Below are 461,373 nucleotides of genomic sequence, written 5' to 3'. Positions count from 1 at the left end.
CGGCTTCATCCCTGTCAACAAGATGAAGAAGTAATTCGCGAAAGTAAACAGGAAGGATGATGCAGGACGGAGGTCCTGCATCACGTTTATACAGGAGGTTTTTTATGGAACGGGCAGCAACAATCGGCCGCCTTGACGGCAAGCAGTCAGGCGGAGGTCATGAGCGCAGGCTATTCTACGACAAGTGCGGGCGGTATCTCTTCATTGCGGCTGCCTTTCTCATGACCATCATCATCTTTTCCATCATCTTCTTCGTCGGTCGCCAGGGCCTCATGACGTTCGCAGCGGTCAGTCCGCTGGAGTTCTTCTTCAGTGCGAGCTGGGATCCGTCGCTCGGCAAGTTCGGCGCGCTCTCGTTCATCGTGGGCTCGCTGGTGACGACACTCCTTTCGGTTGCCATCGGCGCGCCGCTAGGCCTGCTCGGCGCCATCTTCCTCGCGAAGGTCGCTCCGGCCTGGCTCAAGAACATCATGCGCCCGGCGACGGATCTCTACGTCGCCATCCCTTCGGTCGTCTACGGCTACATCGGCCTGATGCTGCTCGTGCCGTACATGCGCGATGCGTTCGGCACGACGACGGGCTTCGGCGTGCTCGCGGCGTCGCTCGTGCTCGCCATCATGATCATGCCGACAATCCTCTCCATCAGCACGGATGCGCTCAATGCTGTGCCGAAGCCGCTGGAGGAGGCGAGCCTCGCGCTCGGCGCGACGTGGTGGCAGACGATGGTCCACGTCATCGTGCCCGCTGCAGCGCCTGGCATCCTGACGGCTGTCGTGCTCGCGATGGCGCGCGCCGTCGGCGAGACGATGGCCGTGCAGATGCTCATCGGCAACACGCCGCAGCTCATCACCTCGCTGTTCTCTCCGACGGCAACGCTGACGAGTGACATCGTCGTCGAGATGGGCAATACGCCGTTCGGCTCGGTCTGGGGCAATGCGCTCTTCCTCATGGCTTTCGTGCTGCTCATCCTGTCGCTGGCCATGATTCTTGTCATCCGCCGTTTCGGCACGAGGAGGGTATAACACATGAATGCAAAAGTACAGAATCAGGTGGCACGGGCGGGCCTCTGGTGTACGGGATTCTTCATCCTCGCCCTGCTTGCGGCTTTCCTCGGCTACATCCTCTACAAGGGATTGCCGGTGCTCTCGCCGCACTTCATTCTCGGCAAATCGAGCGACATGATGGCTGGCGGCGGCGTCGGTTCACAGCTTTTCAACTCGTTCTACATGCTCTTCCTCTCGATGGCCATTTCCATTCCAATCGCGCTCGGCGCGGGCATCTACCTCGCGGAGTACGCGCGTGAGAACAAGCTGACGAAGTGCATCCGCCTTTCCGTCGAGAGCCTCGCGACGGTGCCGTCCATCGTACTCGGCCTGTTCGGCATGATCGTCTTCGTCAACATGATGAACATGGGCTTTTCCATTCTCGGCGGCTCGCTGACACTCGTCCTGCTGAATCTGCCGATGCTCGTGCGCGTGACGGAGGAATCCATCCGCACCGTGCCGAGGTCGTATGAAGAAGCGAGCCTTGCGCTCGGCGCGACGAAGCTCCAGACGATCTTCAAGGTCGTGCTGCCGAGCGCGATGCCGGGCATCATCACGGGCATCACGCTGACGGCGGGCCGTGCACTCGGCGAGACGGCCATCCTGATCTTCACGGCCGGCACGACGGTATCGCGTCACATGTTCGACACGGATGTCATGGCGGGCGGCGAGACGCTGGCGGTTCACCTCTGGTACCTCATGAGCACGGGCCTCGTGCCGGACCGCGAGGCCATCGCCAACGGCATCGGCGCACTGCTGATCCTGACGATCCTCGTCTTCAACTTCGTCCTGCTGCTGCCGATCAAGCTGCTGGGGCGCAAGACAAAAGCATGATTTCAAAAGCATCACGATCTTTCGTGATGCTTTTGTGATGCAGTTCCTTTTCTTTCTCAGATTTTTATGGTAGAGTAAAAATAAGGGGTTTGCGCGTTGGCGCAGGCCTTTGTTGCGATCGATCATTTGGGAAAGAAAAGGAAGTGATGGAATTATGAAAGAGACAATCAAATCCATGCAGGCAATCGCGGAGCCGTTCTTGGCATTCCTGCGCTGGGAGGCGAGCAGCGGTGTCATCCTGCTCGCCTGCGCCATCCTCGCACTCATCGTGGCGAATTCACCGCTGGCCGAATCGTACGAGCATCTGCTGCATTATCCCATCGCTGTCGGAGCGGGGGAGTACGTGCTGGAGATGGGCCTGCTGCACTGGATCAACGACGGCCTCATGGCGGTGTTCTTCTTTGTCATCGGCCTTGAGATCAAGCGCGAGTTCCTCTACGGCGAGCTGCGCACGTATTCGGCGATGCTGCTGCCCGTCGGCGCGGCACTCGGCGGCATGCTCGTGCCGGCCGCCATCTATGCGGCGATCAACTTAGGGCTGCCGACATTCGGCGGCTGGGGCATCCCGATGGCGACCGACATCGCCTTTGCGCTCGGCATCATGACCATCGCCGCGCGCCAGGCACCGCTCGGCCTCGTCGTCTTCCTGACAGCACTCGCCATCGTCGATGACCTCGGCGCCATCGTCGTCATCGCGCTGTTCTACAACACGGACCTCACTGTATCGGCCTTGCTGCTGGGGCTCGTGGCCGTGGCTGCCGCTTTCCTGCTCGGCCGTTTCCGCGTGCGCTTCCTGCCGGCCTACATGGCGCTCGGCTTCGTCGCCTGGCTGGCCTTCCTGAAGGCGGGCATCCACCCGACGATTGCGGGCGTGCTGCTCGGCCTCTCCATCCCGGCAGCGGCGGATCCGGAGAACTCGCTCCTGCACAAGCTCGAGCACGCACTCGAGCCGTGGTCGGCCTATGCCATCATGCCGATCTTCGCCTTGGCCAACGCTGGCGTCGCGATCTCTCTGGCGACGTTTGACATGGCCTCGCCGATCTTCCTCGGCATCCTCGCGGGCCTCTGCCTCGGCAAGCCCATCGGCATCTTCGGCGCGGTATTCGTGCTCTGCAAGGTCTTTGGCCTGCAGCTGCCGGGTAATGCGACGAAGAGCCAGCTCGCGGCGACGGGCATGCTCGGCGGCATCGGCTTCACGATGTCCATCTTCATCGCCTCGCTGGCCTTCACAGACAGCGCGATGCTCGACCTTGCGAAGATCAGCATCCTCTCGGCGTCAATCCTCTCGGGCATCCTCGGTACGGCTTTCTTCAAGCTGCAGTCGCTCTTCGGCGGGGGAGAAACGGCGCAATAGTAAAAAAAATAAAAAAAACAGCAAAAAGGTGTTGACAGAACGGGAGCGCCCGTCTATAATAATATTCGTTGGTTGCGACAGCGACTGACAGACAAAAGAAAGATGATGACTCACTAGCTCAACTGGCAGAGCAACTGACTCTTAATCAGTAGGTTCACGGTTCGATTCCGTGGTGGGTCACCATGACTCACTAGCTCAACTGGCAGAGCAACTGACTCTTAATCAGTAGGTTCACGGTTCGATTCCGTGGTGGGTCACCATTTTGAGATAACGGCTCCTTGCAGAAGGAGCCTTTTTTGTATCTGCCAATAGAGATTGCAACAGAGCAACAGAACAGAAAGGAATGACATCATGCGAATCCTGATCTCCAATGATGACGGCATCCAGGCCAAGGGGCTCGAGTCCCTCGTCAAGGCATTCTGTGCGCGCGAGCACACGGTCGTCGTCTCGGCGCCGGCGCGCCAGCAGAGCGGCATGGCCCATGCACTGAACGTCGGCCGTCCGCTCGAGCTCATCCGCGGCGAGGCACTCGCCGAAAAGTACGGCATCGAGGCGTGGGCTGTCGACGGCACGCCGACGGACAGCGTCAAGCTCTACCTCGAGGCTCTGGCGGAGGAGAAGCCGGATGTCGTCGTCTCGGGCATCAATCACGGCGCGAACCTCGCGACGGATATCCTCTATTCGGGCACGGTCGGCGCGGCGATGGAGGGCATGCTGCACGACATCTCTTCGTTTGCGGTATCGCTCGATGTGGACAGCACCATCTCGTACGGTGAGGCGGCAGAGGAATTTGCGCTGCTGCTGGAGCGCGTCATGGCGGCCCGGCCGTCTGCCGATGAGCCGCGCCCAATCTTTTGGAACGTCAATTTCCCGCGCGCCTATGCGCTCGGCGAGGACGGCCGCCCGCAGGTCGTCTTTGGCCGCCAGGGCAAGCGCGACTATAAGAACGCCTTCCTTAGGCAGGAGCGCGAGGACGGGCGCATCTTCTACACGGTTGCCGGCGAGATCTTCGATACCGACAAGAGCGAGCCGACGGACATCTACGCCGTCGAGCAGGGCTACATCGCTGTGACGCCGCTGATGGTCGACCTCACGGATTACATCGCCATCGAGAAGCTCCTGGACCGCTGAGCTCTGTCTTTTTTTCATCATCTACTTGTGATAGAATATAGAATAGATTTGTTACGGGAGGCAATATTCATGGAATCAATGATTCGCGATATCAAGCTGGCTCCGTCGGGCCACGATAAGATCAACTGGGTCAAGAACTTCATGCCGGTCATGGTAGCTGTTGATAAAGAATTCTCCGTCTCGAAGCCGTTTGCGGGCAAGAAGATGGTCATCACGCTGCACCTCGAGGCCAAGACGGCCTACATGGCGGAGATCTTCCACCATGCCGGTGCGGAGGTCGCCATCACGGGCAGCAACCCGCTGTCGACGCAGGACGATGTGGCCGCAGCGCTCGTCGAGGACGGCCTGCACGTCTTTGCCTGGCATGATTGCACGCCGGAGGAGTACGACACCTTCATCAACAAGGCGCTCGACATCAAGCCGGACTTCGTCATCGATGACGGCGGCGACCTCGTGCACATGCTGCACACGAAGCGTCGCGAGCTGCTCTCGGGCATCGTCGGCGGCTCGGAGGAGACGACGACGGGCGTCCATCGCCTGCGCGCACTCGCCAATGAGGGCAAGCTCGAGTTCCCGATGATCGCTGCCAACGATGCGTACTGCAAGTACCTCTTCGACAACCGCTACGGCACGGGCCAGTCGACCTGGGACGGCATCATGCGCACGACGAATGTCGCCATAGCGGGCAAGAATGTCGTCATCGCCGGCTACGGATGGTGCGGCAAGGGCGGTGCCATGCGTGCGCGCGGCCTCGGCGCCAATGTCATCGTCACGGAAGTCGACCCGATAAAGGCCATCGAAGCGGTGTTCGACGGCTTCCGCGTCATGCCGATGGATGAGGCCGCCAAAATCGGCGATATCTTCCTGACGCTGACGGGCGACAAGGATGTCATCCGCAAGCAGCACTTCGAGGTCATGAAAAATGGCGCCATCCTCGCGAACTCCGGCCACTTCGACGTCGAGATCAACATTCCGGAGCTCGAGTCGCTCTCCGTCTCGCGTCGCCCGGTCCGCAAGAACATCGAGGAGTTCAAGCTGAAAGACGGCCGCAAGATCTACCTGCTCGCAGAGGGCCGCCTCGTCAACCTCGCCGCTGGCGATGGCCATCCGGCAGAGATCATGGACCTCTCGTTCGGCGTGCAGTTCTTCTCGGCGCTGCATCTCCTGCACCACGGCAAGGAGATGGCAAAGGGCGTCCATCTCATGCCGGAAGAGATCAACACGAAGATTGCCGAGATCAAGCTCAAGGCATCGGGCATCGCCATCGATGCGCTGACGCCGGAGCAGAAGGCATATCTGAACATGGCCTGAGGAGGATATATGAAGACACTCATCAAGAATGTACGCGCGCTGCTGCCGGACGGCACGACGCCTTTGACGAATATCATGATCGACCGCGATAAGATCGCCGCCATCGGCGAGGTGCCGGACGGCTTCCGCGCGGCAAAGGTCATCGACGGTACGGGCAAGTTCGCCGTGCCGGGCTTCATCAACGCACACACGCACGCCTCGATGACGCTCTTCCGCAGCTATGCGGATGACATGAACCTCATGGACTGGCTCAACAACATGATCTGGCCGGCTGAGGCGAAGATGCAGGAAGAAGACATCTACTGGGGCGCGATGCTCGCTGCCGTCGAGATGATCGAGGGCGGCACGACGACGTTTGCCGACATGTACGGGCCGTACATGGAGAAGGTCGCCAAGGCCGCAAACGATGCGGGCCTGCGCGCCGTGCTCTCGCGCGGCATCATCGGCGTCGCGCCGGACGGCGATGCCAAGATCGAGGAGAACGTCTCGCTCTACAAGGATTTCAACGGCGCAGCGGACGGCCGCATCACGGTCATGTTCGGCCCGCACGCACCGTATACCTGCCCGCCGGACTTCCTCAAAAAGGTTGCAAGCACGGCGCAGTCGCTCGGTGCGGAGATCCACATCCACATGGCGGAGACGAAGGCTGAGGTCGAGCAGATCGTGAAGGAATACGGCAAGCGCCCGTTCCGCTACGTCGAGGAGACGGGCCTGTTCGACGGCAAGGGCACGCTCGCGGCGCACTGCGTCCACCTCGATGACGAGGACATCGCCATCATCAAGAAGCACGCCATCCGCGTCGCCCACAATCCGGGCAGCAACATGAAGCTCGCGAGCGGCATCGCGCCGGTGCCGCGCCTCCTCAAGGAGGGTGTCTGCGTCGCACTCGGCACGGACGGCGCCTCGTCGAACAACAACCTCGACATGCTCGAGGAGATTAACCTCGCGGCGATGCTCCACAAGGTCAGCACGCTCGACCCGCTGGCTGTCCCGGCGCGCACGGCGCTCAAGATGGGCACGGAGTACGGCGCCAAGGCCGTCGGCCTCACGGGTGTCGGCAAGCTCGAAGTTGGCTGCAAGGCCGACATCACGCTCTTCGACATGGCAGGCGCTGCCTGGTATCCGCGCAACGACCTCGCGTCGCAGCTCGTCTACTCGGCACACGCCGACTCCGCCTCGACGGTGCTCGTCGACGGCAGGGTCCTCATGGAAGACGGCGAACTCCTGACGCTCGACAAGGAGCGCATCTTCTACGAGGCGCAGAAGTGCGCAGAGCGCCTGACGAAGTGAGAGACTCAGAGCCGCAACTTACAGTGAATCTACAGCAGGGCTGCCGCTTCGCGCGACAGCCTTGCTTTCGTAATCTTGTCATCGATAATCGATACAGGGGGGAGACTTTTGAAAAAGACTACGAGCCGCACGCGGGCGCGCCGCAAGCCGGTGCGCAAGGCGACAAAGACAGGCCACCGCGTGATGCGCGCGCACACCGGCAGACGCTCTGAGCTCTTCGGGTTGGCGCTCTTGGCAGCTGGCCTCATCTCAATCTGCGGTATCTGCGGCCTCAACGTGGGCTTCGTCGGCGTCTACTTCGCGAAGTTCCTGCGCTACTTCTTCGGTGTGGGCTCCATCCTCATCGCCGTCCTGGTACTCTTGATCGCCTGGACTTACATGACGAAACACCACGCGCCGCGCTATTCACCGCGTTTCTTCGGCCTGCTCGCGCTCTTCATCTCCGCGCTCGCCATCTGGCACCACTTCAAGGTACCGGTCGGCGAGGAGATCCTGCCGCAGAGCCTGCCGACGGGCGGCGGGCTCTTGGGTGGTGGCCTGCTGCTCGCGCTGCGCAAGTGCTTCGGCGTCGACGGCTCCATCATCATTCTCGGTGTCGGCACAGTCGGCTCCGTCTTGCTCTCGACGACCTGGTCGCTCGCGACAGGCCTCCTCAAGACGCAGGAAAAGGCGAAGCAGGGCGCAGCTGCCGCAGGCTCGGCCATCCAGTCGACCTGCGGCAAGGTCGCCGAAGTCAGCGGCCGTGTCGAAGAGCACGTCGTCGAGGCCGTGCGCGAGAAGGTCAGCAGGGTCAGCAAGGCGAGCTTCTACAACCAGGCGGCGGATAAGCGCTTTGCCGATGCACCCGAAGAGACGGCTGCTGCAGCAGAGCCTCGTATGGCGGCCGAGACTGCGGAGGCGAAAGGCGATACAGGCAATGTGGAAAGTGCCATGCCGGACTTCACGATTGAGTACGGCGCCGCGCATGAAGAAGCGGCAGCGCCCGCAGAGGAGCGCCCGATGGGCTTGCCGGACTCCATCGAGCCAATCGGCATGGCCGCGCCGCCGTCGAGCCTGCGCGAGGGAAGTCCCTTCGTCGAGGGACCCATCGGCAGAGAAACGAGCCCTGCGGCACCTCCAGAAGCCCCTTCCGCTCCGTCAGAGCCTCTGGGCGAGCCAGCGCAGTTTGTCCCGGAGCCAGCAGCTCCTTTCACTGTGCCCAAGACGGAGCCTGTCGTGCCGCCTTCGCCGAGCCCGATGAAGAAGAAGCCGACGGCCATGCCCTCGTACGACGAGATCGCGCCGATCATGCCGGCAGCGGCATTGCTCGACGGCTCGGCCAGGAGCATGGAGAGCAGGCAGGGCAGTGCCTCGCAGGGCGCTACTGCCAGCTCGCCTGAGACAGCAGCACCCGCTGCGCCGCCGCGCCCCTACGTGCTGCCGCAGGTCACGGAGATCCTCTCGAAGCACGCGAAGAAGCACAACGCTGCGCTCGAGATGGAAATTGCCGACAAGGCTCACATCTTGCAGAAGACGCTCGAGGACTTCCACGTCAAGGCAAAGATCATCAACGCCTGCCACGGCCCGGCCGTCACGCGCTATGAGCTCGAGCCGGCACCGGGCGTCAAGGTCAGCAAGATCACGAACCTCGCCGACGATCTCGCGCTGAGCCTCGCCGCGACATCGGTGCGCATCGAGCCGATTCCCGGCAAGGCAGCCATCGGCATCGAGGTGCCGAACAAAGAGCTCGAGGGCGTGCAGCTGCGAGAAGTCCTCGAGAACGAGAAGTTCCTCAAGGCAAAGTCAAAGCTGACGGTCGGCCTTGGCATGGACATCGGCGGCCAGGCGATCTTCGCGGACCTCGCGAAGATGCCGCACCTGCTCGTCGCCGGTGCCACGGGCTCCGGTAAGTCTGTCTGCATCAACACGCTCATTACGAGCATCCTCTTCAAGGCGAAGCCAGAGGAGGTCAAGTTCATCCTCGTCGACCCGAAGATGGTCGAGCTCTCCAACTACAACGGCATCCCGCACCTCATGGTCCCCGTCGTCACGGAGGCCAAGAAGGCAGCTTCCGTGCTCAACTGGTCGGTGCAGGAGATGGAGAAGCGCTACGCGAAGTTTGCCGAGCACAACGTCCGCAACATGGAGACCTACAACACAAAGTTCCCCGAGGACAAGATGCCGGCCATCGTCATCATCATCGACGAGCTGGCCGACCTCATGATGGTCGCACCGCACGACGTCGAAGATGCCATCTGCCGCCTCGCGCAGAAGGCCCGCGCTGCCGGCATCCACATGGTGCTCGCGACGCAGCGCCCGTCTGTCGACGTCATCACAGGCATCATCAAGGCCAACATCCCGTCGCGTATCTCGTTTGCCGTCTCGAGCCAGATTGACTCGCGCACCATCCTCGACCGCAGCGGCGCCGAGAAGCTCCTCGGGCGCGGCGACATGCTCTTCTATCCGGTCGGCGCGGCGAAGCCCATGCGCGTGCAGGGCGCCTTTATCAGCGATGAAGAAGTCGAGCACCTCCTCGACTTCATCCGCAGCCAGGGCCAGGAGATGGAAGCCAATGAGGAGATCATCACGTTCACGGAAAACGCCATGAAAGAGGACGAGGAGAAGGATGAGAGCAAGGGGCGCCGCGCCTCGAAGTACGACGAACTCTTGCCGGATGCCGTCAACCTCGTCATGTCGACGGGCCAGGCATCGGCCTCGTCTCTTCAGCGCCGCTTCCGCGTCGGCTACACGCGCGCTGCGCGCCTCATCGACGAGATGGAGGACCTCAGCATCGTCGGGCCGAACATCGGCAGTAAGCCGCGCGAGATTCTCATGAACTCTGAGCAGGCCGCTGCCGTGCTGGCCGAGTGCAGTGACAGCTGACGAAAACTTTCACGAAATCGGCTGAAAAATGGTCAACAGACTGGAAAAGCACAGGATGCTTGTGGTATACTTGAGAATGGTTATGTAATTTCCAGTAAATTCCATGCGTAATACCAGAGATAATCATCAGGATTTCTCTTATGGGGGTAGATTTTTTTGAAGTACATGAGTGGTAACGAACTGCGTGAAGCTTATCTGCAGTTCTTTTCGGAAAAGAAAGGTCATCTGCGTCTGCCGAGCTTCTCGCTGATCCCGCAGGACGATCCGACCCTGTTGCTGATCGGCGCCGGCATGGCTCCGCTGAAGCCTTTCTTCACGGGCAAGATGAAGCCGCCCCGCACGCGCGTGACGACGAGCCAGCGCTGCGTCCGCACGGGCGACATCGAGAATGTCGGCCGCACGGCGCGCCATCAGACGTTCTTCGAGATGCTCGGCAATTTCTCGTTCGGCGATTATTTCAAGGGCGAGGCCATTCCCTGGGCTTGGGAATTCCTGACGGAAGTCATCGAGCTGCCGAAAGACAAGCTCTGGGTCACGGTCTATCCGGACGACACGGAAGCCATCGAGATCTGGAAGTCCCAGCCGGGCTTCCCGCAGGACCACATCGTCAAGATGGAGGACAACTTCTGGGAAATCGGCCCTGGCCCGTGCGGCCCGGACTCCGAGATCTACATCGACCTCGGTGAGGAGCGCGGCTGCGGCTCGCCGACCTGCGCCGTCGGCTGCGACTGCGACCGCTACCTCGAGATCTGGAACCTCGTCTTCACGCAGTACGACCGCCAGGAGGACGGCTCCTACAAGAATCTCGCCCATAAGAACATCGATACGGGCTGCGGCCTCGAGCGCCTTGCGTCCGTCGTGCAGAACAAGAAGACGAACTTCGAGACGGATCTTCTCTACCCGATCATCGAGTACGCGGCCAAGGTCGCAGGCGTCGAGTACGGCAAGGACGAGAAGACGGACATCTCGCTGAAGGTCATCGCCGACCACGCGCGCTCCATGGCTGTCATGATCATGGACGGCATCCTGCCGTCGAATGAGGGCCGCGGCTATGTGCTGCGCCGCATCCTGCGCCGCGCCATCCGCCACGGCCGCATGCTCGGCATCAAGGGCAAGTTCCTCGAGGGCGCTGTTGACGCCGTCGTTGAAATCTATCGCGATGCCAGCGACTTTGGCGAGCTCGTCGCCAAGCACGACTACATCAAGAAAGTCATCAGCATCGAGGAAGACCGCTTCGCTGCGACGCTCAACCAGGGCATGGACCTGCTCGACGAGGAGATCAAGGCACTGAAAGCTGACGGCAAGGAGGAGCTGCCGGGTGAAGTCGGCTTCCGCCTCTACGACACGTTCGGCTTCCCGTGGGAGCTCACCGAGGAGATCCTGCACGAGAACGGCCTCGACCTCGACAAAGAGGGCTTCGACAAGGCCATGAACGAGCAGCGCGAGCGCGCGAGAAATGCCCGCGCCGAGAACCAGCGCGTCGCTGTGCCGGATCTCTCGGGCATCGACGTATCGAAACTGACGGTTGACCCGGAGGCCAAAGAGGCCAAGGTCGTCGCCATCTGGAAGGACGGCAAGCTCGTCGATGAGATCACGGACGGCGAAGAGGCCGGCATCATCCTTGACAAGACCCCGTTCTACGCAGAGGGTGGCGGACAGGTCGGCGACGAAGGCATGCTGCTCGGCGAGTTCGGCCGCATCAAGGCCACGAACGCCAAGAAGCTGCCGGACGGCACGGTCTACCATGTCTCGTACGTAGAGGAAGGCCAGCTCAAGGTCGGCGAGACGGTCAAGATCGAGGTCGACCAGGAGAAGAAGCTCGCTTCGGCGCGCAACCACACGGCAACGCATCTCCTGCAGGCAGCTCTCAAGCAGGTTGTCGGCGACCAGGTCAACCAGGCCGGTTCTTCCGTCACGCCGGACCGCCTGCGCTTCGACTTCACGAACTTCGAGCCGGTCACGCCGCAGCAGCTCGCGGATGTCGAGGAGCTCGTCAACAAGGTCATCCTCAAGGGCCAGGATGTCGAGATCTCGCACATGAGCCTCGAGGAGGCCAAGAAGGCCGGCGCGATGGCGCTCTTCTCGGAGAAGTACGGTGACGTCGTGCGCGTCGTCCGCGTGCCGGGCTTCTCGATGGAGCTCTGCGCTGGCTCGCACGTCAAGAATGTCGGCCAGATCGGCATGTTCAAGATCGTCGGCGAGACGGGCATCGCCTCGGGCGTGCGCCGCATCGAGGCTATCACGGGCAAGGCTGCGCTCGACTACGCGAACGAGAAGTTCGCTGTCCTGCAGAAGGCAGCATCCCTGCTCAAGGCGAACGAGGACGATGTCCCCGCAGCTGTCGAGAAGCTGCAGGCCGAGAACAAGGAGATGGCCGGCAAGCTCGCTGATGTCGCGGCGATGCAGGAGAAGGCCGATGCTCAGCAGCTCATCGCTGGCGTCAAGGAAGTCAACGGCATCTCCGTCGTCACGGGCAAGGCCAACGTCGAGAACATGGACTCCCTGCGCGAAGTCGCCGACCTCACGCTCAGCAAGATCGAGAGCGGCGTCGTCGTGCTCGGCTGCGCCAACGATGGCAAGGTCAACCTCGTCGTCAAGGCATCGAAGGATGCCGTGAAGCGCGGCATCCATGCCGGCAAGATCATCAAGGAAGCCGCAGCAGTCGTCGGTGGCGGCGGCGGCGGACGTCCGGACATGGCACAGGCTGGCGGCAAGAAGGCAGAAGCCCTGCCGCAGGCATTCGAGAAGGCAGTGGCCGTCATCGAAGCACAGCTTGCTTAAGAGATTACAGCAGGAACCTCCCTCCTTATGAGGGAGGTTCCTTGATATCTTGGCACCTTATAAACAGATGATAGATGATGGAGGGTCCTGAATCTTGGAAGTCGATATCACAAAAAAAGTACAGTATTTGATGAAATACGGCCTCGTCGGCCTGATTCTCATTGCCGTGCTCTGTGCTGGCGGCATCTACTACTACCAGCATCAGCATAAGTACTTCAACGTCTACGACGCGCAGGTCACGAGCTCGCTCGTCGCGGCGAAAGTGCACGGCAATGCGGTGATCACGGAGAAGGTCGTCGAAGACGGTGAGCACGTTGAAGCCGGCGATGTCATCGCCCATGTAAAGAGCACGGTGACGGACGAGCAGATTGCGAACCTCGAGCAGACCGTCGCGCTCTCGCAGCGCAACCTCGATGAGATCAAGAAGGGGCAGACCGTGACGGTCGCCGTGCCGAGCCCTGCGCCGGCACCGGCTGCGAGCGCACCGCGCAGCAGCGGTTCCTCGCAGAGCGTCGCGAGTGCTGAGTCCCGCATGAATCGCATGAACGAGCTCTTCGAGATGGGTGCCATCAGCGCCGTACAGCGCGATGCCGCCGTCTCGGCCTATCATGCGGCCGTAGCAGCTGCTTCGTCTTCGGCTCCTGCTGCTTCTGCGCCGTCTTCTTCGCCGGCCGTCCGCTACCAGACGACGACACAGCCGCCTGACCCGAAGGCCGTGCAGAATGCAGAGCTCCAGCTCAAGCAGGCGCAGGCCGCGCTCGACAATGCCAAGCAGGATGCCGCTGAGACGGACATCGTCGCGCCGGTAGCCGGCACGGTCTACTACGCGCAGGGCATTGACGAGGGTTCGACGGTCAAGGCAGGCGAGACGGTCGCGAGCGTCGGCAATGCCGACGACATCTGGATTGAGGCCAAGGTCAGCCCCGACAAGGCCGCGAAGATCCGCCTCGGCCAGTTCGTCTCCTACGAGATCGAAGGCCACCAGCTCCAGGGTTCCGTCCAGGATATCCAGCAGCCGGTCAAGAAAGATGACCAGGCTTCGGCCGATAGCGCAGATGCAGCTGCCAGCGCTGGCAACGCCAATGCGGCGGATACAACTGGCGCAAATGGTGCTGGTGCCGGCCAGAACGGCCAGGATGCGCAGAGCGCGCAGAATGGCCAGGGCGCACAGGTCGCCGATGCTGCTAACAGCGACGCTGCCAATGGCCAACCTGCCACAGGCAATCAGCCCAAGACGACCGCTGAGGCCACAGACGATGACGACGAGGATGAAGACGTCATGATCATCCGCATCTCCATCCCGTCCGGCCTCAACTTCAGCCTCAAGCCAGGCATGAAAGCCGTCGTCAAGTTCGCGATGAACGGCTGATACACTGTTCTGTACTACAAAAAAGACTGCCCCAGCGGCAGTCTTTTTTTGATGCAGCGTATCGCATGGAGGGGCAGGCATTCTCAGCAAGCGATACTCTGTGACAAATTTTCGGCGAATCCCTTTTCTTTTTGCAATAGCTGTGTTATAATGACAATAAATTTTCACTAACTAAAGGATTAAAGACGAAAAGTTTTGCTTTTCGGATTCGATATGAGGAGGGAATGGGTATGGTGAACCCAAAACTCAAGGATGAGCTCAACGACCAGCTCTGTGAGGCGATGCTGTCGCTGGAGACGGTGGATGAGTGCTACCAGTTCTTTGAAGACCTCTGCACGATCAGCGAGCTCAAGGCGATGAGCCAGCGGCTCGAGGTTGCGCGGATGCTGCGCGCTGGTCATACGTACGATGACATCGTCGCGCGCACAGGCGCGAGCACGGCGACGATCAGCCGCGTCAAGCGCTGCCTCAACTATGGTGCGGACGGCTATCACATCGTCCTCGACCGGCTGGCACCGGATGAGGGGGAGGGCTCTTCAGGCGACTGAATGAGTTCTTGCAATAGGAAGAAAATACCATCAAGATAAAAGGAGACAGACTAATGGACAAAGAGAGACTGACACTGGAGATCCCGTACGGCATGCGCGATTTCCTGCCGGTAGAGGCGGCAGAGAAGCGCGCCATTGAGACGGAGCTCGCTTCGCTGTTCGCCGAGTGGGGCTACGATGAGGTCGTCACACCGACGATCGAGTACCTCGACAACCTGACGCTCGGCACGAGCCGCGCACTGGAGCCGCATCTCTTCAAGCTCTTCGACAAGGACAACCGCACGCTCGCGCTGCGCCACGAGATGACGACGCCGATTGCGCGCCTCGCGGCCAGCCGCCTGCGCGACTATCCGCAGCCGCTGAAGCTCTCTTATGTCAGCAGTGCCTTCCGCTATGAGCAGACGCAGGCTGGCCGCCAGTGTGAGTTCCATCAGGCCGGCGTCGAGCTCATGGGCAGCGCGACGGCCTTTGCTGATGCCGAGGTCATCGCGCTCGCCATCCAGGGCTTGCTGCGCGCCGGCCTCACGGACTTCACGATCTGCCTCGGCCAGGTCGAGTTCGTCTCGGGCATCATGAACCAGTACCAGCTCGCCGACGAGACGAAGCAGAAGCTCCAGACGGCGCTCGAGAAGCACGACCTCGTTTCCTTCCACCGCGCGATCGAGGCGCTCGGACTTCCGGAGAAGGCCAAGAAGACGCTCGGCTATCTGCCGCTTCTGAACGGCGGCGAGGAGATGCTCAAGAAGAGCTACACGCTGGCACTCAACGAGCAGAGCCGCCGCGCACTCGACAACCTCGCGGAGATCTACCGCCTGCTGAAGTCGTACGGCGTCGAGCAGTACGTGCGCTTTGACCTCGGCATCATCCGCGATTTCAGCTACTACACGGGCATGGTCTTCGAGGCCTACACGCCGGAGCTCGGCTTCCCGCTCGCTGGCGGCGGTCGTTACGACCACCTGCTTTCGGATTTCGGCAATGCCTGCCCGGCCACGGGCTTTGCCATCGGTATCGAGCGCATCCTGCTCGCGCTGACGCGCCAGGGGCTCGAGAAGCCGGATCAGCCGAAAGACGTCTACCTCGGCTACGCGCCAGGCCGCGAGCACGACGCCATCCAGAAGGCGCAGGAACTGCGCGCAGACGGCAAGGTCGTCGAGCTCGCGCTCATGTGCCAGGATGAGGCGGATGCCCGCGAGATGCAGCAGACGAAGGGCTACGAGAGCCTCGTCTATCTCGCCTGACCATGCTGCAGCAGATGTACGGGCGCGTGCGCCAGTTCGTGCGCGCTGTCACGCAGCATATGGGGGAGGCTGACCACGCCTTTGTGCGCGCGAACTTGCCCGCGAAGGCACTGCCGCTCTTCTACGCGATGCATCCGGCCGACCAGGTCCACGCGCGCAATGTCGCCTATACGGCGCGTGCGCTCGCTGAGCGGCACGGCCTGCCAGAAGAGCAGCGCGCCTTTCTCATCCGCTGTGCGCTTTTGCATGATGTCGGCCGCCGCAAGGGGGACCTCGACATCCTCGGCAAGGTCTTTGCTGTCCTGATGATGCACTATCTGCCGCACGCCTCGGAGCGGCTCATGGAGCATGAGGGCCGTCTTGGCCACGCGCTCTACGTCTACCGTCATCATCCGGCCATCGGCGCGGCCCTGCTGCGTGAGATCGGCATGGCCGAGGAGGCCCGCATCATCGAGCGCCATCATATGGCGGATGATATGGCGGATGCAGCGGGCGACAGGCAGGTGCTCCGGCTGCTGCGCGAAGCGGACGCCAGGAATTAGGCGTTTGTGCGCACTGTGTGGATTGAGAAACATTTTGCAAAGATTTCTTGACGAATCTGGATTTTGGTGTTAACATAGGGTTCATCGAATCCTTTAGCAAGATAAAGAACGAAAATCGTAGAATCATCTCAGGAGAGGGAATATGAAAAATACCATGGATTACCTGACCATCGCCCTGCCGAAGGGCAAGCTCTTCTCGCTCTCGGCTGACCTCTTAGCCAAGGCGGGCTATACGGCGGAAGGTCTTTCGGATAAGTCGCGCAAACTCGTCATCTCGAATGAAGAGAAGAAGATTCGCTTCATCGTCTCCAAGACGGCAGATGTGCCGACGTACGTCGAGTACGGCGCGGCCGACATCGGCGTCATCGGCAAGGATGTGCTGCTGGAGTCGGGCAAGGATGTCTACGAGCTTCTAGACCTCGGCTTTGGCCGCTGCCACCTCATGATGGCGGTGCCGAAGGCCGAGAAGCGCGAGAAGCTCGTCGACTACGACCACACGCGCGTCGCGACGAAGTTCCCGCACATCGCCGAGCAGTTCTTCAACAAGCACGGCATGCAGATGGAGTACATCAAGCTCAACGGCTCAATCGAGCTCGGCCCGATCGTCGGGCTCTCTGAGAGCATCGTCGATATCGTCGAGACGGGCACGACGCTCCGGGAAAACGACCTCGAGGAGATTGCCTACATCCTCGACGCGACAGCGCGGCTCATCGTCAACCGCGTGAGTTTCAAGCTCAAGTTCGACCGCATCAGCCAGCTCACGGAAGAGCTGCGCAAGATCCTCGAGCTCGAGCAGCAGGCAAAGGCTGAGGCGTAAGCACAGCAGCAGGGATAGACAACAGCAGCAGGGATAGACAGTGGAAAGCGAGGAAGTATAGATGAAGATCGTAAAAGCCAGTGAAGTCGGAGAATATGCCATTGAGAAGATGCTGACGAAGGCATCCTTTGATGAAGTAGAGCTCAGCCCGAAAATCCGCGAGGCCAACAAGAAGACGTTTGGCCGCGATATGACGGCAGCCGAGCTCGTGCGCCAGATCGTCGGCGATGTGCGCCGCGAGGGCGACGCCGCGGTCATCCGCTACACGCGCCTCATCGACCGGGTCGACTACAAGCCCGAGGACTTTCTCGTGACGGAAGCCGAGTACGAAGCGGCTGAGAAGGCGGCAGATCCCGCCGTCGTCGAGTCGCTGCGCAAGGCGGCTGAGAACGTGCGCCGCTACCATCAGGAGCAGAAGCCGAACTCGTGGATGACGTACCGCGAGAAGGGCTCCATCCTCGGCCAGTCCATCATCCCGCTCGACCGCGTCGGCATCTACGTGCCGGGCGGCACGGCTGCCTACCCGTCATCCGTCATCATGAACGCTGTGCCGGCCTCGGTCGCCGGTGTCGGTGAGATCATCATGATGGTACCGCCGAAGAACGGCAAGATCAATCCCTACGTCCTCATCGCCGCGCGTGCGGCCGGTGTCAAGAAGATCTACAAAATCGGCGGTGCTCAGGCCATCGCTGCGATGGCCTTCGGCACGGAGACCATCCCGCGCGTCGACAAGATCACGGGCCCGGGCAACATCTTCGTCACGCTGGCCAAGAAAGAGGTCTACGGCCATGTCGACATCGACATGCTCGCAGGGCCGAGCGAGATCCTCATCGTCGCCGACAAGACGGCGGATCCTGTCTACACGGCGGCCGACATGCTGAGCCAGGCCGAGCACGACCCGCTGGCCTCGAGCATCGTCATCACGGACGATGAGGAACTCGCCGGCAAGGTCGCGAAGGAAGCCGAGAAGCAGCTCGCCGCCCTGCCGCGCCGCGAGATCGCACAGGCCTCGATTGACCGCAACGGCCTGATCGTCGTCGCCGAGGACATGATGCAGGCCATGCGCTTTGCCAATGTCTCGGCGCCGGAGCACATGGAGCTCCTGACAGAGCAGCCGTTCCAGCTGCTGCCGTACGTGCGCCATGCTGGTGCCGTCTTCCTCGGCGCTTATTCGCCGGAGCCACTCGGTGACTACTTCGCCGGCCCGAACCACGTGCTGCCGACGGGCGGCACGGCGCGCTACTACTCCGTGCTTAACGTCGAGACGTTCATGAAGCGCACGAGCATCATCTCGTACACGCAGCCGGCGCTCTCCGATGTCAGCGAGGACATCATCCGCCTCGCCGAGACGGAGGGCCTGCAGGCACATGCCAATGCCATCCGCATCCGCCGCGAGCAGAAGTGAAACGATAGATAGACAATCGATATCTGATATAGAAGGGATAGGGGACTATGCTGAATTACCGCAACGGCCTTGCCGATATGCCATCCTACGACGTCGTCGAGCGTCCCTGGGAGATCAAGATCAACGCCAATGAGTGCAATATGAGCCTGCCGCCGCTCGTCGAGGAGCGCGTCATGAACCGCCTCGGGACGGTCGCGTTCAATCGCTATCCGAATGAGCAGTACGATGACCTGCGCGACCAGATTGCGCGCAACTTCTCCATGGAGCGCGAGAACGTGCTGATCGGCAGCGGCTCGTCTGAGATCATCGAGAAGCTCTTCTACTGCTTTGGCGGCAGCCCAGAGTCTAAGATCGTCTATCCGCAGCCGTCGTTCTCGATGTACAAGATCTACGCCAAGGCGGCTGAGGCCACGGGCGTGCCCGTCGACCTCAATCCGGAGGACTATTCGCTCGACATCGACAAGTTCATCCAGACGGTCAACGAAGAGAAGGCGACGCTCGCCGTCATCTGCAATCCGAACAACCCGACGGGCAATGCCTTCACGGTCGAAGAGATCGAGAAGATTGCCTCGAATATCGACTGCGCCTTCCTCGTCGACGAGGCGTACATGGAATTCTACGGTCAGACGGCAGTGCGCCTGCTGGCAAAGTACCCGAACATGATCATTGCGCGCACCTTCTCGAAGGCGTATGGCCTCGCCTCGTGCCGCGTGGGCTACATGCTCGCCGACGCGAAGATCGTCGAGATGATCGACAAGTCCTACATGCCGTACCACATGAATGTGCTCTCGCTCGTCACGGCCGACATCTGCTACCAGATGCGCCAGGAGTTCGTGCCGCACATCCAGATCATGATCTCGGAGCGCAAGCGCATGCAGGAAGAGCTCAAGAAGCTGCCGGGCGTCAAGGTCTTCCCGTCGGAGACGAACTTCATCCTCGTCCACTACGACAAGGCGCAGGAGCTCAACGCGCTCTTCGAGTCGAAGGGCATCGGCGTGCGCCACTTCGGCGACGCGCCGGGCCTCAAGGACTGCCTGCGCATCTCGATGGGCCGCCGCGAGGAGAACGACATCTGGTACAGCTACTTCAAGGCATTCACGGAGGGGAGAGCATGAGTATCCGCACAGCGACCGTCGAGCGCAAGACGGCAGAGACGAGCGTCAAGCTCATCCTCAATCTCGATGGCAACGGCCACGGTGTCATCGACTCGGGCATCGGCTTCTTTGACCATATGCTCAACCTCATGACGGCCCACGGCCTCATGGACCTCACACTCGCCTGCGACGGCGACATCGACGTCGACGGCCATCATTCCGTCGAGGACATCGGCATCACGCTGGGGCAGGCGTTCAAGCAGGCCATCGGCGATAAGAAGGGTATCCGCCGCTACGGTACGTTCTATCTGCCGATGGACGAAGCGCTGGCTTTCGTCTCTTTAGACATCAGTGGCCGTCCGTTCCTCGTCTACGACGGCGGCGAGATGGCCCCGATGATCGGCGGCTACGATACGGAGCTCACCGAGGAATTCCTGCGGGCCTTCGCCGTCAATGCTGGCATCACCCTGCACGTCCGCGTACTCTACGGCAAGAACTCGCACCACAAGGTAGAGGCCATCTTCAAGGCCCTCGGCCACGCTTTGCGCATCGCCGTCGAGAAGGACCCGCGCGTTGACGGCATCCCGTCGACGAAGGGCTCGCTCTGAGCCCGTGCCCGATACGATAGGAGGAATATGCATGATTGCAATCATTGATTACGGTGTCGGCAATCTCTTCAGCGCCGAGAAGGCCTTTGCCGCGCTCGGCGCGGATGTCCGCGTGACGAGTGACGAGAGCACCATCCGCCAGGCCGACAAGATCGTGCTGCCGGGTGTCGGTGCCTTCGGCGACTGCATGAAGAATCTCGAAGAGAGCGGCCTCATCCCCGTGCTCAAGGAGTCTGTCGCTGCAGGAAAGCCGCTGCTCGGCATCTGTGTCGGCCTGCAGGTCCTCTTCGATGGCAGCGAGGAGAGCCCGGGGGCGAAAGGCCTCGGCCTCATCCACGGCATGGTGAAGAAGATCCAGGCGCCGGGCCTCAAAGTCCCGCACATGGGCTGGAACTCCATCAAGGTCCGCGAGCCGCGCGAGAAGCTTGACCTCTTCAAAGGCCTCTCGGACAAGCCCTACGTCTACTTCGTGCACAGCTATCACGCCGTGCCGGAGGACAAGAGCGTCATCACGGCCACGACGGAGTACGGCGAGCAGCTGACGGCCGCCGTCGCCTGCGGCAACATCCAGGCCACGCAGTTCCACCCGGAGAAATCCGGCGACGTCGGGCTCGCCATCCTGAAGAATTTTGTTGAAGGTTGAGTTGAAGGTTGAACTGAAGGTAAAAGGAGAGCCTCTATGATTATTTTCCCAGCAATCGACATCCGCGGCGGCAAGTGCGTGCGACTCTTGAAAGGCGACTTTGAGAAGGAGACGGTCTTCTCGGACAAACCAGAGGAGATGGCAAAAAAGTGGCAGGCGCAGGGCGCCGAGTTCCTGCACCTCGTCGACCTCGACGGGGCGCTTGCCGGCAAGTCGCAGAATCTCGCGACGGTCGAGAAGATCCTCGCGGCCGTCGACATCCCTGTCGAGCTCGGCGGCGGCATCCGCACGATGGAGAACATCGATGACGTCCTCGCGCTCGGCGTGCGCCGCGTCATCCTCGGCTCCGTTGCCGTGCGCGATCCGGAGCTCGTCCGCGAGGCCTGCGCGAAGTACGGCGACCGCATTGTCGTCGGCATCGACGCCAAGAACGGCATCGTCGCTGTCGACGGCTGGGGCGTCTCGGGCGATGTCGAAGCCACGGCACTCGCCAAGGAGATGAAGAAGGCCGGCGTCAAGACGATCATCTACACGGATATCTCGCGCGACGGCACGCTTTCGGGCGTCAATGTCGAAGCGACGGCCAAGCTCGCCCGAGAGAGCGGCGTCGCCATCGTCGCTTCGGGCGGCGTCAAGTCCATCGCCGACATCGAGGCGCTGAAGCCCTATGAGAAGGACGGCATCGAGGGCGTCATCGTCGGCAAGTCCATCTACATGGGGACGCTGGACCTCGCGAAGGCTATTGAAATCGCGGCGAAGGAGGACTAAAATAGATGTATACGAAACGCATTATCCCTTGTCTTGACGTCAAGGACGGGCGTGTCGTCAAGGGCACGAACTTTGTCGGACTGCGCGACGCGGGCGACCCCGTCGAGCTCGCTGCCCGTTACGACGAGGAGCGGGCGGATGAGCTCGTCTTCCTCGACATCACGGCCTCGAGCGACAACCGCGGCACGATGGTCAATGTCGCGCGCGACTGCGCCTCGAAGGTCTTCATCCCGTTCACGGTCGGCGGCGGCATCCGCACGGTCGAGGACATGCGCCGCATGCTCAAGGCCGGTGCCGACAAGACGTCGCTCAACACGGCAGCCGTAAAGAATCCGGGCCTCCTCAAGGAGGGCGCGGAAAAGTTTGGCCGCCAGTGCATGGTGCTCGCCGTCGACGCGCGCCGCGCGGGCGACCAAAAGTGGGAGGTCTACGTCAACGGCGGCCGCACGCCGACTGGCCTCGACTGCCTTGAGTGGGTCAAGAAGGCCGTCGAGCTCGGCGCCGGCGAGATCCTTCTGACGAGCATGGATGCCGACGGCACGAAGGATGGCTACGACATCGAGCTGACGCGCGCCGTCTCCGACGCCGTCAACGTGCCGGTCATTGCCTCGGGCGGCGCCGGCAAGCTCGAGCACTTCTACGACGTCCTGACCCTCGGCCATGCCGACGCCGTGCTCGCGGCATCCGTCTTCCATTACGGCCAGTTCACCGTGCGTCAGGTCAAGGAATACTTGAAATCCCGCGGAGTGGAGGTTCGATTCTAATGGCAAATGCAGAAAATACGATTGACATCTCGATGGTCAAGTTTGACGAGAAGGGCCTCGTGCCTGCTGTCGTGCAGGAGGAGAACGGCCAGGTGCTCATGCTGGCCTACATGAACGAGGAATCCCTCAAGAAGACGCTGGAGACGGGCTACACCTGGTTCTTCAGCCGCAGCCGCCAGAAGCTCTGGCAGAAGGGCGAGACGTCCGGCAACGTCCAGAAGGTCAAGGAGATCTCCTACGACTGCGACGGCGACACATTGCTCGTGCGCGTGCATCAGACGGGTGTCGCCTGCCATACGGGCACGTACACCTGCTTCAGCGGCCGCAAGCTCATGGGCGGGGAGGAGAAGGGCGTCGCCGTCGTGCCGCCGGCGAAGAAGGCGGACCTCGCCGCTGTCCTCTACGATCTCTACAACGTCATCCAGGACCGCCGCCTCAACCCGGTCGAGGGTTCCTACACGAACTACCTGTTCGACAAGGGCCAGGATAAGATCCTGAAGAAGGTCGGCGAAGAGGCCGTCGAGACGATCATCGCCTCGAAGAACAACGTGCGCAAGGAGATCCTCTATGAGATGGGCGACCTCTGGTATCACTGCCTCGTTCTGCTCGCTTACCACAACATCTCCCCGGAGGAGCTCTTCGCCGAGCTCATGGGCCGCAGGAAGGGCGCGAGCTACCACAAGTTCACCGGCAAGACCGGCGTGCGCCCAGACCTCTGATTGCGTCAGATAGCCTGCCTGTGGTATACTGGACAGAGTTTGCAAAGACCCTCGGTTTTTCCGGGGGCTTTTTTGTGGATCGGATGAGTAGATGAACCGGGAATCGAAAGGAAAACGAGAAATGACGAATGAGATGACACCAGAGCAGCGCCAGACGGGGCGCGCCCTCGCGCAGCTCCAGAAACGCATCCAGAAGATGCACGCGCTGCGCGACAAAATGAACGCGGGCCTCGCGCGCGTGACGGAGGCGAACCTCGACCTCGCGCTGACGCAGAAGAAGAACCTGCGCGCCCTCTCGGCCGAGTACGATGCGCTCGCCCAGGAAGTGCACTGTCTGCCGCCGCTCGATGCCGCTGCCGTACTCGAGGATGAGTACAACTACATCCTGACCATCGGCAACATCATCGAGACGACGCGCGAGCTCAAGAAGCGGTCCAAGATCGATGACGATGTACGTGAGAGCATCACGAGCGGCCTCGTGCAGTTCTATGAGGGCCTGCGCGGCGAACTCGCGCGTGCCGCCTATCAGAAAGAGCAGCAGCACAAGCAGCAGTAGAAAATTTTCTTTCTGTGACGTTTCTCTCTTGACGCCGCGCTGCAGAGCTCATATAATGAAGGTGTAAAAACAAAAAAGAAGCCTTGCAGGGCTGACGGATGAGTGGAATTGACCACATGTCCTGCAACGTTATGATCAGCCGACCGTCTGGGCAGGGCATCTGTTCCGGACGGTCTTTTTTGATTCTCCGCGGATGGATGCCCAAGGCAATTCTGGAGGTAGATCAAATGAGAAATCGCTGGCTTATCGCGCTGAGCGCCGTCGGGATCCACATCTCGATCGGCAGTGTCTATGCATGGAGCGTCCTGACGCGCCCCATCATGAAGGAGATGGGCTTCTCGCTCGCCGAGACGACCTGGACCTTCTCGTTGGCCATCCTGTTCCTCGGATTCTCCGCGGGCTTCCTCGGCAGCTTCGTCGAGAAGATCGGCCCGAAGAAGAGCGGCCTGATTGCCATGACGTTCTTCGGCGCGGGCATGCTCGGCACGGCTTACGCCATCTCGGCACAGAGTCTCACGCTCCTGTATCTCTTCTACGGCGTCATCGGCGGCATCGGCCTCGGTGTCGGCTACATCACGCCAGTCTCGACACTCGTCAAATACTTCCCGGATCACCGCGGCTTTGCGACGGGCCTCGCCATCATGGGCTTCGGCTTTGCGGCACTGATCGCCGGTCCTGTCATGCAGTACCTGACAGCGACGGTCGGCCTCGTCAACAACTTCCTGATCCTCGGCTGCGCCTACATGCTCATCATGGGTGCGTCTTCGCTCTATCTGAAGCCGCCGGTCCTCAAGGACAGCACGGGCAAGGTCACGCACATCCAGCAGGGTGTGACGGCCAATGAGGCGCTCAAGACGTGGCAGTTCGCCTCGCTCTGGTGGATCTTCTTCGTCAACATCACGTGCGGCATCGGCCTCCTGGCCGTTGCCTCGCCGATGGCCCAGGAAGTCATCGGCATGGATGCCGCAGCTGCCGCCTCGATGGTCGGCATCATCGGCGTCTTCAATGGCGGCGGCCGCATCGTCTGGTCGACGATCTCCGACTTCATCGGCCGCGGCCGCGTCTACATGCTCTTCTTCCTGCTCGAGGTCCTCGCGTTCTGGCAGCTCGGCCAGACGAAGGAAGCCCTCGTCTTTGAGCTCCTCGTGCTCTTGATCATCAGCTGCTATGGCGGCGGCTTCTCGTGCATGCCGGCATATCTTTCGGATATCTTTGGCACGCGCCAGCTCAGCGCCATCCACGGCCGCATCTTGACGGCCTGGGGCCTCACCGGCGTCGCCGGACCGTCCATCGTCTCGTACTTCCATGCGCAGACGGGCGGCTACACGGCTTCGCTCTACTTCTTTGCCGCCTGCTTCGTGCTCAACTTCATCATCGCCGCCGTGCTCAAGCAGTACGGCCAGCGCAAGAAGGAGACGCGCGCAGCACTCTGATACGACATTCTCAATCCCTTTTATTCCCTTTGGCTCCGGTCCCTATGGTTGGCGCGTGGCGCTAGGCATAGCGTCACGCTTGGTTGGCGTCGCCGGGGTCAGCAAATCCTGCTTCATCTCTGGATGAAGCAGGATTTTTGGTATTCTGCGGCGAATGAATAGGGAGCAAGAGTAAAGAAAGGATGATTTATCAATGAAAACGATTGCCCTGATTGCCCACGACAAGAAGAAGAGCGAGATGCTCGAGTTCGTTGGCCACCACAAGGAACTCCTCTCGAAGTTCCACCTGATCGCGACGCGCACGACAGGTACCCTGATCAACGACACCTTCGGCCTCGGCGTCGAGACGATGCTCTCCGGCCCGATGGGCGGCGACCAACAGATCGGCGCGCGCGTCGCCGTCGGCGATGTCGACTATGTCATCTTCCTGCGCGACCCGCTGACGTCCCAGCCGCACGAGCCGGACATCAACGCCCTGCTGCGCCTCTGTGACGTCCACGACGTGCCGCTCGCAACGAACCGTAAGAGCGGCCACATCCTGCTCGCCTATGCCGCTGCACATATGGAGGACAAGGAAGAGCCCGCAGCAGAATGATTTCATGCGTGTACATCTGTGTATACATAAAGGAAATCAATTGACAACGCAATCAAAAACTCCTATAATAATCCACAAAGCAATGTTGCTTGAGACATCCATCACAGCAACATTGCTTTTTCTTTTCTGGCATCATCAAACGTAACGGAAACCTGAAGGGGTGGGTATTATGGATTTATCGAAGCTGTTGGCGGATGTCAACAATTTTGTCTGGGGCCCCGTCATGCTGGTACTGCTCGTCGGCACGGGCATTTTCCTGACGGTGCGCCTGAAGTTCCTGCCGTGGCGCAATCTCGGCTATGCGATCCACATGGTCTTCTCGAAGCGCGACAAGCACGCCGGTGATATCTCGCCGTTCCAGTCACTCATGACGGCGCTGTCGGCGACAATCGGCACGGGCAACATCGTCGGTGTCGCGACGGCCATGGTCCTTGGCGGCCCGGGTGCGCTCGTCTGGATGTGGATCAGCGCGGCCTTTGGCCTCTCGACGAAGTACGGTGAGTCGGTCCTGGCCGTCAAGTACCGCGAGACGAACAGCGTCGGCGAGATGGCCGGCGGCCCGATGTACGCGATGAAGAACGGCATCAAGAACAAGTACGTCGGCCGCACGCTTGCGTTCCTGTTCTCGCTCTTTGTCGTGCTTGCCTCCTTCGGTATCGGCAACATGACGCAGGCCAACTCGATCGCGGCAGCGCTCTCGAGCAGCTACGGCATCCCGACGTGGCTCATCGGCGGCGTCATCGCAGTCATGGCGCTCAGCGTCCTCGTGCGCGGCATCCGCAGCATCGGTTTCGTCTCGAGCATCATCGTGCCGGTCATGGCCGCCTTCTACTTCCTGATCTCGATTGTCGTCATCTGCGCCAACTTTGAGGCCGTGCCATCCGGCATCGCGGAGATGTTCCGCATGGCCTTCTCGTTTGATTCTGTCGCGGGCGGCATCGGCGGTTCCATCGTCGCTTCGATGCTGACCTCCATGCGTTGGGGCGTCGCGCGCGGCGTATTCTCCAATGAGGCCGGTCTCGGCTCCGCGCCGATTGCAGCGGCTGCGGCCCGCACGGACCACGCTTCGCGCCAGGGCTATGTTAACATGACGGGCACTTTCTTCGACACGATGATCATCTGCATGCTCACGGGCCTCGTCATCGCCTCATCCGGTGTGCTCGGCACGGTCGACCCGGCGACGGGCAAGCTCGTCTCTGGCGTCCAGCTGACGATCCTCGCGTTCTCGACGGTCTTTGGCCCGTACGCGAAGCTCATCGTCTCCGTCTCGATTGCGCTCTTCGCGTTCTCGACCATCCTCGGCTGGGAGTACTATGGCGAGAAGGCGCTCGAATACCTGATCGAGAAGCGTCCAGTCATCATGGCCTACCGCGTCATCTTCTCGCTCGTGACCTTTGTCGGCGCGACGACGACGCTCGAGGTCGTCTGGAACTTCTCCGATACGATGAACGGCCTCATGATCATCCCGAACCTCATCTGCCTGCTCTGGCTCAACAAGGACATCGCGCAGGAGTGCTTCGATTACGAAGAGCACGTCGTGGCCTTTGAGAAGAAGGGCCAGCAGATCGACTACCAGGGCGCAGGTGAGGCAGCCGAGGACGAGCTCGCCAGCCAGAAGTCCTGAAGCCGTGTTTTGCGACAGGTCGTCAGCGCTTGACACAACGACAACTGAATTGTGAATTGAAACAAATGGCTCTTCTATGATAGAATAGAAGGGCCGTTTTTCGGCTTTTTATATTGCGATTTCAGTAACGCGAGCTTGTAATGCGACTGTATCAGATGGGAGAGTGAAAATTGGAGAAAGAATTGCTGAGACTCGAGCATATCGACAAATTCTATGGCAGCCGTCAGATCCTCGAGGACCTGAACCTCGTCATTCACGAAAACGAATTCCTGACGCTCTTAGGGCCGTCGGGCTGCGGCAAGACGACGACATTGCGCCTCATAGGTGGCTTTGAGCGTCCGGACAAGGGGCGCATCCTGTTCGACGGGCAGGACATCACGAAGCTGCCGCCGGAGAGGCGGCAGGTCAACACCGTCTTCCAGAAGTATTCCCTGTTCTCGAACATGGATGTGGCTGAGAACATCGCCTTCGGCCTCAAGATCAAGGGCAAGTCCGCCGCCTACATCCGCGACAAGATCAAGTATGCGCTGAAGCTCGTCAACCTCGATGGCTACGAGCATGCCGACGTCACGGCGCTCTCGGGCGGCCAGCAGCAGCGTATCGCCATCGCGCGCGCCGTCGTCAACGAGCCGAAGGTCCTGCTGCTCGACGAGCCGCTCTCAGCGCTCGACCTCAAACTGCGCCAGAGCATGCAGCGCGAGCTCGTCAAGATCAAGCGCGAGCTCGGCATCACCTTCGTCTTCGTCACGCACGACCAGGAAGAGGCCCTCTCGATGTCGGACACGGTCGTCGTCATGAACCAGGGTTGGGTCCAGCAGATCGGCACGCCGGAGAGTGTCTACAATGAGCCGGAGAACGCCTTTGTCGCAGACTTCATCGGTGACAGCAACATCATCGACGGCATCATGGTGCGCGACAAGCTTGTCCATCTCCTGGGCAAGGACATCCCGTGCATCAACACGGGCTTTGGCGAGAATGTCCCTGTCGATGTCCAGATCCGTCCGGAAGACATCCAGATCTGTGCGCCGGAGGACGGCCAGTACCGCGGCACCATCCGCTCTGTCGTATTCAAGGGCACGGTCTACGACATCACGATCGAGGCGGGCGGCTTCTCGTGGCTTGTCCAGACAATCACGGGCCACGAGCAGGGCAGGGAAGTCGGCATCTGCCTGGCACCGGCGAACATTCAGATCATGGCCAAGCCTGCTTCGGAAGATGAGGAGGCGGCGCATGATGCATGACAGCAAAAGCATTGCGCGGCTGTTTGCAGCGCCGTTCACGGTCTGGGCCGTCCTTTTCATCGTGCTTCCGCTCTTCTTCGTCCTCTATCACGGCCTGACGGATGGGGAAGGGGCCTTCACGCTCGCGAACCTCTGGGAGGCCGTGCAGATGGAGTATCTCAGGGCGCTCGGCCTCTCGGTGGAGCTCGCACTCGTCAGCACCGTCATCTGCCTCGTGCTCGCCTATCCACTCTGCATGATCCTGCAGGAGATCAAGCGCGGCCGCATGGTCCTGATCTTCCTCTTGTTCCTGCTGCCGCTCTGGATGAACTCGCTCCTGACGACGATGGCCTGGCAGACCATCCTCGAGAAGAACGGCATCATCAACATGGTGCTGCACGCGCTCGCGCTGCCGGAGGTCACGCTCATCAACACGCCGCTGGCCATCGTCATCGGCATGGTCTACAACTTCCTGCCGTACATGGTGCTGCCGCTCTACGTCTCGCTCTCGCACATCGACAAGAGCATCATCGAAGCGGCGCACGACCTCGGCGCGGGCCGCTGGCAGACCTTCCGCCGCATCGTCTTCCCGCTGTCGCTGCCCGGCGTCATCAGCGGCTGCACGATGGTCTTCATCCCCGCGCTGACAACCTTCGTCATCAGTGCGCTCCTCGGCGGCAACAAGATCCTCTTGATCGGCAACATCATCGAGCAGGAGTTCACGGCCGCCTATGACTGGCAGCTCGGCAGCGCCCTCTCGATGATCCTCATGGTCTTCATCATCCTCAATATTGTGGTAGAAGCCTTTTCGGAGCGCAATGCGAAGGAGCAGGAGGTGGATTCGTGATGGCAAAGCTCAAGAAAATCTATCTCGGCATCATCATCGTCTTCCTCTACGCGCCAATCCTTGTCCTCATCGCGCAGTCGTTCAATGCGAGCCGCTACCGCGGCCAGTGGACGGGCTTCACCCTGCAGTGGTACGAGAAGCTCTTCACGAGCGAGGACATCATTGAGGCATTCCTCAACACATTGACGATCGGCCTGACGGCTGCGTTCTTCGCGACGCTACTCGGGCTCATCACGGCGCTTGCCATCCGCAATTTCTCGAAGAAGAGCCAGCTCGTCTTCCGCGGCCTCGCGAATGTGCCGCTCCTCAACGCCGACATCGTCACGGGCATCTCGCTGATGCTGCTGTTTCTCGGCCTCGGCCTGCGCCTCGGCTACGACACGATCCTCATGGCGCACGTCGTCATCAACCTGCCCTACGCGATGCTCTGCATTCTGCCGCAGGTCATGGGACTCGACCACGTCTGCTACGAGGCCGCGCTAGATCTCGGCGCGACACCTTTCCAGGCCTTCCGCAAGGTCATCCTGCCGGAACTGCGCCCCGGCATCGCCGCGGCCTTCCTGCTGTCATTTGCCATGTCGGCCGACGATTTCATCGTGACGTACTTCACGAAGGGCGCGGGCATCGACACCTTGACGACAGCCATCTACGCGCAGCTCAAGCTCGGCATCCATCCCGAGATGTACGCGCTCTCCACACTGTTCTTCCTCGGCGTCATCGCCTTTGTGGCACTGCTCATGGTCAACTGGCGCCTGCTGAAACGCCGCCAGGGAAAGGAGTGGGTATGATGAAGAAACTATCGGCTCTATTATTGCTCCTGTGTTTCATGACGGCCTTCCTAACGGCTGGCTGCGACAGCCTGGCCGAGGAGGAAGAGGAGGGGGATGACACGCTCTACATCTACAGCTGGGGCGACTACCTCGACCCGGACGTCATCGCGCAGTTCGAGGAGGAGACGGGCATCCACGTCGTGCTCGACGAGTTCGACACGAATGAGAGCATGTACCCGCGCGTCAAGGAGGGAGCGACGAATTACGACCTCATCTGCCCGTCGGACTACATGATCCAGAAGATGGCCGAGAACGACCTCTTGCAGCCGCTCGACTACGACCAGCTGCCGAATGCCAAGAAGTACATCGGCGAGGATTTCCTCAAGCAGGCTGAGTCGTACGACCCGGGCAACCGCCATTCTATCCCGTACTGCTGGGGAACGGTCGGCCTCATGTACAACAAGAAGCTCGTGCACGGCGATGTCGACAGTTGGTCTGTTCTCTTTGACCCGGCCTACAAGGACGAGATCCTCATGCAGGATTCCGCGCGCGATGCCTTCATGATTCCGCTGCGCCTCATGGGCGATTCCATGAACACGAAGGACTCGAAGGAACTTGAGGCGGCGCGCGACATGCTGATCGCGCAGAAGCCGCTCGTCCAGGCCTACGGCGTCGACGACATCCGCGACAAGCTCGCCTCGGGCGAGGCCGCGCTCGGCGTCATCTACTCGGGTGAGGCCATCAACCTGCTCAAGGCCAATCCGGACCTCGCGTTCTGCCCGGCGCCCAAGGAGGGCACGAACCTCTGGATGGACGGCTGGGTCATTCCGAAGCAGGCCAAGCATGTCGAGAATGCCCATAAGTTCATCGACTTCCTCTGCCGCCCGGACATCGCCGCGAAGAACTTCGAGGCACTCGGCTACTCCACGCCGAACACTGCCGTCCAGGCGCTCGTCGAGGACGACATGGACGAGGACGAAATAGAGATTGCCTTCCCTGACCCCGCGGTCTACCGCGGTCAGGAGACGTACCAGTATCTCGGCGAAGCCATCGACAAGCTCTACACCAAGCTCTGGCTCCAGGTCAAGGTTGAATAAAGTCGAATGGCGAGAACTGCCTATTGCAGTCTCCCGCCGTATCCCATATAATATAGGGTAGCAGAATCAAATGCCGGCACTTTGTGCCGGTTTTCTATATCTATACATGCGAAAGGATGGCAGCAGATGCAGAAATTCCGGATTGTTCCGAGTCGGAAGAATATGTTCTGGCAGCTCGTGCAGGGCATGCGGCTGGAAGAGGGGGATAAGGCACTCCTGCGCGAGGCCACGATCCGCCACGTCGAGGTCTGCACGCGCACAAACAGCTGGGAGATCGCGCTGAGCACGCAGACGTTGCTGCCGGAAGCACTGCTCGAATCGGCAGCCGACCAGATCGCCAAGAAGTGCCAGCTCGACGCTGTCGTCTTCTACCAGGATGTCGTCAACATCGAGGACGCTCTCGCGAAGATCTGGCCAAGGCTTGTCTACGAGACGGCGGAGGGCAATCCGACGGTCTACGAGCTCCTGAAGCGCTCGAAATACACGGTTGACGGCAGCCACATCCTCATCGATGTGCCGGGCGAGCTCGGCGGCGAGATCATGCGCGCGCATTCCGTCACGCAGGTCATGAGCCAGATCATCGAGAAGACGGTCGGATACCGCTGCCACGTCGAGTGCGAGGCCAGCGAGGAAGTGCTGCAGAATCTCGAGGTCGACGACAGTTTCCAGAATCCCGATTACATCGAGGCACTGCAGCACGAGAAGGCCCGCCGCGCCAAGGAAGCCCGCGCTGCTGAAGAAGCGGCAGAGCGCTCCGCAGGCGAAGTGGAGGAGGGCGGCATTCCTGCGCCGGCCTTTGCCCGCACAGCGAGCACGGCAGACGAGCGCGCACCGCTTTCGCGCTATGAAGCGGCCGCTCCCGCCCATGAAGTTGCTGCGTCTAAGGCGGCTGCGCCGAAGCCTGCGAAGAAGACGGTGAAGCCTGCGGATCATACGGCCCACGAGAGTGAGCTGGTCGTCGTGCAGGACAGGGGCAATCTCATCTTTGGCCGCGGCGTCTCGGGTGCGCTGCATAAGATCACCGAACTCGTCGGCGAGATCAAGAGTGTCGTCGTCGAGGGCACGATTGGCGAGGGCCCTGGGTCGGGCATCCGCCTGCTCGAGTTCAAGTCGGGCACGAAGCTTCTGACTTTCTGCATCTCCGACGAGACGGACGGCATCGCCTGCAAGAAGTTCTTCACGAAGGGACGCCGCCGCAAGAGCGGCGAACCGGAGCCCGACTGCGACGAGGTCATGGCCGCACTCAAGGAAGGCATGGCCGTGCGCGTGCAGGGCTCCGTGCGCTTCGACACTTTCATGAACGAGTACGTGCTCTTCGTCAACAGCCTCGCCAAGAAGGAGAAGAAGAGCCGCGAGGACCACGCCGAGGTCAAGCGCGTCGAGCTCCACGCGCACACGACGATGAGCAGCATGGACGCCGTCGTCTCCGTCAAGGACCTCATCAAGACGGCCGACCGCTGGGGCTGGCCCGCCGTCGCGGTCACGGACCACGGCGTCGTGCAGGCATTCCCGGATGCCGCCAAGGCCCTGAGCAGCTGCAAGAGCGACCTCAAGGTCATCTACGGCATGGAGGGCTATCTCGTGCAGCAGGACCATTTGCAGAAGCGTGCGAACCACATCATCATGCTCGCGAAGAATCCCAACGGCCTGCGCAATCTCTACCAGCTCGTCTCGCTCGCGCATCTGCGCTACTTCCACCGCCAGCCGCGCCTGCCGAAGCACATCATCGAGGAGTACAGGAGCGGCCTGCTCATCGGCTCCGCCTGCGAGGCCGGCGAGCTCATCCGCGCCATCGAGGAGCAGCGCACGGACGAGGAGCTCATGGAGATTGCCTCATTCTACGATTACCTCGAGATCCAGCCCATCCACAACAACGACTTCCTCAAGCGCAGCGACAAGTACCCCGCAATCCAGACGGATGACGACCTCATCCAGATCAACCTCAAGGTCGCCGAGATTGCGGGGAAGCTCGGCAAGCCGCTCGTCGCAACGTGTGACGTCCACTTCCTCAATCCGGAGGACAGCATCTACCGCGCCATCCTCATGAAGGGCAAGGGCTTCGATGATGCCGAGCTGCAGCCGCCACTCTACCTGCGCACGACGGATGAGATGCTCCAGGAGTTCTCATACCTCGGCGAGGAAGCGGCCTATGAAGCTGTCGTGACGAATCCGCGCAAGATCGCCGATCAGATCGAGCGCTTCAAGCCGATCCCGGATGATCTCTACTCGCCGCAGATCCCGGGCGCTGACGAGGAAATCCGCGAGATGTCCTACAAGAAGGCGCGCGAGCTCTACGGCGAGAATCTGCCGAAAATCGTCGAGGACCGCCTCAAGCAGGAGCTCAAGCCCATCATCGGCCATGGCTTCTCGGTGCTCTACCTCATCGCACAGCGCCTCGTCAAGAAGTCGAACGACGACGGCTACCTCGTCGGCTCGCGCGGTTCGGTCGGCTCGTCCTTCATCGCTACGATGACGGGCATCACCGAGGTCAACCCGCTGCCGCCGCACTGGCGCTGCCCGCACTGCCAGTACAGCAAATTCATCACCGACGGCTCCTACGGCTGCGGCTACGACCTGCCGGACAAGGTCTGCCCGGTCTGCGGCACGCCGCTGATCAAGGACGGCCACGACATCCCGTTCGCCGTATTCCTCGGCTTCGACGGCGACAAGGTCCCGGACATCGACCTGAACTTCTCCGGTGCCTATCAGCCCGTTGCCCACAAGTACACAGAGATCCTCTTCGGCAAGGACAACGTCTACCGCGCCGGCTCCATCCAGACCGTCGCCGACAAGACGGCCTTCGGCTACGTCAAGAAATTCTACGAGGAGAAGGGCGTCAAGAAGCACATCTCCTACATCGACAAGATGGCCCATGGCTGCATGGGCGTCAAGTCGACGACGGGCCAGCATCCGGCCGGCATCATGGTCGTGCCGCGCAACATGGACGTCCACTTCTTCACGCCAATCCAGCATCCGGCCAACGACATGAACTGCGGCACAATCACGACGCATTTCGATTACCACTCAATCAGCAGCCGTCTCGTCAAGCTCGACATCCTCGGCCACGATGATCCGACCGTCATCAAGATGCTCGAAGACCTCACGCACCGCGACCCGAAGACCATCCCGTTCGACGATGAGGCCACAATGTCTATCTTCAACTCGACGACGGCCCTCGGCGTCACGCCGGAGGAACTCGGCGCGACGAGCGGCACCTTCGGCATCCCTGAGTTCCGCACGCCGTTCACGCGCCAGATGATCGACGACACACAGCCCGATGTCTTCTCGGACCTCGTGCGCATCTCGGGCTTCTCGCACGGCACGGACGTCTGGCTCGGCAATGCACAGGACCTCATCAGGAGCGGCCAGTGCACGATCAAGAACGCCATCTCTGCGCGCGACGACATCATGATGTACCTCATCCACAACGGCATCGACCCATTGCTTTCCTTCAAGACGATGGAGAAAGTCCGCAAGGGCAAGGGCATCGCGGAGGATGTCGTCGAGATCCTCAGGAAGGGCGGCATCCCCGAGTGGTTCATTGAGTCGTGCCAGAAGATCAAGTACCTCTTCCCGCGCGCCCATGCGACGGCTTACGTCATGATGGCCTACCGCATTGCCTACTGCAAAGTCCATTACCCGCTCGCCTACTATGCGGCATACTTCTCCATCCGCGCGGCCGAATTCGACGCCAATGTCGTCGCGCGCGGCAAGGACTACGTCGGCCAGCAGATCAAGGAGCTCGAGGCCATCGGCAAGGAGAAGAAGCTCGACGCCAAGCAGAACGCCACGCTCATCGTCCTCCAGCTCGCCTGGGAGATGTACCTGCGCGGCTATTCCTGTGAGCGCGTCGACCTCTACCGCTCCGGCGCCGACAAGTTCATCATTGACGGCAACGCACTCTTGCCGCCGATTGCGGCTCTCGCCGGCATGGGCCAGAAGGCCGCCCAGGGCATCGTCGAGGCGCGCAAGGACGGTTCCTTCACCTCTATCGAAGACCTGCGCCGCCGCTCGGGCATCTCCAAGACAAATATCGAGATCCTGCGCAGCCACGGCTGTCTCGACGGCATGAGTGAGAGCGACCAGATCGCGCTGTTCAGCTGATGCAGGCACAGCAAAAAGCGGACCACATACTCAATCGAGCATGTGGTCCGCTTTTTGTCGTCGCTTGTCTATCGATGCCTGTCGGTCAGTTCTTGTCGAGCAAGTCGAAATCCGCCGCCTTTACATCGCGCAGGTCAGCAGGATCTACGTTGGAGTAGACACCGGGACGAATTTCGAACTGCTTCAGATTGTCCGCATTCTCCGCCAGGATATCCTGCGTATAGCTCTTCACGTGATTGAACCAGAGATCCATCATAAGTATCGCTCCCTTTTTATTATCATTGTTTATGAATATCAACAAACTCTATTTACGTACATTATGACATGGATTTCGGGATCTGTGAAATACTTCCTTTTTATGGTAAATAGTATTTTACTATGAAGCTAAACTATAGAAATCATTTCCTGAGGCGCTTCCAGCCGAGGTAGAGGTGGCTGGCGAAGAAGAAGGCCATGCCGATGAGGAAGAGGGCGGCGGCGATGGGCGTGGTGACGCGCTGCCAGGCGGCTTCGCCGTATGTCATGATGCCGGCAGCGTTCATGAGCAGCAGGAAGAAGAAGGCCTTGAGGCGGTAGAGGCGCTTGAGTCGTCCGAGGCGCTGCAGGGCGAGGGTGAAGATGGAGAAGCCGAACGTCTGGATGAGCGCGTAGGCGAAGGTGTGGGCGATGGTCAATATCATGGGAACTCCTTTGAAAATGAGAAATAGTTTCGGTTAATGTACTCTCTATTATACTCGATTCTGCTGGAGTTTGCCCAGGATTTTTTTGGTGAAATCCGCGAAGCAGTCTGCTTCGATAAGGTTGGGGATGTGTTCCTCGTAGAGGCGTCCCGAGAAGGCGATATGTGGCAGAGAGAGGAAAGCTGCGCCTGCGGGGCAGACGGGCTGGTAGAGCGGGTCTGCGATGATCAGCGCGGCTTCGCGCAGGACGGGCGTGAGCTCGTCTTCGTCGGTCAGGCGGAGCGTGTCGGGCAGCAGCAGTTCATCATCCGTCTCCATTGGCACAATGGCGGTGAAGGGCAGTCCGATAGCTGCTTCCAGGGCGCGCGATAGTGACTCGGCAAAGACGGTCTCGCCGATGATATAGGCGGGCCCTTCCGGTGGGCAGGCCGCATCGTCTCTGAATGAGGCGCAGTGCGGGAAAGGAATGCCGATGCGGTAGGGGATGCCGGCGCGCTCGCGCAGGACGCGCGCGGCGCCGAGTCCGCCATAGCTCAGGACGAGGTCGAGGTCGGCCTCATGCGAGGCGAGGATGGTGTCGAGGTCGGAGCCCATGGCCCAGCAGCTTGCGAGATGACAGCCGCGCGCTTCGAGCCAGTGGCGCATGGAATCGATGCTGCCATTCATGGCAAAGTCGAGCGGTGTGGCGCCGAGCACGTTGACGCGCAGGGCCTTGCCTTTCTTCTGGCGGAGCTTGTGGAGCTCTTCTTCGCTGAGCCATTTGGCCTCTGGAAGGTGCGTGGGGGCAGCCGATTCCGGCAAGGCTTGGCAGGTAATCTCTGCGAGCTTCTGCAGGGCGAAGAAGATGCCGCGCTCGTAGTAGTGCATGCTGTTCGTCGGCAGCGTGAAGGCGGGGATGCCGGTCTTCTTCTCGAGGATGCGGCAGATGGCGCGGCAGTCGGTGGCAATCATGTGGGCAATCTGCGAGGGAATCAGGCAGATAAAGCGTGGCTGCAGCTCTTTGGCAGCGGCCGTGATGTCGGTGATAAGCCTGCTGTCATTGCCGAGGATGGCGTCCTGCTCCGTCAGGGCAGAGACGAAGATCTGGCTCGGTTCTGCGAACCAGCGCGGCTCGTCGTGTGTCGTGTACGTCGAGTTGCAGCCCGAAGGGTCGTGGATGACGACCATGCCGCCGAGCTCGTAGAGGGCGGAGCAGACGCCGAAGGTGTCGGCAGAGTATGTCGAGAGGATGCGGGAAACGTGTTTCATAGCAAGGATGGGCCTCCTAATCCCTTGCGCCGGACATTTGCCTCGATGTCTTTGGGCGTCCGGTAGGCGGCGATCATATCATGGGCCAGTGCCTCGATGGCAGAGAAGCCCCAGCGGCCGCCGCCCTCTACCAGGTTGACGAAATGCGGCGTACCCTGGAAGAAGGCGGCCTTCTGTCCGAGGGCCAGGCAGGCCGGTGCTCCCTCTGCATGCACGGGGCGCGACAGCTCGCGCAGCAGCGGTGCCTTTGTCGGCCAGAGCTCGATATCACCGTGATGTTCCTGCAGATCGCGGAAGTCAGCTTCTTCTTCGGGGCTGATGGCGTCGGCGTAGATCTTGGTGACATGGAAGCCGTGGCGCAGCAGCAGGCAGGCGAGCGAGAGCGGGCGGAAGGTGAACGTCAGGTCGATGGCAATTGGCGTCTGGCTGATGAGGTCTTGTGCCTCGCCTAGCGCCTGCTCGGCCCTCTGGCGTGCTTCTGTGCAGTCGGGGGCCTTGGCGCCGAGGCGCTCGGCAAGCTGCAGCAAGAGCCGTTCAATCGCATTTTCGTTCCAGACCTGCGGCAGGTAGAAGTAGTCCTGCTGCAAGCGCTCCTCGAGATCGCGCACGGCGGGCAGGCTGAACGGATTCGTGAAGAGCTGGAGCGAGGAGGCGCTGAGCTCCCGGAACTCGTCGTAACTCGCGCAGTCCGCCATATCGCGCACGGCCCAGCCGTTTTCGCGCAGCAGGCGGGCGGCATCGTGTTCGGCGGGTGCCCTGAGGTTGTTTCCGAAGAAGGAGGCCTGCTTCTTTTTCGGAAGCTCTGGCAGCAGGCGGCCGATTGCGCGGCGCAGGCGCTCCTCCGGGGTCAGGTGGCGTGTCTGGCGTATGGGGTCCATGAAGCATTCGGCGAAGTCGATGCCCGGATGGCGCCGGCGGAGTTCGCGGTAGACGTAGCGCAGGTTGCAGCCGAGGAAGTGGTGGACGCAGGCGGGGAAGAGCAGCACGGCGCGTGGCTTTTCGGGCAGGTGTGCGAGGATGTCTGCGACGCCTGCGAGGATGAGCTGCTCGTTGTCGCGGCCCGTGAGGTCGGATTCGCGCAATTCAATTGACGAGAATCGCCCCATAAGACCCATCTCGGCGGCCGTCAGGACGACGCCGCGCAGGCAGCCGGAGGCGCAAATAAAGATCTGGTGGGCTTCGGGGATGAGCATGCCGGTGTGGACGATGTTCCAGGTGCCGCGGCAGGGCGGCGAGTACTCGAGCCCGTGCGGGAACGGCGCGGGGAAGCTGGCTTCGCCAATCGTCACGCAGATTGCGCGTCCTGGCGCCGGAGCGGGGCTGGGAAAAATCCGTTTGAGCATAGCTGTCACCTCAATTTCTTAGCAGATGCGCGGCAGGAGTTCGCCCGACGGCTCTGGCAGCAGTGTCCTCGTGCCGATCTCTGTGCGCAGCACGACTCTGCCCGAGAAGTCAGGCGTGACTCTGCCGATGACGGCGGCCTGCTGCGAGTTGGGCAGTGCGCGCAGGGTCTCGACGAGTGTCGGCGCGATATCCTGCGGCGCGAAGATGACGAGGCGCCCCTCGCAGGCGAGGTAGAGCGGCTCGAGGCCGAGCAGGCCGCAGACGCCGCGCACTTCGGGCGCGACTGGGATGGCAGCGGCCGAAAGTTCGATGCCGACATGGCTCTCGGCAGCAATCTCGTGCAGGACGGTGCCGACGCCGCCGCGCGTGGCATCGCGTATCGTGTGGATGGCCGCCCGGTCGGGGATCGCGTCGAACATGGCCTTGACGGCAGCGGCGAGCGGCGCGCAGTCGCTCGTGATGGCGGCGTCGATGGCGAAGTCGCGGCGCGCGACGAGAATGGCGGCCCCATGGCGGCCGATGTCGCCCGTGACGATGATGGCATCGCCCGCTTCGGCGCGCGAACCGGAGGGATGAGCGCCCTCCATGCACTCGCCGATGCCTGTCGTCGTGATAAAGACCTTGTCGACCTGGCCGCGGCCCGCGACCTTCGTGTCGCCGGCGACGATGCGGACGCCGGCCGTCTTAGCTGTCTTGGCCATGGCGGCCGCGATGGCCTCGAGATCTTGCAGCGGAAAGCCCTCCTCAATCTGGAAGGCGCAGGAGAGATAGCGCGGCACGGCGCCCATGCAGGCGAGGTCGTTGACTGTGCCGCAGATGCTGAGCTTGCCGATGTTGCCGCCCGGGAACTGCCACGGCGAGACGATGAAGCCGTCTGTCGTGAAGGCGGCCCTGCCCGTGGCGAAGGTGCCGACGGGCAGGATGGCCGCATCGTCAGCCGTGAAGTCGGGGTTCTGGAAATGGCGCGCAAAGACGCGCGCGATGAGCGCTGCCGTCTGGCGGCCGCCGGCGCCGTGAGCCAGCGTAATGCAGGCATCCTTGCCGTTGTACATATCGTCTGTTGTCATGCAAAATCCCTCCCAAGTCCTCCGTAGAGATAGTAGGCCGAGCAGGCACCTTCGCGCGAGACCATGCAGGCGCCGATGGGGTGGTCCGGAGTGCAGGTCCTGCCGTAGAGCGGGCAGTCCACCGGCCGTTCGAGCCCTTGCAGGATGGCGCCGCAGTGACAGGCGGGATTTTCCCGCCCGCTCATCGACGGCAGGGAAAACCGCACCCTGGCATCGCGCGGCGCGAAGGCGGGGCGTATCTTCAGGCCGCTCGCCTTCAAGGTGCCGAGGCCGCGCCAGGTCGCATCGCACGGCTCCATGTACGTTTCGACGAGTGCGCGGGCAGCCGGGTTGCCCGCGGGGCGCACGACGCGCGGGTAGGCGTTGACGAAGAACGGCTCGCCGCTTCGCGATTTCTCGAGGATGACGGCCAGTGCCGTCAGGAGCTCGCTGGCCGTAAAGCCGGCCACGGCGCCCGAGATGCCCTGCTTCGTCAGGGACTCTGGCAGGCTTGTGCCTGTGATGGCACAGACATGGCCGGGATAGAGGTAGGCATCCGTGTGGCTGGCCATCGCCTCGTAGGCAGCCGGCATGGTCTTGTTGGCCGTCAGCAGCGAGAAGTTCGCGATGTCCTGTGCTTCGGCCCGCTTGAGTGCCAGGCAGGCGGAAGGCGTCGTCGTCTCGAAGCCGACGGAGAGGAAGACGACTTCCTCTCGGGGATGCTCCTCTGCGTAGGTGACCGCGTCGAGCGGCGTATAGACGACCTGGATGCGGGCCCCGCGGCTGCGTGCATCCGCAAGCGTCTTCTCTGTGCCCGGCACGCGCACGAGATCGCCGAAGGTGCAGATCGTGGCATGGCGCTCTTCGGCGAGGAAGATTGCCTCATCGATGTAGGAGACGGGCGTCACGCAGACGGGACAGCCCGGCCCCGATATGAGCGCGACATTCTCCGGCAGCAGGCTGCGTATGCCGAGGCGGAAGATCTCATGTGTGTGGGTGCCGCAGACTTCCATGATGCAGAGTTTCGGTCCGCGATACCCGGCGATGATATCACGGGCCTTCATGATGGCGGTGTTCATTTCACGTCGACCTCCGCGTCGCGCAGGACTTCTTCTGCCTCTTCGCCATCCTCAGCGGTGATCTTGGCGATGGCCAGTCCGGCGTGGACCATGACGTAATCGCCGGGGTCGATGTCCGCGAGCAGCTCTGCCGAGACTTCGCGGCGGGCGCCCGAGGCGTCGACGAGCGCCATGCCATCCTGGATGCGCACGACTTTAGCGGGTAAACCAACACACATGATAAGACTTCCTTTCGTATAAAATAGAATCAGCGTTCTTGCAGGGCATACATGGCAAAGGCGGCTTGGCCGACGCAGATGCCGCCGTCATTGGGCGGCAGCAGGCTGTGCAGCAGCACGCGGAAGCCCGCGCGCTTGAGGCGCTCCTTTGTCAGCCGCGTCAGCAGGGTGTTCTGGAATACGCCGCCGCTCAGGGCGACCGTGGTGACGTCCGTCTGCTGACGCGCGCGTTCGCAGCCCGCGCCGATGAGCTCGGCCAAGGTCTGGTGGAAGAGCCGGGCGAGTTCGCGGGCCGGCCGTCCCTGCTCGTGCAGCGTGACGAGGGCGCCGAAGAGCGCCGTCGTCGGCAGCAGGAAGCGCCCGCCCTTTAGCGCCTGGCGCACGGGCAGCGAGAGCGGTTCAGCAGGGCCGTCCCATTCTTCGGCGGCGAACTGCAGGGCCATCGAGGCCTCGCCCTCGAACGTCGCCTGGCGGCGCAGTCCGAGGAGGGCGCTGACGCCGTCGAAGAGGCGCCCGGCGCTCGTCGACTCGATGCAGTTGACGCGGTGCTGCAGCATGAAGGACTGCGCGGCGAATTCCTTCTCGTCGCAGAGGCCGAGCGAGAGGCACTGCTCCTTCCAGGCTGCATCGATCTCGCTGGGGCCGCTGCCCTGCAGCTCTCTCATCAGGCTGTCCCTGAGTAAGCTGACGGCGATGCGCCAGCCCTCGCGCGAAGAGCGGTCGCCGCCCGCTTGCTGGAAGGGCTCGACTGAGCCGAGCCGACGGAAGCCCCTGTAGTCGGCGAGCAGGAACTCGCCGCCCCAGATCGTGCCGTCCGTGCCGTAGCCCGTGCCGTCGAACGAGACGCCGATGACGGGCCCCTGCCAGTCGTTCTCGACCATGCACGAGAGGATGTGCGCGTAGTGGTGCTGGACTTTGAGCAGGGGTACGCCTGATTTTTTGGCGAGCTCCTCGGCGACGGTCACCGTGTTGTAGCGCGGGTGCAGGTCGCAGGCGATGGCCGCAGGCTTGTTCTCGAGCAGGGATTCCATGAGCTGGACGGAATCCTTGAGTGCGAGCACGGTGCGCAGGTCGCTCATGTCGCCGATGTAGGGCGAGGGGTAGAAGAGGTGGTTGCTCGCGAGGCAGAAGGTGTTCTTGAGTTCGCCGCCGATGCCGAGCACCTGGCCTTTGAGCGGTGCGCTGAGCATGAAGGGCAGCGGTGCGAAGCCGCGGCTGCGGCGGACCATGTAGGGCTTTCCCTCAAACCAGTCCATGACGGAATCGTCGGCGCGCAGGCGGATGCGGCGGTCGTGCGAGAGAATGACGTCACAGAGCGGCGCGAGCGCTTCCTGTGCTTCTGCGTCATTGTGGCAGATGGGCGCGCCAGATGGATTGCCGCTCGTCATGACAAGCATGGCGGGCACCTCTGACGTGTCCCCAGGGTAGTCGAAGATCAGCATCTGCACCGGCGCGTACGGCAGCATGACGCCGACCTTGGGATTGCCGGGTGCGACGCTCGGCGCGAGCGGGCTGTCCTTGTGGCGGCGCAGCAGCAGGATGGGCTTCTGGTGGCCCGTCATCATCGCTGCTTCGCCGGGGTCGAGATGGCAGGCGCTCCGCACGGCCGCCTCGTCGCGCATCATGACGGCAAAGGGCTTCTGCGGGCGGTGCTTGAGCGCGCGCAGCCGCTTCACGGTTTCTTCACTCGTCGCATCGCAGGCGAGGTGGAAGCCGCCGATGCCCTTGATGGCCGCGATGCCGCCCGCAGCGAGGACGCGGCGCACTTCCTTGATGGCAGCGGCCCCTCGCACCGCCTCATGGCCGAGCAGGTAGACCTCGGGGCCGCAGTCGTTGCAGCAGACGGGCTGCGCATCGTAGCGGCGGCTCTCGGGCGAGACGTACTCCTCGTGGCAGGCCTCGCACATCGGGAATTCCTTCATGCTCGTGCGCTCGCGGTCGTACGGCATGGCCTCGAGGATGGTCAGCCGCGGGCCGCAGGCCGTGCAGTTGATGAAGGGGTGCAGGTAGCGGCGGTCGTGCGGGTCGAAGAGCTCAGCACGGCACTTGTCGCACGTCGCGATGTCGGGCGAGACGAAGATGTCGCCGCGCTCCTTGGCACTCTCGATGATGGAAAAATCCTCGTAAGGCGCGGCATTGTCATCGGTCACATCGTGCACGTCGACCTTGAGGATGGCCGCGCGCTCCGGTGCTTGTTCCGGGATGCCCGCGACGAATTGCTGCAATGATGCGTCCCTGCCCTCGGCGAAGACTTCGACATAGGGGCCTTTGTTGCAGACCGTGCCGCGTATCCGGCAGGCGTCGGCCAGGCGGCTCATGAAGGGGCGGAAGCCGACGCCCTGCACGATGCCGTAGATCTTGATGTTCAAACGTTTCATAGCTCTCTATCCTTGCTTGCTGTATTCACTGTGGTATTGCGCCCTGAAAGGGCGAAGTGCGGCAGGTCGATGACGGCGCCGCCGAAATCCTCCGGCACGGCGCGCGCGAGCAGCTTGTCGCCGATGACGACGGCTTCTGGATGCGCCTGCAGATAGCGGTGAAACTCCTGCTCCGCGCGGAAGCAGCAGTCTCCTGGCTGCGCTAAGGCGCGGTCAAGCGCAAAGAAGGTGCCGACAGTCAAAGCCCTTCCGGGCAGCTCGGGGAAGCGCTGGCAGATGGCGCGGCGCAGTGCATTGGCGAGGACCTGCTGGTGCACGATAAGGATTTCCCTGTGTGCGTCACTATCCATCACGCTGTCGAGACGGGCCAGCAGCGTCGCAAATGCCTTGCGGATAAAGGCGGGCGGCAGCTCGGCTCTGACGGGGATGCCGGCTTGGCGCCCGAGGCGGCGTGCCGCCTTGAGACCGCTTGGCGAGACGGCGAGAATGCTTTGGAGCTTCGCGGCCTGCTGGAAGTCTTCGAGCCGGTCGAAGAACAGGACAGGCCCCTCCGCATCCCGGCACAGCGTCTCCCGAAGGGCTTGACGCTCGCCCTTCGAGAAGTCAAGCGGCGTCAGGCCGAGCACGCCGAGGCCTGAGCGGGGCGCGCCGGCGGGCAACTCAGCCGCGAATTCCCGCACGAGTGCATCGTAGGCGGCCCCGGCTCCTCTGTCGTAGAGGTGGGTGCCATCCGTGCGCACGGCAATGGCGGGCAGAGATGTATTCTTCTCGATCATGCGGCAGAGCGCGCGGAAGTCGGTCGCGATGATGGCGGGCACGGGCGTGCCGACGAGCCCGACGAAGGAGACGGGCAGGCAGGCTGCTGCCGCGCGCACCTTCTCGACGAGATGCTTGTCGCGCCCCATGATGGCGTCCATGTCGCGCAGGCCCGCGCTAAACACGGCCGAGGGCGCGCCGCCCTCCTGCCAGCGCGGCTCGTCGAAGCCGCAGATGTTGCCCGCGCAGCCGCCTGCATCGACGATGACTGTCATGCCGCCGAGCGGGTAGAGCACCGAGGCAGCGCCAGCTGTGTCCGGCGCGAACGGCGGCAGGGCGAGCGAGAGCTTTGGCATGGCGGAGACGGGGCGATGCGGGTCATCAGTCTCCGCCTCAACTTTTTTCTCTGCCGTGCCTGAGCTCTCCTGACGCATAGCATTCTTCATATTTTCAAAGAGAGCTTGGGCGGCCTGGTAGCCGAAAGGCTGCACAGCGTCGTTCCACGGCAATTTCTTGGCATGGGGGTGGAGCGCGCAGGCATCTGCGCCGATGGCAAGTGATACGGCGGCGTCCTCCCGGTAGTGCAGCATGGCCGGCTCCAGCGTGGAGTAGATGCGCGTTGCGGGTGCGAGTTTTGCGAGCTGGCGGATGTAGAATGCGTCGGCAGCGGTCGGCACGGCGAAGAGCTCGCGGACGGCGAGGTCGCGGCGCACGAGTGCCAAGGCGAGCTCGAAGGGATTGGCATTGAGCCGGCTGCCGATGGCGATGACCGCCTTCTTACCGTACTGCGCGCAGAAGTCGGCAGCGGCCTGCTCGGCGCGCTCGCGTTCGTTCTCCATGGCGATAGCCTCTGCTCCCAAGCCGAGGATGTGCGCGAGTGCCCTGTACTGGTTTGCGATCTTGTCGGTCGCGTAGAGGCGGCGCAGGCGTATGGCGGGGATGCCGATACGCTTCTCGAGGGCGAGGGCGGCGCTCATCGCCTCGTCGGCGAGCACGAGATTGAAGTTGGCCGCGGCCAGCGCTTCAAAGTCGCCGTATGTCTGGCAGCGGGCGAGCTCGGCGACCTTGCGGATGCCCGCACGCTCGAGGAGTGAGAAGAGTTCGGAGTCTGCCGCGACGGGCGTGAAGAAGCCGAGAAGATTGGCCTGGCGCGGATTTTTTCGGCGCGGCTGCAATAGGCCGTAGATCGTCTCTCGCACGGCCTGCATCGGCGGATGTTGGCTCTCGCGCGTCAGCGCGTACATGTAACAAGGGCGAACGAGCAGGCCGACAGCTGCTTCAGCCTTGCGGCAGACGCGCTCCATGTCCGTGCCGAGCAGCGCGTCGACGCAGGTCAGGCAGATCATGACGACAGAGGGGCGCTCCGCTCGGCTGGCGACAAAGGCGCGGACGGCCTCGGGAATCTTCGTCAGGTGGCTGCCTGTGACGATGTCCGTCTCGTCGAGGGCGAGGTAGGCGAAGCGCTCGCCGTAATGGCCACTGCCCGAGAGCGCCGCCGTGTTGCGGCCGCAGCAACCGGGCGAGACGAGTAGCATGATGCTGCCCGGCACGCTGAGCCCCGCGCGCTTGACGCCAAAGCCCTGCGCGCCCGGCGAATTGAAGTCGATGGCGGCAGGCGTGTTGCAGATGAGATGCGCGTCGGTGCGCAGCTCATCTGGCATGGCCTGCTTGCCGCCGAGGCGGGCGGCAAGCTCCTCGGCCGTGATGACGTATGCCTCATATCTCTGCTTTGCGTCCTGTTCGTTCATGATTCACCGTCCCTCGTTTTCTCGGTACACCATTTTTCTCGTTCATTCTTTCAGGATATCGTTTGCAAGTGCGAAGAAAGCCTGGCTGACGGGGGCATCCGGCGCGTATTCGACGACGGTCATGCCGCGTTCTTCGGCCTCGCTGATCGCATCGCTGCGCGGGATATCCGCGAGGATGGGCAGCTGATGTGCCCGCGCGAACTCCTGGACTTTCTCTTCCTCGCGCGGTACGTTGCGCCGGTTCAGCAGGACGCCGCGGACCTTGGCATAGCCGCGGTCGGCGAAGTTCTCGACAGCCGTCGCGATGTTGTTGGCCGCGTAGAGCGCCATCTTCTCGCCGGATGTCACGATCAGCACGTCCTCCGCATAGCCCTCGCGGATCGGCGCGGCAAAGCCGCCGCAGACGACGTCGCCGAGCACGTCGTAGAGCACGACGTCCGGCTGCTCCCGCTCGAAGAGCTCGAGGTCCTCGAGCAGGTTGAACGTCGCGATGATGCCGCGCCCTGCGCAGCCGAGTCCCGGCGTCGGCCCGCCCGTCTCGATGCAGAGCACGCCGCCAAAGCCGCGCGCCGAGACTGTCTCGAGCGAAGCGGGCTCTTCATCGAACTCCCGCATGTAGCCCATGACCGACTGCAGGGGCCTGCCACCGAGCAGATTGATCGTCGAGTCCGCCTTCGGGTCACAGCCAATCTGGATGACCTTTTTCCCCTGAACCGCCAACGCCGCCGCCAGATTGCTCGTCAGCGTCGACTTTCCGATGCCGCCCTTTCCATACACCGCGATTTTCCGCATAAAATCCCTCCTTCGAGATAACTATCTCCTATTATAAAGGCACAGGGCCTTTCTTTCAAATCGCACACAGAGGCGTTCAAATTGCATCCACATGGATTTTTTCACAAAAAAACCGCCATACGGCGGTTTTGCTGGCGAGGATCTCACTCGACGATCGTGTGGACGGCCTGGCGCAGGGCTTCGAGGGTGTCCTTGTCCGGCGTGTTGAGCAGGCGCTGCTTGTCGAGGACGATGTCGCAGCCGGCGGCTTTGAGTTCGTTCTCGACGAGGGCAATGCTCTGGCCGCCCCAGCCGTAGGAGCCGAAGGCGAAGGCCTTGTGGCCTTTGGCGGTGAGGCCTTTGAGGTAGCAGAGGAAGGAGGCGACGGTCGGTAGCATCTGGTTGTTGATGGTCGGGGAGCCGACGGCGAGGTATTCGCTCGTGAGGATGTCCGTCATGATGTCGGAGAGGGCGTTCTCCTTGACGTCGTAGAAGGTGGCGGGCACGTCTTTTTCCTGGAAGGCTTCGGTGATGGTGCGGGCCATCTGCTCGGTGGAGTGCCACATGGTGTCAAAGACGACGACGGCGCGCTTCTCGAGGGTGCCTGTGGACCATTTCTCGTAGAGGTCATGGATCTCCTGGACGTGGGAGCGCCAGATGATGCCGTGGCCTGTTGCGATCATCTCGATGTCGAGCCCTTTGAGCGCCTTGAGGGCGGCCTGTGCCTGGCGGCCGTAGAGCGTGAGGATGTTGGCGTAGTACTTCTTGGCCTCGTAGTAGAGCACGGAAAGGTCGTTCTCGTCGTCGAAGCGGCTGCCGGAGGCGAGGTGCTGGCCGAAGGCGTCGTTGGAGAAGAGGATCTTCTCCTCGGGGCAGTAGGTGACCATGCTGTCGGGCCAGTGGAGCATCGGGGTCGGCACGAACTGCAGGGTGCGCTTGCCGATGGAGAGGGTATCGCCCGCCTTGACGCCTTCGTACGGCAGGTCGCCGTAGCGCGCCTTGAGGCCCTTGAGTCCCTGCGGGATGCTCGTGATGACTTTGGCGTTCGGGCAGTGGGCCATCATGAAGGGCAGGGCGCCGGAGTGGTCGGGCTCGACGTGGTTGGAGATGATGTAGTCGATCTTAGAAGGGTCAATGACAGAGGCGACGCGCTCGAGGAGCTCTTCCTTGAACGGCTCCTTGACGGTGTCAATGAGGGTGATTTTCTCGTCGAGGATCAGGTAGGCGTTGTAGCTCGAGCCGCGGCTCGTCTCGTAGCCGTGGAAGCTGCGCATGGACCAGTCGATGGCGCCGACCCAGTAGATATCTTTGCGGATTTCAACTGCTTTCATGATGGTACCTCTTTCTTTTGGTATTTCAAGGCGGAGGGCCTTAAATTTTCACATTATGCCTCTATTTTATATCGACTTCATTATCTTGTAAATATCGATTGTCACATTTGACAAGATGTCGTATTCCTAAAATGAGTAGAATTTTATATAATAGAGGGAAACAGTCAACCGATAATCAGGAAGGGATGTGAGGATATGCGCCATCAATTCGGTCAGCTGGGGCGGATGGACAGGAAGAGGCTCGCCGCTGTGGGGGCAGTCTGCTTCGTGCTGCTGGCGCTGGCCCTGCGCGCCTACATGGGCGGGGGCAGCGAGGAGAAGAAGAAGGTTTCGCACGGCAGGCCGCTCGTCAAGGTGGTGACGGTCGCGCGCGCGGACATGATGCGCCACATCGCGCTCTCGGGGCAGACGGTGGCGGATGCGGATATCCCGCTCGCGCCGAAGTATACGGGGCGCGTCACGGAAGTGCGCGCGAAGCTCGGCGACACGGTGCAGAAGGGCGATGTGCTGCTGGTGCAGGATACGGGGGACCTCGACATCTCGATTGAGGCGAACGCGGCGGCTGCTGGCGCGGCGCAGGCCGATGCGCGCGAGGCGCGGGCCTCGTACGATGCCAACTACATCAAGGCGCGCAACGACCTCGAGCTCGAGCAGGCGAAGTACGAGCGCAACGAGTACCTCTACTCGATTGGCGCGATCTCCCAGGACACGCTCGACAGCGTCAAGCAGGAGTACCTGGCCTCGAAGGCAGCCTTCGATGTGCTGGCGGACCAGGTCGAGGGCGGCAGTGCGGCGAGCGTCGAGTCGAAGGCCTACACGGCGGAGAAGGCACAGCACGCGACGGATGCGCTGCGCCGCCAGCGCGAGGACATGTACCTGCGCGCGCCGCGCTCGGGCGTCATCGGCTACCGCAATGCGGAGGTCGGCGCCATCGTCTCGGCCGGCACAAAGGTCTTCTCGCTCGTCGACACGAGCCACATCAATGTCGACTGCACGATCGCGGAGGCAGATGCGGCCATCCTCAAGACGGGGCTGCCCGTCGAGGTGACGATCGACGCGCTCGGCGAGGACTACGCGGGCGAGATCGTCTACGTGAGCCCGGCGATGGACGATGCGAGCAAGACGTATCAGGTGCGCATCGAGCTGACGGACGAGTCGGCGCGCGATACCATCAAGGCGGGCCTCTTTGCGCATACGGCCGTCGACATCCTGCAGCGCCGCGCGACGCTCTGCGTGCCGAAGGAGGCCCTGCTCTCGCGCACGGGCCGCCAGATTCTCTTCGTCGTGGGCGAAGATGGCACGGTCGAGTTGCGCGAGGTCAAGGTCGGCCTGATGAACGATGCGGAGGTCGAGATCCTCGATGGCATCGAGCCCGGCGATACGGTCGTCGTGACGAATCAGGACAAGCTGCAGGATGGCAAGAAGGTCGAGACAGAGCCGTATGAGGGCGATGACGATGCGAGCGAGGCGAGTGCATCATGAATATGACACGCCTTTCCATCAAGCGACCGGTCGGCATCTCGATGATCGTCGCGTTCTTTGTCGTGCTCGGCCTCTACAGCTACTACCGCATAGGCGTGGAGCTCCTGCCGGCGCTCAACACGCCGTATGTGACCGTCTCGGTCAAGTACCCGGGCGCGAGCGCGGAGTCGGTGGAGCAGGAGGTCGTCAAGCCGGTCGAGGACGCGCTGTCCTCGGTGTCGGGCGTCAAGAAGATCACCTCGACGGCGAGCTATGAGCGGGCGCGCGTGACGCTCGAGCTCGACTTCGCGACGAATGCCGACACGGCGGCCATCGACGCGAGCAAGAAGGTCGAGGCCATCGCCAACAAGCTGCCCGACGAGGCCGACTCGCCCGTCGTCATCAAGCGCGACATGAACGCGAAGCCGATCGTGGAGCTCGCCGTGCTCTCGGATCACAGCCTGGCCGACACCTACACGGAGACGGACAACGTCTTCTCGGAGGTCATCCAGCAGGCGGGCGGCGTCTCGGAGGTCGAGCTGCACGGCGGCCGCGACAGGGAAGTCGCCATCGATGTCGACCGCGAGAAGATGGCGGCCTACAAGCTGACGCTCGCCAAGATCGCCGCGGCCATCAAGGATGAGAACCAGCTCGTGCCGTCTGGCTCTGTCTACACGGAGACGACGAAGTCGGACGTGCGCGTCGTCGCGCAGTTCCAGAAGCCCAGCGATATCGAGAAGGTGCAGGTGGCCAACACGGCGGGCAAGATGATCCCGCTGACGGCCGTCGCGACTGTCCGCGAGCGCGAGGCCCGCACGGAGCGCTACGGCCGGCTCAACGGCGAGGATGCGATCAACGTCCTCATCTACAAGAACAGCGATGCCAACGTCGTCGAGACGGCGGCCAACATCATGAAGAGTGTCGAGAAACTCCGCAAGACGTATCCTGATTACCAGTTCGTCGTCGTCTCGAATGACGCCGACTACGTCCGCGACTCGCTGCACAGCACGATGAACACGCTCATCGAAGGGCTCATCACCACGGGCCTTGTGCTCTTCTTCTTCCTGCGCGGCTGGCGCTCGACAGCGGCCGTCATGATCGCGATCCCGACCTCGCTCATTGCGACGTTCTTCGTCATGTACCTGGCGGGCTTCACCTTCAACATGATGTCGCTGATGGGCATGACGCTCTGTGTCGGCATCCTCGTCGACGACTCCATTGTCGTCCTCGAGAATATCGTGCGCCACCTGAAGCTCGGAGAGGCGCCCAATACGGCGGCCGAGAAGGGGCGGACGGAGATTGGCATGGCGGCCATCGCCATCACGCTCTGCGACGCCGCCGTATTCATGCCGATCGCCTTCATGCAGGGCATGACGGGCCAGTACTTCCGCCAGTTCGGCCTGACGATCGTCTTTGCCGGCGCCTTCTCGCTCTTCGTCTCCTTCACCCTGACGCCGATGCTCGCCTCGCGCTTCTTCCGCAAGGGCTACCACCCCGCGAAAAACCGCGCGTTTGCCTGGATGGACCGCGTGGAGGCGCGGGCCGAGCGCCTCTACGTCGAGGTGCTGAACTGGAGCTTGCGCCATACGAAAAAGCTGCTCCTTTCCATCCTGGCCGTCTTTGCTGCTGTCGTCGCCCTGGTGCCGCTCGGCCTCGTCGGCATGGAGTACATGCCGCAGACGGATGAGTCGAGCTTCACCGTCAACATCCAGGCGCCCGTCGGCTCTTCGCCGGCCGAGACGAACCGCGTCGCCGAGCGCATCGAGGGCAGGCTCGCCGAAATCCCTGAAGTCAAGTACTACATGACGCAGGCGGGCGGCAGCACGGCCTATGAAGGCCGCATCAAGGTCCAGCTCGTGGACCGCCGTGAGCGCAGCCGCACGGTCTGGCAGGTCGCCAACGATGTGCGCGCGTTCGCCGCCGACATCAAGACGGCCGATGTGCGCGTCGCCGAGACACAGACGAATGTCGCCGGCATCGCGGGCGGTGGGGGAGCGAAGAACGGCGGCGGCGCCCTGCAGGTCGAGCTGCGCAGCAACGACGGTGCGGCGCTTGACGCGGCCGCCGAGAAAGCCATGGACACCCTGCGCGCCATCGACGGCGTGACGGACGTCAACTCCTCCTATGTCGAGGGCATGCCCGAACTGCGCCTGACCGTCGACCGCGAGAAGCTCAAGGCCTACGGCACCTCTCTGCAGGACGTCGACACAGCCTTTGCCAGCGCCATCTCCGGCCTCTCCGCCGGCGAGCTCAAGAGCGACCCCAAAAACGGCGGCCAGGACACCGCGATCAAAGTCCGCTTCAAGGATGCCGACAGCTATAAGGCCTCCGACGTCGCCCGCGTGCCGCTTTCCGCCTCCGGCAAGCTCATCTACCTCGGCGACGTCGCCGCCATCCAGAACGGCAGGGGACCCGTCACCATCCGCCGCGTCAACAAGCAACGCTCCGTCGCCATCGGCGCCAACCTCAGCGGCCGCCCCATGGGCGATGTCACCCGCGATGTCAAGAAAGCCTTCGCCAAAGCCGACCTCGGCGATAACGTCACCTACCAGTTCAAAGGACAGGCCACCCGCATGGACGAGACCTTCAGCGAGCTGCTCTCAGCGCTCTTCCTCGCCCTTATCCTCATCTACATGCTGCTCGCCGTCCTCTACGAATCCACCATAACACCCTTCATCCGCATGTTCTCCCTGCCGCTCGGCCTCATCGGCTCCATCCTCATGCTCTTCCTCACGCACAACACCCTGAATCTCTTCTCCATGATCGGTATCCTCGTCATGGACGGCATCGTCGCCAAGAATGGCACCCTGCTCATCGACTACACCCTGACCCTCATGGACCGGGGCAAGAGCCCGCTGGAAGCCGTCATCGAAGCCGGCCGCGTCCGCCTCAAGCCAATCTTCATGACCACCATCACCATGATGGTCGGCATGACACCCATGGCCCTGGCCATGACCCCGGGCTCCGAATCCCGCGTCTCCATGGCCTGGGTCATCATCGGCGGCCTCCTGACCTCCACCGTATTCACCCTGATCGTCATCCCAATCATCTTCCTGTTCTTCGCCAACCACAAAAGGAAAAAGAAAGGAGTCGAGTAGGGGAGAGAAGCAGCTCGATTTGAGGCCCTGGGACGTGAGGGCCATTTAGCGGAGCGGCAAGTCGAACGGACGCAGCTAGGGGCGGGGGGACCTGTTCCGCCTGCAGGAGTGAAGCGACCGCCCGCAGGGCTGGCCCTCAAACGGCACCTCGCAAAAGCAGTCGATGAAAACCGCCGCGGCAGGCGGCGAACCTGCCTCCATGCACTCCGCAAAATGAGGGCCATTTAGCGGAGCGACGAAGCCGAAACAGGTCCCCCCGCCCCCGCAACCAAAACTTTTTTCAAATTTCCCCTTGCCAAACCCCGCGATTTACGCTATACTAGTCTACGTTGTCGGGATGTGGCACAGTTTGGTAGCGCGCATCGTTCGGGACGATGAGGCCGCAGGTTCGAATCCTGTCATCCCGACCATTTACAAGAGAGCAGAGACCAGTCCAAGCGGGCTGGTCTTTTTTGTTGCCCTAATCCATCATTAATGATAAAATGTATACCTGTAATGCCCAATAGAAGGAGTTGTTGTATCGTGAATATCTTCCGGACCAAGAGCATCGCCGAGTACAAGGCCGATGCCCACCAGTCCCACCTCAAGCGCGCCATGGGCTCCCTTGACGTCACCCTGCTCGGCATCGGCGTCATCGTCGGCACCGGCATCTTCGTCCTGACCGGCGTCGCTGCCGCCAAGTACGCTGGCCCGGCGCTCATGCTGTCCTTCCTGCTCGCCAGCATTGCCTGCGGCTTCGTCAGCATGGCGTACTCCGAGCTCGCCAGCATGGTGCCCGTCGCCGGCAGCGCCTACGCCTACGCCTACACCTCCGTCGGCGAGTTCTTCGCCTGGCTCGTCGGCTGGAACCTCGTGCTCGAGTACTCCGTCGGCGCCAGTGCCGTCGCCGGTGGCTGGTCCGCCTACGTCGTCGGTCTCCTGAAGACCGCCGGCATCGAGCTGCCGGCCGCCTGGACGAGCGTGCCGGCCGACGGCGGCATCGTCAACCTGCCGGCCGTGCTCATCACGCTCTTCCTGACCTTCCTGCTCGTGCGCGGCGTGCGCGAGAGCGTCACGGTCAACAAAGTGCTCGTCGGCGTCAAGCTCGCCGCCATCTTCCTCTTCCTGTTCCTCGCCGCGCCGTCCGTCGACCCGGCGAACTGGGAGCCCTTCATGCCGTTCGGCTTCTCCGGCGTCTCGGCCGGCGCCGCCGTCATCGTCTTTGCCTACCTCGGCGTCGACTCCATCGCGACGGCGGCAGAGGAGACGAAGAACCCGGCGCACGACATGCCGACGGGCATCATCGCGTCGCTCCTCATATGCACGGTGCTCTACATCGCCGTGACGGCCGTCATGACGGGCAATGTGCCCTATACCGAGCTCGACAACGCCGAGCCGGTCGCCTTCGTGCTGCGCCAGCTCGGCTACCGCTTCGGCTCCGCGCTCGTCGGCACTGGCGCCATCGCTGGCCTCACGACCGTGCTGCTCGTCATGATGTACGCGCAGACGCGCGCCTTCTTCGCCATGAGCCGCGACGGCCTCATCCCGCAGTCCATCTGCAAGATCCACCCGCGCTTCGCGACGCCGCACCGCATCACGATCATCGTTGGCCTCGCCGTCGCTGTCATCAGCGGCTTCACGCCGATCAACGTCATCGCCGAGATGTGCAGCGTCGGCACGCTCTTTGCCTTCATCGTCTCGTCCGTCGGTGTCATGATCATGCGCAAGAAGTACCCGGACCTTGCGCGCCCGTTCCGCTGCCCGGCCATCTACGTCGTCGGCACGCTGGCCATCGTGAGTTGCGGCTACATCATGTACAACCTCTCCTCGATGACCTGGGAGCGCTTCTGGATCTGGAGCGCCCTCGGCATCCTCGTCTACTTCCTCTACGGCTACCGCCACAGCCGCGAGAACAAGCGGGGCGAGGCCTGATCCCGCCTGGTGTGCAGCCTGCCTGTACAGATGACGGCAGGGAAGTGGGTGTGAGGAATATATCTTTACATTTTTTTGCATAGCACGTATAATGAAATCTGATGGCACTTCAATCTTGCCATCAGGTTTTTCTATTTATTCCTGACTATGCGATGGGGGACAGGCCCCATCTGTCAAATCCAATATCAGAGGGGAGTAACAAAACACATGAGCAAAAAGATGAAAACCATGGACGGCAACACAGCTGCCGCCTACATCTCCTATGCTTTCACCGACGTCGCGGCAATCTACCCGATCACGCCGTCCTCGCCGATGGCTGAGCATGTAGATGAAATGGCTGCCAAGGGAGCGAAGAATCTCTTCGGCCAGAAGGTCAAGGTCATCGAGCTGCAGTCCGAGGCCGGCGCTGCCGGCGCTGTGCACGGCTCGCTGCAGGCCGGTGCACTGACGACGACGTACACGGCTTCCCAGGGCTTCTTGCTGATGATCCCGAATCTCTACAAGGTAGCCGGCGAGCTGCTACCGGGCGTCTTCCACGTCTCCGCGCGCGCACTCGCTGCCAACTCCCTGAACATCTTCGGCGACCACCAGGATGTCATGGCCGCACGCCAGACGGGCTGCGCCATGCTCGCCGAGGCGAGCGTCCAGGAGGTCATGGACCTCTCGGCCGTCGCGCATCTCGTCGCCATCAAGGGCCGCGTGCCGTTCATCAACTTCTTCGACGGCTTCCGCACGTCGCATGAGATCCAGAAGATCGAGACGATCGACTACGAGGACCTCGGCAAGCTGCTCGACTGGGATGCCGTCAAGGCCTTCCGCCGCCGCGCGCTCAATCCGGACCATCCAGTCCTGCGCGGCTCCGCGACGAACCCGGACATCTACTTCCAGTCGCGTGAAGCAGCCAACAGCTTCTACGATGCACTGCCAGAGCTCGTCGAGGAGGCCATGGCTGACCTCGCGAAGGTCACGGGCCGCGAGCACCATCTCTTCGACTACTACGGCGCCAAGGATGCCGACCGCATCATCATCGCGATGGGCTCCGTCTGCCAGACGGTCCAGGAGACGGTCGACTACCTCAACGCGAAGGGGGAGAAGGTCGGTCTCTTGAACGTACACCTCTACCGTCCGTTCTCCATCGAGCACTTCTTCAAGTTCCTGCCGAAGACAATCGAGAAGGTCGCCGTCCTCGACCACACGAAGGAGCCGGGTTCGCTCGGCGAGCCGCTCTACCTCGATGTCAAGGCAGCTTTCTACCATTCTGACATGCACCCGACGATCATCGGCGGCCGCTTCGGCCTCGGCGGCAAGGACACGACGCCGGACCAGATCTTCGCCGTCTTTGAAGAGCTCAAGAAAGACGCACCGAAGGACGGCTTCACGATCGGCATCGACGACGATGTCACGCACACGAGCCTGACGCCGGCGCTGACGGATGTCGACCTCACGCCGGAAGGCACGACGGCCTGCAAGTTCTGGGGCCTCGGCTCGGATGGCACGGTCGGCGCCAACAAGAGCGCCATCAAGATCATCGGCGACAAGACGGACATGTACGCCCAGGCGTACTTCGCCTATGACTCCAAGAAGTCGGGCGGCATCACGATGTCGCACCTGCGCTTCGGCAAGTCCCCGATCACGAGCCCGTACCTCATCAACAAGGCCGACTTCATCTCCTGCTCGCAGCAGTCGTACGTCTACAAGTACGACCTGCTCGCCGGCCTCAAGAAGGGCGGCACGTTCCTCCTCAACACGGTCTGGAGCGACGAGAAGCTCACGAAGCACCTGCCGGCAGCCATGAAGCGCTACATCGCCAAGAACGAGATCCAGTTCTACACGGTCAACGCTGTCTCCATCGCCAAGGGCCTCGGCCTCGGCGGCCGCTTCAACATGGTCATGCAGTCCGCGTTCTTCAAGCTCGCGAACATCATCCCGATCGAGACGGCCGTGACCTACCTCAAGGAAGCCGTCGTCACCTCGTACGGCCGCAAAGGCCAGAACATCGTCGACATGAACAACGGCGCCATCGACCAGGGCATCGAGGCCCTGCACAAGGTCGAGGTGCCGGCATCGTGGGCTGATGCTGAAGACGAGCCGCAGGAGAAGCGCGACCTGCCGGAGTTCATCACCGAGGTCCAGGAAGTCATGAACCGCCAGGAAGGCGACAAGCTGCCGGTCTCGAAGTTCGCCGGCGACCGCGCCGACGGCACGTACCCGCTCGGCGGCGCCGCCTACGAGAAGCGCGGCACGGCCATCAACGTGCCGGTCTGGAACGCCCAGAAGTGCATCGGCTGCAACAAGTGCTCCTATGTCTGCCCGCACGCTTCGATCCGTCCGGTCCTCACGACCGACGAAGAGCTCGCTGCAGCACCGGAGGGCTTCCCGTCCAAGGAAGTCCGCGCCGTCAAGGACTACCACTTCACGGTGGCTGTCTCCACGATGGACTGCCTCGGCTGCGGCAACTGCGCGCAGGTCTGCCCGGTCAAGGCGCTCGACATGACGCCGCTTGACGACGACCTCAAGGCAAAGCAGGCTTACTTCGACTACGGCGTCGACACGGAGAAAGTCGCGCCGAAGAAGAACCCGATGAAGAAAGAGACCGTCATCGGCAGCCAGTTCGAGCAGCCGCTCATCGAGTTCTCCGGCGCCTGCGCCGGCTGCGGCGAGACGCCGTACGCCAAGCTCATCACGCAGCTCTTCGGCGACCGCATGATGATTGCCAACGCCACGGGCTGCACCTCCATCTGGGGCGGCAGCGCACCGGCCATGCCGTACACGACGAACGCCAAGGGCCACGGCCCGGCTTGGGACAACTCCCTGTTCGAGGACAACGCAGAGTTCGGCCTCGGCATGTTCCTCGGCACGCAGTCCGTCCGCAATGGCCTCGCCGATGACGCCAAGAAGGCCATCGAAGAAGGTCTTGGCAGCGAAGACCTCCAGGCAGCCCTCAAGGACTGGGTAGAGAACCTCGACAACGGCAACGGCACGCGCGACCGCGCCGACCGCCTCGAAGCCCTGCTCGCAGCCGAGAAGGGTGACAATGCGCTGCTCAACAAGCTCTACGAGAACCGCGACTACTTCGTCAAGCGCTCCCAGTGGATCTTCGGCGGCGACGGCTGGGCCTACGACATCGGCTACGGCGGCGTCGACCACGTCCTCGCCTCCGGCGCAGACGTCAACGTCTTCGTCTTCGACACCGAAGTCTACTCCAACACCGGCGGCCAGGCCTCCAAGGCCACGCCGGCAGCAGCAATCGCACAGTTCGCCGCAACCGGTAAGAAGACCCGCAAGAAGGATCTCGGCCTCATGGCCAAGACCTACGGCTACGTCTACGTCGCCCAGGTCGCCATGGGCGCAGACCAGAACCAGCTGCTCAAGGCCATCACCGAGGCCGAGGCTTATCCGGGCCCGTCCCTCATCATCGCCTACGCACCGTGCATCAACCACGGCATCCGCAAGGGCATGGGCTGCAGCCAGCTCGAGGAGAAACTCGCCGTAGAGTGCGGCTACTGGGCAAACTACCGCTACAACCCGCAGCTCGTCGGCACCGACAAGAACCCGTTCAGCCTCGACTCCAAAGAGCCGGACTTCTCCAAGTTCCAGGACTTCCTCATGGGCGAGAACCGCTACATCAACCTCAAGCGCACCTTCCCAGAAGCAGCCGAAGCCCTCTTTGAGAAGACCCAGCGCGACGCCGAGATCCGCTACAACAACTACAAGGCACTCGCCGGCAAATAAGCCGTCCGCAGTGGCCTGATATACAGCGCTCTTGCGCAACGACAGAAAGCCTGTCCCGTTTCCGCGGGACAGGCTTTTTCGTCTGCCGTTTTCCATTTTCTTTCCTTCCGGAACATGCTAGAATAGGGATATTGCAGTCAAGAATAGGGGAGGAATCACCTTTGAAAGTCATCAACTTCTACGGCGGCGCCGCCATTGGCAAGAGCACCATCGCCGCCGACATGTACTCCAAACTCAAGCGCATGGGCTACCGCACCGAGCTCGTCGGTGAATTCGCCAAATGGCTCTGGTACCAGAACGCCACCGACATCGTCGAAGACCAACTCTACCTCTTCGCCGAGCAGGCCCACCGCACCCGCACCCTCGAGAAATACAGTGTCGACTTCGCCATCTGCGACTCGCCCTTGCCCTTAAACATCATCTACAACCGCGAGCCCTCCGACGCCTTTAACACCCTCGTCATGCAGGAGTTCAACCGCTACGACAACCTGAACTACCTCCTGCGCCGCAACGACGAATTCCTAGCCGTAGACGGCCGCCCCGAAACCGACCTGCCCCAGGCCAAAGAAAAAGACCAGCAGATCCTCGCCGTCCTCGAGAAATACAGCGTGCCATACACCGTCATATCCCCGTGGGAGACCGACAAAGTCCTGCTGGACTTGAAACTTAAAAGGTAAGCCTGCGATGGGGCAGGGGCCCCGAGCCCTCTCGTACATCGAGCCCCAGACCAAGGTAATCCGCGCAATGAGGCAGGGGCCCCGAGCGCCTCGCTTGGCAGAGCTGTTCTTCAGCGCAGGGATGGATTCCGCCTGCAGGAGCGCAGTGACCGCCCGCAGGGCTGGCCCTCAAGCCGCATGCACAAAAGCCGTCGATGTCAGAACGCCGCGGCAGGCGGCGAATCCGCCTCCATCCGACCGCGCGCCATGAGGGCCATTTCAACGGAGCGACGAAGCCGGAATCCATCCCTGCGCGCCACCGGCACCCCAGCCGTGGTAATCTCAATACCAGCGCGTCATCGGCAGCTCATTGTTGTTGCCCTTCGTCATCAGCACCTGATGGATATCGATGTATCCGATGTAGAACGCCGCCGCGCACCCGGCGAGGTAGAGGTCCCACATGCGCACGAACTCCTCATTCTTCCAGCCCGCGACCGTCTCGTGGACCTTGAGGAAATTGTGGTACCAGCACATCAGCGTCCGATAGTAGTGGCGCCGCAGGCTCTCCACATCGAGCACGCGAAAGTCCGCGTCGTAGGCGTGCGAGATCAGCTCGCGCAGCGACGGCAGCGTGCCGCCCGGGAAGATGTACTTGCGGATCCACGGCTCCGACACCACCTCATCGTGGCCCGTGATCGTGTGCAGCAGGAAGATGCCGCCGTCCTTCAACAGATGGTTTGCCGTCTCCATGTACGTCGCGTAGTTCGAGCGGCCCACATGCTCCATCATGCCGACACTGACGATGCGGTCAAAGAGCAGCCCCTTATCCTCGAGGTCGCGGTAGTCGACGAGCTCAATCTGCACCTGGCCCTCGAGCCCTTCCGCCTTGATGCGCTCCTGTCCTTTTTTCCACTGCTCCTTACTGAGCGTACAGCCGTAGCCCTTGACGCCGTACTTTTTCGCCGCCTCAATGAGCAAAAAGCCCCAGCCGCAGCCGATGTCCAGGAGCGTCATGCCTTCCTTGAGGTAGAGCTTCTCGAGGATGTAGTCGACCTTGTTGCGCTGCGCCTGCTCGAGCGTGTCATCCTCGTGCTTGAAGTACGCGCACGAATAGCTCATCGTCGGGTCGAGCCAGAGCTTGTAGAATTCATTGCCCAAATCGTAATGGGACGAGACCTCCTTGGCCTGGTCTTTCTTCTTCTCCGACATGTAGAGGATGTTGCGCAGCCCCTTGCGGTCGAGCGAGAAGCGGTCGGCCTGCTCGAGGAACGTGCAGAGCATGTGGAAGAGGTCGCCCTCAATCTCGATGTCGCCGCGCATGTAGGCCTCGCCGAGCGCCAGCTGCGTCGACTCCAAGAGCGCCTTCTTCGGGACATCCTTGTGCACGACCACCGTGAACTCCGGCTCACCCTGGCCAATCGTGTACACCTCATCGTGCATCTTCACATTGAAGCAGTGCTTGTCAAAGTGATTGAGATAGTGGAGCAGGAAATTATCCATGAGTTTCTGGAAATGCATCAAAAAAATCCCCTTTCTACTGGAAGCTGCCACATGTGGCTGTTCCAGTTCTTACGCATTTGCAAGAAGATTCGACACCGTGCAGGTAAAATCCTCTTTTTGAGAGAACGTTTCAATTCAGTTAAGTTCATATGATAGCACCATGAGAAGATAGAGCGAATATGTCAAAACAGCCCCGTTTCATTAAGACTTGGCGTGACTTTTAATGCGATTTGATGTAAAATAAAAAATTAAAGATGCAGGTTGCAACGAGATTGATTGCAACCTGCAGTGAAACCGGTTTGTCGAGCAGGGCATAAGCCAGTCATGGAGGACACGCTCATCATCCGGCGATACATGGGAAAAATCAGCAAGAAAAGAAATAGTTGGATGGAGAGGGATTGTCATGAATCACATTTACAAAGTCGTCTGGAGCAAAGTCAAGAACTGCTACGTCGTCGTCTCCGAGATTGCCAGGAGCAACGGCAAGACCCGCTCCCAGAAAGTCGTAGCCGTTCTCGGCACTGCCCTGATCAGCAGCGTGCTGTTCACTGGGGGGGGACTTTTGACGGCAGAAGCCGCAACGGGGCAGCCCTTTGGTGAAGCCACTACGGCTTCGGGGGCGAATTCGATTGCCGCCGGTAATACGACAACGGCATCCGGCCAAGAGAGTATTGCCCTTGGAACGCATAATACGGCATCCGGCAATTGGTCCGTAGCCTTTGGCGGAACGTATCTCCAGCAGACTGTCAGAAAGCATAGTATGAATTGCCCTGTTTACCAGATCGGGGATAAGCAGTACTACAAGTATAGAAATGCATACTATAAGCACAACAGATGATGTGCAGTTTACGGGCGATACATCAACGGCCACGGCTGTCATGGTCAGTACAGGCAATACAGCCAGCGGCAGTGATTCCGTAGCATTTGGCGTAGGTACACAAGCAAAGGGGGCTGGGGCCGTAGCATTTGGATTGAATACACAGGCTGGGTCGGAGACGGGAGGACAGAACTCGATTGCTTTCGGCAATTATACGCAGGCATTAGGTGGCCGCTCTGTTGCCTTTGGTGAATACACGATAGCAAATTACAACGACTCCGTTGCCTTCGGCAATGATACCCGTGCACTCTCTACCGGCGCTACGGCCTTTGGCAACCGCACTCGTGCGCTGTCGCAGTATGCAACGGCTTGGGGCAATGCCACTGTCGCCGCTGACGAAGAATCCACCGCTTGGGGAAGCGACACCATCGCCGGTGCTAAGCTAGATGAAAATGGTGCTGTGACCAATAATTACAAGATTAATCCGGACGATAAAAATGAACCAGTGAAGCAAGAACAGATGGATGTCCATGGCAATCTGGCCTATATCCAGCCCAACGGTAAGACCGCTGGCATCAAGCAGATGCCAATCGACAGTGGCACTGAGAAACACGATTATGTGGTCCTGGCCGGCAAGGATGGCAACACCTACATCCGCGACTACCAGGGCAGCCTCTGGAAGGTCAATGTGGCTGCTGACGGCACGGTGACTGTGGACACCACCGCAGGCACCAAGGGCAAGGTCTATAACGGCCAGAAGAAGACCTCCCTGGCCAAGACCACCGTGGACGGCAGTGAAGTGGACATCAACCCGGACAATGTATTGACCAAGGCCCATGAAGGCTCCAACGGCTACACCATCGACGGCTATGCCAATGCCACGGCCTTCGGCTATTCCACCGAGGCCTCCGGCGACAACGCCACAGCCTTCGGCAACGATACAAAAGCCAGCGCAGCCGGTGCCACTGCCTTCGGCTACCAGACCGTCGCCTCCGGTGACAACGCCACCGCCTTCGGCGAAAACAGCACCGCCTCCGGCGAAGCCGCAACCGCCTTTGGCATCGGCTCCTCCGCTTCGGGCAAGAACTCCCTGGCCGCACTGGGCGGCACCGCATCGGCAGAGAATGCTGCTGCCATCGGCAACAGCGCGCAGGCAACACTCGCTGACAGTGTCGCTCTGGGCAGCAACTCCAAGACCACCCGTGCGAAATACAGAGATCTGACTGTCGAGGCGGAAAAAGCAGCCTATGGCAAGGGTACTACTTCCACCGGCCCGGCCTGGGAAGCTACGGACAATGCCATTGCCGTGGGCAATGACAGCACCGTGACCCGTCAGATTACTGGTGTGGCCGCAGGCTCCCTTGATACGGATGCTGTCAATGTCGCTCAGCTTAGAGCAGTCGACGCAAAGCACACGATTGTCACAGTCGGTGGCCAGTCGGCAACGGCAGACAATACACCGGTTAACGGCGGCAACCTCGACTTGAAGCGCACGACTGCCACCAATGGGCAGGAGACGTACGACCTGTCGCTGGATAAAAATGTGACACTTGGTAAGCAGGTTGAGAATGAGGGCGGCAAGCTGACCGTCAACAACGTTGACAAATTCAAGAACTATGATGAAAACGGCAATCCTTTACCGGATACTACGGTCAAAGAAGCCGTCAAGATTGATGGCAAGACGGTATCGGTCGTAAAACACGATGGTTCTGACGCAGATAATGACCAGCGTCAGGTCGTCCTGGGCGTCGATCAGGATGCAGGCGGCTATGTTACTCTGTATGATAATACGGGTAAGAAGCCGACTTATATCTACAATGCAATCAGCGATGGCATCACTTATCTGAAAGATAAGGATTCGTATCTGACGCCTGACCCGACAAATCCGAACGATGAGCGCGCGTCCAATGAGTTTAATCGTCTGGAATACGGTGACTATCATACAAGTACAATTCAGTTCATTGCTACTTTGGATGATGGACAGAAGTATGCCGGCGATAACTACCAGGCCGCTGAGACCGAAACGAAAACTGTCGATGGCAAGACCACCAAGACCGTTACGAAAGAAGAGCATAACGTCCTTCTCAAGAAACTCAACGAACGCCTGGATATCAAAGGTGGCGCAGATAAGGACAAGCTGACCGAAAACAACATCGGTGTCAATGTTGATAGCACTACCGGCGTAATGAAAGTCCAACTTGCGCAAAATCTTGACCTGACCGATAAGGGCTCTGTCAAGATGGGCAATACCACCATCAAAAATGGCGGCGTGACCATTACCACAAAAGATGGAGATAAAGTCACTAATACAATCAGCTTAACCGACAATGGCCTCAATAATGGCGGCAAGACCATCACCAATATCGCAGGCGGCACGAATCCTACCGATGCCGTCAACGTATCGCAGCTCAACGCTGCCAAGACAACGGTGACATCAAATGACCACTCTGTGGCCATTGATACGACTACGGATTCAACAGATAATCACAAGAATTACGACTTGAGGATTGCTACGGCCACCTTGTCGCAGGATAAGACTACAGGAGACAACCCTGTGGAAACCGGTAGGGTTACTGTTAGCAACCCGAAAATTTCTGTTACAGAAAATGGAGAAACGAAGCAGGTTGATAACCCTAATGCCTATGTAACAGGCAATAGCGTGGCAGATGCCATCAACAACTCCGGCTTCAAGCTGACCGCATCAGCGTCCGAAGGTGCGGTGACTGGCAACAAAGAGACCTTGATCCATCCGGGCGATACCGTGACAATCGATGCCGGCAAGAATATTTCCTTGACCCAGGATAAAGGCAAGATCTCGATCGCTACGAAGGACAACCTCAACTTGGGGTCTGCTGATAGCAAAGATGATAAGCAGCAGGATGTGCCGGGCACTAATGGTTCTATTACGGTCAATGGCAAGAACGGTTCTTCCGTTGCCATCAACGGCCAGGATGGTTCCATCGGCCTGACCGGTCCGAAGGGGACAGATGGCACGAGCACGTCCATCCAGATGTCGACAATCATGTCTGATCCTACACTGGATGATGGTAAGAATACCAAAACGACCAGTGGTGAAGGGGAACAGCAGACAACCACGACCCAAGCTCCGCGCATCCAGTACAAGAAGGGCAACACTACCTATGAAGTCGCCACGATGGATGACGGTCAGAAGTACGCCGGTGATGTACAGGCCAGCGATGCGAAGGCGAATGCATTCAGCCGCAAGCTCAATGAACAGACCAATATTGTCGGTGGAGTCAAAAATCTGGATGCTCTGTCGACAGGAAATAACGTCGGCGTTGTTTCAAATGGTACAGATACGTTGACCATTCGCCTCGCTAAAGAACTCACTGACTTGACCAGCGTCACCACGGTAACAAAGGATGCCAAGGGGAATAAGACGAGCGAGACGGTTCAGAATGGCAAGGGCATCACAATCATTCCGTCTACGTTGGGCGCTGGAAAGACGACTGTATCGCTGACAGACAATGGCCTCAGCAACGGCGGCAATCAGATTACCCATGTTGATAGCGGCTTGAAAGATGCAGCTGGCCATGAGGTTGAACTGAAAAATGCTACCGGTGATGTGCTGAACAATGCAGTCAATGTAGGAGACCTGAAAAACGTACAGAATGCCGTCACTTCTGCCCATACGGCTGTTACCGTCAATGGTAGCGTGGAAGCTCCTGCTGTCGCTGCTGATGGAAAACTTGGGAACTATACGGATAAAGAAAAAGGCAACCTGCTCCTGGCACAGAAGAAAGATACTACTACCGGCAAGATTACCTATGACCTGAAACTCAATGATAATGTCATTCTTGGCAAGGATACCTCTGACGGCAAAGACGGCCAGGAAGGCACCATTGGCCTCACCGGTAAAGATGGTCTTCCGGGCACTGATGGCAAGCAGGGATATAGGACCACCATCATCAAGACGGAAAAAGGACAGAAAGGCAAAGATGGCAAGACCGGCAAGGAAAATCTTGGCGGCACGGACATCACCCGCATTGTTTATACCGATAAGGACGGCAGCAATCCTCAGACCGTAGCTACTCTGAGTGATGGCCTGAAATTTGCCGGTGATGACATTTCTAAGACAGTTGACAAGAAACTCAACGATACGTTGCAGATCCGCGGCGACGGTACCTATGACAAGGAAAAGAATACTATAGCTGATGATGGCAACATCAAGACGTCTGTCGACAATGGCGCTGTCAAGGTTTCTCTGAGCGACACGATCAACCTGCATCAGGCTGGTTCCTTGACCGTCGGCGGCGATAAGAAGGATGGTTCTAAAACGGTGGATGATCCGATTGTCATCAAGCACTTTGACGATAAGACGCTCGATGTAATCACAGGCGTCGACGAGAATGGCAAGTTGATTACCGCTAAGGAAGGTAAGGCTGGTGACTATGTCACGGGCCTTGATAATAAGGCTTGGGATGTAAGCAATCCGACCTATGTTAGCGGTCGCGCGGCTACAGAAGACCAGCTCAAGACAATCAGTGACGCGGTCAATAAGGCTGCATCGACAGCTGGTAAGCATACAGTCGTTACGGTCAACGATAAAGATAGTAGTGAAACAACAGCTACTGTTGGAACCAACGGAAAATATGGTGCCTATAGCGATTCTACCAAAGGAAACCTGCTTATCGCATCTAAGGATGAAAATGGCAAGACAACCTACAACATCAAGCTCAACGACCAGCTGGCCATCGGTAAGAAAGGCACGCCTGGCCAGGACGGCAAAGATGGTACGGATGGCAAATTCACTGTCGAAACCAGCAAGGGCACCACTGTGGTCATCGGCCATGACGGTAAGGACGGTAAAGACGGTATTTCCGTGAAAGGCAACGACGGCAAGGATGGCGTTACCATCGGCGTTACCAATGGTAAGGATGGCAAGGACGGCAGTGAAGGCCATATCGGCCTCACCGGCCCTGTCAGCAAAGATGGCAAGGATGCTAGTGCAGACATCCATGTCAAGAATGGTCAGAACGGCGTAGATGGCACTGATGGAAACAACGGCAAAGACGGCATGGATCGCATTGTCTATGAAGACCACAACCATATTACCCATGAAGTCGCCACCATGGATGACGGCCTGCAAATCGGTGCCAATGCCGCAGCTAAGGAAAACGCTGCTAATCCGGTCAGCAATAAGCTGAACAGTACCATCAATATCAAAGGTTCAGATGCTAAAGCCAACCATACTTATACTGACGACAACCTGACCACGACAGTGGAACAGGACGTTGATGGAAACACGACGGTCAAGGTCCTCATGGATAAGGACATCACTGGCAATAGTGTTACCGTCGGTAAAGACAGCAAAGATGGTGAAGCTGGTAAGGATGGCTATGATGGGCAGGAAGGTTCTATCGGCATCGCCGGTAAGAACGGCATCAATGGTAAGGATGGCAAACAGGGCATCACGACGACCATCATCACGACCGAAAAGGGCCAGAATGGTAAAGACGGTGAAGTCGGCAAGCAGGGTGCTCCGGGCGTCGATGGCAAGGACATCACCCGTATTGTCTATAAGAATGGACAGGATGGTGAAAACGGCCAGGGCGGCAAGCACGTCGTCGCAACACTGGACGATGGCCTGAACTTCGTCGGTGATGATAGCAAGGCTAAACCGGTTGCCAAGAAACTCAACGATACGTTGCAGATTCGCGGCGATGGCACGTATGATGAAAAGACTAAGAAGAGCAATGGCAACATCCAGACTTCTGTCGAAGGTGGAACAATCAAGGTTGCTCTGAATGACAAGATCAACTTGCATCAGGATGGTTCCTTGACCGTCGGCGGTAACAAGAATGGTGATGCTGCTGATGGAAACGACCCGATTCTCATTAAGCACTTTGACGAGAATACTCTTGATGTGATTACAGTTGTCGATAAGGATGGCAATACGACTACCGCCAAGGCAAACAAAGCTGGCGACTATGTCACGGGCCTTGATAACAAGGACTGGAATGTCGACAAGCCGGAATACGTCAGCGGCCGTGCGGCTACCGAAGACCAGCTCAAGACAATCAGTGACGCGGTCAAAGAAGCTGCAACTACGGCTGGCAAACATACAGCCGTGACTGTAGAAGGCGGAAAGCCTGCCGGGACGTCAGACTATAGCGGTGAAAACCTGAAGCTGAAAGTCACGGATACAAATGGTCAGAAGACGTATGACCTGAAACTCAACGATAATCTGAACCTCGGCACGGTTGGCAAAGATGGTGCGAAAGGTACAGATGGCTCCGTTGGTCTCAAGGGTGCAGATGGCAAATCCAGCATCGGCCTCAACGGCAAGGATGGCATCTCTGTTATTGGCAAGGATGGCCAGAATGGCGTCAGCATCACGGGCTCGAACGGCCTCAATGGTAAGGACGGCATCGATGGCAAGATCGCCATCGGTACGCCGGGCAAGGACGGCCAGCCGGGCAAAGATGCAGTTTCCATTTCCGGCCAGGATGGTGAAGGCCATATCGGCTTGACCGGCCCGAAGGGGCCGAAAGGCGCTGACGGCAAAGATGGTCAGAACGCATCGGCTGATATCCACGTCAAGAATGGCCAGGTCGGTGTCGATGGCACGGACGGTCATGGCGGCAAGGATGGTATGGACCGTGTGGTCTATGAAGACCACAATGGTGTTACCCATGAAGTCGCCACGATGGATGACGGCCAGAAGTATGCCGGTGATTTCGGCGATGGTGCTTCGGTCAAGCTGAACAAGACAGTTACTATCAAGGGTAATGTTGCAGCAGGTAAGACGAAAGATGATTTTGTCGACGGCAATATCGCTGTTGTAGCTAATAAGAATGGCGAAGACGGTGAACTGTTGCTCAAGCTGAACAAAGACCTGACGGGGCTCAACAGTTCTTCCTATGCGACGACGACCAGAGTCGATGGTAAGGATGTAACCTCGAAGACCGTAGTGGATGGCACGGGGCTCAAGATTGATAATGGCCCGAGCATCACCAATACGGGCATCGATGGTGGCAAGCATCAGATTACCAACGTGGCCAGCGGCAAAGATGGGAAGATGTATGACACAACGGTTGAAGGCCAGGAGAACTGGAACAATGCCGCCAACATCGGTGATGTCACGAATATCGCGAAGTCGGCCGCGGATGGTGTCCAGGCCAAGAGTGGCAAGAACATCACAGTGGACGACAACAATAAGGTCAACTTGAACGACCATATCACTTTGGGCGATGCTGCGAATAAGGCTAAACAGGTGGATATCGACGGCAATGGCGCAAAGATCACGGCCGGCGATGGCAACAACAAGGTCACTGTCGATGGCTCGAAAGGCCAGATTATCGCTGGCGGTGACAATGGCGTCAAGATCGGCAATATCGCAGGGGGTGACAGAAGCCTGACCATCTACGATAAGGATGGCAATGCTACGAACCAGACTGACAAGGCTGGCAAGTATGTCACCAACTTGGGCAACAAGACCTGGAACAAGGATGGTTCCTATGTCAGCGGCCGTGCTGCTACAGAGGATCAGCTCCATCAGGTCGAGTCGAATGTCAACAAGCAGATTGCTGATGTGAACACGAAGATCGACGAGGTCGACAAGCACCATACGGAAGTCACCGTCAATGGCGGCACGGCTGCGAAAGCGGACGGCTCCTACACGGATGGCAATCTCCAGCTGAAGCAGACGACTGGCGAGGATGGGCAGAAGGTCTATGACCTGAAGCTCAACGACCAGCTCAAGGTCGGCCAGAAGGGCGACGCTGGCAAGGCTGGTAAGGACGGCAACGTCACGGTCGAGACAAAGGGCGGCACGACTGTCGTCATCGGCCATGATGGCAAGGATGGAAAAGACGGCAGGGATGGCCTCTTCGTCACCGGTAAGGATGGCAAGAACGGCAAGTCTGGCGTTTCCATCACCGGTCCGAACGGCGTTGCTGGCAGGGATGGTGTCGACGGCAAAGTCGGCATCGCTGGCAAGGACGGCAGAGATGCGGTCTCGATTGCTGGCAGGGATGGTGTCGGCCATATCGGCCTGACGGGCCCGAAGGGCGCAGATGGCAAGGATGGTGCTTTCACGGACCTTTCCACGATCCTCGGACAGGCTACGCTGGATTACGCGAAGAATGTGAAGGGGAAGGATGGCGACGCCAAGGACGAAAAGGCATCCCGCATCCACTACGAGACGACGGCCGCGACGAAAGATGGTGAAAAGATAGTCTCCCATGAGGTCGCCACGATGGACGATGGCATGAAGTACAGCGGTGATTCTGGCAGCGTGGCGGTGAAGCTGAACAATAATGTCCAGCTCTACGGCGGTGCGAAGGAATACGCGGCTGGCGACAACATCGGCGTCGTTGTTTCGCAGGATGGCGATAACGCTAAGATGCAGGTCAAGTTGGCCAAGGACCTCAAGGGCATTGACAGCATCGATGCCAAGACAGTCACGACGGGCAATACGACCATCAACAACGGCGGTCTGACGGTCAAGGGCGATGACAAGCACAAGGACATCACGGTCCAGCAGGGCGCGGTCAATATGGGCGGCAACAAGGTCGAGAACGTCGCGCCGGGCCGCATTGCGCCGGATTCGACGGATGCGGTCAACGGCAGCCAGCTCGCGCAGCGCGACCAGGCGATCGGCAAGCTCGGTGGTGAGGTCAGCAGTCTCGACCGCCGTGTCGACCGCGTCGGTGCTGGTGCTGCGGCTCTCGCGGCACTTCATCCGCAGAACTTCGACCCGGATGACAAGTGGGATTTCGCGGTGGGCTACGGCAATTACCGCGGTGCGAATGCGGCGGCAGTCGGTGCGTTCTACCGTCCGAATGAGGACACGACGCTGTCGGTCGGCGGTACGGTCGGCGGCGGCGAGAACATGGTCAACACTGGCATCAGCTTCAAGTTCGGCCAGGGCAACCATGTGACGAACAGCCGCGTCGCGATGGCAAAGGAGATCCTCGCGCTCAAGGACTACGTCCAGAAGCAGGACGAGAAGATCGAGAAGCTCGAAGCGCTCGTCGGCCAGCAGGGCACGGCAAACGCGCCGAAGCGCCGTTCCATCCTGTTCCCGGATGTGCCGGAGAACCACTGGGCGTATGTCTACGTCAAGAAGCTGGCCGACCGCGGCCTGCTCGAGGGCTATCCGGATGGCGAGTTCAAGGGCACGCGCACGATCACGCGCTATGAGTTCGCCGCCATCTTCTCGCGGGCACTCGAGAACGGTGCCAGCGTCGACGGCGACATGGAGCGCATGTCGGAAGAATTCGAGCCGGAGATCCGCGAGCTCTCCCTGACCCGTTTCCGCGTCGACCGCGTCGAGGGCGATGACAACGACCGCCATAAGATCGAGCGCGTCCGCGTCAACGACCGCGATGAACTGGTCAAGCAGAAGAACGGCGAGCAGAAGAAGCGCTACCGCGATGTCTACGGCAGCGTGATCGAGAAAGACGCGCCATCTGACGCTGTGAAGTAAAGTCAATAGGCAAACAGAAAAAGAGAAGGCATCCAGCAAAAAATTGCTGGATGCCTTCGTTCATGTCTCATTTTTTTAGGCCTGACAAGGAAAAATGCTTGACACAGTGGCGGAGAGCCGCTATAATAGCCTATGTCAAGCAAAACGCCTTGGCACGATATCAGGATTAAGGTGGGGCAGGATGGAGCAGCTTTTGTATTTGTCGGCGCTGTTTGATTTTTATGGGGCGCTTTTGACAGAGAAGCAGCAGGAATGCCTCAAGATGCATCTCTTTGAGGATTTTTCCCTGTCGGAGATCGGCGAGGAGCTCGGGATTTCCCGGCAGGCGGTCTACGACAACATCCATCGCTCTGAAAAGGCCATGGAATCGTACGAAGAGAAGCTTGGGCTCGTGGCGCGTTACCAGAAGGAGCGCGCGGTGCTCGCGGACATCTGCCGCTCGGTCAAGGCCCTGCGAACGGATGCCAACAGCGCTGCGGTCGGCGACATCCTCGCGCGGCTCGTGCCTCTCCTTGGTAGCAGTGAATATGGCCGGGAGGTATGATTTTTGATTTTTGAAAGTTTATCGGACCGACTCCAGGCAACCTTCAAGAAGCTCCGCGGCCACGGCAAGCTGACGGAGGACGACGTCAATGAGGCGATGCGCGAGGTGCGCATGGCACTTCTCGAAGCCGACGTCAACTTCAAGGTAGTCAAGCAGTTCATCAAGACGGTCAAGGAACGCGCCATCGGCCAGGACATCCTCGAGACGCTGACGCCGGCTCAGGTCGTCATCAAGATCGTCGATGAGGAGCTCACGAAGCTCATGGGCGGCACGCAGAGCCGTCTCAACATCAGCCCGAAGCCGCCGACGGTCATCATGATGGTCGGTTTGCAGGGCGCCGGTAAGACGACGTCTGCCGGCAAGCTCGGCCTTGCGCTCAAGAAGCAGGGCAAGCGCCCCCTGCTCGTCGCGGCGGATATCTACCGCCCGGCGGCCATCACGCAGCTGCAGGTCCTCGGCAAGCAGCTCGACATCCCTGTGTTCTCGATGGAGCAGGGGACGGACGCTGTGACGATCGCGAAGAGCTCGATCGGCTACTCGCAGTCGCATGCCTGCGATGTCGTCATCATCGATACGGCGGGCCGCCTGCAGATCGATGAGAAGCTCATGCAGGAGCTTCGCGACATCAAGTCGGAGGTCCATCCGCATGAGATACTGCTCGTCGTCGATGCGATGACGGGCCAGGAATCGGTCAATGTCGCGCAGGCGTTCAACGACGCGCTCGGCCTCGACGGTGTCGTCATGACGAAGCTCGACGGCGATGCCCGCGGCGGCGCGGCGCTCTCCGTCAAGGCGGTCACGGGCGTGCCCATCAAGTTCATCGGTCTTGGCGAGAAGCTCGAGCCGCTCGAGCCGTTCCATCCGGACCGCATGGCCTCGCGCATCCTCGGCATGGGCGATGTGCTCTCGCTCGTCGAGAAGGCACAGGCGACTTTCGACATGGAAGAAGCCAAGAAGATGGAGAAGAAGCTGCGCAAGGACGAGTTCACGCTCGATGATTTCCTCGCGCAGATGCAGCAGGTCAAGAAACTCGGCTCGCTCGACAACATCTTAGGCCTGATTCCGGGCATGGGCGGCCTCAAGAAGCAGCTCGCCGGACAGGACATCGACCTCGACGGCAAGGAGATGCGCCAGATCGAGGCAATCATCAAGTCGATGACGCCGAAGGAGCGCGCCAACATCACGATCATCAACGGCAGCCGCCGCAAGCGCATCGCGATGGGCTCCGGCACGCGCGTGCAGGACGTCAACAAGCTCTTGAAGCAGTTCGGCGAGATGAAGAAGATGATGAAGAAAATGAAGAAGATGCAGAAGGGCAAGAAGGGCCTGCCGAATCTCGGCGGCCTGGGACTTCCCAAATTGCCGTTCATGCATTGAGATATTTCCCAAACCCAATTTGAAAGGTGGTGAATTCACATGGCAGTAAAGATTCGTCTGAACCGTATGGGTGCAAAGAAGAATCCGTTCTATCGCATTGTTGTCGCGGACTCCCGCGCACCGCGCGATGGTCGTTTCATCGAGGTCCTCGGTAACTACGATCCGTCCCAGAACCCGGCAGTCGTCAATGTTGACGAGGAGAAGGTTCTCGACTGGATGGGCAAGGGTGCTCAACCGACGGACACCGTTAAGAATCTCTTCAGCAAGAAGGGCCTCATGGCTAAGTTTGCTGAGGCAAAGAACGCTAAGAACTGATTGAGTGAGGCTACAGCATGAAAGAACTTGTTGAAGTCATCGCGAAGTCCTTAGTGGATCATCCGGAAGATGTCCGCGTTGAGGAGGAGCAGGAAGACCGTCAGGTCACGCTGAAGCTTCACGTGGATGAGGATGACATGGGCAAGGTCATTGGCCGCCAGGGCCGCATCGCGAAAGCCATGCGCACGGTTGTCAAGGCCGCAGCCACCCGGGAGAACAAGAAAGTCTCGGTTGATATCATTTGAAAAGAGCGGCATCGCCCCACATGCATCTGCATGGTATGGGCATTGCCGCTGTTTTTGTATCTTGAACAAGAAGCAGAGAAGCAGAAAAGAGGAATACCATGGATACGATTTCGCTCAAGATGCCGGTGACGGTCAAGGCTAAGGTCACGGAGAAGCTCAAGGAGAAGATGACGAAGGAGCTCGCAGAGGGCATCCAGCGCGCAGAGCTCGAGCTGCAGCAGCTCGACATCCAGGAGAAGCGCGTCATGCAGGAAAACGGCCCGGCGAACCCGCAGGAGCCGACGCCGCAGGAGATCCAGCGCCTCAACGCCATCCAGCAGCACTTCGGCCAGGAGCGCCAGAAGCGTGCGGAGTACCGCGCGCAGGCTCTCGCGCAGAAGGAGCAGACGGAGAAGCTCAAGATCGGTTCGGAGATCGTGCAGGGCACGCTCGAGCGCCAGGTCGAGGTCAAGGTCGGCGACGATATGCGTGAGCTCATGAATGTGGAAGTGCTGGTGGAAGATGACAAGATTATCGCCATCCGCGGCTAATAAGAAAAAAGACCGCGTGACGATCGGCAAGGTTGGCGCGGTGCACGGCATCCACGGCGAGCTGCGCATCATCCCGCTGACGGACTTCGTCGAGCGCTTTGCTGGCATGAAGGAAGTCATGGTCGGCGATGAGATGCTGCACATCGAGAGCTGCAAGTTCCACAAGCAGTTCGTGCTGCTGAAGTTCCGCGAGTACCCGGTGCGCGAGCAGGCCATGCGCCTGACGGGCCAGCTGCTGACGGTCGCGCGCGACGAGGCTGTGCCGCTTGAAGAGGGTGAGTTCTACACCTTCGACATCATCGGGCTGACGGTCTATGATATGGCGGGCACGGAGCTCGGCACGGTCGAGAACGTCCTGCGCACGGGCAGCAATGATGTCTACCAGGCGCGCCGCCCGGACGGGCGCGAACTGCTCATACCGGCGCTCAAGGCGGTCGTGCACGAGATCGACATCGCGGGCGGCCGCATGGTCGTCGATCTGCCGGAGGAGACGGACGATGCGCATTGACATGATCACGCTGTTCCCGGAGATGTTTGCGGGGCCGTTCGGCGCGAGCATCACGAAGCGCGCCGTGGAGAAGGGCATCCTCGACATCCACTTCACGAATTTCCGCGACTACTCGTTTGACAAGCACAGGCATGTCGATGATTCGCCGTTCGGCGGCGGCGCGGGGATGGTGCTGAAGCCGGAGCCGATGTACCGCGCTGTGCGCGCGGTGCTTGAGGAGACAGCCATGCATGCGGCGAGCCGCCGCGTGCTGATCATGGACCCGGCGGGGCCCGTCTTCACGCAGGCAAAGGCGAAGGAGCTCGCGAGCTACGAGCAGCTCGTCTTCATCTGCGGCCACTACGAGGGTTTCGACGCGCGCATCTACCCGCTGGCTGACGAGGCCATCTCCATCGGCGACTTCGTGCTGACGGGCGGCGAGCTACCCGCGATGGTCATCACGGATGCCGTCTCGCGCATGCTGCCGGGCGTGCTCGGCGATGCAGAGTCGGCGCCGACGGACTCGTTCTACGACGGGCTCCTGGGCTTTCCGCAGTACACGCGGCCGCGCGACTTCGAGGGCATGGAGGTGCCGGAGGTGCTGCTGTCGGGCGACCACGCGAAGATCCGCCAGTGGCGCCATGAGCAGTCCCTGCGCCTGACGAAGGAGAAGCGCCCGGACCTGCTCGCGAAGAAGGCGCTCAGCGACGAGGACCGCGAGATCCTGCGCCGCTTCGAGCAGCCCGGCTGACGGCGGGGACACCTGCTCAAGAGAGGGCTCCGGGCGCAAGATTCTTCTTGTTTCAACGAGTTGAATCTGCTACAATAAAGCTAACGATAGCAGACAGGCCACGGCTTCTGGAGCCGTGGCCTTTTTGGTGAAAGGCAGGGGTTTGTGGATTGGAGGAAAAGCTGAAGCTGTACGGCTTCAATAACCTGACGAAGGCATTGAGCTTCAACATCTATGATATCTGTTATGCGAAGTCGGAGCGGGAGCAGCAGGACTACATCAAGTACATCGACGAGCAGTACAACTCGGAGCGCTTGACGAACATCCTGTCGACGGTCACGGAGATGATCGGCGCGCGCATCCTCAACATTGCGAAGCAGGATTACGACCCGCAGGGAGCGAGCGTGACGATGCTGATCGCGGAAGAAGACGCGGTGACATCGGGGCGCAAGAAGCCGGTCGAGTCGGCCATCCTCGGCGACACGATCCTCGCGCATCTCGACAAGAGCCATGTGACGGTGCACACGTACCCGGAGTTCCACCCGGGCACGAGCATTGCGACGTTCCGCGTCGACATCGATGTCGCGACGTGCGGCGAGATCACGCCCTTGAAGACGCTCGACTACATGATCGCGCAGTTCGACTCGGACATCATCACGATGGACTACCGCGTGCGCGGCTTCACGCGCGACCTCAACGGCCGCAAGCTCTTCATGGACTCGAAGATGCGGTCCATCCAGGAGTTCATTGCCAAGGAGACGCTCGACCGCTACGATGCCGTCGACATCAACCTCTATCAGGCGAATCTCTACCACACGCGCATGCTCATCAAGGAGCCGCAGCTGCAGAACTACCTCTTCAATACGGATATCTACGAGATCCCGCCGAAGGACCGCCTGGCCATCAGCAACAGCCTGCGCCGCGAGATGATCGAGATCTACAGTGGGCGCAACCTCTACTGAGGTGACGTGCTCTGCGCATATACTACACACGATAAGGAAGTGAAGGAAATGGGAGGATATCTGACTCAGGACCGCGCGCCGATCCTCGAGGCGCTCGAGCGCATGAAGCGCGCGCGCCTCGTGCCGTTTGATGTGCCGGGCCACAAGCGCGGCCGCGGCAATCCGGAGCTCCGGGACTTCCTCGGGGAGAAGTGCCTCGACGTCGATGTCAACTCGATGAAGATGCTCGACAATCTCTGCCATCCCGTCTCGGTCATCCGCGATGCGGAGAAGCTCGCGGCGGAGGCCTTTGGCGCGGCACATGCGTTCTTCATGGTTGGCGGCACGACGTCGGCCGTGCAGGCGATGGTGCTGACGGCCGTCGGCCGCGGCGACAAGATCATCATGCCGCGCAATGTGCACCGCAGCGCTATCAACGCGCTGATCCTCTGCGGCGCAGTGCCGGTCTACGTCAACCCGCAGATGGACCACACGCTCGGCATCTCGCTCGGCATGCGCGTCGAGGAAGTCAAGGACGCCATCAGGCGCCATCCCGACGCGAAGGCCGTGCTCGTCAACAATCCGACGTACTACGGCATCTGCTCGAACTTGCGCGAGATCGTTCGCCTCGCACACGAGCACGGCATGATGGTGCTCGCCGACGAGGCGCACGGCACGCATTTCTACTTCAACGACAAGCTGCCCGTCTCGGCCATGGCGGCGGGCGCTGACATGGCGTCGATCAGCATGCACAAGTCGGGCGGCTCGCTGACGCAGAGCTCGATGCTGCTCTGCGGCCCGAACGTCAATGCGGGCTACGTGCATCAGGTCATCAACATTACGCAGACGACCTCAGGCTCGTACCTCCTGCTCTCGAGCCTCGACATCAGCCGCCGCAACCTCGCCTTGCACGGCCAGGAGATCTTCGACAAGGTCATCCGTCTTGTCGAGTACGCGCGCGACGAGATCAACGCCATCGGCGACTACTACGCCTACAGCCGCGAGCTCATCAACGGCGACTCCGTCTACGACTTCGACACGACGAAACTCTCCATCTTCACACGCCCGACGGGCCTTGCGGGCATCGAGGTCTATGACCTGCTGCGCGACGAGTACGACATCCAGACGGAGTTCGGCGACATCGCGAACCTCCTGGCCTACGTCTCAGTCGGCGACCGCCCGAAGGACATCGAGCGCCTCGTCGCGGCGCTCGCGGAGATCCGGCGCAACTACCGCAAGGATTCCTCGAAGATGCTCAAGGCCGAGTACATCGAGCCGGAAGTCGTCTACGGGCCGCAGGAGGCATTCTACGCCGAGAAGGAGTCGCTGCCGCTCGAGGATACGGTCGGCCGCGTCTGCAGCGAGTTCGTCATGTGCTATCCGCCGGGCATCCCGATTCTCGCGCCGGGCGAGCGCATCACGGACGAGATCCTGACCTACATCCGCTACGCGCGCAAGAAGGGCTGTCAGATGACGGGCCCTGAAGACATGACGATCGCACGGCTCAATGTCGTGAAGTGATCGTGAAAGGATACCGATAAAAATTAAGAGGGGGGATTTCATGGAACTCTGGTTTACCGAACACCACACGCCGAATGTCCGCTTTTCCATCAAGGTGGACCGCCAGCTCTACTCGGGCCGCAGCGAATTTCAGCGCATCGACATCTTCGATTCGAAGGAGTTCGGCCGCTTCCTGACGCTCGACGGCTACATGATGCTGACGGAGATGGATGAGTTCATCTACCACGAGATGATCACGCACGTGCCGATGTGCGTCAATCCGGATGCGCACGACATCCTCGTCATCGGCGGCGGCGACGGTGGCACGGTGCGCGAGCTCTTGCGCTACCCGACGGTGCGCCACATCGACCTCGTTGAGATCGATGAGCTCGTCGTCGAGGTCTGCAAGAAGTACCTGCCGCAGACGGCGGGCTGCCTTTCTGACCCGCGCATCTCCATCCACTACGAAGATGGCCTCAAGTACGTGCGCCACGCGGAGGACGCCTACGACCTCATCATCGTCGATTCGACGGACCCGTTCGGGCCGGGCGAGGGGCTCTTCACAAAGGAGTTCTACGGCAACTGCTACAAGGCGCTGCGCGAGGACGGCATCATGGTCAACCAGCACGAGAGCCCGTTCTACCAGCAGGACGCCTACGCGATGCAGCGCGCCCACAAGCGCATCGTCGATTCCTTCCCGATCAGCCGCGTCTATCAGGCGCACATCCCGACGTACCCGTCCGGCCACTGGCTCTTCGGCTTTGCCTCAAAGAAGCGCCATCCCGTCAAGGACGTCAACTGGGTGCGCTGGAATGCCCTTGGCCTCAAGACGCGCTACTACAACACGCAGCTGCACGTGGGCGCCTTTGCCCTGCCGAACTATGTGGAGGAGATGCTAAGAGATGTTGAACCGGAATCGTAATGTCGAGACGTTCCTCGGCTGTGAAAACACCTACGAGGAGAGCCGCATTGTGCTCTACGGCGCGCCGTTTGACTCGACGACGTCGTACCGCCCGGGCACGCGCTTCGCGAGCCGCACGATGCGCGCGGAGTCGTATGGGCTCGAGACGTACAGCCCGTACCAGGACCTCGACCTCGAAGACGCGAAGGTATTTGACGGCGGCGACCTCGAGCTCTGCTTCGGCGACACGGAGATGGCGCTCGGCGACATCGAGGCGTGTGCGCGCGATATCGTCGCGGATGGCAAGCTGCCGTTCCTCATCGGCGGCGAGCACCTCGTGACACTGCCGGCCTTCCGCGCCGTGCAGGCAAAGTACCAGGATGTCGCCGTCATCCACTTTGACGCGCACACGGACCTGCGCGAGGAGTACCTCGGTAACCGCCTCTCGCACGCGACAGTCATCCGCCGCATCTGGGAGATCATCGGCGACGGCCGCATCTTCCAGTTCGGCATCCGCAGCGGCGAGCGCGCGGAGTGGTACTGGTCGGCCGAAGGCCACACGAAGATCCAGAAGTTCAGCTTTGCTGGCCTCGACGAGGCGATTGAGTCGCTGGCGGGCCGCCCGGTCTACCTGACCATCGACCTCGATGTGCTCGACCCCTCGTGCTTCCCCGGCACGGGGACGCCGGAGGCGGGCGGCGTGCGCTTCACGGACCTCTTGTCCGCCGCGCTGCGCACCATCCGCGGCTGCCGCATCGTCGGCTGTGACATGGTCGAGCTCTCACCGCCTCTTGACCCGAGCGGTGCCTCGACGGCCACGGCCCTCAAGCTCCTGCGCGAGATGCTGCTCGCGCTCGAGAAGCCTTACATCCAGGAATAAAACTTGTTCTACATTCTATATCTCAGGAGGTATTACCATGGGAAAAGCTTTGATCATCGGCTGCGGCGGCGTCGCGAGTGTCGCCATCCACAAGTGCTGCCAGAACTCGGACGAATTCAGTGAGATCATGATTGCCTCGCGCACGAAGTCGAAGTGCGACGCGCTCAAGGAGAAGCTCGAGGGCACGACGAAGACGAAGATCCGCACGGCGCAGGTCGATGCCGACAATGTCGATGCGCTCGTCGCGCTCATCGAGGACTTCCAGCCAGACGTCGTGCTGAACCTCGCGCTGCCGTACCAGGACCTGCACATCATGGATGCCTGCCTCGCGACGAAGACGAACTACGTCGACACGGCCAACTATGAGCCGGAGGACACGGCGAAGTTCGAGTACAAGTGGCAGTGGGCCTACCGCGAGCGCTACGAGAAGGCCGGCATCACGGCGCTCCTCGGCTCCGGCTTCGACCCGGGCGTCACGGGCGTCTTTGCCGCCTACGCGCTCAAGCACCACTTCGACGAGATCAACTACATCGATATCCTCGACTGCAACGCCGGCGACCACGGCTATCCGTTCGCGACGAACTTCAACCCGGAGATCAACATCCGCGAAGTCTCGGCCAACGGCAGCTACTGGGAGGACGGCCACTGGGTCGAGACGAAGCCGATGGAGATCAAGCGCGTCTACAACTTCCCGGAAGTCGGCCCGAAGGACATGTACCTCCTGCACCATGAGGAGCTCGAGAGCCTCGGCCTCAACATCCCGGGCATCAAGCGCATCCGCTTCTTCATGACGTTCGGCGAGAGCTACCTCAATCACCTCCGCTGCCTCGAGGATGTCGGCATGACCTCCATTGAGCCGATCGAGTTCGAGGGCAAGAAGATCGTGCCACTGCAGTTCCTCAAGGCTGTGCTGCCGGATCCGGCAAGCCTCGGCCCGCGCACGAAGGGCAAGACGAACATCGGTTGCATCTTCCGCGGCAAGAAGGACGGCAAGGACAAGACGTACTACCTCTACAACATCTGCGACCATCAGGAATGCTACAAGGAAGTCGGCTCGCAGGCCGTCTCCTACACGACGGGCGTGCCGGCCATGATCGGCGCGATGCTCATCATGAACGGCACCTGGAAAGGCCCGGGCGTCAAGAACATCGAGGAGTTCGACCCGGATCCGTTCATGGACGCCCTCAACAAGTGGGGCCTGCCGTGGAAGGAGAGCTTTGACCCGGAGCTCGTCGACTGATGGGGAAATTGGCATCACATTACCGCAAAGAGTTCTTCGAGGTGCCGACGCCCTCGTACGTCATCGCCAAAGACCTCTTGGAGCACAACCTGCGCATCCTGCACGAGGTGGAGGAGAGCACGGGCGCGCATGTGCTGCTCGCCCAGAAGTGCTTCTCCATGTACCACTACTACCCGCTGATCGCTCAGTACCTCTCGGGCACGACGGCCAGCGGCCTCTACGAGGCCAAGCTCGGCCATGAGGAGATGGGCAAAGAGAACCATGTCTTTTCGCCCGCCTACAAGGAGTCGGAATTTGCGGAGCTCACCAAGATCTGTGACCACATCATCTTCAACTCCTTTGCCCAGTGGAAGAAGTTCGGCCCGGAGGCACTCGCAGCCGGCGCCTCGTGCGGCCTGCGCATCAACCCCGAGCGCTCGACGCAGGACCACGCCATCTACGACCCGTGCGCGGAGGGCTCGCGCCTCGGCGTGCGCCTGCGCGACTTTGATGAGAGCGCCATCGGGGGCCTTGAGGGCCTGCACTTCCACACGCTCTGCGAGCAGGGAGCCGATGCGCTCGCCGTCACGCTCGAAGCGGTCGAGGCGAAATTCGGCAAGTACCTGCCGCAGATGAAGTGGATCAACTTCGGCGGCGGCCACCACATCACGAAGGCAGGCTACGACATCGCCCTCTTGAAGAAGTGCATCCGCCGCATGCAGGAAAAGTACGGCCTGACGGTCTACGTCGAGCCAGGCGAGGCCGTCGCGCTCAACGCGGGCTTCCTCGTCGCCGAGGTGCTCGACATCCAGCAGGAGAACGCCATCGCCATCCTCGACACATCGGCTGCCTGCCATATGCCCGACGTCATCGAGATGCCGTACCGCCCGCCCGTCCTCGGCAGCGGCGAACCGGGGGAGAAGGCCCACACCTACACCTTCGCCGGCCCGACCTGCCTCGCCGGCGACACGATCGGCACATACTCCTTCGACGAGCCCCTCGCCGTCGGCGACCGCATCGTCTTTGGTGACATGGCCATCTACACCATGGTCAAGAACAACACCTTCAACGGCATGCCCCTGCCCGCCATCATCGCCAGCGACGAGGACGGCAGCTGGCAGCCCGTCCGCCAGTTCGGCTACGAAGACTTCAAGATGAGGCTCTGAGAAGCTGAGCATCGATACAGAATCAAAAAGCGTCTCTGTTGCATGATGCAGCAGAGACGCTTTCTTTTTGCGCGTATTTTGCTTATTTCCGCGTCAAGAGGATGACGGCAGCGAGGATGCTCAGGGCGCCGAGCAGGTCGAAGGGGGTGAAGGCGATGTGGAGCAGAGTGACGGAGAGGAGGATGGCGGCGAGGGGTTCGGCGGAGCCGAGGATGCTCGTCTCGGCGGGCTGGAGGTACTGGAGGCTGCCGAGGTAGCAGGCGAAGGCGATGACGGTGCCGAAGACGATGATGTAGGAAAAGAGCAGGGCGGCTGTCGCGTTGAAGAGGCCCGTGAAGTCCCATGGGCGCGAGACGGGCAGGAAGAGCAGGCCGCCCACGAGCATGCCCCAGCCGATGATGAGTGTCGGGCGGTACTTGCAGATCAGGCGCTTCGGCTGGACGGTGTAGAAGGCGGCGGCAAAGGCCGAGAGCAGTCCCCAGAAGAGGGCGGGCGGCGAGATGGCGAGGCTGGTCAGGCTGCCGTGCGTCACGAGCAGGAAGGTGCCGAGGACGGCGAGCGCGACGCAGAGGAGTTCGCCAAAGGGCGGCAGCCTGCGCGTGCGCAGCGCTGCCCAGGCGACGATGACGACCGGCATGAGGTACTGGAGGATCGTGCCGGTCGCGGCGTTGCTGTACTTGATGGCGGCGAAGTAGGTGTATTGGACGCCGAGCATGCCGAGGACGGCAAAGGCGACGGTCTCGACGGCGTCACGCCGTTCGCGAAAGACGGCGAAGAGATCCTGGCGGTAGAAGGCGAGGTCGATGAGCAGCAGCATTGCGCCTGAGAGAATGAGGCGCACGCCGACGAGCCATTCCGTCGAGAAGGCGCAGTTCTGCAGGATGTACTGCCCCGCGACGCCTGAGCCGCCCCAGAGGACGGCACCCGTCAGCGCGAGCGCTATGCCGCGGCGGCGCACTGTGCGCGCGGGCGGCGTGGGTGATGCAGGATTCTTGGCAGTTGGCATTTGGCTGTTCCTTTCCGTTGATAGAGGTGGGGGATGATCACTTGTCCGGCACAAAGGTGTAGAGCGGCTTCCCTTCCTTGTCGGTCAGTTTGATGGGGTTCAGGCTGAGCTTGCCGTGCTGGATGTGGAAGGCGTCTGTCGAGACGGTGAAGCCCGGCAGATTGATGACGGCATCGTAGAAGTGGAGGTCGCCGCCCGCGTCTGTCACCTTGCCGGAGAGGCGGTCAAAGGGCAGCAGGTGGTAGCGGCCGGGCCCTGAGACAAAGGAGCCGGCCGACACTGTGCTCTTGGCCGAGCCCTCCGAGTGGATCTCGAGGTCGAGGTCAACGCGCGTGTGCAGGCCGCTCTTGGGGAGGGCCGCCTCGGTCTGCATGGCTTCGCCATGGCCGTAGAGGTTGTAGAAGCGCGTGTCAAGGTCGTAGTCGCCGTAGGCCGAAAGGCGGCCCTTGTAGACATCAGCCGTGACATCGGTGAACTGCAGCAGGGAGTTCTCGTAGTAGACCTTGCCTTCGACATTCGCGAAGTCGAGGCCCGGGATGTGGAGCTCGTCCATCTCGACCTTGCCCGTGCCAATAGGGTGGGAGACGGGACCCGTGAAGTACGTCGAGAGCGTCATCTTGTCGTGGATGTTCATGCCGAAGCCGAGTGAGGAGGGATCAATCTGGTAGAGCACGAGCGCCGTGTTGCAGACGGGCTCCGGGTCCGTTGTGAAGTCCACCGTGCCGTTGAGCGCGATGGCATCGCCGATCATCGTGCCGCCGAAGCCGCCAATCGACATGTCGAGGCTCATCTGCTTCGCGGTGTCGAGGTCGACGGCCATCTGCACGTGGCTCATGACGTAGTGGCGCTCGCGGTAGAAAACCTCGACGCCGCCGTCGTGGACGTTCAGGCGCAGTTTCAGATGCTTGCCCGCCGCATTGAAGTTGTGCCAGTCGCGCTGGACTTTCTGCTGGTGGTGCTCGCGGCGCCACTGGCCGACGGCCCGGCGCTCGCGCGCGTCGAGCGTCGCGAGGTTGACCTTCTCGCGCCAGTCCTCAGACTCCTTCTTGAGGCGGTCCATGTCGGGCGAGGGGCGCACGAAGTCGACCTTCATGTCGTCGGAGAGGTGGACGGATACGGAGGGCTGATTGACGGTGAGCTCGCGTATCGTCGTCGACTTGAAGTCGCGCGTTAGGACGTCCCAGACGTTGACGCGGAAGTCGCCGCTCGGGATCTCGAGGATGGGATTGCCCTCGCGGTCCTTCCACTCGAGGCCTGTGAAGTAGACGTGGCCCGTGATGTCGGAGATCAGCCGCTCGACCGTGATCGTGCCGCGCAGCATGTCCTGGTTTGCCATCGCGTAGTTGAAGATCTGCGCTGCGCCGCGGCTGATGATCTCGAGTGCGAGGAGGATGAGGAGGCAGACGACGAGCAGAGCGAGCCCCAGGCGCTTCAGGCATTTCTTGCCGAACGCGCGTCGCCCCTCACTGCAGGACGGCAGATGAAACCATGACATGGGCGCCCCCTCCTTTCTGTTCTGTTCTCTTGCATTTTTTCATCTTTTTATTGTATCATGGACGCATCGCTTTTAGAAGACAGGAGCAGAAAAGCGCGGAGAATCTGTGAAAATTTTCTGCTGATGAGATACTTTCTCGCCGTAATGTGATATGATATAGATAACAGAAAGGAAGATGTTTGGATGCGATTTCGACAAGTGAGAAAGATGGCGGTGTGCCTTGGTGTGTCCGGTGCCATCCTGGCGGGCGGCGTGACGATGCAGCCTGTCTCGGCGTCACCCGTGCCTCTGCGCGGTGTCATCGAGGGCTTCTACGGCACGCCGTGGCAGCAGGAAGAGCGGCTCGACATTCTCGCGTTCTGCCGGGCTGAGGGCTTCAACGCCTATCTCTACGCGCCGAAGGATGACCCATACCACCGCGAGAAATGGCGCGAACCTTACCCGGAGGACAAACTCCGGGAACTCGGCGCGCTCGTGAAGGCGGCCAAGGCGCAGGACGTGCGCTTCATCTTTGCCGTCTCGCCGGGGCTCGATGTCTCGCTGCACGGTTACAAGGGCTATGCCGACCGCCAGAAGATGCTCGCGAAATTCGAGACGCTCTACGCGCTCGGTGTGCGCGACTTCGCCATCTTCTTTGATGACATCAAGGACAAGGACGGCGCAGGCCAGGCGGCCTTTTTGAGCGACGTCTCGCGCGAGCTGCGGCGGCGCCACGCGGACATCGGCGCCTTCCTGACGGTGCCGACGGAGTACTTCTACGCAGACATGCAGGAAGGCGGCGCGCGCAAGCCCTACACGGATGCGTTCGCCGAGGGGCTTTCGCACGACATCCTGGTGCTCTACACGGGTGACGGCGTGGCGAAGGGGCCGCTGACGGATGAGGCGCTCGCGAAAGCTGATGCGCTCTACGGGCGGGCGCTTGGCCTCTGGTGGAATTACCCCGTCAACGACTACATGGAGGCGAAGCTCGCGCTCGGCCCTGTAGATCCCCTGCCGAAGGGGAATCTGCCCGCCATCTTCTTCAACCCGATGAAGGTCGAGGCCCTGTCGAAAATCGCCTTGGCGACGGGGGCTGACTACGCCGAAGACCCCGAGCACTACGATCCCGAGAAGTCGTGGCAGGAGGCCATCAAGCGCCAGTACGGGCCGCTCGCAAACGACATGGCGCTCTTTGCCGTGGGCTCGCGCCACCTCGAGAATGACTGGGCATCAATTGGCCTCGCGGATGACCCGGATTTTGCCGCAACGGCTGAGCGCCTGCTGGAGAGCTGGCCGGATGGGGCAGGGGCCAAGGAAGCGCATGCGGCGCTTCTCGCCATGGCCGACGCGCGCGCCAAGGCTGCAGGGCGCCTCTTGAAGGAGCTGCCGCCCGAGCAGCTCAAGGCGTGCCGGCCGCAGCTTGAGCAGACGGTTCGCCTGGCTTCGGCCAGCAGGACGGCTCTCATGCTCCTTCAGGTACAGCAGGCCGTCGCGAAAGATGGCGGCCGGCACGAAAGAAGCCTCCGCGACAAGCTACAGCGAGAGCTTACGGCCATCGATCAGCATGAAGCAGAGGCAGAGGTCAGCGAGAAGGCGATGGGCGCCTTCGTCCGGAATGTGGCCAGGAGGCGTTAGAGCGCGCTGAGCGCTCTGGACGCGCCGAGGCCCAGGAACGTCGTGAGGAAGCACAGGCCGAGATTGGCGGCGATGTTCATGGCGGCGTAGAAGAGGCTGCCGCCCTCGATGAGCGTGACCGTCTCGAGGCTGAACGATGAGAAGGTCGTGAAGCCGCCGAGGAAGCCGACGGTCAGGAGCAGCCGGACGGGCTCTGCAAGCGTGAAGCCGGTCTTTTCCATCAGGAAGACGAGCGAGCCCATGATGAAGCCCATGAGCAGGCTGCCGAGCGTGTTGACGAACAGCGTGCCGAACGGGAAGTACGTGCCGAAGAGCGCCCCGATGTGCGTGGTGCTGAAGTAGCGGCAGGCGGCGCCAAGACCGCCGCCGATGAAGACGAGTAGAAGACTTTGCATAATATCCTCCTTTTTTTGTTGTCAGCGCAAGCTGTAGGCCCATTATACGCCGGACCGTCTTTCCGTGCAATGGGCAGACAAGGCGATGACGAAAGATAGCGGCCATTATGCACCGATATCGCAGATGCTGCCGTGCGCCTCCTGGCGCGGGCAGGCGAGTAGAACAGGAGAGTATCATGCGGAGTAAGGAACAGGAAAACAAGCGCCGCCAGAGACGGCGCAAGAAACAGCTCGAGCGGGCCATCCACGCGCAGTCCGTCAGCCTCGAGGGGCTCGCGGAGCTCCATCCGAGGGGCGTCGTCTCGTTCGACCTCGAGATGGCCGGGGCGTTCCCCGACGACATCATCGAGATTGGGGCCATCCGCATGCCGATCGCCTCGGACAAGATTGAGGTCTTCCGCCGGCTCATCCGCCCGCGGACCTTCATCAACCGCACGGTGCGCAACATGACGGGCCTCACGAAGGAGGACCTCAGGGACAAGTCGCCGCTCGACGTTATCCTGCCGGAGTTCCTCGACTTCGTCGACCCGGAGGACCTCGTCGTCGGCCACGCCATCGGTGACAACGACATCCTGAGCATCAACCTCGCGCTCATGCGCATGAACCACAAGAACGACACGAACATCCGCTTCTGCCCGCGCTATCTCGACACCGTGCGCCTCGCACAGCAGCTCCTGCCGAAACGCAAGAAGTACAACCTCGTCGCCCTCCTGGAGTCGTTTGGCTGGCACACGAAGAAGAAGCACCGCGCCTTCGAGGACGCGCTGGCCTCGTACGTGCTGCTCGAATGCCTGCTCAAGGACAATGAGGAGAAGCCGGACTGGCTTCCCGACCTTCTCGCGCGGGAGGGCGGCCGCTCGCTCGTCTGTCAGTACCTCGACTGCGAAGCCGAAGAAGCGGGAGAAACGGACGAAAATGAGGACGGATGAGGCGGAGATTGCGCAAAAAGCACTTGTCCAGTGCTTTCTATTGTAGGAACTCACAAATATTTTCATGAGTTCCTACAATGGAATCGCCTTTTTTTGGACCTTGTATTCCGTTATAATAATAGATGAAGGGGGTAGGTTGGCAAGCCGAAAGGCTTTATCTTGCCGGCTCCAGTCAAGTCCATTGATTTGAACGCCAACCACAAGTCAACGTGATGGGAGCCGGCGCCCTTCGACCGAAAAGAACAGAGGCTGTCGCAGCGATGCGGCGGCCTCTTTTTCGTGGGCTGTATTGCAAAATCACATGGCCTCTGTTAGAATGGTAGTCAATCGTTTCGATAAATCGTATTTATATCGTGTCGGATGATCCTCGCGGATCGATTGGGAGGCTTTTATGATGGGAGATTTGCCAAGCATCCAGCAGCTGGAATGCTTCATTATCTACGGGCGTGTGCAGAACTTCACGCGAGCGGCCAAGGAGGCGAACATCACGCAGTCGGCCTTCAGCGCGCAGATGAAGAACCTCGAGAGCGCGCTCGGCGTCACGCTCATCCAACGCTCGAAGCGCGGCAGCCACCTGACGGAGGCGGGGAAGGTCTTCCTCGCGCGCATCACGGACTGGATGGATGGCCTGCACAAGATCGTCTACGACCTGCAGTCGGCCAATGCCGCGCAGCCCGCTGAGCTCAATGTCGGCATCCTGCGGACGCTCGGCGACATCCAGGTGAACCGCCACATCGCGCACTTCCGCCAGACCAACAAGAACCTGCGCTTCAACGTATTCGATCTCGAGACGGACCAGATCTGCCGCGCGCTGCAGGATGACCGCCTCGACGTCGCCTCGACGTACTACGTCGCCGATTCGCTGCCGGCGGGCGGCGCGGCCGAGTACGAGACGGCGCACTTCTGCTGGGACAATCTCGTCTACTACGCGCCGCTCCTGCAGCCTCGTGTTGTGCCTGTCACGCGCGAGGCGATTGCGCGCCTGCCCATCGTCATCTACCCGAAGAATTACTTCATGAACAAGACGTTCCACGCGTACTTCGCGCCCGTTCTCGAGAAGGAAACGCCCGTCATCTCGGCGCGCCTCTCGACGCCTTACGCGATGGTCTACTACTGCCAGCAGAATGGGGCGGGAGCGCTCTTGCCGGAGCGCCTGCTGCGCGCACTCGGTTGCCGCGACGGCTGGTACGAGCTCGCGCAGCCGCTGCGCGTCGACGCCTGCCTCATCTACAAGAAGAACAGCCCCAAGATCGACCTGATTCGCGACTACGTCAGCCACGTCTTGCAGAGCTTTGACGAGGGGCAGGACTCTATTCATCGCGAGAAGCGATGAGCACGGCCCCCGCGCAAAAGCAGAAGAAACAGGAAGTTTTTTAGCAGCGCCTCTTCGTGACTCATCCTAAAAACGCGAAAACATCCAGATGGGGCGGACGCTGTTATGCGTGCCATGCACAGGAAACGCGACTGAAGGTCATATCGACAGAACCCGTAGAGAATGGTGCTTGTCATCTGTTTTTATGATGACAAGCATCTTTTTTATGCGCTACACAAAATCAGGTCGACCCCCTATAATCAATAACTGTCATACATTTGATTTATTCTTTGTGAGAAAGGTCGTTGATTTTATTTATGTCTTCCAAACCACGGTTATGGACGAAAGGGTTCATCCTTGATACGCTTGTCAATTTCCTGATTTACATCATCTACTATATGCTGATGGTCATCATCGCATCGGAGGCCATCCACTCGCTGAATGCCTCGATGAGTGAGGCTGGCCTCGCTTCCGGCATCTTCATCCTCGGCACGCTCGTCGCGCGCCTCTTCGCGGGCCGCTCGGTCGAGCTCTACGGCCGCAGGAAGATGCTGTTCGCCGGTATCATCTTCTACCTCGCGACGACGTTCATGTACTTCGGCATCCACTCGATGGCCATGCTCTTCCTCGTCCGCTGCCTCAACGGTATCGGCTACGGTATCGCCTCGACGGCGACGAGCACGATCGTCTCGACGATGATCCCGGCAGAGCGCCGCGGCGAGGGCATCAATTACTATGCGCTCTCGATGAGCCTCGCAGCTGCCATCGGCCCCTTCATCGGCATGCTCATGCAGCAGATCTTCCCGTTCGAAGACATCATCTACTTCTGCATCGCTATGATCGTCGTCTGCCTCGGTGCTGCGTCTGTCATGCACGTCGAGGAGATGGAGCTCACGGAAGAGCACCGCGCCGCACTCAAGGAGATCCACATCGCGAACTTCCTCGAGCCGAAAGTCACGGCCATCTCGATTGTCGCCTTCTGCGTCGCTGTCTGCTACTCGAGCGTCCTGAGCTTCCTCGCCTCGTATGCCGGTGAGCTCCAGCTCATGACGGCCGGCACGCTGTTCTTCGTCGTCTACGCACTCGCCGTCACGGTTGCCCGCCCGGTTGCCGGTGTCATGTTCGACCGCAAGGGTGAGGACTTCGTCATGTATCCGACGTACGCCTGCCTGGCCATCGGCCTGCTGCTCCTCTCCATCACGACGCAGAGCTGGATGATGCTCGTCGCTGGTGTCTTCGTCGGCCTCGGCTACGGCACGTTCATGTCGAACGGCCAGGCCATCTGTGTCAAGCTCGTCAAGGAAGTCCGCATCGGCGTTGCCGTCTCGACGTACTTCATCGCCCTTGACCTCGGCCTCGGCGTCGGCCCGTACCTGCTCGGCGCCTTCAAGGAATCCCTCGGCTTCCAGGGCATCTACTTCGCTGTCGGCCTCGGCGCTATCGGCTGCGCTGCTCTCTATTACCTGCTCTATGCTCGCCGCCGCGAGGCACGCCGCGCTGCTGCGGAAGGCCAGCTGACGGAAGCTGAGCTTGAGGCAGAGCTCGAAGCTGAGATGGAAAAGATCTGATACAACCTCTATCACATATACCCCATAAAAAGTGGCCGCACCGAGTCCCCCCTCGGTGCGGCCGTTTTTTTCGCTTCTATACGATTTTATATCGGCAGGGCTTCCTTTAAGCTCAGCTCGGGTCCTGCGCGAGTACCTTGGCGAGCTTTGCCTCGTCGGGCGTAATGTAGAGCGTCTTCTGGTTCGTGAAGATGACGAAGCCGGGCTTGCTGCCGGACGGCTTCTTGACGTAGCGGATCTCTGTGTAGTCGACGGGGATCTTCGAGGAGCCGCGCGCCTTGCTGAAGTGCGCGGCGAGGCTCGCGGCGAGCAGGATGTCCTCTTCGCTCGGCTCTGTGCCGCCGTTCTGCAGGACGACGTGGGAGCCCGGGATGTCCTTCGTGTGGAACCAGGTGTCGTTGAAGCGCGCCGTCTTGAACGTCAGCTTGTCGTTCTGGTAGTTGTTCTTGCCGACGAGGATCTCTGTGCCGTCTGGCGCCTGGAAGTGGAAGGGGCGGGCGGGCTTGTCGTTATTCTTCTTCTTGGGCTTCTCGCGCAGGTAGCCGGCGGCGATGAGCTCGTTGTGGATTTCGGCGATCTCCGCGAGATTCGAGGAGGCGAGCAGCGACGCCTCGATGCTCTCGAGGTAGGCGATATTTGTCTCGCACTCGCGGCGCTGGACCTGCAGCAGTTCCTGTGCGCGCTTGAGCTTGTCATACTTCTTGTAGCAGGCCTGCATGTTCTCGACGAGCGTCAGGCGCTGGTCGAGTGGGATCGTGATAGTTTCGCCCGTCTCACTGTAGATGTTCGGCACGGTCACGCTCGCGTCCTCGCGGTCCTTAAACTGGTACTGGTACGTCATGAGGTTGTCGCCGCGCACCTTGAATTCCTCCGCGTTCTCCGCCGCCGCGATCTCCTCATCGAGCTTCGTGAGCTTGTTCTCGGCACGGTTCTTCTCATTCTTGACGAGCTTGCGGAAGCGGTCCTTGTCGGGCAGCACGTAGGAGCCGAGCAGGTTGTCGGCCTTCTCGAGCATGGCGCTGATCGTCGGGAAGGAGAGCGCGGCGGCCTCTGGCAGGTAGTGGAGCGGGAAGGCGGCCATGGCGAGCACCTTCTGGTTCTCGCCGAGCAAGAGCACGGCTTTATCGCCGTCCTCGCCGCCGTGCGCAGCCGCCTCGCGGATTTCCTCAAGGGCGCCTTTGACAGCCTGGAAGTCGGCCGCATCGAGCGCTTCGATGCGGATGGAGGGCGCGAGCCCTGCCGAGAAGCAGACTTCCTTCGCGGAGACAGGGCCGAAGCCCATGCAGGCGGCTAAGAGTGCCTTGTCAAGGCGAAGCGTTGGGTCTGCCTTCACGATGGCCATGATGGTCTCGATATCATCTGTGAAGAGGTCTTTCTTCTCCTGTCCGGGCGGCAACTCGTAGGCCTGGCCGGGCAGGACGGTGCGCACGCGGCTGCTGTTCGCGCCAATCTTGCGCAGCGCGTCGATGATGATGCCGTCCTGCACGAGGATGATGTTGCTGTACTTGCCCATGAGCTCGAGCACGAGCGTCTTCGTCACGATGCGGCCGCCCGCGGCCAGCGAGTCGATGTCGATGAGCAGCAGGCGGTCGAGTCCGTGCTGGCGGATCTGGGCAATGCGGCCCGTCTCGATCTGCTTGCGCAGGACCATGCAGAAGACGGGCGGTTCAGGCGGGTTTTCGAGGTTCTTCTCGAGCAGGTGGGCCGACGGGTTCTGCGAGTTGATGGAGATGTGCAGCAGGAAATTCTGCCCGGGCTGACGCACGGACAGGATGATGGATTGCTTATTGGGCTGTGTGATCTTGTCGATGCGGCCGCCCGCGAGCGCTGCGTCAAGCTCGCGCGTCAGCGGGCGCATCGAAAAGCCGTCAAGACTCATATGGATTCCTCATTCCTTCTATATAATAGTATCGGGAATATTGTACCATCTGTGCAGGGGGAACTCAAGTACAGATGTACGGAAAGGGGTTGCAAGTGGCGGCCAAAACCAGTAGAATATAAGGATAAGGTAAAAGGAGGTATTCCTCATGCATTTTTCAAAATGGCAGGGCTGTGGCAATGACTTTGTCCTGGTCGACTGCTTCAAGGAAAACGTCGATGATTTCGCTGCATTCGCGAAGCAGGTCTGTGACCGCCACTACGGCATCGGCGGCGACGGCGTGCTCTACGTGCTGCCGTCCGATAAGGCGGACTTCCGCATGCGCATCTTCAATACAGACGGCAGTGAGGCCGAGATGTGCGGCAACGGCATCCGCTGCTTCGCGCGTTATCTCCACGACTTCGGCCTGACCGCGAAGGAAGCGTTCACGGTCGAGACGGGCGCAGGCATCCTCGTGCCGCGCCTGCAGCTCGAGGCGGGCAAGGTCACGGGTGTGCGCGTTGACATGGGCGAGCCGGTGCTCGAGGGCGAGAAGATCCCCGTCAAGGGCTTCGGCATGGACCGCGTCATCGAGGAGGATATCACGGTCAAGGGCCAGAACTACAAGATGACCTGCGTCTCGATGGGCAACCCGCACTGCGTCATCTTCGTCGATGATGCTGAGGCGTTCCCAATCCACGAACTTGGTGCCTCGTTTGAGTCGCATCCGGCCTTCCCGCGCAAGACGAACACGGAATTCGTCGAGGTGCGCGACCGCCAGCACGTGCGCATGCGCGTCTGGGAGCGCGGCGCTGCTGTGACGCTCGCCTGCGGCACGGGCTCGTGTGCGACGGGCGTCGCCGGTGTGCTTACGGGCCGCACGGACCGTAAGGTCGAGGTCGAGCTCGACGGCGGCAAGCTCATGGTCGAGTGGGATGAGGCCACGAACCATGTCTTCATGACGGGCCCGGCGGAGCTCGTCTTCACGGGTGAGATCGCGTACTGACGGGGGTGAGGCTATGATCAGGAGCATGACCGGCTTCGGCTCTGCCGTCGTCGAGAATGAGGAATACAAGGTATCGGTCGAGGTCAAGGCCGTCAACCAGCGCTTCCTCGAGATGTCCTTCCACATGGGGAGGGCGCTCTCGCCGTTCGAGGACAATTTGCGCCGCCTCGTGCGCCAGACGGCTGCGCGCGGCAAGGTCGACATCTTCGTCAACTATCTCGACAAGCGCGAGCACGCCGCCTCCATCCGCGTCGACAAGCAGCTCGCCGCCTCGTACCACGCGGCGCTCGACGAGCTCAGCGACTTCCTGCACCTCGCGCGCCCCGACGACGTCATGCAGGTCGCCTCGTACCCCGATGTCCTGCAGGTCGAGAAGGACGAAGAGCTCGCGGGCTTCGAGCCCGTGCTGCGCGCGGCTGCCAGTGAGGCCCTGCGGAGCTTCGATGCGATGCGCCAGGCCGAGGGCGAGAACATCGGCCGCGACTTCTTCGTGCGCCTCGGCGAGCTCGAAGCATCCGTCGAGCGCCTCAAGGCCCTCGCGCCGACGATCGTGCAGGCCTACCGCGAGCGCCTCGAGAAGACGCTCGGGGAGCTGCTCTCTGAGCAGGGAATCGACGAGACGCGCATCATCCAGGAGACGGCGCTCTACGCCGACAAGGTCAACTACACGGAGGAAGTCGTGCGGCTCGGCAGCCATTTCCAGCAGTTCCGCGCCATCCTCGCGTCGGCGGACGGTCCCATCGGCCGCAAGCTCGACTTCCTGATCCAAGAGATGAACCGCGAGACGAACACGATCGCCTCGAAGGCGAGCTCGGCCGAGGCCGCGCAGCTCGTCGTCGACATGAAGAGCGAGATTGAGAAGCTCCGCGAGCAGGTCCAGAACATCGAGTGAGACAGCTCACGATTCACGATAGGGAGGAAAGACGAAATGGATATCAGCTTAATCAACATCGGTTTTGGCAACATCATATCTGCGAGCCGCATCGTCGCGATCGTGAGCCCAGAGTCGGCGCCCATCAAGCGCATCGTCCAGGAGGCGCGCGACAATGAGCGCCTGATCGATGCGACGTATGGCCGCCGCACGCGCGCTGTCCTCGTCATGGACAGCGACCACGTCGTGCTGTCCTCCGTGCAGCCGGAGACGATCACGCACCGCATCCTCGTCGAGGATGACCCGAAGGAGATGGCGAGGGCCAGCAGAGCGGAGATGAATCGGAATACTAAAGGAAAAGATGAGGTAGAATGAGCAAAGGGTTATTGATTGTGATTTCGGGGCCTTCGGGCACGGGCAAGGGAACGGTCTGCGGAGAGCTCCTCTCGAAGACGCCGGAGCTTGCCTACTCGATCTCCGCGACGACGCGCCAGCCGCGCGACGGTGAGGTCGACGGCAAGAACTACTACTTCCTGACGAAGGAGCAGTTCGAGAAGATGATCGGGGAGGGCGGCTTCCTCGAGTACGCCAATGTCTACGGCAACTACTACGGCACGCCGCTCGGCAAGATCGAGGAGCGCCGCGAGGCAGGGCAGGACATCCTGCTCGAAATCGATACGCAGGGCGCGCTGAATGTCATGAAGCGCTGCCCCGACGGGCTCTTCATCTTCCTCTTGCCGCCGTCCCTGCCGGAGCTCGAGCGCCGCATCCGCGGCCGCGGCTCGGAGACAGAGGAGTCGCTCGCGCGCCGTCTCGGCTCCGCCGAGAAGGAGATCGAGATCGGCCGCAATTACACGTTTGTCGTCATCAATGACACAGTGCGCCAGGCTGTGAAGCGCATCCAGGCCATCATGGTCGCAGAGCACTGCCGTCGTGATAAAGAAGATATGATCAATGAGGTGTTGGAACAATGAGAACGAATACTGTTGAGATGAGCATGGTCAATCCGTCCACGGATACGCTGATGAAGAAAGTCGACAGCCGCTACGGCCTCGTCGTGCTTGCCGCCAAGCGCGCACGCCAGCTCTTAGACGGCGCTGAGCTCAAGGCGACGAAGGCCCGCTCGACGAAGAACGTGACGAATGCGCTCGAGGAGATTGCCGAGGGCAAGATCTCTTACGAGCTCGATATCGACCAGTAAGATTCCTTGAGGAAACAGCAGGGGAGGAGATGCAGCCGATGGAACAGGAGAACGCAGGCGCCCTCTCGGGCAAGAAGATCGTGCTCGGTGTGACGGGCGGCATCGCCGCCTACAAGGCCGTCGAGATCGCGAGCCGCCTGAAGAAGGCCGGCGCGGAGGTCCATGTCATCATGACGCGCGGCGCCGAGAACTTCGTCACGGAGCTGACCTTCCGCGAGATCAGTGGCCAACCGGTGACGACGGACATGTGGGCCAAGGTGCCGCACTACCATGTCGAGCACATCGCGCTCGCCACGCTCGCCGACGCCGTGCTGATCGCACCCGCGACGGCCAACGTCCTTGCCAAGGCAGCGGCCGGCATTGCCGACGACATGCTGACGACGACCTTGCTCGCGACAAAGGCACCTGTCTTTGCCGCGCCGGCGATGAACACGAACATGTACGAGAATCCCGTGACGCAGCGCAACCTGCGCGACCTCGCCGCAAGGGGATATCACATCATCGAGCCAGCGAGCGGCATGCTCGCCTGCGGCGTCCGCGGCAAGGGGCGCCTGCCGGAGCCAGCCGCCATCGTAGAGGAGCTCGCTGCCTTCTTCGCCAAGGGGAAGGAGCTCGTGGGCAAGAAGGTACTCGTGACGGCCGGCGGCACCATCGAGCCGCTCGACCCCGTGCGCTACCTCGGCAACCGCTCGACGGGCCGCATGGGCTATGCCATTGCGCAGCAGGCAAAGAGCCGCGGCGCCGATGTCGTGCTGGTGTCGGCGCCAAGCGCTCTGCCCGTGCCGGAGGGCGTGCGCATCGTGCGCGTCGAGACGGCGCGGCAGATGCGCGAAGCCGTGCTCCGGGAGTTCCCGGCCACGGATGTCGTCATCAAGGCGGCCGCCGTCGCCGATTACCGGCCCAAGGTCGTAGCGGCTGACAAGATCAAGAAGCAGGACGGGGAGTTCACGCTCGTGCTCGAGCGCAACCCCGACATCCTCTACGAGCTCGGCCAGAAGAAGGCGCACCAGATCCTCGTCGGCTTCGCCGCAGAGACGCAGCACGTCGAGGACTACGCCAAGGCCAAGCTCGCCAAGAAGAACCTCGACTTCATCGTCGCCAACGACGTCTCCGAGAAGGACGCGGGCTTTGGCACCGAGACAAATCGCGTCAAGATCTTCGCCCGCGACGGTCGCATGTGGGACTACCCGCTCATGAGCAAGAGCGCGATCGGCGGGATCATACTCGACCATGTGCAGGAGAAGCTCAGTCTTTGAGCCGGCAAAAGAGGTCAGTTCTTGTTGACATCTGTACGGGGCGGGGGCGTGTATTCCGGCTTCAGAAGCTCCGCGAAATGGGGCCTATGCTCGGTTTGCAAAGGGCCATCGAGGGAGGTTTGGCAAGGGGGCGGTGAAACATATTTCGGCTTCGGCGGCTCCGTAAATGTGCCCCAAGTGAGGTTGCGGACGGAAGCCGCTTCGCCGCCTGCCGCGGCGCTTTGACATCGCGTAGCGAAGATAGCCTCTGGGTGGGGCACACCCTTCGGGCACGTACTGCGCCGCCTGCAGGCGAAATATATTCCCCCACCCTTAGGCAGTACCTTTTTACTGCCACAACTCGACTTCTACGGTGGGCTCATATGCGATGGCCTGACTAGGCGGGGTGGAGACTATTTCGCTTGCAGGAACGGAGTGACTGCCCGCAGGGCTGCCCCGCAAACGAGCTTGGCTTTGTTTGCAATGTAAAAGCGTCGCTGTATGCGGCGCAGTTCCTCAGTACTGAAGATATACCTTGCGGGGCATTTAACGAAGTGACGAAACCGAAATAGTCTCCGCCCTGCCACGCCACACCCTGCCCCGCCACGATGTAAACAAAAAAGGGCTGCCGCTTTCGCGACAGCTCTTTTTGCAGGCGTCATCCCATAGCTTATTTCTTTGCCTTGTTGCTTGCCTTTGCATTCTCCTGCGGTGCGAATGGCGTCAGGGCGAAGTAGTCGAGTTCGCCTTTGCTGTTGAAGATGAACTCGCAGCGGACGACTTTTGCCTTGTCAAAGCTCATGAGATAGATGAACTGGTCCGTCTTGTCGAAGCGCGTCCACGAGACGAAGCGGCTCTCCTTGAGCGTGCCGAGTTCCTTGGCCATGCGCTGCTGTGCCTTGAGCATCTCAGATGCCTTGACGTTCTTCTTGGCATCGGCGCTCATGACGGCGAGGGCAGAGGCCGAGTCCTGCTTGACGAGCATGGCGTCGATCCACTGGTTCGAGATCGTCTCTTCGCTCTCGAATGCCTTGGCGTTCGCGGACGGAGCAGCCATGGCCGTTGCCGGCAGGATGAGCAGGCAGAGCATCATCGCGAGTAAATAGATTTTCTTCATAAAAACAATACACTTCCTGACAGCCATTATACCGCATTTCTATCTTTCCTGTAAAGCGATTCTTGCGGATGTCCGCGCTGGCCGGGAGCCTGCATTGCAATGTGTTTTATCTTCTATTCTGTATCTTAGGTATCTAGGGGGTTACATTTTGCTCGAACAATTGATATTCACGATGGGCGGCCCTCTGCGGGCAGGCAGCCTGCGGGTCGAGGTGGCGGTGCGCGAGCGCAAGGTCTATGTCGGCGCGGCCCGGGCGGATTCGCTCGAGGAGCTGCCGCAGGAACTCGCTCCGGACGCTCTTGTAGAGTTGCCGAATGGCCGCCGCTGGCTGCGCAAGCTCGACAAGCTCGCCATCGCGCAGCGTTGGCGCTCGCGCTTCACGGCGTCGGCACCGCTCTCAGCGGACACGCGCTGGCAGCTCCTCTACAAGGAGCAGGGCAAGAACGCGCGCCACATCATAGGGCTCGGGGCGTTCCCCGAGAACTGGACGTCGTTCGTCGACTGCCTCAATGAATTGCCGGACGTCACCATCCAGCAGCAGAACCACCTCGAGTACATCCGCTTCCTGCTCGTCGAGAAGGTGCCCGTCATCACGGGGCGGAAGAGGACGGTCGTGGAGCTGCGCGAGAAGCTCGTCCTCGACCGCCGCAAGCGCATGATCCTCTACAACCGACACAAGGAGGACTTCGGCACGGAGCGCCATGCCTACGATCTGCCGAAGGCGGTGAGCAATCTGCTCGATGCGCTCGACAAACCGGCTGCCTTCGAGCAGCGCCTGCACGTGCGCTGTATCGACGGCTCGGATACGGGGGCGCGGCTCATCGTGCGCTGGCAGCGCCACGACCGCCTCGAGGCGGGGCTCACTTGCCATTACGATGCACAGGACATGCCGGCGGACTGGCCGCTCTTCCTGCGCATGCTGCACGAGGCCATGGGCGGCATCCGCGGCCGCTTCTTTGCGCTCGACCGCTTCCCGTTCGAGAGCGCGGCGCAGGCGAGCGCACAGCCATGAGGCAGAGCGCTCGATGTAGCAGGGAAATTGACAGGCATTGGATTCCTGCTATACTGAAGGTATTAATAAATACAGCGTATCTGCAAGAATACGATAGATGAGAGAATGCGGCTCAAGATCAATGAAGATCCATGTACAGCATATACAGCATATACAGTATATACGGTGCGATGGGATGCGATATGAGCCGGGAAAGAGGGGATACTATGCAGATTTCCAGCCGTTTCACCATTGCGGTCCACATCTTTGCCTGCATCGAGGCGTTCGGGGACCAGTACAAGCTCACGAGCGATTTCCTCGCGGGCAGCGTCAATGTCAACCCCGTCATCATCCGCAAGACGATGTCCCAGCTCCAGAAGGCCGGGCTCATCAAGGTCGCGCGCGGCACGGGCGGCATCAGGATCACGCGTCCGCTCGAGGAGATCACGCTCTTAGACATCTTCGAGGCCGTCGAGTCCATCGACCACGAGCATCTCTTCCACTTCCACGACAATCCGAATCCGGCCTGCCCGGTCGGCCGCAACATCCACAAGATCCTCGACGGCCACCTGCAAGATGCCCAGCGCGCGCTCGAGCAGGAGCTCGCCAAGACGACGCTCGCCGACATCCAGCAGGAGACGCTGGCCTGCCTCGCAAAGGATGCTGCTGCAGATCAGCAGGGATGATGGGGGCAAAGCATGAATAAGATCCTTGCCATGATGAAGCAGCACGAGCGCGCGCTGGCACTACTCGCCGTCATTGTCCTCGTCCTGCTCGGCAACGGCCAGCTGGCCATCACGGACCCCGTCGAATCGAACTACGCGTTGACCGCCAAGGAGATGCTGGCAGCTGGCGATTTCACCTCGCCGCGCATCTACGGGAATTACTGGTATGATAAACCGATCTTCTTTTACTGGGAACTCCTCGTGGCTTTCCAGATTTTCGGCACGGGAGAGTTTGCTGCGCGCTTTTTCCCGGCTGTGTTCTCGGTGCTCAATGTGCTTGAGACGTACTACTTCGCGCGCAAGCTCTACGACAGGGCTACGGCCTTCCTCTCGGCCATCATCTTCGGCACGACGATCGCCTTCTTCTACCTCTCGAAGGCCGTCATCACGGACATGACGTTCGTCTTTTTCTTCAACGCCGTGCTCATTGCCTTCTACCTCGCTTACCGCAGCGGTAGGCGATGGCTCTACCTCGCGGCCTTTTTCTTTTCGGGGCTGACCGTCCTGACGAAGGGGCCCATAGGCTTCCTGCTGCCGGGCTTCATCCTGCTCGTTTTCCTTTGCGTGCGGCGCCGGGCGGGGGAGCTCCTGCACATGAAGTGGCTGCCCGGCATGGCCGTCTTCCTCGCCGTCGGCGGCTCGTGGTACTACGTCATGTACCGCCTGCACGGCATGGACTTCATCGACACGTTCTTCGGCGTGCACAATTTCCTGCGCGCCCGCGTGGCCGAGCATGCGCGCGACGATGTCTTCTACTACTACACGCTCATTTTCCTCGTGGGCTTCGCGCCGTGGTCGTTCGTCGTGCTCTACCAGGTCAAGAAGCGCTGGGCAGAGCTCAGGGAGAGGGTGAAGGAGCGGCGCGTGAGCGATGCGGCCATCTTCCTCTTTGTCTGGGCGCTGCTCGTCAACCTCTTCTTCCAGTGCATGGCGACGAAGTACGTCACCTACACGCAGCCGGCCTTCCTGCCGATGGCCATCCTCGCGGGCCGCTTCCTGCTGCCGAAGATGCGCCTCGTCAAGCGGACTGCCGCCTGCATGTACGTGCTCTACGCCGTGCTGATCTTCGTGGCCGCCATCCCGCTCTGCGAGCAGCAGTCGGGGCGCACGACGGCCGCTGCTTTAAGGAATCTTAATCCCGGTGATTACCTCGTCGTTAACTACGGCGACTATAATAATGACCGTATCCACTACAAGGCCTCGACGGTCTTCTACTACGGGGAGAACATCCCTGAGCTTATCGGGCGCGAGGAGATGGAGGACGTCCGGCCCGGCGGCATGAGCTGGAACGCCAAGAATGTCATGCCGTTCCTCGCCTATGAAGACCTGCCGCCCGAGACGCCGATCCTCATCATCTGCGAGACGGAGCGGCTGCCTTTCCTGCGCGGCCGCCTCGCCGACAGCGCTCTCGAGAACGTCTACGAGTCACAGGGCACGACGATTGTCAAGGCCATCGTGCCGCGCCGCCGCATCGCCAATCCCGGCGATGCGGAATAAAAACACAGAAGGAACACGAAGGAACACAGAAGGATAGAAGGGAAGTCTAGATATCCATGGAGAAAAAGAGACTGTCCATCGTCGTACCCGTCTACAACGAGGAGGACAATCTGCATCATTTCTACGAAGCCGTCCGCCAGACGATGGCAGGTCTTGACCTTGACTGGGAAATAATCTTTGTCGACGACGGATCGCGCGACAAGAGCCGCGCCATCCTCGCGAAGCTCGAGCGTGAAGACGCACGCGTCCAGCCGATGCTGCTCGCACGCAATTACGGCCACCAGCTCGCGCTGACCTGCGGCCTCGACCACGCGGACGGCGATGTCGTCATCACGATGGACGGCGATATGCAGCATCCGCCCGAGCTCATTCCCGAACTGCTGAAGTACTGGCACGAGGGATACGATGTCGTGCAGACGATACGCGATGCGACGCGCGATGCCTCGTGGCTCAAGCGCACGACATCGGCCGGCTACTACAAGTTCCTCAACCTCATATCGGAGGTGCCCGTGCAGCCGGGCGGCTCGGATTTCCGCCTGATGGACCGCAAGGCCGTGCTGGCCTTCCGGCGCTACCGCGAGCACGCGCGCTTCATCCGCGGGCTCATCGGCGCGATGGGCTTCCGGCAGAAGCAGCTGCACTTCACGGCGCCGCCGCGCTTTGCGGGCAGCTCGAAGTTCTCGCCGCGCAAGATGTGGCGCCTCGCCGTCGACGGCGTCTTCACGTGCTCGACCTTCCCGCTGCGCCTCGGCCTCTACTTCGGCATGGCGAGCCTCTTCGCGAGCATCTGCCTCTTCCTGCACGTGCTCTATGAGACCTTCGTCAGCGAGGACACGGCGGCGGGCTGGCCGACAATCATGGCCTGCCTGCTCTTCTTCGGCGGCATGCAGCTCCTGATCCTCGGCATCATCGGCGAGTATCTCGGCCGCACCTACGAGGAGACGAAGCGCCGTCCGCTCTACCTCCTCGCGCGCGGCAAACCCGAAGACCTCGCGCACGGCCTCGATGACGAGGCGGCGGCTTCGGCCATCGCCATGGCCAATGATTCGGTAGAAGAGCCGGAGCCTGCCCATGAGAATTGACTGGCAGACCATCAAGCACCACTTCTTCACGCGCGCCTTCCTGCTCTTCCTCGTCATCGGCACGCTCAACACCTTCCTCTGCAGCTTCCTCGCGACAATCCTCGAGCCGCTCGTCCACAATGCGAACCTCGCATTCAACATCGGCTATCTGCTGAGCAATGGCAATGCGTATCTGCTCAACAGCCTCTTCGTCTTCCCGACGCGCATGACGCTCGCGCGCTACGTGAAGTTCTTCCTCTCGTACGTGCCGAACTACATCATCCAGAACGCCATCGTCTTCATCTGCTACAATCTGCTCGGTCTGCCGTCGCTCGCGAGCTACCTGCTCGCGGCCATCCTCGGCGTGCCGATCACCTTCCTCTGCGTCAAGATCTTCGCCTTCGGCCGCCATTGAGCGGTGGGGAAGAAGAGGTATTGTGATTTTTATCACAGCTCTGTGATATTTTCTGTTGACGGATAACGACTATCCATGGTATGGTAGATACAATTCAGTAACTGACCAGCAAATGGAGGTTCCTGTATTCTTTCGAGTATGTATGCTCTTTTGCGTATGGATGCTCGTTGAGTACGGGGACCTCCATTTTTCATGACAGGAGAGATAGTATGACCAACCGCAATGAACAGTGGAAACACGAGAAGGACGGGCTCGAGATCCTCAAGGAGCTTCCCGCGCTCGCCGAAAAGGATTTCAAGGAGATTGACCCTGGCGATGTTGAGCGCCTCAAGTGGGCGGGCATCTACGCCCAGCGGCCGCGCGACGGCCACTTCCTCGTGCGCGTCAAGCTGCCTTCGGGCCAGCTGACGGCAGCGCAGGCCAAAGTCCTCGTGGATCTTGCCGCCGCGTACGGCAAGGGCGAGATCCAGATCACGATACGCCAGGCCGTGCAGATCCACAACATCACCCTGCGCGATGCCGTGGACATCCTGCCGCGGCTCAAGGCCGCGGGCCTGAGCTCCGTCGAGGCCTGCGGCGATGTGCCGCGCACGATCCTCGGCAACCCGCTGGCCGGTGTCGACGCAGAGGAACTTCTCGACACGCGCCCGCTCGTCGAGGAAGTCTTCCGGTTCTTCCTCGGCAACCGCGATTTCTCGAACCTGCCGCGCAAGTTCAAGATCTCCATCTCGGCCAACCCGCATGATGCCGGCTTTGCGCGCATCAATGACCTTGCCTTTGTGCCGGCAAGGCGCGAGGGGGAGGCGGGCTTCGTCGCCTACGTCGGCGGCGGCCTTTCGGCAGAGCCGCATCTTGCGGTACGCCTGCCGTTCTTCATCCGCCCGGCGGAGGTCAAGGCCGTCGCTGAGGCTGTCGCAACGCTCTTCCGCGACGAGGGCTACCGCGAGAAGCGCAATCACTGCCGCCTCAAGTACCTCGTGGCGGACCTCGGCGCAGAGCGTGTCGCCGAGAAGATCGAGGCACAGACGGGCGCTCTGCTGCGCGGCGGCGAGGAAGTCACCGCCCCGTGGAACTACGGCCGCTTTTACGGCATCCACGCGCAGAAGCAGCCGGGACTCTGCTACGTCGGCGTCCACGTGAAGAACGGCCACATCCGAGCCGAAGACCTCCGGGCATTTGCCGAGCTTGCTGAGCGCTTCGGCCAGGGACGCCTGCGCACGACGAACTCGCAGAACCTCATCCTGCTCGACATCCCCGAGGGAGAGACCGGGGCACTGCTTCATGATGCAATCTTCAAGGCCTACCCGACGGCGCCGGGGTTCTTCACGGGCTACGCCTCCTCGTGCACGGGCAATGCCTACTGCAACTTCGCACCGATCGAGACGAAGAACCGCCTGCACGAGCTCACGGCCGCGCTCGACGAAGCTTTCCCAGAGGTCGGACAGCCGCTGCGCATCAACCTGACGGGCTGCTTCCACGCCTGCGCGCAGCCGCAGGTCGCCGACATCGGACTGACGGGCGGCCGCGCGCGCGTCGGCGAGGCGGTCGTGCCCGTCTACACGTTGATGATCGGCGGACATCTCGGCGAGGGATCTGCCTTTGCTCGGCCGCTCGAGGGGCGCGTGGCCGACGACAAGCTCCTCGGCCTCCTGGAGGCCCTCGTCCAGAAGTACCTCGCACTGCGCGAGGCGGGCGAGCCGTTCTACGCGACGGTCGCGCGCACGGGCCTCGAGCTTTGGCAGTCTGTCGCCAACCAATACACAATTGCTTGAGAGACGCGTTGACAATGTGAAAGAGTCCGACTATAATAAGAGTTGCAATTGCATAACGGGGGAGCTTGCGGCGTCGTGCACAGCAGGCTGAGAGGGGACTCGTGGTCCCGACCCTTGACCTGATTTGGATAATGCCAACGTAGGGAGATGGAGCGCTTCGCCGCAGGGCAGGCGCAGACGTGAGATGAGCGAAGGAAGACCAAGCAGGTCTTCCTTCTTTTTTTATGCAGACAGGATGGAGATGAACCTATGGTCACGATCAATGGAGAAGCACAGGCCAAAGACGGCACGATGCTCCTGGACTTCCTGAAGGAAGCCGGCTACGACAGCCGGGCAATCGCTGTCGAGTACAACGGCGCGATCCTCGCGAAGGATGCGTACGAGACGACATCATTCAGGGCGGGCGATGTCGTCGAGATCGTCTGCTTCATGGGCGGCGGTGCCTGACGGCCCGCAGCAGCTGCCGTATATGCACAGAGAGATAGAGAAAGAAGACGATAGAAATGACAGAATCCACAAAATCCACGAAATCCATCGAGGAAAAGATGGCCGAGGACAGCTTCACGCTCAGCGGCCACACGTTCCACTCGCGTTTCATTCTCGGCTCGGGCAAGTACTCGCTCGAACTCATCGACGCGGCCGTGCGCTATGCCGAGGCAGAGCTCGTGACGGTGGCCGTGCGTCGCGCGAACACCAAGGAGAAGGAGAACATCCTCGACTACGTGCCAAAGACCGTCACCCTGCTGCCCAATACCTCGGGCGCCCGCACGGCGGAGGAGGCCGTGCGCATCGCGCATCTCGCCAAGGCGCTCGGCTGCGGCGACTTCATCAAGATCGAGATTATGCGCGACTCGAAGTACCTGCTGCCCGACAACAACGAGACGATCCGCGCGACCGAAATGCTCGCCAAGGAGGGCTTTGTCGTGCTGCCCTACATGTACCCCGACCTCTACGCCGCCCGCGCGCTCGTCGATGCCGGTGCAGCGGCCGTCATGCCGCTCGCCGCGCCAATCGGCTCGAACAAGGGACTCGCGACGAAGGAATTCCTGCAGATCCTCATCGACGAGATCGACCTGCCGATCATCGTCGACGCCGGCATCGGCAAGCCGTCGGAGGCCTGCGCGGCGATGGAGATGGGCGCCGCGGCCATCATGGCGAACACGGCTCTCGCGACGGCCGGCGATGTGCCGCTCATGGCCTCGGCGATGCGCGATGCGATCCGCGCCGGCCGCAAGGCATATCTCTCGGGGCTCGGCCGCGTGCTGACGCGCGGTGCCGCCGCTTCCGACCCGCTGACGGGCTTCCTGCATGACTGAGCGTAGAGAACAGAAAGGAAGCGCATTGTGATGACGAATCAGAAAAATAATTTCTTCATCGACTCGGACAAGCTCAGCGAGAAAGCCCTCGCCAAGAAGCACCGCCTGGAGACGGACCCCTCGAGCCGTACCGACCCGATGGCCTACTGGCCCGACATGGAGCAGATCGACCCGACTGTGCGCGAGACGGTCATCGCGGCCATGAACGACTACGACCCGAGCGCCTACACGATCCTTGACGCCAAGCGCGCCCTCGACCACGAGACGTGCACGATCGAGGACTTTAAGGCGCTGCTCTCGCCGGCCGCCCTGCCGCTCTTGGAGCAGATGGCGGAGCGCGCGAGCCGCGAGACGAGCCGTCACTTCGGCAACACGGTCTACCTCTTCACGCCGCTCTACATCGCCAATTACTGCGAGAACTACTGCGTCTACTGCGGCTTCAACTGCTACAACGACATCCACCGCCTGCAGCTCAGCAAGGACGAGATCGAGCACGAGATGCAGGTCATCGCCAAGAGCGGCATGGAGGAGATCCTCATGCTGACGGGCGAGAGCAAGGAGAAGAGTAGCGTTGCTTACATCGGCGAAGCCTGTAAGCTCGCGCGCAAGTACTTCCGCAACGTCGGCCTCGAAGTCTACCCGATGAATGTCGCCGACTACCGCTACCTGCACGAGTGCGGCGCCGACTACGTCACCGTCTTCCAGGAGACATACGATGTCAAGAAATACGAGACGCTTCACCTCATGGGCCACAAGCGCGTCTGGCCGTACCGCTTCGAGGCGCAGGAGCGCGCCCTGATGGGCGGCATGCGCGGCGTCGGTTTCTCGGCACTCTTAGGCCTCGCCGACTTCCGCAAGGACGCCCTCGCGACAGCGCTGCACGTCTACTACCTGCAGCGCAAGTACCCGCAGGCCGAGTTCTCGCTCTCGTGCCCGCGCCTGCGCCCGATCATCAACAACGAGAAAATCAACCCGCAGGATGTCGGCGAGCGCCAGCTCTGCCAGATCCTCTGCGCCTACCGCATCTTCCTGCCGTACGTCGGCATCACCGTCTCTTCGCGCGAGAGCGCAGCCTTCCGCAACGGCATCGTCAAGATCGCTGCGACGAAGATTTCCGCCGGCGTCTCGACGGGCATCGGCGACCACGAGGAGAAGTACACGGGGAAGGGAGAGGGCGAGACCGGCGACGCGCAGTTCGAGATCTGCGACAGCCGCAGCCTGCGCCGCATGTACGCGGACATGGCCGGCGAGGGCCTGCAGCCAGTGCTCAATGACTATGTGTATCTCTAAGAAAATACCTCCTGCGAAGCAGGAGAACCTGTACTATATACCTCCTGCGAAGCAGGAGCATTTAATCGCGGTGACCAACCGCCATCTCTTTGATGAGGCAGGAGGGCAGCCAGCCTTTCTCGCGCGCCTCGAGCAGGTAGCCGCCGCGCATCCCGCCGCCCTCATCCTGCGCGAGAAGGATATGGAGGAGGGGGACTATGAGGTACTGGCGCGGGAGGTACAGATCCTCTGCTGCCGCCATCAGGTGCCCTTTATCGCGCATACCTTCGCTGGTGCGGCGAAGCATCTCTGCGCCGACGGCCTTCACCTGCCACTTCCTCTCCTGCGCACCATGCGTCAGGAAGGGAGGGCGTTGCCTGGGCGGCTCGGCACCTCATGCCATTCGCTCGAAGACGTGCGCGAAGCGGAACAGCTCGGCTGCTCGTATCTCATCGCGGGCCACATCTATGAGACCACCTGTAAGCCGGGCCTGCCGCCGCGCGGCCTCCGCTTCCTGCGCGAAGCCGCCGCTTCGACAGCGCTTCCCGTCTACGCCATCGGCGGCATCACGCCCGAGCGCCTGCCGGAAGTCCTCGCGGCGGGCGCAGCGGGCGGCTGCGCGATGAGCTCCCTGATGCAGGGGCCTCTCTGGCTGGCGGCACAAAATAATCCGTGACTTTTATCACTACATGTTGACATTTCTCGCAGACGGCTGTATAATAGCCATAAATTGTTAAACATATCAACAAAGTATGCATTAACAAGATACGAGAGTCATTCGTCAACGAAAGCTCACGATAAGGCCTGTGGCAGGAGCCTGTTCTGTCAGGGTGTCTTTATCGCGAGCTTTTTCTGGTATTATGGAGGGATTTTACATGAAACTGACAGTAAACGGCAAAGAACTGACCATCGAGAAGTCCATCAACCTCAAGGACCTGCTCGTCGTCGCCAAGGCGGAGCAGCCGGACTACGTGACGGTCGAGCTCAACGGTGAGTTCGTCGATCACTCGGGCTTTGAGTCGACGTTCGTCAAGGATGGCGACAAGGTGGAATTCCTCTATTTCATGGGAGGCGGCGCAAGATGAGCTCTTTGACGAATGAACAGATTGAACGCTATTCCCGCCACATCATCCTCGATAAGGTCGGCGGCAAGGGGCAGGAGAAACTGCTCGGCGGCAAGGTGCTCGTGATCGGCACGGGCGGCCTCGGCGCACCGGCTGCAATGTACCTTGCAGCGGCCGGCGTCGGCACGATCGGCCTCGTCGACTTCGATGTCGTCGACCTCTCGAACCTGCAGCGCCAGATCATCCACCAGACGAAGGATGTCGGCAAGGCCAAGGTCCAGTCGGGTCAGGAGACGATCGCGGCGATGAACCCGGACGTCGAGGTCCATACCTACAACGAGATGGTGACGTCGAAGAACATCCGCGACATCATCCGCGACCAGGACTACGACTTCATCATCGACGGCACCGATAACTTCCCGGCGAAGTTCCTGATCAACGATGCCTGCGTCTTCGAGAAGAAGCCGTTCTCGCACGCAGGCATCATCCGCTTCCAGGGGCAGCTCATGACGTACGTGCCGGGCAAGGGCCCGTGCTACCGCTGCGTCTTCCCGACAATGCCGCCGAAAGACGCTGTGCCGACCTGCCGTCAGGCCGGTGTGCTCGGCGTCATGGGCGGCGTCATCAGCACGCTGCAGGCGACGGAAGCACTCAAGTACATCCTCGGCATCGGCGACCTCCTGACGGGCTATCTCCTGACGTACGACGCCCTGACGATGACCTTCCGCAAGATCAAGATCCCGCGCAACCCGAACTGCGGCATCTGCAGCGACCACCCGACGATCACCGAGCTCATCGACTACGAGCAGCCGGCCTGCGACCTGCGCCATCACTGAGGGGGGAGAGCATGATCATTCATCTGAAACTGGAGGACTACCTCACAATGGTGCAGCACGCGCGCAAGACCGCGCCAGTAGAAGACTGCGGCCTGATTGGCGGCCGCATCGACGAAGCGACTGGCGAGAAATTCGTGGAGAAAGTCTTCTTCCTGACGAACATCGATCACAGCGAAGAACATTTCTCCCTCGACCCGAAGGAGCAGTTCGCCGCAGTCAAGGAGCTGCGCGCCCAAGGACTCGAGCTCCTCGGCAACTGGCACAGCCACCCCGCATCCCCCTCCCGCCCGAGCGAAGAAGACAAGCGCCTCGCCTACGACAGCCGCGCGAGCTACTTCATCCTCTCCCTCAACGGCGGCGAACCCGTTTTGAACAGTTTCCACATTGAGAAACGGACCGACGTGAGCAAAGAGGACTTGCGCATCCGCTGATTTTCTCTTCATCGGCGATGAGCTGAGAGGAACGCCTCGAGCATCTCAGGAAGTGAGGGAGGGGCTGGCCCTTAGCGGAGCTTTGACGGTCTGCGTGAAGAACCGGTTTTTTGCCGACCAGAATCCTTGCCAAGGAGCGTCGTCCAAGCGGAGCGCGTTTAGCTCCTTGGCAAGGCTGCCATAAAAGGCAAAAAACAGGTTTAGCAGACCGTCACGCGCAGCGCCGGGCCAGCCCCTCCCGTCTTCCCTCATTGATGAGAACGTCATCTATCTACTATCTATCTCATCTAGCAATCATAATGTATGTATATCTTAGGAGGAATTCCCATGGCAGTTGATTATAAAGAGCTCAAAAAAGGCGGCTTCATGCGCCAGCGCCAGAAAGACCATTTCTCGATGCGCCTGAAGTCCGTCGGCGGCCACTTCACCGCGGCCCAGCTCGGCACCGTGCAGAAAGTCGCGGAGCAGTACGGCAAGGGCTACGTGCACCTGACCTCACGCCAGGGCATCGAGATTCCCTTCATCCGCCTCGAGGATATCGACGCCGTCAAGAAAGCCCTGCACGAGGGCGGCGCCTCCGTCGGCGTCTGCGGGCCGCGCGTGCGCACGATCACGGCCTGCCAGGGCTGCGCCGTCTGCGCCTCGGGCCTCATCGACACGCAGCACCTCGCGCAGGAGTTCGACACGCGCTACGGTGGCCGCGAGCTGCCGCACAAGTTCAAGTTCGGCTTCACTGGCTGCCACAACAACTGCCTCAAGGCCGAGGAGAACGACTTCGGCGTCAAGGGCGGCGTCGAGCCGAAATGGTCGTCCGATTCCTGCACGTTCTGCGGCGTCTGCGAAGCTGTTTGCCCCGAGAAGGCCATCACGGTCAAGGCAGACGAGGGCAAGGTCGTGCTCGACGAGTCGAAGTGCGTCTACTGTGGCAAGTGCATCAAGAGCTGCCCGACGGACGCCTGGCAGGGCAAGGCCGGCTTCGTCATCTCGTTCGGCGGCCTCTACGGCAACCGCATCGCGATTGGCCGCCATTTCCTGCCGATCGTCTTTGAAGAGGAGAAACTCTACGAACTCGTCGACACGACGCTGGCTTTCTTTGAGAAGTACGCGAAGCCGAGCGAGCGCTTTGCCAACTGCCTGGACCGCGTCGGCTGGGACAAACTGGAAGAGGAGGTAAACAAAGTATTATGAGTGAAGCAGTAAAGACCGACGGCACGATCGACATCACGGATGTCGTCTGCCCCATCACCTTTGTTAAAGTCAAGCTGGCCCTCGAAGATCTCGAGGACGGCCAGACGCTTGCCGTGCACCTCAATGACGGCGAGCCAATCCAGAATGTGCCGCGCAGCCTCAAGGACGAGGACCACAAGGTCCTCTCCGTCAAGAAGCGCGAGGACGGCACGTACGACCTTATCGTCAAAAAGCATGGACTTCTGTCGGACTGAGCAGGGTAGCTCGGGTCGAAATACTGTATACATGTAAATTTGGTGTTGACGAATGCAGGTGACCCTGCTATTATAAAGATATCAGTAAGAGGCAAGGGAGCCCCGAAGAATCAGGTACCGGATTCTTCGGGGCTTTCCTGTTCACTAGCTGGTACACTTTCCGTTGAAATCCCCAAAACAAACAGCGGCCAGGAATGGACAAAGGCGTCCGGCGGGCATGAGAAACCTCATCGAGGCTCATGCCGCTGGACGCCTTTTGCATTTGGCCCTGATTCAGCGGCGGGTGAATGGAACGGGAAAAGCTATTATATTTTCCAATCACTGCAACTTTTTTGAAGTAATGGAAAGGAATGGATTCTTATGATTGACACTGGCGATACGGCCTGGGTGCTCATCAGTGCAGCCCTGGTCTTTGTAATGACACCTGGTCTCGCGTTCTTCTATGGCGGCATGGTCCGCAGCAAGAACGTCCTGACGACCATCATGCAGAGTTTCTTCATCATCGCGATGATCTCCGTTGAGTGGGTCATACTCGGCTATGCCATGACGTTCGGCACGGACATCGGCGGCTTCATCGGCAGCCTCGACAAGGTCGGCCTTGCCGGTGTCGGCCTCAACGTCCTCGAGAACGGCACGATCCCGGAGCTCGCCTTCGTCGCCTTCCAGTGCATGTTCGCCGTCATCACGCCGGCCCTCATCACGGGCGCGTTCGCAGAGCGCATGCGCTTCGCAGCCTTTGCTGTCCTGATCCTGCTCTGGGCCATCTTCATCTACAACCCGATGGCTCACTGGGTATGGGGCGGCGGCTTCCTCGCAGAGCTCGGCGCGCTGGACTTCGCCGGCGGCCTCGTCATCCACATCCTTTCCGGTGTGTCCGGCCTGACGATCTGCATCCTGCTCGGCACGCGCCGCGGCTACGGCCAGTTCGCCATGATTCCGCACAACCTGCCGATGACGGTTCTCGGCGCAGCACTCCTCTGGTTCGGCTGGTTCGGCTTCAACGCCGGCTCGGCTCTCGGCGCAAACGGCCTCGCCGCCAACGCATTCGTCACGACGCAGGCAGCAGCTGCTGCTGCAACGGTCTCCTGGGTACTCGTTGAGTGGTACCGCAACGGCAAGCCGACCATCCTCGGCGCGGCTTCCGGCTGCATCGCCGGCCTCGTTGCCATCACGCCAGCTGCCGGCTTTGTAAAGCCGATGCCTGCGCTCGCCATTGGTTTTATCGGTGGTATTGTCTGCTACCTCGCCGTCGCTGTCCTCAAAGAGAAGCTCGGCTACGATGATTCGCTCGATGCCTTTGGTGTTCACGGCATCGGCGGTACCTGGGGCTCCATCGCAACGGGCCTCTGGGCTACGACGGAAGTCAACCCGGCCGGTGCTGACGGCCTCTTCTACGGCGAGACGCACCTGCTCTTCGCTCAGGTCGTTTCGGTCATCGTTGCTTATGCTCTTGCCATTGTCGGCACGTACATCCTCTTCAAGGTCGTCAGCCACTTCATGAAGGTCCGCGCAGATGAGACGGAAGAAATCGCAGGTCTCGATGTCGTCGAGCACGGCGAGCGCGGCTATGCCAGCGCCATGATGGCCGGCAGCCCGATCGCATCCCTCGAGAACTCCAGCGAGATGCTCGCAAACACGATTCTAAGTACGCAGAAAGAGTGAGGCAGCTATGAAGATCACGAAAGTAGAAATCATCACACGTGCCAGCAAGCTCGAAGAACTCAAGCAGGCACTCAACGATATCGGCGTGCTCGGCATGACCGTCAGTCAGGTATTCGGCTGCGGCCTGTCGAAAGGCCACACGGAAGTCTACCGCGGCAAGGAATACGACATCAACCTTGTCCCGAAGATCAAGCTCGAGACCGTCGTCTGTGAGATCCCGGTCGAGCGCGTGCTCGAAGTCGCACAGAAAGCCGTGCGCACGGGCAACATCGGCGATGGCAAGATCTTCGTCTACGAGCTCACCGACGCCGTCCGCATCCGCACCGGCGACCGCGGCCCGGAAGCCATCATGGACACCAAATAAGGTATCCTGAACATATAACTCGAATCCTCATAACCCCATAGATTTGATGTATCCCCAACTGGAGGGCCCCGCAAGGGGTCCTTTTCTTATATAAAAAATCCTGCTGAAACCCGCGCATTCCGGCAGGATTTTTCTTGTTTGCCGCGAAATAAGAGCATAGGAAAGAATTGCCAGAAGGCAACTCCTTCTGGCAGGACAAGCAAAACGATGATTCTGATTCATCAGAAAGGGTGTGTTCTTATGAGACATGCTGATTTTGATGGACGGTTGGACGGAATCATGGTACGTGCAGCAGTCCGTCTTCACGAGAGGATGGCGTTCGCTTTTGCGCGCGGCAGCCTCACAGATTACCTCAGGAAAATCGGAATGGCAGAAGAACTCGGCCTTGGCCCGCAGCACAATGCGAACCTCGCCAAAGTCGAAGACGCCGCCATCCTCCTGCTCGCGCAGAAAATCCGCCGGGCGAGGAAGAGCGGCACCCTGAAAAGCTACCTGCGGCAGATCAACATGCTTGAGCTGCTGCAGAAAGAAGCGCGTCCGGGCAAGATAGGACACAACGTGGCTCATCTGCACCGGATCCAGGCAACCGGGAAGAAACAGGACGAGCAGCCCCCCCATGGGAAACGTCATCTCCGTTCATTTCCGCTCCATTCCCTGACACAGCAAGAGATTTTGTTACAAGTACAACAAGAGGCATAGGAGTTGCGGCTCCTATGCCTCTTGATTTTTTATGCATTCGTTGTTCACCGTTGCGCTCTGTCAGAAAGCCAGCCCGTTATCCCTGGCAATCTTGCGGACTTCTTCGAGTGAGAGGCTGGTAGAATCGGTGATGACGCTTACAGGTAAGTGATGGCCTGACGGATAGCCGTCCTGAGTTCGAGCCCGTTTTGCAGGCTATCGCGGACCTTCTGGACGAAGATGCTGTAGCTCTTGATGTTGTTGATGATGCATTCTCTTTGCCGAAATCGTATGCTATAATAAAAGAATCGGGAGCATGCTTGCTCCCGATGGCCACCAACGGTAGGCGGTTGTCCTCTCTATCAGATTACTTTGATGTTTGACGATGGAGGGATTTTTGTACGCCCTCCACAGCGGACTGTTGCTTTGCGGCAGATCTCAACTGGAAGGAGGGGATGCGCATGAACGAAGGAACGCTCTATGGCATTGTCATGAATGTCCTCGGATTTGCGATTGCTTGCTTTTCTCTGGGCTACGCTCTCGGGAAAGACAGAAGCACAAAAAATGACCGCCAAGCTCACAACTATACGGTCATCTTTTTGATCAACAGTTGAGGACAACCGTCTACGGTGGCCTCTTTTTCTATGTCTATTATAGCACGGCGGAAAGGTACGCGCAAGCTCTCCAACCGTCGACAGTGAATTCTAACTCAATTGGCCATTCTGGGCGTGGTTAGATGCATGTGATTTGAATCCATAATCAAGGAAAACAATACCGTCGGCCAGAACTTGTCCGCGCTGGACACTGGCCTCAAGACGACGAGCCGCCTCATCGAGAACGACATCAGCCGTGCGGCGGCGGGCAGCAATGCCCTGGCGGCGCTGCATCCGATACAGGAATTCGATCCGGACGACAAAGCGCAGTTCGCGCTTGGCTACGGCCATTACCGCAATTCGAATGCAGGCGCGGTTGGCGCGTTCTACCAGCCGGATGAGAACAGCCTGTTCTGCTTCGGCGTTTCGTTCGGCAATGGCGATGTGGGCCTCAATGCGGGCGTGACCGTCAAGTTCGGCCCGGGCGGCTCGGACCACCATGCTCTGACGAAGACGCAGATGGCCAAAGTCATCGACGCACAGTCGAAGGGGACCGACGAGCTCAAGAAGGACAATGCCGACAAGGATAAGCGCATCGATGCTCTCGAGCAGAAGATGACGGAAATCCTTGCCAAGCTCGACAAGAGTCAGGGCTGATGGCTGGAAAGGAGAAGACATCGCAGATGACAAGGAATGTCGCCGTGTGGTCCAAGCGGCTGCGAGAACTCCGCCAGGCCAACAATCTGTCGCAGACAGATGTGGCGAAGGTCCTCCGCTGCAGTCAGGTCGCGTGCGGCATGTACGAACTTGGCAAGCGCCGAATCTCGGTTGATAACCTCGTGAAGCTGGCAAGGTACTACCATGTATCGCTCGACTACCTGGCCGGACTCCAAGATCAGGGCTGATTGACATCACGCTTCCATAGGATGAACAGAAGGCCGTGTGGCAAATGACACACGGCCTTCTTAGTGTCTTGTTTTATAACAATGTGCTATACAATCTGTAATCGCAATTTCATAATATCACACACCTGCAAGATAAATATATCCTTTTTCTGTGTGATCTATCTCATTTTTCCTGCAAGACAGCAGAATAGTGGTATGTATTCAAGGGAAGTCGTAGTACAATACAAACAGAAGGAAGAACTTCTCTTGTATATTGGCAAATATATGGATTGTATTTCTGAATCTGTAAAATCAAAATGCATATTGACCATAATCTTATGATATAGGTTATAATAAAACTAAACGTGCATTAGCCATATGGCAGATGCATGTATGAGAACAGTCCCGTTATTTTTAGAAAGGAATGTCATTGTCATGGATGTACAGGTTACAACCGCAAAGTGCACAAATGTACACGGGGGGGGCGTCGCGATGGGGGAATGTCAGCCTAAGGCGGATGGAGCCGCCCTGCGTCATACGCCTAGTATCTGGGCAAAGAATCTAAAAGATCTGCGTGAGCGCAATAACTTATCCCAGGCGGATGTCGCCAAGGTCCTGCACTGCAGTCAGGTCGCCTATGGCATGTATGAGCTCGGCAAGCGCAAGCTGCCGATAGAGCGGCTCATCATACTGGCGAAGTATTATCATGTATCGTTGGATTACCTGGTTGGGCTTGCATGATGAGACTGTGGCAGCCGAGATGACAGCATTCGCGGAGGGATAATCATGAAGAACAACAAGATCACAATCGGCCAGATGGCCAAGTTGAATCATACGACATTGGCGACACTGCGGCTCTATGATGAGAAAGGACTGCTGAAGCCGATAGAGGTCAATCCGAAGAGCAACTACCGCATCTACGATGTCAGGCAGAGCATGGTGTTCCACATGATCCAGCACAACAAGGATCTAGGCCTGAGCCTCAAGGAGATTGCGGCTATCCTGGATCACTCCAGTGCCGACTTCCTAGTGCATACGTATAGCCAGAAGGTCGTTGAGCTGGACCGGAAGATGCGTGAGCTGCAATGGCAGAAAAGAGAGCTCCAGAAGGTCCTTCGCTGGAATGACTATTTCACACACCGGCCGCCCAAGGACACCTTGACGATTGGGTACGTGCCGTCATCCCATGTCTACATGAAGAAGGCGGTGCGCAATTACTTCCAGGAGGATTTCGGCAGCGTCGTCTACGATCTCTCGTGCATGGAAGGAGAATTGCACAAGAAGAAAATTCGCGGCGTCTATCCGTACAATGCCTTCCTGACGGTGAAACAGGAGGATTTCCTCGCGGGGCGCTGCCGGGCAGATCGGATTGGCATGATCGTCCCCGATGACAGCACGGAGAAAGTAAAGACGGAGACGTACGAGAGCAGTACGTGTGCCTGTGTCTATTTCGAAGATTTTGAGCAGGCCCCGGCCTACATGGAGAAGCTCCTGGCCTACTGCCAGCAAGAGAACTGCACGCTGCTCGGCGATGTCACCTGCCAGATCATTGGCCTCATTGATTCGCAGGATTTCCACAAGACCGCCGAAGTCCTGCGCTTCCAGGTCCCCATCCAAAGAGATGACAACAGCGCTCCCTCAGCAGGCACTACCGCCGCCTGACTGCTCACAGCATGCGACATCACCATGCCGCATGCTTTTTTATTTGCAGTAATAACATAGTGATATACAATAATTATCTATAGGAATATTGTAGAAAACAATGTAGAGATTGACCGTGCAGTAACAACAGGTCGTATCCTGAAGATGTCTTTAATCTATAAATTAATGATAGTGGAGGGGAAGACCGAATGAATCGAATCTACAAAGTCATCTACAGCAAGGCACAGCAGTGTTACATCGTCGTGTCCGAACTCGCTAAGCGGAACCACAAGAGCAGTCAACCGTCTATCGACCACAGCACCCCAGCCCTGGCCCGTGTCATCGCCATGGCCCTCACCGCCGGTGCCCTAACGTGGGGAAGCACGCCAGGCATCAGCTGGGCCGCGGATAAGGATATTGTCAAAGGTGATGGTGTTGAGATTAAGTATGATATCAGTCCGACTAATGATGGGACAAATATCGCTGTCGGCAAAAATGCTAAAGTCTTTATCGGTGGTGGCACCCAGGAATCCATGCTTTCGTTTGGAGAAAAAGCAGACCCCACTATGTGGCATGGCTTAGTCTAGACGGGCTGGAATATTCACTCGAATGAACATGCTAAAAAGAATTTGCCCGAGGCTATTGCAATAGGAACGAATTCGTATGCCCGCACAGGCTCCATCGAAATCGGTGCTCATACACTGGCAGAAAATAAGATTTCCATCGGCGATACCACAGCAGACCAACTGCGTCAGTTTGGTGTAGCCTCCACCACACTGGGGACCAATTCCTATACCGGCGGCGGATTTGCTACGACCATTGGCAGCTATAATGTACAGACTAATCAGTATGAAGCGGCCGATCTTTCTGATGCGGGCAATGCTACAAAAAATGCCTTTGCTACAGTTATCGGCACCTTCAATTCCAATGAATCCATGACAGGAAGCAGCAGCAGCGGCGTCGCCAATATGATTTCCGGTACGGCCAACAAAGTGACCAACAGCAATGGGGCCATCGTTATGGGCGCAGGCAATAGCGTCAAGGACTCCATCGCTTCATTTGATACGTCTGCTTACAGTTCGTTGTTCAAATCTGCTACTGATATGCAGAAAGCTTTGATGGAGGGCGTTGCCAAAAGTGCAGGCGGTGCTACCCTGGTCATCGGCGGTGGCAACAGCGCTGAAAAGACCCAGAATTCACAAATCATGGGCGTGGGGAACTCCATGAAATCGACGACTTACAAGAAAGTACAGTACAACTATCTGGATGGGTTCAACAGTTCCATTACCGATGCCAGCCATGTAAAGGTGCTGGGACAGAGTGTCACGATCAATAAGGGGGCTGATTCCAATACGGTCATCGGCGATTATCGCACCGTAGCAGAAGGCCAGACCCATAACGTGATTATCGGCAATGCCGACGAAACGGCGCCCATCACAACTTCAAATAAAGACACTGTCATCCTCGGTCATAATGCCAATGCCACGGTGGACGGCGGTGCAGCCATCGGTGCTGGTTCTGTAGCTTCTGTTGATAAGAAGGCAGTCGGTTATGATCCGTCTGGAACTGACCACAGTGGAGATACCACTGGCACCTGGAAATCGACGGCAGCTGCTGTTTCTGTAGGGAACAAGGAAAAGAATCTGACCCGGCAGATTACCAATGTGGCAGCCGGTACGGAAGATACGGATGCTGTAAACGTGGCCCAGCTGAAACAGGCCCGGACCAAATATTACAGCGTCAATGAAAAAACACCGAATGTGTTTGGGGATGCGGCCAAAGAATATGCCCAGTACCTTAACGACGATAACAAAGGGGCCAAGGAATTCGCCGGTCTGGCATCCGGGTACATGACCTATGCGGGCGGCATTGCCTCCACTGTAACCGGGTCCTTCTCCGGCATCATGAATGAGGTAGCTCAGCCGGGCAGCAATGATTTCCGCGGTGCAGCAGCCCTTTCCTATGGTACGTTCAACCTTAACGATAACACCAGCGCTTCCCAGCCCTTCAGCGGCGTCGCCAACAGCATCGTAGGGCAGGCTAACGTGACCACCGATTCCAACGCGGCTATGGTCTACGGCGCCGGGAACAGCGTCACCAATTCCTACCGGGCCATCGACGTTCAAAAAGCCAGTGCCATCATGCAGGGCCTGAAGGACCCGAAGCAGCTGAACGAGGCCCTGAAGGCAGCCGTTCCCACCAGCGGGGCCCAGGTCATGGTCATGGGTGGCGGCAACACTGTGGATAAAGCTTACATGACCCAGGTTGTGGGCGTGGGCAACACGGTGACCGGCAGCGACAAGGAATACGCAGAAGGGACCTCCACCCAGCTGAACTACGTGGATGGCTTCTACAATAAAGTGGAAAACGGCAAGAACGATTATGTGATCGGTTCCCATAATACTCTCACCGGCAGCAGCGTGGATACGAACAAATCCAATCTGGTGCTGGGCGACAACCACAAACTGACCGACCGGAAGAACAACGTAATCCTGGGTTCTGCCGATGACGAACTGACCACCTCTGCTTCCGACGCCGTTCTCATCGGCCACAATGCCGACGTGAAAGTGGATGGTGGCGTGGCCCTGGGCAGCGGGTCCGTGGCTGTTACGGATAAAGGCGTGGAAGGCTATGATCCTCTGAAGAAGGGTGCCAGCGAATCGGATGACAAGGCCTGGAAATCCTCCTGGGCAGCGATTTCTGTAGGCGATGGGACCCATACCCGCCAGATCACGGGCGTGGCGGCCGGGTTTGCGGATACCGACGCCGTGAACGTGGCTCAGTTGAAGCGTGTGGCCAGCCTGCCCGTCCACATCTACAGCGGTGGCAAGATGAGCAGTGGCAGCTACACGGCCGGCAGCTCTGTAGCCAATCCGACCATCAGCAGCCTGCAGTTTGACTTCGGCGACGGCCTGAAAGCAAATGAAGTGGACGCAGAAGGAGGCAAACGCGTCCTGGTATCCCTGGATAAGGATGCCCTGAAGGGCGACCCTGATTTCAAGGGGGATAAAGGCGACAAGGGTGACACCGGCGCCAAAGGTGATAAGGGCGATAAAGGTGACACCGGTGCAACCGGCGCTCAGGGCGAACAAGGACCCAAGGGCGAGAAGGGTGACACCGGCGCCCAGGGCGAACAAGGACCCAAGGGCGAGAAGGGTGACACCGGCGCCCAGGGCGAACAAGGACCCAAGGGCGACAAGGGTGACACCGGCGCTCAGGGCGAACAAGGACCCAAGGGCGAGAAGGGTGACACCGGCGCCCAGGGCGAACAAGGACCCAAGGGCGACAAGGGTGACACCGGCGCTCAGGGCGAACAAGGACCCAAGGGCGACAAGGGTGACACCGGCGCTCAGGGCGAACAAGGACCCAAGGGCGACAAGGGTGACACCGGCGCTCAGGGTGAACAAGGTCCGAAAGGCGACAAGGGCGATAAAGGCGACACCGGTGCTCCCGGCAAGGATGGTAAGGACGGCAAAGATGGCGGCGTAGGCACCGTTGTTGGCGACGACACCAACATCACCGTGGCCAACACCGAAACCGATGCTACCAAACCGGCCAACTATAAGGTTTCCCTGAATAAGGCCATCACCGTGGATAAGGTGACCGCAGGCGATACCACGATTTCCAGCAATGGTGTCTCCATTGCCGGTGGTCCGTCCATGACCAAGGACGGCATTGATGCGGCAGGCAAGAAGATTACCAATGTCGCAGCCGGTACGGCGACGACGGATGCGGTCAATTATGGCCAGTTGAAAGGTGTGGAATCCAAGGTCGACAGCAATACGCAGAATATCTACCACATGGACAACCGAATTTCTAATTTGGATAACCGCGTCAACAAAGTCGGTGCCGGTGCGGCGGCTCTGGCGGCGCTGCATCCTCTTGATTTCGACCCGGATGACAAGTGGGACTTCGCTGTTGGTTACGGCAACTACCGCGATGCCAACAGTGCGGCTGTCGGCGTGTTCTACCGCCCGGATGAGGACACGATGTTCAGCCTCGGCACGAATTTCGGCAATGGCGAGAACATGATCAATGCAGGCGTCAGCTTCAAGTTCGGCCCGAAGGGCAAATCCCAGATCCGCCCGGGCTCCACGCAGGAGATCACGGAGCTGCGCGCAACCGTCGCCCGTCAGGACAATCAGCTCAAGAAGCAGGACAGCGAGATCAAGGAACTCAAGGCCATGGTCCAGCAGCTCCTCGCCGCGCAGGACAAGAAGACTGCAACCAAATAATATCGCATAGCTCGCCGCAAGCGGGTACCGCAATATAATACAAGGGTGCGCTCAAGAAAGTTACTTTCTTGAGCGCACCCTTTGCTTATCCTGTTGAGTGCCGTACGGATTCTAATGGATCCCCTCTTTTTTGTCTGGCCGGAAAGGTGTAAAATGCGGACAAGGTTTCGTGTTTTGTTGGAATTGAGGGTTTGTGTATGAATCGGAAAACCAGGGCAATCCTTTCGTTGGCGGTGATGCTCTCTTTGGGCACGGCGGCTCCCGTCTGGGCGGCAGATGTGCCGCCTGCACCGCAAGTGCAGCAGCAGAAGCCAGACTTTGTCACGACGGCCGACCAGGCCATCCGGGATGTTCGGACGGTGGGCTTTGTCGATACGGATGGCTCGAAGCTCAAGGCCATCGTGCTCTCGTATGACCGGCCGATACCGGCTGCGGCGGTCGATGCGAGCACGTTTGCCATTGAGGACTATGGCATGACGCTTCGCGAGCAGGATCTGACGCAGGGCACGTCGCCCGGCGCGCTCAAACGGGTCTATGTCAATGATGTGCCGGACACGGATGCGGCGGGCGGCAAGGCGTCCGGCTCGTATGTGATCCTGGAGGTCAACACGGACTACCAGACGGGCCGCTTCCCGCGCTCGTACGCCATCACGATGTACGCGGGTGTGACGCAGCAGAAGGCAATCCGGACGGCAGAGGGCATCATCCTGCCTTCGGATCAGGCGATCACGAATTACACGAAGGAGACGTATGTCGGCTACGATCCGCAGACGGGGAAGAGCCGCCCGCCGGAATCGTACAATTACGCGAAGGAAGGGGCTTACCAGATCAAGGGGATCGAGGGGTATCAACTGCACACCATCGAGAACGGCACGGCATTCCACGCCACGCACTGCTTTGATGAGGCGAATGGCAAGTACTGGGACTTTGACCTCCCGTATGCGCTCTACGTCCCCGCGGACTACAGCCCGCAGAAGAACTACGGACTTGTCCTGCACATCCACGATGCCGGCTCGATGAGCTCGGATCCGCGCCTGACGCTGACGGAGTCGCAGGCGGCCGCCAACTACGCTTCGGCGTCGTTCCAGGCGCTCGCCAAGAAGAACGGCCTCGACGGGGTCATCGTCGTCTGCCCGGCTATCGCCGAGTTCTATCCGATGGATGCGGCCAACCCGCATTACAACCTCCGCATGGCACGCGACAACTGGACGCTGAGCTGCGCGGAGCCTGCGATCTGGGAGCTGATGGACGCGATCACGCAGCAGTACGCGATCGATCCGGACCGGATTTACGGCAGCGGCCAGTCCATGGGCGGCATGACGGTCATGGCGATGGCGGCGCAGCGCGACAATTACTTTGCGGCGCTGCTGCCCATGAGCTGCAAATGGGGCAACAACTTCAACAAGGAGTATCCGTTCAACGGCACGTCGTACTACAGCATGCCGGCTGACGGGAAACTCGTCTGGCAGAAGGACAGCGACGGCCAGCCGGTGGATTACCGCAACTGGTTCTACATGGTGTCGGACGACAACATCCTCTATCTCAATACGGCGCAGGAGAATACGGAGTACCGCGTGCTCTACGATGACCTCGCGGGCGCTCAGGTCCCGCGCCGGGATCTCGTCCTCGATGATAAGACGACGGCGTCCAAGCGCGATGCCTCCATCCGCCGCCTCGTGTCGGAGCCAAATGAGACGGGCATCTACCAGGCGGTGCTCACGGGCAATGTCAGCCATATGTCGGCCTGGTTCTACGGTCACGGTACGCCGGCCTGCTACGACTGGATGCTGAAGCAGACACGCCAGACGGAGATGGCGCGCCCGAAGCTGCCGTTGAACCGCCCGTTCGCGCTGGCTGATTCGCAGAAGAAGACGGCGGACCACATCTACTCGGTAGACCGCCAGGATCCGTCGAAGGTGGTCTATTACCCCACGGGCAAGCGCGGGGCCGGCACGGAGGGCTACAACTCCGGCGTGACGGCGCTCGGCTCTGCTGCCAGCCTGCCGCCGGGCTGGACGCCTGATGATCCTGCGCCGAAGGCAAAGTGACGGCAACGTAAAAAATCGCATCGCCATCTGGATGGACCATCTGGAGGCGATGCGATTTTTTTGTGTCAGATTGTGTTGGCCTGGTGCATGAGGCTGATGAACTGCTGGACGGCTTCTGACGTGTAGCGCTTGGGGTTCGTCAGGGCGTAGAAGCTGCGCCGGCTTTCGGGGGCGGCGAGGCGGTAGAATGAGAGGCGGCTGTTCTTGTGGGCGATGAGGCGGTCGCTCAGGAAGGTGGCGGCGAAGCCTGCTTCGGCGAGGCGGTAGGCGGTGGCCATCTGGGAGAGCTCCATCTTGACCGCGGGCTCGATGCCTGCCCGGTGGAAGAAGCGCATGGCGCGGTCGTGCAGGTTGTTGCCGCTGCGCAGCAGGATGAAGGGCTCTGCGGCAAAGTCCGTGAGGTCGACGCTCGGGCAGCCGGGGTCGAGGTGCCGCCCGGCGAGGATGTCTGCTGCCGTCAGGCGCTCGCGCTGCGCGTGGCGGGGACCGTCCCCGGGGATGGCCAGCAGGATGGTGTCGGTGAAGGCGGGCGTGCTCGCGAAGTTCTTTATGACGCAGTCGTCACAGCTGAAGGTCAGGTCAATCTCGCCCTGCTCCAGCATGTGGGCCATCGCGTGGGAACTGCCTTCGAGCAGGTTCAGGCGGATCTGCGGGAAGGCCTGGTTGAACGCGGTGAGGATACGGGGCAGGATGTAGGCGTTGATGAAGTGGCTGCTGCCGATCGTGATCTCGCCGCGCTTCAGCTCGCGGATGTCATCGAGCTGATGGCGAAGGTCCTGTTCGAGCGCCCGCGTCCGCTCGATGGCCCGGAGGTAGACGCGCCCGGCGGTGGTCAGGCTGATAGGGCGCGTGCTGCGGTCGAAGATGGGCATGCCGATCTTGTCTTCGAGCTTGCCGATCGCGATGCTCAGGGCCGGCTGGGTGATGAAGAGTGCCTGCGCGGCCTTGGAAAAGCTCTTCTGCTTGTAGACTTCATAGACGTAGCGCATGTCCTGCTGCATGGGGATTCCTTCTTTCTTCTGGCGTCTGTCTTGGATATCTCGTGCCTATTATTATATCAGATTTATCCTGATGTAAAATCTATAAATTGGAATAAATAGGGGAAATGCGGTATGCTTTGGGTAATGACGAAAGACGAAGACTTTGGATTCACGGAATCGAGGAGAGCGGAGGAATGAAGATGGAACAGAGCATCAATGCATTGCTGATGGACGAACACGATAATGTCGTGACGTGTGTCAAGGAAGTGAAGCGCGGACAGAGCGTCGCCTATCAGGACGGCGCAGCGCTCCGGACGCTCGTGGCGGAGGAGGATATCCCGTACTGCCACAAGATTGCGCTGACGGATCTCGCGGAGGGCGAGGACATCATCAAGTACGGCGAGAGCCTCGGCAAACTCGTCGCTCCCGTCAAGAAAGGCCACTGGGTCAATGATCAGAACTTGAAGAGCGTGCCGCGCGACTATGAGAGCGAGCTTGCAGGCGATGACTTCGTGATGCAGGCCAAGCAGTCAGCCGGCGCGCCGGACCTCGCGCCGTTCTCGTTCTGGGGTTACCGCCGCGCGGAGGGACGTCCGGGCGTGCGCAACCACGTCCTGATCCTGCCGACGTGCGCCTGCGGCAGTGAGTGCTGCCGCATCGTCGCGAGCCAGGTGCGCGGCGCGGTCAACATCGTCTTCAACACGGGCTGCTCGGATGTGGCGGCCAATACGGCCATGAGCCAGAAGGTGCTGACGGGCTTTGCCTGCAACCCGAATGTCTACGGCGTCGTCATCATCGGTCTCGGCTGTGAGACGGTTCCGCATGCGGCGCTGCGCGAGAAGATCCAGAAGATGACGAGCAAGCCTGTCGCTTCGTTCGGCATCCAGGAGGAGGGCGGCACGCTCAAGACGATCGAGAAGGCCGTGCGCGCCGCGCGCGATATGGCGCAGCAGGCCGGCATGCAGCAGAAGGAGCTGTTCCCCGCGTCGGAACTCCTGCTCGGCATCGAGTGCGGCGGCTCGGATGCGACGTCGGGCATCGCCTGCAATCCGGCTGTCGGCGAGCTCAGCGACATCCTCGTCGACATGGGCGCTTCTGCCATGATGAGCGAGTCCATCGAGTGGATCGGCGGCGAGCACATCCTCGCCAAGCGCGCGGCGACGCCTGAGATCCAGCGCCAGATCATCCGCGTCTGCGAGGCGTATGAGGCGCATCTCGGTGCGGCAGGCCAGGACTGCCGCGCCGGCCAGCCGACGCCTGGCAACAAGGCGGGCGGCCTCTCGACGCTTGACGAGAAGAGCCTCGGCTGCATCCGCAAGGGCGGCATGCGCCCGATTGTCGAGGTCCTCGAGCAGGCGGAGCGCCCGACGAAGCGCGGCGCGCTCGTCATGGACACGGCGGGCTACGACATCTCGTCGGTGACCTCGATGGCTGCGGCTGGCTGCCAGGTCATCATCTTCACGACGGGCCGCGGCACACCGACGGGCAATGCCATCGTGCCGGTGCTCAAGGTCACGGCCAATGCGCGCACCTACCGCTGCATGGAAGACAACATGGACGCCGACCTCAGCGCCATCGTGCGCGGCGAGAAGACCTACCAGCAGGCAGGCCGTGAGCTCGTCGATGCGATTGCTGCCACGGCCAACGGCCGCCTGACGAAAGCCGAGGCCTTCGGCTTCTCGGACATCGCGGTCGACCATGTCTGCCGCTACGTCTGAGCACCCCCTAAATTAAGACTGCTATTCATGCTTTTTCCGTATGACAGCTGCTTTGAGATAAGCATTTCTCACAGCGGCTGTCTTTTTGTATAATCAGGATAAGAAGACGGTTTCTCAGATAAAATTGAGGGAAATCCGCTATCATGAATGTAACAGATTAATAGATTGATGGAATCCAGAAAGGACACGCAGATCATGGATAAGGATAGAGAAAGCAAGAATGAAAGAGCGGCGGGGCCGAAGCTGTCGCGGCGCAAATTCCTCGCCATCTGTGCGGGGGCTGTGGTGCTGGCAGGCGGCGGCTGGGCGCTCTCGCGCACGGAGCTGGCGGGACGGCTGGCCAAGCACGCGCTCGGTGCAGCGCAGGGAAGGCCCGTCCTGCGCGATCTGCGCCAGGTCATCGCGTCGGACAATGCCCATGCGCGCACGATCATGTGGCAGGCGGATGTGAAATGGACAGATGCGGTCGTCGAGTACCGCCTGAAGGGCGCGGAGGCCATCGAGTCGAGCCCGGCTGCACGCGAGTCGTTCACGGACGACGGCGTGACGGTCGAGCTTTACACGGCAAGGCTCTGCGGACTGGAGGCGGGTCAGCCGTATGAATACCGCATCAAGGCGGACGGCCAGTGTGATGACTGGCATGCGCTGCAGACGGATGACGGCGGCGCATTCTCGGCGCTGATTTTCCCGGACTCGCAGTCGAATGACTACACGGACTGGAAGCACCTCGCGCAGGGGGCGGCAGAGCGCAATGAAGGCGCGGATTTCTTCATCAACATGGGCGACCTCGTCGACAACGGCGAGGACCACCGCCAGTGGGATGCGTGGTTCGACGCGGTCGCGGGCATCATCGACCGCATCCCCGTGGCCCCCTTGATGGGCAATCACGAGACTTACAACGAGGACTGGAAGGTCCGCGAGCCTGTGGCGTACCTGCACGAATTCGCACTGCCTGCAAACGGCAGCGAGGAGTTTGCGGGACGCTACTACTCGTTCGACTACGGCCCGGCACACTTCATCGTGCTCGACACGCAGACGGACGAGGCAGCTGACTTTCACCAGGGCCTCCTCGAGGCGCAACAGGCTTGGTTCCGCGAGGATGTCAAAAAGACCGACAAGACGTGGAAGATCGTGCTGATGCACAAGGACCCGCTGCAGTACCGCATCACGAACCGGCCGGACCGCCAGGAGGGTTTCTCAGACGAGGGGCGTGCCTGGATGCCGCTCTTTGACGAGGCGGGCATCGATGTCGTCTTCTCGGCGCACCTGCATACGTACCGCAACCGCGGCCATATCAAGAACTTCCAGCGTGATGCAAGCGGGTCGCTCTACATCCTGACGGGCGTCGCGGGCAATGTGCGCTATCCGGGGCTCTGGGTCGACCATGCGCTCGACAAGACCGTGGCGCCGCAGCCGGAGACGGACAACTATTTGACGCTCTGTGTCAAGGATGCGGGTGTGGAGATTGCCTGCTTCCTGCCCGATGGCACGGAGATCGACCACGAGACCCTGCAGAAATAAGGCAAGCCGAAACAAGAGCATTCGATAGTATGTGTGATAAATCCCATATCCACCAGACTGTCTGCATGATAAAATAAAAGTAATATGAGACAGAATGACAGGCAGTGCGAAAGGTGAGGGATAAGATGGAACGCAAACAGATCGTGCACAATGCGTATGCGGTAGTCGGACAGCTCTCCAAGGGCTATGATGGCATGATGAAGAACGAGAGCTTGCTCGGCAGGCTGGCCAACCGCTTTTTCTGGCAGCTCAGCGGCTCGCGCTATGAGTCGTTCGTCCGGCAGGCGTTCCAGGGTATCCCGAAGGGCTTTTCGGGCACGCTGCTCGAGGTGCCGGTCGGCACGGGCGTGCTCTCACTGCCGCATTACCATAGGATGAAGTCGGCGAAGATCGTCTGCCTCGACTACTCGGAGCAGATGCTGCAGCAGGCGATGACATCGCCTGCTGCGCGCGGCCTGCATCAGGTGGAGTTCGTGCGCGGCGACGTCGGCACCCTGCAGTACCTTGACGGCTCATTCGACTGCGTGCTTTCGCTCAACGGGCTGCATGCGTTCCCGAACAAGATGGCCGCATTCCATGAGACGTACCGCGTGCTCAAGAAGGGCGGCACGTTCACGGGCTGCTGCTACGTCAAGGGGCAGAACCGGATCACGGATCTCTTCGTGCAGGCGTTCTGCGTGCCGATGGGGTTCTTCACGCCGCCGTTCGATACGGCAGAGAGCCTCGAGGAGCGGCTGCGCAGCATGTACCGCGAGGTCAAGGTCACGCGGACGGGGTCGTTTGCGGGATTTGTCTGCAGGAAGTGAGTGAAAAACGAGAGGGGCTAGAGCGGGGGCGAGGGGATACCTGCCGGCTTCGTCGCTCCGCTAAAATGGTCCCCATGCGGATGCGAGAGGCATTGATGGTTCGCCGCCTGCCGCGGCGCTTTGACATCGCAGAGCCTTTGACACGGTCTGCTTGGGGACCAGCCCGGCGGGCAGTCACTGCGCTCCTGCAGGCGGCAGGCATCCCCTCGCCCTGAGCAGCGTTGTACGTTTCTAGTGTAAATAGAACAGGCTTCCATCGTAAATGATTCGATGGAAGCCTATTTTTGTGTCCTGTTAGGATTTCGTTGTGAGGGGGAAGGTCAGGGTGAAGGTGGTGCCTTTCTCGAGCTGGCTTGTTACTTCGATGGTGCCGTCGAAGAGTTCGACGAGGAATTTGACGAGGGAGAGGCCGATGCCGTTGCCGCCGGATTTGCGGGCGCGGGCTTTGTCGACGCGGTAGAAGCGGTCAAAGATGCGCGGGAGGTCGGCGGGGCCGATGCCGATGCCGTTGTCGGCGACGGTGAGCTCGAGATGGTCGGCGACCTGCCGACTCTTCAGGTGGATGGTGCCGCCCTCTGGGGTGTACTTGATGGCGTTCTCAGTCAGGTTGTAGAGGATCTGCCCGAAGAGCTCGGGGGCGGCGAGGACGTAGAGGGGGATGGGGGCGGGCTCTTCGATGAGGGTCTGCCCCTTGCTCTTTGCCTTGGCCTGCAGCTGCTCAGCGGTCTGGTGCAGGATGGTGTTGACCTCGACGGGGATGCGCTTGATCTTGGTCTTGCCGTGGGTGCTGTCGAGGCGGGCGAGCTCGAGTAGGCCTTTCATCAGACTGTTCATGCGCTGGGCCTCGCGGTAGATGATGCCGATGAAGTGGCGGCTGGCCTCGGGGTCTTTGAAATCGTCGTCTAAAAGGGTCTCGGCGAAGCCGGAGATGGAGGTCAGCGGGGTGGCGAGCTCGTGGGCGGCGTTGCTGACGAACTCGGATTGACGCTGGTGGATTTCCCTCAGCAGAGAGATGTCGTGGAAGACGGCGAGCACGAGCTCGTCGGGGCCGTCGTAGAAGGGGGCGAGGAAGACCTGGTATGTCTTGCTGCGGATGGTCAGCGTGATGGTCTGCGCCTTGCCCTGGCGGCAGACTTCCTGCGCGGTCTCGGAGAGCTCTGCGCTGCCGATGACGTGGATGCTGTGGCGGTGCAGGGCATTCCCCTGCAGCTGGAAGTCCTCTTCAGCCTGCCGGTTCGTGTCGACGATGAGGCCGCGTTCGTCGATGAGCATGATGGCGTTGTCGGTGTGGTTGAGGATCAGGCTCATCTTGTCGGCCTCGGCCTGCGACTCCTGGATCTTGGCGGAGAGGTTGCGCGTCAGCTGGTTGATGGTCTGCACGAGGGTGTCGAACTCATCACCGCTCTGCCACTGCAAGCGCTTGTGGAGGTTGCCGCTGGCGATCTCCATGGCGTCGAGGCTCAGGCAGCGGATGGGCTGGACCTGCCGGTGCGCGAGCCAGATGGCGATGATGAGCGCGGCGAGCAGCGCGAAGAAGAGGGCGGAGAGGATGACGCGCAGGCCCGTGTGGTACGACTGTTCCATCGAGACGAGTGAGGAGGATGTGCGGATGATGCCGATGAGCTGGCCGCCCCGGTAGACCGGGACCGCGACGTACATGAGGTTCTCGTGCAGTGTCTCGCTCTGCCGGATGGCGAACCCGTAGGGCTCCGTCATGGCCTGCTGGACTTCCTCGCGGTCGAGATGGTTGTTCATGGTCTGCTCCGGGTCGGCCGTGTCGCCGAGGACGGCGCCATCGGCGTCAATGACGGTCACGCGCAGGTCGGTCTTCTCGTGGAGCTCCTGCAGCGTCGTGTGGAGTCCGAAGATGTCCCTGCTGTAGAGCTGGTCCTCCAGTGATGTCTCGATGATCTTTGCGTTGAGGATCAGGGCGTTTTTCTCCTGCTGCATCGTGTAGTCGCGGAAGTAGTTGAGCAGCAGGATGCCGAGCAGTGAGAGGGAGACGAGCACGATGAGTAAAAATGAAGTGACGAGGCGCCTTGTGATCTTGGAATGGAACATAGGTACATCTTCTTTCTATTTTCTGTCCACTTTCTGTCCACTTATTTTGCGTTCTTTCTGTTTTTTTATTCGACAGAGGCGTGGCTTTTCCTTCTATGTCTCGTTTTGAGATTGATATTGTCCATTGGTGAGATACAATATCTGTACACATAGAAAAGACAGTTGCAACTATTTCACCGGTGATATAGGCTGTATCACCTTGTATACATGCGAATCCGGCGTTTTACATTCTTGACAGACATCCCGCCCTGGCGTAAACTGTAGTAGTGCTGTTATCCATGATGAGTGGACAGTGCGGATTAGGGGGATTTGTATGTCAGATGAAAACAAGACGCGGCGTCCGTATGCACCACGGATGTCGCCCCATCAGACGTACGAGGAGATCAACTCGTACGTCGTGTTCTGGGGATTATTTTTCTCGGTGCTCTTTGCTCTGGCGGTCGGCTATCTCTGCCTGAAGATCGGGCAGACGGTCGATGCCTTTGCACCGGTGTCGGTGCTGGCCATGGGCATGGCGGTACTCTTTCACCGCAGGAACGCCTTCCCGGAGACGGTCCACATCCAGGCCATCGCGAGTGCCGGTACGAATATCATCGGCGGCGCGATGTTCATCCTGCCGGCGCTCTACATCCTGAACATCGAAGATGTCTCGTTCCTCGAGATGGCCATCCCGATCGTGCTCGGCGGTGTGCTCGGCGTCTTTTTGGCGACGGTCTTCCGCCGCTACTTCTGCGAGGAGATGGACGGTGTCTACCCGTTCCCGTCGGGCAGTGCGGCGGCGGAGGTGCTCGAGTCGGATGAGGGTTCGAAGGCTCACATCATGCTCGTGAGCGGTGCGGTCGCGCTCGTCTACGACTTCGTGCTCAACTCACTCGGCTGGTGGCAGGAGCTCCTGACGACGACGACGTTCCACTGGGGCCAGGTACTGGCAGACAAGTACAAGCTCGTCTTCAGCCTCGACAACGACGCGGCGCTGCTCGGCATCGGCTACTTCACGGGCCTGCGCTATGCGGCCATCATCGCGGCTGGCTCGTTCTTCTCGTGGCTCGTCTGCATCCCGGTCGCCTATTATCTCGGCGGCGACCACACGATGGTCGTCGGCGGCGAGACGATGCTGCTCGCCAATGCACCGGTCGACGCGGTCTTCTCGCAGTACGTCCGCCACATCGGCATCGGCATGCTCGCGATGTCGGGCATCATCGGACTGCTCTCGATGTCGGGCGTCGTCGTCCGCGTCGTCAAGCGCGCTGTCGCAGACCTCTTCTCGAAGGGCGCTTCTTCCTCGGGCATGCTGCTGCGCACGCAGCAGGATCTGCCGATGACGCAGATCGTCTTCGGCAGCCTGCTCATGACCATCCTGTTTGCCGTCTTCTTCCATGTGATGTGCGCCGAGAGCCTGACGCAGACCGTCATCGCGTTTGTGCTTGTCATGCTCTTTGCGCTGATGCTCTCGGTCGTCGGCATCAGCTCGATTGCCTTCACGGGCAATGAGCCGGTCTCCGGCATGACGATTTTCATGATCATCGTCTCGGCTGTCGTCATGGGCGGCGCGGGCATGGCGGGCAAGACGGGCATCATCGCGATCCTCATGATGGCGTCCTTCCTCTGCGCGACGCTCGCCGTCTCGGGCAACTTCATGTCGGAGCTCAAGGTCGCCTACATCACGGGCGCGACGCCGAAGAAGATGCAGCAGTGGCAGCTCGTCTCCATCGTGCTCGCGGGCGTTGTCTCGGTCGGCGTCGTCTTCCTCATGCACCACGCCTACGGCTTCACGGGCGAGGGGGCGCTGGCGGCACCGCAGGCCAATGCGATGGCAGCTATCGTCAAGCCGATGATGGACGGCGGCGACGCGCCGTGGCCGCTCTACATGGCAGGCGCATTCTTCGCGGTCCTGCTCTGGATGATGAAGATCCCGCCGCTCGCCTTTGCGCTCGGCTCGTACCTGCCGATGGGCATCAACACGCCGGTCCTCGTCGGCGGCCTGATCTCGTACTTTGTCTCGCACAGCAGCGATGACGCAAAGGTCAACGCCAAGCGCCTCAGCGAGGGCAACACGGTCGCCTCGGGCTTCGTCGCGGGCGGCGCCATCGGCAGCCTCATCAGCGCGATCCTGCACATCGCGGGCATCGACTGGTTTGCCAAGGCCTGGGCCGCCTCGCCTGCCGCGACGTTTGCGGGCATCGTCGCTTATTTCGTGCTCTGCATCTTCCTCTACGCGATGGCCAAGCGCGCAGTCAAGTGATCCCGTCGTTTCCATATCGAAATCCATCGAAATAGCAGTAGAAAGTCAGCCCGGTGCGGTTCTCCGCGCCGCGGGCTGACTTTTGTGCTATACTGATAGGTATGTGTTTTGGATTATCGACTACTGAACAGTCCGAATGGAGGAATACATATGGATCAAGCGCGCCGCACGGGTATGATAGCGGCTCTGTCAACGTATATCATATGGGGTATCTTGCCGCTCTACTGGAACCTGCTCGCGCGGGCGGGGGCCAACGAGATCTTGGCGCACCGCATTGTCTGGTCGTTCTTCTTCATGGTCATCGTGCTCGTCGTGACGAGGCGCTGGCAGAGTTTTAAGGAGGACTGCCGCGCGCTCTGGCAGGACAAGAAGCGCGGCCTGATCCTCCTGCTGGCGGCTTTTATCATCAGCCTGAACTGGCTGACGTATATCTGGGCAGTCAATCACGACCATGTCATCGATACGAGCATCGGCTATTACATCAACCCGCTCATGAGTGTCATGCTGGGCATCCTCTGTTTCCGCGAGCGCGTCTCGGGGCTCAAGAAGATCAGTCTCCTGCTCGCGGCCATCGGCATCGTGCTCATGACGTACCAGCTCGGCAAGCTGCCTTGGGTGGCTGTCGTGCTGGCTGTTTCGTTCTCGGTCTACGGTGCGTTGAAGAAGCAGCTGCACCTCAACCCGTTCTCGAGCATCACGCTTGAGACGATGCTGATGATGCCGTTTGCTGTGCCGTACATCGGCATACTCATGGCGTCGCCTGTAAACCACTTCTCGCTGGCGACGCCGGACCTTGCTCTCTTTCTCATGGGGACGGGCGTGGTGACGGCGGTGCCGCTCGTGCTGTTCTCGTACGGGGCGAATCTCCTGCCACTCAATGTGCTCGGTTTCTTCCAGTACATCAGCCCGACGATTGGATTGCTGCTCGGGATTTTCTTCTTCCACGAGTCGTTCGGGATGGCGCAGATCAGCGCGCTCGGTTTCGTCTGGGCGGCAATCGTGTTGTTTACGGTGGCGGAGAGTTTGCGGGGGAGATGAGTCTGGCAAAGCGAGGCGGTCAGGAGTCAGCCTGTCTAACGCTACGCGCAGCGGGCTGAAGCTTCGCTTATAGACAGGCTGACTCCTGACCTTGGGCTCGTGTGCTAGAAGGAGCTTTCGTGTTGCTGTAAATCGAGGCGGACAGAAAGTCCCCATGCCTAACGCTACGCGCAGCAGGCTGAAGCTTCGCTTATAGGTATGGGGACTTCCTGTCCTTGAGCTTGTGTATTGGAAGATGCTTTTGAATGGCAAAATGAGACGGTGAGATGTGAGCCTTGCCTCGGTACGTTTTCGTGTCGTTAAAAAGGTAAAATGAAAGGAAAGACTCTTATGGATGAGGAAAAGAATCGATTGGCGTCGGTCGGGCGGCTTTGTGATATTGTGGCGCGGCTCAGGGGGCCGGGGGGATGTCCTTGGGATGGGGCGCAGACGCATGAGAGCCTGAAGCCTGCCTGCATCGAGGAGGCGGCGGAAGTGCTCGGCGGGATCGATATCCTGCGGGAGACGGGCCGGGCGGAGAATCTCAAGGAAGAGCTCGGCGACCTTCTGTTGCAGGTGGTCTTCCATGCGCAGCTGGCACAGGAGAAAGGCCTTTTCTCGCTGGAGGATGTCGCGCAGGCTGCGGCGGACAAGATGGTGCGCCGCCATCCGCATGTCTTCCACGAGCCGATGCTCGACGATGCGGGCAAGCCGCTGACGGGCTGGAAGGAGATCAAGGCGCAGGAGAAGAAGGGGCGCGAGTGGGAGGATGACTACCTGCCGCACGCGTTTGAGGAGGCCGCTGCTCTGATTGAGCAGGCGAAGAAGAGGAAGGGGATTTCATCATATCGTGGGCAGGAGACCCCGACCTCTTAGGTTGGTGAAGAATGCCCGCTTCCTCCCTTCAATAATAAATAATAGACTTTCAGCAAAAATATGATATAATAATTTTCGATGAAGTAATATAGATTTTAGAAAGGCAGGTGAAAAAATGTCTAACCTAACTAAAACGATAAAACTTCGTATACATGTTACTCCCGAACAAGAGACTCTGTTCCGTCAGATGACTGAACAATACCGTCAGGCTTGTAACTTCGTGTCGCAGTACATCTTCGACAACCGATTTAACATGGTCTACCAAAGTCTCAACAGAGAACTGTACAGTGACCTGCGCAGCCAGTTCGGTCTGAAATCGCAGCTGGCCCAGTCTTCTATCAAGACGACGATTGCCAGATATAAGACGGTAAAACAACAGCTCTTCCAAAATCCCTACAGATATAAGGATGAGAATGGCAACTGGCAACGCATCGCCAAGACATTGGAATGGCTTTGGAAGCCGATATTCTTTACTCGTCCGCAAGCTGATTTGGTCCGTAACCGTGACTACAGCTTCGTTGATGATGGTCAAATCCTATCGATCAACACACTCGGAAAAAGAACCAAATGTACTTTTGAGGGCGAACATTTTGCTGAATACCTCGATGGTTCCTATGACCTTGGAACAGCAAAACTGGTCGAACTCAAAGGTTTATGGTATCTCCACATTCCCGTAACCAAAGCTGTCGAAGATTTTCAGAAAGAAAACGTTCGTCACGTTGTCGGTATTGACCGTGGATTACGTTTTTTGACCGTTAGCTATGACGAGCAGGGCAAAACTGAATTCGTTTCTGGTAGGAAGATTGCCACTAAGCGTCATAAATTTCAGGAAGTCCGCCGCCAGCTCCAGTCTAAGGGTACAAAATCAGCAAGGCGTAGACTCAAAGCCATTTCTGGACGAGAGAACCGTTGGATGTCTGATGTAAACCATCGGATTTCTAAGACACTCGTTGAAAAATACGGCAAAGATACGCTGTTTGTGCTTGAAGATCTGACTGGTGTTAGCTTCGAAGCGTCCAATCTTTCAAAAACTGCGAAACAAAATTACGACCTGCGCAGCTGGGCGTTCTATCAGTTGGAGCAATTCCTGACCTATAAAGCTCATGAAAATCGTTCCGAAGTTCTGAAGGTATCTGCTAAGTATACCTCTCAACGTTGTCCCAAATGCGGTACGATCCACAAGGAAAACCGTGACCATCACAAACACTTATATCGTTGCCAGTGTGGCTACGAATCTAACGATGACCGTATCGGAGCTATGAATATCCAACTCCTCGGAACGATGTGGATTTCCGGAGATAACCATCCTCGTTACGAAAGAATAACAACTGCTTCGGAGTAAACTCCTTAGCAAAGCGGGTGTTGTCAGCCACCCGATGATGTAGGCGGATTTAGGAAGACATCTTTTCGATTTCGTTAGTACCTATGCAGTTCCGACTTACAAGCTCCCACCTCAAACGCCGAAGGCGTTAGGTGGGGGTAGTTGACCATGATACGCGATATTGTACGCGATGTGTTTTTCCTCGCGTAGCCGTCGGCTTTAGCGGAGCGCAGGGATGTGGCGATGAGGCAGGCATTACTTTTTGGTCGTGCAGGACAGCAGGGAATGGCCGGGCAACGTTGCGCCCAGCCATTCCCTGCTGTCTCCATCATTCTGGCAGGATTATGCTGCTTTCTGTTGACATCGGTGCTGGCGCCTCTTCTATCATTTGCATGGAAAACATTTGCATGGAAAAGGCGCTTTACTTTGTTCCCTCGATGCAGATCCATCCATGCTCTTCTTCGATGTGGACGGCGACAGAGCGGAAGCCTGCGGCGCGGAAGATGGCCTTGAAGGTCTCTGGCGTCGGATTGTAGAGGTGATAGTTCTTGATGTTCTCCTGGACTTCGGCGCTGAGGCCCGGATGGTCGTAGATCTCGGAGATGAGCAGGAAGGTGCCGCCCTGCTTGAGGACGCGGCGGACTTCCTTGAGGTTTTCGGGCGGATCGGGCCAGAAGTAGAAGCTCTCGACCGTCGTGATCTTGTCGAACGCATCGTCGGAAAACGGCAGTGCTTCGACCGAGCCCTCGCAGACCGTCATCTTGCCGGCGGCGATGTCGTCAGCATTCGTCTGGCGTGATGTCTCGACCGACGTCCTGGCGTAGTCGACGCCCGTCAGATGGCCGCTCTCGATGTGGCTGCTCATGCGGTGCAGGTTGGCCCCGCCGCCGCAGCCGATGTCGAGGACATCTTCGTCGCCCTGCCAGTGGAAGAAGGAGAGTCCCCAGGCCGTGAGCTCGGCGTGGCTCTCGTTCATGCGCGTGAGCATCTTTTCCCCGGCTTCTCCTGTCGGCTTTGCCGGATTGCCCGCCGTCGTGATCTTTTTCTGCTGCATCATCTCATCCTTTGTCATGTCTGTTCATCCTTTCGACCGGTATCATCGGAGTTCGTTTCAATTTGTTTGTTCTCTTTATTGTAGCGGATAGTGGGCACAAAGGCAAATCCGTGCAGCATCTTGCTTTTGGCGCGCATCCCTGCTATCCTACAAGTGAATCTGCTGAATCTGCAGTATTGTTTTGTCAAGAAAGAGTGGAGGGGTATCATGGCAGTACAGTACAGATGGGCTACGCTCGGCTGCGGCGTCATCGGTCATCAGCTCGCTGAGGCGATGCAGAGGCTCGGCGGCAATCTCTACGCCGTCGGCAACCGCACGCACGCGAAGGCCGTTCAGTTTGCCGAGCAGTACGGCATCGGCAAGGTTTACGACAAGATCGAAGACATGTTCCAGGATCCGGATGTCGACATCATCTACATCTCGACGCCGCACAACACGCATATCAAGTACCTGCGCCAGGCACTCGACGCCGGCAAGCACGTGCTCTGCGAGAAGTCCATCACGCTCAACTACTACGAGCTCGAAGAGGCGGTCAAGCTCGCGATGGAACATCACCTCGTGCTCGCCGAGGCGCAGACCATCTACCACATGCCGATCTACCGTGCGCTGCGCGAGCGCATCGACCGCGGCGACTTTGGCCCGCTGCGCCTCATGACGCTGAATTTCGGCAGTTACAAGCCGTATGATATGAAAAACCGCTTCTTCAACCGCAGCCTCGCGGGCGGCGCCATGCTCGACATCGGTGTCTATGCGCTGTCCTTCGCGCGCTGGTTCATGAGCTCCTGCCCGCAGGAAATCGCCACACAGGTTCTCTACGCGCCGACCGGTGTCGACGAGCAGGCCAGCATGCTCTTGAAGAACGAGCAGGGGGAGATGGCGACCGTCATGCTGTCGCTGCACGCCAAGCAGCCGAAGCGCGGCATGCTCTCCTTTGACAAGGCGTATGTCGAGCTCATGGAGTACCCGCGCGGCGACAGGGCCGTGATCACCTGGACGGAGGACGGCCGCAAGGAGGAGATCGTCGCAGGGGAGACGGCCAATGCGCTCTGCTATGAGATCGAGGATATGGAGCGCACCGTCGCGGGGCAGAAGGATTTCATGCATCTCGACTACACCGTCGACGTCATGGCCCTGATGACGAAAGCCCGCCAGGACTGGGGCATGCGCTATCCGGAAGAGGAATGACAAACGGTCGAGTGTGAGCAGCCATATGGAGCAAGCATATTTTCAAAAATATGCTTGCTTTTTTTGTGGTCACATGGTATGATATTCCTGTAAACGATATTAATTATCATTAGTTAAAACTAAAAACAGTAAGTTAATGGCCCGTTACGGGCATCAAAAGGAGGAGTATCTTATGTCATTGATCAACAAAGAAGTCAGCGAGTTCTCGGTGAAAGCATACCAGAATCATGAATTCCGCACCATCACGAAGGACAATCTTCTTGGCCAGTGGAGTGTATTCTTCTTCTATCCTGCCGATTTTACGTTCGTCTGTCCGACGGAGCTTGAGGATCTGGAGAATCACTACGATGCCTTCCAGAAACTCGGCTGTGAGATCTATTCCGTCTCGTGCGACACGGAGTTCGTCCACAAGGCATGGCACGACCATTCGGAGCGCATCGCCAAGATCACGTATCCGATGGTAGCCGATCCGACGCACGCCCTGGCGCGCGACTTCGAGGTGCTCATCGAGTCGGCCGGTCTTGCAGAGCGCGGGACCTTCATCATCAATCCGGAGGGGAAGATCGTCGCTTATGAGGTCAATGCGGGCAATGTCGGCCGCAATGCCGAGGAACTGCTGCGCAAGGTGCAAGCATGCCAGTTCGTCCACGAGCACGGGGACGAGGTCTGCCCGGCAAAATGGCAGCCGGGTGCAGAGACGCTGAAGCCGAGCCTTGACCTCGTGGGAGCGCTCTGATGGCGGAAGCATCCGCTAAAGCTCCTGCACGGGAGCTTTACGACGTCATCGTGATTGGCGGCGGTCCGGCAGGCCTTACGGCAGCCATCTATCTGGCGCGGGCCTGCTACCGCGTCCTGGTGATTGAAAAGGAACACTTCGGTGGCCAGATCACCATCACCGACCGCGTCGTCAACTATCCGGGCATTGCTTCCATCAGCGGAGCGGCCCTGACGGAGAACATGCGCCAGCAAGCCGAAGCTTTTGGCGCAGAATTCAAGCTGGCCGAGGTCACTGCTCTCGACATGAGCGGCGATATCAAGACCGTGCACACCACACAGGGCATACTCTCCTGCTTCGGCGTCCTGCTCGCTGCCGGAGCGCGCCCGCGCTCTGCAGGTTTTGCCGGGGAGGAAACCTTCCGCGGCCGCGGTGTCGCCTACTGTGCGACGTGTGACGGCGAATTCTTCCGCGGCAAACAGGTCTTTGTCATCGGCGGCGGCTATGCGGCGGCTGAGGAGAGCGTGTTCCTGACGAAGTACGCGTCACATGTCACCTGCCTGGTGCGCGGCGATGATTTCAGTTGTGCCAAGGCTACGGCCGATGAAGCGCGCAATCATCCGGACATCACCGTGCGGACACACACCGTCGTGGAGTCTGTCGAGGGAGATGGCCTGCTGCGCCGTCTGACCTGCCGGGATACTGAGACGGGGGAGGTCAAGACGTATGATGCGGGGAAGGACACGTTTGGCGTCTTCGTCTTTGCCGGCTATGAACCGGCGACCGAACTGGTCCGGGGCATTGCAGACCTCGATCCGAAGGGATATGTGATCACGGACGCGTCGATGAAGACATCCTGTGACGGCCTCTACGCGGCTGGCGACATCCGCATCAAACCGCTGCGCCAGTGCATCACGGCGGCTGGCGACGGAGCGCTGGCTGCGACAGAGCTTGAGCGCTACGCACTGCAGATGCAGAAGAAGACGGGCATCCGCCCGCTGCGCCCTGCTGCTGCCGTGCCGGAGGAACCTGCGGCAGAAGCCGCTTCCAGCCAGATCTTCCAGCCGGAGATCGTCAAGCAGCTGCAGACGGTCTTTGCCCGCATGGACCGCAGCCTGGAACTGCGCCTTTACCTGGATGATTCGGCCAAGAGCGGCGAGCTCGCATCGTATGTGGACGAGCTCGCGCGTCTGACGGATAAGCTCCAGGTCGTGCGCGTGCCGGCGGAGGAGGCGGCTGCCGAAGGCGAGCGCCCCTGCGTCCGCGTCTTTTGCGGCGGCGAGCCTGCCGGTATTGCGTTTCACGGCGTGCCGGGCGGCCATGAATTCACTTCCTTTGTGCTGGGACTCTACAATGCAGCAGGGCCGGGACAGGCCCTGGACGAATCGCTGCGTCAGCGTCTGCTCGACTGGGATACGCCCTGTCATCTGCGCATCTTCGTCAGCCTGTCCTGCACGCTCTGCCCGGAGCTCGTCACAGCAGCCCAGCGCCTCGCGACCCTGAATCCCAGGATTACGACGGATGTCTACGACCTCAATCTCTATCCCTCGCTGCGCGAGGCGTATCAGGTCATGAGCGTGCCGTGCTTCCTCATCAATGAGGACGGTCCTCACTTCGGTAAGAAGACGGCCGCGCAGCTGCTCGACCTGATGGAAGCGAGTCGGGCCTGAGTCCATACCCATATCCATTCCTATTTCAGAACGAGAGGCTTTCTGCCTGCCGGCTGTGCCGGAGGCAGGGGGCCTTTTTCACGTCTGTGCACATTTCGCGCTTCTTCGCGTGTTTTTATCCCTGTTTTATCGCACTCATTCGCCGTACTTCGCAAAATGTGCATTGTATAAAAATTTTTGTACTTTATTTGCGTGCCTGATTTACATTTTTTCTGTAAGTGCTATAATACAAAACAATCTCATCTGTATTTTGTATTCATATTTTACATTCAGAAAGGACGTATGCATGATGGAACAAAAGAATCCCTTTAAAATGCCAAAGGTACTCTGGTTTCAGCTGTTCCTGCTGGCACTCGGCTATGCGTTTTACTCGGCGAACCGCCTTTCTTTCGGCGTCGGCCTCAAGGCTGTTGCGGCTTCGCTGTCGCTGACCGCCGTCCAGCTCGGCACGATTGGCACCATCTTCACCCTCGGACAGGCACTCATCGATATCCCTGCCGGTTATCTCGCGGACCGGTTCGGCCGCAAGCGCATGCTGATTTTCGGCATGGTCGGCCTCGGCTGCATGACCACTTGCGTCACGACTTCGGCCAGCTTTGCTGGAGCCGCCCTGTGGCGTGTCTGCTTCGGTATTTTTGAAGGCTGCTGGAATATCGTCATGTACTCGGTAGCCGGCTCGATTTTCCCGGCCGCCCGTGCCATGCTCAACGGACTCATGATGACGTTCTACTCCATCGGCGCGTATGTCGGCCCGACGTATTACGGCTGGAGCCTGGAGCGCACGGGGGACTGGAGCGTCGGCCTGACGCACATGGGCATCGCCACCGTCATCTTCGGCCTGCTGCTGATCTTCGGCTTCAAGAGAAAATACACGGATACCTCGACGGACATCAAGCGCATTCATCTAATTGAGGCAATCCGCACGGTCGGCTTTAACAAAGTCGTCTGGCTCGGCGTACTGATCCAGATCCTCAACATCATCCCGTACTGGGGCTTTGCTTCGATGGGCCCGTACCTCTTCATGACGTATAAGGGATTCAGCCCGACAGAGGCCGGCTCCTTCTTCGGCGCCATCTACGGTATTGGCGGTCTCAGCGGCGTCGTGCTCGGCTTTTTCGCCGACCGCTTCGGCCGCAAGCCGACCATCATCTGCCTGTCCGGACTCAACGCACTCTGCGCGTTCCTGATCTTCCATGTCATCCCGCAGACCTCCGCGGTGCTCTACATCGTCGGCGGCCTCATGGGCATCGGCCTCCACGCCATCTACGTGCTCGGCTACACGATCGCCCAGGATGGCGTCAGCACGAGCCAGATCGGCCTGGCCACCGGCATCGTCGGCGCTTCGAGCTACTTCCTCTCGTTCTTCTCAGGTCCGCTCATGGGCTTCCTGACCACGACGCTCGGCCACGTCGCCGCCCTCGACATCATCGTCGTCGCCTTCGAGGCCTGCCTCTTCATCGTCGCCCTGCTCATGAAAGAGACGCAGAACCGCCATCTCCACGAAGAACACGAAGCCTGATCCATACGTCATATCGAATTAAAAGAGACGCATTCCAGCGTCTCTTTTTCTATGCCAATCCGCAGCGTCCTGTGCAGTCTGCTAAGATGTATACTGTGAAAAAAGGAGTTATTCTTGTGCGGGGAAATCGCGTTGCTCATGCGAAATTTTTGACAAAAAAATGGAATAAAAGACTTTTTTCTGGGGCAGGATAGTGTTATAATAGAAAAAATTTCAACTATTTATTATACGATAAAGGACAGGTGTAAAAGAATGGCTAGAACGGTAAATTACGAAGCGAAGATCGAAACCATCGAGGCGAAGATCCAGAAGAAAAAAGACGAGATCAAAAAGCTCAAAGCTGAGCTCGAGGAGGTCAAGGCAAAGAAGGCTCAGGCCGACTACAAGGAACTTCTCGACTACATGAGTGAACACGACATCTCCGCCGAGAAAGTGCTGGATGTCATCAAAAACTGAGTGCATGACAAAAGAAACAAGATCTAAAAAACAAGCTCTATTGTGAAGAGCTTGTTTTTTTGTAGCCGTCATCCTGCATTCGCTTCCTGGGAACTGTAAAAAAATTTTCTTTTTGACATATTGACTTTTTGACCAATATGAGTATAATAAGAATTGTAAAGAGGATAAGGGAACCGAGAGAAAGGGTCCGAGGTCCTCGATACAAATATCAAATGGTTTTGAATCGCCGCCTGATGCTCATCAGAAGGTGGCAGCAAGACGTTGAAAGGGGTTTTTGATTATGTTTGGTTTGGTTCCATTTGTTTCCAACAATGATCTTCAGAAAGAAGAGAACGTATTTGATCGCCTCATGAATGTCTTTGATGAACCGTTTATGCAGAGCTTCCATACTCCGGAATTCAAGGTTGATGTCAAAGATAACAAGGACAGCTATGACCTCACGGCTGAGCTGCCGGGCCTCAAGAAGGAAGACATCTCACTTACGTACAACAACAACTATCTGACGATTGCCACGAAGAATGAGCAGTCGAAAGACGAGAAGGACGATAAGGGCAACTACGTCCGCCGCGAGCGCAGCCAGAGCAGCATGAGCCGCTCGTTCTACATCAATGATATTGATGAGAGCAAGTGTACGGCAGAATACAAGAATGGTATCCTTTCCGTCCATATGCCGAAATCGGCCGAGAAGGCTGCAACGGGTCATACCATCAACATCAATGGCGCCGCTTAAGCCCGAGCGTGAAACTGCTTAAAGTTTGACCAACCAAACACCGCGTGCCGCGTTCAAGCGGCCGTCGGTGTTTGCTCCATATGCAAGGGACGTCTCTTAAAAGAGTCAGCGTATTGCTGGCTCTTTTTTTGTGCGCCCAAGGCATGTGTATTTTTCTAGCCATAGCTGGTGATGCAATATTTCTAGTGGTATAATAATCGTAATAAATCACAAGAGAGGTGCAGGCATGGAATACTGGGATATTTATGACAGGGAGAAGCACGTGACGGGGCGCAGGATGATCCGCAATGACTGGCACATGAAGCCGGGGGATTATCATCTGACGGTGCTGGCGCTGATCCGCGATCGGGCAGGGCGCATCCTCATCACGCAGCGCAAGGCGGATAAGGAATGGGCTCCTCTGAAATGGGAGATTCCTGGCGGCGGCGTCCGGACCGGAGAGCGTTCGGAGGAGGCGGTGCTCCGGGAGGTGGCCGAGGAAACAGGGCTTCACTTCACGATGGAGCAGGGCCGCTGCATCCACACGTACCGCAGCGACAGCCCGGCCGAGCAGAACAATTATTTCGTGGACATCTATGAATTCTGGGGCGATTTTACGCAGGCGGATGTCCGGATCCAGGACGATGAAGTCGAGGCGTTTCGCCTGGCCAGCCCGCAGGAGATCGGTGCGCTGGGGGAGCGCGGGGATTTCCTGCACTACCACCGGCTCGAGGGCTTGCTGGCTCGTCCGGGATCCTCGGGAGAAGAGGCATGACGCTCCGTGTGCCCGCTCCTGCCAGTGGGACTGCTGACTCATGGAGCGGGTGAGCGATTGAGCGCCGGCCAACCCGATTTCGGCACGTCTTTGATTTTAGTTAAGGAAATTTTCATCAACACCTTATATAATGACCTTGTCAAGAGACACGGTTCCGTGATCCCTTGCTGGGTCTTTTTTCGTGAGGAGGCATTATGATTCAGGGACGCATTCATTCCATCGAAACGTTTGGCTCCGTAGATGGGCCGGGGACGCGCTTCATCATCTTCCTGCAGGGCTGTGCGATGCGCTGCCTGTACTGCCATAACGTGGATACGTGGAACGGGCAGCGGGGCGGTGAACTGCGGACAGCAGATGAGCTGCTGGACCAGGCGGAGCGCTATCGGCCTTATTGGGGAGACGAGGGGGGCATCACAGTGAGCGGCGGCGAGCCCCTGTTGCAGATGGATTTTCTGCTGGATCTCTTCCGGAAGGCAAAGGCGCGCGGCATGCACACCTGCATCGATACGGCCGGGCAGCCCTTTACGCGCCGGGAGCCTTTTTTCGGCAAGTTCCAGGCGCTCATGGAGGTGACCGACCTCCTGCTCGTGGATATCAAGCACATCGATGCGGAGGCGCACCAGAAACTCACTGGCTGTCCCAACGACAATATCCGGGACATGTTTTGCTATCTGTCCTCCATTCACAAGCCCATCTGGGTCCGTCAGGTGCTGGTGCCGGGATGGACGGATGCGCCCGATTCGCTCCAGCGCACGCGGTCGTTCCTCGATACGCTGACGAATGTGGAGCGCGTCGAAGTGCTGCCGTATCACAACATGGGCCTCTACAAGTGGGACGAGCTCGGCATTCCCAATCAGCTCCGCGATGTGCAGCCGCCTTCGGAGGAAGACGTGCAGCAGGCGCGGGATATCCTAGGGGCCGTCTGAAGAAGAGAATTCCTAGAGAAAATGTGATGCCTGGCATGAGTCTTTGAGTGAAATCAAGGACGGGCCGCACCAAAAACGGTATGATATAAATCAACGAGAAACAAAAATGTGCATGGACACATAAACGCATCGATGTCTAGAAGAAGGAGGAAATATGATGAACGTCATGAATCGAGATGCTGCCTGGAGGAGCTTCAAGGGTGTAAAGTGGACAGATGATGTCAATGTGCGGGACTTCATCCAGAACAACTACACGCCTTATGACGGCGACGAGAGCTTCCTCGTTGGCCCTACGGAGGCGACGGACAAGCTCTGGGGCAAAGTGCAGGAGCTGCAGAAGGAAGAGCGGAAGCGGGGCGGTGTCCTGGACTGTGAGACGGAAGTCGTTTCGGGGATCACGGCGTACGGCCCGGGCTACATCGATGCATCGCTGAAGGACCTCGAGCAGATCGTCGGCCTGCAGACGGACAAGCCCCTGAAGCGCGCGTTCATGCCGTTTGGCGGCATCCGGATGGCAGAAGAGGCCGCCAAGACGTACGGCTACGAGGTCAATCCCAAATTCCACAAGATCTTTACGGAGTACCACAAGACCCACAACCAGGCGGTCTTCGATGCCTACACGCCGGAGATGCGCAGGGCGCGCCACAGCCATATCGTCACGGGCCTGCCGGATACGTACGGACGCGGCCGCATCGTCGGCGATTACCGCCGCGTGGCGCTCTACGGCATCGATTTCCTCATCGAGAAGAAGAGTGAGGACCTCGCAAACTGCGGCTGCGGTGTCATGACGGACGACATCATCCGCCAGCGCGAGGAGCTCGCCGAACAGATCCGGGCCTTGAAGCAGATGAAGGAGATGGCCAAGGCCTACGGCTACGACATCTCGAATCCGGCCAAGAATGCCAAAGAGGCCGTCCAGTGGCTCTACTTCGGCTATCTGGCAGCCATCAAGACGCAGAATGGCGCCGCCATGAGTGTCGGCCGCATCTCCACGTTCCTCGACATCTACATCAGCCGTGACCTCGCGGAGGGAACGCTGACAGAGACGCAGGCACAGGAGCTCATCGATCACCTGACGCTGAAGTTCCGCATGGTGAAGTTTGCCCGCATCCCGTCGTACAACCAGCTCTTCTCCGGCGACCCGGTCTGGGCGACGCTTGAGATGGCCGGCGTCGGCATGGATGGCCGTCACATGGTCACGCGCACGGACTACCGCTTCCTGCACACGCTCGAGAACATGGGCCCGTCCCCGGAGCCGAATCTGACGGTGCTCTATTCGCCTGCCCTGCCCGCAGCCTTCAAGAAGTATGCCGCCCGCATCTCCATCGAGACATCCTCGATCCAGTACGAGAACGACGATGTCATGAAGCCGGTCTGGGGCGACGACTACAGCATTTGCTGCTGCGTTTCGGCCACGCAGACGGGCAAGGAGATGCAGTTCTTTGGAGCGCGCGCCAACCTTGCCAAATGCCTGCTCTACGCCATCAATGGCGGCAAGGACGAAAAATTCCTGACAAAGGACGGCAAACACATGCAGGTGGGGCCGGAGTACATGCCCATCACGTCAGACGTGCTCGACTACGATGAGGTCCTGCATCGCTTCGATCAGATGATGGACTGGCTGGCCGGACTCTACGTGAATATCCTGAACCTCATCCAGTACATGCACGACAAATACTACTATGAGGCAGCTGAGATGGCCCTGATCGACACGGACGTGCGCCGGACCTTCGCCACGGGCATTGCCGGGTTCTCTCATGTCGTCGATTCCCTCTGCGCGATCAAGTACGCCAAGGTCTCCACAATCCGCGACGAATCTGGCCTGGTCGTCGACTACAAGGTCGAAGGCGACTTCCCGAAATACGGCAACGACGATCCGCGCGCTGACAAGATTGCCGTCTGGCTCCTCAAGACCTTCATGACGAAACTGCGCAAGCATCACACGTACCGCAACTCTGAAGCCACGACGTCCATCCTGACCATCACGTCCAACGTCGTGTACGGCAGCGCCACGGGCGCACTGCCGGACGGACGCAAGGCCGGCGCACCGTTCGCGCCGGGCGCAAATCCGTCGTACGGTGCGGAGCAGAACGGCCTGCTGGCCTCCCTGAACTCCGTTGCGAAGCTCCCGTACGAGTACGCACTCGACGGCATCTCGAACACGCAGACCATCGCGCCGGAAACGCTCGGCCATACCGAATCAGACCGCGTGGACACGCTCGTGCGCGTGATGGACGGCTATTTCAAACAGGGCGCCCATCACCTGAACGTCAACGTCTTCGGCGTGGACAAGCTCATCGACTGCATGGAGCACCCCGAAAAGCCGGAATACGCGAACTTCACCATCCGCGTCTCGGGCTACGCCGTCAAATTCATCGACCTGACCCGTCAGCAGCAGCTCGACGTCATCTCCCGCCGCGCCCATCAGAAGATGTGAGCGCATCGAGAGACATCTCATATCCATAAAATTCCCTCGCAACAAAAGGCATTTACTGTCTGGCCGTTACGAGGGAATTTTTGCTATAATGACAAGGAGAGCCGTTCATCATGACACAAGGGGGAAGAAAAATGGACCGTTTAGAAGAAATCCTGGCTGCCAACAAGGCATTTGTGGCCCATGGCAAGCATGACTATACAGAAGAGGATATTGCCGCGAGCAAGCTGCCGAAGAAGAAAATGGCGATTTTCACCTGCATGGACACGAGGCTGACGGAGATCCTCGAGCCGGCCATGGGCATCCAGCGCGGCGATGCCAAAATCATCCGCACGGTCGGCAACTACCTCACCGGCGAATTTGATGCGGTCATCCGCAGCCTGATGGTGGCTATCTATGAACTCGGCGTCGAGGAGATCTTTGTCGTCGGGCATTACGAGTGCGGCATGGCCAAGACAACGGCAGACAGCCTCGCCGCTGCGATGCGCGCGCATGGCGTGAGTGAGGGCGCCATTGCCAAGATCCATGGCGAACTCGAGACGTGGGCCAACGCGTTCCGCGATCCTGTCGAGAATGTCAAGGATGCTGTGGCCAAGATAGCCGGCAACCCGTACATCCCGAAGAACATTAAGGTACACGGCCTGATGATCCATCCCCGCACCGGGAAGCTCAATGTCATCCAGACGGCAGCAGACAAGCCCGTGTCTGGGGAGGCGGCAGGGCAGGAACCATCTTCAAAGCAGCAGTGGCTTGACTGGACCGTGAAGATCCAGAGCCTGGCACAGGCTGGTCTTCATTATGGGCGGGACCGGTTTGACCTTGAGCGCTATCAGGAACTGCGCGATATTGCCGCCGCAATGATGGCAGCGCAGGCAGATCTGCCGCTCGCAAAAGTCAAAGATCTCTTCTGCAATGAGACGGGCTATCAGACGCCCAAGATCGATACGCGCGCGGCCATTTTCCAGGAGGACAAAATCTTGCTCGTTCACGAAAGCACGGGGAAATGGTCTCTGCCCGGCGGCTGGTGTGATGTCGATCAGTCGGTCGCGGATAATACCGTCAAAGAAGTCAAGGAGGAGGCCGGCCTCGATGTCGCCATCACCCGCGTCATCGCCATCGACGACTGGCGCAGACACAACCGATGCAACAATCCCTACGGGATTATCAAGATTTTCGCTCTCTGCAAAGTCCTAGGCGGCTCCTTTCAGCCCAATATCGAGACCACCGAAGCGGCGTATTTTTCCGAGCAGGAACTGCCGCAAAACATCGCCCTCGAGAAAAACAGCCTCGACCAGATTCACCGCTGCTTCGCCGCACATCGTACGCCGGACTGGAAGACCACGATGGACTAAAACGCAGTGAATGTACACCCGCTGCTGGGGGGTGACCTGCAGTTCGGTATCCACAAAGCAGTAAAGACGATCAAGGGTAAAACGTCGAGGATACTTCGGCAGGAATTTCATTTATTTTTGCATTTCGAAAGGCTTCTTCCATGTCGGCTGCACAGGAAAGGTAACACACATTATAACGACAACTGGTTTATCTGGCAATGCAATCTGCCTCAACTACACTAAATATAAAAAGGAAGTTGCTTCTGTAGCAGCTTCCTTTTTGTTTTATCGTTTCAAGTGACGGATGGAATCATGATAGCCTGCAAGGAAGTCGGCAACATAAAATCACGTTAGTCACACAAAATAACCGTAAGGATTATCATCGAATGTTCAGCCATACACGAGATTACTTACACATTACTTCCGATAAGTATAAATTATCGGAAGTTTTATTTTAACCTAAAATCCTGGGAAAAACCGGCGGAAATCTATCCGCATCACCTTAAGTAATACCATATATATTACCATAAATACTTTGTAATACTTAGGTATGTATGGCAATACTTAAGTATTAAAAAAATGATTTCCCCTGCCGCTTGAGCGAATATGATTGCTCGGTGCTTTCTCGTAGGCGGTTTTCGATACAAGAAAGCCCCGCAGGATCGATGGTATTCGGTCATGCGGGGTTTGATTTAGGACTGTTGTCCGGATAATCCGGAGTTTCTTTTGTGCGGCAGCTGTCTGGCGGCCTGGCGGCCTGCTCTTGATGTAATGACGATAATGCTATCTGTTTATAGCATGTTATCGTATGCGATTGCATCGGCAGTGCCATCTTCTCACTTGCTGCAGGAATCGTGCTTTTATCAGCACGGTTCTCCTGCTTTGAAGCGGGCCATCATCTCGTTTGTGAGGCTCCAGTCGTCTGGCTGCAGGATGACGTCTTCTGGCTTTGCCCAGAAGGCGCGGCTGAGCTCTTCGCGGTCCATCTGGATGGTGTCGTCGCCGTCGAGGTCGCAGTAGAATCCGGCGAGGATGTCGGCGGCGCTGCCCCACGGCTGGGATTTGTAATAGCGGATGTTCTTGACCTTGAGGCCGACTTCTTCGGCGACTTCACGCTCGACCGTCTCTTCGAATGTCTCGCCGATCTCGGTGAAGCCTGCTATGAGCGCGTAGACGGTTGTGTCGCTGTGGCTTGCAGCGTAGCGCGTCAAAAGGATCTTTCCATTGTGCAGGACGCCGACGATGATGGCCGGGTTGATGCGCGGATAGATGACATGGTTGCACTTGGAGCAGCGCAGGGCGCGCTCTTTTGTGTCGAGGACGGTCGGCTGGCCGCAGACGCCGCAGAAGCGGTTCGTGTGGTACCAGCCGTAGAGGTGCAGGGCCGTGTAGAAGGCGTAGAAGCTCGGCAGCTTTGCCTCCTTGTTCTGACGGATGTTCTTGATGGGCTCGAAGGCAAAATCTGCCGGGATGACTGGTCTTTTTTCGCTGAGCAGCAGGAAGAATGCCTTCTTGCCGATCGTGAAGAGGTAGACGCAGCCGTCAGGGCGGCCGAGCTGGGCAAACGTCGGGAAGAGCTTTCCTTCATCCTGGCGCACAAGTACCGTGCGCGCGTCGAAGACGAATACGACGCTGTCATCCATCGGCTCAGCCGACGGCTTGTACTGGTTGTCGAGTTTCTTTGGTGCAATATCCTGGATCATGGGGATTCCTTTCTGTGACACTGTAGCTCTGTGCCCTATCCTGAGGCTCTGCGTTGTCCGGTGCGCGTACATGACGCATGCGGATGCCCGAGTCCCTCGCGTAAAATGTGTGTCAGGGCTGACGTTATACCAGATACCAGCTGCGCCCGCGCTCTTCTGCCGGTGTCGTCGGCGCTGAGTGGCCCGAGAGCAGCAAGGTGTCGTCGGGCAGTGTCAGGATGCGCTCGCGGATGCCGCGCAGCAGTGCCTCTTCATCGCCGCCGTACATGTCGGTGCGGCCGTAGCTGCCCTGGAAGATGGAATCGCCGACAAAGGCGGCCCCATCCTCTTTCGTGTAATAGATGACGCCGTCTGCTGTGTGGCCTGGCAGGTCGAGAAGCTCCAGCTGGAAGGACGGCTTCTCTTTGAGCGCGATGACAGCATGGTCTGCGAGATACGTGACATCCTTGAGCACGATGGGGTCCTCGGTCTGAGAAGAGAGGTTCCAGACGGGGTTCTCGGCGTAGAGCATCCCCTTCTCGCCCATATACACGGGGATCTGGAGTACCGCCTGCAGTTCGTTGACGGCGCCGATGTGGTCGAAATGGCCATGCGTCAGCAGGATGGCCTCAATGGTCAGGTCCTTCTCGCGGATGAGCTCGAGCAGTTTACCCGCCTGTGCGCCGGGGTCTATGAGGAAGCCGTGCTTCGTCTCATTGTCGGCGTAGATGTAGGCGTTGGTCGGGATGTACTTCGTGACAGTTGCCTGCAAGATCATGGGAGACTCTCCTTTCTGTTGTTTGTTGCCCGCTTCAGCAGATGGCGCTCAGTCAAGGCCGTAGACTGCATTGAGCATGGCCGTACCGCTCGTCGTGCGGAAGACTTTCTCGCGGAAGGTTTTGCATGCTTTGGCGGAAAGTTCATCCTCGTAGGCGTTGACGAGGAAGTCGGCTTCGAGCAGCAGTTGGTAGTCTGCCCCATCGACATCTTTATAGGTGTGATGATGGCCGATGAGGTAGCAGATGCGCTCGATCATGGCGTCCGGAATGCCAGAGACTTCTTCGAGCAGCTTGCGCGCAGGTGCTGGCCCCTCTTTTTCCTGGTAGATGCCTGCAGCGCTCCTGTACTTCGCCTCAGCGGCATGGATGCCGATGTCGTGCAGGATGGCGGCGAGCTCGAGCGTCTGCTGGACCTCTGCGCGCAGTCCTTCCTGGCGGCCGAGCAGGGCGGCATAGGTGTAGACTTTGAGGAAGTGCTGGATGCGCTTGGCATCACCGGCGTCAAAGGTGATCATCGCCTGCAGAACTTCATCGCGCTTCTTGGCAAAAGTTTCTTCTGTCATGGGTGTTCCTCTCTCCGGCTTTACAGTCGGCTCGATTTCATGGTATATCCGTTGCATCAGTGAACTGCGGCAGTGGCCTGCGAAAGCGCAGGGTCAGCTGTTGTCTCGCTGTCAGCTACTGCTTTTGCGGCCTCTTCTTCCTGCTCGAAGCCGTAGTCGAGCAGAGCGGCGGCTTCACTGAAGCGCGTCTCGTCGTCGTCGGAATGCATGACGACGGCGATGAGCTCTTTGTCACCGCGCTTGGCCGCGGCGCTCAGGCAGCCGCGTGCGGCGCTTGTCCAGCCCGTCTTGATGCCCGTGCAGCCCGGATACGATTCGAGCAGCTCATTCGTGTTGCGACAATATGTCTTGTGGCCCTGCGGCGCGATGTAGTAGATGTTCTTTGCCTTCGTGCCGACAATCTGGCGGAAGGCGTCGTTGTGCATGGCGTAGGCGGCAATCTTGGCCATGTCGCGCGCTGTCGAGTAGTGGTTGGCGTCCGGCATGCCGTTCATGTTGACGAAATGCGTGTTGACGGCACCGATTGCCTGCGCCTTCTCATTCATCATCGCGGCGAAGGTGGCTTCATCTCCGCCGACTGCCTCCCCGACGGCCGTCGCTGCGCCGTTGTCAGAGATCATCATCATCTGCTGCAGGATGTCGGCCATGCGCAGGGTGTAGCCCGGATAGAGGCGCGTGCACTCGACATCGGCTGCATAGCGGCTGACGGTGACGAGCTGGTCGGGACTGCTCGTCTCAAGCGCGAGGATGCAGGTCATCATCTTCGTCATGCTGGCCGGGTATTCGCGCTTGTCAGCGTTCTTCTCATAGAGCACCTGCCCCGTCGCCTCGTCGATGACGATGGCGGCGTCTGCCGTGATGTCCGGCGCCGCGGCCATGGCAACGGCCGACCAGACGAGCAGCAGCACGAGGCTCAGCAGTGCGGTATAGATTCGTTTACAAGATTTCAAGATGTTCATGCTCCAATCCGTCCCCCTCTTTCGGCAATTCCAGGCAAGATGCCGCCAGGGACTCTTCCTGCATTATAGCTTCATCGTCTGGCATCGTCAAATTTTTCCCAATCCCTTTGAAGACATTTTGAAGACTTTCCGACCCCTTCGCATTCATGGCTCTCAGGATGACTCACCCATGCGGCTGGCTCCTCGATTTCCGCTAATATTCATAAAACTCTTTTTTTTCGAACATACATATGCTATAATAGAGAACAGAACGAAACAAATGGACTGATGACGCAATCGGATAGATAAGGGGGATGTATTATGCGCAAGACGAGCAAATCAAGTGACCGCCAGAAAGAGATTTTCCAGTTCATCAAGGCTTTCCTGCTCGAGAAGGGCTATCCGCCTTCCGTAAGGGAAATCGGCGAGGCTGTCGGGCTCAAGTCGAGCTCAACGGTCCACAGTTACTTGTCGCGCCTCGAGGCCAATGGCATGATCAAGCGCGACCCGACGAAGCCGCGCGCTATCGATATCCTCGACGAGCGCCCGTGGCGCCAGAATGTGCCGGTGCCGATGCTCATCGGCATCCACAAGGGTGCGGCACTCTTTGACGAGAAGAATTTCAGCGACGTCTACTCCTTCCCGCAGGAACTGCTCGCTACCCACAAGAAGACGTACCTCGTGCGCATGCCGGATGATGGCCTGCGGGAAGCGGGCATCGCAGAGGGTGACTTTCTCTTCATCACGCCGCAGGAATTTGCCAATGACTTCGACCTTGTCGTCGCAGAAGTGGACAGGCGCTCAACCGTGCGCTACTTCCGCCAGGACCAGAAAGGGACCTACCTCCTGAAGAGCCGCGAGGAAGAGGCAGAGCCGTGCCCAAGCGTGGTCACGGTCCTCGCCCGCGTGATCAGTGTCTACCATAAGATCTGAATCAGGATTGCTCTGCAGTGCGGGACGAACAGGCAGACAAAAATAACGATAACAATATAACAACATGACAACAAAAAACGGCGTCTGTCCGAGCGTGTATGTTCTCGGGCAGACGCCGTTTGATATTGCCGTATCGTATCTCTGTGTCAATCCGTTTCGTCGAGGTCAAGGACGGCCTGTGCGGCGCCCATGATGCCGATGATGGCGTGCTCGAAGGTCAGGCCACCCTGCAGGTAGACGTTGTAGGGTGCGCGCAGCGGGCCGTCGGCACTGAACTCGATGGAAGCGCCCTGCACGAAGGTGCCTGCCGCCATGATGATCTTGTCGGCGTAGCCCGGCATGTCCCACGGCTCCGGGGCGGCGAAGGAGTCGACCGGCGAGTACTTCTGGATGCCGCCGCAGAAGGCGATGAGCTTGTCGGCGCTGCCGAGCTCGATGGCCTGGATGATGTCGCCGCGCACGTCCGTCGGCAGCGGCAGCGTCTTGTAGCCGAGCTTGGCGAACATGCCCGCTGCGAAGATCGCGCCCTTGATGGCCTGTGAGACGACGTGCGGCGCGAGGAAGAGGCCCTGGAACAGCAGGCGGTTGTTCGAGAGGCTCGCGCCGAGCTCGTCGCCCATGCCCGGTGCCGTCAGGCGGTACGAGGCGAGCTCGACGAGGTCGTCGCGGCCGACGATGTAGCCGCCGGTCGGCGCGATGCCGCCTCCTGGATTCTTGATGAGGGAGCCCGCCATGATGTCGGCCCCTGCCTGCGTCGGCTCTTCGTAGTCGACGAACTCGCCGTAGCAGTTGTCGACGAAGCAGATGCAGTCGGGCTTGATGCGGTGGACTTCCGTTGTGATGGCGCGGATGTCCTCGATGGAGAGCGGGCTGCGCATGCTGTAGCCGCGCGAGCGCTGGATCTCGACCATCTTCGTCTTGTCGGTGATGACGTCCTTGATGTGCGCCATGTCGACTTTGCCCGCGACCATCGGCAGCTCGTTGTAGAGCACACCGAATTCCTTGAGGGAGCCGGGGCTCGGGTTGTCGTAGCCGATGACCGTCTGCATCGTGTCGTACGGCTTGCCCGTCAGCGAGACGAGCTCGTCGCCGGGGCGCAGGATGCCGAAGAGCACCGTCGCTAGCGCGTGCGTGCCCGAGACGAACTGCGTGCGCACGAGCGCGCGCTCTGCGCCGAAGATCTTCGCGTAGAGCTCTTCGAGCTTGCCGCGGCCGATGTCGTCGTAGGCATAGCCCGTCGTCGTGTTGAAGTGGGCGTCGGAGACGCGGCACTCGCGCATGGCATCGAGTACCTTCAGCGTGTTGGCCTCGGCCACATCCTCGATGTGCGCAAAGAGCGGTTCGGATTCCTTGAGGACCTCGCGCTTGAGATCCGTGATTTTCTTGGAAAATGACATGGAAATACTTACCTCACAGTCTATTACAGTTATTCATTGTCGGGGTGGACTTCATAGGGCTCGAAGCGCGCCCGCTTCGAGGCGGGCAGGCTGACCTTGACGAGTGTGCCCGCTTCCGTGTAGTCTGTCTCGCGGACGGCGTGGAGATCGTGCAGCTCCGTCAGCAGCCGTCCTTTGGCAAAGGGAATCAGGAGTTCCATCCGGACTTGCTGCTCAGAGAAGAATCGTTCGATGAGCCGCTGGAGCTCGTCGAGGTTGGCGCCCGTCTGAGCGGAGACGCAGATGCCCTCGCGGCCGTGCAGCATCATGGCCTCCTGCGCTGGCGTCAGTCCCTCCCCTGCCCGCTCGTCCGTCTCGGTGCCGGACGCTTTGAGGCGGTCGGCCTTGTTGAAGACGTAGAGCGTCGGCTTTGAGACGGCATCGAGCTCCTTGAGAACCTCGACGACTGACTCGATCTGCTGCTCGTAGTTCTCGTTGCTGCAGTCGACGACGTGCAGCAGGAGGTCGGCTTCCTGCACCTCCTCGAGTGTCGCGCGGAAGGCCTTGACGAGCGTGTGCGGCAGCTTCTGGATGAAGCCGACGGTGTCGGTCAGGAGGATTTCCTGCTTCTCGGGCAGGATGAGGTGGCGCGTCGTCGGGTCGAGTGTCGCGAAGAGCTTGTCCTCGGCAAAGACTTCCGAGCCCGTGAGTCGGTTCAAGAGTGTCGACTTGCCCGCGTTAGTGTAGCCGACGAGGGCGACGAGCGGGATGCGCGAGAGCTTGCGGCGGCGACGGTGCAGGTGGCGGTTCTTCTGCACGGCATCGATCTGGGACTCGAGGTCGTGGATGCGCGCGTAGATGCGGCGTCGGTCGACTTCGAGCTTCGTCTCGCCGGGGCCGCGCGTGCCGATGCCGCCTCCGAGGCGCGAGAGCACGAGGCCCTGGCCGCCGAGGCGCGGCAGGTTGTACTGGAGCTGTGCGAGCTCGACCTGCAGCTTGCCCTCTTTCGTGCGGGCGCGCTGCGCGAAGATGTCGAGGATCAGCGCCGTGCGGTCGATGACCTTGATGCCGAGCATCTGCTCGAGGTTGTGCTGTTGTGACGGAGTGAGCTCGTCGTCGAGGATCAGGAGTGTCGCGTCGCGGTTCTGGACTTCCATGGCGATCTCGGCGACCTTGCCGCGCCCGAGGAAGAAGGCGGCGTCGGGCTTCTCGCGGCGCTGGATGAAGGTGCCGACGATGGTGGCGCCCGCCGTGTCGGCGAGGCGCGCGAGCTCGGCCATCGACTCGTCGACGGGCCAGAGCGTCCTGCCGCAGTCGAGTCCGGCGAGCAGGGCGCGCTCTTCCTCATCTTCGGTCGACTTCGTGCTGCGCGCGCTGAGCTTCTTGTTGATCGTCGTGATGAGATACGTCAGGTTGATTGTGTGCAGGGCGCGCTCCGGCAGCGGGCCGACGCTGCTGAGCTGCTCCGTGCCGTCCTCAGCGCAGTCGCCGGTGAAGAAGCCGAGCGAGCCGACAATCTCCCCCGCCTTGTCTGCGCGAAAGCCGATGGCTGCCATGCAGTCGAAGCGCAGGCGGCGCAGCGACGAGAAGTCGGGCTCACTGAGGCGCGTGTCGCCGCTCGGATGCGTGTGGATACAGCGGATGCCCGTGAGCTTGCCCTCGGCGCGGCGCGACTTGAACTCCGGCAAGTCGACCGTGTCGGTGTCGCCGACCGACACCTGCAGGACCTTGCCCCGGCGGTTCAGGTAGACGGCGACCTCGCGGCCGAGCAGCTCCGTGACCTCGAGCATCTCTGCATTGAGTTCGTGCGTCGAGAGCTGGCCAATCGGCACAGTCAGCTCGTAGAGCGCCTCGAGACGCTTGACGATATACTGTTTGATGTTCTGGATCTCTCCATTGATCTGCATAGGACACCTCATGGGTCAACCGCGGTTGACGATATTCGATATGTGCTTGAGCGTGATAGAAAGCGTGCCGTCCTCATTGTTGTTGAACTCGACGAACTCTGTATTGTCGAAGTAGTCCGTCGGGATGGTCAGCTCGATGCCCGTGTCGGTCTTGAGCTTGTGGCGGCTGACCTTCTTGAGCGTCGCCTCCGGGTCCATCTGGACGGGCTCTGTGATGCCCGCATCGCGGATGGCCGTGTCGAGCTCCTGCTGCATGGCGGGATTGTCCTGGAAGATCTCCTTGCCCGCCTCCTGCAGGTCGAGCTCCGCGCCCTTCTGCATCGTCTCGGCCACGTAGCTCTTGACGGCGGCTTCGGCCATGACCTTGTCCTGGCCGAACGACTCGGCGACCTGGGCGGCCGCCTTGCTGAGGTTCTTCATCGCTTCCTTCGGCGAGGGCGTCAGACTGCACTCGAGCAGGACTTCCGGCAGCACGAAGACGGCGTCGCCGTCGAGCGTGTACTTCTTGGCTGCCGTCTTGATGGCCTTCGTCCGGCCGTTGATGAAGGCGAACTCGTCGATCTTCTGCGAGAGGTTCGGCATGATGGAATAGTGGTTGATGATCTCGTTCTGGATGCCGTCCTCCGTCTGGTTGACCTGGTGCGTGAAGCCGATGTGGCTGTTGCTGCGCAGGATGACGAGGTACGGCACCTCGTCGATGCTCGCCTGTGCGACGATGACATCGGATGCGGGCATCTCCTCGGCGTGTGTCAGGGCGTCGTCGAGTGTCTTGGCAATCGCCTTGCTTAGGGCGACGAAGTCGAGCGTTCCCGACTCGTAATCCTGCAGCTCTTTGAGGAAGGCGCTGTCCTCGCAGAAAGTGCCTGGCTTGGCGTCCTGGCTGCCCCAGGCGCGCTCGACGTGCTTCAAGAGCCACGTCTCGACGCTGTCCTTGACAGGAAGCTCCGCATCCGAATAGACCGTCACACCAGAATGGAAGTCGAGGATGTGAAGGATGGCCTTCTCGATGATGATCATGATTGTTCCTCCCCTGTGCACGGTCCTTCAGCGGATGCCTTTGCCTTTTTCGCAGCATCTTCTGCCTCGGCGCGGCGTCGGACTTCCTGCAGGCGCGGCACGAGGTAGGTCTGCAGGCGCTCCTCGAGCTCCGGCAGGGTATTCGAGTCGAAGTCGTAGTTGACGTCCGGGATATTCCAGATGCGGGCCTCGCTGAAGAACTCATCGCGGTAGATGTTGAAGTAGACCGTCACGCTACTCTCGAGCGCGAAGTCGACGTAGTCGATGATGATGTACGAGCCGTTGTTGATCTTGACGGGATAGGCGGGCCGGATGAAGAGCGAGAAGCCCTCGAGCGTCTCTGGCAGTTCATTGCCCGTCTTCCACGTGAGGATCTCCTTGGCGCGCACGATGCTCGAGATGCTGGCCGGGTCAAACGTCTCGAGTTCCGCGAGCAGGGACTCGAGCTGCGCTTTGAGCAATGCTTCAAAGACGGCAAAGTCCGCCGTGATGAACTCGATGCGGCAGAGCTCGATGAGCCCGATCTTGATGCGCAGCTTGTACTCGTGCGTCTCCTCGTGGAAATACGCCGTCGCGCTCTTGTGCAGCGATTCGCTCTCATACGTGAAGATGTCGTAGCAGTCGCCGAGCGGCTCCTCGATGCGGCGCAGCGCGAAGCCATGCCAGCTGTCCGGCAGCTTCTCCAGGTATTCCCAGCCGTCGAGCTCCTGTCGCACCTTCTCGATTGTCTCTTCTTTCATCTGCACACCCCTCTCGTTTCCCAAGATACTGTTTCGGCCTTATCAGCAATACTTTATTATAACAGTCCTCTGCGCTCGTTTCAACTGCGGCAAGGCTTTCGCGCCATGTTGTAAGTTTTATATTGACAAGTGAGAATGATTATACTATACTAATCATAAATCAAGGATATCGTCTGTATGAATGCTACGATATCACAGCACAAGAAGAATCAAGAGAAAAGAGGAGAAACACCATGGGTATCCAGGAATCGCTGGCCAAGCGCCGCACGTACTACAACATCAACAAGGAACTGCCGGTCGCAGAGGAAGAAGTCGTCGCGCTCGTCGAGAACACGACGGAGCTCGTGCCGGATGCGTTCAACATGAAGAGTGCCCGCGTGATTGTCGTGACGAAAGCAAAGCAGGATGAACTCTGGGACGCCATCTACGAGGCTTTCGGCGGCAAGGTCGCCCGCGAGAAGATTGATAGCTTCAAGGCGGGCTACGGCACGCTGCTCTACTTCTACGACGAGGACGTCGTCAAGGGCCTCCAGGAGCAGTTCCCGCTCTATGCGGCAAACTTCCCGATCTGGGCACAGCAGGCCAACGGCATGCTGCAGATCAGTATCTGGACGGCACTGCGCGAGCTCAACATCGGCGCCAACCTCCAGCACTACAACCCCGTCATCGACGAGACGGTCAAGAAGATGTTCTCGGTGCCGGATTCCTGGAAGCTCATCGCCCAGATGCCGTTCGGTGGCATCGCCGCTGAGCCGCAGGCAAAGGACAAGGAAGACATCAAGGCCCGCGTCAAGGTCTTTGGCTGAGTCCTGTATCTTCATGATCTTCATAGGAACAAGCAATAAAAAGCTCCGCAGCATGCGTATCGCTGCGGAGCTTTTTGTTGAGAGAACGGCGCCAGTCGGCTCATGTTTCCGTGCCAGCCGACTGCTTCCCACTGCCGCTCTCATAGATAGGTCCGTTCGCCCTTAGGACCCACCTCTTATCTAGGCCCAACAAGAAAGGAGACTGTAAGGATTGCGGTAATCCTTACAGTCTTTACTATAACAGAGATTGCTCAGAAAATCAAGAGCAATATGGATAGAATCGAAAGAATACAGTTGTAAACAATCGCGAATCAAATGTCCGACTGCCCGACGAGTGCCATAAGGCCTGCTTCATCGAGGATGGCGATGCCGAGGGCGGTCGCCTTCTGCAGTTTGCTGCCGGCCGCCTCGCCGGCGACGAGATAGTCTGTCTTCTTGGAGACAGAGCCTGCGATGCGCCCGCCGTGGCTCTCGATGAGCGCGGCAGCATCTTTGCGACTCAGGCTCGGCAGCGTGCCCGTGATGACGAAGGTCTTGCCGGCGAGCTTCTCGTCGACGAGGCCCGTGTTCTCGAGCGTGAAATTGACGCCCGAGGCGCGGAAGGATTCGAGAATCTTCTGGCTGGCTGGATCGCGGAAATACTGCACGATGGCCCTCGCGCTGATCTCGCCCATGTCGCGGACCGCGAGGATCTCCTCTTCGGAGGCCTTGGCCAGCGCATCGATGGAGCCAAAGTGCAGCATGAGCTCGCGGGCGGCCGTGCGGCCGATGCCCGGGATGCCGAGTCCCGTCAGCAGGCGCTGCGGCTCATTCTTTTTGCTCGCCTCGATGGCCGTGAGGACCTTGTCGGTGTTCTTCTCCTTGCCGATGATGCCCTTCTCGATGAGTTCTTCGCGCCTGTCTGCCAGGTGATAGAGGTCGGCAATCGTCGTGATGCAGCCTTCTTCGATCAAGCTGTGGATGGCCGCCTCGCCGAGGCCTTTGATGTCCATGGCCGTGCGGCCGACGAAATTGAGGATGTGGCTCTCGAGCTGGGCCGGGCAGCTCGGATTCTGGCACTTGATGTCAGAGGTGTCCGGCTCGCGCACGGCGGGCGCGCCGCAGACGGGGCAAGTCGTGCCGATGACAAAGGGCTCTGCGCCAGCTGGACGCTTCTCCTTGACGACTTCCTTGACCTTCGGGATGATTTCGCCCGACTTGTAGACGCGCACCGTGTCACCGATGCGCACATCGAGGTTGTCGATGAAGTCCTGGTTGTGCAGCGTCGCGCGCTCGACTGTCGTGCCGCAGAGCCGGATCGGGTCGAAGACGGCCGTCGGCGTGATGCGCCCCGTGCGGCCGACGGAGAGCTCGATCTTGCGGATGACCGTCTCCTTCTCCTCCGGCGGGTACTTGTAGGCAATCGCCCAGCGCGGTACCTTGGCCGTCGCACCGAGCTTCTCGCGGTCGGCGAGGTTGTTGAGCTTGACGACGGCACCGTCGATGTCGTAGGGCAGATTGCCGCGGTTCTCGCCGATGGCCGTGATGGCCTGCCATACTTCTTCAGCCGTGCGGCAGACCTTGTAGCCGTGGATGACCTTGATGCCCTGCTTCTTCATGAACGCATACGCCTCGGTGTGCGTCGTGAACTGACGGCCGCGGGCCGTCTGCAGGTTGAAGATGAAGAGTGAGAGATGGCGCTCTTTCGTGATGCGGCTGTCGAGCTGACGCAGCGTTCCCGCGGCACAGTTGCGCGGATTGGCAAAGGGCTTCAGCCCCAGGAGCTCCTGGCGTGCGTTGACCGCCGCAAAGGCCGCCTTCTCCATGTAGACTTCGCCGCGGATCTCGAAGTACGGCAATTTATCCTTGAGCTTCTTCTTGACATCGCGGATGACCTTGGCGTTCTCTGTGACGTCCTCGCCCTGCACGATGCCGTCGCCGCGTGTGATGGCGCGCACGAGCACGCCGTCCTCGTAGCGCAGCGCCATCGAGAGGCCGTCGATCTTCTCCTCGACGACGAATTCCGGATTGTCGAGTTCCTGCTGCAGGCTCTCGACAAAGGCGAAGATCTCTTCTTTGCTGAAGACATCCTGCAGTGAGAGCATCGGCACATCGTGACGGACGAGCACGCCGGCCGTGCGGCGCGCCTGGCCGCCGACGACCTGCGTCGGCGAGTTCTTGGTGATGAGCTCCGGGTATTTCGCCTCGATGGCCTTGAGGCGCAGCATGAGCTGGTCGTACTCGTAATCCGAGATCTCGGGATTGTCCTCATTGTAATAGCGGTTATTGTGGTAGCGGATGACCTTGCGGAGCTCGGTGAGCTCCTTCTTGACCGCCTGGATGGACTCCGGTATATCTGCCATCATGATCACTCCTTCCCCCTGGTTTCCTGTCGTTCTGTCTCATGCCTTGGTGATTGGGGCGTACTTCTGCATGAGGCCTTTGACGCCCTGGCCCGGGAAGGCAATCTTGAGCTCGACTTCTTCGCCGCTGCCCTTGACGGAGACGACGGTACCGACGCCCCACTTGCCGTGGCGCGCCTTATCGCCGACCTTCCACTTGATGCTCGTGTCGGGGCGGATGACGCCGGCGGCTGCGGGGCGCGCACTGCTCTGGCGCTCGCGCAGGGCCTCCATCGCCTCGAGGGCCGACTGCGGCTTGCCCGCGAAGTGCGTGCCCGTCCCCATCTGGCTGGCGCTCGGTCGGAAGCTCATGAAGCCCGAGCGCTGCTGCGCGCCGTAGTGGTTGGCGTTGGCGAAGCCATAGGCATTGGCGCGCGGCACGAGGCGCTCGACGTACTCGTCCGGGATCTCCTTGAGGAAGCGCGAGGGCGGGAAGGCCTGCGTCTTGCCGTAGATCGTGCGCTGGCGCGCGTTCGTCAGGTAGAGCTTGCGCTGCGCGCGCGTGATGCCGACATAGCAGGTGCGGCGCTCTTCCTCGATCTCATCGGGGTTCATGAGCGTGCGCGAATGCGGGAAGAGGCCCTCCTCCATGCCGATCATGAAGACAATGGGGAACTCGAGGCCCTTGGCCGAGTGCAGCGTCATGAGCGTCACGCGGTCGTCCTCGATGTCGGCGTTGTCGATGTCGGAGACGAGCGAGAGCTGTGAGAGGAAGGTCTCGAGGTTCGGGTTCTCCTCCGACTTCTCGAAGTCGCGCGCGACGCCGATGAATTCCTTGAGATTCTCGATGCGCGACTCGTTCTCCGTCTTCTTGTCGGCTTTGAGCTCCGCGAGGTAGCCCGAGTCCTTGAGCACCTTGTCGATGAGATCGTCGAGCTTCATGTTCATGTGGGTGTTCATGAAGTTGAAGATGAAGGTCGTGAAGAGCTCCAAGGGCTTCTTGACGCGCGCCGTGATGCCCGGGATGGCGTCGAGCACCTCCGGATTCGAGATGACGTCAAAGAGCGAGAGCTCCTGCTCTTCGGCAAAGGCCGTGAGCTTCGCCATCGTCGTCGCGCCGAGGCCGCGCTTCGGCACGTTGATGATGCGCATGAGGCTCACGGTATCGAGCGGGTTGTAGATGACGCGCAGGTATGCGAGGATGTCCTTGATCTCCTTGCGGTCGTAGAACTTGAGGCCGCCGACCATCGTGTACGGGATCCCCGAGCGCATGAATGTCTCCTCGATGATGCGCGACTGGGCGTTCGTGCGGTAGAGGATGGCGATGTCGCCGTACGAGGCGTTGAAGATCGTGCGCTGCTTCGTGATGGTCGTCGTGATGAACTGCGCCTCGTCGCGCTCGTCCATCGCCTGATACGAGGTCAGCTTCTCGCCCGTCGCGTTCTCCGTCCAGAGTTCCTTGGGCTTGCGGTTGATATTGTGCTCGATGACGGCATTGGCCGCCGCGAGGATGTTCTTCGTCGAGCGGTAGTTCTGCTCGAGCTTGATGACTGTCGCCTCCGGGTAGTCTTTCTCGAAGTCCATGATGTTGCGGATGTCGGCGCCGCGCCAGCCGTAGATGGACTGGTCGGCATCGCCAACGACGCAGAGGTTGTGGTGGCGCGCAGCGAGGATCTTCGTGAGCTGGTACTGGGCGCCGTTCGTGTCCTGGTACTCATCGACGAGGATGTAGCGGAAGCGTCCTTGATACTTGGCGCGGATGTCTTCATTCTCCTCGAGCAGCACGACGGAGATCATCAGCAAATCGTCGAAGTCGAGCGCGTTGTTGTTGCGCAGCTTCGCTGCATAGAGGCGGTAGATCTCGGCAATCTTCTTCTGGTGGAAGTTGTCGGCGTCGCGCTCCATGGCCTTCGGCCCCATGAGCTGGTTCTTGGCGTTCGAGATCGCATTCTGGACGCTCGCGGGCGTGAACTGCTTGTCGTCGAGATTCATCTCCTTGAGGCATTCCTTGATGACGGTCTGGCTGTCGGACGAATCGTAGATGACGAAATTGCGCTTGTAGATGTCCGTCGCCTCAATCTCGCGGCGCAGGAAGCGCGCGCAGAACGAGTGGAATGTGCTGAGCCAGACATCCTTGGCGGCATCGCCGATCATGCGGTCGACGCGCTCGCGCATCTCTGTCGCCGCCTTATTGGTGAAGGTGATGGCCAGGATGCTGTACGGTGCGACACCCTGCGCCAAGAGGTTTGCGATGCGGCAGGTCAGCACTTTCGTCTTGCCCGAGCCGGCACCTGCCATGATGAGCAGCGGTCCTTCCGTATGCGCGACAGCCTTCTTCTGTGCGGGGTTCAAGCCACTGAAAATATCCAATAGTATCCTCCAATCTGTATCATCGGTTCTTCTGTTCTATCGATAGGAAAGCCTTCCCCCCGGTGCGGACGCACCGGGGAGAAGGCTCTGTTTGTTTCAAGCATGATGCGCGCTGCGCGGCAGTCAGTTCTTGCCGATGCGCTTGACGGCCTCGGAGAGAGGCGGGATGACCTGTTTCTTGCGGCTCATGACGCCCGGCAGGTAGATGTGCGTGCCGCTAGCGTCCTTCTTGAAGGCCTCGCCGATGAGCGTCTTTGGCGAACCCGTGAAGAGCAGGTACGTCGCTTCCTGCAGGATGTCCGTGACCATGACGAGGCTGAGGTCGAAGCCCTCCTTGTCGCAGATGTTCTGCATCGCTTCGATGAGCTGCGGCTCGAGATCCATGACTTCCTTCGGGTCCATGACCGAGATCTGGCTGACGATGACGCGGTAGTCGCCGATCTGGAACTCCTTGAGGTCGTTCTTGGCGATCTCAGCCGGCGTCATGTCGCCGATGCCGGAACCAGCCTTGAGCATCGCCATGCCGTATTCCTGGATATCGACGCCGGCGATCTCAGCGAGGCGCTCTGCCGTCTTCTTGTCGTACGGCGTGCAGGTCGGGCTCTTGAAGAGGACCGTATCCGAGAGGATGGCCGAGAGCAGGAGGCCTGCGATGGATGCCGGGATGTCGACATCATTCTGCCAGTGCATGTTCGCGACGATCGTGGCCGTGCAGCCGACCGGCTCAGCATGCGTGAAGATCGGCTCGCTCGTCTGGATGCCGCCGAGGCGATGGTGGTCGATGATCTCGAGGATCTTGGCTTCCTCGATGCCCTCGACGGCCTGGCCGCGCTCATTGTGGTCGACGAGGATGACGCGGTCGCGCTCCGGCAGCATGAGGTTGTCGCGGCTGACGAGGCCGACAAGGCGGCCGTTCTCGAGGACCGGGTAGTTGCGGTAGTTCGTCTCCTCCATCGTGCCCTTGATGTCCGAGAGCAGGTCGAGCGGCTTGAAGCAGACCGGGTCCGGATGCATGATGCGGCGGATCGGCACGCACTGGTTGATCAGGCGGGCTACCGTATACGTGTCATACGGCGTCGAGAGGACGAAGATGTGCTTTGCCTCAGCGGCTTCGATGACATCAGCCGAGACGCGGCCATTGCCCGTGATGATGAGGCAGGAGATGCCCTGATCGACGATGTCGATGAGCGTCTCATCGTGGCGGTCGCCTACGAGCACGATGTCGTTCTTCTCGACCGTGTCCTGGATCATCTTGATCGAGCCGGCAGCGATGCGGATCTTGCCGTGGATGAAGTCGCTCTCATTGCCCGAGATGAGCACCTTGCTGTCCGTTGCCGCGATGATGTCGCGATAGCGCACGCGCATTTCCGAGAGATCCTGCATGCTGAGTTCCTGGAAATAGCGCTTCGCGAGGTCCGATACCGTGACGATGCCGACGAGAATGCCCTTGCTGTCCGTGACCGGCACCGATTTGAGGTCATGGCCGCGCATGACTTCGCCGAGATGGCGCAGCGTGTCGTGCTGGCGGACGACGATCTTGCAGTCGAGTGTGACATCCTTGACGCGCGGATAGAGATCCGACAGCAGCAGCGGCTGCTCGACGTGGAAGTAGTCGAGTGCATATTTCGTCTCCGCATTGACCTTGCCGGCACGCGCCGGGACTGCGTTGAAGCCAAGTGCCTGCTTCAGGTGCGCATAGCCGATGGCCGAGCAGATGGAATCCGTATCCGGATTGCGATGACCAATGACATAAATCGGTTTCGTGCTCTTCATGTTAAAAAATCCTCCTCTATTTCACAGCGGGGGCATAGCCCCGGTTGATACGATGCAATCTAGTATTCATTATACGCAAAAATCACTTTGACGTCCAGTAGTCTGCCCCGCTCTTTTTACAAACAAAGAAGCCCTGCCCGTCCATGGAATATGGACGGACAGGGCTTTGCCATATCTTGAGCGGCACCTGTGCTCTATGCAATCAACGAGATCTGGACGCGCGTTCGGCCGTTCTCTTGGGCAGTCTGTCGCTGTCGGGATCTGGCGCATCGCGCAGCAGCAGATTCAAGAGGATGGCCGTGATGCTGCCAATCGTGATGCCGCTGTTGCAGAGGATCTGGACCCAGGTCGGGAACTTGCTGTAGAAGCTCGGCACGCCGATTGGGATCAGAGCGACGGCAACGCTGATGGCGACGACCATGATGTTGCCCTTCTTGTGCAGCTCTGCCTTTGAGAGGGCCTGGAAGCCGCTGGCGGCGACCATGCCGAACATCGCGAGGCCGGCGCCTCCTAAGACCATCGTCGGCACACTGGCGACGACGGCGGCCATCTTCGGAAAGAGGCCGAGGATCATGAGCATGACGCCGCAGACGGCGACGATGTAGCGGCTGCGCACGCCCGTCATGCCGATGAGACCGATGTTCTGGGCAAAGGCGGTGTACGGGAAGGTGTTGAAGATGCCGCCGAGTGCCGTGGAGAAGCCGTCGGCACGCAGCGCCTTCGTCAGCATGCTCTCGGTCATCGGCTTGTCGACAATCTCGGTGACCGCGACGATATCACCTGTCGTCTCGGCCATCGTCACGAGCATGACGAGCGTCATCGCGAGGCACGAGACCGGTTCAAAGACGGGATAGCCGAAGGCGAACGGCGTCGTGATGCCGAGCGCTGCCGCCTCCCCTACGGCGTGGAAATCGGCCATGCCGAACGCATCGGCAATCAGCGTGCCGATGACAAGGCCGAGAAGCACGCTGATCTGGCGCAAAAAGCCGCGGCAGACACGGTAGATGACGAGAATGATGGCGAGCACGACGGCGGCCATAAGGATGTGGGTCGGCTCACAGTAGTCGGGCGCAGACGGGTTTGTACCGGCAATCCAGTTGACGGCGACCGGCATCAGCGAGAGGCCGATGACCGTGATGACCGAACCCGTGACGACTGGCGGGAAGAAGCGCAGCATCTTGCTGAAGAAGTTGCTGATGACGAAACAGGCGACGCCGGCGAAGATGGCCGCGCCGTAGACGACCTGCAGGCCGGCCGCGCCGCCGCCGTGCGTGTTGGCGATGATGATCATCGGCGTGACGGCGGTGAAGGTGCAGCCTTGGACGATCGGCAGCTTGGAGCCGATATAGTCACGAATGCTCAGCGACTGGACGAGCGTCGCGATGCCGCAGGTGAAGAGGTCGGCATTGATGAGGTAGATGAGCTCTTCCGTACTGAGATGAACCGCCCCCGCGAGGACGAGCGGCACGGCCACAGCACCCGCGTACATGGCGAGGACGTGCTGGAAGGCGTAGACGAGCGTCCTGCCCCACGGCAGCTTCTGGTCGACGGGATGGACAGCGGCGGTAGCAGTTGTAGTCACGATGGCCGCCCCCTCAGTCCTCTGCCGTGAAGCGAATCGTGCCGCCTTCGAGCGAGGCGATGCTCGCGAGCGCTTCGAGGTGGTATCCCTTGTCAAGCAGGCGCTGGTGGCCGGGCTGGAAGGCTTTCTCGATGGCGATGCCGATGCCGGCGACCTTCGAGCCGGCTTCCTCGACGAGCTTCGCGAGGCCGAGTGCCGCCTCGCCGTTGGCGAGGAAGTCATCGATGATCAGGACATTCTCGCCGGCTGGCAGGAACTTCTGCAGCACGAGGATGTCGGAGTACTCCTTCTTGGTGTACGAGAAGACGCGATGCGTGTAGATGGGCTCGTTAATGAGAGCCGACTTCTTCTTGCGCGCGAAGACGAGCGGCACGTGGAGCGTAAGCGCCGTCATGACGCCGATGGCGATGCCCGAGGCCTCGACAGTCAGGACGCGGTCGATACCCGCATCCTTGAAGAGGCGCGCGAACTCCTCGCCCATCGCCTGCGAGAGTTCCGGGTCAATCTGGTGATTGAGGAACGAGTCGACCTTGAGCACATTGCCCGGCAGCACGATGCCGTCCTTCTTGATTCTCTCTTCCAACAGTTTCATGTCTGATTCTCCCTTAGCAAACAAAACAGAAAAATGCGGCTATCTCAATCCTCAGCCCACAAGATGGTCAGAGCTGCCCGATCATCTTGTGGGTCTGCGGGATGACGCGGACATCCCTGAGGTGCTTGAGCGCATACGACTGACAGGCGAGGATCTTCTCGGGGCTCGCCGCTGCGCATCCGCCGTACGGCGTGACGGGCTGGATGATGAAGAGCGCGTCAGGAGCCTCCTTTTCGAGCAGGGCGACGCTCTTCTTGAACTCCTTGTCGGTCGTCTCAGCCGAGACGACGAGCTTGACGTAGAGGTCCTTCGTGCGCGCGAGCTCGAGGAAGCGCGCATGCGCCTCCCACTGTGGCTTTGTCACGATGCTCGGCAGCTTGATGTCCATGCTGATGATGTCGGTGATGTCGAGGATGGAGGCGAGCTCGCGGTAGAGCGTGCCGTTCGTCTCGAGGAAGACCTTCGGCCGCTGGCCGAGCGCGTGCAGCGCTTCTACGACCGCGCGGATGAAGGCGGCGTGCAGCAGCGGCTCGCCGCCGGTGAAGCTCACGGCCTCGTGCGGGACTTCCTGCAGGAGATTGGCGATGACAGCGGCCGTCTCAGAGGCGGTCATCGGATTCTTGATGGTCTCGAAGGTACGCGAACCAGCAGCCGTCTCGACCTGGCAGGCCGGATGGGAGCCAGGCTTGTTCTCGGTGTCACAGTAGCTACAGTCGAGATTGCAGCCCTCGAGGCGCACGAAGACCTGGCGGCAGCCGACGTACTTCCCCTCTCCCTGTATGGAAGAGAAGATCTCGATGAGATTCTCGTGTCTTGCGTTCATCGTCAGTCCCTCGTGTACGTGACCGAAGAGGCCGGCGTCTCGTAGACCGTGATGGCGGCGAGATGGCTGTCGCGCACGAAGACCGGGCTCGTGGCAAGCTCATCAAAGATGATGCGCGCAAGGTTCTCTGCCGTCGGGTTGATGCCCGAAGCGAACGGTTCGAGCTCGTTCAAGAAGCGGTGGTCGAACCGTTCGAGCGCTTCCTTGAGCGCGCCCTTGATGGCCTTGAAGTCGACGAGCATACCGAGCTCGTCGAGCTCCGTTCCCTTGACGAGCGCCTCGACCTTCCAGTTGTGGCCGTGCAGGCGGTCGCACTTGCCCGGGTAGTTGACGACGCGGTGTGCCGCTTCAAAGGCACCTTCGACTTTGAGTGTGTACATGATTGACTCCTCCTAAAAACAAACCTCCCTGCATAGAGAGGGAGGTGATTCTTTACTTCTTGAGTGACTTCTCAATCGACTTCGTGTTCTTGACGTTGCCGACGATGTCGTTCATGCTCATGGCGCGCGTGTGCTGCGTGTGGCTCCACTCGTGCTCGTTGCGGTGGATGAAGCCGAGGAAGATGATCGGGATCCACGAGTAGATGAAGACCGGATACAGCAGCATGTAGAGCCAGGACTTCCACTTCGCGCGGATCTTGATCAGGATGATCATCGGCAGGATGTACTGGCCGAGCATGATGGCCGTCATGAGCTGGGACGGCATGAAGTTGTAGATATTCGTGTAGAACGGCGGGAAGGCGAGCTGGATGTAGCTGATGACGATGAAGATCGTCGAGATCATCAGGAAGTGCGGCTGCATGAGATAGATGCACTCATCCCACATGCGGATGTCCTTGTGCTTCCAGCCGGCCTTGAGCATCTTCGGGATGAAGCGGTTGCCGACGTCGAACTGGCCCTGTGCCCAGCGGCGGCGCTGGTTCCACGACTGCTTGAACGTCAGCGGCTTCTCGTCGTAGATGATGGCGTCGTGTGCCCAGCTCGTCTTGATGCCCTCGGCCATGCACTTCATCGTGAACTCCATGTCCTCTGTCAGGCAGGTCGCCTGCCAGCCGTGCTTCTTGAGAATCTCCGAAGCAAAGCACATGCCCGTGCCGCCGAGGCAGGCCGAGAGGCCGATGTTCGACTTCGCGAGGTGCGAGATGTAGCAGATGACCCAGAACGCGATGGCAAACGTGCCCGAGACCCACGTGTCGTACGGATTCTTCGCGTCCATGTAGCCCTGGATGACCTTGTCGCCCTTGCAGAGGCGGTTGTTCATCTCCATGAGGAACTGCGGGTGTACGAGGTTGTCGGCATCGAAGACGCAGACGGCATCGTACTGCTTGTCCATCTTGAACAGGCGGTCGAACATCCACTGGAGCGCATAGCCCTTGCTCTTCTTCGTCGGATGCGTGCGCACGTGGACGAGCGCACCTGCCTCCTCGGCAATCTCTGCCGTGTTGTCTGTGCAGTTGTCGGCGATGACGTAGATGTCATACATGTCCTTCGGATAGTTGAGCTGCTTGAGGTTCTCGACGAGCTGGCCGATGACGGCGTGCTCGTTGTGTGCCGCGACGACGAGTGCAAACGTCTTGCGCGGCGTCTTGATCTTGACCTCTTTCTTGCGCCACATGCCGCAGAAGCCGATGACGAAGAAATAGAGCGTGAAGAGGAAGATCAGGATCTGCATTGGCACCATGATGATGTCAAAAGGATGTGTGAACAAAAACAATCAGCCTTTCTTTGCAAAACTTGCCAGCAGAGAATTGACGATGCCCAGGACTGCATACGTCGAGAAGACGGCGACAGCGAGGGCCGCCAGGATAGACGCATGACCGAGCCAGAGGATGGCGAGGAACAGGACGAGTGCGACAATCTTCGAGATGAGGTAGATGGGCTCTGCCCCATCGCCCTTGAAGTTCGGATAGTGGACGTGGCTGACCATGAGCCAGCCGACGAAGGCCATGACGATGGGATACGCGATGCCAAAAGCCATCGGATCGACGCCGAGCTCGACGAAGAGCAGCGTCGTCATCGCGACGATGTTTCCGCCTGCCGGGATGGCGAGGCCCATGAAGTAGCCGTGCACGACCGAGGCGTTGACGTTGAAGCGCGCGAGGCGCCACATGCCGCAGATCGCGAAGAAGATCGCGACGACGACACCGAGGAAGCCGTGGTTATGCAGCACAAAGGCCCAGGCGAGGAAGGCCGGCGCGATGCCGAAGGAGCCGAGGTCGCAGAGCGAGTCCATCTCCTTGCCCATCTCGCTGGCCACGCCGAAGAAGCGGGCTGTGCGGCCGTCAAGGCCATCCGCGACGAGCGCGAGCAGAATAAAGATCGAACCCCAGACGAGGTTCCCACTGTACGTGGAAAGGATCGAACACATGCCGAAGACGAGGTTCGATGAGGTACACATATTCGGTATTAACCTGCGATAGTCCATCAGTCTTTCATCCTCCCGATAATGGTTTTGCCACCCGTGACCTTCTGGCCCTTCTTGACCGTCACAGCGACGTCCTGCGGCATGACGACCTCGAGGCACGAGCCGAACTTGATCATGCCGTAGAGCTCGCCCTGCTCGAGCTTGTCGTCGAGCGTGACGTAAGAGACGATGCGGCGGGCCAGGATGCCTGCGATCTGCTTGACCGTGATGCGCAGGCGGGCGTTCTCGATGCCGAGCAGGTGGTGTTCGTTCTCGAAGCCGACCGTGTCCTTGTAGGCGGGACGGAAGCGGCCGCAGTAGTACTTCTGCAGCTTGATCTCACCCTCGATCGGGCTGCGGTTGACGTGCACGTTGAAGACCGACATGAAGATAACAATCTTGTTGCACGGCTCCTTGATGAAGCCGTCCTCATCCGTCTCGAGCGGCACGATGTCCGTGACTGTCCCGTCAGCCGGCGAGAGCACGACAGACGAGTCCTGCTCGATGTGGCGCTTCGGGTTGCGGAAGAAGTAGCAGAAATAGAGCATGAGGACGAATGGCACGACGGCGGCCAGCGGATGCAGCGACCAGCCGAAGAGCAGTGTCAGCACGAAGCATCCCCCGATGAACGGGTATCCCTCTGAAATAATCGGAGTCAAACCTCCACCTCCTGATCGATTTGATATGTCTCCATGCAGATAGCCCTCTGCATAAGGAGCAGGCCAGTTTCGCCACTGGCCTGCCTGCTAATTTACAATTATAGCGGATTGCCCTGCCTTTGTCCATACGAGATGGCCATTCCGGCGCTCCCGCCTGTGACTTTTCTGAAAGGCGGCAGTCATTACTTCTTGGCGTGATGCACCTTGAGCACGAACTTCGGCAGCGCCATGAGGCGGCCGGCGCGCTTCGGCTGCAGCATGCCGCGGAAGAGCCACTCGAGCTTGGCCTTCTGCATCCAGCGCGGCGCGCGCTTCATGACGCCGGCCATGACGTCGAGCGTGCCGCCGACGCCGATAGAGACGGGCACGCCGAGTTCGTCCTTGTGGGCGTAGAGCCACTTCTCCTGTTTCGGTACGCCGAGCGCCGCGAGCAAGAGGTCCGGCTTCGCCTTGCGGATCTCCTCGATGATGCCCGGCTCGTCCTTCTCCGAGAAGAAGCCGTTGCGCGTGCCGACAATCTCGATGCCCGGGTAGAGCGACTCGGCCTTCTTCTTGGCGAGTTCCGCTACGCCCGGTGCCGAGCCGAAGAAGAAGATGCGGCGCTTCTTCTCCGGAGCGCGGCGCATGAGCTCCTGTGCGAGGTCGTAGCCAGCGACGCGTTCCGGCATCTCGTGTCCGAGGTGATGCGCAGCCCAGACCGTGCCCGCACCGTCCGGCACGACGAGTGCGGCATTGTTGAGGATCTTCATGAGCTCATGGTCGTGCGTCGCGCGCATGATCATCTCGGCATTGGCCGTGGCGACGAGCACGCCGCACATCTCATCCATATACGTCTCCACTTGGGCGACGGCTTCCTCCATCGTGACAGGATCCACCTTGACGCCCAGAATATCTATCTTCTTCGGCAAATCATTACCCCCTTAGGCTTTCAAGCTTTTAGATTGGAATCTCTGCAAGCCCTATGATATAAAGTTAATTTTATCATAGGGCTCGTGTATTTTACAAGTGCGAGTTGCATAAGCAAAAAATAAGCAGCTGCCAGAGCATTGAGCTTCGGCAGCTGCTTCCCTAGCGGTTTGAAAGAAGAAAACGCGCTTCCTGCAGGGGATCAAAACAGGATTGGGGATTTCATGATATTTATATTTTAGCAGAAAGACGTACTGCTTCCTTCCGGTTTGTGGCCATGCCTTCATAGCTCAGGCCATAAAGACTGGCAAAGCGGCGCATCGTATAATCGCCGGCTTCAAGCATCCATTTTTCCGGTGCTGCTCCCTGAAACAGGAAGAACAGCTTGCCCTTCAGGCTGCCGGATTCTACCGGACCGTAAAAACGGTCGAGCAGCGTGCGGACGCTGCCGCAGATATTGTGCCAGTAAAGCGGCGAGCCGATAACGAGAACATCTGCGCCTTTGATTTTGGCAAGAACTTCATCGAGCTGGTCGCCCGGCAGTTTCTGACCATAGACATTGATGCGGTAATCGACAAGATTCAGCGTCTCATATTCTTTGCCCTCTAACAGCGCGGCAGCAAGCTGCGCCGTATTGCCCTTCTTATTGGGGCTGCCATTGACAAACAGAATTTTCATATTGATTTCCTTTCCATATATTTACATTATATTTACATTGCGTATCCAATGATCTTCTTGATTGATATCTAGCATATTAGCATCCGTTTATTTCTTTCTGGCTGCTGTGACTAGTTCCAAAAGTTTATCATCGTGATGATGCACCAGTCGGGGCTGCTGGTCAAAAATCATCACGGCGCCGCTCTCTTCCGTAAATGGCTCCCACTTTGGCAATCCTTTGGCCGATGGTGTGCCCGTCCTGGCAAAGTTGAACCAAGCCTGACTCATCTCTGTTTCAAGCTTTTTGGCATCTTTGCGGGCACCGTATTTTTCCGTCAGCTTCTTGTCAATCTCGGTGTCACTCCATGTATTTTTATTGTCGTACTGCGACCGGGCAGCGTTCATAATTTCAGGGAAGGATTCCCATTCCGTACGGTTGTTGCCAATGAGGAGCGGTATATCGCGACTGCCCGTCATCCTGACTGGCTGCTCCGGCAGGAAACTGCCATCGACAACCGGCTCCCACATTAAACCATACTCCGTACTCAAGGGACGCACAATCTTAAATTCTTCGCCGGCCTGCTGCAGGGCTTTATCGTAAGCGGCGACAAGGTCAGCATAGGGAACGGTCTGGAGTTTTTCAACCGTAGAAGCATCAAGGCCGAGATTCTTAAGCGTCAGTTCCGCGACACGGCGGCTGACCTCTGATGTCATGAAGGTCTCACCCATCGTTTCCGTGGCACCGCTCTCAACGATGCCTTTTTCGAATAATCCTTTGGCCCTTGGTGTATCCATCAGCGTCAGGACCTTAGCACCGCCGCCTGACTCACCGAAAATCGTGACATTTTGCGGATTACCACCAAATGCCCGGATATTTTTTTGAATCCATGTCAAAGCATCGATCAAATCGTAAATGCCGGCATTGGCCGAGTCTGCATATTTTTCATCATAAGCACGTAGCCCTGTACGTGGCCGCCGTCAACATCGACTTCGGCGATATGCGGCTCTGCGGCAAATTCTTTTTCTTCATTTGCTAAAGCTGGCGCTTTTTGGGCAGACTGTGTCTGCACGGCTGCGGCATTCACATTTGCCTGTGGTGCCGCCTGGGAAAAGGCCGGAACCGCGCCGAATAATACGGCGGATAATACGAGCGAGGTCAGAAGTTTTTGATTTAGATTGTCCAAGAGAGAGTCTCTCTTCTATTATTATGAGGCGCAGAAAAGATTTATTCGGCAAAATTCGTCTTTGCTGAGGCTTCTTCGTAGCTTTCAATTGAAGCAATCTGTTCTTTCAGATCATCTTTTACCTGCTCGCAGCAGTCTTTGCCAATCAGGATGCGACCCGGAAGTTTTTTGCCTGTTTCGAGGAAGTCAAACAGGAATTTTGCTGCGAGATGCGGGTCGCCAGCCTGATTGTGCGTGTTATCCTGTAGGAATTTCTGCACCTGATGGGAGGCCGTGCCGTCGTAAGCCGCAACTTTTGCCTTCGGGTAGACCATCGAGGAAGAATCGCGGAAGTCCGTGCGGAATGCTCCGGGGCAGACAGCTGCGGCCTCAATGCCAAAGGATGCCAGTTCCTGATGCAGGACCTGCATGAGTCCGACCACGGCGAATTTTGCTGAACAGTAAGCACTGCTGCCGGCGTAGCCCATGAGGCCGCCCTGCGAGGCAATCGAGAGGATTGTGCCTTTCTGCTGCTTACGGAAAATCGGCAGGACGGCGCGCGTGACATTCACCACGCCGTAATAATCCGTCTCCATCAAGCGGCGGAGTTCCTCGTCGCTCGTTTCTTCAAACGCTCCGCTCATGCCGAACCCCGCGTTGTTCAAGAGGACATCGAGGTGTCCGAAATACGCTGTGCCCTTTTCTACGGCTGCTTCCACTTCCTCTTTGTTCGTGACATCCATTTTAACTGTATAAACGTCCGGACGGCGGAAAAATTCGTCATCCGTCGGGCGGCGAATCCCGGCAATCACAAAGTCACCGCGGGAAACCGCCTCTTCGGCAAAGGCACGTCCAAAGCCTCTGCCCGCACCTGTAATCAGCCAAACCTTATTCATGATCCGTCAGTCCTTTCTCTTTGAGCCATTCTTCCATCAAAGCCGCGATGTCGAGGTTGTTCTTATCAGCCATGAGGAAATGCGTGTTGCCCTTGATGCCAATATCCGGCAGATGGACAAGCGTAGCATCGCCGCCGTGGCGGTTGATTGCTGCGACAAATTTCTTGGCCATGTCGTATTCACTGCGCCATTTGTCCGGACCGACTTCCTCTACAGGATGATCCGGGATATAGTCACCGTAGAACAGAATCATCGGGACTTTCGTGAGTTTTTCAAAGTCGGCAAACGGTACGGCTTTAGCCGTGGCGCTGACCGGAGCGTAGACAGGTGTCTCAGCCTGCGGTACTTCGCCTTCTGGGAAAAGGAACGGCGTGCCGCCCGGTTCAAATGCGACAATGGCTTTGACTTTGTCCGTACGGAACGGCGTACGCCAGCCGACTGTGCCGCCCATCGAATGCGTGACGAGAATCGCTGGGCCCGTCTTTTCAAACAGGGCTGCGAGAGCGTCCGCGCTCACATCATCATCGAGCTGGCCCGTGTACGGAGTCCAGGTGCGTTGGAACTGATTGATGGCCTCTTTGGTATTGGGGAAGGCAGAGCCCTTAAATACCGTCGGCTGGCCGTTTTCATACGTGCCAACGCGGCAGAGCATGAACATCGTATGGTCGGCATACATCGGATTGGCTGCATACGGGTTCTTGCCATTATCGGCTTCAAGGGCAAGTCCGGCCTCGCCGATGCGCGGCTGGTCGATGAGGTATGTCGAGAAGCCTTCGCGCAGGAAAATATTCTGGAACCCCTCGCGGCCGTCCGGCGTCGATTCCCACGTGCGTTTCGTCTGTGCGCCGCCATGTTCAAAAATCAGCGGATATTTTTTCGGATGCATTGGTTTCTGATAGAAGGCATAGGCATGGTCGCCATAAGCCGTCTGGCCCGTCGGCTCCAAAAACGTCTTGCTCGAGAACGTGCCGCCCTTTTCCTTCGTGTTGCCGCCCACGGCAAAGCTCCCCTGCTCTGCTACGACGAGCGGCGTATTCTCCTCGGCCTTCAGCTGCGTGGCGATTTTTGCCGATGCAGCCGTGTCAGGCGTTGCGGCGTAAGTCTGCGGCGCGAGAGCCAGAAGACTGAGCGGCAGGGCCAAAGCCGCGAGCAATTTTTTCAGATTCTTTCTTTTCATGATGACAATCCTTTCTCTCTGACAATAACCTATAATATACAAAGGATGATGGAAATATCATTGGACAAAACTGTGACAAGACCGGGCAGATGAATCATCAACCAAGACCGCCGAGCCAGAAGGCAATCGGCATGGTCACGACGGATACCAGCGTCGTCATGGCGATACCGGCAAGTGCTGTCGGATAAGCTTCTTTATTATAAATAGAAGCTAAAAGCGCGAGGACATTGCCGGATGGCGTCGCCAGGGCTGCCATGCATACCGAGAGGACGTAGACATTCTTGATAAACAGGCTGACAATGAACGTAATGGCGACAGGCAGGACAATCATCTTAATGAGCGTAAAGAGGATGGTCCGCACATCGAGGAACATTTCTTTCCATTTGACATCAAGCAGGAACGAACCGACCAGCATCATTGCCAGCGGCGCCGTCATGCTGCCGACCATGTTGATGGACGTCGTGATGACGTACGGCAGGCGAATATCGGCAAAATAAACAACGATGGCCAGTACGCAGGCAATCATGCCGGCATTTAAAAGGTCTCTGGCGCGGAACGGTTCGCTGTTTTTGCCGCGGATGACTTTCATCGCGTAGGAGTAAAACAGCAGATTAAACGGAATCAGGAAAACGGTCATATAAATGAGAGCATCGGGACCATAGATTCCCTGGATCATTGGCACGCCCATGAAGCCGATATTCGTGAAGACGACCATGAGGTTGACGATGCCGCGCTGTTCTTTCTTGTACCCCATGAGACGCGGCAGCAGGGAAGCTGCCACAATTGTCAGTACCAAAAGCAGAATTACCGCGAAAATCGCCTCGAGAAAATCCGATGTGCCGATATGCGGGCCGGTGCCAGTGACACCCGATAAGATGATAGCGGGATAAGCAATATTTACGACTATAGCGGATATCTTGGCTTCAGCCTCCTTATTGAGCATGCCCTTCTTGCGGGCGTACATACCGACGAGCATCAGTATGAGGAAAATCAACGTCTGATTTAAAACTAACATGTATTTCGCATCCTTTCTTTTTCTCTTGACATGTTTTATTCTAACGGTTTGAAGCCAATATGTACAATGCCAATAGCGATGAATGCTATGCATCAAGCGCATAAAGAGAAAAAGAAGATATTCTCTGAGAGATTCCCTGTCAAACATAAAACAAAAGAAAAACCCTTGCTGACTGTAAAAAGTCAGCAAGGGCCTTCTTTTCTATATTATAGAGATTGAGAGAAATACACTTCTGTCAGCGTCTGTCCTTGTAAAGAGCAGCTTCATTCTGTGCGTTCTGTGTGGTCTTAACAGGATTTTCGACCTGTTCGACCTGTTTGGATAAATCCTCAAGAGCCGCATATTCCTTCACGGGGAAATCATACCAGGTGACCTCATGATTGTCTTCGGGGCTGATGGCGATATGAGCAAATTTGCTGCCCGGCGCCGCGCCGTGCCAGTGGACAACGCCCGGCGGGCAGTAGACGACATCGCCGGGATGCAGGATCTGCGGCTTCTCCCCTTTGATCTGATGATAGCCGATGCCGTCCGTCGCAATGAGGACCTGTCCCGTCTTATGGCTGTGCCAGCGGTTATACGTGCCTTTGGGGAAGACGACGTACGTCCAGTTTGGGGTTTTTGCTTCGTTCGGCTGTCCGACTACCGTACTCAGATAGACCGGATGATTGAAATTTGAGGAAGAAAAAACCTGCTTTGGATAAGCAAATAAGAATTCGCTGCCTTTTTCCGGCTCGCTTCTGCGGTCCTTGGCGTCAACAAAAGTCAGATGCTGATATTCGGTATCCGTCACGGGGCCCATATGAGCGGCAAGGTCCTTCGGTGCCTGCCAGTCCTTGTCGTAAATTACGATCTGCTGGAAGCGGGAATTTTTCGTTGCACCGTGCCAGTGACTCGTGCCGGCGGGAATCTGTACGACATCGCCCTGGCGAATCAAGACAGCCGGCTTGCCCCATTCCTGATAGACACCGGTGCCGGCAAGACCGATGATGGTCATGGCTCCGTGAACATGCCAGCCGCTGTGGCTGCCCGGCTCGAAGGTAATGACGTTCGTCTGCGGCAGTTTATAGACATCATCGGCCATGATGATATCATTGCGATGTACCGTGCCGACAAAATGGTCCGAGATGTCACGTCCCAGGGGGAACGGGACGCTCATCTGCGGCGCGTCCTTTGCATAAGCAACAGTAGCAAAGGACAATACCGTCAACAGACAGAGGATGAGCTTTAACATCTTATCATCCTCTCCTGTCAAAGATTCTTGTTAAAGAACGAAACGAGCTTTGCGGAAATCTCCTTGACGTATTTCGGTACCCAGTACGTCTGGATATGCGTAGCACCATTGACGAGATAAAGTTCTTTATTGGTCGTACCCGTTGCCTTGGCAAAAGCGTCTTTCGTCATGTAGAGCGTGTCCGCGTCGCTGCCAGCAATCATCAGGAGAGGCTGGTTGATGAGGTCCATATTGGCCGCTGCGTCAAACGTGAAAAGATCGAGGTTGCTGCGCAGCGTATACATGAACGTGGAATTCGGATGACGGTGCATCTTGCCGTAATAGACATAGCCCTCGCTGTAAAGCGTCGGCATCTTCTTGAGCGTCTCCTCGGGGATGTCCTGCGACTCCATGCCGACGGAGCGGGCAATATCGCCGCCCGCGGCTTCCTGCGCGCGTTCTGCAGAAGAATCCGCAAGGCGCTGGAGCGTCGTGTCCTTCGCGCTCGAGAGGAAGCCATCACGGCGCACGATACCGGAGTTGAACATGGAAAGCGTCGCGACAGCCTTCGCGCGTTTATCCGTCTGCGTGGCCTTCAGCATATAGCCGCCACCGCCGCAGATGCCGAGGGCACCCATGTGGTCCGCGTCAACGCCCGGGAAGGATGGCAGGATATCGAGCATACCGTGAATATCCTCGACGCGGAATGCCGGATTGTCGAGATTGCGCGGCTGGCCGCCTGAAGCCCCCTGGAACGAAGCATCGGCTGCCATAGTGATGTAGCCGGCTTCCGCGAGTTTCTGTGCGTAAAGACCTGCTACCTGCTCCTTGACGCCGCCGTTTGGATGGGCCACGACGATGGCCTTGTATTTTTTGCCGTCTTTTGCGTCATAGCCGGCCGGCGTGTAGATGTTTGCGGCAATCTGATTGCCGTTGAGGTTGTACGTTACCGGATGAATGTTGACTTTGCCCGGCTCATTCTTCGTGATAGCATCGCTGTAAACAAGACCATACGGATTCTTGTTCGGACTCTTGACTTCGCCCGGAGCGAGTTCACGCAGGTCCTTAGCACCATAGTACTGAACTTCATGATTCGTCTGCGGTACCGTAAAAGGTGCGGCGGCCGCCTGTACGGAATTTCCGGCAAAGCCGCCGATACCCATCAGGCCGACGGCCAGAGCCGCTGCGAGCATTTTCCGTGATAATTTCTTCATCTTACATCTTCCTTTCGTGCAATTTTCCTATTATAATTAACGGTCGAGTTTCTTCTCGTGCATCCAGCGGACCATTTCATCGGCGACATCTTGATTATTGAGGTCGGCCATGAGGAAATGCGTATTGCCCTTGATGCCGATATCCGGCAGGACGATGACCTGCACATCGCCGCCGTGCTCTTTCATGACTTCGGCCCATTTGTTCGCGAGGTTCAGGCGCACACGCCAGTTGTCGAGACCCCAATGAGAGTCCGGCGTGCTGCCAGTCTTGATGTTGTCGCCAAAATAGACGACCATCGGAATTTTTAAGAGTTTCTGGAAGTCCTCATCGCTGACTTCCATCCCGCGTGCAGGGAACGGGCTCGTCGTTTTCTCTACGGCCGGCACTTCGCCCTTCGGGAACGGGAAGGTGCCGGGCTCGAGGGCAATAAGGCCTTTGACATTATCGCTGTGTGCTGCCGTGAGCCAGCCCGGACCGCCGCCAGCGGAATGGGTGACGAGCACGCCCCTGCCCGCCCTTTCCATGACGGCAGTCATGGCATCCGCCACGACATCCTGGTCAAAAGCACCGGTATCCGGCGTCATCTGGTAGAAAAACTGCTCCTGCGACTCTTTATCGCGCGGCACGGCAGCATTGTCATAAACATCTGGCCACTGCCCAATGCGGAAATTGTCATACCAGAGCTGATCCTGCGGCTGCGCCTTGAGATTTGCCGGTACCGTAGAATTGCCCGCACGGCCACGACGCGGCTCATCGACCACATAGGTCGAATAGCCCTTCTCGAGGAAAATATTCTGAAAGCCATCACGGCCGTCCGGCGTCGTCTCCCAGGTCTTGCCCGACTGGCCGTAGCCATGTAGGAAGACCATGGCGTTTTTCTTCGCCTTGGCCGGTTTCTGCCAGAAGACATAGGCGGCATCGCCGTGCAATGTCTCACCGTCAAAATTCGTCGGCTCATCGTCCTTGTAGGTGCCCGGCGCCGTGACGACCTTGCCGCCCGCGTAGAAGCTGCCCTGGTCCTCAAGCGTCACGGGGTGGCTCATTGCGAATGCTGAGGCACTCATGAAGCCGAAGGAGAATGCTGTGACCAGCAGTTGTTTCCACATCGTAGTTGCTCCTTTCTTTTCTTTGCCTATACGTCATGGGATGTCCGAAGAGCGCGCAGGGGTCGGCGCATCTTCTTTGGCGGCTGCCTTATTTATTTCGCTTCCTGCAGGATGACGTAGATCTCGTCCGGCGTCAGCTGCTTTGCGCAGCCCTTCGTGATGACTGCGGTGTCTGCAACCTGCCGCAGCATCGCATCGTCTACCTCGCCGAGAAGCTCCGTCAGCGTCGTCGGCAGCCCGATTTCCCTGATGAAGGCGGCGAGCTTCTCGATGCCTTTCAGGGCGATCTCGAGTGTCGTCTCGTCGTCTGCTTCCTCACCGTTCACGTCGAAGACGTTGCGGGCGAGGCGCGCGTATTGCTTGCGGGCGGCAGGGGCGAGATGGCGGTAAAGCGCCGGCTGGATGGCGGCGAGGCCGCGGCCGTGGTTGCAGTTCGTGAAGGCGCCGAGCTGATGCTCGATCATGTGTGCCTGGAAGTCTGTCACCTTGCCGATCTTGAGGATACCGTTTTCCGCCATCGCCGCGGCCCAGAAGAGTTCGCTGCGTGCGTTCATATCTTCAGGGTCTTTGGCAACTTTGCGCGTGTTCTCAATGACGGAGCGCATGACGGCTTCGTTCATGCGGTCGGAGAGATTCGGCTGGCGCGGCGTGCCAAGATACGTCTCCATGCAGTGGGAAAGCGTATCGAACGCACCCGAGAGGACCTGTTTCTGCGGCACGGTCTTTGTGTAGTACGGATCCAACACGGCAAACGATGCTGGCGTACCCCAGAGAGCCCCTTTCCAGTTTTTCTCCTCGTACGTGATGACGGCGCCGGCATTCTGCTCGCTGCCTGTACCGGCGGCCGTGACAATCACGCCCATTGGGATGCCGTCCTGCGGGATTTTCTTTTCCTGGTATTCGTAGTCATACAGGTCACTGGTGAGCTTTGCCTGTGCCGATACGGCTTTACAGCAGTCTGAGACGCTGCCGCCGCCAACGGCCAAAATAAAGTCGATCTTGTGATCACGGCAAAGTTTCGCACCTTCCTGGACTTTGGCATAAGTCGGATTGCTCATGATGCCCTGAAACTCCGTGACCTCTTTGCCCTGTTCCTGAAGAAGTGCCATGACTTCATCATAGATGCCGTTGCGTTTGATGCTGCCGCCGCCATAAGCCAGCAGGACGTTTTTGCCATATTTCGGAAGCTCAGCGTTAAGAGCCTGTTTCGCTGCCTCTTTACCAAAATAATTCTTTGTCGGATAGGCGAAAACGAAGTTTTCCATGTATATCATCCTTTCATTTTTTCGTTGTATTGCTTCATTGTTTTGTGTATACCAAATATCATTCGAAATCCTTGCTGATTTCCTTTGACATCTTTATTCTACAAGGATGACGCCCATATGTACAATGCTGATTCCGCAATACGCTATGTGCTTCACGAATAGCAAATGGGTTACTCCTTAAAATACGCCAGGACCTTTTTCATATCCAATGTTGGGCTGGCCATATATTTAAGGAGCGATATGAGCAGAGTCAGGACCGGCATATCATTGCCCACAACGGCCATGGCTTCGGGGCCGACAAATTGTCCGAGTACGAGTACGTCTGTGCCATTGACGAGCTGCTCACATATAATGGTAAAGGCCACGGGCACGGCAAACCGGAAGAGCTTGCCAGCCAGCGGCCCCTGCAGAAAATTATCGGAACGATCAGTCATGGATCTTCCTCGAGCCGATGAAGAGGGAAATCTGCGGGTCCATTTCGTCGTAGATCGTACTCTTCTTCGTATCGAGAGAGCGGATGACTTCCATATCCGTCTCGTCAAGCTGGAAATCAAAGACATTCATATTTTCTTCCATGCGTTCCTTGTGCACGGACTTCGGGATGACGACGATCCCGCGCTGCAGCAGCCAGCGCAGCATGACCTGCCCCGTCGTCTTGCCGTGTTTTTGGGCGATCTGCTGGAGAATGGGGTTCTTGAAAACGTCGTTGTTGCCCTCGGCAAACGGTGCCCAGGCTTCCTGCTGGATATTGTGCTGTTTCATGAAAGCTGCTTCATCCCATTTCTGGTTCCAGACGTTCGTCTCGATCTGGTTGACAGCAGGCTTTACCTCGTTGCAGTTGAAAAGATCCGCGAGGCGCTCATTCCAGAAGCTCGTCACGCCGATGGCGCGGATGCGGCCTTCCTTGTAGAGGCGTTCCATAGCACGCCAGGCCCCGTAATAATCGCCATACGGTTTGTGGATGAGGTAAAGGTCGAGGTAATCGAGGCCAAGTTTCTTCATTGAAGTATCAAAAGCTTTCAGCGTATTGTCATAACCGTGGTCCTGCACCCAGAGCTTCGTCGTCACGAAGAGCTCTTCGCGCGGCAGGCCGCTCTTTTTGATGGCCTCGCCGACACCTTCCTCATTGCCGTAAGATGCTGCCGTATCAATCAGACGATAGCCAACTTCCAGTGCCGTGCTGACGGCTTTTTCCGTCTCGCTGGGCTTCGTCTGGTAGACACCATAGCCGAGCTGCGGCATTTTGATACCATTGTTGAGTGTTACATATTCCATCGTAAAAGAATCTCCTTTCATCCAATTAATCTACTTAATCTACTTTATTTTTCAATGCAAAGGTGCATGCTGGCATAACGTTCTTCCATCGCGTTGTCCGCGTGGTAATAACGCTTCGTGCCGTCGAGCTTGGCAATTTCTTGCATCTCTTCATCCGTCAGGGCAAAATCAAAGATGTCAAAATTCGAACGCAGATGCTCTGGATTCTTCGAGCCCGGAATCGTCATGACGCCGTACTGAACGGCCCAGCGCAGGATAATCTGAATCGTGCTCTTATGGTATTTGACGGCGAGATCTTCAAAAACCGTTTCATGCAGCAGACCCGCATCGCCGTGTCCGAGCGGATACCAGCCCATGAGCTTCGTGCCGTATTCCTTGAGGCGGTCCATCTGCGCATGATGAGCATAGTACGGATGCGTCTCAAGCTGGATGACATGTGGCTTGACATCAGCTGCTGCTAAAAGCTTTTTGAGTTTCTCGTCGTGGAAGTTCGAGATGCCAAGAGCCTTGGCTTTGCCTTCCTTATAAGCCTTTTCCAGCTGCTGATACCCCGCGATAAAATTGCCGGCCGGCTGATGGATGAAGAGCAGGTCGACATAATCGAGACCCAGGCGCTTCAGTGTATCCTCAACAGATGTGTCCTTCTCGTACACCGTCGGCCAGAGCTTCGTCGAGATGAAGAGGTCCTCGCGTTTGACAAGGCCTTCGCTTATAGCACGGGCCACGGCTTTGCCCACGGCCGTTTCGTTGAGATAGCCGTTGGCCGTATCAATCATGCGGTAACCAAGGCGAATGGCTTCATAAACCGACTTTTCCGTCTCTTCGAGGCTCAGGAGGAACGTGCCGACGCCGAGAAGAGGTGCCTTTATGCCATTGCTTAACGTTGTGAATTCCATAAAAATCGTCCTTTCATTATACATACGGATTTGAGCATCCGCGTTATGTTCTTTCATTTGTTTCTCTTTGACTCTTATCATACGAGGATTCCGGCATAAAGTACAGTTCCGTTTCCGCAAAGTACTATGATGGAAACGCATACAAACCTCTTTGTAAAGCAGCAAAAATGTGCTACACTGCAGGAGAGGTGATAAATATGTTTGAACTCAATCAGCTCGAGCAGCTCCTGGCCTTTGCCGAATACGGCACTCTTTCGGCCGCTGCCGAACATCTCCATCTGTCGCAGCCGGCCCTGAGCCGTTCCATGCGCCGTCTCGAAATGGACCTTTCCGTACCGCTCTTTGACCATGCGAAAAATAAAATTGCTTTGAATGAAAACGGTGAGCTCGCCGTCAAATACGCCGAGCAGATTGTCCGCGAAGCGAAAGAAATGAAAGAAAGCCTTGTCGCTCACGAACGAGCCCGCCACACGATTTTCCTCGGCAGCTGTGCGCCGGCACCATTATGGACCCTGCTTCCCAATCTTTCGGCTCTTTATCCCGATATGACGATTACCTCAGAAATCCGCGGTCTCGACACACTCCAAGAAAAACTGCTCGACAAGACTTATCAGCTTATCGCCCTGCCCTATCCTATAGAAGAGCCGGGCTTTGCCTCGCAGGAAATCGGTGAAGAACATCTCTACTTCACCCTGCCCTCGGCGCATCCCCTTGCCGAAAAAAAATCCCTGCATCTCGCTGACCTCAACGGCGAAACCATGCTCCTGCGCCCCAACCTCGGCTTCTGGACCGACATCGTCAAAAAAGCTATGCCGGATACAAGCTTCCTGACGCAGGATGAAAATGCCTTTGACGAACTCGTCCGCTTCTCCGTTCTGCCTACCTTCGCGACCGACCTGGCCCTGCAGCGCTACAATCCCCCCGAAGGCCGTGTCATCGTCCCGATTGAGGATGAAGCGGTCAACATCCACTACTATTGCTGCTACAGGAAAAACACCCTGTCCAAGCTCACCAAACTTCTCCAAGCAAAAGGAAAAAGTAAAAACTAAGGAGAAGCGAAGCAATCTCCGCCTAAGACGCCAAGATGTAAACCAACACCCTTAGTAACAAACGCACTGGAAGTAAGGAAGGGGGTGTCCATAAGCGGAGCATTGGACATCCCCTCCGTCTTCCCCGCCGTGTGTTTATCATCACATCACCAAAGGCAGGAGGGAGCCGGTGCTATTCAACGCTCCGCGCAGCAGGCTGAAGCTTCGCTTATGGACAGTACCGGCTGCCTCCCTTACTTTTTCTCTCCTATTGACACAAAAAGCCCCGAGCACCATTTTGATGCCCGGGGCTTTTCCATACTAACCTTGCTAAACTTAAGGATTAGTTTTCTTTCTTCTCTTTTTTCTTGACGGCCGTGCGGATGGAGAGCTCGCGGAGCTGCTTCTCATCAACCGGCGACGGAGCGTTCGACATGACGTCGCGCGCGCTCTGCGTCTTCGGGAAGGCGATGACATCGCGGATCGACGGGCGCTTTGCCATGAGCATGACGAGGCGGTCGAGGCCGAAGGCGAGGCCGCCGTGTGGCGGCGTGCCGTACTGGAAGGCATCCATCATGAAGCCGAACTTCGTATGAGCCTGCTCCGGCGTGAGGCCGAGGGACTCGAAGACCTTCTCCTGCAGGTCGGCGTTGTAGATACGCAGCGAACCACCGCCAATCTCGACGCCGTTGAGGACCATGTCGTAGGCATTGGCCTTGACCTCGCCCATGCGGTCCGTGTTCAGCAGAGGAATATCCTCGTCGCGCGGAGCCGTGAACGGATGGTGCATGGCCTTGAAGCGGTGCTCTTCGTCGCTCCACTCGTACATCGGGAAGTCGACGACCCAGAGGAAACGGAGCTTGTCCGGATCGATGAGGTTGCGTTCCTTGCCCATCTCGAGGCGCAGCTGGCCGAGGGCCGTATCGACGACGAGGCGCTTGTCGGCGACGACGAGCAGCAGGTCGCCCGTCTTGGCGCCCGTAGCTTCGGCGATCTTGGCAAACGTCTCATCATCATAGAACTTCTTGAACGGGCTCTTGATGCCGTCTGCCGTGTACTGAATCCAGGCAAGGCCTTTGGCACCGTAGACCTGAACGAACTTGACGAGGTCGTCGAGGCGGCGGCGCGGGATGTCCGCATAGCCGTCAACCTTGATGCACTTGACCATGCCGCCATTCTCGATGACGGAGTTGAAGACCTTGAAGCTCGAGCCCTTGACGTACTCGGAGATGTCCATGAGCGGCATGTCGAAGCGGAGATCCGGCTTATCGGAACCGTACTTGTCCATGGCCGTATCCCACTCCATGCGCTCGAACGGCGTCGGGACGTCCGCGCCGATGGCCTTCTTGAAGAGTTCCTTGATCATGCCTTCCATCAGCGTCAGGATGTCGTCCTGGCTCATGAAGCTCATCTCGATATCGAGCTGTGTGAATTCCGGCTGGCGGTCAGCGCGCAGGTCTTCATCGCGGAAGCAGCGGACGATCTGGAAGTACTTCTCGAAGCCGGCGACCTGCAGGATCTGTTTGAAGATCTGCGGGGACTGCGGCAGGGCGTAGAACTCACCCGGATTGACGCGGCTCGGGACGAGGAAGTCGCGGGCGCCCTCAGGCGTGCTCTTGCAGAGCATCGGCGTCTCGATCTCGAGGAAGCCGTTGCGGTCGAAGAAGTCGCGCATGATTTTCGTCACGCGGTGACGCAGGATGATGTTCTTCTGCATCTCCGGACGGCGCAGGTCGAGATAACGGTACTTGAGGCGGACCATTTCGTCCACATCAACGCCGTCCTGGATGTAGAACGGCGGCGTCTTCGACGTATTGAGGATGCGCAGCTCTGCGCAGACGACCTCGATTTCACCTGTATCGATGTTCGGGTTGATCGTCTCCTCGCTGCGCGCACGAATCTTGCCGCGCACGGCAATGCAGAACTCGTTGCGCAGGGACTCTGCCTTGTGGAACGTTCCTTCGTTCATGGCAGCTTCATCGAACACGATCTGCACGAAACCGGAACGGTCGCGCATGTCGACGAAGATCAGTCCGCCGTGGTCACGACGGCGGGAGACCCAGCCGCAGAGCACGACTTCCTGGCCGACGTCCGTCTTGCGAAGGGCACCGCAATGATGGGTGCGCTTCATACCTTGTAATGTTTCCATTAACCTTTCACCTCAGCACATAGCTTTTCTATAATAACATCAAAAGAAACCTTCTGCTGCTCACTCTTTTCCATATCCTTGAGCATGACACAGGATTCTTTGACTTCATCTTCACCGATGATCAGCGCAAAGCGGGCATGCGCCTTGTTTGCCTGTTTCATCTGGGCCTTCATACTGCGGCCCGCGTAGTCCATCGAAGCCTTGAGGCCGGCGCGGCGCAGCTTCGTCAGGAGCGTGAAGGCCGGGGCCTTGGCCGCCTCACCGAGCGCGACGACAAAGGCATCTGCCTTCTTCTCCTGCTCCGGGATGAGGCCCTGTTTCTCGAGGGCTAAGAGCACGCGCTCGAGGCCCGTCGCAAAGCCGACAGCCGGCGTCGGCTTGCCGCCGATCTCCTCGATGAGGCCGTCGTAGCGGCCGCCGCCAGCGACAGCGCTCTGGGCGCCGAGCGGTGCATACTTGATCTCGAAGGCCGTCTTTGTATAGTAGTCGAGGCCGCGCACGAGACGCGGGTCGAGCTCGAACGAGATGCCGGCATCCGTCAGGTAGCTCTGGACCTTCTCGAAGTGCTCGCGGCACTCGTCGCAGAGGCAGTCCGTAATCTTCGGCGCATCCTTCATGTACGGCTTGTCGGCGTCGACCTTGCAGTCGAGGATGCGCAGCGGACTGCGCTCAAAGCGGTCCTGGCAGTCCTCGCAGAGGTCGTCGAGCTTGTCGCGGAAGTAGTCCTGCAGGACCTTGCGGTAGACCGGCCGGCACTTCGGGCAGCCGACGGAGTTGAGGCTGAGCTTCAGGTCCTTGAGTCCGAGCGACTGCAGAAAGTCGACGGCCAGCATGATGATCTCAGCATCGGCCATCGGGTTCTCCTCGCCGAGCGACTCGACACCGAACTGATGGAATTCGCGCATGCGGCCGGCCTGCGGGCGGTCGTAGCGGAACATCGAGCCGATGTAGAAGAGCTTGACGAGCGAAGCGTCGCCGTAGAGCTTGTTCTGCAGGTACGCGCGCACGACGGATGCTGTGTTCTCCGGGCGCAGCGTGATGCTGCGTCCGCCGCGGTCCTCGAACGTGTACATCTCCTTGTCGACGACATCCGTGCCTTCGCCGATGCCGCGGTGGAAGAGCTCCGTGTGCTCGAAGAGCGGCGTGCGGATCTCTTCGAATCCATAGCGGCCGCAGATCTCGCGGATCTTCCCTTCGACGTAATTCCATTCGCCGACAGTGTCGGGCAGAATGTCTTTTGTTCCCCTAGGGGCATTGGTGAGCATGAATCGTTCCCCCTGTATGTATTGATATGGTTGTTGGTTGCTTATCTCATGACTGCGGCCCGTACGCCTCGTCGAGCAGCTGGCGGCGCTTCTCGATGTAGATGTCGATGTCGCGCAGGTACGTCACGAGGTCCTTCGCATTGAACGAGGACTTCATGCGCTTCCTGCGGAAGTCGACGACTTTCGTCGTCGCCGCGCCGCCGATGCCGATGATGGTCTGATGCTCCTCCATGATCTGGATGTTGTACATGCCCTCCGCACCGGTGCGGCAGCAGCCGACGTTCTCGAGGTCGCCGCTCATGTAGCCCTGGCGGTAGAGGTAGTACGGGTGCATGCCAGTCTTTCTGACATAGGCCATCGCGATCTCCGACATGCGGCGCGTCTCTTCGTCAGATGGCAGCTCGACATGCTGCTCCTCCATCAGGAGCTTGAGTCGCGAGCCGCGCTTCAGGGCGAGCGCGTGCAGCGTGATGTCATCGGGTCCGAGTGCCGTGACCTTCTCCATCGTGTCGCGCACATCCTCGGCCGTCTCGCCGGGAAGCCCGAGGATGAGGTCCATGTTGATGTGCGGGATGCCCGCCTCGCGCAGCGCGTGGAACATCGTGACGACGTCCTCCGGCGTGTGCTGGCGGCCGATGCGGCGGAGCGTCCTCTCCTGCATCGTCTGCGGGTTGACGCTGACGCGCGAGACAGCGAGGCGCTTCATCGTCTCAATCTTCGCGGGCGTGATGCTGTCGGGGCGGCCCGCCTCCACCGTGAATTCTACGATAGAAGGCCCATAGAAAGCATTATATACCATATTGAGCATTTCAGCAAAGGCTTCATCGGGAAGACTCGTCGGCGTGCCGCCGCCGACGTAGATGTTCTGCACGCAAAAGCCGTAGTGCTCGATGGCGTCCTTGGCCGCAAGCAGGTCCTTCTGGAGCACGGCGAGGAACTCCTGCACGCGCTTCTTGCCGGGCAGGATGTTCGACGGGAAGGAACAGTAGAGGCAGCGCGTCAGGCAGAACGGGATACCGATGTAGACGCTGACCGTCTTCTCGTCGGACTGCGCGAGGAACGGCAGCTGGCGGAAGGCCATCGGCACGATGACGCGGGCCTTTCCCTCGCTGCAGGCGTAGTCTTGCTGCAGCCGCTCGATGATTGCTTCCTCTCCCATGCCGCCGCGGATCCAGCGGTGCACGATCTTCGTCGGACGCACGCCATGCAGAATGCCCCAGAGTGCCTGGGGCATGTCGAGTTCTTCGCGGAAGATATGGTAGAGATTCAGCTTGATCAGGCGGTTGACGGCCGCGCCCTCGCGCTCGTCGAGCGCACCCGTGCTGCGGCGCGTGAAGGACGTCTCCTTGCCGCTGCAGTCAAAGAGCATGAGCCTCGACTCCATGACGACGCGCCCGTCTGCCGTATCGGGCAGTCGGTGGTTGACGACGGAGAGCTGCAGATAGTCGGCCTCGCCGCTGCGCCCCACGATCTCCACCTTGAAGAGCACGAGCACCTCGCGCACGATCTTCGAGATGATCTCCTTGCGGTCGCTCAGCGTGAAGGTCCGGACGCGCAATCGTCTCTCCTGCGTCACTGCTGGGCCTCCTGGCATTCCTTGCAGAGGCCGAAGAACTTGACCTGGTGGTCGCTGACCGTGAAGCCGAGCTTCTTCTTGATGTCCTCTTCGAGCGGCTCCAGGAAGTCGTCCTGGAACTCGATGACCTTGCCGCAGTTCGTGCAGATCAAGTGATGGTGATGGTGCTTTGACGGGTCCGTCTTGTTGACTTCGTAGCGGCTGCAGCCGTCGCCGAACTCCATCTTCTGCAGGATGCCGAGCTCCGAGAGCAGTTCGAGGCTGCGGTAGACCGTGGCCAGGCCAATCTCGGATTTGTTGTCGCGCAGGATGCCGTGCACATCCTCGGCCGAGAGATGCTCGCCCGGATGGTCGAGGATGATCTGGAGCACGACCTGGCGCTGCGGCGTCATCTTGTGCTGGCGCTCCTGCAGCATCCGCCTGAGGTCGTCCATCGTGAAAGTCTGTGACATAATGTAGTCCCCTTTTCTAGCGTCTATTGATTCCTGTCAGCCCTCAATCCCTGCACAGGATATCGTACGTTCAAATGTATATATTATAACAAGAATGTAAGAAAAATACAATCCAGGAATCTGGGATAGACCTTTGCTGTGCCTCCGCGCTCTCACTGCCCCGGATGGCTGCTGAGCGCGCGGGAGACGCTGTAGACATTCTTGAGGCGGCGCATCTTCGTCATGATCTGCGCGACCTGTGTCGCATTCTTGACATCGAGGCCCATGACGACGGTCGACGTCTTGTTGCTGCGGTTCGGGTTGGCGTTGACGCTGTGGATGTTGATCTTCATCTCAGACGGCACGGCTAAAAGCTCTGCGAGCACGCCGCTCTTGTCGTTGCAGACGATCTCGATCTCGACGGTGTAGTCCTTATCGAGGCCGATATCCCAGCTGACCTCAATCATGCGTGAGAGGTCGTTGTCGCGCAGGACATTCGGGCAGTCCGAACGGTGCACCGAGACGCCGCGGCCTTTCGTGACAAAGCCCGTGATCGGGTCGCCGGGGATCGGGTTGCAGCAGCGCGCGAGGCGGACGAGCAAGCCGCTCTCGCCCTCGACGAGCACGCCGTGGCTCGAGCGGTTGCGCTTGCTGCTGTGCTGCGGCGTCTTGAGCTCGGAGAGCATCTTCGAGACATCGGGCGGTGTGGCTTCCTTGAGGTCCTTCTTGTAGAGTTCGATGAGCTTCGTCATGACACTGCGCAGCGTGATGCCGCCGTAGCCGAGCGCCGCGAGCAGGTCGTCCTCACTGAGGTTGTTGAGCTTTTCGGCCACCTGCTGCAGGCGCCCTTCCTTCAAGAGCGTCTTTGGCGCGTAGCCGAGGCGCTTGGCTTCATCCTTGATGAGCTCGAGGCCCTGCTCGATGTTCTCCTCGCGCTTCTCCTTCTTGAACCACGAGCGGATCTTGCTGCGCGTTTCCGACGAGGCGACGATGTTGAGCCAGTCGCGGCTCGGGCCGTTGTTGGCCTTGTTGGTGATGACGGAGACGATGTCGCCGTTCTTGAGCTTGTACTCGAGCGGCACGAGCTTGCCGTTAACCTTCGCGCCGACGCAGTGATGGCCGACTTCCGTGTGGATGCGGTAGGCGAAGTCAATCGGGATGGAGCCCTTCGGCAGGTCGACGACATCGCCCTTCGGCGTGAAGACGAAGACTTCGTCCGAGAAGACATCGACCTTCAAAGCCTCGAAGTACTCCTTCGGGTCGCTGAGCTCCTGCTGCAGGTTGACCATCTGGCGCAGCCAGCTCATCTTCTGGTCGACGGCGCCCGTCGCCTTCGCGCCCTTGCCCGCCTCCTTGTACTTCCAGTGTGCCGCAACGCCGAACTCCGATACCTGGTGCATCGCAAACGTGCGAATCTGGATCTCGAGCGGATAGCCGCGCGTCATGACCGTCGTGTGCAGCGACTGGTAGCCGTTCGACTTCGGCATGGCGATGTAGTCCTTGAAGCGGCCCGGGATCGGCTTCCACATCGCGTGGATGACGCCGAGCACGCCGTAGCAGTCCTTGACCGAGTCGACGAGCACGCGGACGGCCGAGAGGTCGTAGATCTCGCTGAGGTCCTTGTTGTCGCGCTTCATCTTCTTGTAGATGCTGTAGAAGTGCTTCGCGCGGCCGCTGATATCTGCCTTGATATTCGCCTCCGCGAGCTTCTCCTTGATCTGCTCGATGGACGTATCGATGAAGCTCTGGCGCTCCTTGCGCTTCTGCTTGACATTCTCGACGAGATCGTAGTAGATCTCCGGCTCCAGATAGCGCAGGCAGAGATCCTCGAGCTCCCACTTGATGCTCGAGATGCCGAGGCGGTTGGCGAGCGGCGCGTAGATCTCGATCGTCTCGCGCGCGATGCGCTTCTGCTTGTCCTCGCGCATGTACTTGAGCGTGCGCATGTTGTGCAGGCGGTCGGCCAGCTTGATCATGATGACGCGGATGTCCTTCGCCATCGCGAGGAACATCTTGCGGTAGCTCTCGAGCTGTGCCTCCTCTTTCGACTTGTACTGCAGGCGGCCGAGTTTCGTCACGCCGTCGATGAGCATCGCGACCTCGTCGCCGAACATCTCCTTCATCTGCTCGTTCGTGTAGATCGTGTCCTCGACGACATCGTGCAGGAGCGCCGCGCTGATGGTCGCATCGTCGAGGTGCAGCTGCGTGAGGATCTGGGCGACGTGCAGCGGGTGGATGATGTAGGCCTCCCCCGACACGCGCGTCTGCCCTTCATGGGCCTTCCTCGCGAGTTCATAGGCGCGCCGGATGAGGTCGAGGTCGGCCTTCGGCGAATACGATTTCACGGCGTCGAGAATCATCTCGATAGTCACCGGTTCTTTCTCTTTGTCATTCATACGTCCCACTCCTTTGCGTCATCGCGCAGACTCGCCGCGCGATGCGAGGTCCCTGCTTTCCCTGTCAGATGACCTTGCGGCGCCGATACGTCGGCGACGCCTCCAGTTCCATTTTTCCCTGCTTGCCCTGAACGGGTGGCAAATAATAGTGATTTTCATCAAGATTCTCTCTTAGGATACCCAATTCCTGGAAAATGCGCAAGGCCGCGCCCATCGTATAGAGAGAAATATGATGGAACGACTGGCAGAAGCGCGCGGCAAGCGCCGCCGTCTCAAAGGGGATGCTGCCCTGCATCTTCTGCAACCCGTAGAGGAAGCGGTAGACATCGCGCAGGAGCTCCTTGTCGGGGAAGACGCGCTCGCTCTCTGCCGGGCTCATGTCCTCGACCATGCACTGCAGGCTGCGGCGGCCGTTCCACTCGTTGATGGCCGGTGCGTAGACGATGTCGAGCGATTCGCGGTTCACAGAAGGCGCGAGATCGGCGCGATTCCACATCAGGCTCGTGACGGGCGCTTCGTCCGTGCCGAGCTTGAAGCGCAGATGCGTCTGATCGCGGCCGATGGCCATGGCCTCGCGGCCGCGCACATTGCGGCAGCCGAAGTACGGCTTAGGGTTGCCCATGCCGTACGGCTCGAGCAGCGAGAGCTCCTCGACGAGGTCGAGTGTCAGCTCCTCTGGCATCATCTCGAACTCGACCGAGACTTTCGGCTCGTAGTCCTCTTCTGAGAGATGTGCGCCCGCATAGGCGGCAAATGCCTCGCGGAAGGCAGGCAGCTCCTCTTCGCGCAACGAGAGGCCAGCCGCCATCGCGTGGCCGCCGAACTGCAGCAAGTGCTCCTTACAGGCAGAGAGCGCCTCGTACATGTTGAGCCCCTCGATGCTGCGGCAGGAGCCGCGGCAGACACCGTCCTCCTGGATGGAGAGCACGATGGTCGGCTTGTAGAACTTGTCGACGAGCCGCGAGGCCGCGATGCCGATGACGCCGGGATTCCAGCCCTTGCCCGCGACGACGATGGCCTTCTCCGCCGCCATGTCGAGCCCGGAAAGCTCCTCTTCTGCCGTCTCGCAGATCTTGTGCTCGATCTCGCGGCGCTCCGTGTTGAGCATGTCGAGCTCGAGCGCGAGCTTGTCGGCGGTCTGCCGGTCCTCTGCCGTCAGCAGTGCGACGCCCGTCCTCGCCGACTCGATGCGCCCGGCTGCGTTGAGTCGCGGCGCGAGCAGGAAGCCCAGATGGCCTGCCGTGATCTTCTTGTCCTTGAGGCCCGCGACCTCGACGAGCGCTGCGATGCCCGGCAGCGAAGTCGCCTCCATGCGGGCCATGCCCTGCTTGACAATGCGGCGGTTCTCCCCGCGCAGCGGCACGATGTCTGCCACCGTGCCGAGTGCTACGAGCTCGAGATCATCGAGAAAGACAGACTGACCGTCCCACTCTGCGCCCCGGCGCTTCGCGTCGAGAGCCTGGCAGAGCTTGAAAGCCACGCCGACACCGGCGAGATCCTTGTCGGGATACGGGCAGTCCGCGCGATGCGGGTTGAGCACCGCACAGGCGGGCGGCAGTTCGCTGCCGGGCAGATGATGGTCCGTGATGATGATGTCGAGGTGGCCCGCCCCCTGTACCGCTGCGACATCCGCGACCGACGCGATGCCGCAGTCGACCGTGATCAAGAGGTCCGAGTGCTCGGCAATCGCCTCGAGCGCCTTGCGGTTGAGGCCATAGCCCTCTGTCATGCGGTCCGGGATGTAAAAGTCGACCCTCGCCCCAACCTTGCGCAGCGTCCGCGTCAAAAGCGATGTCGCCGTCATGCCGTCTACGTCGTAGTCGCCGTAGACCGTGATGTGCTCGCCCTGCTCCAGAGCGCGCATGATGCGCGCGACAGCCTTGTCCATGTCGCGCATCTGGAAGGGATCGCAAAAAGGCAACTGCTCCGGATGCAGGAAGAGCTGTGCCTCTTCGCGCGTGCGGATGCCGCGGTGCCACAAAAGAGCCGCCACCGTCGTGTCCCGGCCGATCTTGCGCGCAAATGCCGCTAGCTCCGGCACCGGCTCATACAATTTCCACTTCTTATACAACTTCTATCCCTCTTTATTTCCCGTATCTATTTACTTACGTGTTACTTACGTGATTTACGTTGCCTCTATTATATCATAGTTTACAATGTTTCTCTCTATCATACAGGAAAAGCAAAAACATGACAACTAAAATTTATAAGATACACCGTACCAACATTCTTTAATCGAGAAACTATTGGCAAAGGGCCGGGGGGATGTATTTCAGCTTCGTCGCTCCGTTAAATGCCCCCCATGCTGCAACGCCCTCTCAAGTTGCTTCGCCGCCTGACGCGGCGTTCTGACATCGTCGTACCTAAAAAGAACGTCTGGGGGGCCAGCCCTTCGGGTGGTCACTGCGCTCCTGCAGGTGAAATACATCCCCCGGCCAGAGCTCATACCTGCGGATGCGCACCGAGCTTTCGTGCGGCGAGATTCCGCGGCGTATCTGAGCGGGGAGGGAACCCTTCCGCTTGCAGGAACGGCGTGATTGCCCGCAGGGATGGGGCGCACCACGCACTTGCTGGGACACGGATGTAGGAACGCCGTGGCAGGCGGCGAATGGACTTCAGGGGTATGAAGTGCCATGCGCCCCATTTAACAGAGTGACGAAACCGGAAGGGTTCCCTCCCTGCTACGACAATCTGTCTTGAGGCTGCACGTCCCTGCCGCGACGAAGCTGAAATACAGCCCCCTCCCCTTTCCTCGATGTAAAGCGAATCAACCGTGCGAATTACAAAGAAAAGAGACTGCCGTGACAGCAGTCTCTTGCAAGAGCTTGTATAGAGTTATGCAGCAGCTTCTGGTTTCGGCTGGTGCTTTTTCTTCTCGCCCCAGTTGCGGAAGACAACCCAGAGTGGGCTGGCGATGAAGATGGACGAGTAGCAGCCGACGGTGAAGCCGACGAGCAGGGCGAACGCGAAGTCCTTCGTCGTATCGCCGCCGAAGAAATAGAGGGCGGCCGTCGTGAAGAGGACGGTGAAGACCGTGTAGAGCGAGCGCGTCAGCGTCTGGTAGATACTGCGGTCGACGAGCTGGTTGATGTCGCCGCCGCGGCGGAAGTGCAGCTTGAGGTTCTCGCGGATGCGGTCGAAGATGACGATGGTATCGTTGATCGAGTAACCGACAATCGTCAGGAGCGCCGCGATGAACGAGGAGTCGATCTGGCGCTGTGTCAGCGAGAAGACCGCGAGCACGATGAGGATATCGTGGATGAGCGCGAGGATGGCGGCGATGCCGAAGCGCAGCTCGAAGCGGTAAGCGACGTAGAGGATGATCAGTGCCCACGAGACGACGAGTGCCAGGATGGCATTCGTGATGAGCTCGCCGCCGATTGTCGCGCCGACTTTCTCCTCACGCAGGACCTTGTAGTCGCCGACATCGCTCTTGATGGTCGCCATGACTTCCTTGCGTTGGTCCTCCTCGAGATCGCGCGTGCGGATCATGACGTTCTCCGACTCCTTGACGTCCGACTGGGTGCCCGAGAGCTGGATGGTCGCATCGTCGAGGTCGTACTTCGCGAGGCTCGTGCGGACCTCTGCGATGCTGACCGGCTGATTGAACTTGAGGTCGATGATGGTACCGCCGGTGAAGTCGATGCCGAAGTTGAAGCCGCGTACAGCCATGCAGATGAGGCCCGGGATGATGATCAAAGCGGAAATGAGGAACCAGATTTTCCGATGACCTGCTATATCGAATTTAAGCATTCTTCTTCAAATCCTCCTTTTGCAAATCCTCTTTTTTCCAGAGCATGAAGCCCGTGACACCGTAGGCACCCGGCTTCTCGAAGAGCTTTGAATCGACCATGAGTTTGAGCATGTAGTGCGTCAGCGTGATGGCCGTGAACATCGAGAGCACCGTGCCGAGGCCCAGCGTGATGGCGAAGCCGCGGATCGTGCCCGTGCCGAGGAAGAACAGGACGGCCGCTGCGATGATCGTCGTGATGTTCGAGTCGAAGATCGTCGTGAAGGCGCGCTTGAAGCCCGCCTCCATCGAGAGGCGCAGCGTCTTGCCCTGGATCTGGTACTCCTCCTTGAAGTGCTCGAAGATCAGGACGTTCGCGTCGACGGCCATACCGATGGACAGGATGATACCGGCAACGCCCGGCAGCGTCAGCGTCGCATCGAGCAGGTAGAGAAGGCCGAGCAGCATGAGCGTGTAGGCCATCAGCGCGATGTCGGCGATGAAGCCCGACATGCGGTAGAAGAGGATCATGAACAGGAGGACAGCGCCGAGGCCGATGGCAAAGGCAAATTCCGACTTGTCCTTGGAATCCTGGCCGAGCGTCGGGCCGACCGTGCGCGTCTCGATGATGTTGACCTTGACCGGCAGCGCGCCGCTGCGGAGGACGACGGCGAGGTTCTGTGCCTCCTCAAGCGTCTTCTGGCCTGAGATCTCAGCCTTGCCGCCGAGGATCGGCTCGCGGACATTCGGCGCCGTCAGCACCTCGCCGTCGAGCAGGATGGCGATCGTGCGGCCGACGTTCTTCGTCGTGAGGTCGGCGAATTTCTTCGCGCCCTCGTCGGTGAACTCAAGGTTGACGACGTTCTGGCCGTTCTGCTGGTTCGTCGCGGCCTGCGCGTCCTTGAGGTCAGTACCGGTCAGCACCGTATTGCCGTCCTCGTCCTTGAACTCGAGCATGGCCGTCTTGCCGATGGTCTTGATGGCCGCATCCGGGTCCTTGACGCCCGGCAGCTCGATGATGACGCGGCGTTCGCCCTCACGCTGGATGATCGGCTCCGTGAGGCCCAGCGCGTTGACGCGCTTCTCCATGATGGTGACGACGCGGTTCATCGCATCATCGTTGACTTTTGCTACATCGGTGTCCTCAGCTTCGAGCACGACATGCGTGCCGCCCTGCAGGTCGAGGCCCTGGCGGATGGAATTGGCCAGAGGCTGGACGAATGCAAGGAATAAGCCGACGATTGCCACGATGCAGACAATGAGTTTGATGAGACTATTCTTTCTCAACGTTTCACAACCCTTTCTACGTGGTCTATGTATTTGGTTCAATCCGACGCGTTTCCGTCAGGATCAGATTGACTTTCGCATCATGCGCTTCCATCGGGACGCTCGCGACGACCTGGCCGTCGAAGGTCAGTGCGGCGCGGTAGGCCTGCGGCGCCTTCTCCATGAGGTAGCGGTCGTAGTAGCCGCCGCCGAGGCCAAGCCTCTCTCCCTTTGGCGAGAATGCCGCACCGGGCACGACGACAAAGTCGACCTCGTCTGCCGGGATGATGCTCTGCTCCTCTTTGCGGACCGTCAGGATGCCGAACTTGCCCGGCACGAGCGCCGCAAGCGACGGCAGGTTGACGGCTTCCATGAGCCCCTTGCCCGTGATGAGCGGCAGGCCGACGCGCTTGCCCTCCCTGAGGGCATGGGCGAGCAGATCGTAGAGCTGGACTTCGTCGGGCATCGAGGCGTAGGCGAAGATGGTCCTTGCCTGCTGGAAGCGCGGCTCCTCGTAGAGGCGCGCTAGGATGGCCCGGCTCTTCGCTTCGTGCTGCTCTTTCGTCAGCCCTTTGCGGAAGGCGAGCATCTTCTGGCGCAGTGCCTTCTTCTCGGCGAGCTTCACTTCGTGCAGCTCGCGCGGCGTCATCAGGCGGCCTCCTGCTGCGTGACGTTGGCATTGACGCTCGAGCGCACGACCTCGATGACGACGCCGTCGGCAATCTTGAGCTTCAGCGACGTGTCGCCGAGCTCCACGATTGTGCCGTAGATGCCGCCAATCGTGATGACCTGGTCACCCTTCTTGAGGTTGTCGAGCATGGCGCGGCGGCGGTTCTGCTGCTTTTTCTGCGGACGGTAGAGCAGGAAGTAGAAGATCGCGATCATGACGACGATCGGGCCCCACGTTCCAAGTGCTTCTGGACTCATAATGAACAACTCCTTTTCAGATAAAAATGATGTGTGGACATATATCGGTCATGGCGGCAGGCTCACTGCTTGCCGTGCATCTGATAATGGTTGAAGAAATCACTGCGGAACTCCGTGAAGCGGTCATCGAGGATGGCCTGGCGCATGCGGCGCATGAATTCCTGCAGGAAGTAGAGATTGTGCAGCGACAAGAGGCGCAGGCCGAAGATCTCGTTCGCGCGAACGAGATGGCGGATGTAGGCGCGCGTGTAGCCGTTGCGGCAGGCGTAGCAGCCGCAGCCCTCTTCGAGCACCGTGTGGTCGTGCGTGAACTGGGCGTTCTTCATGACGAGACGGCCTGTCCACGTCATGGCCATGCCGTTGCGTGCGACGCGCGTCGGGTAGACGCAGTCGAACATGTCGATGCCGCGCTGCACGCCCTCGACGAGGCAGTCCGGCGTGCCGACGCCCATGAGGTAGCGCGGCTTGTCCTGCGGCAGAAGAGACGTCGAGTACTCGAGCATCTCGTACATGAGCTCCTTCGGCTCGCCGACAGAGAGGCCGCCGACGGCGTAACCCGGCAGGTCCATCGCCGTCGTCTCGCGGGCACTCCACTCGCGCAGCTCCTTGTGCATACCGCCCTGCACGATGCCGAAGAGGCCCTGGTTCGGGGCCGTCATCGCCTCCTTGCAGCGCTGGAGCCAGCGGATTGTGCGCTCTGTCGACTGCTTCGCGTAGTTGTAGTCGGCCGGGTACGGCACGCACTCGTCAAAGGCCATGACGATGTCTGAGCCGAGTGCCATCTGGACTTCCATCGAGACTTCCGGCGAGAGGAACTTCTTCGAGCCGTCGATGTGTGAGCGGAACGTCACGCCCTCCTCCGTGATCTTGCGCAGGTCGCCGAGGCTGAAGACCTGGAACCCGCCGCTGTCCGTCAGGATGGCGCCGTCCCAGTGCATGAACTTGTGCAGGCCGCCGGCCTCACGGATGAGGTCCATGCCCGGGCGCAGGAAGAGGTGGTAGGTGTTCGACAGGATGATGCCCGCGCCGAGATCGTGCAGTTCGTCCGGCGAGACGCCCTTGACCGACGCCTGCGTGCCGACCGGCATGAAGATTGGTGTCGGGAAACTGCCGTGCGGCGTATGGATGATACCCGCGCGTGCTCCCGTGCGCTCGTCCTTCTTGACGAGCTCATATGTGATTGCAGTCAAATAAAAACCTCAACTTTCAATTTACATGTTTCATCAGCTCTGGCGTGCGGCCAGTTCTTCGCGCAGTGCTTTCTTCATGAGCGCGAGGTCCGGCGTCACGCCCGTCCAGAGTGCAAAGGCAGCCGCGCCCTGACCGGCCAGCATGCCCTCGCCGTTGATGATGGTGTGGCCATACTCCTGCGCCTCAGAGAGAAAGCGCGTGCGCGCCGGTGTGTAGATGATGTCGTAGACGAGTGCCGCCTTCTTGAGCTTCGCCCAGTTCACAGGCGGCATGCCCTCTATGTGCGGGTACATGCCGAGCGGCGTCGTGTTGACGAGCAGGTCCGTCACCGCGAGATGGTCCGCGAAGGCACCGTCCTCCCAGTGAAGGACCTGGATCTCTCCGTACGCAGAGAACTCTTCAGCGAGACGCGCCGCCTTGGCGGGGTTGCGCACGCCGAGCGTGATGCGCCCTGCCTTGGCACGCAGGAGGCCCCAGATGACGGCTCTCGCTGCGCCGCCGGCGCCGAGCAGCGTCACTTCCCTGCCCTTCGGCGAGAAATTGTGCTGTGCGAGCGGCTGCATGAAGCCGATGCAGTCTGTGTTGTAGCCAGTCAGGTGGCCATCCCGATTGACAACCGTGTTGACCGCCCCGATGATGCGGGCGTCCTCATCGACAGCGTCGAGCTCCGCCATGATGGCCTGCTTGTGCGGGATCGTGACGTTCCAGCCGGCAAACTGCATGGCCCTGAGTCCCGCCACCGCCTCCTTGAGATTATCGGGCGGCACGGGCAGCGAGATGTAGACGTAGTCGAGCCCCGCCTTTTCGATGGCCGCATTCTGCAGCACCGGCGAAAGCGAGTGGGCAATCGGCCAACCCATGACGCCGAGATTCTTTGTCGTTCCTTTGATCATCACAAGTCCTCCCGCCGTCAGCCGTGTGCGCGGCGCGTCTTCGTCAAGAGGTCCATCTTGAGCTCGTAGTAGTCCGGCGTCATATCGAGGTAATGGCGGTGCGGATTCTCGAAGCGCTGCTCCTCCTCCCAGATCTCATGGTCGAGCTGGTTCTTGACGTAGTCGCGGATCGCGTCGAGCTTCGGCAGCTCCTCCGTGCGCTTGCCCTGGCGGACGTAGCACTTGCGGAGATTCTTGAACGTGCAGTGTTCAAATGAGCGGTTCTTCCACGGCTTCTGCGGGTCGATGTAGCGCAGCGGCTGCGTGCCGTCAATCTGCTCGCCGCACTTGGCGATGAGGTCCGCGACAGCGTGGCCGTTCTCGTCGTAGACACGGTAGAGGTCCTTGAGGCCCGGGTTCGTGATCTTCTCGACGTTCTCCGAGACCTTGATGCGCGGCGCGAAGTGGTCGTTCTCCCCGACTGCTGCGAGCTTGTAGACGGCGCCGAAGACCGGCTCCGACTTTGCCGTGATCAGGCGCTCGCCGATGCCGAACGCATCGATGCAGGCGCCCTGCTGTGTCAAGAGCGACGAGACGGTGAACTCATCGAGGCTGTTCGAGACGACAATCTTGCAGTCCGGCAGGCCCGCCTCGTCGAGCATCTTGCGCACGCGCTTCGAGAGGTACGCGAGGTCGCCCGAGTCGATGCGGATGCCCATGAGGCGCTTGCCCATCGGCTCAAGCACCTCATGCGCGATGCGGATGGCATTCGGGATGCCCGAGTGGATGACATCGTACGTATCGACGAGCAGGATCGTCGCATCCGGATACGTCACCGCGTACTTTTTGAAGGCCTCGTACTCGTCGCCATAGAACATGACCCAGCTGTGCGCCATCGTGCCCGAGATCGGGATGCCGAACATCTTGCCGGCCGAGCACGTCGCCGTGCCGACGACGCCGCCGATGTAGGCAGCGCGCGCGCCATACGTCGCCGCATCCATATTGTGGGCGCGGCGCGCACCGAAGTCCGAGACGGCGCGGCCCGCCGCCGCCTTGCAGATGCGGCGCGCCTTCGTCGCAATGAGCGACTGGTGGTTGATCTGTGCGAGGATGGCCGTCTCCACGAGCTGCGCGTCAATGAGCGGTGCGACGACCGTCAGGATCGGCTCATTCGGATACATGACCGTGCCCTCCGGCAGCGCATAGATATCGCCCTTGAAGCGGAAGTCCTTGAGGTATGCAAGAAATTTCTCCGAGAACATGTGCTGCTGGCGGAAATACTCGACATCCTCGTCCGTGAACGTCATGTTCTCCACATACTCGATGACCTGCTCGAGCCCAGCGAAAATGGCAAAGCCACCCTCATCCGGATTCTGGCGGTAGAAGACATCGAACGCCACCTGGACGTCCTTGTCGTGGTCCTCGAAGTAACCATTGGCCATGGTCAGTTCGTAGAAGTCCATCATCATCGTGATATTGCGTTTATCAAACTGTGTTTGCGTCAATGAAGCCAACCCCTTTGATGTCGCGGCCCTGTGGCCGCGCTTTTTTACTAGAAGTGTTCTGGGCATTCGGATATACGGTATCAATTATATCATCTTAATGATGGGGATGCAAAACGTATCCCGCAAAAAGCAGAAAAAAGAGCCGCTGTGCCACTGCACAGCAGCTCTTCCGCCAGATGCGATATACAATAGAAGGAAGTGCGCTCTATCAATAGCCGAGTTCGCGCTTGACCGCGTGCTCGAGCGGCTCCTGCTTGACGAAGTGCTCGAGGTCCTCGCAGAACATCGCGACCGACTTGTCGCGCGTGTACGCCAGCGTCATCTTGCCCGAGCAGTGCGGCGTCAGGATGACGTTCTTCGCCGTCCAGAGCGGGTCTCCCTCCGGAATCGGCTCCTTGGCCATGACATCGAGCGCTGCGCCGGCGAGGTGCCCCGTGTTGAGCGCCTCGACGAGCGCCGCCTGATCGATTGAGTTGCCGCGGCCGACATTGATGACGAAAGCGTCATCCGGCAGCATGGCCAGACGCTCGCGCGAGATCATGTTTGTCGTCTCCTTCGTGCCCGGCAGGCAGAGCACGAGGATATCCGTCTTCGGCAGATACGCCTCGAGCTCCTCCTGCTTGACGGCCTCATCGTAGACCGGGCTGCGCTTGCGGCCCGTGCGGCTGACGCCGACGATGGCGGCCGGCTGGAACGACTGGATGCGCTCTGCGTAGCGCGTGCCGATATCGCCCGTGCCGACGATCGTCACGCGGCTGTCCTTGATGGAGCGCAGCGGCAGGTTGTTCTTCCACTCGTGGCGGCGGATAATCTCCGCATACTCTGGATAGCGGCGCAAGAGCATCAGCGTCACCATGACGAGGTGCTCCGCGATCGTCACACCGTACGCGCCCGATGAATTCGACAGCAGGCAACCGTCCGGCAGCACGCCCGGCTTGAGTACCGGGTCGACACCGGCCGACACACTGCAGAACCACTTGAGATGCGGCGCCGCCTCCGCGAGCTTCGAGCCGCCGCCAGTCGCCGCCGCGTAGATGATGTCGACATCGGAAAGATGCGGCAGCGCCTCATCGTTCGTCTTGTAGTACGCGACCTCCATATGGTGCTGCGCCGCCGCAGCCGTTATCTTCTCGCGATGTGCATCGTTCATAAAGGAATTGACCACTGCAATCTTCATGAAAAAACGCTCCTTTCTATCGATAAAAAGCATATACGGTAATTCTACGTTACATTTTTATACGTTCGCCAAAACTTTCCCAAAGCCTTTTCTTCCGGCAAAAAAGATGTTACAACATTACAACGCCGGTAACAAAAAAGACATCCCGCCAGATGACGGGATGTCTCATTTCACCATGAGGATATTGTCCTGCCGTCCGGAATGCCTGCATCAGCGGAACACAATCTGGACGAGCAGCATGTAAATGGCTGTCCCCGCGAACATCGAGAGGAGTATCCGGCGCAGCCAGATGTGGAGACCCGCCGTCACGCCGATGCCGATCACTTCTGGCAGGCCATGCGGCGCGAGTCCCCAATCGACATCCTTCAGGCAATAGACGACGAGCAGTCCGAAGATTGCCGCCGGCAATGCATTGCCTAGATAGCGCACCATCAGCGGCGTCGGCTTCTTGCTGGAGAAGAGCAGGAACGGCAGGAAGCGTGTCAGCATGGTGGCCGCCGTACAGAGCAGCACCGTGATGACCTGCTGGTAAAGCGTCATTTCCATCATCTCGTCTCCCTCCCCCCTGCCTGATCGGATTCCAGGAGATAATACCGCTCCAAAGGACGCCTGCCCAGCAACAGGGCCGAGAGGATCACGAGCATCGCCGGTATCATGAACGATTGCGCGCCAAAGACAGCGAGACAGCTGCCGGCCGCGACGAGCCCGAGGACTGCCGTCGCATGGTGACATTCATTCAGCCATTGTTCGATGAAGATAACGACGAACATTGCCGTCATGACAAAACCGAGCCCCGCCGTATCAAACGGCAGCGCCCCGCCGACAAGACCGCCTAAGAGCGCGCTGAACACCCAGTAGGCTTCATCGAGCCAGGTTATCCAGAGCATGAACCATCCCCGGTCAACACCTTCCGGCAAACGGCGCTTAGCCGAAAAGATGATCGAGAACGTCTCATCACAGAGGCCGTAAATCAGGAAGAAGCGCTTCCATCCCAAGCCACGGTACGTATCAAAGAGCGACAATCCATAAAATAGATGGCGCGCCTGGATGAGCAGGGCCAACAGGAATGTCGCCAGCGGCGCAAAGGGAGAGAGCAGCATCGAGACGGCCACGAACTCCAGCGACCCGCCGAAAATGACCAATGCCAGCAAAAACGGGTAGTAAAACGGAAAGCCCATGACATTCATGATGGATTTACAATCTAAGTGCAACAGCTCCTAGACAACCAAATTAAAATGACACATAGACTTCTTTGCTATAATGGTGTTTGAAGAGAACTACCTATAACAAAAGGAGAGCCTATGTGCCACTACACACATCTTACACCATTTGAGCGAGAAAAGATACTCTTTTTTCTTGCTGAGGGCAAATCCATCACGGAGATTGCCCATCTGCTGAACCGGAGCAAGTCGACCATCTCGCGTGAGCTTCTCCGCAATGCGGCCCCTGCGGACCAGCCTATGTCGTACTGCCCGTTGACCGCGCAAGCGCTCTACAAGCAGCGCAGGAAAGCCTGTCGTCCGCATAAGCGGCTGGAGTATGCACCACTTCATTCCTACATCCAGATCTGTATCCTGGCGTACCACTGGTCGCCAGAGGAGATTGTCGGACGGATCCAGTTGGAGCATGGCTGCCGTCTCGTCAGCGTTCCGACGATCTACCGCGCTATCCACGCAGGACTGCTGAACCCGCCAGGAGCTTCAGCGAAGTTCGTACTTCGGAAACTACGGCATCATGGGAAACGGCGTCACAAGAAAGGCAACGAAGAACATCGTGGCAAGTTCGTCATATCGCACCCCATCGAGGATCGTCCTGCCAGTGCGACGAACCGTTCCGTCCGTGGTCACTGGGAAGCGGATACGGTGGTGGGTAAGCAAGGAAAGGCCTGCCTCGTCACGCTGGTGGACCGGAAGAGCCGGTACTTGCTTGGTGGAAAGGCCGCGAGCAAGACTGCCGCTGCCGTCAACAAGGTGATGTGTGAAGCACTCTCGGGGCAGCCGCATCTTTCGGTCACGCCAGATCGCGGAAAGGAATTCTCGAAACATGCTCAACTCAGCAAGGAACTGAAGCGTGTGACGTTCTACTTTCCTGCTCCGCACCATCCATGGGAGCGCGGGACCAACGAGAATACCAATGGGCTTCTGCGGGAGTTCTTCCCGAAAGGCAAGGACATCACGGATACGCCAGAGGATTACATCCAACGGAAGTACCATGAGTTGAACCTGCGCCCTAGGAAGTGCCTTGGCTACAAAACACCATATGAGGTCTATTTCTCAAAGGTGTTGCACTTAGCTTGACAATTCGCCATATAAACACCATAGGCGAATCCCAGGAAAACAAATCCCGCCAGAATCGGCGTCGTATAAGGAAACGCTGCCCGCAACGCCGGCCAGCACGCATGTTGTTGTCGCATAACCGTCCTTTCTCGTCATGTCACATCAGGATACCGGGATTCACGAGCCTGCCGAGTGCGATGTCCTTTTGCATCGCACCGGCCAACCCCACGCGGATAACAAACACTCCGTCGGCATCATTGTACTACAGAAGCCAATATGCGACAAGACAATCTTGTCGCGATACGATATACACCCGTCCTATTTTCCCATGCCGTTGCCAAGTGAGAAGATCTGCGCTATACTACAGACATCGATGCAAAAGAATAAGCAGACTGAAACTCCCCATAGCTAACGCCAGGGGGTTCTTAAGTACAATAGCTTTTCTTGCTCTCGAAAGATGCAAGTGCTGACTATTTTCCTTAAAACTTTCACGGGCAAAAGTTCCATTGAACTCATTAGCGCCCGCAAGGCCCGTTTCAAGACCTTATATTTCTAATCGTGTTACGGTTTATATCCCGATACAGCTCAGATTTCTGTTCCCACGCAATCGTTTGATTTCCTGATTATGCAGATGCAGGAAAGTCTCAAATCTTTTGTTGCATTTTTCAAGGTTGAACGTCTTCAAGTCTGGGTTGATATTCATGATAAGGAAAGCGGAATACATATCTCGCTGGACTTTTATGCCATTTATGATGTTCCAGCGCTCAGAGAGTTTTTTCTTCTGATAGGATTCGTCGGTATGATTGAACTGGGAAGCACGAGCCAAGAAGGTATCAATCCCGATTAACGATATGCCAAAGTAACTCAACTTGCGCTTCAAGATTGCTAGGAACATGGAAGGTGCCCGATTGGCTAAAGACTTACCGAATCGCTTCTTGCGCTTGAATCTGCCTTTCTCATTTTTCTCGGTTTTCTTAGCCCTTGCCTGCAATCCCTTGAAGTTCATGGCCTCGACATAGAAGGTATCCCCTTGTCTGAGAAGCTCGTTTGCAAGCAGTTCGTGCTGCAGTTTCCTGACCGCAGCCTGCTTACGCTGGACTTCTTTGAGGTGGAACAAGGTCTTTACATATCGCTTGCTACGAATCCAGAGATGAGTGCCTTTCTTCGTAGTTTTATCTTCATTATAGTTATCCGGATTATTCATTCGTTTGCTTCTGTCCAGCTTGCGTTGAAGCAGTTGCTTTTCACGTTCGTGTCCCTGTGCTCTATTGGCAAGTTCTACAATTTTTACCGAAGACTCGGAAGACCATGCTACGGTCGATGTACCGATATCGATACCGACATCTCCTTTGCCAAGGATGTGAACGAAACTGCCATCTGACTTACGTCGCTTGGCTAGCTTCTCTCCTCGGAAGATGATCTGCAAGTAGTATTTCTTTTTCCCCCTCACGAACTTTCGCACGAGACGGCAGTAAGCGATGGGATGTGTAAGAGATTCCACCTCGTAGAGGTTAGTTTCATCAACAAGGACGGGTATCTTCAACCCTGACCACTCGCAGGTACGGGTAATTGTCTTGAATCGAATTCCTGTATCGTTTGTCTTCCCTTCCAGCGAATTAATCTGTCCGTATTTCTTGAAGTAGATTCGTTTTCCATCACCATAGAATAGTTTCTCAAAAGATTTCCAGAGCCTTTTGGAAAGGGCTTGTGCAATAGGGGCGTTAATCTGTTTCTTGAAATGCTGCCGTATCGGTGTGGCCATACGGGAAAGTCCATATTCTGTTAAGCCAGCTTTTTGCCTGAGCTGATGGATTTCATCCCAGATTAGTTTATCGTGCTCTTTGTCCTTATTCAGGCGTTCGATGAGGTTGCGATACGCTTTTGTTTTCTTGAGCTCTTTCAGCCGTTTGAGACTCTTGCTGGTAAGAGTATTATATATCTTTCGCCCAGCTTCCAGACGGCTGTCGATGACATCTTCCTGCCATCGTTCCGTTTTCAGTCTGAACTGGAGAATGAAGCATTCTTTTCTTTGTTTAACCATATCGCCACCTCCTCATGCTTAATTCCTTGATTTTATTATATCAAAAAGTAGAGATACTTACAACATGATAAGGTTTAACAGGATTGGAAATATGAAAGTTTTCAAATAACCCCTTGGCTGTTTTAACTATGAGATTAGGAGCTTGTCGTTTATTGCTTATGAGGTTATCCCCGTAGCTGAAGCTAGGGGCTTGTGCCACAAATCACAATGGAAAGGAAGGTCTTTTTTCATGTCCAGATTCTCTGTCAAGCCACTCGTCTACGCTGGTGTCTCCGTGGCCCTGGCTGTGCTCTTCTCCTATGTCTTTGCCATCCAGACGATCTTTGTGCGCATCACCTTCGGCTTCCTGCCGATCGCCATCTACGGTGCAATGTACGGCCCCATGAAGGGTGGCCTCGTTGCCGCGGCCGCCGACTTCATCGGCACGGCCCTGCTCGGCACGAGCATCTTCTTCCCGGGCTTCCTCGTCTCCGGCTTCCTCACAGGCTACATCTACGGCTGGTTCTTCTACCGCAGGCGCGTCACACTGCTGCGCGCCTGCATCCCCTTCTTCCTCGTCATGGTCTTCATCCACCTGGGACTCAACACGCTCTGGCTGACCATCTTCTACCACAAAGCCGCCTCGGCCATCTTCCTGAGCCGCCTCATCAAGAACCTCCTCTGCTATCCCATGGAAGTCGGCCTCTTCCTCATGGTCTACCGGCCCCTGCTGCGCTTCCTGCCCGAGCAGTTCCCGCAGGCGGCAGCAAAAAAGGCCGCCACCTCCACAGCAGCCTGATAAATACAGGCTGCAAGTTCCCCATTGTCCGGCCCGGAAAACGAAAATAACCCCCTGGCTATGCCAGGGGGTTATTTATGCTGCAACGCTTTCAGTGTCGGCCTCGTCAGGCCTTCTGCGCGCAGACGTCATGCACGAGCAGGGCCGCCTGCAGAACGGCTGCTCTGTTTACGCTTTATTTTACCTCGATATTCAGCACGTTTTGGATAGCACCGGGCTTTTCCTGGAACAGCTCGAGCGTCAGGCCGTCGGGCAGCTGCACCCATTTTTCGGGCTTGCCCTCGATGTGATGGACACCCTTGACAGCAAGCATTTCCCTGAGGACTTCGGGCATATCCTCGACAACGATGCCGAGATGATGTCCCTGTCCCGCTTTATAGTCTTCTGGCGCGGCCACAAGCTGCACGCCACCCTTGAGCCAGACCATTTTGAGATGACCATCTTTTTCCTTGCGGCGCGTTTCTGTCATGCCGAGGATTTTCTCAAAAAAATTTTTGGACCATTCAATATCTCGCACCGTCACGGCGCTGTGTTCCAAATAAGACTGTCTTGCCATGTTTTCACCTTTTCCTTTACGCACCAATTGACCCTATCCAAAATTCTTGAGCAGCAGCAAACCACGCAGAAGCCTGCCACTGGGAATCTCTATGTTTATCTATTTTAAACCCTATTGCACGGATTGGCAATTTTCTTCATCAGGATACTTGCATGAACCAATCCAGCACGTCAATTTATCGAAAAAGTTGCTCCAGGCACCAGGTGAAGCCTTTGGCACAGCGTTGTTCGGGATGCTGGAAGTGGTTGCCGGGATTCCAGGTGAGGGTGGTCTTGATGCCGGCTTCCTGCAGCAGGGCGTGCTGCTCTTTGATGCAGGCGCTGACGGTGCGCATGACGGGGTTGCGGGTCTTGTCTTCGCGGTCGCCGAGGCTCAGGTAGATGATGCCTGCCTTTGGTTCGTGGGCTTTGGCGTAATCGAGCCAGCCGGGGAACCAGACGGACGGCGATGCGGCGGCGATGGCGTCGAACGAGGTACTCTTATAGGCGCTCCAGAGTGAAAAGAGCGCGGCGAGGGAGTAGCCGCCGAGTACGACGGGCGCATCCTCTGCCAGAGCACAATGGCTCTTAAGTGCGGGCAGGATCGCCTCGATGGAATTCAGCGTCTCCTCTGCCCCTGCGCCAAAGTCCTGTTTGCCGAAGACGGCGGGCGCCTGCCACGGGGAGAGCTCCTTGTTCCAATCCTCGACGGCAAGGAAGGCGACAGCCAGCGGCATGCTGACAGCAGCGGCAATGGCGCTGACTTCCTCCAAGAGCCCCTTGCGCGCAACAATCTCTTCCTGCTCGACGGGCTGCACGAGTAGGGCGCGCGGCTCTGGCTCTTGCAGGAGAAGGCCTCCCTTCCCTGCTGCGTGGATCGTGGCGAGAAGGTCGTCGCACTGCCATTTCCTGCCGTTGATCACGATTAGCTGTTTCCCTTCTATCTCATTTATCTTGTTTATTTCGTTTATCTTGCTCATCGTATTATCTCCCTCATCACATTTCATGGCACAGGCATGGTACAGCAGGATTTTATCCGCTGGCAGAGAAGTATGTATTGGTTCTATAAAATCAAGCTCAGCAAGAAAGGATTCGTTATGGCTCTCTTTGCAATCGGTGACTTCCACCTCTCGTTCCAGACACCCGAGAAGTCGATGGACGTCTTTGGCGCGGTGTGGCGGCACCATGAAGAAAAAATCAAGCGGAACTGCGAGGCGCTCGTTGGGCCGCACGACACGCTCGTCATCACGGGCGACCACTCGTGGGGGCGCAAGCTCGCGGAGTGTGAGCAGGATCTCGCATTCATCGAGGCGCTGCCGGGACGCAAGATCCTGCTGCGCGGCAACCACGACATGTTCTGGGACGCAAAGAGGACAGCCTCTCTCAACCGCCGCTTTGCGGGGAAGCTGTCCTTCCTGCAGAATAATTTCTTTGCCTACGAAGATTACGCGCTCGTCGGCACGAAGGGCTTCACGTTCGAGGGGCCGTTCTATCTCGACGGGCAGGGCCGCGTCATCGGCTGGGATGAGAAGCGCGAAGCGCATGCCAAGATGCTCGTCGAGCGCGAGTGCACGCGGCTGCGCCGCTCGCTTGATGCGGCGGTGGAGGCGGGTTTCCAGAAGTTCATCCTGTTCCTGCACTATCCGCCGACGAACATCCTCGAGCAGAAGAGCCCCTTCACCGACATCGCCGAGGAATACGGAGCCGAGCAGGTCATCTACTCGCACTGCCACGGCGAGGAGCGCTTCCACGACAGCCTGCATGGCACGGTGCGCGGCATCACCTATCGGCTTGTCTCAGGCGACTATCTTGATTTTAAGCCGGTCAGGATTCTTTGACCGTGACCAGATAAGCTGGGCCGTGGTCATGCCTCCGTCTCTTTGCCGGGCCTGCGGTACTTCAGGAGTTCCTGCGGCACGCGCCTGCCCTTGTGGTAGAATTCCCAGTCGCGTTCGCCGAGCTCGCGCTGCACGCGGCAAGGTACGCCAAAGGCCAGCACGCCTGCGGGGATGTCGCGCGTCACGACGCTGCCCGCGCCGATGACCGTGTTGTCACCGATCGTGACGCCGGGCACGACGATGACGCCTGCGCCGAGCCAGACGTTCTTGCCGATGCGGATGGGCAAATTGTACTGATAGCCTTTCTCGCGCAGCTCTGGTGCCAGCGGATGGTTCGGCGTCGCGAGCGTGACGTTCGGCCCGATCATCGTGTAATCGCCTATGAAAATCTCGCCGTCGTCGACGGCCGTGAGGTTGTAGTTGGCGTAGACCTGCTTGCCGAGGTGCAGGTGATGGCCGCCCCAGTTCGCGTGCAGCGGCGGCTCGATGTAGCAGTCCTCCCCGGCTTCTGCCAGCATCTCTTTGAGCAGCTTCTGCCGCTTCTCCCATTCATGCGGCCGCGTGGCATTGTAGTCGTAGAGCTTTTCCATGCAGTCGAGCTGCTGCTTCATCAGTTCCTCATCACCCGGCCAGTAGATCTCGCCGTTCATCATGTCATCGTACACTTTGCTCAATGGAAATCCCCTCTCTTTTGCGTCTATCATTCCTTAAGTTTTCCTGAGTATAACGATTCGACAGCACGTTTGTTTTTTCCTGCCAAATAAATACAAGACAGCAAAAAGCAGCATCGTCAGGCAATTCCTGAGCGATGCTGCTTTTTCACGCTTAAAAACGCAGTCTTATTTTTTCCCGGTGCTGCCGCGTTTTGTCATCGGGATGCCCTGTTTGCAGAGCGGGCAGTCCTCTGGCTTGTAGGTCTCGACGTTGAGGTGCAGCAGTGCGGTGCACGGGACGTCGCCGAAATTGACTTTGCCGCCGCTGCGGTCGACGAGCATGCTGACGGCGACGGGGATGCCGCCGTTTGCCTTGACGACGTCGATGACTTCCTTGATGGAGCCGCCGGTCGTCACGATGTCTTCGACAATCAGGCAGCGCTCACCCGGATGCAGGTGGAAGCCGCGGCGGAAGGTCATCTTGCCGTCGACGCGCTCCGTGAAGATGGCGCGCGTGCCGAGGGCCTTGCCCGTCTCGTGGGCGAGCAGGATGCCGCCGGTCATCGGGCCGACGACGGTCTCGATGTCAGCGTCCTTGAACTTCTCGGCCATCGCCTCGCAGAGCTGCTGCGTGTACTTCGGATGCTGCAGCACGTTGAATTTCTCGACGTAATGCGGGCTGTGCAGGCCGGACGTCAGCAGGAAGTGGCCATTCATGATGGCGTTCGTCTTGACGAGCAGGTCTTTTACTTCTTCTTCGGTCATTTTCATTGTACCGTCTCCATTTCTTTCAAGATAGCCTCGGCTGCGGCCTTCGGGTCTTCGGCGGCGCGGATTGGGCGGCCGATGACGAGGTGGCTTGCGCCGCTCTTGAGCGCTGCCGCCGGCGTCGCAATGCGGCTCTGGTCGTTGATGGCCGAGCCTGCGGGGCGCACGCCCGGCGTCACGATCAGGAAGTCCTCGCCGCACGCCTCGCGGATGAGCGCAGCTTCCTGCGGCGACGCGACGACGCCGTCAAGGCCGGCCGACTTGGCGAGCTTTGCGAGGCGCACGACGGCATCCTTGATGGGAAGGGTCTGGCCGACGCCCGCCCAGTCTTCCTGGTTGATGCTCGTGAGCACCGTGATGGCGATGAGCTTCGGGCAGGGAATCCCCCGCTCCTCTGCTGCCGCGTGCAGCCGGTCGGCTGCCGTCTTCATCATCGTGTAGCCGCCGCTCGCGTGGACGTTGAGGATGTCGGCACCGAGGTCCATGAGCGAGCAGAGCCCGCCGGCCACGGTGTTCGGGATGTCGTGGAGCTTGAGGTCGAGGAAGACGTGCTTGCCCTGGCCGCGCAGCCAGCGGACGACTTCGCCGCCGACGCTGTAGAAGAGCTCCATGCCGACTTTATAGTATGAGACGCTTTCCCCGAGCTTCTCGACGAGAGACTTGACGTCCTCCATCGTGTGGAAGTCGAGGGCCACGATCAAGCGGTCATCCGCTTTGATTGCCATGACGTGCTTCATCCTTTCTGAACATCTTTCTGGGCTGCTGAGAATCCGAGATAGCCCGGGTTGGCCTTGCCGACGATCTCCTCGATGCTCGAGAAGCCGTGCTCGGCAAGGTACGCCGCGAGGCCGTCGCAGATCTTCATCGTGATCTCCGGGTCGGTGAAGTTGGCCGTGCCGACGGCGACGGCGCTCGCACCGGCGAGGAAGAACTCGACGGCATCCTCCGCGCTCGCGATACCGCCCATGCCGATGATCGGGATGCGGACGGCCTGCGCGACCTGCCAGACCATGCGCACGGCGACCGGCTTTACGCAGGGGCCCGAGAGGCCGCCGGTGACGTTGCCGAGCACCGGGCGGAATCTGTTGATGTCGATCTCCATGCCGAGCAGCGTGTTGATGAGCGACACGGCGTCAGCGCCGGCCGCCTCGACGGCCCTGGCCATCGCGACGATGTCGGTGACGTTCGGCGAGAGCTTGAGGATGACGGGTTTCTTCGTGTGCGCCTTGGCCTCGCGGACGACGGCCGCAGCCGCCTCCGGGTCCGTGCCGAAGACGATGCCGCCTTCCTTGACGTTCGGGCACGAGACGTTGAGCTCGATGGCCGCGACGCCCGGTACGTCGAGGAGTTCGGCGAGCTTGCCGTACTCCTCTGCCGTGCTGCCCGAGATGTTGACGATGACATTCATGCCGTACTGCTGAATGCGCGGCAGCGTCTCATCGAGGAAGTGCTCGACGCCCGGGTTCTCGAGGCCGATGCAGTTGAGCATGCCCTCCGGCGTCTCTGTGATGCGCACGCCGTCGTTGCCGCGGCGCGGCAGGAGCGTCGTGCCCTTGACCATGACGCCGCCGAGGCGCGAGAGGTCGACGAAGTCTTTGAATTCCTCGCCGAAGCCGAACGTGCCCGAGGCCGTCAACACAGGCGTCTTCATGGCGATGCCGAGCAGGTCCGTATGGAGTCGTTCGTCGCTCATGCAAACACCTCCTCTGCCGGAAAGACGGGGCCGTCCTTGCAGACCTTCTTGCGCTGGCCGTCCGTCGTGTCAATGGAGCACGAGAGGCAGGCGCCGAGGCCGCAGGCCATGCGCTTCTCGAGCGAGACCTCGCACGGGATGCCGTGCTCTCTGGCGATCTTGGCGACGCCGCGCATCATGACTTCCGGGCCGCAGGTCACGACGACATCGTAGTCGCCCCTCTCGAGGATCTCGGGAAGGACGGTCGTCGTGAAGCCCTTGGTGCCGCGCGAGCCGTCATCGGTCGTCAGGAAGCAGTGGCCGCAGAGATCGTCAAAGAGGTCCGACCAGAAGAGCTCTTCGGCCGTCTTGCCCCCCATGAGGACGTCGGCCTTGCCCCGCATGGCTGCTGCGTAGTAAAGGAGTGGCGAAAGGCCCATGCCTCCGCCGACGATCAGCGGATGCTTGTACGCCATCGCGAAGCCGTGGCCGAGCGGGCCGAGCACATTGACCATCTCCCCCGGCATCAGCTGTGCGAGCGCTTTCGTGCCCTTGCCGACGACGCGGTAGATGAAGGCGATGCTGCCCTTCTTCTCGTCGACGGCGGCCACGCCGACCGGGCGGCGCAGTGTGAAGTCCCCCGAGAGGATGCGCAGCTGCACGAACTGCCCGGCCTTGGCCTGGCGCGCGATCTCCGGCGACTCGACGACGAGGAAGTAGACGTTCGTCGCAAGCTCCTGCTGTGCGAGGACCTTCGCGTCGCGCACGATTTTCTCTGGATGATTAGGCAAGGTCATCACCACCACCTACATAGTCCTGGATGGCCAGCGAGTAGACGAGGCGGCGCTCACGCATGAAGGAGAGCACGCGCAGGACTTCCCAGGCCGTGTCGAGAGACGTCAGGCAGGCGATGCCGTGCTCGACCGTCGCGCGGCGGATCTTGAAGCCGTCCTTGGCCGAGTGCTTGCCCTGCGTCAAGGTGTTGATGACCATGTTGATCTTGCCGTTCTTGATCATCTGGATGATGTCGGAGCTGCGCTCGTGGACCTTGCCGACGACTTCTGCATCGATGCCCATCGACTGGATGGCCTTGGCCGTGCCCTCCGTCGCGCAGATCTCGAAGCCGAGTTCGGCAAAGGCCTTGGCGAGCTGCTTCATCTCTTCCTTGTCCTTGTCGGCAACCGTGAAGAGGATGCATCCCTTCGTCGGGACGTGGATGCCCGAGCCGATGATGGCCTTGTAGAGGGCGCGCGCGTAGTGGTAGTCGATGCCCATGACCTCGCCCGTCGACTTCATCTCAGGTCCGAGGGCGATGTCGACATCCGTCATCTTCGCGAAGGAGAAGACAGGTGCCTTGACGGCGACGTACGGTTTCGGCGGCACGAGGCCCGACTTGTAGCCGAGCTCCTTCAAGGTGTGGCCCATGGCGATGCGCGTCGCGATGCCGACCATATCGACGTTCGTGACCTTCGAGAGGAATGGCACCGTGCGCGAGGAGCGCGGGTTGACCTCGATGATATAGACCTCGCCGTCGACGACGACGAACTGGATGTTCAGGAGGCCCTTGACGTGCAGCGAGAGCGCGAGGCGCTTCGTGTAGTCGATGATCGTGTAGATGACCTTCGACGAGAGCGTCTGCGGCGGGTAGACGGCGATGGAGTCGCCCGAGTGGACACCGGCGCGCTCGACATGCTCCATGATGCCCGGGATGACGACATCGACGCCATCGGAGATGCCATCGACCTCGACTTCCGTGCCCTGCATGTAGCGGTCGACGAGAACCGGGTGGTCCGGCGTGACCTTGACGGCGCGGCTCATGTAGTCGCGCAGCTCCGCCTCGTTGTAGACGATCTCCATCGCGCGGCCGCCGAGGACGTACGACGGGCGGACCATGACCGGGTAGCCGATCTTGGCGGCACCCGTGACGGCATCGTCGAGGTTCGTGACGCTGATGCCCTGCGGGCGCGGGATCTGCGTCTGCGTGAGAACTTCATCGAAGCGCTCGCGGTCCTCTGCGCGGTCGATGTCGTCGACCGACGTGCCGAAGACCTTGACGCCTGCCTTCTGCAGGGATGCGGCGAGGTTGATGGCCGTCTGGCCGCCGAACTGGACGATGACGCCCTCCGGATTTTCCTTGTCGATGATGTTGAGGACATCCTCTGCCGTCAGCGGCTCAAAGTAGAGGCGGTCGGAGATGTCGAAGTCCGTCGATACCGTCTCCGGGTTGTTGTTGATGATGATGGCCTCGATGCCCATCTCACGCAGTGCCCAGACGGAGTGTACGGAGCAGTAGTCGAACTCGACGCCCTGGCCGATGCGGATCGGGCCGGAGCCGAGGACGATGACCTTGCGGGCGTCGGACACACGGACTTCGTCCTCCTCTGCCTGGAAGGTCGAGTAGTAGTACGGCGTGGCGGCCTCGAACTCGGCTGCACACGTATCGACCATCTTGTACTTCGGCAGGATGTGCATCGTCTTGCGGATGGTGCGGACCTCGTCTGCCGTCTTGCCCGTGATCTCGGCGATGGAGCGGTCGGCCAGGCCGATGTTCTTCGCCTCGAGCATGAGGCTCGGCGTCAGGGCTTCATCCTTGAGCTTGTTCTCGATGGTCGCGATGTTCTGGATCTTGTAGAGGAACCACTTGTCGACCTTCGTGATATCGTGGATCTCGTCGACTGTCGCAATGCCGCGGCGCAGGGCTTCGGCGATGACGAAGATGCGCTCGTCGTTGATGCGCGCGAGGTTCTTCTTGACGCGGGCATCGTCCCAGGCATCCATCTTGTCCATGTGCAGGCGGTGCACGCCGATCTCGAGCGAGCGGGCCGCCTTGAGGATGGCGCCCTCGAAGTGGCGGTCGATGCTCATGACCTCGCCCGTCGCCTTCATCTGCGTGCCGAGCGTGCGGTCCGCGTAGACGAACTTGTCGAACGGCCAGCGCGGGAACTTGACGACGCAGTAGTCGAGGGCCGGCTCGAAGCAGGCCTTCGTCTTCTGGGTGACGGCGTTCGTGATCTCATCGAGCGTGTAGCCGATGGCGATCTTCGCGGAAACCTTCGCGATTGGGTAGCCCGTCGCCTTCGAAGCGAGCGCCGAGGAGCGGCTGACGCGCGGGTTGACCTCGATGACGTAGTAGCGGTTGCTGTTCGGGTCGAGTGCGTACTGCGCGTTGCAGCCGCCTTCGATGCCGAGCTCGCGGATGATGCGGAGCGATGCAGAGCGGAGCATCTGGTACTCGTGGTCCGTCAGCGTCTGCGACGGAGCGACGACGATGGAATCGCCCGTGTGGACGCCGACCGGGTCGAAGTTCTCCATGTTGCAGACGGTGATGCAGTTGTCGTGGCCGTCGCGCATGACCTCGTACTCGATCTCTTTCCAGCCGGCGACGCTGCGCTCGATGAGCACCTGGCCGATCATGGAGTACGTCAGGCCCTTGATGACCGTCTCGACGAGCTCCTCTTCGTTCTCGGCGATGCCGCCGCCGGTACCGCCCATCGTGTAGGCCGGGCGGACGATGACCGGATACCCGATCTCATTGGCGAACGCCACAGCCGACGGCACATCCTCGACGATCGTGCTCTCGGGGATCGGCTCGCCGAGCTTCTGCATCGTCTCTTTGAAGAGCTCGCGGTCCTCTGCTCGCTCGATGGCCTTCAAGGGCGTGCCGAGCAGCTCGACATTGTACTTCTCGAGGACGCCCTTCTCGGAGAGCTGTACCGCGAGGTTCAGGCCAGCCTGGCCGCCGAGCGTCGCGAGCAGGCCGTCCGGGCGCTCCTTCGAGATGATCTCCTCGAGGAATTCCGGCGTCAGCGGCTCGATGTAGACGCGGTCCGCGATGTGCGTATCCGTCATGATCGTCGCCGGGTTCGAGTTGACGAGCACGACTTCGAGGCCTTCTTCCTTGAGCGCGCGGCAGGCCTGGGAGCCGGCGTAGTCGAATTCAGCGGCCTGGCCGATGATGATTGGGCCAGAGCCGATGACCATTACTTTCTTGAGATTCGCTTTCTTTGGCACGAGTCATTCCCCTTTCTTCAGCATTGCCCAGAACTCGTCGAACAGGTACATGTTGTCGTCTGGGCCAGGCGCTGCTTCCGGATGATACTGCACGGAGAAGATCGGAAGCGTATTGTGGCGCATGCCCTCGACCGTGCCGTCGTTGACATTGATGTGCGTGACCGTCAGCGGCAGGTCCTTGAAGGATTCTTCGTCGACGGCGTAGCCGTGGTTCTGCGAGGAGATGTAGACATTGCCCGTGCGCAGGTCCTTGACCGGCTGGTTCGTGCCGCGGTGGCCGAACTTGAGCTTGTAGGTCTTCGCGCCCATCGCGAGCGCCAAGAGCTGATGGCCGAGGCAGATGCCGAAGATCGGCTTCTTGCCGATGAGCTTCTTGACCTCTTCGACGATCTCCGGCACGTCAGCCGGGTCGCCAGGGCCGTTCGAGAGGAAGACGCCGTCCGGGTTCATGGCGAGCACTTCCTCTGCCGTCGTGTGCGCCGGCACGACCGTGATCTTGAAGCCGAGGTCGTGCATCGACTTGATGATGTTCTGCTTGACGCCGAAGTCCATCGCGACGACAAACGGCGCATCTTCCTTCTCGCTCTCGAGCGTGTAGGCCTCAGGCGTCGTGACTTCCATGACGACGTCCTTCTTGATGGGCACGGCGAAGAGCTCGTCGATCTCCGTCTGCGCGGCATCCTCGGGGACAATGATGCCCTTCATCGTGCCGGCATTGCGGATCTTGCGCGTGACAGCGCGCGTGTCGACGTTGTAGAGGCACGGGACGCCCTGTTTTGTCAGAAAGTCCGCGAGGCTTGTCTCATAGTGCCAGTTGCTGCCGTGCTCGCAGAGCTCGCCGATGATGAAGCCATTGACGAACGACTTGCGCGACTGCATGAAGATGTCAGCGATGCCGTAGTTGCCGACCATCGGGTAGGTCAGCGTCAGGATCTGGCGGCAGTAGGACGGGTCCGTCAGGCTTTCCTGATAGCCGACCATGCCGGTATTGAAGACAACTTCACCCGTTGCCTTGATATTGTTCAAGAGTTCCCCGTGGAATACGCTGCCGTCTTCCAGGATCAATTTTCCTTTCACTCAAAACACCTCACTAATCAGAGAACCACGCCGTCTTTCATGACGACCTTGCCATCGACAATCGTCAGGACCGGCTTGCCCGTGAGCGCGCGGCCGGCGAAAGGCGAATGGCTGCCTCTCGTGTAGAATTTCTTCGGATCGACCGTCCACGAAAGCTCCGGATCGATGACCGTGACGTCGGCATTCGCGCCAACAGAGATCGTGCCGGCATCGAGCTTGAAGGCCTTTGCAGGGCCCCACGTCATCCTCTCGATGATTGTCGGGATGTCGACCTTGCCCGTCTTGCAGAGATCTGTGAAGAGCACGCCGATGGCCGTCTCAAGGCCGGGGAAGCCGCTCGGAGCGTACACGTACTCGCGGTCCTTCTCCTCCTGTGCGTGCGGGGAGTGGTCCGTGACGATGGCGTCGATCGTGCCGTCCTTGAGGCCCTCGACCATCGCGTTGACATCGCTCTGCGTGCGCAGCGGCGGATTCGTCTTCGTCGAGCTGTCGTAGAGGTTGACGCACTCGTCCGTCATCGTCAGGTGGTGCGGCGTGACCTCCGTCGTGACGCGCACGCCGCGCTTCTTGGCCTGGCGCACGAGGTCGACGGAGCGGCCCGAGCTGATGTGGGCGACGTGGACGCGCGCGCCGGCGTACTCCGCGAGCAGGATGTCGCGGGCGACGGCGATGTCCTCGGCGACCGTCGGGCGGCCCTTCATGCCGAGCATCGCGCTGCGGTGGCCCTCATTCATGACGCCGTCCTCGACGAGCGACGTCTCTTCCTCGTGGTTGATGATGACCTTGTCGAACGTGTGCAGGTAGTCGTAGGCGTTCAAGAGGACCTTGGCCGTCGGGTCGAAGTGGCCGTCATCGGAGAACGCGACAGCGCCCGCCTCGACCATGTCGCCGAGCTCGGCGAGCTCCTGGCCCTTCTGGCCCTTCGTCACTGCACCGATGATGCGGATGTGGACCTTGGCGACGTCCTCGGCGCGCTTCTGGAGGCTGCGCACGATGTCAGCCGCATCGACGACCGGCTTCGTATTCGGCATCGTCGCGACCGTCGTGTAGCCGCCGGCGGCTGCTGCCTTCGAGCCGGACTCAAAGTCCTCCTTGGCCTCCTGGCCTGGCTCGCGGAAGTGCGTGTGCATGTCGATGAGGCCTGGCGTGACGAGCTTGCCCGCTGCATCGTAGACTTCCGCACCTTCAGCTGCGAGGTCCTTGCCGATGGCAGCAATCTTGCCATCCTCGATCAGCACATCAGCGACTTCGTCAAAATGCTCTGCCGGATTGATGACCCGGCCACCTTTGAGTATCAGTTTCATTCCTGTTTCCCTCCCGTCAGAACCAAGGTAAAGAGTGCCATGCGGACGGCTACGCCATTCTGGACTTCTTCCTGAATCGCGGAGTTGTCGCCGTACGCGACGAACGGCGAGATTTCCCATCCTTTATTCATCGGGCCCGGATGGAGGACGAGCACATCGTCCTTCGCGAGGGCGAGGCGCTCATTGTTGAGGCCGAAGATGCGGGCGTACTCGCGCGTCGTCGGGAAGAGACCGCCCTTCATGCGCTCGAGCTGGATGCGCAGGACTTCGATGACGTCCGCGTCCTTGATGGCGTCCTCGATGCGCTCGTGCACGACGATGCCCGGCTCCTCCGAGAGGAAGCGCGGCAAGAGCGTCTTCGGGCCGGCGATGTGGACTTCCATGCCCATCTTGCGCATGCCGTAGATATCGGAGCGCGCGACGCGGCTGTGCAGGACATCGCCGAGGATGGCGACCTTGAGGCCCTCGAGATGACCCTTGTGCTGCTCGATCGTGAAGAGGTTCAGCAGGCCCTGCGACGGATGCGCGTGGGCGCCGTCACCGGCGTTGATGATGACCGGGCTCACGACGCGCGCAGCGTACTCCGCCGCGCCCTCTGCCTTGTGGCGCATGACGATGGCGTCGACACCCATCGCCTCGATTGTGTAGAGCGTGTCGCGCAGGCTCTCGCCCTTGACGATGCTCGACGTGCCCGCCGTGATGTTGACGACATCGGCGCCGAGGTACTTACCTGCAAGCTCGAACGACGTGCGCGTGCGCGTCGACGGCTCGTAGAACAGCGTGACAATGGACTTGCCGCGCAGCGTCGGGACTTTCTTGATGTCACGATGGATGATGTTCTTCATTTCCTTGGCCGTCTCGAGTACGAGACGGATCTCCTCCGCCGAGAAGTCAGCGAGTCCGAGGACGTTCTTGCCTCGTAAGGATACATTTGTTTTCCCCAAGTTGATCACTCCTTAAAGAATCCGCTAGAAATGGTCCATTGTCTTTTTAGCCCCTGATATGCAGAAAAGGAGCTCCCTATGCGTATGCATAAGAAAGCTCCTGGCTTTACGTAAGCTTATGACGTTACTTTGTGGCTCCCTTTATGCGCATCGCAGTACGCATCTTAAAAAGGCAATTTTCCTTTTTCGTCTGTGTCATCTGACTGTAGCTATTATATCGTATCTCAGACCGAAACGCAAGGCAGATGAGAAATTCCCTCCCATCAGATTTCCCATCAGATATTAAACGGCGTGAAGAGCTTGCGCATGTAGTTGCGCGCCTTGCTCATGACCTTGATGACCGGCTCCATCATCTTCGGCTGGCGCACGACGTACTGCATGACGCGGCGGCGCAGCTGGCGGTAGTCGGAATCGAAGTCGCGCAGGACATCCTCCATCTCCTTCTCGACCGAGACGGACGGGATGTTCGACGGGATGATCTCCGACGCGCGGCCCGAGATCTTCGCGAGGTCGCCGCGGAACGGGATGTAGCACTCGATGCCGAGCTCTTTCTGGATGCGGCTCTTGAGCGCCTCCTGCGCCGGGGCCTCGCCGTGGACGATGAAGATCTTCGCGGGCTTCGGGTCACGGATCTCGCCGAGCCAGCTCATGATCTGGTTGGCGTCGGCGTGTGCCGAGAATCCGTCGAGGCTCTTGATCTGCGCCTTGACGGCGATCTCTTCGCCGAGCACGCGCACGCGCGTGATGCCGTCGATGAGGCGACGGCCAAGGCACCCCTCTGCCTGGTAACCGACGAAGAGGATCGTCGACTCCGGGCGCCAGAGATTGTGCTTGAGGTGATGCAGCACGCGGCCCGCATCGGCCATGCCGGAAGCCGAGATGATGATGGCCGAGCCCTCCGACGAGTTGAGCGCGCGCGACTCTGCCGCCGTCTCACAGAGATGGACCTGTGCAAAGTTCGGCACTTTCCCCTCTTTGCCGAAGACCTTCAGGGACTCCTCGTCAAAGTCGCGGAAGTTCTTGAGGAAGACGCGCGTCGCGTTGATGGCCAGCGGGCTGTCGATGATGATCGGGATGTCCGGGTCGAGCCTTCCCTCACAGTGCAGCCGGTAGAAGTAGTAGAGAAGCGTCTGCGTGCGGCCGACGGCAAACGACGGGATGATGAGGTTGCCGCCGCGGTCCATCGTCTCGTTGACGATCTCGATGAGCGCCGTCTCCTTGTCGTAGAGCTGGTGCAGGCGGTCGCCGTACGTCGACTCCGTGATGACAAAGTCAGCGCCGTGGATGATCGTCGGGTCGCGCAGGAGCGGCTGGTCCGGCTGGCCGAGGTCGCCCGAGAAGACGAGCTTCGTCTCCTTGCCGCCTTCCTTCACGTAGATCTCGAGGATAGCCGAGCCGAGGATGTGGCCCGCATCGCGGAAGAAGACGCGCAGGTTGTCCGACAGGCGCAGTTCCTGGTCGTACGGGACGGGCGCGAACTGCTTGAGCGCGTCCATCGCATCGTCGATGCCGTAAAGCGGCTGGATCGGCTCATCGCCGCGCCGCCTCCCCTTGCGGTTCATCAGCTCCGCATCCGACTCCTGGATGTGCGCGGAGTCGGGCAGCATGATCCGGACGAGGTCACACGTCGCCTGCGTCGCGTAGACCGTCCCCTTGAAGCCCTCGCGCACGAGCTTTGGCACGAGGCCGCAGTGATCGACGTGCGCATGCGTCAGGAGCATGCCGTCGATGTCCGCCGGGTTGAACGAAAAGGCGTCGTAGTTGTACTCGCGGATGCGCTTGGCACCCTGGAACATGCCGCAGTCAATCAGATAGCGGTCCTCCCCTGTCTCCAGCAGATAGCAGGAGCCCGTGACTGTATGAGCCGCACCTAAGAATTCGAGTCGCATAGAAATGCCCCCTTATACTTATACGTCTACATCTGTATTGGTTGTCTTCCTATTAGATACACGTTACTCTTACTGTCTCTTACTGGTAATATTCGCATTCACGCGTTCGGATTCCTCTTTTGAACAGAAAGTTTTTTCGCTTTTTTACAGCCAAGAAGCCCGCATGCCGTGCAGCATGCGGGCTTCCGGAAATCTCGTGTATCCTGTTGTGTAGTTCAGGGTTCAGGGCTCAGCGCTTGACGTTCTTGAGCTCCGCGCGGAACTCATTGGCGAGGTGGTTGAGGCCGCCGTCCTTGTTGAGGGCGGGGTTCTTCGTCGCACCGTTCTTGAGCGCCGTGTAGAGGATCTGCGCGAAGTCGTTGCGCGTGAGCATCGGATTGTTCGCCGGGTCCTCGACGCGGCAGTCCTTGAGCGCGCCGGCCTGCGCGAGCTTCGCGACAAAGTCGTACGCCCAATGGTTCTCCGGCACATCTGGGAAGAGATCCTCGCCGCTGACAGGAGCAGCCGCCTGAGCTGGTGCCGTCTTCTGGTCGGCGAGTTTCTCGAGGATGGCCGTCTGACGGGCCAGGAGCTCCTTGAGCTCGTCATTCTCCGCCCGCGTCGAATTGTCGACCGACGGCAGATAAGCCGCCACAATCGGCACCTGCTGGCCGCTGGCCGTCGTCGTCACCGCCGTGACCGGCTGCGGCATCTTCGTACCCTCTGCCTGGCCACTCGACTGCTGCGTCTGCGTCGGGGCCGCTACGAACTGTACCGGGACAGCCTTAGTCGCCGCCTGCGTGCGCATGTGGCCAGAGTCCTTGCCCATCTTCCAGGTGATGCCGGCGTTGACCATGTTCTCGCCGCCGCCAAAGCTTGCGCCGACCGACATCGTCGTCGTCTCATCCGGATGGTAGTACATGCCGACAGCTGCCGCACTCGCCCCACGGTAATTGCCGAAGCCTGCCGCAAAGTCGACCTTGTCGTCCGGGTCGTAGTTGCCCGGATGCAGCGCCGCCAGAGCAGCCGCTCCAGCGCCGACGCGGTTGATGCGTGAATCGAGGCGGTTGACCGCCCGGTCGAGCTGATTGATGTGCGCCGCATTCTGGCCAATGGCCTCGCCCTGTCTTGCTGCCAGGTCGTTGACCTGCTTGACATTGACCGCATCGCCGTCGTTCTTGCCGTCGCCGACATTCCCGATGGCCTTGCCATTGGCATTGATGCCCTTGTCATCGACATACGTCTTGCCGCCAACTTTGAGCGAGTCGCCCGTCAGCGCCGACTTGTCGCCGACTTTTATGCCGTCCTTGTTGACGACCGTGTCGCCCGCCGTAAAGGTATCCGCCTTCATGGATTTCGCCGTAATGGAGCCCTCGTTCCCTTGGATGGTCACATTGCCCAGGTCGATTTTCTCCTTATTCAGGCCGATCTGGTAATTGGTGCCGCCGGAAGTATTTTTACTGCTGCTATCCAGCGTCAGATTCTCATCAACCGATACAGAAGAGTGCTGCGTAGAAGTAGTGTAAATATCGGTCATGCGATTGTTCAGTTTGGCAATAGCCGTTGTCGAACTATCTCCATCCTGTACCGGATCCTTGCTCGTGACAGCACTGTACCGATTATCGCCTACGCGACTGTTCACCTTGTCGTTCAGATTATTGACGGCTTCCACGACAGAGGTCTTCTGATCGTTGCCGCCGTTCTTTGTTTTGACTTCCGTGGACAGCCTGTCGGTATCCCCCACATCCGAGGCTTTGGCCACATCGTTGATGACAACCTGGCCTTTCGTATTTCCACTTCCATCGACGATATTCATGGTGACGCTGTTCTGCTTCTTCCCATTCGCATCGGATTGGGTCATGACATCATACGTACCTGCCTGGATATGCTGTTCATTGGCCGAAGCGGTGGTGGTAGCCTGGGTATAGACAGCCTGCAGCTGGCTTTCCGTAGCCGCTTTCGTGGAACCATTATAGCCATCTTTCTTCGCCATTGCTTCATCCCATGAGGTATTGGCCAGGCCGCTCACTGTATTGTCGGTGCCGTTCACCGTGACCTTGCCCACTTTGGCCTGACCGCTGGTCAGACTGGTGGTGCCAATGGTGACGGAACCCTGTTCTGTCAGGTCCAGATTCTTGTTCAGTTTGACTTTCACAGCCCCTGCATTGGTGCTGTCAGCTTCCGTGGTGATATTGCCCTGCTTTTTGACGGTCTTGCCGTCGGCTTCATATTCTGTATCGCCGATGATGCCTACCGTCTGGCCCAGCATCTGAGAAACAGTACTGCCTTTTTCATCCCGCAGGCCGAAGCCACCGCTCTGGGAGGCAATGGTTACCTGGTTGATGGCTGCCTTCAGCTGACCTTCCGTAGCCGCCCGGTTCTCCACCACTTTGGACAGATCCCAGGCAGTGTTATCCAGTCCGGTGATATAATCGCCCTCATTCTGGTTTGCGCCGCCGCCAATCTGCTTGCCAACGAATATGCCGCCTGTCCAGCTATCATTGGTATCCTTACTGCCGCCCAGACGAATACTCTTCGTATTGACATCCGGAGCCAGGCCATAGGTAAAACTGGTGCCGCTCTGGGTCAGGACCATATTGTTGCCAGCCGCAAAGGTCACGGTATCGCCGGCCTTCACCTGCTGGGCAGTATCCCCTGCCTTCTGGACATTCCAGGCCGCATTGTTGATGGCCTCTGCCACTTCCTGGGCATCAGCCACACCGGAACCGGTGGCAACGGCTTTGTTGTCTTTCACAGCCAGTTCGGCCGTATCCACATCCATTTTGACCGTGGCACCGGAGTCAGAACCAGATACGGTTACCGTGCTGTTTTTGCCGTTGACGAAGGAAACGGTCTTGTCCGCACCGATACTGGTAGTGCTGTCCGTATTGTTGCCCGTAATCTTCCAGCCGCTGCCCACTTTCTGCTGCAGGTCATAGAGCTGGCCGCCGTTGACCGCTTCCTGAGAACCGGCCACCACCTTGCCGTCTGCCACGCCTGTAATGGTATGGCCGCCGTTCTGCAGCCCCTGTTTGTTCAGGACCACATCAGTGGTTGTGTCATCAGCTGCCTTGTTGGCATCATGGAGGCGGACTTCTGTAGCATGCTGAGTCAGCGCGTTGCCCTGGGCATCGGTGACTTTCAGGCCTTCCCCGTTCAGGACAGCCGTGTTCTGTTTGTCGTCTACAGCGGTGACACTGTTCATGTTGGTCAGCGTCTGATTGAGCTTGTAGGTGAACTCCTTACCATTCTGTTCAAGACTCAGGTTATCGCCTGCCTTGAGAGACACTGTATCACCAGCCTTGACCTGCTGTGCATTGTCCGTATGATTTCCATCCTGAATCGTCCAAGACGCATTGTTGACGGCAGTGGCCACATCCTGAGTTGTTGCCAGTCCATTAGCTGTGGAAGTAACCGTACCAGCCTTATCACCGGTACCAGCACCAAATGTGCCGGTGGTCACGTCCACCTTCACCGTGGCATTGCCAGTGGTGTCATCCTTTGTAATCACGGACTTAGTATACGTGCCATCCGTATAGGTCACGGTCTTGCCAGCACCAATCTTGGCCGTCACGGCAGTCCCATCCGAATTCTTTTCGACAAGGTTCCAGCCACCGCTGACCTGGTTCTGGAGAGCCTCCAGCTGGCCCTTGTTGACGGCATCGGTAGGAGCAACGCCATCACCCACATTATGGATGACATTTCCGCCCATGGTAACATTACCGTTGGTAATTACCACCTTGGGTGTTGTGCCTTCTTTGATAGTCAGGCCATTTGTATCCAACGTGCTGTTGCCAGCAGTTACAGAATCAAGCGTGATATCCTTGTTCAGTTTCACTGTCAGAGTAGCATTGCCTTCAGCATCAGCTGTAGTCACAACACCAATGTTATTGTCCGACAGCTCTTCGGCCTTATTGGTGCCGCCTACCACATTAAGCTGCTTGCCAAGTTTTACCTTCTGAGCTGTTGCATCATCGCCTTTGACGTTGAAGCCTGTCTCAGTCGTACCACTAGCCGAAGCCTGCACCAGACGCTTGACATCGCTGATATTGGCCGCATTGGTGTCTGTATCGCCGCCGCTTGCCACATCAGTGATCTGCTTGCCACCATTGTTCAAGCCGTTGGCAGTCAAGGAGACCGACTTATTGCCAGTACCCGACGAAGCAATTGTCACGCCACTTGCGGCAAGAGTCGTAGTGACTCCATCCTGAGCAACAGTCGTCAGGCTCTTGATACCAGTCAGCTCATCATTCAACCTATAGGTGAAATCCGTGCCACTCTGGGAAAGTGTCAGATTGTTGCCCGCCTTGAGTCCGACAGTCGTTCCAGCCTTGATAGCCGTAGCTGTGCCGTCGTTGGCTTTGATGTTCCAAGCCGCACTATTGATGGCCTCAGCTACATTCGCTGCCGTCGCTACGCCGTCAGTTGTCGGTGCAGATATCGTGCCATTGGCACCGGCATTAATCTGAGCCGTATTGATATCATACTGAACATTAGCCCCATCCGTGGCCTGGGTCACCTTCGCGGTCGTATAATTGCCATTCGTGAAGGTGACTTTCTTGTCGGCACCGATATTGGCAGAGGTCGTACCGTCAGTTACCTGGAAACCGCTTGCGACTTTATCGCTAACGGATTTCAGCTGATCTTCTGTAGCCGCCCGGCCTGCCTCGTAGGTGGTCTGTCCGACTGTCCAATTCTTATTGTCCAATCCGGTGACGTAGTTCTTGTTGTCCGTCCCCTGCTTGCCAACTTTGACATTGCCTGCCTGAATGGAGTTGTTTGCCGTAACGGTATCAATACCGGTAACATCCCTCTTCAGATCAAACGTCACCTTTCCATCCGACACCGTGGCCGACGTATTGGTTCCATCCGCAAAATCGATGCCATCAGCCAACGTGACTGTACCAGCCGCCGTGCCATTCTGCTTCAAGCCCAGGTTGTCGACATTGACCGTATAAATTTTATGCTGATCCGTCTGATTGGTCTCTACCGTCCCCAACGATGCATTGGTTCCAGCCTTGACTTCAGTCGATGCGGCTGCCTTCGCTGCATTCATGTCTGCTGTGCTGGCAGCACCCAAATCACTAAGGCTCAAAGTTGTTGCCGGAGTGGTGCCGTCGTTGCTGGTGAACGTGACAGTCTTGGCTTCGGAGTCTTTCGTGACCGTAAGATGCGTGTTCTTGATATCAACAGACGCAGTATCACCATCATTGCCGGTGATGGTCAGCGTGGATACATCATTGGACTTTGACGTCAAAGTAGCTGATTTCAGAGCATTGTGGGTGGCACTGATGGTGAAGGTTTTGGATGAGCCATCCGTACTGGTGGCGGTATCTACCTTTACATTCGAACCGGCAGACATATTGATGGCATCCTTGGCCTGGGTCTTGATGGCATCATTGGACACATTGAAGGTAATGGCACCATTTTGACCCACAGAAGCTGTGGTGTTTGTACCGTTGCCAAAGACCAGTCCATCACTGAGTGCTACACTAGTCTTCTGTCCATCAGCCACCTTGACTCCCAGATTGCTGACATTCACTGTGTAGATATGGTGTCCATCGGCAGAAGTGGTGTCATCGGATACGCTGTCTACATTGGTTCCCTTGACAACCGTTGTAGTTGCTTTCTTGATTTGGCTGTAGTTGGCAGCATCGGTATCATCCGTCCCTGCCAAGACGTTTTTAATCTGCTGGCTATTGGCGCTGATGCCGTTACTGGTAAACTTCGGGCCGCCTGTGATGGTCAGGCCGTTGGTGTTGAGCGTGCTACTACCGGTGGTGACGGTAGCTGCCGTCACAGTGCCAGTAGTCAGGCTGCCATCCGCGCCCAGATTGACATCCTTATTGAGTTTCACCGTCAGCGTGCCCTTGCCATCGGAAACGACGCCGATATTGTTATTATCGGATAAGCCGGTCGTAGCGCCGCCTTTGACGGTGAGCTTACTGTTCAGCTTCAGGGCAGAGTCCGTCCCTGTGTCGCCGCCGAATTTCAGGCCGTCGTCGGTGGTGGCTACGGTCTTGTCGTTGACAAGGAGACGGTTCGTTTCTGCGCCGGTCACATCAGCCGTTTTTGTCGCACCGCTGGTACGGAGCGTAACGCCATTCTCACCCTTTGCATCTTTCAGTGCAAGTGTGCCACCGTTATCACCGGTGCCGTCCAGCTTCAGGGTTTCCTGATAGCTATAGGTTGTGGTGGATGTGCCATCGTCAGTAGTTGTTGTGGTGGCGGTGGTCTTTCCCAGCTGGGCGGTGTTCAGATTCTTAAGGTTGCTTGCCAGTTTGACATGGAGGGCATCATCTTCTGCAATGACGGCGATGTTCTTGTCGGCAATCTTGGTGCCGTCTACGGTGGTCACAGACTTGCCATCCGTGGTGGTCGTGTTAGATACACCTTCTGCGCCGCCGGTGATGGCCAGTTTTTCGTTGGAACCTTTGGCTACCACGTTGACATCATCGGCTGCCGTAGTCTTCCCGAAGGTGGAGTTGTCGCCGCCGAAGCGGATCTGGCGTGTCAGAGCGTAGAGCTGGGAGCCGTTGACGGCATCGGTGCTATTGGGGCCGACGAGACCGGCGGATACGTTCTGGATGCGGCGGGTGGCATCTTTGCTGCCCACCGTTACTACACCGGTTGCCTGACTGCCTGCATAGGTGTAGGCGCTGTCGTTGCCATAAGTGTAGTCTTTATCGTAGTTAGTTATGCCGGCAGAAATGCCATCCTGATCCATGGCCGCGATGTTGGCCGCATGGATATACTGGGCTTCGTATTTCTGCTTGATGGCCGTTTGTTCTGCTTCTGTCGTGGCTTTCTTGTATTCATCCGAGGCGATTGCTTCTGCATCTCCCTGCTCTTTGGCAAGTGTGATGGCTTCCGTCGTGGCAGACTTGGACGCCGTAGCGGAAGAGCCGGTACCGAGGTAGACAGAGTTGCCAAGGGTAGCCGTCACATCATTGCCGAGAATCTGGAGATTGGATACAGGTGTCCACTGTGTGGTGGCATCAACTGTGTTTTTATAGCCAAGGATTGTATCTCTCTGCACCGTTCCCCAGGTGTTGTAATCGATCTGGGTATTTCCCTTGACCTTATTGCCGCTGCCTACGACGGCAATCTGCTTCACGGTCTGCGTGTAGGCACCAGCCGTACCATTCTCGATGGTATTCTTATTGCCCATAATCGATACATCGGTCAAAACGTTCTTTTCACCATTCTGATTCAGCGTGTTGGAATTACCCACGGCATACACATCGGTGATAGCATTGCTGGTATTCGATGAAGATACAGAACTGATTGCATTCGAGGAGCCGTATAGACCACTGTTCTGTACAGTATCTTTAACACCCTGGCTGTTTGTGATCCGGTTGGAATTACCAGTAGTTATGACTGCCTTTCCATTATTGGCATTCGACATACCGATTGTAACGGAATCACTTCCCTCAGCCGTACTTGCCTTGCCGATGACGACCGCATTCGTATTCAGCGCCTCTGCCTCATCGCCGATGGCAACCGCATCCGCACTGTTTGCCTTCGACTTCGTGCCGATAGAGATGGCATTATCGTCGCGCGTCTCTGCCGAGAAGCCAATGGCAATGGACTGTACACCAACAGTCGAGACTGGAGTGCTTGTTGTATTGGCCGTATAGGTTGCCGCGCGTGTACCGATAGCGATGGAGTCATTGGTCTGCGCAATGGCCGACGTACCGATAGCCACGCTGCTCGTGCCTTCCGACGAGGTAGGATGCGGCGTTTCAGCCGTAGTCGTATCTGTAGATGGATCGCTGGCCGTGCCGATAGCGATGCTCAGCGTACCGCTGGCCGAGACATTGTTACCGATTGCCAAAGCCTTGACACTGCTTGCCTTGGCATTAGGGCCGATAGCCATGGCATCGGCCGCGCCGTCGGTATTAGCACCGGTGCCACCAGAATTCGTTGTCTGTGAACTGGGATTCACAGAGAAATACTTTGTCTTGGATGCAGAAATATTATTCTTGAGTTCAGTAACTTTATTATCGATATAGGTGGTGGAATAGGTTTGTACGTCCTTATTATCGCTGTCCGTGCCGACAATGGTGTTCTTTAGCTGATTCGATACTTCCTGGAGCTGTGCAACGGTAGCCACATCATGGTCATCGGAACCATCTGCTACATTGGAGATTCTTCTCAGCATCGGCGAATCTGTAGAGCCGCCGCCCGGATTTCCCACAGAGATATAATATTTAGGTGCCTCTTGGCTTGTCCACTTTGCATTTCCGGAAGGCGATCCTGACGCAATAGCACCAGCGCCAAAAGCAATATTGCCATCTGCTGCACTAGCCGCATTGCCGATGGCAATACTGCCGGAACCGGAACTCTTTGCACTATTGCCTAAAGCCATGCCTGAGTCCCCCTGTGCCGATGCTCCTTCGCCTATAGCAACAGCACGGTTCACTGCATGAGTAGCATGGCCAATGGCAATCGACGAGACAATGTTCTGATTCGTATTGCCTTCTGTGTAATTTGCCCCCGCACCGATGGAGATATTGTAACCATTCTGCGGGTTTGTATCCGTCTCACTCGTTACATTCTTGATGCCATTGCCAGCATTGGTACCGATGGCGATGTTGTTACTGCTCAGTACTGCACTGCCTGCAGACGCACCAATGGCTACGTTCTGCATGCCCTTGACGTTATTGCCGGCCGACGTGCCGATGGCAACGAGCGAACCGTTTCGTTCTTTGTAATCTTCTGTTGTGTTGACACCAGCATTATAACCTATCGAGATTGACTGATTGACATTTGCTACCGCACCATTGCCGATCGCTAAGGAGCTTATATTGCTTGCCTGCGTCGCATTGCCGATGGCGATGCCGCCCTGAGCAACGGATGTCTTATTACCGATGGCGATGCCGCCGCCGTTATCGTCGGTCTTCGCTTCACTGCCGATGGCGATGGAATCTGCATTGTGAGCTTCTGCCTTGTAGCCAATGGCGGTGGTTCGAGCCGAGTGCGTACTGGCATTGTCACCGATGGCAACAGAGCTTTCTGCACTGCTGTCCGAGGATGCCTGATAGCCAGCGACAAAAGCCTGTTTCGTCTGCGTCGCCTTGGCACCGCTGCCGATGACGGTCGTATTTTCACCTTCTGTGATGCTGGCTCCGTTGCCGATGGCCATAGAGGTTGCGGAGTTCGCGACTTCTGCCCCATCGCCGATGGCGGCTGAACCGTTCTTGACAATGGCAGCTGCCGAATCGCCGCCGGTAGCCCCATTCGTCACCTTAGCCCCTTTGCCAAGTGCCAGAGCTTCATTGCCTTCACTGACGGCGCCGTTGCCGATGGCAATGGAATCCAAGCCGCCCGCTGCAGCCAGAGTCCCGGTGGTGCCATTGGTCAGCGTAATGGGTTTATCTACACCACCGGTCACGGCTCCTTTGCCAATAGCAATACTTTCTTTTGCTGTCTTATTGATGGTAGCACCATTGCCCAGAGCCATGGCATCTGAGACAGTGTTGACCACGGCACTCGTGCCCAAGGCAATGGAGTTACTGCCGCCGTCTACTTTCGCGCCACTGCCGATAGCAGTGCTGCCCGTTGATACGCCAGTGCCAGTTGGATTCAAGACACTGGCACCCTTGCCGAAAGCAAGGGCCTGATTGCCGTTTGCCCTAGCACTGTCGCCAATGGCCACGCTGCTTTCGCCGCCCTTGGCATCGGTCGTCGTGGTTGTGGTGCCATCCGGAGTGGAAGCCTCCGCTTCGCCAGTCACCGCGCCCTTGCCCAGAGCGATGCCCTGATCACCAGCAGCATTGACCGTCGCGCCGTCACCGATGGCAACAGCATGATCCGCGGCTGTTTCTGTAGTCGTCGTGCTGTCGTCGGAAGTCACCGTAGTCGTATACGTCGCCGTCTTCGCATTCGGGCCAATCGCGACGGAGTTCGTGCCGTTGGCAACGGCATCCGGATCATACGTTGTCGTAGTATCGGTTGTTGTTACTTTCGGATTGACCTTGAAATACTTATTCAGCTTCGAGGTGTAACTCGTCGTTGTATTATCAGGATCGAGGCCAATGGCATCAATGACGTTCTTGATCTGCGTATCCAAGGCCGTCAGATTTGTTGCGGTCGTATTACCATTCTTCACATACGTACCATCAGTCGCCGGACGGAGCTCGCTGTGCAGCATACCACCAGTCACCAGCTTCTCATTGCCTGCGGCAATTGTCCCCTTGCCCAATGCGGTACCCCATGCCGTCAAATCCGGATCCGAAAGATTCGTAAGGTTTGATGCATTGACATCTGCTTTTGTGGCTAAGTTAGTCGTCGTAGATGTTCTCAAATTATCTATCGCCGTCGTATTTGCCGAAATATTGGTGGTATTCGTCGAAATATTGGACGTGTTGTTCTGAATTGCATCTGCATTCGATTTGACCTGTGTATCCAAGGTGCTCAGATTTACCGTCGCTTTGCCGATGGCCTGATCGAGTGCATTCAAATTCCACGCAACAGTCTTACCGGCATCAATCGTATTGGTGGTACTAGTTATGCCGGAATGCAACTCCTTATACATGGTTTTGCCGGAGACCAGTCGACTGTCATTAAGATCAACAGCACCCAGACCGATGGCCTCGCCCCATGCTTCCTCATTCTTTTTTTTCGGCGAATTGTCAAGCTAAGTGCAACACCTTTGAGAAATAGACCTCATATGGTGTTTTGTAGCCAAGGCACTTCCTAGGGCGCAGGTTCAACTCATGGTACTTCCGTTGGATGTAATCCTCTGGCGTATCCGTGATGTCCTTGCCTTTCGGGAAGAACTCCCGCAGAAGCCCATTGGTATTCTCGTTGGTCCCGCGCTCCCATGGATGGTGCGGAGCAGGAAAGTAGAACGTCACACGCTTCAGTTCCTTGCTGAGTTGAGCATGTTTCGAGAATTCCTTTCCGCGATCTGGCGTGACCGAAAGATGCGGCTGCCCCGAGAGTGCTTCACACATCACCTTGTTGACGGCAGCGGCAGTCTTGCTCGCGGCCTTTCCACCAAGCAAGTACCGGCTCTTCCGGTCCACCAGCGTGACGAGGCAGGCCTTTCCTTGCTTACCCACCACCGTATCCGCTTCCCAGTGACCACGGACGGAACGGTTCGTCGCACTGGCAGGACGATCCTCGATGGGGTGCGATATGACGAACTTGCCACGATGTTCTTCGTTGCCTTTCTTGTGACGCCGTTTCCCATGATGCCGTAGTTTCCGAAGTACGAACTTCGCTGAAGCTCCTGGCGGGTTCAGCAGTCCTGCGTGGATAGCGCGGTAGATCGTCGGAACGCTGACGAGACGGCAGCCATGCTCCAACTGGATCCGTCCGACAATCTCCTCTGGCGACCAGTGGTACGCCAGGATACAGATCTGGATGTAGGAATGAAGTGGTGCATACTCCAGCCGCTTATGCGGACGACAGGCTTTCCTGCGCTGCTTGTAGAGCGCTTGCGCGGTCAACGGGCAGTACGACATAGGCTGGTCCGCAGGGGCCGCATTGCGGAGAAGCTCACGCGAGATGGTCGACTTGCTCCGGTTCAGCAGATGGGCAATCTCCGTGATGGATTTGCCCTCAGCAAGAAAAAAGAGTATCTTTTCTCGCTCAAATGGTGTAAGATGTGTGTAGTGGCACATAGGCTCTCCTTTTGTTATAGGTAGTTCTCTTCAAACACCATTATAGCAAAGAAGTCTATGTGTCATTTTAATTTGGTTGTCTAGGAGCTGTTGCACTTAGATTGTAAATCCATCTCTCATTATCCGTGACAGCGGTAGTCCCATCTTCCGATTGCAGGTTCGCACCGATATTGGATGCATCGACTTTTGCATCGGCTGCCCAGCCGACTGGCAGGCTGGTGCCCATGGCGAACAGGGCGATGAGGATGGCGGTGGTTAGTCGCTCGTGCTGGTGCTGGGCGGTGAGGCTCTTTGTCTTGCCGCGGCTGTGGACTATCTCGGAGACGACTTGGTAGAGATTTCTTGCGCGATTGTAGATGACTTTATAAACTCTGTTCATATTGACCATCCTTTGCCATTGGATTGTGCTCTGGCAGGAATTGCCCTGTGCGGACTGAATGGAAGATGCAGGGCCTTCATATTCACATCACACTTTCTCGATGCTGTAAGATTTGCTACATCCTTCTGCCATGATGCCTATATACTGTAATTAAGTTCTATTATAACACAAATATAACACAAATTGTTATTATGTAATTACCTGTACTTCACAAGATTCGCAAAATTAGAATTAAAACAGGAGGTTTTCACATAAAAAAACATCCACCCATGCAAGATCTTTGCAAAGTGGGCGGATGTCTTGTCCGTGTGTCAGGCTGTGCGGCGCGCGAAGCGGTAGCCGATGCCGCGGACGGTCTCGATGGCCTTGCTGATGTTCTCGTCGTCTTTGAGTTTGGCGCGCAGGTGGCGGATGTGGACGTCGACGGTGCGGGTGTCGCCGTAGTACTCGTAGCCCCAGATGCGCTCGAGCAGTTCGTCGCGCGTGAAGGCGCGGCCGGGGTTCGTCACGAGCAGCTTTAAGAGCTCGTATTCCTTCGGGGTCAGGGCGATGGGCTCGTCGTGGAGCCATGCCTGATAGGAGGAAAAATCGAGGCGCAGGCCGCCAATCTTCAGCGTCTCCTCCCTCCCCTTCTCGCTCTGGCTGTCCTTGGCGGAGCGGCGCAGCACGGCCTTGACGCGCGCGAGCAGCTCGCGCATGGAGAAGGGCTTGACGACGTAGTCGTCGGCGCCGAGCTCGAGGCCGAGCACGCGGTCGATCTCCTCGGCCTTGGCGGTCAGCATGATGATAGGGATGCCGCTCGTCTGCGGGTCGGCCTTGAGCCGGCGGCAGACTTCGAGGCCATCGACTTCTGGCAGCATGATGTCGAGCAGCACGAGGTCCATACCCGCGGCCTTGGCGAGGGCTTCGCGCCCGTCGGCGGCCGCCGTGACCTCGTAGCCATTCTTCTTGAGGTTGAAGGTCAAGAGTTCGCGTATGGAGGCTTCATCGTCTACAACGAGGATCTGCATGATATCATCCTTCCTGTTTCTTTCTGGTTCTCTCTTTGTCAATTGGGTAGTCGGGTCTTTTCTTTGTTGTGCCGGTCAAAAAAGCGGCAGTCTCCCCGCTTCGGGGATGCTGCCGCATCTGCTCAGTAGAAATGCTCGGTCAGGTCGATGAGGTTGTCGCGGACCTGGCGCAGGAAGTCCCAGCGGTTGACGTTCTCCGCGCCGACGGAGAAGCAGACGCCGTCCTTCGTCCAGTAGGCGACGAAGGCGGACTCGCTGACTTCGGCCAGCTGGACTTCGGTGCTCCCGATGGTCATGGTCTGCCAGTTGGCGCCGTAGACGCCGCTCAGGGCTTCGGCCGTCATCTCGGACGGGTCGGCCACAGCCGTGCGCACGGTGAACTGCGCGCGCTTCTCGGGCGCACCGTAACGCGAGGCATAGCGGAGGTCTGCGACCGTGCCGCCGATGAGGAAGCGCTGCTGCAGCTCGAGGCCGGAGCTCAGCGGGAAGTAGAGCGGATGGACGCCGAGCGCCTCGGTCAGCTCGCCGTAGCTTGCGGCGGGGACCATCGGGTTTGGCATGCCGACGGCTGACTGCGCGGCTGCGCTGTCGTCTGTGGCCTGCACCGGTGTGGCGGCCATCTGCGCGGCTTCGCTCGCGGCATCGGCAAAGCTCGTGGCGGGAGCGAGGAAAATGGCACCGGCAGCAGCCAGGGCCATGAGGTTATGATGAAGATGCATCGAAATTCCTCCAGAATCAAAGTATTCATGAGTCGTACTATCAAGAAATGAGGGTCAAACGCCCCCATTTCATTATAGTACAGATGGCAGGCGTAGTACAAGTCCCCTGCTCAGTTCTCTGCACCATCCTGCGGCGTGCTCTCATATTCCTCGAGTTCCTGGTCGGCGGCGGCCTTGACTCCAGGCCAGACGCTGTTGACGTAGGCACCCATCAAGGCCTTGCCATTGGCATCGGGGTGAAGGCCGTCGAGGGCGTACTGGGTCGGCAGCAGGCCGTCCTGTGTCGGGATGGCGGCCGCCATGTCGATGTAGGTGTGCGTGCGGATGTAGGCGTTGACCGCGTCGAAGCGCTCCTGCCAGTCGTCGGCCGTCGGCTCCGCAAAGACGTGGTCGATGTTCTCGGGATTGATGGCCGGCAGTGTCACGAGAATCGGGCAGATGCCGTTTTCCAGGCAGCGCTGGCGCATGGTCTCGAGGTCGGCGATGACGGCGTCCGTGTCCTCCCCTGCCCGCAGGCTGTTGCTGCCCGTCATGATGATGAGGTAGCGCGGATGGAACGGCAGGACATCGCGGTCAAAGCGCTCCACGGTCATGCCGCTCGTGTCACCGCTCTGCGAGAGGTTGATGGCGGGGAAGTCGAGGTAGTGGAGCCAGCTGAACGAGAAGACGGCCGGGCTGTAGGAGAAGTGGCCGCCGCCGTGGCTGATGCTGTCGCCGAGCACGGCGACCTGCCAGTCGTCGGCAGGATCCGTGCGGAAGGAGCGCACGCGCGACCACTGCCCCATGGGATTGCCCTCGCCGTCAAATGAGCGCACGCGCCAGTAAAAGGGCGCGGACCCGTAATGGGCCTGCGGGTCGTAGATCTCGGCCATATCGCTCGTGAGCGTCTCAATCGGCACGGCATCGGGTTCCGCTTCGGGATTCACCGCGTAGATGGCGACTTCGTAGCTTGCGGCCGTGGTCTGGCCGATCCAGGTGTAGACGGGGTAAAGAAGCGTCTCCCCTCGCCTGCCGCCATACTCTGCCGTCAGCACGGGCGCATCCATCGGCGGCAGGTCCGGCGAGGTGTAGAGCACGGCAAGGTCGCTGTACGGCGTGTAGGGCGTGCCGTTGAAGTCGAGGGCGCGCACGCGCCAGTAGATGGGCTCGGTCTTGGAGCCGAGCTGGTCTGCCGCAAATTCGCGCAGGGGCGCGTTGTAGGCGTTCTGGTAGATGCTGCGCGTGCGGAAGACGGATTCATCGGAGTTCTTGGCGGGCGACAGATGCCCGGGTTTCTTGGTAAAGAATTCGATCTCGTACATGACGGCCTCGTCGTCCGTGTCCCAGGTCAGTATTGGCGAGTATGAGAGCGGCGTCTCGGCCGTCGTCGCGCTGAGTCCGGAGGGCGGCGGCGTCAGGAGATGCGAGGATGCCTCATGGCGCGGCGTCAAGAGGAGCGCCGTGAGCACGATGACAAGGCACGAAAAGCCGAGGATGGCCGCGAAGAGATGGCGGCGGCTATGGTGATGGAGATTCTTCATGAGAGCTCCCCCCTTTCTTGTGGTAACTGTTGCATCACAGATTGCATTATAGCATAGAATTGTCCTATAATAGAAGAAAATTTACGGTATACATGAATGTACATCAGGATGAGGATGAAGTATGCGAGCAAAGAAGAATTTCCTGCTGGTCAAGAATCAGCGCATCGAGCAAAACGAGCGCCTCTCGGAGAAGGCGAAGGCGCGCCTCGGGAAGTCGAAGGCGGACAATACGCTCAAGGCGTACTGTGCAGACTGGAGTGACTTCTCGGACTGGTGCTGCTATCACGGCGAGCGCGATCTGCCGGCGCGGCCGGAGACGATCGTCAACTACCTCAACGACCTCGCGGACGATGCGAAGGCGAACACGGTGGCGCGGCGCGTGACGGCGATCTCGGAGAACCACATGGCGGCAGGCTACACGGGCAAGAACAATCCGGCAAAGGACGCGCTCGTGCGGACGGCGATGGAGGCGATCCGGCGCGAGAAGGGCACGTTCCAGCAGGGCAAGGCGCCGATCCTGATGGAGACGCTCTACGTGCTGGCGGACTGCTTCGGCGACGACATCGTCTCGCTGCGCGACAGGGCGCTGATTTTCCTCGGCTTTGCGGGGGCGTTCCGCCGCTCGGAGCTCGTGGCGATACAGGTGGAGCATCTGACGTTCACGACGCAGGGGCTCGTGATCCTCGTGCCGCAGTCGAAGAGCGACCAGCTCGGGCGCGGCACGGAGATCGCGGTGCCGTATGCGCCCGACCCGGAGGTCTGCGCCGTGCGGGCGGTGCGGGCCTGGCTGCAGGCGGCGGACATCCACACGGGGCCTCTTTTCCGGCCGTTCACGCGCAGCCATACGCTCAGGGACTCGCAGCTGACGGACAAGTCGGTGGCACTGATTGTGAAGAAGTACGCGGCGCTTGCGGGGTTCAACCCAGCGAGCTTCGCGGGGCACAGTCTGCGCCGGGGCTTCGCGACGAGTGCGGCGCAGCACGATGTGGATGCGCTGACGATCATGCGGCAGACGCGGCATCATTCGGAGAAGATGGTGCACCGGTATATTGAGCAGGGCAATATCTTCAAGGAAAACCCGCTCAACAAGATGTTCAAGAAATAAGGTTCGGCAAAGGGCGAGGGCATGCATTCCGGCTTCGTCGCTCCGTTAAATGAGCCCCATGCGACGGATGACGTATCTAGATATTTCGCCGCCCGACGCGGCGTTCTGGCATCGCTGTTTCTAGGTACGGCAGCTCGGGGCTCAGCCTGCGGCAATCACTTCGCTCCTGCAGGCGGAATGCATGCCCTCGCCCAAAGTTTATGCCTGCAGAGGAGATCTGGCTTCGTCGCTCTGTTAAATGAGCCCCATGCGACGGATGACGTATCTAGGTATTTCGCCGCCTGACGCGGCGTTCTGGCATCGCTGTTTCTAGGTGCGGCGGCTCGGGGCTCAGCCTGCGGCGGTCACTTCGCTCCTGCAGGCGGAATGCATGCCCTCGCCCTGAAGTGGATGTCTGCGGACTGAGCTTCTGCGTGGCGCGGCCGATTGCTTCGCTCCGGCCTTAGGTTTTGGGATTGTTGCTTGTACAAAAAAGGCTTCCCCTCTCATTTGAGATGGGAAGCCTTTTTATTGCGCGCTTAAAGCACGGCTTTGTGGCTGAGGTTGATGCGGCCTTTGTCATCGATCTCGACGACTTTGACCTGGAGCTGGTCGCCGACCTGGACGACGTCTTCGACTTTCTCGACGCGGTGGTTGGAGAGCTGGGAGATGTGGCAGAGGCCTTCTTTGCCTGGCAGGACTTCGACGAAGGCGCCGAATTTCATCAGGCGGGTGACGCGGCCGGTGTAGACTTCTCCGACTTCGACTTCGCGGACGATGTCTTCGATCATCTTCTTGGCTTTCTTCATGCCTTCGGCGTCGCTGGAGGTGATGAAGATGTTGCCGTCTTCGTGGATGTCGATGTCGACGCCGGTCTCGTCGATGATCTTCTTGACGACTTTGCCGCCGGTGCCGATGACGTCGCGGATCTTGTCGACCTTGATCTTGATCGTCTCGACGCGCGGTGCGTACGGGGAGAGCTCGGCGGCCGGCTTGTCGATGCACTCGAGCATCTTGCCGAGGATGAAGGCGCGGCCGCGCTTGGCCTGCTGGAGGGCGGAGGACAGGATCTCGCGGGAGAGGCCGTCGACTTTGATGTCCATCTGGATGGCGGTGATGCCTTCCGTCGTACCGGCCACCTTGAAGTCCATGTCGCCGAGGGCGTCTTCCATGCCCTGGATATCGGTGAGGATCGTGTACTTATCCCCTTCTTTGACGAGGCCCATGGCGACACCGGAGACGGGGCGCTTGATGGGCACGCCGGCGTTCATCAGCGAGAGCGTGCTGCCGCAGACGGAGCCCATGGAGCTCGAGCCGTTGGACTCGAGGACCTCGGAGACGAGGCGGATGGTGTACGGGAACTCCTCGATGGAGGGGATGACGGGCACGAGGGCGCGCTCGGCAAGGGCGCCGTGGCCGATCTCGCGGCGGCCGGGGCTGCGCATCGGGCGGGCTTCGCCGACGCTGTAGCCCGGGAAGTTGTAGTGATGGATGTAGTGCTTCGTCGTCTCAGGTCCGAGGCCGTCGATGATCTGCTCGTCACCGAGAGAGCCGAGCGTCGTGACCGTGAGGATCTGGGTCTGGCCACGCGTGAAGAGGCCGGAGCCATGCGTGCGCGGCAGCAGTCCGACTTCGCACGAGACGGGGCGCACTTCTTCGACTTCGCGGCCGTCCGGGCGTATCTTCTCGTGGGTGATCATGTGGCGCACGACGGACTTCTCGAGGTCGTGGATGGCGATGGCGATCTCTTTATCCATCTCCGGGTAGAGCTCGAGGAAGTGCTCCATCGTGTCGGTCGTGACCTCGGCGATGTGGGCGTCGCGGTCGAGCTTGTCCGGGTTGCGGACGACTGCGTCGAGGCGGTCCTTCGCGTAGTCGCGGATGGCCTCCTCCATCTCCTGCGGGACGAGGAAGAGCTTCGGCTCGCTCTTCTCTTTGCCGCAGTCGGCCTGGATGCCCTGCTGGAATTCGACGAGGCGCTTGATCTCCTCATGGCCGAACAGGATGGCGTCGAGGATGACGTCCTCCGGCAGCTCGTTGGCGCCGGCCTCGACCATCATGACGGCGTCGTGGGAGCCGGCGACGGTGAGGTTCAGCGTCGATACCTTGCGCTGCTCTTCCGTCGGGTTGATGACGAATTCATCGTTGACGCGGCCGACGCGCACGCCCGCAATCGGTCCCATGAACGGGATGTCGGAGACAGTCAGGGCGCACGATGCGCCGATCATGGCGGCGAGTTCCGGTGCGTTGTCCTGCTCGACGGAGAGGACGGTCGCGACGATCTGGACGTCGTTGCGGAAGCCCTTCGGGAACAGCGGGCGAATCGGGCGGTCGATCAGGCGCGCGCAGAGGATGGCGTCGCTCGACGGGCGGCCCTCACGCTTGATGAAGCCCCCCGGGATCTTGCCTGCTGCATACATCTTCTCTTCGTAGTCGACCGTCAGCGGGAAGAAGTCCACGCCTTCGCGCGGCTCAGCCGATGCCGTGGCCGTGACGAGCACGACGGTGTCGCCGTAGCGCACGAGCACGGCGCCGTTGGCCTGCTTCGCGAGCTGTCCGTTCTCGATGACGAGCGGGCGGCCTGCGAGTTCCATCTCAAAGCGATTCATAAAAACCTCCTTGTATCTCTACTTCATTCGTATCTCTTGTTCTATGTTTATTTTTCCAGAAAAAAAAGCGGGATTGCTCCCGCTTTCCGCTTCAGGATCGCTCGCCAGCAATCAGCGCTCAACCGTGGAACGCAGACCAAGCTTTGCGATAATCGAACGATAACGCTCAATATCCGTCTTGTAGAGGTAGCTGAGCAGACGACGGCGATGGCCGACCATCTTCAGCAGACCGCGACGGGAATGATGATCCTTCTTGTGCTGCTTGAGGTGCTCCGTCAGATAGTCGATACGTGCGGAGAGGACAGCGATCTGTACTTCCGGCGAACCCGTATCACCCTCGTGAACGGCATACTTCTGCATGATTTCCTGTTTTGCTTCCTGAGTCAGCATGTTGGTAATTCCTCCTGTATCATGTAACAATCTCCATCAGCCAAGAATACGTCGGAGTTCTTCGCAATCTGGGCTGAGGTCTGCCATTTGGCACTTTCAATAGTATATCACAGCCGTCAAGCGCTTGTAAAGCAATGGCGCCAGATTTCTTTGGCCCGCTCGCGGTCCCTGTGCATCTGCGCGACAAGGGTCGCGACTGAATCGAACTTCTCTTCATCGCGTATCTTCTGCAGGAAGCGGACTTCGAGCAGCCTGTCGTAGATGTCCTTGGAAAAGTCCTGGATGTTGACCTCGATGCGGCGGTTGCAGCCCGGGAAGGTCGGGTTGTTGCCGATGTTGGCGAGTGCAGCGTAGTCGCGGTCGCCGTAGTGGGCCGTCGCGGCGTAGACGCCGTTCGGCAGCATGACCTGGGCGTCGGGGATAGCGAGGTTGGCCGTCGGGAAGCCCAGCGTGCGGCCGCGCTTGTCGCCGTGGATGACGCGGTCGAGCACAGTGAAGGGCCGGCCGAGGCACTCCTCTGCCGCCGCGAGGTCACCGCCCGCGATCAGGCCGCGGATGCGTGTGCTGCTGACGGGGCGGCCGCCGAGCTGGACGGCCGGGCAGATCTCGGCGCGGAAGCCGTAGTCGCCCGCCACGCGCTGCAGCATGCGATGCGTGCCCTTGCCGCGGCTGCCGAAGGTGTAATTCGGCCCCGTCACGAGGATGTGCGGCGCAAAGGAGTCGCGCAGGAGCGCGAGAAAGTCCTCCGGCGTGCGGCGCGCGAGGTCCTTCGTGAACGGGATGGCCATGAGGATGTCGACGCCGAGTTCCTCGATGAGCTGGCGGCGCAGTGCATTGTTGCCGATCTGCGGCGGCACGGCCTGCGGCGCGAGGACGGCGAGCGGATGGTTGCTGAAGGTGAAGACCATGCTCTCGCCGCCAATCTCATGCGCGAGGTCGACCGCGCGCTTTATGATGCTGCGGTGGCCGCGGTGGACGCCGTCAAACATGCCGAGCGCGATGACGAGGCGCGGGTGGTCCTGTCGTAGCGTGGTGAGTCTGGAATAGAATTGCATCGCTTGTTCCCCTCTCATGGTTTTGCCGCCAGCTCGCGGTGGATGACCTTGGCCGGGATGACCTCCTGGCTCGCCCGGTCGTAGCGGCCGATGCCGAGGAAGCGCCCCCCGCAGTAGACGCGCAGCGTGTCGGTCTCCGGCACGCGCTGCCGCTCGCCCGTGCCGAGGCCGTTGCAGAAGGCCTTCTCGCGGCGCGGGTCGAGGTCGTAGCGCTCGAGGTGACTCAAAAAGTGCGCGGGCTCCAGGACGGCGCCCTCCCCCGCCCCGACGAGCTCTTCGAGCGTCAGCGCATCAGCGAGCGCAAAGTCGCCGACGCGGCTGCGCACGAGGAAGCTCATCGTCGCCGGCAGGCCGAGCGCCGCCCCGATGTCGAGGCAGAGGCTCCTGATGTAGGTGCCCTTCGAGCACTGGACATCGAGGAGCACCTTGTGCGCCTCCGGCTGATAGGCGACGAGGTCAAGCGAATGGATCGTGACCTCGCGCGAGGGGACCTCGACCTCCTTGCCCTCGCGCAGGAGGTCGCAGGCGCGCTTGCCGCCGATCTTGATGGCGGAGTGTGCCGGGGGCGTCTGGCGGATGCGACCCGTGAAGCCTGCGAGGACATGCTCGATGGCTTCCTGCGAGGGCATCATGAAGTCCGTGACCTCCTCCGTGATTTTCCCCGTATCGTCGCCGCTGTCCGTCGCAAAGCCGAAGGTCAGCTCTGCGCGGTACGTCTTGTCGGCGAGCTCGAGGTATTCGATGAGCCGGGCGGCCTGCCCTACCGCAACCGGCAGGACGCCTGCCGCGGCGGGGTCGAGCGTACCGGCATGGCCGACGCGCTTCATGCGGAGCACCTTGCGCACGGCGCCGATGACGTCGTGCGAGGACATGCCGGGCGGCTTGAGGATGTTGAGGAATCCGTCCATCATTTCGCCCCCTGGCAGTGGTAAGCGCGGATGGCCTGCGAGATGGCCTCGCAGATCGTGCGCTTGGCTTCCTCAAAGCTCATCAGGAGCGTGCAGCCGGCCGCGCGCGTGTGGCCGCCGCCGCCGAACTGTACGGCAATGGCGCTGACGTCGAGCCCCTTGGAGCGCATGCTGACGCGGCAGATGCCCTCCTCCTTCGTCTTGAGCACGACGGCGATGTCGACGCCCTCGATGACGCGGATCATGCCGATGAAGGACTCTGTCGACTTCATGCGCGCCGTCGTCTCGGCGTTGAGGAAGATGCCGGCCGCATGGCCGTCGGCGAAGAGCTCGGCGCGCTCGATGGCCTCGCCGATGTCGCGGACAGTCTGGTATGGCTTCTGCTCGAGCGCCTCTGAGATGACGTTCGGCTCGACGCCGTGGTCTAAGAGCTCCGCCGCCGCGCGCATCGTGTGCGATGTCGTGTTCGAGAAACGGAAGAAGCCCGAGTCCGTCGCGAGGCCCGTGTAGATGCACATGGCCATCGCCTTGTCGAGGTGGACGGGGAGCTCGTGCATGAGGTCGTAGATGATCTCCGCCGTCGCCGCGCGCGTCGGCGCGATGTAACTGTATTCTGCCGAGCCGTCGTTCGTCTGATGATGATCGATATTGAGGAGGTGCTCCGCATGGACTGCCTTGAGCACATCGCCCGTGCGGTCCGTGGCCGTGTCGAGCACGACGAGGAGGTCGGCCTCTACGGGTCTCTCCACCTCCGGCCTGCCAATAATATCATATCCCGGCAGCACCGAAAAGATGGCCGGGATATCATCATCGAGCAGAACGAGAGCTTCCTTGCCGAGCGAGCGCAGGATGTGCATGAGGCCGAGCGAGGACCCGATGGCGTCGCCGTCGGGGTTCTGGTGGGCCGTGATGACAATCCGCTGAGCGCTGGCCAGGATGGCTGCTGTTTCACTCAATGTCACTATCATGTCAATGTTCTTCTTTCTTGTCGTCTTCGATCTCTGTCGACTCTGTCGAATCGTTCTTCGCCTTGTCCTCGGCCTCGATCTTCAGCAGCAGCTCTTGGATGTGCGCGCTGTAGTCGAGGGACTTGTCCACGACGAAGGAAAGCTCAGGCGTGAAGCGCAGGCGGATACGCTTGCCGATCTCGCGGCGGATGAAGCCGAGCGAACTCTGCAGTCCTGCCCAGCAGTCCTTGACCTGCTGTTCACTGCCCATGAGGCTCACGTAGACCTTGGCCTCGCGCAGATCGCCCGTACACTCGACGGACGTGACCGTCACGAAACCGATGCGCGGGTCCTTGAGCTCACGCAGGATGATCTTTGAAATCTCCTGCTTCATGAGCTCCTGGACCTTCTCTACCCGGAGCTGGCTCATGGCATTCCCTCCTTTATGTCTAGTATGTCTATGTCTGTTGCGTATGTTGATTGTTGGTCGTTATCGCTTGTCGCGCCTCGCGATGTGCTTCGTGAAGCTCAGTCCTTCTCGGCGTCTTTTGCCTTGGCGGCAGCAGCCTTGGCCTGCTCTTCGCGCTTCTTGGCAGCAGCCTTGTTGGCATCGGCGATCGTCGTCGCGATCTCTTCCATCGTGTAGGCCTCGATGATGTCGCCTTCCTTGAAGTCGCGGAAGTCGACAATGGAGATGCCGCACTCGTAGCCTGCGTTGACTTCCTTGACCTCATCCTTGAAGCGGCGCAGCGAGTCGATCTCGCCATCGAAGATCTCGATGTTGTCGCGGATGATGCGGATCTTGGAGTTGTTGCAGATCTTGCCTTCGAGCACGTAGGAACCGGCGACGAGCGCCTTCGAGAACTTCATGACCTGGCGGATCTCGACGCGGCCCTGGACGACTTCCTTGTACTTCGGCTTGAGCATGCCGCTCATCGCATCCTTGACGTCGTTGATGGCGTCGTAGATGACGCGGTACGTGCGGATGTCGATGTTCTCCGTGTCGGCGAGCTTGCGCGCGTTGGCGTCCGGGCGGACGTTGAAGGCGATGATCAGCGCGTTCGAAGCCGATGCCAGCATGACATCCGACTCGTTGACGGCACCGACGCCCGAATGGACGATGGAGACGCGGACCTCATCGTTCTTGTTGAGCTTGAGGAGCGAGCTCGAGAGCGCCTCGACAGAACCCTGTACATCGGCCTTGATGACGATGTTGAGGTCCTTGATATCGCCTTCCTGGATCTGGTGGAAGAGGTCGTCGAGCGAGACTTTCTTGCTCTTGATGAGGTTGTTGCGCTGGCGCTCGATGCGGGCCTCGGCAATGGAGCGGGCCTGCTTCTCCTCGAGCACGGCGAGGATGTCGCCGGCTTCCGGCACATCGTTGAGGCCGAGGATCTCGACTGGTACGGACGGGCCGGCCTTCTTGACGTTCTCGCCGCGGTCGTTGACCATGGCGCGGACCTTGCCGTACGTCGTGCCGCAGACGACAGAGTCGCCGATGCGCAGCGTGCCGTTCTGGACGAGGACGGTTGCGACAGGGCCGCGGCCCTTGTCGAGCTTGGCCTCGACGATGACGCCGCGCGCATCGCGGTTCGGGTTGGCCTTGAGCTCCTTGACCTCTGCGACGAGCAGGACCATCTCCAGGAGGTCATCGATGCCGATCTGCTTCTTGGCCGAGACAGGGACCATGATCGTGTCTCCGCCGTATTCCTCCGGCACGAGGCCCTGCTCCATGAGCTCCTGCTTGACGCGGTCCGGATTGGCACCCGGTTTATCGATCTTGTTGATGGCGACGATGATCGGCACGCCTGCCGATTTCGCGTGGTGGATGGCCTCGATCGTCTGCGGCATGACGCCGTCGTCAGCAGCGACGACGAGGATGGCGATATCCGTGATCTGGGCGCCGCGCGCACGCATGGCCGTGAAGGCCTCATGGCCCGGCGTGTCGAGGAAGACAATCTTCTTGCCCTTGCAGTTGACCTGGTAGGCACCGATGTGCTGCGTGATGCCGCCGGCCTCGTGCGTCTGGACATGCGTATTGCGGATGCAGTCGAGCAGCGACGTCTTGCCGTGGTCGACATGGCCCATGACCGTGACGACAGGCGGGCGGAGCTTCAGCGACTTCGGATCATCCTCGATTTCCGGGATCTCCGTCGGGTCTACCTCTGGCGGCAACTCTTCGCACGTCACGCCGAATTCGGAAGCCACGAGGGCGGCCGTATCAAAGTCGATTTCCTGGTTGATCGTCGCCATGACGCCCATCATGAAGAGCTTCTTGACGACTTCGGCGGCCGTGTAGCTCATCTTGGACGCGAGATCCTTGACGGCGATCGTCTCCGGCAGCTTGATGTGCTTCGGATGCGCGATTTCGACCTTCGGCGCCTGCTGGCCGCGCTTGTTGTTGCGGCCGCGGCGGTTATTGCGGTCGTTGCGATTGCCGCCGAAGCGGTTTGTGCGGTCGTTACGGCCACCGCGCTCATTGCGGCTGCCGCCGTTGCGGCGGTCGTTGCGGTTGCCGCCGCGGTTATTGCTGCCGCCGCCATTGCCGTTGCGGTTGCCGCCGTTATTGCTATTGCCGCCATTCGTGTGGCTCGGGCGGTTGCTGCTCGACGCTGCCGCGCGGCTGTTGCCATGGCTGCCCGCGTTGCCGCTGTTGCTATTGTTGCGGCCGGCATCGCTGCGGCGGTCATGGCGGCTGTTATTGCTGTTATTGCTGTTATTGCCGCTGTTGCTATTACTGCCGCCGTGGTTCGGCTTGGCGGCCTGCGGCTTCTCGGCGCGCTTCTCCGCTGGCTTTGCGGCCGGCTTCTGAGCAGGCTGAGCGGCCGGTGCCTTTGCCTGCGGCTTGGCGCCCTTATTGTTCAGCGAATTCTTGATGGCCGTGCGCTCTTCTTCGCCGACGCTCGAGAAATTATTGGCAGCCTTGAACTTGTTGCGCTTGAGGATATCCAGAATGACTTTGCTATCCGTGTTGAACTCTTTGGCGAGCTCGTAAACTCTGTATTTGGACATTGATCCACCCCCGGTTATTATTTCATACTCATGGCTCCTTCATCAACTCGCGCAGCTTCTTCGCAAAGCCTTGGTCCGTCAAGGCTGCGACAGCGCGGTACTCCTTGCCGAGGCAGTGGCCGAGCGTCTCCCGGTCAAGCCCCTCAAGGCAGGGAACCTTGTATCGATCCGCTAGGATCGCGTAATCTTTCTTTGTTTCATCTGAGGCATCCGCGGCCACGAGGACGAGTACGGCCTCGCGGCTCTTGAGAGCCTGCTCCACAGCGAAGGCGCCGGATACGATGCGGCGCGCCCGCTGGGCCATGCTCAAAAGATTCGTGATGCGCTCTTCTCTGGTATGCGCCATGGCTCAGCCCTCAGCCTCATCCTCGAACAATTCGCGCTCGAGGAGATCGTAGACGGCCGCGTCAATCGGCGACTTGAAGGAACGCTCGAGGCCATGACTCTTCTTGGCCTTGTCGAAGCATTCGCGCTTGTGGCAGATGTAGGCGCCGCGCCCAGGCTTCTTGCCCGTGAAATCCACGGAGAATTCGCCCTCGGGGCTGCGCACGATCCGCACCATTTCCTTTTTGGGACGGCTTTCCTGGCAGCCCAGGCACATCCGCTGCGGTATCTTCTTGATCTTCATCATGCAATCATTCAACCTCAGCCGTGAAGGACTCGTCCCCCGTGACTTCGACCTCATTCATGTTGGCATCGAGCTCTTCGTCAGCAGCCTGCGACTCGCTCTTGATATCGATCTTCCAGCCCGTGAGCTTAGCGGCGAGGCGGGCGTTCTGCCCTTCCTTGCCGATCGCGAGCGAGAGCTGGTAGTCCGGCACGACGACGCGCGAGACTTTCTCCGTCTCATTGACAGCGACGGAGACGACCTTGGCCGGGCTCAGCGCATTGGCGATGAACTTGGCCGGATTCTCGCTCCACTTGACGATATCGATCTTCTCGCTGCCGAGCTCATCGACGATTGACTGGACGCGCAGGCCGCGGTGGCCGACGCAGGAGCCGACCGGGTCGACGTTCTCGTCCTTCGAGTAGACAGCGATCTTCGAGCGGTTGCCCGGCTCGCGGGCGACCGACTTGATCTCGACGATGCCCTCCTGGATCTCCGGCACCTCGAGTTCGAAGAGGCGTTTGAGGAGGCCCGGATGCGTGCGTGAAACGACGATCTGCGGTCCCTTGTTCGTCTTCTTGACCTCGACGACGTATGCCTTGATGCGGTCGCCGTGCGCGTACGTCTCCGTCGGGATCTGCTCAGCCGGCGTCAGCACGGCTTCCGTCTTGCCGAGGTCGATGTAGACGTTGTGGTTCTCGACGCGCTCGACGAGGCCCGTCAGGATGTCACCCTCGCGGCTCATGAACTCCTCGTAGATGATGCCGCGCTCTGCCTCGCGGATGCGCTGGACGACGACCTGCTTCGCCGTCTGAGCGGCGATGCGGCCGAAGTTCGCCGGCGTCACCTCGATCTCGATGACGTCGCCTACCTCGTAGTCCGGCTTGATCGTGCGGGCCTGAGCCAGCGAGATCTCCGTGATCTCGTCCTCCGGGTCCTCGACGACCGTCTTGATCGCGTAGACATGATAGTGACCCGTCTCTCTGGAAAGCGTGACGCGGACATTCTGCGCCGAGCCAAAGTTGCGCTTGTAAGCCGAGATCAGGGCAGCCTCGATGGCCTCGAAGAGGACCTCTTCATCGATGCCTTTCTCCTTGCCGAGCTCTTTGAGCGTCATCAGGAATTCCTGACCATTGTCCTTCGCTTTCGTCGTTTTTCTTGCCAAAATGATATCCTCCCAAATGAACGGGGGAATGCCCCCTTTTTTTGCTGTATCAGATGCTTGCGCCGTCAGAAGTCGATATGCAGGCGGACCTGTGCGATATCCGCCAGCGCAATCTTCGCCGCGCCGTCGAGCTCGATGGCATCGCCGTCAAAGCCCGTGAGCTCGCCCACGAGGAGCTTCTTGCCCTCGCGCGGCGCGTAGAGCGTGACGTCGACTTTCTTGCCCTGCTCGCGCACGAAGTCGCGCGGCTTGCGCAGGACGCGGTCGATGCCCGGCGAGGACACCTCCAGAATGTACGAATCCGGCACAACATCGCCCTTGTCAAGTTCCGCTTCGAGTTTCTCGCTCAGGGCCTGACAATCCTCGATATCGATGCCGCCTTCCTTATCGATGTAGACGCGCAGATACCAATCGTGCTCCTTGACATACTCGACATCGACGAGCTCAATGACGTCCTGATCCTTCAGGAGCTCCTGCGCGATTGCCTCCACGGCATCTTCAACCTGCTGCTTTGCCATACATCCACCTCCAGATTTCTGCTTGTGCTTCACGGTGACCCTGTCATCCGTGTCTTTCTCGCATAAGATTAAAGAGTGGGTTCGCACCCACTCTTCACTAAACAACCTTAAATTAACTATTTCATCTTAACACAAAAGACAAGGCTTGTAAATGGTATCTGAAAAAAAGTCACGTCATTGTTGTGCTCTGCTTCTTCCGATGCGTGCGGCGCCAGATGAAATAGAGCACGGCGTTGAAGAAGATGATGGCCGTGCAGCAGATGCCGTACATGAAAGCGTAGCCAAACTGGGCGGCGACGAAGCTCAGGAGGACGGCGGCGAGGCCGACGCTGATGTCGAGCGACCAGAAGTAGGTGGCCGTCGCGACGCCGGCGCGCGCGGCGGGCGCACTCTCGACGGCGAGCGTCTGGAAGGCTGGCGAGAGCGCGCCGAAGCCGATGCCGAGCACGGCGGCCGAGATGAGCAGGCCCGCCGTCGTCCCGACCTGGCTGAAGAGCAGCATGCCGGCGGCGAAGCAGGCAAAACCCGGATAGACCGTCCAGTCGGGGCCCTTCTCGTCGAAGAGGCGGCCGATGACGGGGCGCGTCAGGATGATGACGAAGGCAAAGACGACGAAGAACAGGCTCGTCTCAGCCTGAAGGCCGAGGCTCTTGGCGTAGAGCGGGATGAAAGTCAGGATGCCGCCGTAGGCGAAGAAGACCATGCCGCCTAGAAGTGCCGGCGCGAGCGAGCGCCGCTCGATGAAGTCCGAGAGATGGAAGCCCTTCTTCTGACGCCCGGCCGGGCGGACGACCTCATCGGGCAGCCGGCGCGCATTGGCCGCAAGGAAGGTCAGCGCCGCGAGCGCCGTCAAAAAGGCAAACAGCGCTATGCTGCCGAAATTGCCGATGAGCACGAGGCCGATGAGCGGGCCGACGACCATCGCGAGGTTCGTCGAGAGCGCGAAGTAGCCGATGCCCTCGCCCTTGCGCGAGGCCGGCAGCACGAGCGCAGCCATCGCCGCCGCAGCCGTCGTCGCGAGCGCGAAGATGCAGCCGTGCAGGAAGCGCAGCGCATAGATGGCCTGCTCGGAATGCAGCCAGTTGAAGGCGAGCATGACGAGAAAGAACGCGATCGTTGCGGCGCGCATCAGGCGCTGCTTGTTGACAGCATCGATGATGCGGCCGGCCAGCGGGCGGCAGCTCACCGCACCGATCTGGAAGGCCGTCATCGCGAGGCCCGCCTCCATGTCGCCGCCGCCGAGCGTCTCCATGATGAATATCGGCAGCGAAGCCACCATGATGTACTGCGACATGAACAGGAAGAGGTTGCTCCCTCCCATCCCTAGGAATTCCGGCGTCCATAGCTTCTCTCTCTGCATGTGATCTTCCTTTCCAAACCATTCCACACCAATAACGGGCAGTCGTGCGCCGCACTCAGAGCCTTTCCTCGATCTTGCGCAGCATGCGGCGCAGGTCCTCCTGCTCCGCCTCGCTGAGCGCCCCGAGGAAATCGAAGTTCTTGTGCTCGTCGAGCTCGGTGAGCCGCGCGACGAGCGCTCTGCCCCGCTCCGTCGTCCGCAGCATCATGTGGCGCATGTCATCCGGATTGGGTGTGCGGTCGATGAATCCCTTGTCGTCGAGATGCGTGACGAGCGCCTTGACCGTGTTCTGGTTCTTCTCGATCTTCTCGGCGAGCGCCTTCTGGCATAACGGTTCATATTCTGCAATCGTCTTGAGCGCCACCCACTGCTCCACCGTGATGCCATACGCCTTGAACACCTCGTCGACCGCATAGTGAATCTTGCGCGCCACGCGGCTGATCATGTACCCGATCGTATTGTCCAAAATCATGCCATATCCTTCCTTTCTCGTTCTCTTACATTCCGCCTATTATAGTACGGCCTCGTACAATTGTCAAACAGAGCGCCCTCACCCTGTCAAACCGATCGATTTTTGTATATAATAGAAGCAGACTGGAGGATGATACAATGGATATCTGCAAGACATACACGGCTGCCGCATCGCGTTACGAGGCGATGGCTTATCCGCACTGCGGCAGGAGCGGGCTGCGCCTGCCGCGCGTTGCGCTGGGACTCTGGCACAACTTCGGCGACACGGCAGACTACGCTACGATGAAGGCGCTCTGCTGCACAGCCTTCGACCACGGCATCACGTACTTTGACCTCGCCAACAACTACGGGCCGGCCTACGGCAGCGCCGAGCGGAACTTCGGCCGCCTCATGGACGACCTCTTCCGCCCCTACCGCGACGAGCTCGTCATCGCGACGAAAGCCGGTTACGACATGTGGCCCGGCCCCTACGGTAACTGGGGCAGCCGCAAGTACCTGATCGCGAGCCTCGACCAGAGCCTCAGGCGCATGCACCTCGACTACGTCGACATCTTCTACCACCACCGCATGGATCCCGAGACGCCGCTCGAGGAGACGATGGGCGCGCTCGCGCAGATCGTCAGGAGCGGCAAGGCGCTCTACGTCGGCCTCTCGAATTACGACGGCCCGACGCTCCTGCGCGCTGCGACCATCCTGCACGAGATGCACGTGCCGCTCATCGTCAACCAGAACCGCTACTCCATCTTCGACCGCACGATCGAGAAGAACGGCCTCAAGAACACGTCGGCAGACCTCGGCCTCGGCATCGTCGCCTTCAGCCCGCTCTGCCAGGGTCTCCTGACCGACCGCTACATGAGCGGCATTCCCGAGGACAGCCGCATCCGCCGCGACGGCCGCTTCCTCAAGGAGAAGTCCCTGACGCCCGAGAAACTCCAGGCCATCCGCGCGCTGAGCAAGCTCGCCGAAGAACGCGGCCAGACGCTCGCCGAGATGGCCCTCGCCTGGGACCTCAAGGACGCGGATGTCACCACCGTCCTCATCGGCGCCTCCAAGCCCGAGCAGATCCTCGACAACATCAAGGCCATCGAGAACACCCACTTCACCGCTGAAGAGCGGCAGGAGATCGACGCCATCTCCCTGGCCCCCGGCGTCCAGGGACTCGTGCGCTGAACATGTTCCTGCACACAAAAACCGCTTCGCAGCAAGATTGCTGCGAAGCGGTTTTCTGTCAGTCCCAGACGATCTTCATCAGCTCTGGATAATGGTCCTCAAGTTCCTGCAGGAGGACGCGGAACATGGCGTAGACGAGGTCGCCGTCAATCTTCTCTTCGCCGCAGAGGATGCAGGTGTCGAGCACGACGTTCTCTTCGTCGTCAATGTAGTACTTGCATGTCTTGTACTTCTTGTTGTAGCGGTTGAGCGTCTCGAGCAGTTCCTCGCGGTTCTGGCTACGCACGGCGCGCGGCACGACGAGGATGCGGATCATCGCGTAGATGCTCGTGTCGAGGATGACGACGAGCGGCAGCCGGTTGCCGCGGACCTCCGCAAACGACCGGAAGGCCACCGTTTCGTAGTTGTCATCGGGGATCTCCTCGATCGTGAAGGCCAGAGGACGCGTCTTCTCGACGTATGCTTTGAATTCTTCTGCTTTCTTGTTCATGATGCTCACCTTTCCTTATCTGTATCTTCATCTGTATCTTCTGGAATGATTTAACAGTCCGCCGGGGCACCACGGAACTCGATTAGTGTGTCCCGGCTTTCCTGTCATGACGTCATGCCTTTTCGCTTTCTGCTTCATCAACGTCCGTCACTCCTGGCTTTGCCTTGGATGCGCCGAGGTAGTCCGACGCATCGACGAGGCCGAAGCGGTCGTGGAGCGAGAGTGCCGGATGGTAGTACGTACGATAGAAATCGTAGCGGTCCTTGTTCTTCATCATGCGCATCCAGTCCGCCTCCGTGTAGCGCTCGCGGTTTACCCGGTAGTGGTCGGCGAGGTCCAGGAGGTTGCCATTGCTGTGCTGCGCATTGACCTGGCCGTAGAAGCGCAGGAACATCCAGCGCTTCTCGTCCGGCTCACCATTGAGCCAGGACGAGAGTGCCTCTTTCGGGTCGTTGATGGCCGTGTCGTTCCAGTATGCGCTCGTCACGCCTTCCTCATAGACCGGCGCCGTGCCGAAGACATTTGTCGTCATGACGCCATTGCTGAACCGTGCCTTGTTGAGGACGTAAAGCTTGTCGAGCAGGAGCTGTCCCTTGCTGACCGAGACGTCGCCGTTCTCCAGCCAGAGGTGCTTGAAGCGGACGCCGCTGCCCTCGTTCGTGCGGATGTCGCCGATGTGGAGGTTCTTGATGGGCGCATCGTCCGACGCACCTTTCGGCGTGATCGTCAGCAGCCCCTCGGCACCTTCGCGCTGCAGGATGTCGTCGATGCCGATGTCGGCACCGGCGACCGCGATCTCCTGCCCCGCCGTGATGTGCTTGACATTCATGACCTTGTCCGGGTTGCGGACAAACATGGCCACGAGGTCGCCGTCCATCGTGTCGAGGTAGAGGCTGCCGTTCTTGATCTCGGTCGCCGCCTCTTTCTTGGCATAGAGGCCGTAGAGGTCGACATTGCCCGTTCCCTCATGGCGGATCGTGACATTGCCATTCGTCGCATTGACAAAGGCGCGGTCACCGTTTGCCTGGCGGTGGCTGTCCTTGATATCGCCCGTGCCCGTCGTGCGCAGCTCGACATTGCCGCTGACTGCGGTCAGGCGGATGTCCTCGGCCTTGCCCGCATCACGGCCGTCGAAGACCATGCTGCCGTCGTGCGTGTGCATCTTGATATCCCGATTTGCTGTGACGTCCCGGCGCAGCGTGATCGTGCCCGACTGAGCCGCATCCGCGATTGCATCGCGGTCGGCATTGACGAAGCCGTCAATCGTGATATCACCGTCATCTGTCGTCATCTGGATGTCATGCGCGGAATCGACAGAGCCCGTCACGCGGATGTTGCCCTTGCCTTCAAGCTTCTGGCTGTCCGATGCCGAGAGCACCGTGTCGCCGTCCTTCGAAGTCAGCGAACCGTCGACTGTGACATTGCCTTCCGTCGCCTTTGCCTCGGTGAACGTGCCGCTCTGGACATTGCCCGTCACAGAGACATCGCCGCCGGCTGCCGACAGGTCTGCCGACGTGCCGCTTGTGATATCACCCGTGACCGTGACGCTGCCATTATCGGCCTGTACCGCAGCAGAGGTACCGCTCTGGACATCGCCGTGGATCGAGACATCGCCGTCAGTCGCTTTGGCAAGCGTCGCCTTGCCGCTTGTCAAGCTGCCTTCGACCGTGACACTGCCCTCATCGGACTGCACTGTGACGTCGGTGCCGGCCTTCATCTGGCCTTTGACCTTCACATCGCCGCGCGCCGTGCGGGCCGTGGCATTGCCGTTATCGGCGACGAACTCGCTGTCAATCGTGACAGCACCGTCGCCGGACTCAGCTGCAGCGTCCTGGGCCGCGTGCATCTTGCCGCTGACCATCACGCTGCCGCGCTGCGTCTTGACTGTGGCCGCACCCGTCTTCGAGTCGACCTTGCCCTGGATCTCGATGTCGCCATCTTTGCTCAGGGCTTCGGTATTGCCGCTTTCCGTGGCGAGCAGGTCGCCCTTGACCGAGATAGCGCCCGACTCAGCCGCCTGGAGCTTCACGCCGTTCTTGGCCGTCACGAGACCGCGGACCGTGATTGGCCCACGGAGAGTCGTCAGCGCTGCCGTCGTGCCAGCATTGACCGTGCCGTCCTTCACCGACGTGCCGACGGTGATTGCACCGTCTTCCGTCGTGACGTCAACAGCCTTGTCGGCCTTCAGCGTGCCGTCGACTGCAATCGCGCCGTCATCCGTCGTCATCTCGATGCCATGCGCAGAATCGACAGAGCCCGTCACGCGGATGTTGCCCTTGTCTTCAAGTTTCTGGCTGTCCGATGCCGAGAGCACCGTGTCGCCGTCCTTCGAAGTCAGCGAGCCGCCGACCGTGACATTGCCTTCCGTCGCCTGCGCCGCGACCGACGTGCCGCTTGTGATATCTCCCGTGACCGAGATGCTGCCATTATCGGCCTGCGCCGCAAAAGAGGTACCGCTCTGGACATCGCCGTGGATCGAGACATCGCCGTCAGTCGCTTTGGCAAGCGTCGCCTTGCCGCTTGTCAGGCTGCCTTCGACCGTGACACTGCCCTCATCAGACTGCACCGTGATGTCGGTGCCGGCCTTCATCTGGCTTTTGACCTTCACATCGCCACGCGCCGTGCGGGCCGTGGTATTGCCGTTATCGGCGACGAACTCGCCGTCAATCGTGACAGCACCGTCGCCGGACTCAGCTGCAGCGTCCTGGGCCGCGTGCATCTTGCCGCTGACCATCACGCTGCCGCGCTGCGTCTTGACTGTGGCCGCACCTGTCTTCGAGTCGACCTTGCCCTGGATCTCGATGTCGCCATCTTTGCTCAGGGCTTCGGCATTGCCGCTTTCCGTGGCGAGCAGGTCGCCCTTGACCGAGATAGCGCCCAACTCAGCCGCCTGGAGCTTCACGCCGTTCTTGGCCGTCACGAGACCGCGGACCGTGATTGGCCCACGGAGAGTCGTCAGCGCTGCCGTCGTGCCAGCATTGACCGTGCCGTCCTTCACCGACGTGCCGACGGTGATTGCACCGTCTTCCGTCGTGACGTCAACAGCCTTGTCGGCCTTCAGCGTGCCGTCGACTGCAATCGCACCGTCATCTGTCGTCATCTGGATGTCATGCGCGGAATCGACAGAGCCCGTCACGCGGATGTTGCCCTTGCCTTCAAGCTTCTGGCTATCCGATGCCGAGAGCACCGTGTCGCCGTCCTTCGAAGTCAGCGAGCCGCCGACTGTGACATTGCCTTCCGTCGCCTGCGCCGTGACCGACGTGCCGCTCTGGACATTGCCCGTGATAGAGACATTGCCGCCGGCTGCCGACAGGTCTGCCGACGTGCCGCTTGTGATATCGCCCGTGACCGTGACGCTGCCATTATCGGCCTGCGCCGCAAAAGAGGTGCCGCTCTGGACATCGCCGTGGATTGAGACATTGCCGTCAGTCGCTTTGGCAAGCGTCGCCTTGCCGCTTGTCAGGCTGCCTTCGACCGTGACACTGCCATCCGCAGACTCAGCTGTAGTGTCGGTGCCAGCCTTGGCATCGCCCTTCTGTTTGATGTCATGATAAGCGTTCAGGGAAATCGCACCGGTATAGGCCGTTGTTGCGGCACGGTTCTCGATGGAATCGCCAGCCTTCATGGTCACATTGCGCTTTGCTGTGATGGCTGCGTCGTTGATGATGCTACCATCTGTTGCCGTCAGGACGATATCCTGCTCGGCGTGAAGTGCATCGCTGTTATTGAGGCTGCCCTTTGCCGTTTCGCGGATATCCGCTTTGGCATCCAAGCCGCCCGTCGTGACCAGCGAACCTTCGTCGTTTATGAGCGCAATGCCTGCTGCGGCTGCAATCGGGCCGTGGATATCGAGGTCGTTGGCCTCGCCGTTCGCATAATTGCGGACGGTGACATCCTGGGCCTTGCTGCCGTCGGCGAAGATGACTTTCAGGTCCTCATCGCCGCCGTTGCCGAGCACGATGTCCGTCGCCTCGCTGGCGTTATTCAGCGTCACCTCCTTGAACGCATTGAACATCTTGGATTCTGCCTCTGCTCCGCTGTTCAGGCTGATGCCTGCCGCTGCGTCCACAGAAACATCCGAAGCCGTGATGGCATGAGCTGCCGTCTGGTTGATGGAACCGTCGGCCTTCAGTTTCAGCGTGCCAGCAGTGAGCGTGCCGTTTTTCAGGTTGATTTCCCTGTCACTTGACAGGTTCACCGTATCTGCCTGCACCTGGCTCACAAGCAGCGACGCGTTTTCGTTGCTCCCAAGGCCCAGGCTGGTTTCAGCCGCCACATCAATCATATGGCCCGGATTCGTCTTCACCATACCGAGCAGGAGAAGACCGTCCTGTTCCCCGGCCTTTCTCTTGCCGGCCAGGTAAATATTGCCATCTTTTGCTTCAGCATTGATGGTCGCGCCATTTCCCAGGATGCGTACGCCGCTGTCCTTTGCACCGATGCCGCCCTCTGCCTTCAAATCAAGTAGTCTGCCGGCATTGAGGTAAGCCTGTGCCGATGCGTCAGGACTCATGGCGATATCCTTCCTGGAGGCCAGCACCATATCCTTGCCGGCATAGAGCCCGGAAAGCTGCAGATTGTGATTGCCCACACTGCTGATATACATGCTGCCGTCCGTCAGAGCAGACAGGCTGCCCGTAAGGTCGACGTCAATGGGTTTGTCCGCTGCCCCGATGTCGGAACTGCCGCCTTCGAGGATCAGATTCTTTCCGTTCAGGTTGGCACTGCCATCCTTCAGGGAGTTGGTCACACCGGCTTTGCCCAAAACGCGGATATCACCCGTGCTGGTCGTTACTTTGCCCAGTTTCAGGACTGTATCCTTATTTTCACCGGACGCACGGCCGGCCACATAGATATTGCCGTCGGACGCGATGTTCAATTCACCTCTAGCTTCGATGCCCACAGGCACCTTGCCGTAGATGCGGAACACATTCTCACCCTTGTCATTCTTGGTATAGCCCACATCGGAAACGTTGGCATTGACGACTTTCTTCAGGTCATCGAGACGTTCATCCGTGGTGATATCCTTGACCAACACATCTTCGGCCGCCTTGTCCGAGCCAATGTTCTTCGCGTGGATCGTGATATTCTGACCGGAAATGTTCGCTTCCTTCAGTTCTGTATCCGTACTGCCCTGAGCCTTGTTGACGATGGCATCGCTGATGGCATAGAGAAGCTCATTTTCCGTCCAGCCGGCACCGGCCTTCTGCAGATTGGCCAGATGATTTTTGGCTGTATCGCTTTTAGCCAGATAGTCGTCAGCACTTGCATAAGCGCCATAGCGGTCTTTCAGGGTCTGATAATTGACGTCATTTTCAGCTGCTTCTTCCTTGTTTGCATAAGCAGTCTTCAAATTTAGGTACTGCGCAAATTCAGACTGGACACCGTCCTTGTATGCGGCCACGTCTTCTGCCTGTTTCTGCTTGTACTGTCCTTCACCGTCGATCAGGCCCAGGTCTTTCCAGCCCTGAACGAGATCTGCCGTATTGCCACGGTCGATGGTCTCGCCGCTGGGCAGGGCATCGATGAGGCTGCCTGCAGTGGTCAGCGTCACATTGCCGCCCGTCGATTTGATGGTACCGACGCGCAGATTGCTGTCTTCTGCTGCATAGATATCGCCCTTAGCCGTAATGTTGACACTGCTGGAAAGCGGGTTCAGCACGTCGACAGCGTGATCCGGTGTTTCCACCTTCAAAGCCGTCGCGGCCGTACCAACGCCTCCCTGCCGGCTGACGATGTCGATGCGATTGCCTTTGACAGCCTCAGCCGTGCTCTGGGTCAGATTGCCCAAAACAGTCAGGCTGACATCGCCATTCATGTTCTCCGCTTTTACCAGATTGACATGGCCCGCTTTGCCATAGGCACCGTCAACGGTGATGTTCATATTGCCTCTGCCGGTATTGGCCGCGTCGAGCTTCACCGTATCGCCAAGGGACTCGATGGCAATATTCGTCAGGCCCTTTTTGGCGCTGAGCTTGATGTTGTCGCCCTTGAGCAGGCCGCCATTCTGATTGATGGCACCTTCCTGCGATGTGATGGCAATGGTCGAGCCCGCCCCGCTCTGGCTGGACTGGATTCTGCCGGCCAGGGCGACATCGGCCTTACTCGTCACATTGATGGCCGAATTGCCATTCTGATTGCCGAGGAAACCAATATCGATGCCGTGATCCGCTTTGACACTGCCCACATACTGCTGGGCCGTACCCGTGTTGGTATCCCATTCGGTGCGTTCCCAATGGAACCAGCCCAGGAAGCCTGTCTTCCAGCGCTTGGTGACCACTGGCTGCGTCCGGGAATTATTCAGGACCACATTGTCGTAGACAAAGACATACTGCTTGTCCTTATTCGTAAGGTTGCTCGTATCGATATAGACGCCGTTATCATTGGTAAAAGTCTTATGACCCATATCCTGTGGCGTAATTTCCTGTTCATACTTCGTCAGTTCCGTTTCATTCAGCGTCGTGACAGCTCCCCAGAGGCCGGCTTTATGGTCATGCTCGTAATGTTTCTTCGTGGTGACTTTTTGGCCACTGGTCCAGTTGTAGCGCAGGTCTTTCTGTGGATTGTACACGGAAGAAGCACCGCTGGTGCTGAGGACTTTCCAGTCGCCGGCAGCTTTGTCCCAGTTTGTCAGGTCCTTGACCACCGTACTATTGCGGGTATATTCCGTGACTTGATTCCTGGAGGAATCGGCAATGCTGATCAGGCCGTCATTTTTGTTGCTGATAAGCTTGCCCACCTGCAGAGCCGTGTTCGTATTGTTAGTCACGCTGATGTCATAGGCACCGTCGAGGGCCACAATTTTGCCATTGCCCGTGCTGGAAATGCGGCCGCTCAGATAAATCTTGCCGCCGTGGGCATCGATATCGGGGATGACCAGTTTCTGCGTCGACGGATTGTAGTAGACATCAGGCTGGTATTTGTAGGTACCGTCCGCCTGCAGGACTTTGCCGCCTTCCTGTACAAGATAATACGTTCCTGTGGTGATGACCGCATCGGACAGATTCTGTTTGCCCATGCGCGCCCAGCTGCGGTCTAGCTTCTGGACTTGCGGCGTCACTGTGCTGGCAACGGTAACTTCGTATTTGCCGTAGCCGCTCTGAATCAGGCCGTTGACGTTGATGTCCGACGCGTTGATGTAGATATTGTCGCCGGCAATGCGCGAACCGCTGCCGTTCAGTACATCATCATGCGTCCGGTCTTCCGCATGAACGCGCTCAGTATGCTCAAAGCCATAAGCTTTGTTGTATTCCTGGACTTCACTGTTGAAATATTTGTCTTTGTACAGCTGTTCCGGGTTGCCGCCGATGTTGACGATGCCCTGGGTAAAGCCCTGGCTGATGCTCTTGCCGGCGGTCAGGTGGATTTCCTTGCCGTTGACTTCCGCCGTGCGGCTGCCTTCGCCCTGCAGGAGAATGTTGTAGTTCTTGTCTTCTACCGTAACGACGCCATTTTCCGCCTCGACATTGCCGTTAATTTCAATATCGGCCTTCGGGACGAGCTCGGCATCGACCTTTTTGCCCGTCTTCTTGTTATTGGCATCGACTTCGTCGATTTTCGCTTTGATGGCAGCCTTGCCGTAGTCGCTCTTGATGGTGACCGTGCCACCGGTACTGGTGGCAGCGTCGGTGCTGACCGTCAGATTGACGGCAGAGGACTTGTCCTGATTGGCATTCTTGATGATCGCAACGGCATCTTTGGCCAGAGACTGGCCATTGTAGTGGATTTCACCGCCCGGATTGACGGCTCGCACATCTCCCACTTTCAGATAAAGATTGGTATGGTTTTCCACAGTAGCTTCCGGACTGCCCTGGGCTTTCAAGGTACCTGCGCCTTTCAGGCTGCCTGCTTCCACCGTGATATTGCCGCCCGAAGCGACGATATCCGGCAGCGTGATGGTATCCACCGTAAGGCCGCTGACAGGCACCAGATATTCCTTGCCATCTTCTCCGATTGCCTTGGACAGAAGGCCCAGGTCGTTGAGTTCGTTGTAGATGCGCGTCTGCTCATCCTGATAGCCTTTCAGCGCCGTCAGGTCCTTGCTGTCACTGTACTGGCTGATCAAGTTAGCCAGTTCATAGTAGCGTGTCACCAGGGCATTGGCGTAATCGATGCGTGCATAGGTGATGTTTGCCGTATCGATGCCGCTCGAAGCGTCGATTGTCGGATGCTGGACAGCATTTTCCTGCCCTTTGACAGCTTTGACAGCAGCCAGTTCATCTTGGTCGAGAACGACAATCTGTCCCGTCCCGCCGATGACGACTTTTTGCTTGTTCTGCGCGCCGGCCGTCACCTTGCCGTCAATCTGTACATAGTTATCTGTCTTGTCGTTGATGCTGTCGGACTTCTTGCCAACGGACGTGCTGGTGAAGTTTTCATTGGCATCGCTGTGATACCAGGTATACTTCACAGACTGTTCGCGCAGGTATTTGCCGGCTTCATCGGCATAAGCACTGACATGACGGACACCGGCGACATCTGCATCCTTGCCGACGATGACCTGATTGGCCTGAGTCAGCGTATCCTTGAATTTCGGGACGGCGACAGAAAGCGCCGTCTTGTTGTAGGCTTCCGACTCAACATTCAGGTCCAGGTTATCCAGGGCGCCGTTTTCATCTTTGCCCGCATAGAGATTGACATCGTTCAAGCTGTAGACTTTGCCCTGGACATCGACTTTGTTCGTCCGCTGCAGGGTGTTCTTGACATCCGACGAAGCACCGCCGACGGCGCCGCCCTGGGTATCGGCCACGCCTTTGGCCGTTACATTCCAGTCGTCCGAAGCCGCGAGGGTGATATCGCTGTCCACCGTATCCGTGCGCAGCGAAGTCTTCCCATCGGTCGTGATGGTATTCTTGCTGGTCAGGTTGTTGTCCACATCCACCCAGGTTGCCGCACCGGCGCCAGCCGCCTTGATATAGCCGGCCGCGTTGATCTTACCGCCCGATTCAGCTGCCAGGATCTGGCTGCCGCTGCTCGTAAGGGACGCATTGCGGGCATCCACAGTGGCCGTGCGGTTCACCGTATTATTGAGCTTAGCGCCCTGTACCGCTACACCACCATAACCGCTGCCTTCTACGGCATACGCCTTGTTCTGACCGAGATTTACCTTGCTGTCCGCCTTGGCCGTGAGCAGGCCGCCACTGGTAATCTGACTGCCCGTCAGCACGACATCAGCAGCCCCATTGGCCGTATTGTCGGCCTTGGTGGCACTGGCACCGACGACGGCTGCCTTCGTGGCATCGGCGTTCAGGTCCATATGGTCCGTCTGGGCCGACTGGATGGCCACGTCACCGTTCACATCCCAGCTGCCCTTGAGGGTAACCTTGCTGCCCGTATACGTCTTGTTGTCTACAGCACCGGCCAGGTCGCCGCTGATCATGCCGCCGCCGCTGCCGTCGGCTGTCGTCAGATTGTGCGTCGTGCCGCTGGCATTGGCGGACAGCGATTTCAGCTGCGTCTTATTGCCCTGCAGCGTAATCGTCGCAGTATTGGCATCTTTTTCCGTGCCGCTTCCCGTATAGGCCAGATTCGTGCCGCTGGCGAAAAGGCCGCCGACGGTAATGCCGCGGGCATCGGCTGCAGTCTGCGTCGTGTTGGCCGAGGTCACGTTCAGAGCCGTTCCCCTATTCTTCTTGAAGGAAACCTTGCCCATCGTCACGTCCGTATCGATATCCGTATTGGCTATCGCCGTATTGATGACGGCCGTACCGCGGCCGGCTGCTGCAAACCCCTTGACCTTGGCTTCACTGTTGTTTTCTCCATTCTGGCTTTCGGCGCTGGCTGTGATTTCTGCCTTGTCAACATCGAGAGTCGTGCCGTCAGCTATCTGGACGCCGGCTTCGCCTTTGGCAGAGGCCGTTGCCACAGACGCACTGGCACTGCCGAGAAGGGCAACAGAGAGACTGCCCGTCTCCGCCGTGACAGCCGGACGGGTCGTGGCCTGCAGGCTTGCCGTCTGACCACGGAAGACGCTGTTTTTCTTGCTGTCGCTCTGCGCGACGAGAATCTTGGATGCACCCTCGTCACTTGCCAGGGCAACGACGCCGTTGGCACCGACCAAGCCGAAGGAGCCACCATATGTTTTGGCCGTGACCACATTGGCCTTATCGGCCTGCAGGCTGGCCGTTCCCTGGGCCGTATGCAGCGCACTTCCCTTGACTGCAAGATTCACATCACTGGTATTGTCTGCCTTGGAGACAAGGGCTCCGGCCGTCACGAGGCCTGCCGTAGCGCCGTAGACCGATGAAGCCGTCTGGGACGCATCCGCTGCCTTCATCGTGATATCTTTGTTGCCGGAAGTCAGCGTAGAACCCACGGCTTCGACTTTCGTCTCACCGTTGGAGCTGCTCTGGGCATAGGCCGCACTGACAGCAGCCACACCGGCGATATTAGCCTGATACGCATCGATGCTCGTCTTGCCGCCTTGATCAGCCGTTACAGTGAGAGCGTTGTTCGCCTGCAGCGTACTGCCGCTGATGCTGACGCCGGCATCTTTCTTCGCATCGAGGACGGCAACCGTCGCACTGAGCCCTAGCGAACCCGAAACGCTGGCCGAAGCTGCTGTAATCTGGGCATCGGTCTTGCGATTAGCTCGGAGGGCCATCGTATCTGTCGTGGTGATATCAGAGTTTGTCACTGCCACCTGGGTCCCCTTGGCGTCGCTTTTGCCGGAAGAAGCGGTCACGCCAGAGGCATCGGTGGCCGCGACGCCCGTATCCCTGTTGTGGAGGGTGTCCTTGACCACCTTGCCGCTGGCTGTCGTGTCATCGGTGGTGGCCGTCTTCTGGGAATCCAGGGCCGTATTGGACCTCTTCAACGCAGCGGTCGTATCAAAAGAAGCCCCGTTATTATCGCTGCTGCCGTAGGTATCCGCCAGTTCGGTGCCGATGGAGGTCACCATCACGTTGGCATTGATGCCGAGGCCGCCCGCCGTAGCGCCCACCAGGTTCTGATTTACATCCATCTCTTCCCGGGAGGTGATGGCCGCCTTCTGAGCCTTGATGGTGCTCTTGTTCACCTCGGCCAGGGTAGAGGTGCCGATGGTGTTGACGCCCACCCCCGTAGCAATGGCGGCGCCGCCCGCACCAAGCGTAGCCGCGTTGAACTTCGTGGTCACCCGGTTATGAGCATCCACGGCAAAGTCCTGGTCGGCCGCCACGGTGCTGTTATCCACGACCGCTGCAGTCTGGCTGTTCAAATTGTTGACGGAAATCGTCGAAGCCGCCGCACCCATGGAACCAGCCACACCGGCCACGACCGTTGTTACAGAAGTGCTGCTGTCGGCTGCCACTTTCACGGAACCGGAACCAGTCTGGCCGTCTTCCTTACTTGCCGTGACATCACTGTTTATAAGTTCTGCATTGGTGGTGAAGTCATCGTTGACCACGCCAACACCAGCTCCCACGGCGCCGGAAACCATAGCCGCCGACATTGCTGCCGAAGCGCTGACCAGAGTGGTCTCATGGTCGTGTTTGGCCGAGATGTCCAGGCCCTTGTTGTTGCTGATGATGTTCTTCATGGTGGCGGTCACGGAGCCGTCCAGTTTGGTGGCGGCTGCTGTTGCCGCTACTGCGCCTGACCCGTAGATTCCGCCGGCACCGGCCACGCCGTCCGCATTGGTGACGACTGTGGACTGCTGGTCTGCCGTTACGGCCAAGTTCCGGCCGTTGACCGTCTTTTTCGCCGCATCCGTGCCGCTCAGTTCCGCAGCCGTCTCCCGGTCAAGGAGCAGGGTATCCGAAGCCGCGCTCACACCGGCCCCGCCATCGGCGCCGATGCCCACAGACAGGGAGCCCACATGGCTTTCGCTCTTGGTCACATCGTGGGCTTTCACGGCCACATCACCGGCCATGCTGTTATCCAGCTCGGCATTGATGTCCGTGCCGGTCACGGCTGCCCGGGTGGTCCCGCCGATGTTGTTCACCGTCACCGTGCCGGCGGCACCCACGGCCACCGTGTCAGAACCGGCCAGACCGGCTGTCAGGGCCACGCTCTTCAGGTTATGCTGACCGGACGCGGTCACAGCCACGCCCTTCTGCGCGTCGCCCACCGTCTCGGTCTCCTTGCCCCGGGCCTCCAGGGAACTTTCTCCCACAGTGCTTTCCACATTGCCCGTGATGGCATTGTAGCTGACGCCCATGCCGAGACCGGCATTGCCGGCTGCACCGCTCACCGTCCCGGCATAGTTCGTCAATTTTTCTCGCCCATTGGCCAGTACGCCGATGTTGCCGCTGCTGGTCAGGGTGCTGCCCGTCACAGCAGCCTTCACGTTGTTGCCAATCTGGTTCACGGCGATGTTCCCCGCAAGAGCTACCTTGCCGGCCAAAGCTGCGCCCACACCAATGGACGTAATGGTGGAATTCCCGTCTGCCTGCACGGTGGTATGCTTGTCTTTGACCGTGCTGCCGCTCATGGTAGCCGCAGTATCCTGATTGATCCGGTTCACGGCTACCCCGGCGCCGCCGGCAAAGTCACTGCCGCCGGCACCCACAGCAACCAGGCTGTTGATGGTGCTCTTGCTGTCCGACTTGACCGTCACATCGGCTCCTTTGTCCGCAGCCTGGTCGACGGTGCTGTCCTTCATTTCCGCCGTCACAGCCTTGTTGACAAGAGCCGTGGCAGCTGCGCCCTGGACGGCCACTTTGCCGGCACCGCCGACGCCTACAGCAGCCGTGGTCAGGGTGGAACCGTCCACCGCCTCAACGGACGTGGACCCGTTTTTCACATGGGTCAGGGTGGTCTTGTTCAGGGCCGCCCGGGTCTTCTGGCTGGCTTTTGCCGTGCTGGTGGAAGCGCCGCCCACATCGTTGTAGGCCACGGCGCCGCCCAGGGCCACCTTGCCGCTGGCACTGACATTGCCGGCAGCAGCCACCCGCACATCGTCGCTTTCGGCTTTCACTTTCACGGCTTTGGCAGCAGTAATCACGGTATCTTTCGCGGTATTGGACCCATTTTCAGCGCGCACTTCACCGACAGCTGCTTCCGTATCACTGCCGCCGTGGTTCACCACCACGGTTCCGTTCACGGCTGCATTCTGGCTGGCGGCCACAGCAGCCCCGATGCCATAGATCTTGCCCGTATTCTTGCCTTCCACATCCACGCTCACACCGGTGGACGGCGTTTTCGCTGTCACGCTGCCTCCGGCCAAGTAGGCACCGATGTGGTTGTCCAGGCCATTGTAGGCCAGGGCGGCCCCGACGCCTGCCGTCTTGCCGTAGGCCACGGAACCGGCCACGTTCACAGCCTGTGAATTGCTGGCCGCTTTGACCGCCAGGGAGTCTGCCGTGATGGCCGAATCACTGGCCTTGGCAAGGACCGTGTTGTCCATATCCTGCCAGGTCACGCTGCCCATGCCGCCGAAGTCCTTGGAACCGGCGGCCACACCGGCCGACACGTTGACGGCCAGGGAATCTGCATCCGCCTCGGCCGAGACGGAATTGGCTGCAAGTGTGGCATCGGCGAGGGCTGCCGTGAAATCATTGTCGACATTGGCCACGTTGACCGCCGCTCCGGCCGCATTGCCGCTGGAGCCGGCCACCACAAAGGCGGCGCCCACGCTCAGGCTGCCCTTGTTGCCGTCGAAGTCCACTTTTTCACCGGCCGTATCCAGGCCGTTGCTGCTGTCGGAGGTCTTGTAATAGGAAGAACCGTCCGTATCCACGCCGGCATCTTCGGCAAACTGCTGATGCTCCTTGTAGTTCCCCAAAAGGTCCTGATACGGCTTGGCTTCTGCCGAACCGCTGGTGGTATCGTGCGCGCGGACCGCGATGGAATCCGCCGTCACCTTGGCACGGCCATCGATGCCGGCCTTCACCGTATTGTGCAGCCCGTTGTAGACCATGGCCCCGGTAAAGGCGTTGTTCGTCCCACTGCCGCCCACGGCGACGCCTGTGGAGATGGCCGCCGTGATCTGCTTGGTGGCCAGGAGGCTCTCAGCATCAGCCGTTTTGATATTCGTATACATCCCGCCGCTGATGCGGGCATCGAGATCGTTGTTGATATCCGCCACGGTGATGCTGCCGCCCACGGCCGTACCGCCGCCGGTGGCCACATTGGCATTGACGCCGCCCGTGACCTGGAGGTCGCTCTCATAGGCCGTCAGCTTGACAGCGGCCTTCTCGTCAGCCGAAACGCCGGAAACGGTATTCTTCTCGGCGAGAGCCTTCACATCCTTGTCGATGAGGTTGACGGAAACAGATGCGCCGCCCGCGAAGTTGTTGCCGGGCTGGCTGTTCTTGGTCAGGGACAGACCGGTCCCCACTGCCACGGAAGTGCCGCCGGAAAGGGCCGTGACGTCCATGCTCTTGAGGCCCTCGACCGTGCTGTTCTTTACGGCAGATTCGATGGTATTGTCAATCTTGTTGACGCCCACGGCCCCGCTGAAGGCCGCACTCGTCCCGCTACTCTGACCCTTGCGCGCCGAGATGGCCGCACCGCCGCTGAAGGCACCGACAAAAGCAGTATCCCGGGCACCTGCCTGCAGGACGCCGTCATTGTTCAGATTGACATGTGCCCCGTCGATGACGGCCTGCGTCGTATCGCTGACGAGGTTCAGCGACACACTGCCAGCCCCGGCAAAGGCAAAGGACGGAGCCGTCTCGGATTTTGTTGGCACAGCACTCTGCGTCCCGCCCTGGGATGCTCCGGCCCCATTGACGGTGCTGATGACATTCTGTACCTTTTTCGAGACGTCATTGATTTTCCCGTTGACGGTATCCGTGAGGCTCGCCAGCTTGCCAAAGCCGTCGCCGAGCTTGTCAAGAGGCCCTTTGTCCGCTTCTGGTTTTTCGGGATCCTTGCCACTGGCCGTCACGCCGCCAGCCACACTGATGATGTTGATGAGGCCGGTGGTCTCCGCGCTCACGCCCAGCTTGGAAGCCTGGATGCTGCCGCTTTTTTCATCATCATCGGCTGCATCGATGTTCTCCACCGCCGCCCGGTTGACCACATCCACCTTGTTGATGGCCGCCGCAATGCCGGCAGCAGCCGCACCACTTCCTGCCGAGAGCGACAGGATGGCATTGTTCACATTCGTATCGTTATAGCCAGTAATGGCAATGCTGCCCTTCTTGTCCGCATCTTTAACGGCCTTCAGGACAGCGTCTTTGTCCACGAGGGTCTGATTCTTGCTGTCCGAATCGGTCATGGCCAGCATGCCGCTGATGGCGCTGCCTTCCGCCTTGCCCGCCGAGAGCATGACGCCCGTATGGAAGATGTCCGAGCTGCTCGCAAGCTCCATGTCACCGGCCGTCAGGGCTGCGCCCTTACCGACCTTGACAAGTGTATCCGTATCGAAATTCTGGTAATTCACGCTGCCGCCGATGCCGACGCCGCCGGCTGCTTCCGCATCATTCTTCCAGACTTTGTTCTTGCCGGTGATGTTGACATCCTTGATGGCTTCTTCGGCCCTCAGGTCCAGCGCATTCCCCGCCGTCAACGACGCATGCTTGCCGACCGTCACATGGCTGCCGTAATCGAAGTCGGTCGCCGTGACCGCCGCGGCCAGGGATGCCTTGGTGTCACTGCCGCCTCTCGAGACAGCAGCTGCCGAGACATTGGCATACTGATTCGGCTCCGTGAAAGCCACGGCATTCGTGACGACGGCCAGAGCATTCGTGACCACTTCACCAAAAGGCGAGGTCACATCCTGCAGCTGCGCCACAGACTGCTGGATTTTCGTGACAGCATTGAGGATTTCCCAGCCTGTCCCGGCGACGTTGCCGATCTTGTTCAGCGTGCCCTCTGCCGTCAGGTTCTTGACATTGGATGTATCCTGCAGATAGTCCGTCGTAAAGGCTGCAGCCATTCCCGTCATGGATGTCTTCAGCTTCTCCAGCTGCTCCAGGATTTCCTTGGCCTGTTCTTGCTTGGCTTCCGGCATGTTTGCAATGGCATCAATCGCCGTATTGAGCTTCTCGATGCTGCGGTCGATCTCGCGTTTCATGCGCTCCGGGCGGTGGTATTCCATGATATTGCTGCTCTGGAGGTTCAAGTTGCCGTTGGCCTTCAGCGTGGCGTGCTGATCATCCGTTCCGTCTGCTACCGTGACATCGGTCTGATTGTCCATGCCGGCGTAGACGACGCCTGTTGCGATGGTCACGGTATCCGAGCTATTGTCGCTGTTCTTGAACGAGCTCGTAGCTCCTGAAGCCGTCATCATCGTGTCGTAGACCTTCGATTCCGCCTTGGCCGTCAATTCCTGCCCGGCCTGGACGGAAGCCTTGCTGCCGATATTCACTTTGGCCTTGTTGGTTTCATCCGCCACCGTCACGGCAGCACCGGCCGAGAGCGTCTGGCCAAGCGTTGTGCTCAAGGGAACGTCGGTATTTCCGCCGTCCTTCTGAAGCTTGCTCAAGATGCCGGCGACAACCTTGTTCTCCTTGACTTTATTGCTGATGCCCGTGAGGTCTGCCGCCTTCATAGCTTCCGCTTGCAGTTTCCCCATACCCAAGTTGTTGTTGCTCACATGGGTGTTCTCATCCGTAGTATTTGTCGCCTTGATCGTGACATCGTTTTTTGCGTTGACCGTTCCCTGCACATCTACGGCACTCGTGCTCGCGTGGACCACTACATCCACGGCAGCTGTGCCCACTGTCTCATCGGCAGCTTTGGCCGTGGCCGAGGTGTTGAGCTTATGGACCGTGTCCGCCGTGACAGAAGCCGAGCCCTGCGCCGCCTCTGCCGTCCCGTTGATGGCAACCTTGGCATCATTCTTGTGGTCCGTAATGGCCACAGCAGCTGCCAGAGAAGACGAACCTGCTCCAAGTACCCCGCTCTTGACCGTCGTGCTGGCGGAATGATCCACAGCTGACTGGGCATCTGCCTTGATCTGGAGGGCTTTATCCTTGACATTGCCCTTGTCATCCACGGTATCGGCCCCGGTGGCCTTGACGTTGCCGTCAATCTGCACCGTCGCCTCATTCGTGGCCTTGGCATAGCCCATCCCCACAGCCGGAATGGCGCTGGGGACCTTGCTGACCAGCTTGCGTCCCGCAGCCGTCACGCCGGCAGTGCCATCGAGATTGGCCTCGGCCGAAACAGCCACCTGGCTGCCTTCCACCTGGGCCTCTTTCTCCACCGTCACACTGGCCTTGTTGTCGAGGATCATGACATTGGCACCGACAGGCACCACATAGCTGAGAGTATCCCCCAGATTATCCGTAACGGAATTGCCGCTGTCCACATACGTGTTGTCAGCCTTTGCCGCGAGCTCCGCTTTGCCCGCTGCCTTGACAGCCCCCTGGACTTTGATGTCAGCCACGGTCTGGGCAAAGGCGCTGGCACCAGAGGCCGAGTAGTCCTTATTGCCGTTGGTGGCTTCTGCCTTGAGCACAGCATCACCGGCCGCCGTGATGGTGCCGTAGTTCTCCACGCTGGCTGTGATGGTCTTGGGCACATTGATTTCCGGGGTCTCCGTGGTCCCGAGGATGCCTGCCAGTTTGCCAAGGTCGTTGAAAGCCTTGTCATAGGCATTGGCGTACTCCGCCCTGGCCGCCAGCACGATGTCGCCATTGCCCGTTTGCGTGGCCTGCAGATCGCCAAGATCAGCTGCCTGTTGCTGCTCAGTGTTCAGCTTGACCAGAGAGGAAAAATCCGTCACGCCCGTCTCGATGGCCGCTGTCTTCTCGATGCCACCGGCTGCTGTGCCGTCAATCGCTTCCCCTGTCAGATTCCTGCCCACGGCAATCTGCGCAGCGTAGAGCTTCACATCGTCCGCCGCGTTGATCTTGCCCAGCACGCTGATGGTGCCGCTGGGATTGAGCGGGATGAGCGGACTGCCATTCTTGATGGCATTGAGATGATCCTCAGTGGCCGCTCCTTTATCAAAAACGCCTTTCAGCGATTCATAATTCGATTCGCCGGGCAGGGATGTCGTAGCCGGTGCCATGACATAGAGGGCCCCCGTATTGATGACGCCACTCTTGCCGACGGCCATGCCCTCGGGGCTCAGGAAGAAGAGATTGCCGCCGATCGTGCCGTTCCTGATGGCATTGACCGTGCCGTTGATGTCGATGCGCGTGTTGACGAAGTTCAGGAGATTCCCGGCATTGATTGTCTCGCCTTGCTTGTGGAAGTACAGATTGGCGATATCATTGGCATCCAGCTGGAATTTCGCGAATTCATTGATGGCAATATCGCCGTGGAGTTTCTGGGCATAGATGTTGTAGACGCCACTCTCCGCAGATACCGGCTGGTTATTGACGTCTTTGATCTCCGAAGCATCCACCGCCGTGGGGCTCATCACGAGTCCTGCTGCCATCAGGGCCGAGAGGACCTTATCGGTCAGCCGATTCGCTTCGGTGCGGGTCATGCGGGCCGCATCCTTGGTGCTTGCACGCTCATTCTTTCGATTCGTATAACGTGTATAACTCATGATGATTACCTCCTTCTTGATGGTCTAGCAGTCAGAACTGGCTGTTGAACGAGAAGTGGACGCGGGCTCTGCTCTGCTCCACTTCATTGACCGTGCGGATCAGCGGGAAGCCGAGGCCGACGTTGAGGTAGGCGTGAGCGCCGAGGCTGCCCTTGAGGCCGAAGCCTGTGCCGGCGAGGCTGCGGTCGCCGAAGGCGCTGCTGCCCCAGACGCGGCCGCCGTCGAGGAAGAGATATGCCTCGAGTCCTTTGGTGACGGGCACGCTGTATTCAAGGCCCATCGAGAGGCCGCCGTCACCGCCGAGCAGGCTCTCGGTGTAGCCGCGCACGCTGTACATGCCGCCGATGTAGAACATCTCGGCGGATGGCAGGTACTGCGTGCTCGAGAGCTGGCCGTCGACGCGCATGGTCCACGACTGGCCGTGCGCAAAGTGCTTGCGAAAGAGCCCATTCATGTTGTATTTGCCGAAATTGCGGTCGCCCTGCATCGTCTGTGCCTTGCCGATGGCGTAGGCGTGCTTCTGGTACCAGATGGTCGAGCGGCCGTAGTCGAGCTGGTCGTAGAACGCCTGCAGCGTCTGCACCGTGTCGTCGACCCAGGGCATGCCGAGGAAGTCCGTGCGCGAGTGCTGGTAGCCGTAGTCGAGGCCAATCTCGGAGCGCACCGTCTCGCTCGTGACGACGGGATTCGTCACGAAAAGGTCGTAGGCATACGAATGGCCGCGGACTTCGAGCGGCTCGAGCGCTCCATCCGTGATGTGGACGCTGTTCGTCGTGTAGTTGACCCCGATCTTGCTGCCCATGCGGTCGAGCGGCGCCGTGTAGCCCGCGGCAAACGACTTTGTGCCCTGCGAGGCCATCGTGCTCAGGAACAGCACATCGCGGTTACCCGTCAGGCTGCGGTCCTGCCAGAAGAAGCCGCCGCGGTAGAGGCCGCTCGACTTATTGCCGGCATTGTCGGCAACGATGCCGAACTGGTACAACTGCGGCTCGCGGACGGCGATGACGTAGTCCGTCGTGCCGACCTCGGCGCCCGCCTTCATCACGATGTGCAGCTGAGCGTCGTTCGTTGCGTTGAAGCGCAGCAGCTCTTCGTTGAGGTCATGGATGTTCGCGACTTCGCCCTTCTTCAGCGAGAGACGGTGGCGGACGTAATCCTCGCGCGTCGTGCGGTTGTCCGTCAGACTGACCTGCCCCGTCCGCCCCTCGATGAGCTCAATCTTGACGACGCCGTCGTGGATCGTCTGCGGCCCGAGGAAGGCCCGGCAGGTCATATAGCCTCTTTTCTGATAAAGCGCATTTATCTGATTTATCAAGGTATAGAGGTCCGCTAGCTTGACCTCATGGCCGACGTACGGCGCGGCGAGCTGCTGCAGCTCGTCATCCGTCAGCACGGACGAGGCGCTCCACTCGATCTTCTTGAGCGGAAACGAGATATTGCCGCCCTGCTGCGCTTCCGGCACATCGGCACCCTCGACGCCTGCTGTGTTGTTCTCCTTGGCCAGGCGCTCGCGCGCCTGCTGTTCTTCGAGATACTGGCGCGTGCGGCTCAGCTGTGCGCCCGAATCGTTGTAGCCCGCCGGGCGGGCGGCCGGCGGCTCCGTGCCATCCGGCGCCGCCTCGGCCGCCATCGGCAGGGCCAGCAGCACGGCGAGCACCAGTGCGCATCTGCCGTGTGCGCGCATCGCCGCACGGTTATGGGAAGGATGTATCATCAGAGGTTCCCCCTTCTATCATGCATCGTCGTGTCCATTGGTATTCCTTCTGGTATTCGTTTATTTTTTCTTCTGTTCTTTGTCATGCGGAGCCCTCTCCACCTGCCCGTCCTCACATTTCTTTGCCACGCGGTCCAGGACTTTCAGGACATCATGGCTGGCATCGCCCTCGCTGTCGAGCAGGGGGCCTGTCGTGCAGAGTGCGCGGATGAGCTTGGCGAAGAGCATCTCCCGACAGTCGACGTTGAACTTGTTGAAGATCATGCGCACGTGGTACTGCACGGTGCGGTAGGTGATGCCGATTGCGGCGGAGATCTCCTGATACGTCTTGCCGTGCATCATGAGCACGAGCACCTTGCGCTGCTGGGAGCTCAGGTGCGGGATTTCCTTGAGCTCGAGCTCGGAGAGCAGATTGAGGAAGTAGGTATAGGTCTGCCGCCCGAATTCTTCGGGCCAGCGCTCATCGCCCTTCATCGCATGCCAGGGGTTCGAGGTATGGACCTGGCAGATCTTGAATTTGCCGCGCTCCCAGCGGATCGTGACGGTCGAGCGCTGGCGCTCCTGCATGACGTTCTTCTTCTCCTCGAGCTGGACAGTCAGCAGGTATTCGCAGAGCACGACACAGGCGCGGCTGCCGATGGGCTGCGCATCGTAGCGTTCCTCGGAGATGGCGATGAGCGGCACGGCTCCTGACTGGCGCTGCTCCGCAAAGTAATGAAGCGCCTCGTCATAGCTGCGCAGGTATTCCTCCGGGCCCGCGCCGATCCAGCTGAAGTTCTTCTCGTCCATCTGTTCCATGATTTTCCAGATGCTCTTGCGCTTCTGGTAGAAATCCCAGACGAAATCATGCACGATCTCTTTTGCTTTATCTAAGAATGCATTTTGTTCGACCATTGTCATCACCTCTTCTTCTACTAGCTCTATTCTACCAAAAATAAAACGGGATAACCCTGTCATATCCGACAGGGTTATCCCGAAATTGCACAAAAAATACCATAAACGTACAGGAACGTGCACGAAATGGCAAAAAAATCAGCGAGTCATCTCATGGCCGTCCTCTCTGCCCCGCTCTGCACCGGACAGCTGTTCTTGCTGCTCATCAGGCGCAGTCTGGACATCCTGTGTATCCTCTGCATCCTTTACATCCTTTGCATCCTTTGCATCATCTGCATTGTCAGCGGAATCGCCAGCCTCAATCATCTCTGCTTCCTCTGTTTCCGCTGCACTTTCGGCAGAGGCCGTCTGTTCACGAATCTCCTCCGCCTTCGGCGCCGCGTTCTCGTCCGGCATCACCATGGCGTACGGCGCCCACTGCTCCGGCGGCTGGCTCATGATCATCTTGGCCAGCTGGAAGCCGTTGACGCGCGCGAGTTTCCCGTACGTGAAGCGCGGATCATCCGTGACCTCGCGGCCGAACCAGTACGGGATCTCAAAGGCTCTCGCTTCTTCTTCGTTGTCGAACTCCACTTCGACGTAATCAAAGCCCCTGAGATGGCCGCTGTGCCGGTTGTACTCTGCAACATGACCGTCCGCAAGCGGCAAGTAGTAGCGGCGTTTCTCGATGAAGAAGGTGTTCTTCTCCAGGCATTCGACGAGATGTGAGAACTCGCGCGAGCTGATTGCAGTCTCCCACTCCTCGCGGACAAGCCCTGCGCCGCGCTTCACTGTCAGATAGAACTTCTCCTCCCCCTGCATCGGCCGGACCGCGCGGATGCGGATCTCCGGCTGCAGCGAGACATAACCCTGCAGGATGGAGTCGTATCCACTCGGCAGGGATGGAATGATATCAACGAGAAACTGACGTTCTATCTCCATATGACACCATCCTTCTTCCCTATCACGTTCCTTATCATATTCATGCTATAATCCCCTTCAGCATATCATACTTTCAATATGATTTATTTTAGTATAACTTGTATTCTAACACATCATGCCCTCGATTTCACTAAAAAAGAAACGGTTCTCCTGCTTTGCACAGAAGAACCGGGTAGACAAGAGTGTGCGCTTTATTTCCTGTATTCTTCTGCCAGCTTCTTGAAGAGCGGAAGCGAACGTTCAATCGTCTCCGTCTTGATGCAGTAAGCCGCGCGGAAGTAGCCCGGGCAGCCGAAATCCGTGCCCGGCACGAGCAGCAGGTCATACTTCTTGGCGCGCTCGCAGAACGCGTAGTCGTCCTCTTCGAGCGCTTTCGGGAAGAGGTAGAACGCGCCCTGCGGCTTGACGCAGGTGAAGCCCGCCTCGATGAGGCCGTCGTAGAGCAGCTGTCCGTTCTTGCGGTACGTCGAGATGTCGGACGGCTTGCCGGCGCAGCGCGCGACGACGAGCTGCCAGAGCGACGGCGCGTTGACATGCGTGAGCACGCGCGCAGCACCGGCGATGGCGCCGTAGACCTCGGCTGCGCCCTCGAGCTCATCTGGCACGACGATGTAGCCGATGCGTTCGCCCGGCAGCGAGAAGGACTTGCTGTAGGAGTAGCAGACGAGCGTGTCGCGGTAATAGCACGGGATGTACGGCACCGTGTTGCCCTCATAGGCGATCTCGCGGTACGGCTCATCGGAGATGATGTAGATCGGGTGGCCGTACTCCTCCTCCTTGCGGCGGAGAATGGCAGCGAGCTCCTCGATCGTCTCTTCCGAGTAGATGGCACCGCTCGGGTTGTTCGGCGAATTGACGATGACGGCCTTCGTGTGCGGCGTCAGCAGCGCCTCAAAGGCCGCAAAGTCAATCTGGAAGTCCTCGACGCGCGCCGGCACGACGACGAGCTTGCCGCCGACCGATTCGACGAAGCAGCGGTACTCGGGGAAGAACGGCGCGAACGTGATGAATTCATCGCCTTCCTCGCAGAGCGCCTTGAAGCAGATCGTGATGGCAGCGGCAGCGCCGGCCGTCATGAAGAGGTTCTTGCCCGCAAAGTGCGTGCCGAAGCGGTCGTTGATGCTCCTGGCCAGCGTCTCGCGAACCTGCGGGTTGCCCGGCGCGATCGTGTAGCCGTGGACAGCCTCCGGCGGCATCGTCTGCAGGATGTCGATGGCCGCCTGCTTGACGAATTCCGGCGTCGGCACATTCGGGTTGCCAAGGCTGAAATCGTAGATATTCTCCTCACCGACCTCCGCCGCGCGCTTGCGGCCAAACTCAAAGATCGTGCGGATCGTCGACTTCTTCGTACCGAGTTCATACATCTTCTTTGAAACCATATGATAACCACCCTTTATCATGTTCTTGTCATAATGTTCTTTTACGATGCCACATGTCACGGACACCATGGACAGAGTTCTTTCAGTCCAGAACGCAATTAACATTTTACCACAACGATCGGCGAAATGCACGAAAAAAGATGCCGGACAGAACGTGCTAACAAGTGATTATTGGTGCTTATCCGTACAAATAACGAGCAGAACGAGACGTATAGAAAAAGACCCCAGATAAGCCAGAAGCATTGATATCGTTGGCTTTCTGAGGTCTTTTGTCTTTGTGGTCATTCCTGGAAGTATTTCATGGAAATCTTCTTCCACTCGCGTTTGGTGTAGAGCATGGCGCGCTCTTTGACGCCTGTCTCGTCGGCGAGGCCGGCGACAATCTGCTCGCACTCTTCGCGGCTGTGGCCGTGGACCATCGTGTAGAGGTTGTAGGGCCAGTCGGGTGCGGTCGTGCGGTCGTAGCAGTGCGAGACGGACGGCGACTCGGCCATCTTGCGGGCGACTTCGTCGAGGCGCTCGGGCTCGACCTGCCAGGCGACGAGGACGTTCGACGAGAAGCCGACCTCGCGGTGGCGCAGGACGGCGCCCATCTTGCGGATCTTCTTTGAATCGGCCATGGCCTTGACGCGCGCGAGGAAGAGCTCCTCGCTGACGCCGATCTGCTCGGCCATTGCCTTGTAGGGCTCGGCGACGAGCGGGAAATCGCCCTGCAAGGCGCAGATGATTTTCTTGTCTAATTCGTCGATTGTAGGATTACCGGTACTTGTGCGATGTTCTGACATTGGCGGGGTCCCCTTTGCTTGCATTGCTTGTCTCATCAGGCCAGCTTGAACTGGACGTTGATCTTGTATTTCTTCTGCGATTTGAGGTTGAGCATGCTCTCGACGCCGGGCAGGGCGCGGATCTCCGTGAGGATCTCGTGCTCCTTGTCGAGGCCCGGCGTCAGCAGGGTGAACCAGAGGTTGTAGCGGCCCTCGCGCTCGTAGTTATGGGTGGCGCCGGGGTAGCGGTTGATGGCCTTGGCGACGGCCTCCATCTTCTCGGGGTCGACGCGCAGGGCGACGAGCGTGCCCTTGTAGCCGAGGCGGCCCGAATTGAAGAAGGTGCCGATGCGGCGCAGGTAGCCCTCCTCTTTGAGGACCTGCAGGCGGTCGATGACGGCTTCTTCCGTTGTGCCGAGCTTTTCTGCCAAGGCTGCGAACGGGCGGCTGCAGACGGGCAGGCTGCCCTGCAGCAGGTTCAGTAAGTCTTTGTCAAACGTTGTCAGCTCCATGATGATTCCCCCAAGATTCTTCTCTACACATTCCCTTATGCTCGTATATGCTCCTAAAAAAAATCGGATTCACGCGAAACGTGAATCCAATTCATCTTTCGTTATTTCTATTATACTAGAGTTTCACGGATGACGTCAAGTAAATCTGAACGTCCTTCATTTTTTACGGAGGAATACGGCAGGATGGAAATCTCCTTGACGCCGAGGGCGCGGCGGATGGCCGCGATGTTCTTCTGGCGCGCGTTCTTGCCGATCTTGTCGGCCTTCGTCGCGACGATCAGCACGGGGACATGGTGCTCGACGAGCCACTGGAACATCTCGACGTCCGAGGCCATGGGCTCGTGGCGGATGTCGATGAGCTGGCAGACGAACTGCAGATTCGGCGAGGTCAGCAGGTACTCGTCGATGAACTTCTTCCAGATCTTGCGGCGCTCCTTGCCCGTCTTGGCGTAGCCGTAGCCCGGCAGGTCGACGAGGTAGAAGTCCTTGCGGCCCTCTTCTTCGCCGGTCTTCTCGTCGCGCAGCTTGGCCGTCAGCTCGAAGAAGTTGATCGTCTGCGTCTTGCCCGGCTGCGCGGAGACGCGCGCGAGGCCGCGTATGCGCGTCAGCGAGTTGATGAGGGATGACTTGCCGACATTCGAGCGGCCGATGAAGACGATCTCCGGCAGCTCGCGCTCGGGGTACTGGTCTTTCCTGACGGCCGAGGCGATGTACCTGCCCTGCGTGATGACGACGGGCTCTACGGCTGCGGGCTTCTGCTCCGCTGCAGCCTGCATCGCCTGATCACTGTTCTTGTCATTTGCTTCAAGCATCATTGTCACCCCCCTGACCGCTTTCTGTACTGGATGCGTTCGCGCCCGTCTCGTCTTTCTTCGCAGGCGCCTTCTCATCTGGCACTTCCGTCTCTTGTTTCGCCGGTCTGTCTGCCGGCAGCAGGGCGGTCTTCAAGACCTCGTCCATGTGCGAGGCAGGCACGAAGGTCAGCTTCTCGCGCACGCTCTCGGGGATCTCCTCGATGTCGCGCGCGTTCTTCTTCGGCAGGACGATGGTCTTCATGCCCTCGCGGTAGGCGGCGAGCACCTTCTCCTTGAGGCCGCCGATTGGCAGGACGTTGCCGCGCAGCGTGATCTCGCCGGTCATGGCGACGTCGCTGTGGACCTTGCGCCCCGTCAGGGCCGAGATCATGGCCGTGGCCATCGTGATGCCGGCGGACGGGCCGTCCTTCGGCACGGCGCCTTCTGGCAGGTGGATGTGGATGTCGTCCTTCTCGTAGAAGTCCTCCGGCAGGCCGAGGGCATCGGCGCGGCTGCGGATGTAGGAGAGCGCAGCCTGCGCCGACTCCTGCATGACGTCACCGAGCTGGCCCGTCAGGATGAGCTTGCCCTTGCCCTTGAGCACGGTGACTTCAGTCGGCAGGATCGCACCGCCGACTTCGGTCCAGGCCATGCCCGTCGCGACGCCGACCTGCGGCTTCTTCTCCGACTTCGTCTCCAGGAACTTCACGCGGCCGAGGAAGTCCGTCAGGTTGCGGCGCGTCACGCGGATGGGCGGCTCTTCGCCCTCGACGATCTTGCGCGCGGCCTTGCGGCAGACCTGGCCGATGAGGCGCTCGAGCTCGCGCACGCCCGACTCGCGCGTGTAGTGCTCGACGATGTCCTGCAGCACGCCTGCGCCGAAGCGGATGTCCTTGCCGGAGAGGCCGTTCTGCTCACGCTGACGGCCGACGAGGTAGCGCTTTGCGATCTCGAGCTTCTCGTACTCGGTGTAGCTCGAGAGCTCGATGATCTCCATGCGGTCGCGCAGCGGGCGCGGGATGGTGCCGAGGTTGTTGGCCGTGACGATCCAGAAGACCTTCGAGAGGTCGAACGGGATGTCGATGTAGTGGTCGCTGAACGCCTTGTTCTGCGCGGGGTCGAGCACCTCGAGGAGTGCCGACGACGGGTCGCCGCGGTAGTCGGCCGCGAGCTTGTCGACCTCGTCGAGCAGGAAGACGGGGTTGCGCGTGCCGGCATTGCGGATGCCCTCGATGATGCGGCCCGGCATCGCGCCGACGTAGGTGCGGCGGTGGCCGCGGATCTCGGCCTCATCGCGCACGCCGCCGAGCGAGGCGCGGATGAACTGGCGCCCCGTCGCGCGCGCGACGGATGCCGCGAGCGACGTCTTGCCGACGCCCGGCGGTCCGACGAGGCAGAGGATCGGCGCATTCTTGTCGGGTGCGAGCTGGTGCACGGCGAGGAAGTCGAGGATGCGTTCCTTGACCTTCTGCAGGCCGTAGTGGTCGTGGTCGAGGATCTTGGCCGCCTTCTTGACGTCGACCGTGTCCTTCGACTCCTTGTTCCACGGCAGGGCGAGCAGCCATTCGACGTAGTTGCGGATGACGCTCGTCTCGGTGTTCATGTTGTTCATGCCCTCGAGGCGGTGAAGCTCGCGGTTCACGACCTCCTGCACGCGCTCGGGGTAGCCGCCGACGGCGAGCTTCGTGCGGTACTCGGCGATGTCGGAAACGATGTCGTCCTTGTAGCCGAGCTCCTTGCGGATGACCTTGATCTGCTCGCGCAGGTAGTAGTCGCGCTGGGCCTTGTCCATCTGCTGGCGGACCTTGCCGTCGATGTTCCGCTCCATGCGCAGGAGCTCGATCTCGTGCGAGAGGTCATACGAGAGCAGCTCGAGGCGGTCCCTGATGTTGATGCACTCGAGCAAGTCCTGGCGCATGTGGACCTTGAGGTTCAGGTGGCTCGCGATGAGGTCGGCCAGGCGCCCGGCATCGTCGATGATGGCGACGGAGACGAGCGTGTCGGCCGGGATGCGCTTCGAGAGCTTGACCCAGTCCTCAAAGCGGTGGATGAGGGAGCGCGTCGCGACTTCCACATCCGTCGAGGTGTAGATCGGGTCGGTGTAGACCTTGGCCTCGACCTCGTCGTAATTCTCGAGCCGGTGATAGTCGCTGATGCGCGCGCGCTTCTCGCCCTCGACGAGCACGCGGACCGTGCCGCCTGGCAGCTTGAGGATCTGGTTGATCACGGCGACTGTGCCGTAGTTGTAGAGATCCTCGCGTCCCGGGTCGTCCTTGTCGGCGTCAATCTGGCAGACGAGCAGGATGCGGTGGTCCTCCATCATCGCCTTCTCGATAGCCGCCAGCGAGCGCTCGCGGCCGACGTCGAGGTGGATGATCATGTAGGGAAAGACCACCATGCCGCGCAGCGGCAGCATCGGCAGCGTCTTCATCTCTGGCGGTGTGCGTTTCTTCGGGGCGGCAGGTGCCGTTTTGTTCTCGTTCCTTTCTGGTGCTTCTGACATATATATCCCTCCCCTTGTCGTTATCTTGTGGATAAAAAGACAAGGCGCTGCAAGCTGCAGCGCCCTGTCTTGCATCGTATCAGGCCGATGCTTCCTTGTTGCCATCCTTGGCTTTATCTGCTTTGTCGGCGGACTTTGCGTCCTTGTCGACGGTCAGGATGGGTTCTTTCTTGGATGTGATGACGTCCTTCGTCACGCGGCAGGCGGTCACGCCCTCAATCGACGGCACATCGTACATGACGTTGCGCATGATGCCCTCGATGATCGAGCGCAGGCCGCGCGCCCCTGTCTTGCGCTTGAGCGCCTCCTTGGCGATCTGGCGCAGGGCGTCGTCGTCGAACGTCAGCGTGACACCGTCGAGCTCGAGGAGCTTCTGGTACTGCTTGACGAGCGCGTTCTTCGGCTGCGTCAGGATGTTGACGAGTGCGTCCTCGTCGAGTGCGTCGAGCGTCACGACGACGGGCAGTCGGCCGATGAATTCCGGGATAAGACCGCTCTTCAAGAGGTCTTCCGGCAGGACCTTGCGCAGCGTGTCGCCGATGTTCCTCTGGCGCTTCGACTTGATCGGCGCGCCAAAGCCCATCTGCTTCTGACCGAGACGCGACTCGATGATCTTCTCGATGCCGTCGAAGGCACCGCCGCAGATAAAGAGGATATTCGTCGTATCGATCTGGATGAGCTCCTGGTGCGGGTGCTTGCGGCCGCCCTGCGGCGGCACGGAAGCCGTCGTGCCCTCGAGGATCTTCAAGAGCGCCTGCTGGACACCCTCGCCCGACACGTCGCGCGTGATGGACGGGTTCTCGGACTTGCGCGCAATCTTATCGATCTCGTCGATGTAGATGATGCCGCGCTCAGCCTTCTCGACGTCGTAGTCCGCCGCCTGGATGAGCTTCAACAGGATGTTCTCAACGTCTTCGCCGACGTAGCCGGCTTCCGTCAGGGCCGTCGCATCGGCGATGGCAAACGGCACATTGAGGATGCGTGCGAGCGACTGCGCGAGCAGCGTCTTGCCGCTGCCCGTCGGGCCGATCATGAGGATGTTCGACTTTGCGAGTTCCACATCCTCATTGTTCTTGCCCTGCCCCATGTTGATGCGCTTATAGTGGTTGTAGACAGCCACGGACAAGGTCTTCTTGGCTTCGTCCTGGCCGATGACGTACTGGTCGAGGATTGCGCGGATGTCCTTCGGTTTTGGGACGTCCTTGAGCTCGACCTCGACATCGTCGCTGAATTCCTCTTCGATGATCTCATTGCAGAGCTCGATGCATTCATCACAGATGTAGACACCTGGACCAGCTACCAGCTTGCGCACCTGGTCCTGCGTCTTGCCGCAGAACGAGCACTTGAGCTGGCCTTTCTCATCCCCAAACTTCAACATGACATCACCTCTTATGCCTTGGTCTCCGATTTCTTGCCCTTCTTGACCGGACGAGTGATCACCTCGTCGACCAGGCCGTACGCCTTGGCTTCCTCTGCCGTCATGAAGTTATCGCGCTCCGTATCCTGCACGACCGTCTCGCGGTCCTTGCCCGTCGACTCCACGAGGATGTCATTGATGACCTCGCGGATGCGCTGGATCTCGCGCGCCTGGATCTGGATGTCCGTCGACTGACCCTGTGCACCGCCGAGCGGCTGATGGATCATGATGCGGGCATTCGGCAGCGCGTAGCGCTTGCCCTTGGCGCCTGCCGTCAGGAGCAGCGCGCCCATGCTCGCTGCCTGGCCGATACAGATCGTCGACACGTCCGGCTTGATATACTGCATGGTGTCGTAGATGGCAAGGCCTGCCGTGACGACGCCGCCCGGGCTGTTGATGTACAGATGGATGTCCTTGTCCGGGGCTTCCGACTCGAGGAACAAGAGCTGCGCAACAACCGTATTGGCGACAGCGTCGTCAATCGGGCCGCCCAGGAAGATGATGCGGTCCTTGAGGAGGCGCGAGTAGATATCGTACGCGCGCTCGCCCGTATTGGAACGCTCCACTACCATTGGTACATAACTCATAGGTATACCCCCATATCAGGGATCTTATTTGGCGATGTTATCGATGATGAACTGAGCCGTCTTCTTGCGGAGTACGGATGCAGCCAGATCGCCAATACGACCCTGCTCCTTGATGATCTTCTGGACCTGCTGCGGCGTAGCGCCGTAAGCAGCTGCCATAGCAGCGACTTCTTCGTCGAGGTCCTTGGCTTCTACTTTGATGTCCTCAGCCTTGGCGACTTCCTCGAGCATGAGGTCCGTCTTGACGTTCTTCTCAGCCGTCTCGCGATACTGCTCGCGGAGCTTCGCGATGTCCGTGCCAGCGTACTGCAGGTACTGCTCGAGCTTCATGCCCTGCTGCTCGAGGCGCATCGCCATCTCCTGGATCATGGCCGTGACGCGGTTGTCGATCATGACAGCCGGGATGTCGACCGTGATGTTGTTCGTAGCCATCTCGATGGCAGCGCTCTTCTGGTCGTTCTCAGCCGTGCGCTCAGCGTTCTCCTCGAGGTTCTTGCGGATGTCAGCCTTGAGCTCATCGAGCGTCTCGAACTTGCTGACCTTCTTGGCGAGTTCATCGTCGATAGCCGGCAGCTCTTTCGTCTTGATGCTGCGGATCGTGCACTTGAACGTAGCGTCCTTGCCAGCGAGCTCTTTTGCATGGTACTCTTCCGGGAACTTGACGTTGACGTCGCGCTCCTCGCCGATCTTCGCGCCGACGAGCTGGTCCTCGAAGCCCGGGATGAAGCTGTTGGAGCCGATCTGCAGCGGGTAGTCCTTGCCCTCGCCGCCGTCGAATGCCTCACCGTCGACAAAGCCCTTGAAGTCGAGCGTCGTGAAGTCGCCGTCTTTTACCTCAGCGCCTTCCGGAGCGTCGACGAGCTTGCCCTGGCGGTCCTGGAACGTCTTGAGCTGCTTCTCGACATCCTCGTCCGTGATGTTGACTTCGTTCTTCGGGACATTGAGGCCCTTGTAGTCGCCGAGCTTCACCTCAGGACGCGGCGTGACCGTAGCCTTGAAGACGAGATCCTTGCCCTCTTCGAGCGTCTCGATGTCGACGCTCGGGCGCGTCACCGGGTCGATCTTCTGCTCGTCGAAAGCCTTGCTCAGTGCCTTCGGAGCGACGATATCGAAAGCTTCCTGCAGGACAGCGTCCTTGCCGACGTGGCGCTCGACGATCATGCGCGGAGCCTTGCCCTTGCGGAAACCCGGGATGCTCACGCGGTTTGCGAGACGCTTGCATGCCTGATCGACTGCCTTGTTGACTTCTGCTGCTTCGACCTCAATCGTCAGCGTGACCTGCTGGTTCTCTCCATTTTCTACCGTAACTTTCATTGTGTGAAATGACCTCCTGTATCATCTTATTGCATCATGATTGGCCAGTTCCGGCTTGTCAGCCTCAAAAACATGCCATATGGATTTTATCATAACATAAAATGCGCAGGAATACAAGGATTTCTGCGCATTGCTGGACCAAAAAGTCAAAATATCAAGTTGTCTGGCACGGAGAAGCCCCGAATCACTTCAGGAGGTCTGCCATGCGTCCCATCGGCTGCGAGAGGTCCATGTGGCCGCTGAGCGATTCGACTTTCTTGCCGTCGATGAGGATCTGGACCTTCTTGACCTCTGGGAATTCCGTCAAGGTGTCGACGACGGAGCCGACGAGCATCGTCTCGCCCGTCGAGCCGCCGACGAAGTCCTTGCGCAGGTCGCCCGTGAAGTCGACCGTCGCCGTGCCGTTCTCGACCTTGACACTGCGGAGCTTGGTCTGCTTCGGGATGATGTTCGTCTGGCCCTTCTCCTTCGTGCCTTCGAGGAGCGACTCCATCGCCGCCGTGTACTTCTCCTGCCCGTCGAGCGTGACCGTGCGCTTGTCGGCAATGAGCTTCATGCCCTGCTCATCGGGGTAGTAGACCTTGATCGTGAGCTTCTGCGGCTTCTTCTCGGTGCCCTGGCTCGAGGACGTGGCTGCCGGTGCGCTCTCCGCCTGGATGGCAGATGACGAGCTGCCGTCTGCCGTGCCCTTGCCAGCCGTCTCTGAGCCGCAGCCGGCGAGAAGGGCGAGCGCGAAGATCGCGAGCCCCAGCATTGCGTAACGGACGTATTTCTTCATGATCCTTCATCTCCTGTTCCGTCTATTCCGTCTGCTTCATGTCATTCATGTTTTCATGCATATCCTTGCTTCTACACGTCTAGATTCGAGATTCGCCCTGCGATTCCCTGCCTCAGTTGCCGCTGAAATAGCGGCCGATGGCGCGCGCGATGGCCTCGGCGAGCTTCATCTGGTACTGGGCATTGCTGAGCAGCTGCTCTTCGTGCGCATTCGTGATGAAGGCGAGCTCGGCGAGCGTCGCCGGCATGCTCGAGTGCTTGATGACATAGAAGTTCGCCGTCTTGACGCCGCGGTTGAAGAGGCCGCCGGCCTTCTCGAGCTCCTCATTGACCAGGGTCGCGATGCGCTCGCCCCTCGGCGAGCCCGCGTAGTAATACGTCTCCATGCCGTGCGAGGCCGGATTCGAGAAGGCGTTGCAGTGGATCGAGACGAAGAGCTCCGCACCCGGCGTGTACTCGCCGACGTTGACGCGCGCCTGGAGCTCCTGGCGGTCCGATGCGTTCGGGCCGTAGACGTCGACGTCCTTGTTGCGCGTCATCGTGACGCGTGCGCCCGAGTTCTCGAGGATGGACTGCAGGTCCTTCGAGACGGCGAGCGTCACGGAAGCTTCCGTCACGCCCGTCGGGCCGACGGCACCTGTGTCGCTGCCGCCGTGGCCTGGGTCGATGACGACCGAGTGGCCGCTGACGCCCGCGACGCGCGAGGAGCTCGCCGTGCCGCCCGTCGCGAAGATGTCGATGACGAGGCGGTACGGCTTCTTGGCCGTGCGGTCCGCCGGCTCTGCGTGCACGGCGTAGCTGCCGTCGACGACAGGGTTCTTGCAGTCGATGCGGATCTGCGTGTGGCGCGCCTCGAGCTCACGGATGTGCAGATGCTTGGCGTACTTGGCGAGCAGCGTGTAGTCCGGCTTGAGCTTGCCCGGCTCCGTGTTCGAGAGGTCGATGATGAGCTGCTTCTCGAGGTAGGGGCGCGTCGTGACATCGTACGTCACATTGTCCCGGTCCATGCCGACCTCGATGCGCAGGGCCTGGCGACCGTCGACCTCCGTCTCATACGACTGGAAGTAATTGAGTCTGTGCACCGCTTCGCGCCTTGCCGCCTCACCATTCTGCGGCAGGATGGCCGCCGCACAGGCGAGCAGCATCAAGAGCATGGCGGCTCCACGGCATATCTTGCTGAACAAAAAGAGTTCCTCCTTCTTCATTCTCATCTTGATCCATCAATCGTCTTTAATCGTCTTTGAGGAGGTCGAGCGCTTCCTGCTCGGCCTTCTCCGTCGCTTCCCTGTCGTAGGCGATGTCGATCTTGAGGTAATCGCCCTCGCCGACGCCCTCTGGCAGGAAGCGCTTCGGGAAGTTGACTTTCTTCATCTCCTCGCCGAGCAGAAGCACGGCGAGGTCGCCCTCAAAGCGGTCGAGATAGGCTGAGATCATTGTGCCTTCCCCTCCTCTGCCTTGATGCTGTAGTCCTTGCCATCCGTCGTGATGGTGATCGTGCCGTTCTTGTCGGTCTCATAGACCTTGCCCTTGTAGACTTCGCCCTTGTCGTTCTTGACGAGCTTCGTCTTCTTCTGCGAGCCGTCGCGGCGGTCCTTGTAGGTGCTCTGGCCGAGGTAGCGCGCGAGCACATCCGTGTGCGGGTGGCCGTAATCATTGCCCTGGCCGCACGAGATCAGCACGGCTTCCGGCCAGACGGCCTTAAGGTACGCCACGGACGAGCCCGTGCTGCTGCCGTGGTGCGGGCTCTTGAGGATGGTGCTCCTAAGATCCTTGGCATCCGCCTTCAGGAGCTGCTCCTCGACCGGCTGCTCGGCATCGCCCGTGAAGAGCATCGAGAAGTCGCCGTAGGTGAGCTTGCCGACGACCGACTCATTGTTCGGGTCGTGCTTGTAGCCCTTCTGCGTGCCCTTCTCGACGAGTTCCTTCGTCGGGTAGAAGACCTTGAACGAGACGCCGCTGCCGAAGTCGAGCACATCGCCGGCCTTGAGCGCCTGGTGCTTGATGCCTTTCGCCTTGAGCTGCTTCATGTAGCCGATGTAGAGCTTCGACGTCGACGGCATGCCGTTGTCGTAGACCGTGCCGACTTGGTAGTCCTTGAGGAGGACGTCCATGCCGCCGATGTGGTCGGCATGCGGATGCGTCAGGATGACCTTGTCGATCTTCTTGACGCCCGCCTTGTCGAGCTCGCGCTTGAACTTGTCGCGCTCGTCGACATCGCTCGTGTCGATGAGCACCGTCTGCTCCGCCGTCTGGATGAGGATGGAGTCACCCTGGCCGACGTTGAGCATCTTGATCGTGACATCCTTGCCGGCCGTGGCCGTTGCCGAGGACTTTGCAGCGCCCGAAGAGGCACTTGAAGAACTCGTGCCCTGGCTGCCGCCGCAGCCCGTCAGCACGGCGATGGCCAGCATGATGATGCCGAGTATCATACCGATTTTCTTTCTCACGTTTTTTCCCCCTGATACAATCAATTCCTATCTTTATATCTGCGCCTGCCTCAGAGCAGGTACTCTGCGATGCCCGCAGCCACGCCGTCCTCGTCGACGGACGGCACGATGTGGTCGGCCAGCGCCTTGAGCTGCGGCCGCGCATTGTCCATGACGAGGCTCGTGCCGACCGTCTGCATCATCTCGATGTCATTGAGCCCGTCGCCGAAGGCGAAGCTCCTCGAGACGGGGATGCCGAGATACGAAAGCGCGTGCAGGATGCCCGAGCCCTTCGTGACGTCTGCCGCGTAGAGCTCCATGTTCTTCTTGTGGTACGGGTCCATGAGGCCCGCAAGGCCCGGCCAGGAAAGCAGCTTCGCAAAGAGGCCGTGGCCGCCCGGGTCCTCCGAGGCAAATTCCATCTTCGCGACAGGCACCTTCTCGAGGTCGTAGTCGCGCACGAACTGCGTGACATCGACATCGATGCTGCGGTAGAATTCCTCCGTCAGCTTGTACTCCGGCTTGAGGTAGACGCTATGCGGCCCCTCGAGGATGTACTCGACGCCGTGTGCTTCTGCAAGGTGCGCGATCTCTTCGACCGTCGCCTGCGGCAGCATCTTCTTGTAGATGGTCTTGTCGCCGAGCAACACGACGGCGCCGTTCATGAGCACGTAGCCGTCGAAGAGGTCCTGCTGCACGAGCTCCGGGTCGAGGTAGGCATACGGCCTGCCGCTCGCGATGAACGTGCAGTGGCCCGCCGCGCGCAGTGCGCGGATGGCCTCCTTGACGGCCGGCGCGATCTGCGTCTGCCCTTCCATGATGTTGATCAATGTGCCGTCGATGTCGAAGAAGACGGCTTTTCTCTCTTGTTTCACAGGCATTCCCCCATAGACCGATTGACCGGTATTCAACGCGACTTGCGGTAGTAGATGCAGCAGCGGACGATGGTCAGCACGAACCAGATGGCGAACGTCACCGTAAAGATCCAGTCGACCGTCTCCATCTTCGAGAAGTCCATCACCGAGAAGATGCAGATCGCCGCGATGGCGATCACGCCGTCCATCGGCTTGACCGCTGCAGAGAGCCAGCTCTCCTGCCCCTCCCGCTCCATTTTCGTTCTGTCCGGCTTATTGTTCTGATACGGTTTACGCAAAGTAAAGACTCCAATCTCGTGTATTCTTGCTTTTATACTACTCGGGATTGGAGTCAGATTCAAGTTATTTCAGAACCTCGATGGTACATTTTTTGCAGTTGTCAGCGGTACTCGAGGTCGCGCGTGCCGCGGCGGATATCCTCCGACACGGGCAGGCTCGCCTCGTAGCGGCGCACGATGACGGACGTCGTCAGCACGCCGGCGAGCAGGACGATGGCGACAAGCAGGATGACGCGCGCCGTTGAGTTGTCGCTGTCGCCGTCATCCGAGAACAGGCCGCCGAGCCCCTGCTGCACGCTGTCGAGCGCCGGGCCGAAGCTCTGGATCGCGTTGTAGGTGTTGTAGGCCTGCGCGAACGTGTTCCAGCCGGCAACGCCGAGGTTCGAGAGCGACTTGTCGCGCGCGAAGGCGATCCACGACTGGATCGTGATGAAGATGCCCGAGCCGATGAGCGGCACGATGATCATGATGTAGATGAGGTTCATCATGACGCCGAGCATCGCGGGCGGCAGGTAGCCCGTGCTCACGGCGATGTAGCCGACGACGACCGCGTAGACGAAGGTGAAGCCGGCAGCCGACTGGATGGCGCCGCACCAGGCCAGCAGGCGGATCCAGCCGCCGACGGCCTTCGACTCCGCCCAGACGCGCCCGACGTTGCGGGCGTTGAGGAAACTGATGACGAGGTTGAGCCCTAAGACGAGAACAAGCATCAGCATGATTATCACTCCTTTTCAATCTGGATACCAGTATAAGCGGGCATTCTGAAAAGTAACGGAAAACGATAGAAAATCCATGGAAGCGTCATCAGTCGGCCGCGGGATGCGCGAGCGTCTCTGCCATCGTGTCATGGATGAGCTTGGCATAAGCGGCCGTGCCCTCGTCGTTCGGGTGGATGCCGTCGCCGCCGAGCCATTCCGGATGCTTGGAAACGAGGCCGTACCAGTCGACGATCGTCACGTTCGGATGGTCTTTGGCCATATTCGCGAGGTAGTCGTTGTTCGTCTGCTGCCACGAGAGCTCCGGGCAGTAGACATTGACCCAGAAGATGTGGCGGTCGGGACCGAGATACTCGAGGAGCGCGCGCGTCTGGACCTCGTACTTCTCGTAGCCGGCAATCGGGCCGTTCGTGCCGAGCGCGATGACGACGTTCTTGCCGAGGCGTCCCTGCGCCGCCATCTCTTTCGCCGCGTCGAGGCCGCCGCCGACGTAGCGCGAGACTTCCGCATCGATGATGCAGCCCGGCAGCACCTTGCGAAGCTCGCCCGAAGAGCCGAGCATGACGGAGTCGCCGATACAGGCGACGCCCGAGAGGTCGACCGCGGCTTCATCCTCCGCTGCCTTCTGCTCGGCGGCCTCTGCTGCCGCCTGGTCATTGGCCGCCTGCTGCTCCGCGGCATTGGCGGCGAGCCTCTCCTGCAGCTCACCCGTGTCGCTGACCTTCTGGTCGGCCGAGACGGCAATCGCGTGGCCGCCGAAGCCCATGAGCGCGAGGCCCGGCAGCGTGAAGGCCGTCAGGAAGATGCAGGCCGTGACGATGTGGCGGCCGCGGATGGCCGGCAGGCGGCGGCTCGTGATGACATGCGCGAGTGCGTCCGACCAGATGGTCAAGACGAGGATGGCTGCGATCTCGAGCGCCGCGTAGTACGGCAGCTGCGTCCAGCCGAGCTTGGCGAAGAGGTAGATGACCGGGTACTGCCAGAGGTAGATGCCAAAGCTGCGCTTGCCGAGCCAGCCGAGCCAGCGAAGCTTCGGGCTCTCGAGCGCGGCGCCGACGAAGAAGCGGTCGTCGGCCGTCAGCAGCAGGAGCACACAGAAGAGCGCAGTCATCGCGAGCATGCCCCACTCGTAGACGTAGGCAGACTGGCCGTCAAAGAGGAAGTAGGCGGCAATCGATACGCCGACGAGTACGGGCCAGGCGAGATAGCCGAGCAGCATCCTGTATTTGCCGAGGCGCGCACGCGGGTGGTCGACCCACCAGAGGCCGAGCACGGCGCCGAAGAGCAGCGCGTAGACGCGCGTGTCCGTGCCGTAGTAGAGGCGCGTGACATCCATGTCCGGCTCGTACATCATCGGCATGACGGCCGCCGAGCCGAGCGCGAGCAAGGCGAGTACCACGAGGCCTGCGCGGCGCCCGGCGAGGATGTCGAGAAAGGCGTAGAGCGCGAAGAGCAGCGGCCAGACGAGGTAGTACTGCATCTCGATGCCCATGAACCAGAGGTGCGTGAACGGCGAGGCATTCGTCAGGCGCGTGAAGTAGTCGGCATTCTGCGCGATCTGCCACCAGTTGTTGTAGCCGAGGACGATCGAGAGGAACTCCGGCCGGATGGCCGCGACGGCCTTCGGCAGCACGAAGGAAAAGACGCCGATCGTCGTCAGCAGCACGATGAAGAGCGATGGGTAGATGCGCTTGATGCGCTTCCAGTAGTACGCCTTCACGCGGAAGCGGTGCTCGAGCCAACTGCGCTTGCTCGTGTAGGCGAGCAAAAAGCCCGTGAGCACGAAGAAGAGGGAAACGCCGAGATAGCCGCCCGGCAGCCGCTCGGGGAACATGTGGAAGAGCGTGACGCCGACAATCGCCAGCGTGCGCAGCACATCGAGCCCGTCGATGTGCCGCCTGCCCGCCGCTTCACGTCCAAATAACGACAAAATGATCAACTCCTAAACCATGATATGTATAACTAATAATATAGAGTGCAGAGAAGGAAAAAACAAGCCCAAAAGCGAAAACCGATAGAAAGAGATGCATGGAGAAAGGATGGAACCGATTTGACTGCACACACGACTCAAACGACTCGAATGAGAATAACTCAAATGAGAATGAATGGAAAGAAAACAATACGACAGAAGCTGCTCACCGTGAGCCTCGCCCTCGCCTGCCTGCCGGGCACCGCCCTTGCCGCCTCCTTCCCCGCCACAGCCCCCGCCATCCACTATGAGGGGCGCTGGCAGGAGAACGGCGGCTGCTATGAAGCCGCGCAGGGGGCCGTCTACCTTGAGACGGATTTCACGGGCACGCGCATTGCCGCCGATCTCCAAGACCACGAGAACCGCTGGCTCGTCTCCATTGACGGCGGCCCTTCGCGCAAAGTGCGCGCCGCAGCAGACGGTCCGACCGTGCTCGCCGAGGGCCTGACCAATGGCCGCCACACGCTCAGGCTCGAGCGCGCGACGGAGGGCTCGTACGGCATCAGTCACTTCCGCGGACTCGAGGCTGACTCACTCGAAGCTCCCGCAAGACAGGCAGAGCGCCTGCGCCTGGAATTCGTCGGCGACTCCATCACGGCGGGCTTCCGCAACGACGGCATAAAGCATGGCCACAACGACGCTGCCATCGAGGACGGCTCAATGGCGTTTGCGCCGCAGCTCGCGCGCCTGCTCGGCGCCGACTACAGCGTCGTCGCCAAGTCGGGCGAAGGCGTCGTCCACAACTGGGGCACCCCCTGGCCTGACCGCGGCCTCCACACCGAGGAGCGCTACCGCTGGACCCTCTACGGCGCGCACAAGACGCCCGGCAACACCATCTGGCAGAGTGAGAAGCTGCCCGTCTCCGCCGTCATCCTCGCACTCGGCACGAACGACTTCAGCGACAAGAAGCGCCGCCCCTATCACGAGGAATACGTGCAGGCCTGGACGAGCCTCATCCGCCAGGTCCATGCGATGAACCCAGAGGCACCCATCATCTGCCTCGAGCCGCTGCCCGCCGCTGTCTCGCCGCTCGCGGGCCTCTGGATTGAGGAGGCCTGCCAGCGCGCACAGCGAGAAGGCATCCCGGCCCACTACATCGCACTCAACGCAGACGGCCCGCTGCTCGCCCCCGGGGACTTCGTCGGCGACGGCACGCACCCGACGAAGTCCGGCTCAGCCCGCCTCGCCCGATACCTCGCCCCGCGCCTCGCGCCCTTCCTACCCCATCATTGACAGGACCAGGCCATCGCCGCGTCCCCGCGCCCAATCCCCGCGCCGTCGTCCACGAGACGTATTACCTCGACAACGGCCAGCCGTTCCATTCTACATAGACACAAAGACGAGGAGCCCGCTTCCCCATCGCACAAGAGCGATGGGAGAAGCGGGCTTCTCGTTTCTTGTCTTTTTATTTACTTGACCTGGATCTGCTGGTCGGCTGCCCTGTCGGAAATCGTTTCCTCGGCTGCGAGCAAGTCCTTGGCGGCGTGGAGCTGGAGCTCCACCTGCTTGTAGGACGTGCCGCCGAGCGAGTTGCGGTTCTTGACGCACGTCTCGGGGCTGATGGCCTCCTTGATGTCGGCGCCGAAGAGCGGCGAGAGCTTCTGGAAGTCCTCGAGGCTCATGTCCTCGAGGTAGATGCCCTTCTCGATGCAGTCGTGGACGGCCTGGCCCGAGACGGCATGCGCCTTGCGGAACGGCATGCCCTTCTTGACGAGGTAGTCGGCGAGGTCGGTCGCATTGGAGAAATCCTCCGTCACGGCCTTCTTCATGACGTCCTTGCGGACCTTCATGCCGCGGATCAGCTGCGCGTAGACGGCGAGGCTGAACTTGACGGTGTCGATCGCGTCGAAGATGCCCTCCTTGTCCTCCTGCAGGTCCTTGTTGTAGGCAAGAGGCAGGCCCTTGACGGTCGTCAGCATGGCCATGAGGTGACCGATGACGCGGCCCGTCTTGCCGCGGACGAGCTCGGAGACATCCGGGTTCTTCTTCTGCGGCATCATCGAGGAGCCCGTGCAGTGCGCATCGTCGAGCTCGACGAAGTGGAACTCGCGGCTGCACCAGAGGATCGTCTCCTCCGAGAGGCGCGAGAGATGGACCATGAGAATCGAGGCCGCCGCGAGGAACTCCATGATGTAGTCGCGGTCGCTGACGGCGTCGAGGCTGTTCGTGTAGATGTTCTCGAAGTTGAGCTGCTTCTGCACGAATTCGCGGTCGATCGGGAACGTCGTGCCGGCGAGCGCGCCGGCGCCGAGCGGCATGATGTCCGCGCGCTTGTAGACGCCCTCAAAGCGGGCGAAGTCACGCGAGAGCATGCCGAAGTAGGCGAGCAGGTGATGCGAGAACAGGATCGGCTGTGCGCGCTGCAGATGCGTGTAGCCCGGCATGATGACGTCGCTGTACTTCTCCGCCGTCTCGACGAGCGCGCGCTGCAGGTTCTCGATCTCCTTCTGCACGGCCACGACCTCGCGGCGCACGTACATGTGCGTGTCGAGCGCGACCTGGTCGTTGCGGCTGCGCGCCGTGTGCAGGCGGCCGCCGGCCTCGCCGATGGCGTCGGTCAGGCGCTTCTCGATGTTCATGTGGATGTCCTCAAGGTCGACGGAGAACTCAAAGTTGCCCTGCTCGATCTTCTGGAGGATGTCCTTGAGGCCTGCGATGATCTTGTCGCGGTCCTCCTCTGTGATGATGCCGCATTTCGCGAGCATCGTAGCGTGCGCGATGGAGCCCGCGATGTCCTCGTGGTACATGCGCTTGTCGAAATTGATGGAGGCCTGGAACTCGTTGATCATCTCATCGGTCGACTTGGAGAAACGGCCTCCCCACATAGCCTTGCTCATTTACTGTTCTTCTCCTGCATCAGGGCGCGTACCTTGAGCGGCAGGCCGAAGAGGTTGATGAAGCCCGTGGCGTCAGCCTGGTTGTAGACATCATCGTGCTCGAACGTGACGTATTCCTTGCTGTAGAGGGAATACGGGCTCGTGGAGCCAGCGGAGATGATGTTGCCCTTGTAGAGCTTGAGCTTGACCGTGCCCGTGACCGTCTGCTGCGTGCTGTCGACGAAAGCGGACAGCGCCTCGCGCAGCTGGCAGAACCACATGCCATCGTAGACGAGCTCGCCGAAGCGGACAGCGACGTGCTGCTTGAAGTGGTACGTCATGCGGTCGAGGCAGAGGTACTCGAGCTCGCGGTGTGCGTAGTAGAGGATCGATCCGCCCGGGTTCTCATAGACACCGCGGGACTTCATGCCGACGAGGCGGTTCTCGCAGATGTCGACGATGCCGACGCCGTTGCGCGCGCCGATCTCGTTGAGCTCCGTCAGGAGAGCGACAGGATCCATCTTCTTGCCGTTGACGGCAACCGGCTCGCCCTTCTCGAAGTCGACCGTGACGTATTCCGGCTCATCCTTCGCGTCTTCCGGTGCCTTGGAGATCAGGAACATGCTGTTGTGCGGCTCGTTGGCCGGATCCTCGAGGTCGGAACCCTCATGGGAGAGGTGCCAGATGTTGCGGTCCATGGAGTACGTCTTGTTCTCCGTCGCGATGGGGATGCCGTGCTTCTTGGCGTACTCAATCTCAGCGGAACGGGAATCGAGGTCCCACTCGCGCCACGGAGCGATCAGCGTGATGTTCGGTGCGAGTGCCTTGACCGTCAGCTCGAAGCGGACCTGGTCATTGCCCTTGCCCGTAGCGCCGTGCGCGATGGCGTCAGCGCCTTCCTGCTTGGCAATCTCGACGAGCTTCTTCGCGATGATTGGGCGCGCAAAAGACGTGCCGAGCAGGTACTTGTCCTCGTAGACAGCACCGGCCTTGAGCGTCGGCCAGACGTATTCCTTGAGGAACTCCTCCTTGAGGTCTGCGATGTAGACCTTGGAAGCACCGGACTTCAGGGCCTTGTCGTGTACGGCGTCGAGCTCGTCACCCTGTCCGACATCGGCGCAGCAGGCGATGACTTCGCAGCCATCGTAATGCTCCTTGAGCCACGGGATGATGACGGAGGTATCGAGACCGCCCGAGTATGCGAGTACGACTTTCTTGATCTTAGCCATGGTAAAAACCTCTCTTCCTATACTCCTCCCCGCCCATCACGCGTTCATGCTTGCCATGGGCATCTGGAAGGGATAATGCACAGTCATAAAATTACAAGTCACCGATTACAGAATGCGTGTTCAGTCTGCCATCGTCAGAGCCATGATGGCCTTCTGCGTGTGCAGGCGGTTCTCCGCCTCGTCGAAGATGACATCGGCGTTGGCCTCGAGGACCTCCTCCGTGATCTCCTCGCCGCGGTAGGCCGGCAGGCAGTGCATGACGATGACGCGCTTGTCGGCGCCCTCGAGGAGCTCCTTGTTGACCTGGTACGGTGCGAAGATCTTCTTGCGCGCCTCGTGCTCGGCCTCCTGGCCCATGCTGGCCCAGGTGTCTGTGACGACGATGTCGGCATCTTTGACGGCCTCGTGCGGATCCGTGACGAGGCTGAGCGAAGCGCCCGTCTCCTTCGCGTCCTCGAGGGCGTTCTTGAAGACCGTCGCATCGGGGCGGTAATCCTCCGGCGTCGCCGCGACGAACGTCATGCCGACCTTCGCACAACCGTAGAGGAAGGAATTCGTCATGTTGTTGCCGTCGCCGACGTAGGCCATCTTGAGGCCCTTGAGGTTCTTGCCCTTGTACTCCTCGATCGTCAAGAGGTCGGTGAGGACCTGGCAAGGATGCAAGAGGTCCGTCAGCGCGTTGATGACCGGGATGTCCGCCCACTTCGCGAGCTCCTCCACGCGGTCATGGCCGAACGTGCGGATCATGATGCCGTCGAGGTAGCGCGAGAGCACGCGCGCCGTGTCGCGGATGGGTTCACCTCGCCCGAGCTGGAGGTCACGGTTCGAGAGGAAAAGCGCCTGGCCGCCGAGCTGGTACATGCCCGTCTCAAAGGATACTCGCGTTCGCGTCGAAGACTTCTCGAAAATCATGCCGAGCGTCTTGCCCTCGAGGATCTTGTGCGGCACACCCGCTTTCTGCTTTGCCTTGAGCTCCTTGGCGAGTGCCAGGATCTCCTGTACCTCATCCACGGATAAGTCGTGGATGGATAGCATGTCTTTCCCTTTCAACATATGATGACCTCCCTGCTGGAATCACTAGAACATCTGTAGTCTTGTAACTTCCGTAACTATTGCATATTATACATCAAATCCAGCCGCTTGAAAAGTGTAGATATGCATTTTTTTTGTATTTCTATACATATCACCCCGAACGGCTGAATTTTTTTATTTGTCGTACTTATTTATCGTATTTTGCGAGCACATCGTCGAGCGTCAGGATGACCGTGTCGACCTGCTCCTTCGTGATGATGAGCGGCGGGATGAAGCGCAGCACCTTGCCGGCCGTGCAGTTTATGATTGCACCCTCGGCGAGGCAGTCGTTGACGATGTCGCGGCCGTGCTCAGCGGAGGCGAGCTCGGCGCCGAGGATCAGGCCCGTGCCGCGGACATCCGTGATGAGTGCGGGGTGCTTGGCCTTGAGGTGCTCGAGCTGCTGCTTGAAGTAGCTGCCGACCGCCTCGACGTGCGCGAGGAACTCCGGCTTCGGCACCGTGTCCAAAACGACGTTGGCCGCCGCGCAGGCGAGCGGATTGCCGCCGAACGTCGTGCCGTGGTCGCCGGCGTGGAAGGCCTTGGCCACCGCATCCGTCACGATGAAGGCGCCGATGGGCACGCCGCCCGCGAGACCTTTTGCCAGCGTGACGATGTCCGGCTTGACGCCGTACTTCTCGTAGGCGAAGAACTTGCCGCTGCGGCCGATGCCGGCCTGGATCTCGTCGAAGATCAGGAGCGCGTGGTACTTGTCGCAGAGCGCGCGGACCTTCTTGAGGTAGTCGCCCTCCGGCGTGTAGACGCCGCCCTCGCCCTGGATCGTCTCGAGCATGACGGCGGCCGTCTTCTCGCTCATCATCGACTCGAGCTCCTCGATGTCGTTGTAGTGGACGTAGTCAAAGCCGTCGGGCAGCGGGCCGAAGCCCTCGTGGTACTTCGGCTGGCCCGTCGCCGTCAGCGTCGCGATTGTGCGGCCGTGGAAGCTGTCCCAGGCCGTGATGATCTGGGATTTCTCGGGGTCTATCTGGTGCGCGTACTTGCGCGCGATCTTGATGGCGCCCTCGTTGGCCTCGGCGCCCGAGTTGCCGAAGAACGCCTTGTCGAGTCCCGAGAGCGCGACGAGCTTCGCCGCGGCGTCGGCCTGCGGCTGCGTGTAGTAGAGGTTCGAGCAGTGGATGAGCTTCTTCGCCTGCTCGGAGATGGCCGTGACGAGCGGCCCGTAATCGTGGCCGAGCACGTTCACGGCGATGCCGCCTAAAAAGTCGAGGTACTTCTTGCCGTTATTGTCCCAGAGGTACGCGCCCTCGCCGTGATTGAGCACGATCTTGTAGCGGTTGAAGACCGGCAGGTAGTCCTTCGCGTCCTTCTCAAATATCTCTTTATCCGTTTCCTGCATGAAATCGCATCCTTCTCTTTTATCGTGATTGTCAGCGCACGACCTGCGTGCCGATACCCTGCGAGGTGAAGATCTCGAGGATGATGGAGTGGTCGAGGCGGCCGTCGATGATGTGCGTCTTGCCCGTGCCCTTCTCGAGGGAGGTCAGGCAGGCCTCCACCTTCGGGATCATGCCGCCCTGGATGACGCCCGACTTGATGTAGTCGCGCGCCTCCTGCATGTGAAGCGTCGAGAGGAACGAGGACTTGTCGGAAAAGTCCTTGTAGATGCCCTCGACGTCCGTCAGTAAGAGCAGCTTCTCCGCGTGCAGCGCCCCGGCGATCTCCGCCGCGACGTAGTCGGCGTTGATGTTGTAGCTCTCGCCGTTCGCGCCGACGCCGATCGGCGCGATGATGGGCACGTAGTCCTGGTCGAGGAGGTCCTCGATGAGGGCCACGTTGACCTTCTGGACGGCGCCGACGTAGCCGATGTCGACCTTCTTCTTTTCATCGCCCTCGTAGACTGTCGCGAGCTTCTTCTGGGCGCAGATGAGATTCGCATCCTTGCCCGAGAGGCCAACGGCGCGCACGCCGCGGTGATTGAGCAGGTTGACGATCTCGGAGTTGACCTTGCCGTCGAGGACCATCTCCGCGATCTCGACCGTCTCCGCGTCCGTCACGCGCAGGCCGGCGACGAACGACGACTTCTTGCCGACCTTCTTGAGGAAGCCCGTGATCTCCGGGCCGCCGCCGTGCACGATGACCGGGCGGATGCCGACGTACTTCATCAGCGCGACATCCTGCATGACCTTCTCTTTGAGGTCCTCATTGATCATCGCATTGCCGCCGTACTTGATGACGATGGTCTTTCCGTAAAATTCCTGGATGTAGGGCAGCGCCTCGACGAGGATGGCTGCCTTATCCTTGGCTGTGAATGTCATACTATCCTTCCCCTATCTCTTGCGCCAGTCTATCAGGTGTGATACTCGCCGTTGATCTTGACGTACTCGTAGGAGAAGTCGCAGGTCCAGACGGTCGCCTCTTCCTCGCCCTGGCCCATGTCGATGGAGATGGTGATGTCGTGCTGCTCCATGACCTTGGCGAGCGCCTCAGCGTCGTATTCGGCGCCGACACCGTGTGCGTAGACGGGGATATCGCCGAACTTGACGACGACGTCTTCGGGGTTCATCGGCACGCCGGCATAGCCGACGGCGCAGATCACGCGGCCCCAGTTCGGGTCAGCGCCGAAGAAGGCCGTCTTGACGAGCGGGCTCTTGGCGACGCTCATGGCGATCGTCTTGGCGTCGGCGAACGTCTTCGTGCCCGTGACGTGGACCGTCAGGAACTTCGTCGCGCCCTCGCCGTCATCGGCGATCTCCTTGGCGAGTTCCTTGCAGAGCTTGTCGAGCGCCTCGACGAACTTGGCGTAGTCCTCGCTTCCCTCCGCGATCGGCGCATTGCCGGCCGCGCCGTTGGCCATGACGATGGCCATGTCGTTCGTGCTCATGTCGCCGTCGATCGAGATCATGTTGAAGGACGTCGCGACGACCTTGGAGAGCGCCTTCTGCAGGAGCTTGCTGTCGATGGCGGCATCCGTCGTGATGAAGCAGAGCATCGTGGCCATGTTCGGCTGGATCATGCCCGAGCCCTTGGCGATGACGCCGAAGCGCACCGTCTTGCCGCCGAGCTCAATCTCGAGCGCCGCCGTCTTCGGATGCGTATCCGTCGTCATGATGGCCTGGCTTGCCGCGCTGCTGCCGTCCGCCGAGAGCTTGCTGACGGCGTCCTTGACGCCCGCTTCCAGCTTGTCCATCGGCAGCGGCACACCGATGACGCCCGTCGAAGCGACGACGACATCTTGTGGCGTGCAGCCGAGCGCCTCGGCAGCGATCTCCTGCGTCGCCTTGGCGTCTTTTTCGCCCTGCTCGCCCGTGCAGGCATTGGCACAGCCGGCATTGGCGACGATGGCGTGCGCCGTGCCCGTGGCGACGACGGCCTTCGAGGCAAAGACCGGCGCAGCCGCTACGGCGTTCTGCGTGAAGGTGCCGGCGACAGCCGCCTCCTTCTCCGTGTAGATGACGGCGACATCGAGGTTGCCGCTCTTCTTGATGCCGGCCTTGACACCGGCGGCCTTGAAGCCCTGCGGGAACGTGACGCCCGCCTCATTGTGGAATGCGTTGATCATATGGGATTCCTCCTAAATGTAAATGGTTTCGATTTCGTATGCGCCTCGCGATACTCAGGGGTACATCGGCACGAAGTCAAGGCCCGTCTTCTCGTCGAAGCCGCAGGCGATGTTGAAGTTCTGGACGGCCTGCCCCGCCGCGCCCTTGACGAGGTTGTCGATGGCGGAGAGCACGATCACGCGGTGCGTGCGCTCGTCGATGTGCCAGGCGATGTCGCAGAAGTTCGAGCCGCGGACTTCCTTCGTCGAGGGGTAGCCGCCGCGGCCGAGCAGCCGGATGAAGAACTCCTTGCTGTAGGCCTTCTCGAAGGCGGCGTCGACGAGCTCCGGCGTCACGCCCTCCTTGAGCGTCGCGTAGCACGTCGCGAGGATGCCGCGCGACATCGGCACGAGGTGCGGCGTGAAGTTGATAACCGTCGCCTCGCCCGAGAGATCCGTGACGGCCTGCTCAATCTCCGGCGTGTGGCGGTGATGCGCGACATTGTAGGCGCGGAAATTGTCGTAGAGCTCCGGGAAGTGGTTGGCCTGCTTCGGCGAGCGGCCCGCGCCCGAGACGCCTGACTTCGCGTCGACGATGATCGTATTGACATCGATGAGATGCGCGCGCGCGAGCGGCGCGAGCGCGAGGATGCTGGCCGTCGTGAAGCAGCCGGCGTTGCCGATGATCTTGGCATCGCGAATCTCGTCGCGGTAGAGCTCGGCGAGGCCGTAGACGCGCTCGGCTTCAGGATCCGTGTGCGGCACGTGGTACCACGCCTCGTAGACACTCGTATCGCGGAAGCGGTAGTCAGCGCCGAGATCGATGATGCGCACCGGCAGGTCCCGGAGCGCGCGGCCGACCTTCATCGCATGGCCGTGCGGCAGGCCGATGAAGACGAAATCGCTGTCCTTGCCGATGGCCTCGATGTCCTTCATGCTCTCGAGCACCATGTCGTAGCAGCCTCGCAGGTGCGGGTAGAGATCCGCGATCTTCTCGCCCGTGTGGCTCTCGGATGTGATGTGCACGACTTCTGCCTGCGGATGATTGTAGAGGATGCGCAGGAGCTCCGCTCCCGCGTATCCCGTTGCTCCCAGGACACTGACTTTCATACTAGTTCCTCCTCCGGGGCTCGGCCCCTTGAATTGATGTTTATAATTATACATCTATGCTGTATAATATTGCAAGCCTTTTCTTTACAATTTTACAGATTTTTTTGCGATCCCTCTCATCGCATTTGGCGATGCGGTTGCTGACGAAATAAACCGTGCGTGTTATAATGAGGACAAAGGAGTGTTTATTTCATGGCAACAAGACGACGGCGGTCACCGAAACGGCTGATCCGCTTTCTTTTTTTCCTCTTGATCCTGTTCCTCGCCGCCTTCTTCGTATCGGGCGGGCTGGCCGTCTTCTCCGCAAAGACGTGGCAGAGCGCAGGCGGCTTCCTGCCGCGGCCGACGCAGAGCGTGCCCGCCAACGAGATGACGGACGAGGTGCACCATCCGGGCTTTTCCGACCGGCTGAGCCGCGTCATCTTCCTGCGACGCGCCGTCGAGAGCCGCGTCAACGTGCGCGACCCGCACTACGTCAAGCTGCAGGACACGCCCGACTCCCTGCAGCAGGCCATCGTCGCCGTCGAGGACCGGCGCTTCTACAGCCACCACGGCTTCGACTTCGAGGGCATCGCACGCGCCACCCTCGTCAACCTGCAGTCCGGCGAGATTGAGGAGGGCGCGAGCACCATCACGCAGCAGCTCGTCAAGAATCTCTTCCTCTCGCACGAGCAGTCCTTCGGCCGCAAGGCCGAGGAGTTCGTGCTGGCGCTCGACATGGAGTGGAACTACTCGAAGGACGAGATCCTCGAGATGTACCTCAACACCATCTACTACGGCTCGAACTACTACGGCATCGGCGCCGCCTCCGAGGGCTACTTCGGCAAGCGGCCGCGCGATCTCGCCCTGCCCGAATCGGCCATGCTCGCCGGCCTGCCGAACGCCCCCTCGCTCTACTCTCCCTACGTCGACTTCATGATGGCCAAGAAGCGCCAGTTCATCGTCCTCGACGCGATGGTCAGCTGCGGCTACATCGACAAGACGATGGCCGAAGACGCCAAGATCAAGCCGCTCTACCTCGCACACTGAGCCCATCCCACCGACAACCCGTCGGCCAATCAAAAAAGACAAGGCATTGTGCCTTGTCTTTTTTATGCATCATTTCTTTTTGCTGTTTTCCTTCTGCTGCTCGACAGCGGAGCGCTCGAAGTGCTTGTAGAACTGCTCTGCCATGTTCGTGTAGGTGGCAACCGTGTCGCCTTCGCTGCGGTTGGCCTGGATCTGGTAGGTGTAGAGAAGCTCGTTCGTGCCGGCCTTGTAGACGTCGAAGAAGAACGTCGTGCGGCTGTCATTGGCGACCGTCAGGATGACGTAGGCATCCGCGTAATTAGCGACATACTGCTTGAAGTCCTTGGCAGCCGTGCGGCGGTCGAGCGCCTTGATGTCGATGTTCTGGTCCGCCTTGATGTTCTGTGCGACCGTGTCATACGAGATGACGTAGCAGCGCGCCACGCGGCTCGACTCATAGACGATCTGCGTGAGCATGTCCTTGTTCGGGGATTTCGGGTCAACCTGCATGTAGAGCGGCGAGCCGATGGCCAGACGGTGGATGGCCGTGAGGTCGGCCCCCTCCTGAACCGTGACCTTGTCGGCATTTGCAAAAGCAACCTGCGTGCCGAGCACGACCATGCAGGCGATGAGCAGCATCTGGATGATTTTCTTCATATAATAATCTCTCCTTACACTATATTTTGCGAATCATCTCGCATTGTTATTCTCATTTTACACTGCCTGGCAAAGATACGCAAGGAAAAAAGCACAGACCCGCCATCAGGCTGGTCTGCAGCAGGCGAAGTCCGCAGCGGGCGGAGAGGACTGCCCAACGGCAAGATTCACCGCCAGCGGAGAGGGCTGACCATTAGCGGAGCTTTGGCCGCCTGCGTCAAGAACGCAGGTTTTGCCGACCAAGCCCCTTGCCGGGAAGCGCCGTTCAAGCGAAGCGCGTTTCGCTCCCCGGCAAGGATGTATTCCAGGGCAAAACATGCGTTTAGCAGCCGGTCATGCGCAGCGTTGGGCAGTCTCTCTGCGGCCAGACTGAATCCGCCGTCAGCAGGAGAGGGCTGACCATAAGCAGAGCTTTGGCCGCCTGCGTCAAGAACGCATTTTTTTGCCGACCAAGCCCCTTGCCGGGAAGCGTCGTTCAAGCGAAGCGCGTTTCGCTCCCCGGCAGGGATGTATTCCAGGGCAAAACATGCGTTTAGCAGCCGGCCATGCGGAGCGTTGGGCAGCCCTCTCCTGCGGCCCGGCTAACCCCTCTCCTGCCCCTCAGTCGGGATAGACGCGCTTCTCGATGGCCTTGGCCGTCGGCGTGACGGCGAGGCCCGCCTCGCTCGTCTCGCGCAGCGACTTCGGCAGGAGATGGCCGACCTCGTTCATCGCGGCAATGACCTCATCGACAGGGATGACCGACCGGATGCCCGCCATCGTCATATCAGCCGCCATCATGGCGACGACCGTCGCGAAGCCGTTGCGCTTGACGCACGGCACCTCGACAAGGCCGGCGACGGGATCGCAGACGAGCCCCATGAGATTCTTGATGGCGAGCGCCGTGCCATTGCCGATCATCGCCGGCGTGCCGCCCGCGAGCTCGACGAGCGCTGCCGCCGCCATGCCAGCCGCCGTGCCGCACTCCGCCTGGCAGCCGCCCGCCGCGCCGGCAATCGAGGCATTCTGGTCGACGACCATGCCGATCCCCGCCGCCGTCAGCAGCGCCAGCACGATGTCGCCGTCAGCGAGACGGCGCTGCTTTTTCGCCGCGTAGAGCGCCGCCGGCACGATGCCGCACGAGCCCGCCGTCGGACATGCGACAATGCGCCCCATGACCGCGTTGACCTCACTGATGCCCACCGCACAGGCCGCCGCCTCGATGGCCGCCTCCCCCATGTACCCGCTCGTGCGGTACGCGTAGAGCTTCTTCGCGTCGCCGCCCGTCATGCCGCTGACCGACCGCTCCGTATTCTGGATGCCGCGCACGATCGACTCCTGCATGACCTGCCAGTTCTTCAGCATCGCCTGCAGGACCTCGCCGCGCGAGCGCTCCCTGTCGTGCATCTCGCGCGCGAGCACGATCTCGTGGACCGGCACATGCTGCGCTTCGGCGAGCGCCACGAGCTCCGCGACCGTATTGAAATTCACCTGTATCATCTCGTACTCCTTTCGCTAGATGGCCGGAATGGCAAAGGCCGTCTCGACCTCGTAGACCGCGCAGCACTCCGCGACGACATCGCCGGAGAGCGGCTCGTCGAGCTCGAGGATCATCATGGCCATCTCGCCGCGGCTCTGGCGCGAGACGCGCATGAAAGCGATGTTGTACTCGTAGCGCGCGAGGATCTGCGTGACCTTCGTGATGATGCCGGGCTTGTCGTGGTGGATCGTGATGAGCGCCGGGTAGATGCCCGTGAGCTCGACCTCGTAGCCGTCGATGTTCGTGATGCGGACGTTGCCGCCGCCCACAGACGCGCCGCGCACGCGCACCGTGCGCCCCGAAGCCCCCGTCAGGTGGATGACCGCCGTATTCGGATGCGCCTGCTCCAGATTGACCTTCTGGAACGAGAAGACGAGCCCCTGCTCCTCGGCGATGGCCAGCGCCTCGCGGATGCGCTCGTCGTCGGGCGCAAAGCCCAGGATGCCCGCGATCAGCGCCTTGTCCGTGCCGTGGCCGCGGTACGTCTGCGCGAACGACCCGTGCAGGTTGATGTCCGCGCGTACGGCCGGCTCGCCGAGGACCTTGCGGGCCATGAGGCCGAGCCGCACCGCACCCGCCGTGTGCGAGCTCGACGGGCCGATCATGACCGGCCCGACTATGTCAAATACACCGTGCATATGCTCTCTCTTTCTCTGCTTCATGCAGATACATACAGAAATATAGAAATACAGAAAGCCTTCAAGACCTCGACTGCATCGTCTCGGGTTCTTGAAGGCTTTTCGTCTAAAATCAGCGGCTATTGCCAGCTCACTTGATCAGGCCGTGGTTGCGCAGGGCCGTCTCAAGCTGCTTCTCGTGCTCCGGCTCCATCTCCGAGAGCGGCATGCGCAGCGGACCGGCTGCATAGCCGAGCTTGCGCATCGCGACCTTGACAGGGATCGGGTTGACCTCGCAGAAGAGCGCGTCGATGAGGTCAGCATAGGCAATCTGCATCTTGCCGGCTTCCTCGGCCTTGCCGTCGAAGTAGAGCTGGCACATGTCGTGCGTCTCCTTCGGCGCGACATTCGAGAGGACGGAGATGACGCCCTTGCCGCCGAGCGAGAGGATCGGGACGATCTGGTCGTCGTTGCCCGAGTAGACATCGAGGCTGTCGCCGCAGGCAGCGCGCAGGCGCAGGATCTTCGAGAGGTCGCCGTTGGCCTCCTTGACTGCGACGATATTCGGGATCTTGGCGAGCTCGACGTACGTCGGGATCTGGATGCCGACACCCGTGCGCGACGGCACATCGTAGAGGACAATCGGGATGTTGATGCTCTCCGCGATGGCCTTGTAGTGCGCGATCAGGCCCTTCTGCGTGCACTTGTTGTAGTACGGCGTGACGACGAGCACGGCATCCGCGCCGACGCTTTCCGCGTACTTCGAGAGCTCGATGGCGTAAGACGTCTCGTTCGAGCCCGTGCCGGCGATGACCGGGATGCGGCCCTTGACCGTGTCGACGGCGCACTTGATGGCCGCTCTGTGCTCCTCGTCCGTCATCGTGGCCGACTCACCGCTCGTGCCCGTGATGACGATGGCATCCGTACCGCCCTTGATCTGGTCCTCGATGATGCGGCTGAGTTCTTCGAAGTTGACACCATCCTCCGTGAACGGCGTGATGATGGCGACACCTGCACCTTTGAAAATTGTCTTCTTCATCCAGAAAGCCTCCCATACTCCTGTCCTGCTATGCCGCCCGCGGCAGCAGGACATCGACTCATATTATGATATCTCCTTCATTATCCCATGTCCACAGAGGAAAGTCAACGCCTTCTCCAGAGGACAAATGTCGCATCTCAGAGCGCCGGCTTGATGGAGCCGAAGGCGTCCTTCGCCGCGGCGATCTTCTCGTCGTTGCCGAAGACGCAGAGGACGTTCTCCTTCATGCAGTCCGCGATGAGCGGGGCGAGTGCGCGGATGTCCTCCTGGCGCGTCGCGAGGATCTCCGCGCGGCGCTGCTGGCGGTCCGCCTCCGTGATGCCGCGCAGATAGCACGTCGCGGCCGCATCGCCCTTCATCATCGGCGTCAGCGGCGTGTCGACGCCGCTCATCGTGCCGATGATGAACTTGTCCATCTCGCGCTCCGATGCCGTAAAGTGCGCCGCATAGTCGGCCGTGCCGTCAAAGACGGCGAGCGTCTCGCGGAGGTTCGGGTCGCGGTAGGAGCCGAAGTACATGAAGCCGTTGCGGTTGAAGCCCGTGAAGGCGCCGTAGGCACCGCCCTGCACGCGGATCTTCGTCCAGAAGTAGTCGTAGCGCAAAAGCGTCTCTAAAACGGCCATGCTGCCCGTGTAGCGGTAGCCGAGGCGCAGGAAGTTCGCGCCCTTGCCGACGTACTGCACGCGGCTCGAGGACGTCAGGCCCTCGTTCTCCGGCTCGACCTTCCAGTCAAACGAAGCCGCCGGGAACACGTCCTGCGAGAAGCTCTGCTGCAGGGCGCCGAAGGCCTCGGCAAAGGCCGGGTACTCCTCTTCCCTGAGCGTGACGCTGACGATGAGGCCGTTGCGGTTGAAGAGCTTCGGCAGCAGCGTCTTGAACACCTGCTGCATCTTGGCGAGACTTCCCGCAAAGTCCGCCTCAAACGCCTTGAGGAACGGATAGAACGGCAGGCCGCCCTCGTCGGCGTAGCGGCCCGCGCGCGAGAGGTAGGCCGCGAGGCGCGAGACGATGATCTGGTTGGCGGCGCGCTGCAGATTGAGCTCGATGGACGTCTCCTCCTGCTCGACGAGCTCGCGGATGCGCTTCTCATCCGTAAAGCGGCTCTCGGTCAGGATCTCCTGCAGGAGCGCCATGAGCTCCGGCAATCTCTTGACGAGCGCCTTCGCGCGGACGCGCAGCTTCGGGAGCAGCGAGTCTGGCTCGCCGTTTCGCGTGTAGACGACGACATCCGACGCGATGCCGCCCGTGTGCAGGTTGCGCAGGTTCGCGAGCTCCGCGTACGTGTGCTTCTCCGTATCGACCATGCCGAGGAGCTCACTCAAGAGATAGAGGTACGGCAGCTCCTCCTGCGTCACGGCGCTCGCGTCGAAGTAGAGATTGAGGTAGGCGATGCCGTTCGTGTGGACATCGCTGAAGAGCACCTTCGTGCCGCCAAGATTGCGGACCTCGAGCGGCAGCGGGTACGACTCCTTGCGGATGTCTGAGAGCTTCAGCACCGGGATCGTGTGCAGGGCCTCCTCCGTCTCCGGGCTCTGCTGGCGCTCCTTGAGCGCCTGCGTCGCCGCGATCGTCGCCTCGATCTCCGCGTCGCTCATCGCCGCCTTCTTCGCGGCGAGCTTCTCCTGCTGCTCCTTCTCGCGGCGCGCGGCCATCTGCGTGTCCGGCACCATCGCGAGCAGGCTGCGGTGCGGGTTCGCGAGGAAGTACGTCTCGACGAGCGACTCGAAGTAGCGCCCCGAGAGCCCGTCCTTCATCTCTTGCAGCAGGTCCTCATAGCGCAGGTACGTCTCGGGAGCGCCGCCGTAGAGCCAGCTCTTCATGATGCGGATGCCGTAGATGAGCCCCTTCGGCGCCGAGCCGAAGTCGGCTTCGCGCAGGCGGAACTCCATAAGGTTGATGGACGCCTCGAGCAGCTCGCGGTCGATGCCGTTCTCGGCGAGCTGCTGGAGCTTCGTCATCGTCAGGTGGTAAAACTTGTCGAGGCGCTCCGGCTCTGCGTTGTTGACGATGATGCTGAAGAACGGCTGCAGCATGTCCGTCTCGAAGATGGAGTCGACGTCGCGGCCGAGCTTCGCGTCGATGAGCGCCTTGCGCAGCGGTGCGGCCGGCGTGCGCAGGAGCGCGTGCTCGAGGATCTCGAGGCCCATCATCGCCTTGTGGTCGAGCGACTGGCCCGTCGTCCAGCTCAGCGCGAGGAACGTCTTCTCATCGGTCCCCTCCTCTTCGCTGACGGGATACGGCACCGTCTCGCGCTTGAGGTGCGAGAACGCCGGCTGCAGGTCGATCTTCGACGGCACGGGGATGCGGTCGAAGTGCGAGAGGTATTCCTCGTCGAGGTAGCGCAGCTTCTCCTCGATGTCCATCGCGCCGTAGAGGTAGATGTAGCTGTTCGACGGGTGGTAGTACTTCGCGTGGAAGGCGATGAACTTCTCCTGCGTGAGGTCCGGGATGGCCTCCGGGTCGCCGCCCGACTCGTGGCCGTACGTCGTCTCCGGGTAGAGCGCGTGCATGATGCGGCTCTCGAGCAGGTCATCCGGCGAGGACAGCGCGCCCTTCATCTCGTTGTAGACGACGCCGCTGTAGGCGAGCGGGTCTTCCTTCTTCTCGATCTCGTAGTGCCAGCCCTCCTGCATGAGCACCTGCGGGTTCTCGCGCATGTCCGGGTAGAAGACAGCGTCGAGGTAGACGTCCATGAGGTTCTGGAAGTCCTTGTCGTTGCGGCTGGCCACCGGGTACATCGTCTTGTCGGGGTACGTCATCGCATTGAGGAAGGTATTGAGGGAGCCCTTGACGAGCTCGACGAACGGCTCCTTGAGCGGGTACTTGCGCGAGCCGCAGAGCGTCGAGTGCTCGACGATGTGCGCGACGCCCGTGTCGTCGACAGGCGGCGTGCGGAACGAGATGGAAAAGACCTTGTTGTCATCGTCGTTGGCGAGGAAGAAGAGGCGCGCGCCGCTCTTCTCGTGCTCGAACGTGTAGGCCGTCGAGTCAACTTCGGGGATGTACGCTTTATGTTTCAGGCAAAAGCCGTGGATTCTGTCGTTTACTTCCATAAAAATAAATGCTTCCTTTCGTTCTGTCGGATTTATTCTCTGTCACTGTATCGTCTCGAGCAGCTTTCGCTGCAGGAGATGGAGGTTGTTGTTGGAGGTCATGATGATGGATGCCGACTTCGGCGCGGCATTCTTGGCCTTCTCGGTGCAGGCGTGCGAGACGGCATTCGTGTTGATGATGACGTAGTCGGCCTGCGCGAGCGCGGAGCGATCGAAGTTCTTCTCGCTGCCGAGGAAGTGCATCGTCGGGAAGACTTCTGCGGCCTTCTTCTGCCACTTCTCCGTGCCACCGACGACGTAGATGCGGAAGGAATCGAAGAACTCCTGTTCCTCCCGCGTCCGGGCCGGTTCGGCTGGGGAATCTTCTACTGGGACGCCTGCCGCATCGGCAGGCGGATGACACGGTGCAGGCGGCTCATCCCCTGCGTGTACTCCTGCCGGATCGGCAGGAGGCTCATACAATGCGAGCCTCTTCCGCAACTGCCGGTTCTCCTCGCGCAGGGCGTCGAGCTCGTCCCGCTGCTTGATGCGCGCGACAATCGCGTCCTCGATCTCCCGGCGGCAGTCGGCGAGCTTTGCCGCCTGCTCCTCTAGCTTCGCCTGCAAAGCGGCAACCTCCTGCTCGAGTGCCGCCTTCTCGGTGAAGACATTGCGCGTCTTCTTCTCTCTGCTGTTTGCCATACCAACACACTCCGCTCCAAACCATACGTATACACTATTATAGCACAGATCCGTTTTCTTTCTCAATGTCGGACAGCCGCGGGCCACCATTTCCTTTTGGGCATCTTTCCTGTATAATAGGAAGAAACGAAAGAAAAGGAGGGATTCTCATGCCGATTGAGATCCTGCAGGGACTCGCCATCCCGTTCCTCGGCACGACGCTCGGCGCGGCCTGTGTCTTTTTGCTGCGCGGGGAGCTCGACCACCGCATCCAGAAGGCGTTCACGGGCTTTGCGGCGGGCATCATGGTCGCGGCTTCGGTCTGGAGTCTCCTGATCCCCTCGATGGAAGAGAGCAGCGCGCTCGGCGCCTACGCCTCGCTGCCGGCCGTCGCGGGCTTCTGGGCTGGCACGCTCTTCTTGCTGCTGCTCGACCACATCATCCCGCACCTCCACCTGAACAGCGAGGAGGCCGAGGGCCCGAAGAGCGCGCTCTCGAAGAACCTCAAGCTCGTGCTCGCGGTGACGCTGCACAACATCCCGGAGGGCATGGCGGTCGGCGTCGTGCTGGCGGGCTGGCTCACGGGCGGCGCGGACCTCTCGCTCGGCGCGGCGCTCGCGTTGTCGCTCGGCATCGCGATCCAGAACTTCCCGGAGGGGGCGATCATCTCGCTGCCGCTCGCGGCGAACGGTGAGGGGCGCGCGAAGGCGTTCGTGCTCGGCACGCTGTCGGGCGTCGTGGAGCCGATCGGCGGGGCGCTGACGATCGTCGCGGCAAGCGTCGTCGTGCCGGTGCTGCCGTACCTGCTGGCGTTCGCGGCGGGCGCGATGCTCTACGTCGTCGTGGAGGAGCTCATCCCGGAGATGAGTGCGGGCCATCACTCGAATATCGGGGTGGTCGCGTTTTCGGTCGGGTTCACGCTGATGATGGCGCTCGATACGATTCTCGGATAAAAAAAGACTGTCACGCTATGGTGGCAGTCTTTTTCATTTCCTTTATGCCTTTATGCGGTTCATGGGATCATGCGTCGCCGATGATGCGGACTTCGGGGTGGAGCATGACGCCGTGTTTCTCGTAGACGCGCTGCTGGACTTCGTGGATGAGGCCGCGGACGTCGGCGGCGGTGGCGTTGCCGGTGGCGTTGACGACGAAGCCGGCGTGCTTGGTGGAAACCTGGGCGCCGCCGACCTGGAGGCCTTTGAGGCCGGTCTCCTGGATCAGGGTGCCGGCGAAGTAGCCTTTGGGGCGCTTGAAGGTGCTGCCGGCGCTGGGCATCTCGAGGGGCTGCTTGCTCTCGCGGCGCTGGGTGAAGTCGTCCATCTTGGCGCGGATAGCGCTGCTGTCGCCGGGCTCGAGGCAGAGCTCGACTTCGACGATGGCCTCGCCATTGTCCTGGAAGCGGCTGTGGCGGTAGCCGAGGTCGAGTTCGTCGCGGCTGTAGGTGTGGATGTTCCCCTCGCGGTCGACGGTGCGCACGGTGTCGGCGACGTTCTTCATCTCGCCGTCGTAGGCGCCGGCGTTCATGAAGATGGCGCCGCCGATGCTGCCGGGGATGCCGCAGGCGAATTCGAGGCCGGTCAGGCTGCTCTGCGCGGCGGCTTCGGAGACGTCTTTGAGGAGGGCGCCGGCGCCGGCGATGATGCGCGTGCCCTCATGGCGGATCTTGGCCATCGGGCGCGCGAATTTCACGACGACGCCGCGGATGCCCTTGTCCTGCACGAGGACGTTGGAGCCGTTGCCGAGGATGGTCAGCGGCAGCTTGTACTCGTTGACGAGGGCGAGGACCTTCTCGGTCTCCTCCATGGAGGCGGGGAAGATCAGGCAGTCGGCGGGTCCGCCGATCTTGAAGGTCGTGTGGAGTTTCATCGGCTCATCGAGGCGGAAGCGGTTCGGCTCGATGAAGGCCTGGCATTTCTGGACAAAGCTTTTGTCAATCATCAGTCATCATTCCCATCTGTACTATGGTCTTCACTATGGTCTTCTCGTCGTCTTGACGCGCGGCGCGTCAGCGGTGGTCCATGCGGAGGCCGGGGCCGGCTTCTGCGAGGTTCTGGAAGTCCATCTGCCGCATGGCCTCGTAGGCCACGACGGCGACGGAGTTGGAGAGGTTCAGCGAGCGTGCCTCGGCGATCATCGGGATGCGCACGCAGTGATCCCAGTTCGCCTTGAGGATGGGCTCGGGGATGCCGGCCGATTCCTTGCCGAAGACGAGCATGTCGTCCATCGTGTACGAGACTTCCGTATAGGAGCGCGGTGCCTTCGTCGACAAAAAGTAGAAGTTGTGGCCGGCGTAGCGCTCCTGGACTTCCTCGAAGCTGTCATGGTAGTGGACCTTGACGAGCGGCCAGTAGTCGAGGCCGGCGCGCTTCAGGTGCTTGTCATCCGTCGAGAAGCCGAGCGGCCGCACGAGATGGAGCTCGATGCCCGTGCCGGCGCAGAGCCGCGCGATGTTTCCCGTGTTGCCCGGGATCTCTGGTTCAATCAATACGATATGCAATGGTTCTAACACCTCGGAATTGGAAGAAAACCCGCAGGAAGCGGAGTCTCATTGATTTCTTATAACTCATTCATTATAGCGAATCCCGAACGAAAATACAAGGTATCTCCCCCACGACAAAAAGAGAAGCAGCCTCGGCTGCTTCTCCTGTAGAGTCGCTGATGGGATTACTTGAGCACAGCGCCCGTGCTGGCGGACGTCGTGAGCTTGGCGTAGCGGGAGAGATAGCCCGTCTTGATCTTCGGCTCGGGCTTCTTCCAGTTCGCCTTGCGCTTGGCGAGCTCTTCGTCGCTGACGGCGAGCGAGAGGCTGCGGTTCGGGATGTCGATGGTGATCTCGTCGCCGTCCTCGATGAGGGCGATCGGGCCGCCTTCCATGGCCTCCGGCGAGATGTGGCCGACGCAGGCACCCTGGCTGGCGCCGCTGAAGCGGCCATCGGTGATCAGGCCGACCTTGAGGCCGCGGCCCGTGATGACAGCCGTCGGGTTGAGCATCTCCTGCATGCCCGGGCCGCCCTTCGGGCCCTCGTAGCGGATGACGACGACATCGCCGTCGTGGATGTCGCCGGCCATGATGGCGTCGCAGGCTTCCGTCTCGGAGTTGTAGCACTTCGCCTTGCCCGTGTAGGTCAGCATGTCCGGTGCGACGGCCGATGCCTTGACAACGGCGTAGTCCGGTGCGAGGTTGCCCTTGAGGATGGCGATGCCGCCCTCCTTGCGGTACGGGTCGTCGACGCTGTGGATGACCGTGCGGTCGAGGACTTCGGCGTTCTTGATGCGGTCGCCGACCGTGCCCGTGATCGTCAGGGCGTCGAGGTGGATGAGGTTCTTCTTCGCGAGCTCGTGCATGACAGCCGGGATGCCGCCGGCCTCGTTGAGGTCCGTCATGTGGTGCTTGCCGGCCGGGCTGAGCTTCGTGATGTACGGCGTGCGGCGCGAGATCTCGTCGAAGAGCGGCGCCGGCAGCTCGATGCCGGCCTCGTGCGCGATGGCCGTCAGGTGAAGGACGGTGTTCGAGGAGCCGCCGATGCCCATGTCGACCGTGATGGCGTTCTCGAAGGCCTCGCGCGTCATGATGTCGCGCGGGCGGATGTCCTTCTCGATGAGCTTCATGACGGCTTCACCGGCGCGCTTGGCGAGCAGGCGGCGTGCGCCCGTGTAGGCAGCCGGGATCGTGCCGTTGCCCGGCAGGCCCATGCCGAGGACCTCCGTCAGGGAGTTCATCGTGTTGGCCGTGAAGAGGCCGGCGCAGGAGCCGCAGCCCGGGCAGCACTTCGACTCGAGGTCTGCCATCTCAGCGGCGTCCATCTGGCCGGCGGCGAACTTGCCGGCTGCCTCGAAGGCCTGGCTGACGCTGACATCGTGGCCGTGGAAGCGGCCCGGCAGCATCGGGCCGCCCGAGACGACGACGGCCGGGATGTTGAGGCGGGCTGCCGCCATCAGCATGCCCGGGACGACCTTGTCGCAGTTCGGGATCAGGACGAGGCCGTCAAAGCCCGAGGCCATCGCGACAGCCTCGATGGAGTCCGCGATGAGCTCGCGGCTCGCGAGCGAGTACTTCATGCCCGTGTGGCCCATGGCGATGCCGTCGCAGACGCCGATGGCCGGAAACTCGATCGGCGTGCCGCCGGCTGCCGCGACGCCGAGCTTGGCCGCCTGCGCGATCTCGCGCAGGTGGATGTGGCCCGGGATGATCTCGTTGAAGGAATTGCAGATGCCGATCAGCGGCTTCTGGAGGTCCTCAGGGCCGTAGCCCATGGCATGGAATAAGGAACGGTGCGCACAGCGCGTGGCGCCTTTTTTGACAATATCACTTCTCATAAAGCAACTCTCCTATCTATTCTGTATCGCCTGCCTGCAATCTGTCTACACACAGCAGACAATCCGATGCAAAGATTCATGTGATACCTAGTTTACAACATTACGAATCAAAATTCAATGCCTTTTTGCGCTTTTATCCCCGCGGCGAACGGATGGCGCAGGCTACGCATCTCCGTGATGAGGTCGGCCCGCTCCAGCAGCAGCGGGCAGGCCGCGCGCCCCGTGCAGACGAGGTGCACTTCTGGCGGGCGTCGTTCGAGCAGCGCGCCGAGCTCCTCCTCCCTGATCAGGCCGAATCTGACGGCGTAATTGACCTCGTCGAGGATGACCATGTCCCAGCGGCCGCTCTGCAGCTCGTCCGCAGCCATCTGCAGGGCCGCCTCCGCCGCCTGCCGGTGCTCCTCCTTCGGCTTCTCGCCCTTTCTCGTGAAGCCGAGGCCGAGCGGCCGGAGCTCGATGCGGCCCTCGGCACGCGCGAGGACCTCGATGGCATGGCGCTCGCCCGTCTGCCAGCCGCCCTTGATGAACTGCAGGATGAGCACGCGCAGGCCGTCGCCCCAGGCGCGCACAGCGAGCCCCATGGCCGCCGTCGTCTTGCCCTTGCCATCCCCCGTGTGCACGATCAGCAGCCCGTGGCGCTCCATGCGCTCTTCCCGTCTCGCTTTCTCCATCTCCATGATTTTTTCTCCTGTTCTCTTGCAGAATGCCAGCAAAAAAGCCCACCGGACGTGATAATCCGGCAGGCTCAGACTCATTTAAACTTCGTGCGCAGCTCGACAAAGAAGGTCGTGCCCTGGCCGAGCTCGCTCTGGATCCAGATGCGGCCCTTGTGCAGGTGGACGATCTCCTGCGCGATGGCGAGGCCGAGGCCGTTGCCGCCCATCTCGCGCGAGCGCGCCTTGTCGACGCGGTAGAAGCGGTCGAAGACCTTCGCCTGGTCCTCCTTCGCGATGCCGATGCCCGTGTCGCTGACGGCAAAGCGCACCCTGCCCTTCTCCGTGCTCTCGTAGCGCACGGAGACGCGGCCGCCGTCCGGCGTGTACTTGACGGCGTTGTCGACGAGGATCAGCACGAGCTGGCGGATCTTCTGCTCGTCGGCCTGGATCTCGACCTTCGGCAAGTTCTCCGCCTGCAGGTCGATCTTCTTCTGCTCGGCGAGCGGCTGCATGAGGCGCGCCGTCTGCTCGATGAGCGCCGAGAGATTGAACTTCTGCGGCTTGAGCTTCAGCGCCTTGTTGTCGCTGCGCGCGACGACGAGCAGGTCGCTGACGAGCTTCGTCATCTTCTTGACCTCGTCGCGCACATCGTCGATGACCTGCCGCAGGAAAGGCGACTGGATCGACGGGTCGTTCTGCAAAAGCTCCGCCGAGGCCATGACGACGGCCAAGGGCGTCCGGAGCTCATGCGAGGCGTCCGCCGCGAACTGGCGCTGCTTCTCGTAGGCCTGCCGCAGCGGGATCATCGCCTTGCCCGAGAGGACGTGGCCGACGATCGTCGCGATGACCAGCGCGATGGCGCCGAGGAAGGCCAGCGCGTACGTCGCCTTCTCCATGCCGTTGTACATCGCCGTGACATCCTTGCCGACGTAGACCGTCTGCGTCGCATTGCCCTCATCGTCGCGGACCTGCTGGGCCGTCAGCATGATGCGCGCCTTGCGCGTGTTCTCCGAGCCGGGCTTCGAGAAGACCGTCACGCCGCCCGGCTCCACCTTCTCCTGCGCGATCGTGTCGAGGATGAAGGGTTCGATGCGGAACGAGGCGCGCGCGAAGTTCAAGAGGCGCCCCTCATTGTCGAAGACATAGAAGAACAGGCGGTCATTCGTGCTCTTATAGGCGATCGTATCGTCGAGCACGATCTCCGGGTGCTGGTTGAAGTACTCCTGCGCCTCCGCCACATTGCTCGCCGTGTCCATGAGCTCGCGCGCCTGCTCCGACGTGATCGACCACTCCATCGTCTTGTGCATCGCGAAGATCAGCACGACGAGAAAGATGATCATGACGATTGAGTAGAGCATCGTGAGCTTGCGGCGGCTGCTGCCAAAGATGTTCTGCGCCATCAGCTCTTGGCCTCCAGCTTGTAGCCGACGCCGCGGACCGTCTTGATGACCGTGCCGCCGTCGCCGAGGTCAAGCTTCTTGCGCAGGATCTTCATGTAGGAGTCGATGTTGTTCGAGCTGACGTCCGACTCGAGGCCCCAGATGCGGTCGAGGATGATGTCGCGCGGCACGACGATGCCGATGTTCTGCGCGAGCAGGTCGAAGATCTGGAACTCGCGCGGCGAGAGCTGGATGACCTTGTCCTTCTTCTTGAGGACCTTCGCCGTGCGGTTCAGCGTGAACTCGCCGACCTCGACGATATCCTGCTGGATTTTCTGCGTGCTGCGGCGGCCGAGCGCGCGCAGTCGCGCCATGAGCTCCGCGAACTCGAACGGCTTGACGAGGTAGTCGTCCGCCCCCGCGTCGAGCCCCGTCACGCGATCCTCGACCGAGTCGCGCGCCGTCAGCATCAGGATGGCCTTCTCATAGCCGTCCTTGCGCAGGCGGCTGCACGCCTCCACGCCCGTCTCCCCCGGCATCATCCAGTCGAGGATCAGGATGTCGTAGTCCGTGTACATCGCATACTCGTAGATATCACTGCCGTTCGTCACCCATTCGACCTGTATGTCGTTCTGCTCCAGCATGTACTGGATGAGCTTGCCCAGGCGCTTGTCGTCCTCTGCCAGCAAAACCCGCATCGTCACCACTCCTCAAAAATCAAATGCTTTCTATATATATACACGCCTTCCGTGAAAAAAGACTGAAGCCCGCCAGGATGCGGCAGGCTCCAGCCTCTTACTTCTCTGCCTGCACCGGCTCGCTCCACGGGCGGGCCAGGCCGTCCGGGAAGCGCTCCTCAAAGTCCGCGACAGGGACGGGCCGCGAGTAGTAGAACCCCTGGAAGATATCGCAGCCGATCTGCGTGAGATCGCGGACCTGCTGGCTCGTCTCGACCCCCTCGACGACCGTCGGCATGCCGAGTTCGCGCGCGAGCGCCACGATTGAGCGCAGGATGATGCGGCTGCGCTCCTGATGCTCCGTCTTGCGCAAGAACTCCATGTCGATCTTCAGGATGTCCGCCTGGATGTCCTTGAGGAAGCTCAGGCTCGAGTAGCCGCTGCCGAAATCATCGATGGCGATCGTGAAGCCGTACTCCTTGAGCCGCTGGATGAGAGCGATGGCCTCCTTCGGCTTGTCCATGAAGACCGTCTCCGTGATCTCGAGCTCGAGATGCTCCGGGTCGATCTTGTACTCCTCGACGAGATGCGTGAAGACCTCGTAGAGGTCGAGGTAGTAGATGTCCTTGACCGAGATGTTGACCGAGATCCTGTAGCTGCCGAAGACCGGGTCATCCTTCCATGACTTCAGTAGGCGGCAGGCCATCTCCCAGATGTGGTAGTCGAGCTGCCAGATCTTGCCGTGCTCCTCGAGGATTGGGATGAATACCGCGGGCGGGATCACGCGGCCGTCCTCGCAGACCCAGCGCGAGAGCGCCTCCGCGCCGATCACGTGCCGGTCCCCCGCCCCCACCTGCGCCTGCAGGTAGAGCTGGATCTCCCCGCGGCCCAGCGCATCCGAGAAGCGGCTCAGCACCGCGCGGTCGCGTATCTTGTCGGACATCATGTGATCCGAGTACCAGACAAAGCCGTTGCTCTCCTGCGTCTTCAAGACGCTCGCCGCCAAAAACGCGCGGTCGCAGAGCACCGAGATCGGCATGCGCCGGTCCGTGACGCGGCAGATGCCGATTGCGATCTGCAGGTCGAAGTGGATCGAGGTAAGCTCGTGCATGACCGTCTCGACCGTCTTGAGGTATTCCTCCGGCACGAAGTCCTCCGCCGGGATCAGCATGGCGAAGCGGTCCGCGCGGATGCGCCCGTAGGCCGTCCGCCGGTTCTGGCCGTAGCGCCGGCGCAGCATGCCGCCGACGCGCACCAGGAGCTCATTGCCCTTCGTCATGCCGTAGAGCCCGTTCAATAGCTTGAAGTCCCCGAAGTTCAGGCAGACCATGAGGTATTCCACATGCGGGTTGTCGTCCATGACGTGGCGCGCCTGCCGGTAGAAGCCGTACTTGTTGTAGATGCCCGTCAGGGCGTCGTGCATCGTGCCGAAGTGCTCCAGGTCGAGGTTCTTCTGGTCCTGCGTGCAGTCGCTGATGAGGAAGTACATGCCGACATCCATGCCCGTGCCGTCGTTGAGCGGGTAGCGGCAGATCTGCAGCGACCGCGGGCTCTCCTTCTCCCCGTACTGCTGCAGCCAGACCGTAGCCTCCGGGCTCGCGAGCGCATCCTCCTGGAACCAGTCCTTGAGGATGACCTCGAGCTTTGCCAGGCTGTCCGGGACATCGAAGAGGCGGAACGCCTCGCTGTTCGCATAGATGCAGTGCCCGCTCATATCAAACCAGACGACACCCGTCGGCAGGTTCTGCATGGCCATGCGCAGCGTCTCCTCAAACACCTTCCGGTCAAATCCCTTCTGCAGCATCGCGTGATGCCCGTCCTTCTTCATGCCCCGGCCCCTCTCTATGCGAATCAGCTCCATGACACAGGAAAACGTCGTGCCGTCCGCGAGCAGAAGCTCGATGGGGCGCGACGTGATGAAGTAGAGATCGCCGTCCTTGATCTCCGTCTTGTGCAGCTCCATGCCCGTCTTGAGTGCGCGCAGGCTCGTGCAGTTGCGGCAGCGGTTCGTGCTGCGCCAGACCGAATAACAGCCCTCGCCGTACTTGCACGAATGGTCCGCCCCGACCGAAAACGCGTGGCATTCCTCCGGGTCGACGAGCCGCACGATATCGTACCCCTTCGAGAGCCGCGCCATCTCTGCCTTCACCTCGCGTTCCGTGAATTGCAGCGTCATTTCCATCCCTCCTCGGCTCCAAGCCCCTGCAGTCGGAGCCGCCTTTTCTTCTCCCGTCACGTGCCCGCGCCAGAGCCACGGTAGACCTCCGCGCAGCACATCCGTAAACGATTTCCATTCATATTATAGCATTCGCCCTGCCAAAGTCAAAATCCTGCCGCGTCATGAAAATACGCCGTTTCGTCATGAACCTTCGCCGTTTCGAGACAAACGCCGTTCCGAGACAAAAAAACAGCCCGGAAGCGAGTTCCGGGCTGACATATGACAGGAAGCCGTCAGTTGCGGCCGAATTTGTCCTTGAGGATGACATCGTGCGAGCCGCCCTCGACAATGCTCGTGGCCGAGACGAGCGTGATCTTCGCCTTCTCGCGCAGCTCCGGCAGCGTCAGCGCGCCGCAGTTGCACATCGTCGAGCGGATCTTGGCCAGCGTGATGTTGACATTGTCCTTGAGCGGGCCGGCGTACGGGACATAGGAGTCAACGCCTTCCTCGAAGGAGAGCTTGCGCGCGCCGCCGAGGTCGTAGCGCTGCCAGTTGCGGGCGCGGTTCGAGCCTTCGCCCCAGTACTCCTTGTAGTACGTGCCGTTGACCTTGACCTTGTCCGTCGGGCTCTCGTCGAAGCGCGAGAAGTAGCGGCCGAGCATCAGGAAGTCGGCACCCATCGCGAGGGCCAGCGTCATGTGGTAGTCGTGGACGATACCGCCGTCGGAGCAGACCGGGATGTAGACGCCCGTCTCCTCGTAGTAGCGGTCGCGCTCGGCGCAGACATCGATGAGCGCCGTGGCCTGGCCGCGGCCGATGCCCTTCGTCTCGCGCGTGATGCAGATGGAGCCGCCGCCGATGCCGACCTTGATGAAGTCCGCACCCGCCTCAGCGAGGAAGCGGAAGCCCTCGGCGTCGACGACATTGCCCGCGCCGACCTTGACATCGCTGCCGAAGTGCTCGTGGATGTACTTGAGCGTGATGCGCTGCCACTCCGAGAAGCCTTCCGAGGAGTCGATGCAGAGCACATCCGCACCAGCCTTCAGGAGTGCCGGGACGCGCTCCGCGTAGTCGCGCGTGTTGATGCCGGCGCCGACGATGTAGCGCTTGTTCTCGTCGATGAGCTCGAGCTCATGCTCCTTGTTGTCCGTGTAGTCCTTGCGGAAGACCATGTAGCGCAGGCGCTGGTTCTTGTCGACGAGCGGCAGCATGTTGAGCTTGTTCTCCCAGATGAGGTCGTTCGCCTTCGTCAAAGACGTCGTGTCCGCATCCGCGTAGACGAGCTTCTCGAACGGCGTCATGAACGTCTCCGCCTTCGTGTCGAGGCTCATGCGCGAGATGCGGTAGTCGCGGCTCGTCACGATGCCGAGGAGCTTGCCCGTCGGCGTGCCGTCTTCCGTGACGGCCATCGTCGAATGGCCCGTCTTCTGCAGGAGATCCAGGATCTCGCCGAGCGTCGTCGTCGGCTTGATGTTGGAGTCACTGCTGACAAAACCGGATTTGTAGTTCTTGACGTGGGATACCATGGCAGCTTCTGCTTCAATGCTCTGCGAGCCGTAGATGAACGAGACACCGCCCTCTTTCGCGAGTGCGATTGCCATCTTGTCGTTCGAGACAGCCTGCATGATGGCAGACGTCATCGGGATGTTCATCGAGATCTTCGGTTCTTCACCTTTCTTGAACTTCACCAGCGGCGTCTTGAGAGAGACGTTATTCGGGATACACTTATCCGACGAATAACCTGGGACGAGAAGATACTCTCCAAACGTGTGTGATGGTTCCTTGAAATAGAATGCCAACGTAACCCCTTCTTTCTTGATACTATGAGACCTGCCTCAGATATATTGTTACCAGTCTACTACAAAGGATAACGGCTGTCAATCACTTTTCAGAACACGGCGTACAACAAACGAGGCAGGCCCATTGGACTGCGAGAATCTACGCCTTCATTATACCGCAAGAGCCCGGATTTTGCCATAACAAAATCCGGGCTCTTTCATCAGTACTGCCAGCGCGCCGTCGCCGTCGCAAAGACATTGCGGTCCGTGCGGTCCGTGTAGTCCGCATGGTCGATCTTCGCGAGGCCGAGCGAGCCGTCGAGGAAGAAGTGGTCCTGCAGCTTGAGGCGCCCCGTCAGCGCTGCCTCATAGACGTTCGGGTGGTTCATCGCACCGCGGTCCATCTGCGTGCGCATGAAGTACGCGCCGATCTGGTTCTCGCCCGGCAGGTAGTGGTTGACGCCGAGGTAGTACTTCTTGGCATTGTTGCCCATCGCATCGCCGATGATGTCATCGCTGTACGTCCAGCCGTTCTGGTACTTCTGGTGCTTGTACCAGAACGGGTTCGTCGAGGCGTACTCGAGCGTCATGTCCCACGAGCCATCGCGCGTCAGCTGCGGCAGGTACGTGCCGAAGCGGTAGCCGCGCTCCGTCGGCTGCAGGCCGCCCGCGTCCTCGCCGTAGACCTCGCCGTAGAACTGGACACCCGGCAGGCGCACGCGGAAGTCGCCGCCCGCGATATCATTCCAGCGGTCACCCTCCGCCTCCGAGTTGTGGCCCGTCACCCAGTGGCGCCAGTCCGACTTCGAGAGCGCATTGCCGTCGCCGCCGAGCATCGAGACGCGCATCAGGCCGAACGTAAAGGCATCCGACGGCGTGAAGTCCGCGCGCAGCCCCAGGAGGCCCGCATGGTCGTAGTCCGTGTGGCCCTTCGCCACGCGGTCCTCGCGGTCGCCCTCGAGCTGGCCGTAGAAGACGTGGTAGTTCTGCTTGCCGAGGAAGCGGAAGAAGCCGCGCACCGGCATGTCGTCCTCGAGATGCGCCTGGACCATCGTCATCGGCTTCATCGTGTCGTCGAGCACGAGCGTGCCCGTCTTGCCCTGGCCGTAGCGCAGCGCCTGGCGGCCCGCGAGGTACTCGACGATGCCCGTCTTCGTCTTGACGTAGCCCTCTTCGAGTTTGAGCTCCGCATCGTCATCGTCGTTCCAGCTCAGGCGCGGCGTCAGCGAGACAGCCGTCTTGTGGCCGATGTTGCCCGAGACCTCCGCCTTGGCGACCGCATTGAAGCCGTCCGCGTAGTCATAGCCCTTCGTGCCCTGGCCAAACGGCTGCCAATGTGCATTCGGCTGGACATCCTTCTTGCTCTCCCGGTACGACGCCTGGTCGCTGCCGTAGCTCGCGAGCTGCACCGAAGCCTCGCGCAGCGCGACATCCTCCTGGTCGCTCCGGCCCTTGAGCACCGCGATCTCCGCGCCAAAGGCCTGGCGCATCGAGGCGAGCTCATCCGCGAGGTAAGCAGGCATCGGCTTGCTCTTGGCGTTCTTCTCCGCCTGCAGCACCCACTTCGCCATCTGCATGCGGCTGTACGGGCGCGCGCCGTCCGGCAGTGCATCGATGTAGCCCATGCCGCTGAGCTTGTCGACATAGTCGTAATAGACGCTCCCCGTCGGCACATCCGCCGTCACAGCTTCCGCCCCGGCCAGTCCCGGCACCATGACCGATGCCGCAGCCGCCATCATACCGGCCAGCAAAGTCTTCTTCATCAGGATTCCCCCACTCACAATGATCATAGAAATTTTAAAACGTAAAATAAAATACATGAGAATTCTATCATGATTGCCCCGCCAAAAGCAAGTGCACCTGCTTTTCGGCAGAGGTTTCAGCGCATTTTGTTCTTGCGCCAGCTGCGGTAGCCGTAGACCGTGCCGAACGCGATGAAGGCCACCGCCACGAGTGCGAGCAGCTGTTCCCAAAATACTGCCATCCGTATCCCCCCTCCAAACCGTATCAACTTATCCATTATACCACATCGCGCGGCCGCCGTACAAAGTACGCCATTTGGAAAACGGACCAATCTGCGGAATTTTATCCAAAAATCAGCAGGAATTCCGCGACGGAGCGGCGAAGTGTTACAAATGGATAGTGGTGATAGACTATCCGATCCCTTTGGTGTGGCAGTTGATATCCTTTCACTTCCTCAACTGCCACAGCGGCTGACTCCCCCATTTGTCAGCCGCTTCTTTTTTTGCCCGCACGCGCGGCGGGAAGTTCTCTGTCAAGCCCCCCGCCTTTACGGATTGCGACAAAAGTAGTATAATAAAGAACTATTAAGAGCTTTAGTAAGTGTATTCTATTGGCAAATCGTTCGATTTGTCGTCAGAATCGCAAAATCGTGATATGTGTCCAGTGCCTAGGAGGTCTTTTTATTGAGTCGTAAAACAAGAACCGTGAGAACCCTGTTTGCCGCCGCGCTCCTCGCGTGCGCCGCAGCCAGCACCACTGCCGTCTCAGCCGCGCCAGCCGTCAAGCCGGCCGCCGTCACCGCACACGTCTCTTCGCATCGTGCTGAGGCTGCCCTGACGGACAGCGCCTCCGCCATGGTCAAGCACGACGCCGCCATGACCGCACCGGCCGCCATGCAGCGCCATCTGCCCACCGAGCCAGGCTACAGCAAGAATGCCGAGGTCGAAGCCAAGATCTCCCCGCTCTCGCCCGTGACGCCGACTTCGCCCATCACGCCCGCGATTGACCTGCCGTCCATCATCCCCTCGCAGCCCGCACCGGGCAGCAGCTCCACGGCTGACCCCTATGCCGTCCGCACCGACTTCGGCAAGAGCAACCTCCACAAGTGGAGCAGCGTCTACGGCATGGACACGCCGTGGGATGCAAACGATGTGACCGACACCGAGCACTTCAAGAGCTCGACCGTCGCTTTCCTCGACACGCTCAACACCCTCGCCCAGTCGGCCGGCGTCTCCTTCGTCCTCACGGGTGGCGCTGAATACGGTTACCACGCTCACGGCACCTACTCCCACGAGAACGGCTACAAAGTCGACATCTCCGACTCCGGCATCTACGCCGGCACGACGGCCTACCGCATCCTCCTCGAGGCCCTCACCCCCTTCAAGCATCACCTCTCCCACGAGTGGAACAACAACCACTACGACATCACGATCTATCCCGCCGACTACACCGGCTCCTACTCCGGCGCCGACCACGACAACTCCGGCGACGACGAATAAGACCACAAGCACGCCAAAAGACCGCATCCGGGCAGTTCCCTGCCGGATGCGGTCTTTTCCTTTCCTCGTGTCCACGGAGCGGCCATCAGTCATGCGGCAGCTCATCAAAGAGGCTGAGCTCATCCGCCGGCCCCGCCTCCTCCGGCGCCGCCAGGCCGCGCTCCGCCCGGTAACGCGCCTTGAGCTGTTCCGCGAGCTGCGGCAGATAGCGCAGCACCTCCGCCTCCGTCCGGAAGCAGTTGCCCGCCGCCGCATGCGCGAAGTCCGCAAACGTGCCGTGCCAGTTGCACCCGCGCACCGTATTGTCGTCCGCCATGTAGTAGTAATAGTCCGGCTCCACCGGCACGAAAGGCTCCATGCGGATCCGCGCCGCCCCGCTCAGGAGGTCCGCCAGGCATCCCTTGTCGAGCACAGCCGCCGCCCGGGCCGCCTCCAGCTCCTCCGCCGACAGCGTGCCGAGCAGGTCCGCCTGCACCGCCATCGCGTAGAGCCCGTCCTCCGCCAGGAAGAACAGCGCCTCCGCCACGCCCTCGACGGCAAACACCTCCCGCAGCTCCACGTGCAAGAGATCCGCCACCGCCTCCATGCAGCCGCGCCGCCCCATATCATTCCAGCAACCTTGCTTCTCCATCCCAGTCCCTCCACATCATCGCCATCCCCGCCGCCGGGCAGACACCAAAAAAGGCCCCGCAGAACCCCGCGAAGCCTCACATAGCAAGTGGTGCCGAAGACCGGACTTGAACCGGTACGTTGTTGCCAACGGCAGATTTTGAGTCTGCTGCGTCTGCCAATTCCGCCACTCCGGCAAAACGACACATCATGCATCGTTAACAGATAATAGTATACCAGACTCCCCGCCCCCTGTCAATCCCCCAAAGCCTTCTCCCCTGAAGAAAGGAGACCGCGCAGCGGTGGATGTGGTCCCTCAGCCCCGCCGCGCCCGCAAAGTACACGCCGCCCGCCGGAGTGACGGCCAGCAGCGGTTAAGGGCCGCAGATAAAGGCCGCTCGACGTAGCATTTGCGCAAGAGCTCGACGATACTATGGATATAATTGCCTCTGTAGATCTGCACACATCACAACTCCGCACTGGCAAAGTATGCAACAGTACGGCGCAGGCCATCTTCGAGGGAGACTTCCGGCTGCCAGTGGAGCGATGCTTTTGCCTTCTCGTTGGCGAGCATCGAGCGATAGATGTCGCCCTCGCGCGCGGCCTGATGCGCAGGATGCAGCTCCCGGCCGACGGCCTTGCCGAAGATCGTAACGAGGTCATTGAGGCTCGTCTCCGTCTGCGTGCTGAGGTTGTAGGCCGTGTTCGCGTGCTCCGTCGTCAGCGCGTGCACGATGCCGTTCGCGATGTCGCCCGCATAGATGAAGTCGCGCGTCTGGCCGCCGTCGCCGAAGATAATCAGCGGCTCGCCCTTCGCCACGCGCTTTGCGAAGATGCTGATGACGCCACCCTCGCCCTTGTCGCCCTGGCGCTCGCCGTAGACATTGGCAAAGCGCAGCACGACGTAGTCGAGGCCGTAGAGCGCCTGGTAAAGCGCGAGGTAGCGCTCGGCCACGACCTTCGTCAGCCCGTAGAACGACATCGGTGCCAGCGGCAGCTGCTCCTGCAGCGGCAGCACATCCTCTTCCACATCGCCGTAAGCCGCCGCCGTCGAGGCAAAGATCACGCGCTTCACCCCGCTCGCGCGCGCCGCCTCCAGCACATTGACCGTGCCGAGCACATTCTCGCTCGCATCGAAATGCGGGTCGCGGATCGACGCATCGACCATCGTCTGACCAGCCAGATGCACGATCGCATCAAAATGCCCCGCCGCGATGCGTTCCCGCGCCTCCGGCGCCCTGTCATCGAGCTCCCAGAAAGTGAAGCCCTCTTCCGGCAAATGCGCCCGCACCCCCGTCGACAGATTGTCCAGCACCGTGACCTCATGCCCGAGCGCCATCAACCGACGAACAAGATGCGAACCAATAAAACCAGCACCGCCAGTGACCAAAACCTTCATCCCAAATACCTATTTTCCCGACATATCGCACGGCTCAAAGCCTACTTTTAATAAAATTAACAACTCATTATAGCACAATACGCTCTGAAAGAAAAGCCTGCATATCCTCCCAATCTATAGTCAGACGGAATAGGATCACTTACCTTTATACTCCAAAATCTTATGTGTTACAACAAGACAACAGTCATGATACAGCGCGCTTTGTCAGCTCGCCCCAGAAGAACTGGAAGCTCGGCGATATATTGTGCTCGGGAACCATGTACTGACCAATCTGTTTTGCCCACTCGCTTTTCTTCTTACCCACTTCCATAAAGGTCGGGAAGTCTTTCTTGAATTGCTTGATGCCTTTGGGGTAGACAACATCAGCGAGTACCTCCCACGTGCCGCAAATGCTGTCCTGTTTATAATCCTTCATTTTCTGCATTTTTGCCGTTGGGTAAGCCTTTTGCAGGGCCTCTCTATCGCCCAAGAGCCAGGCCTCCACTTCTTCGATTGCGATGCAGAATACATGATCGACTGTGATATTATTATCAGCAGCGACCTTCTCTAATCTTGCTCGGAACGCAGTTGCATCATTATCATCATTGTCTAGAACGACAAAGACTGCTGCATCAGGCTGATACTGCAAAGTTTTGTCAAATGCACGTAGATAAGTACTCAGGTCATTCAGGAGTTTGCCCGTCTTCGTTTCTTTAACGGTATTCTTCTTTGTGAATCCCCCCAGCCCTTTGAACGAACGACTTTTATACTCAGCATCAGGATATCTTGCCTTGAACTTCTTCATCAAGACGTCAATGAGTACTCCGCTGGACATATCTTCAAGCAAAAAATAAACAAACATAGGTATATCCCTCTATCAAACAATCTGCACCTGTCATCTGCTATCAGCCAAAGTATTCACTGTACCAGAGATCGCCTACGGTCGCACCTTCACTGACGAGGTCTTTCACGAACTGATATTCTGAAGCTTTCTTGATCGTGGAGAAGCCGTCTTCTCCCTTGGAGAGTACCCATACCTGCTCGGGAGACAGTGCGTTGACGAAAAAGGGACTGTGTGTCGTCACAAACAATTGCTTTCCGTATCCCTTGCCAACGTTCAATTTCATCTCGAGAGCGAGCGTTGCCAAGTATTTATGATACAGGCCGTTCTCTGGCTCTTCTACAAAGATCAGCTGCCGCGGATTGCGCTCATGCAGCAGGAGATAGTATGCAAAGAGTTTCAGCGTGCCGTCTGACATGCGCTGTGAGTAGAAGGGCTCCTTGAAATCGTTCTGCCAGAATGCGAGTGCAATCTGGCCGTTTGGCATCTCGATAGGTTCAATCCTGCGGATGTTCGGTATCTTGGTCTGGATGTCGGCGAGGATCTTCTTGAATTCCACGGGATTCCTTCGGTACATGTACTGAGCGACGTTGTTGAGGTTGCTGCCATCGCGATTGAGATACGGGTCTGGCGACAAGGACTGGAGCTGGCGTGCGGCATCTGGCGTGAAGTAGCAGAGATACCAGCTGCGCAGAAAGTTCAGGAACTTCTCGATGCGCGTGTACTGCTTCATGGCTCCGAGCGTCACGATGCCGAGCTTGCGATTGTCCGCGAGCTCTACCTCCTGCTTCTCGCCCTCGGATTTACCGTCATCTTCCTGTCCGCCCTTCTTGCCTTCGAAAGCGTACCCCTTGCCGTTCAGCAAGTGCAGGAACGAGAGAGGTCTGCCATTGCGCTCTCCCGCCCGGCGCTGGCGCAGGCGTTCTTCTGCAACATAGGGACGGCCCATGCGGTCTTTGGCCACCGATAATTCGTAGGTGATGGGGCTGTCATTCTGCGTCTCTTTGTAGTAAATCTCAAAGTGGATCGGCCCTTCACTCCCCTGTGACAGCAGTTGTCGGATGCCGCCGCGATTCCGTGCGTCACAGGCGCGCTCTACTCCCTCCGCCAAACTGTCTGACAAAAAACCAAATGCATCTGCCAAGGTGCTCTTGCCATTTCCGCTAGGGCCGATAATCGCAGTCATATTGCTGAGCTCTGCGCCCGACTGATTGCTGAGAAGCTTGCCCAGCGAGATATCTTTTAAAGAGCCATAATTCTGTATCGCAATTCCTAATATTTTCCCCATCTCGAAATTCCTTTCTCTCCAGAAGGCCATTGCTCCGAAACTTTACAATATATTCACATTATAGCGCAAAAAGAAAAGTTCATCAACAGAGGCGACGACATCCGTCAGCAGACACCAGCACTCCTCCAAACAAAAAGCCTTCCCCGCGCACAGGGAAGGTGGACCGCGTCATTACCGATGAACAGATGGCAGCCGCCATGCTTGACCGGCTGGCCAACCACGGCCATCTCCTGATGGCCGGCGCCCGGAGCTACCGGATGGAACACGCCCTCATGCGGCAGGACGCAGTAGTGGAACCTGCTTCCTGACAAGACCTGCTGAAAGTGGGGATTTCCCCACGATGACGATGGGGAATTTCGATGATGAAAATGAGGAAAATTGCTTGACAGAAAACATCCCGACCTACAAGACCTTTGAAGGCTACGAGTACGGCCACATCCAGTTCCCGCTGCTGTTTAGCCTTGAAGAGCTGGAGAGCTGCCAATTCATCCGAGAGCACAAGAACCTCATCCTCTACGGCCCTGTCGGCACCGGCAAGACGCTGGCCATTGCTTTCTCCCCTAGAGAAGATGACGCACAGCGGTAGATGTGGTAGTCTTCTTGCTGATATCCCCCATTCCTGTTATACTATAGCAGAGGGAGATTCCTCCCTTAGAGCGAACACAGCATTTTGCTGTCATCTACGATGCAATTGATGGTCATCGGTAGTCGAGCCGCCTGGCTCCGGCATAAATCCAAGAAAGAAAGGGACGTGATGCCTCTGGTATCACGTGACGAATGCCTGCTTCTATGGAAGCGTTTTTCTCCTCGGAGGTCGCAATCCTCACGGTCTGCGGACTGGCTGCACTCTCAGTGCTAGTCTTTCTTGCCTTGATTGTATTGGCGTCCTTCGGGGTCATTGACGGAAAGTTCCTGCTGGAACTGCTCCGCATCATTCGCAAGTAACCCTTCGGCGTACGTCCACAAATGAAAAAGCCGTCCTGCCAGGGACGACTTCTTCGGGGATGTACGGTGGCCATCAGCGTCAGCACCGCTGTTTGTATGGCCGAAATTTTTCGTCTACAGATATGCCGAGCCGACCATCTTAGGTTCGCTCTTTTTATCTATGCAAAGCATACCATAAAAATAGAGAAAAGTCAATCGAAGCTCCCCCGCCGAGCCCATGGATTGCATTCACTCAGGCCACATTTCCCCGCCGAGCCCAAGGACCCCTTCCGCCTCGCAGAGCTACAGCATCATCGAGACTGCCAAGGCCAACGGCCTGAACCCGTTCCACTCAAGTACCTCTTCGAACACCTGCCGGATGCTGACATCCAGCGGCATCCCGAGCACCTCGACGACGTCCTGCCATAGAACGAGATCATCCAGAAAAACTGCAAATGAACCATCCAAGCTCCACTGCTCCGCAGCGGAGCTTTTTTGATATGTGCCTCAGCGACAACGAAAGGGTGAACTATCAAGGCGATGAATTATACACCAGGTGATTTAGCGCTTACCATACACCGGATGATTTAGCGCTTACTATTCAATAATACCTCTTGATTTCTTGGATCATATCTATTTCATCTTGATTCAAATCCAAGAGACTTCCAGCATACTGTGCACGGCCTGTTTTCAGATAAGACAGCCACCCACGCAACATATTATAATAGATATCATCTAGCATTGGCAGCGTCGCATATTTCCCGACATATACGCCTCCTGCAGTCCATAATCCTGACCTTACTGGATATACTTCAATATATTCAAATCTTCCCTCGATTATCTTTGCATATCCATCTTCGTCAATGACCAGTTGATTATCGACTCGGTCATCGGCATTTCTCATAGCTGATTCGATTTCTTTTTTTGTAAACAAATGCAATGGCTTTTTAGATCCGATAGGAAATATCGAAAAATACTTTCTATTCTTTCCAGAGTAAGTCAAACCGTTTTTATGCAATATTTTTTCAATTTTCTCATTGAGGACATCTGCTAAATCAATTGCATCATCCATATCAAAAAGGCAAAAACACTCATCATCATCAAAATTCAGTTTCTTTATATTTCCAGATTCTGTGAGATAATAGCCAGTTCCCCTAAGCTCTTGGAGTGCATCATCGAGGGAATGAATCGTAGAATATACCAAAGTAAAAAAGAATCTCCTACTCATAGGTGCCATAGATTTTTTTAATAATCTCTCAGGTAAGAGATTATTAAAGTTCCATTCCCTAAAATGATCTCTCAGGTAATGCTCACATTTTATAAAATCAGATATATCTCGTGTTGTATTAGCTCCCTCATCTTCTTTTTTCTCAAATGGATTATCATCAAATTCAGCCAATCTTAGAACTCTGATTCCATATATAGTCCTGTCCAAACCCTTCAAAATATAGGGCCTTAGGTTTTACAATATAGCATATGTCATCTGAAGATGCATATATTTTTATACAACCTTCTTCATCTGCCGGCTTTGCCAAAGAAAAATCCCATCCACCGTTACTGGACAACAACATATGATTATAGACTGAACTTCTTCCTATGACATTCAGGACGCCTACAATATCATGCACTTCTCTCCATGTAGCAGATCCAGGAGAAAATACTCCGAATAATTGCTTATTCAGGAAATTCCAATCACTCTCTTGTGACTTCTGGAAATCAGAATATACCTCTCGCCATCTAAGCAAGCGCTCTTTAAATTCTGTTATTGTTGGACGGCGAGTCGGATCATTATCAGTAGAATCTCTCAACAATTCTTCCAACTCTACTAAATGCTTATTTCTATACTTCGACCGATAGCTCAATCCATGACTTTGATCTAGATAATCATACGCCCCCTCAAACCCTTTATCATCATCTGCCAATAACATCCACATCGTCTTTGCTAAAGAATAGACATCTGCTTTCTTCGGATTCGCTTCTTTGGGGTTGCGCTTCATCTCGGGTGCAATGGTAAAGGTTGCACCAAGTCTCTCATTCGATTTAGTCAGATTCCCTTCATTTTCAGGAAAATCGACTAATCCAAAATCACCAAATACTGCTCTCCCATCGTAATAGTAAAGATTCGCTGGCTTGATATCACGATGACAGATATCCTTTGCATGAAGTTTCTCCAGTGTTCCTGCTAAAGAAATGACACATGAAACAATGCCTTCAATATCGATTCTATTATCAGAAATATATTCTATAATAGGCGTAGCAAGTGGCATGACATACCAACATTCATCTTTTGAAGAGGAAATAATAGGGATAACTCCTGGGATTTCTTTACACTTCTCCATAACGTCTATTTCGTTACGAAAACGAACTACTTTTTCAAATTTATCCCCTTTCCCCATCAACTTATCGAGTAAATATTTTAATGCATATTCCCCATGATCTTCTTTGCATTCAACACGATAAATTTTTGCATTTCCTCCCGAACCTAATATACGCCGAGATTTAGGGCGTTCGATTACAGTATATTTCTTTTCCCAACTTTTTCGATTCTCATCCATTAGGACATCTCCTCCAGAATCATGAGAAATACAGAGCTTATCAAACCGCTCTTCTTTGTCCATTATCCTTCATCTGCCATCTATCCCACGCCACAGCCAGCACCATCGTCAAGGCTACGATGACGACAACGCTGATCAGTCCGAGGGCGTCGCTCATCTGGTTCCCCATGATAAGGTAAAATATATTTCGCAAATTCAATTTCATAAAAAATAGACATAGTCTATTGCCGCTAGTACAATTAAGTTACCACACCAAATTCGTAAGGAGGCAATATACCATGTCTGGTAACATTATACAACTTAACGAGGATCTTATAAAGAATAATTTAAAGGATCTTGTACGCGACAGCGTAGAAGAAACACGGAATGCCCTGCTCGACCATGAGGCGGACGAGCTTGTCCGTGCTGGCAAGTATGAGGATAAGGTAAAATATATTTCGCAAATTCAATTTCATAAAAAATAGACATAGTCTATTGCCGCTAGTACAATTAAGTTACCACACAAAATTCGTAAGGAGGCAATAGACCATGTCTGGTAACATTATACAACTTAACGAGGATCTTATAAAGAATAATTTAAAGGATCTCGTACGTGACAGCGTAGAAGAAACGCTGAATGCCCTGCTCGACCACGAGGCGGACGAACTCGTCCGTGCTGGTAAGTATGAGCGAACGGGAGACCGTAAGGGCTACCGTTCCGGTCATTACGAGCGGAATTTCGGCACGACTTCCGGTGAAGTCAAGCTGCGCGTGCCCAAACTCAAGGGCATCCAGTTCGAGACGGCCATCATCGAACGCTACAAACGCCGTGAATGCTCGGTCGAGAATCGCGAGATACGCCGCCGTACAAGGGCCATTGGTGTAATCCATTACCGAGAATAAATATTTGTTCTATCATCAAAAACATCACCCCGTAAACTAAAACAAACAGATATATACATAGCAGAAAAAAAGCGACTCGACGAGTCGCTTATCCAATCATTTTGCGTATTCTAATACCTGTTTCTTGCTGTACATCTTCTCATAATAGTGCTGATAGTCACCATCGATGATATGCTGCCACCAATTCTTATGCTCAAGGTACCACTTGACTGTCTTCTTGATGCCATCCTCAAACTTCGTCTCCGGCTCCCAGCCGAGCTCTGTGTGGATCTTCGTCGGGTCGATGGCGTAGCGGCGGTCGTGGCCCTTGCGGTCGGTGACGTGCTCGATGAGGTCTTCGGACTTGCCGAGCTCCTTGAGGATGGTCTTGACGACGTCGATGTTGGCGCGCTCATTGTGACCGCCGATGTTGTAGACCTCGCCGACGCGGCCCTTCTGCAGGATGAGGTCGATGGCGCGGCAGTGATCCTCGACATAGAGCCAGTCGCGGACGTTCTTGCCATCGCCATAGACCGGCAGCTTCTTATCGGACAGCGCGTTGATGATCATCAGCGGGATAAGCTTCTCCGGAAAATGATACGGGCCGTAGTTGTTTGAGCAACGCGAGATCGTCGTTGGGATCTTGTAGGTGCGATGATACGCCATGACTAGGAGGTCCGCACCGGCCTTCGAAGCCGAATACGGGCTCGACGTCTTGAGGTTCGTCTCCTCCGTGAAGAACAGATCCGGGCGGTCGAGCGGCAGATCGCCGTAGACTTCGTCCGTCGAGACCTGATGGTAGCGGTCGATGCCGTACTTGCGGCAGGCATCGAGCAGCACGCTCGTGCCGATGACATTCGTCTGCAGGAAGATCTCCGGATTCTCGATGGAGCGGTCGACATGCGACTCCGCCGCAAAGTTGACGACAATGTCCGGCTTTTCCTGCTCAAAGATGCGGTAGACAGCCTGACGGTCCGCGATGTCCGCACGGATGAACTTGAAGTTCTTCTTCTCCATCGCCGCCTCGAGCGTCTCAAGATTGCCCGCATACGTCAGCTTGTCGACGCAGATGATGCGGTCAGCTGGATGCTTCTTGAGCATGTAGTAGACGAAGTTTGAGCCAATAAAGCCGGCACCACCGGTCACGATAATTGTCATAAAAATTCACTCCTTAAATTAATTTAAAGCAATTGAACCCCCATGTAAGTTTATTCATCAGATTCACACACGTCGTTCTGTCTGCCATTTATCCCACGCTACAGTCAACACCATTGTCAGGCCTACGATGATGGCGACACTAATCCACCCCAGCGCATCACTCATCTGATCTCCCAGCAACCGTCTGAGTACGATTGGCTCCCAATACTTTTCTTCTTTGGTATACACTGCTCTCCCAAAGCCATCTCCCTCTCATTACATAAACTATGAAATCATCAAAATAAGCAGAAAAATCTAGGAGAATGTCCCCTAGATTTTCTATATTAATTTACTTCTTCAAACTCAATACGATATCACAGATCCGATCGACATCCTCAGTCTGCAGATCCGCGTAGAGCGGCAGGGTCAGGACGTGGCGGCTCATGTGCAAGGCCACTGGTGTCTCGTTGACGTCGAACATGTTGTGGAAGCACTCAAAGGTATTCGTCAGCGGGTAGAAGTACTTGCGCGCGCCGATGTCGTGTGCGGCCAGGGTTTCCATGACCTCATTGCGCGTTGCCCCAAAGATCTTCTCGTCAAAGATCACAGGGAAATATGCATAGTTCGGCTTGACATCCTTCTGGATGGGATTGAGCTGCAGGCCGTCGACATCGCCGAGGCGCTCGCGGTAGCGGGCCACAGCCTTGCCGCGTTTCGCGATTTCCTCATCGACATGGCGCAAGTTGCAGATGCCCATCGCCGCGCAGAACTCATTCATCTTGGCATTGGCACCGACAGCATCCACCGTCTCCGGGCCGCGAATGCCGAAGTTCTTCAGTCCATAGAGCTTTTTGCCAAATTCCGCATCGCGGAAGCAAGCAGCGCCACCCTCAATCGAATGGAAGACCTTTGTCGCGTGGAAACTAAAGCAGGAAACATCACCAAAAGAAGCCGTGCTCTTACCCTTATACTTGACACCAAATGTATGCGCTGCATCATAGATGACCTTCAGCTCGTACTTGTTGGCAATCCGCTCGATCTCCTCGACATTGCAGACATTGCCATAGACATGCACCGGCATGATGGCACACGTGCGATCCGTGATCAGCGACTCGAGCTTATCCACGTCCATCGTGAAGTCCTGCGGATTGATATCACAGAAAACCGGCATCAGGCCATTGCGGACAATCGCATGTGTCGTCGAAGCAAACGTAAACGGCGTCGTAATGACCTCTCCCTGCAGATTCATCGCCTGCAGCGAGAGCTCCAACGCCATATGGCCATTCGTGAACAGATCGATGTTCTCCACACCAAGATACTCACGCAGACCTGCCTGCAGTTCCTTGTGCTTCACACCCATATTCGTCAGCCAGCGGCTGTCCCAAATGTCCTTAATTTCATTCACATACTCATCCATCGGCGGCATCGAAGACCGCGTAACTAAAATTTTTGACATAACAGTTCCTCCTAAATCAAATTTCATCTTGATATAAGCGATTTGCACTCATTTCTCGCTTGAAATCCTGCAACATAGAAATATAATCGTACTGAGAAGCATATCCTAGTTCTAATTTTGCAGGGGTGATATCCATGATATACTGAGGAGCATTTTCAATATCTGTCAATGACATTTTTACCTCGTTCCAATCACGAAAAGTCTTCATTTTGGGAACATTGAATCCATGTTCCTGTAGGAAGTGGCGGAATCTACCCTTGTTCTGCAGGATAGCAACCGACTCATATGGATTGTTACCAGGAAGATGCATTTTCTCAGCTACATAAGCAGCTGTAGCAACGCCAGGATCTGTTGCATAGGACATGATACCATCGATATGCAACTTTTGAGCCAACTCTAGAACAGCTTCTTTATCGATAATACTGACATTATGATACTCATCAGCGAATTGGTGTGCATAGTTATGCGGTAAATAATCGCACATAATGACATATACACCTAAATCATGCGCGGCTTTTATTGCTGGCAACAAGTAGCGCGAACCACCTAAGAGCAAAAGTTTTTTCTAATATCCTTAGTATTCATGATACCCTTTATCTCCCTTCCGGACTCAGTATCAGGTATGAAATACCTCCCCCGTCGCACTCTTACGCAAAACATGAGCAGGATTGCCAACCATGACTGAGTCACAGTCCACATCGTGCAATACCACAGCCCCCATACCAATGATGGCACGAGCGCCGATTGTCAGATTCTCGCGGACAACGGATCCCAGACCGAAATAGCATTCTTCTCCGATCTGGAGCTTTCCGCCTAAAGCAACGTTTGCAGAGAAAACCGAATTTGCACCGACATGGACATCATGTGGAATATGTACATACGGCTGGATTAACGTGTTTTCTCCTACAACAGCATCACTGGAAACCCTCGAGTAAGGAAGGATTGAAATTCCCCCCCCAGTGAACATTGCAGAAGGTGAGATGATGACAGACGGATCAATCAGGTTTGTCAATGATATACCTGCTTCGCGAAGAATCACTGCCATTTTTTTGCGGTTCTTCGGCGTACCATTGGCCACCAAAGCTTCTACAGGCTCATCCATCTGCTGTACTTCAGTCAGACGGTGAACGCGGCTCAGATAAAATTGACGCTCCTGACGAACATCATCGATAAAAAAAATATCCGTCCACCGGCGATCTTGTTCATTGACACGCAGGGCAACATCATATAATTGTTTGCCCAGACTGCCTGCACCATATATTGCTAATTGCATTCTTGCGCCTCCCTACGTAACTGTACTTGCTCAATAAACTCATGTTGAAACTCTGACTTTGACATGACATGAACATCCTTATACAAATATCGTTTCAAATCACTCAAGCCAAATTTACCCTTCGCCCTGAAACGATTGTTAATTTTTTCTCTATCTACTACCTTTGGATCATCATTAGGATTATTCCAGAAAGTCTCCTCCTGCACCTCCCCTTCTCCTATATCCCCCATATAATCTGTATCGATCTATATCAACCAATTCTTCGCGCGATAAGCGGCTTGATGACCTGGAATAAGTACAGTAGCGAATCGATGCGGAACAAGTACGACAAGGCAAGATAAGTCACCGCTCCGACGATAACCTGCAAAGCGATGACGAGTACCAAATGTATCGGCAGTTGCATCATGCCGACACCATATGCCGCAGCCCCTGCAATCACTGCCAGCACAATGCTTGGCAACAGGTCACGTAGCTGATGAAGATATCCATACCCCAGCAACTTGCGGTTCGGCCACGAGTTGATGATCTGGCCCAGCACGCCCGTCAAGAGCATGCCATAGGCCATGGCCATGACACTGTACTGCATCGTAAAGAGCAGGACACTAATTCCCACTACCTTCTTGATGATTTCCAGCTTCAGAAAGATGTCGCTGCGTCCCAGCGCGTTGATAGCATTGAGGTTCGCTGTATGGACGGGCCAGAACATGTAGTTGATGCAGAAGATGCACAGGAACGGCACGCACGGCAGCCACTTCTCTGTCAGCACGAGCGTCACGACATTCGTCGATGAAAACGCCAGGACCATCATCATCGGTGCCATAATGAATATACTCGTCTTGATGGCCCGCCGCGTCATATCCCGCACCCGCTCACGATGATCCTGCTCACTCGCCATTGTTGGGAGCAGAATGCTGTCAATCGAGGCGTTGATGTTGGTGACGATGACCTGTGGAAATTTTTGACCTTGATTGAAGAAAGCCAAGCTGGAAGGAGAATATATCTTACCTATGACCAACTGCCAAAGCTGATCATAAGCATTTGATATCAACATTGCTACCAACAATTTCGAACCAAAAGAAAACAATTCCTTCAAGCGAGAAAAGGAATACGAAAAAATAGGTCGCCAAGGAACAGTCCACCATAAAACAATTGTAGCAATCAATCCATTCGACAGCTGTTGAGCCACTAATGCCCACATACCAAAACCAGCATACGCCATGCTGATACCAATTACAGCAGAAAGAACAGACGCCGTTAATGTCGAATAAAAGAATCGCTTAAATATCATATGCTTAGAGACATATGACTGCTGTACATTACGCAACCCATTAATCAGCAAAACTAAGCTGAGTACACGTATCAACCCCACTAAATCTGGCATTGAATAAAAAATTGCAATCAAAGGAGCCAGCAGATACATTATTATATACAGGCCTACTGCAAGAAAGATATTTGTATAAAAGACAGTAGAAAAATCTAAGTCATCGGGATCTTTCTTTTGTATTAACGCCGTTCCCAAGCCACTATCTGCAAAAACTTGTAAGATAGAGATAAAGACCATACACAAAGCAATGATACCATAATCTGCTGGCATCAACAATCGTGCTAAGATGATTGAAACGATGAAGGAAATTAATTGTGATCCTGTTCGTTCCATAAATTTCCATATAAAATTAACAATTACCTGATTTGTTGAAATCATATATGCGTATTACTCCGGCTTACGACAAATGAAAACATTTCTTACAGAGATTAATAAAACTTATAGTGTTCTCAAGATTAGATGATAACATCCGATCAATCCTGTCAGCAACTTTCTCCTGTGTTTGAATAGCATACTCTATCTCTTCACGATTTTCGCCATAAGCTACTCCGCAACTATGATCATCTTTTTTTAAATAATCTTTTCTGGTTTTTCCAGGTTCGGGGACGACAATAGAATGGCAACCACATAGTGCTGCGATTGATGCATAAAAAGTCTGCGTATCATATAAATAGCACTTTTCACATTTATTGAGGATACGAACTTTTTCGGTTTCTGGAAGAAGATCCAGAACAGGCCCATCAAAATGCTTCGGCAAATCTGTACGCTTACTTCCTTTGCGGATAAAATAACAGACACCATTTCGTTCTCCGTAGTTTGTTCTCTTATATAGTTCTCTATCAAAGCTAAATATCTTCAATAAATTTCCATCTGGATTTAATTGCGAATCATTAAACTGTTCACGATATGCAACAAATAAATCCGTATCAGAATACCATGTGCTATCATTGGGAAATCGATTATGATATAGCAACCATCTTACCACATGCTTGGCATGCAAAGGATTACCACGCAGAATCTCCGGATAAATGACGACCGTATCATCATCTACTACAGGAAGATATTTCTTTCTGCATCCTCGCACCGGAAGATATGCATACCCCTGATAATGACGTTTGGTAAAGTTGGATTTTGGAAATAATTTTACTAAAGAATATTTAATCGACTCTTTTGCATCATATTTCAACTGTTTATAGTAAAATTCAATTCGGTTATCCGATACTCCACCAATATTAAAAACAGACGCATCATACCCTTGTTCTTGTAAAGTCTTAGCAAGCTTATACAATACAATAGGACCGCCACCGGTTTGTTTAGGAGAAACAATAACAAATTTCATAAATCATATTGACAGGAACATAAATAACATCAAGTTATACTCCTGCCACTCCTTTCGTATATCAATCCCTTACAGCTATACATCATATATAATCTGGATAATATAATTTCTTATATGTTCTCGATGCATACTGATCTGTCATACCACCGATATGATCTGCAATTAGGCGAATAAAAAGACTATCTTTCTGCATTTCTTCTATCACCTTATCATTCAACAAATCGCGGTTAAAATCCTTGATATCAGAAGATAACCGGAAATAGCGTCCCAAGACATAATCAGGCAATTCAAGAGGATGCTGATAAAAGGCCCTAAACATTTGACGGATGATGTATTCCGATTTCGAATCCGAAATGCTGATTTCTTCAGAACGGATAATTTTATCGCTCACCCATTTCTGTAATTTCTTCCGGTTTACATCAACCTCGTCGGAGAATACAATGCAGGGTTCGGTAAACCAATAGTCACCATCTTTTTTGCTAGTCTGCTCAATATATGACTTTATCTTCTTCTCAGAAGCCTTGTCGACATCCGAAATCAGGAAGCCGACAAGATGCTTGATGATGAATGAGCGTGTTTCATAGGCTGGCGTATTAGTATGCTCGTTTGCTTTAATGCCATATTGGCTCATAAAATCCTTTACAAGAGGCTGTTCAAGCAGTTCACGGAAGTCAATGATACCACTGCGCACACCATCTTCGAGATCATGGGTGCACTGCGCAATCTCGTCTGCAATTGCTACGGTCTGTCCCTCTAACGTAATAGACGGCTTATCCATTTCAATACCGTCTAGATTCAGGTTGTCACCATACTGATATGGCTTGCCTGTCTTCTTGTTTAAGCATTTCGTATGCTTCAAAATGCCTTCTCGCGTTGCAAAGGTCAGGTTGATGCCCATATACGCCTCACAACGGGATTCCTGTGTATCTAGGACGCGAAGCGACTGGAAGTTATGCTTGAAATCTTCCTGAATGGCACATACTTTTCCATCACGCAATTCAATCCCCTCGGTCAGGATCTTGCCTAAAGTCCGTTCCCCGATATGACCGAACGGCGTATGGCCCACGTCATGCCCCAATGCAATTGCTTCGACAAGCTCATCATTGAGTCCTAAATCCTTGCCGATAGAGCGGGCAATCTGATTAACCTCGAGCGTATGTGTCAGGCGGTTACGATAGTGATCACCCTTGTTCGCATTGAAAATTTGCGTCTTGTGCATCATCCTACGGAAGGCCCGAGAATGCAGAATCCGATCACGGTCACGCTGAAATGGATCACGTCGGATAACCCCTACAGGATCTTTCGTTTCCTGATGCAGTCTATGTTTCAAAAAAACCGAATCATTCCGTGCTGCATAGTCTTCCATGGTCGTACTTTCCCCCTCAAACTGGCCAGCATCTCCCTTTTGATGCTGAGATGTTACGTTCTCATTATACTCCAAAACCCTACGCGTTACAACAGGGAATGGCCTGTCTGTCATTCTGTGGATATCCTGTGGACAACATGTGGATATCTACCATGTGGCTGTGGATAAATATAGGGAGTGCCTCGCTTTATGTATCAGGTTGTGCGCGTTCTGTGTCCGCTCTGTGTTCTGCTCAGGCACTGTGGATAGCCGTCAGGCGTTGGCGCGGCTGGCTTCCGGGCGCTCTTAAGACGTAGCTCAAGCAAAGAGAAAGAAAAGTAACGTAGTACGGCGCGCTCCTCTGCTCATCTTCCCGTCCTTCGGCAGCACCATCTTGCTCTCTCGTTTCTTCGAGTTACCTCACGATTCTGCCTGTTTTCCCTGTCTTTTCGCATGTGTCAAAAATTTTTCTCGAATGGCTGTCGCGCCATGTCTGGCAAGGGTTGACACATGTTTGACACCTCGCCTGTCTACGTCTCGTGGGCAATCTTCTCTTGACAGAATCACACTCTCTCGGTATACTAGGAGCATAGCACGACAAAACGCGTGAAAACGCGGAACACACCTTTGCACGACCACAATCAAGACGTATGAGCTTGCTTGTCTCTCTGTAGCAGATCGGCGGCTCTATGTTCTTGAGGCCGGTCTGCGGAGGGGCGGCAAGCTCTTTTGTCTGTGCGAGGAGCATTTCATGGACTCGAAGGAGGGATTCGATGGCAAAAGAGGCGATGACGGGCTTCATCACGGAGTTCCGTTTCTTTCACCAGATGCAGCCGGTGCGGCCGGTCTCGGCCTGTGCGCAGGCGCTCTGGCACTACTTGTTCTACCGGGCAAACGCCGCGTTCTGGCAATTTCCCCTGAAGATCCAGGCCAACGAAATTGCCGGGGCGCTGCGGATCTCGCGGTCGGCGTTCATGCGCTCGCGCGAGGAGCTCCGCAGCGCGGGCTATCTGCTCTACGAGCATGACCCGGGCACGCGGACGGTCAAGTACTACCTCGTCAGCAATGTGCGGCCGCACATGCTCGTGACGCCGGCTGAGATGCTGGCGGGCACGAAGTCTTATCAGGATTTTCTCTCAGGAACACCAGTGCAGAAGGAGGTAAACCATGTTGCTTACGAATCATGCCCAGAAGCTGTATCGGGGAATTGAGGCGCTCGGCGGCGGCGTGATCCGCGAGCAGGTGCTGCGCGCGAAGGCCGGCGGCATCTCGCACGGGACGTTCATCGCGGCGCGGCAGGAACTCTGCAAGGCGGGTTTCCTCGCCATCGAGCGCACGGCGCGCAAGCCGCACTACCGCCTCATCGACACGGAGCGCGCGGCAAAGGTCATCGCGGAGTCGGAGGCCATCTACGCGCAGGGCGAGGTCGCCGTCTTCGAGGCAAAGGCGAAAGAGTCGGCCGCCCGGGCAGAGGCACCGCCGCCACGCAAGGTGATCCCGATCCGGATTGCTCTGGCAAAGAAGGTATCGGAAAATTCCCGGGATTCTCGCGATACGACAGACAAGATGGACGGCGTGGCGCTGAAGCTCGTGCCGATCGCGATCTTCGAGGATGGCCTGCCGCACATCGCGGGCCGCTTCGCGGATTTTGCGGACTGGCACGAGGCGCTCGCGGAGGCGTTCGGCGACTTCGACCTCGATGAGGGAAAGGCGCCGCGGACGTACATCCTCTACGTGCCCGCGCGGCGCAGGGAGGACCACTACGAGGTCTGGCCGCTGCCGGACGGGCTCATGGTGCTCTAGGTATCATATATTCAGTAGGAATGGGATGGAATTTGTGCAAGGTCCATCCTTTCTTTATCCCTATCCCCCACCACCTCTCTAGAAAGGAGTCTATCATGCGAATCTTCATCAATCCAGGTCATGCGCTCGGCGGCCGTCCGGATCCCGGCGCGGTCAACTGCGAGCACGGCGTGACGGAGGCGGCGATCAACGCGCGCGTCGCGGAGAATGCGCGCATCGCGCTCGAGCGCTGCGGCTACCTGACGAAAGTCGTGCAGAGCCACAACCTGCGCGGCGAGGCGCCGGGCTACCCGAATGTCACGGGCCTCGCCAACAGCTGGCCCGCCGATGTCTTCGTCTCGATCCACGCCAATGCCGGCGGCGGCCGCGGCTGCGAGACGTACGCGTTCAGCACGCACTCGTGGGGCCACGCGCTCGCGACGACGGTGCAGCAGACGCTCTGGCGCGCCGTCAGCCGCATCGACAAGAGCTTCCCGAACCGCGGCGTCAAGGTCAATCCCGACTTCACGGTGCTGCGGCGCACGACCATGCCCGCCATCCTCGTCGAGACGGCCTTCCTCGACACGGAGGAGGACTTCCAGCTGCTCGTCAGCCATGCCGCCGTCTTCGGCCACGCCATCGCCAGCGCCATCGACCAGTTCCTGCGCGCCCACATCACGCCGGAGGGCGATCTCATTTTCGAAGAAGACGAGCCCGCACCGTTGATGTGGAGGTATGTGCCCGCTACTATATAATAGGAAGGAAATCGTCAATGACGTGTCAATTCAAGTGTCAAAACTTTCTTATAAATACCCCTTGCTTTTGACATGTCAATCCCGTACAATAAAATCAAGGCAAGGGAAAACGCTCCTGAGCCTCGGGCAGCTGCCCGGCCTCGCGGCTGCCTGCTGAGGCCCCCACCCTCTCACCTGAAAGGAGAACTATCATGGCTACGCAGCGCACGAACATCACGACTTCCCTCAAGATCAAGGTGGAGAACGGCACGACGGATGCCGGTGCCGTCAAGTACGCGACGCGCACGTTCAGCTCCATCAACCCGGAGATCAGCGACGAGGACCTGCTCGCCGTCGGCCAGGGCCTCGCCGCCCTGCAGTCGCACGACGTCGGCGACATCCAGCGCGCCGAGAACGCAACGCTTGTCACGGCCTGAACAGCTGACTCGCACTCACCCCTGCACCGGCCGCCGCGGCAGCAGCCGTGACCCTGGCCGGATGAACGGATGAACCATCGCTCACGCATCGAAAGGAGTCACCACCATGAAACGCACGCTTGAAATCGAATTCCTGCTCGACAACGCCAAGACGAAGACGCTCTCCCTGACCGACCCGAAAGATGACATCTCGGCCACCGCCGTCCAGACCTGGGCCGAGAACGTCGTCGCCAAGAAGGCCTTCCTGATTGGCGGCGCCTTCCCCGTCGCCTACAAGGGCGCCAGCATCCGCAAGGTCGACGTCGAAGAGCTCGCCTGATCCAATTTCCCCAGCTGACGGCAGCCGGGCTTCCCATCTCCGGCTGCCGCAGCTTTGCCCCACGGCTCAATCGCCCCACTTTGCCACGCCTCCGGCAATCGCCCCCTGACAAGAAGGTGACCCGCATGGAACAGAACCTCCTGACCGCAATCTCCAGCGTCGGCTTCCCCATCGTCGTGACGCTCTACCTGCTGACCAGCTTCCAGCGCTCCATGGACCGCTTCACCGAACAGCTCAGCGAGCTCGTCAAAGAGCTCCAGCACCAGCGCCACCTCACCCACTGACCCCTCCCCATAAAAAAGCCGTCCTGCAGCATCGTACCTGCAGGGCGGCTTTTTGCGTCTATATATAGGAAGCTTTTTGTTCCGTTTTGCTGCGGGCGACCGCTCAGAGGCTCAGCAGATACTTGCCGTAGTCGTTCTTCTTGAGCGGCTTGGCGAGATCGTGGACCTGGGCGCGCGTGATGTAGCCCATGCGGTAGGCGATCTCTTCGAGGCAGGCGATCTTGAGGCCCTGGCGGGACTGGATGGTCTGGACGAAGGCGGCTGCCTGCAGCAGGGAGTCGTGGGTGCCGGTGTCGAGCCAGGCGTAGCCGCGGCGCATGGTCTCGACGTGGAGTTTGTGGCGCGCGAGGTAGGCTTTGTTGACGTCGGTGATCTCGAGCTCACCGCGCGCCGACGGCTTGACCTGCTTCGCGATATCGACGATGTCCTTGTCGTAGAAGTAGAGGCCCGTCACGGCGAAGTTGGACTTCGGCGCGGCTGGCTTTTCCTCGAGGCTCACGGCCTCGCCCTGCTCGTCAAACTCGACGACGCCGTAGCGCTCCGGGTCGCTGACGTAGTAGGCGAAGACCGTCGCGCCGTCCGTCTGTGCGGCCGCGCGCTGCATCATCACGGCGAGGTCGGAGCCGTAGAAGATGTTGTCGCCCAGGACGAGCGCACAGCCCTCGCCCGCAAGGAACTCCTCGCCGATCAGGAACGCCTGTGCGAGTCCCTTCGGCTCCGGCTGCACGGCGTACGAGATGGATATGCCCCACTGCGAGCCGTCGCCGAGCAGCCGCCGGAAGTTCGCATTGTCCTCCGGCGTCGTGATCACGAGGATGTCCCGGATGCCCGCGAGCATCAGCGTCGACAGCGGGTAGTAGATCATCGGCTTGTCGTAGACCGGCATCAGCTGCTTCGACACCGCGATCGTCAGCGGGTAAAGACGCGTCCCCGAGCCGCCCGCCAAGATAATTCCCTTAGTTATCATATATTCTCCCCCTAAAAGCCTTCCCCGCGCACGAGGAAGGTGGCAGCCACAGGCTGACGGAAGGGGTCGCCTCTCGTCAGCTGCGCATTTCCCTCATCATTTCTCTCCGTAGACGAAGTTCAGCGACGTCGCCACGCGCTCCTTGAGCGATGGCGCCTTCGTGTCCTTGTCCGACAGGATCACCGGCTCAAGCGGCCACGCGACGCCAATGTCCGGGTCATCCCAGCGGATGTTGCCGTCGCACTCCGGCGCGTAGTAGTTGTCCGCCTTGTACTGCACCTCGACGTCATCCGTCAGCGTGATGAAGCCGTGCGCAAAGCCGCGCGGGATGAAGAGCTGCTTCTTGTTCTCCGCCGACAGCTCCACCCCGACCCACTGGCCGAACTGCGGCGAACCCTTGCGGATGTCCACTGCCACATCAAAGATCGCCCCGCGCGTCGCCCGCAGGAGCTTCGCCTGGCACATCGGGTTGAGCTGGTAGTGCAGCCCGCGCAGCGTCCCCTTCTGAGCCGAGTACGACTGATTGTCCTGCACAAAATCCACCGAGATGCCAGCCGCCTCCATCTTGCGCTTCGACCAGCTCTCCATGAACCATCCGCGCGCATCCCCAAACACCTGCGGCTCCAGCACAAATACACCCTTGAGTTTCGTTTCTGTTACCTTCACGTCAAAATCCCCTTTTTAAAACAAATTCGTACCCCTATTATACCACACCCGCAGGGACAAAACACCACGGGTAGTGTCAAGATTCTTTCGCAAATTCATTTCATCCGCCAGTAAATATCGGCATCACATCAAATGTATGGATTTTCCTCGTCAGCTGGCTGCTCAGAGACCTTCGTGCCCCAAAGCGCTTCGGTGATATCTTCGAGACGGCGCACGGATACGCCGGCCAGGTACATCTCAATAAGGGCTGATAAGGTAAAATATATTTCGCAAATTCAATTTCATAAAAAATAGACATAGTCTATTGCCGCTAGTACAATTAAGTTACCACACAAAATTCGTAAGGAGGCAATAGACCATGTCTGGTAACATTATACAACTTAACGAGGATCTTATAAAGAATAATTTAAAGGATCTCGTACGTGACAGCGTAGAAGAAACGCTGAATGCCCTGCTCGACCACGAGGCGGACGAACTCGTCCGTGCTGGTAAGTATGAGCGAACGGGAGACCGTAAGGGCTACCGTTCCGGTCATTACGAGCGGAATTTCGGCACGACTTCCGGTGAAGTCAAGCTGCGCGTGCCCAAACTCAAGGGCATCCAGTTCGAGACGGCCATCATCGAACGCTACAAACGCCGTGAATGCTCGGTCGAGGAAGCCCTTATTGAGATGTACCTGGCCGGCGTATCCGTGCGCCGTGTCGAGGACATCACCGAAACGCTTTGGGGCACGAAGGTCTCTTCCGGCACCATCAGCAACCTCAACCAGAAGGCGTATAAGCACATCGAAGAATGGCGTCAACGCCCCTTGACGGGCGAATACCCGTATGTTTACGTCGATGGCATTTACCTCAAGCGCTGCTGGGGTGGTGAGATTCAGAATGTATCCGTTTTGGTCGCTATTGGCGTCAACAAAGACGGATTCCGTGAGATTCTCGGCGCGTCAGAGGGCATGAAAGAGGACAAAGAAAGCTGGCTGAACTTTTTCACCTGGCTTAAGGGCCGCGGCCTTGCGGGCGTGCGCCTTATTGTCGGCGATAAATGCTTGGGCATGCTGGAAAGCATCCCTGTGGTCTTTCCTGAGGCCAAATACCAACGATGCACGGTCCATTTTTACCGGAACGTCTTCACGGTGACGCCAAAGACTAAGATGAAGCAGGTTACCTTGATGCTCAAAGCAATCCATGCGCAGGAGAGCAAAGAAGCAGCTCAGGAAAAGGCGGCGTCCATTGCAGCCAAGCTCCGCGAAATGAAGCTCTTGTCCGCAGCCAAGAAGGTTGAGGAAAGCGTTGGCGAAACTTTGACTTACATGGATTTTCCTACTGAGCATTGGAGTCGGATCCGCACGAATAACTTGACGGAACGAGTAAATCGCGAGATACGCCGCCGTACAAGGGCCATTGGTGCATTTCCTGATGGCAACAGTGCGCTGATGCTCGTCTGTGCCAGACTTCGCCATGTTGCCGCCTCAGAATGGGGCTCAAAACGCTATATGGACATGGAGCATCTATTCAAGATGGAAATTGAGCAGCCAGCTGACGAGGAAAATCCATACATCTGATGCCGATATTTACTGGCGGATGAAATGAATTTGCGAAAGAATCTTGACACTACCTAAGGGCTTCCTCGACAGAGCATTCACGGCGTTTATAGCGCTCGATGATGGCCGTCTCAAACTGGATGCCCTTGAGCTTCGGCACGCATAATCTGACTTCGCCGGAAGTCGTGCCAAAATTCCGCTCGTAATGACCGGAACGGTAGCCCTTACGGTCTCCCGTTCGTTCATACTTGCCAGCACGGACAAGCTCGTCCGCCTCATGGTCGAGCAGGGCATTCCGTGTTTCTTCTACGCTGTCGCGTACAAAATCCTTTAAATTATTCTTTATAAGATCCTCGTTAAGTTGTATAATATTACCAGACATGGTCTATTGCCTCCTTACGAATTTGGTGTGGTAACTTAATTGTACTAGCGGCAATAGACTATGTCTATTTTTTATGAAATTGAATTTGCGAAATATATTTTACCCTATCTTCAAGCCAGATGAGGCCCGCCGACTGGCGGAGCGTTTGGAAATACACCATACGCCGAAGCATGGCAGCTGGTTGAACATGGCCGAGATCGAGCTGAATGTATTGACCAGGCAATGCCTCAACCGACGAATCGAAAGCCTGCCAAGCTGCAACGTGAAGTCCGTGCGTGGGAAAATAAGCGGAACAAGAAGCCGACACCGATTCATTGGCTGTTCACTAAGGAAAAAGCCAGAGTCAAGCTGGTATCTTTGTATCCTGATTTAACCAGATGATTCATTGTCGTATATATGGGCGAGGTGCTACACTAGTTTATTCATACTATCAAACAATGGAATCTAATTGCTCTCATTAGAAAAGTATTTGACAGTACGACGCAATCCTTCTTCTAAAGTTACCATTGGTTGCCAATTTAAATATTTTTTCGCTTTCTTATTACTAAGAGAGGAACGATAAATATCTCCATCGCGTGCAACAGTGTAAGATGGCGTTAGTGTCCTCTTTACAGCCCGACCAAAAGTGCGCACCAATTCATTTAAACTAATTTCTGTCTGGGTACTAAGATTATATACGTTATTTACATGCTCTGTAACAAGTGCCTTGATAATTCCCTCCGCAATATCACCTGCATAGATAAAATCTCGCGTCTGTGTCCCGTCACCAAAAATAGTCAGATTTTTATTAGCAGCAATACGTTTAGCAAAGATACTAATGACACCACCTTCACCCTTATCACCCTGACGTTCACCATAAACATTTGCGAACCGTAGTACAACATAATCAAGATTATAGAGTGTATGATATAACGATAAATAATGTTCAACAGTTACTTTTGTTAAACCATAAAATGACAACGGAGTCAAAGATAAGTTCTCATGCAATGGCAACAGGGACTCTTCTTTATCTCCATAAGCAGCAGCCGTTGAAGCAAAAATTACACGTTTCACACCACTTATTCGTGCTGCTTCAAGCACATTAACTGTCCCCATAACATTTTCATCTGCATCGAAATATGGATTACGAATGGACGAATCTACCATAGTTTGTGCTGCAAGATGGACTATCGCATCGAAATGAGCGAATATAACTTTCTTTCGTATCGCTATATCTCGTGTATCCATTTGCCAAAAGGTAAAACCAGTCTCTGGCAAATGATCTAGAGAACCCGTACTAAGATTATCTAGTATCGTGATTTCATGTCTATTTTGAATAAGTCGACGAACAAGATGTGAACCAATAAAACCAGCGCCACCTGTGACTAATATTTTCATGATGCATCTCCATTATTTTGAAACCGTTTTAAATCTAGAAATTATATTTTTCATACAACCATCAAAAGTGTACCTTTCCTTTATTTCTTTTGGTATAGATTTTAGTGGTTTTTCTAGAAATTCATTTAATGTTGACATGTCGTCTCTTCCAACTATAAAAATATTTTCTGGCGTATAAAAATCGTAATTCATGATTTTAGCGAAATTAGTAATTAACTTTTTTTGATAAAAAAGAGCCTCTAGAGGTCTCCATGTCATTCCATTTTGACCATCTTGTACGATATCAATTATAACATCAGTTTCATTTATCATACTAACAATATCTATATAGTCAAACTTTTTCCCTTTATACAAATATCGTTTTTCTTTCTCACTATAATTCCCCTCTCTATCTGGAAAAATGTATAACTTTGATAAAAAACCTATTTTGTCTAACGCTTCAGCAACTTTCATAATCTTAGGTAATCGATTTTTATCAACGCCAACGAAAAGAGCCTCTCTTCCTTTCTTCATAGGCGTTGTAAGCTTTGCAGGAAAATTTGATAAGCATGGTGCAAACTGGTAGTTATAATGTAACTGATATTTTTGGGAATCATGATAATCAAATGACTGAAAAAATACACGAGGATTATTTTTATATTTATGAATATAATTCAAATGTTCCCCCTGTATTTTTTCAATAGTATTCCAATATTGAAACACTATCTTAGCATTAGATCTAGGTAGTAAATACTCTATCAAATATTCAGAACAAGCACCTTCATTGATGAAAATATAATCAAAGTTCATGAAAGAAACCCTTTTTTTTATTATACATCCCAAAAAAAATGTACATATTTTATATAGCTTTAATCTGTATAGTACTTTATAAAAAAACCATCCAAACCTTCCACTATTATCATGCAAAGAAATATACATAGTATTATAGGAGTGTGTCTTAAATAAAAACTCATCAGCATGGCAAGAATCATCAATTGATAATATCAATACATTTATTACATTCATTCTTTTCTCCTATTAAATCAATATAACATAACTAGGATTGAAATATTCTATACACAAAAAGTCCCCAACTAGACGGTAAGCATAATATCAACAACAACTTTATTTTCATTCTGATTGTCAATCTTTCAGATTTTATCATCGACCAAAAATCCCGTTTCATATCGCAAAAGACGGAGCATCTCACATCATCCTTTTGTTTCATTTCTTTTTCTAAAACAAAATAATTCCCTAATATCGCTCTCCAGTAACCAACCTTAGAGGTATTGAATCCATTTTCCAAAAATATATCATAACGTTGCTTTGCATTTTTTATTGCAGCCAAAGCCATCTCTACCGAAACACTATGATGTGTCAAACTTGATTTATGCTGAACATAATGATATAATGCTTTTTTACAATAATATATCGATTTAATTTCTAAAGCCAAAACTGTTAACAATCTATAATCCTCTTGTACTAAAACAGTTTCATCAAATCTTTTAGAATTGTACACTGATCGTCGCATTATATATTGCCACAAATAACTATGAATATAAATTTCTTGTGATAACTCATAAATATAGTCACGGACATCTACATAGTTTTTAGTAAAAGGAGCTTTATGTTCTATAATTTTTTTATTTTCATCTATATAATAATCAAACAGTATTAAATCCGAAGATTTATTCTTTATAACAGTCAATATAGTCGACAACCATTCTTTTTCTACATAATCATCTCCATCTACCCAAGCAATATACTTACCGCATGCTATAGATAAACCAATATTACGAGCTGCAGCTACACCTCTATTAGATTGATGTTGCACAATAATATTCCTATATTTTTTAGCAAAAGCCTCACAAATCCCCCCACTATTGTCTGTTGATCCATCATCAATACAAATAATTTCCACATCATTTAAATATGAGTAATCATTATCGAGGATAGAATGAAGGCATTTACTAATATACTTTTCTACATTATAAACAGGAATAATTATACTCAATTGTCGCATATAATACACACTTCCTCTATCGAAACAAATCAATGTAATACTTCAGCAATTTATAGTTTTTTGAAGCACAATATAGTTGCAAACCGTCCTAATGTTGTATAATAAGATCAGCAAACTAAGCTGTTAAAAAGGGAGGGCTATGCGCTAATCGCATTATATATCGAGCAAGTGGTACTTATTAGACTCCCAACGATTTTTTACTATCTACAGTAAAATCAACGCGCCATTTACTTGCATAGTTTCATATAGCCCAAGTTGGCTTTGGAGGAAGTCCGTCGGCGCGCTTCCCTATTGCAGTGGTTCCTATCAAAGCGAAGGATGCATCGCTCGACAGATTAGTGATGTACTCCCGGCAACGAGCTCGTTATGAATGCGCCATAGATGTACCTATTCGATAGATTTTTCTGCAATGGGCACTTATCATACTCCAAAAGACATTATAATAATAGGTAGTGTCAAGATTCTTTCGCAAATTCATTTCATCCGCCAGTAAATATCGGCATCAAATGTATGGATTTTCCTCGTCAGCTGGCTGCTCAATGTTCATCTTGAATAGATGTTCCATGTCCATATAGCGCTTCGAGCCCCATTCTGAGGCGGCAACATGGCGAAGTCTGGCACAGACGAGCATCAGCGCACTGTTGCCGTCAGGAAATGCACCAATGGCCCTTGTACGGCGGCGTATCTCGCGATTTACTCGTTCCGTCAAGTTATTCGTGCGGATCCGACTCCAGTGTTCGGTAGGAAAATAGTCTTTGGCGTCACCGTGAAGACATTCCGGTAAAAATGGACCGTGCAGCGCTGGTATTTGGCTTCAGGAAAGACCACGGGGATGCTTTCCAGCGTGCCAAGGCATTTATCGCCGATAATGAGACGCACACCTGCAAGGCCACGGCCTTTGAGCCAGGTGAAGAAGTTCAACCAGCTTTCCCTGTCTTCTTTCATGCCTTCTGCTGCTCCGAGAATCTCACGGAACCCGTCTTTATTGACGCCAATAGCGACCAAAACGGATACATTCTGAATCTCACCACCCCAGCAGCGCTTGAGGTAAATGCCGTCGACGTAAACGTATGGGTATTCGCCCGTTAAAAGGACGCTGACGCCATTCTTTGATGTGCTTGTACGCCTTCTGGTTGAGGTTGCTGATGGTACCCGAAGAGACCTTCGTGCCCCAAAGCGTTTCGGTGATATCTTCGATACGGCGCACGGATACGCCGGCAAGGTACATCTCAATAAGGGCTTCCTCGACCGAGCATTCACGGCGTTTGTAGCGTTAGATGATGGCCGTCTCGAACTGGATGCCCTTGAGTTTGGGCACGCGCAACTTGACTTCACCGGAAGTCGTGCCGAAATTCCGCTCGTAATGACCGGAACGGTAGCCCTTACGGTCTCCCGTCCGCTCATACTTGCCAGCACGGACAAGCTCGTCCGCCTCATGGTCGAGCAGGGCATTCAGTGTTTCTTCTACGCTGTCGCGTACAAGATCCTTTAAATTATTCTTTATAAGATCCTCGTTAAGTTGTATAATGTTACCAGACATGGTCTATTGCCTCCTTACGAATTTGGTGTGGTAACTTAATTGTACTAGCGGCAATAGACTATGTCTATTTTTTATGAAATTGAATTTGCGAAATATATTTTACCTTATCAAACGTCAGCTTGATACTTCGTCATTACTCATGACATAACCAAGTGGCACTGCGACATGGTAGACCTACTGCTTTCCCGCATTTTCATGGAGGACTGACCAGCTCATCATCAGACAGCCTAGCTATTGTTTAGCGATTTCATCATACACCGTTAGGAGGCTATGCGATTTTATTATACCGGCGAATTGTCAAGCTAAGTGCAACACCTTTGAGAAATAGACCTCATATGGTGTTTTGTAGCCAAGGCACTTCCTAGGGCGCAGGTTCAACTCATGGTACTTCCGTTGGATGTAATCCTCTGGCGTATCCGTGATGTCCTTGCCTTTCGGGAAGAACTCCCGCAGAAGCCCATTGGTATTCTCGTTGGTCCCGCGCTCCCATGGATGGTGCGGAGCAGGAAAGTAGAACGTCACACGCTTCAGTTCCTTGCTGAGTTGAGCATGTTTCGAGAATTCCTTTCCGCGATCTGGCGTGACCGAAAGATGCGGCTGCCCCGAGAGTGCTTCACACATCACCTTGTTGACGGCAGCGGCAGTCTTGCTCGCGGCCTTTCCACCAAGCAAGTACCGGCTCTTCCGGTCCACCAGCGTGACGAGGCAGGCCTTTCCTTGCTTACCCACCACCGTATCCGCTTCCCAGTGACCACGGACGGAACGGTTCGTCGCACTGGCAGGACGATCCTCGATGGGGTGCGATATGACGAACTTGCCACGATGTTCTTCGTTGCCTTTCTTGTGACGCCGTTTCCCATGATGCCGTAGTTTCCGAAGTACGAACTTCGCTGAAGCTCCTGGCGGGTTCAGCAGTCCTGCGTGGATAGCGCGGTAGATCGTCGGAACGCTGACGAGACGGCAGCCATGCTCCAACTGGATCCGTCCGACAATCTCCTCTGGCGACCAGTGGTACGCCAGGATACAGATCTGGATGTAGGAATGAAGTGGTGCATACTCCAGCCGCTTATGCGGACGACAGGCTTTCCTGCGCTGCTTGTAGAGCGCTTGCGCGGTCAACGGGCAGTACGACATAGGCTGGTCCGCAGGGGCCGCATTGCGGAGAAGCTCACGCGAGATGGTCGACTTGCTCCGGTTCAGCAGATGGGCAATCTCCGTGATGGATTTGCCCTCAGCAAGAAAAAAGAGTATCTTTTCTCGCTCAAATGGTGTAAGATGTGTGTAGTGGCACATAGGCTCTCCTTTTGTTATAGGTAGTTCTCTTCAAACACCATTATAGCAAAGAAGTCTATGTGTCATTTTAATTTGGTTGTCTAGGAGCTGTTGCACTTAGATTGTAAATCCATCCCTCAAAAAGCTGTAAATAGCTGTATTAAAGATTACTTATTTCTTGTTTCTTGCAAAATATCAATAGTGCGCTTGATTCCATCTTTGATTGAATATGACGGTCTCCATCCTAACCCCTGAATCTTAGTATTGTCTAATAGAGCTTTTGTAGCCAAGCTATACCCCTCTTTTTCCAGCATCTTAGGTACCTCGAAAACAACTTTTTTATTACAATATCCAGCTATAAGACTTGCAAGATCCTTTAACCTTATGTTAGATGCATCATCAGAGATGTTATATGCCTCTCCAGATTTCCCCAAGAATAGTACTGTTAACAATCCAGATACCGCATCTGCAACATATGTGTAAGAATAATATTGATTTCCTGCACTCTTTAGAACAATATCTTCATCGGAAATCGCCTTACGAATAAATTGACTAATCGCTTTTGTATCACTCATTAACATTGTAGGGCCATACGAGCGTGTCAGACGAGGAATAACGATATCTAGATTCTTTTGCTTGATATATGCTTGACAGAGTGCCTCTCCACAACGTTTACTTTCTGGATATCCCGCTCGCATTGTATTACAATCAATATAACCGCAATAGTCTTCTTTGAATTTCTCTACATCCCCACGATTCTGGCCATAAATTTCATTCGAAGAAGCAAATGCAAAACGAATCACAGATTTATCTACACAAAAATCGAGCATATTTTTTAACCCTATAACATTTGTTGTAATAGTTCCAATTGGGTCTGTTGCATACGCCATAGGATGTGTATTACTAGCTAAATGTAGCACATAATCCACCTTTGAAAAATCATGACACTTCATTTTTTCATTTATGTCATATGAAATGAAGGTAAACAAAGGGCTATTCCAAAATAATTGGAATCTATTATACGCTTTTTTTTCATTGCGGCCTAATGCGTAAATTCTACAGTTTAACGTATCATATAGGTTCTTATTCATAATTACATCAACTAAGAATGAACCTATCAACCCTGTAGCTCCAGAAATAAGAATTGATTTATCATGCAGTTTCTCCCAAGGTAGGCCTTGCGAAGCAACTTTACTTACGTCATCTTTAAATAGTGGATTATTAATGATATCCATAACACAGTCTCCTTACTATTTCAGCCAATTATCTTTATCTATCTTCAAATAGGACTTAAATATCTCCAAATCATCCTTAGTGGTTAATTTTATATTCTTGTCAGAGCCAGATGCGAAATATAATCTTACACCTAACTCCACCATCATGGTATTTGTATATGATGATCCATAAATTCCTATTTGCTTTTCAAATGCTTCATGATACTTAGCATCAAGTAAGTCAAATCGATATGCCTGCGGCGTTGAGACACGGCGTAATGTTTCTCGAGGAATATATTGAGTTGTGGTTCCTTCATCATCCTTATCTACAACAAAAATTTGCTCGTTATATGGCATTGATGTTACCGCATTACCATATTTTTTAGCTACCAATAGCACATCAGTTAACACAGCATCTTCAACTAATGGACGTATACCATCGTGAATTACAATAAGGTCATCAGGATTTGCAATATTTTCTAAATAATAAACACCATTTCGGATTGATTCCTGGCCACTGTTTCCACCTTTGATTATCCATTTCAACTTGGTTATATTAAATTGTTGCGCATAAGCCATTACAACACTTTCCCAACCTGCGATACAAACAACTTCAATTGCATCAATCTGAGGATGTTTTTGAAAGCTCTCTAGCGTATAAAACAAAACAGGTTTATCATAAACATTTATAAACTGTTTAGGAATATCTTGCCCCATACGTTTGCCAGATCCACCTGCAATAATAATCGCGATATTCATCTTCTTCATATCCTTTACTATTATACTGTTGAACATTATTCACTTAGATATGTATTATCTAAATAATTCAAAATTAAACTGATCCTCTACCTTATCGGTAGCAACCGAAGGTGGGATTGTTATCAATGGATCATATATTCCATTATAAAAAGATTTTAAATTGACTATACCAAATACTAAAATCCAAACAAGCAAAAATCCAACTTGTAAATACAATCGTCTTACGCGCAATACATATACAATAAATGCGAAAAAGAGAAACAAAAAATATATTTCAAATCGATGAATAATGGCCGCTACATTGGAGCCTTCAACTACAAAACTCATAAGGGTTCTAAAACAAACATACACAACACTCGCATTATATAAATATGTACTGATTTCACAATCATCTTTATTAAAAATTTTATCACGGTAGTATAGAAATAATATAAACAAAAAAACAATCAGTGTAAAGAGCGAACTAGGGGGAAATGTCCCAGCATCCACATTAAGCAAATCAATTTGACCTTCATATTTACCATAAATAGTTGCTAACGTAGATACTACAGAAAAAAATATACGTTGTGTAACACCAGTAATTGTCAAACAGAATGATAATAGTACACCTATGATTGCACATGTAGATGGTATCTTTTTCCTTGATAGGAAATAAATAGGGAAAAATAGTACTGCTGAATAGTGGAACAATACAGAAATAGTGAAAAATATAATAAATCTCTTAAGATCATGAGATAAAACATATTTTGATGCAAAGAACAAGATACTCATGGCAGCTGCTTGTCTCATACCGTTCAATCCGAAAAAGTATCCACCAGTAAGTGTTGTTGTCGCATATAACAAAGTCATCATTAACCTTTGTCGACCAGTCTGAAAAAAAACGTCAAGTCCTTTATAGAAGAAAAAGAGTATGATAGTTTCATATGTCACAAACATAGCCTGATATGATAGACCTAGTTCGTTGTATAAATCAACCATCATATAGAAGGTAGGCTCAATCGATGGAGCGGAGAACAAAACTGCATCTGCATTACCCGATTCAAATAGGAGCTCATACATGTAATAATCAGCACCATACATATAGCGGAATGCTCCTATGAACCAAATAGAAAACAAGTATATAGCTAACACCACTTTAGTATATTTAGGAGAAAAAATTGTAAAAAGTAATGCAGCAAGCGAGAAAAGATAATATCCTATCCAAAAATTCACAGTCTCACCTTCTATATTATCATTATCATAATTTTTTATGATCTAAGAAGTACATATAAACGGCTGGAAAACATAGCAACAACCGTTGCGACCTTTTGCGCAACTGTCATATAAGGATTAGACATAAAAGCGTAAAATCCATTTCTTATTTTTTTTTGCACATTATTTATTTCCTCTTTTTGTTCCTCGCATGGAATCACTTTTCCTAATCTCAATATCGTATCACGATATGCCCACCATTTTTTATATGCAGCAACTTCGTCAAGTCCATTATACTCTCGTTTTATTCTCATTTCATTTTGTTCATATATCCTTGTCAGATCTAAGATTTTTTTCGAATAAGCCCTTTGATGTGTGATACTATTATCTCTCTGTCTATAGTTATATTTTGCATTATCTTGAATGACCATTCTATCAATTTTCTTTACTAAAGATAGGAAAATCTCGCCATCTTCTGTCGTAATCCCTTTCTTAAATCTTATATTATCAAAAATTTCTCTTTTAAATAATTTAAGACAAATAGCCATTGCGGTTCGGCGAGATAAATATATTTTCTTTATCACACTTTCTTTTGTATCTAAAACCTCGACTTTCGATGAGAAAGTACATTTTCGTTTTGACGGAAAATCCTTAGACCAGCACATTGAGATATCTGCATCATATTTCTCAGCATTTGTATATAAGATTTCATACATATCCAAGTCTATGAAATCATCACTATCCACGAAGCCAATATATTCGCCAGTAGCAATATCTAATCCTGCATTTCTAGCATCACTTAAGCCACCATTTTCCTTATGCAATACTTGTACACGAGAATCTTGTTCTTGATACCTTTTACATATAGATAAAGAATTGTCTGTAGATCCATCATTGACAAGTATAATCTCAAGATTTTGATATGTCTGTTTTAAAATTGATTCAATGCATTGTGGAAGATAAGATTCTACGTTATATACGGGTACTATAATACTTATCTTTTTATTTTCACTGTTCATTAGTAGAACCCCCATCTTTCTTATTACACCCTCAGCAACTTATACATCGAAATAACCATAATTACTGTATTGAAAAAAAAGTAAACACCTGTATATAGCTGTATCATTCCGATGAGCAATGCAATCAATGCTAAAAACTGTGCTCCACCTGAAACAGATGTCAGATTCAAGGCAATAACCTTCATAAGGCTATAATGGGCTTTATCTTTTAGCTCATTATTTTTTTCATTGGATTCATTCAATTTCTTATGCATAATCAATCTAGGCATTATGCAAGCCATCCCTGAAAGAAAACCAAGTATCAAATAGTCAACAATTTCTGTCTCCTTGTACGCAAGTAAACCAAATGTACTATACGTAAAGAACATAGCAAAATAGCCACTTGTCGCATCCCATAAAGATCCAATTTTAGAAAAATTTTTTGTGTATCGCGCTATATTCCCATCTACACCATCCAGAAGATTCCATATGAACAAAAACACCCATGACATCAGATAACCAAGAAAGTTTTGAGCAATATATGCCGATATAAATGCCATTATTGGAAAGAATAATGATACGAAAGATACTGTATTAGGCTGTATCTTCAAATACAAGCAAGGTATTGTAAGTAAATAGCTTAGGGGCCTTCCTATATAAAAAGCAATTATATCATTCTTTGCACTATCCTTTTTCCCTTTCGTCATTGATTTATTTCTTATATCTGAAACTGTATACTTCATCATAACCCCCATGATTTATTAATTCGGTGAATTGTCGAGTTAAGTGCAACACCTTTGAGAAATAGACCTCATATGGTATTTTGTAGCCAAGACACTTCCTAGGACGCAGGTTCAGCTCATAGTACTTCCGTTGGATGTAATCCTCCGGCGTATCCGTGATGTCCTTGCCTTTCGGGAAGAACTCCCGTAGAAGGCCATTGGTGTTTTCGTTGCTTCCGCGCTCCCATGGATGGTGCGGAGCAGGAAAGTAGAACATCATCCCGTGATGCCGTAGTTTCCGAAGTACGAACTTCGCTGAAGCTCCTGGCGGGTTCAGAAGTCCTGCGTGGATAGCGCGGTAGATCGTCGGAACGCTGACGAGACGGCAGCCATGCTCCAACTGGATCCGTCCGACAATCTCCCCTGGCGACCAGCGGGACTCCAGGATGCAGATTTGGATATAGGAGTGCAGAGGTGCATGCTCAAGGCGCTTATGCGGATGACAGGCTTCCCTGCGTTGCTTGTAGAGTGCTTGTGCAGTCAACGGGGCAATATGCCAGCTGGAGCCGCATTGCGGCGAAGCTCACGCGAGATGGTCGACTTGCTGCGCTTCAGCAGACGGGCAATCTCCGTGATGGATTTGCCCTCAGCAAGAAAAAAGAGTATCTTTTCTCGCTCAAATGGTGTAAGATGTGTGTAGTAGCACATAGGCTCTCCTTTTGTTATAGGTAGTTCTCTTCAAACACCATTATAGCAAAGAAGTCTATGTGTCATTTTAATTTGGTTGTCTAGGAGCTGTTGCACTTAGATTGTAAATCCATCCTACTTATCAATTCTGGTACAATTGATAGGTACTCATCTTGACAAACTTATCTTGATATTTATTACTAAATTCCTTTTTATTAAAAGAAGAGATTACCCGCAAATCATCCAAACTTATCTTTTCTAAGATTCCAATCAACTGCTCAATCTCTTCAAATTTAAATACGAATCCATTTTTCCCATTTTCGATGAGTTCTGGTAACGCACCTCGGTCACTGACGATTACGGCCCTTCCGTATTTCATTGCTTCGATTGCCACAAGACCAAACGCCTCCCAACGGGATGGCATAACAACAACATCGCAGGCATTATAATAGCTTGCCAGCTTGTCATGAGGAATCCAGCCTAAAAAAGTTACCCGATCCGTATTTTTCTTCTCAATCTTTATTCCACCACCAACAACGTTATCGCCGATTACAGTTAAATGCAAATCCTGACGATGGCAAGAATTAAATGCCTTCAATAAGAGATCTAGCCCTTTTTGGGGGTCAAATCTGCCTACAAAAAGAAGATTAATTTTCCCTAAGGGAAGTTTTACTCGAGAATCAATCTTTCCCTTCTCACGTGAGATTCCACTATAGATGACAGTCTGATTAACTTTCTTTAAGCCATAACGTATTGCAGCATTGTATTCGTACTTTGAGACATTGATGATGCGATCCGTTTTCCCCTGTAAGATTCTCTCGATTCCTGCATATATCTTTCGTTTCCACTCTGCAGTATCTCTAAGAAATGCCCATCCATGTGCATTGTAAATAACACGGCAAGGTTTCCCTAAAAAAAGCATTGGAAAACGAACAAAAAGGCCTGCCCATGTACTATGGCAATAGACAACATCTGGCTTTATCTGCTTGATTGCCTTGCGAATCGCAAACATAGCCTTAGGGATCTGCATAAGGCTTCGATGATACGAATAATACTGGATATGATCAGCCGGTATTTTCCACTTCGTCTCGCTATTTTTATCAGCACAAATCAAATAATCATCTACATCAGGAAATTCTGGATGATTGATAAGGGTACTGATATAAGTAGCCACACCACCTTGAACGTATTCACCAACATGAAGAACTTTTATCATTTGCACCGCCTTCCTGTATCATATCGATTGGGTTTACGCTTCACGCTTGTACATGACGAGGCTGTAGCCGAAGGCGAGGATGCAGCCGAGGGCGAGGCCGATAGCAGCTATGAGTTTCTTTCGTGGAAAACTCGGTTTGTCTTCATCGGGCAGGTTGGCTTCGTCGATGACCTGGATGTCCATGGACTCCATGGCTTCCTGGATCTTGTTCTGCTCGCACTGCTGGACGAGGTTGGTGTAGATGGTCTTCTTGATCTCGGCGTCGCTCTTGAGCTGGATGTAGGTGACCATCTCGTCGGGGTATTTGCTGATGTCCTGCTCGATCTCGTCTTTCTTCGCGCGAACGGCGTCTTCGCTGGCCTTGGCGGCGCCGATGGAGGCTTCAGCTACGGCCTGGTTCTTGAGGAGCTCCATCTGGGCGGAGTTAAGGCTGGCGGCGCTGGAGTCGACGACGGCGCTGACTTCACGGGAGAGGTCGCCCTGCAACTGATTGAGCTGTTGCTGGGCAGCGATGACGGTCGGGTTGTTATCGGTGTACTTCTGGCGCAGGCCGACGAGCTCGACTTCCTTGGCGACGATCTGGCCGCGGATGCTCTGGACAGTGCCGTTGTCGTTGATGTTGTAGGCCTTGGAGCCGGACTTCTGCTGGCCGAGCTTGTTCGTGGCGACGTCGTACTGGGCCTGGGCGGCTTTCTGCTGGCTCTGGAGGTCGGCGATGGACTTGTCGTAGGCGGAGACCTGGGTGATGGCTGCCTTAAGCTGGTCGTCGGGGCTGTAGAGCTTGTGCTCGCGCGAGAAGTCGGCGAACTTCTGGGCGGCGTCGTCGGAGTCCTGCTTGGCCTCTTCGATGCGGCCGTTAAGGAACTGGACGAGCAGGCTCTGGGTCTGCTGGCTGTTGTTCGTCTGCATGGTCAGGAAGTTGTCGACAACTTCCTTGGAAATCTGCTGGGCTTCTTCCGGGGTCTTGCCCTTGGCGGTGACGGTGATGAGGTTCGTGCCCTTCGTGTTCTTGATGTCGAGGTTCGACTTGGCAAAGCCTGCGGCATCCGGCTTCTTCTCGGGGTCTTTGCCCTCGTAGAGCTCGTCGATGATCGGGTCGAGGACGGTGCGGCTCTTCATGAGCTCCATGTAGTTGTTGGTCGGGCTCGCCGTGCTGCTGCCCGTCGCAGCGGCGAGCATAGCCGCTGCCCGGCCGCCTATCTCCTTGCTGGTGCTGCGCGTCTGCACGAGGGTCGTCGACTCGTACTGCTTCGGCAGGACAAAGGCGGTGATCGTCGCGATGGCTGTGCAGCCGACGATGATGCCGCCGACGACTTTCTTGTGTTCCTTCGTGACCTGCCAGAGCTTGCCGAGGTCAATGCTTTCTTCTTTCTCTAAATCCAAGGGGTCCACTCCTTTATCTATGAATGATAATGAATTCGTATCAATGGCTCATACTCAATAGGCGCCTTTACCGAAGGCGACGGCTTTGACGGTCTTGAAGAGGTACATGAGGTCGATCCAGACGGACCAGTTGCGGACGTACCAGGTGTCCATGGCGACGCGCTCTTCGTAGGTGGTGTCGCTGCGGCCGCTGGCCTGCCACATGCCGGTGATGCCGGGCAGGACCATGCTGTACTCGCGGAAGTAGTCGCCGTAGCGCTCGATCTCTTTGGTGACGATAGGGCGCGGGCCGACGAGGCTCATGTCGCCCTTGATGACATTCCATAGCTGCGGCAGCTCGTCGAGGCTGGTCTTGCGGAGGAAGGCGCCGAGCTTCGTGACGCGCGGGTCGTGCTCGAGCTTAAAGTTCTCCTCCCACTCCTTGCGGGCCTCGGGATTCTCAGCGAGGTATTTCTTCAGGGCTTCCTGTGCGTTCGGGATCATGGTCTGGAACTTGTAGCACGGGAAGAGCTCCCCATTGCGGCCGACGCGCTGGTGCGCGAAGATGACGTGGCCCTTGTTGCTGATGGCGACCATGATGGTCAGCACGAGGAGGATTGGTGAAATGAGGATGCTGCCGACGGTCGTGCAGATGAGGTCGAAGACGCGCTTGATGATGCGGTTGCGGCGGCGTACGAGATTGTTCCGCATGTGGAGCATGAGGACTTCTTCGCTGAAGAGGACTTCGGCCTCGGCGCCGAGCATCGGGGTGCCGATGAGGTCGGGCGCGAAGGAGATGTCGCGCACGTAGGGCTGTATCTTGGAGATGAGGTCCTGCAGCTGGTCGCGGTGCATGCCCGGTGCGGTGATGATGACGTTCTGGACGCCGGAATCGCGGATGATGGCCTCGGCGTCGGCGACTTTGCCGTAGAGCAGGAAGTGCGAGGCGACTTTTTGCGAGAGCGGGTTGTCGTCGATGAGTCCGACGATGTCGTAGCGGTAGCCGAGGTCATTCCGGTAGTAGCGCAGGACGCGCTCGGCTGTCTTGCCCGCGCCGACGAGGATGACTGGCTCGTAGAACAGGTGGCACTTCTTGATGAATTTCTTGGCGAGGTAGCGGATGAGGTAGAGGTTCGGCACGAGGAGAACGATGAAGAGTCCGACAAAGAGGCGCGACGTGTGGGCGCCTGCCGCCGAGAAGTAGATGATGAGCAGGCAGGCCATGAAGCCGTAGAGCACGGCAAAGAAGATGTCGCGCGTGGAGTCGAGGATGGAATGCATCTGCCGGTAGGCGTGCGACTGCCCGAGGAACAGGATGAAGATCATCGGGACCCAGAGGTAGAAGTACTTCGGCGCGATGGCGTACGGCGCAATGTCGGTGTCGATCAGGTGATGAAGGCCCAGTGCCTCCTGCTCGGCCAGTAAGATGGCGATGTAGTCCAGCAGGATGAACAGGACCGGGTACAGGTAGCGGGCATAGCGCGCGCTCCTGACCCTGGTCTTATTGGCCAGTCGAATGATTTTTTCCAATTGTGATATTCCCCCAATATCATATGTCTCAGGTACGGCAGCTGCCGGGTGCGCTCCCCCATCGGCACCCAGCACGGCCATCGTCCCCCACGTATCAGTCGGTCAGGTTCTTGTAGAGCGCCCAGGCGTTGATGTACGGCAGGACGTCGGTGTCGAGCTTGATGCCGTTGGAGCGCGGGACGTAGAGGATGTCGCCGTCCTCGATCTCGACGTTCTGGGTGAGGTCGTGGCGGACGGTGTAGGCTTTCATGTTGAGCGTGCGGTAGTACATGGTGCCGTCAACGACGCGCATGATCTGGATGCGGGTGCTGCGGCCCTTGCGCGCCCAGCCGCCCGCGGTGGCGAGTGCGGCGTAGGCGTTCATGTTGTCGATGGCCATGGTCTGGACGCCGGGCTTGTTGACCTCGCCCATGACGTAGACTTTGCGCGGGCCGTAGCTCGTGATGACGAGCGAGAGGTCCGGGATGCGCAGGTACTGGGTCAGAGAGTCCATGAGGACGGCCTTGGCCTCGTCGAGCGTCAGGCCTTCCATCTTGACGCTGCCGACGTACGGCAGCTGGACGTAGCCGTCGAGGCCGACGGTCAGGCTGTTGATGCCGATGCCATCGGGAAAGCCGACGGCGAGGATGCTCAGCGTGTCGCCGCGGAAGAGGCGGTAGCTCGGCGAGACGGTCGTGTGGCGCAGGGATGCCGTCTTGAACATCTCCTTGGACTCGACGTAGCGCGCGCTGTCATCCGCGTCATCAGTGGCAGCCTGCCCGCGGACGGCGGACGGCTCTGCCTGCACGGAGGCCTGGCTGGACTTGGATACGCGTGTCGGCGCCGCAGGAGCCGCGAGCGTGCCCGCAGCCGTCTGCGCCGCGACGTCCGCGGCCGTCGGAGCTGCAGGCGCGGCAAAAACGGCACTGCCAGACAGCAGGAGCGCCGTGATGGTGAAAGCCGGAAGGCTGTACTTCATGATTCTAAAACCCCTTGTTTTTATATTTTTGTAATCGATGCTAGATATACGCTATTAGTTTAACACTTTGTGCTAAGAATGGCAAGGCAGGCAGGCAAAAACAGGACGTATCCCACAAAAAGCCCTCCCGTGCCATGCATGGGAAGGCTTTTCTGTTGCCCTATTCTTTTTTCTCGGCCTCGCGCTGGCGGTCGAGGGCTTCGAGCTCTTTGAGCTCTTCCGTGCGCTCGGCGAGGGGCTGGGGGCGCTGGATGAACATGGCGTCGCCGAAGGAGAAGAAGCGGTACTTCTGTTCGACGGCGGTCTTGTAGGCGCTGAGGATGAAGTTGCGGCCGGCGAAGGCGCTGATGAGCATGATGAGGGTGGATTTTGGCAGGTGGAAGTTGGTGATGATGGCGTCGACGATCTTGAAGTCGTAGCCGGGGTAGATGAAGATGCCGGTCCAGCCGCTCTTGCCGGCGATCTCGTTTTTGGCGGTGGCGGCGGACTCGAGGGTGCGGATGCTCGTCGTGCCGACGGCGATGACGCGGTGGCCGGCCTTCTTGGTCTCCATGATGAGCTTGGCGGTCTCGTCGGGGATGCAGTAGTACTCTTTGTGCATCTCGTGCTCTTCGATGTTGTCGACGCTGACGGGGCGGAAGGTGCCGAGGCCGACGTGCAGGGTGACGAAGCCGAGGTTGACGCCCATCTCGCGCAGTTCCTGCATCTGCTCTTTGGTGAAGTGCAGGCCGGCGGTCGGGGCGGCGGCGGAGCCCTCCTCGCGGTTGTAGACGGTCTGGTAGCGCTCCTTGTCCTCGAGTTTCTCGTGGATGTAGGGCGGCAGCGGCGTCTCGCCGAGGCGGTCGAGGATCTCCTCGAAGATGCCATCGTAGTGGAACTCGACGATGCGGCCGCCGAAGTCGGTGTGTTCGGTGACGGTGCACGAGAGCTCCGCGCCGAAGCGGATGACGTTGCCTGGCTTGGCTTTCTTACCGGGCTTGACGAGCGTCTCCCAGTGGTTGGCGTCAAGGCGGCGCAAGAGGAAGACTTCGACTTTGCCGCCCGTCTGGTCGCGGTGACCGATGAGGCGGGCCGGCATGACGCGCGTGTCGTTAAAGATCAGGGTGTCGCCGGGCTCGAGGTACTCCTTGAGGTCGTAGAAGTGGCGGTGCTCGATGGTCTTCTCTACGGGGTCGAGGACCATGAGGCGCGAGGCGTTGCGCGGCTCGATCGGAACCTGGGCGATGCGCTCTTCTGGCAGGTCGTAATCAAAATCGGATAATAACATGGTGAAAACCTCTCTGTCTATCTCTATATATTAGTAGGAATCAGTCTGCAGGGTGACGCCGGTGTAGTAGTGGTGCAGGATGTCGGCATAGGATTTGCCCGTCTCAGCCAGCCGCTTGGCGCCCCACTGGGAGATGCCGAGGCCGTGGCCGGCGCCAGAGCCCGTGAAGGTGACGCTGTCTTTGGTGAGCTTGGCATCGAAAAGCGCGCTCTTGAGGCCGAGCAGGCTGCGCCAGGCGGTGCCGGAAAGCGTGACACTCCCCTTCGTGCCCGTCACGGTCATCGCCTTGACGCGGCCCGAGGCCGTGCGGTCCTTGGCGGCACGGCCGACGGCGAGCGGCGAGAGCTCGATGGCGCGCAGCCTGCCGATGGCGTGGCCCTTGGCGGCGAGCTTCTGTTCGAGGTCGGCGGTGCTCATGGTCTTGGTCCAGGGCATGGTCGCGGTCTGCGTATCGCGGACGGCGCGCAGGTAGGGCACATGGCTCCCCCAGACGTCTTCGCTCGACTCGGTCATGCCGCCGCTGTCGGTGTGGAACAGGGCTTCGATGGGCTGGCCGCCGTACATCAGCACCTCTCCCCTCGTCGCGCGGACGGCGGCCGTCGAGGCTGTCTTTTCGGAGGCAATGCCCTTGTAGAGCTGGCAGTGCGTCGTCGTGCAGAGGTCGTAGCCCTCAGCGGCATGGCGGCCGCGGCTCTTGAGGGCAAAGCTGCGCGCGGCGACGCTCTGCGCCTTGAGGGCCTCGGCGGGCCAGTCGGTCGGCATCTCCTCGGGCACGACGCTCAGGAGGTAGTCGTCGACCGGCACGATGTTGACGGCGGTCAGGCCCGCGCCCCTGTGGCGCAGCTCGAGCGCGCCGCGGTAGCGGCGGCCGTCGAGCGCCAATCCCCCATCCGGCTTGTCGGATGGGCGGATGATCAGTATCTCGCCGCGCAGCTTCTCGCGGCCGACGAGGAAGGCACCGTTCTGCCAGCGAATCTCATACGATGCCGTGGCGGTGAGCGCGACGGGCTTGGCGGACTCGGTCCGGGCTTCTGCCCTGCCGCCCGCTGCGACGGTGACGCTCGGCTGGCCGCTCGTGAGGCCGATGCGCAGGAGAGGCGCCTGCTCTGCGGGCTGGGCCGCTGCTGCGGAGGCTTTATCCGCCTTCGGTGCGGCGGGCGCATGATGGCGGGCCATGGCCGGGGTGGCGGCGGACAGCACGAGTGCGGCGGCCAGCAGGGCTGACAAAAATCTTCGCATTCTAGACACTCCCTTCACGATTGCATGGACCCCTTCCGCCTCGGGGGCTTGGCACCTTCCCCAGAGGGGAAGGCGGCGCTTCATAGCGAGGCTCCTGCTTTCAGGGGTTGCCGACGGCTTCTCTTGCCGCGCGGGCTTCTCGTTCGAGGCGGGCGCGCTTTTTGGCTTTGTTCTCTTTCTTGCGCTGCTTGCGGATCTCGCGGGAGTAGCGCTCTTCTTCGCTGAAGATGCAGCCGCAGTAGGGCTGGCGGTAGAGGCCTAAATCGTGGCTGATGTCGATGCCCTCCTGCCAGCCGGGGCGGAAGTCTTCGTAGTGGAAGGCGACGCCGTATTTCTCGGCGAAGTGCTCGGCGGTGCGGCGCATCAGGTCGTGCTGCTGGTAGATGCTGTAGAAGAGCGTCGAGGTGAAGGCGTCGAAGCCGTGCTCGGCGGCGAAGCGGGCCGTCTCCTCGAGGCGCCAGGTGTAGCACATGGTGCAGCGGCCGTTCGGCAGGGCTTCTGCGGGCAGGGCTTTCTTGAGGAAGTCGCGCAGGCGGTAGTGCTCGTCGGCGTGGAATGCCATGCCGACTTTCTCGGCGAATTCCTTAGCGGTCTTTAAACGCATGTCCCACTCCTTGTAGGGGTGGATGTTGGGGTTGAAAAAATAGCCGGTGGGCTCGATGCCCTCTTCCCGCAGTTTCTTGACGGGATAGCAGGAGCACGGGCCGCAGCACATATGGAGCAACAGTTTCAAGTGGCTCACCTCTCTTATCTTATTTTTCGGGATATGGGATGCCGAGGTGGCGATAGCCGGCCTCGGTGACGACGCGGCCGCGCGGGGTGCGGTTGATGAAGCCGAGCTGGATGAGGTACGGCTCGTAGACGTCCTCGATGGTGTCGCGCGCCTCGCTGATGGCGGCGGCGAGGGTGTCGAGGCCGACGGGGCCGCCCGCGAACTTCTCGATCATCGTGCGCAGCATGCGGCGGTCGGTGTGGTCGAGGCCGGCCTCGTCGACTTCGAGCATGCGCAGGGCCTTGTCGGCGATGGCGTTCGTGATGACGCCGGAGCCCTCGATCTGGGCGACGTCGCGCACGCGCTTCAGCAGGCGGTTGGCGACGCGCGGGGTGCCGCGGCTGCGGCGCGCGATCTCGAGCGCCCCTTCGTCCTCGATGGCGATGTCTAGGATCTCGGCGGCGCGCTTGATGATGTGCACGAGGGCGTCGGGCGTGTAGTACTCGAGGCGCGAGATGACGCCGAAGCGGTCGCGCAGCGGCGCGGCGAGGGCGCCGGCCTTCGTCGTCGCGCCGATCAGGGTGAAGGGCGCTATGTCGAGGCGGATGGAGCGGGCACTCGGCCCCTTGCCGATGATGATGTCGAGCGCGAAGTCCTCCATCGCGGAGTAGAGCACCTCTTCGACGCTGTGCGAGAGGCGGTGGATCTCGTCGATGAAGAGCACATCGTGCTCCTGCAGATTCGTCAGGAGTGCGGCGAGGTCGCCGCTCCTTTCGATGGCGGGGCCGGAGGTCTGGCGGAAGTTGACGCCGAGCTCGTTGGCGATGATGCCGGCGAGCGTCGTCTTGCCGAGGCCCGGCGGCCCGTAGAGCAGGACGTGGTCGAGCGCCTCGCCGCGCGAGAGCGCCGCCTGGATGAAGATGGAGAGGTTCGCCTTGACCTTCTCCTGGCCGATGTACTCGCCGAGCTTGCGCGGGCGCAGGCTGTACTGCCAGTCGTCGCTGTGCTGCTCGTCCATGGAGACGATGCGGTCCTCGTCGTAAGAATCGAATCCGTCCAAAATGAGCCTCCTTCTTTACATGTGGCTGAGTTCCTTCAAAGAAGCCTTGATGATGGCTTCTGTCGTCTTGTACTTGGCCGTCTTGCGGATGACGGGCGCGATCTCAGAGGGCGTGTAGCCGAGCGACTGCAGCGCGGCCATGGCCTCCGAGGCGGCGTCGTCGCCGACTTCTTCAGCGTTCTCGATGGTCAGGAGCTCCTCCTCCGCGCTGCCCCTAAAGGCGACCTTGTCCTTGAGCTCGAGGATCAGGCGCTCGGCCGACTTCTTGCCGATGCCGGGCAGCTTCGTCAGGACGCTCGCCTGCTTGTTCTGGATGGCGCGGCAGAGCCCTTCGACCGTGATGGCGGAGAGGATGCCGAGCGCGACCTTCGGGCCGATGCCGGAGACGCCGATAAGCTGCAGAAATAGGTCATATTCTTCTTCGGCGGCAAAGCCGTAGAGCACGATGGCGTCCTCGCGCACGCTCGTGTAGACGAAGAGGCTCGCCTCCTCCTTGAGGCGCAGCTTCGTCCGCGTCGAGTTCGCGACGAAGACGCGGTAGCCGACGCCGTGGACGTCGAGCAGGCAGTGGTCCGTGTAGAGCGCGATGACCCTGCCGTGAAGATATCCGATCATAGCTGATTCCTCCAAGTGATGCTATTCAGGCAGTGCGTCGTGCAGATGGCGATGGCCAGCGCGTCGGCCGTGTCGTCGGGCTTCGGCGGTTCGGGCAGGTGCAGGATCTTCGTGACCATGTAGATGACCTGGTTCTTGTCGGCCTTGCCGTAGCCCGTGACATCCTGCTTGATCTGCATCGGCGTGCGCTCGACGAGCCGCAGGTTGTTCTTGGCGGCCGTCAGGAGCACGATGCCGCGCGCCTGGCCGACGGGGATGGCCGTCGTGACGTTGCGGTTGAAGAAGAGCTTCTCGACGCCCATGACGTCGGGCTGGTACTTCTTGATGAGCGCGTCGAGCTCATCGTAGATCTTCATGAGGCGGTCCTCCATCTTCATCTTCGGCGAGGTGAAGATGGAGCCGTACGCGTGCGGGATCAGCCGGCTGCCGCGCGACTCGACGAAGCCGTAGCCGCAGATGGCCGTGCCGGGGTCAATTCCTAGTGCTAACATAAATTCCCCTAACATAAAACGTGTGAGAAATGCGAAAACAAGCCCCTACAAATCAAACGTTCGAATCGTTCGAATCGTAGAGGCTTGCCTCAAAAGCCCGTCCCCAGTCTATTACTCTTCGTCGTCCGACTCGTAGTTGCTGTAGACGTTCTGGACATCGTCGTTCTCTTCGAGGGCGTCGATGAGGTTCTGCATCTTCTCGGCATCCTTGCCGGCGAGGTGGACAGTCGTGTCCGGGACCATCGTGACTTCGGCCGAAGCCGTCTCGATGCCCTTCTCGCCCAGTGCCTTCTCGATGTCGTCGAAGGCGTCCGGCTCAGCCGTGATCTCGAAGACCTCGTCCTCTGCCTTCATGTCCTCGGCGCCGGCGTCGAGGACGATCTCCATCAGGGCGTCCTCGTCGTCGAACGTCTCCTTCTCGACGATGAAGACGGCCTTCTTCTTGAACATCCAGGCAACGCAGCCGTCCTGGCCGAGGTTGCCGCCGAACTTCGAGAAGAGGTGGCGCACATCGGCAGCCGTGCGGTTGCGGTTGTCCGTCAGGATGTCGAGCATGACAGCCGTGCCGCCCGGGCCGTAGCCCTCGTACATGAGCTCTTCATACGTGCCGCTCTCCGTGTTGCCGAGACCTTTCTCGATCGCACGCTTGATGTTGTCCTTCGGGATGTTGTTGGATTTCGCCTTCGAAAGAGCCAGCTTCAGGCGCATGTTGCCCGTGGGATCTGCGCCGCCCATGCGGACTGCGATCGTGATCTCACGGCCGATCTTCGTCGTGATCTTGCCGCGGATGGCATCGTTGGCACCTTTCTTGCGCTTGATATTGGCCCATTTAGAATGTCCTGACATATAAGAAACCGCCCTTCAATCAAAATTACACGCTATCGTGTGATAACTTACTTATCTTATCATAAAACGCGCCATCCCACAAGCGTCTGGCGCGTTTTTCTTATTGCAAGCCACGCGGCTCACTTCACGAGCTTGAAGTACTTCTTCTTGCCCTTCTTGACGATGGCCTCGCCGTCCGTGAAGTCGCTCTCCTGCAGGATGTAGTCGACATCCTTGACCTTCTCGTCATTGAGGGAGAGGCCGTTCTGCTGGATCAGGCGGCGGCCCTCGCTCTTGGAGGCGAAGACCTTGCCGGCCGTCAGGATGTCGAGGAGCTTCTTGCCCGTCTCGGCGGCGATCGTCGGCATGTCGGCCGTGTTGCCGGCACCGCCGAAGAGTGCCTCGGCGGCCTTCTTGGCCTTGTTGGCCTCTTCTTCGCCGTGGACGATCTTCGTGACCTCGTAGGCGAGCACGCTCTTGGCCTCGTTGATGGCGGAGCCCTCGAGGCTGCCGAGGCGGCGGACCTCGTCCATCGGCAGGAAGGTCAGAAGCGCGAGGCACTTCTCGACGTCGGCGTCATCGACGTTGCGCCAGTACTGGTAGAACTCGTACGGCGAGGTCTTCTCGGCGTCGAGCCAGAGGGCGCCGCCCGCCGTCTTGCCCATCTTCTTGCCGTCGCTCTTCGTCAGGAGCTTGTTCGTCAGACCGTAGACGGCCACGTTGTTCTTGCGGCGGTTGAGCTCGACGCCGGCGATGATGTTCGACCACTGGTCGTCGCCGCCCATCTCGAGCTTGCAGCCGTAGCGGCGGTTGAGCTCGAGGAAGTCGTAGGCCTGCATGACCATGTAGTTGAACTCGAGGAAGGTCAGGCCCTTCTCCCAGCGCTGCTTGTAGCACTCGGCCGCGAGCATGCGGTTGACGGTGAAGCAGGCGCCGACGTCGCGCAGAAGGTCGATGTAGTTGAGCTTCCGGAGCCAGTCGCCGTTGTTGACCATGATGGCCTTGCCGTCCGAGAAGTCGATGAAGCGCGCGATCTGCTTCTTGAAGCACTCGCAGTTGTGCTCGATGTCCTCGTCCGTCAGCATCTTGCGCATGTCGGTGCGGCCCGTCGGGTCGCCGACCGTGCCCGTGCCGCCGCCGACGAGGCAGATCGGGCGGTGGCCGGCACGCTGCATGTGCGCCATCGCCATCAGGGCGATGAAGTGGCCGGCGTGGAGGCTGTCGGCCGTCGGGTCGAAGCCGATGTAGAAGGTCACGCGCTCCTTGTCGAAGAGCTCGCGGAGCTCTGCCTCATTCGTGCACTGGGCGATGAAGCCTCTCTCTTTCAGGGTGTCAAATACATTTGCCAAAGATCTCTCTCCTTTATCTCAGGTATCTCAGGTATCTCAGGCAGCACGCCTCAGGTGCTGCTCGTCATTCCACTCAGTTGCGTCCCTTGGAGACGCTGCTGCCCGGCTCAGGCGCGGCACCGCCGCCACCGCCGGCAGAGGCCGGAGCACTCGCCGGGGCCTGGCCCTGCGGCGCTGCGGGCTGCTGGCCCGGCTGCTTCTTGCCTTCGTCCTTGGACTTCTTCTCAGCGGGCTTCTCTTCCTTCTTGGCCGGCGCGGCGCTCTTCTTGGTGACGGCTGTGCTCTTGTCGTCCTCGAGCGAGCCGATGGAATCGCCGCCGGACGACTCGGAGCCGTCGAAGTCCTTGGCCGGCGTGCCCTTCAGGGCCTCGGTCATGAAGTTCTTCCAGATGGTGGCCGGCACTGTGCCGCCGTAGATGCCGCCCAAGGAGGTGTTATCGTCGTTGCCGATCCAGACGCTCGCGACGAGGTCGGGCGTGTAGCCGACGAACCACGCGTCGTGGTAGTCACTCGTCGTGCCCGTCTTGCCGGCTGCCGGGCGGCCGATGCTGGCGCGGCGGCCCGTGCCAGCGCGGATGACATCCTGCAGCATGCTCGTGAGGTCGGCCGCGCTCGACTCGCTGATGACATTGTGCTGCTCGGGGTTCGCCTCGTCGATGACCTTGCCGTTGCGGTCGAGGACCTTGACGATGACGACGGGGTCAACGTGGACGCCCTTATTGGCAAAGGTGCCGTAGGCGCTCGTGAGCTCGAGGGGCGTCACGCCCTTCGTCAGGCCGCCGAGGGCCGAGGCGAGGTTCTTGTCGTTGTGCGGGCCGTCCATGACGAGCGTCGAGATGCCCATCTCCTGCGCGTAGTAGAGCACCTTCTCGATGCCGAGCTTCTGCGCGATCTTGACGGTCGGGACGTTCATCGAGTGCTGGGCGACCTGGCGCATCGTGACGGGGCCGCTGAAGGTGTGCTCGTCGTTCTGCGGCTCCCAGTCGCCGATCTTTATCGGGCTGTCGTTGATGACGGTCGACGGGGAGAACTTGTTCTCGAGCGCCGCCGCAAAGACGAACGGCTTGAAGGCAGAGCCCGGCTGGCGCTCGGCCATCGTCGCGCGGTTGAACTGGTCCGTGCCGCGGCCGCCGACCATCGCCTTGACGTAGCCCGTGTGCGGGTCGAGGGCGACGAGGGCGCCCTGCGGCTGCACGACGCCGTTTGCGTCCTTGCGGCCGTTCGGCAGGCCCTTCATCGCCTTCTCGGCGGCGCGCTGCATGTCCATGTCGATCGTCGTGTAGACCTGCAGGCCGTCCTTGTAGACGGCGTCAGCGCCGTACTTGTCGATGAGCTTCTGGGTGACGTAGTCGACGAAGTACGAGGCCTCGCCCTTGTCGTCTTTCGCCGGGTCCGGCTTGACGAGGTCGGGCTTCTCCTGCTTCGTCTTCTCCGCCGTGGCCGAGTCGAGGTAGCCGTACTTGACCATCTGGTCGAGCACGGTCGCCTTGCGCTCCTGCGCGGCCTGCAGGTTGTTGAGCGGCGAGTAGTAGTTCGGGCTCTTCGGGATGCCGGCGAGCATCGCGCACTCGTTGAGCGTCAGGTCCTCGACGTCCTTGCCGAAGTACGTGCGGGCCGCGGCCTGCACGCCGTAGGCGCCCTGGCCGAAGTAGATCTGGTTGAGGTAGAGCTCTAGGATCTCGGATTTCGTGTACTGGTGCTCGAGCCGTAGCGCCAGGAAGACTTCCTGGATCTTGCGCTTCAGCGTGCGGTCCTGCGTCAAATACGCGTTCTTGGCGAGCTGCTGCGTGATGGTCGAGCCGCCCTCTGAGACGGTGCGGCCGCGCAGGTTGGCCCAGATGGCGCGGGCGATGCCGCGCGGGTCTACGCCGATGTGGTCGTAGAAGCGGTTGTCCTCGACGGCGACAAAGGCGTCCTGCAGGTTCTTCGGGACCTGGTCGAGCTTGACGGGCATGCGGTTCTCCGCCGCGTGGATCGTCGCGATCTCGTTGCCGTCGCTGTCGTAGACGAGTGAGGATGCCGGCGGGCGAATGTCGTCCGCCAGGTCTGATTTCGTATTCATGCTAGCGGTCAGGAAACCGCAGCCGATGCCGGTCAGCATGACCAGGAAGACAATCGCAATGCCGATGAGAGTCTTGTGCTTGGCGGTGTTGCCGCCCTTCTTCGGACTGCGTTGTTGTTGATGGCTTCGTTGGGAACGTTTTTCCATTTAGGCGCCTCCTTCAAACATATACGGCTCCTATTTTACCACACTTTCGTGGAAAAGCCTATGCCTGATGTCATTTCCGTCCATCTGCCGCATACCGCGCATCACTTGAGCTCGACGACGGTCGCGCCCGTGCCGCCCTCGGTGATGTCGGCGAACTGGAAGCTCTGGACATTCCGGTGATGCTTGAGATACGCGTGGATGCCCTTGCGGAGCGCGCCCGTCCCCTTGCCGTGGATGATGAGGACCTGCGAGAGGCCGGCCATGACGGCATCGTCGAGGAACTTGCCGACTGCGACCTCGGCCTCGTCGACCATCATGCCGCGGATGTCGATCTCGCGGCCGATTGTCTGCGTCTTCTGCATGAAGGCGTTGGACTGGCGGCGCGAAGATGAAGCGGCCGGCGCGCCCGCCGCCTTTGTCTCTTTGGGCGCATGGTCGAGGAAGCGGCAGGCGGAGGCCTTGACCTTCGTGTGGAGGCTGCCGATCTGGACGGTCAGTTCCTTGCCCTGGACGGAAAGGACCGTGCCCTTCTGGTCGAGCTTCTTGACGTAGACGATGTCGCCGGGCTGTATCGTCTTGAGGCTCACGGCCTTGCCGACGCCCTTCTGGGCCATGATGCCGGGGCGCGACTTCTCGAAGGCCTCATTGAGCTTCGCGCGGGCGTCCTGGATGGCCTGCTGGCGGCGCTTGATGCCCTGGTCGTCGAACTGCTCCTTGAGCTCCTTGATGATGGCCTCGGACTCGCGGCGCGTGCGGCGCACCATCGCGGCGCTCTGCTCGCGCGCCTTGCGGATGAAGTCGCCCTTCTTCTTGGCGAGCTCTTCCTTCGTGCGCGCGACTTTCGCCTCGAGCTCGGTGACGCGCTGCTGGCGCTCGAGGATGTCGGCGTTGCGCTGCTCGTACATCATCTTCTCGTTCTCGAGCTCGTTGATGACGTGCTCGAACTGCGCGTGGTCGGCCTTGACGAGCTGCTGCGCGCGGAGGATCAGGGATTCTGAGAGGCCGAGGCGGCGGCTGATGGCAAAGGCGTTGCTCGCGCCCGGCATGCCGATGAGCAGCCGGTACGTCGGCCGCAGTGTCTTGACGTCGAACTCGACGCAGGCATTCTCGATGCCCTCGCGCGAGTAGGCAAACGTCTTGAGCTCGGAGTAATGCGTCGTGGCGACGGTCGTCGCGCGCAACTGCAGGAGCTTCTCGAGGATGGCCATGGCGAGCGCCGCGCCCTCCTCGGGGTCGGTGCCCGCGCCGAGCTCGTCTAAGAGCACGAGGTCGTCCTCCTCGACGCGCTTCAGGATGCGCACGATGTGCGTCATGTGCGCGGAGAAGGTCGAGAGGCTCTGCTCGATGCTCTGCTCGTCGCCGATGTCGGCGTAGATGTTCGGGTAAACGGCGATGACGGGGTCCGGCGCCGTCGGCAGATAGCAGCCCGACTGGGCGAGCAGCACCATCATGCCGAGCGTCTTCATGCTGACCGTCTTGCCGCCCGTGTTCGGGCCGGTGATGAGCAGCATGCGGTAGTCCTCGCCGATGCGGATGTCTATCGGCACGACTTTGTCCTTCGCGATGAAGGGATGGCGCGCCTCGCGAAGATCCGTGCGGCCCTCGCGGTTGAGCTCCGGGCGGTTTGCCTCCATCATCTGCGCGAGGCGCGCCTTGGCGAAGGCGAAGTCGAGGTCGCCGAGGATGCGGCAGTTCTCGGTGAGCGTCCCGCTGTTCTTGTTGATCTCGGCGGACAGGTGGCGCAGGATGCGCTGGATCTCCTGCTGCTCGGCGAGCGTCAGCTGCTTGACGTCGTTGTTGAGCTCGACGACGGCCATCGGCTCGATGAAGAGCGTCGCGCCCGTGGCCGACTGGTCGTGGACGATGCCCGGGAAGCGCGAGCGGTACTCCTGCTTGACGGGGATGACGTAGCGCTCGTCGCGCACGGTGACGATGGCGTCCTGGAAGAATTTCTGGTACTCGGCATTGTGGAGGATGCTCGAGATGCGCTCCTTGATGTGCGCCTGGGCGGCGTGAAGCTCGCGGCGGATGCGCCGCAGCTCGACGCTCGCGTCCTCGCGCATGGCGCCGTGCTCGTCGACGGTGTTGTCGAGCAGGCGCTCGAGCTGGCCGAGGATCTCGATGCTCCTCGCCCACGAGCGGAGCGTCGGCGCCTCCACCTCGCTGTCGCGGAAGAAGTGCTTGATATTTCGCATCGCGTAGAGGGTGCTCATGATGCTCGTGATCTCGTCGAGGTCGAGCACGGCCCCCATCTTCACTTTCTTCAGATGCGGCCGGATGTCGAAGATGCCGCCGAACGGCGGTGTGGCCGTCGCGAGGACGGTCACGGCCTCTGTCGTCTGCTGGATCCACTCGACGGCTTCGTCGAAGTCGCTCGTCGGCAGCATCGTCTGGGCGCGCTCCTTGCCGATCAGCGAGGAGGCACAGCCCGCGAGCATCTCCCGGACCCTGTCGTATTCCATGATCTTATAGGTTTCTTGTTCCATCAGTTACCTCTATCTCAATCTACATCTGGGGAAATCAGAGCACGCCGCGGAAGTAGTGGCCGCGCGTGATGTCTTTGCCCTCCTGCTCGTGGATCCAGGAGAGCTGGGCCTCCGCGGGCTCTTCGGGGAAGGCCATCGCCTTCCGGTAGGCCTTGACGATGGCCGCGATCTCTTTCTCCCCCATGGCCTTGGCCTCAATCTGCATCGTCTCGATGCCCGCGGCGCGAAACTTCATCGCGTGCGGCATCATCGAGAGCACCTTGCTGTTGAGCACGTGCATGTGGCAGAACTGGTCCATCGCGAGCGGGAAGAGCGCATCCTTGCGGTCCTTGAGCGCGAAGTGGCCGCGCGTGCACGGCTGGGTGCAGGGGCCCTCGCCACAGCCGCCTAAAAAGCTGCCTGTCACGCAGTAGTTCGAGACCATGAGCTCGAGGCGGCCGTGCACGATGCACGTGAGCGGCAGCGGGCTCTCCTTGGCGAGCTGCCGGATCTCCTTGGCCGTGAGCTCCGGCGAGAGCGTCGCGCCAGAGGCGCCGTAGTCCTTGAGGAAGGCGAGCGTCTGCTTGTTGTAGGAGATCAGCGAGTAGTCGGCGTGGATGGCGAAATCCGTCAGGCGGCGCACGAGCGCGAGCATGGCGATGTTGTGGACGTGGACGGCGTCGGGCGGGAAGGCGGCAAAGGCGGCGAGCAGGCGCTCAACGTGCTTCTGCTGGCCGTCATGCACGATGCGCGGCGTGTTGAAATCGATGCGCGCGCCGGCCTCTCTGGCCATCTGCCAGGCCCGCTCGTACTCCTCCGGGGCGATGACGCGGTGCTCGTACGACTCGCCGCCGAAGAGGATGCCGTCGGCGCCGGCCGCGAGGGCCGCCTCTGCCTTGCCGAGCGTGTCGACGGCGACGAGGAAGTCGGCCTTCTTGGGGATCGGGCGCGCGATGCGGTCGGTGAACTTTGGCTCGGGGCGATGCTCACGCGCTTCGATCTCCTTGAGGCGCAGCGCGTCGAGCGCTTCGACGGCCTTGCGGCGCGCCTCGTTGATCTCGCTCATTGGCACCATGACCTCACCCGCGATCTCGCAGGTGAGGCTCTGCATCTCATAGACGCTAGTGCCAAGGCGGCTGACCTGCTTGCGGATAATCTCCTCCGAGAGCGGCCGCTTGCGCGCGCTCTCGCCGATGAAGTCGGTCCTGCCTTCCCCCCGATGCCCCTCTGCATCGCAGAGGGTGACGGTCAAGGGCTCACCAACAGCGGCGCGGACCGCAATCTCGACGGGGATGCGGCGCACGGGCGCGCCGGAGGTGTACGTCTCCTTGGCGCGCTCCATCAGCCTTGCGTCGTAGACCTTGAAGACGCGGTCGTGGTCGCGCACGGCCGAGGGGATGGCAAAGGAGACGGTGTCGCCCGCCTGGCCCTCCTCGACTGCGCGCCCTTTCGCATCGGTCAGGGCGGAGATGGTCGCCGTCACGCGGCCGCCGACCTTGACCCAGAAGTCGACCTGATCGCCGAGGCCGAGGCGGCCGCTGAGCTTCACGGTGACGATGCGCGCATCCCAGTCGTAGGCCGTGACGCGGCCGATGAGCAGGCCGCGGTTGTTCGGGCGGCGGTCGCTCATCATCGCCTTGCCCGGGCGTCCCTCAAGGTAGGCCGTCGTGAAGTCGCGGTTGAAGATCTGCGCGAGATCGTCGCGCTCTTCCTGCGTGACGGCGTAGCCCTTGCCCGCATAGTACGTGTCGATGGCCTCGCGGTAGGTGCGCACGACGGTCGCGACGTACTCGGGGCGCTTCATGCGGCCCTCGATCTTGAGCGATGAGACGCCGGCCTCGATGAGGTCGGGGATGACGTCAATCGTGCTGAGGTCGCGCGGCGAGAGCAGGTAGGAGCCGGCCTTGTCGCCGAGCACGTCCTGCCCCTTTTCGTCGACGAGCGTGTACGGCAGGCGGCAGGGCTGCGCGCAGCGGCCGCGGTTGCCGCTGCGGCCGCCGATCATGCTGCTCATCAGGCACTGGCCCGAGTAGCAGACGCAGAGCGCGCCGTGCATGAACGTCTCGATCTCGACGGGCGCATGGGCGCAGATATGGCGGATCTCCTTGAGCGAGAGCTCGCGCGCGAGCACGACGCGCGTGAAGCCAAGCTCCGCGAGCGCCCGCACGCCCTCGAGGCTGCTGACCGACATCTGCGTGCTCGCGTGGAGCGGCAGGTCGGGCACCGTCTCATGGGCGACACGCGCGACGCCGAGGTCCTGCACGAGCACGGCGTCGGCGCCCGCCTCGTAGAGGAAGCGCAGGTAGTCCCTGAGGGGCCCCATTTCCTCGTCTGCCACGATCGTGTTGACCGTCACGTGGATGGCGACCTTTCGCAGGTGTGCGAAGTGGATGGCCTCGCGCAGCGCCTCGCGGTCGAAGTTACTTGCATAGGCGCGCGCGCCGAAGGCATTGCCCGCCAGATAGATGGCATTGGCACCGTTCTCCACCGCAGCCACGAGTGCCTCGCGGCTGCCGGCGGGTGCTAAGAGTTCTACCAAGATAATTCCTCCTGAAAATCCGAAAAAACAGCACGGGAAACCGCGTGCCGCTTTTCAGTCGATGTTATTCGTGTTGTTCGTTTTCGTGCTGCGCGCTGCCGCCTCCAGGCGACGGCTCTGCTGGCTCTGGCGCATCTTCCTGCCCGGGCTGCTCGGGAACATCCGGCAGCTGCGGCAGGTCGTCGAGCGAGTCGAGGCCGAAGCAGCGCAAAAAGGTCGCCGTCGTGCCGTAGAGGATGGGGCGCCCGATGACCTGCTTGCGGCCGAGCTCGCAGATGAGGTCGAGCTCCAGGAGCTTGGCGAGGGCGCGCTCGACGCGCACGCCGCGCAGCTGCTCGATCTCGGGCTTGGTGATGGGCTGCTTGAAGGCGATGATGGAGAGCGTCTCCATCGTCGGCGCCGAGAGGTGGCGGTCCGTGACCTGGCTCAGCCGCTCGACCGTCGCATAGGTCTCGGGCCGCGTGACGAGCTGGTAGCCGCCCGCGACGCGCTGGACGGTCAGGCCGCTGCCCTCCGATGTGAGCTTCGCCTGCAGGCTGCGGGCCAGTTCGACCACCTCCGACTCCTCGCAGTCCATGATGGCGGCCAGGCTCGCGAGCGGCAGGGGATTGCCCGCAGCAAACAGCACGGCCTCAAGCGTCGCCTCGCGGCTCAGTTCCGCCTGACGGCCGGCTTCATTCTCTTTCATCCTCTTGCCCTCTCCTTTCGTTCCGCCAGACAATGGTGATTGTCCCGAAGAGATGCGACTGCTGAGCTGTGACTGTGCGCTGCTTCATAAGCTCAAGCAGGGCCAGAAATGTCACGACAAGCTCGTCGCGCGTGCCGCGCTCAAAGGCATCCTCGAAGCGCATGCGTCCGCCGCGCTCCCGCAGCAGCGCCTCGATCTCTTCCATCTTGTCCTCGATATGGTAGGGCTCGGGCCTTATGATGGCGGCCGGCAGCCCCGCCTCCTCGCCCTTGACGCTCATGACCTCGCGGAAGGCCGTCAGGAGCAGGTTGAGGTCGAGGCTCTCCGGCGGCAGATGGCGCACGGGCAGGTCGAGCGGCGCGCGGCCGACGAAGTGCTCCTGCAGGTCGGCCATCGAGCCGAGGACCTCGCTGACCTCCTTGAAGCGCCGGTACTCGAGCAGGCGCTCGACGAGCTCCTGGCGCGGGTCCTCTTCCTCATTCTCCTCGGCCTTCTTCTTCGGCAGCATCATGCGCGACTTGATCTGCAGCAGCGTCGCGGCCATGACGAGGAAGGCGCTCGTGACCTCCATGTCCATCTCGCGCATCGCCTCGAGGTAGTCGAGGTACTGGCGCGTGAGCTCCGCGATCGGGATGTCGTAGATGTCGATCTTGTTCTTCTCGATGAGGTGCATCAGGAGCTCTAAGGGGCCGTTGAAGGCGGCGAGGTGAAACGTATAGTCTTTCTTTGCGTTCGTGTCGTTTATAACGTCCATGCTATCTCAACTATCTCAATCCGCTCAAGGCGCTCAGAAGAACGGCATCAGGAGCAGCATGAAGATCTGCCAGATCAGGCGCTGCAGCGGGATGAAGATCATGCTGAGCACCGGCGTCATGATGAGCGCGATGAGAATCAGGAAGCTGTAGCGCTCGAGGCGCGCGTAGCTGTAGGCCATCCTCGGCGGCAGCAGCTGCATCAGGACGTGCGAGCCGTCGAGCGGCGGCAGCGGGATGAGGTTGAAGATGGCGAAGTTGATGTTGTAGATGATGATGAGCTGGAAGACCTGGTAGACGCCGAAGCTCAGGTGGCCCATGGTGCTCTTGAGAACGAGCAGGGCGACGAGCGCGAAGAAGGCCGTCACGAGGTTGGCCGCGGGGCCCGCGAGCGAGACGAGGATGTCGTCGCGGCGCGGCTTCCTGAAGTTGCGCGGGTCGATGATGACGGGCTTGGCCCAGCCGAAGCGCACGAGGAAGAGCATGATGAGGCCGACCGGGTCGATGTGGGCCGCGGGGTTGAGCGTCAGGCGGCCCATGAGCATCGGCGTCCTGTCGCCGAGGGCGACGGCCACGCGCGCGTGCGCGTACTCGTGGATGACCATCGCGATGATCAGGCCCGGGATGCCCGCGATGAGGTCGAGCGGATTGAAATCAAACATAAGATCTCCTTTACTTGCTTCACTTTGCGGCTCTCTGCTGCGCGAGCATCAGGATGGAGATGACGGACTTCGCGTCGACGATGCGGCCGTCCTGCGCCATGGCCACGGCTTCTTCCAAGGGCACCTTGACGACGTTGATGAACTCGTCCTCGTCCGTGTGCTGCTTGCCGGCCGTCAGGCCCTCGGCCGCGTAGAGGTGGATCTTCTCGTTCGAGAAGCCGACCGTCGTCGCAATCGTCGTGAGCTTCGTGATGCGCGCGGCCGTGTAGCCCGTCTCCTCCGAGAGCTCGCGCTCGGCGCAGACGAGCGGGTCTTCGTCGGGCGCGTCGAGCTTGCCGGCCGGCACCTCGAGCGTCACCTCGCCGATCGGGTAGCGGTACTGGCGCACGAGGATAATGCGGCCGTCCGGCAGGATGGGGATGACAGACGATGCCCCCGGATGCTTGATCCACTCGCGCGTCGCCTCCTTGCCGTTCGGCAGCTCGACCGTGTCGCGCTTGACGTGGAGCAAGACGCCATCGAAGATAGCTTTGCTGCTGACTTTCTTCTCGATCAGATCCTCATACATAACCATTGACCTCCTAAACAAGACTATCTATCTTACTTATCAATCTATCAATCATGCTTCACATGACTCATTGCCCGTATCATACCATCGCAAGATGAGAAAAAGCGGGAAAACTCACAAGCTGGCCTCCCGGCGGAAGGCGTCCTTCTTCATCTTCGCGTGCGAGACCATCTCGCGCGCGTTGTCGAGCGAGGCGGTCGTCATGTCGGCGCCTGAGGCCATGCGCGCGATCTCGCTGATGCGCTCGCGCTCCGACAGCGGGCGGATCTGCGTCGCCGTCGTGCCCTCCTCGGTGCGCTTCGAGATGTAGAGATGCGCGTCGGCCATGCAGGCGATCTGCGGCAGGTGCGTGATGCAGAGCACCTGCTTGTACTGCGCGACGAGGGCGATGCGCTCGGCGACCATCTGGGCCGTGCGGCCGCCGATGCCCGTGTCGATCTCATCGAAGACCATGCTCGGCACGGACGAGTCGCGCGAGGAGGCGACCGTCTTGATGGCGAGCGCGATGCGCGAGAGCTCGCCTCCGGAGGCGACTCTCTGCAGTGGCTTTTCCGCCTCGCCGGGGTTGGCCGAGAAGAACATGGCGACTTCGTCGCGCCCCCTCGGGCCGTAGTCTGCGGCCGGCTCCACGCGGATGGCGAGCTGCGCCTTCGGCATGCCGAGCGCGAAGAGCTGCTCTTCGATGGCCGAGGAAAGGTCCTTGGCCGCGGCTCTGCGCAGCTCCGTCAGGGCAGCCGCCTTCTTCCCCAGCTCCTTCTCGAGCGCGGCGATCTCCTTTTCGAGCGCGGCGATGTCCTCGTCGTAGTTCTCGATCTCTGAAAGCTCGCGCTCGACTTTTTCCTGATGCGCGAGCACATCGCTGAGCGTCGCGCCGTACTTCTTGCAGAGGCGGTAGATGACGTCCATGCGGCTCTGCAGCTGGTCGAGGCGCGCGGGGCTGAACTCGACGCTCTCGCCGTAGTCGCGCAGCTCGTACGAGGCCTCCTGCAGGGAGATGTAGGCCTCCTCGACCATCTTCTGGGCATTCGCGAGCGCATCGTCGAAGCGGCTGATGTCCTCGAGGTCCTTCTTGACCTGAGAGAGCGCGGGCAGGACGCCGAGACCGCTGCCGCCGCCCCCCTCGAGGAGCTCGTACGATTCCTCGATGGAGCCGACGATCTTCTCGGCGTGCGAGAGCTTGCGGATCTCCGCCTCGAGCGCTTCGTCCTCGCCCGCCTTGAGGTTGGCCTCGGAGATCTCCTTGTCCTGCCAGTGCAGCATATCGAGGCGCTGCGCGTACTCGCGCGAGGCCTGCTGCTTCTCATCGTAGGCCTTCTTCTTCTCGCGCCACTCGCGGTAGGCGCACTCATAGGCGGCCAGCGCCTCGGCGACGTCGGGGTCGTAGCCGTCGAGCAGATGGAACTGGTTCTCCTCCTTGAGAAGCGCGAGGTTCTCGTTCTGCCCGTGGATGTCGACGAGGTAGGCGCCGATCTGGCGCAGGATGGCCAGCGTGACGTGGCAGCCGTTGACGAGCGCCGTGCTGCGGCCCGCCCGCGTGAGCTGCCGCGTGATGATGAGCTCCTTGTCCGAGTCGTCGATGGCCTGCTGCGTCAGAAGCTCGTGCAGGCCGAGCGACTCGTCCTCGAGTGAGAATACTGCCTCAACGCGCAGCCAGTCGCAGCCGGAGCGCACCATGTCGGCCGACATGCGCGCGCCGAGCACGGCGCCGAGCGAGTCGATGAGGATGGACTTGCCCGCGCCCGTCTCGCCGGTCAGGATGTTGAGGCCGGACTGGAACTCCACCTGCACGTGCTCGAGCAGCGCGAAGTTCCAGACCGTCAGTGATTTCAACATAGAATGTACTTCCTCCTACTATGCCCTGCCCGCTCAGTCCTGCAGCATGTCGAGGATGCGCTTGCGGACGACGGGGGCCGTCTCCTTGGGCTTGATGACGACGAGGATGCTGTCGTCGCCGGCGACCGTGCCGATGATCTCCGGCCACTTGCAGTAGTCGAGCGCGGCGGCCACGGTGTTCGCGCCGCCCGGCAGCGTGCGCACGACGAGGATGTTCTCGCTGTAGTCGCAGTCGACGATCGTGTCGTTGAAGACGCGGCGCATGCGCTCCTTCGTGAAGGCGTAATTCTCCTGCGCCGGCAGCGCGTAGCGGTAGCGGCCGTCGCCCGTCGGCACCTTAATGAGCATGAGCTCCTTGATATCGCGCGAGACCGTCGCCTGCGTGACGGCGATGCGCCGCTTGCGCAGCTGTGCCGCCAGCTCGTCCTGCGTCTCGATGATCTCATGGCGGATGATCTCGCGGATCAGCTCCAGTCGTCTTTCTTTCATCAACATACCTGCCTTCCTTCTTTATGCTTTATGCATTTTCTTTACGCACTTTACGCAATCTTGCGCAGTCACAGGGGTCTACTCGCCTGCGGGACGCCAGAGCTTCGTGCGCAGGATCTGGTAGTAGTCCTTGTCCTCGAACTTGATGATCTCCGCCTGTGCCTCCGACTTCCTGACGACGACCTCGTCGCCCGGCAGCAGCCGGTAGCAGACCTGCCCGTCGAAGGTGACGATGATGTCCTGCGGGATGGAGGCGATCGCGACGTGCACGGCGTCGTCCTCCTGGATGATCAGCGGGCGGATGTTGAAGGTGTGCGCGCAGATCGGGGTGACGATGAGCGCGCGGACATTCGGGTTCACGATGGGGCCGCCGGCCGACAGGGAGTAGGCCGTCGAGCCCGTCGGCGACGAGATGATGATGCCGTCGGCCTTGCAGTCGAGCAGATGGCTCTCGTTGATCGAGAGGCCTAGGTGCAGCATGCGCGCGACGCCGCCCTTGACGACGATGTCGTTGATGGCGTGGCCGAGGAAGCGCTCCTTGCCGCCCGAGATGACGGAGCCCGCGAGCAGCAGGCGGTGCTCGATGCGGTAGTCGCCGTCGAGGAGTTTCTGCAATTTCTTCTCGAGCTCATGGAGCTCGATGTCGGCCATGAAGCCGAGCGTGCCGATGTTGACGCCACAGACGGGCACAGCATGGTGGCTGTAGCGGCGGCAGACGCCCAAGAGCGTGCCGTCGCCGCCGATGCTCAGCGCAATGTCTGTCTTGACGTTCTCGATGTCGGTGACGCCGTAGCCCGCGTGCTGGAAGATGCGCGCCTCCTCCACCGGCATGATGATGCGCACCGCCTTGTCCGCATAGAAGTCGAGGATGCGCTGCAGGACCCGCGGGGCCTCCGGCTTATTCGTATTCGGGAAAACTGCTATCGTCAGCATAGAATCTCCTCTCTGCCATGGCCCAGCTCCGCTTGGGCGTCTGGCAATGGATTAATGATCCAGGTCCGCATGGGCCTCGGCGACGACTTCCTGCAGCCGCTCCTCCGTCACCGTGTCCTCGCCTGCTGCGCGCGTGAGGTAGATGAGGTACTCGATGTTGCCCTCGGGCCCCTTGACGGGCGAGTACGTCAGCGCGAGCGGGCAGAAGCCTGTTTCGCGCGCAAAGGCCGTGACTTTGCGGATGACATCCTCGTGGACGGCGGGGTCGCGCACGACGCCCTTCTTGCCGACGTTCTCGCGGCCCGCCTCGAACTGCGGCTTGATGAGCGCGACGATCTCGCCCGTCTCCTTGAGCAGGGTGTAGGCGACGGGCAGGACCTTCGTCAGCGAGATGAAGGCGACGTCGATGGAGGCAAAGTCGAGGGGCTCGCCGATCATCTCCGGCGTGACTGTGCGGATGTTCGTGCGCTCCATGTTGCGGACGCGCGCGTCGGTGCGCAGCTTCCAGGCCAGCTGGCCGTAGCCGACATCGATGGCGTAGACCTTCTTCGCGCCGTTCTGCAGCATGCAGTCAGTGAAGCCGCCCGTCGAGGCGCCGATGTCGGCCGCTGCCTTGTCCTGCAGCCGCACGCCGAACTCCTTCATCGCCTTCTCGAGCTTGAGGCCGCCGCGGCTGACGTAGGGGATGTCGTGGCCGAGCAGCCGTATCTCGGCCTCGGCCTTGACCGTCGTGCCGGCCTTGTCGATCTTCTGCCCATCGACGAGGACCTCGCCCGCCATGATCATGCGCTTCGCGCGCTCGCGGCTGCCGGCCAGCCCCCGCTCGACGAGCAGGATGTCCAATCGTTCTTTTGCCATTCGCTTACCCTTCTCTTTCTCTCAACTATCTTGTATCATGCCTGTATCATGCGTTCTCGTCCAGCTGGCTCAGCCGCTCGCAGATGCGCTTGGCCATCTCATCGGGCTGCAGGTCGCAGAGCGATAAGAGCTCACGGCGCGTGCCCTGCTCGATGAAGCGGTCGGGGATGCCGAAGCGCAAAAGCGGCACCTCGATGCCGTGATCCGCGAGGTATTCGGCCACGGCCGAGCCGAAGCCGCCCGCGAGCACATTCTCCTCGGCCGTGATGAGGAGCTTCTTCGTCCGGGCCATCTCGCCGAGCAGCTCTGTATCGAGCGGCTTGATGAAACGCATGTTGACGACGGCCGCCTCGATGCCCTCCTCTTTGAGGATGGCGGCTGCTTCCTTTGCCTTCTCGACCATCGTGCCGACGGCCAGGAAGGCGATATCGCCCTCCTCCTGCAGCACTTCGGCCTTGCCGACGGGCAAGGTCTCAAGCGAGTCTGTGAGCGGCACGCCGAGGCCGGCGCCGCGCGGGTAGCGCACGGCAGCGGGCCCCTCTATCGCGATAGCTGTCGCGAGCATATGGCGAAGCTCCTCCTCGTCCTTTGGCGCCATGACGCACATGTTGGGCATCTGGCGCAGGTACGAGAGGTCGAAGACACCGTGATGCGTCGGGCCGTCCTCGCCGACGAGGCCGGCGCGGTCGAGGCAGAGCGTCACGGGCAGGTTCTGCAGGCAGACGTCGTGGATGAGCTGGTCGTAGGCGCGCTGCGCGAACGTCGAATAGAGCGCGATGACGGGGTGCATGCCCGCGGCCGCCATGCCGGCGGCCAGCGTCATCGCGTGCTCCTCGGCGATGCCGACGTCGAAGAAGCGCTTCGGGTACGCCTGGCCGAAGGCCTTGAGGCCCGTGCCCGACGGCATGGCCGCCGTGATGGCGAGGATGTCGGGGCGGTCCTTCGCGAGGTCAATCAGCGCCTTGCTGAAGACAGAGGTGTAGGAAGGCGCACAGCCCGCCTTCTTCGCGGACTTGCCCGTGCTCGGGTCGAAGCAGCCGACGCCGTGGAACTTCTCGGGCGCCTGCTCGGCCGGCTTGTATCCCTTGCCCTTGACGGTGTGGATGTGGATGAGCACGGGGCCCTCCATCTCCTTGGCGCTCGTCAGGACTTCCTCCAGGAGGGCGATGTTGTGGCCGTCGATCGGGCCGATGTAGTGGAAGCCCATCTCCTCGAACAGGCTGCCCGGCACGAGCACGGAGCGCACGCCGTCCTTGAGGTGGCTCGCCGTCTTGTAGACCTTGTCGCCGATGTGCGGGATGCTCATGAGCAGGCTGCCCATGTCGCGCTTGGCGCGCGCGTACTGCGGCGCGATGCGGATGCGCGAGAGGTACTCGCTCATGGCGCCGACATTGGCGTCGATGGACATCTCGTTGTCGTTGAGGATAACGATGAGCTTCGTGCCGAGGTCGCCGGCGTTGTTGAGCGCCTCGAACGACTCGCCGCCCGTCAGCGCGCCATCGCCGATGACGGCGATGACCTGGTTCTTCTCCCCCTTGGCATCGCGCGCGAGGGCCATGCCGAGGGCCGCCGAGATGGAGGTACTCGCATGGCCGACACCGAAGGCGTCGTAGACGGACTCTGAGCGGTTCGGGAAGCCGGTGATGCCGCCCTTCTTGCGCAGTGTCTTGAACGCATCCCTGCGGCCCGTGAGGATCTTGTGGGTGTAGGCCTGGTGGCCGACATCCCAGACGAGCTTGTCCCCGGGGAACGAGAAGACGCTGTAGAGCGCGAGCGTCAGTTCCACCGTGCCGAGGTTCGGCGCGAGGTGGCCGCCGTTCTGCGAGACGGTATCAATGATGAAATGGCGCAGTTCGGATGCCAGCTGCTCGAGCTCGCGGACCGTGAGCGCCTTGACATCCTCGGGTTTCTCTATGCGGTTGAGCAATGCATACATGGAAACACTCCCCATCGAAACACTTCCCATCAATTCTCAATTCTTTCGCTCGAGCATGTAGCGGACGAGCTGGCGCAGGAAATCGGCTTCAGGGCCGAAAACGGCGAGCGCCTTGACCGCCTTGTCCACGGTCTCTTCGGCGAGGCGCTGGGCCTCGTCAAGCGAGGTCAGCGTCACGTACGTCGACTTCTCGTTGCGGATGTCGCTGCCGACCGGCTTGCCGATGAGCTTCTCGTCGCCCGTCACATCGAGGATGTCATCCGTGATCTGGAAGGCAAGGCCGAAGCCCTCGGCATAGGAGGTCAGGGCCGCGAGCTGGCCTTCCGTGGCGCCCGCGAGGATGGCGCCGCTTCTTAAGGCGGCGCGGAAGAGCGCGCCCGTCTTGCCCATGTGCATCTTCTGGAGCTCTTGCATCGGGATGCGGTGGCCCTCCGACTCGAGGTCGATGGCCTGGCCGCCGACCATGCCGTTCATGCCGGCCGCCGTGCTGATCTCCTGCACGACGCGCAAAAGAGTTGCCGGGTCCGTGTGCTTCTGGCGCGCGATGACCTCGAAGGCGAGCGTCAGGAGCGCATCGCCGGCGAGCACGGCCATGCCGTCGCCGTAGACCTTGTGGTTCGTCAGCTTGCCGCGGCGGTAGTCGTCGTTGTCCATCGCCGGCAGGTCGTCGTGGATCAGGGAGTACGTGTGGATCATCTCGAGGGCGCAGGCCGCTGTCAGGTAGTCCGTGCCCTTCGCGCCGACGGCATCGGCCGCCGCCATCAGGAGGATCGGGCGCAGGCGCTTGCCGCCCGCCATGAGGCTGTAGCGCATCGACTCAGCGAGGCGCGCGTCAAGAGGCGGCTCCTGCTCCAGTTCACGGACGAGCTGCTCTTCGACCAGCTGCTGACGCTCTTTCCAAAGTTCCTTCAACATATCATCATTCCCCTTATCCCTCAATATCAAGCTTGCTCTCTTCGACCTTGCCCGTCGCTTCATTCTCCTTGACGAGCAGGTCCATCGTTTGCTCGGCGCGCTCGAGGGCGCCCATGCAGTTCTTGGCGAGGCCGACGCCCTCGGAGTAATGGCTCATGAGGTCCTTGAGCGTCAGGTCGCCGCCCTCCATCTCCTTGACGATGGCCTCGAGCTTTTCCAGTGATTCCTCAAACGAGAGCTCTTTCTTTCTTGGCATATGCAACTTCTTCCTTTCTTTTCCCGCCGGCTCACTGCTCCTGGTTGTCCTCTCCCTGCACCTTTACGGCGCGCACCGGGATGCGGCCGTCCTTCAGGGTGATGGTGAGGAGGTCGCCTGCCTTTACGGCGCGGACGCTCGTCAGGGGCACCCCCTCCTTCTCGACAATGCCGTAGCCCTGGCGCAGGATGTGCACGGGGTTCAGGTAGTCGAGCTGCTGCAGCACGATCTCGAGCGCGTGGCGCTTCTCCTTCATCTGGCCCTTCATCTGCGACTCGAGCGCGGCGATTGCGCGGTCAAGGCGCTGGGCGCGGCCCGCGAGCAGGAGCTGCGGGTTCTGCAGGGCGGCGCTGCGGAGGCAGGCCGCGAGGCGCAGGCGCTTCTCCTGCAGCTGGCGCCTCTCCTGCTGCGAGAGGCGCGCCATCAGGCTCTCCGTGTAGCGCAGGAGCTCTGCTCGGTCCGGCACGGCGAGCTCGGCCGCCTGCGAGGGCGTCGCGGCCCGCTGGTCGCTCGCAAAGTCGGCGAGCGTGAAGTCCGTCTCGTGGCCGACGGCTGAGATGACGGGAATCTTCGAGGCGTAAATGGCGCGCACGACGGGCTCCTCGTTGAAAGCCCAGAGGTCCTCCATCGAGCCGCCGCCGCGGCCGACGATCAGCACGTCGACGGGGTACTTCTCGTTGAAGAAGGCGATGGCCGCGGCGATCTGCGCGGCTGCCTCCTCGCCCTGGACGAGCACGGGGCGCAGGACGAGCTGCACCGCGGGCCAGCGACGCTTCGAGACGTGGTAGATATCGCGCAGCACGGCGCCCGAGATCGAGGTGACGATGCCGATGCGCTTCGGGAAGCGCGGCAGGGGCTTCTTGTGCGCATCGTCGAAGAGCCCCTCAGATGCGAGTCTCGCCTTGAGCTGCTCGAAGGCGAGCGCAAGGTCGCCCGCGCCCTCCGGCATCATGTGGTCAGCGTAGAGCTGGTAGACACCGTCGCGCTCGTAGACCGAGATGCTGCCGCTGACGACGACCTGCATGCCGTTCTCCGGCCGGAAGCGCAGGCCCTGCGCGCGGCTCCGGAACATCACGCACTTGATGGCCGACGCGGCGTCCTTCAGCGTGAAGTAGCAGTGGCCCGAGGCGTAGCAGCGGAAGTTCGACAGCTCCCCGCGGACCTGGATGCAGCCGAGCACGGGCTCGCGCTGGAACATCCGCTTGATATAGTTCGTGACCTCACTGACGTTGTGTATCCCCACGGCAGCAATCCCCCTTCTCCTGCCTTCTCCTGTCTTCCTTCAGATTCCCGTATTACAAGAAAGAAGCCAGACAAAAAGTCTGGCTCCTGTCTGCGTCACTCTGCGCTCTTCGCGCTCTTCATGATCGCGCCGAGAATCCCGTTCACATAGCGGCTGGAGTCATCCGTACCATACTTCTTTGCCAGTTCTACCGCCTCGTTGATGGCGATGTTCGGTGTGAGCTTCTCTTCGGCAAAGCACATCTCATACGTTGCCATGCGCGTGAGGTTGCGGTCGACGGCCGCCATGCGCTCCACCTTCCACTCGCGCGAGTTCGCGGCGATCTGGGCATCGATGGCCTCTACGTTCGCGCGCGTGCCGTGCACGAGCTGCGCGGCGAACACGCGGTCATGCGCACTCATCGCCTCGGCCTCGCCGAGCGCCGTGTCGAGGGCGAGTGTCTCCTGCATCTCTTCCTGAGCGGCCGTTTCCGCCGGGTTCAGGTCTAACTGGAAGAGCGCCTGCAGCGCGACTTCCCTTGCTTGTCTACGACTCATTCCTAACCTTTCCTAACCTTCCTAAAATCATGTATCGTGATGGCCGTTTCCGCCGCCCGCTAGCTGCGCAAGCGGTTGATGCGGTCGAGCAGGTCATCGGCAATCCTGCCGAAAAAGTCCTCTTCGCGGTCGGCTTTCCTGCCGATGCAGAGGCCGACGACGCCGCACAGCACGATGAAGGCCGTGCGCCAGAAGCCGATCAGCAGGATCATCAGGGCCAGGATGATGCCGGAGGCGAGGCCGAGGCACTGCCCCCGGTCCTCCTGCCAGATCATCGCCAGCCATTCCTTGAATTCTTCTTTCATTTTTCCACCGCCTCACGCCTCAGACCACGCGGCGCTTGCCCGCAGGCACAGCGTCCGAGAACGCCGTGATGTGCGACTCGACGGCGACGTCCTCGAGTCCCATCGTCTCGCGGAGTTCCGTGCGGATGGCCGCGGCGGCCGCCTCCGTGAGCGATGCGACGGGCGTGCCGCGGCTGACCGTCAGGTCGAGCACGAGGCGCAGCGTCTCAGGTGCGTTCTTCGAGGCCCTGACGCGCTGGGCGCGCACCTTCGCCATGCGGATGCCGTGCAGCGAAAGGAGCGTCCGCTCGGCCATCGCGCGGATGGCAGGCAGGGCGACGCGGACGCCGCCCTCTGCCCCCTGCAGCAGGATGAAGTCGCCGCGCTCATGCGTGCGCTCCGCACGCCCCCGCAAGGAGACGCCGAGCAGGTGGAGCGCGACCAGGAGGAAGACGACCGAGACGGCGACCGTCTCGCGGCGGGACAGGATGTAGTGGATCTCATTGAGCCAGACCGACTCCGGCAGGACTCCCATGCAGAGCACGAGCACGAGCACGGAGAGCAGGGCCAGGCCGATCATCGAGACAAACAGCAAAAAACGGTTGATAATCCCCATAGTATCCGCCTCGCTCCAGATCAGCGCACGCGTACTTCATCGGCCTTCGCATTCTCCTCCGGGAAGCCGACGCCCTGTACGTGGACGTTGACCTCGACGACGGAGAGGCCCGTCATCGTCTCGATGGCCTGCTTGACGTTCTCCTGCACCGCGAGGGCGATGTCCGGGATGCGCACGCCATACTTGACGATGATGTAGAGGTCGACAGCGGCTTCCTTCTCGCCGACTTCGACCTTGACGCCCTTGGCGAAGTTCTTGCGGCCGAGCATCTCGGCAATGCCGCCCGCAATGCCGCCGCTCATGCCGGCGATGCCGTCGACTTCCGTAGCAGCCAGGCCCGCGATGATGCTGACGACCTCATCCGCGATGCGGATCGCGCCGAGACTCGAATCTTTTTTGACGATTTCTTTTTCGTTTGCCATGATAAAGGCCTCCTTGCCTGGGGCAGCCCATGGGACTGCGCATAAACGGTAATCCGCACAAGAGGGCGTATAACATGCCTCTCCCATGCATATTTATACTGTACTATTCGCGGACTCGAACGCTTTTTCCTGCCAAGAACGAAAATAAAACAAAATAAAAATGAAAGAAATGCAGCTGCTGTACCAGTTGCATGAACATGCCTGGCGCAGCAGCTGCCAAGAGAAGCAGATGTTTCTTATGCGCGCTCGATGTAGTTGCCCGTGCGCGTATCGATGCGGAGCGTATCGCCCTCGTTGACGAAGAGCGGCACGCGGACTTCGTAGCCCGTCTCGACCTTGGCGATCTTCGTGGCGCCCGTAGCCGTGTTGCCCTTGACGCTCGGCTCGCACTCGACAACCTTGAGGTTGACGGAGTTCGGCAGCTGGATGCCGATGATGCGGCCCTTGAACGTCTGCAGCGAGACTTCCATGTTCTCCATGAGGTAGTTCAGCGCATCGCCGAGCTGCTCCTTGTTGAGCTCCGTCTGCTCGTACGTCTCCGTGTCCATGAACGTGTACATGCCATCGGCCTCGTAGAGGTACTGCATGTTGCGCGTCTCGAGGTGAGCTGCCGGCATCTTTTCATTCGGATTGAAGGTACGCTCTACCACTGCACCCGTCTCAACATTCTTGATCTTCGTGCGTACGAAAGCAGCGCCCTTGCCCGGCTTTACGTGCTGGAAATCCACGATCTGCCAGACACCGCCATCAATTTCAATCGTTAAGCCCGTGCGGAAATCAGTACTGTTAATCATTCTACGCCCTCCAAAAACTTCATTATTTCATTTCTGATTCAAATTCAAGATACGAAACGTATCATAACATTCTTTATTATAATCAACTTGCGGCCCATCGTCAAGCACTGCGCATCAGCGGATCTCGACGAGCTGCTTGGAGGACTTGGTCAGGCGCTCGCTGCCCGTCGCGGTGACGAGCACTGTATCCTCGATGCGCAGGCCGCCCCAGCCCGGCAGGTAGACGCCCGGCTCATCGGTGATGAGCATACCCGGCACGAGGTGCTCGCAGGTGCTCGACGGCGAGAGGCGCGGCTCCTCGTGGATCTCGAGGCCGAGGCTGTGGCCGAGTCCGTGGCCGAAGTACTGCGCGAGGTCGTACTTCTTGAGGAATTCGCGCGAGGCCGCGTCGATCTCTTTGCCGGATTTCCCCGGCGCGATGAGCGAGAGCACGAGCTCCTGCGCGCCGAGCACGGCCCCGTAGACCTCGCGCTGGCGCGCCGTCGCCTCGCCGACGCAGACGGTGCGCGTGATGTCGGAGCAGTAGCCCTGGTACTTCGCGCCGTAGTCCATCGTCACGAAGTCGCCCGCCTCGATGACCTTCTCCGTCGCCGTGCCGTGCGGCATGCTGCCGCGCAGGCCCGAGGCGACGATCGTGTCGAAGGACGGCTTCTCGGAGCCCGCTTCGCGCATGACCTGTTCGAGGCGCGCGGCCACCTCGATCTCCGTGCGGCCCGGGCGGATGAAGTGGACGATGTCCTCAAAGGCCTTGTCGGCAAAGGAGCAGGCACGGCGGATGCAGGCGATCTCCTCCTCGTCCTTGACCTGGCGCAGCGCGTCGAGGTCGAGCATCGTGCCGAAGTCGATGCCCACGAGCATGTCCTTGAGCGCTCGATAGTCGGCGTAGACCATCGAGCGGCCCTCGAAGCCGACGCTGCGGCAGCCGAGCTTTGCGATGAGCTCCGCCGTCTTCTTCAAGAGTCCATGGCGGTGCTCGACGACGGTGAAGAGCGGCGCCTGCTTCTCGGCCTGCTCCGTGTAGCGGTTGTCGGTGACGAGCAGCGCCTCGTCCTTCGTGACGACGAGCGTTGTGTCATCGCCGCGGAAGCCGCTGAAGTAATGAAGGTTCACGTATTTTGTCACGACGACTGCGTCGAGCCCCTTCTCCTGCAGCAGGGCGCGCAGTGCGGTCAAACGGTTTTCATTCAAAGGATCATCCCCCTAATCTGATTACTCCGCCCGGTTGAGCTTGTAGATGATGGCCTCGAGCGCGGCGAGATAGCTCTCGACGCCGAGGCCGCAGATCTGGCCCATCGCCACTGGCGCGAGCACCGACGTGTGGCGGAATTCCTCGCGCTGGTGGATGTTCGAGATGTGCACCTCGATGACCGGCACGTCGATGGCCGCGATGGCATCGCGGATGGCGATGCTGTAGTGCGTGAAGGCCGCCGCGTTGAAGATGATGAAGTCGAACTTGTGGTTGGCCTGCTGGATGGCGTCGACGAGGTCGCCCTCGTGGTTCGACTGGTAGAACGCCGTCTCGATGCCGGCCTCAGCCGCACGCTCCGCGATCATCTCGTTGATGTCGTCGAGCGTCGTCGAGCCGTAGATCTCCGGCTCGCGCGTGCCGAGCAGGTTGAGGTTCGGCCCATGAAGTACAAGGATGCGTGGCATGAGGATTCCTCCCTTTCAATGTGTAGACGTTGTGTAGACGTTTCTATAAAAAAATAAAGCGGGTCAGAAGACGGCTGCGCCGGCTCTTCCCGCCTCAAATCCTGGCCAATGGCATGTGCTCAGTAACGGACGACAAAGCGCGTCTCATTGGGCACCGTCTCGACTGGCTCAAACTTCAGTTCTTTTACCTTGATGAAGTAATTGCCCTCGCGGATCAGTACTGAGAGCTTGTCGACTTTCTCGGGGTCACCCTGGATCTCCATCTCGACGCTGCCGTCCTCCATATTGCGCACCCAGCCCGTCAGGCCGAGCTCCGATGCGTGCTGCTGCACGAACATGCGGAAGCCCACGCCCTGGACGCGTCCAGTAGCTCTGCCAAAGTAACGGACGGATGTTTTGGATTCTGCCATAGAAAAGACCTTCTTTCCTCTGCCCTGCGCGCGCCTCAGGCCTTGGCCGGGATATCGCGGCGCAGGATCGTATACGGTTCAACCGGCTTGTCCATGCGGATCTTGACGATCTGCTGGGCATGAGGAGCAACCGCGATGGGATTGCCCTCTTCGTCAAGCATATCAGAAAGTACCTGGCGATACAAGGGGGCATTTGGCTGGAATACCTCAATTTCCTGACCGATCTTCATATTATTGCGCTGCTCGACCGTGGCGTATTGCGTGGTCGTGTCGTAGTCGCGCACGAGGCCGATAAATTCGGACGTCTGCTGGTATGACGAGGTGCCGTAGAGCTGGTCGTCCGCCGTCGGCTGGTGGTAGTAGAAGCCCGTCGTGTACGGGCGGTGCGAGACTTTCTCGAGCTCGTCGAGCCACTCCTGCTGGACCTTGAAGTGCGCGGGGTCCTCGAAGTAGGCGTCAATGGCCAGGCGGTAGGCGCGCACGACGCTCGCCGCGTAGTGGACGCTCTTCATGCGGCCCTCGATCTTGAGGCTATCGACGCCGCTCTCGATGACGTCGGCGATGTGCGGCAGGAGGCACATGTCCTTCGAGTTCATGATGTAGGTGCCGCGCTCGTCCTCCTCGATCGGGAAGTACTTGCCCGGACGCGTCTCCTCGACGAGCGCGTACTTCCAGCGGCACGACTGCGCACAGCTGCCGCGGTTGGAATCGCGGCCCGTGAAGTAGTTCGAGAGCAGGCAGCGGCCCGAGTACGAGATGCACATCGCGCCGTGGACGAACATCTCGAGGTCGGCTTGCGTCTTTTCGCGGATCTCGCGGACTTCCTTCAAAGACATCTCGCGCGCGAGCACGACGCGCTTCGCGCCGAGCGCGTGCCAGGCGTTGACCGTCGCCCAGTTCGTGTTGTTCGCCTGCGTGCTGATGTGGAGCTCCATATCAGGGATGCATTCCCGGGCCATCATAAAGACGCCGAGGTCGGCGACGAGCAGTGCGTCGACGCCGATCTCCTGCAGGTAGCGCAGGTAGTCGGGCAGGCCGCGAAGGTCGCTGTTGTGCGGGAAGATGTTGACCGTCACATAGACCTTCTTCTTGAGCTTGTGGGCGAACCCGACCGCCTCGCGCAGCTCTTCTCGCGTGAAGTTGCCGCCGAGCGCGCGCAGGCCGTAGAGCTTGCCGCCGAGGTAGACGGCGTCGGCGCCGTAGAGCAGCGCCATCTTCATCTTCTCGAGATTCCCTGCTGGGGCCAGGAGCTCAGGCTTTTTCATCATGTATGGTATTCCTCCGATAATCTGTTTGATTCGTTTGCTGCGGGGCAGCGGCGCGAGACGGCCAGGCCGTCGCCGCGCTCGAAGATCTCCGTCTCGTAGCCTGCCGCATGGCTCGTGAGCTCGATGTAGCGGCGCAGCCGCTTGACGATGGTGCGGTAGCGGCGCGGAGCCTTCTCCGGGCCGCGCACGTAGCCGCGGAACAGGACATTGTCGGCCACGATGACCGCGTCCGCCGTCAAAAGCGGCTGTACCTTCTCGAAGTAGTCGACGTACTGGCCCTTGGCCGCGTCGATAAAGACAAAGTCATACGGCCCCGCAAGCTTTGTCAAGAGCTCGCCCGCGTCGCCCTGCAGGATCTCGATGCGGTCCTCGTAGGGCGAGCGCGCGATGAACCCATGGGCGAGCGCAGCGCGCTCCTCGGAGAGCTCGAGCGTCGTGACATGTGCGTCCGCCGCGCCGTTGGCGGCGAGCAGCAGCGCCGAGTAGCCGATGGCCGTGCCGATCTCGAGCACGCGGTGCGGCCGCAAGTCGCGGATGACCGAGAGGAAGACCTGGCGGCCGTTCTCGTTGATGATCGGGACATGGTACTCGGCCGCATACGCCTCCATCTCCCGCAGAAGTCTTTCAAAATCGCTTGTATCTGTCATACTGTCCTTCATATCTGTCCTCGCCTTCCGCGCCGCCTCAGCGCACCTGCTCGACGATGGCCAGGTGCTCGTCGTACGTCTGCGAGTAGTGGTTGTGGCCCTGACGATCGGCTACGAAGTAGAGGTAGTCGGTGCTCGCTGGGTTCAGCACCGCCAGGATGGACTTCATGCCCGGGCTCGCGATCGGTCCGGGCGGCAGGCCCATGTGCTGATACGTGTTGTAGGGCGAGTCAATCTTCGTGTCCTCAATCGAGACGTCCTCCTTCGGGCCCGCCATGAGGTACTGCAGCGTCGTGTCCGACTGCAGCGGCATGCCCATCTGCAGGCGCTTGAAGAAGACCTGCGCGATGATTGGGCGGTCCTCATCGTAGCGCGCCTCTTTCTCGACGAGCGAGGCCAGCGTGACGAGGTCGTGGATCGAGAGGTTCTTCGCCGCCGCCTGCTGGCGCAGCTCCGGCGTCAGGCGCGTGTCGAAGTCCTCGGCCATCATCTTCATGATGGCCTCAGGCGTGACCTCGCTGTGGATCTCATACGTGTCCGGGAAAAGGTAGCCCTCCGCCGCATAGCGCTCATTCGGGCGCTTCTTCATGTAATCGTACGGCGCGAAATCCTTCGCCTCGGCGAGGAATTCCTGCTCGTCGACGAGGCCCTCATCCGCGAGGCGCTTCGCGATCTCCTTGATGCCGAAGCCCTCGGGGATCGTGAACCGCACGACCGTCGTGTCGCCCGAGACGAGCTTGTCGAGCACGGCCTGCTCGTCCATGTGCGGCGCGAAGGCGTACGTGCCCGTCTTGAACTTCTGGGCATCGCCCTGGAGCTTCATGAGCCACCAGAAGCGCAGGCGGCTGTCGATGACGCCGAGCCGCGTCAGGTGGTCCGAGATCTCCGACGCCGTCGTGCCCGGCTTGACGACCATGTAGATGTTCTCCTTGGCATCGCGGTCCGAGCGCTCGATGACATGCGTCGTGCCAAAGGCCAGGAAGAGCCCCGCCCCCAGCAGGACGACAAAGACTGCCGCAATCGCCGCCCACTTCTTCCAGCCGAGGCGGCTGAGTGCTGCGCGCAGCTTCTCCCTAGCAGATGGCTCTAAAAGATTGGAAGGCTCGGAAAGCTTGGAAGGCGGCTCGGATGGCTTGGAAGGATCGGATGGCTTGGAAGGCGCCCTCGACTCCGCTGCAGGCGATGGGCTGCCGCCCGTTCCTGGCTCCTGCGCCTTCTCCGCGTTCTCGGCTTTCCCCTCCTGCTCCGATTTCTCGGGCTTCTCGTTTTCCTCGTGCTTCTCGTCTCCGGCAACTGCCTCTGCTTTGGGAGCAGCGGACTTCTCCGCAGCTCCCTCTGCCGCATCTGCTTCAGCTGCCTTGTCCGAGGCCTCCGGTACGGCTGCCCTTTCTGCTTCTTTTGAGGCATCTGGGCCATCTGGCTGTTCCGCGTCCTCTGCTGCTGTATCCTTCGCGGACTCTGCGGCTCCTGCAGCGCCATTATCTTCAGTGCCATCGTTTACAGATGGAGCCTCTTCTTTTTCCGGCAACGTCTTCGGCGCCGAAACGTCCTGCGGCTTGCTTTCTGGCACAGCTGCATTCTCCTGCTGCTTCACCGTCTCAGCGGGCTGCGGCGCCTGCTTCGGCGCACGCTCTTTCTTATTCCCATGCATAAATCGTTCTCCGTACATGAAAAAGCCGCCATCCAGATGGATAGCAGCCAATCATTTCGTCATTCAGTCCTTTTCGGCTTCGTCGACCAGCGCGTTGTAGGCCTGCTGGACCGCCTCGAACTCCTCGTCCGTCGGCTCGACGTACTCATCCTCGCCGTCCTCGTTCGTGACGATCTTCGCGATGATGACGTCCTCGTCATCGTCCTCGCAGCCGCAGCCGCAGGTGTGGGCGTGCTCCTCATCCTCATCGTGGATGCCGACGAGCAGCGCGTATTTCTCATCCTCTACCGGGATGATCATCTCTTCGCGGTAATAGTACTCATTGCCCGCCTCGTCCGTCATGACGACAACGATGTCGTCCTCATTCATCATATCCTCTGCCATAGGACTCACCTCTTCTTTCTGGTCGTGCCAAAATCTCGATTTTACTGGTTTCATTTTATCGTATCGCGGGAAGGCTTGTCAACGCTTGCTGTCCAAAAAGCCCTGCAGGATGAAGACAGCCGCCATCTTGTCAATGACCTTCTTGCGCTTGCGGCGCGAGACATCGGCCTCGATGAGCGAGCGCGTCGCCGCGACCGTCGAGAGGCGCTCATCCCAGAAGAAGACCTCTACCTCAGGATACGCCTTCTTGACCTCTGCCATGAACTCCTTGACGATGGCGCAGCGGTCGCCCTCCGTGCCGTCCATGTTCTTGGGGAGCCCAGAGACGAGCGACTTCGTCTCGTACACTTCCATGAGCTCGCCAAGGCGCTTGAGGTCGTCTGCGAGCGACTTGCGGCGGATCGTCTCGACGCCCTGCGCCGTCAGGCCCAGGAGGTCGCTGACCGCGATGCCGATCGTGCGGTCGCCGATATCGAGTGACATGTATCGCTTCATCTCTTGCCGCCCTTTTCCAGATACGAGCGCACGAGCTCCTCTAAGAGCTCATCGCGCTCGAGCGTGCGGATCTTGCTGCGCGCATCATTGTGGCTCGTCACATACGCCGGATCGCCCGAGAGCAGATAGCCGACGAGCTGGTTGATCGGGTTGTACCCCTTCTCCTCCATCGCCGCACAGACCGAGCGGATGATCTTCTCCGCCTTATTCTCATCGTTCCCGAAACGGAACATCATGGTTTCTTCGTTGTTGGCCATATTGCATACCTCCAAAGCACTCATGCGGGAATCCCCGCTCACTTGCTTCTATCTTACCACATCTTGGCTTTGATGACTATGATACGCCTCAATCCTATAGTTTTCCTGAAAGGATGTGCCTCTTCCGTCATGCAACATAGTCAGGCAAATTTCGGCATCAATCATCGCATAGACAGCTTGCGGAACACTTCTTCCGTCATGCCCGCCCGCTTGGCCGCTTCTTTCACGGTGATGATGCCGTCACGCACCAGTATTGAGGCCGACCATGTTGACATCACGACGGAAGGCGCTCACCGACGGCAGCAGTTGGCGCGGCTCACTGAACGAAGACAATCAAGCCGACAGTGCCTCCATCGCGCTCGACCGATCGAGCAGCTGGGAGCTCACAGCGAATTCCTATGTGACTTCCATCAGCGACAAGGATGCCTCCTTTGCCAACATCAAGAGCAACGGCCATAACATCTACTATAATGCAAGCCAGAACAGCGCCCTTGCTGGCAGGACCATCGACCTGCCCGGCGGCGGCAAGCTCCTGCCACAGACAAAGGGCTGACAATCGCCTTCCCCAAAAAGCAATAGTTAACTGAACAAAAGAACAGACGACCTCAATACATCTTATGTTGTAAAGTAAATTACTTTACATTTTCCTCATTTAGCTTTATAATATCAATAAAAGGAGTTGATTCTTATGGCTGATACAAAAACGCTGAATCTTCGTGTCGATGCAGATTTGAAGCATCAGGCAGAAACTATTTTTGCGAATCTGGGTATCCCGACTTCTACAGCAATCAATATGTTCCTGCGCACCGTTGTCCGCTATGGCGGTATCCCGTTCGATTTGCGTATTTCTCCTAATGAGCTAGAGACCTTAAGAGCTGTTGACGATGTAAATCATCATCGCAATCTCAGCAAGACTTATGATTCTGTTGAAGATGTCATGGAGGCCCTGAATGCTTAAGATCCGCTTCCGCAAACAATTCCGCAAGGATTACAAGCGGGTAATCAAGCAGCCTGGGCATACCCCGGAGCTTTTTCAGGAAGTACTTGACTGTCTTGTGATGGAGCAATTGCTTCCTGCCAAGTATCGGGATCATGCCCTGTCGGGAAACTACGCCGGTTTCCGTGAATGTCATATTCTGCCGGATTGGTTGCTGATTTACAAAGTCGAAACTGACATTCTAACGTTGACGCTGACCCGTACGGGGAGTCACAGAGATTTATTCTAATATCCATCTCATCTGTATGAGCATGGCAGGATTTCACGATGCTGCATCGAAATCTAACGGTAAGAAACCTACCAAGGAGGAAACTTAAGCAACCGAAAGGATGCTCAAATATGAACAAAAGTGTAGCAATATGCTAAAGACTCAAAGAATCCATTGAGTTAGTTTGTGCTGACTTTACAGCAGTCGGAACGGCTGGAAATAAGCCAGAGGCGGTTGAAACAGTCCGTCTAACTACGGGGTAGCACCCTGATGGTAGCCGTTGGACAGTGGTAAATGCGAGAACCAAGCAAGGTTGGCGAACCAATACGCAAAAACAAAATATTATGAAAGGAGAAAGCTACTAGATGTAATTGGCAGAATATCACAAACAAGATACTGTCAATATGTACCGATGGCTAATCGGGAATTTACGCCTTTGGAGTATCACTCAAACGTTAGTAGCCTGTCTTTTGACGGCGAGGACGGATACGATGAACAAGGAACTACAAATCGTGAGATTGTAGCAAAACATCTTGGCATAGGCACATTTATCTATGTTTTAAGTAGCAGATGCTCTACATGTACAAGCCGCTGACGGTCACTGCGATCTACCCGTTTGACAAGAATCCCACCCGGGAAGAGTGGGAGGATTACGACTACATGATGCGGCGGGCGGGCAGCTCCAACAAGTACGCGCTCCCTCTAAAGAATCCAGATCACCTAGAACATTCAGGAATATCCAGGAACATCTAGGAACATCCAGGCCATGCACAGGCAGCAAAAAAGCACAGACGATCACTTGCGCATCGTCTGTGCTTTCTGCTGTATCAAGGGCTCCCCCTATCAATCTGCTGTTGTCGCCTGCCTCACTGCTTGCCTAAGGCTCCGTTCAGCGCGATGGCGAGCTGGTCGGCGCACGAGGTACCGCGGCCGCCGCAGTCGTTGCCCTGGAGGAGGGCTGCCGTGTCCTTGGGGTCGGCGCCTTCGAGCAGCTTGCTGATGGCGGAGAGGTTGCCCGGGCAGCCGCCGACGAAGTGCACGTCGTGGAGCTTGCCGTCGTCGCCGATGGCAAAGGTGATCCGCTTGGCGCAGACGCCCTGCGGAGTAAACGAGTAAGACTTCATATTCTTCTTCTCACTTTCTCAATCGGATGCATGCATGAAAAACCGCCCCGAAGGGCGGTTCTCTTTATCTTGGTTCAGCCTCAGATCATGTCGTTCTTGATCATGTACTCGGCAATCTGCAGGGCGTTGAGCGCAGCGCCCTTGCGGATCTGGTCGCCGCAGACCCAGAGGTTCAGGCCATGCTCGATGGACTCATCCTTGCGGATGCGGCCGACTTCGACGTCGTTCTTGCCGGACGTGAAGAGCGGCATCGGGTAGATCTGCTCAGCCGGGTTGTCGCGGACGATGGCACCCGGGAAGGCATCGATGGCCTTGCGGGCTGCCTCGACGCTGACCTCGTCCTCGAACTCGATGTTGACGGACTCGGCATGGCTGCGGTAGACCGGCACGCGGACCGTCGTGGCCGTGATGCGCAGGCTGTCGTCCTCGAGGATCTTCTTCGTCTCGTTGACCATCTTCATCTCCTCTTTCGTGTAGAGGTTGTCGTAGAAGATGTCGATCTGCGGGATGAGGTTGAAGGCAATCTGGTAGTGCTTCGGGAACTTCGCGCCCGGCAGGATGTTCGCCTTCGGCTCGCGGCCGGCAACGATGTCATCGACCTGCTGCTCGAGCTCGGCCATGGCTTCCTTGCCGCCGCCCGAGACAGCCTGGTACGTCGAGACGACAATGCGCTTGATCTTCGAGAGGTCGTAGAGCGGCTTGAGGGCCATCATCATGATGATCGTCGAGCAGTTCGGGTTGGCGATGATGCCCTTGTGGCGGGCGATGGCCTGCGGGTTGACCTCCGGAACGACGAGCGGGACTTCCGGATCCATGCGGAAGGCACTCGAGTTGTCGATGACGACGGCACCGGCCTTGACGGCTGCCGGAGCGAACTGCTTGCTGGCAGCACCGCCGGCAAACAGAGCAATCTCGACGTCCTTGAAGGACTCGTCCGTCGTCTCCTCAACCGTGTACTCCTTGCCCATGAACTGGATCTTCTTGCCAGCGCTGCGCTTCGAAGCGAGCATCTTGAGGTTGGCAAAGGGGAAATTGCGCTCCTCGATGAGGTTGAGGAATTCCTGGCCGACGGCGCCCGTTGCGCCAAGGATTGCTACATTGTACTTCTTCATGTCCATCGTTCCTTTCTGCGATGCAGTTGTTTTATATTATGGATAAGGAAAACAAAGGTTGTATCAGTCGAGCAGTTTGTCGAGGCCGACCGTCAGGCCCTTGAGGCTGCAGACCTTCTTGGCGGCGAGCACGACGCCCGGCATGAAGGACTCGCGGTTCATCGAGTCGTGGCGGATGGTCAGTGTCTGGCCGAGGCCGCCGAAGATGACTTCCTGATGCGCGACATAGCCCGGCAGGCGCACGCTGTGGATGTGCATGCCCTCGTAGTCGGCGCCGCGCGCGCCCTCGAGCTTCTCGAACTCATCGGGGTTGCCCTGCTTGTGGGCCTTGCGGACTTCCGCAATCATGGCCGCCGTCTGGATGGCCGTGCCGGACGGTGCGTCGAGCTTCTTGTCGTGGTGCAGCTCGATGATCTCGACATCCGGCATGTACTTGGCTGCCTGGCGCGACATGACCATCAGGAGCACGGCGCCGATGGCGAAGTTCGGCGCGATGAAGGCCGGCGTATCATTCTCTTCAGCTGCCTTGGCAATCTCTGCCTTCTGCTCGTCCGAGAGGCCCGTCGTGCCGACGACCGGCGAGGTCTTGTGCGCAAGCGCCGTCATGACATTGCCGAAGACGACGTCCGGGCGCGTGAAGTCGACCATGACCTCTGGCTTCTTGCGCGCGAGCAGTGCCTCGAGGTCTGTCTCGACGAGGATGCCGTTTGCCGGCAGGCCGACGAGCGAGCCCGTATCCGCACCGCCCTTGATGTCCACTGCGCCGACGAGCTCGAGCCCGTCCGCTTCCTGTACCGCTTTTAAGACTGCCTGGCCCATGCGGCCGCAGGCACCGTTTACGATTACCGTAGTCAAAAGTATGCGCCTCCTGTTAGCGTCAAAAGATATTGCTATTGTATAGCATGTCCACCATTTGTGTCAAGACGTCTCGTCGAAAAAGACGACTTTTCACCGATATTTTCACGTCTGCGGCGCTTTGCGCCTGTCAAGTCTCCATGATGTGCGCGAATCTCTCCTTGTACTGCAGCGCGAGGATTGGCCGGATGAAGTCGAGGTCGCCCTGGCTCGAGAGCGTCGCCTCGGCGGCCTTATGGGCGTCGAGGAGGATGGCGAGGTCCTCCGGCACGCGCGCGATCTTGAGGTCGGGCAGGCCGTGCTGCATCGAGCCGAAGAACTGCCCCGGGCCGCGCAGCCGCAGGTCCTCCTCCGCAAGCTTGAAGCCGTCGGAGGTTTCTGCCATGATCTTCAGGCGCTCGCGCGCGTTCTCCGTCTTGCCCTCCGAGACGAGGATGCAGTACGAGGCGTAGGAGCCGCGCCCGATGCGGCCGCGCAGCTGGTGGAGCTGGGCGAGGCCGAAGCGCTCGGCGTGCTCGATGACCATGATGCTGGCGTTCGGCACGTTGACGCCGACTTCGATGACGGTCGTCGAGACGAGCAGCTTGATCCTGTCCGCGTAGAAGTCCTGCATGACGCGCTCCTTCTCGGCGGGCGCGAGCTTGCCGTGGACGAGGCCGCACGGGATGCCGCTAAAGATGCCGAAGCGCAGCTCATCGTAGACCTCCTCGGCCGACGGCAGGTCGCTCTCCTCGTTCATCTCGATGAGCGGGCAGACGACGTAGGCCTGGCGGCCCGCCTCGATCTGGCTGCGCACGTACTGGTAGATGAGCGGGCGGCGGTCCGGGCGGCGCACGAAGGTGCGGATGGGCTGGCGGCCCGGCGGCAGCTCGCGGATCAGGGAGACGTCGAGGTCGCCGTAGACGGTCAGGGTCATCGTGCGCGGGATCGGCGTGGCCGTCATGACGAGCACGTCGGGCACATGCGCACCCTTCTTCTCGAGCGCCGCGCGCTGGGCGATGCCGAAGCGGTGCTGCTCGTCGGTGATGACGAGGCCGAGATGCGCGAAGTGCACATCATCCTGGATCAGCGCGTGCGTGCCGATGACGATATCGACCTCGTGGCGCGCAATGGCCTCGTGCATCGCGCGCCGCTTCTTGGGCGTCAGGTGGCCCGAGAGATAGCCGACGCGGATGCCGAGCGGCGCGAGCTTTGACGAGAGGTTCTCATAGTGCTGGGCGGCGAGGATCTCCGTCGGCGCCATCATGGCCCCCTGCCGGCCATTCTCGACGGTCTTGACGAGCGCGAGCATGGCGATGACCGTCTTGCCCGAGCCGACGTCGCCCTGCACGAGGCGGCGCATCGGCACCGTCCGCTCCATGTCGCGGCAGATCTCCTGCCACGCCTGCTGCTGGTCGTGCGTCAGCGTAAAGGGCAGTCCCGCAAGAACAGCCTTGACGAGTTTGCCGCTTGGCTGATGGCGGATGCCGCGCTTCGTCTCCTGCGACTGCTTCTTTAAGAGCAGCAGGCCGCATTGAATCAGGTAGAGCTCCGAGAAGGCCAGCCGGTAGCGCGCCCGCTTGAGTTCTGCCCCATCCTTCGGGAAATGGACAGCGTGCAGGGCCTCCCTGCGCCCCATGAGATGATGCGCTACCAGGATGCGCGCAGGGATGAGCTCGGGAAGATCTCCGGCGGCCTCCAGCGCCTCCGCGATGAGCGTGCGGAAGAACTTCTGGTTGAGATGCTCGGTGGCCGCGTAGACGGGCAGGATGCCGCAGAGGCCCTGCGCCTGCTCCCCGGGTTCCAGGACCTGGAAGCTGCGCAGCTGGCTCATGGCGAACTGGCCGCGGCCGCCGTAGGCATACGCGGCCTTGCCGCTGACGAAGACGCGGCGGCCCGCCTTGAGCGTCTTCTTGAGGTACTTCTGGTTGAACCAGGTGACCTGCAGGATCCCCGTGCCGTCATTGAGGTAGGCCGTCAGGATGGTCAGGCCGCGCCTCCCCGTCTGCTCCTGCAGGTCGACAATGGTCCCCGCGACTGTCGCGACCGTGCCCGGCCGCAGGTCGGCGATGCGCGTCAAGACGCTCTGGTCCTCATAGGTGCGCGGGAAGTACGTCAGGAGGTCGTAGACCCGCGCGATGCCGAGGCGCGCCAGCTCCGCTTTCTTCTTGGGGCCGACGCCCTTGAGGTACTGGACTGAGTCTTGGATCTTCATGGGCAGCATCGAATCCTTTCTATCGGTGATCTTTCCCTCATTCTAGCACGCCTGTCAATCCTCTATCTACCTACCCCGCACTCCCCCGCACGAGAGCCGCGGCGGCGCAGGACACAAACCGAACACAAAAAGGAAGAGCCTCCATGAGACTCTTCCTTCTATATTAGTATATTACTATGCGGCTTGATGTGCGACGAGCGGATCAGAGCTGCGGGCCAGCTGCGACGAGGCCTTTGCCGATCTCGGTGTCTGCATACTTCTTGGCGAAGTTGTCGATGAACATCTGAGCGAGCTTCTTTGCTCTCGTATCCCACTCGGACTCATCCTTGTAATCCCACTTGGATTTGGACGGATCTTTGTAGGTATCCTTCGGATCGAGGACTTCCGTAGCAACGCCTTCGAGCTTCGTCGGGATCTCGAGACCGAAGTACGGGATCTTCTTCGTCGGAGCTTCGTTGATGGCACCGCTGTGGATGGCGTCGATGATGCCGCGCGTATCCTTGATGGAGATGCGCTTGCCATAGCCGTTCCAGCCCGTGTTGACGAGATATGCCTTCGTGCCGTTAGCCTTGACGCGCTTTACGAGCTCATGCGCATACTTCGTCGGCGGCAGCTCGAGGAATGCCTGGCCGAAGCAAGCGGAGAACGTCGGAGTCGGCTCCGTGATGCCGCGCTCCGTGCCAGCCAGCTTGGACGTGAAGCCGGAGAGGAAGTAGTACTGCATCTGTTCCGGCGTCAGGATGGAGACCGGCGGCAGGACACCGAAGGCATCAGCTGCGAGGAAGATGACGCTCTTGGCAGCCGGAGCAGCGCTGCGGTCGTTGACGAAGTCTTTGACCGTGCTCTTGATGTGGTCAATCGGATAGGATACACGCGTATTCTCCGTGATGGACTTGTCGGCGAAGTCGATCTTGCCATTCTCGTCGAGGACAACGTTCTCGAGGAGTGCGTTGCGCTTGATGGCGCCGAAGATGTCCGGCTCGGATTCCTGATCGAGGTTGATGACCTTTGCGTAGCAGCCACCCTCGAAGTTGAAGATACCGTCATCATCCCAGCCGTGCTCATCATCGCCGATCAGCAGGCGCTTCGGGTCCGTCGACAGCGTCGTCTTGCCCGTGCCGGAGAGGCCGAAGAAGATAGCCGTGTTCTTGCCCTGCTTATCCGTGTTGGCGGAGCAGTGCATAGCAGCAATGCCCTTGAGCGGCAGGAAGTAGTTCATCATGGAGAACATGCCCTTCTTCATCTCGCCGCCGTACCAGGTGTTGATGATGACCTGCTGGCGCTCCGTGAGGTTGAAGACGACAGCCGTGTCGGAATGCAGGCCGAGCTCTTTGTAGTTCTCGACTTTAGCCTTGGATGCGTTGAAGACAACGAAGTCCGGCTTGAAGTTTGCTTCCTCTTCCGGAGTCGGTTTGATGAACATGTTGCGGACGAAATGTGCCTGCCATGCAACTTCAACGATGAAGCGGACAGCCATGCGCGTGTTCTTATTTGCACCGCAGAAGCCATCGACGACGAAGAGGCGCTTGTTGGAGAGCTCTTTCTTGGCGATATCCTTTACAGCAGCCCAAGCTTCCTTGGATGCCTTGTGGTTATCGTTGTGATAAGCCTCAGAATCCCACCAAACCGTGTCGTGCGACGTCTCGTCGTCAACGATGAATTTATCTTTAGGCGAACGGCCCGTGAAGATGCCCGTCTTGACATCAACAGCGCCGAGTTCGGAAACCTGGCCCTTCTCGTAGCCCGTCAGGCCTTCCTTCGTCTCTTCCTCGAACAGCGTCTTGTAGGAAGGATTGTAGATGATTTCCGTCGTACCCGTGATACCATACTGACTAAGATCGATGTTTGCCATTTGCATTCAACCTCTTTCATAATTTTTGGTCCTGGTAAACCTCTGAGGCATCTCACTCGACGCAGCCTTACAATCGCGATGCAATGGTCTGCATCCTCGATGACCTGCTGTTCACTTTCCGGTGAGCTCCTCATCACAGGTATTATATTAACTTATTCATCCATAAATGTCAAATATTTATTTGCACTTTTTTTAACGTTTTATTTATTCTTCTTGTTCCCATTTACTTCCGTAAAAATAAGAGAAACGACGCGGAAAATACGTGTCGTTTCTCTCATGGTTTTCGTTATTTTTTCAAAGAATCTGCTGTGGCGAAGGCCATGACGGCCTCCTCCATCGAGGCGGGCGCGCAGACGCCGTCGTGGCACACTTCCTTGCGGCGGAGCGACGCGAGGCCCTCGGGGATGGGGTCGCTGTTCTTCGCCTGCAGCTCGTCGAGCAGGGTGAACTCATCGACGCCTGCCGTCTTGACGCCAAGGGCATCGAGCACGCTGCCGTTGAACTTGTAGGGGCTGGCCGTCGAGACGACGACCATGTGATGCGCATCGCCCGTCGCCTGCTGGTACTTCTCGGCGACGCTCCAGGCGACGGCCGTGTGCGGGTCGGCGACATAATGGTCCTTCTCGTAGACGTCGGCAATGCACGCTTCCGTGTCTGCATCCGCGGTCCAGTCCGCCCAGAAGGTCTGCTGGATCTTCGCGAGCAGCTCGCTGCCGATGTCGTAGCGGTCCTCCTGCTGGAGCTGCTGCATCCAGGAGGCGACCTTCGCCTTGTCCTCCGCCATGTGGTAGAGCAGGCGCTCGAGGTTGCTCGAGATCAGGATGTCCATCGACGGCGAGATCGTCTTGAAGAAGTCGCGCTGGCGGTCGTAGACGCCCGTGCGCAGGAAATCCGTCAGGACGTTGTTGGCGTTCGAGGCGCAGACGAGCTTGTGCACCGGCAGGCCCATGCACTTCGCGTAGAAGCCCGCGAGGATGTCGCCGAAGTTGCCCGTCGGCACGGTGAAGTCGATGGCCTCGCCTGGCTCTATCGTGCCGGCAGAGAGGAGGTCGGCGTAGGCGCTGAAGTAGTAGACGATCTGCGGCACGAGGCGGCCCCAGTTGATGGAGTTGGCCGACGAGAGGCGGATGCCCTTCTCGGCGAGCGCTTCATTGAATGCCTTGTCGCCGAAGATCTTCTTGACGCCGCTCTGCGCGTCGTCGAAGTTGCCCGTGACGGCCGTGACGTTGACGTTATGCCCCTCCTGCGTGAGCATCTGCAGCTGCTGGATGCGGCTGACGCCGCCCTGCGGGTAGAAGACCATGATGCGGATCTGCGGCACATCGCGGAAGCCCTCGAGCGCTGCCTTGCCCGTGTCACCAGAGGTCGCGACGAGAATCAGCACCTCATCCTTCTCGCCCGTCTTCTTGAGCGCCGTGCTCATGAGCTGCGGCAGGAGCTGTAGCGCCATGTCCTTGAAGGCACTCGTCGGGCCGTGCCAGAGCTCGAGGACGCTCTTGTCGCCCACTGCCTTTACAGGGGCGCGCTTTGCCGTATCGAAACGGCCGCTCGCATAGGCGCGCGTGACGCAGCCAGAAAGCTCGTCTGCCGTGTAGTCCGTCAGGAAGAGTCCGAGCACCTTCTCGGCGCGCTCCTCATAAGACAGGGTCTTGAGCCCTTCGATGAAGGCCATGTCGACCTTTGGCATGGCATCCGGCACGAAGAGTCCGCCGTCTGCTGCCAGGCCGCGGATGATGGCCTGCGCGGAGTCGAGCTGCTCGGCATTTCCTCTGGTGCTGCTGTATTTCAAAACAATCGCCTCTTTCTTCATTTATAAATGAATCAAACTATGCTAAAATGATAGCGGGCTGCAAGGGGCAGAGCGCCCCGCGCAACCAGACAACTGTCATTATACCATAGAATCCCCGGGAATCCTATAGAAATCTGCAAAATGTCAGCACCCGGGATACGGCCATGACGTTGCCGTTACATTATAGTTGATAATCGGATGTTTTCTTTCTCTTTTTGTAACAGGAAAGGATGTTGAAGTTGTTGAAAATTGCCATGGCTCAGATGGAGGTCGTCCCCGGCCATCCAGACGTGAACACCGCCACGATCCTGCGCTTCATCGAGGAGGCGCGCACAAAAGGCGCCGATGTCGTCATCTTCCCGGAGATGGCCGTGCCGGGCTACTTCCTCGGCGACACCTGGGAGCAGAGCGCCTTCCTGCGCGACTGCGAGAGCTACGGCCGCGACATCATCGCGGCGTCGAAGGACATCACGGTCATGTTCGGCAACGTCGCCATCGACTGGCAGAAGAAGAACAACGACGGCCGCGTGCGCAAGTACAACGCCTTCTTCATCGCGCGCGACGGCGAACTCGTCCAGCCGGACAACATGCCGTACCCGTACACGATCAAGACGCTGATGCCGAACTACCGCGAGTTCGACGACACGCGCCACTTCTTCAGCCTGCAGAAGCTCGCGCGCGAGCTCGGCACGACGCCCTCGAAGCTCCTCTCCCCCGTCACGCTCAAGATCCGCGGCCAGCGCTACCGCGCGGGCTGCCTGCTCTGCGAGGACGGCTGGAGCGACGACTACGAGTTTGCGCCGTTCGAGCTCCTCGAAAAGGAACACCTCGACTTCTACGTCAACATCTCGGCCTCGCCGTACACGCTCGGCAAGAACGACAAGCGCAACCGCGTCTTCGGCCGCCAGGCAAAGGAGGCCGGCGTGCCGCTCTTCTACGTCAACTGCATCGGCCTGCAGAACAACGGCAAGACGGTCTACACCTTCGACGGCTCGAGCACGGCCTACAACGAGAAGGGCGATGTCGTGCGCACGCTGCCGGAGTACGAGGAGGCGCTCACGGTCCTGCCGCTCGCTGAGATGAAGGACATGGCAGCCGAGCCGGAGAGCGAAGAAAAAGACATCGCGCACATCTACCGCGCGCTCCACTACGGCATCCGCCGCTTCCTCGAGAACATCCACATGAAGAAGATCGTCATCGGCATCTCGGGCGGCATCGACTCGGCCGTCGCCGCCGCGCTCTACGCGAAGGTCGTCGGCCCGGAGAACCTGCTGCTCGTCAACATGCCGAGCGTCTTCAACTCCGCCACGACGAAGGGACTCTCGCAGGAGCTCGCCAACAACCTCGGCTGCCAGTACATGATCATCCCGATCCAGGAGTCGGTCGACCACACGATAAAGCAGCTCGAAGAGACGCCGATGGTCAACCTCGGCACGGGCAGCGAAACGCACCTCAAGGTCTCCTCCTTCGTCGCCGAGAACATCCAGGCGCGCGACCGCAGCGCCCGCGTGCTCGCCGGCGCCGCGGCAGCCTTTGGCGGCGGCTTCACCTGCAACGCCAACAAGGCCGAGACGACGGTCGGCTACTCGACGCTCTACGGCGACCAGTCGGGCTTCCTCGCCGCGCTCGCCGACCTCTGGAAATACCAGGTCTACGCACTCGCCCACTACATGAACGATGTGGTCTACGGCCGCGAAGTCGTGCCGCAGGGCATCATCGACATCGTGCCGTCGGCCGAGCTCTCCTCCGCCCAGAACGTCGACGAGGGCAAGGGCGACCCGATCAAGTACCCGTACCACGACTACCTCTTCCGCTCCTTCGTCGAGCGCTGGCAGAAGGCGACGCCAGAAGATGTGCTCGAGTGGTACAAGGCGGGCACCGTCGAGAAGAACCTCGGCTGCGAGGAAGGTCTCGTCAAGAAGTACTTCCCGACGGCCGCCGACTTCATCAGCGACCTCGAGCGCTGGTGGAACCTCTTCACGGGCATGGCAATCGCCAAGCGCATCCAGGCCCCGCCGATCCTCGCCGTCAGCCGCCGCGCCTACGGCTTCGACCACCGCGAGGCGCAGAACGGCGCCTACTACACGCGCCGCTACCGCGAGCTCAAGGCGGAGCTGCTGGCAAAGTGAGCGCTACATCAGCGCATCCATCGTCGTCAGGAGTGGCAGGACGATGGAGAGCACGAAGAAGAAAATCATGCCACCGACAACAAAAATCATGACCGGCTCAGCGAGGGCTTCGACCCTTGCCGAGCGGTGACGGGCATCAGCCGCGGCAAACGCCGCGGCTTTTTCCATCATGGCGTCGAGCGTGCCGGTCATCTCGCCCGCCATCAGGAGCTCGACGAGCAGGCGCGGGCACGAGGTCAGCTGGCGCAGGCTCGCAGCGAAGGGCTGGCCCGACTCGACCTGCGCGCGCAGCGCCTTCATCTCGCACGCGATATGGCGGTTTGCCGGCACATCGGCGGCCATCGCCAGCGCCGTCGTCAGCGGGATGCCATTCTTCAGCATGACGGCGAAGAGCTCCAGGAGGATGCGCCAGGCAGAAGCGCGCTGCAAGGGCCCGAGAATCGGCATCTTCAAGAGCCAGCCGTCGAGGACCGTCCGGCTCCTCGCATCGCGCACCAGGGAGACGGCTGCCAAGGCTGTGAGTGCAGCGCCGCCGAGCAGTCCGGCCCAGTTGTCGCGCACAAAGTCCATCAGCGCGAGCAGGAAGCGCGTCGTCCACGGCAGCTCCGCCTGCAGGTCCTGCAGCATGACGGCAAAGGCGGGCAGCACAAAGACGGCCATGAGCACGAGCGCGACGAGCGAGACGACGAGCAGGATGACGGGATAGAGCAGCGCCGACTTCAGCGCCTCGCGTGCCTCGTAGCGGTGCTCTTCAAAGTCCGCGAGCTGCGCGAAGATCTGCGTCAAAGAGCCGCTCTCCTCGCCCGCACGCACGAGGCCGCAGAGCGAAACGGGAAAGACAGCAGGGTGCATGGCCATCCTCTCGTGGAGCGGCCGCCCCGCCAGGATGCCCGCGAGCAGCTGCTGCAACAGCGACTGGTACGCGCGGTCAGCGTCTGACTTCGCGAGCGCCTGCAGCGCCTGGTGGACGGGCATCCCCGCCTGCATCATCGCCGCCATCTGCCGCAGGAAGAGCACGCGCAGCTTGGCCGTCGGCGTCTTCGCGAGCGCCCCCGCGAGCTGCTGCCGCCAGCTGGTCCCCCGCTCTGCCGTCACCTCTCCGTGCTGCCGGCAAAGCGACGCCACCCAGAGGCCGCGCCGCCGGATAAGCCCCGCCGCCTCGCGCTCGTCATGCGCCTCGACCGTGCCCGCGAAGAACTCGCCCGCGCGGTTCCTCGCCTCGTATTGAAAAACGCCCATAGGACCTCCTTTCTTTTAAGAAATGCTGCCAGATAGCGCCATCAGCCCAGGCGATTGGCCGCCCGCTCATAGACCTCGCGCGCGATGAGGCCCTGCTGCAGGAGCTTCTGCAGGGCCTGGCGGCGCGTCTGCATGCCCTGCGCCTGATGCGTCATCATCGCCATCTCGATCTGGCTGTACTTGCCCTGGCGGATCAGGCTGCAGACAGACGGTTCGCGCAGCAGGACCTCCACGAGCGGCACGCGGCCGCCCCTGCGCGCGGGCAGGAGCTCCTGCGCGAAGATGGCGCAGAAGACATCGGCGACCTGTGCGCGCACGATGCTCTGCTCCTCCTGCGGGTAGAAGCCCTCGATGCGCCGCACGGCCTCCGCCGCGCCGCGCGTGTGCAGCGTGCCGAGCACGAGCATGCCCGTCTCCGCGGCCATGAGCGCCGTCGTCATCGTCTCGCGGTCGCGTATCTCGCCGACGAGCAGGATGTCCGGCATCTCGCGCAGCGCACTCCTCAGGGCCTCCGGGAACGCGAGGAAATCGCGCCCGAACTCGCGCTGGCTGATAAAGCATCGGGATGGCGCAAAGACGTACTCGATGGGATCTTCCAGCGTCAGGATGTGCGCCGCTTGGCTCTCATTGACGGCCTGCAGGAACGCAGCCAGCGTCGTCGTCTTGCCCGAGCCCGTGCGCCCCGTCACGAGCACGAGGCCCTGCCGCGCAGACAGCAGCCCCTGCAGGGCCGCCGGTGCATGGATGGCCGCCAGGCTCGGGACGCGCTCCGGCAGCACGCGCATGACGAGCGCCAGGCGCGCCTGCTGGCGGTAGAAATTGCCGCGCAGCCGCCGCCCCGCGTGCGCCAGCGAGAAATCGACAGCGTGGCCATGGCGCAGCTCTGCCAGCTGCCCGGGCGACAGGAACGCCTCTGCCAGCGATCCCATGAAATCATCATCCATCGTTTCACCCGCCTGCGCCATCCTCTGCAGCCTGCCGTCGACGCGCAGCCAGGCATCCTGCCCCGCCGACAGGTAGATGTCGCTGGCGCGCGCCTCGATAGCCTCCATCAGGATGGCAGACCAGAGCGCATGCCTCGCTTCAACCATAGAGCACCCTCCTGACCTCCTGCCACGAGGTGATGCCCGCCTCCGCCTTGGCCCGGCCGTCCTCGAGCAGGGAGCGCATGCCAGAAGCCCGGGCACGCTCGGCCATCTTGCGGCGCGGGACCTTCTGCAGGATGCCCTCGCGCACCGCTTCGTCCGGCACGAGGATCTCCGCAAGGACCGTCCGCCCGCGGTAGCCCGTGCCCTGGCACGCATCACAGCCGCGGCTCCTGTAGAGCGTGATTCCCTCACTGCCCGCGCCGAAGAACGCGGCCTCCTCCGAATCGCCCGCCGCGCGGTACATTTCGCGGCAGTCGGGGCAGAGCCTGCGCACGAGGCGCTGCGAGATGATGCCCGAGAGTGTCGCCGCCAGCAAATACGGCGCGACGCCCATCTCGAGCATGCGGTAGAGCACCGCGACGGCGTCCTCCGTGTGGATCGTCGTCATCAGCAGGTGGCCCGTCAGCGCGATGCGCACGGCCATCGCCGCCGTCTCCTCGTCGCGGATTTCCCCGAGCAGGATGCCCGTGACATCCTGGCGCAGCACGGCGCGCAGCCCCGCGACGAACGTCATGCCCGCCTTCGGGTGGATCTGCACCTGATTGACGCCCGGCAGCACGCGCTCGATCGGGTCCTCGAGCGTCACGAGATTGCGCGACTCCGTGTTGAGCTCCGCCAGCGCCGCGTAGAGCGACGACGTCTTGCCCGAATTCATCGGCCCGCAGAGCACAATCATGCCCGCCGGCCGGTGGATGAGCGCCCGGAAGCAGGCCGTGTCCTCCTTCGAGAAGCCGAGCTCATCGAGCGAGAGCAGCTGCTCCGAGACATCCATCAGGCGCATGACGATGACCTCGCCGGCCGTTGCCGGCAGCGACGAGACGCGGATGTCGATGCGCCGGCCCTTTGCCTGGAACAGGATGTGGCCGTCCTGCGGCTGCTGGTGCACGGCGATGTCCATGCCCGCCATGACCTTGAGGCGCGAAATCACCGCCGGGCCGAGATTCGCCGGCATCGCCATGACCTCGCGCAGGAGACCGTCCACGCGGAAGCGCAGCCTGACCCGCATCTCCTGCGGCTCCAGATGCACATCGCTCGCATGCATGGCCACCGCCCGCCCGAGCACGAAGTCGACGAGCTCGATGACGCCCCGCTCCTCCGGCCGCAGCCCATAGCGCACCTCCCGCACCGACTCCCGCACGAGATCCTGCCAAAGCAGTTCTGGTGTCTCCAACACAATCCCCCCTTTTCATTCTCAATATTATTCTCAATGACTACTTCTACAAGATATGAGAAAATCCTTTATTTTCTGAATAAGAAATTGCCAGCAACTCCCGCGCACAAATAAATATCCCCCGGCATAGCCGGGGGTTTTATATTTACGGCCTTATAAGGCCTCTGCTTACCAGCTGCGCTTAAAAGCGCTTGTCGGTCCGTCATACGCTTACTATTTCCGGCTACCCGTAAACGGGTCTGTCATATCCAGTACCAACTGTTCCGACATGTAATCTTCCTTCAGCTGGTTCTGAATGTATTCCGTTATTTTCTTTTCGTTCTTGCCTACCGTACTTACATAGTACCCTCGACACCAAAAGCTTCGATTTCTATATTTGTACTTCATATTCCCCCATTTCTCGTAAATCATCAAACTGCTCTTCCCCTTCAAAAAGCCCATAAAATTAGACACGCTAATCTTTGGCGGTACCTCAACTAAAATATGGATGTGGTCAGGACAGGCCTCGGCTTCTAACAAGTTCACCTGTTTCCACCGACACAGTTCCCTTAAGATTTGACCAATCTCGTACCGCTTCTGACCATAAAAGACCTTTCTTCTGTATTTAGGGGCAAATACAATATGATATTTACACTCCCATTTTGTATGTGATAAACTATGTACATCGTGATCTTTCATTACGATATACCTCCTTTGTCGTATTGGTTGCAGTTGACGGACCGCAACTTCATACTTCAAGGGAGGTTTATTAAATCCTTTAAAGACTCATCGCTAAAGCTTTATCGAGCCCCTGGTCTAACCAGGGGTTTTCTATATACAAAAAGCGGCCCGCCATCTGGCAGGCCGCCCGTCCTTCATGATATCCGCTCTGTTATGCCATCACGGCACAAACCGCCGCGTATCGTCCGTCAGTCCGACGGCATGCGTCACATCATCACGGCTCACGACTCATTGACGCGCTTGCCCGTGATGTGCTCCGGCGTCAATTCGAGCATGAGCATGCGCGGCCCGGCGTGCTTTACCTCGTTGTCGAGGTACGCCGCATCATCCGTGAACTTCTCGCCGAGCAGCCGCGCCAGGCGCAGCGAAGCTTCCTCGTCCTCCAGCACGCGCATGCGGCCAAAGACGATGATGCTGCGGAATGTCAGCGACCACTCCACGCCGTCCTCATGGCGCCCCTCGCCCGTGATGCAGTACGACACCTTGTCGCAGGCGCGGATCGCATCGAGCTTGTGCCCCGCCTTCGCGCAGTGGAAGTAGAGCTTGCCGCTCGCCTCATCGTAGTAATGGTCGAGCGGCACCCCGTAGGGATACCCGTCATCCCCGAGCACCGACAGCACCCCGCGCTTCTCCCGCTTCAGGATCGCCACGCATTCCTCCGCCGGAAGCTGCTGCTTAAATCGTCTCATCTTGCGAAACATACGATTACCCCTCTCATCATTCACACCATCTTGACCTCATGACAGGATGGGTTTCCCGCCATCTGACTATAGCGTACCACAGGTCCGCTCCTCAGTCCAACTCCATACGAACGTCACACGCACAGCATACTCCAGATGCATTCCAGCAAAGTCAGGGCCAGCAGGATGTTGATGATCCGGTAATGCTGGAGATAGATTTCGATTTGTCAATATGTAAAACAAAAGATTGCAAATCTAGTGGTTGCCAGACCATCTGCATTGTGTCATGAGAGGTTCTTTTTTACCTTCCTCCAGCTATTATCTCCCTACGGTCGATTCCTGTTTGGCCAAAAAGGCTTCTGCATCTTGGCGAATTTTTTCCAAATCCAGGCCCTGGTCGCGGGCACCGAAAATGCAACCGCAATAGGGCCGGCGGTAGAGGTGGTAGGCTTCGGTCATTTTCGTCAATGTAAGGAAGCCGTTGTTTTTCTTGAAATCCGTCGGCAAATAAGCGTAGCCGTATTGGTCTTCGATGTCCCGACCGACTTCATTGATGACCTGTGAGTTCTTATGGGGGCTGACGGTCAGAGTCGTCGTGAAATAATCATAACCTAATTCCTCCATCTTTTCAGCCGTCGCCTTCATGCGCTGGACGAAGCAGACGCGGCAGCAGGCGCCGCCTTCCGGTTCGTCTTCCAGGCCTGTCCATCAAAAACCATAGTTCATGATTCGTAAAGATCTGCTATTAGACAAGCATGGGCTGTGTTGTTTATGAGGGACTGTCAGATGTTTGAATTTTGTTTTCTCTCTTCATTTGAACGTCAGCCCATTGATACAATGGCTCTAGTGCAGGAATCAATGTCTTTCCCCGTTCTGCCAGTGAATACTCAACCGTTGGCGGTACCGTACTGTACTGCTTCCTTGTGATGAACTTGTCCTGTTCCAGTTCCCTGAGGCATTTCGTCAACATGGTGGCTGTAATGCCTACGACTTTTCTCTCCAGTTCGCGGTACCGGAGTGTCTGATTTTCTGCATCAGCGATATACCACAGAATCGGAAGTTTCCACTTCTGCCCAACCAGTTTCATCGCATAGAGAATGGGACAATCTGTTTCATAAATGTTTTTTTCTTTCGGTAACGGTTTCTTAGCCATTGCAAACCTCCCTAACTATCCATTACTATATATTTTATAGTAGCAAAGAATATTCTTCCTTCTTGTTTTATCTGCGTATCTAATTATAATAAACATATACACAAAAATCAACTTTGAAGGAGAGGTTTCATCATGAAGAAAATATTTGAATCTGCTGCCCTGAAGAATATCCCCCTAAAAAATCGCCTCATCCGCTCCGCTACCTGGGTAGGCATTGCCAACCCCGATGGCAACGTGCCAGAAACAGCATACGAAATATACAAAGAACTGGCAAAAGGCGGAGTCGGTGCCATCATTACAGGCTGTACCAGCGTCGCGCTGCATGACTACTACTATGGCGGCATGATGCGGCTGTGTGATGACTCCCTCATTCCACAGTATAAAAAACTGACGGATATCATCCACGCAGAAGGAATCCCTGTTATCACAGAGCTTGCCCTTGGAGCATACTATCGGGAAGTCAAAGGACGCTTTATGCAAGTCGAACCAGATGATATGACTTCCGATGAGATACAGTATGTAATCCGGCAGTTCATCGATGCCGCCATCCGGGCCGAAAAAGCGGGCTTTGATGGCGTACAGATCCATGCTGCCCACTTCTTCTTCCTGAGCCGTTTTATCAGTCCCGCAGTCAACCATCGTACCGATGAATATGGCGGATCAACGGAAAACCGCTCCCATATCCTTCTGGATATTATGAACGGCATCCGCAAGGCGGCTCCAAAGCTTCATATTACCATCAAGATCAACAGCAGCGATTTTACCCACGGTGGAATAGAAGAGCCAGAATGTCTGGCTATCTGCCAGCTTCTCGATCAGGCCGGCATCGACTCTATCGAGGTCAGCGGAAACAGGCCGTCTGTCGGCAGTATCAAAGCCCATGTGAAGGAAGGATACTTTGTTCCTGTCGCAGCAAAGGTTGCCAAAAGGGTCAGCTGTCCTGTCATCGTAGTCGGCGGTTTCCGGAGCCTGGATGGGATGGAATCTGTCCTGAATCAAACAGATATCGCATTCATCTCCCTTTCCAGACCGCTTCTCAGAGAACCGGATCTGCCGAATAAGATGAAAGCCGATTCGACCATTGTATCCCAATGCGTTTCCTGTAATGCCTGCTACTCATCAAAGGATCACAAATGCGTTTTCAGAAAGCGTGATACATTATGAAAACAAGCTAATCTTCATTGAAAAGACAGGTCATACCTACCGAATGAACCCCCTTGCCCCCTGCCTATCGTTAAGCAAGTATTCCTCGGAAGCCGCACGGGACAAGGCTTTAAGAAAAAGAAAAGGGGTGCATTTGCACCCCCTCGGTGGGGATTTTGCCCCCCTAAATTGGACAGTTCTGTCATTTTTCCATTTGTTCCATTAGCCAGTACGGATTCTTCAAGTGAACATACCCCCGCCTATAGAGGCGGGAGCTTCCTGCTTCGGCGAGAACAGCACCGCTAACTCCGAAGAGTTATGGCGACTTACACTCTCTCCACAGGCGTAGATTCCCGTGCGACCCACGGTACTTTATGAGTTACGCTAGGCAGATATTCGCCTAGCTTCTTCTCTAATGTTTATTGCAGCGTTCTTGTCACGGTTATGATGACTGCCACACTTAGGGCAATCCCATTCCCGCACAGATAAGTCTTTGGTGTTATTGTTCTGGTAGCCACAAACATGGCATAGCTGACTGCTTGGATACCGTTTGTCTATCTTGATAAGTTGCTTACCCTGCCATGCAAGTTTGTATTCCAGCATACTTGTGAACATGCTCCAGCCATTGTCGGATATGGATTTACCAAAGCTGAACTTGCCATCCTTCTTTCGCTTCGCCATGGCTTTTACGCTAATATCCTCTATGCCAATCGCATCATAGCGGTCTGCAAGATAGCGAGCTTTCTTATGCAGGAAGTCACGGCGTTGATTAGCAATTTTCTCATGGAGTACAGCCACACGCAGTCTTTGCTTATTCCTGTTACGGCTCCCTTTTTGTCTCTTAGAGAGTTTTCTTTGTGCCTTGACCAATCTCTTTTCGGCTTTCCGTAAGAAATTTGGATAATCGGCATTGTCCTCATCGGAAGCAACATACAGACCGTGCATAGCAAAATCCAATCCAAGAAAATTCTTCGGTATGATGGAAAGTATTTGGTTTTCATACTCAACCAAAATACTGATATAGTATTTTCCGGACGGTGTTTTACTTATGGTTACAGTCTTTATGGTGCTATTCTCCATCAATGGACGATGCAGACACAGCTTTACCCAGCCTGTTTTAGGCAGTTTGACCTTGTTTCCCTCGATTCTTACAGAGCCATGTTGGTTGTTCGTAGAATATGAAGCATGACCTGTTTTTTTCGACTTGAAGCGTGGCTTGCCAAAATGCTTCCTATTGCTCCAAAAGTTGTTATATGCCTTGTTCAGGTTTATTTGGGCATTGGCGAGAGCAAGGCTGTCAACCTCTTTCAGCCAAGGAAATTCTTTCTTGTACTGTGCAGGTGTATTGTTCAGCCTCTTGCCTGTTTCCTTATAGTAATCAAGACGATCTCCAAGCATCTTGTTATAGATGAATCTGGCACAGCCGAAAGTCTTGGCAAACATAATCTTTTGTTCAGTTGTCGGGCAGAGCCTGTATCGGTATGCCTTATTCACTATAATCTCACCTGCCTTGATGTTCTATGTATTTTCGTGTTGTCTCAATAGGAGCACCGCCTGTTGTCAGCAGGCAATAACTTCTTGACCAAAACATTTCTTTCCACAATTTATGCCTAACCTCTGGAAAATCTTTTTTGATCAGCCTAGAGCTGGCACTTTTATAAGCATTGATGAATTTTGATAGTTCTGTATTGGGATGAGCGCGAAACATGATATGAACATGGTCTTGGTCGTGATTCCATTCCTCCAACGTTATGTTATACGATGAACCAATGCGGACAAAAATATCTTTAGCGTATTGGCTCATTTGGTCAGAGAATACTTTGCGGCGATACTTTACCACCAAAACGAGATGGTAATAGAGTAAGAATACTGAATGGTTATTACTATCCAATTTCATAGTATAATCAATCCTTTCTCATCTACGACTGATTATACTACATAACTATCTACAGAGCAATGGTATGGCTCAATTACTTACATAAATTCGCCATGCCCGCCTTCATCACCCACCTAAGAGGTGGAGGACTTCTGGCGGCTTAGGTTAAAATGCGGCCAGGAATCTTCTCACTTCAGTCAGGAGAGGAATGGCCGCAACGGTAGTCACTTGGAATACTGATTCTGGATGTATTTTGCGACTACTTCCTTGCTCATGTTGCCAAGTGTGCTCATATAGTAGCTGCGTGACCAGATATGACCGCCCCAGAATTTATCGTGCTTGATCTCGGGATGTTTTTTGAGGAACAGTCTGGCACTGCCGCCTTTGAGTGCCTTGACGATGTTTGTCGGCGTATACTTTGGCTTGAAGCTGATGAGCATGTGCACATGCTCTGGCATAACTTCCAGCTCTTCGACGGTCACATCGTTCAGCTGCGCGATGCGCAGCAAGATATCCTTCATCTCCTGCACGAGCTCCGGTGTCGTGAAGGCTGGGTTCCGATACTTCGTCACCCAGATCAAATGAAAGTGGAAATTGTAGACGTATCCACGCTCATAGATTGCATCTGGGATGCGCTCTTTTCGTTTCATGTGTATCACACTCCTTCCTTTTTATTATATCAATATATTGCTTGTTAGGGAATCTCATATGTTGTATAATAGAAATAGGAAGGAGGCGAATAAAATGGAACATAAGAAGATGGCGGATTATGCCTGTCATTACGGCCTGAAAGTCCGCATCTACCCCAGCCAGCAACAGAAAGAGATGATTCGACGCAATGCGGATGCGGCACGCTGCGTCTACAATGAACATGTCGCTGTGAACAAGGAAATCGCACGATTCGGCAGACGGAGCATCTACATCGACTTCATCGAGAAGCGCATCGAGGCACTGCGCGAGCGAATCCGCACGGTAACAGCATTGAAAGACCGCTATCCATGGCTCCGGCATCCCGATATCGATGCGCAGTCCATTGCCAATGCACGGCAGAACTACCAGCGTGCTTGGAAGCAGTTCCGTGCCGTCCATCATGCTGGTGTGCCGAACTTCCACAAGAAAACGTCCGTCGAGTCGTATCAGACGAATCCGCATTACAGCAAGGGTACGGAGATTTCTCTGTTCACTAGCAATGCCCGCTTCCTCGACAAGCATCACCTGATGTTTCCCAAGCTCAAGCGCATCCGCTTCCAAGGTTCGCGTAAAATACTGGACCGATTTTTTGCCATGAAGGAAGTCCGCATCGGCACGATTACCATCACGAAAGACAGCCGGCACCGCTACTTTGCGTCATTCCAACTCGGCTCCGATGAACCATTCGTGAAAACCAGCCCAAAAACAAAGGCAGAGATTGGCATCGACCTGAACGTCGAGAACTTCTATGCCGACTCGAATGGCGAGATTTTGGCCAATCCTCGTTATTACCGCAGGCAGAAACGACGGCTGGCCAACGCACAGCGCAAGCTGAGCCGTCGGATTGTCCGTGCCAAGAAAGAGCATCGCCCGCTCCGTGAGGCAAAGAACGTCGAGAAACAGCGCTTGCTTGTCGCCAGGCTCACGGCACAAGTCATGCAACGCCGCAGAGATTTCCTGCACTGCACTTCCGCGACACTGATCAAGAACCACGATCTGGTCGCAGCAGAAGAACTGCGGAGCCGGAACTTGCTGAAGAACCATGCCCTGGCTATGAGCATCCAAGACAATGGCTGGCGGATGTTCCTTAGTATGCTGACTTATAAGGCAGCACTGTACGGCAAGAACTTCGTCACCGTCGACCCGCGGAATACGACGCAAACCTGCCACGCTTGTGGCCATATCATGAGCGGCAAAGAGAAACTGACGCTCAAGGACCGCGAGTGGATCTGCCCGAAATGTGGGATACACCACATTCGCGACGTGAATGCGGCCAAAAACATCCTAGCGCGAGCCAAAGCAAAGCTCGTATCCATGCATTGATGCAAACCTATCTTGTCCGTTTGGCAACTTGCGGACGCTAATGGCTTTGGTAATTACCGGACCTCTGCTGTACCTCGCAAGACTGCGAATGCAGTAAGCCTGGCCTATCTAAGCAAATTGAGGTATCGAAAGATTCCCTCAAGCTCGCGACTTCAGTCGCGGGTAGTTGACCGGATGTTAAAAACTTATCTTGCCTAAAAAACAGCTCATTCCAAACTATATAGACTCATCTGTATTCTCAAAGGTGTCCGTATTTGATACAATCGAATGATAGCAGGGATTTTGAACACCCCTGTGTTCCGCGAATATCCCGAAAAAGAGCGGCTTCCCCTTTCCCCATCCGTAATTGGTCACGGTATTCAGTGCCAATATATTCCCGGGTCCCGGTGTAAATGCATTCACACCGGCATATACAAAAAAATTCGCTAACACATATCCAAGCATACCAAAATCTCCTTTCGCAATCTTGATACCATCATACTGCAAAACGAGATTTCATAGGTAACACATATTTCGTATGGATTTACATAGTTTTGTCCTATGCTCATCCGCGAGCGTATTTTTTCAAGGCATTCACATAGATGCGCCCTAACGACGACAGGCCCTGCTCCTTGCAAAGGACATAACCGATGTGCATCGTTTCCTGCTCCGCCAGCGGTACGGAAATGATCTGCCGTCCCTGAAGATATTCCGGAAAGATCCCAGTTGATATGGTGTATCCGTCAAGCCCAATCATCAGGTTGACAATAGCCGCCCGATCGCTGACACGGATTTCCTTCTCTGCGAACACGGTGCTGAACGGTTCCTCTGAAAAATCGGCTGACTCATAGTTCCCCTGAAGGAAATTCAAGCGCGGATATGGCTGCAGGTCTTTCAGCGTAACCGATGCTCTCCCCGCCAGGGGATGCTCGGCCCGGAGGAAGGCATGCGGAGCGGCGGTGAACAGTTCCTGGAAGCGCAGCCCCATCTCATCCATCGTCTTCCGCAGGAACGCTTCATTCCTGCCGCACAGATAGAGGATGCCCAGATCGCAGAAGCGGTTCTTCACATCCTCCAAAATCTGATGGGTCTGGGTCTCATTGAGGATAAACTCGAATCGCTCCCGCCCAAACTCCTGGACCATCTCCACAAAGGCATTGGCCGTGAACGTGTAATGCTGCGTCGAGACACAGAAGCGCTGCTTCTCCGGCTGGTTCAAGATGAACCGGTCCTCCAGAAGGCGCATCTCCTGGATCACTTGTCTCGCATAACCCAAAAATTCCACGCCTTCTTTTGTCAAAGCGATGCCGCTGCGGCTCCTCGTGAATATATTGAATCCGACTTCCCGTTCTGCGTCCTTCACAGCCGCCGACAAACTGGGCTGGGATATATGCAGCTTTTTCGCTGCCTCCGTGATGGACCCCGCCTCGGCCACCGCAACGATATATTTCAAGGAATGGATTGTCATGCTCGCATCCCCCATTTCCCTAACACCCGGAAATCATACGACGCGATAACCTTCCGCAGCCAAGACGCTCAATGCCCGCGCAAAGTTTTCTTCTTTGACCAAGATATAGTCTGTATTGTACGTGGATATCGCAAAGATGCCGATCTCATGTTCGGCAAGGATCCCGGACAATTTCGACAAGATGCCAATAAGCGAAAAGTCAAGGACGCCTTGAATGCGGAATCCTCTCCACCCGTCATCCCGTTCTACCGTCTTTGCAGGTGTGTCCTCTGTCCTGCACACCAGCGACACTTCTTCATCCGTTTTCCCGACAAAGTAAAAATTAGCGGCCATATCGATCTCGGATGCATCTGCCACCTTGCAGACCGTCAGCTTGTATTCGATTTTCTTCAGTTCCATTTCCCTGCCCCCGCTAGTGCACAATCAATAGTAGTATCAGCCATTACGAATTTGACACTCCCCCTGGATTTAGCCGTGGGGAGTGTCAACTAAAATGCAATCCCTTCAGAGTCTAAGGAATCGCCACATCGATGATGCAGATAAATCACCATCGGTGAAATCCTCATCAAGGAGCCATTTCCATTGTCAAATTCAGATGCGCCTCCACAATGCAATGGTTCAGTACCATGAACATACTTCATGATGGCCTGCATACAAGTCCTGCCAATATCGAAAGTCACCCCAGTAGGCGTAAACTCTGCCTTGTCCATCCATCTCACAAAGTTTTTCATGATATCATCATAATCAATGCATCTATTTCTATTCGCCATTTTTTAATAAAACCCTGCCGATAGATAGCATCATCATGCAAAAAGCGCCTTCAAGGGGTGTTTCCCTTGAAGGCGCTTGCTTTTACTGCTTGATTCAGTTTGCTCTGTCGTCGAGGTCCGGGTAGAGGGTGCGGTATCACTGCAACGAGCAGCCGACATGCTGTACGACGCGCGCTGCGACGCGGTTGGCATCTGCGCAAGCTTCTGCCAATGTCTTCCCCTGCGCAAGTGCAGCAAGGAAGCCCGCTGTATGCGAGTCACCGGCGCCGATGGTGTCGATTGCTTTGACCGGCACGGCGGGAATGATTTCCGCTCCGTCCGATGTGCAGCACATGGTGCCTGCCCTGCCCATTGTGACGATGACAGGCTGACCGGTGCGCTTCTGCAGATTCCTAGCGGCCTGACGAACGTCATCTGCATGGCCCATGGCTTTTGCTTCTGCCTGATTCATCTCGAGGATGGTTCCCATCTGCAACAGCTCTTCTTCAAACTGCTTGCCCAAGAGGCGCGGGCCCGGATCGAGGACAAGACGGCAGTCTGGCTTCTTGCGGCGCAGGAAGCGCATGATGACGTCCCCACTCGTATTGCCATCCTGAAAGCCGTAGCCGGATGCATAGATGTAATCGTAACGCGCTGCCTCAAGGCCTGCCAACCAGGCATCCTGCCACTTCGTCTCGATACCATCGATTGAAATGAAAGTGCGTTCCCCGTCTTTCTCGACGAGGGACAGGCTGTAGCCATTGTCACAGCGGTCATCTTCGATCAAGACATCATGGCCACCCTGCTGCAACGCCTGCCGAATGCGGTCCGCGTACATGCCCTGCCCCACGGGAACACAGAGATCATGCGGCATCTGCAGGCCGTCCAGGATTTTCGAAACGTTAAACGCGCAGCCGCCGACAATCATGCCCTTCTGGATGCCGGGGATGTCTTCTCCCGCCCGGGGCAAGCGCTCGATATCGATGACGACATCGATGACAGCCGAGCCCAAGACCAAAATACGTTTAGGTTGTTTCCCTTCCATCGCAATACCGCCTTTCGTTACGCTGCTCTATTCTGCGGATGGCAGAGCGTCAGGATGAAGTAAAGGCCGCCGCTGACGACAAGCGTCAGCAGGACATTGAGGCTGTTTCCCGCAAAGATGCCTGTCGCAAACGGGCCGGTGAAGATGAAGGTCTTCGAGAACAGCATGCCGACGACAAAGCCGACAATCCAGCTGATGACGCCATTATAGTTGATACTGTTGTAAGCCGGATTTGTCAGCAGCTCTTTGCTGTAGCCCTGCTTCCAACGCAGCATCAGATAATCGACGAGAAAGATGGACGACCAGGCGGCCAGCAGCTTGCCGATGATACCGAGGAAGCCTTCCAGCGTTCCCTGGAAATCCTGCGCAATGAAGAGGATGATGGCCGGGATGACCGTGACGATAATTGTCTGGAACACGAGAATCATCTTATCATCCCAGATGAGGTGTGCGGCCTTGAGGACGAGCTTCGAGGATTTGAGGCCGAGGAAGCACTGCGGCGTCAGTCCGCCGATTGCTGTGATGTAGTAGATGATAGCGAGATTCGTCGGCAGCGCGCCCTTGATGACTTCAATCGGATTGGCCGATTGCGCGAGGTCCGGTACCTGCGTCGAGAGCAGGATGCCGACGCCCAGCATGAGGATCAGCGGGATGGCACCGCCGAGCGTGACGGCCCAGGCAACCTTGCTGCGCGAATTCTTCGGGTCCTGGTGGCAACTGTAGTCTGCGGCATAGCTCGTCCAGCCGATGCCCGTACCAGCTGCGACGAAAGCCAGTGCCGGCAGGAAATTGCCGAGCCAGTCACCGCTCGGCATCGCCGCGAGCCTGGCCCAGTCTGTCTGAGGAATGATGATCACGAGAATGACCAGTGTCAAAAAGCCGAACAGATAGGTGCAGATGGTCTGCATGCGAATCAGCATCTCATGGCTGAACAGCACCGATACAAGGACAAGGGCAACAAAAATCGCCAGGGCGATGGCCATGGTCAAGGCCGAATTCACAAGACCACAGGTCACGAAGAGCGCCAGGACGGTCAAGGTTCCTGTACAGACGTTGATGGACAGCCAGCCTGCATGCGAGACGAGTGCTGCAATGGCTGGGATCAGATTGCCCTTGAAGCCGAACGCTGCACGGGACAGGACAAAGGTAACTGTCCCCGTATCACGTCCAGCCAGACTCATGAGGCCGACAAGGCCAAAGGAGAAAGAACCGAGGACCGTGACAAGGATGGCCTGAAAAAAGCTCAGATGAAAGCCGACGATGATGGCACCGTATACCAGACCGAGAATACCGATATTAGCCGCGCAGTAGAGGAAGAACAAGCTGCCAGGCCGGTCCGTGCGCTCTTCCGGCGGCAGGAACGTTGTTTCTTTTTCGGAATCCATGAGAAAACCTCCTGTTCTCTATCATACAAGAATACAGCCGTCAAACGTAACCGGCTCAGCCCACATGGCCGCGATGGCGCAGCAGGCTGTCCGCATAGGCGTGGAAATCGACCGAATTGTTCTTGTCGAGCACCGCAATGCGCTCTGATGGGATGCCCGAGGCACCGGCCTTGGCCCCGCAAATCGCGACAGCCATCGCGCCGATTGTATCCGTATCGCCGCCGAGGTTCGCACATGCCAGGCTGCACACCTCCGGGTCGCGGTAGTAATAAGCCATACCAAGTGCAGCCGGTACCGCTTCGCTTGCCAAAGTCGTCGTGCCGACGGTCTCATAGATGCTCAGTGAGAACGCTTCTTCATCATCCGCATGGCGCTTGGCCAGTTCCATGGCCACCTGCAGGCGAGCTTTCGGCGAGGCGCTATACGTCTCTGCACCATAGGCCGCCGTCAGATCATAGCCATCTGAGGCAGCCTGCATGATTGCATCCCATGACTGATCTTCCACCGCTGCACTGACGGCAGCAGCCACCATGCCGGCACTGCCGAGTGCCACGTCCGTCTTGTGCGTCGCTTCACTGACGCCGAGGACAAACTTGGCCAGCTTGGGCAGGTCCGTGCTCTTGAACAGACAGCCAACCGGCGCAATGCGCATCGCTGCACCATTCGTGATGGCCTTCACCGTATGCGGCCCCGGGTCCTCGCCTGCCTGAATCGCATGAAGTGCGGCCTTCGAGCTCGGGCCCAGGATGTTCTTCGAGAATGCATCCGTGTCAAGCGCCCACTGAATCAGATTCTTGGCAATGATCTGCTTGTCCGGCACAAAGTCGTTCTCCCTGAGCGAATCCAGGATGACAAGCGCCTGTGCCGTGTCATCCGTGAACTGCCCCTTCGTCATATCAATCGCCGCCGGATTCTCCTCCGGACTATCTTCGAACGTCGTAATCCGCCCGAAGATCTCTCGAATCCGCCACCTGCTCAACAGCTCCGACGGCATGCCCATCGCATCGCCCAGAGCCATGCCGTAGAGCGTCCCTAAGATATGGTCTATCATCAAGATGCCTCCTTTAATATTCGTACCGATTCAGTATGCCACAGCAATTTACAACTGTCAAGACACATAGAACAGGCATTTGAAAATCCATCCATGATGATACAAAAATGGCATGAAAAAGCGCCTTCAAGGGGTGTTTCCCTTGAAGGCGCTTGCTTTTACTGCTTGATTCAGTTTGCTCTGTCGTCGAGGTCCGGGTAGAGGGTGCGGTATTTGCGTTCGGTCAGCAGGACTTTTTTGACGTATTCGCGGGTCTCCTGGTAGGGGATGGCGTCGATGTCGTGGAAGTCAGCGGGCCAGCCGTTGTCGCGGATCCACTCCTGGACGTTGCCGCGGCCGGCGTTGTAGGCGGCGAGGGCGAGGACGTCGTTGCCGCCGAATTCGTGCTGGAGGCTGCTCAGGTACCAGATGCCGTAGCGGATGTTGCGCTCGGGCTCGTGGATGGCTTCGACGGAGTACGCGGGGTCCTCGAGCTGGCCGGCGATCCACTCAGCTGTGTCGGGCATGAGCTGCATGAGGCCGATGGCGCCGCGGTGCGAGTGGACGTCGTCCTGGAATTTGCTCTCGGTCTTGATGACGGCGATGGCCAGATACGGGTCCACGCGGTAGCGGTCGGCGTACGTCTCTACGGCGTCGCGGTACGGGAACGGGTAGAGGTAGTGGCGCTGGAAGGATTCTGACGCGAAGGTCAGGTAGATCGCGAACGCGAGAAAGACGGCCGTGCTCACGATCGCGCAGAGGTACTTGTGGTGCAGCGACCGGCGCGCCGCCTCGACGCGTTCGAGAAAATCAGATCGTTTCAACGTGAGTCTCTTCCTTTCCTGCTTCCTGCTGTCTCCGCTTCCCTGCCAACCCCATCATCGGCTGCGGCCTGGCCCGGCTGACTCTGCCAGAGGCGGCGCAGCTTCTCGGCGAGATCCTGCTCGGTGCCGCTGTTGTCGATGATGACGTCGGCCAGCTGGCGCTTCTTGGTGAGCGGCATCTGCGCGGCAATGCGCAAGCGCGCCTCTTCGCGGCTGTAGTGATTGCGCTTCTCGAGGCGTGCGAGCTGCAGGGGCTCCGGCACGTCGATGAGCCACGTTTCGTCAACATGCGCCTGCCAGCCCGTCTCAAAGAGCAGCGGGATGTCGAGGACGGCGACGGGCTCCCCTGCTGCCTCGGCCTCTGCGAGTTCCTGCTGCATGGCCGCGCGGATCACGGGATGTGCCGCCGCGTCGAGCCAGCGCTTCTCGGCGGGATCGGCAAAGGCAATCCGGCCGATGCGGCGGCGGTCGAGCTGGCCGTCCGGCCGGATGACGCCTGCGCCGAAGTGCGCGCGATACGCCTCGTAGAGCGGACCGCCCGGCTCCATGAGCCGGTGCGCGATGGCGTCGGCATCGATGATGGATGCCCCGAAGCGGCGCAGGATGGCCGAGGCCGTGCTCTTGCCGCTCGCGATGCCGCCCGTCAGACCGATGCGTTTCATAGCGCTCCACCCCTTCTCAAAAATAAAAATCAAACAATGGATAAGATGATAGTAGCAGGCAATTGTAAAAAAATGATGAAAGTATCTCCTGCAAAATCCTTTTCCCTAGCTCTGACAATACGGACAGAAATGCGTGCCTCTGCCGCCGACGGTGGTCTTCTCGACAGGCCTGCCACAGACGGGGCACGGTTTGCCCTCGCGATGGTAGACATAGAGGTGCTCCTGATGGTGGCCGGATTCGCCCGCGCCGTTGCGGTAGTCGCGAAAGGTCGTGCCGCCGTCTGCGATGCCTTCGCGCAGGACCTTCCGGACAGCTTCTGCCAGGCGCCTGCACTCTGCTGCGCTCAGGCTGCCTGCCGCGCGGCGCGGGTCGATCCGCGCGAGGAACAGGGCTTCGTCGGCGTAGATGTTGCCGAGCCCGGCGATGCGGCGCTGATCGAGCAGGAAGGACTTGACGGGCTGCTTTCGGCCTTTGAGGGCGGCGGCGAGATACGATGATGTGAAATCATCCGACAAGGGCTCGGGGCCGAGCGACTGAAGGCCCGGCACGGCAATCTCCTCGCCTGCTGCAAAGCCGTAGACGCAGCCGAAGGTGCGGATGTCGGAGAAGCGCAGCGCCCCGCCACCCGCGAGAGAAAAGACCATGCGCGTATGGCCGGTCTCCGCCGCTGTGCCCTGAGGCTCGTAGACGAGGCTGCCCGTCATGCGCAAGTGGAAGACGAGATGGCCGCCCTCCTGCAGATGGATGAGCAAGTATTTGCCGCGGCGCGCCACTCTCTCGATGCGCTGGCCCCGGACGAGCGCACAAAACGCCTCGGGATCCGGGTGCTTCAGCTGGCGCGGCAGCAGGATGGTGACCGACTCGATCACGCGGCCGCGCAGCGCGTCATCGAGATACCGGCGGATAATCTCGACCTCTGGTAACTCTGGCATAGAACTCCCTCACTTCGCCTCGGCCCAATTGCGGCCCCAGTGGACATCGATGGAGAGCGGCACAGAGAGGGAGACGACGTGCTCCATCGCCTCGTGCAGGATGGCCTGCACCGTCTCGAGCTCGCTCTCTCTGACCTCGAGCACGAGCTCATCGTGGACCTGCAGCAGGATGCGGCTCTTGAGGCCCGCTTCCCTGAGCTTGCGGTAGGCGGCAATCATCGCGAGCTTGATGACATCGGCGGCCGTGCCCTGTATCGGCGTGTTCATCGCCATGCGCTCGGCGAGCATGCGCTGGTTGAAGTTGCGGCTCTTGATGGCGGGCAGCTCGCGGCGGCGGCCGAACATCGTCGTGACATAGCCCGTCTCGTGCGCCTCGGCGACGACCTTGTCCATGAAGGCGCGCACGCCCGGATAGCGCTCGAAGTAACGGCTGATGTAGTCGCCCGCTTCCTTGCGCGAGATGTGCAGGTTGCGCGCGAGTCCGAAGTCGCTGATGCCGTAGACGATGCCGAAGTTGACGGCCTTCGCGTGGCGGCGCAGCTCGGGCGTGACCTCATCCAGGGGGATGCCGAAGACCTCGGCGGCCGTGCGCGCGTGGATGTCCTGGCCGCGCTTGAACGCATCGATGAAGTTCTCGTCGCCCGACATGTGCGCGAGCAGGCGCAGCTCGATCTGCGAGTAGTCGGCCGACAAGAGGCAATCGTACCCTTCGCCCGGCTCGAAGAGCGCGCGGATCATGCGGCCCTCCTCTGTGCGCACGGGGATGTTCTGGAGGTTCGGGTCGGAGCTTGAAAGGCGGCCCGTCGCCGTGACCGTCTGGTTGAAGTTCGTGTGCACGCGGCCCGTATCCGTGCGGATGAGGCCCGCGATGCCGTCGAGGTACGTCGACTTGAGCTTGCTCCAGAGACGGTAAGCGAGAATCTGCTCGATGATTGGGTGCTCGAGGCGCAGGCTCTCGAGCACTTCGGCGTTCGTCGAATAGCCTGTCTTTGTCTTCTTGCGCACAGGCAGGCCGAGCTCCTCGAAGAGCACGACGCCGAGCTGCTTGGGCGAGTTGAGGTTGAAGTCGTGGCCCGCCATCTCGTAGATGGCGGCTTCGATCTTCTGCAGGCGGCCAGCGACTTCTTCCGTCTTTTCGGCGAGATGCGCGCGGTTGACGTAGACGCCGTTCTGCTCCATCGCGGCGAGGACCTCGACAAGCGGCAGCTCGATCGTATCCATGAGATGCGTGAGCTTCTCCTCCTCGAGCTTCGCGCCAAGCAGCGGGTAGAGGCGGCTGATGGCCTTCGCCTCCCAGACGGCCTGTGCCTTCTCGTCGTCAAACGACTCCGGTGCCGCCTCTTGCAGGTACTTCTGCGAGAGCTCCGAGAGAGCGTACTTCGAGCGCTCCGGCTCCAGGAGATAGGCAGCGAGCTCGACATCGAAGAAGGCCTTCTGCCCCCGAAGGCCGGCCTGGTCGTAGCGCTTGAGGCCGAAAACGACGGCCTGCTGGTCCGACTCGAGCAGCTGCAAGAGCGCGGGGAAGGCCGCGCTGTCTCTCGCCACAAAGCCTGCCTTCTCGGCGTCCGGCCCCGCTACGACGGCGAGGCCCTCGAGCGAGGCGAACGGCGCGAGGCCCGAGAAGATGCCCGAGACGGCGAGATACGGTGCCCTGGCCGCAGTCTTGACGGCCGCTTCATCCCAGAGGTCGTAGGAGAGGTCCTGTGCGGCTACACCATTTTCTCCCCCATCGAGGTCAAGCGCCAGCTCTGCCGGGCCATAGAGTCGCTCGAAGTTGCGCCAGACGGCGCGCAGCTCGTGGTCGTCGCAGAAGGCCTGCATCTTCTCCATGTCGGGCTGGATGCGGTAGTCCTCCTCGGCAAAAGTAAGGTCCGGCACATGGAGCTCGATCGTCGCGAGCTCCTTCGAGAGGCGCGCCTGGTCGGCATACGTCTGCAGGTTCTCCTTGAGCTTCTTGCCGGAGACTTCCCCGACATGCGCGAGCACATTCTCGACGGAGCCGTAGGCCAGCAGCAGCTTTGAGGCCGTCTTGGGGCCGACGCCCGGCACGCCTGGGATGTTGTCGGACGTATCGCCCATGAGTCCCTTGAGGTCGATGAGCTTCAGCGGCTCAAAGCCGTACTCCTCCTCGAAGGCCGCCGTGTCGTAGTCCTTGATCTCCGAGATGCCCTTCTTCGTCAGGAGGACGCGCAAATTCGGCCGCACGAGCTGCAGGGCGTCGCGATCGCCCGTGATGACGCGCACATCGTAGCCCTTGGCCGCAGCCTGCGTCGCGAGCGTGCCGATGATGTCATCGGCCTCGTAGTTGTCCTTCTCGAGGAACGGGATGCCCATGTTCGCGGCGAACTCGCGCAAAAGCGGGAACTGCGAGAGGAGTTCCTCCGGCGTCTTGTCGCGCGTGCCTTTGTAGTCGGCATAGCGCTCCGTGCGGAAGGTGTGGCGGCTCTTGTCAAAGGCCAGCACCATGAGGTCGGGCTGCTGCTCGGCCATGAGCTTCGTCAGCATGTTCGAGAAGCCGAAGATGGCCCCCGTCGGCTGGCCGTGCGAGTCGCTGAGACCCGGCAGTGCGTAAAAGGCACGGAAGATCAGGCTGCTGCCGTCGAGGACGAGGAAGCGCTTCTGCTTGCCATTCTGTTCCTGCTTCACTTGAGTTCCCCCTTCTGTCTATACACGAAAAGACAACGGGACCAGCACTTGCCGGTCCCGGAATCATCCATCATTGCGGTCTTGCGGTGAACCGCTTATTTTGCTTTTGCTTCAGCCTTGACTTCTTTGGCTGCTGCCTTGGCGTCCTTCACGGCTGCCTTAGCATCTTTGACGTCCTTGGCCGTCTCTTTCGTGGCCTCGGCGTAGACTTCTGCATCCGTCTTGGCTGCGCCACTCTCGACAGACTTGCCGTTCTCGACGACCGGCACGACTTCCTGCTTCTTGGCCGTCTTCAGCTCGAACTTGCCTGCGTTGAGACCGCCGTCGAGGTGATAGAGCGTAGCAGCGTCATCGGCGTTGCAGTAGAGCGTGTCCTTCTTCTTGTAGCCGACAGCCTGGCCGTAGGAGCTCACGAGGACCTTCTCGTCCGGCTTCCAGCCGAGCGATACCTTGGCGGCCTCGGCGAGGTCGACAGCCGGCAGGTACGTGATGTCATCCTGCACGACGGCCTTGCCCTTGAGCTTCTGGCCGTTGACGTAGAGCGGATAGACCTTCGCGATGTACGTCGGGTTGCCATCCGATGCCTGGATCTTCTGCTCGACATCGGCATCCGTGACGAAGTCCGCTACGCCGTAGCCGGCGAGCCACTTGTTGACGTCAGCCGTCGTGACATTCTGCCAGCCGTAGCCATCCGGATAGATGTAGTACGCAATCTGGTCGTCCGGCGTCTTCTCGACGACAACGCGGTTGTAGGTGATGTCGACCGGCGTGCCGACCTCGACCATGTCGTAGATCTTCTCGACGTCTTCCTCATGCATGCGGATGCAGCCGTTGGAGACGTAGTGGCCGACGGAGTCCGGATGGTTCGTGCCATGGATGCCGTAGTTGCCGCCGATGCCGATCCAGCGGTAGCCGAGCGGATTGTCCGGGCCGCTCGGGATGGACGTTGCAGAGCCCGGATCCGTCCAGGTCGGGTTGACTTCCTTGTCGATGACCTTGTAGTAGCCCGTCGGCGTCGGCGTCGAGACCTTGCCCGGGCCAATCGGATAGAGGGCAACCTTCTGGTTGTCGCGGATGGCTGCGATCGAGCGGGCGGCGAGGTTGATGACGAGTCTATCTGCAAGTTCTACCTTTGCCGGTGCCTCAGCCTTGGCGGCCGTCTCCTTCACGGGAGCTGCTGCCGTCGTCTTGGTCGTCGTCGTGACGAGCGGCTGACCCGGCTGCGTGACGAGCGAGACGACATCGTCATTCGCTTCTGCAGCAAAGACCGTTCCGGCTGCCCCTGTCAGGAGTGCAGCACTGAGCATACCAGCGCAAACTTTTTTCCACATAATCAAAATCTCTTTTCTTTGGGTATTATGCCGATGGGCTCGGCACACCACTACATAGTACCATGTCCGCCGCCTTTTTGCAACGAGCAGGCATAATTTCTCGCGAAGCGCGCGATCACGAGTCGGCCTGCTGGCGCTGCGCCATGGCCTTGTCGTAGATGGCCTGCAACTCTTCTTTGCTGAACTCGTAGCGCTCGTTGCAGAAGTGGCAGCAGACCTCGGCGTGACCGTCTTCGATGAGCGAGGCGAGGTCTGTCTTGCCGAGGCTCAGCAGCACTTCGCTGATGCGCTCCTTCGAGCACTGGCAGCGGAAGGCGAGGTCGGTCGTCGTCAGGTAGTCAACGGCAAAGCCCTGCAGGAGTTCCTCGATGATGCCCTTGGCGTCGAGGCCGTGCTCGACCATGTGCGAGACGGAGTTGACCTTGCGGAGGTTGGCCTCGAGCTTGTCGATTGTCTCGTCCGTCGCGTCGGGCATCGGCTGGATGATGAAGCCGCCCGCGCCGATGCAGGCCATCTTCTCGCCTGCGTGGCCGATGAGGACGCCGAGGCCGACGCTCGACGGCGTCTGCTCCGAGACGTAGAGGTACTTCGTCAGGTCATCGGCGATCTCACCGTCCGTCAACGGCGCGCTGCCCGTGACGGGGTTGCGCAGGCCGGTGAAGCGCGTGACGGTGACCGTGCCGTCCGTGCCGACACCGCCGCCCACATCGATCTTGCCCTTGGCATTCTGCGGCAGGTCGACGTAGGGATTGGTGACGTAGCCGCGCACGAAGCCCTCCGGCGTCGCGTCGGCCGTGACCTTTCCGAGCGGGCCGTGGCCGTCGAACGTGATGGTCAGCGCCTCGCGGTTCTTGAGGTTGGCGGCGAGCAGCAGCGCGCCCGTCATCGTGCGGCCGAGTGCGGCAGCAGCGACGGCGTGGCAGCCGTGGCGGCGGATGGCCTCATTGACGAGGTCCGTGGTGACAGCGGCGTAGACGCGCACGCCGTCCGCCACCGCTTTGACAAGATGATCCTTCATATGGGTGTGAATCTCCTTTCTATAATCTGGGGATGGGAGTCAGAGGGCGAGCTCGTGGAGCACGTCGCCCGTATCGATGTCGAAGATGCGGATGGTACCGTCTTCGAGCACGGCGACCGTGTTGCGTCCGTCCGCGCGCTTGGAGAGCGCCGCCGAGCCCGGGTTGAGGAAGACGGTCGCGCCGCGCTTCTCGAGGACAGTCTGGTGGATGTGGCCGCTGATGAAGAGGTCGGCCTTGAGGTGCTTGGCCATCGCGTCCTTCTCCGCATCGCTCATGACAGCATCGCCGTGCGTGATGACGATGCGCAGGCCCTCCCAGACGACGTAGGCATACGGCGCCTCGATGGGCAGCTCGATGCAGCTCGCATCGACGGAAGAGTCGCAGTTTCCCTTGGCGATGACGACCGGGACGGGGCAGCTATTGATGCGCGCGACGAGGCTGGCCGGGTTGTAGTCGGCCTTCATCGGATTGCGCGGGCCGTGGTAGAGCACGTCGCCCGCGTGCAGGATGAGGTCAGCACCCTTGAAGAAGCGCTCGCAGGCATGGGCCCAGGCCATCTCGTGGCCGTGTGTATCGCTGATGATCCCGATTTTCATAAGGATTCCCCTTTCTTGTTCTCTTTCGTATCTTGGTATGCTGGTACAGCAAGACCGCTGGCCCGGCTGCCCTATGGCAAGCTTGGTCAACGGTCTCCATCTCGTTCTCTTTTTCGGGCAGCCGGTCAGCCGAGTTTCTTGAGCAGGTTGGCCATCTCCATGGCGGACATGGCACCGTCGGCGCCCTTGTTGCCCGCCTTCGTGCCGGCGCGCTCGATGGCCTGCGCGATGTTCTCCGTCGTCACGACCGAGAAGATCGTCGGCACGCCCGTCTGCATGCCGACCTGGGCGATGCCCTTCGAGGCCTCGTTGCAGACGTAGTCGTAATGCGTCGTCGAACCGCGGATGACGGCGCCGATGCAGATGACGGCGTCGTACTTGCCGGACTCAGCCATCTTCTTGGCGACGATTGGCAGCTCAAAGGCACCCGGCACCCAGGCGACGTCGATGTCCGCGTCGTTCGTCTCGTGGCGGTGCAGCGTGTCGAGCGCGCCGCCTAAGAGCTTGCTCGTGATGAACTCATTGAAGCGGGCGACGACGATGCCGAATTTCAGGCCCTTGCCCGATACAAAACCTTCGTATACATTTGCCATGTGTGTTTCCTCCTTACTCTATCGCACTCTATCGCAAGCCTCACTTCAGCGTGTCGTCGCTGAAGAGATGGCCCATCTTGACTTTCTTGACCGTCAGGTAGCGCTTGTCGAACTTGTTGGCGTGGACCTGCAGCGGCACGCGGCCCGTGATCTCGAGGCCGTAGCCCTCGAGGCCGGCGCGCTTGGCCGGGTTGTTGGTCATCAAGCGGATGCTCGTGAGGCCGAGGTCCGCGAGGATCTGCGCGCCGATGCCGTAGTCGCGCAGGTCCGGCGCAAAGCCGAGCTCGACATTGGCCTCGACCGTGTCGCGGCCCTTGTCCTGCAGCGCGTAGGCGCGCATCTTGTTGGCGAGGCCGATGCCGCGGCCCTCCTGGCGCATGTAGAGCACGACGCCCTCGCCCTCTGCCTCGATTTTCTTCAAGGCGAGCGCGAGCTGCTCGCCGCAGTCGCAGCGCATGGAGCCGAGCGCATCGCCTGTGAGGCACTCCGAGTGGACGCGCACGAGCACATCCTTCTTGCCGCGCACATCGCCCTTGACGATGGCGATGTCGCACTTGTTGTTGAGCTCGTTCTCGTAGGCGTGGATGCGGAAGTGGCCGTACTTGCTCGGGAAGTCGACGTCGGCGACCTCATGCACGAAGTTCTCCGTGCGCTTGCGGTACTCGATGAGCGACTGGACCGTGATCATGTGGAGGCCGTGCTTCTTGGCGAACTCCTTGAGGCGCGGCGTGCGCATCATGTGGCCGTCATCGTCCATGATCTCGCAGCAGAGGCCAGCCGGGTAGAAGCCCGCGAGGCGCGCGAGGTCCGTCGTCGTCTCCGTGTGGCCGGCGCGGCGCAGCACGCCGCCCTCGACGGAGCGCAGTGGGAAGACATGGGCCCGGGCGGCGGAAGGAAGCCGGCTTTGCCTTCGGGTCAAGCAACTTCTTGATCGTGTGGCAGCGCTCGAAGGCCGAGATGCCCGTCTCCGTGTCGTAGGCATCGATTGAGACAGTGAAGGCCGTCTCGTGGTTGTCCGTGTTGTTGACAACCATCTGGCCGATGTTGAGCTCGTCGAGGCGCTTTCCGTCGATCGGCGTGCAGATGAGCCCCTTGGCGTACGTCGCCATGAAGTTGATGTCCTCCGGCGTGACCGTCTCGGCGGCGACGATCAGGTCGCCCTCATTCTCGCGGTCCTCATCGTCGACGACGACGATCATCTTGCCGTTCTTGATATCCTCGATGGCCTGTTCCACCGTTGCAAAATCCGACATGTAGTTCACTCCAATTCTTTTATGGTAGATCTATTGATTCTCTGATTTGGATGGCTTCCTGCTCAGAAGCCATTCTCGAGCAGGAAGGCGCGCGTGAGCGCCTTCTTCGCGGGCTCAGCCCTGCCGCCCGCCTCTTTATAGACTCCCTGCATCATCTTCTCGACGTACTTGCCGATGACATCTGTCTCGATGTTGAGGAGGCTGCCCGCCTTCTTGGCGCGGAGGTTCGTGACCTCGCGCGTGTGCGGAATCAGCGAGACGGTGAAGTCCGCCTCCGTGACAGTAGCGACGGTCAGGCTGATGCCGTCGAGCGCGACGGAGCCCTTCTCGACGATGCCGCGCAGGATGGCGGGGTCGGCCGCGACCTTGAGGAGCAGCGCATTGTCCTCCTTCTCCAGGGATTCAATGCGGCCCGTGCCGTCGATGTGGCCGGAGACGATGTGGCCGCCGAGGCGCGAGGCGAGCGAGAGCGCCCGCTCGAGGTTGACCGGGCTGCCTTTCTTGAGCTCTGCAAGCGACGTGCGCCGCACCGTCTCAGGCATGACGTCGGCCGTGAAGTGATGGCGGTCAAACGACGTCACCGTCAGGCAGATGCCATTGACGGCGATGCTGTCGCCGACATGCGCATCCCCCAGGACGTGCTCCGCCGCGATGGCGATAGAGCCGCCGCCGAGGCGCTGCACCGTGCCGACTTCTTCTATAATACCAGTAAACATGACTCTTCCTCTCTGCCGCAATCAGCGCTTCGTGTAGGCCGTCAGCAGGATGTCGCCTGCAAGCTCCTCGACATGGACATCCGTCAGTGCGACACATTCCCCGAGCGAGGCGAAGCCCTCGCCCTCGACGGGCGTCAGGGCCTCGCGGCCGCCGACGAGCTTCGGCGCGATGAAGGCATAGACCTTGTCGACGAGGCCGGCCTCCAAGAGCGAGAAGTTGACGCTGCCGCCGCCCTCGACAAAGACGGAGCAGATCTCGCGCTCACCGAGCTTCTGCAGGAGTGCCTTGAGGTCGACATGCGCGCCGCTGCCCGCCCGGATGACCTCGACACCGGCTTTCTCGAGCGCCTTGCAGCGCGCCTCCGGTGCCTGCTCTGTCACGGCCACGATGGTCTTTGCCTGACCATCCCGCACGACCTTTGCCGATAGCGGCGTGCGCGCCTGGCTGTCGACGATGATGCGCACGGGGTTCTTGCCCGTGCCGTCCGGCAGGCGCGTCGTCAGGCTCGGGTCGTCGTGCAAGACTGTGCCGATGCCGACGAGGATGCTGTCGTAGATGTCACGGTACTCGTGGACGCGGCGGCGCGAGGCCTCGTTCGTGATCCACTGCGATGCGCCCGTGCGCGTCGCGATCTTGCCGTCGAGCGTCATCGCCGTCTTGAGCGCGACGAAAGGCATCTTCTCGGGCACCCACTTGAGGAAGGCCTCGTTGAGCCTTCGCGCCTCTTCCTCAAGGACGCCGCAGACGACCTCGACGCCGGCATCTTCGAGGATCTTGATGCCGCGGCCCGAGACGAGCGGGTTCGGGTCCTTCATCGCGATGACGCAGCGCTTCACGCCGGCCTCGGCCACCGCCTTGGCACAAGGGCCCGTGCGGCCGTAATGCGAGCACGGCTCGAGCGTCACGTAGAGCGTCGCGCCCTTCGCGAGCTCCCCTGCCATGCGCAGAGCGTGGACCTCCGCATGCGGCGTGCCGGCCTTGCGGTGCCAGCCTGCGGCGATGATGCGCCCGCCGCGCACGATGACGGCGCCGACCATCGGGTTTGGCGACGTCCGCCCCTCCGCATTGCGCGCGAGCTCCAGCGCCTCACGCATGAAATCTTCATCCTGCATCTTCCATCACCTCAAACTATGAATCCTGTTCTCTTTGATGAATCTGCTCATGAGACACGAGAAAAAAAGCCGCCGGAAGATTCTCTTCCGACGGCTCGCTTACATGCAAAACACACGTACATGCCTTTTCTCATCCCGACTATACGGTCGGCTCCGGAATCTCACCGGATCATGCCCCGAAACATCAGGGCTCGCGGGCTCTACCGCCGGTGGGGAAATGCTCCCCGCCTCAAAGACAAATCTCTGATTTTTATCATAGCACAGTTCCCCGCTCCTGTCTACTGGTTAGAACATGAGTATCAGGATGCGGGGAACAATTCATATCAATCGGTCAGGCGCTCTTGTGCGGGAGGGCACGGCCCCCCGTGCAGTGGCCGCTGCAGGCCGCGCAGTTGCCGCCGCAGCAGTCCTCCCGCCCCATGCGGAAATTCCGGTAGACGTGGCGCAGTGCGTAGTAGAGTCCGACTGCGACGATTGCGCCGACGATAAAGGTTGCCATAATGATCCCTCCGTTTCAAGATTTCAAGATACCACATCCACCTGGCAGATGCAAGCCCTGCCAGGCTGTCAGCATCTCAGTCTTTCAGTCTTTCAGATGGATGCTGATGCAGTTCACGGCTCAGGCAAAGCCGAGCATGGCGCCGATCTGGTAGACGAGCAGTGAGACGAGCCAGGCGATCGCGAACATGTAGAACGCGGAGAACGCGACCCACTTCCAGCCGCCGGCCTCTTTCTTGATCGTGCCGAGCGCCGTGACGCACGGCGTGTAGAGCTGCGAGAATACCATGAACGAGAAGGCCGAGAGGCTCGTGAAGGCCGTGGCCATGCCCGTCTGCATCATCGTGGACGCCGTATCAGCAGCATCCTCTGCCTCCGTCGAGACATCGCCGGCACCGTAGAGGATGCCGATCGTCGCGACGACCGTCTCCTTGGCCATGATGCCCGAGAGAACGGCTGCGCCAGCCTCCCAGGTGTCGAAGCCCTGGAATACGAAGAGGTGCGACATCCAGCCGCCGATTGTCGCGAGGATGGAATCCTCGATCTCAGCCGGACCGCTGAAGTTGTAGTTCGTCATGACCCAGAGCAGGACGGATGCGGCAAAGATGATGGTACCGGCCTTGATGAGGTACCCCTTGCCCTTGTCCCAAGTCTCGAGGAGGACCGTCTTCATGTCCGGCATGCGGTACGGCGGCAGCTCTAAGAGGAAGGTCGAGCCCTTCGACTTGAAGACGGTCGAGCCGAGGCCTTTAGCGACGACGATGGCCATGACCATGCCGATGACGTACATCGCGAAGACGACGTTGGCGGCATTGTCGGGGAAGAACATCGCGGCGAAGAGCGCCATGATCGGCAGCTTCGCGCCGCATGTGAGGAACGGCGTGACGAGGATGGAGACCATGCGGTCCTTCTCCGAGTCGAGTGCGCGCGCGCCCATGATGGCCGGCACGCCGCAGCCGAAGCCCATCATCAGCGGCATGACGCCCTTGCCCGTCAGGCCGCAGCGGCGCATGATCGGGTCCATGATGAAGGCGATGCGGGCCATGTAGCCCGTGCCGTCGAGGAAGGACAGGCAGAAGAACAGCACGAAGATCAGTGGCACGAACGTCAGCACCGCGCCGACGCCCGAGATGATGCCGTCACAGACGAGCGAGACCATCCAGTCGGCCACGCCGGCATCCGTCAGGAAGTCCTCCATGAATCCGACGAACTGCGTGTTGATCGCATCATCGAGGAAGTCCGCGATCGGCTGGCCGATCCAGGTGAACGTGATCTGGAAGACGGCGTAGAGGATCAGGAGGAAGATCGGCAGCGCGAGCACGCCGTTGGCGAGGAAGTGGTCGATCTTCTCGGACATCGACTGGCCGACATTTCCCGTGTCGACGGCCTGCGCCATGATCTTGTCGATCAGCGCATAGCGCGCCTCGATGATGGCCTCTTCCTTCTCGCTCTCCGACCGGCTGCTCGCCTGGATGGCCTGGACTTTGTCGATGTGCTCCTGCACCTGCGGGCTCACATGGTACTTGGACATGACCGTGCTCGTGAAGACGTCGAGCAGTTTCTTCGTGCTCTTGCTGCTGCGGCCGACCGTCTCGACGACCGGCATGCCGATGGCTTCTTCGAGCTTTTTCGTATCGATCTTGATGCCGCGGTGCTTGGCGTCGTCCTGCATGTTGAGGTCGATGAGGAGCGGGATGCCCTGCTCTAGAAGCTGGACCGTCAAAAAGAGATTGCGCTCGATGTTCGAGCTGTCGACGACGTCCATGACGAGGTCGAGCTTGTTGTTCATGAGGTAGTCGATGACGATCTTCTCCTCCGGGCTGCGCGCGTTGACGCTGTACGTGCCCGGCAGGTCGACGATTGAGATGGCGCGGTCCTTGTAGCGCGTGTAGCCGACTTTCTTGTCGACCGTGACGCCCGGCCAGTTGCCGATTTTCTGGCGCGCGCCCGTGAGTTCATTGAAGATAGTGGATTTACCGGTATTCGGATTGCCGGTCAATGCTACTGCTAATGTTGACATAGATGAAAATACGTCTCCTTTCGCTGCTTCTGCCCGCCCACTCGCATGGATGAGCATCTGCCTTGCTGCTTTGTACCGTTCCCGTGGTCAGCTGACCTGCTGGACCTCGATCCTCTCGGCATCTGCCTTGCGCAGAGCGAGGTTGTACGAACGCACGCCAATGGCAATCGGGTCGCCGAGCGGTGCGGAGCGCAGGACTGTGACCTTCGTGCCGGGGATCAGCCCCATCGTCATCATGCGCTGCTTCAGGTCCGATTCGTGGATCTTGACGATCTTCAGCACCATGCCGGTCTTACCGTCTTTGAGTGTCAAATCAAACGCCTCCCAAAGGTATCTTGATAATGAGATTATTTCTTACATGGATTATGATAACTTATCTCAATATCATCTGTCAAGACGGATAGACGCATTTTGAAAAATATTTTCACTAGCAACTAAAAAAAGCCCCCGACCATTGCCTATGGTCGGGGTGACGAGCGTCGGACAGTCGGGAGAATCCATCGGACCGTCCGACGATCGTTCTGTTTGCGGGTTCATCGCCTGGTCAGGGCAGCTGGCAGATACACGGTCCTGCCCTCTCGGTCCGTGAAGGCGTCGGCCTCGACGCCGAAGACATCAGCGAGCAGCTTGGCGGAGATGACGTCCTCGGGCCTGCCCTGCCGGGCGATGCGGCGGCCCTGCAGCACAGCGACAGCGTCGGCGTACTGCAGGGCGTGGTTGATGTCGTGCAGGACCATGACGATAGTCACGCCGTACTGGCGGTTGACCGCGGTGATGATCTGCATGACCTCGAGCTGATGGGCCATGTCGAGGTACGTCGTCGGCTCGTCGAGCAGCAGGACCTCGGGCTGCTGCGCGAGCACCATGGCCAGGAAGGCGCGCTGGCGCTCGCCGCCCGAAAGCGACTGTACCTGGCGGTCCTGCAGGGCCTCGACATGCGTGACCTGCATGGCCCAATCGACGGCCTCACGGTCTTTTACGGGGTCTTCCGCGCGCAGGTGCGAGCGGTAAGGAAAGCGGCCGTAGCCGACGAGTCGGCGCACCGTCGTGTCGGCTGGAGCCTCGACGCCCTGCGGCAGCACGGCGAGCCGGCGCGCGAGCGCCTGACGGCCGATGCGGCGTATATCGCATCCTTCGAGCTGCACCGCGCCGCCGCTCGGCCGCGCAAGCCCTGCCAGCAGACGCAAGAGCGTCGACTTGCCCGCGCCGTTCGGCCCGATGATGGCCAGCCGCTGGCCGCGCGCGACATCGAGCGCGACATCCTCGAGGATGGGCACGCGGCCGACCGCATACGATAGATGCTCTGCCGATAATATCGTCATAATTGCCTCCTAAGCAGGAACAGGAAGAACGGCGCGCCGAGCGCGGCCATGATGATGCCGACGGGCAGCTCGACGGGCGCGAAGGCCACGCGCGCGAACGTGTCGCTGTAGAGCAGGACGGCCGCGCCCAAAAGTGCCGAGGCAGGCAAGAGGATGCGGTGGTCCGAGCCGACGAGCAGCCGCGCCATGTGCGGCACGATGAGGCCGACAAAGCCGAGTAGTCCAACGACGGAGACGGCACTTGCCGCAAGGATGGCCGCGACGGCCGTCAGCAGGAGGCGCGTGAGCTCGACGCGCATGCCAAGGCTCCTTGCCATCGCGTCGCCGAGCTGCAGCACATTGAGGTGGCGCGCGGCGAGCACGGCGAGCGCGAAGCCCACGAGTGTGTAAGGCCAGAGCATCGCCACATGCGGCCAGCTGCGCGCCGAGAGGCCGCCGACCATCCACATGAGCGCGTTGTGAACGCGGTCGCTGTAGAGGATCATCAAAGCCGAGATACCCGAGCCGAGGAAGGCGGAGACAGCCACGCCCGCAAGGATGATGCGGATGGGCTGGATGCCGTTCTTCCAGGCGAGCAGGTAGATGAGCACCGCCGCCCCCATCGCGCCGACAAAGGCCGCCGGCGTGATGAGCGCGCTGTGCTCGGGGAAGAGCAGCAGGACGAGGATGCCCATGAGCCCCGCGCCCGACGAGATGCCGATGATGTGCGGGTCGGCCAGCGGGTTCTTCATGATGGCCTGCAGGATGGCGCCCGAGAGCGCGAGGTCGATGCCGACGAGCGCGGCCACGAGCGTGCGCGGCAGCCGGATATTCCAGAGGATCTGCGTGTGTGTACTGCCATCAGCGCCCATGAGGATGGCGGCGGCCTCCTGCGGCGCGATGGCGACGGAGCCCAGCATCAGGCTGACGAGAACGCCTGAGGCGGCCAGCACGAGGAAGAGCAGGAAGACGGCCGCGAGCCGCCCGCTCGATGCGCCCCGCATCATTCAAACGCCTCCGGGTAGAGGCACTTCGCCATCGACGCCACGGCCTCCGGGTAATGGATGCCCGGGCTCAGCAGGAAGAGGTCCTGTGGCAGGTAGTAGACGCGGCCCTCGCGGACGGCGGCGATCGTCTGCCAGGCAGGACTGTCCTGCATGAGGCTGTCCATGCCAGCTTTCGCCTCCGCCACGTCGCCCATGCTCGTGATGAAGATGGCCTCCGGGTCCTGCAGGACGAGCGTCTCGAGGCTGTAGGGCGCGGCGTCGGGGTTCTTCTCGAGCGGCGCCGTGCCCGAGGCGACGTTCTGCCAGCCGAGCAGATTTGCCGTGCAGCCGGCGATGCTGCCGTCGAGCTGCACCGTCAGGCCCTGGTTCGTGCTGTGGATGATGGAGACGCGGCGCGCCTCCTGCGGGATCTTCGCGCGCACGTCCGCAATTCTCTCATCCATCGAGGCGATCAGCGATTCGCCCTTCTCGCGCTCGCCCGTGACCATAGCGAGTGCGCGGACCTCCGCCTTGACATCGTCATAGCTCTTCATGTCGAGCACGAGCGTCTTGATGCCGTTCTGCTCCAGGGGCGAGACGAGCTTCTCGTTCATGCCCTTGTTGAGGATGACGAGGTCCGGCTCGCAGGCGAGGACCTTCTCGAGGTCGATCTGGTAGACCTTGCCGACGCTCGCCTTATCCTTGGCATATGCCGGCATCTTCGTCTTCGAGTCGGGTCGGCCGACGACATCGCCACCGACTTCGTGCAGCGGCTCGAGGAAGGACGCCGAAGTCACGACGATGCGCGACGGCTTCTTCGCGAGCTCGACATCGCGGCCCAGCGCATCGTGGATCGTGGCAAACGGCGCGTCACTTGAAGAGGCTGCCTGCTGTGTGCTGCCGCAGCCTGAAAGCGCGAGCGAGCCGAGCAAGAAAAGGCCCAGCAAGGCGCCCAAAAGCAATCGTCTCATCGCGCACCGCTCCCCTTCTCCTCCGCGCCCACTTCTGCCCGGCGTGTCAAGATGGTCGAGAGGTAATTGAGCTTCTTCCCTCGCTGCGCTTCGAGGTCATCGATGACGCACTCGCCGTCGAGGCCCGCGCGGCTCACGAGCACCGCATGGCGCAACATGTCGTGTTCCTTGAGCTGGTCCACGATGGCGGGGAAGTTCTTGTAGACCTTCATCAGGACGACGTTGTCGGAGGCCTGCATGGCCTGCTGGATCTTTTCTGGCGGGGCTGTCGCGGGGATGATCGTCAGGATGTCATCGCCCTCGACAATCGGGCGGCCGCTCTTGCTCGCGATGGCGGCAAAGGCCGGCACGCCGGGAATCGTCTCAATCGCGATATCCTCGTGCTGCAGCAGCCGGTAGATGTAGATGTAGGTGCTGAAGAACATCGGATCGCCGAGCGTCAGAAAGGCGACGTTCCTGCCCTGCCTGAGGAGCGCGAGGATCTCCTCCTTGTTCTCCTGCCAGGCCGATGTGTCCGCCGCGAAGTCGCGGACCATCGGGAAGACCTGATAGACGATCTCTACATCCGGCTTGAGGTACGGCCGTGCGATTGACAGCGCGACACTGCCGTCCTTCTTCTCTGTCTTCGGCGCAATCAGCACATCCGCCTGCCGTATGGCGTGGATGGCCTTGACGGTCAGGAGCTCCGGATCACCGGGCCCGACCCCGATACCAAAAAAAATCCCGTTCTTCATCGCAAATATCCTCCTAACATGACAACCAATCCTTTCTAACATAACTACAAAAGCAAATATCTTCTTATTTTCATGGTAACGTCTCAGAGAATCACTGTCAACTGGCGTTTCACAACGACGCAGTGAGACTGGTTCAAAAAAAGGCAGCCCCCATCCAGGTAATCTGGACAGGAGCCGCCTTGGACTCGTTATTCTCGATAAGCAGAGGCATCCTGCTATCACTCTGTGCGCAGCGCCTTGCGTGCCTTCTCGATGTAGATCTGGCGGAAGAGCGGCGATTCGCCGAGCCCTTCGAGGATCGGAGTGACCGAGAAGCCTGCCTTTTCAAGGCGCGCCTTCCAGGAAGCTTCCCCCTCACCTGCCATATCGCGCGCTACGTGCATGCCGCTCGTCAGTAAGAGCGGTGCGAGCAGGACTTCGCGCACCTGTCTCTTCCGCAGGCGCTCGAGCACCATCTTGAAGTCAGGCGTGTCCGTCGACTCGAGCACGCCGACGTGGATGGGCAATTGCTGCGCGTCGATCTCAGCCTGCAACCGCTCGTAGACGGGATTGTGGCGATGCGGGGAGCCGTGTCCGAGGAGCACGAGCTCCGCATCGCGCGGCACGAAGATGCTGCGGCAGAGCGCGATGAGGTTCCGCGTATAGTCCGCTTCTTCGAAGAAGGCCGGCTCGCCGACAGTGAGCTTCTCGTAGCGCGAGGTGTAAGCCGGCACGACATCGAGCACCTTCTTCTCGTACTCCTCGCCCGGCGTCATGTACGTCGGCTGCACGAGCACATGCGTGACATCCTCTTCAGAGAGGCGCAGCAGGGCCTCCTCGAGGGAATCGCGGTGGAGGCCGCGCTTCTCGAGTGACGTGCGGATGAACGTCGAGGTGAAGGCCTGCACGATGACAGCTTCGGGGAACTCCGCACGGAAATCCGCCTCGAGCGCGTCGAGACAGAGCTTGCGCGAATCATCGCCCATCGCGCCGAAGCTCGTGAGCACGATTGCCTGCTTCATCAGCCCTGTTCCTTCTTGACGATGTCGGCGATGGCGTGGCAGATGCGGTCGAGCTGCTCCTGGTCAGGGCCTTCTGCCATGACGCGGATCAGAGGCTCCGTGCCGGACGGGCGCACGAGGATGCGGCCGTTCTCGCCGAGCTCCTCGTCGCCTGCGGCGATGGCCTTCTTGATGGCCTCATTCGTCTCCCAGCCCTCTTTCGTCGCAACCTTGACGTTGACGAGCAGCTGCGGGTACGTCGTCATCAGCGCCGTGAGGTCGGATGCCTTGCGGCCGCTGCGCTTGAGCGAAGAGAGCACCTGCAGGGCCGTGATGAGGCCGTCGCCCGTCGTGCTGAAGTCGGTGAAGATGATGTGGCCGGACTGCTCGCCGCCGATCTTGTAGCCGTTCTTGAGCATGTTCTCGAGGACGTAGCGGTCGCCGACCTTCGTGATCTCGGCGCGGCCGCCGGCCTTCTTGATGGCCTGATGGAAGCCGATGTTTGCCATGACCGTCGTGACGACTGTGTTGTAGGGCAGCTTGCCATCCTTCATCATGTCCATCGCGCACATGACGAGGATGTGGTCGCCGTCGATGATCTGGCCTTTCTCGTCGACGCAGAGGCAGCGGTCCGCATCGCCGTCGTGCGCGATGCCGAAGTCCGCGCCGTTCTCGAGGACGGCCTTCTGCAGGGACTCGAGGTGCGTCGAGCCGCAGCCGTCGTTGATGTTCGTGCCGTTCGGCAGCGCGTGAATGACCTTAACCGTGGCGCCGAGGTGGCGCAGGATCTTCGGCATCGCCTCATAGGCGGCGCCATTCGCGCAGTCGAGCACGACCTTGACGCCCTCGAAGCGCTCCTTGCACGTCGAGATCACGAACTCCATGTACTGATTCAGGAGGTCCGTGCGGTACTCGATGTGGCCGATGTGCTCTGCCGTCGGGCGCGGGTAGTTGTCGTCCGTCTCGAGCTGATGCACGATGGCCTCGAGCTCATCCTCGACGGAATCCGGCAGCTTGTAGCCGTCGCCGCCGAAGAACTTGATGCCGTTGTCGTGGAACGGATTGTGCGAGGCCGAGATGACGATGCCGGCCTTAGCCTTGTGCTTGCGCGCGAGGTACGCGATGGCCGGCGTCGGGATGATGCCGGCGAGCATCGCGCGGCCGCCCGCCGAGCAGATGCCGGCCGTCAGCGCCGACTCGAACATCTCGCCCGAGATGCGCGTATCGCGGCCGATGATGATGAGCGGCTGCTCTTCCGACTCTTTGCCGAAGTAGATCGTAGCGGCGCGGCCGAGACGGTATGCCATCTCCGGCAGCAGCGTGACGTTTGCCTCTCCACGGACACCGTCCGTACCGAATAATCTTGCCATATTTCTTTCCCCCTGATACTCAGATGCGTTTTCGCGTCTTAAAGGTTTGATATCCTTATTAGTATTGCACATTTTGGTGCAGGAATGCAAGTGCCGCTTTCATGCCATCGACGGCAGCGCTCATGATGCCGCCCGCATAGCCCGCACCCTCGCCCATCGGATAGAGTCCCGGCGTCGCCTCAGCGACAAACGTTTCGCGGTCGCGGCGGATGCGGCACGGCGCCGACGAGCGCGTCTCAACGCCCGTCATGACGGCACCGGCGTCGGCAAAGCCCGGGATCTTGCGGTCAAAGTACGGCAGGGCGCCTGTAAGCGTCTTCGTGATGAAGTCCGGCAGGCAACGGTGCAGGTCGGCTGCCCTGACACCCGGCGCATACGTCGGCTTCGTCAAGAAGTCCGTCGAGCCGCTCCTGCCCGCGAGGAAGTCGCCGACAGTCTGCACGGGCGCGAAGTAATCCCGGCCGCCAAGCGCAAAGGCCAGCCCCTCGAGCTCCTGCTGCAGGGCCATGCCCGAGAGGACTTCCTGCCCGAAGTCCGCAGGCGCGACCTGCACCAAGAGCGCGCTGTTGGCGATGCCCGAGTCGCGGCGGTAGTTGCTCATGCCGTTCGTGACGACGCGCTCCTTCTCCGAGGCCGCGGCGACGACATAGCCGCCCGGGCACATGCAGAAGGAGTAGGCACCGCGCCCCGTCGCGGGGTCCTTGTAGGTCAGCGCGTAGTCAGCGACGGGCAGCAGCGGATGGCCCGCGTCCTCGCCGTACTGCGCGCGGTCGATGAACTCCTGCGGGTGCTCGATGCGCACGCCCATCGCGAAGGGCTTGGCCTCCATCGCGACGCCGCGGCTGAGGAGCATGCGGTAGGTGTCACGCGCCGAGTGGCCGATGCCGAAGAATACGACATCGGCTTCGATGCGCTCCTCGTCGTTGACGATGACGGCCTCGACGCCCTCTTCGCCGAGCTCGACGTCCGTGACCTGCGCGCCGAAGCGCACCGTGCCGCCGAGGCGTATGATCTCCTTGCGGATGTTGCGCACGACCTCGCGCAGGATGTCCGTGCCGATGTGCGGCTTGTGCAGATAGCGGATCTCCTCGGGCGCGCCCGCCGCGACAAACGCCTCGATGACGTCCTTCATGTGCGCATCGTTGATGCGCGTCGTGAGCTTGCCGTCCGAGAACGTGCCGGCACCGCCCTCGCCGAACTGCACGTTCGACTGCGGGTTGAGGGCGCCGCCCCGCCAGAAGCGCTCGATGTCCTCATGGCGCGTGTCGACGTCGTTGCCGCGCTCGAGCACGAGCGGCTCGCAGCCGTGGCGCGCGAGCGTCAGCGCAGCGAACATGCCCGCCGGGCCGAAGCCGACGACGACGGGCCGCCTCTCGAGGTGCGGCGCAGGAATGGGTGCCGGTGCCTGCGGCACAGGGGCCTCTTCGACATTGCGGTCGCGGCGCAGCTTCTGCAGCACCTTCTTCTCGACCTTCCCCTCGAGCTTGACGTCGAGGATGTAGACGAATTGGATGGGCGCACCGTGGTAGCGGCGCGCGTCGACAGCCTTACGCACAATTACCACCCCAGCGATCTGCTGAGGTGGTAACATGAGGCGCTTGGCTGCAAGATCTTCGAGGCTGGTCCGTTCTGTGAACGGCACAGCCAGATTGCGGATGCGGATCATTGCAGTCCTCCTATCGGTTTATGGTATCGGGTAGTCTTGCGGATTCATTTCTCACGGGCTGGCCGTGCCGGACGCCGCCTTCTTCTTGGCCTGGATCTCGATGTGGACCGTCACGCTGTTGTTCGTCACGGTGACACCGTCGGGCGGCGCGAGCTGGACATTCTCATCCGTCGTCTTCGTCAGGCCGTCGAGCGAGATCTTCTGCGTCTCGATGCTCGTGAGCTTCGACAAGATGTTCTCCGGGCCGGCGACCTCGATCTTCACGGGGTCGGTCTTGACGGAGCTGACCTCATAGCCACTGGCAAGGCCGTCGCCGAGGACCGGCTTGACGGTGACGATCTTCTTCATGAGGCCGCGCGCGAGCTGCACGCTGACCTCAGCCGAGGCTGGCTTGACGGTGACGCCAGCGACTTCGCGGCCGTCCGCATTGATGGCCGTCAGCGGCACCTTGAGGCTGAAGTCATCGCCATTGCCCGCGAGGCCGACGTAGCCGATGACGCGCGTGACTTCCTTGATGTCCGAGGCAGCGCCCTCAATCGTGACCGTCTCCACGGACGGCTCGATGTGCGCCACCGTCGTGCCCGGCGCTGTCGAGCCCGTCACGATGAACTCCGCCTTCATCTTCTTCTGCACGATGCGGTCGAGCGTGAAGGTCACCGTATCCGGCTTGGCCTCGACGAGCTCGAAGCCCTGCGGCAGGACGGTCTGCACCTTGACGGCATGCTTGCCCTCCTCCACCTTCGAGAGGTCGACGTATGCCTTGAAGTCGTTCTCGCTCGCCGAGACGAAGAGCGAGCGCGGCCCGCGTACGCGGAGCTTGACGCTTGCGGCGTCCTTCGTGATCTTGTAGCCCTCCGGCGCGTTGACGACGTCGAGTTGCACGGTGTAGGTGCTCTCGATGGACGGGTTCTGGTCGTTCATGACATAGCCCCAGAGGATGACCGCGATGACGAGCGCCAGGATCTTGGCCGGCAGATTGTGCTGCACGATATTGCGCATTCTTGAGATCATTTTCTCTTCCTCCAGTTCCTGATGAGGTCCTTGAGACCCTTCTGCGGGGAAGTGAATGCCGGCCGCAGGATATTCTTGAGCTTCTCCGTGTCGAGGTGGCGGACCATGCGCCCGTTCTCCGCGACCGAGATTGTGCCCGTCTCCTCACTGACGACGACGACGAGCGCATCGCACTGCTCCGAGAGGCCGATGGCCGCGCGGTGGCGTGTACCGAGCTCCGTCGAGAGCGAGCGGTTCTCCGTCAAGGGCAGGAGGCAGCCGGCCGCAATGAGGCGTTTGCCGCGCACGATGGCTGCGCCGTCGTGCAGCGGCGTGTTCGGGATGAATACATTGAGCAGGAAGTCTGCGGTGATGAGGCCGTCGATCTGGATGCCCGTCGCGCTGATGTCGTTGAGGCCCATGTTGCGCTCAATGACGATGAGCGCACCCGTCTTGTTGGCCGACATGACCTTGACGGCCTTGGCGAGCTCGCGCACGACAGACTGCGCTTCCTCGTCGTCTAAAAGCACCGACGGGCCGAGGAACTTGCCCTGGCCGAGGTGCTCGAGCGCGCGCCGCAGCTCTGGCTGGAAGACAATCGGCAGGGCGACGAAGAGCAGCGTCACCGCTTTCTGCAAGAGCCAGGAGATGACGTGCAGTTCAAGCCAGCTGCAGACCATCGTCACGCCCAAGAGCACGAGGATGCCCTTGACGAGCGTGATGGCGCGCGTGTCCTGCAGCATGACGTAGACCTTATAGAGGATGACGGCCACGATCAGGATGTCGAGGATGTCCATCGGCCCGATTGTCGAGATGATACCGTGGAATTGTAGTGGATATGGCAGCTCAAATGGCATAAGCAAAACTCCTAAATGTATGTGGATCAAGATGAATCCGATATTTATCGTATTATATATAAAGCTATTCTCGCCATGATACAGGAAATCCTTGTGACTGTCAAAAAATTTTACTCCTAAGTCCTGAAGGCTTCCTGAATCCCTCCTGTATACGCCGCTGCCAAGGGAAAGCAAAAAGCCCGGCTGCCAAAGGGCAGCCGAGCCGTGAACAGGATATTCCTGTTTTGCTTACTTGATCTCGCGGATCCATCCCTCTTCCGGTGCTTCGACCGTGCCGAGCTGGATACCACGCAGCGTGTTGTAGAGTTTCGTGAGGACAGGGCCCATTTCCTTCATGCCGCTCGGGAACTCGATCGTCTCGCCGTTGCCGACAACCTTGCCGACCGGGCAGATGACGGCAGCCGTGCCGCAGAGGCCAGCCTCGGCGAAGTCCTTGAGCTCCGTGAACTTGACCGGACGATGCTCGACCGTGTAGCCGAGATGCTCGGCAATCGTGACGAGCGAACGGCGCGTGATCGACGGCAGGATGCTGTCGGATTTCGGCGTGACGAGCTTGCCGTCCTTCGTGACGAACAGGAAGTTTGCACCGCCCGTCTCCTCGACGTACGTGCGCGTAGCAGCATCGAGGTACATGTTCTCGTCGAAGCCCTTCTGGTGTGCGAGGATGTACGGATAGAGGCTCATCGCGTAGTTCAGGCCGGCCTTGATGTTGCCTGTACCGTGCGGGGCAGCGCGGTCATAGTCACTGACGCAGATCGTGATCGGCTTCACGCCGTTCTTGAAGTAGGAGCCGACCGGCGTGCCGAAGAGACGGAACTGATATTCGTCAGACGGCTTGACACCGATGACCGGGCCCGTGGCAAAGAGGTACGGGCGCAGGTAGAGGGCACCGCCCGACTCGAAAGGAGGAATCCAATCCTTGTTGGCTGCAACAACCTGATCGACAGCCTCGAGGAACATCTCCTCCGAGACTGGCGGCATCTCGAGGCGCTTAGCCGAGTCGATCATGCGCTTTGCGTTCATGTCCGGACGGAACGTGACGACGCGGCCGTCCTTCGTCTTGTAGGCCTTGAGGCCCTCGAAGACTTCCTGGCAGTACTGCAGGATGCCGGCGCACTCATTGATCGTGACGTTGGCGTCATCCGTCAGATGACCTTCGCCCCACTTGCCGTCTTTGAAGTTTGCGACGTAACGCTGGGAGATTGGCTGATACGCGAAACCCAGGTTATTCCAATCCACATTTACTTTTGCCATTGAAAACTCCTCTTTTCTTTCCGTTAAAGTAGTTATATCATAGTCCCGGCTGTACAGTTTGTCAATAGCCTAGGCAAGAAAATGATGTAATTTTACACAGAATATGTATCTTTGTCTTTCATCCGCCTACATGCGCTTTTGTCCGCTTTTATCGTGCTTTTTATTATAGAAAGAAATCACTCTCCCGCTTGCAGCAAGCGGCGCGCCTCTGGCAGCTTCGCGAGGATGTCCCCGGCGATAAGGCCTTCCGCCCGCTCTCCGTAGGCAAGGTCACCGGCGAGCCCGTGCAGGTAGACGCCGAGAACGGGGGCCATGCCGTCTGCGGCCTGCTCCATGAGGCCCGCAATCGTGCCGGCGAGCACATCGCCCGCGCCGGCCGTCGCCATGCCCGCATTGCCCTTCGTCGTGAAGAAGACGCGGCCATCCGGGAAGGCCACGAGCGTGCACTCGCTCTTGAGCACGAAGACGGCATGGTATTCGGCCGCCGCGTCGCGCGCGATGCCGACGATATCTTCGCGCAGGTCCTCGACAGAGAGCCCCAGGAGGCCCGCCATCTCGCCGAGATGCGGCGTGAGGATCGGCACGTGCTTTGCCTCGCGCAGGATCTCGGGATTGTCGCGCAGGGCGTAGATGGCATCGGCGTCGAGCACGAGCGGCCTGTCCGTCTCGCGCACGAGCGCCCTGACGAGCTCGCCCGTCACCTTGGCGCGCCCGAGTCCCGGGCCAATAAGGACGGTATCGTACCCTTCCGTCAGCGGCACGAGCAGCTTGAGGGCCTCATCGCCGCCGAGGACGCCTGCCTGCTCTTCGGGCACGGGCACCGTCATCGCCTCCGTGAGCTTCGCGGCGAGGATGGGCTGCTGGCTGTCCGGCACGGCGAGCGTCGCGATGCCGCAGCCCACTCGCAGGCAGGCCGAGGTGCAGAGCGCCGCCGCGCCCGTCATGCCGCGCGAGCCCGCAACGACGAGGATGCGGCCGCAGGTCCCCTTGTGGGCCGTGCGCGGACGCGCGGGCAGCAGAGCGGCGGCCATCCGGCCGTCGATGCAGGCCTGCTGCATCGCCTCGTCCTCCAGGAGTTCGTGCGGGATGCCGATGGAGTCGACGCAGAGCTCGCCTGTGCAGGTCGCGCCGAGGCCGAGCAGGTGGCCCGGCTTCGGCAGTCCGAGCGCGAGCGTCCGCGTTGCCTGCACGGCCGCATCGCCGACCTCGCCCGTATCGGCCTCGACGCCGCTCGGGATGTCGATGGCGAGCACCGGGCAGTGCGCCGCATTGACGAGCTCCACTGCCTGGCGGACGACGGGGCGCAGCGTGCCGCGGAAGCCCGTGCCGAGGATGCCGTCGAGCACGCCGTCCGCGAAGCGCAACGCGAGGCGCAGCCGGTCCATGTCGCGGTCACCCGTCAGGTCGTGCACAGCGATGCCCATCGCCGTCAAGGCCTGCTTCATGATGGAAGGCGACGCCTTGAGGTGGTCAGGATTGCCCGTCAGGAATACCTTGAGGTCCGCCCCCTCGTTGGCGAGATAGCGCGCCGCCGCGAACGCATCGCCGCCATTGTTGCCGCTGCCCGCGAGGACGCAGATCGTCTTGCCGCGCACAGAGCCGAGCAGCGCGATCATCTCTGCAGCCGTCTGCCGCCCGGCATTCTCCATCAGCACGACCTCCGGCAGGCCGTACTCCTCTCCCGCGCGCCGGTCGACAGCGCGCATCTCCTTGACAAGTGATACCTTCATCGTCATCCCTCCATCACACATTGTGCCGTCGCGTACGCACGCGAGTGGCTCAGCGAGACCCATACCTTTGAAACCGACCGGCTGCGGGCCAGCTGCGCGAAATACCCCGAAAGATGAACCCGAGGTGCCCCGAGCGCATCCGGCAAAATCTCGATGTCGTGCAGCGTGCCGCCGCGCAGCCCTGTGCCGAGCGCCTTCATGACGGCTTCCTTGCCCGCGAAGCGCGCCGCATAGCTCGCCATCCTCTGCACGCCGCGGCTCTCGCAGTACGCGCGCTCCGCCTCCGTGTAGACGCGCATGAGGAAGGCCTCGCGGGCTGCTGCCCTCTTCACGCGCGCAATCTCCACAATATCCGTCCCGATACCTACGATCAAGACATCCACCTGCTTTCCGTGTTTCATTCTGGTTCATTTTCTCTATCCTGGATTAGATTCCCCATCCCCCGCCTATTTTCCTGCCAAGGCCTGCGGCGCAGCTGGGACTGTTCCCGAAAATATTTTTGATAATTTTCGATTATACTATCATACATTCACTAAAAGTATGGTATAATGGCATTAAATAAAGCGAATTTATACAGATAAAATGGAACAGAAAGAAGCGATTTGAATGGAACTCAGACAACTCGAATATTTCCAGATGGCCAGCCGTCTGCGAAATATCACCCGCGCTGCGGAACGCCTGCGTGTTTCCCAACCGAATATCACGGTCGCCATCAAGAAGCTCGAGGCCGAGCTCGGCATCCAGCTCTTCGACCGCAGCCAGAAACAGCTCGCACTGACGCCTGAGGGCGCCGTCTTCCTCAACCGGGTCGAGCTCGCGCTGCGCAACATCCAGGACGCCGTGCTGGAGGTCAACGACTACAAGCAGCTCCAGAAGGGCACCATCAAGATCGGCGTGCCGCCGATGATGGGCGCCTACCTCTTCCCGCGCATCTTCTCGAGCTTCCAGCGCCGCTACTCCCACCTCGACATCTTCATGCACGAAGAGGCCTCGATGTCGATCCGCGAGCAGCTTGAGCGCGACGAGCTCGATTTCGGCATCATCATCCTCTCCGGCGCCTCGAATCGCCTGCAGCTGCTGCCCATGTCCAAGAACCAGATCGTCTGCTGCGTGCCCGAGAGCAGCCCGCTCGCCAAGAAGAAGGCCATCACCATGGATGACGTGGCCGACACGAAAATCGTCATGCTCAAGGAAGGCTCCTTCCTGCGCCAGACCATCCTCGGCCGCATGAAGGCCGAGGGCATCACGCCGAACATCGTGCTCGAGTCCAACCAGATCAACACCTTGAAGGGCCTCGTCTCCAACGGCGTCGGCATCACCTTTCTCCTCGACATGGTCGCCGACGAAACGCCCGGCCTCAAGACCCTGCCGCTCGCCGATCCCATCTTCGTCGACGTCGGCCTTGCCTGGAAGAAGGACCGCTACATCTCGAAAGCCGCACAGTCCTTCATCGACTTCTGCAAGGACCTGCTCAAGAAAGACCACAGCAACAAGACCGACGCTGCCTCGCCTACCCAGGAATAAACCAACTAAGTCAACAAACAGCAGAAATGCCATCTCACCGACTGCGTGAGATGGCATTTTTTCATGGAATAGCAGGGGTTCAGCGGCGCAGGATCTCGAGGATGGCCTCGCCGATGTCCTGCGTCTTGGCCGCGCCGCCAAGGTCCGGCGTCAGGGTATTCTTCTCAACGAGCAGCGTCTCGATGGCCGCGATGACGCGCTTGCCCCAGTCCTCCTTGCCGAAGAAGTCGAGCATCTGGCTGACCGACCAGATGCTGGCCAGCGGGTTTGCGATGCCCTTGCCAGCGATATCCGGCGCGCTGCCGTGGATGGGCTCGAACATCGAGGGATACTTGCGCTCCGGGTTGAGGTTGGCACCGGCCGCGAGGCCCATGCCGCCCGCGATGGCCGCGCCGAGGTCCGTCAGGATATCGCCGAAGAGGTTGCTCGTGACGACGACCTCAAAGCGCTTCGGGTTCTTGACGAACATCATGCTCGCCGCGTCGACGAGCAGCTTCTGCGTCTTGACATCCGGGTACTCCTTGCCGAGCTCGGCGAAAATCTCATCCCAGAACACCATCGAGTAGCCGAGCGCATTGCCCTTCGAGATGGAAGTCAGCGTCTTGTGCTCGCGGCGCGCGAGCTCGTAGGCGTAGCGCATGATGCGCTCGCAGCCCTTGCGCGAGAAGACGCCCGTCTGAAGCGCGATTTCCTGCGGCGTGCCCGGATAGAGGCGCGCACCGACATCGGCGTACTCGCCCTCGCTGTTCTCGCGGATGACGACCATGTCGATGTCCTCGCGCTTGACACCGGCGAGCGGACACGGTGCGCCCTCGAGCAGCTTGACGGGGCGCAGGTTGACGTATTCATCGAAGCCGCGGCGGATCTTCAAGAGCAACTGCCCCAGCGAGACATTGTCTGGAACGCCCGGATAGCCGACAGCACCGAGGTAGATTGCATCGAACGCCTTGAGCGTATCGAGGCCGTCCTCCGGCATCATCTCGCCCGTCTTCAAGTAGTACTCACAGCCCCAGGGGAAGTCCGTGAACTCGACAGCGAACGTGCCGTCGAGGGCTGCGATGCCAGAGAGGACCTTCTTGCCCTCCGCGATGACCTCAGGACCGATGCCGTCGCCGGCGATGACTGCAATCTTGAATTTCTTCATAGCAATGCTTCCTTTCTGAAAATAATGCAATCAGCAGATAATGAAAAAGCGGTTTCCCGGAGGAAACCGCTCCATACGCAAGGTATGTTACAGGACGATATGCGCCATGACAAAGCCAGCGCAGCAGCCCGTGAAGACGCCGATGAGGCCCGGGATCATGAAGCTGTGATTGAGGATGTACTTGCCGATGCGCGTCGTGCCCGAGCGGTCAAAACCGATGCAGGCGAGGTCAGACGGGTACGTCGGCAGGAAGAAGTAGCCGTAGCAGGCCGAGATGAAGGACATGATCAGCACAGGATCCATGCCGACATTGAGTGCCAGCGGCATGACGATCGCGATGGCCGCAGCCTGCGAGTTAACGAGCTTCGACGTCAGGAACGCGAAGATCGCATAAGCCCACGGATATGCCTGGACAGCGGCACCGAGCCACTGCTTGAGGATGGTCATGTGGTTTGCGAAATACGTGTCGGCCATCCAGGCGACGCCATAGACCGAGACGAGTGCAACGATACCAGAGCGGAATACCTGGCTGTTGCCGACATCCTTCGCCTTGATCTTGCAGAAGACCAGGATCATGGCGGCAACGAAGAGCATGACCATCTGGATGACGTCCGTCATCGAGATTGCCTTCATGACGCCCTTCGCGTTCGGGAAGTGCGGCAGAAGCTGCGGGAAGTTGCCGAGGCAGGCGATGACGAGGATGCCGAGGAAGAAGATGTACATCGCATGGTAGTACGATTTCGGCAGTTCCTTGCCCTGCAGCGTCTCCGAGTCACCGTAGACGTATTCCTTGTTCTCCGGGTCCTTGATGAACTCCTGGAAGCGCGGATCCTTGTCGAGGTCTTTGCCGCGGCGGTAAGACCAGAGAGCGGCGCAGAAGACGCCCGTGAACGTAGCCGGGATCGAGACGGCGAGAATCTGGAGGACCGTGTACTCATAGCCTGCTGCAGCCATGAAGCCGACAATCGAGACGACGGCAACCGAGACAGGCGAAGCGCAGATAGCCATCTGCGAAGCGACCGAAGCGACAGCCATCGGGCGCTCCGGGCGGATGTTCTGCTTGATGGCGATATCATAGATGATCGGGAACATCGTGTAGACGACGTGACCCGTGCCGCAGAGGACCGTGAGGAACCAGGTCGTCAGCGGAGCGAGGATCGTGACCTGCTTCGGGTTGTTGCGCAGGAACTTCTCTGCATACTTGAGCATGACCGTGAGGCCGCCCGACGTCTGCAGGAAGCCGGCGCAGGTGACGACCGCGAGGATCGTGAGCATGACGCCGATCGGCGGCGTGCCGGGCTTATAGCCAAAGACGAATGTGAAGATGACGAGGCCGATGCCGCTGATGACAGCCAGACCAATACCGCCGTGACGCACGCCAAAGACAAGGCAGGCCAGCAGTACGATGAGACCAAGCAACATTTCCAAGTGAAACTCCCCTTCCTATTAAATAAAGACAGAAATCCTATTCCTTAGATCCGCCGTGCCACCCCTCCTCTCTTCATACTGCGCGGAATCAAAGAGAAACAATTTCCCCTGCTCTCTTATTTTCGCGCAATCTGTTCAAAATCCTGCTGAAGAATGCGTTTCATCCATAAAATTCATGAATCCGATAGCAGGACCATATGATGCAGGTTGGACAGATGAGGACAGCTGTGCGGGCAGCAAAGCGAAGCGTCCGAGAATCTACGCTTTATTATACAATAAAAGAAAAGAATAAGTAAATATTATTTATCATAAAATATTTTAATGATATATATCACTTATTCTTTGGTAAATCAGATTCATCACAAAGAGTCCCTTCTTCACAGAGCGGCAGAATCATTCATGCATAGAATCATCGTCATGCTCGAAATGAATCATGCGACAGCTCTGAGCAATATTTTCCGTTAAGAGCATTGATTTTATGTAGCCATATGCATAACGTTGTGGTATAATATGCTAAAAAGTTATATTGATAATAATTCTATGAGGAGGATTTCATTCTATGGCTACCATTAACGATAACTATCTGAAGCTGCCGGGCAGCTATCTCTTCGCGGAGATCGCGCGCCGTGTCGCCGCCTACAAGGAAGCGAACCCGGATGCCGACATCATCCGCCTCGGCATCGGCGATGTCACGCAGCCGCTGCCGCAGGTCTGCATCGAGGCCATGCACAAGGCGGTCGACGATCAGGCGAAGGCTGAGACGTTCCACGGCTACGGCCCGGAGCAGGGCTACTCGTTCCTGACGGAAGCCATCATCAAGAACAACTACACGGACCGCGGCATCGAGATCGCGCCGGACGAGATTTTCGTCAGCGACGGCTCCAAGAGCGACTGCGGCAACATCCAGGAGATCTTCGGCACGGCCAACAAGGTCGCCATCACGGACCCGGTATACCCGGTCTACCTCGACACGAATGTCATGGCTGGCCGCACGGGCACGCTGCAGGAGGACGGCCACTTCGAGGGCGTCGTCTACCTGCCCTGTACGGCCGAGAACAACTTCGCGCCGTCGCTGCCGACGGAAAAAGTCGACATGATCTACCTCTGCTGCCCGAACAACCCGACGGGCACGACGCTCTCGCGCGCCGAGCTGACGAAGTGGGTCAACTACGCCAAGGAAAATGACGCCGTCATCCTCTTCGATGCCGCTTATGCCGCCTACATCACGGAAGACGATGTAC

General features: G+C 58.9%; 391 protein-coding genes, 4 tRNA genes, 8 pseudogenes and 3 riboswitches (2 of these 406 only partly in view). Of the genes and pseudogenes, 138 read left to right on the top strand and 265 right to left on the bottom strand.

Annotation, left to right across the window (positions count from 1 at the left end):
- The 32 genes from QDI87_RS02870 to QDI87_RS02715 form a co-directional block, all read left to right on the top strand.
- A protein-coding gene (locus QDI87_RS02870; protein ID WP_036375033.1) for a phosphate ABC transporter substrate-binding protein crosses the window boundary here: on the top strand, positions 1 to 34 show its 3' portion. It extends 839 nt beyond the left edge of the window; only the last 34 of its 873 coding nucleotides appear in the window; the start codon falls outside the window, past its left edge; the stop codon is at positions 32 to 34.
- 70 nt (positions 35 to 104) lie between these two features.
- A complete protein-coding gene (gene pstC / locus QDI87_RS02865) occupies positions 105 to 1,022 on the top strand; it encodes a phosphate ABC transporter permease subunit PstC (protein WP_036375030.1) in 918 nt (305 codons plus the stop codon).
- 3 nt (positions 1,023 to 1,025) lie between these two features.
- Positions 1,026 to 1,877 (top strand): phosphate ABC transporter permease PstA, encoded by an 852-nt coding sequence (gene pstA / locus QDI87_RS02860; RefSeq protein WP_036375027.1) that lies wholly within the window; start codon positions 1,026 to 1,028, stop codon positions 1,875 to 1,877.
- A 154-nt stretch (positions 1,878 to 2,031) separates the two neighbouring features.
- A complete protein-coding gene (gene nhaA, locus QDI87_RS02855) occupies positions 2,032 to 3,231 on the top strand; it encodes a Na+/H+ antiporter NhaA (protein WP_278742178.1) in 1,200 nt (399 codons plus the stop codon).
- A gap of 107 nt (positions 3,232 to 3,338) precedes the next feature.
- Positions 3,339 to 3,414 (top strand) — tRNA-Lys (locus QDI87_RS02850).
- Between the two features lies 1 nt (position 3,415).
- Positions 3,416 to 3,491 (top strand) — tRNA-Lys (locus tag QDI87_RS02845).
- 91 nt (positions 3,492 to 3,582) lie between these two features.
- Positions 3,583 to 4,362 (top strand): 5'/3'-nucleotidase SurE, encoded by a 780-nt coding sequence (gene surE, locus QDI87_RS02840; protein WP_036375022.1) that lies wholly within the window; start codon positions 3,583 to 3,585, stop codon positions 4,360 to 4,362.
- Positions 4,363 to 4,431: 69 nt separating this feature from the next.
- Positions 4,432 to 5,673, top strand: coding sequence for an adenosylhomocysteinase (locus tag QDI87_RS02835; RefSeq protein WP_278742177.1), 1,242 nt, complete (start codon positions 4,432 to 4,434; stop codon positions 5,671 to 5,673).
- Positions 5,674 to 5,682: 9 nt separating this feature from the next.
- Positions 5,683 to 6,963, top strand: coding sequence for an amidohydrolase (locus QDI87_RS02830; RefSeq protein ID WP_036375015.1), 1,281 nt, complete (start codon positions 5,683 to 5,685; stop codon positions 6,961 to 6,963).
- A 108-nt stretch (positions 6,964 to 7,071) separates the two neighbouring features.
- A complete protein-coding gene (locus QDI87_RS02825) occupies positions 7,072 to 9,825 on the top strand; it encodes a DNA translocase FtsK 4TM domain-containing protein (RefSeq protein WP_423791159.1) in 2,754 nt (917 codons plus the stop codon).
- A gap of 165 nt (positions 9,826 to 9,990) precedes the next feature.
- A complete protein-coding gene (gene alaS, locus QDI87_RS02820) occupies positions 9,991 to 12,606 on the top strand; it encodes an alanine--tRNA ligase (RefSeq protein ID WP_278743362.1) in 2,616 nt (871 codons plus the stop codon).
- 94 nt (positions 12,607 to 12,700) lie between these two features.
- Entirely contained in the window at positions 12,701 to 13,975 is a 1,275-nt protein-coding gene (locus QDI87_RS02815; protein ID WP_278742175.1) for an HlyD family secretion protein, read from the top strand.
- 230 nt (positions 13,976 to 14,205) lie between these two features.
- Positions 14,206 to 14,523: a YerC/YecD family TrpR-related protein gene (locus QDI87_RS02810; RefSeq protein WP_278742173.1), complete on the top strand. Its 318-nt coding sequence runs from the start codon at positions 14,206 to 14,208 to the stop codon at positions 14,521 to 14,523.
- Positions 14,524 to 14,576: 53 nt separating this feature from the next.
- On the top strand, positions 14,577 to 15,761 hold the full coding sequence (gene hisZ / locus QDI87_RS02805) for an ATP phosphoribosyltransferase regulatory subunit (protein WP_036375007.1): 1,185 nt from the start codon (positions 14,577 to 14,579) through the stop codon (positions 15,759 to 15,761).
- A gap of 2 nt (positions 15,762 to 15,763) precedes the next feature.
- The gene (locus QDI87_RS02800) at positions 15,764 to 16,303 is read left to right on the top strand and encodes an HDIG domain-containing metalloprotein (protein ID WP_278521219.1); all 540 of its coding nucleotides are present in this window, start codon (positions 15,764 to 15,766) and stop codon (positions 16,301 to 16,303) included.
- 142 nt (positions 16,304 to 16,445) lie between these two features.
- Positions 16,446 to 17,120: an ATP phosphoribosyltransferase gene (hisG, locus tag QDI87_RS02795; protein ID WP_270529011.1), complete on the top strand. Its 675-nt coding sequence runs from the start codon at positions 16,446 to 16,448 to the stop codon at positions 17,118 to 17,120.
- Positions 17,121 to 17,181: 61 nt separating this feature from the next.
- A complete protein-coding gene (gene hisD / locus QDI87_RS02790; protein ID WP_278742171.1) occupies positions 17,182 to 18,525 on the top strand; it encodes a histidinol dehydrogenase in 1,344 nt (447 codons plus the stop codon).
- A 47-nt stretch (positions 18,526 to 18,572) separates the two neighbouring features.
- Positions 18,573 to 19,640 (top strand): histidinol-phosphate transaminase, encoded by a 1,068-nt coding sequence (gene hisC / locus QDI87_RS02785; protein WP_278742169.1) that lies wholly within the window; start codon positions 18,573 to 18,575, stop codon positions 19,638 to 19,640.
- Positions 19,637 to 20,227 (top strand): imidazoleglycerol-phosphate dehydratase HisB, encoded by a 591-nt coding sequence (hisB, locus tag QDI87_RS02780; RefSeq protein ID WP_005840121.1) that lies wholly within the window; start codon positions 19,637 to 19,639, stop codon positions 20,225 to 20,227. The genes hisC and hisB overlap by 4 nt, the downstream gene beginning before the upstream one ends.
- Positions 20,228 to 20,258: 31 nt before the next feature.
- The gene (hisH, locus tag QDI87_RS02775) at positions 20,259 to 20,870 is read left to right on the top strand and encodes an imidazole glycerol phosphate synthase subunit HisH (protein ID WP_036374994.1); all 612 of its coding nucleotides are present in this window, start codon (positions 20,259 to 20,261) and stop codon (positions 20,868 to 20,870) included.
- Between the two features lie 36 nt (positions 20,871 to 20,906).
- On the top strand, positions 20,907 to 21,638 hold the full coding sequence (gene hisA / locus QDI87_RS02770; protein WP_278742167.1) for a 1-(5-phosphoribosyl)-5-[(5-phosphoribosylamino)methylideneamino]imidazole-4-carboxamide isomerase: 732 nt from the start codon (positions 20,907 to 20,909) through the stop codon (positions 21,636 to 21,638).
- Between the two features lie 5 nt (positions 21,639 to 21,643).
- Positions 21,644 to 22,402 carry an imidazole glycerol phosphate synthase subunit HisF gene (gene hisF / locus QDI87_RS02765; protein ID WP_036374988.1) on the top strand — a complete coding sequence of 253 codons (759 nt, stop codon included), beginning with the start codon at positions 21,644 to 21,646 and terminating at the stop codon, positions 22,400 to 22,402.
- Entirely contained in the window at positions 22,402 to 23,121 is a 720-nt protein-coding gene (hisIE, locus tag QDI87_RS02760) for a bifunctional phosphoribosyl-AMP cyclohydrolase/phosphoribosyl-ATP diphosphatase HisIE (protein ID WP_278742165.1), read from the top strand. The genes hisF and hisIE overlap by 1 nt, the downstream gene beginning before the upstream one ends.
- A gap of 121 nt (positions 23,122 to 23,242) precedes the next feature.
- A complete protein-coding gene (locus QDI87_RS02755) occupies positions 23,243 to 23,677 on the top strand; it encodes a hypothetical protein (RefSeq protein WP_036374982.1) in 435 nt (144 codons plus the stop codon).
- 77 nt (positions 23,678 to 23,754) lie between these two features.
- Positions 23,755 to 23,837: riboswitch (ZMP/ZTP riboswitch) on the top strand.
- A gap of 67 nt (positions 23,838 to 23,904) precedes the next feature.
- Positions 23,905 to 25,110, top strand: a complete 1,206-nt coding sequence (locus QDI87_RS02750; RefSeq protein ID WP_278742163.1) for an L-lactate MFS transporter — start codon at positions 23,905 to 23,907, stop codon at positions 25,108 to 25,110.
- 193 nt (positions 25,111 to 25,303) lie between these two features.
- Complete coding sequence (locus QDI87_RS02745) at positions 25,304 to 25,705, top strand: methylglyoxal synthase (protein WP_036374976.1); 402 nt, start codon at positions 25,304 to 25,306, stop codon at positions 25,703 to 25,705.
- Between the two features lie 169 nt (positions 25,706 to 25,874).
- Entirely contained in the window at positions 25,875 to 27,329 is a 1,455-nt protein-coding gene (locus tag QDI87_RS02740; protein WP_036374973.1) for an alanine/glycine:cation symporter family protein, read from the top strand.
- Positions 27,330 to 27,499: 170 nt separating this feature from the next.
- Entirely contained in the window at positions 27,500 to 28,570 is a 1,071-nt protein-coding gene (locus QDI87_RS02735; protein ID WP_278742161.1) for an ABC transporter ATP-binding protein, read from the top strand.
- Entirely contained in the window at positions 28,560 to 29,396 is an 837-nt protein-coding gene (locus tag QDI87_RS02730) for an ABC transporter permease (protein WP_278742160.1), read from the top strand. The genes QDI87_RS02735 and QDI87_RS02730 overlap by 11 nt, the downstream gene beginning before the upstream one ends.
- Positions 29,396 to 30,184, top strand: a complete 789-nt coding sequence (locus tag QDI87_RS02725; protein ID WP_036374967.1) for an ABC transporter permease — start codon at positions 29,396 to 29,398, stop codon at positions 30,182 to 30,184. The genes QDI87_RS02730 and QDI87_RS02725 overlap by 1 nt, the downstream gene beginning before the upstream one ends.
- Positions 30,181 to 31,263: an ABC transporter substrate-binding protein gene (locus QDI87_RS02720; protein ID WP_278742159.1), complete on the top strand. Its 1,083-nt coding sequence runs from the start codon at positions 30,181 to 30,183 to the stop codon at positions 31,261 to 31,263. Before QDI87_RS02725 ends, QDI87_RS02720 begins: the two co-directional genes overlap by 4 nt.
- Before the next feature lie 126 nt (positions 31,264 to 31,389).
- Positions 31,390 to 35,367: a PolC-type DNA polymerase III gene (locus QDI87_RS02715; protein WP_278742157.1), complete on the top strand. Its 3,978-nt coding sequence runs from the start codon at positions 31,390 to 31,392 to the stop codon at positions 35,365 to 35,367.
- Positions 35,368 to 35,452: 85 nt separating this feature from the next.
- Here the strand turns inward: QDI87_RS02715 and QDI87_RS02710 are convergent, their stop codons facing one another.
- The 11 genes from QDI87_RS02710 to QDI87_RS02660 all read right to left on the bottom strand — a co-directional run bounded on the left by QDI87_RS02710 (position 35,453) and on the right by QDI87_RS02660 (position 47,966).
- Positions 35,453 to 35,623, bottom strand: coding sequence for a hypothetical protein (locus tag QDI87_RS02710; protein ID WP_155948053.1), 171 nt, complete (start codon positions 35,621 to 35,623; stop codon positions 35,453 to 35,455).
- A gap of 142 nt (positions 35,624 to 35,765) precedes the next feature.
- The gene (locus tag QDI87_RS02705; RefSeq protein WP_278742156.1) at positions 35,766 to 36,047 is read right to left on the bottom strand and encodes a hypothetical protein; all 282 of its coding nucleotides are present in this window, start codon (positions 36,045 to 36,047) and stop codon (positions 35,766 to 35,768) included.
- A 48-nt stretch (positions 36,048 to 36,095) separates the two neighbouring features.
- Complete coding sequence (locus QDI87_RS02700; RefSeq protein WP_278742154.1) at positions 36,096 to 37,295, bottom strand: nitrogenase component 1; 1,200 nt, start codon at positions 37,293 to 37,295, stop codon at positions 36,096 to 36,098.
- Entirely contained in the window at positions 37,292 to 38,638 is a 1,347-nt protein-coding gene (locus tag QDI87_RS02695) for a nitrogenase component 1 (protein WP_278742153.1), read from the bottom strand. The genes QDI87_RS02700 and QDI87_RS02695 overlap by 4 nt, the downstream gene beginning before the upstream one ends.
- Before the next feature lie 18 nt (positions 38,639 to 38,656).
- Positions 38,657 to 39,706, bottom strand: a complete 1,050-nt coding sequence (gene hypE, locus QDI87_RS02690) for a hydrogenase expression/formation protein HypE (RefSeq protein ID WP_278742151.1) — start codon at positions 39,704 to 39,706, stop codon at positions 38,657 to 38,659.
- A complete protein-coding gene (gene hypD / locus QDI87_RS02685) occupies positions 39,703 to 40,764 on the bottom strand; it encodes a hydrogenase formation protein HypD (RefSeq protein ID WP_278742150.1) in 1,062 nt (353 codons plus the stop codon). Before hypD ends, hypE begins: the two co-directional genes overlap by 4 nt.
- Entirely contained in the window at positions 40,761 to 40,982 is a 222-nt protein-coding gene (locus tag QDI87_RS02680) for a HypC/HybG/HupF family hydrogenase formation chaperone (RefSeq protein ID WP_278742149.1), read from the bottom strand. Before QDI87_RS02680 ends, hypD begins: the two co-directional genes overlap by 4 nt.
- Positions 40,983 to 41,011: 29 nt before the next feature.
- Positions 41,012 to 43,360 (bottom strand): carbamoyltransferase HypF, encoded by a 2,349-nt coding sequence (hypF, locus tag QDI87_RS02675; protein ID WP_278742148.1) that lies wholly within the window; start codon positions 43,358 to 43,360, stop codon positions 41,012 to 41,014.
- Positions 43,357 to 45,864 carry a nitrogenase component 1 gene (locus QDI87_RS02670; RefSeq protein WP_278742146.1) on the bottom strand — a complete coding sequence of 836 codons (2,508 nt, stop codon included), beginning with the start codon at positions 45,862 to 45,864 and terminating at the stop codon, positions 43,357 to 43,359. The genes hypF and QDI87_RS02670 overlap by 4 nt, the downstream gene beginning before the upstream one ends.
- A 42-nt stretch (positions 45,865 to 45,906) precedes the next feature.
- Positions 45,907 to 46,656, bottom strand: coding sequence for a P-loop NTPase (locus QDI87_RS02665; protein WP_255240629.1), 750 nt, complete (start codon positions 46,654 to 46,656; stop codon positions 45,907 to 45,909).
- Positions 46,657 to 46,799: 143 nt separating this feature from the next.
- Positions 46,800 to 47,966, bottom strand: a complete 1,167-nt coding sequence (locus QDI87_RS02660) for an FprA family A-type flavoprotein (protein WP_255240630.1) — start codon at positions 47,964 to 47,966, stop codon at positions 46,800 to 46,802.
- Between the two features lie 195 nt (positions 47,967 to 48,161).
- On the opposite strand from QDI87_RS02660, the gene QDI87_RS02655 reads away from it, so the two are divergent.
- From QDI87_RS02655 to QDI87_RS02630, 6 genes are all read left to right on the top strand, one after another.
- Positions 48,162 to 49,448, top strand: coding sequence for an efflux RND transporter periplasmic adaptor subunit (locus QDI87_RS02655; protein WP_255240631.1), 1,287 nt, complete (start codon positions 48,162 to 48,164; stop codon positions 49,446 to 49,448).
- The gene (locus QDI87_RS02650) at positions 49,445 to 52,525 is read left to right on the top strand and encodes an efflux RND transporter permease subunit (protein ID WP_278742144.1); all 3,081 of its coding nucleotides are present in this window, start codon (positions 49,445 to 49,447) and stop codon (positions 52,523 to 52,525) included. The genes QDI87_RS02655 and QDI87_RS02650 overlap by 4 nt, the downstream gene beginning before the upstream one ends.
- A 333-nt stretch (positions 52,526 to 52,858) precedes the next feature.
- Positions 52,859 to 52,935 (top strand) — tRNA-Pro (locus tag QDI87_RS02645).
- Between the two features lie 112 nt (positions 52,936 to 53,047).
- Positions 53,048 to 54,436 (top strand): amino acid permease, encoded by a 1,389-nt coding sequence (locus QDI87_RS02640; protein WP_278742143.1) that lies wholly within the window; start codon positions 53,048 to 53,050, stop codon positions 54,434 to 54,436.
- A gap of 207 nt (positions 54,437 to 54,643) precedes the next feature.
- Entirely contained in the window at positions 54,644 to 58,168 is a 3,525-nt protein-coding gene (gene nifJ, locus QDI87_RS02635) for a pyruvate:ferredoxin (flavodoxin) oxidoreductase (RefSeq protein WP_278742141.1), read from the top strand.
- 161 nt (positions 58,169 to 58,329) lie between these two features.
- Entirely contained in the window at positions 58,330 to 58,845 is a 516-nt protein-coding gene (locus QDI87_RS02630; protein ID WP_270837751.1) for an AAA family ATPase, read from the top strand.
- A gap of 321 nt (positions 58,846 to 59,166) precedes the next feature.
- On the opposite strand, the gene QDI87_RS02625 is transcribed toward QDI87_RS02630, so the two are convergent.
- Complete coding sequence (locus QDI87_RS02625; protein ID WP_278742139.1) at positions 59,167 to 60,342, bottom strand: class I SAM-dependent methyltransferase; 1,176 nt, start codon at positions 60,340 to 60,342, stop codon at positions 59,167 to 59,169.
- A gap of 385 nt (positions 60,343 to 60,727) precedes the next feature.
- On the opposite strand from QDI87_RS02625, the gene QDI87_RS02620 reads away from it, so the two are divergent.
- The 16 genes and pseudogenes from QDI87_RS02620 (at position 60,728) to nspC (ending at position 81,430) form a co-directional block, all read left to right on the top strand.
- Positions 60,728 to 61,162, top strand: coding sequence for an ESPR-type extended signal peptide-containing protein (locus tag QDI87_RS02620; protein WP_278742138.1), 435 nt, complete (start codon positions 60,728 to 60,730; stop codon positions 61,160 to 61,162).
- Positions 61,137 to 61,289, top strand: a pseudogene (locus tag QDI87_RS11745) (hypothetical protein); the annotation flags it as partial. The gene QDI87_RS02620 and the pseudogene QDI87_RS11745, both read left to right, overlap by 26 nt.
- A gap of 6 nt (positions 61,290 to 61,295) precedes the next feature.
- A complete protein-coding gene (locus QDI87_RS02615; protein WP_278742137.1) occupies positions 61,296 to 70,595 on the top strand; it encodes an S-layer homology domain-containing protein in 9,300 nt (3,099 codons plus the stop codon).
- A gap of 181 nt (positions 70,596 to 70,776) precedes the next feature.
- Complete coding sequence (ylxM, locus tag QDI87_RS02610; protein ID WP_036374921.1) at positions 70,777 to 71,139, top strand: YlxM family DNA-binding protein; 363 nt, start codon at positions 70,777 to 70,779, stop codon at positions 71,137 to 71,139.
- A gap of 3 nt (positions 71,140 to 71,142) precedes the next feature.
- Positions 71,143 to 72,516, top strand: coding sequence for a signal recognition particle protein (gene ffh / locus QDI87_RS02605; RefSeq protein WP_036374919.1), 1,374 nt, complete (start codon positions 71,143 to 71,145; stop codon positions 72,514 to 72,516).
- Positions 72,517 to 72,555: 39 nt separating this feature from the next.
- Positions 72,556 to 72,831, top strand: a complete 276-nt coding sequence (gene rpsP / locus QDI87_RS02600; RefSeq protein ID WP_005840070.1) for a 30S ribosomal protein S16 — start codon at positions 72,556 to 72,558, stop codon at positions 72,829 to 72,831.
- Positions 72,832 to 72,848: 17 nt separating this feature from the next.
- Positions 72,849 to 73,076: a KH domain-containing protein gene (locus QDI87_RS02595; protein ID WP_036374911.1), complete on the top strand. Its 228-nt coding sequence runs from the start codon at positions 72,849 to 72,851 to the stop codon at positions 73,074 to 73,076.
- A gap of 98 nt (positions 73,077 to 73,174) precedes the next feature.
- On the top strand, positions 73,175 to 73,606 hold the full coding sequence (locus tag QDI87_RS02590) for a YlqD family protein (RefSeq protein ID WP_036374908.1): 432 nt from the start codon (positions 73,175 to 73,177) through the stop codon (positions 73,604 to 73,606).
- Complete coding sequence (gene rimM / locus QDI87_RS02585) at positions 73,578 to 74,114, top strand: ribosome maturation factor RimM (RefSeq protein WP_036374905.1); 537 nt, start codon at positions 73,578 to 73,580, stop codon at positions 74,112 to 74,114. The genes QDI87_RS02590 and rimM overlap by 29 nt, the downstream gene beginning before the upstream one ends.
- Positions 74,104 to 74,844 carry a tRNA (guanosine(37)-N1)-methyltransferase TrmD gene (trmD, locus tag QDI87_RS02580; RefSeq protein WP_036374903.1) on the top strand — a complete coding sequence of 247 codons (741 nt, stop codon included), beginning with the start codon at positions 74,104 to 74,106 and terminating at the stop codon, positions 74,842 to 74,844. The genes rimM and trmD overlap by 11 nt, the downstream gene beginning before the upstream one ends.
- A gap of 149 nt (positions 74,845 to 74,993) precedes the next feature.
- The gene (gene speD / locus QDI87_RS02575) at positions 74,994 to 75,785 is read left to right on the top strand and encodes an adenosylmethionine decarboxylase (protein WP_036374899.1); all 792 of its coding nucleotides are present in this window, start codon (positions 74,994 to 74,996) and stop codon (positions 75,783 to 75,785) included.
- Between the two features lie 48 nt (positions 75,786 to 75,833).
- On the top strand, positions 75,834 to 77,285 hold the full coding sequence (locus tag QDI87_RS02570) for an aminotransferase class I/II-fold pyridoxal phosphate-dependent enzyme (RefSeq protein WP_036374896.1): 1,452 nt from the start codon (positions 75,834 to 75,836) through the stop codon (positions 77,283 to 77,285).
- Positions 77,286 to 77,325: 40 nt separating this feature from the next.
- Complete coding sequence (speE, locus tag QDI87_RS02565) at positions 77,326 to 78,186, top strand: polyamine aminopropyltransferase (protein WP_036374893.1); 861 nt, start codon at positions 77,326 to 77,328, stop codon at positions 78,184 to 78,186.
- A complete protein-coding gene (speB, locus tag QDI87_RS02560) occupies positions 78,167 to 79,045 on the top strand; it encodes an agmatinase (RefSeq protein ID WP_036374890.1) in 879 nt (292 codons plus the stop codon). The genes speE and speB overlap by 20 nt, the downstream gene beginning before the upstream one ends.
- Before the next feature lie 37 nt (positions 79,046 to 79,082).
- Positions 79,083 to 80,285: a saccharopine dehydrogenase family protein gene (locus QDI87_RS02555; protein ID WP_036374888.1), complete on the top strand. Its 1,203-nt coding sequence runs from the start codon at positions 79,083 to 79,085 to the stop codon at positions 80,283 to 80,285.
- A complete protein-coding gene (gene nspC / locus QDI87_RS02550; RefSeq protein ID WP_036374885.1) occupies positions 80,285 to 81,430 on the top strand; it encodes a carboxynorspermidine decarboxylase in 1,146 nt (381 codons plus the stop codon). Before QDI87_RS02555 ends, nspC begins: the two co-directional genes overlap by 1 nt.
- Positions 81,431 to 81,512: 82 nt before the next feature.
- On the opposite strand, the gene QDI87_RS02545 is transcribed toward nspC, so the two are convergent.
- Together QDI87_RS02545 and QDI87_RS02540 are read right to left on the bottom strand one after the other, a co-directional pair.
- Positions 81,513 to 82,436: a DMT family transporter gene (locus QDI87_RS02545; RefSeq protein ID WP_051652169.1), complete on the bottom strand. Its 924-nt coding sequence runs from the start codon at positions 82,434 to 82,436 to the stop codon at positions 81,513 to 81,515.
- Positions 82,437 to 82,473: 37 nt separating this feature from the next.
- Positions 82,474 to 83,931, bottom strand: a complete 1,458-nt coding sequence (locus tag QDI87_RS02540; protein WP_051652168.1) for a hypothetical protein — start codon at positions 83,929 to 83,931, stop codon at positions 82,474 to 82,476.
- 183 nt (positions 83,932 to 84,114) lie between these two features.
- Here QDI87_RS02540 and QDI87_RS02535 point away from each other — a divergent pair, with 183 nt between their 5' ends.
- Positions 84,115 to 85,545 (top strand): protein O-GlcNAcase, encoded by a 1,431-nt coding sequence (locus tag QDI87_RS02535; protein WP_255240637.1) that lies wholly within the window; start codon positions 84,115 to 84,117, stop codon positions 85,543 to 85,545.
- Here the strand turns inward: QDI87_RS02535 and crcB are convergent.
- Positions 85,542 to 85,940 carry a fluoride efflux transporter CrcB gene (gene crcB / locus QDI87_RS02530; RefSeq protein WP_036374878.1) on the bottom strand — a complete coding sequence of 133 codons (399 nt, stop codon included), beginning with the start codon at positions 85,938 to 85,940 and terminating at the stop codon, positions 85,542 to 85,544. The two genes, QDI87_RS02535 and crcB, sit on opposite strands and share 4 nt — an antisense overlap.
- A 176-nt stretch (positions 85,941 to 86,116) precedes the next feature.
- Here crcB and QDI87_RS02525 point away from each other — a divergent pair, with 176 nt between their 5' ends.
- The 3 genes from QDI87_RS02525 to QDI87_RS02515 all read left to right on the top strand — a co-directional run bounded on the left by QDI87_RS02525 (position 86,117) and on the right by QDI87_RS02515 (position 89,749).
- On the top strand, positions 86,117 to 86,869 hold the full coding sequence (locus QDI87_RS02525; RefSeq protein ID WP_051652166.1) for a 3'-5' exonuclease: 753 nt from the start codon (positions 86,117 to 86,119) through the stop codon (positions 86,867 to 86,869).
- Positions 86,870 to 87,260: 391 nt separating this feature from the next.
- Positions 87,261 to 88,202, top strand: a complete 942-nt coding sequence (locus QDI87_RS02520; protein ID WP_051652165.1) for a LysR family transcriptional regulator — start codon at positions 87,261 to 87,263, stop codon at positions 88,200 to 88,202.
- A gap of 296 nt (positions 88,203 to 88,498) precedes the next feature.
- Complete coding sequence (locus QDI87_RS02515; protein WP_036374873.1) at positions 88,499 to 89,749, top strand: MFS transporter; 1,251 nt, start codon at positions 88,499 to 88,501, stop codon at positions 89,747 to 89,749.
- Positions 89,750 to 89,861: 112 nt separating this feature from the next.
- Here the strand turns inward: QDI87_RS02515 and QDI87_RS02510 are convergent, their stop codons facing one another.
- On the bottom strand, positions 89,862 to 91,628 hold the full coding sequence (locus QDI87_RS02510) for an Rqc2 family fibronectin-binding protein (RefSeq protein WP_036374870.1): 1,767 nt from the start codon (positions 91,626 to 91,628) through the stop codon (positions 89,862 to 89,864).
- A gap of 148 nt (positions 91,629 to 91,776) precedes the next feature.
- Here QDI87_RS02510 and dapF point away from each other — a divergent pair, with 148 nt between their 5' ends.
- From dapF to coaBC, 6 genes are read left to right on the top strand one after another with little or no spacing between them, the layout of a single operon-like run.
- Entirely contained in the window at positions 91,777 to 92,613 is an 837-nt protein-coding gene (gene dapF / locus QDI87_RS02505) for a diaminopimelate epimerase (RefSeq protein ID WP_036374867.1), read from the top strand.
- Positions 92,614 to 92,626: 13 nt separating this feature from the next.
- Positions 92,627 to 93,505, top strand: coding sequence for a YicC/YloC family endoribonuclease (locus QDI87_RS02500; RefSeq protein ID WP_036374864.1), 879 nt, complete (start codon positions 92,627 to 92,629; stop codon positions 93,503 to 93,505).
- Between the two features lie 36 nt (positions 93,506 to 93,541).
- Positions 93,542 to 93,859, top strand: a complete 318-nt coding sequence (remA, locus tag QDI87_RS02495; protein WP_051652164.1) for an extracellular matrix/biofilm regulator RemA — start codon at positions 93,542 to 93,544, stop codon at positions 93,857 to 93,859.
- Positions 93,856 to 94,458 carry a guanylate kinase gene (gene gmk / locus QDI87_RS02490; RefSeq protein ID WP_036374861.1) on the top strand — a complete coding sequence of 201 codons (603 nt, stop codon included), beginning with the start codon at positions 93,856 to 93,858 and terminating at the stop codon, positions 94,456 to 94,458. The genes remA and gmk overlap by 4 nt, the downstream gene beginning before the upstream one ends.
- Positions 94,455 to 94,685: a DNA-directed RNA polymerase subunit omega gene (gene rpoZ / locus QDI87_RS02485; RefSeq protein ID WP_036374858.1), complete on the top strand. Its 231-nt coding sequence runs from the start codon at positions 94,455 to 94,457 to the stop codon at positions 94,683 to 94,685. Before gmk ends, rpoZ begins: the two co-directional genes overlap by 4 nt.
- Positions 94,686 to 94,714: 29 nt before the next feature.
- Positions 94,715 to 95,941 (top strand): bifunctional phosphopantothenoylcysteine decarboxylase/phosphopantothenate--cysteine ligase CoaBC, encoded by a 1,227-nt coding sequence (gene coaBC / locus QDI87_RS02480; RefSeq protein ID WP_255240639.1) that lies wholly within the window; start codon positions 94,715 to 94,717, stop codon positions 95,939 to 95,941.
- Between the two features lie 649 nt (positions 95,942 to 96,590).
- Here coaBC and QDI87_RS02475 read toward each other — a convergent pair.
- A complete protein-coding gene (locus QDI87_RS02475) occupies positions 96,591 to 97,037 on the bottom strand; it encodes a hypothetical protein (protein ID WP_055161341.1) in 447 nt (148 codons plus the stop codon).
- A gap of 148 nt (positions 97,038 to 97,185) precedes the next feature.
- On the opposite strand from QDI87_RS02475, the gene QDI87_RS02470 reads away from it, so the two are divergent.
- The 26 genes from QDI87_RS02470 to QDI87_RS02345 all read left to right on the top strand — a co-directional run bounded on the left by QDI87_RS02470 (position 97,186) and on the right by QDI87_RS02345 (position 121,961).
- Entirely contained in the window at positions 97,186 to 98,049 is an 864-nt protein-coding gene (locus QDI87_RS02470) for a hypothetical protein (protein ID WP_255240640.1), read from the top strand.
- Between the two features lie 206 nt (positions 98,050 to 98,255).
- A complete protein-coding gene (locus QDI87_RS02465) occupies positions 98,256 to 98,714 on the top strand; it encodes an Rrf2 family transcriptional regulator (RefSeq protein ID WP_036374849.1) in 459 nt (152 codons plus the stop codon).
- Between the two features lie 12 nt (positions 98,715 to 98,726).
- Positions 98,727 to 100,250: an ArnT family glycosyltransferase gene (locus tag QDI87_RS02460; protein ID WP_255240641.1), complete on the top strand. Its 1,524-nt coding sequence runs from the start codon at positions 98,727 to 98,729 to the stop codon at positions 100,248 to 100,250.
- Between the two features lie 56 nt (positions 100,251 to 100,306).
- Positions 100,307 to 101,332: a glycosyltransferase family 2 protein gene (locus QDI87_RS02455; RefSeq protein WP_255240642.1), complete on the top strand. Its 1,026-nt coding sequence runs from the start codon at positions 100,307 to 100,309 to the stop codon at positions 101,330 to 101,332.
- Positions 101,322 to 101,726 carry a GtrA family protein gene (locus QDI87_RS02450; RefSeq protein WP_255240643.1) on the top strand — a complete coding sequence of 135 codons (405 nt, stop codon included), beginning with the start codon at positions 101,322 to 101,324 and terminating at the stop codon, positions 101,724 to 101,726. The genes QDI87_RS02455 and QDI87_RS02450 overlap by 11 nt, the downstream gene beginning before the upstream one ends.
- Before the next feature lie 209 nt (positions 101,727 to 101,935).
- The gene (locus QDI87_RS02445) at positions 101,936 to 103,498 is read left to right on the top strand and encodes a nitrite/sulfite reductase (RefSeq protein ID WP_255240644.1); all 1,563 of its coding nucleotides are present in this window, start codon (positions 101,936 to 101,938) and stop codon (positions 103,496 to 103,498) included.
- 47 nt (positions 103,499 to 103,545) lie between these two features.
- Positions 103,546 to 103,661, top strand: a riboswitch (TPP riboswitch).
- An 86-nt stretch (positions 103,662 to 103,747) separates the two neighbouring features.
- Positions 103,748 to 103,945: a sulfur carrier protein ThiS gene (gene thiS, locus QDI87_RS02440; RefSeq protein WP_036374840.1), complete on the top strand. Its 198-nt coding sequence runs from the start codon at positions 103,748 to 103,750 to the stop codon at positions 103,943 to 103,945.
- A gap of 98 nt (positions 103,946 to 104,043) precedes the next feature.
- Entirely contained in the window at positions 104,044 to 104,814 is a 771-nt protein-coding gene (locus QDI87_RS02435; RefSeq protein ID WP_278743360.1) for a thiazole synthase, read from the top strand.
- A 30-nt stretch (positions 104,815 to 104,844) separates the two neighbouring features.
- Entirely contained in the window at positions 104,845 to 106,104 is a 1,260-nt protein-coding gene (gene thiH / locus QDI87_RS02430) for a 2-iminoacetate synthase ThiH (protein WP_036374837.1), read from the top strand.
- A gap of 70 nt (positions 106,105 to 106,174) precedes the next feature.
- Positions 106,175 to 106,759 carry a thiamine phosphate synthase gene (locus tag QDI87_RS02425; protein WP_278742133.1) on the top strand — a complete coding sequence of 195 codons (585 nt, stop codon included), beginning with the start codon at positions 106,175 to 106,177 and terminating at the stop codon, positions 106,757 to 106,759.
- A 199-nt stretch (positions 106,760 to 106,958) separates the two neighbouring features.
- Positions 106,959 to 107,168, top strand: a complete 210-nt coding sequence (gene thiS, locus QDI87_RS02420; protein ID WP_036374834.1) for a sulfur carrier protein ThiS — start codon at positions 106,959 to 106,961, stop codon at positions 107,166 to 107,168.
- Positions 107,165 to 107,983 (top strand): HesA/MoeB/ThiF family protein, encoded by an 819-nt coding sequence (locus QDI87_RS02415; protein WP_255240645.1) that lies wholly within the window; start codon positions 107,165 to 107,167, stop codon positions 107,981 to 107,983. Before thiS (QDI87_RS02420) ends, QDI87_RS02415 begins: the two co-directional genes overlap by 4 nt.
- 11 nt (positions 107,984 to 107,994) lie before the next feature.
- A complete protein-coding gene (locus tag QDI87_RS02410; protein ID WP_055161310.1) occupies positions 107,995 to 108,414 on the top strand; it encodes a M67 family metallopeptidase in 420 nt (139 codons plus the stop codon).
- A gap of 327 nt (positions 108,415 to 108,741) precedes the next feature.
- Positions 108,742 to 109,602, top strand: a complete 861-nt coding sequence (locus QDI87_RS02405) for a 4Fe-4S binding protein (RefSeq protein ID WP_278742132.1) — start codon at positions 108,742 to 108,744, stop codon at positions 109,600 to 109,602.
- Positions 109,599 to 109,856 carry a sulfurtransferase TusA family protein gene (locus QDI87_RS02400; RefSeq protein ID WP_278742131.1) on the top strand — a complete coding sequence of 86 codons (258 nt, stop codon included), beginning with the start codon at positions 109,599 to 109,601 and terminating at the stop codon, positions 109,854 to 109,856. The genes QDI87_RS02405 and QDI87_RS02400 overlap by 4 nt, the downstream gene beginning before the upstream one ends.
- Positions 109,857 to 110,216: 360 nt before the next feature.
- The gene (locus tag QDI87_RS02395) at positions 110,217 to 111,518 is read left to right on the top strand and encodes an ammonium transporter (RefSeq protein WP_278742130.1); all 1,302 of its coding nucleotides are present in this window, start codon (positions 110,217 to 110,219) and stop codon (positions 111,516 to 111,518) included.
- A 7-nt stretch (positions 111,519 to 111,525) separates the two neighbouring features.
- Positions 111,526 to 111,882 (top strand): P-II family nitrogen regulator, encoded by a 357-nt coding sequence (locus tag QDI87_RS02390; protein WP_036374817.1) that lies wholly within the window; start codon positions 111,526 to 111,528, stop codon positions 111,880 to 111,882.
- 366 nt (positions 111,883 to 112,248) lie between these two features.
- On the top strand, positions 112,249 to 112,581 hold the full coding sequence (locus tag QDI87_RS02385; RefSeq protein ID WP_278742128.1) for a hypothetical protein: 333 nt from the start codon (positions 112,249 to 112,251) through the stop codon (positions 112,579 to 112,581).
- A gap of 440 nt (positions 112,582 to 113,021) precedes the next feature.
- Positions 113,022 to 113,174 carry a hypothetical protein gene (locus QDI87_RS02380; protein WP_155948045.1) on the top strand — a complete coding sequence of 51 codons (153 nt, stop codon included), beginning with the start codon at positions 113,022 to 113,024 and terminating at the stop codon, positions 113,172 to 113,174.
- Between the two features lie 174 nt (positions 113,175 to 113,348).
- Positions 113,349 to 113,810 (top strand): YadA C-terminal domain-containing protein, encoded by a 462-nt coding sequence (locus QDI87_RS02375; RefSeq protein ID WP_051652159.1) that lies wholly within the window; start codon positions 113,349 to 113,351, stop codon positions 113,808 to 113,810.
- A 26-nt stretch (positions 113,811 to 113,836) separates the two neighbouring features.
- Positions 113,837 to 114,058: a helix-turn-helix domain-containing protein gene (locus tag QDI87_RS02370; protein WP_036375080.1), complete on the top strand. Its 222-nt coding sequence runs from the start codon at positions 113,837 to 113,839 to the stop codon at positions 114,056 to 114,058.
- A gap of 471 nt (positions 114,059 to 114,529) precedes the next feature.
- Positions 114,530 to 114,778 carry a helix-turn-helix domain-containing protein gene (locus tag QDI87_RS02365; protein WP_081828392.1) on the top strand — a complete coding sequence of 83 codons (249 nt, stop codon included), beginning with the start codon at positions 114,530 to 114,532 and terminating at the stop codon, positions 114,776 to 114,778.
- Between the two features lie 45 nt (positions 114,779 to 114,823).
- Positions 114,824 to 115,699, top strand: coding sequence for a MerR family transcriptional regulator (locus QDI87_RS02360; RefSeq protein WP_278742126.1), 876 nt, complete (start codon positions 114,824 to 114,826; stop codon positions 115,697 to 115,699).
- A 188-nt stretch (positions 115,700 to 115,887) separates the two neighbouring features.
- Positions 115,888 to 116,265 carry an ESPR domain-containing protein gene (locus tag QDI87_RS02355; protein WP_278742125.1) on the top strand — a complete coding sequence of 126 codons (378 nt, stop codon included), beginning with the start codon at positions 115,888 to 115,890 and terminating at the stop codon, positions 116,263 to 116,265.
- A gap of 42 nt (positions 116,266 to 116,307) precedes the next feature.
- A complete protein-coding gene (locus QDI87_RS02350; RefSeq protein WP_278742124.1) occupies positions 116,308 to 119,913 on the top strand; it encodes a YadA-like family protein in 3,606 nt (1,201 codons plus the stop codon).
- 197 nt (positions 119,914 to 120,110) lie between these two features.
- Complete coding sequence (locus tag QDI87_RS02345) at positions 120,111 to 121,961, top strand: alpha/beta hydrolase-fold protein (protein WP_278742123.1); 1,851 nt, start codon at positions 120,111 to 120,113, stop codon at positions 121,959 to 121,961.
- Between the two features lie 65 nt (positions 121,962 to 122,026).
- Here the strand turns inward: QDI87_RS02345 and QDI87_RS02340 are convergent, their stop codons facing one another.
- On the bottom strand, positions 122,027 to 122,962 hold the full coding sequence (locus QDI87_RS02340; RefSeq protein WP_278742122.1) for a LysR family transcriptional regulator: 936 nt from the start codon (positions 122,960 to 122,962) through the stop codon (positions 122,027 to 122,029).
- A gap of 173 nt (positions 122,963 to 123,135) precedes the next feature.
- Here QDI87_RS02340 and QDI87_RS02335 point away from each other — a divergent pair, with 173 nt between their 5' ends.
- The 3 genes from QDI87_RS02335 (at position 123,136) to QDI87_RS02325 (ending at position 126,986) form a co-directional block, all read left to right on the top strand.
- The gene (locus tag QDI87_RS02335) at positions 123,136 to 124,659 is read left to right on the top strand and encodes a UxaA family hydrolase (protein WP_278742121.1); all 1,524 of its coding nucleotides are present in this window, start codon (positions 123,136 to 123,138) and stop codon (positions 124,657 to 124,659) included.
- A 195-nt stretch (positions 124,660 to 124,854) separates the two neighbouring features.
- Positions 124,855 to 126,180 carry a purple acid phosphatase family protein gene (locus QDI87_RS02330; RefSeq protein WP_278742120.1) on the top strand — a complete coding sequence of 442 codons (1,326 nt, stop codon included), beginning with the start codon at positions 124,855 to 124,857 and terminating at the stop codon, positions 126,178 to 126,180.
- 125 nt (positions 126,181 to 126,305) lie between these two features.
- Positions 126,306 to 126,986 (top strand): class I SAM-dependent methyltransferase, encoded by a 681-nt coding sequence (locus QDI87_RS02325; RefSeq protein ID WP_278742119.1) that lies wholly within the window; start codon positions 126,306 to 126,308, stop codon positions 126,984 to 126,986.
- A 294-nt stretch (positions 126,987 to 127,280) separates the two neighbouring features.
- Here the strand turns inward: QDI87_RS02325 and QDI87_RS02320 are convergent, their stop codons facing one another.
- Complete coding sequence (locus QDI87_RS02320; RefSeq protein WP_278742118.1) at positions 127,281 to 129,047, bottom strand: ATP-binding protein; 1,767 nt, start codon at positions 129,045 to 129,047, stop codon at positions 127,281 to 127,283.
- A 313-nt stretch (positions 129,048 to 129,360) separates the two neighbouring features.
- On the opposite strand from QDI87_RS02320, the gene QDI87_RS02315 reads away from it, so the two are divergent.
- The 4 genes from QDI87_RS02315 to QDI87_RS02300 all read left to right on the top strand — a co-directional run bounded on the left by QDI87_RS02315 (position 129,361) and on the right by QDI87_RS02300 (position 134,524).
- Positions 129,361 to 131,289 carry an OPT family oligopeptide transporter gene (locus tag QDI87_RS02315; RefSeq protein WP_278521274.1) on the top strand — a complete coding sequence of 643 codons (1,929 nt, stop codon included), beginning with the start codon at positions 129,361 to 129,363 and terminating at the stop codon, positions 131,287 to 131,289.
- Positions 131,290 to 131,439: 150 nt separating this feature from the next.
- Entirely contained in the window at positions 131,440 to 132,327 is an 888-nt protein-coding gene (rarD, locus tag QDI87_RS02310; RefSeq protein WP_278521273.1) for an EamA family transporter RarD, read from the top strand.
- Between the two features lie 330 nt (positions 132,328 to 132,657).
- Positions 132,658 to 133,182: a MazG nucleotide pyrophosphohydrolase domain-containing protein gene (locus QDI87_RS02305; RefSeq protein WP_278742117.1), complete on the top strand. Its 525-nt coding sequence runs from the start codon at positions 132,658 to 132,660 to the stop codon at positions 133,180 to 133,182.
- A gap of 115 nt (positions 133,183 to 133,297) precedes the next feature.
- Positions 133,298 to 134,524, top strand: coding sequence for a transposase (locus tag QDI87_RS02300; RefSeq protein ID WP_255240975.1), 1,227 nt, complete (start codon positions 133,298 to 133,300; stop codon positions 134,522 to 134,524).
- Positions 134,525 to 134,924: 400 nt separating this feature from the next.
- On the opposite strand, the gene QDI87_RS02295 is transcribed toward QDI87_RS02300, so the two are convergent.
- Positions 134,925 to 135,575, bottom strand: a complete 651-nt coding sequence (locus tag QDI87_RS02295) for a class I SAM-dependent methyltransferase (protein WP_255240976.1) — start codon at positions 135,573 to 135,575, stop codon at positions 134,925 to 134,927.
- 189 nt (positions 135,576 to 135,764) lie between these two features.
- On the opposite strand from QDI87_RS02295, the gene QDI87_RS02290 reads away from it, so the two are divergent.
- The 10 genes from QDI87_RS02290 (at position 135,765) to QDI87_RS11700 (ending at position 147,298) form a co-directional block, all read left to right on the top strand.
- Positions 135,765 to 136,742 carry a Gfo/Idh/MocA family protein gene (locus QDI87_RS02290; protein WP_278742116.1) on the top strand — a complete coding sequence of 326 codons (978 nt, stop codon included), beginning with the start codon at positions 135,765 to 135,767 and terminating at the stop codon, positions 136,740 to 136,742.
- Between the two features lie 172 nt (positions 136,743 to 136,914).
- Complete coding sequence (gene ahpC, locus QDI87_RS02285) at positions 136,915 to 137,478, top strand: alkyl hydroperoxide reductase subunit C (RefSeq protein WP_255240978.1); 564 nt, start codon at positions 136,915 to 136,917, stop codon at positions 137,476 to 137,478.
- Positions 137,478 to 139,127 (top strand): FAD-dependent oxidoreductase, encoded by a 1,650-nt coding sequence (locus QDI87_RS02280; RefSeq protein WP_255240979.1) that lies wholly within the window; start codon positions 137,478 to 137,480, stop codon positions 139,125 to 139,127. The genes ahpC and QDI87_RS02280 overlap by 1 nt, the downstream gene beginning before the upstream one ends.
- A 313-nt stretch (positions 139,128 to 139,440) precedes the next feature.
- The gene (locus tag QDI87_RS02275) at positions 139,441 to 140,646 is read left to right on the top strand and encodes an MFS transporter (protein ID WP_278521281.1); all 1,206 of its coding nucleotides are present in this window, start codon (positions 139,441 to 139,443) and stop codon (positions 140,644 to 140,646) included.
- A gap of 252 nt (positions 140,647 to 140,898) precedes the next feature.
- Complete coding sequence (locus QDI87_RS02270; protein WP_255240742.1) at positions 140,899 to 141,102, top strand: protein kinase; 204 nt, start codon at positions 140,899 to 140,901, stop codon at positions 141,100 to 141,102.
- Positions 141,103 to 141,382: 280 nt separating this feature from the next.
- Positions 141,383 to 141,832: an Hsp20/alpha crystallin family protein gene (locus QDI87_RS02265; protein WP_255240743.1), complete on the top strand. Its 450-nt coding sequence runs from the start codon at positions 141,383 to 141,385 to the stop codon at positions 141,830 to 141,832.
- A 226-nt stretch (positions 141,833 to 142,058) separates the two neighbouring features.
- Positions 142,059 to 142,586, top strand: a complete 528-nt coding sequence (locus QDI87_RS02260) for an NUDIX hydrolase (protein ID WP_255240744.1) — start codon at positions 142,059 to 142,061, stop codon at positions 142,584 to 142,586.
- A gap of 191 nt (positions 142,587 to 142,777) precedes the next feature.
- Positions 142,778 to 143,512 carry a pyruvate formate-lyase-activating protein gene (pflA, locus tag QDI87_RS02255; protein WP_353936034.1) on the top strand — a complete coding sequence of 245 codons (735 nt, stop codon included), beginning with the start codon at positions 142,778 to 142,780 and terminating at the stop codon, positions 143,510 to 143,512.
- 166 nt (positions 143,513 to 143,678) lie between these two features.
- Complete coding sequence (pflB, locus tag QDI87_RS02250; RefSeq protein ID WP_278743359.1) at positions 143,679 to 145,949, top strand: formate C-acetyltransferase; 2,271 nt, start codon at positions 143,679 to 143,681, stop codon at positions 145,947 to 145,949.
- Between the two features lie 131 nt (positions 145,950 to 146,080).
- Positions 146,081 to 147,298, top strand: coding sequence for an NUDIX hydrolase N-terminal domain-containing protein (locus QDI87_RS11700; RefSeq protein ID WP_341460083.1), 1,218 nt, complete (start codon positions 146,081 to 146,083; stop codon positions 147,296 to 147,298).
- Positions 147,299 to 148,140: 842 nt separating this feature from the next.
- Here QDI87_RS11700 and nudC read toward each other — a convergent pair.
- The 4 genes from nudC to QDI87_RS02215 all read right to left on the bottom strand — a co-directional run bounded on the left by nudC (position 148,141) and on the right by QDI87_RS02215 (position 151,260).
- On the bottom strand, positions 148,141 to 148,980 hold the full coding sequence (gene nudC, locus QDI87_RS02230; protein WP_036374745.1) for an NAD(+) diphosphatase: 840 nt from the start codon (positions 148,978 to 148,980) through the stop codon (positions 148,141 to 148,143).
- A gap of 124 nt (positions 148,981 to 149,104) precedes the next feature.
- Positions 149,105 to 149,737: an MBL fold metallo-hydrolase gene (locus tag QDI87_RS02225; RefSeq protein WP_036374736.1), complete on the bottom strand. Its 633-nt coding sequence runs from the start codon at positions 149,735 to 149,737 to the stop codon at positions 149,105 to 149,107.
- Positions 149,738 to 149,785: 48 nt separating this feature from the next.
- Positions 149,786 to 150,301: an HD domain-containing protein gene (locus QDI87_RS02220; RefSeq protein WP_036374733.1), complete on the bottom strand. Its 516-nt coding sequence runs from the start codon at positions 150,299 to 150,301 to the stop codon at positions 149,786 to 149,788.
- 56 nt (positions 150,302 to 150,357) lie between these two features.
- On the bottom strand, positions 150,358 to 151,260 hold the full coding sequence (locus tag QDI87_RS02215; protein WP_244881936.1) for a D-alanyl-D-alanine carboxypeptidase family protein: 903 nt from the start codon (positions 151,258 to 151,260) through the stop codon (positions 150,358 to 150,360).
- A 300-nt stretch (positions 151,261 to 151,560) separates the two neighbouring features.
- Between QDI87_RS02215 and lexA the strand changes: the two genes are divergently transcribed.
- On the top strand, positions 151,561 to 152,172 hold the full coding sequence (lexA, locus tag QDI87_RS02210) for a transcriptional repressor LexA (protein WP_036374730.1): 612 nt from the start codon (positions 151,561 to 151,563) through the stop codon (positions 152,170 to 152,172).
- Positions 152,173 to 152,318: 146 nt separating this feature from the next.
- Here lexA and QDI87_RS02205 read toward each other — a convergent pair whose 3' ends face one another.
- The 4 genes from QDI87_RS02205 to QDI87_RS02190 are packed head-to-tail and all read right to left on the bottom strand — an operon-like array spanning position 152,319 to position 157,212.
- The gene (locus QDI87_RS02205) at positions 152,319 to 153,569 is read right to left on the bottom strand and encodes an aminotransferase class I/II-fold pyridoxal phosphate-dependent enzyme (protein ID WP_036374729.1); all 1,251 of its coding nucleotides are present in this window, start codon (positions 153,567 to 153,569) and stop codon (positions 152,319 to 152,321) included.
- Between the two features lie 29 nt (positions 153,570 to 153,598).
- A complete protein-coding gene (gene hflX, locus QDI87_RS02200; protein ID WP_036374726.1) occupies positions 153,599 to 155,455 on the bottom strand; it encodes a GTPase HflX in 1,857 nt (618 codons plus the stop codon).
- A gap of 15 nt (positions 155,456 to 155,470) precedes the next feature.
- Positions 155,471 to 156,472, bottom strand: coding sequence for a nucleoid-associated protein (locus tag QDI87_RS02195; protein ID WP_036374724.1), 1,002 nt, complete (start codon positions 156,470 to 156,472; stop codon positions 155,471 to 155,473).
- Entirely contained in the window at positions 156,469 to 157,212 is a 744-nt protein-coding gene (locus QDI87_RS02190; RefSeq protein WP_036374722.1) for a hypothetical protein, read from the bottom strand. Before QDI87_RS02190 ends, QDI87_RS02195 begins: the two co-directional genes overlap by 4 nt.
- A gap of 233 nt (positions 157,213 to 157,445) precedes the next feature.
- On the opposite strand from QDI87_RS02190, the gene QDI87_RS02185 reads away from it, so the two are divergent.
- Complete coding sequence (locus tag QDI87_RS02185) at positions 157,446 to 158,018, top strand: nitroreductase family protein (RefSeq protein ID WP_036374720.1); 573 nt, start codon at positions 157,446 to 157,448, stop codon at positions 158,016 to 158,018.
- A 311-nt stretch (positions 158,019 to 158,329) separates the two neighbouring features.
- Here the strand turns inward: QDI87_RS02185 and ligA are convergent, their stop codons facing one another.
- From ligA to QDI87_RS02065, 24 genes are all read right to left on the bottom strand, one after another.
- Complete coding sequence (gene ligA, locus QDI87_RS02180; protein WP_415949893.1) at positions 158,330 to 160,363, bottom strand: NAD-dependent DNA ligase LigA; 2,034 nt, start codon at positions 160,361 to 160,363, stop codon at positions 158,330 to 158,332.
- A gap of 36 nt (positions 160,364 to 160,399) precedes the next feature.
- Positions 160,400 to 162,709, bottom strand: a complete 2,310-nt coding sequence (gene pcrA / locus QDI87_RS02175; protein ID WP_036374710.1) for a DNA helicase PcrA — start codon at positions 162,707 to 162,709, stop codon at positions 160,400 to 160,402.
- A gap of 123 nt (positions 162,710 to 162,832) precedes the next feature.
- Positions 162,833 to 164,482, bottom strand: a complete 1,650-nt coding sequence (locus QDI87_RS02170) for a putative manganese-dependent inorganic diphosphatase (protein ID WP_278742114.1) — start codon at positions 164,480 to 164,482, stop codon at positions 162,833 to 162,835.
- A gap of 202 nt (positions 164,483 to 164,684) precedes the next feature.
- Positions 164,685 to 166,064 carry a nucleobase:cation symporter-2 family protein gene (locus QDI87_RS02165; RefSeq protein WP_278742113.1) on the bottom strand — a complete coding sequence of 460 codons (1,380 nt, stop codon included), beginning with the start codon at positions 166,062 to 166,064 and terminating at the stop codon, positions 164,685 to 164,687.
- A 13-nt stretch (positions 166,065 to 166,077) separates the two neighbouring features.
- A complete protein-coding gene (locus QDI87_RS02160) occupies positions 166,078 to 166,656 on the bottom strand; it encodes a xanthine phosphoribosyltransferase (RefSeq protein WP_036374685.1) in 579 nt (192 codons plus the stop codon).
- Positions 166,657 to 166,723: 67 nt separating this feature from the next.
- Positions 166,724 to 167,479, bottom strand: a complete 756-nt coding sequence (locus tag QDI87_RS02155) for a 7-carboxy-7-deazaguanine synthase QueE (protein WP_255240752.1) — start codon at positions 167,477 to 167,479, stop codon at positions 166,724 to 166,726.
- 2 nt (positions 167,480 to 167,481) lie between these two features.
- Complete coding sequence (gene queD / locus QDI87_RS02150) at positions 167,482 to 167,859, bottom strand: 6-carboxytetrahydropterin synthase QueD (RefSeq protein ID WP_055162792.1); 378 nt, start codon at positions 167,857 to 167,859, stop codon at positions 167,482 to 167,484.
- Positions 167,860 to 167,911: 52 nt separating this feature from the next.
- Positions 167,912 to 169,159, bottom strand: coding sequence for a glycosyltransferase family 2 protein (locus tag QDI87_RS02145; protein ID WP_051652173.1), 1,248 nt, complete (start codon positions 169,157 to 169,159; stop codon positions 167,912 to 167,914).
- A 33-nt stretch (positions 169,160 to 169,192) separates the two neighbouring features.
- Entirely contained in the window at positions 169,193 to 169,903 is a 711-nt protein-coding gene (gene pssA / locus QDI87_RS02140; protein WP_255240753.1) for a CDP-diacylglycerol--serine O-phosphatidyltransferase, read from the bottom strand.
- Positions 169,903 to 170,541: a phosphatidylserine decarboxylase family protein gene (locus QDI87_RS02135; protein ID WP_255240754.1), complete on the bottom strand. Its 639-nt coding sequence runs from the start codon at positions 170,539 to 170,541 to the stop codon at positions 169,903 to 169,905. Before QDI87_RS02135 ends, pssA begins: the two co-directional genes overlap by 1 nt.
- Before the next feature lie 182 nt (positions 170,542 to 170,723).
- Entirely contained in the window at positions 170,724 to 171,401 is a 678-nt protein-coding gene (locus QDI87_RS02130; protein ID WP_055162817.1) for a WecB/TagA/CpsF family glycosyltransferase, read from the bottom strand.
- A gap of 277 nt (positions 171,402 to 171,678) precedes the next feature.
- On the bottom strand, positions 171,679 to 172,125 hold the full coding sequence (locus QDI87_RS02125; protein WP_255240755.1) for a flavodoxin family protein: 447 nt from the start codon (positions 172,123 to 172,125) through the stop codon (positions 171,679 to 171,681).
- 87 nt (positions 172,126 to 172,212) lie between these two features.
- Complete coding sequence (locus tag QDI87_RS02120; protein WP_055162680.1) at positions 172,213 to 173,010, bottom strand: carboxylesterase family protein; 798 nt, start codon at positions 173,008 to 173,010, stop codon at positions 172,213 to 172,215.
- Positions 173,007 to 173,288: a hypothetical protein gene (locus QDI87_RS02115; protein WP_255240756.1), complete on the bottom strand. Its 282-nt coding sequence runs from the start codon at positions 173,286 to 173,288 to the stop codon at positions 173,007 to 173,009. Before QDI87_RS02115 ends, QDI87_RS02120 begins: the two co-directional genes overlap by 4 nt.
- 41 nt (positions 173,289 to 173,329) lie before the next feature.
- Complete coding sequence (locus QDI87_RS02110) at positions 173,330 to 174,163, bottom strand: SDR family NAD(P)-dependent oxidoreductase (protein WP_278742110.1); 834 nt, start codon at positions 174,161 to 174,163, stop codon at positions 173,330 to 173,332.
- Positions 174,156 to 175,340, bottom strand: a complete 1,185-nt coding sequence (locus QDI87_RS02105) for an alpha/beta hydrolase (RefSeq protein WP_255240758.1) — start codon at positions 175,338 to 175,340, stop codon at positions 174,156 to 174,158. Before QDI87_RS02105 ends, QDI87_RS02110 begins: the two co-directional genes overlap by 8 nt.
- Positions 175,341 to 175,437: 97 nt before the next feature.
- A complete protein-coding gene (locus QDI87_RS02100; protein ID WP_055162688.1) occupies positions 175,438 to 176,355 on the bottom strand; it encodes an AEC family transporter in 918 nt (305 codons plus the stop codon).
- A gap of 235 nt (positions 176,356 to 176,590) precedes the next feature.
- On the bottom strand, positions 176,591 to 177,586 hold the full coding sequence (locus QDI87_RS02095) for a cupin domain-containing protein (protein WP_255240759.1): 996 nt from the start codon (positions 177,584 to 177,586) through the stop codon (positions 176,591 to 176,593).
- A 17-nt stretch (positions 177,587 to 177,603) separates the two neighbouring features.
- Positions 177,604 to 178,779, bottom strand: a complete 1,176-nt coding sequence (locus tag QDI87_RS02090; RefSeq protein WP_255240760.1) for an alpha/beta hydrolase — start codon at positions 178,777 to 178,779, stop codon at positions 177,604 to 177,606.
- Positions 178,780 to 178,815: 36 nt separating this feature from the next.
- Positions 178,816 to 179,886: an alpha/beta hydrolase gene (locus QDI87_RS02085; RefSeq protein WP_255240761.1), complete on the bottom strand. Its 1,071-nt coding sequence runs from the start codon at positions 179,884 to 179,886 to the stop codon at positions 178,816 to 178,818.
- A 92-nt stretch (positions 179,887 to 179,978) separates the two neighbouring features.
- The gene (locus QDI87_RS02080) at positions 179,979 to 181,151 is read right to left on the bottom strand and encodes an iron-containing alcohol dehydrogenase (RefSeq protein WP_255240762.1); all 1,173 of its coding nucleotides are present in this window, start codon (positions 181,149 to 181,151) and stop codon (positions 179,979 to 179,981) included.
- A gap of 170 nt (positions 181,152 to 181,321) precedes the next feature.
- On the bottom strand, positions 181,322 to 181,585 hold the full coding sequence (locus QDI87_RS02075; RefSeq protein WP_255240763.1) for a hypothetical protein: 264 nt from the start codon (positions 181,583 to 181,585) through the stop codon (positions 181,322 to 181,324).
- Complete coding sequence (locus tag QDI87_RS02070; protein WP_255240764.1) at positions 181,578 to 182,426, bottom strand: aldo/keto reductase; 849 nt, start codon at positions 182,424 to 182,426, stop codon at positions 181,578 to 181,580. Before QDI87_RS02070 ends, QDI87_RS02075 begins: the two co-directional genes overlap by 8 nt.
- Positions 182,427 to 182,470: 44 nt before the next feature.
- Positions 182,471 to 183,322 carry an aldo/keto reductase gene (locus QDI87_RS02065; RefSeq protein WP_255240765.1) on the bottom strand — a complete coding sequence of 284 codons (852 nt, stop codon included), beginning with the start codon at positions 183,320 to 183,322 and terminating at the stop codon, positions 182,471 to 182,473.
- Positions 183,323 to 183,519: 197 nt separating this feature from the next.
- Between QDI87_RS02065 and QDI87_RS02060 the strand changes: the two genes are divergently transcribed.
- A complete protein-coding gene (locus QDI87_RS02060; RefSeq protein WP_055162649.1) occupies positions 183,520 to 184,371 on the top strand; it encodes a LysR family transcriptional regulator in 852 nt (283 codons plus the stop codon).
- 322 nt (positions 184,372 to 184,693) lie between these two features.
- Here QDI87_RS02060 and aspS read toward each other — a convergent pair whose 3' ends face one another.
- The 16 genes from aspS to QDI87_RS01980 form a co-directional block, all read right to left on the bottom strand.
- A complete protein-coding gene (aspS, locus tag QDI87_RS02055; RefSeq protein ID WP_055162646.1) occupies positions 184,694 to 186,499 on the bottom strand; it encodes an aspartate--tRNA ligase in 1,806 nt (601 codons plus the stop codon).
- Positions 186,499 to 187,764 carry a histidine--tRNA ligase gene (gene hisS, locus QDI87_RS02050; protein WP_055162643.1) on the bottom strand — a complete coding sequence of 422 codons (1,266 nt, stop codon included), beginning with the start codon at positions 187,762 to 187,764 and terminating at the stop codon, positions 186,499 to 186,501. Before hisS ends, aspS begins: the two co-directional genes overlap by 1 nt.
- Positions 187,765 to 187,810: 46 nt before the next feature.
- Positions 187,811 to 189,322, bottom strand: a complete 1,512-nt coding sequence (gene hemZ / locus QDI87_RS02045; RefSeq protein ID WP_255240778.1) for a coproporphyrinogen dehydrogenase HemZ — start codon at positions 189,320 to 189,322, stop codon at positions 187,811 to 187,813.
- Between the two features lie 14 nt (positions 189,323 to 189,336).
- Positions 189,337 to 189,792, bottom strand: coding sequence for a Fur family transcriptional regulator (locus QDI87_RS02040; protein WP_055162638.1), 456 nt, complete (start codon positions 189,790 to 189,792; stop codon positions 189,337 to 189,339).
- A 152-nt stretch (positions 189,793 to 189,944) separates the two neighbouring features.
- Positions 189,945 to 192,167, bottom strand: coding sequence for a RelA/SpoT family protein (locus QDI87_RS02035; protein ID WP_036374651.1), 2,223 nt, complete (start codon positions 192,165 to 192,167; stop codon positions 189,945 to 189,947).
- A 64-nt stretch (positions 192,168 to 192,231) separates the two neighbouring features.
- Positions 192,232 to 194,238 carry a single-stranded-DNA-specific exonuclease RecJ gene (recJ, locus tag QDI87_RS02030; RefSeq protein ID WP_278520766.1) on the bottom strand — a complete coding sequence of 669 codons (2,007 nt, stop codon included), beginning with the start codon at positions 194,236 to 194,238 and terminating at the stop codon, positions 192,232 to 192,234.
- Between the two features lie 764 nt (positions 194,239 to 195,002).
- A complete protein-coding gene (gene secF, locus QDI87_RS02025) occupies positions 195,003 to 195,920 on the bottom strand; it encodes a protein translocase subunit SecF (RefSeq protein ID WP_055162632.1) in 918 nt (305 codons plus the stop codon).
- Positions 195,913 to 197,166, bottom strand: a complete 1,254-nt coding sequence (gene secD, locus QDI87_RS02020; RefSeq protein ID WP_255240779.1) for a protein translocase subunit SecD — start codon at positions 197,164 to 197,166, stop codon at positions 195,913 to 195,915. The genes secF and secD overlap by 8 nt, the downstream gene beginning before the upstream one ends.
- A gap of 43 nt (positions 197,167 to 197,209) precedes the next feature.
- The gene (locus tag QDI87_RS02015) at positions 197,210 to 197,812 is read right to left on the bottom strand and encodes a 5-formyltetrahydrofolate cyclo-ligase (RefSeq protein WP_055162629.1); all 603 of its coding nucleotides are present in this window, start codon (positions 197,810 to 197,812) and stop codon (positions 197,210 to 197,212) included.
- Positions 197,812 to 198,090: a preprotein translocase subunit YajC gene (gene yajC / locus QDI87_RS02010; RefSeq protein WP_036374644.1), complete on the bottom strand. Its 279-nt coding sequence runs from the start codon at positions 198,088 to 198,090 to the stop codon at positions 197,812 to 197,814. Before yajC ends, QDI87_RS02015 begins: the two co-directional genes overlap by 1 nt.
- 62 nt (positions 198,091 to 198,152) lie before the next feature.
- Positions 198,153 to 199,280, bottom strand: coding sequence for a tRNA guanosine(34) transglycosylase Tgt (gene tgt, locus QDI87_RS02005; protein WP_278520760.1), 1,128 nt, complete (start codon positions 199,278 to 199,280; stop codon positions 198,153 to 198,155).
- A gap of 33 nt (positions 199,281 to 199,313) precedes the next feature.
- Positions 199,314 to 200,174, bottom strand: coding sequence for a shikimate dehydrogenase (locus QDI87_RS02000; RefSeq protein ID WP_278520759.1), 861 nt, complete (start codon positions 200,172 to 200,174; stop codon positions 199,314 to 199,316).
- Positions 200,175 to 200,191: 17 nt separating this feature from the next.
- Positions 200,192 to 201,658 (bottom strand): nicotinate phosphoribosyltransferase, encoded by a 1,467-nt coding sequence (locus QDI87_RS01995; protein WP_255240769.1) that lies wholly within the window; start codon positions 201,656 to 201,658, stop codon positions 200,192 to 200,194.
- 208 nt (positions 201,659 to 201,866) lie between these two features.
- The gene (locus tag QDI87_RS01990; RefSeq protein ID WP_118174287.1) at positions 201,867 to 202,835 is read right to left on the bottom strand and encodes a D-2-hydroxyacid dehydrogenase; all 969 of its coding nucleotides are present in this window, start codon (positions 202,833 to 202,835) and stop codon (positions 201,867 to 201,869) included.
- 210 nt (positions 202,836 to 203,045) lie between these two features.
- Positions 203,046 to 203,375 (bottom strand): branched-chain amino acid transporter permease, encoded by a 330-nt coding sequence (locus tag QDI87_RS01985; protein WP_278743355.1) that lies wholly within the window; start codon positions 203,373 to 203,375, stop codon positions 203,046 to 203,048.
- Positions 203,376 to 203,380: 5 nt separating this feature from the next.
- Entirely contained in the window at positions 203,381 to 204,046 is a 666-nt protein-coding gene (locus tag QDI87_RS01980; RefSeq protein ID WP_423791158.1) for an AzlC family ABC transporter permease, read from the bottom strand.
- A 90-nt stretch (positions 204,047 to 204,136) separates the two neighbouring features.
- Here QDI87_RS01980 and QDI87_RS01975 point away from each other — a divergent pair, with 90 nt between their 5' ends.
- The gene (locus QDI87_RS01975; RefSeq protein ID WP_055159828.1) at positions 204,137 to 205,132 is read left to right on the top strand and encodes an IS30 family transposase; all 996 of its coding nucleotides are present in this window, start codon (positions 204,137 to 204,139) and stop codon (positions 205,130 to 205,132) included.
- Positions 205,133 to 205,679: 547 nt separating this feature from the next.
- Here the strand turns inward: QDI87_RS01975 and QDI87_RS01965 are convergent.
- Positions 205,680 to 207,152 (bottom strand): hypothetical protein, encoded by a 1,473-nt coding sequence (locus QDI87_RS01965; RefSeq protein WP_278742108.1) that lies wholly within the window; start codon positions 207,150 to 207,152, stop codon positions 205,680 to 205,682.
- A gap of 229 nt (positions 207,153 to 207,381) precedes the next feature.
- Between QDI87_RS01965 and QDI87_RS01960 the strand changes: the two genes are divergently transcribed.
- Entirely contained in the window at positions 207,382 to 207,930 is a 549-nt protein-coding gene (locus tag QDI87_RS01960; protein ID WP_278742107.1) for a folate family ECF transporter S component, read from the top strand.
- Between the two features lie 175 nt (positions 207,931 to 208,105).
- On the opposite strand, the gene QDI87_RS01955 is transcribed toward QDI87_RS01960, so the two are convergent.
- Both QDI87_RS01955 and QDI87_RS01950 read right to left on the bottom strand, forming a co-directional pair.
- Positions 208,106 to 208,486, bottom strand: a complete 381-nt coding sequence (locus tag QDI87_RS01955; protein WP_036374618.1) for a VOC family protein — start codon at positions 208,484 to 208,486, stop codon at positions 208,106 to 208,108.
- A gap of 175 nt (positions 208,487 to 208,661) precedes the next feature.
- The gene (locus QDI87_RS01950) at positions 208,662 to 209,444 is read right to left on the bottom strand and encodes an esterase (RefSeq protein WP_278742106.1); all 783 of its coding nucleotides are present in this window, start codon (positions 209,442 to 209,444) and stop codon (positions 208,662 to 208,664) included.
- Positions 209,445 to 209,561: 117 nt separating this feature from the next.
- Here QDI87_RS01950 and QDI87_RS01945 point away from each other — a divergent pair, with 117 nt between their 5' ends.
- Positions 209,562 to 210,302 (top strand): metallophosphoesterase, encoded by a 741-nt coding sequence (locus QDI87_RS01945; RefSeq protein WP_278742105.1) that lies wholly within the window; start codon positions 209,562 to 209,564, stop codon positions 210,300 to 210,302.
- Positions 210,303 to 210,328: 26 nt separating this feature from the next.
- On the opposite strand, the gene QDI87_RS01940 is transcribed toward QDI87_RS01945, so the two are convergent.
- The 16 genes from QDI87_RS01940 to QDI87_RS01865 form a co-directional block, all read right to left on the bottom strand.
- Positions 210,329 to 210,967 (bottom strand): sugar O-acetyltransferase, encoded by a 639-nt coding sequence (locus QDI87_RS01940; protein WP_255240956.1) that lies wholly within the window; start codon positions 210,965 to 210,967, stop codon positions 210,329 to 210,331.
- A 174-nt stretch (positions 210,968 to 211,141) separates the two neighbouring features.
- Positions 211,142 to 211,720: an orotate phosphoribosyltransferase gene (gene pyrE / locus QDI87_RS01935; RefSeq protein ID WP_055162248.1), complete on the bottom strand. Its 579-nt coding sequence runs from the start codon at positions 211,718 to 211,720 to the stop codon at positions 211,142 to 211,144.
- Positions 211,721 to 211,722: 2 nt separating this feature from the next.
- A complete protein-coding gene (gene pyrF, locus QDI87_RS01930) occupies positions 211,723 to 212,448 on the bottom strand; it encodes an orotidine-5'-phosphate decarboxylase (protein WP_255240952.1) in 726 nt (241 codons plus the stop codon).
- Between the two features lie 8 nt (positions 212,449 to 212,456).
- Positions 212,457 to 213,416 carry a dihydroorotate dehydrogenase gene (locus tag QDI87_RS01925; protein WP_278742103.1) on the bottom strand — a complete coding sequence of 320 codons (960 nt, stop codon included), beginning with the start codon at positions 213,414 to 213,416 and terminating at the stop codon, positions 212,457 to 212,459.
- Positions 213,413 to 214,192 (bottom strand): dihydroorotate dehydrogenase electron transfer subunit, encoded by a 780-nt coding sequence (locus QDI87_RS01920; protein ID WP_278742102.1) that lies wholly within the window; start codon positions 214,190 to 214,192, stop codon positions 213,413 to 213,415. The genes QDI87_RS01925 and QDI87_RS01920 overlap by 4 nt, the downstream gene beginning before the upstream one ends.
- Positions 214,179 to 217,406, bottom strand: coding sequence for a carbamoyl-phosphate synthase large subunit (gene carB / locus QDI87_RS01915; protein WP_036374604.1), 3,228 nt, complete (start codon positions 217,404 to 217,406; stop codon positions 214,179 to 214,181). The genes QDI87_RS01920 and carB overlap by 14 nt, the downstream gene beginning before the upstream one ends.
- A 3-nt stretch (positions 217,407 to 217,409) precedes the next feature.
- Positions 217,410 to 218,483 carry a glutamine-hydrolyzing carbamoyl-phosphate synthase small subunit gene (gene carA, locus QDI87_RS01910; RefSeq protein WP_255240948.1) on the bottom strand — a complete coding sequence of 358 codons (1,074 nt, stop codon included), beginning with the start codon at positions 218,481 to 218,483 and terminating at the stop codon, positions 217,410 to 217,412.
- 17 nt (positions 218,484 to 218,500) lie between these two features.
- Positions 218,501 to 219,787, bottom strand: coding sequence for a dihydroorotase (locus tag QDI87_RS01905; RefSeq protein ID WP_278742100.1), 1,287 nt, complete (start codon positions 219,785 to 219,787; stop codon positions 218,501 to 218,503).
- Positions 219,784 to 220,731 (bottom strand): aspartate carbamoyltransferase catalytic subunit, encoded by a 948-nt coding sequence (locus QDI87_RS01900; RefSeq protein WP_036374596.1) that lies wholly within the window; start codon positions 220,729 to 220,731, stop codon positions 219,784 to 219,786. Before QDI87_RS01900 ends, QDI87_RS01905 begins: the two co-directional genes overlap by 4 nt.
- A 275-nt stretch (positions 220,732 to 221,006) precedes the next feature.
- Positions 221,007 to 222,620, bottom strand: coding sequence for an MBL fold metallo-hydrolase RNA specificity domain-containing protein (locus tag QDI87_RS01895; RefSeq protein ID WP_278742098.1), 1,614 nt, complete (start codon positions 222,618 to 222,620; stop codon positions 221,007 to 221,009).
- A gap of 229 nt (positions 222,621 to 222,849) precedes the next feature.
- A complete protein-coding gene (locus QDI87_RS01890) occupies positions 222,850 to 233,064 on the bottom strand; it encodes a YadA-like family protein (RefSeq protein ID WP_278742097.1) in 10,215 nt (3,404 codons plus the stop codon).
- Positions 233,065 to 233,236: 172 nt separating this feature from the next.
- Complete coding sequence (locus QDI87_RS01885) at positions 233,237 to 234,232, bottom strand: IS30 family transposase (protein WP_055159828.1); 996 nt, start codon at positions 234,230 to 234,232, stop codon at positions 233,237 to 233,239.
- A gap of 67 nt (positions 234,233 to 234,299) precedes the next feature.
- Entirely contained in the window at positions 234,300 to 234,611 is a 312-nt protein-coding gene (locus tag QDI87_RS01880; protein ID WP_036376567.1) for an ESPR domain-containing protein, read from the bottom strand.
- Positions 234,612 to 234,922: 311 nt separating this feature from the next.
- Complete coding sequence (locus tag QDI87_RS01875) at positions 234,923 to 235,621, bottom strand: winged helix-turn-helix domain-containing protein (RefSeq protein ID WP_255240852.1); 699 nt, start codon at positions 235,619 to 235,621, stop codon at positions 234,923 to 234,925.
- Positions 235,622 to 235,743: 122 nt separating this feature from the next.
- Positions 235,744 to 236,340 (bottom strand): hypothetical protein, encoded by a 597-nt coding sequence (locus QDI87_RS01870; RefSeq protein WP_036376561.1) that lies wholly within the window; start codon positions 236,338 to 236,340, stop codon positions 235,744 to 235,746.
- A gap of 110 nt (positions 236,341 to 236,450) precedes the next feature.
- A complete protein-coding gene (locus QDI87_RS01865; RefSeq protein WP_255240853.1) occupies positions 236,451 to 237,860 on the bottom strand; it encodes a GDSL-type esterase/lipase family protein in 1,410 nt (469 codons plus the stop codon).
- A gap of 121 nt (positions 237,861 to 237,981) precedes the next feature.
- Here QDI87_RS01865 and QDI87_RS01860 point away from each other — a divergent pair, with 121 nt between their 5' ends.
- Positions 237,982 to 238,965 carry a site-specific integrase gene (locus QDI87_RS01860; protein WP_036376556.1) on the top strand — a complete coding sequence of 328 codons (984 nt, stop codon included), beginning with the start codon at positions 237,982 to 237,984 and terminating at the stop codon, positions 238,963 to 238,965.
- 518 nt (positions 238,966 to 239,483) lie between these two features.
- Here the strand turns inward: QDI87_RS01860 and QDI87_RS01855 are convergent.
- From QDI87_RS01855 to QDI87_RS01795, 13 genes are all read right to left on the bottom strand, one after another.
- The gene (locus QDI87_RS01855) at positions 239,484 to 241,553 is read right to left on the bottom strand and encodes a polyribonucleotide nucleotidyltransferase (RefSeq protein ID WP_036376554.1); all 2,070 of its coding nucleotides are present in this window, start codon (positions 241,551 to 241,553) and stop codon (positions 239,484 to 239,486) included.
- 111 nt (positions 241,554 to 241,664) lie between these two features.
- A complete protein-coding gene (gene rpsO, locus QDI87_RS01850; RefSeq protein ID WP_036376552.1) occupies positions 241,665 to 241,943 on the bottom strand; it encodes a 30S ribosomal protein S15 in 279 nt (92 codons plus the stop codon).
- A gap of 116 nt (positions 241,944 to 242,059) precedes the next feature.
- Positions 242,060 to 242,998: a bifunctional riboflavin kinase/FAD synthetase gene (locus QDI87_RS01845; protein ID WP_036376549.1), complete on the bottom strand. Its 939-nt coding sequence runs from the start codon at positions 242,996 to 242,998 to the stop codon at positions 242,060 to 242,062.
- 14 nt (positions 242,999 to 243,012) lie between these two features.
- Positions 243,013 to 243,906 carry a tRNA pseudouridine(55) synthase TruB gene (gene truB / locus QDI87_RS01840; protein WP_036376547.1) on the bottom strand — a complete coding sequence of 298 codons (894 nt, stop codon included), beginning with the start codon at positions 243,904 to 243,906 and terminating at the stop codon, positions 243,013 to 243,015.
- Positions 243,906 to 244,874, bottom strand: coding sequence for a DHH family phosphoesterase (locus QDI87_RS01835; RefSeq protein WP_036376545.1), 969 nt, complete (start codon positions 244,872 to 244,874; stop codon positions 243,906 to 243,908). The genes truB and QDI87_RS01835 overlap by 1 nt, the downstream gene beginning before the upstream one ends.
- A gap of 1 nt (position 244,875) precedes the next feature.
- Positions 244,876 to 245,283 (bottom strand): 30S ribosome-binding factor RbfA, encoded by a 408-nt coding sequence (gene rbfA / locus QDI87_RS01830; protein WP_036376543.1) that lies wholly within the window; start codon positions 245,281 to 245,283, stop codon positions 244,876 to 244,878.
- Between the two features lie 98 nt (positions 245,284 to 245,381).
- Positions 245,382 to 247,865, bottom strand: a complete 2,484-nt coding sequence (gene infB / locus QDI87_RS01825; protein WP_036376541.1) for a translation initiation factor IF-2 — start codon at positions 247,863 to 247,865, stop codon at positions 245,382 to 245,384.
- Positions 247,866 to 247,893: 28 nt separating this feature from the next.
- Positions 247,894 to 248,211, bottom strand: coding sequence for a L7Ae/L30e/S12e/Gadd45 family ribosomal protein (locus tag QDI87_RS01820; protein ID WP_036376537.1), 318 nt, complete (start codon positions 248,209 to 248,211; stop codon positions 247,894 to 247,896).
- Between the two features lie 3 nt (positions 248,212 to 248,214).
- Positions 248,215 to 248,496, bottom strand: a complete 282-nt coding sequence (gene rnpM / locus QDI87_RS01815) for an RNase P modulator RnpM (RefSeq protein ID WP_036376534.1) — start codon at positions 248,494 to 248,496, stop codon at positions 248,215 to 248,217.
- Between the two features lie 4 nt (positions 248,497 to 248,500).
- A complete protein-coding gene (gene nusA / locus QDI87_RS01810; protein ID WP_036376531.1) occupies positions 248,501 to 249,637 on the bottom strand; it encodes a transcription termination factor NusA in 1,137 nt (378 codons plus the stop codon).
- 65 nt (positions 249,638 to 249,702) lie between these two features.
- Complete coding sequence (gene rimP / locus QDI87_RS01805; RefSeq protein ID WP_036376528.1) at positions 249,703 to 250,155, bottom strand: ribosome maturation factor RimP; 453 nt, start codon at positions 250,153 to 250,155, stop codon at positions 249,703 to 249,705.
- 169 nt (positions 250,156 to 250,324) lie between these two features.
- Positions 250,325 to 251,515, bottom strand: a complete 1,191-nt coding sequence (locus QDI87_RS01800) for an MFS transporter (RefSeq protein ID WP_036376525.1) — start codon at positions 251,513 to 251,515, stop codon at positions 250,325 to 250,327.
- Between the two features lie 55 nt (positions 251,516 to 251,570).
- Positions 251,571 to 251,987: a MarR family winged helix-turn-helix transcriptional regulator gene (locus QDI87_RS01795; RefSeq protein ID WP_036376523.1), complete on the bottom strand. Its 417-nt coding sequence runs from the start codon at positions 251,985 to 251,987 to the stop codon at positions 251,571 to 251,573.
- Positions 251,988 to 252,124: 137 nt separating this feature from the next.
- Here QDI87_RS01795 and QDI87_RS01790 point away from each other — a divergent pair, with 137 nt between their 5' ends.
- Positions 252,125 to 253,156, top strand: coding sequence for an aldo/keto reductase (locus QDI87_RS01790; RefSeq protein WP_036376520.1), 1,032 nt, complete (start codon positions 252,125 to 252,127; stop codon positions 253,154 to 253,156).
- 58 nt (positions 253,157 to 253,214) lie between these two features.
- Here the strand turns inward: QDI87_RS01790 and QDI87_RS01785 are convergent, their stop codons facing one another.
- From QDI87_RS01785 to QDI87_RS01685, 21 genes are all read right to left on the bottom strand, one after another.
- Positions 253,215 to 253,646 (bottom strand): YbjN domain-containing protein, encoded by a 432-nt coding sequence (locus QDI87_RS01785; RefSeq protein ID WP_036376517.1) that lies wholly within the window; start codon positions 253,644 to 253,646, stop codon positions 253,215 to 253,217.
- A 112-nt stretch (positions 253,647 to 253,758) separates the two neighbouring features.
- Positions 253,759 to 272,019 carry a leukotoxin LktA family filamentous adhesin gene (locus QDI87_RS01780; RefSeq protein WP_278742089.1) on the bottom strand — a complete coding sequence of 6,087 codons (18,261 nt, stop codon included), beginning with the start codon at positions 272,017 to 272,019 and terminating at the stop codon, positions 253,759 to 253,761.
- Positions 272,020 to 272,050: 31 nt separating this feature from the next.
- Complete coding sequence (locus tag QDI87_RS01775; protein WP_036376512.1) at positions 272,051 to 273,733, bottom strand: ShlB/FhaC/HecB family hemolysin secretion/activation protein; 1,683 nt, start codon at positions 273,731 to 273,733, stop codon at positions 272,051 to 272,053.
- 60 nt (positions 273,734 to 273,793) lie between these two features.
- Positions 273,794 to 274,627, bottom strand: coding sequence for a LuxR C-terminal-related transcriptional regulator (locus tag QDI87_RS01770; protein ID WP_036376509.1), 834 nt, complete (start codon positions 274,625 to 274,627; stop codon positions 273,794 to 273,796).
- Positions 274,628 to 274,765: 138 nt separating this feature from the next.
- Positions 274,766 to 275,548 carry a CYTH domain-containing protein gene (locus tag QDI87_RS01765; protein ID WP_051652209.1) on the bottom strand — a complete coding sequence of 261 codons (783 nt, stop codon included), beginning with the start codon at positions 275,546 to 275,548 and terminating at the stop codon, positions 274,766 to 274,768.
- Between the two features lie 191 nt (positions 275,549 to 275,739).
- A complete protein-coding gene (locus QDI87_RS01760; protein WP_036376506.1) occupies positions 275,740 to 276,927 on the bottom strand; it encodes a pyridoxal phosphate-dependent aminotransferase in 1,188 nt (395 codons plus the stop codon).
- Positions 276,928 to 277,208: 281 nt separating this feature from the next.
- Positions 277,209 to 277,712: an AsnC family transcriptional regulator gene (locus QDI87_RS01755; protein WP_051652208.1), complete on the bottom strand. Its 504-nt coding sequence runs from the start codon at positions 277,710 to 277,712 to the stop codon at positions 277,209 to 277,211.
- 35 nt (positions 277,713 to 277,747) lie between these two features.
- Positions 277,748 to 278,203: an AsnC family transcriptional regulator gene (locus tag QDI87_RS01750; protein ID WP_036376503.1), complete on the bottom strand. Its 456-nt coding sequence runs from the start codon at positions 278,201 to 278,203 to the stop codon at positions 277,748 to 277,750.
- 110 nt (positions 278,204 to 278,313) lie between these two features.
- The gene (gene yihA, locus QDI87_RS01745; protein ID WP_055160788.1) at positions 278,314 to 278,979 is read right to left on the bottom strand and encodes a ribosome biogenesis GTP-binding protein YihA/YsxC; all 666 of its coding nucleotides are present in this window, start codon (positions 278,977 to 278,979) and stop codon (positions 278,314 to 278,316) included.
- A gap of 28 nt (positions 278,980 to 279,007) precedes the next feature.
- Positions 279,008 to 281,428: an endopeptidase La gene (gene lon, locus QDI87_RS01740; RefSeq protein WP_244881861.1), complete on the bottom strand. Its 2,421-nt coding sequence runs from the start codon at positions 281,426 to 281,428 to the stop codon at positions 279,008 to 279,010.
- A 151-nt stretch (positions 281,429 to 281,579) separates the two neighbouring features.
- Positions 281,580 to 282,878 (bottom strand): ATP-dependent Clp protease ATP-binding subunit ClpX, encoded by a 1,299-nt coding sequence (gene clpX / locus QDI87_RS01735; protein WP_055160724.1) that lies wholly within the window; start codon positions 282,876 to 282,878, stop codon positions 281,580 to 281,582.
- Between the two features lie 11 nt (positions 282,879 to 282,889).
- Positions 282,890 to 283,504 carry an ATP-dependent Clp endopeptidase proteolytic subunit ClpP gene (gene clpP, locus QDI87_RS01730; RefSeq protein ID WP_055160721.1) on the bottom strand — a complete coding sequence of 205 codons (615 nt, stop codon included), beginning with the start codon at positions 283,502 to 283,504 and terminating at the stop codon, positions 282,890 to 282,892.
- 24 nt (positions 283,505 to 283,528) lie between these two features.
- Entirely contained in the window at positions 283,529 to 284,818 is a 1,290-nt protein-coding gene (tig, locus tag QDI87_RS01725) for a trigger factor (RefSeq protein ID WP_036376494.1), read from the bottom strand.
- Between the two features lie 184 nt (positions 284,819 to 285,002).
- Positions 285,003 to 285,596 (bottom strand): GerMN domain-containing protein, encoded by a 594-nt coding sequence (locus tag QDI87_RS01720; protein ID WP_055160718.1) that lies wholly within the window; start codon positions 285,594 to 285,596, stop codon positions 285,003 to 285,005.
- A 112-nt stretch (positions 285,597 to 285,708) separates the two neighbouring features.
- On the bottom strand, positions 285,709 to 286,779 hold the full coding sequence (locus QDI87_RS01715) for an N-acetylmuramoyl-L-alanine amidase family protein (RefSeq protein ID WP_244881857.1): 1,071 nt from the start codon (positions 286,777 to 286,779) through the stop codon (positions 285,709 to 285,711).
- A 46-nt stretch (positions 286,780 to 286,825) separates the two neighbouring features.
- Entirely contained in the window at positions 286,826 to 287,029 is a 204-nt protein-coding gene (locus tag QDI87_RS01710; RefSeq protein ID WP_036376485.1) for a DUF3006 domain-containing protein, read from the bottom strand.
- Positions 287,026 to 288,042: a ComEC/Rec2 family competence protein gene (locus QDI87_RS01705; protein ID WP_416339874.1), complete on the bottom strand. Its 1,017-nt coding sequence runs from the start codon at positions 288,040 to 288,042 to the stop codon at positions 287,026 to 287,028. The genes QDI87_RS01710 and QDI87_RS01705 overlap by 4 nt, the downstream gene beginning before the upstream one ends.
- 50 nt (positions 288,043 to 288,092) lie before the next feature.
- Complete coding sequence (locus tag QDI87_RS01700) at positions 288,093 to 288,902, bottom strand: HAD family hydrolase (RefSeq protein ID WP_278742085.1); 810 nt, start codon at positions 288,900 to 288,902, stop codon at positions 288,093 to 288,095.
- A 26-nt stretch (positions 288,903 to 288,928) separates the two neighbouring features.
- Complete coding sequence (locus tag QDI87_RS01695; protein WP_155948078.1) at positions 288,929 to 289,174, bottom strand: hypothetical protein; 246 nt, start codon at positions 289,172 to 289,174, stop codon at positions 288,929 to 288,931.
- Between the two features lie 101 nt (positions 289,175 to 289,275).
- Positions 289,276 to 289,890: a hypothetical protein gene (locus QDI87_RS01690; RefSeq protein WP_051652206.1), complete on the bottom strand. Its 615-nt coding sequence runs from the start codon at positions 289,888 to 289,890 to the stop codon at positions 289,276 to 289,278.
- 88 nt (positions 289,891 to 289,978) lie between these two features.
- Positions 289,979 to 291,820, bottom strand: a complete 1,842-nt coding sequence (locus tag QDI87_RS01685; RefSeq protein WP_081828431.1) for an acyltransferase family protein — start codon at positions 291,818 to 291,820, stop codon at positions 289,979 to 289,981.
- 165 nt (positions 291,821 to 291,985) lie between these two features.
- Between QDI87_RS01685 and QDI87_RS01680 the strand changes: the two genes are divergently transcribed.
- Positions 291,986 to 293,092: an SGNH/GDSL hydrolase family protein gene (locus QDI87_RS01680; protein WP_162177208.1), complete on the top strand. Its 1,107-nt coding sequence runs from the start codon at positions 291,986 to 291,988 to the stop codon at positions 293,090 to 293,092.
- A 176-nt stretch (positions 293,093 to 293,268) separates the two neighbouring features.
- Here QDI87_RS01680 and argH read toward each other — a convergent pair whose 3' ends face one another.
- From argH to argC, 7 genes are all read right to left on the bottom strand, one after another.
- On the bottom strand, positions 293,269 to 294,696 hold the full coding sequence (gene argH, locus QDI87_RS01675) for an argininosuccinate lyase (protein WP_036376473.1): 1,428 nt from the start codon (positions 294,694 to 294,696) through the stop codon (positions 293,269 to 293,271).
- Positions 294,693 to 295,904 carry an argininosuccinate synthase gene (locus QDI87_RS01670; RefSeq protein ID WP_036376470.1) on the bottom strand — a complete coding sequence of 404 codons (1,212 nt, stop codon included), beginning with the start codon at positions 295,902 to 295,904 and terminating at the stop codon, positions 294,693 to 294,695. The genes argH and QDI87_RS01670 overlap by 4 nt, the downstream gene beginning before the upstream one ends.
- A gap of 120 nt (positions 295,905 to 296,024) precedes the next feature.
- A complete protein-coding gene (gene argF, locus QDI87_RS01665) occupies positions 296,025 to 296,957 on the bottom strand; it encodes an ornithine carbamoyltransferase (RefSeq protein ID WP_036376467.1) in 933 nt (310 codons plus the stop codon).
- Positions 296,958 to 297,123: 166 nt separating this feature from the next.
- Positions 297,124 to 298,332, bottom strand: coding sequence for an acetylornithine transaminase (locus QDI87_RS01660; RefSeq protein WP_278742083.1), 1,209 nt, complete (start codon positions 298,330 to 298,332; stop codon positions 297,124 to 297,126).
- Between the two features lie 31 nt (positions 298,333 to 298,363).
- On the bottom strand, positions 298,364 to 299,251 hold the full coding sequence (argB, locus tag QDI87_RS01655) for an acetylglutamate kinase (RefSeq protein WP_036376460.1): 888 nt from the start codon (positions 299,249 to 299,251) through the stop codon (positions 298,364 to 298,366).
- Positions 299,252 to 299,283: 32 nt separating this feature from the next.
- A complete protein-coding gene (gene argJ, locus QDI87_RS01650; protein ID WP_036376457.1) occupies positions 299,284 to 300,495 on the bottom strand; it encodes a bifunctional glutamate N-acetyltransferase/amino-acid acetyltransferase ArgJ in 1,212 nt (403 codons plus the stop codon).
- A gap of 54 nt (positions 300,496 to 300,549) precedes the next feature.
- Positions 300,550 to 301,584, bottom strand: coding sequence for an N-acetyl-gamma-glutamyl-phosphate reductase (argC, locus tag QDI87_RS01645; protein ID WP_036376455.1), 1,035 nt, complete (start codon positions 301,582 to 301,584; stop codon positions 300,550 to 300,552).
- A gap of 192 nt (positions 301,585 to 301,776) precedes the next feature.
- On the opposite strand from argC, the gene QDI87_RS01640 reads away from it, so the two are divergent.
- Positions 301,777 to 302,613: a transglycosylase domain-containing protein gene (locus QDI87_RS01640; RefSeq protein ID WP_036376452.1), complete on the top strand. Its 837-nt coding sequence runs from the start codon at positions 301,777 to 301,779 to the stop codon at positions 302,611 to 302,613.
- Between the two features lie 69 nt (positions 302,614 to 302,682).
- On the opposite strand, the gene QDI87_RS01635 is transcribed toward QDI87_RS01640, so the two are convergent.
- The 6 genes from QDI87_RS01635 to QDI87_RS01610 all read right to left on the bottom strand — a co-directional run bounded on the left by QDI87_RS01635 (position 302,683) and on the right by QDI87_RS01610 (position 310,158).
- Positions 302,683 to 303,249 (bottom strand): hypothetical protein, encoded by a 567-nt coding sequence (locus QDI87_RS01635; protein WP_036376450.1) that lies wholly within the window; start codon positions 303,247 to 303,249, stop codon positions 302,683 to 302,685.
- Between the two features lie 600 nt (positions 303,250 to 303,849).
- Positions 303,850 to 304,728: an L-serine ammonia-lyase, iron-sulfur-dependent, subunit alpha gene (gene sdaAA, locus QDI87_RS01630; protein WP_278742081.1), complete on the bottom strand. Its 879-nt coding sequence runs from the start codon at positions 304,726 to 304,728 to the stop codon at positions 303,850 to 303,852.
- Between the two features lie 15 nt (positions 304,729 to 304,743).
- Entirely contained in the window at positions 304,744 to 305,406 is a 663-nt protein-coding gene (sdaAB, locus tag QDI87_RS01625) for an L-serine ammonia-lyase, iron-sulfur-dependent subunit beta (protein WP_278742079.1), read from the bottom strand.
- Between the two features lie 130 nt (positions 305,407 to 305,536).
- Positions 305,537 to 306,424 carry a 4-hydroxy-tetrahydrodipicolinate synthase gene (gene dapA / locus QDI87_RS01620; RefSeq protein WP_055160680.1) on the bottom strand — a complete coding sequence of 296 codons (888 nt, stop codon included), beginning with the start codon at positions 306,422 to 306,424 and terminating at the stop codon, positions 305,537 to 305,539.
- Positions 306,425 to 306,561: 137 nt separating this feature from the next.
- A complete protein-coding gene (locus QDI87_RS01615; RefSeq protein ID WP_278742077.1) occupies positions 306,562 to 309,477 on the bottom strand; it encodes an insulinase family protein in 2,916 nt (971 codons plus the stop codon).
- 42 nt (positions 309,478 to 309,519) lie between these two features.
- On the bottom strand, positions 309,520 to 310,158 hold the full coding sequence (locus QDI87_RS01610) for a hypothetical protein (protein WP_278742076.1): 639 nt from the start codon (positions 310,156 to 310,158) through the stop codon (positions 309,520 to 309,522).
- Positions 310,159 to 310,307: 149 nt separating this feature from the next.
- Here QDI87_RS01610 and QDI87_RS01605 point away from each other — a divergent pair, with 149 nt between their 5' ends.
- Entirely contained in the window at positions 310,308 to 311,090 is a 783-nt protein-coding gene (locus tag QDI87_RS01605) for a ZIP family metal transporter (protein ID WP_226867108.1), read from the top strand.
- A gap of 67 nt (positions 311,091 to 311,157) precedes the next feature.
- Here the strand turns inward: QDI87_RS01605 and murB are convergent, their stop codons facing one another.
- From murB to QDI87_RS01560, 9 genes are all read right to left on the bottom strand, one after another.
- Entirely contained in the window at positions 311,158 to 312,075 is a 918-nt protein-coding gene (gene murB / locus QDI87_RS01600) for a UDP-N-acetylmuramate dehydrogenase (protein WP_278742074.1), read from the bottom strand.
- 67 nt (positions 312,076 to 312,142) lie between these two features.
- Entirely contained in the window at positions 312,143 to 312,634 is a 492-nt protein-coding gene (gene trmL / locus QDI87_RS01595) for a tRNA (uridine(34)/cytosine(34)/5-carboxymethylaminomethyluridine(34)-2'-O)-methyltransferase TrmL (RefSeq protein ID WP_036376428.1), read from the bottom strand.
- A gap of 167 nt (positions 312,635 to 312,801) precedes the next feature.
- Positions 312,802 to 314,454 (bottom strand): dihydroxy-acid dehydratase, encoded by a 1,653-nt coding sequence (gene ilvD, locus QDI87_RS01590; RefSeq protein ID WP_278742073.1) that lies wholly within the window; start codon positions 314,452 to 314,454, stop codon positions 312,802 to 312,804.
- Positions 314,455 to 314,561: 107 nt separating this feature from the next.
- Positions 314,562 to 315,209 carry a cob(I)yrinic acid a,c-diamide adenosyltransferase gene (gene cobO, locus QDI87_RS01585; protein ID WP_278742072.1) on the bottom strand — a complete coding sequence of 216 codons (648 nt, stop codon included), beginning with the start codon at positions 315,207 to 315,209 and terminating at the stop codon, positions 314,562 to 314,564.
- A complete protein-coding gene (locus tag QDI87_RS01580; RefSeq protein WP_278742070.1) occupies positions 315,206 to 316,510 on the bottom strand; it encodes a sensor histidine kinase in 1,305 nt (434 codons plus the stop codon). The genes cobO and QDI87_RS01580 overlap by 4 nt, the downstream gene beginning before the upstream one ends.
- Positions 316,510 to 317,187, bottom strand: a complete 678-nt coding sequence (locus QDI87_RS01575; RefSeq protein WP_036376419.1) for a response regulator transcription factor — start codon at positions 317,185 to 317,187, stop codon at positions 316,510 to 316,512. Before QDI87_RS01575 ends, QDI87_RS01580 begins: the two co-directional genes overlap by 1 nt.
- A gap of 97 nt (positions 317,188 to 317,284) precedes the next feature.
- Positions 317,285 to 319,342: an EAL domain-containing protein gene (locus QDI87_RS01570; RefSeq protein WP_278742069.1), complete on the bottom strand. Its 2,058-nt coding sequence runs from the start codon at positions 319,340 to 319,342 to the stop codon at positions 317,285 to 317,287.
- 275 nt (positions 319,343 to 319,617) lie between these two features.
- Complete coding sequence (locus QDI87_RS01565) at positions 319,618 to 321,123, bottom strand: IMP dehydrogenase (protein ID WP_036378587.1); 1,506 nt, start codon at positions 321,121 to 321,123, stop codon at positions 319,618 to 319,620.
- A gap of 200 nt (positions 321,124 to 321,323) precedes the next feature.
- Positions 321,324 to 322,865: a capsule assembly Wzi family protein gene (locus tag QDI87_RS01560; protein WP_055160650.1), complete on the bottom strand. Its 1,542-nt coding sequence runs from the start codon at positions 322,863 to 322,865 to the stop codon at positions 321,324 to 321,326.
- 663 nt (positions 322,866 to 323,528) lie between these two features.
- Between QDI87_RS01560 and QDI87_RS01555 the strand changes: the two genes are divergently transcribed.
- Entirely contained in the window at positions 323,529 to 324,344 is an 816-nt protein-coding gene (locus QDI87_RS01555) for a hypothetical protein (protein ID WP_278520171.1), read from the top strand.
- Positions 324,345 to 324,429: 85 nt separating this feature from the next.
- Here the strand turns inward: QDI87_RS01555 and QDI87_RS01550 are convergent, their stop codons facing one another.
- The 6 genes from QDI87_RS01550 to QDI87_RS01525 all read right to left on the bottom strand — a co-directional run bounded on the left by QDI87_RS01550 (position 324,430) and on the right by QDI87_RS01525 (position 328,771).
- Positions 324,430 to 324,975 carry a hypothetical protein gene (locus QDI87_RS01550; protein WP_278520172.1) on the bottom strand — a complete coding sequence of 182 codons (546 nt, stop codon included), beginning with the start codon at positions 324,973 to 324,975 and terminating at the stop codon, positions 324,430 to 324,432.
- Between the two features lie 88 nt (positions 324,976 to 325,063).
- Positions 325,064 to 325,150: transfer RNA gene (locus QDI87_RS01545), tRNA-Leu, on the bottom strand.
- Between the two features lie 269 nt (positions 325,151 to 325,419).
- Positions 325,420 to 326,352, bottom strand: coding sequence for an NAD-dependent epimerase/dehydratase family protein (locus QDI87_RS01540; RefSeq protein ID WP_255240835.1), 933 nt, complete (start codon positions 326,350 to 326,352; stop codon positions 325,420 to 325,422).
- A 184-nt stretch (positions 326,353 to 326,536) separates the two neighbouring features.
- Positions 326,537 to 327,193 carry a DUF4276 family protein gene (locus QDI87_RS01535; protein WP_055160639.1) on the bottom strand — a complete coding sequence of 219 codons (657 nt, stop codon included), beginning with the start codon at positions 327,191 to 327,193 and terminating at the stop codon, positions 326,537 to 326,539.
- A 43-nt stretch (positions 327,194 to 327,236) separates the two neighbouring features.
- Positions 327,237 to 328,460: an AAA family ATPase gene (locus QDI87_RS01530; protein WP_082427681.1), complete on the bottom strand. Its 1,224-nt coding sequence runs from the start codon at positions 328,458 to 328,460 to the stop codon at positions 327,237 to 327,239.
- A 104-nt stretch (positions 328,461 to 328,564) separates the two neighbouring features.
- Positions 328,565 to 328,771 carry a hypothetical protein gene (locus QDI87_RS01525; RefSeq protein ID WP_278742068.1) on the bottom strand — a complete coding sequence of 69 codons (207 nt, stop codon included), beginning with the start codon at positions 328,769 to 328,771 and terminating at the stop codon, positions 328,565 to 328,567.
- Positions 328,772 to 328,842: 71 nt separating this feature from the next.
- Between QDI87_RS01525 and QDI87_RS01520 the strand changes: the two genes are divergently transcribed.
- Positions 328,843 to 329,046 carry an ATP-binding protein gene (locus QDI87_RS01520; protein ID WP_278742066.1) on the top strand — a complete coding sequence of 68 codons (204 nt, stop codon included), beginning with the start codon at positions 328,843 to 328,845 and terminating at the stop codon, positions 329,044 to 329,046.
- A gap of 641 nt (positions 329,047 to 329,687) precedes the next feature.
- Here QDI87_RS01520 and QDI87_RS01515 read toward each other — a convergent pair.
- The 3 genes from QDI87_RS01515 to QDI87_RS01505 form a co-directional block, all read right to left on the bottom strand.
- Positions 329,688 to 329,852: a hypothetical protein gene (locus QDI87_RS01515; RefSeq protein WP_278742065.1), complete on the bottom strand. Its 165-nt coding sequence runs from the start codon at positions 329,850 to 329,852 to the stop codon at positions 329,688 to 329,690.
- 133 nt (positions 329,853 to 329,985) lie between these two features.
- Positions 329,986 to 330,783, bottom strand: coding sequence for a hypothetical protein (locus tag QDI87_RS01510; RefSeq protein WP_278742064.1), 798 nt, complete (start codon positions 330,781 to 330,783; stop codon positions 329,986 to 329,988).
- On the bottom strand, positions 330,776 to 332,002 hold the full coding sequence (locus QDI87_RS01505; RefSeq protein ID WP_278742063.1) for a protein kinase domain-containing protein: 1,227 nt from the start codon (positions 332,000 to 332,002) through the stop codon (positions 330,776 to 330,778). Before QDI87_RS01505 ends, QDI87_RS01510 begins: the two co-directional genes overlap by 8 nt.
- Positions 332,003 to 332,217: 215 nt before the next feature.
- Here QDI87_RS01505 and QDI87_RS01500 point away from each other — a divergent pair, with 215 nt between their 5' ends.
- Both QDI87_RS01500 and QDI87_RS01495 read left to right on the top strand, forming a co-directional pair.
- Complete coding sequence (locus QDI87_RS01500; protein WP_423791157.1) at positions 332,218 to 332,403, top strand: hypothetical protein; 186 nt, start codon at positions 332,218 to 332,220, stop codon at positions 332,401 to 332,403.
- A 64-nt stretch (positions 332,404 to 332,467) separates the two neighbouring features.
- A pseudogene (locus QDI87_RS01495) lies at positions 332,468 to 332,803 on the top strand (transposase); the annotation flags it as partial.
- Between the two features lie 114 nt (positions 332,804 to 332,917).
- Here the strand turns inward: QDI87_RS01495 and rfbB are convergent.
- From rfbB to dgt, 7 genes are all read right to left on the bottom strand, one after another.
- Complete coding sequence (gene rfbB, locus QDI87_RS01490; protein WP_278742062.1) at positions 332,918 to 333,958, bottom strand: dTDP-glucose 4,6-dehydratase; 1,041 nt, start codon at positions 333,956 to 333,958, stop codon at positions 332,918 to 332,920.
- A 328-nt stretch (positions 333,959 to 334,286) separates the two neighbouring features.
- Positions 334,287 to 335,393 carry a DegT/DnrJ/EryC1/StrS family aminotransferase gene (locus QDI87_RS01485; protein ID WP_278742061.1) on the bottom strand — a complete coding sequence of 369 codons (1,107 nt, stop codon included), beginning with the start codon at positions 335,391 to 335,393 and terminating at the stop codon, positions 334,287 to 334,289.
- Between the two features lie 16 nt (positions 335,394 to 335,409).
- Positions 335,410 to 335,925: a hypothetical protein gene (locus QDI87_RS01480; protein WP_211248219.1), complete on the bottom strand. Its 516-nt coding sequence runs from the start codon at positions 335,923 to 335,925 to the stop codon at positions 335,410 to 335,412.
- Between the two features lie 84 nt (positions 335,926 to 336,009).
- Positions 336,010 to 336,666, bottom strand: coding sequence for an acetyltransferase (locus tag QDI87_RS01475; RefSeq protein ID WP_278742060.1), 657 nt, complete (start codon positions 336,664 to 336,666; stop codon positions 336,010 to 336,012).
- 250 nt (positions 336,667 to 336,916) lie between these two features.
- Entirely contained in the window at positions 336,917 to 338,368 is a 1,452-nt protein-coding gene (locus QDI87_RS01470) for a lipopolysaccharide biosynthesis protein (RefSeq protein ID WP_278742059.1), read from the bottom strand.
- 19 nt (positions 338,369 to 338,387) lie between these two features.
- Positions 338,388 to 339,329, bottom strand: a complete 942-nt coding sequence (locus QDI87_RS01465; RefSeq protein WP_278742058.1) for a hypothetical protein — start codon at positions 339,327 to 339,329, stop codon at positions 338,388 to 338,390.
- 82 nt (positions 339,330 to 339,411) lie between these two features.
- Positions 339,412 to 340,695 carry a dGTP triphosphohydrolase gene (gene dgt / locus QDI87_RS01460; RefSeq protein ID WP_278742057.1) on the bottom strand — a complete coding sequence of 428 codons (1,284 nt, stop codon included), beginning with the start codon at positions 340,693 to 340,695 and terminating at the stop codon, positions 339,412 to 339,414.
- 752 nt (positions 340,696 to 341,447) lie between these two features.
- Here dgt and QDI87_RS01455 point away from each other — a divergent pair.
- From QDI87_RS01455 to QDI87_RS01430, 6 genes are all read left to right on the top strand, one after another.
- Entirely contained in the window at positions 341,448 to 341,885 is a 438-nt protein-coding gene (locus QDI87_RS01455; protein ID WP_036376619.1) for a hypothetical protein, read from the top strand.
- Complete coding sequence (locus tag QDI87_RS01450) at positions 341,842 to 342,477, top strand: hypothetical protein (RefSeq protein ID WP_278742055.1); 636 nt, start codon at positions 341,842 to 341,844, stop codon at positions 342,475 to 342,477. Before QDI87_RS01455 ends, QDI87_RS01450 begins: the two co-directional genes overlap by 44 nt.
- 95 nt (positions 342,478 to 342,572) lie before the next feature.
- Positions 342,573 to 343,211, top strand: coding sequence for an N-acetylmuramoyl-L-alanine amidase family protein (locus tag QDI87_RS01445; RefSeq protein WP_278742054.1), 639 nt, complete (start codon positions 342,573 to 342,575; stop codon positions 343,209 to 343,211).
- Between the two features lie 191 nt (positions 343,212 to 343,402).
- A complete protein-coding gene (locus QDI87_RS01440) occupies positions 343,403 to 343,627 on the top strand; it encodes a DUF1659 domain-containing protein (protein WP_036376625.1) in 225 nt (74 codons plus the stop codon).
- Between the two features lie 106 nt (positions 343,628 to 343,733).
- Complete coding sequence (locus QDI87_RS01435) at positions 343,734 to 343,946, top strand: DUF2922 domain-containing protein (protein WP_036376628.1); 213 nt, start codon at positions 343,734 to 343,736, stop codon at positions 343,944 to 343,946.
- 125 nt (positions 343,947 to 344,071) lie between these two features.
- Positions 344,072 to 344,230: a YvrJ family protein gene (locus QDI87_RS01430; RefSeq protein ID WP_072003578.1), complete on the top strand. Its 159-nt coding sequence runs from the start codon at positions 344,072 to 344,074 to the stop codon at positions 344,228 to 344,230.
- Between the two features lie 103 nt (positions 344,231 to 344,333).
- On the opposite strand, the gene rfbA is transcribed toward QDI87_RS01430, so the two are convergent.
- The 3 genes and pseudogenes from rfbA to QDI87_RS11740 all read right to left on the bottom strand — a co-directional run.
- Positions 344,334 to 345,197, bottom strand: coding sequence for a glucose-1-phosphate thymidylyltransferase RfbA (gene rfbA, locus QDI87_RS01425; RefSeq protein ID WP_278742053.1), 864 nt, complete (start codon positions 345,195 to 345,197; stop codon positions 344,334 to 344,336).
- A gap of 96 nt (positions 345,198 to 345,293) precedes the next feature.
- The gene (gene rfbC, locus QDI87_RS01420; protein WP_278742052.1) at positions 345,294 to 345,863 is read right to left on the bottom strand and encodes a dTDP-4-dehydrorhamnose 3,5-epimerase; all 570 of its coding nucleotides are present in this window, start codon (positions 345,861 to 345,863) and stop codon (positions 345,294 to 345,296) included.
- A gap of 140 nt (positions 345,864 to 346,003) precedes the next feature.
- A pseudogene (locus QDI87_RS11740) lies at positions 346,004 to 346,111 on the bottom strand (transposase); the annotation flags it as partial.
- Between the two features lie 110 nt (positions 346,112 to 346,221).
- Here QDI87_RS11740 and QDI87_RS01415 point away from each other — a divergent pair.
- Positions 346,222 to 347,424: an IS256 family transposase gene (locus QDI87_RS01415; protein ID WP_278742051.1), complete on the top strand. Its 1,203-nt coding sequence runs from the start codon at positions 346,222 to 346,224 to the stop codon at positions 347,422 to 347,424.
- A 55-nt stretch (positions 347,425 to 347,479) separates the two neighbouring features.
- Here the strand turns inward: QDI87_RS01415 and QDI87_RS01410 are convergent.
- Positions 347,480 to 347,785: pseudogene (locus tag QDI87_RS01410) on the bottom strand (transposase); the annotation flags it as partial.
- A 100-nt stretch (positions 347,786 to 347,885) separates the two neighbouring features.
- Here QDI87_RS01410 and QDI87_RS01405 point away from each other — a divergent pair.
- Positions 347,886 to 348,166: pseudogene (locus tag QDI87_RS01405) on the top strand (transposase); the annotation flags it as partial.
- A 63-nt stretch (positions 348,167 to 348,229) separates the two neighbouring features.
- Here QDI87_RS01405 and QDI87_RS01400 read toward each other — a convergent pair.
- The 52 genes and pseudogenes from QDI87_RS01400 to QDI87_RS01140 all read right to left on the bottom strand — a co-directional run bounded on the left by QDI87_RS01400 (position 348,230) and on the right by QDI87_RS01140 (position 399,934).
- Positions 348,230 to 349,162, bottom strand: a complete 933-nt coding sequence (locus QDI87_RS01400) for an NAD-dependent epimerase/dehydratase family protein (RefSeq protein WP_278742050.1) — start codon at positions 349,160 to 349,162, stop codon at positions 348,230 to 348,232.
- 12 nt (positions 349,163 to 349,174) lie between these two features.
- Positions 349,175 to 350,167 carry a hypothetical protein gene (locus QDI87_RS01395; RefSeq protein WP_278742048.1) on the bottom strand — a complete coding sequence of 331 codons (993 nt, stop codon included), beginning with the start codon at positions 350,165 to 350,167 and terminating at the stop codon, positions 349,175 to 349,177.
- A 31-nt stretch (positions 350,168 to 350,198) separates the two neighbouring features.
- The gene (locus QDI87_RS01390) at positions 350,199 to 351,164 is read right to left on the bottom strand and encodes a glycosyltransferase family 2 protein (RefSeq protein WP_278742047.1); all 966 of its coding nucleotides are present in this window, start codon (positions 351,162 to 351,164) and stop codon (positions 350,199 to 350,201) included.
- A gap of 502 nt (positions 351,165 to 351,666) precedes the next feature.
- Positions 351,667 to 352,704 (bottom strand): annotated as a pseudogene (locus QDI87_RS01385) (IS256 family transposase).
- Positions 352,705 to 353,001: 297 nt separating this feature from the next.
- The gene (locus QDI87_RS01380; protein WP_055159828.1) at positions 353,002 to 353,997 is read right to left on the bottom strand and encodes an IS30 family transposase; all 996 of its coding nucleotides are present in this window, start codon (positions 353,995 to 353,997) and stop codon (positions 353,002 to 353,004) included.
- Positions 353,998 to 354,143: 146 nt separating this feature from the next.
- Entirely contained in the window at positions 354,144 to 355,211 is a 1,068-nt protein-coding gene (locus QDI87_RS01375) for an NAD-dependent epimerase/dehydratase family protein (RefSeq protein ID WP_278742046.1), read from the bottom strand.
- Positions 355,212 to 355,226: 15 nt separating this feature from the next.
- A complete protein-coding gene (locus tag QDI87_RS01370) occupies positions 355,227 to 355,949 on the bottom strand; it encodes an IspD/TarI family cytidylyltransferase (RefSeq protein ID WP_278742045.1) in 723 nt (240 codons plus the stop codon).
- A gap of 54 nt (positions 355,950 to 356,003) precedes the next feature.
- Positions 356,004 to 357,161 (bottom strand): EpsG family protein, encoded by a 1,158-nt coding sequence (locus QDI87_RS01365; protein WP_278742043.1) that lies wholly within the window; start codon positions 357,159 to 357,161, stop codon positions 356,004 to 356,006.
- Between the two features lie 35 nt (positions 357,162 to 357,196).
- On the bottom strand, positions 357,197 to 358,159 hold the full coding sequence (locus QDI87_RS01360; protein WP_278742042.1) for a glycosyltransferase: 963 nt from the start codon (positions 358,157 to 358,159) through the stop codon (positions 357,197 to 357,199).
- 23 nt (positions 358,160 to 358,182) lie between these two features.
- Positions 358,183 to 358,884: a CDP-alcohol phosphatidyltransferase family protein gene (locus QDI87_RS01355; RefSeq protein WP_278742040.1), complete on the bottom strand. Its 702-nt coding sequence runs from the start codon at positions 358,882 to 358,884 to the stop codon at positions 358,183 to 358,185.
- 37 nt (positions 358,885 to 358,921) lie between these two features.
- Positions 358,922 to 359,568: pseudogene (locus QDI87_RS11735) on the bottom strand (transposase); the annotation flags it as partial.
- A 121-nt stretch (positions 359,569 to 359,689) separates the two neighbouring features.
- Positions 359,690 to 360,763, bottom strand: a complete 1,074-nt coding sequence (locus QDI87_RS01340) for a glycosyltransferase (protein ID WP_278742038.1) — start codon at positions 360,761 to 360,763, stop codon at positions 359,690 to 359,692.
- A 33-nt stretch (positions 360,764 to 360,796) separates the two neighbouring features.
- The gene (locus QDI87_RS01335) at positions 360,797 to 362,146 is read right to left on the bottom strand and encodes a GumC family protein (protein ID WP_278742037.1); all 1,350 of its coding nucleotides are present in this window, start codon (positions 362,144 to 362,146) and stop codon (positions 360,797 to 360,799) included.
- Positions 362,147 to 362,200: 54 nt separating this feature from the next.
- On the bottom strand, positions 362,201 to 363,655 hold the full coding sequence (wbaP, locus tag QDI87_RS01330; protein WP_341460081.1) for an undecaprenyl-phosphate galactose phosphotransferase WbaP: 1,455 nt from the start codon (positions 363,653 to 363,655) through the stop codon (positions 362,201 to 362,203).
- Between the two features lie 94 nt (positions 363,656 to 363,749).
- Complete coding sequence (locus tag QDI87_RS01325) at positions 363,750 to 364,613, bottom strand: polysaccharide biosynthesis/export family protein (RefSeq protein ID WP_278742036.1); 864 nt, start codon at positions 364,611 to 364,613, stop codon at positions 363,750 to 363,752.
- Between the two features lie 160 nt (positions 364,614 to 364,773).
- A complete protein-coding gene (queA, locus tag QDI87_RS01320; protein ID WP_278742035.1) occupies positions 364,774 to 365,880 on the bottom strand; it encodes a tRNA preQ1(34) S-adenosylmethionine ribosyltransferase-isomerase QueA in 1,107 nt (368 codons plus the stop codon).
- 30 nt (positions 365,881 to 365,910) lie between these two features.
- Entirely contained in the window at positions 365,911 to 367,119 is a 1,209-nt protein-coding gene (locus tag QDI87_RS01315) for a SpoIID/LytB domain-containing protein (RefSeq protein WP_278742034.1), read from the bottom strand.
- A 100-nt stretch (positions 367,120 to 367,219) separates the two neighbouring features.
- Entirely contained in the window at positions 367,220 to 367,852 is a 633-nt protein-coding gene (locus QDI87_RS01310; protein WP_278742033.1) for an epoxyqueuosine reductase QueH, read from the bottom strand.
- Between the two features lie 19 nt (positions 367,853 to 367,871).
- Complete coding sequence (gene ruvB, locus QDI87_RS01305; protein WP_055160771.1) at positions 367,872 to 368,849, bottom strand: Holliday junction branch migration DNA helicase RuvB; 978 nt, start codon at positions 368,847 to 368,849, stop codon at positions 367,872 to 367,874.
- A gap of 57 nt (positions 368,850 to 368,906) precedes the next feature.
- Positions 368,907 to 369,506, bottom strand: a complete 600-nt coding sequence (gene ruvA / locus QDI87_RS01300) for a Holliday junction branch migration protein RuvA (protein ID WP_278742032.1) — start codon at positions 369,504 to 369,506, stop codon at positions 368,907 to 368,909.
- On the bottom strand, positions 369,503 to 369,997 hold the full coding sequence (gene ruvC / locus QDI87_RS01295) for a crossover junction endodeoxyribonuclease RuvC (protein WP_036376682.1): 495 nt from the start codon (positions 369,995 to 369,997) through the stop codon (positions 369,503 to 369,505). The genes ruvA and ruvC overlap by 4 nt, the downstream gene beginning before the upstream one ends.
- 111 nt (positions 369,998 to 370,108) lie before the next feature.
- Complete coding sequence (locus QDI87_RS01290) at positions 370,109 to 370,843, bottom strand: YebC/PmpR family DNA-binding transcriptional regulator (protein WP_055160561.1); 735 nt, start codon at positions 370,841 to 370,843, stop codon at positions 370,109 to 370,111.
- Positions 370,844 to 370,962: 119 nt separating this feature from the next.
- A complete protein-coding gene (gene tyrS / locus QDI87_RS01285) occupies positions 370,963 to 372,171 on the bottom strand; it encodes a tyrosine--tRNA ligase (RefSeq protein WP_055160558.1) in 1,209 nt (402 codons plus the stop codon).
- 73 nt (positions 372,172 to 372,244) lie between these two features.
- Complete coding sequence (locus QDI87_RS01280) at positions 372,245 to 374,380, bottom strand: transglycosylase domain-containing protein (protein ID WP_278742031.1); 2,136 nt, start codon at positions 374,378 to 374,380, stop codon at positions 372,245 to 372,247.
- A 101-nt stretch (positions 374,381 to 374,481) separates the two neighbouring features.
- The gene (locus tag QDI87_RS01275; protein WP_278742030.1) at positions 374,482 to 376,866 is read right to left on the bottom strand and encodes an endonuclease MutS2; all 2,385 of its coding nucleotides are present in this window, start codon (positions 376,864 to 376,866) and stop codon (positions 374,482 to 374,484) included.
- Between the two features lie 34 nt (positions 376,867 to 376,900).
- Positions 376,901 to 379,384, bottom strand: a complete 2,484-nt coding sequence (locus tag QDI87_RS01270) for a U32 family peptidase (RefSeq protein ID WP_278742029.1) — start codon at positions 379,382 to 379,384, stop codon at positions 376,901 to 376,903.
- 64 nt (positions 379,385 to 379,448) lie between these two features.
- Positions 379,449 to 380,072: an SMC-Scp complex subunit ScpB gene (scpB, locus tag QDI87_RS01265; RefSeq protein ID WP_278742028.1), complete on the bottom strand. Its 624-nt coding sequence runs from the start codon at positions 380,070 to 380,072 to the stop codon at positions 379,449 to 379,451.
- On the bottom strand, positions 380,059 to 380,826 hold the full coding sequence (locus tag QDI87_RS01260) for a segregation and condensation protein A (protein ID WP_278742027.1): 768 nt from the start codon (positions 380,824 to 380,826) through the stop codon (positions 380,059 to 380,061). Before QDI87_RS01260 ends, scpB begins: the two co-directional genes overlap by 14 nt.
- A gap of 33 nt (positions 380,827 to 380,859) precedes the next feature.
- Complete coding sequence (locus QDI87_RS01255) at positions 380,860 to 381,486, bottom strand: site-2 protease family protein (RefSeq protein ID WP_278742025.1); 627 nt, start codon at positions 381,484 to 381,486, stop codon at positions 380,860 to 380,862.
- A gap of 19 nt (positions 381,487 to 381,505) precedes the next feature.
- Positions 381,506 to 382,054: an NUDIX domain-containing protein gene (locus QDI87_RS01250; protein ID WP_278742024.1), complete on the bottom strand. Its 549-nt coding sequence runs from the start codon at positions 382,052 to 382,054 to the stop codon at positions 381,506 to 381,508.
- A gap of 114 nt (positions 382,055 to 382,168) precedes the next feature.
- On the bottom strand, positions 382,169 to 383,887 hold the full coding sequence (gene recN, locus QDI87_RS01245) for a DNA repair protein RecN (RefSeq protein WP_278742022.1): 1,719 nt from the start codon (positions 383,885 to 383,887) through the stop codon (positions 382,169 to 382,171).
- Positions 383,888 to 383,920: 33 nt separating this feature from the next.
- On the bottom strand, positions 383,921 to 384,376 hold the full coding sequence (gene argR / locus QDI87_RS01240) for an arginine repressor (protein ID WP_036376869.1): 456 nt from the start codon (positions 384,374 to 384,376) through the stop codon (positions 383,921 to 383,923).
- A 78-nt stretch (positions 384,377 to 384,454) separates the two neighbouring features.
- A complete protein-coding gene (locus QDI87_RS01235) occupies positions 384,455 to 385,309 on the bottom strand; it encodes an NAD(+)/NADH kinase (RefSeq protein WP_278742021.1) in 855 nt (284 codons plus the stop codon).
- A 51-nt stretch (positions 385,310 to 385,360) separates the two neighbouring features.
- Complete coding sequence (locus QDI87_RS01230) at positions 385,361 to 386,167, bottom strand: TlyA family RNA methyltransferase (protein ID WP_278742020.1); 807 nt, start codon at positions 386,165 to 386,167, stop codon at positions 385,361 to 385,363.
- 46 nt (positions 386,168 to 386,213) lie between these two features.
- Positions 386,214 to 388,103 carry a 1-deoxy-D-xylulose-5-phosphate synthase gene (gene dxs / locus QDI87_RS01225; protein ID WP_278743347.1) on the bottom strand — a complete coding sequence of 630 codons (1,890 nt, stop codon included), beginning with the start codon at positions 388,101 to 388,103 and terminating at the stop codon, positions 386,214 to 386,216.
- Positions 388,104 to 388,139: 36 nt separating this feature from the next.
- Positions 388,140 to 389,018, bottom strand: a complete 879-nt coding sequence (locus tag QDI87_RS01220) for a polyprenyl synthetase family protein (protein WP_211248183.1) — start codon at positions 389,016 to 389,018, stop codon at positions 388,140 to 388,142.
- Between the two features lie 13 nt (positions 389,019 to 389,031).
- Positions 389,032 to 389,274, bottom strand: a complete 243-nt coding sequence (gene xseB, locus QDI87_RS01215; RefSeq protein ID WP_036376746.1) for an exodeoxyribonuclease VII small subunit — start codon at positions 389,272 to 389,274, stop codon at positions 389,032 to 389,034.
- A 31-nt stretch (positions 389,275 to 389,305) separates the two neighbouring features.
- The gene (gene xseA, locus QDI87_RS01210; protein ID WP_278742018.1) at positions 389,306 to 390,517 is read right to left on the bottom strand and encodes an exodeoxyribonuclease VII large subunit; all 1,212 of its coding nucleotides are present in this window, start codon (positions 390,515 to 390,517) and stop codon (positions 389,306 to 389,308) included.
- 95 nt (positions 390,518 to 390,612) lie between these two features.
- Complete coding sequence (gene nusB / locus QDI87_RS01205; protein ID WP_278742016.1) at positions 390,613 to 391,053, bottom strand: transcription antitermination factor NusB; 441 nt, start codon at positions 391,051 to 391,053, stop codon at positions 390,613 to 390,615.
- Between the two features lie 59 nt (positions 391,054 to 391,112).
- The gene (locus QDI87_RS01200; RefSeq protein WP_255240710.1) at positions 391,113 to 391,358 is read right to left on the bottom strand and encodes a DUF2273 domain-containing protein; all 246 of its coding nucleotides are present in this window, start codon (positions 391,356 to 391,358) and stop codon (positions 391,113 to 391,115) included.
- Positions 391,359 to 391,377: 19 nt separating this feature from the next.
- Entirely contained in the window at positions 391,378 to 391,953 is a 576-nt protein-coding gene (gene amaP / locus QDI87_RS01195; RefSeq protein ID WP_255240711.1) for an alkaline shock response membrane anchor protein AmaP, read from the bottom strand.
- 20 nt (positions 391,954 to 391,973) lie between these two features.
- Positions 391,974 to 392,375: an Asp23/Gls24 family envelope stress response protein gene (locus tag QDI87_RS01190; RefSeq protein ID WP_036376780.1), complete on the bottom strand. Its 402-nt coding sequence runs from the start codon at positions 392,373 to 392,375 to the stop codon at positions 391,974 to 391,976.
- Positions 392,376 to 392,611: 236 nt separating this feature from the next.
- Positions 392,612 to 393,169 carry an elongation factor P gene (gene efp, locus QDI87_RS01185; protein WP_005839637.1) on the bottom strand — a complete coding sequence of 186 codons (558 nt, stop codon included), beginning with the start codon at positions 393,167 to 393,169 and terminating at the stop codon, positions 392,612 to 392,614.
- Positions 393,170 to 393,283: 114 nt separating this feature from the next.
- Entirely contained in the window at positions 393,284 to 394,357 is a 1,074-nt protein-coding gene (locus tag QDI87_RS01180) for a M24 family metallopeptidase (RefSeq protein WP_278742015.1), read from the bottom strand.
- Positions 394,358 to 394,378: 21 nt separating this feature from the next.
- On the bottom strand, positions 394,379 to 394,822 hold the full coding sequence (aroQ, locus tag QDI87_RS01175; RefSeq protein WP_036376805.1) for a type II 3-dehydroquinate dehydratase: 444 nt from the start codon (positions 394,820 to 394,822) through the stop codon (positions 394,379 to 394,381).
- 119 nt (positions 394,823 to 394,941) lie between these two features.
- Positions 394,942 to 395,232 (bottom strand): acylphosphatase, encoded by a 291-nt coding sequence (locus QDI87_RS01170; RefSeq protein WP_055160531.1) that lies wholly within the window; start codon positions 395,230 to 395,232, stop codon positions 394,942 to 394,944.
- A gap of 35 nt (positions 395,233 to 395,267) precedes the next feature.
- Positions 395,268 to 396,500 carry a peptidase U32 family protein gene (locus tag QDI87_RS01165; RefSeq protein WP_278742012.1) on the bottom strand — a complete coding sequence of 411 codons (1,233 nt, stop codon included), beginning with the start codon at positions 396,498 to 396,500 and terminating at the stop codon, positions 395,268 to 395,270.
- A complete protein-coding gene (locus QDI87_RS01160; protein ID WP_278742011.1) occupies positions 396,497 to 397,147 on the bottom strand; it encodes an O-methyltransferase in 651 nt (216 codons plus the stop codon). The genes QDI87_RS01165 and QDI87_RS01160 overlap by 4 nt, the downstream gene beginning before the upstream one ends.
- 37 nt (positions 397,148 to 397,184) lie before the next feature.
- The gene (mltG, locus tag QDI87_RS01155; RefSeq protein WP_278742009.1) at positions 397,185 to 398,798 is read right to left on the bottom strand and encodes an endolytic transglycosylase MltG; all 1,614 of its coding nucleotides are present in this window, start codon (positions 398,796 to 398,798) and stop codon (positions 397,185 to 397,187) included.
- Between the two features lie 63 nt (positions 398,799 to 398,861).
- A complete protein-coding gene (locus QDI87_RS01150; RefSeq protein ID WP_226867867.1) occupies positions 398,862 to 399,182 on the bottom strand; it encodes a DUF1292 domain-containing protein in 321 nt (106 codons plus the stop codon).
- Positions 399,183 to 399,260: 78 nt separating this feature from the next.
- Positions 399,261 to 399,677, bottom strand: coding sequence for a Holliday junction resolvase RuvX (gene ruvX / locus QDI87_RS01145; protein WP_278742007.1), 417 nt, complete (start codon positions 399,675 to 399,677; stop codon positions 399,261 to 399,263).
- Positions 399,674 to 399,934, bottom strand: a complete 261-nt coding sequence (locus tag QDI87_RS01140) for an IreB family regulatory phosphoprotein (protein ID WP_036376829.1) — start codon at positions 399,932 to 399,934, stop codon at positions 399,674 to 399,676. Before QDI87_RS01140 ends, ruvX begins: the two co-directional genes overlap by 4 nt.
- 265 nt (positions 399,935 to 400,199) lie before the next feature.
- Here QDI87_RS01140 and QDI87_RS01135 point away from each other — a divergent pair, with 265 nt between their 5' ends.
- The 3 genes from QDI87_RS01135 (at position 400,200) to QDI87_RS01125 (ending at position 401,160) form a co-directional block, all read left to right on the top strand.
- Positions 400,200 to 400,487 (top strand): hypothetical protein, encoded by a 288-nt coding sequence (locus QDI87_RS01135; RefSeq protein WP_278742006.1) that lies wholly within the window; start codon positions 400,200 to 400,202, stop codon positions 400,485 to 400,487.
- A 135-nt stretch (positions 400,488 to 400,622) separates the two neighbouring features.
- Positions 400,623 to 400,892 carry a type II toxin-antitoxin system RelB/DinJ family antitoxin gene (locus tag QDI87_RS01130; protein WP_036376833.1) on the top strand — a complete coding sequence of 90 codons (270 nt, stop codon included), beginning with the start codon at positions 400,623 to 400,625 and terminating at the stop codon, positions 400,890 to 400,892.
- Positions 400,885 to 401,160 (top strand): type II toxin-antitoxin system YafQ family toxin, encoded by a 276-nt coding sequence (locus QDI87_RS01125; RefSeq protein ID WP_278742004.1) that lies wholly within the window; start codon positions 400,885 to 400,887, stop codon positions 401,158 to 401,160. Before QDI87_RS01130 ends, QDI87_RS01125 begins: the two co-directional genes overlap by 8 nt.
- Positions 401,161 to 402,005: 845 nt before the next feature.
- Here the strand turns inward: QDI87_RS01125 and QDI87_RS01120 are convergent.
- The 6 genes from QDI87_RS01120 to thrC all read right to left on the bottom strand — a co-directional run bounded on the left by QDI87_RS01120 (position 402,006) and on the right by thrC (position 410,086).
- Positions 402,006 to 402,263, bottom strand: coding sequence for a TIGR03905 family TSCPD domain-containing protein (locus QDI87_RS01120; RefSeq protein ID WP_036376839.1), 258 nt, complete (start codon positions 402,261 to 402,263; stop codon positions 402,006 to 402,008).
- Positions 402,264 to 402,343: 80 nt separating this feature from the next.
- Entirely contained in the window at positions 402,344 to 403,375 is a 1,032-nt protein-coding gene (locus QDI87_RS01115) for an aspartate-semialdehyde dehydrogenase (RefSeq protein WP_278742003.1), read from the bottom strand.
- A gap of 63 nt (positions 403,376 to 403,438) precedes the next feature.
- The gene (gene dapB / locus QDI87_RS01110; protein ID WP_055160519.1) at positions 403,439 to 404,230 is read right to left on the bottom strand and encodes a 4-hydroxy-tetrahydrodipicolinate reductase; all 792 of its coding nucleotides are present in this window, start codon (positions 404,228 to 404,230) and stop codon (positions 403,439 to 403,441) included.
- A gap of 130 nt (positions 404,231 to 404,360) precedes the next feature.
- Complete coding sequence (gene recG, locus QDI87_RS01105; protein WP_278742002.1) at positions 404,361 to 406,424, bottom strand: ATP-dependent DNA helicase RecG; 2,064 nt, start codon at positions 406,422 to 406,424, stop codon at positions 404,361 to 404,363.
- 202 nt (positions 406,425 to 406,626) lie between these two features.
- Entirely contained in the window at positions 406,627 to 408,276 is a 1,650-nt protein-coding gene (gene pckA, locus QDI87_RS01100) for a phosphoenolpyruvate carboxykinase (ATP) (protein ID WP_036376843.1), read from the bottom strand.
- Between the two features lie 286 nt (positions 408,277 to 408,562).
- Positions 408,563 to 410,086: a threonine synthase gene (gene thrC / locus QDI87_RS01095; RefSeq protein WP_278742001.1), complete on the bottom strand. Its 1,524-nt coding sequence runs from the start codon at positions 410,084 to 410,086 to the stop codon at positions 408,563 to 408,565.
- A gap of 218 nt (positions 410,087 to 410,304) precedes the next feature.
- Between thrC and nadE the strand changes: the two genes are divergently transcribed.
- The gene (gene nadE / locus QDI87_RS01090) at positions 410,305 to 412,194 is read left to right on the top strand and encodes an NAD(+) synthase (RefSeq protein WP_278742000.1); all 1,890 of its coding nucleotides are present in this window, start codon (positions 410,305 to 410,307) and stop codon (positions 412,192 to 412,194) included.
- 3 nt (positions 412,195 to 412,197) lie between these two features.
- Here nadE and QDI87_RS01085 read toward each other — a convergent pair whose 3' ends face one another.
- The 7 genes from QDI87_RS01085 to QDI87_RS01055 form a co-directional block, all read right to left on the bottom strand.
- Complete coding sequence (locus QDI87_RS01085) at positions 412,198 to 413,433, bottom strand: type II secretion system F family protein (protein WP_278741999.1); 1,236 nt, start codon at positions 413,431 to 413,433, stop codon at positions 412,198 to 412,200.
- Positions 413,434 to 413,474: 41 nt separating this feature from the next.
- Complete coding sequence (locus QDI87_RS01080) at positions 413,475 to 414,524, bottom strand: type IV pilus twitching motility protein PilT (RefSeq protein WP_278741998.1); 1,050 nt, start codon at positions 414,522 to 414,524, stop codon at positions 413,475 to 413,477.
- Positions 414,517 to 415,752, bottom strand: a complete 1,236-nt coding sequence (locus QDI87_RS01075; protein ID WP_278741996.1) for a GspE/PulE family protein — start codon at positions 415,750 to 415,752, stop codon at positions 414,517 to 414,519. Before QDI87_RS01075 ends, QDI87_RS01080 begins: the two co-directional genes overlap by 8 nt.
- Before the next feature lie 213 nt (positions 415,753 to 415,965).
- On the bottom strand, positions 415,966 to 416,430 hold the full coding sequence (gene tnpA, locus QDI87_RS01070) for an IS200/IS605 family transposase (protein WP_055161056.1): 465 nt from the start codon (positions 416,428 to 416,430) through the stop codon (positions 415,966 to 415,968).
- 263 nt (positions 416,431 to 416,693) lie between these two features.
- Positions 416,694 to 417,173, bottom strand: a complete 480-nt coding sequence (locus tag QDI87_RS01065) for a pyridoxamine 5'-phosphate oxidase family protein (protein ID WP_036378915.1) — start codon at positions 417,171 to 417,173, stop codon at positions 416,694 to 416,696.
- A gap of 297 nt (positions 417,174 to 417,470) precedes the next feature.
- Complete coding sequence (locus QDI87_RS01060) at positions 417,471 to 417,851, bottom strand: epoxyqueuosine reductase QueH (protein WP_211248225.1); 381 nt, start codon at positions 417,849 to 417,851, stop codon at positions 417,471 to 417,473.
- 70 nt (positions 417,852 to 417,921) lie between these two features.
- Positions 417,922 to 418,305, bottom strand: a complete 384-nt coding sequence (locus tag QDI87_RS01055) for a winged helix-turn-helix transcriptional regulator (protein WP_036378913.1) — start codon at positions 418,303 to 418,305, stop codon at positions 417,922 to 417,924.
- Between the two features lie 132 nt (positions 418,306 to 418,437).
- Here QDI87_RS01055 and QDI87_RS01050 point away from each other — a divergent pair, with 132 nt between their 5' ends.
- Entirely contained in the window at positions 418,438 to 419,469 is a 1,032-nt protein-coding gene (locus tag QDI87_RS01050) for an NADH:flavin oxidoreductase (protein WP_036378912.1), read from the top strand.
- Positions 419,470 to 419,832: 363 nt separating this feature from the next.
- Here the strand turns inward: QDI87_RS01050 and QDI87_RS01045 are convergent, their stop codons facing one another.
- The 3 genes from QDI87_RS01045 to tnpA (QDI87_RS01035) form a co-directional block, all read right to left on the bottom strand.
- Positions 419,833 to 420,942: an RNA-guided endonuclease TnpB family protein gene (locus QDI87_RS01045; RefSeq protein ID WP_036378911.1), complete on the bottom strand. Its 1,110-nt coding sequence runs from the start codon at positions 420,940 to 420,942 to the stop codon at positions 419,833 to 419,835.
- Between the two features lie 7 nt (positions 420,943 to 420,949).
- Positions 420,950 to 421,345 (bottom strand): IS200/IS605 family transposase, encoded by a 396-nt coding sequence (gene tnpA / locus QDI87_RS01040; protein ID WP_036378910.1) that lies wholly within the window; start codon positions 421,343 to 421,345, stop codon positions 420,950 to 420,952.
- A 203-nt stretch (positions 421,346 to 421,548) separates the two neighbouring features.
- Positions 421,549 to 421,974 carry an IS200/IS605-like element ISMmu1 family transposase gene (gene tnpA / locus QDI87_RS01035; protein ID WP_005839258.1) on the bottom strand — a complete coding sequence of 142 codons (426 nt, stop codon included), beginning with the start codon at positions 421,972 to 421,974 and terminating at the stop codon, positions 421,549 to 421,551.
- A 94-nt stretch (positions 421,975 to 422,068) separates the two neighbouring features.
- Here tnpA (QDI87_RS01035) and QDI87_RS01030 point away from each other — a divergent pair, with 94 nt between their 5' ends.
- Positions 422,069 to 423,337 (top strand): RNA-guided endonuclease InsQ/TnpB family protein, encoded by a 1,269-nt coding sequence (locus tag QDI87_RS01030; protein ID WP_278741994.1) that lies wholly within the window; start codon positions 422,069 to 422,071, stop codon positions 423,335 to 423,337.
- Between the two features lie 544 nt (positions 423,338 to 423,881).
- Here the strand turns inward: QDI87_RS01030 and QDI87_RS01025 are convergent.
- From QDI87_RS01025 to acpS, 32 genes and pseudogenes are all read right to left on the bottom strand, one after another.
- Entirely contained in the window at positions 423,882 to 424,784 is a 903-nt protein-coding gene (locus QDI87_RS01025) for a LysR family transcriptional regulator (RefSeq protein ID WP_036375457.1), read from the bottom strand.
- 33 nt (positions 424,785 to 424,817) lie between these two features.
- Entirely contained in the window at positions 424,818 to 425,183 is a 366-nt protein-coding gene (locus QDI87_RS01020; protein WP_036375455.1) for an ACT domain-containing protein, read from the bottom strand.
- Between the two features lie 89 nt (positions 425,184 to 425,272).
- Complete coding sequence (locus QDI87_RS11730; RefSeq protein ID WP_081828411.1) at positions 425,273 to 425,554, bottom strand: ADP-ribosylglycohydrolase family protein; 282 nt, start codon at positions 425,552 to 425,554, stop codon at positions 425,273 to 425,275.
- Positions 425,555 to 425,690: 136 nt separating this feature from the next.
- On the bottom strand, positions 425,691 to 426,578 hold the full coding sequence (locus QDI87_RS01015; protein ID WP_036375452.1) for a PfkB family carbohydrate kinase: 888 nt from the start codon (positions 426,576 to 426,578) through the stop codon (positions 425,691 to 425,693).
- 17 nt (positions 426,579 to 426,595) lie between these two features.
- A complete protein-coding gene (locus tag QDI87_RS01010) occupies positions 426,596 to 427,963 on the bottom strand; it encodes a purine-cytosine permease family protein (RefSeq protein ID WP_036375449.1) in 1,368 nt (455 codons plus the stop codon).
- Positions 427,964 to 428,018: 55 nt separating this feature from the next.
- Positions 428,019 to 429,014 (bottom strand): ADP-ribosylglycohydrolase family protein, encoded by a 996-nt coding sequence (locus tag QDI87_RS01005; protein ID WP_036375446.1) that lies wholly within the window; start codon positions 429,012 to 429,014, stop codon positions 428,019 to 428,021.
- 170 nt (positions 429,015 to 429,184) lie between these two features.
- Positions 429,185 to 429,817, bottom strand: a complete 633-nt coding sequence (locus tag QDI87_RS01000) for a lytic transglycosylase domain-containing protein (RefSeq protein WP_081828410.1) — start codon at positions 429,815 to 429,817, stop codon at positions 429,185 to 429,187.
- Positions 429,814 to 430,479, bottom strand: coding sequence for a dephospho-CoA kinase (coaE, locus tag QDI87_RS00995; protein ID WP_081828409.1), 666 nt, complete (start codon positions 430,477 to 430,479; stop codon positions 429,814 to 429,816). Before coaE ends, QDI87_RS01000 begins: the two co-directional genes overlap by 4 nt.
- A gap of 105 nt (positions 430,480 to 430,584) precedes the next feature.
- A complete protein-coding gene (gene mutM, locus QDI87_RS00990) occupies positions 430,585 to 431,412 on the bottom strand; it encodes a bifunctional DNA-formamidopyrimidine glycosylase/DNA-(apurinic or apyrimidinic site) lyase (protein WP_036375443.1) in 828 nt (275 codons plus the stop codon).
- A 9-nt stretch (positions 431,413 to 431,421) separates the two neighbouring features.
- Entirely contained in the window at positions 431,422 to 434,058 is a 2,637-nt protein-coding gene (gene polA, locus QDI87_RS00985; RefSeq protein WP_036375441.1) for a DNA polymerase I, read from the bottom strand.
- Positions 434,059 to 434,153: 95 nt separating this feature from the next.
- Positions 434,154 to 435,389 carry a L,D-transpeptidase gene (locus QDI87_RS00980; protein ID WP_036375438.1) on the bottom strand — a complete coding sequence of 412 codons (1,236 nt, stop codon included), beginning with the start codon at positions 435,387 to 435,389 and terminating at the stop codon, positions 434,154 to 434,156.
- A 115-nt stretch (positions 435,390 to 435,504) separates the two neighbouring features.
- Positions 435,505 to 436,407 (bottom strand): Hsp33 family molecular chaperone HslO, encoded by a 903-nt coding sequence (gene hslO / locus QDI87_RS00975; protein WP_036375435.1) that lies wholly within the window; start codon positions 436,405 to 436,407, stop codon positions 435,505 to 435,507.
- Between the two features lie 39 nt (positions 436,408 to 436,446).
- Positions 436,447 to 437,004, bottom strand: coding sequence for a phosphodiesterase (yfcE, locus tag QDI87_RS00970; RefSeq protein WP_036375432.1), 558 nt, complete (start codon positions 437,002 to 437,004; stop codon positions 436,447 to 436,449).
- A gap of 125 nt (positions 437,005 to 437,129) precedes the next feature.
- A complete protein-coding gene (ribE, locus tag QDI87_RS00965; RefSeq protein WP_278741991.1) occupies positions 437,130 to 437,597 on the bottom strand; it encodes a 6,7-dimethyl-8-ribityllumazine synthase in 468 nt (155 codons plus the stop codon).
- A gap of 40 nt (positions 437,598 to 437,637) precedes the next feature.
- Positions 437,638 to 438,850 (bottom strand): annotated as a pseudogene (locus QDI87_RS00960) (bifunctional 3,4-dihydroxy-2-butanone-4-phosphate synthase/GTP cyclohydrolase II).
- Between the two features lie 62 nt (positions 438,851 to 438,912).
- Entirely contained in the window at positions 438,913 to 439,566 is a 654-nt protein-coding gene (locus QDI87_RS00955; RefSeq protein ID WP_036375424.1) for a riboflavin synthase, read from the bottom strand.
- 21 nt (positions 439,567 to 439,587) lie between these two features.
- Complete coding sequence (gene ribD, locus QDI87_RS00950) at positions 439,588 to 440,679, bottom strand: bifunctional diaminohydroxyphosphoribosylaminopyrimidine deaminase/5-amino-6-(5-phosphoribosylamino)uracil reductase RibD (RefSeq protein ID WP_036375421.1); 1,092 nt, start codon at positions 440,677 to 440,679, stop codon at positions 439,588 to 439,590.
- 118 nt (positions 440,680 to 440,797) lie between these two features.
- A riboswitch (FMN riboswitch) is annotated at positions 440,798 to 440,920 on the bottom strand.
- A 90-nt stretch (positions 440,921 to 441,010) separates the two neighbouring features.
- Positions 441,011 to 441,178 (bottom strand): FeoB-associated Cys-rich membrane protein, encoded by a 168-nt coding sequence (locus QDI87_RS00945; protein ID WP_072003566.1) that lies wholly within the window; start codon positions 441,176 to 441,178, stop codon positions 441,011 to 441,013.
- A 120-nt stretch (positions 441,179 to 441,298) separates the two neighbouring features.
- Entirely contained in the window at positions 441,299 to 443,197 is a 1,899-nt protein-coding gene (feoB, locus tag QDI87_RS00940; RefSeq protein WP_278741990.1) for a ferrous iron transport protein B, read from the bottom strand.
- A gap of 87 nt (positions 443,198 to 443,284) precedes the next feature.
- Positions 443,285 to 443,509, bottom strand: coding sequence for a FeoA family protein (locus QDI87_RS00935; protein WP_036375415.1), 225 nt, complete (start codon positions 443,507 to 443,509; stop codon positions 443,285 to 443,287).
- Positions 443,510 to 443,730: 221 nt separating this feature from the next.
- Positions 443,731 to 444,519, bottom strand: coding sequence for an ABC transporter ATP-binding protein (locus QDI87_RS00930; protein ID WP_278741989.1), 789 nt, complete (start codon positions 444,517 to 444,519; stop codon positions 443,731 to 443,733).
- Positions 444,516 to 445,505, bottom strand: coding sequence for a FecCD family ABC transporter permease (locus QDI87_RS00925; RefSeq protein ID WP_423791156.1), 990 nt, complete (start codon positions 445,503 to 445,505; stop codon positions 444,516 to 444,518). The genes QDI87_RS00930 and QDI87_RS00925 overlap by 4 nt, the downstream gene beginning before the upstream one ends.
- Positions 445,502 to 446,455, bottom strand: a complete 954-nt coding sequence (locus QDI87_RS00920; protein WP_270528967.1) for an ABC transporter substrate-binding protein — start codon at positions 446,453 to 446,455, stop codon at positions 445,502 to 445,504. The genes QDI87_RS00925 and QDI87_RS00920 overlap by 4 nt, the downstream gene beginning before the upstream one ends.
- Entirely contained in the window at positions 446,452 to 447,189 is a 738-nt protein-coding gene (cobI, locus tag QDI87_RS00915; protein WP_278741988.1) for a precorrin-2 C(20)-methyltransferase, read from the bottom strand. The genes QDI87_RS00920 and cobI overlap by 4 nt, the downstream gene beginning before the upstream one ends.
- A gap of 218 nt (positions 447,190 to 447,407) precedes the next feature.
- Positions 447,408 to 448,190, bottom strand: a complete 783-nt coding sequence (locus QDI87_RS00910) for a sirohydrochlorin cobaltochelatase (RefSeq protein WP_278741987.1) — start codon at positions 448,188 to 448,190, stop codon at positions 447,408 to 447,410.
- A complete protein-coding gene (gene glmM, locus QDI87_RS00905; RefSeq protein ID WP_036375401.1) occupies positions 448,190 to 449,539 on the bottom strand; it encodes a phosphoglucosamine mutase in 1,350 nt (449 codons plus the stop codon). Before glmM ends, QDI87_RS00910 begins: the two co-directional genes overlap by 1 nt.
- A gap of 58 nt (positions 449,540 to 449,597) precedes the next feature.
- Complete coding sequence (locus QDI87_RS00900; protein ID WP_278741986.1) at positions 449,598 to 451,205, bottom strand: NAD(P)/FAD-dependent oxidoreductase; 1,608 nt, start codon at positions 451,203 to 451,205, stop codon at positions 449,598 to 449,600.
- 51 nt (positions 451,206 to 451,256) lie between these two features.
- The gene (locus QDI87_RS00895) at positions 451,257 to 452,216 is read right to left on the bottom strand and encodes a CdaR family protein (protein ID WP_278741985.1); all 960 of its coding nucleotides are present in this window, start codon (positions 452,214 to 452,216) and stop codon (positions 451,257 to 451,259) included.
- A complete protein-coding gene (gene cdaA, locus QDI87_RS00890; protein WP_036375392.1) occupies positions 452,213 to 453,052 on the bottom strand; it encodes a diadenylate cyclase CdaA in 840 nt (279 codons plus the stop codon). The genes QDI87_RS00895 and cdaA overlap by 4 nt, the downstream gene beginning before the upstream one ends.
- Before the next feature lie 228 nt (positions 453,053 to 453,280).
- Positions 453,281 to 454,342 (bottom strand): branched-chain amino acid aminotransferase, encoded by a 1,062-nt coding sequence (locus QDI87_RS00885; protein ID WP_255240820.1) that lies wholly within the window; start codon positions 454,340 to 454,342, stop codon positions 453,281 to 453,283.
- 140 nt (positions 454,343 to 454,482) lie between these two features.
- Complete coding sequence (locus QDI87_RS00880) at positions 454,483 to 456,036, bottom strand: bifunctional ADP-dependent NAD(P)H-hydrate dehydratase/NAD(P)H-hydrate epimerase (protein ID WP_036375386.1); 1,554 nt, start codon at positions 456,034 to 456,036, stop codon at positions 454,483 to 454,485.
- Between the two features lie 2 nt (positions 456,037 to 456,038).
- Positions 456,039 to 456,410, bottom strand: a complete 372-nt coding sequence (gene acpS / locus QDI87_RS00875) for a holo-ACP synthase (RefSeq protein ID WP_226867578.1) — start codon at positions 456,408 to 456,410, stop codon at positions 456,039 to 456,041.
- A 232-nt stretch (positions 456,411 to 456,642) separates the two neighbouring features.
- Here acpS and QDI87_RS00870 point away from each other — a divergent pair, with 232 nt between their 5' ends.
- Positions 456,643 to 457,560, top strand: a complete 918-nt coding sequence (locus QDI87_RS00870; protein ID WP_036375380.1) for a LysR family transcriptional regulator — start codon at positions 456,643 to 456,645, stop codon at positions 457,558 to 457,560.
- 79 nt (positions 457,561 to 457,639) lie between these two features.
- Here the strand turns inward: QDI87_RS00870 and QDI87_RS00865 are convergent, their stop codons facing one another.
- Both QDI87_RS00865 and QDI87_RS00860 read right to left on the bottom strand, forming a co-directional pair.
- Positions 457,640 to 458,704 (bottom strand): tartrate dehydrogenase, encoded by a 1,065-nt coding sequence (locus tag QDI87_RS00865; RefSeq protein ID WP_036375377.1) that lies wholly within the window; start codon positions 458,702 to 458,704, stop codon positions 457,640 to 457,642.
- A gap of 87 nt (positions 458,705 to 458,791) precedes the next feature.
- Positions 458,792 to 460,132, bottom strand: a complete 1,341-nt coding sequence (locus QDI87_RS00860; protein WP_036375374.1) for an anaerobic C4-dicarboxylate transporter — start codon at positions 460,130 to 460,132, stop codon at positions 458,792 to 458,794.
- A 559-nt stretch (positions 460,133 to 460,691) separates the two neighbouring features.
- Between QDI87_RS00860 and QDI87_RS00855 the strand changes: the two genes are divergently transcribed.
- Positions 460,692 to 461,373 carry the 5' portion of an LL-diaminopimelate aminotransferase gene (locus tag QDI87_RS00855; RefSeq protein ID WP_036375371.1) on the top strand. The gene runs 551 nt beyond the window's last position, so 682 of the gene's 1,233 nt are visible here — the first part of the coding sequence; it begins with the start codon at positions 460,692 to 460,694; the stop codon falls past the right edge of the window.

This window comes from Mitsuokella jalaludinii, assembly GCF_928722185.1.
Taxonomy (GTDB): domain Bacteria; phylum Bacillota; class Negativicutes; order Selenomonadales; family Selenomonadaceae; genus Mitsuokella; species Mitsuokella jalaludinii.
Note: the sequence above shows the minus strand (reverse complement) of the source record. Positions and strands in the feature narration are given on the sequence as shown.

Excerpts from the sequence above, each read along its gene's own strand:
- QDI87_RS01775 (WP_036376512.1), bottom strand. The coding sequence starts at position 273,733 with ATGATACATCCTTCCCATAACCGTGCGGCGATGCGCGCACACGGCAGA.
- nifJ (WP_278742141.1), top strand. The coding sequence starts at position 54,644 with ATGAGCAAAAAGATGAAAACCATGGACGGCAACACAGCTGCCGCCTAC.
- QDI87_RS11730 (WP_081828411.1), bottom strand. The coding sequence starts at position 425,554 with ATGGCGAATAGAAATAGATGCATTGATTATGATGATATCATGAAAAAC.
- QDI87_RS02265 (WP_255240743.1), top strand. The coding sequence starts at position 141,383 with ATGTTTGGTTTGGTTCCATTTGTTTCCAACAATGATCTTCAGAAAGAA.
- QDI87_RS01785 (WP_036376517.1), bottom strand. The coding sequence starts at position 253,646 with ATGAACAAGAAAGCAGAAGAATTCAAAGCATACGTCGAGAAGACGCGT.
- QDI87_RS01135 (WP_278742006.1), top strand. The coding sequence starts at position 400,200 with ATGTTGACATCACGACGGAAGGCGCTCACCGACGGCAGCAGTTGGCGC.
- QDI87_RS02410 (WP_055161310.1), top strand. The coding sequence starts at position 107,995 with ATGATCATTCATCTGAAACTGGAGGACTACCTCACAATGGTGCAGCAC.
- QDI87_RS02395 (WP_278742130.1), top strand. The coding sequence starts at position 110,217 with ATGATTGACACTGGCGATACGGCCTGGGTGCTCATCAGTGCAGCCCTG.
- QDI87_RS02360 (WP_278742126.1), top strand. The coding sequence starts at position 114,824 with ATGAAGAACAACAAGATCACAATCGGCCAGATGGCCAAGTTGAATCAT.
- murB (WP_278742074.1), bottom strand. The coding sequence starts at position 312,075 with ATGATTGACAAAAGCTTTGTCCAGAAATGCCAGGCCTTCATCGAGCCG.
- ruvB (WP_055160771.1), bottom strand. The coding sequence starts at position 368,849 with ATGGACGAGCAGCACAGCGACGACTGGCAGTACAGCCTGCGCCCGCGC.
- QDI87_RS02170 (WP_278742114.1), bottom strand. The coding sequence starts at position 164,482 with ATGAAGAGCACGAAACCGATTTATGTCATTGGTCATCGCAATCCGGAT.
- QDI87_RS02305 (WP_278742117.1), top strand. The coding sequence starts at position 132,658 with ATGGATGAGGAAAAGAATCGATTGGCGTCGGTCGGGCGGCTTTGTGAT.
- hypD (WP_278742150.1), bottom strand. The coding sequence starts at position 40,764 with ATGAACACCGCCATCATGAAGGCCCGTGATATCATCGCCGGGTATCGC.
- QDI87_RS02330 (WP_278742120.1), top strand. The coding sequence starts at position 124,855 with ATGGATAAGGATAGAGAAAGCAAGAATGAAAGAGCGGCGGGGCCGAAG.
- QDI87_RS01165 (WP_278742012.1), bottom strand. The coding sequence starts at position 396,500 with ATGATGAAAAAGCCTGAGCTCCTGGCCCCAGCAGGGAATCTCGAGAAG.
- pstA (WP_036375027.1), top strand. The coding sequence starts at position 1,026 with ATGAATGCAAAAGTACAGAATCAGGTGGCACGGGCGGGCCTCTGGTGT.
- rnpM (WP_036376534.1), bottom strand. The coding sequence starts at position 248,496 with ATGATGAAGATCAAGAAGATACCGCAGCGGATGTGCCTGGGCTGCCAG.
- QDI87_RS01750 (WP_036376503.1), bottom strand. The coding sequence starts at position 278,203 with ATGGAGCTGACAACGTTTGACAAAGACTTACTGAACCTGCTGCAGGGC.
- QDI87_RS01190 (WP_036376780.1), bottom strand. The coding sequence starts at position 392,375 with ATGGCAAACGAAAAAGAAATCGTCAAAAAAGATTCGAGTCTCGGCGCG.
- QDI87_RS00870 (WP_036375380.1), top strand. The coding sequence starts at position 456,643 with ATGGAACTCAGACAACTCGAATATTTCCAGATGGCCAGCCGTCTGCGA.
- ribD (WP_036375421.1), bottom strand. The coding sequence starts at position 440,679 with ATGCAGGATGAAGATTTCATGCGTGAGGCGCTGGAGCTCGCGCGCAAT.
- QDI87_RS02155 (WP_255240752.1), bottom strand. The coding sequence starts at position 167,479 with ATGAACGCAAGACACGAGAATCTCATCGAGATCTTCTCTTCCATACAG.
- QDI87_RS01290 (WP_055160561.1), bottom strand. The coding sequence starts at position 370,843 with ATGTCAGGACATTCTAAATGGGCCAATATCAAGCGCAAGAAAGGTGCC.
- QDI87_RS01615 (WP_278742077.1), bottom strand. The coding sequence starts at position 309,477 with ATGGAAGTAAACGACAGAATCCACGGCTTTTGCCTGAAACATAAAGCG.
- QDI87_RS02015 (WP_055162629.1), bottom strand. The coding sequence starts at position 197,812 with ATGACGCCGCGCGAGCTGCACGAAGTGAAGCTCGCCGAGAAGAAGGCA.
- ruvA (WP_278742032.1), bottom strand. The coding sequence starts at position 369,506 with ATGATCGGATATCTTCACGGCAGGGTCATCGCGCTCTACACGGACCAC.
- QDI87_RS02750 (WP_278742163.1), top strand. The coding sequence starts at position 23,905 with ATGAGAAATCGCTGGCTTATCGCGCTGAGCGCCGTCGGGATCCACATC.
- QDI87_RS01920 (WP_278742102.1), bottom strand. The coding sequence starts at position 214,192 with ATGACCTTGCCTAATCATCCAGAGAAAATCGTGCGCGACGCGAAGGTC.
- QDI87_RS01880 (WP_036376567.1), bottom strand. The coding sequence starts at position 234,611 with ATGAACAGAGTTTATAAAGTCATCTACAATCGCGCAAGAAATCTCTAC.
- QDI87_RS01275 (WP_278742030.1), bottom strand. The coding sequence starts at position 376,866 with ATGGAACAAGAAACCTATAAGATCATGGAATACGACAGGGTCCGGGAG.
- hypF (WP_278742148.1), bottom strand. The coding sequence starts at position 43,360 with ATGAAACGTTTGAACATCAAGATCTACGGCATCGTGCAGGGCGTCGGC.
- pyrE (WP_055162248.1), bottom strand. The coding sequence starts at position 211,720 with ATGACCGAAGAAGAAGTAAAAGACCTGCTCGTCAAGACGAACGCCATC.
- QDI87_RS02205 (WP_036374729.1), bottom strand. The coding sequence starts at position 153,569 with ATGTCATTTTCCAAGAAAATCACGGATCTCAAGCGCGAGGTCCTCAAG.
- QDI87_RS01150 (WP_226867867.1), bottom strand. The coding sequence starts at position 399,182 with ATGGCAGAGGATATGATGAATGAGGACGACATCGTTGTCGTCATGACG.
- QDI87_RS01430 (WP_072003578.1), top strand. The coding sequence starts at position 344,072 with ATGGAACAGAACCTCCTGACCGCAATCTCCAGCGTCGGCTTCCCCATC.
- hypE (WP_278742151.1), bottom strand. The coding sequence starts at position 39,706 with ATGACAACAGACGATATGTACAACGGCAAGGATGCCTGCATTACGCTG.
- thiH (WP_036374837.1), top strand. The coding sequence starts at position 104,845 with ATGACGAATCAGAAAAATAATTTCTTCATCGACTCGGACAAGCTCAGC.
- sdaAB (WP_278742079.1), bottom strand. The coding sequence starts at position 305,406 with ATGCACGGTGTATTTGACATAGTCGGGCCGGTCATGATCGGCCCGTCG.
- QDI87_RS01355 (WP_278742040.1), bottom strand. The coding sequence starts at position 358,884 with ATGATGAAGTATACAGTTTCAGATATAAGAAATAAATCAATGACGAAA.
- QDI87_RS02620 (WP_278742138.1), top strand. The coding sequence starts at position 60,728 with ATGAATCACATTTACAAAGTCGTCTGGAGCAAAGTCAAGAACTGCTAC.
- mutM (WP_036375443.1), bottom strand. The coding sequence starts at position 431,412 with ATGCCAGAGTTACCAGAGGTCGAGATTATCCGCCGGTATCTCGATGAC.
- QDI87_RS00880 (WP_036375386.1), bottom strand. The coding sequence starts at position 456,036 with ATGAAGGTATCACTTGTCAAGGAGATGCGCGCTGTCGACCGGCGCGCG.
- QDI87_RS02325 (WP_278742119.1), top strand. The coding sequence starts at position 126,306 with ATGGAACGCAAACAGATCGTGCACAATGCGTATGCGGTAGTCGGACAG.
- ruvX (WP_278742007.1), bottom strand. The coding sequence starts at position 399,677 with ATGAAGCGATACATGTCACTCGATATCGGCGACCGCACGATCGGCATC.
- QDI87_RS02835 (WP_278742177.1), top strand. The coding sequence starts at position 4,432 with ATGGAATCAATGATTCGCGATATCAAGCTGGCTCCGTCGGGCCACGAT.
- surE (WP_036375022.1), top strand. The coding sequence starts at position 3,583 with ATGCGAATCCTGATCTCCAATGATGACGGCATCCAGGCCAAGGGGCTC.
- QDI87_RS01720 (WP_055160718.1), bottom strand. The coding sequence starts at position 285,596 with ATGAAGAAATACGTCCGTTACGCAATGCTGGGGCTCGCGATCTTCGCG.
- hisH (WP_036374994.1), top strand. The coding sequence starts at position 20,259 with ATGATTGCAATCATTGATTACGGTGTCGGCAATCTCTTCAGCGCCGAG.
- nusB (WP_278742016.1), bottom strand. The coding sequence starts at position 391,053 with ATGAGTCGTAGACAAGCAAGGGAAGTCGCGCTGCAGGCGCTCTTCCAG.
- QDI87_RS02365 (WP_081828392.1), top strand. The coding sequence starts at position 114,530 with ATGGGGGAATGTCAGCCTAAGGCGGATGGAGCCGCCCTGCGTCATACG.
- QDI87_RS02090 (WP_255240760.1), bottom strand. The coding sequence starts at position 178,779 with ATGAAGAAATTATCACGGAAAATGCTCGCAGCGGCTCTGGCCGTCGGC.
- lon (WP_244881861.1), bottom strand. The coding sequence starts at position 281,428 with ATGAAGACGCTGCCGATGCTGCCGCTGCGCGGCATGGTGGTCTTTCCC.
- recN (WP_278742022.1), bottom strand. The coding sequence starts at position 383,887 with ATGTTGAAATCACTGACGGTCTGGAACTTCGCGCTGCTCGAGCACGTG.
- QDI87_RS02670 (WP_278742146.1), bottom strand. The coding sequence starts at position 45,864 with ATGAACGAACAGGACGCAAAGCAGAGATATGAGGCATACGTCATCACG.
- infB (WP_036376541.1), bottom strand. The coding sequence starts at position 247,865 with ATGTCCAAATACAGAGTTTACGAGCTCGCCAAAGAGTTCAACACGGAT.
- QDI87_RS01925 (WP_278742103.1), bottom strand. The coding sequence starts at position 213,416 with ATGAGCGACGAACGACTCCATACGGACCTGCTCGGCATCGCCATGAAG.
- rpsO (WP_036376552.1), bottom strand. The coding sequence starts at position 241,943 with ATGCTGACTCAGGAAGCAAAACAGGAAATCATGCAGAAGTATGCCGTT.
- QDI87_RS00895 (WP_278741985.1), bottom strand. The coding sequence starts at position 452,216 with ATGATCTCAAGAATGCGCAATATCGTGCAGCACAATCTGCCGGCCAAG.
- QDI87_RS00930 (WP_278741989.1), bottom strand. The coding sequence starts at position 444,519 with ATGACGATATTATCGGCAGAGCATCTATCGTATGCGGTCGGCCGCGTG.
- hisD (WP_278742171.1), top strand. The coding sequence starts at position 17,182 with ATGAAGATCGTAAAAGCCAGTGAAGTCGGAGAATATGCCATTGAGAAG.
- argJ (WP_036376457.1), bottom strand. The coding sequence starts at position 300,495 with ATGATCAACGCATTCCACAATGAGGCGGGCGTCACGTTCCCGCAGGGC.
- amaP (WP_255240711.1), bottom strand. The coding sequence starts at position 391,953 with ATGGGGATTATCAACCGTTTTTTGCTGTTTGTCTCGATGATCGGCCTG.
- QDI87_RS01250 (WP_278742024.1), bottom strand. The coding sequence starts at position 382,054 with ATGTATGAGGATCTGATCGAGAAGAAAGTCAGCAGCAAAGCTATCTTC.
- QDI87_RS02370 (WP_036375080.1), top strand. The coding sequence starts at position 113,837 with ATGACAAGGAATGTCGCCGTGTGGTCCAAGCGGCTGCGAGAACTCCGC.
- QDI87_RS01960 (WP_278742107.1), top strand. The coding sequence starts at position 207,382 with ATGTCCAGATTCTCTGTCAAGCCACTCGTCTACGCTGGTGTCTCCGTG.
- QDI87_RS01795 (WP_036376523.1), bottom strand. The coding sequence starts at position 251,987 with ATGATTTTGGACAATACGATCGGGTACATGATCAGCCGCGTGGCGCGC.
- ribE (WP_278741991.1), bottom strand. The coding sequence starts at position 437,597 with ATGGCAAATGTATACGAAGGTTTTGTATCGGGCAAGGGCCTGAAATTC.
- QDI87_RS02260 (WP_255240744.1), top strand. The coding sequence starts at position 142,059 with ATGGAATACTGGGATATTTATGACAGGGAGAAGCACGTGACGGGGCGC.
- yajC (WP_036374644.1), bottom strand. The coding sequence starts at position 198,090 with ATGAGTCCAGAAGCACTTGGAACGTGGGGCCCGATCGTCGTCATGATC.
- QDI87_RS02400 (WP_278742131.1), top strand. The coding sequence starts at position 109,599 with ATGAGTGAAGCAGTAAAGACCGACGGCACGATCGACATCACGGATGTC.
- QDI87_RS01780 (WP_278742089.1), bottom strand. The coding sequence starts at position 272,019 with ATGAGTTATACACGTTATACGAATCGAAAGAATGAGCGTGCAAGCACC.
- yihA (WP_055160788.1), bottom strand. The coding sequence starts at position 278,979 with ATGCAGGCTGCAGCGGAGCAGAAGCCCGCAGCCGTAGAGCCCGTCGTC.
- QDI87_RS01440 (WP_036376625.1), top strand. The coding sequence starts at position 343,403 with ATGGCTACGCAGCGCACGAACATCACGACTTCCCTCAAGATCAAGGTG.
- QDI87_RS01030 (WP_278741994.1), top strand. The coding sequence starts at position 422,069 with ATGGAACATAAGAAGATGGCGGATTATGCCTGTCATTACGGCCTGAAA.
- QDI87_RS02380 (WP_155948045.1), top strand. The coding sequence starts at position 113,022 with ATGAACGAAGGAACGCTCTATGGCATTGTCATGAATGTCCTCGGATTT.
- QDI87_RS02755 (WP_036374982.1), top strand. The coding sequence starts at position 23,243 with ATGACGAATGAGATGACACCAGAGCAGCGCCAGACGGGGCGCGCCCTC.
- QDI87_RS02300 (WP_255240975.1), top strand. The coding sequence starts at position 133,298 with ATGTCTAACCTAACTAAAACGATAAAACTTCGTATACATGTTACTCCC.
- QDI87_RS01415 (WP_278742051.1), top strand. The coding sequence starts at position 346,222 with ATGTCTGGTAACATTATACAACTTAACGAGGATCTTATAAAGAATAAT.
- QDI87_RS02525 (WP_051652166.1), top strand. The coding sequence starts at position 86,117 with ATGCGGAGTAAGGAACAGGAAAACAAGCGCCGCCAGAGACGGCGCAAG.
- QDI87_RS01580 (WP_278742070.1), bottom strand. The coding sequence starts at position 316,510 with ATGGCGCAGAACATCTTTGGCAGCAGCCGCCGCAAGCTCACGATGCTC.
- scpB (WP_278742028.1), bottom strand. The coding sequence starts at position 380,072 with ATGAAAGAGAATGAAGCCGGCCGTCAGGCGGAACTGAGCCGCGAGGCG.
- thrC (WP_278742001.1), bottom strand. The coding sequence starts at position 410,086 with ATGAAGAAAGAGGCGATTGTTTTGAAATACAGCAGCACCAGAGGAAAT.
- QDI87_RS02800 (WP_278521219.1), top strand. The coding sequence starts at position 15,764 with ATGCTGCAGCAGATGTACGGGCGCGTGCGCCAGTTCGTGCGCGCTGTC.
- QDI87_RS02215 (WP_244881936.1), bottom strand. The coding sequence starts at position 151,260 with ATGAACATCTTGAAATCTTGTAAACGAATCTATACCGCACTGCTGAGC.
- QDI87_RS00925 (WP_423791156.1), bottom strand. The coding sequence starts at position 445,505 with ATGATGCGGGGCGCATCGAGCGGGCGGCTCGCGGCCGTCTTCCTGCTC.
- nudC (WP_036374745.1), bottom strand. The coding sequence starts at position 148,980 with ATGATCCAGGATATTGCACCAAAGAAACTCGACAACCAGTACAAGCCG.
- QDI87_RS02390 (WP_036374817.1), top strand. The coding sequence starts at position 111,526 with ATGAAGATCACGAAAGTAGAAATCATCACACGTGCCAGCAAGCTCGAA.
- QDI87_RS02520 (WP_051652165.1), top strand. The coding sequence starts at position 87,261 with ATGATGGGAGATTTGCCAAGCATCCAGCAGCTGGAATGCTTCATTATC.
- gmk (WP_036374861.1), top strand. The coding sequence starts at position 93,856 with ATGAGCAAAGGGTTATTGATTGTGATTTCGGGGCCTTCGGGCACGGGC.
- sdaAA (WP_278742081.1), bottom strand. The coding sequence starts at position 304,728 with ATGATACAGGTGAATTTCAATACGGTCGCGGAGCTCGTGGCGCTCGCC.
- QDI87_RS00910 (WP_278741987.1), bottom strand. The coding sequence starts at position 448,190 with ATGAAGCAGGCAATCGTGCTCACGAGCTTCGGCGCGATGGGCGATGAT.
- QDI87_RS01255 (WP_278742025.1), bottom strand. The coding sequence starts at position 381,486 with ATGTTTGATTTCAATCCGCTCGACCTCATCGCGGGCATCCCGGGCCTG.
- QDI87_RS02740 (WP_036374973.1), top strand. The coding sequence starts at position 25,875 with ATGGATTTATCGAAGCTGTTGGCGGATGTCAACAATTTTGTCTGGGGC.
- QDI87_RS02185 (WP_036374720.1), top strand. The coding sequence starts at position 157,446 with ATGGGTATCCAGGAATCGCTGGCCAAGCGCCGCACGTACTACAACATC.
- crcB (WP_036374878.1), bottom strand. The coding sequence starts at position 85,940 with ATGCAAAGTCTTCTACTCGTCTTCATCGGCGGCGGTCTTGGCGCCGCC.
- QDI87_RS01955 (WP_036374618.1), bottom strand. The coding sequence starts at position 208,486 with ATGGCAAGACAGTCTTATTTGGAACACAGCGCCGTGACGGTGCGAGAT.
- QDI87_RS02290 (WP_278742116.1), top strand. The coding sequence starts at position 135,765 with ATGGCAGTACAGTACAGATGGGCTACGCTCGGCTGCGGCGTCATCGGT.
- nhaA (WP_278742178.1), top strand. The coding sequence starts at position 2,032 with ATGAAAGAGACAATCAAATCCATGCAGGCAATCGCGGAGCCGTTCTTG.
- QDI87_RS02455 (WP_255240642.1), top strand. The coding sequence starts at position 100,307 with ATGGAGAAAAAGAGACTGTCCATCGTCGTACCCGTCTACAACGAGGAG.
- hisF (WP_036374988.1), top strand. The coding sequence starts at position 21,644 with ATGTATACGAAACGCATTATCCCTTGTCTTGACGTCAAGGACGGGCGT.
- remA (WP_051652164.1), top strand. The coding sequence starts at position 93,542 with ATGGATATCAGCTTAATCAACATCGGTTTTGGCAACATCATATCTGCG.
- QDI87_RS01395 (WP_278742048.1), bottom strand. The coding sequence starts at position 350,167 with ATGAATGTAATAAATGTATTGATATTATCAATTGATGATTCTTGCCAT.
- QDI87_RS02270 (WP_255240742.1), top strand. The coding sequence starts at position 140,899 with ATGGCTAGAACGGTAAATTACGAAGCGAAGATCGAAACCATCGAGGCG.
- QDI87_RS02730 (WP_278742160.1), top strand. The coding sequence starts at position 28,560 with ATGATGCATGACAGCAAAAGCATTGCGCGGCTGTTTGCAGCGCCGTTC.
- QDI87_RS01125 (WP_278742004.1), top strand. The coding sequence starts at position 400,885 with ATGCTTAAGATCCGCTTCCGCAAACAATTCCGCAAGGATTACAAGCGG.
- QDI87_RS01055 (WP_036378913.1), bottom strand. The coding sequence starts at position 418,305 with ATGGCTAAGAAACCGTTACCGAAAGAAAAAAACATTTATGAAACAGAT.
- QDI87_RS01875 (WP_255240852.1), bottom strand. The coding sequence starts at position 235,621 with ATGCAGATCCTCGTTGTAGACGATGAAGCCTCCATACGCGAACTCTTG.
- QDI87_RS02385 (WP_278742128.1), top strand. The coding sequence starts at position 112,249 with ATGGCAGAAGAACTCGGCCTTGGCCCGCAGCACAATGCGAACCTCGCC.
- QDI87_RS01990 (WP_118174287.1), bottom strand. The coding sequence starts at position 202,835 with ATGAAGATTGCAGTGGTCAATTCCTTTATGAACGATGCACATCGCGAG.
- QDI87_RS02130 (WP_055162817.1), bottom strand. The coding sequence starts at position 171,401 with ATGGAGGAAGCCGTCGCCCAAGTGGAGACGTATATGGATGAGATGTGC.
- argC (WP_036376455.1), bottom strand. The coding sequence starts at position 301,584 with ATGAAAGTCAGTGTCCTGGGAGCAACGGGATACGCGGGAGCGGAGCTC.
- QDI87_RS02225 (WP_036374736.1), bottom strand. The coding sequence starts at position 149,737 with ATGATCTTGCAGGCAACTGTCACGAAGTACATCCCGACCAACGCCTAC.
- mltG (WP_278742009.1), bottom strand. The coding sequence starts at position 398,798 with ATGCATGGGAATAAGAAAGAGCGTGCGCCGAAGCAGGCGCCGCAGCCC.
- thiS (WP_036374834.1), top strand. The coding sequence starts at position 106,959 with ATGAAACTGACAGTAAACGGCAAAGAACTGACCATCGAGAAGTCCATC.
- QDI87_RS02105 (WP_255240758.1), bottom strand. The coding sequence starts at position 175,340 with ATGAAAAGAAAGAATCTGAAAAAATTGCTCGCGGCTTTGGCCCTGCCG.
- QDI87_RS01500 (WP_423791157.1), top strand. The coding sequence starts at position 332,218 with ATGTCTGGTAACATTATACAACTTAACGAGGATCTTATAAAGAATAAT.
- QDI87_RS02085 (WP_255240761.1), bottom strand. The coding sequence starts at position 179,886 with ATGTGGAAACAACTGCTGGTCACAGCATTCTCCTTCGGCTTCATGAGT.
- QDI87_RS01905 (WP_278742100.1), bottom strand. The coding sequence starts at position 219,787 with ATGAAACTGATACTCAAAGGTGGCCGGGTCATCAATCCGGCAGAGCAT.
- QDI87_RS02660 (WP_255240630.1), bottom strand. The coding sequence starts at position 47,966 with ATGAAAGCAGTTGAAATCCGCAAAGATATCTACTGGGTCGGCGCCATC.
- QDI87_RS01505 (WP_278742063.1), bottom strand. The coding sequence starts at position 332,002 with ATGGACAAAGAAGAGCGGTTTGATAAGCTCTGTATTTCTCATGATTCT.
- QDI87_RS02060 (WP_055162649.1), top strand. The coding sequence starts at position 183,520 with ATGTTTGAACTCAATCAGCTCGAGCAGCTCCTGGCCTTTGCCGAATAC.
- argF (WP_036376467.1), bottom strand. The coding sequence starts at position 296,957 with ATGTTGAAAGGGAAAGACATGCTATCCATCCACGACTTATCCGTGGAT.
- QDI87_RS01020 (WP_036375455.1), bottom strand. The coding sequence starts at position 425,183 with ATGGAACTGAAGAAAATCGAATACAAGCTGACGGTCTGCAAGGTGGCA.
- QDI87_RS01130 (WP_036376833.1), top strand. The coding sequence starts at position 400,623 with ATGGCTGATACAAAAACGCTGAATCTTCGTGTCGATGCAGATTTGAAG.
- QDI87_RS02315 (WP_278521274.1), top strand. The coding sequence starts at position 129,361 with ATGTCAGATGAAAACAAGACGCGGCGTCCGTATGCACCACGGATGTCG.
- QDI87_RS01755 (WP_051652208.1), bottom strand. The coding sequence starts at position 277,712 with ATGTCAGAACATCGCACAAGTACCGGTAATCCTACAATCGACGAATTA.
- rpoZ (WP_036374858.1), top strand. The coding sequence starts at position 94,455 with ATGAGAACGAATACTGTTGAGATGAGCATGGTCAATCCGTCCACGGAT.
- QDI87_RS01235 (WP_278742021.1), bottom strand. The coding sequence starts at position 385,309 with ATGCTGACGATAGCAGTTTTCCCGAATACGAATAAGCCGGAGGCCCCG.
- xseB (WP_036376746.1), bottom strand. The coding sequence starts at position 389,274 with ATGCCAAGAAAGAAAGAGCTCTCGTTTGAGGAATCACTGGAAAAGCTC.
- QDI87_RS01230 (WP_278742020.1), bottom strand. The coding sequence starts at position 386,167 with ATGGCAAAAGAACGATTGGACATCCTGCTCGTCGAGCGGGGGCTGGCC.
- QDI87_RS02095 (WP_255240759.1), bottom strand. The coding sequence starts at position 177,586 with ATGTTAAAGCTCATCCTCTGTCTGTTGACGGTATTGTCCTTTGCTACT.
- rpsP (WP_005840070.1), top strand. The coding sequence starts at position 72,556 with ATGGCAGTAAAGATTCGTCTGAACCGTATGGGTGCAAAGAAGAATCCG.
- QDI87_RS01820 (WP_036376537.1), bottom strand. The coding sequence starts at position 248,211 with ATGGCGCATACCAGAGAAGAGCGCATCACGAATCTTTTGAGCATGGCC.
- QDI87_RS02405 (WP_278742132.1), top strand. The coding sequence starts at position 108,742 with ATGGCAGTTGATTATAAAGAGCTCAAAAAAGGCGGCTTCATGCGCCAG.
- QDI87_RS01710 (WP_036376485.1), bottom strand. The coding sequence starts at position 287,029 with ATGATCTCAGCCTATCTCGACCGCTTTGAGGGCGACCTCGCCGTGCTT.
- rbfA (WP_036376543.1), bottom strand. The coding sequence starts at position 245,283 with ATGAGCCAGCTCCGGGTAGAGAAGGTCCAGGAGCTCATGAAGCAGGAG.
- QDI87_RS02665 (WP_255240629.1), bottom strand. The coding sequence starts at position 46,656 with ATGCGGAAAATCGCGGTGTATGGAAAGGGCGGCATCGGAAAGTCGACG.
- QDI87_RS01475 (WP_278742060.1), bottom strand. The coding sequence starts at position 336,666 with ATGCAATTAGCAATATATGGTGCAGGCAGTCTGGGCAAACAATTATAT.
- QDI87_RS01530 (WP_082427681.1), bottom strand. The coding sequence starts at position 328,460 with ATGGGGAAAATATTAGGAATTGCGATACAGAATTATGGCTCTTTAAAA.
- cobI (WP_278741988.1), bottom strand. The coding sequence starts at position 447,189 with ATGAAGAACGGGATTTTTTTTGGTATCGGGGTCGGGCCCGGTGATCCG.
- hisA (WP_278742167.1), top strand. The coding sequence starts at position 20,907 with ATGATTATTTTCCCAGCAATCGACATCCGCGGCGGCAAGTGCGTGCGA.
- QDI87_RS02335 (WP_278742121.1), top strand. The coding sequence starts at position 123,136 with ATGAAGATGGAACAGAGCATCAATGCATTGCTGATGGACGAACACGAT.
- QDI87_RS01790 (WP_036376520.1), top strand. The coding sequence starts at position 252,125 with ATGGATATCTGCAAGACATACACGGCTGCCGCATCGCGTTACGAGGCG.
- alaS (WP_278743362.1), top strand. The coding sequence starts at position 9,991 with ATGAGTGGTAACGAACTGCGTGAAGCTTATCTGCAGTTCTTTTCGGAA.
- QDI87_RS01945 (WP_278742105.1), top strand. The coding sequence starts at position 209,562 with ATGGCTCTCTTTGCAATCGGTGACTTCCACCTCTCGTTCCAGACACCC.
- QDI87_RS02700 (WP_278742154.1), bottom strand. The coding sequence starts at position 37,295 with ATGAAACACGTTTCCCGCATCCTCTCGACATACTCTGCCGACACCTTC.
- QDI87_RS02830 (WP_036375015.1), top strand. The coding sequence starts at position 5,683 with ATGAAGACACTCATCAAGAATGTACGCGCGCTGCTGCCGGACGGCACG.
- QDI87_RS11700 (WP_341460083.1), top strand. The coding sequence starts at position 146,081 with ATGGACCGTTTAGAAGAAATCCTGGCTGCCAACAAGGCATTTGTGGCC.
- QDI87_RS02280 (WP_255240979.1), top strand. The coding sequence starts at position 137,478 with ATGGCGGAAGCATCCGCTAAAGCTCCTGCACGGGAGCTTTACGACGTC.
- QDI87_RS02590 (WP_036374908.1), top strand. The coding sequence starts at position 73,175 with ATGGATACGATTTCGCTCAAGATGCCGGTGACGGTCAAGGCTAAGGTC.
- ruvC (WP_036376682.1), bottom strand. The coding sequence starts at position 369,997 with ATGTTAGCACTAGGAATTGACCCCGGCACGGCCATCTGCGGCTACGGC.
- QDI87_RS01575 (WP_036376419.1), bottom strand. The coding sequence starts at position 317,187 with ATGCGGGTTTTGCTGGCAGAGGACGACAAGCGCCTGGGCAAGCTCATC.
- QDI87_RS02195 (WP_036374724.1), bottom strand. The coding sequence starts at position 156,472 with ATGATCATCATCGAGAAGGCCATCCTTCACATCCTCGACTTCCATTCT.
- hflX (WP_036374726.1), bottom strand. The coding sequence starts at position 155,455 with ATGCAGATCAATGGAGAGATCCAGAACATCAAACAGTATATCGTCAAG.
- QDI87_RS01340 (WP_278742038.1), bottom strand. The coding sequence starts at position 360,763 with ATGATAAAAGTTCTTCATGTTGGTGAATACGTTCAAGGTGGTGTGGCT.
- QDI87_RS02540 (WP_051652168.1), bottom strand. The coding sequence starts at position 83,931 with ATGTCATGGTTTCATCTGCCGTCCTGCAGTGAGGGGCGACGCGCGTTC.
- QDI87_RS01170 (WP_055160531.1), bottom strand. The coding sequence starts at position 395,232 with ATGGCAGAATCCAAAACATCCGTCCGTTACTTTGGCAGAGCTACTGGA.
- QDI87_RS01140 (WP_036376829.1), bottom strand. The coding sequence starts at position 399,934 with ATGGCCAACAACGAAGAAACCATGATGTTCCGTTTCGGGAACGATGAG.
- QDI87_RS01560 (WP_055160650.1), bottom strand. The coding sequence starts at position 322,865 with ATGAAGAAGACTTTGCTGGCCGGTATGATGGCGGCTGCGGCATCGGTC.
- aroQ (WP_036376805.1), bottom strand. The coding sequence starts at position 394,822 with ATGCCACGCATCCTTGTACTTCATGGGCCGAACCTCAACCTGCTCGGC.
- QDI87_RS02570 (WP_036374896.1), top strand. The coding sequence starts at position 75,834 with ATGGGAGGATATCTGACTCAGGACCGCGCGCCGATCCTCGAGGCGCTC.
- QDI87_RS02160 (WP_036374685.1), bottom strand. The coding sequence starts at position 166,656 with ATGAAACTGTTGGAAGAGAGAATCAAGAAGGACGGCATCGTGCTGCCG.
- QDI87_RS01015 (WP_036375452.1), bottom strand. The coding sequence starts at position 426,578 with ATGGAAGGGAAACAACCTAAACGTATTTTGGTCTTGGGCTCGGCTGTC.
- QDI87_RS02100 (WP_055162688.1), bottom strand. The coding sequence starts at position 176,355 with ATGTTAGTTTTAAATCAGACGTTGATTTTCCTCATACTGATGCTCGTC.
- QDI87_RS01380 (WP_055159828.1), bottom strand. The coding sequence starts at position 353,997 with ATGTGCCACTACACACATCTTACACCATTTGAGCGAGAAAAGATACTC.
- hisB (WP_005840121.1), top strand. The coding sequence starts at position 19,637 with ATGAGTATCCGCACAGCGACCGTCGAGCGCAAGACGGCAGAGACGAGC.
- QDI87_RS01080 (WP_278741998.1), bottom strand. The coding sequence starts at position 414,524 with ATGGTTGAAGCGAGGCATGCGCTCTGGTCTGCCATCCTGATGGAGGCT.
- QDI87_RS01390 (WP_278742047.1), bottom strand. The coding sequence starts at position 351,164 with ATGCGACAATTGAGTATAATTATTCCTGTTTATAATGTAGAAAAGTAT.
- QDI87_RS01025 (WP_036375457.1), bottom strand. The coding sequence starts at position 424,784 with ATGACAATCCATTCCTTGAAATATATCGTTGCGGTGGCCGAGGCGGGG.
- QDI87_RS02035 (WP_036374651.1), bottom strand. The coding sequence starts at position 192,167 with ATGAATGACAAAGAGAAAGAACCGGTGACTATCGAGATGATTCTCGAC.
- pckA (WP_036376843.1), bottom strand. The coding sequence starts at position 408,276 with ATGGCAAACATCGATCTTAGTCAGTATGGTATCACGGGTACGACGGAA.
- QDI87_RS01470 (WP_278742059.1), bottom strand. The coding sequence starts at position 338,368 with ATGATTTCAACAAATCAGGTAATTGTTAATTTTATATGGAAATTTATG.
- rfbA (WP_278742053.1), bottom strand. The coding sequence starts at position 345,197 with ATGATAACTAAGGGAATTATCTTGGCGGGCGGCTCGGGGACGCGTCTT.
- QDI87_RS02710 (WP_155948053.1), bottom strand. The coding sequence starts at position 35,623 with ATGATGGATCTCTGGTTCAATCACGTGAAGAGCTATACGCAGGATATC.
- efp (WP_005839637.1), bottom strand. The coding sequence starts at position 393,169 with ATGATTAACAGTACTGATTTCCGCACGGGCTTAACGATTGAAATTGAT.
- QDI87_RS02220 (WP_036374733.1), bottom strand. The coding sequence starts at position 150,301 with ATGACAGAAGAAACTTTTGCCAAGAAGCGCGATGAAGTTCTGCAGGCG.
- thiS (WP_036374840.1), top strand. The coding sequence starts at position 103,748 with ATGGTCACGATCAATGGAGAAGCACAGGCCAAAGACGGCACGATGCTC.
- QDI87_RS01770 (WP_036376509.1), bottom strand. The coding sequence starts at position 274,627 with ATGGTCGAACAAAATGCATTCTTAGATAAAGCAAAAGAGATCGTGCAT.
- pssA (WP_255240753.1), bottom strand. The coding sequence starts at position 169,903 with ATGGACTATCGCAGGTTAATACCGAATATGTGTACCTCATCGAACCTC.
- coaE (WP_081828409.1), bottom strand. The coding sequence starts at position 430,479 with ATGAAACGCATCGGTCTGACGGGCGGCATCGCGAGCGGCAAGAGCACG.
- QDI87_RS02500 (WP_036374864.1), top strand. The coding sequence starts at position 92,627 with ATGATCAGGAGCATGACCGGCTTCGGCTCTGCCGTCGTCGAGAATGAG.
- tnpA (WP_036378910.1), bottom strand. The coding sequence starts at position 421,345 with ATGAAATTGGATAGTAATAACCATTCAGTATTCTTACTCTATTACCAT.
- secF (WP_055162632.1), bottom strand. The coding sequence starts at position 195,920 with ATGCTTAAATTCGATATAGCAGGTCATCGGAAAATCTGGTTCCTCATT.
- cobO (WP_278742072.1), bottom strand. The coding sequence starts at position 315,209 with ATGAGTCTGAGCCTGCCGGATTATCACGTCCGGTGGGCTTTTTTGCTG.
- QDI87_RS02125 (WP_255240755.1), bottom strand. The coding sequence starts at position 172,125 with ATGAAAATTCTGTTTGTCAATGGCAGCCCCAATAAGAAGGGCAATACG.
- QDI87_RS01605 (WP_226867108.1), top strand. The coding sequence starts at position 310,308 with ATGCCGATTGAGATCCTGCAGGGACTCGCCATCCCGTTCCTCGGCACG.
- QDI87_RS01315 (WP_278742034.1), bottom strand. The coding sequence starts at position 367,119 with ATGCGAAGATTTTTGTCAGCCCTGCTGGCCGCCGCACTCGTGCTGTCC.
- QDI87_RS02080 (WP_255240762.1), bottom strand. The coding sequence starts at position 181,151 with ATGGAAAACTTCGTTTTCGCCTATCCGACAAAGAATTATTTTGGTAAA.
- QDI87_RS01485 (WP_278742061.1), bottom strand. The coding sequence starts at position 335,393 with ATGTCAAAAATTTTAGTTACGCGGTCTTCGATGCCGCCGATGGATGAG.
- QDI87_RS01670 (WP_036376470.1), bottom strand. The coding sequence starts at position 295,904 with ATGGCTAAGATCAAGAAAGTCGTACTCGCATACTCGGGCGGTCTCGAT.
- QDI87_RS02275 (WP_278521281.1), top strand. The coding sequence starts at position 139,441 with ATGCCAAAGGTACTCTGGTTTCAGCTGTTCCTGCTGGCACTCGGCTAT.
- QDI87_RS01400 (WP_278742050.1), bottom strand. The coding sequence starts at position 349,162 with ATGAAAATATTAGTCACAGGTGGCGCTGGTTTTATTGGTTCACATCTT.
- QDI87_RS02320 (WP_278742118.1), bottom strand. The coding sequence starts at position 129,047 with ATGTTCCATTCCAAGATCACAAGGCGCCTCGTCACTTCATTTTTACTC.
- hisZ (WP_036375007.1), top strand. The coding sequence starts at position 14,577 with ATGGACAAAGAGAGACTGACACTGGAGATCCCGTACGGCATGCGCGAT.
- argH (WP_036376473.1), bottom strand. The coding sequence starts at position 294,696 with ATGAGCAAGGCTATGTGGGGAGGCCGTTTCTCCAAGTCGACCGATGAG.
- cdaA (WP_036375392.1), bottom strand. The coding sequence starts at position 453,052 with ATGCCATTTGAGCTGCCATATCCACTACAATTCCACGGTATCATCTCG.
- QDI87_RS01450 (WP_278742055.1), top strand. The coding sequence starts at position 341,842 with ATGTTGCTTACGAATCATGCCCAGAAGCTGTATCGGGGAATTGAGGCG.
- QDI87_RS01260 (WP_278742027.1), bottom strand. The coding sequence starts at position 380,826 with ATGGACGTTATAAACGACACGAACGCAAAGAAAGACTATACGTTTCAC.
- pflB (WP_278743359.1), top strand. The coding sequence starts at position 143,679 with ATGAATCGAGATGCTGCCTGGAGGAGCTTCAAGGGTGTAAAGTGGACA.
- QDI87_RS02655 (WP_255240631.1), top strand. The coding sequence starts at position 48,162 with ATGCGCCATCAATTCGGTCAGCTGGGGCGGATGGACAGGAAGAGGCTC.
- QDI87_RS02065 (WP_255240765.1), bottom strand. The coding sequence starts at position 183,322 with ATGGAATTCACAACGTTAAGCAATGGCATAAAGGCACCTCTTCTCGGC.
- QDI87_RS00865 (WP_036375377.1), bottom strand. The coding sequence starts at position 458,704 with ATGAAGAAATTCAAGATTGCAGTCATCGCCGGCGACGGCATCGGTCCT.
- QDI87_RS01050 (WP_036378912.1), top strand. The coding sequence starts at position 418,438 with ATGAAGAAAATATTTGAATCTGCTGCCCTGAAGAATATCCCCCTAAAA.
- QDI87_RS02000 (WP_278520759.1), bottom strand. The coding sequence starts at position 200,174 with ATGATCAAAGGAACGACAAAGAATCTCGGCGTCATGGGTTGGCCGATT.
- QDI87_RS01690 (WP_051652206.1), bottom strand. The coding sequence starts at position 289,890 with ATGCTGATGCTTGTTCTCGTCTTAGGGCTCAACCTCGTCATCAGTTTC.
- hisG (WP_270529011.1), top strand. The coding sequence starts at position 16,446 with ATGAAAAATACCATGGATTACCTGACCATCGCCCTGCCGAAGGGCAAG.
- dgt (WP_278742057.1), bottom strand. The coding sequence starts at position 340,695 with ATGGAAGACTATGCAGCACGGAATGATTCGGTTTTTTTGAAACATAGA.
- QDI87_RS01200 (WP_255240710.1), bottom strand. The coding sequence starts at position 391,358 with ATGAAAGAAGAATTCAAGGAATGGCTGGCGATGATCTGGCAGGAGGAC.
- QDI87_RS01835 (WP_036376545.1), bottom strand. The coding sequence starts at position 244,874 with ATGATAGTGACATTGAGTGAAACAGCAGCCATCCTGGCCAGCGCTCAG.
- QDI87_RS02435 (WP_278743360.1), top strand. The coding sequence starts at position 104,044 with ATGGCCGAGGACAGCTTCACGCTCAGCGGCCACACGTTCCACTCGCGT.
- clpP (WP_055160721.1), bottom strand. The coding sequence starts at position 283,504 with ATGAGTTATGTACCAATGGTAGTGGAGCGTTCCAATACGGGCGAGCGC.
- QDI87_RS00920 (WP_270528967.1), bottom strand. The coding sequence starts at position 446,455 with ATGAGACGATTGCTTTTGGGCGCCTTGCTGGGCCTTTTCTTGCTCGGC.
- ylxM (WP_036374921.1), top strand. The coding sequence starts at position 70,777 with ATGGAGCAGCTTTTGTATTTGTCGGCGCTGTTTGATTTTTATGGGGCG.
- QDI87_RS01160 (WP_278742011.1), bottom strand. The coding sequence starts at position 397,147 with ATGACAGATACAAGCGATTTTGAAAGACTTCTGCGGGAGATGGAGGCG.
- dapF (WP_036374867.1), top strand. The coding sequence starts at position 91,777 with ATGCATTTTTCAAAATGGCAGGGCTGTGGCAATGACTTTGTCCTGGTC.
- QDI87_RS00945 (WP_072003566.1), bottom strand. The coding sequence starts at position 441,178 with ATGGCAACCTTTATCGTCGGCGCAATCGTCGCAGTCGGACTCTACTAC.
- QDI87_RS01220 (WP_211248183.1), bottom strand. The coding sequence starts at position 389,018 with ATGTTGAAGGAACTTTGGAAAGAGCGTCAGCAGCTGGTCGAAGAGCAG.
- rimM (WP_036374905.1), top strand. The coding sequence starts at position 73,578 with ATGACAAGATTATCGCCATCCGCGGCTAATAAGAAAAAAGACCGCGTG.
- queA (WP_278742035.1), bottom strand. The coding sequence starts at position 365,880 with ATGTTATTATCCGATTTTGATTACGACCTGCCAGAAGAGCGCATCGCC.
- QDI87_RS01950 (WP_278742106.1), bottom strand. The coding sequence starts at position 209,444 with ATGAGCAAGATAAACGAAATAAACAAGATAAATGAGATAGAAGGGAAA.
- clpX (WP_055160724.1), bottom strand. The coding sequence starts at position 282,878 with ATGTTGAAGTTTGGGGATGAGAAAGGCCAGCTCAAGTGCTCGTTCTGC.
- QDI87_RS01435 (WP_036376628.1), top strand. The coding sequence starts at position 343,734 with ATGAAACGCACGCTTGAAATCGAATTCCTGCTCGACAACGCCAAGACG.
- QDI87_RS02545 (WP_051652169.1), bottom strand. The coding sequence starts at position 82,436 with ATGCCAACTGCCAAGAATCCTGCATCACCCACGCCGCCCGCGCGCACA.
- QDI87_RS02445 (WP_255240644.1), top strand. The coding sequence starts at position 101,936 with ATGACCAACCGCAATGAACAGTGGAAACACGAGAAGGACGGGCTCGAG.
- QDI87_RS01535 (WP_055160639.1), bottom strand. The coding sequence starts at position 327,193 with ATGTTTGTTTATTTTTTGCTTGAAGATATGTCCAGCGGAGTACTCATT.
- QDI87_RS01965 (WP_278742108.1), bottom strand. The coding sequence starts at position 207,152 with ATGGTTAAACAAAGAAAAGAATGCTTCATTCTCCAGTTCAGACTGAAA.
- QDI87_RS01870 (WP_036376561.1), bottom strand. The coding sequence starts at position 236,340 with ATGCATCTTCATCATAACCTCATGGCCCTGGCTGCTGCCGGTGCCATT.
- QDI87_RS01325 (WP_278742036.1), bottom strand. The coding sequence starts at position 364,613 with ATGAAGTACAGCCTTCCGGCTTTCACCATCACGGCGCTCCTGCTGTCT.
- QDI87_RS01765 (WP_051652209.1), bottom strand. The coding sequence starts at position 275,548 with ATGGAGATAGAACGTCAGTTTCTCGTTGATATCATTCCATCCCTGCCG.
- ahpC (WP_255240978.1), top strand. The coding sequence starts at position 136,915 with ATGTCATTGATCAACAAAGAAGTCAGCGAGTTCTCGGTGAAAGCATAC.
- QDI87_RS01760 (WP_036376506.1), bottom strand. The coding sequence starts at position 276,927 with ATGGTTTCAAAGAAGATGTATGAACTCGGTACGAAGAAGTCGACGATC.
- QDI87_RS01860 (WP_036376556.1), top strand. The coding sequence starts at position 237,982 with ATGCGAGCAAAGAAGAATTTCCTGCTGGTCAAGAATCAGCGCATCGAG.
- QDI87_RS01635 (WP_036376450.1), bottom strand. The coding sequence starts at position 303,249 with ATGAAGAAAATCATCCAGATGCTGCTCATCGCCTGCATGGTCGTGCTC.
- hisIE (WP_278742165.1), top strand. The coding sequence starts at position 22,402 with ATGGCAAATGCAGAAAATACGATTGACATCTCGATGGTCAAGTTTGAC.
- QDI87_RS02190 (WP_036374722.1), bottom strand. The coding sequence starts at position 157,212 with ATGAAAGAAGAGACAATCGAGAAGGTGCGACAGGAGCTCGACGGCTGG.
- truB (WP_036376547.1), bottom strand. The coding sequence starts at position 243,906 with ATGGACGGATTCCTCAACATCCTCAAGCCGCCCGGCATGTCCTCGCAC.
- QDI87_RS00900 (WP_278741986.1), bottom strand. The coding sequence starts at position 451,205 with ATGATCCGCATCCGCAATCTGGCTGTGCCGTTCACAGAACGGACCAGC.
- QDI87_RS01445 (WP_278742054.1), top strand. The coding sequence starts at position 342,573 with ATGCGAATCTTCATCAATCCAGGTCATGCGCTCGGCGGCCGTCCGGAT.
- QDI87_RS02595 (WP_036374911.1), top strand. The coding sequence starts at position 72,849 with ATGAAAGAACTTGTTGAAGTCATCGCGAAGTCCTTAGTGGATCATCCG.
- QDI87_RS01280 (WP_278742031.1), bottom strand. The coding sequence starts at position 374,380 with ATGGAAAAACGTTCCCAACGAAGCCATCAACAACAACGCAGTCCGAAG.
- QDI87_RS02345 (WP_278742123.1), top strand. The coding sequence starts at position 120,111 with ATGAATCGGAAAACCAGGGCAATCCTTTCGTTGGCGGTGATGCTCTCT.
- coaBC (WP_255240639.1), top strand. The coding sequence starts at position 94,715 with ATGCAGCCGATGGAACAGGAGAACGCAGGCGCCCTCTCGGGCAAGAAG.
- QDI87_RS02810 (WP_278742173.1), top strand. The coding sequence starts at position 14,206 with ATGGTGAACCCAAAACTCAAGGATGAGCTCAACGACCAGCTCTGTGAG.
- QDI87_RS01540 (WP_255240835.1), bottom strand. The coding sequence starts at position 326,352 with ATGAAGGTTTTGGTCACTGGCGGTGCTGGTTTTATTGGTTCGCATCTT.
- QDI87_RS02355 (WP_278742125.1), top strand. The coding sequence starts at position 115,888 with ATGAATCGAATCTACAAAGTCATCTACAGCAAGGCACAGCAGTGTTAC.
- QDI87_RS01895 (WP_278742098.1), bottom strand. The coding sequence starts at position 222,620 with ATGCGACTCGAATTCTTAGGTGCGGCTCATACAGTCACGGGCTCCTGC.
- QDI87_RS02450 (WP_255240643.1), top strand. The coding sequence starts at position 101,322 with ATGAGAATTGACTGGCAGACCATCAAGCACCACTTCTTCACGCGCGCC.
- rimP (WP_036376528.1), bottom strand. The coding sequence starts at position 250,155 with ATGGCAAAGCAGCAGGTTGAAGATGCCGTGGAGGCAATCGCGCAGGAG.
- QDI87_RS01640 (WP_036376452.1), top strand. The coding sequence starts at position 301,777 with ATGGCAACAAGACGACGGCGGTCACCGAAACGGCTGATCCGCTTTCTT.
- hisS (WP_055162643.1), bottom strand. The coding sequence starts at position 187,764 with ATGCTCACCAATGCCCCTAGGGGAACAAAAGACATTCTGCCCGACACT.
- QDI87_RS00955 (WP_036375424.1), bottom strand. The coding sequence starts at position 439,566 with ATGTTTACTGGTATTATAGAAGAAGTCGGCACGGTGCAGCGCCTCGGC.
- QDI87_RS01375 (WP_278742046.1), bottom strand. The coding sequence starts at position 355,211 with ATGGATATCATTAATAATCCACTATTTAAAGATGACGTAAGTAAAGTT.
- tnpA (WP_005839258.1), bottom strand. The coding sequence starts at position 421,974 with ATGAAACGAAAAGAGCGCATCCCAGATGCAATCTATGAGCGTGGATAC.
- rarD (WP_278521273.1), top strand. The coding sequence starts at position 131,440 with ATGGATCAAGCGCGCCGCACGGGTATGATAGCGGCTCTGTCAACGTAT.
- QDI87_RS02295 (WP_255240976.1), bottom strand. The coding sequence starts at position 135,575 with ATGACAAAGGATGAGATGATGCAGCAGAAAAAGATCACGACGGCGGGC.
- QDI87_RS01120 (WP_036376839.1), bottom strand. The coding sequence starts at position 402,263 with ATGAAGTCTTACTCGTTTACTCCGCAGGGCGTCTGCGCCAAGCGGATC.
- QDI87_RS02475 (WP_055161341.1), bottom strand. The coding sequence starts at position 97,037 with ATGAAGAAAATCTATTTACTCGCGATGATGCTCTGCCTGCTCATCCTG.
- QDI87_RS01455 (WP_036376619.1), top strand. The coding sequence starts at position 341,448 with ATGGCAAAAGAGGCGATGACGGGCTTCATCACGGAGTTCCGTTTCTTT.
- QDI87_RS02705 (WP_278742156.1), bottom strand. The coding sequence starts at position 36,047 with ATGATATTGACCATCGCCCACACCTTCGCCTACGCGCTCATCCAGACG.
- QDI87_RS02415 (WP_255240645.1), top strand. The coding sequence starts at position 107,165 with ATGAGCTCTTTGACGAATGAACAGATTGAACGCTATTCCCGCCACATC.
- QDI87_RS01010 (WP_036375449.1), bottom strand. The coding sequence starts at position 427,963 with ATGGATTCCGAAAAAGAAACAACGTTCCTGCCGCCGGAAGAGCGCACG.
- QDI87_RS02040 (WP_055162638.1), bottom strand. The coding sequence starts at position 189,792 with ATGTCACAGACTTTCACGATGGACGACCTCAGGCGGATGCTGCAGGAG.
- nspC (WP_036374885.1), top strand. The coding sequence starts at position 80,285 with ATGGGGAAATTGGCATCACATTACCGCAAAGAGTTCTTCGAGGTGCCG.
- QDI87_RS01465 (WP_278742058.1), bottom strand. The coding sequence starts at position 339,329 with ATGAAATTTGTTATTGTTTCTCCTAAACAAACCGGTGGCGGTCCTATT.
- ligA (WP_415949893.1), bottom strand. The coding sequence starts at position 160,363 with ATGATGGCAGATATACCGGAGTCCATCCAGGCGGTCAAGAAGGAGCTC.
- QDI87_RS01005 (WP_036375446.1), bottom strand. The coding sequence starts at position 429,014 with ATGATAGACCATATCTTAGGGACGCTCTACGGCATGGCTCTGGGCGAT.
- dxs (WP_278743347.1), bottom strand. The coding sequence starts at position 388,103 with ATGTATGCATTGCTCAACCGCATAGAGAAACCCGAGGATGTCAAGGCG.
- QDI87_RS01360 (WP_278742042.1), bottom strand. The coding sequence starts at position 358,159 with ATGAACAGTGAAAATAAAAAGATAAGTATTATAGTACCCGTATATAAC.
- argR (WP_036376869.1), bottom strand. The coding sequence starts at position 384,376 with ATGAAAGAAAGACGACTGGAGCTGATCCGCGAGATCATCCGCCATGAG.
- pyrF (WP_255240952.1), bottom strand. The coding sequence starts at position 212,448 with ATGGCAATCAAAGCGGATGACCGCTTGATCGTGGCCCTCGACTTCCAC.
- QDI87_RS02535 (WP_255240637.1), top strand. The coding sequence starts at position 84,115 with ATGCGATTTCGACAAGTGAGAAAGATGGCGGTGTGCCTTGGTGTGTCC.
- aspS (WP_055162646.1), bottom strand. The coding sequence starts at position 186,499 with ATGGAAACATTACAAGGTATGAAGCGCACCCATCATTGCGGTGCCCTT.
- ilvD (WP_278742073.1), bottom strand. The coding sequence starts at position 314,454 with ATGAGAAGTGATATTGTCAAAAAAGGCGCCACGCGCTGTGCGCACCGT.
- QDI87_RS02145 (WP_051652173.1), bottom strand. The coding sequence starts at position 169,159 with ATGGTGCCAATGCAGATCCTGATCTTCCTCTTCACGCTCTATTTCTTC.
- QDI87_RS01550 (WP_278520172.1), bottom strand. The coding sequence starts at position 324,975 with ATGGAGAAGCAAGGTTGCTGGAATGATATGGGGCGGCGCGGCTGCATG.
- QDI87_RS02515 (WP_036374873.1), top strand. The coding sequence starts at position 88,499 with ATGTCTTCCAAACCACGGTTATGGACGAAAGGGTTCATCCTTGATACG.
- QDI87_RS02725 (WP_036374967.1), top strand. The coding sequence starts at position 29,396 with ATGGCAAAGCTCAAGAAAATCTATCTCGGCATCATCATCGTCTTCCTC.
- QDI87_RS01855 (WP_036376554.1), bottom strand. The coding sequence starts at position 241,553 with ATGAATCGCTTTGAGATGGAACTCGCAGGCCGCCCGCTCGTCATCGAG.
- QDI87_RS01885 (WP_055159828.1), bottom strand. The coding sequence starts at position 234,232 with ATGTGCCACTACACACATCTTACACCATTTGAGCGAGAAAAGATACTC.
- queD (WP_055162792.1), bottom strand. The coding sequence starts at position 167,859 with ATGTACACACTCAAAGTCGAAGGTGCCTTTGAAGCGGCACACCGCGTC.
- QDI87_RS02510 (WP_036374870.1), bottom strand. The coding sequence starts at position 91,628 with ATGAGTCTTGACGGCTTTTCGATGCGCCCGCTGACGCGCGAGCTTGAC.
- QDI87_RS02465 (WP_036374849.1), top strand. The coding sequence starts at position 98,256 with ATGCAGATTTCCAGCCGTTTCACCATTGCGGTCCACATCTTTGCCTGC.
- QDI87_RS01370 (WP_278742045.1), bottom strand. The coding sequence starts at position 355,949 with ATGAATATCGCGATTATTATTGCAGGTGGATCTGGCAAACGTATGGGG.
- speB (WP_036374890.1), top strand. The coding sequence starts at position 78,167 with ATGTTGAACCGGAATCGTAATGTCGAGACGTTCCTCGGCTGTGAAAAC.
- QDI87_RS02075 (WP_255240763.1), bottom strand. The coding sequence starts at position 181,585 with ATGACTGATCGTTCCGATAATTTTCTGCAGGGGCCGCTGGCTGGCAAG.
- QDI87_RS02715 (WP_278742157.1), top strand. The coding sequence starts at position 31,390 with ATGCAGAAATTCCGGATTGTTCCGAGTCGGAAGAATATGTTCTGGCAG.
- speE (WP_036374893.1), top strand. The coding sequence starts at position 77,326 with ATGGAACTCTGGTTTACCGAACACCACACGCCGAATGTCCGCTTTTCC.
- QDI87_RS02555 (WP_036374888.1), top strand. The coding sequence starts at position 79,083 with ATGGGAAAAGCTTTGATCATCGGCTGCGGCGGCGTCGCGAGTGTCGCC.
- QDI87_RS01800 (WP_036376525.1), bottom strand. The coding sequence starts at position 251,515 with ATGCAGAGAGAGAAGCTATGGACGCCGGAATTCCTAGGGATGGGAGGG.
- QDI87_RS01975 (WP_055159828.1), top strand. The coding sequence starts at position 204,137 with ATGTGCCACTACACACATCTTACACCATTTGAGCGAGAAAAGATACTC.
- yfcE (WP_036375432.1), bottom strand. The coding sequence starts at position 437,004 with ATGAAAATCGGGATCATCAGCGATACACACGGCCACGAGATGGCCTGG.
- hslO (WP_036375435.1), bottom strand. The coding sequence starts at position 436,407 with ATGAAGGATCATCTTGTCAAAGCGGTGGCGGACGGCGTGCGCGTCTAC.
- QDI87_RS02070 (WP_255240764.1), bottom strand. The coding sequence starts at position 182,426 with ATGGAATATGTAACACTCAACAATGGTATCAAAATGCCGCAGCTCGGC.
- QDI87_RS02745 (WP_036374976.1), top strand. The coding sequence starts at position 25,304 with ATGAAAACGATTGCCCTGATTGCCCACGACAAGAAGAAGAGCGAGATG.
- QDI87_RS01065 (WP_036378915.1), bottom strand. The coding sequence starts at position 417,173 with ATGTTTCGCAAGATGAGACGATTTAAGCAGCAGCTTCCGGCGGAGGAA.
- QDI87_RS01700 (WP_278742085.1), bottom strand. The coding sequence starts at position 288,902 with ATGCCTGTGAAACAAGAGAGAAAAGCCGTCTTCTTCGACATCGACGGC.
- QDI87_RS02460 (WP_255240641.1), top strand. The coding sequence starts at position 98,727 with ATGAATAAGATCCTTGCCATGATGAAGCAGCACGAGCGCGCGCTGGCA.
- pstC (WP_036375030.1), top strand. The coding sequence starts at position 105 with ATGGAACGGGCAGCAACAATCGGCCGCCTTGACGGCAAGCAGTCAGGC.
- tig (WP_036376494.1), bottom strand. The coding sequence starts at position 284,818 with ATGAAAGTTACGGTAGAAAATGGAGAGAACCAGCAGGTCACGCTGACG.
- QDI87_RS02680 (WP_278742149.1), bottom strand. The coding sequence starts at position 40,982 with ATGTGTGTTGGTTTACCCGCTAAAGTCGTGCGCATCCAGGATGGCATG.
- QDI87_RS01115 (WP_278742003.1), bottom strand. The coding sequence starts at position 403,375 with ATGAAGAAGTACAATGTAGCAATCCTTGGCGCAACGGGCGCCGTCGGC.
- tnpA (WP_055161056.1), bottom strand. The coding sequence starts at position 416,430 with ATGAAAGATCACGATGTACATAGTTTATCACATACAAAATGGGAGTGT.
- lexA (WP_036374730.1), top strand. The coding sequence starts at position 151,561 with ATGCGCAAGACGAGCAAATCAAGTGACCGCCAGAAAGAGATTTTCCAG.
- QDI87_RS01845 (WP_036376549.1), bottom strand. The coding sequence starts at position 242,998 with ATGCAATTCTATTCCAGACTCACCACGCTACGACAGGACCACCCGCGC.
- QDI87_RS01610 (WP_278742076.1), bottom strand. The coding sequence starts at position 310,158 with ATGGCAAACAGCAGAGAGAAGAAGACGCGCAATGTCTTCACCGAGAAG.
- recG (WP_278742002.1), bottom strand. The coding sequence starts at position 406,424 with ATGAAGATCCAAGACTCAGTCCAGTACCTCAAGGGCGTCGGCCCCAAG.
- hisC (WP_278742169.1), top strand. The coding sequence starts at position 18,573 with ATGCTGAATTACCGCAACGGCCTTGCCGATATGCCATCCTACGACGTC.
- QDI87_RS01660 (WP_278742083.1), bottom strand. The coding sequence starts at position 298,332 with ATGCAGGAAACGGATAAAGAGATATTTGAGAAGGACGCGAAGGACTAC.
- QDI87_RS01985 (WP_278743355.1), bottom strand. The coding sequence starts at position 203,375 with ATGACGCTTTACCAGCAGGTCATCACGGTGCTGCTCTGTACGGCGGCC.
- feoB (WP_278741990.1), bottom strand. The coding sequence starts at position 443,197 with ATGTCAACATTAGCAGTAGCATTGACCGGCAATCCGAATACCGGTAAA.
- QDI87_RS02720 (WP_278742159.1), top strand. The coding sequence starts at position 30,181 with ATGATGAAGAAACTATCGGCTCTATTATTGCTCCTGTGTTTCATGACG.
- trmD (WP_036374903.1), top strand. The coding sequence starts at position 74,104 with ATGCGCATTGACATGATCACGCTGTTCCCGGAGATGTTTGCGGGGCCG.
- QDI87_RS02110 (WP_278742110.1), bottom strand. The coding sequence starts at position 174,163 with ATGAATAAGGTTTGGCTGATTACAGGTGCGGGCAGAGGCTTTGGACGT.
- QDI87_RS01865 (WP_255240853.1), bottom strand. The coding sequence starts at position 237,860 with ATGAAGAATCTCCATCACCATAGCCGCCGCCATCTCTTCGCGGCCATC.
- QDI87_RS02695 (WP_278742153.1), bottom strand. The coding sequence starts at position 38,638 with ATGCTCAAACGGATTTTTCCCAGCCCCGCTCCGGCGCCAGGACGCGCA.
- glmM (WP_036375401.1), bottom strand. The coding sequence starts at position 449,539 with ATGGCAAGATTATTCGGTACGGACGGTGTCCGTGGAGAGGCAAACGTC.
- argB (WP_036376460.1), bottom strand. The coding sequence starts at position 299,251 with ATGACATTCACAGCCAAGGATAAGGCAGCCATCCTCGTCGAGGCGCTG.
- dapA (WP_055160680.1), bottom strand. The coding sequence starts at position 306,424 with ATGAAGAAGACAATTTTCAAAGGTGCAGGTGTCGCCATCATCACGCCG.
- QDI87_RS01680 (WP_162177208.1), top strand. The coding sequence starts at position 291,986 with ATGAGAATGAATGGAAAGAAAACAATACGACAGAAGCTGCTCACCGTG.
- QDI87_RS01570 (WP_278742069.1), bottom strand. The coding sequence starts at position 319,342 with ATGACGCTGCAATTCACGGAACGCGAGGTGAAGGCAGAGATGGCGCGG.
- rfbB (WP_278742062.1), bottom strand. The coding sequence starts at position 333,958 with ATGACAATTATCGTGACCGGTGGTGCCGGCTTTATTGGCTCAAACTTC.
- QDI87_RS02650 (WP_278742144.1), top strand. The coding sequence starts at position 49,445 with ATGAATATGACACGCCTTTCCATCAAGCGACCGGTCGGCATCTCGATG.
- QDI87_RS02625 (WP_278742139.1), bottom strand. The coding sequence starts at position 60,342 with ATGCATTTCCAGAAACTCATGGATAATTTCCTGCTCCACTATCTCAAT.
- QDI87_RS00980 (WP_036375438.1), bottom strand. The coding sequence starts at position 435,389 with ATGTGGAAAAAAGTTTGCGCTGGTATGCTCAGTGCTGCACTCCTGACA.
- QDI87_RS02340 (WP_278742122.1), bottom strand. The coding sequence starts at position 122,962 with ATGCAGCAGGACATGCGCTACGTCTATGAAGTCTACAAGCAGAAGAGC.
- QDI87_RS01085 (WP_278741999.1), bottom strand. The coding sequence starts at position 413,433 with ATGGGCGTTTTTCAATACGAGGCGAGGAACCGCGCGGGCGAGTTCTTC.